A 461,373-nucleotide genomic window follows, 5' to 3' on the forward strand; every position below is an offset into this window, starting at 1 on the left:
GCGCAATAGCATGTGCTTTTGCAGCTTGACTAAAGGGTTCAGATTCTTCAACTGGCACGTCGGCAATTAACACTGAATCCACACCGGCAGCTTGTGCTTTGGCATAAAATGCATCGATACCATTGGCAAAAACTAAGTTGGCATACAACAATAATCCGATAGGTAGATCTGGGTATTGCGCCCGTACTTTGGTGATGATGTCAAAACAATCACTTTGTTTAGTGCCTGCAGCCAATGAGCGTAAATTTGCGCCTTGTATGACGGGGCCATCGGCTAATGGATCTGAAAAAGGAAAGCCTAATTCAAGCGCATCAGCGCCATTATCAACTAAGGTCTGGATAATTTTCAACGATAATTCAGGGCTCGGATCGCCAATAGTGACAAAAGGAACAAACGCGCCTCTGTGTTGTTTTTTTAGTGCAGCAAATGTTGCTTGATAACGGTTACTCATTGCCGCTCTCCTGTTGTTTTTGTTTGGCCTCTAAAATATCTGCCACAGTGAATATATCCTTGTCGCCACGCCCAGATAGATTAACCACTAAAATCGTTTCTTTAGTGGCTTCTTCGGCCATGCGTACCGCATAGGCAAGAGCGTGGGCAGATTCTAATGCGGGGATAATCCCTTCGCATCGCGCGAGTTTTTGGAACATATCCAGTGCTTCATCATCAGTTGCTGATTCATAGCGTGCACGACCAATGGCATTCAAATGTGCATGTTGTGGACCAACCGATGGGAAATCAAGCCCGGCAGAAACAGAATAAGACTCTTCAACTTGACCGTCGCTGTTTTGCATTAAAGGTGACTTCATCCCAAAGAAAATACCGGTTTTACCGTGTTTAAGCGGCGCGCCGTGCATAGCGGTATCGAGACCTTTACCAGCAGGTTCCACACCAATCAATTCTACTGACGGTTCATCAATAAAATCGGCAAACATGCCAATAGCATTTGAACCGCCGCCAACGCAAGCAATAACGGCATCGGGTAAGCGACCTTCTTTTTCAAGAATTTGTTTTTTAGTTTCTTCACCGATCATACGTTGGAATTCTCGCACAATTGTCGGGAATGGATGCGGCCCGGCTGCAGTACCCAGCAAGTAATGCGCTTTATCATAGCTGCCTGACCAATCGCGCATGGCTTCGTTGCAAGCATCTTTTAGGGTTGATGAACCTGAGGTAACCGGAATAACTTCAGCGCCCATTAATTTCATCCGAAAAACATTCGGCGATTGACGTTCAATGTCCTTGGCGCCCATATAGACTCTACATTTTAAGCCTAAAAGGGCACAGGCTAGGGCAGTGGCTACGCCGTGTTGTCCTGCGCCTGTTTCAGCAATGATTTCTTTTTTGCCCATACGCTTAGCTAACAGCGCTTGACCCAATACCTGGTTGGTTTTATGGGCGCCACCGTGAAGCAAATCCTCACGCTTCAGGTAAATTTTCACCAAAGGGTTCGGACTTAAGTTACGGGTAAGTGTTAGCGCCGTTGGGCGTCCGGCATAGTTTTTTAACAAGTCGGTAAATTCAGCGATAAAGCTTTCATCTTGTTGCGCTTCGATAAAGGCTGTTTCAAGTTGTTTTAATGCAGGGACTAAAATTTGTGGTACGTACATACCGCCATATTCGCCGAAATAAGGGTTAAGCTTGAGCTTGGTCATAAAATTTCCCAGTGAATCATAGTGTAATAATGTCAATAAATTGTTCGCAACTGCTCGCTAATTAAGGCGTAATTGTGCAAAGGCGGCAATCAGTTGTTGGTGGTCTTTATGCCCAGGGGTAGATTCTACTCCTGAATTTAGGTCGACCCCATAAAATCCTTGCTGGCTGGCGAGATAAACATTGTTTGGGGTTAATCCTCCCGCCAACATCGCCTGTTGTTTATCTATGATGCTGGTTTGCCAATTGAATGTTTGACCTGTACCGCCAAATTGTTGTGCTGACTTGCTGTCGTATAAATAACGATCGGCGCCAGCAGGCTTTGCACTCATCTCGCCGGTGTTACTGTCAATAGAGACCGCTTTCCAAATGTGAGTATTCAGTTGCTGATGATCAAGTAATACCCTTAGCTCGTTGATTTCAAGTTCTGTTTCATTGCCGTGCAATTGCACCGCATAAAGATTAAGCGTTTGAGCTAACAAGGCGATATCGGCAATGGGATGATTAACAAACACACCCACCATATTTAATCCAATATTACGCTGTTGCATTTGTTCTACTAAATCATTGGCTTGAGCCGGGGTAACCGCTCTTGGTGATTTGGAATGAAAAATTAATCCACCCAATACTGCACCTGCTTTGGCTGCTGCTTCAATATCGTCAATTTGGGTCAAACCGCAGACTTTATTGTGACCAAAAATAAGCTGTCTGCAAGCTAAATCAATATCGTCTTGCGCCATAATTGAACTACCAACAAGGTAGCCGTCAACCAAGGGATTTAGGCGGCGGACTTGTTGGTGGTTGTAAATACCTGATTCGCTAATCACCACTCTGTCGGCAGGGATCTGCGGAGCTAATAATTCGGTGGTTGCAAGATCAGTGCTTAAGTCGCGTAAATTACGGTTGTTAATACCAATGATCGGTGCATTTAGATCAATGGCTCTAACCAATTCAGCTTGGTTACTCACTTCGGTTAAGGTATCTAATTGATACTTTGCCGCTTCGTTACCTAATAAACGATATTGTTCATCATCAAGCACTGACAGCATGAGTAAAATGGCATCAGCACCTTGGTGGGCAGCCAATTTTACTTGATAAGGGTCGACAAAGAAGTCTTTACAGATAATCGGCTGAGTCACTCTGGCGCGGACTATGGGAATGTAGTCCATGTCACCTTGGAAAAACTGTTCATCGGTGAGCACTGAGATGCCAGCGGCGTAGTGAGTATAAATATCTGCGATGGCTTCAACATCAAAGTCTTGACGGATCAGTCCTTTTGAGGGACTGGCCTTTTTACATTCAAAAATGAACTGAGCATTAGGCGCTTTGAGGGCGTCATATAAGCTACGGTCAGATATTTTAGGCTGTAAACTGGCTTCTGGAAAACGCAGTTTAAGCGCGGCGATATGCGCCACTTTAGTTTCAATGATGCGGGTTAACACATTACTTTCTGGCTTACTCATGGTTTTCTCCAGCTTGGCTCGCGGCAGCTAGTTCGGTTAACAAGGTAAAGGCTGCACCACTGGCAAGTGTCGCTAGTGCTAGCTGAGTACCCGCTTGAACTGAGTCGCAAATGCCGCTGATGTACAAAGCACAACCAGCGTTAATAGCGACAGCATCTCGATGAGCGGGTAGACCTTTGCCTTGTAAGATGGCTTGGGTGATTAAGGCATTTTCAGCCGGTTCGCCACCGGTTAACTGCGCTATACCTGCGCGGTTAACACCAAGATCTTCAGGGCTAAGTTGGTAAGTACGCACCACGCCGTCTTTTAGTTCTGCCACATGAGTATTGTCATGCAATGCGACTTCATCTAAGCCACTGCCATACACCACCATGGCGCGTTTAACCCCTAGGGCATGAAGCACGTGTGCGATAGGCTCAATCAGTTCAAGTTTGTAAACTCCTAGCAACATAAACTCTGGGTTTGCAGGGTTAATTAACGGGCCGAGCACATTAAAAATGGTACGGGTTTTTAAGGCTTGTCTAACGGGCACGGCATGTTTAACCCCGCCATGGTAATGGGGCGCAAATAAGAAACATAAGCCAAGCTTATCTAAACACTGGCTTGCCGCATCTGGCGCCATGGTGAGCGTAATACCGCAATGGGACAATAAGTCAGATGAACCAGACTTACTTGATACGCTACGGTTACCGTGTTTTGCTACCTTAGCGCCTGCTGCTGCTGCAACAAAAGCGGCAGTGGTTGAAATATTAATGGTGTTATGGCCATCACCACCGGTACCGACAATATCAACAATGCCGCTGTGTTTAGAGGCGTCACTGCGCGGGAATGGTTTGGCTGCTTGTCGTAAAGCATCAGCGGCTCCGGCTATTTCGTCAATGGTTTCGCCGCGCATTTTAAGCGCCACCAACATACCTGCCATAGCTGCTGGCTGCATCTCACCTTGGATAAGAGCGCTAAAAACTTGCGCCATTTGTTCGCGAGTTAACGCGCTACCTTGGTAAAGGCGGTCGAATAAAGCTTGTAGGTTATCCACTATGCGCCTCCGGTAAAAGTATGCTCTTGGGTTAAATACGCCAATGTTTGCGTCAGTAACTGGCTACCTAAAGTGGTTAAAATCGATTCTGGATGAAATTGAAATCCGATTGCTTGATGTTGTGGGTGCAATATTGCCATTGGCATCTCATCGGTGGTAGCAATGATTTTCAAGCAGTCTGGCACCTTTGTTGCCACTAAACTGTGGTAACGGGCAACGGGCAAAGGTGAGGGTAAATTAGCAAATACGCCTTCACCATTATGGAAGGTTGGACTGGCTTTGCCGTGGACCACAAACGGCGCGCGTTCAACTTTGCCGCCATAATATTCGACCATGGCTTGATGACCTAAACAAATGCCAAGCATCGGGACTTTACCGGCGACTTTACCAATGAGTTCCATCATGCAGCCTGCTTCGTGAGGCGCGCCAGGGCCAGGCGATAGCACTAATGCGGCTTTACCGGTTTCATTGATCAGTTTTTCTGCAACATAATCGGCACTAACATCATTACGATAAATGATCACCTCACAGCCAAGGCTGCGGAATTGATCCACTAAGTTGTAGGTGAATGAGTCAAAATTATCGAGTAAATATAACTTCATCCGCATAGTCGCTTGTGGGGTTGTTGTGCTCATAGTCCACCTCCCATTTTGATCGCCGAAATCACCGCTTGGGCTTTTTGACGCGTTTCATCGGCTTCTGCTTGTGGATCTGAATCAAACACCACCCCAGCACCCGCTTGTATGTGGGCAATATCATGTTTAATAAAGGCGGAGCGGATAACAATGCAGGTGTCCATGTCGCCCAGACCATTGAGGTAACCGACTGCGCCGCCATAACTGCCACGACGAGCTTGTTCTGCTTGACGCACTAATTGTGATGCACGCACTTTTGGCGCACCCACTAAGGTGCCCATGTTCATACATGCTTGATAAGCATGTAAGGCATCTAAATCTCCACGTAATTGGCCAGTGACGCGGCTAACTAAATGCATAACGTGCGAGTAACGATCGACTTTTAATAGTTCGGTGACTTTACGGCTTCCGCTTTGACTGATGCGGGCTATGTCATTACGGGCTAAATCGACCAGCATTAAATGTTCTGACAATTCTTTCTTATCTAAACGCAGCTCAAGTTCTATGCGGCTGTCTAAGTCAACATCAATCTCACCTTGGGCATTTTTACCGCGCTGACGAGTGCCGGCTATGGGATACACTTCAACTTGATTACTGGCAGCATCATATTTCAAGGCACTTTCTGGCGAGGCGCCAAATAAAGTGAAGTCTGGGCCTCTAAAATAGAACATATACGGACTTGGATTGGTTAAGCGTAAAGCCCGATAAGCCCCTAATGTATTAGGACAAGGTAAGCTAAAGCATCGAGATGGCACCACTTGAAAAATATCACCGGCGACAATGTGTTCTTTTAAATCAATAACGGTTTGCTTAAATTGTTGGTCGGTGATGTTGACTTCTGCGTCGGCTGCTACTGGCGCAAAGGGAGCAATATCGTCTAATTCGGCGCATTGTTGTATGACGTGTTGCAGTTGCTGAGCGAGCTGTTGTGCAATGATGTTATCTTGACCAAATTGATGACTGACAATCTCCGCTTGTTGGGTTTGATGGTCAATTAAAATAAGTGTTTCCGCAAGATAGAATAAGTAGTCGGGACAGTCATTATTTGCGTTGGGTGCCGCGGGGAGTGGCTCGACGGTATCAATTAAGTCATATGCTAATACGCCCCCTAAAAATAAATCTTCAAACTGTAGCGGATTATTGGTTTGAATGTGTTTGATAAACATTCTTAAGCCATCAAGCGGAGATGTTGACTTTAAGCGCGCATCTTCGTCTTGTAACTCGGTGGCCTTTTGCAGCGTGACGATTAGTGTCTCATTGTCGCGTTGTTGCTGTGCATCACCAAAAAAACCGGCAATGGGCGTTAACAGCGCGGCGCCATTGTGAGTCAATGCACTAAAGGTGAGTTGATAACCATCGCAACGGATCATCATCGCGGCATGGGTTAACACAATACTTTTTAAATGGTCTTTACTTTCGACCTCAGCTGACTCTAATAGCATGGTATGCGGCGCGTTATGGGTCACTTGCTGATAAAGTTTTAGTGGATCCGTATGGTAGGTTAACGTCTGCTTTTGCGTCGTAACCTGAGCGAGTTGGTTTGGTGTCGTCAAGATTGTAGTCACTATGTGGCCGCTCCCTGTGTCATTGTGTTTATCATCTGTTGGCCTTTAATCTTGTGTAACCCGAGTGATAAAATCGAATGAGCCAAATAACAAAAAAGCCCACATCTCTGCGGGCTTTCTGGTAAAATCTTGTCTCTTAAAAATGAGCTCAAAGCTTCACACCACCCGTTAATTTGGGAAGTGCCACCACCAAGTAATGTTTAATGAAGCTAAAGAGTATGTCATTGTTAATCGCTGTGTTGTAACTGTGTTTAATGTCTATAGGAAAACCCAACTGGAGATTAATGTCAATTGAATATTTCTCAAAAGTCGTCAAAAAATGACAATCAGGATAAATCTCGTTTATTTATTGAGCACTCCAGCTAACTTATACTTAGAGAATTCATCAATTGGCATTATTTATTCATAAATCCAAGCAGTATTCTTATCGCTACTCTTGTACAATAAGCACATGATTACAGAGACTCTCTTGGCCGATCTTCACAGCCACACGACCGCATCAGACGGTCAATTAACACCAACAGAATTACTCACTCGCGCTATTGAAAAAGGCGTTGAGATGTTTGCAATTACTGATCATGATACTGTCGCAGGGTTAGCAGAAGCGCATCTTGCTAATCAAGCCCATGCCACACCATTATTATTAATTAATGGTTGTGAAATTTCGACTCGTTGGAATAGTTTTGATATTCATATCGTCGGATTAAACTTGGACATTACTCACTCTGGATTGTTGGGTTTTTTAACTCACCAACGGCAATTGCGTGAAGTGCGCGCCCAAGAAATTGGCGAACGTTTAGCTAAGGCTGGGATAGAAGGCGCCTATGACGGTGCAAAAGCTATTGCTGGCGATGCGGCGTTGAGTCGTGGCCATTATGCTAGATGGTTAGCCGACAATGGCCACGCATCAGATATGCCGAGCGTGTTCAAACGCTTTTTAGCACGCGGTAAAACAGGTTATGTACCCAATAATTGGGGCGACATGGCCAATGCCATAGAGCATATTCATCAAGCGGGTGGCGTTGCTGTATTAGCTCACCCTAGCGGTTACAAATTATCGGCCAAATGGCTTAAGCGCTTAGTGCGTGAATTTGCAGAGGCCGGTGGCGATGCGATTGAAGTTATTTTAGGCCAACAAACGTTGGACGACCGTAATAATCTTATCGCATTAAGTAAGCAAAATAACCTACTTGCTTCAGTGGGGAGCGACTTTCATTTCCCCAGCAATTGGATCGAGCTAGGTAAAAACTTATTCCAACCACAAGGTGTGGAATGGGTTTGGCAATCACAATATTGGACGGAAAGAGCATGAGTCAATTTTTTTATATCCATGACGAAAACCCACAAGCACGGTTAATTAATCAAGTGGTAGCGATTCTTAAACAAGGTGGGGTCATTGTTTATCCAACAGACTCGGGTTATGCATTAGGTTGTATGATTGGTGAGAAAAACGCCATGACGCGTATGGCGCGTATTCGCCAGATTGAAAACGATACAAACTTTTCATTAATGTGCCGTGATTTATCTGAACTGGCCAATTTTGCCCGTGTTGATAATCAAGCATATCGTTTATTGAAAAGTTGTACGCCTGGCCCTTACACGTTTATCTTTAAAGCGACCAAAGAAGTACCTCGTCGTTTACAATGTGACAAAAAACGCACCATAGGTATTCGTGTTCCTAATAATGTCATTGCGCTGGCGTTGCTAGAGGCATTAGATGAACCTATGATGACCACGAGTTTGGTGATGCCCAACGAGCAAATTGCCGAGTCAGATCCTGAGCATATTCGTGATATTTTAGATCATCTAGTCGATGGCATTATTCACGGTGGTTATTTACCTGAAAATCAAACGACAGTAATTGATATGTCTGAAGATGAGATGGTTATTTTACGTCAAGGCGCTGGCGATACCAGCACATTTTAATAAACGAGGGAAACCCCCGTTGATGAATCGTCAAGGATAAACATGCAAGGCAGTCAGCAAAGCCTGCCATTGGCAGTGGTTCGTGGTCAAGTTCTTGATAGCATGCCATTGGACTTGTTTATTCCGCCGGAAGCCCTAGAAGTGTTTCTTGAAACCTTCGAAGGCCCACTGGATTTGTTACTCTATTTGATCCGCAAACAAAAATTGGATGTGGTTGATTTACCCATCCAACAAATTACCCAACAATATTTACTCTATATTGAGATCCTCACCGAAGCGCGGATTGAGCTGGCAGCCGATTACCTGGTCATGGCCGCAACGTTGGCTGAAATTAAGTCACGTTTGCTGTTGCCCAAAATGGCGACGGAAGACGATGAGGAAGAAGATCCCCGTGTGGTACTCATTAGGCAATTAAAGGCTTATGAGGTGATTAAGCAAGCGGCAGCCGATATTGATGTGCTACCGCGTATTGAACGAGATGTGTTTCAGGCATCTGTTAGCGCAGCTCCCGATATTAAACCGGTGACGGTGCCACCAGAGGTTTCACTTGTAGACATTGCTCGTGCCTTTGGGGAAGTGCTCAAACGGATTGATGCCAACGAAGATCACCATGTTAAGCGCGAACACTTATCCACGCGCGAACGTATGAGTCAAATTTTAACCAAGTTATCCAGTACGGAATACATTGGTTTTGAGTGCTTGTTCGATGTGAGTGAAGGTCGAGCCGGTGTGGTGGTGAGTTTTTTGGCATTAATGGAGCTGGTTAAAGAATTATTAGTTGAGTTAGTGCAAAATGAACCGTTTTCGCCAATTTATGTAAAAGCGTATTAATTAACGATATTCGAAGAGATCCATGAAGCCAATTAATCCTATTCAACTAAAACAACTCATAGAAGCCAGTTTATTTGTCTTAGCTAAGCCGTTGTCGGTAAAAGCCATCAAAGAAACCGTACTCGCTGATTTTAGTGTGTCGAGGACGCGTATTCAGGAAACGCTCGATGAATTACAACAAGATTATCAAGAACGTGGTGTACAACTGGTTAAAGTAGCTAGCGGCTATCGCTTCCAAACTCAAGAAATACTCAGTCCTTATCTACAACCACTGTGGCAAGACAAAGCCCCTAAATATTCGCGGGCTACACTTGAAACCTTGGCCGTTATTGCGTATCGGCAACCCGTGACTCGTGGTGATATTGAATACATTAGAGGCGTTGCTATTAGCAGTCAGATTATTAAAAGCTTGGTCGATCGCCAGTGGATTAAAGTGGTTGGCCATAAAGAAGTGCCCGGTAAGCCAGCGTTATATGCCACTACCAGTGCATTTCTTGATTATTTTAATGTAACAAAACTTGCCGATTTACCTGCGTTAACGGATGTTGATTCTTTACATGCATTATTTAAAAAAGCCCAGTTAGCCATGGATGATATTGTTGAGCTTGATGATATTGTTGAGCTTGATGAGACGGTTGATCTAAATGAAGCGGTTGATCTAGTCCAGATGGAGGACCTAGGTGAAAAGCATGTTGCAACGGACAGTCATACTGACAAGCATCATGGCAATAGCGATACGGTTGAGGCACAAGCTGAACCAAACTCCCGCGATGCTGATCATGCTACTCAACATTAATCAATAGCTGTCTCTTCTGATAATATTTTATTATCAATTGCCGGTGGGCGACAGACACACTTTTTGCTGTGTCTATGGTGATTGATAACGGCCACTTTCGGGTAGATTATTTACTATATAATCGATAAATCGCTGATCGATGAGGCTTAAAAATCATCTTGATGGATACACAAAAAATGACACGCTAATATATGGTGGTCACTTAGCAAACAAACGCACCCGTTTGGCATGTTTAAATTCTTGCTGACAAATACGCAGCGGTAAATAACCTATACCTCGTCCAAAAAGCGAAGCCTCGTAAGCTCATTTAATACTCGTTAGTACATAAATCATCCTTAACCGCTCGCATAGCATCATAGGCCTGTGGCACTTCGCTAAAGGTTTTACCATTAGCGAAGCGAAATAAAATCGAATTGTGTTGTTCTATAACGGCTGTCTCTAGCTTGATCCCAATAGGCTATTTAGCGATATTTTTAAGCACCTTGTTCCTGTTTAATGTGGTGCGACAACCACTAATTACCCGCTTCACTGTACCATTGGCTATTACTGGCGTATCAGCAGGATTATTGATATGGAGTTTGCTGCTTAGTTTTAGGGTGTTGTTTGAGTTATCAAATCTATCTGGCTTAGTCATCAAAATGGCATTGTATTGGTTGCTCAAATCAATTTGAACGCGAAGAAGGTAAGGACGCTGGATTTGCACTGCTTGATCCGTGTGTAAGCCGTGTTCGTCCTGTGATGATGGCGGCTATCACCACTATGTTAGGGATGATCCCATTAATCAGTGATGCCTTTTTGGGCTCTATGGTGATAACCATCATTTGGGGTTTAGGTTTTGCGTCGCGAGTAACTTTAGTGGTGTAGCTAGTCAGGTATAGCCTAGGCCCTAGTGTTTAATATTAAAGTGACTCGTTAACAGCGGCATTTCTTCGTTAATAAGTCACTTAAAGCAGCAATTTTGCATAAGCGTGACTGATATAGTTGAGAAACACTGGTATTTTTTGCTCACCAGCTCCATTCAGCGTATAATCGATGCACTTTTCTAAATTGTATGCGCTCCTTGCGGGTACAATCCTAAAAAGATAATGGAACAAGAGTTATTAACATCTTGTTTTTCATATTTAATCCTTTAAAGAGTCCGCTAATGAGTGAAAAATTGCAGAAAGTCTTGGCCCGTGCAGGCCATGGCTCCCGTCGTGAGATGGAGGCATGGATTGCTGCAGGCCGAGTTAGTGTTGACGGTGAAATATCTGGTTTAGGTGATCGTGTTGAGGCTGATGTCAAAATACGTATCGATGGCCGCGCTATTTCATTAAAATCAGCTGATGACATTGTTTGTCGTGTACTGGCATACCATAAACCTGAAGGTGAGATTTGTTCGCGCAAAGATCCTGAAGGCCGTACTACCGTGTTTGAACGTTTACCTAAAGTGCGTGATGCTCGCTGGGTTGCGGTAGGTCGTTTAGACATTAACACTTCAGGGTTACTATTATTTACCTGTGATGGTGAGTTAGCTAACCGTTTAATGCATCCGTCGAATGAAGTAGAGCGTGAATACGCTGTGCGTACCTTTGGTGAAGTGTCAGATGTCGCAGTACAGCGTCTACGTAATGGTGTGCCCTTAGAAGATGGTCCAGCAAAGTTTGACAGCATCAAACCTGCTGGTGGCGAAGGTATCAACCAATGGTGGCATGTGACCCTGAGTGAAGGGCGTAATCGTGAAGTCCGTCGTTTGTGGGAATCGCAAGAAGTGCAAGTCAGCCGTTTGATCCGCGTGCGCTATGGCATGGTTGAATTACCAAAGACCTTACCCCGTGGTGGCTGGATCGAGCTGACTATTGACCAAGTAAACTACTTACGTAAACTTGCCGGTTTAGAAGCTGAAACCCGTTCAATTTTAGGTACCGACAAACACAGTGTTGCGCGTTCTAAAGTTAAAAGCGCTAAAATCCGCCGTGCAGTGCGTAAGCATAAAGTGGTCGGTAACCATGGAAAACCAAGTCGTCAGCGTAGCTAATGTCTTGATTTAGGTTAATGTGAATAAGGTCGCGGATGCGGCCTTTTTTTGTGGTTTGTTTAACGGGCAATTATTTTTTCTTATCCTACTTGTCAAAAAAAAATTCTCAGATATGATCCACAAAATTTACGATCTCTTATGCGTAATTTGACGGTTTATGTGCAGTGGTATTTATGTTGATTATCAGGAATGTATGAAAAAATTATTGTCAGGTTTATTAGTATTATGTTTAGTGGCTTGTGCATCAGTACCTAGCTGGCAAGGCATGTCTGAGCGTGAGATTAGTCAATGGAAAGCCATCGGCTTTGATTCGACCCAAGCGCAAAACTGGCGTGTAAGGGGCTTTGGACCTGCTGAATCTGATGGTTGGATAAAAGCTAACTTCAATTTAGACACCGCAACCATTTGGGCTAAAGAATCATTTAATGTTGATGAAGCACAAGTGTGGAGCGAAGCAGGCTTTGAGATTGAAGAAGCCGTGACTAATCGTAGCAAGGGCTTAACCCCAGTGAGAGCCAACTAATCAGATGTCTGTGCTAAACACTTTGTTTTGTTGGATTTCACATCGGATTGGCGTTTTTTGAAGCGTTCAGTTCGATGTGATCAATGTTTTAGTTGCTTGGCCAAAAAAAATCAGTAAAGTGTGCTTCAAGTTAAGCGGGAGGCGAAAGCCGCTCAGTTTATCTTATGTAAAACAAATTAAGTGAGTTGATGTTTTTCTATCAAAGCACACTAAGTTTGCCCGAGTGGTGGAATCGGTAGACACAAGGGATTTAAAATCCCTCGCTGAATAAGCGTGCCAGTTCAAGTCTGGCCTCGGGTACCATTATAATCTCTAGCAATAGAGAGTGGTGTAAAAAAGCCTCAACATTAGTTGGGGCTTTTTTATGTCTGAAATTTGGAAATTTGGTTGTAATGGTAACAAACGTTTGAATGGTGAGAGTGATAAAAGCGAACAAGCCTAGGTACTAGAACGGACTTCGTCCTGCTAGTTCGCTACGCGGCTATAAGAGCGGGTAAGGTCTGAATGCTGCAGTTATAGTCTCTAGCTGCTAAGCACTCTAGCACTTAGGCTCTGAATGTCTAACGTTGGCTTCAGTAAGCCCAGCATTCAACCGTCTTCCCGCTACTGCTGCAGTTATAGTCTCTAGCACCTTGATTTAACGGTTAAGTGTTGATTAAGGTTTTTAAAGCCGGTGATGCTTTAAAGCTAGGTTGATTAAATCCGTCAATGTCTATTGTTTCACCTGTTTGTGGATTACGCCCTAATTTGGGTAAATAAAAACGCAGTTCGAATGTGCCAAATTGGGGAATGTAAATCTTCTCGCCTTCAGTAAGCCCTTGATGAATCACCGCTAAAATTTGCTCTAATTGCGGCTTAACTTGGTTTTGTGGGATGGCCAATTGTATTGCCATTGATTGAATGAGTTGTTTTTTATTCATAAGAGTCTCACAGTTATTATCTGAATGCTGGCTTAAGTACACGCTAACGTCCCTTATAACAACTCAGGATTAACCTTCATAGCAACTTGATGATAACCGCATGCTAATTGGTTATTTTTTATAATGTTGCTTGATATATGTACACTAAGGTAACGCTTTGGTATTAAGTTTTGTTGCTCAGATGTATCTGTTATTCAATCCTGCTCAACATTTGCCATACTGGAATAGTGGTTTAAGAGTATGCTCAGTCATTACGTTATGCTGTTTATATGCAGTAATATCGTTAACGGGTTTGGCTAACACCTCATGGTCATTTGCAAATGTGCCCATGAGTGTTAACAAGGGTTGTTTTCATTATTCATGGGATTAAGAAACCATATTGAGTAATAGTCGGTGTCCGTTATATCGATTTTTAAACTTTATTAATAGGCTGATTGCGATAAGAGTATGCCTTAGCGTAGAGATAAAAGTGTGATGGGGAAGAACATGAACAGTGGTTTAGGCTTTGTGAGGGGATATAAGTGCGTAGCATGGCTACTGTTATTTATTTCGCTGTTTTTGTCGGCGAATGCACGAAGTCAATTTGATAACTTAACACAAAACCTTTTACTTCAGTATCTTGCAGAACCGACATTAGAGCGTGAACAGTATTTAACAACGCTACAAGCGGGTACAATATCTGAGCAACTAGAGTCTGTCGATATTATTCAGTTATCTGTCGCTGATTTTTGGCGTCAAAAAAATGTGCCGTTATCTTTTGATAAGCTCAACTCAGGGGCCAGTATTGTTGAGAAGAATATTAGTTTAGAGCCTGAAGTCGATGATTATCTTTGGGTTGTTAATTACCTTCGTAAACTTATATGGTTATCGCAAACACAATCATGGCCAGCTATTGAACCTGGTGGTTTGTTACGCCTAGGTGATGGTCATCAAAGCATTAAACTGATTCGTCAACGGTTATGGTTGTTAGGCGACGCTATTGAGTATGCTGCGGATGAAGTGGTCTATAAAGAAGACCTAGCGCAAAGCGTTAAACGATTTCAAGCCCGTCACGGCTTAACACCTGATTCGGTTATCGGGCCAAAAACGTTATTTTGGTTAAATCAAACACCATTAGCGCGCGGCCACTTATTGGCAAAAAGTTTTGTGGAAAAAACCGCTTATTCAAGCCAATTATCTCAACCATATTTATTGATCAATATTCCCGCTTTCAACATGGTGTTAGTAGAAGATAATCAAGTGGTACTGCAATCGAAAGTGATTGTGGGTAAGTCGTATAGGCAAACACCAGTCATGCAGGGTAATATTTCAAATATCGTACTTAATCCCACTTGGACAGTACCGAGACAGATATTACGCAAAGATGTGTTGCCTCTAATTCATAAAGACGGCCATTATTTAGCTAAAAAAAAGTTTGATGTGTTTGATTATGAAGGTCACCTAGTTGAGAAAAGTGCACAGCAATGGCAGGAGGCTGCCGTAGGGCGGTTTCCTTATCGGGTTGTTCAACGCCCGGGGACATTTAATTCGCTAGGGCGATATAAATTCCATTTTAAGAACGATCTAGATGTATATCTACATGACACGCCTAATCCTGAATTATATCGCCAATCTCAACGGGCTTTGTCATCGGGGTGTGTGCGGATTGAAAAAGTACAACTGTTAGCGGATTGGTTTGCACGATATTTGATCATTGATAAGCGCATTTGGAACCGAATGCAATTAAATTACGATAAAACTCAGTGGTTTGCGCTATCTGCTACTTTACCTGTGCATTTGGTTTACTGGCGAGCTTGGGTTGATGATGAACATGTGGCTCAGTATCGGGATGATATTTATGATGTCGATTCCGTTGACGTTGTGAGTTTGATTGGCCAATATGCTATTTTCACCGATAAAGTGATCACGCAGTAATAATGAAGTAAAGTTAATCACTATGCTAAGGCATTGACCTATCTCACAGATTAGTCTTTATTTGCACATTTACTGTGCAAGATAAAATGACCAGACTTGCAATTATTGTCATTAATGTTTAATTTACTCATCAGTTGGGCAAAAAACCAACAATTATCAGTGTTCAATTCTCAGTATTAAATTATAGAGAAATTAATTAGACATAAACTGTGTTCAATAACATGGTTAACTCCCGAAGATGTAGATTATAGTGGTGTGTAAATGACAGTAGAGTGCCTAACTCGTCGGCAGTTATTATTAGGCTTAAGCGGCGCCGCAGTGGTAACTCTGTTACCTAATACCGCTCAAGCAAGTCGTTCAACTCATGGTGTTAAAGATTTACGTTTTTATAACCTCCATACCGGTGAAAGAAGTCAGGGGAGTTTTTGGGTTGATGGCCAATATCAATCTGAGACACTGATTGAATTTAATCAAGTATTACGTGATCACCGCCAAAATATCGCCGCGCCGATTGATAAAAGATTATTTGAATATTTGTATAAATTACAAACTACATTAGATAATCATGATGAAATTAATGTTATCTCGGCTTATCGCTCACCCAAAACAAATCAAATGCTCGCATCGCGAAGTAACGGTGTTGCTAAGAAAAGTTTCCACATGAAAGGGATGGCGATGGATATTGCTTTACCCGGTGTGTCGACTAAACATTTACGAGATGCTGCGCTTTCTCTAAAGTTAGGTGGGGTGGGGTTTTACCCTCGCGATGGATTTGTACATGTTGATTGTGGCCCCGTGAGGCATTGGGGTTAATATATCTGCTTGTGGGCTGTTGGTGACTGTGGTAACATCCGCGCGCTTTATTTGAGTCATCGTTGGTCGAAAATGGTGACGCCTTCATACTTTATTAATTATTAAGTGAGTGACTAATGTCTTACACAATCAATGCAGAAACCCGCACAGAAATCGGGAAAGGTTCGAGCCGCCGCCTACGTCATGCAGATCAAGTTCCTGCAGTAATCTATGGTCCAGGTAAAGAGCCTATATCAATCAAGTTTGCACACAAAGACATCATTAATATTCAATCAAATGATGACTTTTATACAACTGATTTAACCATCTCTATAGACGGTAAAGAAGTTAGCGTTCGTGTAAAAGCTATTCAACGTCATGCATTCAAACAATTGATTGAACATATCGACTTCATGTTTGTTTAATTGCTGAGTTGAAAAAAAGCGCCTAAGGGCGCTTTTTTTGTGACTGAATTTTATCGCTAAATTCTATAATTACGCTAAACGCTAAACGCTAAACGCTAAACGCTAATCGATTTCGAAACTATAGTAGATATCCAATGATTGACTTAAGGTACTCGAGACACTTTCTAAATACAATTGTGAAAATAAATAATATCGCACGGTCATTTCATAACCGGGGTTAAATACTCCCACACCATACTTAATCATTAAGTCTTCGCCAACATAACCACTCACGGCCACTTTACCATCATCGTTGGTATCAAGTTGTACGTTGGAAAAACCAAATTTTTCAACCAGCCCCGTAGCAGTACTGCCAATGCTATTCATTGCTCCACCATCAAATTGAGAGCCTAAACTGAGTGCAGCACCCATCATTAATGAGTTGCTTTGTTGGTTGGTTGTACTGGTAAAGCCTTTACCCGTCAAAATATAAGATAACACCTCAGCTTGCTCTTTCGCGGGGTTAGAGAATAAGGTGACAACTGGACGCATTGGTGTGCCAGTGACTCGAACTCCTGCGGTTATATTGCTGTCTTTAATGTCTCTTGTTGCTTCTATATTCAGGTTTGGCAATGCTGTCGGACCAACAAATTGGACTTCACCGGTATCAATACTTAAGGTTTGTCCCATAAACTTATAGGTACCTTTATTGACTTTGATATCACCAAATAGCATGGGAGGCTTAAAAGCTTGCTGCTGTAGTACAAGATCACCTCCTAGCTTCCCCTTAAGACCCATACCATCGATGGTAAGGTTTTTACCCACACTGATATTTAAATCGGCCGTAACGGCGTAAGGACTGGTTCTAACCATTTTTTCAGAAACGGAATCGTTGAATACCACATCGTTTGATACTGCAACGCCTCCTTCTGCTAATTGAGAGATTTTTATTTGTCCTGATGGCACGTTGACGTTGCCTTTTATCGCAAACAGTTGCTCATCAAAGGTGATATTAATATCTGGAGAGACATTTAAGATTGCTATAGGTGGTTGAATAACAGCTAAATTAGTGCCTTTTATATCAATATCACCACTAAATTTTCCTTGTGGCCAATCGAGGGTCCCTTGAGCGCTCACTTGTCCGTCACCCATATGCCATTGGCCATTGAGTTGCCCTTGTTGGCCTTCTAGTGCCAGTGACAAGTAGATTTTATCGATCAATGTTGGATTGGTTGATAAGGAAAATGCACCGTCGTTGAGTTTAATATTACCCGATACACTAGGATCCATAAGGGTGCCGGATAAGCTTAATTGACTGGATAAAATGCCTTCTAAGGTTTCGATCCTAGGGAAGAACTCTCCAAAAGGAGCCAGATTCAGTTCATTAACATTGATCGTACCTTGTAAGGTGCGATCAGGAGTGATGTTGACACTCAATTGACTTTGCCAACTGGCGATGCCGGACGAATCAAAACTTAATGAAGTATTAATTTGTTTTTCATCGAGAGAGGCTTGTAATAATAACTGCTGGTAGTCGATGCTAATGGTATTATTTTTGGTACGGCTAAGCTTAATGTTACCTGGCAAGAGCGTAAACTGAACATTGGCAGTGGGCTTTTTACCTTTAGCCCAATTAACTTGAGTGGTTAATGCCGCTTCACCGTGCCAGGTAATTTTTTTAGACAACATCGGTGCTAATGATTTACCTGGGTTACCGGTAAATGTCATATTGGCTTGGCCAGTGTGACCTAAATTAACATCATTGATTAAACATAATTTATTGTGGGGATGCACTAAGCAAAAACGGCCCACGCTGCCACGATGATTAAGTTGATCCCAACTGGCAGTAATTTGTTTATCTTGTTGCCATTGTCCAAGAGCATTACTGATCCCGAATTCTGTTAATGTGGCATTGAACTGTTGTTTATCGATATTGCTACTACTGGTCATTTGAGTGTTGATGACCACATCACCTTGAGTATTGAGCTTACTTTGTTGTTGATGTTGATTGCCTTCACTGAAGAATGCGATATCCGTCAGTTTATAGCTGTCCCATACGAGATTGGTATTATGCAGTTCAATCCAATACTTGTGCTGCGCATAGGGGTGGTAATTGGCGCGTAAATCAAGGCTGTCAATTTTACTGCCTTGGTAACTGAATTGGCTGATTTTTGCATTAATATCAACTATTGGGTCTGCACTATTGCCGGTTACATCAACTTTAGCAAAGATATTACCGCGGCCACCTTTTAGCCATTGGCTAACATCGGGCACGCTAAGTTCGGCAGCGATGTTCCAGGCTTTGTTGGCTTGGCCATTGATGACTAACTGAGCCCCTAGTGCATTTGCTTGGAGATTGGTCGCATTAATAGCAAGCTCTTGATTTAATGAAATATCACCTTGTAAATTCAATGGATAACCATTTAAATATCCTGTTAAGTTCGCATCTTGGACTGCCACTTGCCATTGTTTATCAGCGATGGTACCACTGCTGTTAAAACGGCCACCGAATTTACTTTTGATGGAGGTTTGCTGATTAATATAATCAATGTATTGCAATTGAATAGCGTCGGTAAGCACATTGGCTTGCCATGTTATTTTATCTCGATATGACAGCTGTCCTGTCAGATCTATATTGCCAGCAACTGATTGGAGATTAAGCTTATTAATGGTCAGTTTTTGCTTACGATTAACGACATCTGCAATAATAGCCAAAGCAGGGTGGTAAGGCGTGGTCAGTTGCCCTTCAAACTGCGCCACTTGGTCTTTAATATTACCTTGACTGGTAAAACGGCTAATATTGCTGGTGTACTGCGGATTTTTTAGCGGCCACTGTAATGCAGCGTCGGTAAGCGTTACTTGGTAATCAAGCGTTGCCGTGGTGAGATTCATTTCAGCGGCAAGATTAAAATGAGTATCGCCCTTAGCAATAGCGTTGATATTTAACCGACTTAAGTCTTGGGTGAGATCCAGCTGGAGTTGTTGTTTAAGCCCCGGCAATTCAGGTAGATTATCGACATTGGCAACGAGCTTTAATGTGAGTGGATAATGGTCGAGTAAAGCTATTTCCCCCGTAACACTCACATCACCATCATTGTGTTGAATATCCAGTTGGGTTATTCCAAGTTGAAATTGACGAAAACTGGCGGCTAACGCGATATGGCTAAAATGGTCGGTACGTTTACCGATAATGAGCTGACTTTCAGTGGCATTAAATTGCCTAACATTGACAGGGAAAGGCATAAATACTTGTGGCAAATTAGCCAGTGGCCATGAAGCTGCTTTGGCGTCAGCTGTTTGATTAGTCGCTTTGTTATCTGCTTGATGATTGGTTTGGCTTGCTGATGTTGTATCAGGAATATTGACGATTAGCCCTTGGCTTGTGAGTGATTCAACCACAAGTCCTGTGCTATTCCAGATGGCTTGAGTCGTTAAATTATCGGCATAAAATGTCATGTTATTCACATCAACAGTAACGTGTGCCAATTGGGCGTGGCTAAGGCTAATGTCAAAGGGTAATTCAAGCTCGGTAAAAGGGTCTTCGATATCACCTGTTTCATTAGCGTTTGTAGATACTGGAATTTTATCGCTGACAATGTTTACATCAATGCTCGATGCAACGAGATTTGTCACACAAATTTGTCTGTTAATCAAACAGGTAGGCAGCCATCCTAATGTTAAATTTTCTGCATTGACACTGATCCCTGGCATTGACCATGACACGTGATGCAAAGTGAGTTCACCATTTAAGGTGCCAGAGGCATACTCAACGTCAACATCGCTGACAAATTGATTGACTAGTATGACTCCCATTCTACTGCCAAATGGGGTGCCGATAATGATGGCAAACAGCATCAATAACACCAAAGGGACATAGATGAGTATTCGGGTATAAAGCTTAACACTGCGCCAAATTCTTGCCGATAGGCTGGTTGATCTGTTTACTTTTTTATGACTTGGCTTGAGTGATTCCTCTGATTGAGTATTTTGCTCATTATTTTGCAAAAGACTTTGCTCAGTATGTTTATCTATCATAAATCTGTTCCCATGGTTAAATGGAAACGATATGAACGTGCGACCGTCTCGGTTTCTTTTAAGCCAAAACCTAAGTCCATTCTAATTGGACCAATGGGTGATATCCAGTGCACTCCACCGCCAACAGATACCACGGGTTCAAATTGCTGAGTATCAAAAGCATTGCCAGCATCGACAAAGGTGGCGACGCGCCAGGTTGGAGTAAGATAGTATTGATATTCTACGCTACCAATGGCTAAATAGCGTCCGCCGACGACCTGTCGAGATAAGCCTCCTTCGCTGTTGGTATAGTCAATATAAGGCCCTAATTCTTGATAACTGTAACCCCGTATACTTTGGTCTCCACCGGCGAAATAACGTAACGATGGTGGAATATTGTTAATATCATGTTTATCAACAATATTGGCCGCTAAGTCCATTCTGGCGACAAACCTGTGCTTATCAAATAGAGTATCAACCCATTTAAATCTGGCTTGTAAACGGACAAGCCGAATGGTGGAGCCTAAGGAAGGATCAGCGTACTCAAGGCTATAAGTTTGACGATAACCTGACTTGGGATCGAGGCTATTATCACCACGAACGGTTTTTGTGAGGTTGTAACCCAATAAATAAAAACGTGGGTCGAAATCTGTATCGAGTTGATTATAGAATTCTCTAATAGACTCAACTGAATAACCATGTAACCAATTGCTTTTAGAGCGCCGTTGACGGGTTAATCCAACTAAGTACTTTCTAGACTCTAGTTGACCGGTATTGTTAAATTGACGTTTTTCAGCGTCATAATCTTGGGTGACACCATATGTGTCACGTAATATTCCTAGTTTTATTTTTAGTTGATCATCCAAAGGGTGGGTTAATGGAATAGTATAAGTCGTCAAAATTTTAGGTCGTTCAGGAGACCACTCTGCACTGGTTTCTTGATTATGGCCATAGCGATTTATTTGCGGCGTGCGCCAAGTGACTCGCACGCGAGGATCGACACTGTTTTCAGTACTGTTACCGATATCAGCACCTAAACCTACTCCAATAAGATGACTAGGGCGTGGACTTAACTGAACGTTAATGGGAACTACCCCCGTATCAATTTTATCTAATTGTGGTAATACTTTAATGTTACTGAAGTAACCTGTGTTTAATAAATTGCGATTAAACTCAGTTAATAGCTGTGTGGCGTAAGGCGCATCAGTATCAAAAGGAATTAATGATTCAACAATGTCATCATTGAGAGTACTGCCTTCAAAGTGAACATCACCAAATAAATAGCGCTTACCAGAATTAAACTGTAGGTTAATTTGGGCGGTATTTAAGTCACGATTAATGTTGATTTCTGATTTGGTGTATTGACCATCAAAATATCCTCTTGCCAGCGCTAACGTGATTAACTGTGATTTTATCGAATCATAGACACCGTGGTTTAAGGTATCACCAGGCTTAATTTTTAGACTGTTTAGCCAGAGTGAAAAGGTATTATCTTGGAGCATGTCACCTTGAAAATGAATATCCACCCATTGAATAATGACCGGTTCTCCTGGGGTTATATTGAGGCTTAACTCCCAAGGGCCTTTATCATTCTCTTTAACATCAATATCTAAAATTGCATGGTAGTAGCCCATGGATTCAAGCGCATTATGGGTGTTATCGTCAACGGTAAATAAAAATGCACGCCGCTGAACATCGTTATCTGGCAAGGTGCCTAAATGAGCAACAATGTTCTTTTCAATTTTTTTCGGCACGCCGGTAACGTTAATTGTTAACCAATTTTCGTCGGCCAGCACAAAGCCTGACATCAGTAAGGTCAACGAAAGTAATAGGAATTGGCTAATTTTAAGGCGTTTTGTCGACAAGTTAAGCTAACTTCCCCAAAATTTATGATGATGACCATTGTCGCTACAAAGTATAAAAGTCGCAAGGATATGATTGAAATTACAAGCAGAAATGGTTACAAAGATAAACCACCTTCAAGGATTTTTCTAACATGAATAAATTATATTTAACGATTGCGCTATGTTTAAGCTTAACGTCCAATACCAGTTTTGCGAAAGATGATAAACCTTTTGCTATTGCAATCCATGGTGGCGCCGGCACTATTTCAGCAGCCAGTCTAAGCCCTGAGCAAGAGAAAGCCATTCGCAACAAACTTAAGCAGGCAGTTGATGCTGGATATAAAGTGTTAGATAAAGGCGGCGACAGCCTCGATGCGGTGCAAGCTGCGATAAATGTGTTAGAAAATAGTCCATTGTTTAATGCTGGGGTTGGTGCTGTTTATACCTTTGATGGTGGCCATGAGCTTGATGCCTCAGTAATGGACGGTAACACTATGAATGCAGGTGCGGTTGCTGGGGTTAAACATATTAAAAACCCGATTGATTTAGCGAGAAAGGTGATGGAAAAATCACCTCATGTAATGCTTTATGGACAAGGGGCTGAAGAATTTGCGTTAACACAACAATTTAGTTTAGTGCCTAACCGTCATTTTGATACCCCACATCGTTATTCACAGTTGCTTGATGCTAAAGCGAGTATTATTGAAGCCGAGCAAAATAACGGTGGAGATTATCAGGCGTCAGTAGAACAGTTAAGTGCTAATTATAAATATGGCACAGTGGGTGCAGTAGCACTTGATAAGCAAGGTAACCTTGCAGCAGGGACATCAACCGGCGGCATGACAGCAAAACGTTTTGGCCGTATTGGTGATTCTCCAGTCATTGGCGCCGGAACCTATGCTGAAAATGGCGTCTGTGCGGTATCTGCAACAGGGCACGGTGAGTATTTTATCCGTTATCAGGTGGCGGGTGACATATGCGCTAAAGTTAAATACCAACAAGTATCGATTATTCAAGCGGCTGATGAAGTCATTAATCAACGCTTAATATCGGCTGGTGGAACTGGAGGCGTGATAGCAATTGATCAGCGTGGCAATATCGCTACGCCATTTAATACCGAAGGTATGTATCGTGCAACTCGAAGCAAAGGCCAAGCTGCAACAATTATGATCTGGCGTGACAAATAAATTCTAGCTGTGATGATAAAGACCGATTAATACAATCGGTTTTATTTTCTATCCACTGGACCATTATTGACTAAACTTAAATTAAGTCAGTACTTGAATGTTGATTCATTATGAATGGATTGACGAGATTTATTATGCACGTAGTCAATTAGCGTGCATTTAGGGGGTTATATGGATTCAATAAAAATTAAAGATTATATGGACAGGCATCCAGTATTATTAACTGCGGATATGTCACTGGCTATTGCAGTAGAAAAACTACTTGATAGTAAGAAAAATGGTGCGCCTGTTATTGATCATACTGGGCTATTAGTGGGCTTTTTGTCTCAACAAGATTGTTTATCTGTGATGTTAAAAAGTAGCTATCACTGTGACATGACCAGCACAGTACAAGACTGCATGAAAAGCCCTGTATTGTCGGTTACGCCCGATGAAAGCATATTGGCATTAGCCGAACAAATGTTAGGGCCTAAACCCAAGATTTACCCTGTATTGAGCGCGGGCAAAGTCATTGGTACTATTAATCGGACCAATGTGCTTAAGGCGATGAATATTTATATGCAACAGTGTTACTTATCTCCAGTCTAACAATTGTTAAAATCAATACCATTCTGCTGTTTTCCTTGCTAGGATCGCTTTTTTTGATGTAAGCAAGGGAATCAGATTTGAATTCGGACCTTCACCCGCTATCTAAGGCGTATCTCAATCTTTGTTATCAAACCGACGCGGCTAAAATTCGTCGTCGTTTGTATCGAGTCAATAAAGAACCCGAGTCTGAAAAAAAATCCCAAACGTTAGTGCAGTTGACTGAAGCCGCGCAGCAAGCCTTCGCAAAAGCGCAACAGCGCTTACAGTCTAGACCGGTTATTGATTATCCCGATGAGCTGCCGGTTTCACAAAAACGAGATGATATTGCTTCTGCCATTGCCAATAACCAAGTGGTGATTGTGGCGGGGGAGACTGGGTCAGGTAAAACCACTCAGTTACCTAAAATCTGTCTTGAACTGGGCTTAGGGACTCGAGGCTTAATTGGCCATACTCAACCACGTCGTCTTGCTGCACGAAGTGTCGCGAACCGTATTGCTGAAGAACTTAATAGCCCATTAGGCGATGTCGTTGGCTTTAAAGTTCGTTTTGCCGATGCCATGAGTGACAAGAGTTATATCAAACTGATGACCGACGGTATTTTGCTTGCGGAACTCACCTCGGACCGATTTCTAAACCAGTACGATGCGATTATTATTGATGAAGCGCATGAACGAAGCTTAAACATTGATTTTATTTTGGGGTATCTGAAGCAGGTATTAAAAAAACGTCCAGACTTAAAAGTCATTATTACTTCCGCTACCATCGATGTAGACCGTTTTTCAAAACATTTTAACAATGCCCCAGTTATTGAAGTGTCTGGACGTACCTTTGAAGTTGAAACGCGTTATCGTCCATTAGTACGTGATACCGATGTTGATTTAGATGTCAGTGATGGGATTTTTAGTGCCGTTGATGAGTTAATGGCAGCAGGACCTGGCGACATCTTGATATTTATGAATGGTGAACGTGAAATTCGTGATACTGCTGATTTACTCAATAAACAACAATATCGCGATACTGAAGTTTTACCTTTGTACGCTCGTCTTTCTTACGGTGAACAGTCTAAAGTCTTTAAAAGCCATATTGGCCGCCGTATCGTATTAGCCACCAACGTTGCCGAAACCTCATTAACCGTGCCGGGGATCCGCTATGTTATCGATCCCGGTACCGCTCGCATTAGCCGTTATAGTTACCGTACTAAAGTGCAACGTCTACCGATAGAACCCATTTCACAAGCCAGTGCAAATCAGCGTCAAGGACGTTGTGGCCGTGTCGGACCTGGTATTTGTATTCGACTTTACGATGAAATGGATTTTATTCAGCGCCCCGAATTTACCGATCCTGAAATTTTGCGTACCAATCTTGCCTCGGTCATTTTACATATGTTGTCGATTGGGTTGGGGGATATTGGCGGATTTCCATTTATTCAGCCACCGGATCAAAAACACATTCGAGACGGTTTTTTATTGCTTGAAGAGTTACAAGCGGTTAAAAAATCTGGGGATGACTTAGTCTTAACGCCATTAGGCAAAGACTTAGCCAAAATCCCCCTCGATCCGCGTTTGGCTCGAATGGTCATTGAAGCCAATAAATTGGGATGTTTACACGAAGCATTAGTGATTACTACCGGTTTGTCGATCCAAGATCCGCGAGAACGCCCCACAGAGAAGAAACAAGCAGCAGACGAGTGCCATCGGCGTTATGCCGATAAAGACTCTGATTTTGCAAGTTGGGTGAAGTTATGGGATCACGTTAAAGATCAAAAAAATGAGTTGTCAGCCAGTCAGTTCAGAAAACAATGCCGTGATGAATATCTCGCGTATTTACGCGTACGTGAATGGCAAGATCTGTATACCCAAGTAAAACAAGCAGTACATGAATTGAAATGGCGTATTAATGCCAGCGCGCCCAGTTACGAGCAATTACATAGAGCATTATTATCAGGATTGTTAAGCCATGTTGGTTTTAAAGGTGAAAATAATGAGTATTTAGGGGCCCGTAACCGTAAATTTTTCGTTTTCCCCGGCTCGCCATTAGCCAAAAAAGGTCCTAAGTGGATTATGGCCGCCGAGCTCACGGAAACCTCGCGTTTGTTTGCCCGTTGCTGCGCCAAAATTGATCCAGAATGGTTAGAATCACTCGCGTCTCATTTAGTGAAAAAGCAGTATCTCGAGCCCCATTTTGAAGCGAAAGCGGCCAGTGTGATCGCACTCGAAAATCAAATACTGTATGGCTTGATGATAGTCAACAGACGTCGAGTACAATATGGCCCTATTGACCCGATAGAAGCCCGAGAAATCTTTATTCACAGTGCATTAGCAGAAGGGCAGTTACAAACGAAAGAAGCCTTTTTTGTTAATAATCAAAAGCTATTGAATGACATAGAAGCGTTAGAGCACAAGTCTCGTCGTAGAGATATTTTAGTCGACGAACAAGTGCTGGTGGATTTTTATGAACCCTTGATCCCGCCAGGAATTTATAACGCGCCGCTATTTTTTGCTTGGTGGAAAACAGCACGTCAACAAACACCTGACTTACTTGATTACAGCCAATCTTTATTAATGCAGCGAAGTGCCGACCATATATCTGCACTCGACTTCCCAGAAATATGGCATAAAGGTAATTTAGCCTTAACTGTCAGTTATCATTTTGAGCCGGCGAGTGTTGATGATGGTGTATCTGTGCATATTCCTGTCGCACTGATTAATCAAATTGATGACAGTGATTTTGATTGGCTCGTTCCAGGATTACGAGAAGAAAAGCTGATTGCATTGATTAAGTCACTGCCTAAAAATCTGCGGCGTAACTTTGTTCCCGCTCCGGACTATGCCCGGGCATGTTATCAAGCAATGAAACCGTTTGAGTTATCGATGCTTGATACCATGTGTAAACAATTACTGCGCATGAGCGGTGTCAGAATTTCTGCAGATGATTTTGAGTTAACTCAATTGGCAGAACACCTTAAAATAAACTTTAAAATTGAAGACGATCAAGGTCGTTTAGTCGCTCAAGGACGTGATTTAGAAGCGTTGAAAGGTCAGTTACAAGGCGTTGTGGCCAAAGCGATCCGTAAAGTGGCAGATAAAGGCATCGAGCAACATGCGATAACAACATGGTCATTTGGCGATTTACCGGTTCAATATCAACAGCGAAAAGGTAATTACGAAGTCAAAGCGTATCCGGCATTAATGGATAATAAAACCGATGTGTCGATTAAGTTATTTGATGATGAACATGAAGCTAAACGCCATCATCGAGTCGGACTGCGCCGATTATTATTGATTAATATCCCTTCGCCAGTGAAGCACTTGCAACAAGCATTGCCTAATAAGGCCAAGCTGGCGATGTACTTTAATCCGTTTGGCCAAGTGCAGATATTAATTGAAGATATTATTAATGCTGCTGTACAGCAGTTGTTAGATCAAAAACAACTCGACATTCGCAACGAGCAGCAGTTTGAACAAGCAAAAGATTGGGTCCGCCAAGAGCTTAACCCGACTGCAGAGTCTATTGCGCTAAATGTAGAGCAAATTTTGACGATTTATCAACGTATTAAAAAACGTTTGAAAGGTAAAATTAGCTTGGATATCGCGTTTGCGATGAGCGATATTCAAACTCAACTTGATAGCCTCGTTTATAAAGGCTTTGTGGACGACTGTGGCTGGCAACGGTTAACTGATGTGGGCCGTTATCTGAAAGCTATTGAAAATAGACTAGAAAAGCTGCCAGTTGACCCCGCGCGAGATCGCTTACACATGCACAGCATTGCTAAAGTACAACAGGCATTAACGGCCCAATCGGCCAAAGTGCCACGCTCACAACCCGTTCCTGAAGCCTTGATTGAAGCTCGCTGGATGATAGAAGAGTATCGGGTATCATGTTTTGCACAAGTGTTAGGCACCGCTTATCCCATTTCAGAAAAGCGTGTGTTGAATTATATCAATCAAGTGTAATCTGATAAATTGATCTTCCGCATGACGGCATAAATACAACCGAGATCACTCAGCTGATGTCGGTTTTTTTTATTGCTTATCCTAAATTGATAAATTATTTAGTACTTAGTCGGCATAGGGCGCTTTCTGGGTAACTATCCTCAGCTCTGGATAAGCGATGGGATAAATCGATAAAACGGGATTATTTCAAGTCGGCAATATCAAACATACCCGTTTTTGACAACAAGGCTTTTCCCCACGTCAATAGCGAGTCGATGCAACACACAGAGTAAGGCAACAAGCTATTTGATAACCGTATATTATCCTGAACTTAACTAATATGATTGTAGGAAGAATTGTTCTGGACAACTATTCCTGTCTAGATACTGTTGTTGGCCAACATAATGTTGAACACTTAGTTGTGTTTTTCAAGATAGTTGTTCCTGAAACTCGTATTTTAGGATCAACACAAGCATTCCACTTTTTTTGTTACCTATCTCTTAAGGAATAACCATGATTTTAAAAATATGCCAGAAACATAAAAAATTGAGTATTTCTATTTACTTAAACAACTAATGCAATGGATGTGAATCATAATCCTATCAAAACAAGAGTCGGCAATTGCTGCAATAGTTCAAGACATCTCCCCCTTTTTAATGTTCACTTTCTTGAAAAACTTTCATAAAAGTGAGTGTTTCCTTCATTTCGTGGTGTTATGTAGACTATTCGCACAACAGAACTGAAAGTTTTTCGTAATTGCGGTTTAAATGTGATCTGACTATTGATATACTCGTTCCAAGAAGAAAGTGATTGTTACTCTTCTCTCTGTAAGGTAAATGTCATCCCCGCCCAGCATTAACAAGATGTCGTCAGTTTTTAGGATTCAACATCGTGTTTTTGTATATAAAAAGACATGCCTACACCTACAAAAAGACTTAAAAGATTGGAGTGATTATGGAAGTTCATGAATACGAAAACGCTTACTATCAAGTGAAAGATGACGTGTTAGAGTCTTTGCCTTCTGACGAAGAATAAGACCATTGAATGAGCATCTTAATGCTAAGGCTATTTAGTTCTCGCATTAAATACTTCGACACAGAAACTAAAAATAGCAGCCTAGGCTGCTATTTTTTATTGGTTATTTTTCATTGTTTGTTTCTATCAATAATGTGGATCAATAATTTTTAGCAAGAATACATAGCGTTTTATTGTCAGTACAGAGTGATGATGGCTCCACTCAACCAAAGTCGTCAATATGTGCGACTCAGTACGCTCCAACATTAACCTTCAATGCGACCCTTTTCAGGTAATATTTCAACAATAATCCAAGTATTACCTTTTTTATGGAGACGAATGGTGCGATCGTCAATCCATTTTTGGCCACCTTTTAGTCCTTGCATCTTAACTATTACGGTAACGTCGTCGGTAAATTTGCGGAAGAAATCGATATCAATTTCATCAATAGACATTGTGACTTGCTTCATGGATAAACCTAATACATTCCGTTGTACTGCCGACGCAATATGGTAATGGTCAATCACATCCCAGATATCTACAGAGACAAACTTTTTAGCTTTATCAACATCACGATCAACATAAATAGCTTCGAAGAAACCTAATGAGACCTGTTCTGGTGTGAGTTGAGGTTCGCCTAGCTCATTTGATTGGCCGCATGCACTGAGAAGGAAGAGTAGGCACAATGGGAGAAGTTTTATCAAGGTAATTTTTTTAAGCATAAATTTTTAACAGCTAATATTATTATTTTTAACCAGTATCTCGGTTTATGGCAAGTGTTACAAGGTTAAGGTCCATATAAATAATGGCACCACGAACAATTGTAGCGCAGATCATAATTTGCTTTTTGTTTTATGACTGATAGAACGTGTTTATGGAAATGATGGCGCTGTATTGAGCTATCACTCACATCACGACTAACAATAACAATAACACTATCAGGACACGACTATTCTGATCTTAATCCGTCAGAGCCCAACTCAGCAGCCTGATAGTTTTTCCATGTAATGGTCTTTGATGTGCATTCACTGATTTGTTTACCAGTCAGCCCATGTTGAAGTGCAATGGGTACCTCTTTACAGGCAGATTTCAGCTTTGGCGGGCTGTGCTGAATGACCTCATAGGACAAGGGTATTTTATACAGTAGCCTGGCTGAGCTGCGTTAGATCTCGAAAATGGAATATCTACTGGGTAGTCGCGTCTTTTAGAAATAGAGCTAATAAGTTAATATTTGTTCGATTGGCAGCTTAATGAGATGATTTTGATGCTAATGGCTTGACGAGGTCAAACTGGTATGTCATATATTAATTATGCATTCCATGTTGAGTGACACAGGTTGAGTGAGACTAACCTTAATAAAAATAAAAATACAGATTGGCAATTGCTTTGCCTTATTGGTTTTATGGTAATTACGTTATCATAAGTAATCGTTAATTCCACTAATGTTATCCACAGATTCTGTGGACAACCTTGTTGACGAACCTAAATTATTTTGCTAATTCCTTGTATCTGCGGGTTTTTTTTGTGTGGTTAAAAAGTAGCGCAGACTTATTTTGAATCGAATTTACGTGCAAAAATAAAGCCTCATTACGAGGCTTTATTTTTTGTGATGACGACAAAGATATTTACCATTTCTTTTTCGGCTGAAACAACATATCAATATCATCACCTTCTTTTTTCGGTTTTGGTGCACTCGGTTCACTACGTTTTTGAGCGCCCATTATTTCATCCAGTAGTTGTTTCGCTTCATCGACTTTACGGGCAATAAAAGGATCATTAGGCGTTTGCGCTTTAATTATGTGTAGCGTGTTTAAGGCTTTCGTGACCATTTGTTTACTGGAACCGTATTGCTTCATAAAGCAAGCTGCACGCGCCCTACTAATCATAGAGTCGACATTTATTCTTAATTGAAGGTTGTCGATACGTATTTCTTCTTCTGCAAAAATAGACGGATCAACTTTTCCCTTATTATGTTCCGCACGTAAAATGGCTTTAAGTTTTTTTAGTGTTTTTACTAATTCTAAAATTTGTCTATCATTATCAGGTAAACGAAAGCTCTCAATCGCAGGGACTTGGCTAGGTGAATTAGACACTGAGGCTATTTGCATTTTGATGTCGGCTAGACGACGTTCATAATCAGATTTTAATTGGCCTGATGCATGGACTATAGATTGTTCTAAAGCATCTTGAATGCGGCGATAAAGCACTAACATGATATGGCTAGAAGATGGTGTCATGCCAGTGTTAGATAAGACGGTATCGGTTTCATCTATGATGGCGCGCTGACGAGAAACTTCTATTCGACGCTCGGCTTCTGCCCGCTCTTTTTGCTGTTGGACAATACTAAAGCCGATAATCAGCAATAATAGTGCTCCAATAAGAATTAATATCAAAATTAAGGACATAAACGTTCCATTTTATCTTTCATATTACATGGTAAATATAGCCAAGTAGCTATGACTAAAAGTTATTTTGATGTTGGAATAAATAGTCCTGACAAAATATCATCAAAATGATTCTATATCTTAGCGTATGTTATCGCGGCTGTCGTTGAATAATAAGTCGTTTTGTTGATAAATCATTAAACAGATGAATCACAATGTTTATCAAAAGCTCAGTGAATTATTTAAGAGGTGATTTTACTTGCTCGTTATTCCTATTTGTATTACATTTCATTTATCATATAACGTTTTATTATAGTTGAACGATTGTTCTTGTTATGTAAAACAACGATCGATTTGTTCTTATTTGCATATTTTGCAGATGAGTGACGGTTAAATCAAGGATAAAACCATGAAACTGCAGCAACTTAGATATATTGCAGAGGTTGTGAAACACAACCTAAATGTGTCATCAACAGCTGAGAATCTCTATACTTCACAACCTGGGATTAGTAAGCAAGTCAGAATGTTAGAAGATGAATTGGGCATTCAAATATTTGGTCGTAGTGGTAAACACCTTACTCATGTAACCCCAGCCGGTCAGCAAGTTATTGATATAGCTAATGATATACTAGGCAAGGTCGATAGTATTAAAAAGGTGTCTGAAGAATATACTAAACCGAATCAGGGCGAATTGAATATTGCTACTACGGACACTCAGGCTCGATATGCTCTGCCGCAAATTATTGGTGAATTCATCAAACGCTATCCTAAAGTGAATTTACATATGCATCAAGGCACACCTTCACAAATTAGTGAGCAAGCCGCTAGAGGTGATTCGGACTTTGCAATTGCGACAGAAGCTATGCATTTATATACCGATTTAATTATGCTGCCTTGTTATCATTGGAATCGCTCAATTGTCGTGACTCGTGATCACCCGCTGGCTTCCCAATCAACAAAAGTTAGCATTGAAGATTTAGCCAAGTTTCCATTGGTGACTTATGTTTTTGGTTTTGATAAAGCGTCTGAAATTGAAAAGTCATTTAAACGTGCAGATCTCGATCCGCGAGTGGTATTTAGTGCCACCAGTGCCGATGTGCTTAAAACTTACGTACGTTTAGGGCTTGGGGTAGGGGTGATTGCTTCTATGGCAATCGATCCTGCTGTTGATAATGATTTAGTGGCGATTGATGCAAGTCATCTGTTTGCTCATAGTACAACTAAAATCGGCTTTAGACGTGGTAGTTTTTTACGCAGCTACATGTATGACTTTATGCGACATTTTGCACCGCATTTAACCCGAGACGTGGTTGAAAAAGCAGTCGGGCTTCGAGATCAACAACTGATTGATGAAATGTTTGCTGACATGGCATTACCGGTACGATAGTACTGAATATCGGTAATGTGTATCGTATAAAAAACCTCGCTCATCGGCGAGGTTTTTTTATAATCAATATAAAAGCTTAATCACGGATTAATTGATATTAATCTGGCGCGTAACCCGATCCACCAATTAACTCGTTATCCAAATAGGCTTTACCATCAGTCATCGCTAAACGACCTAAGCTAAACCATTTTACCACCAGAGGATAAATAGCATGTTCTTGTTCATGAACACGCCTGGCTAATATTTCAGCATCATCTTCAGGGTAAATAGGGACTTTAGCTTGCAATATCACCGGTCCAGCATCGAGTTCAGGGATAACAAAATGCACACTAGCGCCATGTTCAGTGTCGCCTGCATCGATAGCACGTTGATGTGTATGTAATCCTGTATACTTAGGCAATAATGATGGATGAACATTAATCATTTTCCCAAGGAAATGGCGAACAAACTCATCGGTCAAAATACGCATAAAACCCGCAAGAATAATCAGATCTGGTTGGTATTTCTCTATTGTTTTTAATAAACGGGCATCGTAATCGCTGCGTACTTCATTGATATAAGGAATAACGCAACTGGTATCAATTTCGCTTTGATGAGCGCGAATTAATCCATAAGCATCCGGCTTGTTACTGATCACACCAACAACGTCAGCCTTTAGGTTATCGTCACAACCATCAATGATAGCTTGAAGATTACTGCCCTTACCGGAAATCAATACCACAACACGACAGCTTTGGGTCATTAGATGATCTCCACTTGCTCTTCGTCGCCTTGACGCGTTGCAATTTCACCTATCAACCATGCATTTTCGCCTTCTGCGGTTAATAATGCTAATGCGGCATCCACTTTGTCTGTTGGCAGCGCAATAACCATACCTACACCACAGTTAAATGTTAGGAACATTTCATGTTGTGCAATATTGCCGTTTGTCATTAACCAATCGAACACCACTGGCCATTGCCAAGAGTCACCCTTTACCACAGCTTTACAATCATCAGGAAGTACTCGTGGGATATTTTCCCAGAATCCACCACCAGTAATGTGCGCCATTGCGTGAATATCTGATTGTTCAATCAGTTTCAATAAAGGTTTAACATAAATTTTTGTCGGCTCAAGTAAATGGTCAATTAACGGCTTACCAGCAAGATCTTGTTGCGGGTCCGCTTTGCTGACTTCTAATACCTTACGGATTAACGAGTAACCGTTTGAGTGAGGACCACTTGAACCAAGCGCAATGAGTGAGTCACCCGCTTTTACTTTTGTACCATCAATGATATCTGCTTTTTCAACAACACCAACACAAAATCCGGCAAGATCGTAATCTTCGCCTTCATACATGCCGGGCATTTCAGCTGTTTCGCCACCGATTAATGCACAACCTGATTGGAAACAACCTTCTGCGATTCCACTGACAACCGAGGTCGCCGTTGCAACGTCAAGCTTACCAGTCGCATAGTAATCGAGGAAGAAAAGCGGTTCAGCACCTGAAACAATCAGGTCGTTGACACACATAGCAACTAAATCAACGCCTACGGTGTCATGCTTTTTATAATCAATGGCTAATCTTAATTTGGTGCCAACACCATCAGTGCCAGAAACAAGTACTGGGTGTTTGTATTTAGTCGGTAATTCGCACAATGCGCCAAAACCACCTAAATTGCCCATAACTTCTGGACGACGAGTGCGTTTTACCGCTGATTTAATGTTGTTTACTAACGCATTACCTGCATCGATATCAACGCCGGCATCTTTGTAACTTAGGGGGGTAGGAGTGGTCACGGAGGATCCTCTAGGGTACATCGTTTTATGGAATTTTATGCGCCGATATTCTACCAGTTTGTGTCCCGAGTCGAAAGTCATGTTTTTACTTTATCCTATAAATAAAACGATGAATTACCTATTTTTATTGGTTTAGGTCACGATTTACTGCAATTTTGAAACTTTATGTTTTATAGATAGGATAAATCGTCTAACATTTATCAAATTTGCCTGAAATAGTCAGAAATCTAGGAGAAATAAATGAAAGTCGTTGAAGTAAAGCATCCTCTGGTTCGTCATAAAGTCGGTTTGATGCGTGAAGCGGATATCAGCACCAAACGATTTCGTGAACTTGCTACAGAAGTTGGCAGTTTATTAACCTATGAAGCCACCGCTGATTTTGAAACGGAAACGGTGACAATTGATGGTTGGAATGGTCCGGTCAATATTGAGCAACTTAAAGGTAAAAAAGTGACTGTAGTGCCTATTTTACGTGCGGGTTTAGGCATGATGGATGGCGTACTTGAGCATCTTCCCAGTGCACGTATTTCTGTTGTCGGTATCTATCGTGATGAAGAAACACTTCAGCCTGTGCCTTATTTTGAAAAAATAGTCAGTAATGTAGACGAGCGTATCGCTTTAGTGGTTGACCCAATGTTAGCCACTGGCGGTTCAATGATTGCGACAATCGACCTGCTGAAAAAACGTGGTTGTACTTCAATTAGAGCTTTAGTTTTGGTTGCTGCGCCTGAAGGCATTAAAGCCCTTGAACTAGCTCACCCTGATATTGAATTGTACACTGCAGCGATTGATGATTGCTTAAACGAGAAAGGTTATATCTTGCCAGGTTTAGGTGATGCGGGCGATAAGATATTTGGTACCAAATAATTCGTTATACGGATTGTAGATACCCAGGCTCGGTATGATTAACATCATGTGCGAGACCATAAAAACGGGAGCCTTTATTGAGGCTCCCGTTTTTATTTCTATCTTGATAAGCCGTAGGCGGCTGTTGAATGTTAAAGCACCATCGCAGCAATCCAACCAAAAACGAGCAGTGGAATATTATAGTGAATGAACGTTGGGATCACGCTGTCGCGAATATGATCATGTTGCCCATCGGCATTAAGACCTGCTGTGGGACCTAGCGTTGAATCCGATGCTGGCGAACCTGCGTCACCAAGCGCGGCTGCGGTACCGACAAGGGCAATGGTTGCCGCGACAGAAAAACCAAAACTGAGTGCTAACGGTACATAAATGGTGGCGATAATCGGAATGGTTGAAAACGAAGAGCCAATGCCCATGGTAATCAATAAGCCAACAATAAGCATCAATAATGCGGCTATTGCTTTGTTGTCACCTATCATGTCGCCTAGAGACGTCACCAGTGTGCCGACTTCCCCGGTCGACTTAAGCACGGCGGCAAAACCTGCTGCTGCAATCATAATAAAGCCAATGTTGGCCATCATATGCACACCTTGGTCGAACAGGTCTTTACTCACTTCATGTTTAATAATCCCTGAAAAACGGAAAATAATAAATCCGCTTAATGCACCAAATATCATTGAATCAGTTTGTAATTGAACCACTAAAGTCACCACTATTGCTGATAATGATATCAACAGACTTTTTCGGCTAATCGTGGTTGAAATGCTGTCATTTATCACAGGTTGTTCAATAATATATTGTCTAGGTTTGCGGTAACTGATAAATATCGCCGTGAGTAGACCAACAACCATGCCCATAGCAGGTAATAACATTGCCTTAGGAATTTGTTCACCGACTGCATTTAAACCATTAATGTTCAAATTTGCTAAAAGGATGTCATTGAGGAAAATTCCGCCAAAACCGATAGGTAATATCATATAAGTGGTGACCAAGCCGAACGTTAGAATACAGGCTATAAGACGGCGGTCGATATGTAGCTTCGAAATGACATGTAATAATGGTGGAATAAGGATCGGAATAAAGGCGATGTGAATAGGTAAAATATTTTGCGATGAAATAGCCATTAACAGTATTGTGACCAATAACAACCAACGTACCACTTGAGTATTACCACTATTGGGTTCTTTGCCGAGCTTTTTAATAATTGAATGGGAAATTAACGTTGTTAAGCCCGAATGTGACAATGCCGCCGCAAACGCGCCAAGCAATGCATAACTTAATGCAATTTGAGCTCCGCCGCCGAGTCCGTCATTAAAGGCTGCTATTGTTTGATGAATATCTAATCCACCAACTAAACCCGCCACAACAGCACTAATGGTTAACGAGACCACAACGTTAATTCGAATAAAGCTTAAAAAAAGCATTAAGCAAACCGCGATAACAACCGCATTCATAATTATATTTCATAAAAGTAAGTGAGGCGGCTATTCTTGACTGTCTACAGCATATTTGTCCAGCGTATATCGACTTTTTACTTATTTATGCCGATTTTTCAATCAATATTGCTTGCCGTTGTGGATAATGTTTGCCTAGGTCATGTCAGCAAATCATTTTTGTAATATTCGACAGTTATTATTTAGTGGGTCAGCATGTTTTATTTTTCAGCAGGTAAACCCATTTTCATTTGAAATAACTTATAAGTCCGCTAAATTAGATGTATGGTATACCTCTGATATAAGTCCCAACGGCATAGTCAATTGTTAAGTAGATCACAATTAGCAAGAACGCTTTACCGTTGTTGAATGTTTAAGCCATTAAATGGAGATAGATAATGAGCGTATTAGTAGGCCGTCCAGCCCCAGATTTTACCGCAGCAGCCGTTCTTGGTTCTGGTGAGATTGTTGACACATTTAACCTCGCTACCGCAATTAAAGGTAAGCCTGCGGTTATTTTCTTCTACCCACTCGATTTTACTTTTGTATGCCCATCAGAGCTAATTGCTTTTGATCACCGCATGGAAGAGTTCACCAAGCGTGGTGTTGAAGTGATTGGTGTTTCAATTGACTCACAGTTCACTCATAACGCATGGCGTAACACTCCAGTAGACAAGGGGGGTATTGGCCAAGTTAAATACACACTAGTTGCTGACGTTAAACATGAAATTTGTAAAGCATACGACGTTGAGCATCCAGAAGCTGGCGTGGCTTTCCGTGGTTCTTTCTTAGTAGACAAAGAAGGCCAAGTTCGTCACCAAGTGGTTAACGATTTACCATTAGGCCGTAACGTTGACGAAATGATCCGTATGATCGACGCTCTTCAGTTCCATGAAGAGCACGGTGAAGTTTGTCCTGCTGGCTGGTCAAAAGGCGAAAAAGGCATGACTGCTAGCACAGAAGGTGTCGCAGCATACTTAAGAGATAACTCTGACAAGCTATAATCTAGCGGATTAGAGACAATAAAAAAGCTGCTTCGGCAGCTTTTTTATTGAGTAATATTACTATTTTTATCGACCGTTCTAGGGCGATATAGCCTGCTTGAGATGCAATTGTTATCCCGAGCGGAAGTTACCTAGTATCCATTATTCGCTGGCTGGATCGCTCTTCTCTTCCACAGCGGCTAATGGCCAACCACCTAATGCTTTCCAACGATTGACGATAAGGCAAAATAATTCGGCGGTGCGTTCGGTATCATATAATGCTGAATGCGCTTCTTTGTTGTCGAAATCGATGCCAGCCATTTTACACGCTTTAGCCAATACCGTGTGCCCAATAGCAAGGCCAGCAAGTGTTGCGGTATCAAAGCTCGCAAAAGGATGAAAAGGAGAGCGCTTTAAACCGTTTCGTTCTATGGCCTTGTTCACAAACCCTAAGTCAAAAGCGGCATTGTGAGCGACAATAATACTGCGATGACAATCTACTGCCTTTTGGGCTTTTTTGACTTCTTTAAAAATCTCTAACAAAGCGACTTTTTCGTCTACCGCACCACGAAGTGGGTTGGTGGGATCGATACCATTAAAAGCTAAAGATTCAGGCTCTAGGTTCGCGCCCTCAAAAGGCTCAATATGAAAATGAAGGGTTTTATCAAGTTCAATGACCCCATCACTATTCATTTTTAATAAGCTGACGGCAATTTCAAGCAACGCATCGGTATTGGCATTAAAACCCGCAGTTTCGACATCGATAACAACAGGGAAATAACCACGAAAGCGGTGTTTAAACTTATTAGCGTCGCAAATATCAGTCATTACAGTCTTTATCCTCAATAGCTATCATTCATCGGTGCAAATGATGTAGGCCGAGTATTATGCGCAAACTCAAGCTCAGTGTCATGTTTGATTGTGGTTTTTATCATCGATTAAACATGATTGTTGACTAAAGGAACTGACTTTGTGGCCGATAGAAAGTATGTAATCAGGTATATAGGGTGTTTTTATGTGGCGAAAACTGATAATTCTCGCAAGTTTGTGTCTTTGCTCAACGGCTAATGCTGATTTGAGGCACTACGTGGCGTCGCTCGAAAACTCAGCATGGCGCATTGGTGAGAGTAATCCGATAGAGTGTCGTCTTGAACATGATATTCCTGACTATGGTCGCGCGGTGTTTACCAGTAGGGCAGGTAAAGATTTGAATTTAAACTTCACCTTAGATATGTGGCTTAAGCCTGATGCGGTGACCAAGGCAACATTAATTAGCCGAGCTCCGAGTTGGCGTCCTGGGCATAATTCCAAAGAAATCACCCAACTGACTTACAACAAGCAATTTAATGGTGAAGTACCCAAAAAAGCCGCTTGGTCGATGTTGAATGAATTGAGTCAAGGAATGGAACCCACTTTTTACTATGCTGATTGGTATAATCACAACGCTAAGATTGCAGTGGGATTGTCGTCGGCTAATTTTGGCGGTAAATATCGTGAGTTTCGTGCTTGTTTAGCTAATTTGCTGCCTTACAGTTTTGATGATATTGCTTTTACGGTATTACATTACCAAGAAGGCGGGGTCGATCTGACGCGTTTCTCTACCCACCAATTACAAAAAATACAGCGCTATTTGTCTTATGACTCTGAAGTGGAACTCGTTCTTATTGATGCTTACACTGACAGCTACGGTGGGCGCTTGGTTAACCAAAAGGTGTCAGATAAACGGGCTGACTCAGTGAAAAATATTTTAATTGCTAGCGGTATTACTAAAGATCGTATTCATACCGAGGGGCATGGCGAAAAACGTCATGTTACTGGCAATGACCTTGCTGAAGAACGTAAGATGAACCGCAGAGTTGTGATTAAAATAACCAAGCCGATATAAACCCACCTAATGTCTTATTAACTGCACTACTAAGCGCAGTATTGACCCTATTTAGCCCGTAACAAGATTAGCTATCTATTTATTCAGTTGTTGTATGTATATTCCGCCACAGTAGCCTCTTTTTCTCGATACCATTGAGATATAAATAATAATCAATAAACGGGTTTTCCACGCTAAGGCATTATATCAACGCTCATCAATAAGGCCTCACTCGGCGGTCATTCAACATTCGTTAGACCAAGCTAATACTAATATAAAAGAGTCATTTGCAAACGATTGTTGCTCTTTTAGAGCCTAACGAGTAAAGCGATGCAAGCGTGTCTCGTTTTCCTCCATATTGATTAGAAAGACTCAATTTTTTCTCCATTAAATGGCTTGAATTGAAATGCTCTAATTTGTTCGCTTATAAGTTTGTTTATGAAGATACTGAAAAAAAGGCAAAAAAAGACCCACTTAATCCAAGTGGGCTAAATAATTTGCAATCAACAAATTTAAGGAAGGAAGTCAAACATAAGAACTAAGGATAACTGAAGTATTGGGTTACATCAGTTTGGCGTTCTTGGTTTTCAACATCTAAATCAGATGTGTCCTGAAAACAAGGTCATAGTAGAATGAATACACTCATCTGGCAAACTAGAAAAAATACGCATTATGATTAGTAAAACTAATGCTTTTTAGTGATCTTAATATGGTTTTTATACGCTGAACGGCTTATATAGTGGTTTTTTAGTTTGTTATATACATTTAATGCATAATTATTCGGATTAGTTAATTTTAAAACAATATTATTTAACAAATAGAATATATCTTGCTGTGACATAAAGCATGTTTATCTTCTTGATGTTGATAAATATGGCTCTTAACCAAGGTAAACATCATCAAGCTACTTATATCTGAAACAGAATAAACTCCGAAAATGTCTTTGTGAGGCTAAGTTCATATCCAGTGATAAACGCGCTGAATAATCTCCCTTCTTGAATCACTGAAGACTTGATTACTGACAACGTAAGCATCCAATATTATTAGATGATATTTTATTCATGTTTACATTTTACAGGGCGTGGGATGATAAGTTGCAGTGCGCGGTTTACGTTCACCTTGGCCGCGTTGCTTTTAAGGCTTTTTTAGGTTTTTAAGTGGCTAGAACTAGGCCGTTGTCACCAATAAATGTTTTATTTGTATGCCATGTTTTGTTTAATAGGTCGTTAATTTTTTTGGAAAATACATTAATAAAGCTTCATCTCTTACAGTTTCTGAGGTTTTTCGTGTGTTTAAGCGCATTTTGAGCAAAATAAAGTCTGCTTTTCACTTAGTACATTATTCACAAGCGTGTTGGTACTCGGTATAGTAAGCCAACTTTTACAACCTAAAAATTGATGTTCAAATTATGTTTGTTTGGCCTATTTCAGTCTATTACGAAGATACCGATGCGGGTGGTGTTGTGTATCATTCGAATTACTTAAAATTTTTTGAACGAGCTCGTACTCAATGGTTAAAAGCACTGGGTGTTCGCCAAGCAGAACTGTTGGCAGAAGATATTGCTTTTGTCGTTAAACATGTAGAAATAGATTTTCGTAAAGCGGCAAAGTTTGAACAGGATTTAGTTGTTGAATCCAAGGTTATAGAATTAAAAAAAGTGTCGTTGGTATTTCACCAGCGCCTAGTTGATCATCAAGGTGATTGCTATTGTGAAGCGACAGTGGTTGTTGCGTGTATATCTTTATCACGTATGCGTCCCCGCGCTATTCCCCTAAATATTGTTCAGGAGTTTGACAGTGCACGCTGAAATTTCATTTATTGGTTTGTTTTTAGAAGCCAGTGTGTTGGTAAAGTTAGTTATGCTGACCTTGTTGGCATTATCGATTGCCTCATGGGCCGTGATCCTTCAACGCAACAAATTATTAACTTCAGCAAGAGTTAAATCATTACGTTTTGAAGACACTTTCTGGTCTGGTGTTGATTTAAATCGTCTTTATAAAGAATTGATTGCACGTGGTAGTGCGATCTCTGGTTTAGAAGCCATGTTTGTGGCTGGTTTCAAAGAATATACTCGTTTGAGTAAAGTAAACAGTAAAGCTCCACAAGCCGTTATGGATGGAACATCTCGAGCAATGCGAGTGAGTTTGTCGCGAGAAATGGAAAAACTTGAAAACAATTTGCCTCTATTGGCAACAATTGGCTCAACTAGCCCATACATTGGTTTATTTGGTACCGTTTGGGGAATTATGAATTCCTTTATCGCACTGGGTTCGGTAGAAAATGCCACGTTAGCTATGGTTGCACCGGGTATTGCTGAAGCACTCATTGCAACGGCAATGGGTTTATTTGCTGCTATTCCAGCCGTTATTGGTTATAACCGTTTTACAACGCAAGTTGATAAAATTGAAATGACTTATGCTAACTTTATGGAAGAATTCTCCAACATATTGCAACGTCAAGCATATAGCGAGAAGGAAGCCGTTTAATGTATCAGCGTAAACGTCATCGTCCAATTGCAGAAATCAACGTTGTACCTTATATCGATGTCATGTTGGTGTTGTTGATTATTTTTATGGTGACAGCGCCAATTGTTTCGCAAGGGGTTAAAGTAGAATTACCTCAGGGTAATGCGGAATCGTTACCACCTGACAGTAAGCCTCCAATCGTGGCATCAATTGACGCTGCTGGGCAATACTTTTTGAATACTGGTAGTAGCTCTAACTCTCAAGCGATGGACATAGAGCAAGTATCTACGGAAGTCGGAGCATTAATTCAGCTTGAACCATTAAGACCCGTGGTAGTCAAAGCTGACCGCACCATACCTTATGAAAGCGTTATTCAATTAATGATTAGTTTGCAAGGTGCTGGTGTGCCAGCCGTTGGGTTAATGACTGATTCACCGAAGGAGAAATAGGTGGCTGGAAAATCAGATTTAACCGTACCCGTTTCTATTTCTGCCGGTATTCATATTGGGTTTATTGTCATCCTTGCTCTAGGCATTAGTTTTGATGATAAGCCCAAGCAAATGCAAACTGCAGCGGCAAGTGCGCCGGCCATGCAAGCTATTGTGATTGATCAACAGAAAGTAAATGATAGAGTTGAGCAATTAAAGAAGCAAAAACAAGATGTGGCTAATCAAGAAAAGGTACGTCAAGCTGAGTTAGAACGTAAAGCATTGGAAGCGCGTCGCGAGCGTGAACGCGAGCAAGACAAAATTAAGACATTAGAGATCCAGCGTAAACAAAAAGAGCAGGAAACTCAAAAGGCCAATGATGCGGCGAAAGCGGCTCAGGCAAAACAACGGCTTGAAAAAGATCGGGCAGACAAAGCTGAAGTTGTGCGTAAGCAGAAAGAGCAGGAACAAAAAGTTGCAGAAGATGCCGCCAAGCTAGCGTCTGAAAAACGTAAGCAAGAAGAGGCTGCTGCGAAAAAAGCTCAACAAGAACGTCAACGAGCTGATGATGAACGTAAACGCAAAGAAGAAGCTGAGCGTAAACGCAAAGCCGAAGCCGACACTAAAGCGCGTCAAGAGCGTGAAATGGCAGAGGCAATGTCTGCAGAACAAGACTCGCTTTCTAAAACGCGTAATAGGCAAGTGTTGTCAGAAGTCGATAAGTATAAAGCCATGATTATTGCCACTATTCAACGTAACTTAGTAGTTGATGAATCAATGCGTGGTAAAAGCTGCCGGGTATTTATTCGTTTAGCGTCTGATGGCTTTGTTACTACAAGCCAAACGTTGGACGGTGATCAGGTAGTTTGTCGAGCGGCCAAAGCGTCTATAAATAAAGCTGGACGGTTACCCGTATCGCCTGAACCGGCTGTTTATCAGCAATTAAAAGAAATTAATTTAACTGTTTCACCGGAATTTAATTAAGATCAATGGTATTTAATGATGGAATTGAGTAAAAGGAGTCCCATGAAAAATTTGGCTAAATGGCTAACACTGGTATTGATAGTGTTAACTACTCCCGCGCGCGCAGCGTTAGAGATTGTGATTACTGAAGGGGTTGATGCCGCGAGACCCATTGCCGTAGTTCCTTTTGTTTGGCAAGGACAAGGGCCTGCTCCAGAATCTATTTCTGATGTGGTCGCATCTGATTTGGCTCGCAGTGGTACATTTAAAACGCTTGATGTGCGTGCATTGCCACAGTCAACTATTTCTTCAGTAAACGGTTTTACGGCTCAGAGCTGGGCTAATGTAGAAGCTGAAGCAGTTGTTGTTGGCACGGTTAAACCCTATGGCGCTGATAAATACTTAGTGAGTTTTGAGTTGATTGATTTAGTCAAAGCACAGCTTCAAGCGGGAAAAGGGCCTCAGAATAACAGTGAGTTATTGCTTGAAAGTCGTGAAACCGTTATCAGTGCAAACCAATTTAGACAATATGGTCACCGTATAAGTGATATTGTTTATGAAAAACTCACGGGGATCCGTGGTGCGTTTTTAACTCGTATTGCGTATGTTGTGGTTAAACAAGGTCAAAAAGCACCTTACCATCTTATGATTGCTGATTATGATGGTTATAATGAACAAATGTTATTACGTTCACCAGAGCCATTGATGTCACCGGCTTGGTCTCCAGATGGACGTCGTTTAGCCTATGTGAGTTTTGAAAATAGAAAAGCCGAAATTTTTGTTCAAGACATCTATAGCCAAACTCGTACTCTGGTGAGTAGTTTTGATGGCATTAATGGCGCGCCAGCATTTTCTCCCGATGGGAAAAAGTTAGCGGTTACATTGTCAAAGGATGGTCAGCCAGAAGTTTATGTCGTCGATATTGCTACCAAGACAACTCGACGCATTACAGAACATTACGCAATTGATACTGAACCTTCTTGGTTCCCAGACGGCAAATCAATTTTATTTACTTCTGAACGTGGTGGTAAGCCGCAGTTATATCGCGTAAGTTTAGATACAAATAAAGTCTCGCGTATGACTTTTGAAGGAGAATGGAACCTAGGTGGTTCAATTACCCCAGACGGTCGTAGTATGATTTTTGTAAACCGTACTAACGGTAAGTTCCATATTGCTCGAATGGATCTTGCAACACGCTTTATGCAGGTGCTTTCATCAACTCAACTTGATGAATCGCCAAGTGTTGCCCCTAATGGCACTATGGTTATCTACGGTACAACCCATCAAGGTAAACAAGTGTTAGCTGCTGTTTCTATGGATGGCAGATTTAAAGCAAGATTGCCTGTCGGCCAGGGCGAGGTGAAGTCACCAGCATGGTCTCCGTTTCTCTAAATAGATATTGATAAGGATTTAAAATGGATCTGAATAAGTTGTTTAAAGCTATGTTGGTTGCAGTTCCGCTTATGGCACTGGGTGCCTGTAGTTCAACTTCAGACTCGGAAACTGATGCTAGCGGTTCTATGAGTGGTACTGGTAGTGAATATGGTGCTGGTGGTGTTGAAACTGGTGGTGTAGCACCTGTGCTAAGTTCTGCAGAACAGCAGCGTTTAAAAGAACAGGAATTACGTCGTCAAAATATCATTTACTTTGATTTTGACCGCAGTGAAGTTCAAAGCGAAAATGCTGAAATTCTTCAAGCACACGGTAATTATTTAGTTGGAAACCCAAATGTTCGTGTTTTGATCGAAGGTCATGCCGATGAACGTGGTACTCCTGAATACAACATTGCACTAGGTGAGCGACGTGGCAAAGCGATTGCAAAGTATTTGCAGAGTATGGGCGTACAGCCTAGCCAAATGAGCGTAGTCAGTTATGGCGAAGAAAAGCCATTAGATTATTCTCGTAGCGATACTGGTTTTGGTAAAAACCGTCGTGGTGTGTTAGTTTACTAAAGGTATGAAGAACAAGGCCAACCGTTATCGGTTGGCCTTTTTTAGGAGATAAAAATGAAACAAGCCATATTAGTTGCGGCAATGTTCTTCACAACGGCAACTGTTTTAGCCGCTCCAGCGCCTGTTGAAGATGTTGCAGGAGGTTCGAATGATGACAGAGTCTCAAGGTTAGAGCGCATCATGAAAGCAAAGCAACAAGGCGATTTTGAGATGCAACGTCGTATGGATGTATTGCAAAATGAAGTGTTGGATTTAAGAGGCATTACTGAGCAACAAAATTATCAAATGAATCAAATGTTACAGCGTCAACGACAGCTGTATGAAGATATTGCAAATCTTACTGCTCAGTCATCAACACCCGCTGCGCCAGTTCAAGCGGATGCCACTTCGGTCGCAGCAGCTAGTTCAACTTTGGGTGAAACAGGAAGCTATGAGGCCGCAGTGAATTTGGTCCTTAAAGAACGCAAATATGATGAAGCAATCCCTGCTTTTCGTAATTTCATAGCCAAATACCCAGAATCAAATTATGCAGCTAATGCAAACTATTGGTTAGGCCAATTGTTGTACAACAAAAATGAATTCAGTGATGCTAAACAAGCATTTAGCACAGTGGTTAGTCAATTTGCAGATTCAAATAAGCGTGGCGACAGTTTGGTCAAACTTGGCATGATTGCAGAAGAAGAAAATGATCTTGCAGGTGCTAAAGCGCTTTATAACAAAGTTATCAAAGAGTATGCCGACAGTGCCTCTGCACGACTAGCTCAACAGCAATTATTAGCATTAAAAGGCTAGTTAAGCCAAAAAACCGCCTCTTAGTCTGTTTTTCATGCAAACAACAAGAAATTATACATTTGCGCTTGCATGAGAAATTGAAAAAGGTATTATAGGCGCCCTCAGAACGGCATAGCCTTTTGGGGGTGTTAGAAGGTAATTACTTAGTCTACAGTCTCTGTGGTTTTAAGTTATGGTCTTTTAGTTACCAAGATGGGTCGTTAGCTCAGTGGGTCTTGAAATAGAGGCAGTTGGCTTTTGTTCCCGTAAGAATATTAGTTCTTGCAAAACCAAGATGGGTCGTTAGCTTAGTTGGTCTTGAAATAGAGACAGTTGGCTTTTGTTCCCGTAAGAATATCAGTTCTTGCAAAAATCCTTCACGACCCACCACTTTTTAGATAGTGGCTAAATAATTTAAAGGCTATATCAAGATGGGTCGTTAGCTCAGTTGGTAGAGCAGTTGGCTTTTAACCAATTGGTCGAAGGTTCGAATCCTTCACGACCCACCACTTTTTAGATAGTGGCTAAATAATTTAAAGGCTATATCAAGATGGGTCGTTAGCTCAGTTGGTAGAGCAGTTGGCTTTTAACCAATTGGTCGAAGGTTCGAATCCTTCACGACCCACCACTTTTTAGATAGTGGCTAAATAATTTAAAGGCTATATCAAGATGGGTCGTTAGCTCAGTTGGTAGAGCAGTTGGCTTTTAACCAATTGGTCGAAGGTTCGAATCCTTCACGACCCACCACTTTTTAGATAGTGGCTAAATAATTTAAAGGCTATATCAAGATGGGTCGTTAGCTCAGTTGGTAGAGCAGTTGGCTTTTAACCAATTGGTCGAAGGTTCGAATCCTTCACGACCCACCACTTTTTAAATAGTGGCTAAATAATTTAAAGGCTATACCGATGGGGCTTTTTCACTCCAGTAAGAATATCAATTCTTGCAAAACCAAGATGGGTCGTTAGCTCAGTTGGTAGAGCAGTTGGCTTTTAACCAATTGGTCGAAGGTTCGAATCCTTCACGACCCACCACTTTTTAGATAGTGGCTAAATAATTTAAATGTTATACCGATGGGGTTATTTCACTCCAGTAAGAATATCAATTCTTGCAAAACCAAGATGGGTCGTTAGCTCAGTTGGTAGAGCAGTTGGCTTTTAACCAATTGGTCGAAGGTTCGAATCCTTCACGACCCACCACTTTTTTATATCTCCCCAATTTGAACTTCCAGATAATCCAACCATTACACATCTCTCATAGGCTAAAACTAGCCATTAGTTCTACAGGCTTTTAAACGCCGACAGTTGGCTTTTGTTCCAGTAAGAATATCAATTCTTGCAAAACCAAGATGGGTCGTTAGCTCAGTTCCTCTTTGTTAAATCAATAGCTGCAGTTGGCTTTTAACCCATTGGTCGAAGGTTCGGATCCTTCACGACCCACCACTTTTTTATATCTCCCCAATTTGAACTTCCAGATAATCCAACCATTACACATCTCTCATAGGCTAAAACTAGCCATTAGTTCTACAGGCTTTTAAACGCCGACAGTTGGCTTTTGTTCCAGTAAGAATATCAATTCTTGCAAAACCAAGATGGGTCGTTAGCTCAGTTCCTCTTTGTTAAATCAATAGCTGCAGTTGGCTTTTAACCCATTGGTCGAAGGTTCGGATCCTTCACGACCCACCACTTTTTTATATCTCCCCAATTTGAACTTCCAGATAATCCAACCATTACACATCTCTCATAGGCTAAAACTAGCCATTAGTTCTACAGGCTTTTAAACGCCGACAGTTGGCTTTTGTTCCAGTAAGAATATCAATTCTTGCAAAACCAAGATGGGTCGTTAGCTCAGTTCCTCTTTGTTAAATCAATAGCTGCAGTTGGCTTTTAACCCATTGGTCGAAGGTTCGGATCCTTCACGACCCACCACTTTTTTATATCTCCCCAATTTAAACTTCCAGATAATCCAACCATTACACATCTCTCATAGGCTAAAACTAGCCATTAGTTCTACAGGCTTTTAAACGCCGACAGTTGGCTTTGTTCTAGTAAGAATATCAATTCTTGCAAAACCAAGATGGGTCGTTAGCTCAGTTCCTCTTTGTTAAATCAATAGCTGCAGTTGGCTTATAATCCATGAGTCGAAGTTTCGGCCCCTTCCTTCACTACCCGCTATTTATTATTACTTCTGAGTTAATTCCTAAATAGCTGATTAAATTCAAATAAAACACTTTACATAATCAGCTGACTTTCTATATCTCTTTGTTGCATTTTTATAAGCTTTTATCACACGCATAATGCAAATGTGTGGGCTTTGATTGTTAAGGGAATACTTGTTTACTTTTGTCTCATAGACTTATTGCTAATGTTGCGTGCTTGTTAATTAGCTCATATTAATTAGGATTAGAACAATATAAATAGGGAGATAATAATGAAAAAACAAAAGATAAGTCTTTATGTTGCTGGCGCTTTATTGGCTATGAGTGGGAGTGCTCAGGCGGCTACTGAAATGACTTTTGGTGGTTATATTAAAGCAGATGTGATGTTTAGTGATTATGGCAACGGGGCGCCTGACTCAGGTTCATTGTCTCGTCAGTTTTATGTGCCAGGCACTATTTACGGGACAACTGGAAATGGTAAGCAAGTTGTCGATTTTCAAGCTCGTGAGTCACGTTTTAATTTTAAAACCGTTACCGATGTTGAAGGGCATAAACTAACTGGTTTTATTGAACTGGATTTTTTGACACATACTGATGGTAACGAACGAGTTTCTAACAGCTATTCTCCACGCATACGTCATGCATTTATGAGTTATGACAATTGGACTGTAGGACAAACGTGGACTACTTTTCAAAATCCAGGCGCTTTACCTGAGAACTTAGACTTTGTTGGTGCGGCTGAAGGAACACCGTTTGTTAGACAATCACTACTTAGATATACCAGTGGTAATTGGCAATTCTCGATTGAAAATCCCGAAACGACAGTCACGCCATTAGGTGGTGGTGGTCGAATTACCAGTGGTAGTGGGGTTGTACCTGATGTTGTCGGTCGTTATAACTTTAGTACTGCAAATGGTTCTGCACTTTCGCTTGCTGCGATTGTAAGGCAAATAGATTTAGAGCAAGTTGTCGGTACTACCGTATACGATACCTCTGAGCTGGGCTATGGCGTCAGTTTTGCTGGTGTTATCCCTGTTGGTAAAGATGATCTTAAGTTTACGGCTACTTACGGTGAGGGACTAGGTCGTTACATGGCGCTAAATTATGCCAATGCAGGCGTACTTGATTCAAACGGTGAAATTCAAGCGATTAAATCCTTTGGTGGATTTGTGTCGTATCGTCACTGGTGGTCAGAGCAATGGCGTTCTAGTGTGACATTCTCAGGTTTTAGCGCAGATAATGATGTAGCCCTTACTGGTGGCTCAGTTAACAAAGAGGCCTATTCTAGCTATGTTAACTTATTGTTCTCACCTTCAAAGCCAGTGACATTTGGGGTTGAATATATGTATGCTTTGAATGAGCGTGAAGACGGTTTCGATGGTGACTTAAATCGCATTCTGTTTTCAGCGAAATATGCCATTTAGATTTAGCATTAGAGCGAATAATAACAAGGCAACCAAATAGGTTGCCTTGTTACTTTTAAGAAATAAAACTTAATTGAGTAGATTGTTTTGACGAATATAAGCTTCGAATTCGGTGCAACCACCAATAGGCTTTTCATCAATAAAGATTTGTGGAACGGTTTCTACTGTTTTACCTACACTTTTTGATAAATCAGCTTTAGTGATACCTTCAGCATGAATATCGATATATTTAAATTTGAAATCTTCACTTTGTGCGGCTAACTTTTCTGATAGTTCCACAGCACGAACGCAAAATGGACAAGCTGGGCGGCCAAAAATAACTACAAACATGGTGACTCCTGTTTAATGATATGGGCATTTTATACCATAAGTATTTTTCAAATGGTAATTCAACCCAATTAATTTTGTTTTAACTCATATCGATTTTATATTTGCCTTGATAGTCAAAAAATGAGTCGACTAAATCCCAGCGATGTTTATTTTTCTTCAACAATAATAAATCAGGTTTTCTAAATCGAGTTTGATCCGCCAATACATCTACTACCTTGTTATATTGAGGATGACGCAGGCCTGGAGTGCGAGTATGACTGAGAACAAACACCGCATAAAAAGCTTTACGTTGCGCAGGTGTCTCAAAGCTAAAAGTTTGTTTAAAATCATTACCTTCAATATCAATATATTGAATAAGTAACTTACTATCTTGGTCGTGCAACAACATTTGCTGACATTTAAATAAATGATGATGCTGAGCGTTAAGGACCTGCTTTAACCGTTTATCAGGATCAATCAAGGTTGATTGGCAGCTGTGGCAAATACGTGCTGCAATATCGTTTTCAACCCCACAGTCAGGACAGGATTTTGATCTAAATCTAAAATCACACTGCTGTTGATCATTGATTAATCCTTGGCAGCGTCTGCCATAATGTTCGACAATATCGCCATCGCCATCAACAATCCCCCAAAAGGTATTGGCAAATTGACACACAGGACAATGCACTTGAACTGGTACTGATTTGCTATTGGGTTTTACTTGACCGACTTCTGGATAAAATAAATCATAGCCATTAGCGGCATAATCAATGATTAAGCAGTCTGTTTTATCCGGCGCCAAACGTAAACCTCGGCCAATCATTTGCTGGAATAAGCTAACTGAAGCAGTAGGTCGTAATATGGCGATAAGGTCAACATGAGGTGCATCGAAGCCTGTGGTTAACACGGCAACGTTAACAATGTACTTGAGTTGTTGGGCCTTAAAGCGTTCAATGATGTCATCACGTTCGACATGAGGTGTTTGAGCGGTAATTAATGCGGCATCTTTATCTAAAAGATCCATTACTTCATTGGCATGCCTGACTGTGGCAGCAAAAATCAACACTCCTTTGCGGAGTTCGGCAAGTTGTTTTACTTGTTTGATAATAGCGGTGGTTGCTCGTCCTTGATGATGAAGCAAGGAGTCTATTTCTATTTGCGGATATTCGCCGCTGTCATGGGGGGCTAGTGCGCTAAAGTCATATTGGGCACTCAGCCCATCGAAAATAATCGGTTTGGTGAGGTATCCTTGGCTAATTAATGGCCGCATTGGCAGTTCAAAGATACATTTATCAAAAACGGGGGTGTCTATATTGCCCACTTTCCCGTGGTAGTGGAGTCGATAAATCCAGCCTACACCAAGGCGATAAGGCGTGGCGGTTAACCCAAGTAGTTTAATATCGGGATTACGTGCTTTAAGGTGTGTGAGCAGTTGTTGATATTGGCTAGTTGACTCGTTACTGACTCGGTGGCACTCATCTATAATGACTAATGAAAACGGTTGTGTAAATTTTGTCAAAGCCCGAGCGGCAGATTGGACGCTGGCAACCACCGTTTTGCCATTGGCTTTTTTTTGATTTAACCCAGCAGAGTAAATATTTGCTTGTTGTGTGAGTAAGCCCACTTTTTGTGCATTTTGAGCGACTAATTCCTTTACGTGAGTTAATACCAGTACGTTGCCATTGGCAATACGCGCTAATTCGGCGATCACGATACTTTTACCCGCGCCAGTGGGAAGAACCAACACCGCGGATTGCTGGCTTTGCTTGAAATGGGCAATTGCAGCGTCGACGGAGTGTTGTTGATAATCACGTAAAGTGATGTTAACGGGCATGAGGGATGAGTCTTTCAATTTATCGATAGTATTAATCTGGTTTTTATAAAGCTTAACATAGCCAATGGCTGATATAACTATATTACATAAAGTGAATTGACTTTGACTGAAGTCGATAAACATACAGCGGTGTTATATTGCGAACAGACGATCAGTTACTTAGGAGACAGTAACGTAGACGGGATCTCATATTAAGTTTAAAAAAAGCCCCTCTAAATGAGGGGCGAAACGAGAAATTGGTCAGGATTTCTCAGGGTGGATAGATCAATGACAATGGTTGAAGCAATTACTCCGTTTTGTTCAAACGATATTCAATTAGCGTATCTATGACTGCTGGATCTGCCAATGTTGAAGAATCACCTAAGTTGGTTACTTCGTTAGCCGCAATTTTACGTAAGAATCGACGCATAATTTTACCCGAACGCGTTTTAGGTAAACCACTGGCCCATTGGATAAGATCCGGTGTGGCAAGGGCACCAATTTCTTTACGTACCCATTGGCGTAACTCTTGACGTAATTCTTCAGTCGGTTCAACACCACGAGTCAAAGTGACATAAGCATAAATACCTTGGCCTTTAATGTCATGGGGGTAACCTACCACGGCAGCCTCAGCAACGAGTTCATGGGACACTAACGCACTTTCAACTTCTGCGGTGCCTAAGCGATGTCCTGAAACGTTAATCACATCATCGACTCGACCCGTGATCCAATAGTAGCCATCTTCATCACGACGAGCACCATCACCGGTAAAATACATACCACGAAAGGTTTTGAAGTAGGTGAGGGCGAATCTGTCGTGATCACCAAAAACGGTGCGCATTTGTCCTGGCCACGAATCTAGGATAACTAAGTTACCTTCACCCGTCCCTTCTACAAGATCACCCATGTTATCAACCAGTGCCGGTTGTACACCAAAAAAGGGTCGCGTTGCGGAGCCAGGTTTTGTATCTGTTGCACCCGGTAGTGGACTGATTAAAATGCCACCCGTTTCAGTTTGCCACCAAGTATCGACGATTGGGCAGTTTTCATGGCCAACCACTTCATGGTACCAACGCCATGCTTCTGGGTTTATTGGTTCACCAACAGAGCCCATAATCCGCAATGAGTCACCTTTGTAACTGTTAAACGGTTCTTTACCTTCAGCCATTAATGCCCGAATTAAGGTTGGCGCGGTATAAAGAATATTGACGTTATGGCGGTCAATCATTTCACCTAATCGAGCTGGTGTAGGATGATTAGGTACGCCCTCATGAATTAATACCGTGGCGGCATTAGCAAAAGGACCATATACCATATAAGAATGGCCGGTAATCCAACCCACATCAGCAGTACACCAATATACTTCGTCAGCTTTATAGTCAAAAACGTATTCGTGTGTCATTGAGGCATACACCATATAACCGCCAGTGGTATGCAGCACACCTTTAGGATTACCAGTAGAGCCAGAGGTATAAAGCAAAAACAGGGGGTCTTCGGCGTTCATTTCAGCGGGTATGCAATACTCTGAAGCGACTTCCATGAGTGAATGCCACCAAACATCTCGGCCTTCAACCCAATCTACATCACCACCAGTTCGCTTAAATACAATGACCTTCTCGACGCAAGTTACATCAGGATTTGATATAGCTTCATCAACACTGCGTTTTAAAGGGATTTTACGACCAGCACGAACACCTTCGTCAGCGGTAATCAAGACTTTTGATTTACCGTCAATCACCCTTGCTGCAATCGAGTCTGGTGAAAAGCCGCCAAATACCACTGAATGAACTGCACCAATGCGCGCGCAAGCCAGCATGGCAACTGCAGCTTCAGGCACCATAGGCATGTAGATAGTGACGATATCGCCTTTATTTACCCCTTGGCTGCGCAGCGCGTTAGCAAACTTACAGACTTCGTTATGCAGTTCTGCATAAGTCAATTTGCGCTGTTCGTTTGCGTCATCGCCCTCCCAAATAATGGCCAGCTTATCGCCGTATTCTTCGAGGTGACGATCTAAACAATTGGCAGAGGCATTGAGCGTACCGTCATAAAACCAATTTATGGATAGGTTATGATCATCAAATGACGTTTTCTTGATTTTAGTATAAGGTTTAATCCAATCAATGCGTTTGCCGTGCTCTCTCCAGAAACCTTCTGGATTAACAATGGACTCCTGGTACATTTTCTTATATTGATCGTTATTAACCAGTGCGTTGTTCGCTATGTCGCTAGGAACTTTGTAAAGAGACTGCGAGCTCATAGGGCTTCCCTTTCTAAAAATGGCGTAGTTAAAGTATCATCTGCAACGGGCTGTTTGCACTATTAGACCTTGGTCTATTTTTAAAATATCCTTAATATTTAGTCTGTTGCACGTGTTAATATAACAAGGAAAGCTGCAGAGTTAGTCTATCATTTATAACAATTCTCTTATGTAGGTTGTTTTATGTTCAATACATGATGTTTTAGATAAAAATAAAACAGATTTTTAATAACAATAAAGTGATATCGGACGTTTCATGAACTTAACCTTAATCGTTGCCGTGATTGCGGTGTGTTATGTGTCTCTACTGTTTATTTTGGCATGGGGCGCAGAGCGGTGGTTTAGTAAAATAAACCAAAAAGTCCAAGTATGGATTTATGGACTCAGTTTAGCTGTGTATTGCTCTTCATGGAGTTTCTTAGGCACAGTAGGCCAGTCTGCCAATGATTTGTGGTCTTTTTTACCTATTTTTGTTGGCCCAATATTGGTGTTCACCCTTGGGTTTGGCATGCTACGAAAAATGGTCGTGGTGTCTAAAGCACAAAACATCACTTCAGTTGCCGACTTTATTGCCGCTCGTTATGGAAAGTCGCAATTGTTGGCTGCATTAGTCACCCTTATTGCATTATTTGGCATCATGCCATATATCGCCTTACAGCTTAAAGCGATGGTATTTAGTCTTAATTTATTCCAACCCGATGATAACCCGCTGAGTCCAGTGGCGGTGCCATTATTGATCACCATGTTGTTAGCCATTTTTGCCATTTTATTTGGTACTCGTAAATTAGATGCTACCGAACATAATCCGGGGATGATGGTGGCGATTGCATTTGAGTCATTGGTTAAACTCGCCGCATTTATCTCTGTTGGTGTCGTTATTAGTTTCGGTGTTTTTGATGGTTTTGGTGATATTTGGCAACAGGCATCTGATAAAGCATTAATTGAAAATAGTCATATTCGTTTAGAGTCGTTTCTCCCTGAGCTTTTTGTCGGTATGGCGGCATTTATGTGTATGCCAAGACAGTTCCATGTGATGGTGGTTGAGTGTGGTGGCGAACATGTGCTGAAAAAAGCCCGTTGGATTTTTCCGATTTATTTGGCTTTGTTTGGTCTATTTGTTGCGCCATTGGCGTTAGCTGGCAAAGTGATATTGGGTGATACTGTGTCAGCAGATACCTATGTCATCAACTTACCTCTGGTGCTCGACCAACCGATATTAGCCGTTGTTGCTTTGTTAGGCAGCTTGTCTGCGGCAACAGGAATGGTCATTGTGGCAGTGGTTACCATCAGCGTGATGGTCAGTAATGAATGGCTGGTGCCATTTTTACTGCGAACCGGGCAAATTAGAGAAAAGAACTTTAGTCAGTTTTCTCAATTATTGTTAAATGTACGCCGTTTATCCATAGTAGTGATTCTAGGTTTTGGTTATTTGAGTTATTTACTGTTTACCGACAGAGATTCACTTTCACATTTGGGGATGATGTCATTTGGCGCTTTTTCTCAATTAGCGCCTGCATTAGTTGGCGGTTTATATTGGAAGCATGGTAATCGATCCGGCGTCTATCTTGGTCTTGCTGTGGGCTTTAGTCTGTGGTGTTTTATTTTACTTCAAGGTGCCGGTGAAGCTCGTTTGATTGGTGGCGAGTTTGGTTTACTTAATTCGATAACCCCAAATGTTAGTGATACGTTGATCGCCTTGTTAGCGAATATCTTTTGTTATGTACTGGGTTCTATTTGGTTTAGAGCCGGCGTTGCAGAGCGTATTCAAGCGAGTAATTTTGTAAAGCCTTGGTCATCAAAGCAAGACTCTAAAAAACGTCAAGGGCCTATTTCACAACAAGATTTATTAATTTTGGCCAGCCGGTTTGTGAGTCCCACTCGTGCTTATGAGAGCTTTAGCCGTTTTTCGGCTGATGCGGTTAAAAGTGATAGTTGGTACAAAACGGCTCCTGAAGAATTAATCGCCCACACCGAACACATGTTGTCGGGTGTTTTGGGCGCATCAAGTGCTTCATTAGTGATGGATTCTGTGCTGCAAGGCCGAGATTTGGGCCTTGATGAAGTCTTTAGTTTAGTTGATGAAGCATCGTCGAAAATTATTTTAAGTCAGGATATGTTGCGAGGCGCTATTGAACACGCTTACGAAGGCATGAGTGTGGTTGATAAAGATCTTAATTTAGTTGCGTGGAATTATCGCTATATAGAATTATATCAGTATCCAGAAGGATTTTTACAACAAGGTATGCCTATTGCTGACATTGTGCGGTTTAATGCTTCGCGCGGTTTTTGTGGTACGGGAGATATTGAAGATCAAGTCGCAGTGCGAGTACAGCACATGCGTAATGGCACCCCTCACACTTCAGAGCGTGAACGCCAAGATGGCAAGGTGATTAAAATTCAAGGTAACCCTATGCCTGACGGCGGTTTTGTGATGACTTTTACTGATATTACTCAATATCGTTTACAAGAAAAAGCCTTGCTGGAAGCCAATGAAACATTAGAAAGCCGCGTGCAAGAGCGAACCTATGAGCTGGCTATGTCAAACAGCGAATTACTTGAAGCCAAAGCACAGGAAGAGCTGGCTAACGCGTCTAAAACACGCTTTTTAGCAGCGGTGGGCCACGACTTAATGCAGCCATTAAATGCGGCTAGATTATTTACCGCCTCATTATCACAATATCCTAATCTGGATCTCGAAGCCCGCACGACATTAACCCATGTGAATAGTTCGTTGAAAATAGCTGGCGAGTTATTGACCGATTTATTAGATATCTCTAAGCTCGACTCGGGCATGGTGGATGTTAATCGCCGCGATTTTGCCATTGCGGAGGTGATTAACGGTTTGTCGGTTGAATTTGATGCGATGGCAAGTGACAGTCAGATCTCTTTTTCGATGGTGCCCTCTACGGCAACTGTAAACTCAGATCCATCATTATTACGGCGTGTTTTGCAGAATTTTTTAACCAATGCTTACCGTTATGCTCGTGGCGGTAAAGTCTTATTCGGTTGCCGTCATCGAGGTGACTTTATCGAGATCCAAGTGTTAGATACTGGCTGTGGGATTAATGAGTTTGATATACAAGAAATTTTTAAAGAGTTTAAACGTCTAAATCATCCCAGTAGCCGTAATGTCAGTGGCTTGGGATTAGGATTAGCGATTGCCGATCGGATTAGCAAGGTACTTGATCATCAAATTCATGTGAGTTCGACCTTAGGTCATGGTTCGATATTCTCGATTTCCGTGCCAATAGGCAAAACGATAAGTCAAATAAGCAGTAAGCCTTTACCGACATTATTGCAGCCTTTAGCGGGAATTAAAGTCTTGTGTATCGACAATGAAGAGGCGATTCTCGCGGGGCTAGAGTCGTTATTAAGCCGTTGGCAATGTGAAGTTATATGTGCCAAAGATCTTGCCGATGCACGGATTAAATTAGGTCTTAAAGGCGTTGCCCCAGACATTATGTTAGCGGATTATCACTTAGATGATGACCAAAATGGTATTGATGCGATGAATGGCATCCGCAGCCGATATGGTGAGCATTTACCTGGGATCTTGATTACTGCTAATACCAATAAAGATTTGGTTGATGATGTCGAAAGACGTGGTTATCACTATATGGCGAAAATGATTAAACCAGCCGCATTGCGGGCGTTAATTTCTAGTCTAGTTAAAAAGTAAACATTACAATTATATTAATTATTTAGGCGTAACGTTTAGGCTTGCTATGATGATGGTATAAGGCAATAGCGTGGCGCTACACTTTTTTGAACGCTATTTTTCGGCTGGCAGTAACGCGAAACATTACAGTGTGCACCCAGTATCATTTGACTACACAGACAAGATGTAGACTCACTTTACATGCAGTCATTTTGGCTTAAAGCAGCCTATATCTGTTACATGCCGCGTGTCCATATCTGACGTTTTTGTCAACATGGTCAAATAGGGTGCGGATATTGTTTAGTGTCGCAGTTGCAAGTAAAAGATGAATTAGCTAGTGGAGAACGGGTGCATGTTTTGCGCGACAACGTCATTAAAAAGCCCCTTTATTGGCACGATTGGATTTTTCGCTAAGTGGGGCGTAACTCACTCAAGGTGGGATAATAAACGGTTATCAAACAGATCGTTAGCAAAAAATGGCAAGTTTGATATTACAGACTTAACCCTACGCCATTTTTATTGATCTATCCCATCTCTTATCCCACCGATTATCCCATCTCTTATCTCGAGTTGAGGTTAATTCAGTCTCTGATACAAGCGTGTCTCATTGACAAAAAGAATTTAGCTGAATGCGATTAACCGTGACTAATAAATTGAGCAGTTACTGGCGTAGCATCAATGCCTTTTACGACGGTGATCATCGCCGAAGTCAGCTTGCTTAATTGAGCTGCATTGATGGTGTAGGGCGGCATCAGATAAATATATTTATTAAACGGTCTTACCCAGACGCCCAGCTCAACAAAGGCTTGCTGTAATTGGGCTGTATTGACCGTATTGATCATTTCAATAATGCCAACAGCACCGAGCACACGGACGTCGTTCACTTGAGGTAAATCAATCGCACTTGCGAGTTCTTGCTTGAGTTGGGTTTCAATGGCGTTAACTTGTTGTTGCCAGTCACCTTGAAGCAGTAAATCTAAACTGGCTGTTGCCGCGGCGCACGCTAATGGATTACCCATAAATGTGGGGCCGTGCATAAACACACCCGCAGGTGAGTCACTAATACCATTGGCAACTTCGTCACTGCACAGGGTGGCAGCAAGGCTGATATAGCCGCCGGTTAAGGCTTTACCCACACACATGATATCCGCCTCAATATTGGCATGCTCATAAGCAAACAGTTTGCCTGTGCGTCCAAATCCGGTGGCAATTTCATCTAAGATCAGTAGTACATGGTATTGATCGCACAGTTGACGAAGTTTAGTTAGATAAGCCGGGGAGTAAAAACGCATTCCGCCAGCGCCTTGCATGATGGGTTCGATAATCACGGCGGCAATATCATGGTGATGTTGTGCAAATGCAGCATCTAAAGCGAGTAAATCCGTTTGATTAAGCAGTTCATTAAACTTAGACGTTGGCGCAGGGATAAATACTTGTTTAGTCACATTATTACCAAACATGGTGTGCATGCCACCGTCTGGATCGCATACGCTCATTGCGGCAAAGGTATCACCGTGATAACCGTTTTTCACGGTCATGATCTGTTGTTTTTGTGGCTGTTGTCTTCCTTGCCAATATTGCAGTGCCATTTTTAATGCGACTTCTACCGCAATTGAGCCTGAATCGGCTAAGAATACTTTGGTTAGATTTGCGCTGGTCATTTGCACTAAACGTTTTGACACTTCAATGGCGGGTTGGTGGGTTATTCCGCCAAACATCACATGACTAAGCTGTGAAAGCTGTTGTTGCATTGCAGCGACAATGGTCGGATGACTATACCCGTGCACACATGACCACCACGAACTTGTGCCATCAATGAGCACTTTGCCATTGTCTAAAATCAGCTCACAACCTTGAGCTGAAACCACCCCATATACAGGTAAAGACTGGGTCATAGAGGTGTAAGGGTGCCAAATATGTTGTGCATCGAAAGCGTAATCGATAGTGCTGTTTACGTCGGAAAGTGCCATAGTTATAAGTGCTCGTTTTTTAACCGCTAGTAAAGCGTGAAGTGGCTACTGCGTTGACAGTTTACGGGCTCAGGGTATCCTAGCCAACATAAAATAAAAATAAAGGAATGCTCCATGTCGTTAGCTGAAATTCGTCAGGATTGGAAAAAAGCACAAATTGAAGCATTGTTTGCGTTGCCTATGAATGATTTATTATTTAAAGCACACAGCATTCATCGAGAGATGTTTGACCCTAACGAAGTGCAGATCAGTCGTCTTTTATCGATTAAAACTGGTGCATGCCCTGAGGACTGTAAATATTGTCCACAAAGCGCGCGTTACGATACTGGCCTTGAAAAAGAACGTTTACTTGAAATTGAAAAAGTATTAACTGAGGCTAAAAGCGCTAAAGCTGCTGGTGCATCACGCTTTTGCATGGGCGCCGCTTGGCGTAACCCGCGAGACAAAGACATGCCATATTTAACTCAAATGGTACAAGATGTCCGTGCCTTAGGCATGGAAACTTGCATGACATTAGGCATGTTGTCGCCAGAACAAGCCAGCAAATTAGCCGATGCCGGTTTAGATTATTACAACCATAACCTGGATACTTCGCCAGAATATTATGGCGAAGTTATCACCACTCGCACTTATCAAAGCCGCTTAGATACGCTGACAAATGTGCGAGCATCGGGGATGAAAGTGTGTTCGGGCGGGATTGTTGGCATGGGCGAAGACGCCACTGATCGTGCAGGTTTACTACAACAACTGGCTAATTTAGAACAACATCCAGATTCAGTGCCTATTAACATGTTAGTTAAAGTGGCTGGAACGCCGTTTGAAAATATTGATGATCTTGACCCACTTGTGTTTGTCCGCACAATTGCAGTGGCCCGTATTCTTATGCCTAAGTCGCGGGTGCGCTTGTCTGCAGGTCGTGAAAGCATGAGTGATGAACTGCAATCAATGTGTTTCTTTGCCGGTGCTAATTCAATTTTCTACGGTTGCAAGTTGTTGACGACGTCTAATCCGGAAGAAAATGATGACATGAGTTTATTTCGTCGTTTAGGGTTACATCCCGAACAAGGCCCACAAGCCAACATCGAAACCGACAGTGCCTTATTAGCCAAAGCCAGTGCTAAACAAGATAAGTCGACCAAGCAGTTTTTTGATGCAGCGGCGTTGTGATCTAATATGACGTTAATAGGCCAACCTGCTATGGGACAACATCCATTAACCCAGCGGATAAGTGATACGCTGGCTGAGCAGCAGGCCGCGGGCCTTTTACGCCAACGACATGTGTCGGCAACCAAGCCACATGCGACAATTGATTTTAGCCATAATGATTATTTAGGCTTAGCCCATGAACCCGCTTTAGCCCAAGCACTTTATGCTGGAGCACAAGAGTTTGGTGTCGGCAGTCGGGCATCACCTCTTGTGAGTGGTTATGGCCAAGCCCATTTGGCACTCGAGCAGCGCCTATGTGAGATTACTGGCCATCAAGCTTGTATGCTATTTAGCTCAGGTTTTAGCGCCAACAGCGCGTTAATGAAAACCCTGTTTAGTGCCGACGATACGGTTATTGCCGACAAGTTGGTACATGCCTCAGTCATCGATGGCTTAAAAGACAGTGGCAGTAATATTCGGCGTTTTCTACATAATGATATTAGTAGTGCAGCGCGCATTATTGCACGTAACCCTCATAGCGCTGTTGTTACCGAAAGTGTGTTTAGTATGGATGGAGACATCGCCCCTATTGCTGAACTTTCATCCTTATGTCAACAACATAACTCTTGGTTGATTGTCGATGATGCCCATGGTTTTGGGGTATTACCTCGCTCATTTGTTAATGCCGATAAGGTCGATATTCAAGTGGTCACCTTTGGTAAAGCACTAGGCTGTCAAGGCGCGGCAATTTTAGCCTCACAAGATGTGATTGATTATTTGGTCGCGACTTCTCGTGAATATATTTATTCAACTGCGTTGTCTCCGGCTAATGCTCATCTGGCATTAACCGCTATAAATTGGCAACAAGATCACCCACAGTTATTGGCACAATTAACGGCTAACATCGCGCTCTTCAGAGATCTTGCACAGAAGCAACAATTAGCCATAACGTCTTCGACCACAGCTATTCAGCCGATTATGATCGGTGATAATCATCGCGTGATGACAATTGCTCAACAGTTAACACAACAAGGTTTTTTGGTTGGTGCGATCCGCTCACCAACAGTGCCCAAAGATCAGGCGCGTTTGCGGATCACCTTAAATGTACAGCATCAAGGCAGTGATATTCGTGCGCTCGTGAGCGCAGTGGCTCAGCTTATTGATCAACATGATGATAATACCTCGCGGCAAGCAGTATTAGCACCACCATCAGTGACTAAATAAATCGTATCTTTGAGAAACTCCATGACGTTAGATAATCCGGTTGCAAAAAAGTTTTCAATAGCCGCATCTCATTACAAGCAACATGATGTGTTGCAGCGCATGAGTGCTCAGCAATTGTTACAACAAGCGCATTTATTTGGCACCTTGCTTGATGTTGGAGCCGGCCCTGGTACATGTTTTAAAGCTTTTAATGAGGTAAAACAGGTTGTCGCCGTTGATATTGCTCATGGGATGCTTGCTCAACTTGTGCAACAACACCCCGATTATTTACCCCTTTGCAGTGACGCACAAGCATTGGGTTTACAAAGCGGATCCATTGACAGCATCTATTCCAATTTAGCCTTGCAGTGGTGCCAAACATTACCCAATGCGTTTTCTGAGTTTCATCGAGTATTACGACCCGGCGGCGAATGTCATCTTAGTGTGGTTGTTGATGGCAGCTTGGCTGAGCTAAAGCACTTAGGTTTTAGAGTAAACCAATTTGATTCCATATCAGCGCTTAAGGCGGCATTTATCTCATCTCAAACCACCACGAATGACTGGTATAGCGTTAATATTCACGTTAATAGTATCAGCATTTATTTTGATGATTTACGCAGCTTACTATATTCAATAAAAGGTGTTGGGGCGTCATTTGACCAACAAAGTACTGGCAAAGAACGTCTCGCACTCACCAAGCAACAATGGCAGCAACGGGTGGCGTTAGCAGAAACCCTACGCACCAATAAAGGGTTACCATTAACTTATCAAATTGCGTATATTCACGCGAAACGAGGCTGAAGCTATGCTGTATTTTGTGACAGGCACCGACACCGACAGTGGTAAAACGCTAATTTCAGCGGCATTGTTATCTAAAGCCCAAGGCAATAAATGTGGTTTTAAACCTATAGCATCAGGATGTGAACACACTGAAAATGGCTTGCGTAACCCAGATGCGATGATGTTAATGGCACAATCGAATATGGATTTTGCCTATCAAGTGGTTAATCCTATTTGCTTTGAACCGGCTATTGCACCTCACATTGCTGCCAAACAAGCTAAACAAACATTAAGTGCACAAAGTGTGCTTGAGACTATGTATCACCCAGCGATGCAAAGCGCTGATTTTGTATTAATTGAAGGTGCTGGTGGCTGGCGTTTACCCTTGGGTAATGGCGAGTATTTGTCTGACACGATCACGTTACTGCAAGCCAAGCTGCTACAAGCGAGATTGACTCCAAATTCAGAAGCCACATCTGCCGTCGAAATTATTTTAGTCGTAGGGATGAAACTAGGTTGTTTAAACCATGCGTTATTAACTCAAGAAGCTGTGCTAGCAGATGGGTTAACGATAGCAGGATGGGCGGCAAATCAAGTGGATGCTGATATGGCTTTTATTGACGACAATCTCGACAGCTTACAACAAATGATGCGCGGTCCATTTTTGGGCTATGTGCCTTACTTAACCGATCCCACAGCCGAAAATGCGGCGCATTATCTTAAATTACCATAGTAACCTCAATTCTGGATAATAAACGGTTATCAAACATTCCTTTGTTCTGCGATCAAACTTGTACCGACCTACCATTGGCCTACTATTGACGGCTATTCACAGGTGAAGATGCCTTGTTAGCAAAACAAATGGCCAGTTTGATACGAAATAGGTCGTTACACAGAATCTGTTACAGGGTTAATATTTGGATTGTCACGTACTTAATTCATCTATCAACCCGAGTTGAGGTTGTGTTAGTTTGCGATTGGCATCACGCGGTTACGACCTAAGCGTTTTGCTTCGTAAAGTAACGTATCTGTAGCCCCAATCAATTGAGATACATTTTGTTTTGGTTTCCATTCAGCCACGCCAAAAGAGGCGGTTATTGAATCGATGACTTTGTCATTGCGTCGGTCTTTGACACTGAGCTTCTCGAGCGCTCTGCGAATGGCTTCGGCAAGTTGTCTGGCGACTCTAAACTGACTGCTTGGCACAATGATGGCAAACTCTTCACCACCAAAGCGGTACAATTTAATTCCGTCGCGGCACGCTTCTTGGGTCCGTTTCGCAACCGTTTTCAGGACTAAATCGCCGAGTTGATGACCAAAATTATCGTTGAATATTTTAAAGTGATCAATATCAATCAAAATCAAGCAGGTACCTGCAGGATCTGAACTAATTTGCGCTTCAATATCATCGTTAAATGCGCGGCGATTTAATACATTGGTTAAGGCATCAAATAGCATGTCTTTTTCTGATTCTGCTAAACGTGTTTTGAGCGTATCTATTTCAGACTGGGCTTTTTGTAGTTGTTCAGTAAAACTCACGGTACTAGAACGGATGCTGGAAGACTCTTTAACGATATTTCTGACAATGCCAATAACTTGTTCAAGCGAGAAGCCTTGGTTTTCAAGGTTGCTTAATTTTTTAAAATCTTTATCAATTTGGGTTTGAAAGGTTTCGGTGTCTGAATTAGTGTCTTTGAGTGACTGAGATAATTCACATACCATCGCATCAAGATTTTTACGCATTTCGCGTACATTGAGCTCAACCGGGTCCGCCACATGCTTACGATATAATAATTCACTGGTTACTGGTGAACAGGTTTGATTCTGTTTAACCGCAATATCTAACTCTTGGTTGAGTAACGGGTTCTGTTCGCCCACGTAAGCATACCAAAGCGCGTAGTTTGTTGGCGTGGTGGGTATTCTATATTTTAACATTAACGGAACTGCTTTTTTCAAATTGGCTGCAGCGGTTTGCAGTAGAGTGTTCGACATTAAGTGCCTCATGAACTGGGCTAAGAAAAGACTTTGAAAAAATCTACAATTGAGTTGAATATAACAAGAATAACGGGGTTTTTACTATGGCATTATCACGAGAGATGTCACAAAAAAAGCATCCTAAGATGCTTTTGGGGGGACTAGAGTGATATTAAAACACGTAAGAGACCGCAAACATTGGGCCGGTAAAGCTGTAATTAATATTGTAATCAAAAGTACGTTGTTCAATATTACCGACATTACGTGTCTTTTTGATAGTGACATCGACATCATAATAGTTGTAAGCCAGTTTTAATGACCAGTTATCACAAAATTTAGCTTCAACACCTAAACGGACATCGACTAATGATCCATCGACATCATCATATTTGAGGGCAAAATACTGTGCGTGTGCATCAAATGTCCAGCCAGGATAAAACTCGTAAGAGCCGTAAACACCAATGTCTGGTAATGGCGCCGTGAGCGTTTCGTCTACAACTTCTGGCGTGGCTACCGTATTGGTGCATAAACTGCTTAAGCTTGAATCTGGGATGCAAATACCGATAGTGCCTTTAAAGGCTGTTTCGATAAACATGGCATGTAAACCAACTGACACCCCAACTGCGTAATGAGTACCTTGCCAGATGTCATAACCATAACCAATGCGTAGAATATCAATATTGAGTTCGGTACTCAGTTTCGAGCCAGTTTCAATGAGGTAATCTTTGCCGTCAATATCTTCAAGGATAAAATCTTGCGATACTGTTTCTGTGTCAGCTTTGCGATCCAACGATTTCCAATCAATATAAATGCTATGACGTTGGTTGAAAGAGAAAGTAAATTCAAAGTAGGGTAAATATTGTTCTTCAGCTAGTAGAAGTTCATCTTCAAAATCAATTGGGAATGTCCCGCCTGTTTTAGGGCTTGTTGCGATGAAGTTTGAATCAGAATTAGCATAGAAGATACCGATATCGAGGGTATAATTGTCAGTTGAGCTATCAGTTGATAGATCCGTCTCTGCCAAAGCGGCACGAGTCCCGAATATCAATAACACTATACAAAAAAAAGATCTTATCATTGAAACTCCGCATTTATTTTTCTATGTCACAGGATATACGTCTCATAAAATGCTGCTGTCGAATTTATGACTTAATCTACTCTGCACCGATAACTAAAATCAGGGCATCAAATACAGAGTTATAAACATTAAGTTAAATAAATGGGACAAATTCTTCAGTGGGTATACTAGCACTTTGTTACTAAATGTGAAGTATTTGTATAGGATTATTGCGCTAAATCATGTTTTCGTTCGTAGTTTGATCTTAAAGACATAAAGTAATCGTTTCTGCGGCAGAGTGTGATGTAGTGGGGGCGCCAGAGCATTGACGTTAACTGCAGTGAGTGACAATTATGTGACAAAGCAAAAAAAATAGAGCAATATATTGACTCTACTTTTTAGCTGTTGTTGCGTAAATGTTAAGGCTGTAAAAGACTGCTTTAACCGTTAATATAGGATTTATTCTGGCTCATCGGTGTCAGAAACATCCTCTTCAACATCGTCAAATTCAACTTCAATTTCAACTTTAGCGCTTGCTGGCGTGTTAATAGTCCCTAAAACCGCATAAAACGGTTTCCCTTTTGCTAGACGACAATACTTAGACCACAATAACTCCATTGGTGTTGTTGCGGGTAATGTACCTTGTATAACGCTAATAAATTGGTCTTCGTCGACATTACGAGGTAATTGTGATCCATCGGCTAAATTTTTCATTGCTTGACCATGTTGTTCAAGCAAGTCAGCCTCCTTGCTGGTAAAATCACCACAACGCTTAAATCCTTTTGGGAAATTTGCATCATCATAGAAACGTTTAGTCGATAGGAAACTGTTGCTGTGACCATTGGTGTTAGCATCAATACCCTGTTTCGCATTGATAAATGATTGCTCAGACATGGCTAATACCTTCTAGATTATGAGATATAAAGATTTGCAACTGGAGTATTGGCTAGTATTATCATTTTTTAAATCAAAATATTTTGTCCCTAATGGTAAACAAATTTTATGGATACAGATTTATTAAAAACCTTCTTAGAAGTGTCTCGCACTCGGCATTTTGGTAAAGCGGCTGAAAATCTTTACCTAACCCGAAGCGCTGTCAGTTTTAGGATAAAACAGCTAGAAAATATTTTGGGTATAGCGCTATTTGAACGTTTGCGTAACAATATTCAGCCAACCCCCGCAGGCGAAAGAATGCTTGGCCATGCTGAAGCGGTGCTTAATGCTTGGGAAAGAGCAAAACAAGATATTATTTTAAATCAGCAGCACAGTGCCCAGTTGGCTTTGTCTGCTGGGGATAATATTTGGGATGCATTTTTACAAGGTTTGTTACAACCATTACATTTACGCTTGGAAGGCGTGGCCTTAAGAACTGATGTCTTGCCGGCATTGGTAATGACTCGCCAACTTATTGAGCGCACCTTAGACATTGCGATTACTTTCGATCCGCCAAAGCTTGATGGGGTAACATTAGTTAAGCTTGCTCAAATCAAATTGTACTTAGTGTCCAAACAACAGGGGATCACGCTTGATCAAACACCTTCTTTACCTTATATAAAAGTAGACTGGGGTACCGCGTTTAATATTACTCATGCTCAAGATTTTACCATGTTGCCTTTACCGGTATTGCATACAAGTTCTGCCCGTATGGCATTGGATTTTATACTCAATAATGGTGGGTGCGCTTTTTTACCTGAAGCTCTCATTCGACCTTTTTTAGACAATGGCGCCTTATATAACGTGGATGATGCACCATGTATCTATCGACATGTGTATGCGGCTTATTGGGCCAAAAATGAAAGAATTTCTTATATTGAACAAGCCATTTCAATTTTGAAAACTGATAAATGCGCTGATTAATCTTTGCATGGCTGTTATTAAAACAGTAATGGCCAAATAATGATGCTCCAGGTGAGCGCGCACAATACTAAACTGATAAATACTGCTGCAGAAGCAATGTCTTTTGCCTGACCACTGAGAGGGTGGATCTCATCACCAATACGATCAACAACGGCTTCAATAGCTGAGTTCAACAATTCGACAATCAATACAATTAACACGGTCATGATAAGCAAAATACGCTCAGGTGTGCTGATGTTGATCAACAGTACAATGGGTAACATTATGCAAGCAAGCACGGTTTCTTGCCTAAATGCCGCTTCATTTTTCCACGCGGACATCAGACCTTTCATTGAAAATCCCGTAGCCCGAAAAACGCGTTTTAGACCGTGATTATTCTCTGGTTTCATTTTGTTAATTATCTTTTGGGTTTTATTTGCGTAGATTGTAACATTCCGTTCATATGCTTCCAGTAGTAATTTAATCTCAGTTTGGAATAATAAAAGGTTATCAAACAGCTCTTTGTCTTGGTATCTGCGTTGAATTGACTTGCAATAGGTACACTATTATCGCGTCAATCCGTTTTGTTAGTAAAGCAAATGACAAGTTTGATATGAATTAGGTTAAAGAGTTTGCGCTTAGCTTACCAACCCCACGTCTTAGCCTGAGTTGAGGTTAATTTAACCTTAATGATGTGTCGCAGGGAAAAGAAAACACCTATTTTAGTGAGTTCATGATGGCCTCATCACGGGTTAATGGGTATCAGAGTAGGCTGTAGCATTGATTGGATAATTCTGCTGTTTGTACTAGGCTTTAATATATTCAATTTAACGTCGATAGGATCTCGATAAGTACGAATTTGTGATTTTTATCACAGGTAAGATTATGTATTAAAGGTTTTTATTGGTATGACTTGGAAAGCGCCTTGTGGCCAATAGGTACAACTTATCGAGGAACAACATAATTTTTCAACGAAAGCGAAATAAACATTATATGGATTTAATTAAAAGCAAGGATTGCATATGCGTAGGATACCCACTCTTTTATTTTCGCTGATTGTTGCACTGTATTGTTTACCTACAAACAGTGAAGTTTTATCCACACCGCCCATTCAGTTAGCAACTCAATATCAACAAGACACAGTGGTGGCTGAGTATTTAGTGAGTGAAAAACTAGATGGCGTTCGAGGCTATTGGGATGGTAGTAACATGCTGACTCGTAGCGGCAGAAAAGTGGCTTTACCTGCGTCGTTTACTCTTGGCTTTCCTCATGTGGCCATTGACGGTGAACTATGGTTAGGTCGAAATCGTTTCGAGCAGATTTCTGCATTGGTTCGACGTCAACAAGTACCCGATCAAGAATGGCAGGAGGTAAGGTTTATGATGTTTGACTTACCACAGCATCCTGGGCCCTTTAGTGAACGTTATTCTGCGATGAAAATGATGGTAGAACAAACCGCTTCCACTCATCTACAGGTTATTAAGCAGGAAACTGTGGCTTCAACCGAAGCACTGTTTACGATACTAGATGGCGTTGTTAATGCTGGTGGGGAAGGGTTAATGTTACATTATCAGCAAGCTCATTATGCAGTGGGGCGTAGTGAGTATATTATTAAACTAAAGCCCAAGTATGATGCTGAAGCTGTGGTGATTGGCCATACTCAAGGAAAAGGTAAGTATCGAGGTAAGCTGGGCGCTCTGGTGGTAAAAACGCCCGCAGGATTGGTGTTTAATGTTGGCAGTGGTCTAAGCGATAAACAACGAGAAAATCCACCCTTGGTGGGGTCGATAATTACTTATCAGTATCTAGGGTTTACTCAAAAAGGGACGCCAAGATTTGCCTCCTTTTTACGAGAAAGGCCGTCACAATAACATGTCATATTCATTCAACCACTGTGACATGTTGAGCCGTGAGTTAATGTAAAGCTCAAATGAACAAGGCTAAGTGATGAAAAATGCGCTTAAGGTATAGGCCCCAGAGTCAGTGATGAATTGAAACTGGAGATAATGGCGGTTATATATGATGGATGATAAAGATCTTTTAAATGTAAACTCCGTCCTCTTTGTATGTATGGGCAATATTTGCCGTTCGCCGACGGCAGAGGCGGTATTTAGGCAGCAAATAAAACACTACCCACTTCAGCTGGAAATCGATTCTGCTGGTACTATTGCCTATCATCAAGGTCATTCTCCTGACCGGCGCAGTATTATTGCTGGTAATAAGCGCGGACTTGATTTTTCGGGAATGAAAGCACGACAGGTGCTAGATGACGACTTTGATCGATTTGATTTAATTCTAGCGGCAGATTTTGCTAATCTAGCTGATTTGACCGAACGATGTCCTGCCCATTTGCGTTATAAATTACAGTTGATGTTAAGCTATGGTGATTCGTTAGTCGAAGAAGTACCTGATCCATATTATGGTGGTGAAAGAGGGTTTGAGATGGTTATCGATTTGCTTGAAGCCAGTTTAATGGCATTGGCGATAAAGCTAGCTTCACGTTGAAGTATTATTGCGTCAGCAACGTTCTCTTCAATGACGAGGTCGACATTCAGTTGACGACCTAACCCATTTATTGTGCTTAATCGTTATAACGTTTACCAGAGCGTTTAAGTTTCTCTTGTTCTATCTTCTGCTGTTTAATGAGTTCTTTCTCCGCTAATTTACGTGCAACTTCCTCTTTTTCTACTTCAGCCATCGCTGGGGTTTCAAGGCTTAATAGGCCGATTTTCCCTGAGCGGTATTCGTGGAGTAATAGTTCAGATACTTTATGGTAATCAACTCGTGCGCCAGGGCGAAGTGCTCCGCGAGAACGACTGATAGCTTCAAGTAATTCAATATCGCTGGCTGGTAGCGATTTAAGTTTATAACGTTCGCAAATTTCGTCTGGATAGGCTTTAAGGAAATAGCCTGCAGCAAACATGGCCACATCTTCGTATTCCATTGCGGTATCTTTAATTGCACCAGTGACAGCAAGGCGATAGCTACTGGCTTCATTGTCCACTTTTGGCCATAAAATGCCCGGAGTATCCGACAGTACGATTCCGTTACGCAAGTTAATACGTTGCTGACGTCTTGTGACTGCAGGTTCATTACCTGTTTTGGCTATAGTGCGACCCGCTAAGGTATTAATAATTGTAGATTTACCGACGTTAGGTATGCCCATGATCATGGTGCGGATGTCTTTTTCCATGATGTCACGGTGTGGCACCAGCTTACGGCAAAGATCTGGAATGCTTCTTACCATAGCGGGTTGTAACGTTGTGATTGCTGATGCCTGAACGCCTTGTTCACGTTCTAAGTATTCAATCCACTGAGCCGTGACCTCAGGATCCGCTAAATCAGACTTATTGAGTAATTTAATACAGGGTCTATCACCACGTAGTTGTGACACCATTGGGTTTTCACTGCTGTAGGGAATACGTGCATCGAGCACTTCAATAACGAGATCCACTTGAGGCATTGCCTCCTCGATCTCTTTACGTGCTTTGTGCATGTGTCCTGGATACCACTGAATTGCCATGATGTTGCCTTATAAATCGGAAAATAAATACAATATATACAAAAGTGATATTCTACCTCGTTAGCCGATTAAATACATAAAAAAAGCGCCGGAAGGCGCTTAGTATCGTCGTAAAATGAAGTCTTAATGCTTAAATAAGGCCTAATTCCCGTAATCTTTCCTTTAAATAGCTGTCAGCAGTATAACGGTCTGATAACACCACTTCTGGATTGGGGTGCAAAAACAGCGGTAATGAGATCCGCGATTTAGTTTTGTCAGTCCCTTCAGGGTTTATCACTCTATGGGATGTTGATGGAAAATAGCCGCCAGATGCTTCTTGGAGCATGTCACCGATATTAATGATAATACTACCAAAATCACTGGGTACATCTATCCATTCACCTTCTTTGGTGAGAACTTGTAAGCCTGGTTCATTGGCAGCTGGCAACAGAGTGATCAAATTTATGTCTTCATGTGCAGCCGCTCTAATTGCGCCCATTTCCTCATCTCCTTTCATCGGAGGATAATGCAGAATACGCAACAATGTTTGTTGGCTCTTTGCGATCATGTCGGGCAATGGAATGCTATATTTAGCAGCTACTTCAGCTGGGGTATATTGTTCAATCCAACTCAGTAGTTCAGTTGCTAATGTATTTGCGTGTTCGTAGTAGGCAAGAATATTTGCTTTTAACGACTCAGGAATACGTCCCCTAGGATAGACATGATAATATTCTTTGATATCTTTTACGTTATTGCCTTTGGCGGTTTCAGAAATCGATGCGGGAAAGAATCCATCGTGTGTTTCAGGTGTAAACAAAAAGTCATGTTTTTGTTCAGACTGAAAAAAGTTGTACCATTCTTGATAAATATCTTCGACAAGTTGCTTTTGAATAGGGTGGTTAGATAATACACCAAAGCCTGTTTGTTGAAGCGATTCAACAAAACGCTCAGCACTATCAGGTGCTAGGTAATCAATTGTATTTAGTTTCATTTTGTATTTCTTATTAGTGTGTTGACCCACCGCTAATGGTAACCTTAGTCACACTTTGTCGCAATTATTTGCGTGTCATCATATTATTTGATTGAACTGATGCCGCGGATTTCACGTATTCTTTATTTAAGCGACAAGTAAACTCAATGAGAGCAGACAATGAATAAACTAACCGAATTTGAACAGTACGTTATCGAGCAAAAGGGCACTGAACGTCCCTTTAGTGGCGAATTTGTCGAACATGATGCTCAAGGTGTGTATTTGTGTAAAAAATGCGATGCACCACTTTATAATAGTGAATATAAATTTAATGCACATTGCGGCTGGCCCGCATTTGATGATGAGATTGAGGGGGCCGTAAAGCATACACTCGATGCTGATGGTCATCGAACCGAAATTACCTGTGCCCAATGTGGTGGCCATTTAGGCCATGTATTTGAAGGTGAACACCTAACGGATAACAATATTCGTCATTGTGTGAATTCTGTGTCGATGATTTTTAAATCCACTGATGAGTTAACTCAATCAAGTTTGGCGACGCCTTCTTACGAAAAAGCGACTTTTGGTGCGGGTTGCTTTTGGTGTGTTGAAGCCATTTTTGCTCAGCTTAATGGCGTGCAAAGTGCGACTTCAGGTTATTGTGGCGGTGATGCTAAAGATGCCAATTATGATGCGGTGTGTTCTGGTCAAACAGCGCATGCAGAAGTCATTCATATTGAGTTCGATTCGGCCGTTATTCAATACGAAACACTGCTTAGCGTGTTATTTGAAAGCCATGACCCCACCACACTTAACCAACAGGGTAATGATAAAGGCCCACAGTATCGGTCGGTAATTTTTACTCATAACAGTGCTCAAATAGATGCCGCCAACCGATTTATTAATCGGTTAACGGAACAACAAGTTTGGTCTAGGCCGATAGTGACCGAAATCAGTGCGTTCGACACGTTTTACCCCGCTGAAAGCTATCACGATGACTACTTTGCTAAACATGGGCAACAGCCTTACTGTCAGTTAGTCGTTAAGCCTAAATTTGATAAAGTCATGAGTAAATTTGCTGATAAGCGTAAAGTATAAACCAATGGGTTTGTTGTGCTTAAAGAACGGGATAAACAGATAAAAAAAAGGGGGCATTGATTATTCAATGGCCCCTTTTTTGTATTACAGTTATGTCCGGAAAATGTGTTTACCCTTTCAGGTCGGGACATTTTTTTCAATAAAAAAGCCATGCTTAGCATGGCTTAATCAACAATAGGGCTTAGTTAGCCCTATTTAGCGTTACTCTCCAGGGCGAGTCATATCAGCTGATGCACTGTTATTCATTGCTACTTTCGGAGCATTGGTTTCAGTTGCTTGTGCTTGATAAGTACGTCCTTGAGGTACGGCTTTCTGTTCACGGACATCTACGGTAGGTTTAGTCGTGTCAGATGACACCATAGAACCAAAGCGACTTGTTTTCACAGGTGCTTTTGCTGTTGTGGCGACATCAGCAGAAACTATTGCTGGCGCAACTTCTTTTGCCTCTGCCGGCTTAGCTTGACGGACAATAGCCGCAGGCTTAGCCGTTGGCGCTGATGCATTGGCTGCAACCGCTTTATCTTGTTTGCTGCTCACTGCAGTTGTTTTCTCTGTTTCTGCAGTATCGGCGGCTGGCGCTTGTTCAGCTGGAACAGCAACAGGCGTTTTAGTAACTTCAACGGCCGCTTTATCTTCGGCTACTTCAGGAGCTTTTACTACCGGAGGTGTTTGAGGTGCTTCCTCTTTAGCCTCCGGCTTGTCAGCAACAACAATCGTTGGCTCGACATCAGCCTTGGTCACTTCAGCCTTGTTAGCGTCAGTCTTCACCATTTCCACAGCCGTACTAACTGTTTCAACAACAGCCTCAGTAACAGGGGCATTATCCTGGGTTTGATTTCTGCTTAGCTCAGCGTCTAATTGCTTCTCTAGTTCATCATTAGGAGTGAAAACGGCTTGCTGCGTTGAACCGGATTCATCATCACGACGACGACGTTGACCAGCAGCACGAAGATGACGAGGACTGCGACGGCTTCGACGTTGACCTTCACGCCCTTCAGCTTTGGTGTCATCGGTTTCATTTTCTGATGAGGTATCTTCAGTGTCAGTGCTTGACTCATCCGTTTCATTGGCAACATCAGCGTTAGCAACGACAGTTTCACTGTTAGTGTTAACGTCGGCTTCAATTGCTTCCGCTTTACCTTCAACGACATCAGTCGTGTCGGTGTTAACTGGCTCAGTAGTCGTAACGTTTGTTACTTCAGTCGCTTGAGTGATAACGCTCTCTGTTGGTGTTTCAGTCGTTTGTTCAGTTTTCTCTTTACGAGGTTGACGACGACTACGCGGCGGTCTCGTTTCTGATGTTTTATCCTCAGATACTTTTGACTCTACGGCTTTAGCTTCAGATGTTATTACATCGACTGATTGGTCACTTGATTCATTAACATCAGTTGCTGATAATGCTTCATTCTGTTCGCTTTCAATACGCACTTTACGACGTAAGTTACGACGCTGGCGACGTTCACGAGCAGCTTCTTGCTTTGGAGACTTTTCTGTAGTGACTTTACTGTCTGTTGCTTTAGTTTCTGTTGCTTTTGATTCTGTTACTTTGGTTTCATTGACTTGTAATGGCTTGTCAACTTTTTCATTTCTCGGCTTGTTTTTTGCGTTGTCGTCTTGACCTGTGTTTCTGCTATTACGTTCATTACGCTTATTTTGAGGACGAGCCTCTGTGCCTTCTTTTGATTTGTCGCTGTCATTGCGCTGACGGCGGCTATCATTACGACTGTCATTACGCTTGTCATTACGGCTAGTACTGTCGTTACGTGTGTCATTACGACGAGTGTTACGACGGTTACTCGTCGGCGCATTTTCTTTGGTTTGCGGTACCGCTTTGGTGTCTTTGACCTCAGCTTCATTAGCAGAAAACAAGGCACTAACCGCTGAGGCCATCCGAGCGAATAATCCTGGCTGACTAGGTGCTGCTGCCACAGGGGCGGTATTTACAGGTGTTACTTTTACAGCCGGTTTTGCGGTATCTTCTGCTGCTTTTTGAGGGGCGGTGAAGCCTTTTAATGCAGGCTCTGGAGACGCTGCGCGCTCAAGTTTACGAGGCTCATACAGATTTGCGGCAGGTTGCTCAACACGCTTGTAGCTTGACTCAATGACTTCATCATCACTTTTGCGACGAACCATTCGGTAATCCGGAGTCTGCATGTGTGCATCAGGGATGATGTACACTTCAACTTGGTGGCGTTCTTCAGTAATACGGATCGTTTTACGTTTTTCATTTAATAAGAATGCCGCCACATCAACAGGCACAATGGCTTCAATTTGTGTGGTGTTTTCTTTAATGGCTTCTTCTTCCATTAAACGCAAAATAGACAGTGCTAAAGATTCGGTACTGCGAATAGTGCCTTGGCCATGACAACGTGGGCATATATGTGCTGCGGACTCTTCAAGTGAAGGGCGCAAACGTTGGCGTGACATTTCCATCAAACCAAATCGTGAAATACGGCCTAACTGCACGCGAGCTCGGTCATGGTGTACGGCATCACGTAAACGGTTTTCAACTTCACGCTGATGGCGTACTGGTGTCATATCGATAAAGTCGATAACCACCAAACCACCTAAGTCACGAAGACGTAATTGACGTGCAATTTCATCTGCTGCTTCTAGGTTGGTGTTTAAAGCTGTTTCTTCGATATCGCCGCCTTTTGTTGCGCGGGCAGAGTTAATATCGATAGAGGTTAATGCTTCAGTTGGGTCGATAACAATTGAGCCACCAGAAGGCAAGCGCACCTCACGTTGGAAAGCTGATTCAATTTGAGATTCGATTTGGAAGTGAGTAAATAGTGGCACTTCAGAATCGTATTGTTTCACGCGTTCAACAAAATCTGGGCGAACCAAACCAATATGCAGTTTAGCTTCTTCGAAAATGCGCGGGTGGTCGATAAGAATTTCGCCTACATCGCGACGTAAATAATCGCGAATGGCACGAACAATCACATTACTTTCTTGGTGAATTAAGAATGGAGCCGTTTTACTTTGAGCGGCTTCTTGAATCGCATCCCAGTGATGTTGAAGTACTTTTAAGTCCCACTTTAACTCTGTGGACTCTTTGCCTACTCCAGCAGTACGGACGATTAACCCCATACCGTTAGGCACTTCAAGTTCCGACATCGCCTCTTTAAGCTCGGTACGCTCATCACCTTCAATACGTCGTGAAATACCGCCAGCACGAGGGTTGTTTGGCATTAACACCAAATAAGAACCCGCAAGACTGATAAACGTCGTCAGTGCAGCACCTTTATTGCCACGTTCTTCTTTGTCGATTTGAACGATGACTTCTTGGCCTTCATGCACCACTTCTTTGATGTTAGGACGGCCTTGGAATGAATAACCTTTAGGGAAATATTCGCGACCAATTTCTTTCAGGGGTAAAAAGCCGTGCCGATCTGCGCCGTAGTCAACAAAGGCTGCTTCAAGAGAGGGTTCTACGCGGGTGATTTTACCTTTATAGATATTTGATTTTTTCTGTTCGTGACCAGGACTTTCAATGTCTAAATCATACAGTTCTTGCCCATCAACTAGGGCTACGCGCAACTCTTCTGATTGAGTTGCATTAATTAACATACGTTTCATGATGACGTGATTCTTCTAAATGAGGTCATCAAACAACACGATTTTTCTGCATTACGGGCCTGAATTAATCGGTATAACCTCACGGTTAGATCCAGGCAATTTAGGTGCTCATTACTGTAAAACGCAGTCTCTGCGTGTCGCATCCTATTTATGGCTTATTTTCTAATGTTTACAAAAACAAGGAATTGGTTGAGTTACAACCAACCCCATAAATTATGGTATTTTAATCCGTTAATGCCCAAGTCGAATCGGTTTGTTTGATAACAAGCTAAAATGTTGTTCGAATTTGGGGCGATTTACCACAGTTAAATTAAAATATTTATTGATTACTTACGGTTTAATTGTACAAACGGGTTTTGCCGTTTTTTTAGTAAATACAATTTGCAAATCAATGAGTTGCTACCGGTTAAGTTCATTTTTTTAACTGTTAGTGTTTCGCATTTGGTGAAAGTTGTGAACACTTTATCCACTGTTTACTCTCAACCTGTGGGCAAATATAGCAACAATCGTTATTTTCAGCAATCAAAAGCCAATATTCTTTCGTGTATTTATTTCAAGTCCGATGTGGCAATAGCCAAGCATTTACCAGATAAGGTACACTATTAGGGTTCCCACTATATGGCGCATCATGAATACTGAAACCACCCCCCAAGTTGAATACGTGACTATCGACGAAGATAATTTTGAACAACGAATCGATAATTTTTTGCTAACTAAATTAAAAGGTGTTCCCAAAAGCATGATTTATAGGATCGTGCGTAAAGGGGAAGTGCGGGTGAATAAAAAACGCATCAAGCCAGAATACAAATTGCAAATCGATGACATCGTTCGCATACCGCCGGTTCGAGTTGCAGAAAAAGATAATCGCAAAGCACCTTCGCCTAATTTATCTCGAGTGTCACAGCTCGAAGATCGCATTATCCACGAAGATAATCATTTAATTGTATTAAATAAGCCTGCCGGCATTGCGGTACATGGTGGTAGTGGTGTTGATTATGGTGTGATTGAGGGCTTACGCTCACTTCGTCCACAACAAAAGTATTTAGAGTTGGTGCATCGTTTAGATAAAGATACTTCTGGCGTCTTGCTTGTTGCTAAAAAACGCAGTGCATTAAAACATTTGCATGAACAGTTACGCAGTAAAACCATGCAGAAAGATTATTTAGCCTTGGTGCGTGGCCAATGGCAAGCAAGTGATAAATCGGTCAAAGCGCCGTTGTTAAAAATCACCTTAAAGTCTGGCGAGCGTATTGTTCGAGTTAATAAAGAAGGTAAAGAGTCGGAAACGCGTTTCAAAATCATGCAGCGATACCAAGGGTGTACCTTGGTCAAAGCCAGTCCTGTGACAGGGCGTACTCATCAGATTAGGGTACATTGTCAATATGCGGGTCATTCTATTGCCTGTGATGATAAATACAGCGAGCAACAATTTGACGACAGCATGCGCGCATTAGGCTTAGATCGTCTGTTTTTACATGCGGCTGAGCTTAAGTTTACTCATCCTGAGAATAATGAAGTCACGCAAGTTAAGGCGCCTTTAGACCCAGTGTTACTTAGCACACTTGAAAAATTAAAAAGAATATAACATCCACAGTGGTGTGAAAATGAAGTAAGGAATGGTATTGAATATTCAACATAAAGCTTATGAACTGGTCATTTTTGATTGGGATGGCACGCTAATGGACACGATTGGTAAAATAGTGTCTTGCATGCAAAATGTAGCACAAGAACTCATTTTGCCTATCCCGTCTGAACAGCAAATAAGAGATGTCATAGGCTTATCTTTACCTAAAATTATGCCGATTTTATTTGCCGATCATCAAAACCATGAGCAAATTATTGATTGTTATCGTCGTCATCATGTTGCCAATGTGCACCCTACGCCTTTATTTGAGGGCGTTGAATCACTTATTCGCAGTTTACATGCAGGCGGTTATCAATTAGCGGTTGCGACGGGTAAAGGGCGAGAGGGTCTTGATAACGTATTGGCACGGACAGGCTTAGGCCAGTACTTTCATGCGACGCGCTGTGCCGATGACGCTGAAAGCAAACCGCATCCTGAGATGTTGTTTTCGTTATTGACTCATTTTGATGTTGCCGCAGATAGAGCCATTATGATTGGCGATTCAATCCATGACTTAACCATGGCCAAAAATGCTGGTATGGCGAGTATTGGTGTGAGTTATGGCGCCCATAATCAATCCAAATTGCAAGCGCTAAATCCGCGCGCGATTGTCGATAAGCCACTTGCGATACGTGATTATCTTTAACTATCTTGTGTTTATGATGATTGATAATTGAAATGCAGCAGCGTCGCACATAAGTGTTGCCGACGCTGTATTTCATTAACTTAATTAATTTTTAATTACCTCTGCGTTTATGCCCTGTCATTTTGTTAATCACTTACCTAATCATCCATCCTTATGCACAGAAATGTTAAATAATGTCGGTCAATATTTTAGACCAAAATTATTTGATTGATCATTGAGGGGCTTGGCTGAGTACATCAACACCATGCTGTGCCAGTAAATCGATAAGCCTAATTAATGGCAGACCAATTAAAGTATTAGGATCATCACCTTCTAAGCGGCTAAAGAGTGCGATTCCCAACCCCTCTACTTTAAAACTACCTGCACAATATAATGGTTGTTCTTTGTCGATGTAGTAGCGAATTTGCGCTTCTGTTAACGATTTAAAGTGCACTGTAAAAGGTTCAACACACGACAACATGCGTTGATTATCACAATTAAATACAGCTAGACCGGTATAAAAAGTGATTGCTTGACCAGAAGCCGCGCTTAATTGAGCTATCGCATTTTCGATGTTATTTGGCTTACCGATAATCTGACCATTAATCATCGCAACTTGATCTGAGCCAATAATTAATTGTGGCACGGATGTTTGATCAATTAAGTTCGCTCCGGCTAATGCTTTTTGCTCAGCTAACCGTTTGACTAATGCTAATGCTGTTTCATCTTTTGCAGCAGTTTCATCAACATCAGGGTTAACGCAGTTAAAAGGCAGCATTAATGTTTGTAATAATTGCTGACGAAAAGGTGAGGTTGATGCAAGTACTAGGTTGAATTTCATTGGCTTTTCTTCATTATTTTTAGGCTAATAACAGAATATTAGTCAGTTTACTGTATTCATCTAGGCAAATGGATCATTTTTATCGAGTAATGCTTGTGTGATGGAGTTGGGTTCGGTAAAATTTGCCAACTTTCAAACCTAATGCCGGATTAAAGAGTACCTAAAGTTCATTGTTAGGTGAGATTACCGTATTTTTACGGAAATTTTCTTTGACTCCAGCGTTTTCAAACTATAATATGCGCGCCTTATGCAAACAGTAAAGATACCGGTTTCAATTGATCCTATACGCGCAGCCTCTAGCGGCCTTCGTTATGAAGGTACCATTTTAGGTAAGCAACTAAAGCGATTAAGCGAGTTATGTACCGGCGACTGTTCCGACGTAGTTGTGTCGTTGGAATGTGGCGTCGATATACAGGGGATAGTCTACCTTCGCGGGAAGGCTGTGACGGAGCTCACTCTGCTATGTCAACGTTGTATGACACAAGTTACTACTGAGGTTACGGTCGACTTTTGTTTTAGTCCTTGTAAGACTGAGGCAGAAATCGATGAGCTCCCGGATGCGTATGACCCAATTGAGTGTAATGAGATTGGTGAATTACGTCTGCATCAATTGATTGAAGATGAATTGATAGTCGCTATGCCTATCATCCCGATGCACGATGATAATAATTGTAAGTCTGGATCGAAAGATGTAGTTGTAGGCGAGATCGAACCCGCTCATGAGGAGCGTGCAAATCCATTTGCAGTGTTAGAAAAACTGAAGAGCAAGTAATCGTAGGAGACAGGTCCAATGGCTGTACAAAAGAATAAAAAATCACGTTCAAAGCGTGGTATGCGTCGTTCACATGATTCATTGAGCACAGCTCAATTATCAGTAGACGCAACCAGCGGTGAATTACATCTACGTCACAACGTGACTGCTGATGGTTTTTACCGCGGTGTAAAGGTTATCAACAAGTAATTTGTTGCTAATCTAATGATAAATCTGACGCTTGCGTTAGATGCGATGGGGGGCGATCACGGCCCCCACGTGACAGTGCCTGCAGCCTTGCAGGCATTGAAATTTCACACATCTTTAAATATTATTTTGGTTGGTAATCAAACCGAAATAGAAAAATATCTACCTCAAGCTCACTCAACAGATCTATCCCGTATTGAAATAATCCATACCACTGAAGTCGTGACAATGTGCGATAAGCCCATTCATGCTTTGCGTTCACGTAAAAACAGTTCTATGAGAATTGCCCTTGAGCTCGTGCGCGACGGCAAAGCCGCTGCTTGCGTTAGTGCCGGTAACACGGGCGCATTAATGGCGATGGCTAAGGTGTTATTAAAAACCTTACCGGGTATTGATCGACCTGCACTTGTGTCTTGCTTACCCGCAATGACCGGAAAACCGGTTTATTTATTGGATTTAGGGGCTAATGTATCTTGTGACTCAGATACCTTATTCCAGTTTGCTATTATGGGGTCTGTATTATGTGAAGCTGTCCATAAGAAATCCCGTCCCAAAGTCGCTTTGCTTAATGTCGGCATTGAAGCGATTAAGGGTAACGACCAAGTTCAACAGGCCGGTCAAATTCTACAACATACCGAGCAAATTAATTATATTGGCTTTGTAGAAGGCGATGAAATTTACACAGGTAATGTGGATGTGATTGTTTGCGACGGATTTGTCGGCAATATTACCTTAAAGACTTCAGAAGGCATTGCAAAACTGTTAGTACACCAATTAAAACGCGGCTTAAATGACGGTTTTTTTGTTCGTTTACTCTCCAAACTCATCGCTCCTCGTATACAAGCTGTTCTCAGTAAGATGAACCCCGACCACTATAACGGTGCAAGTCTGATAGGATTGCGCGGAATAGTAGTAAAGAGTCATGGTAACGCGGATGAAGCTGCATTTTTACAAGCATTAAATTTAGCAGCAACAGAAGCAAAACGTCGTCTTCCTGAAATGATTAAAGATCGTTTGGAGTCGATTCTTTTAGACATCAATAGCTGATCTCATATATGCAAACAAAAATTCTCGGAACAGGTAGCTATCTACCTGTGCAAGTTCGTAGCAATCAAGATCTCGAAAAAATGGTTGAAACCACTGACCAATGGATTGTTGATCGAACCGGTATTTCTGAGCGGCGTATTGCTGCAACAGACGAATCGGTTTCAACAATGGGTTATCAAGCGGCATTAAAAGCGCTTGAAATGGCGGGGCTCGAAGCAAGTGATCTTGATATGATTGTTTGTGGAACCACAAGTGCCTCAAACGCATTTCCTGCTGCGGCATGCGAAATTCAAGCCTCATTAGGCGTCAAAAATATCCCTGCCTTTGATATTGCTGCCGCGTGTTCTGGTTTTATTTATGCTTTATCGGTTGCAGATCAATTTGTTAAAACCGGTGCCGCTAAAAAAGTACTGGTTATTGGTTCCGATGTGTTGTCGCGAATGTGTGATCCTTCTGACCGCTCCACTGTGATTTTGTTTGGTGATGGTGCGGGCGCTGCGATTATTGGTGCCAGTGATACTCCCGGTATCATTGCGACACATATTTATGCTGATGGGAGCCAGGGGGACTTATTAAAATGTTCTTTCCCACCTCGATCGAATGAAAGTTCTGAAGCTGTCGGTTTTATGACGATGAAAGGTAACGATGTGTTTAAAGTGGCGGTAACACAGTTGTCTAATGTGGTCACCGAAACCTTGCTCCTTAATAATGTCGATAAATCAGAAATTGACTGGTTAGTGCCACATCAAGCTAATTTCCGCATTATCAAGGCAACAGCAAAGAAACTTAACATGAGTTTAGACAAAGTCATTCTCACATTAGCTAAACACGGCAATACCTCTGCTGCATCAGTACCGATAGCGCTTGACGAAGCCGTTAGAGATGGCCGAATCCAGCGTGGACATTTATTACTACTCGAAGCATTTGGCGGTGGTTTTGCTTGGGGCAGTGCACTAATCCGTTTTTAATTTTGAAATTTATTTTTATACAGGTAACCGTTGATGGAAAATGTTGCTTTTGTATTTCCTGGCCAAGGTTCACAGGCCGTAGGAATGTTAGCTGAATTGGCTCAAAATCATGTCATTATTGGGCAAACCTTTGCCCAAGCAAGTGATGCGTTAGGTTATGATTTATGGGATCTTGTTGCCAATGGCCCAGCTGAAACCTTAAATGAAACAGATAAAACCCAGCCTGCATTGCTCACGGCAAGCGTGGCTATCTGGCGCGCATATCAGGCATCGAACAAGCCCATGCCCTCATTACTTGCAGGTCACAGTCTTGGTGAATACTCTGCGTTAGTGTGCGGTGGTGTGATTGAATTTACTGATGCAGTTAAATTAGTTGAGCTTCGTGGTAAATTAATGCAACAAGCCGTTCCAGCTGGGTCTGGCGCGATGTATGCCATTATTGGCCTTGATGATGATGCTATTGCCAAAGTGTGCGCAGAGTCTGCTGAAGGCGGTGTGGTGAGCCCTGTTAACTACAATAGTCCAGGTCAAGTGGTTATCGCGGGTGAAAAAGCCGCCGTTGAACGCGCTGCTGCTGCATGTAAAGCTGCTGGTGCTAAAATGACAGTGGCATTGCCAGTGAGCGTGCCATCACATTGTGCGTTAATGAAGCCAGCAGCTGATGAATTAGCCAAAGCCTTAATGGAAGTGACGTTCTCTGAACCTATAATTAATGTTGTTAACAATGTTGATGTGGCAATGCCGACAAATGCTCAGGCCATTAAAGATGCTTTAGTGCGTCAATTGTATTGTCCAGTGCGTTGGCGTGAGTCGGTTGAATTTATGGCGACACAAGGTGTTACAAAATTAATAGAGTGTGGACCAGGGAAAGTATTAACCGGTTTAACAAAAAGAATTAATAAATCGATATCCGCTCAAGCGGTCAATGATGTTGCTTCATTTGCAGCATTAGTCGAATAAAGGAGTTGATATGAGCTTTAGCATTAATTTAGACGGCAAAGTTGCCTTGGTGACGGGGGCCAGTCGTGGCATTGGCCGAGCGATTGCTGAATCGTTAGTACAAGCCGGCGCGATGGTTATCGGAACGGCAACCAGTGAAAAAGGCGCCGCGGCGATCCAAGCATACTTGGGTGACAAAGGCTTTGGGATGGTGTTAAATGTCACTGATACTCAGTCAGTGGCTGATTTATATAGCCAGATCAAAGAAAAAGCCGGTGAAGTTGATATTCTCATCAACAACGCAGGTATTACCCGTGATAATTTATTGATGCGGATGAAAGATGATGAATGGCAAGATATTATTGACACTAATTTGACATCACTATTTAAATTGTCTAAACCAGTAATGCGATCTATGATGAAAAAGCGTTTCGGACGTATTATCAGCATCGGTTCTGTTGTGGGTACAATGGGCAATGCAGGCCAAGTAAATTACTCGGCTGCCAAAGCGGGTTTGATTGGATTTACAAAATCTCTTGCAAGAGAGGTTGCATCTCGTCAAATAACAGTGAATGCTGTTGCACCTGGATTTATTCAGACAGATATGACAGATGAGCTGACAGTAGAGCAGCAACAAGCTATCATGTCGCAAGTTCCGATGGAACGATTAGGGCAAGCACAAGAAATTGCCAATGCAGTATTGTTTTTGGCCTCGGATTCAGCCGCTTATATCACAGGCGAAACATTGCATGTGAATGGCGGCATGTACATGGTTTAAGAGCGATAGGTAGGCAACTACCTTCATTTGAGTCAGTGTTAGTGACAATTCAATGTTATTTTTTGTGGTTAGACCACAAAATCTAAGCTTGCATTGTTATCTAATTCGAATAAACTACTCGCAATCTTACGCAAGTGCGTAATTTGAATAGGAAAGAAAACTAATGAGCAACATCGAAGAACGTGTAAAGAAAATCATCATCGAGCAACTTGGCGTTAAAGAAGAAGACGTTAAATCAGCTGCTTCTTTTGTAGACGATTTAGGCGCAGATTCTCTAGACACTGTTGAATTGGTTATGGCTCTAGAAGAAGAGTTTGACACCGAGATCCCTGACGAAGAAGCTGAAAAGATCACTACTGTTCAAGCAGCGATCGATTACGTTTCTAAGAATCAGTAATCAAGAATTCACAAAAACAGGCGGCATTTATGCCGCCTGTTTTTGTTTAAAGCATTTGTAAACGCTCGTTCCATTTAATTGCATTAGAACATCCTTCCTTATACTTCTTTATCTATATCGCAATAATGGCATCGTGGCAGATTTTATTTAAAGGTGAATATCATGTCTAAACGTCGTGTCGTCATCACAGGTCTTGGCCTCGTGACTCCAGTAGGTAATGATGTCGAGTCTTGTTGGAATGCCTTACTGGCTGGTAAGAGTGGTATTGCTCCCATTACCAAATTTGATGCCAGTGGTTTTAATACTCGTTTCAGTGGCTCAGTAAAAGATTTTGACGTCGAACAATATTTAACGAAAAAAGATGCCCGTAAAATGGATTTATTTATCCAATATGGCATAGCTGCAGGTATTCAAGCAGTAAAAGACTCTGGCCTAGAGATGAGCCAAGAAAACCCTGCTCGTGTGGGTGTTGCTATTGGTGCCGGTATGGGCGGTATGTGGTTAATTGAGCAAGGCCATTCGGCATTACTCAATGGCGGACCACGCAAGGTGTCGCCTTTTTTTGTGCCGAGCACCATTATTAATATGATCGCCGGCCACTTGTCAATTATGTACGGTATGACAGGGCCCAATTTTGCGGTTACCACAGCTTGTACTACCGGTGTGCATAACATTGGTTTTGCCGCTCGGACTATTGCTTATGGTGATGCCGATGTTATGGTCGCCGGTGGTGCTGAAGATGTCACTAGCCCATTAGGGGTTGCTGGTTTTAGCTCAGCTAAAGCATTATCTACTCGTAATGACGACCCAACAGCAGCAAGTCGCCCATGGGACAAAGACCGTGATGGTTTTGTCATTGGCGACGGTGCAGGTGTCATTGTGATGGAAGAATATGAACGAGCTAAAGCACGTGGCGCTAAAATTTACGGCGAGCTGGTTGGTTTTGGCATGAGTGGTGATGCATTCCACATGACATCACCACCGAGTGATGGCGCTGGTGCTGCGGCGGCTATGGTCAATGCCATTAACGATGCACAAATTGAAAAAGAGCTAGTGGGCTATATCAATGCCCATGGCACATCAACGAATGCAGGTGATAAAGCCGAAGTGGCTGCGGTGAAATCTGTGTTTGGGCCACATGCCTATGATGTATTGGTGAGCTCGACCAAATCAATGACCGGTCATTTACTCGGTGCTGCAGGTGCTGTTGAAGCAATCATTACTTTGTTGGCATTACGTGATCAGCATATTCCTCCTACTATTAATTTAGACAATCCTGATGAAGGTTGTGATTTAGATTTTGTCGCACACACTTCTCGTCGTCATCAATTTGATTACGCATTATGTAATTCATTTGGTTTTGGTGGCACCAACGGTTCATTATTGTTTAAAAAAATCAATTAATGATAGTGACATAGATAAAAAGCGCCGATGGCGCTTTTTTTGTATGTTTAAGCTTTTTTTGGATTAAGACAAAGTGTATCGTTAACTTCCGATACATCCTGCGATGACTTGGAGGTTTTATGGCCGGTATAGATAGAAAGCTTACGTTACGTTTTTTGGCTGAGCCTGCAGATGTCAATTTCGGCGGTAAAGTACACGGCGGCGCCGTAATGAAATGGATCGATTTAGCGGCTTACGCTACCGCTGCAGGTTGGAGTGGTAAGTATTGTATTACCGTCTATGCAGGGGGTATTCGTTTTGTTAAACCCATTCACGTTGGCCATATTGTTGAGGTGACGGGTAAAGTGATTTATACCGGCAGCACATCTATGCATGTCGCAATTGATGTTAAGGCTGGCGATCCTAAAGATTCAGAGCGTTATCTCACGACCCATTGTATTGTGATTATGGTGGCGGTTGATGATGAAGGCAAACCCACCTCGGTACCTGAATGGATCCCAACGACAGCCGACGGTATTCATTTACGTGATACAGCATTACGTTTAATGGACATGCGTAAGCGTATTGGCGCCGAAATGGAAGCTCACGTTAAACCTTCAGTAGCATAAATAAAAGGGACAAATCATGGCCAAGGTAGCATTTATTGGGTTAGGCGTTATGGGGTATCCTATGGCGGGACATTTAGTTAAACAGGGTCACGATTTGACCGTGTATAACCGAACGGCCAGTAAAGCTCAACAATGGGTTGAGCAGTATGGCGGTCGACGCGCGGATACACCAAAAGCCGCGGCTAAAGGACAAGACATTGTGTTTACCTGTGTGGGTAATGATGATGATTTACGTCAAGTGGTATTGGGTGATCAAGGCGCCATTCACGGTATGCATGCAGGTGCTATTTTGGTCGACCATACCACAGCTTCAGCCGATGTCGCGCGCGACATTGCCGCCCAATTGACCCCTCAAAATATTGGCTTTTTAGATGCGCCTGTTTCAGGTGGCCAAGCGGGAGCTGAAAATGGTGTGTTAACCGTGATGATGGGCGGTGAACAGGCTGATTTTGATACGGTTAAACCCGTTATTGATGCATATAGTCGCTGTGCTGAATTGCTTGGACCTGCAGGTTCGGGTCAGTTGACTAAAATGGTCAATCAAATTTGTATTGCGGGTGTGGTTCAAGGCTTAGCTGAAGGACTTCATTTTGCAAAGAGTGCGGGTTTAGATGGCTTAAAAGTCATTGAGGTCATCAGTAAAGGTGCTGCACAAAGTTGGCAGATGGAGAATCGTTATCAGACTATGTGGCAAGGTCAATATGATTTCGGCTTTGCTATCGATTGGATGCGAAAAGACTTAGGCATTGCCCTAGATGAAGCTCGCCGAAATGGTAGCCATTTACCTGTCGCGGCATTAGTTGATCAGTTTTATTCTGAAGTTCAGGCGATGAAAGGCAACCGTTGGGATACTTCTAGTTTACTCGCTCGTTTAGAAAAATCTCGCAGTTAATATCAACAAATCATTGTTATAAATGCGATAGCTCAAAGATAGCCCCAACATTAGTCGGGGCTTTTTATTGGCGACAACCCAACTTAAATTAACCATGACTACATTAGCTATCATTGGTAGCAAGTCGGTTTGTTGACTAAAAACCATTGCGTTACATGATGTGGCGCACATATTCAAAATGTTAACGCTGCTATTATTACCTAATCTAAATTAATTTTGCTTAAAGTAGATTGATTAGCTACGTTTATATTACCATTCAATTTTCGATTGTTTTATGAATTGTTTTAATGAATTGTTTATAAATAAAGTTGTTGAGTAAACCCTTAAGTAAAGTGTCGTACTGCAGTGTGATGATCCGCGTCAGATAAAAAGAATGCGGGCACACACTAAAATTGGAGGAATGAAAAGTGAGCAATAAATTACTAAGTACATTGTTTGCGGCCGGTTTCGCGGTAATGATGATGTCTTCTGCATCATTTGCTGCTGATGAGACCCTCGCTGAGTTTCATGTTGAAATGGGTGGCTGTGAAAACTGTCACGCTGATGGAGAGCCATCATCAGATGGTGTATATGAATTTGAACAATGTCAAAGTTGTCATGGTTCTCTTGCTGAAATGGATGATAACCATAAGCCGCATGATGGTATGTTAATGTGTGCCGATTGCCACGCACCACATGACGCAAAAGTAGGCGAAGTACCAACGTGTGATACATGTCATGACGATGGCCGTACTGCAAAATAAGCTATCTTGATAGCTGAAAAATACCGACTTTATGTCGGTATTTTTGTTTTTATTCTCCTAATAACTGACTAAAACCTTACATCTGCCTGCATAAATAAGCCTAACTTAACCTCAATCCGGGATACGGAGTGGGGTAAACCGATCGGGATCAGTCTATTTCAAGTCATAGATATAACTTGCCATTATTTTTGGTTAGCGAGGCGATGAGGGAGGCTTGTTTACCCGTTTGGGCTAAAGCCTGATGAATTTATTCAGCAAAAGATAGGCAGTGTTGCCACTCGACTTGCAGGCATTCCTATTGGTTACGCCTCTGCGTTGTATCAACTGACTAGAAAAAACTATTCCTACCTCAATATGCCTTGAGTTGATGATTTGCTTATAAGGGATGAAACAACAAGGTAATACCTCTTTATAGGTATTAAAATCCCTTTATTTTCAGATAGATGCGCAACAAAAGTGCGCAGGTCTGCACTTTTGTTGCACAAATATTGCGGTTATCAATCTAGACGGTTTTTATTTCTATTGTAAATCAGTAAGTTAATTTTTTGGCACAGCTTTCGCAGTAGTTAACTATGAAATAATCAAGGTGAAAGGGTAGATGTATGTCAAAGATCCAATCGAGTTGTGCTTATTGTGGTGTCGGGTGTGGCGTAAGCGTGTCACCGAACAAAGCGGATTGGACTGATATAAATACAGCTGATTTATCATTAGTGGGTGATATCAATCATCCTGCAAATTACGGTCATTTATGTGCTAAAGGTGAACGCTTACTCGACAGTTTAGATCAGCCCAATGTGCTACGTTATCCAAAATATCGTTCAGGTAAACCCCTTGATTGGAATAGTGCGAGCACCTTAATTGCTGATACTTTTGCACAAACCATTGCTGAGCATGGCCCCGGCTCTGTTGCCCTTTATCTTTCAGGGCAATTACTCACTGAAGATTATTATGTCGCGAATAAGTTCGCCAAAGGTTTTTTAAAAACGGCTAACATCGATACTAACTCTCGTTTATGTATGTCGTCAGCGGTGAGTGCAATGCAACGCGCTTTTGGTGAAGACGTGGTGCCAGCTTGCTTTGATGACCTAGAGCAAGCAGAAGTCATCGTGCTGGTGGGTGCTAACACTGCTTGGACTCATCCGGTGCTTTTTCAACGAATATTAGCGGCTAAAAAAACCAATAATGCCCGTTTAGTGGTTATCGACCCGCTATCAACCGCGACAGCTAAACAAGCGGATTTACATTTAGCGATTACACCAGGTGCCGATTTAGCATTATTTCATGGCTTACTGGGTTATTTAGCCGATCAAAATTGTGTTGATCACACTTACATTGCAGCACACACCGAGGGTTTTGATTCTGTTGTGTCCGAGGCGCAACAATTAAGTGCCAATTTAGCCGAACTCGCAAATCAAATCGGAGTATCTGTTACTCGTCTTACTGAGTTTTATCAATTAGTGGCGGGTCATAAAAAAGTACTTACCGCATCTTGTCAGGGAGTGAATCAATCAACTATAGGCACAGATACCACCAATGCGATGATTAACTGTCATCTTGCCTTAGGTCAAATTGGACAAATAGGCAGTGGATTCTTTTCGTTAACCGGACAACCTAATGCTATGGGCGGCCGTGAAGTCGGTGGTTTAGCGAGCCAGTTAGCCTGTCATATGGGATTTTCAGCACCTGAACGTCAGCTATTAGCTGATTTCTGGCAAACCGACAGCGTAGCCGAACAAAAAGGCTTAGCAGCAGTAGAGATGTTTGATGCCCTTGCCGATGGCAAAATTAAAGCGATTTGGATTATGGGTACCAACCCAGTGGTGTCGTTACCTAATAGTGAAAAAATTGCCAAAGCCTTAGCCGATTGCCCCTTTGTAGTGGTATCTGAAATTAGCCCAGACTCAGATACCGCCAAGCTTGCTGATGTGTTATTGCCAGCGCAAGGTTGGTCAGAAAAATGCGGTACTGTGACCAACAGTGAACGCACCATTACCCGCCAGCGTGGGTTTATTACCCCCAAAGGTCAAGCTAAAGCTGATTGGTGGGCTATGAGCCAAGTGGCCAAAAAAATGGGCTTTCACGGATTTGATTTTGAAGATAACGCCAGTGTTTTCAACGAATTTTCAGCCATGTCTGCTCGAGTAAAACAGCAGTTTCCTAACAAAGTATTTGATTTAACTGGCTTAGCCGACTTATCAAAAGGGCAATATGATGCGTTACTGCCAACACAATGGCCTATTGCTTCTGCTACGCAAATAGGCCAGCGAGGCGGGCGAGTTTTCAGTGATGGTGTGTTTGCCACTGCAAGTGGTAAAGCGCAATTTGTCGCGCCAGCGCCTGTTAATCCATCAGAGCAGTCGTTAACCAACAACACACTGTTATTAAACAGCGGCCGTAGTCGCGATCAGTGGCATACCATGACTCGCACCGGACATATCGCCAGTTTACGCGCCAGCATTCCTGAGCCTGTTATTCATTTACATTCATCACAGTTGCAAAAATTCTCCTTAACCGAAGGTGGTTTTGTACGAATTCAATCAGCAATGACCCCGCACTCAATGGATACCAATGCGACCATATTATCGTCAGCCTTCACTGTGGCACGCGCCGTTGTCGATGACGATATGCCAGCCAATGTGGCATCGATGTCGATGCATTGGTCGGCGCAGTTCTCTATGACCAAAGGGGTGAATCAGGCGTTAGATGCCCGTGTTGATCCAATATCAAAGCAACCAGGATTTAAGTGTCAACCAGTGATATTAAGCCCTATTCAACTTGCGCTGCAAGGTGTTGTTTTTGGTCAACACGACTCTTCTGCTCACGGGCTATGCTGGCAAGTTGCACAAACGCTGGAGAACGGAGTGTGTCATCACATTGGTTTTACAGATACCAACGACGGTTTTGCCTATCAAGCGACAGCCTATTCACTTAAATGGACCTTAACGGTAGATGGCCAGCCTTTATATATCCAATGCAATATGGATAAAGGATTACTTAAGGCATTAAAAGTGTTGTCTCACACTCAAGTGAATGTGGGCTTAAATCAGATGAATGCGTTTATTGGCAAGCCTGTCGACAAGCAGTTAATGAAGTTGCTACATCAGCAAATTAAAGCCGGTAATAGCCCGTTAATCTGTGCTTGTACAGGGGTAACCGAAGCGAGCATTAACGACGAAATCAATCAACAATTTAACGACCAAGTGATGGGTGACGGTTTAACCAACATCAGTTTTCAACAGGCATTAGATAGCACTCAATCATTATTAGGTTGCGGGCGTCAATGTGGCAGTTGTCACAGTGAAGTAAAGCAGTGTGCCAAGCAAAGTTGGCTGGATGCATTATCGTACACCGAAATTGAACATCAACATGCAGTAGAAGAGGACGTTGCCTAATGAATAGCGTAGACGCAATGATAAAAGGTCATCAGTCAATTAACTCTTTAGGCTGTCTTACTGATGGATTACCTACAAGCGAACTGCAAGCTGGCGAAGTCGCCATTGTTGGCGCAGGTTGTGGTCAATTGGATTTGATGACCATTAAGGCGGCGCGGATTGTTGCCCAAGCCGATGCACTCGTGTTTGACAGCCTTGTTAGCAGCGATATTTTAACCTTAGTGACGCCATCTTGTCAGCGCCACTTTGTCGGTAAACGTTGCGGCCAGCCCAGTGTTAAGCAAGAAGATATTAATGCGTTATTACTGAGCTTGGCACAGCAAGGGTTTAAAGTGGTGCGCTTAAAAGGCGGAGACCCGCATATTTTCGGTCGCGGCTCAGAAGAGGCGCTTTACTTGGCTCAGCAGGGGATCCGTTCGCAGTTTATTGCCGGTGTTACCGCCGCGTTAGGTTGTGCTTCTAGCACAGGTATTCCACTGACTTTTCGAGGTATGGCTCGAAGTGTCACCCTGATCACCGGCACAAAAATGACCGATGCAGATAATGCAAATGCTCCTACGCAGTGGCAAGCATTGCTCACAGCACAGTCAACCTTAGTTTTTTATATGGGTAAAGAACAAGCGGCAAGCATCTCACTCGGGTTACTCGATACCCAATGCGCCGCTAACTTGCCGGTAGCTTTTGTTACCAATGGCGGTAGACCAAACCAAATTGTGACTTATGCAACCGTTGACTCTATGGCTGATGCTGCGTTGACTATTAAGGACTCTGGGCCAACATTAATCATTATTGGTGAAGTGGTCAGTGTCGGCCAGCAGCTTAGTGCTTTACTCGACGATATTGATTTTGTTTCACCACAGCCAGAGTCACAACCACATTCTGAATATGAATGCGAGGTGCTATATGCCTAAAATTGGTGAGTTAACCCTGACATCAGTCGATGAATTTGATTTTAGGTTATTGATTAAAGCCTTGGGTAAGGGCGAAAAAGGTTCGCGGACGTTAACATTTGCTGAGGCCAGCTTATTACTTGAAGGTTTTGCTAAAGGAAAAGCCACCCGGGTACAGATGGCGAGTGCCATGATGCTAATGCGCGTGCGCGGTGAAACCACAGAAGAAGTTGCTGGGATGGTCGCAGGGCTACGTCATACATTAGATACTGGTTGGGGGACATTGGCGGTTGATATTGACTGGCCTGTGTATGCGGGTAAGCGTGAGCAGTTACCGTGGTTATTGTTGGTGGCTAAACTACTGGCAAGCCAAGGTGTGCGTGTAATGTTGCATGGCGACAGCCAAGCTTTACCCCATCGCCGCCATGTTGAATCTTGCTTAGCGGCAGTCAATATTGCTTGTTGTACTACACCACAAAGCGCTAATGCAGCCTTGCTATCCGATAACATTGTTTATGTATGTGCGGGTGATTTAGCACCAGTGTTAGATGAGTGCCGCCAGTTGCATCAAGAATTGGGTCTTCGTAGCCTTATTCAAACCGCAGCGCGGTGTATCAACCCAACTAATGCAGCGATCAGTCTGCGCAGCTACTTTCACCCCGGGTTAGATAATCTGCACCAAGGCATATGCGAAATCTTATTTGCAAAAGGTGAATACCATGCCGGCAGTGTCGCGATTTTTAAAGGTTTACAAGGCGAAACAGAATGTAATCCAAGAGTGTCGACCACGGTTACTGTCGTCAACGGACAAGCAAACACTATAGTGGTATCGAGCTTATCGGTCCCCACATTATTAGAAGGTTTTTCTGGTGCGAAAGTGGGCCAAGCCGAATTGTCTAGCGACATTCTTGCGCTGTTATGGCGTGAACAACAGCCTTTTTCAGTCAATAAACTCACTGAATTAATGTCGCGCACCATGATCGAGCAAGCACTTAGCAGTATTCAGGCTACTTTGGCTGCGTTGCTGCTATTACTGAGCCGCCAATCAGCTGCGATAGATTCAATTAACGCAACGGCGATTACAGCAGCGCAAGCCGTCAGTTTGAGTCAACAATGTTGGGCAAACCGTTTTAGTACAACAGATAATCCACTAGATCAATGGCGGAACAAGGAGTGGTTATGCGCAGTTTAATCTATTGCGATCAGAGCTTTGCGGCTGTACCTGTGGCCGATTGTGATCTGGTGCAGTATCAGACTTGTTTGGCGGCGTTTGGGCATGTCACTGTATTGACTTCGGTAAGCCAAGTTGAGCAACAATTACATCAACAAACATTTGATACCTTGTTGGTATTAACCGAGACATTACACAGTCAAATTCAGGGGCTGATCCAGCGTACATTAACGAGTAAACCTATGGTGATCGTTGTCAATGCCAAAACATGGCAACAGGCAGCGTTAACCGATTTGCTTGATTGTGGGCGCACCACTTTTATTCCGGATATGCTGACCGTTAACCGTTTAACCAGCGTGATCAGTTTAGCCCAAGCGCGTTTTAATGCCGCCAGTAAAACCTTAGCCGAATTTAAAAAGTTAGATGATGAAATTCGCAGTATAAAACTGCTCAGCCAAGCAAAGTTGATTGTAATGCAACAAGGGTTTGATGAAGCTAAAGCACACCACATTATTCAACAACAAGCGATGCAAAAAGGCTTGTCGGTGGCACAAATGTCGGCACAAATTATTGCCGTTGTCAGCAAGCAAAATACTTCGTTAGCAGTCGATACTTTAGCGGTGAACAATGATGGTGCGCCTCATTTTGGTGCGATTATCCCTAAGGCGGACATATTATCGTCTCAGCACAAAGGCTGCTAAGTTTTAATTATATATTAATCAAGTGATTATGGTTTTTTGTTTGTTGGCATAGAGCCTGCAACATCACAGTATGATACTGAAAGTCGATAATGGTTTTTAAACCGTTAATGTTCAAACAATAAAATTTAAAAAATCGGAATAGTAACAGGCAATGGCGCCAACTCTTTAAGCGGAGTTGGCGCCATTTTGTTTTTTACGGTCCATGGCATGAAGGAGCAGGATATGGCAGTCTCAAAACCCAAGTTAGTGGTGGTCGGTAATGGCATGGTAGGTCATCACTTTATTGAGCAATTGTGTAGTTTAGGGCTCAATAAAACGTTTGATGTGCATGTGTTTGGTGAAGAACCCCGTCCAGCCTATGATCGAGTGCAATTATCAAAATATTTTGAGACCGGTAGCGCCGATCCGTTAATGTTAACCAGTGCGCAAGACTATCAAGATTGGGGAATTTCGCTGCACTTAAATACCCCGATCACCGCGGTTGATATTGCCGCTAAAACGGTCACGAGTGCCCAAGGGGGTAATTACCATTATGATCGACTCGTACTGGCGACCGGATCATTTCCGTTTGTGCCGCCTATTCAAGGTAACGATCGCGCTCAGTGTTTAGTGTATCGCACCATTGAAGATCTTGAAGCTATCCAAGCTGCAGCCCAAAACAGTCACGTTGGGGTTGTTGTGGGCGGCGGATTATTAGGCTTAGAAGCCGCCAATGCCATGAAACAACTTGGGGTGAAAACCCACGTTGTTGAGTTTGCACCACAATTGATGCCCGTTCAGCTAAATGACAAAGCCGGTGATTTATTGTGTAGCAAAATTGAACAACTCGGCGTGAGCGTGCATACCTCAAAAGCCACCACCGCGATTATCGACGGTGAAACGGCATTACATCGAATGACCTTTAATGATGAGTCTTATCTTGAAACTGACATGATTGTCTTTTCAGCGGGTATTCGTCCACAAGATTCATTAGCACGGGTTTCAAATATCAATATTGGTGAACGTGGCGGCATTGAAATTGACGATTACTGTTTAACCTCTGCGCCCGATGTTTATGCCATTGGAGAATGTGCATTATGGCAGCAAAAAATATTTGGGTTAGTGGCCCCAGGTTATCAAATGGCGCGGGTTGTGGCTGCTCATCTTGGCTCATTAACATCAACTAGCGTTTCTCAGTCATTTACCGGCGCAGACATGAGCACCAAGCTGAAGTTACTGGGTGTTGATGTGGCCGCTATTGGCGCAAGCCGTGGTTTTGAAAATGCACAATTTGTTGAGTTATCTGATAACCAAGCGGGAATTTATAAAAAGTTATGGTTAGATGAAACCGGTAAATATTTAAAAGGTGCGGTATTAATTGGCGATAACAGCGATTACAGCCGCTTGCTCGATGCTTATTTATCACAAGATGAGATTGAAGGCTCCGCGGTTGAATTATTGCTTGCCGGTGCTGAAAACGAAGCAGATTTAAAAGACTCCTCTATTGTGTGTTCTTGTCATCAAGTGACTAAAGGCGACATTGTTGAGTCTGTAACAGCAGGCAAGCATAAAATAGCTGACATCAAGTCATGTACTCGCGCTGCATCAGGTTGTGGCGGCTGTGCGCCGTTAGTGCAAAAAATTATAGATCAAACATTACAAGCCGCTGGGCTCGATTATAATGCCGGTATTTGCGCCCATTTCGATCACGACAGACAAGCGTTATATCACCTTTGCCAAGTCGAGGGCATCAGTGATTTTGATACCTTAATGACACAACATGGCAAGCCATCAGCAAGTGGTCACACTTATGGTTGTGATATTTGTAAGCCAGCAGCGGCATCTATCTTTGCCAGCTTACAAAACCAGTATGTGCTCAATCAAGACCGCGGTCATGTGCAGCTGCAAGACACCAATGATGCCTACTTAGGTAACATCCAAAAAGACGGCACTTACTCTGTTGTGCCGCGGGTTGCAGGGGGCGAAATTACTCCGACTAAACTCATCGCCATGGGCCAAATCGCCCAAGAATATGATCTGTATACCAAAATAACCGGTGGCCAGCGCATTGATATGTTTGGTGCAACGCTATCGCAGTTACCTGAAATTTGGCAAAAACTCATTGATGCTGGTTTTGAAACTGGCCATGCCTACGGCAAGTCTCTGCGAACGGTTAAGTCTTGTGTTGGCAGTACTTGGTGCCGTTATGGCGTACAAGACGCGGTTGGTTTCGCTATCGATTTAGAAAATCGTTACAAAGGCTTGCGCAGTCCGCATAAATTGAAATTTGCGGTATCGGGTTGTACCCGTGAGTGCGCAGAAGCCCAAAGCAAAGACATCGGTATTATCGCAACCGATAAAGGATGGAATCTGTATGTTGCTGGCAATGGCGGCATGCGTCCGCGTCATGGTGATTTGTTTGCTACCGATTTGTCCACCCAAGACCTGTATAAATACATCGACCGTATTTTGATGTTCTATGTCAAAACCGCAGACAAATTACAGCGCACCTCAACCTGGATGGACGCTTTAGAAGGGGGAGTAGATTACTTAAAATCGGTAGTTATTGATGATGCGCTTGGGATTAATGCCGCGCTAGAACAACAAATGGATCATATCGCTGCCACATACCAATGTGAGTGGAAAACCAGCCTTGAGCAACCTGCTTTTTTGGCGCGTTTTAATGAGTTTGTTAACCCGAATGATGCTCCTGAAGCGGATACCAGTGCTTATCAGCGTATTCGGGAACAGCGTTTCCCTACCATTAACGATGCGGGGGCAGGCTCGATTGCCATTAAAGAGATTACTGACGATGTCGAACAAGCCCAAGTGGAGGAATTAGCATGATTTGGATTAATGTGTGCACTGAAGCAAGTATGCCAAAAGGCACGGGAATAGCCGCTTGGGTTGCCGGGCGTGCAGTGGCTATTTTTAACTTAGATAAAGACGGTTTATTTGCCCTTGATAATGTCGATCCCGCTAGCGGCGTGAGCTTGTTAGCCAGAGGATTGATTTGCGAAATTGATGGAGAGCTGTGTGTGGCTTCGCCGCTTTATAAACAGCATTACCGTTTGGATTCGGGGCGTTGTATTGAAAATAATGATCTAGTGGTTAAACCATTTGAAATTAAAACTGAGCAAGGCAATATTTTTGTCTTGGCTCAGGCATAAAGGGGTCCAATATGAGCGCTGAAAAATTTAACCTATTTTCATTTCACGGCAAGATGAAAATCATGCATTTAAGCTGGATGGCCTTTTTTATTACTTTTGTGGTGTGGTTTAACGCTGCCCCGTTAGTCAGCGTGATTGCCGACAGTTTAGGGCTGACGACATCACAGATTAAAACCTTATTGATCCTCAACGTGGCATTAACGATTCCGGCGCGGATCATCATCGGCATGGTTACCGATAAATATGGCCCAAGGATCACCTATTCTGCCTTGTTGGGGATTTGTTCTATACCTTGTTTTATGTTTGCCGTAGCTGATACTTTTGAGCAACTCGCCTTAGCGCGTTTTCTAATTGGTTTTATTGGTGCTGGCTTTGTGGTGGGTATTCGTATGGTAAGCGAATGGTTTCCAGCAAAAGAGCTCGGCACTGCAGAAGGTATTTATGGCGGTTGGGGTAACTTTGGTTCTGCGGCAGCGGCCTTTACATTACCCGCAGTAGCGCTTGCTTTTGGTGGTCCTGACGGCTGGCGTTATGCCATTGGGGTTACCGGTTTAATGAGCTTGTTGTTTGCGTTTGTGTATTATTTTAATGTCACTGATACGCCAAAAGGGTCAACCTACTTTAAGCCCAAAAAAGGCGGCGGTTTAGAAGTCACCAGTAAAAGTGATTTTGTATTGCTGATCCTGATGAAAGTGCCTATGTATGCCACGCTGGCATTGTTGGGTTGGAAGTTATCACCTGCTGGCGTGAGTATGTTTACTCAAGAGACAACTTATCTCATTTACCTTGGCTTAGTGGTGGTGTTCTTGTTCGATTTTTACCAAACCTATCAAGTGAACAAACACTTATATTCAATAGAGGTACCAGAGTTTGAACGGTATCAATTTAAGCAAGTTGCGGTATTAAATGTGCTGTATTTCACTACATTTGGATCTGAGTTAGCCGTTGTGTCTATGTTACCGTTATTTTTTGCCGAAACGTTTGACCTGGGGATGGCGCAAGCCGGTATGTTGGCATCCAGCTATGCCTTTATGAACTTAATGTCTCGTCCTGGTGGTGGCTGGTTAAGTGACAGGTTTGGTCGTAAAACGACTTTATTAATCCTCACCGCAGGCTTGGCTATCGGTTATTTATCGGTGGCACAAATTGATTCATCATGGTCATTACCAATGGCGGTTACCGTTGTAATGGCATGTTCATTCTTTGTCCAAGGTGGCGAAGGTGCGGTATTTGCTGCAGTGCCGCTGATTAAACGTCGTTTAACAGGCCAAATAGCCGGCATGACAGGGGCTTATGGTAATGTTGGCGCGGTATTTTTCTTAACGGTGTACTCGATAGTCTCTACTCAAGTGTTTTTCTACGTGATTGCAGTCAGTGCCGTATTTGGCTTTGTGACATTATTTTTTATGAAAGAACCCAAGGGTCATATTGCTGAAGTGAATGAAAATGGCGAAGTGACATTAATCAGTGTCAGCTAGTGGTGCTTAAGTAAGTAGTTGCAACCCGCTGCCATTAAAGCTCAAATAGCTTGTGTTCAAGCGGTTTAAGTAAAGCGGTTAATCAAAAAAACGAGGGTTATATGGCTTCAGAGTCATTACAACAAGCGCTTGATCGTACAGAAGATACGCTTCCTTTTGCCGCAACCTTGCAGCTTGTTGTTGGCCAAGCTTCCGACAAAGGCCGTAAATCACAAAATGAAGATGCGATAGGTATTCGTATTCCTTCAGGTATGCCATTAATGACTAAGGGCGTTGTGAGTGTGATCAGCGATGGCGTTAGCACTGCGGAGGGGGGAGCACATGCTTCTGCTATTAGTGTGAGTAATTTTTTAGCCGATTATTATTCCACTCCTGAGACCTGGAGCGTGCAAACATCTAGTACTAAAGTATTAACCGCATTGAATCGTTGGTTGTATGGACTCGGGCAAGATTATCGGGATGCCAGACGCGGCTTTGTGTGTACCTTTAGTGCGCTGGTGTTTAAGTCTTGTTCTGTGCATATGCTGCATGTGGGTGATTCACGGATTTACCGTTTTCGCGATGGAGAGTTACTACAATTAAGCCATGATCATAGCACCAATATTAACTCATCAAGCCAATACCTTACCCGTGCATTGGGGATGGACGTTAAATTAGATGTTGATTACAAAACCTTATCGGTCGACGTCGGTGACCTGTATTTATTGACTACCGATGGGGTTCATGATCTATTAACTGAGTTTGAGATACATAAAAAATTAACTACCTTTAGTCAACAGCATCAGCAATTAACGGATGATACATGTGAACAGTTTTGCCAAAAATTAATTAGAAAGGCTTTCGATTTAGGCAGTAAAGACAATCTAAGTGCGCAGCTATTAAGTGTTAGCCAATTACCCAAACAAGCTATCGATGATGTGTATCACTGTTTATCACAGCAACCATTTCCGCCCCCCTTAAGCGTTGGTATGAAACTCGATGGTTATCAGGTGACCCATATCATTCATCAATCACAGCGTAGCCAAGTCTATCGGGTGGTGAATGAGCAAGGTCAAATTTTTTGTATGAAAACCCCCTCGATTAATTACATAGACGATGCCGCTTATATAGAGCGATTTATGTTAGAAAGTTGGACCGGTCAACGGATTAATAGTGCCCATGTGGTCAAGGTGGTCGAGCAGCACAAAACTAAATCGGCACTGTATTATTTAACTGAGTTCTTAAGCGGAATGAGCCTTGCAGAGTGGTTAACGCAACATAAAAAAGCACCTGTGGAAGATGTGTTACTGCTGCTTAAACAAATCGAATTAGGGGTTAGGGCATTTCATCGTCGTGAAACCCTGCATCAAGATTTAAAGCCCGACAATATTTTTATTACCCGAAATGGAGTGGTAAAAATTATTGATTTTGGTTCTTGTTATATTAAAGGCATTGCTGAAATCAGCAGTCCGTTAACCCGAGATACTATTTTGGGTACGGCAGATTACACGGCTCCAGAAGTGGTGCTTGGCTATCAAGTTGATGGCCGTGCTGATTTATTTTCACTTGCCGTGATTGCCTTTGAAATGTTGGCCGGGCAATTACCTTTTAAAGGCAAATTAGAAAAGTGTCGTAATCGACAGGACTTTACACGTTTAGAATACGTTAGCGTGCATCTATTAAACCCAATGGTGCCAGAGTGGATCGATTTAGCATTAAAAAAAGCACTCAATATCGAACCAAGTTTACGTCAAGGGGATACCTGTGAATTACTTCATCAATTAACGACTGCCAGAGTTAATCACACAGCAAAAGATTTTATTCCCATTATTGCCCGCAATCCTGTACGTTTTTGGCAAGTGATTTCAATCGTGTTGTTTTTATGCCTGCTAGTGTGTTTGTTTAATTAACCATCCTGCACAATAAAACATTCTTATTATATGGCATTATCACATGGGATTATTACATGGAATAATAATGAGTTACGGGTTGGAAATAGATGTATTTTTAACTTTCGATATACACTTTCTCCCGATCCTATTTAATCTCGAATCAGTCTACGTTACCTATATTTAACTTATTGTTATTTGAACTTTTGAACTTTAGAACTTTAGATGTTTAATGCCTATCCTCCTATCTTCGTATCCTTATAGCTTTGCTTTAGCTAAGATATAAGTAATGTTGATGAGTTAGCTTTAATAGGTAATCAAGTCAATATAAATCAACTTGGCGATGAACTGTTGGTTAACCTAAATAAACTCGGTAGCAATAATCAGTTTATTTCCACTCAATCAGGCTTTCATCATGTGGAATGACTTAATCCGTTTGGCTCAGACTGCTGCGGATAATACTGCTAATGTCACCCAATTTGCGACGATAACTCTGTTACTGTTGTTCAAGGCGTGTAGTACAAAAGGCTAACTAAGGGCGCGCAAGCACCCTTTAGGCTAATTGTTATACAGTAATCCACTTGTTAGACTCATTCACATTGATACGGACTTAGTTTCAATATACCACTGCTATTCATACCACTGGAGTGTTTGGAATGTTTAAAGTCGAAAATTGGATGATCGTATCGCGGTCACAGTTGTTAATTGATTTACTCGATTCTCGCTGGCCACAAGAGTTTTTGGTTAAATTAGCTAAAGCCCAACCAAGTAACATGTCGAAACTATTGTCTACACAAACCAATTCAATGGTTATTTTCGATTTAGCAACGATTGATCTTCAACAAGCATATCAACTACAGCGCGTTATTGAGCGTGAGTATTTTGGTGTGCGTACTGTGTTTATAAATTTCCCAAAACAGGTTGATGCAACATTTTTAATTCATCCATCGACCACCACAGGCGTGTTTTATACCAATGCGAGTTTAGCTGATGTAAGTGGTGGTTTGAATGAAATTATCAAAGGTCGTAGCGTGATCCCTCAAGATTTATCTCAATCATTAATGGGTATGGATAATGAAGATGAAAGCGATCAACTGACTATTCGTGAGCGTGAGGTATTACAAACGTTATTGTCTGGTAGCACCAATCTTGATATTGCGAATCAACTCTTTGTTAGTGAATCAACTATTAAGACTCATCTATATCGCGCGTTCCGTAAGATTGGTGTTTCTAGCCGAGGGCAAGCCATTGCTTGGGCACAAACTCACATGCATGAGGTAAGAGTGTGATATCTCGGCAAAGTCGTCAAAGAATATCAAGCAAAAACGCTTGAAGATGCTCAAGGCAATAGTTTGTTGGCTAATTCCCGCTGAAAGATCACATATTTAATAGGATTGGTATGATATGTATTTATCGAAGATAAAGCTAAAGAGTGACAAAAAAAAGGATATCAAATTGATATCCTTTTTTTGTCAATGTTAGATCCGAATGCTCGGTGTTAACTAAACCTTCGGTGTTAACTAAACCATAGTGCCGTTTTATTCGGTTGGTCAATCGTGAGTGAAACTGTGTCTAAAGCGGCGGCACAAATGGGCAGTTGTCCTTGCATCAGTTCATCACGTCTAAACCAATGTAGCTTGAGTTGCTCGCCGATAGTCAAGCTTTGCAATTGCTGCTCAAATTGACTGGTCACTAACAAGTTATCGGCTGCAATCAATAAATCACCCGCACTTAAGCCCGCTTGGTGTGCCGGACTGTATTGGTTCACACTTAATACTTTTAAACCGAATGACTCTGCTTTTGTTTTAGCGCCAAAGCCAATATTAAAGCCTTTTGCATCACCGCCACCTAAATCCGCACTGCCTTCACTTGCACGTAGCGTCATTGCCACCCCAACTTGGGCCAGCAACTCTTTTAAGGGGATATCATGAGTGTTGTTTAAATAAGCAAATAAATCATCACATGGGCGATCTAGTATGGTTTCAACAATTCGTTGATGACTGAGTGGATCGGTACCAATTTCGGTTAAGCCATATTGTTGCCAAAGTTGACGCATTACATCATCTAAACTGTTACGCCCCTGAGTTTCAGTGCGAATGGTTAAATCTAAAAACAACCCAAAGAGTGCGCCTTTGGTGTAATAGCTGACAATGGCATTGGCGGCATTTTCATCTTGTTTATAAAACTTGGTCCATGCATTAAAACTTGATTGCTTTAAGGTTTGCTTAAAACGACCTTGACCTCGATATACGCGGGTCATAATTTGGCTAAGCAGGGTAAGGTAACCGGCTTGATCAATACAGTGAGACTTAAAGGTGATTAAATCATCGTAATATGAAGTAATGCCCTCATAAGCCCATAACTGCTCAGTGTAAGACTCTTGGGATAAATCAAACGGGGTAAATTCAGCTGGTTTAATGCGTTTTACATTCCATGAGTGGAAGTATTCATGACTGCACAGTGATAAATAAGTGCGGTAGCCTTTATCTACTGGCGCATCTAATGACTGTGGTAAATCATTACGGGAACACATTAGCGCAGTTGACGCTTTATGTTCTAAGCCACCAAAACCATTATCCAACACAGTGGTCATAAACACATAGCGTTTAAAGGGCGCTGGAGTGCCAAACAGATTGATTTCGTATTCACAAATAGCGCTAAGATCTTTGGCTAAACGGGTCATGTTGGCTCGGTGTTTACCACTTAATACGATATCGTGGGGAACACCTGCTGCGAAAAAGGTCTCGATGGTGAGTTCGCCCATTTCAACTGGATGATCGATTAAGTCGTCATAGTTTTGTGCGCTAAAATCACCAAAGCCAAATTGATCACCTGTGGTTCTGGTCATGCTGGTGGCCAGAGTCCAATGAGCCAATTCTGTGAGTGCCGGCTTAGCAATAGTGACGCTATGGGGTTGTGGCTCAAGCCCTTTTGCCGCTAAAAACACACTGCTGCCATTAAAGAAACCGTGGTTGGTGTCAAGATGAGCCGTTCTAACGGATAAATCCCAAGCGTAGATTTGGTAACATAAGCTAATATCACTACCTTGGTTGTTTAATTGCCAAGTTTGCTTGTCTAATTGAGTGACACTCAGCGGTAGTTGGTTTTCTTTGGCATCGATGTTAATGATATTTTTAGCAAAATCTCGGATCATGTAGCTGCCAGGTAACCATGCCGGTAAATAGAAAACTTGAAATGGGTTTGCGCTTGTTAGCGTTAGGGTGACTTCAAATAGGTGTGCTTTGGGATCGATCGCATGAATATGGTAATGCATAAAGAATTCCGAATGAGTAGGTGAGTCACAATCAAAACGATTGAGCTATAATCTACAATGCTGCCAAAAATGCTGACGTTAAGCAAACGAATCGCATTTTGAGTAAAAGATTGGCTATAAACCTAGTTTTTACTGGAGTGATAGATCAAAGAGTTGATAGTATTATCAATAGCAACAATGCAGTTATTTAATGAGGGCACCCAAATGGCCGAAGAAACCATCTTTAGCAAAATTATTCGACGTGAAATTCCAGCTGATATTTTATATCAAGATGAGTTAGTCACTGCATTTCGGGATATTGCACCGCAAGCACCGACCCATATTCTCATCATTCCTAACCATTTAATCAGCACCACTAATGAGGTTAAAGCCTCTGATGAAAAAGCATTAGGGCGGATGATAACGGTTGCATCCAAACTTGCCGATGAAGCGGGGATTGCACAAGACGGTTATCGGTTAATCATGAATTGCAACAAACATGGTGGCCAAGAGGTTTATCATATTCATATGCATCTTTTGGGTGGTAAACCATTAGGCCCAATGCTGAGTTGTGGATAATGAAAATTAACAGTGATTTTTTTCCGTTAACCGAAGTCGCAAGGCGTTTTGTAAACCAATTAGCTCAATGTCGTCGTTTAGGATTAACCGTGCAAGAAGCCAGTGAGCATCATGTGCAGATTGAGTTGCCTTATAGCGAAGATATTATTGGTTATCCAGATACTGGGGTTATTCACGGCGGAGTGATCACCACACTCATTGATACCGCATGCGGCACTGCAGTGGTGTGCGCCATATTGAAAAAATATCAATCGTTAGAATTATCACCGACGTTGGATTTACGGGTGGATTACATGAAACCTGCTGAACCTCATAAATCGGTTTATGCCTTTGCTGAATGTTACCGGCTCTCATCCACTGTGGCTTTTACCCGTGCGATTGCTTATCAAGACAGTATTGATGAACCTATCGCTCATGCTGTGGGTTCATTTATGCGCATTAGTCCCGAAATGGTCGGTGAAGCGTTTCGTCAAGCGTTAATGGGGAATTTACCTGAGGTTAAACCATGATTGATCAAACCAACGAAAGTACACCGGCGCGTTTAGATGTTCAAGATGTGGTGAAACGCGCCATTGAACTGAACGACTATAGTTATCTACTTGAAAAAGTACCATATTCACAATTTATTGGTATGTCGGTGGCCCGTTTTGGTGATGAGATGGTGTTTAGACTGCCCGCCAAAGATGACAATATTGGTAATCCTATTTTGCCGGCTATACACGGAGGGGTGCTTGCTGGGTTTATGGAAATGTCCGCTATTGTGCAGCTAATGGTATTTATGCAAGCCAAGAAAGTGCCTAAAATTGTCGATTTTTCAATTGATTATTTACGCGCAGGTTTGCATCAAGATACCTTTGCTGAATGTAAAATTACCCGTCAAGGCCGTCGTGTGGCAAATGTAAGCATGAACTGCTGGCAAACCAACCGAAAGCAACTTATTGCCACAGCACGAGCTCATTTTTTATTGGATTAGCCATGCCTTAAATCTTTATTAAGCCACGGCTTTAATTGCATCGGTTTTGAGAGGGATATTGTATGAAACTAGCTTCATTATGGTTTATCGCGACAACATTGCTATTGAGTGCCTGCGCGCATAATACCGCGGGCATCGCAGTGGATTCTGCGGGGCAAGTGAGGGTTGATAACTCATCGTTTGCTAATGAGGTCGCTGTGGTGGATATTTCAGCTATTATGATCGCTGATTTAATTAAAGCTTCAGCCTTAATTCAAAGTCAATCGAGTACTGACTTGCGCCTACAATATAAATTCACTTGGTTTGATGCCAGTGGATTGACGGTTGAAGATGAAGCAAGCAGTTGGAAGTCGATTAAATTACATGGCAAGCAGCAGTTACAAGTCAGTGCGGTTGCCCCCAATGCGCAAGCGACACGATTTGAGATTTATGTGCGTGAAACCTTCTCTTATTAATATCATCGCGACGTTATTGAAGAGGTTTACGTGATGTGACCAAGCCTGGTAGTTAATAAATTGCATCGTTACGTTATCAAATTGTATTTTTGCGAGTGTAATCATACAGGAGTTAGTTTATAATCGTGATCGCCAAGGGGTGTTCAGTAAAACCTGAACTGAGATGTCTGTATGACAAACCCTTAGAACCTGATCCGGCTTATACCGGCGTAGGAATGGGCCACACTATCGTTAGGTGCACCTCTTATTCTCTACTCTTGCCGGATCTCAAAATAATCATTTGAGGTCCTATGTTCACGATAAATCCTACTACGTTACACCAGACACCCATAGCATTAGCTGTTTTTGCAGCGTTAAGCTCGCCGATTGTTATGGCTAAAACTGCTGATATCGAAAGCGTCACCCCCGAATATGAAAAAATGGAAGTCATTATTGTTAATGCTGATTTTAGTAATATCAGTCTTGATAAAATGCCCTCTAGCGTGACCGTCATTGACGCTCAACAACTTGAAGATGAAGGCGCACAACATTTCGAAGATGTGCTTAACTCTATCGCTAACTTTAATTGGTCCGGCGGCAGCTCTCGTCCTAAATATTTTCAAATTCGCGGCGTTGGTGAGCAAGAACAATATCAAGGCGCACCTAACTCATCAGTTGGTTTTGTGGTCGATGACATCGACTTATCTGGCCTTGGTATGGTGTCGAGCATGTACGACATGCAGCAGGTGGAAGTCTTACGTGGTCCACAAGGCACCCAATATGGTGCCAACGCGTTAGCCGGATTAATTTACTTAAAAAGCAATGACCCCACTGAATCGTTTGAGCATGGTGCAAAAGTCAGCTTAGGTGATGATAATCTTGCTACTCTTTCTGGTTTCAGCTCCGGTCCGCTAAATGATTCAGGCAAATTGCTCTATCGAGTATCGTTAGAGCAACATAACCAAAACGGCTACCGTGACAACCTTTATCTTAATCGCGACGATACCAATGAACGTGACGAGTTAACTGCCAGAGCTAAATTACGTTGGTATGCTACTGACGATCTGCAAGTTGATTTAACCTTGTTACATGCAAATTTTGATAATGGCTATGATGTGTGGACATTGGATAATAATCGCAGCAACACCTTAACCGACCAACCCGGTATCGATACCCAAAAAACCACAGGGGCTGGGATTAAGTTTATTTATACTGGTGTGCAAACATTTGACTTCACCTCGTTAACCTCATTCGCGCAAACCAACCACCATAATGGTTATGATGGCGATTGGGCTAATTCCGATTATTGGGCAAGTAAAGCTTGTACGGCTTATGATGCCGATGGTGTCGTTAATGGTACCGAACCTTGTGTTTATGATTATACCTGGGATAAAGAGGGTGACCGCAAAACCTTAACTCAAGAGTTTCGTCTATCGTCAAAAAATGGCGGACGAATTTGGGCAGATAGCACCGACTGGTTAGTGGGTGTGTATGCGATGAATTTGAAAGAAGATAATGACTTATATTCAGAATACAACACTTATCCAGATGAAGTGCTGCAGTCAAGTTACGATGCGACCAACTATGCAGTATTTGGTCAGTTAGACAGTCATTTAGGCGATGATTATTTATTGTCTACAGGATTACGATTAGAGCGTCGTGATAGTGATTACAGTGACAGTAATAAGGATGGTTTTGCCCCGTCAGAAGATATGTGGGGGGGCCATATTGCATTATCAAAAGTTATTAATGCGGATCATAATGCCTATGTTCGTATCGCCCGGGGTTATAAAGCGGGTGGATTTAATATGACATTACCTGCCCAATTGTCTGACAAGAAAGAGTTCGATACTGAGATCCTATATAACTATGAAGTGGGTTTAAAGTCGAGTTGGTTTGACGGTGAAGTCGATTCTACAGTGGCGCTATTTTATATGGATCGCCAAGATCAACAAGTGGCTGCGTCTTTACAAGACCCTGATAGCCCGCAGCGATTTATTCTTTTTACCGAAAACGCTGGCAGTTCAAAAAACTACGGCGCAGAGCTTGATGCAAAATGGTACTTAACTGAAAATATTGAATTTTATGGTAGCTTTGGTTGGTTGGAAACCGAATATGGCCAATATCAATACAGTGATAAATACGGTTCTACCATTGATTTGTCGGGTCGTGAACTGGCCCATTCTCCTAATGTCACTTACAGTGCGGGCATGACGTATGTCGCTGACTCTGGTTGGTTCGCCAACGTTAATGCCAGTGGTAAAAGCCAGTTTTATTATTCGGACAGCAATGAGTCCCAGTCAGAAGCCTATACCATTTATAACGCACGTCTAGGTTATGAAACGCCGACGTGGTCAGCTTATTTATGGGGCCGCAATTTGTTTGATGAACAATATGGCGTGCGTGGTTTTTACTTTGGCAACGAGCCAGATCAAGACTGGGCAGACAAGCAATACATTCGTTATGGTGATCCGCGCCAATTAGGTGTGACACTAGAAATCCAATTTATGTAATAGCTTATAGCCGCTGTAACCTCGGTTGCAGTGGTTTTTATTAAGGAATAGCAATGAAGTTAACTGCAGAAATCAGCATGTATCCGTTTAATGAAAATTATCTCGATCCGATCCAATGGTTTATCGGCAGAGTGGATAGTTATGACAATATTCAACGAGTCACTAATGCGATGGCAACACAAGTGTGTGGTGAGTATGGCGATGTTATGTCGATGCTAGCCGTTGAAATGCAGGCCGCTCACCAAAAATGGGGCAAGGCCGTTTTTGTGTGTAAATTTATTGGTGGTGAGCTCAACCTTGCTCATAGCGAATAACCACAATGAGTGAGTTACTCTCAACAATACAGCAAGTTTTAGGAGAGGCGTCATTAATGACGTTCTGGGAAGCCATTGCCGTTATGCTGGCACTGGCTTACTTAATTCTTGCTATGCGGACCAATATTTGGTGTTGGTCTGCGGCATTTATTAGCACCGCCATTTATACGGTATTGTTTTGGAATGTGTCTTTGTTAATGGAGTCGGTACTCAATATCTATTATATGGGCATGGCGGTGTATGGTTATTGGCTGTGGTTACATGTGCCGTCCTCGCAGCAGCGAAATCAGCATAATAGTGCTCAGCACAATATAGAGAGCCATCAACTTAACATTACCAGTTGGTCGTGGAGTACTCATGCTGTTGTCATCGGCGTCACATCTTTGGTGTCTTTACTGGTGGGGTATGTTATGGCTAATCATACCTCTGCAGCATTTCCCTATATCGACGCGGCAACCACTTGTTTTGCGGTAGTGACAACCTATTTAGTGGCAAAAAAAGTACTGGAGAATTGGCTCTATTGGGTCGTCATTGATTTTGTGTCTATTTACCTTTATTTCCAAAAAGGCTTGATGTTGACATCAGGTCTGTTTGTTTTATACGTCGCGATGGCGGTTGGGGGTTACATTATGTGGCGCAAGAAATATTATCATCATATTATACAGCAAGATAACGTTGCCCAAGACGTGGTTGGTGTATAGCCAATAACAATACAATCTCCCTAGAGTAAATATTTGATGTCCCAACCCTTGTTATCGCTACCTAACAATGTGCTTGAAATGATGCAACAAATGATGCCAGTAGCATTGTTTCACAGACTCAACGCACAATGTACTGCAATATCGTTCCTCAACACCGGGATCAGCAATGTTAACATTAAGTTATCTTGCGATGACGGCGATAAGGTATTGAGAGTTAATCAACCCCACAGTACTTGGTGCGATAGGGCGCTTGAAGTCGAATGTTGGCAAGCCGCGATGGCTGCTAACATTGCACCTGCATTAATTTGGGTCAGTGATGATAAAAAAGTGTATTTAAGTGAGTTTATTGATCAACCCGACATAGACTGGTCGATATTTTCCGCAATGCACAGTAATGCATCTATCCAGCAGGAAACAAATAAACCTGTTTTAGCCGTTGATGCTGTCCCTTTGTTAAGCGCATTATTGAGTAAACTTAGTGCGTTACCAGTGCCTCGTACCAGTATTACCGTGAGTGTGCAATGGCAACAATATGCGCATCAATTAGATTCTTTAAGTACCACGCAAACCGAACCACAATGGCATCATGCTTGGCAGCAATTGTTACGCTTAAATGGATTTGTTCAGCATTGGTTATCGCAGTTAGAAGCGTGTGTTTTGTTGCCCGTTTTTTGTCATCGAGATTTAACCCCGCACAATTTACTTCTTGGCGGCAGCGTATCGCATAAGCTATTAAGCATTGATTATGAATATGCGGTGGCCAGTCATCCGTTATTCGATTTAGCCAGCGTGATAGCCAGTCATCAACTATCGACAACCCAAGTGAGTCAATTAATTGATAACGTGATTATCCAATATTGCCAAATATCGAGCCTCACAGATGTTGCGGCGGCTAAAGCTGCGTTACCTGCTGCAATAAATTGTTTTTGGTTATTCTCAGCGATGTGGGCATTATTAATGGCAGCTAAAGAATCGCACAAATCTACACAATACTTACAATACTTTACAAAGTATTTTACATTAATTACTTGCTAATATGCTCTGATAAAGTACAAATAAGGTAAATTTCGATAAGGGAATTATCTGTGTCTAAAAAATTGATTGTCCTACTGTTAAGTAGCCTATTATTTGTCGGCTGTTCCACTAAAATAAGCTATTTCTTTTTGGATTGGGCGATAGAGTGGGAGGTTGAAGAATACGTAGACTTAACCTCAGAGCAGCAAGACAAATTTGATATTATTATTGAATCGTTTTTAGTCTGGCATCGCCAACAAGAATTACCCCGTTATCGTGATCAACTGTCTTTATTATCGACATTAACGAATCAACAAACCATGACCCCAGAGCTATGGCTTAAACAAGTGTCAATGGCGAAGGCCCATTGGTCCAGAATTTTCGATTTTGTTATGCCTGATCTGTTACCTATTTTGGCGAGCTTATCTGATGAACAAGTTGATCAGGTACTGACGCAGCTAAAAAAAGAACAAAAAGAATTAATCGAAGAATACGCCGGCAAAGATAAAGCCGAGTTGATAATCGACTCAGATAAAAGAATCGCAAAAAAATTATCAGAATGGACCGGTGATATAACCGATGCGCAAAAAGACATCATTCATCAAGCCAATACGCAACGTTTAGCGACCTTGGATATGTGGCTAGAGTATCGCCATGAATGGTTGAGTCAATTTGAACAAGCGATGAAACGCCGTCAGCAAACTGATTATTTTACCCAACAAATGAAATTATTAATGATCTCGCCAGATGAACTTAAATCTGAGGTGTATCGCGATAATGTTACCGAAAACACCCGTAAATTTGGTTCAATGTTAATTGCGCTTAATCAAACGTTTAGTCAAAAACAACGTAAGCACTTCGACAAAAAATTAGCAGAATTAGTAGAAGATTTAACTGAATTACACTTAGACAAATAATACATATTTATAGCTGTTAATCGCATAAGCTGAAATGTTTTTAATCTTCAGCGGGTCTATTACTACAACAACGATTTCAGCCTAGGTTATTTATGCAGACACTAAGTAGATTATATCAACAGTTTTTAAATGTGATTAAACATACAGAAGGCTTTGCTCCATTAGCGTTAAGGATTTATTTAGCACCAGTGTTAATGCAGGCTGGTTACAACAAATTATCACATTTTGAAGACACAGCCGCTTGGTTTGGTAATCCAGATTGGGGGTTAGGCTTACCGATGCCAGAAGTGATGACTGCTCTGGCTGCAGGCACAGAGTTGTTTGGTGGTTTTTTACTGTTAATTGGTTTGGCGACACGTATTGTGGCACTGCCGATGATGGCAACCATGGTGGTAGCCGCTTTTGCGGTGCACTTACCTAATGGCTGGTTAGCTATTGCCGATGCAAGTTCGTGGTTAGCCAATGAGCAAGTGTTGGCTTCAGCGGAAAAACTGTCTGCAGCAAAAGCGATTTTACAACAGCATGGTAATTATGAATGGTTAACCAGTTCAGGTAATTTCGTTATTCTCAATAATGGTATTGAGTTTGCCATTACCTACTTGATCATGCTATTTGCCATCTTTGCGCTGGGCGGCGGTCGTTACACCAGTGTCGATTATTTTATTTCTCGTCGTTATTTAAACAATACTTAAGCGCTATTTTCCTCAACAGGTGTTAACACAGATGATGTAAAGTTTTGAAAGTAACCCACCAATTAAGTGGGTTATTTGTTAACATTAGTATCAGAACTCATCTAGAAGGACCGTATCTTGGACGCAACACAACTGCTACTAACCCGCCAATCAACTCCACGTCTTATTGCCCCTGCGCCGAATGCTGAGCAACTTACATTGTTACTCGATTCTGCAGCAAGAGTACCCGACCATGGTGCCTTGACCCCATGGGAGTTTATTATCGCAATCGATGAAGGTTTGGCTAAACTGGCGAATATTTTTGTTGATGCAGCTAAAAAAAAGGGTGCAGATGATGCTTTTTTAGCTAAAGTTGGCAATATGCCTTATCGCGCACCTATGGTGATTACTGTGGTCGCTAAAACGCAAGCACATAATAACGTTCCCGCTTTAGAGCAGCACATTGCAGCCGGTTGTGCGACGATGGCCATGCAGCAAGCTGCATTTTCGATTGGGCTTGGTGCAGTATGGCGTACAGGCGATTTTGCTTTTGATGCTAATGTTCATCAACAATTAGGTTTGTCGGCACAAGACCAAATAGTGGGCTTTTTATATGTAGGCACACCAGCGGTAACGGCGCCAACAAAGCCATTAAAAAATGGACGCCAATTCGCTCGCTATTTATAAGCGGGAGTAACAGATAATATAAGCCTTAATTTAGCCACGTGGCTCGCTGATGCTGGGATGGTTAAATAGGGCTAGGGCGTCTATTCGTAGAATTCAAGTGGGATTATGTTCTGATAAACATAATAGCCTAATGGTCCCATCAATAAACTGAGCATCGACCAGACAAAACGTTGAGCATTTCCGATAGGTGCTTTCGACATTAAGGCTCGATAGCAAAAGTGAATATGTAAAATTAGTAATGCGATAAGCATTATGACTAACGTAATATCCATATTATCCATGTCATGTTCCTTTGCGTTCTAGCAATGACTTATTTAAGTGTAAACTTAAAATCTCAATTTGCAGTAAAAATAATAGTAATCCATGTTATTAAACGGCTATTCACTGCTAACATCTTTAATCTACTTTAAAAATTAACGGATTAATAGTCTGTAAACTACTAAATATTAATAATTTTTAATTGTTGCACAAAGGTATTAGTTGTCCATCATCATTTATTGAATGTTTGAGCTGAATCCCATTTCGTTGGGGTAACCACAATGGATATTTGTGCATGGTCACGTTAAATAACGGACTATTCATTAGCGTTGTTAACCAAACTCTCACTTTAGGGGATTGGTTGTTGTTAAACCATATCGGCTCAACATTAGCAAATTGGCGAATAAATGGAAAAATAGCAAAGTCAGCTAATGTGACGGTATCTGTGCATAAAAACCGATGTTGATTTAAGCAGGTTTCTAGACGTTGTATAAAGTTTTCTGCTTGTTGTCGATACCAGAGTTGACTGTATTCGGGGTATCTGTCGGCATACTTATATTTATCTAACCAGGGTTTAAATTCATTATCGTTAGCATTAATGAGCGATTCTGTTGCTGGCTTATCTAACCAATATTGCAGTGACTGATACTCGGCTGGGGTTAAGTAGTTGGTTTCAGGTGCTGGGTGCTCAGTTAATGCAAAGCGCATAATATCAATACTTTCACTGATCACTTGGTTATCTGTCGTGACAAGTACTGGTACTGTGCCTTTGGCCGAAATGGCTAACATCTCTGCGGGTTTATGTTTAAGTTCAATTTCACGCACTAACGGATTAAGTTGGCTCAAATGAAGGCTAATACGTGCCCGCATGGCATAAGGACAGCGACGAAAGGTGTACAAAATAGCAGAATTCATTAGGGATCATATCAAATTAAGTCTGGCTAATAGAGTAACGCTTTTAAGGCCTGAATCCCAAAATAAAATGCTCACAACAAAGCAAAAAAGGTGCGTCGGATTGTTTTAGTATTTTTTTGAGTGTGACTTAGGTATACTTGCGGCCGTTTTTTTGAGTCTGTGCACAGTGTGCCGGCTATATTATATGCACTGGAAATTAAGTTCCAGCCAGCGGAGTTTCAACAGTTATGCAAGAAGCTAAACAAGACATGATCCAACAAACGTCTCAACCCCAAATTGCCGTATGCGCATTATATAAATTTGTCGCCTTACCTCATTTCGAGGCTGTTCGTCAGCCATTGCTCACAGTCATGGAACAAAACGACATCAAAGGTACCTTGTTACTTGCCCAAGAAGGGATCAATGGCACTGTTGCTGGCACCCAATCCGCCATTGAGAATTTATTGGTCTGGTTAGACACACAACCAGGTTTAAATAACATCGTCACCAAGCTGTCTTTTGATGATGAAATGCCATTTTATCGTACTAAAGTAAAACTTAAAAAAGAAATTGTGACTATGGGTGTTCAAGGTATAGACCCGCGTAAAGTCGTTGGCACTTATGTTAAGCCCAAAGACTGGAATGCACTGATTTCAGATCCTGAAGTGGTATTGGTTGATACCCGTAATGATTATGAAGTGAAGATTGGTACCTTTAAAAATGCGCTTAATCCCGTAACCGAGACTTTCCGTGAGTTCCCTGAATACGTCAAACAAAACTTAGATCCTGGCAAGCATAAAAAAGTGGCTATGTTTTGTACCGGTGGTATTCGTTGTGAGAAATCAACCGCTTATTTAAAAGAGCAGGGCTTTGATGAGGTGTATCATCTTGAAGGTGGCATTTTAAAATATCTTGAAGAGGTGGATCAACAGCAAAGCTTATGGGAAGGTGAATGCTTTGTGTTTGACAACCGTGTGGCCGTTAATCACAGCCTTGAAAAAGGCCAATACGATCAGTGTAATGCTTGTCGTATGCCAATAACGGAAGCCGAAAAGCAATCTGAAGCTTATGTTCAAGGTGTGAGTTGCCCTCATTGCATCGATAATATTCCTCAAGAACAACGTCAGCGATTTATTGAGCGTGAGCGTCAAGTGCAATTAGCTAAGCAACGCGGTGAAGCGCATATTGGCAGTGATGTAAAGCAAGTCATTGATGCACGTCGTCAGCAAAAAGAAGCTCAGCGTAAAACACAAGAAAAAGCCAACAGCAAAGGTTAACTTGATGAGTTAACTCATTAGCAGCAAAAAACCCATCAGGACACGATGGGTTTTTTCGTTTTTGGTGAAGTGAGAGCGGCATTAACATCGTAATCAATTTGCAACCGCGGCAGTTTTTTTGCTCTTGGGCTAAGCCATTGCATGATAAATCATTCTCTAATGGTTGATTATTGACTAACGCTAACGTCACGGTTTATTTATCCACCATCAATTTGATAGGGTCAACACTTACCGAACCGGCTTGAGTTAAGCACAATAGCGGATCTAAATATGACTAAAAAATCCACGGCACATGTTTATCGTTGGCTTAGTGTAACCCTTGCCTTAAATGATAACCAAGATATCGCGATGTCGGAAATAAGATTATTTTTAGCTGCCGATGCCATTTAATCTGCTAGAACATTGGTATGCAACATATTGAATAAACGATATTTAACTAAAATTATTACTGGGGAGATATGCTGTAAAGCTTATATTATGAGGTTTTTACGCCTGAATGAGTTATTCCTCAATGTGTCCCCTTGGATAAAACACGATAAATGGTTCAGCTAAGATGATTATTATGTTATTTTGGGCGCTTTTTTAAATTGAACGACTGAAGGTAAGCCAATGTTTGTTGGATTTGATTACGGCAGTGCTAACTGTGCGATAGGGGTGATGGTTGATAATACGGTGGCATTATTGCCATTATCAGCGCACTCAGATTTTATGCCGTCAACCTTGTACGCGATGGATCGCGAGCTGATCGCTGAAGCAGTGTATTGGGGCTTACCTGAAAATTTACAAGCGCAGTATTCTCATTTGCGCAGTTCGCAATTAATGCGAGCAAAACAAATGCGCCATGAACTTGATTTGTCGCCTAATGAACAAGCCGTGTTTGTTGGTCAAGCTGCGATTGATGCCTATTTAGACATGCCTGAAGAAGGTTTTTATGTCCGTTCGCCAAAATCCTTTTTAGGCGCCAATGGCCTGCGAGCAGAGCAGATTGCCTTATTTGAAGACATAGTTACCTTGATGATGATGCATGTTAAAACCCTAGCCGATAAGGCATTAAACGCCAAATCGCTTACGTCTGCTAGCCATGCCGTGATAGGTCGACCGGTTAATTTTCAAGGTATAGGTGGAGAAGACAATAACCTGCAAGCGGAAGCCATTTTACGCCTTGCCGCAATTCGCTCTGGCTTCACTGATGTGAGGTTTTTATTTGAACCATTAGCCGCTGGCATGGACTTTGAGTCAAATCTTAACCATGACAATACCGTTTTAGTGGTTGATGTGGGCGGCGGTACGACAGACTGTTCTGTGGTGAAAATGGGTCCATCATACATTGCGCAACAAGATCGAAGCCTAGACTGCTTTGGCCATTCTGGCCAACGCATCGGTGGCAACGATTTAGATATTGCGCTTGCGATGAGCGGATTGATGCCAAGCTTTGGGGCAGACACGTTAATGATTAACGGTAAACCTATGCCAAGAACCCCTTTTTGGAACGCGGTTGCCGTCAATGATATTAGTGCTCAGCGTGACTTTGTTAGTTTACCTTCCCGTAAGCTCGTCGAGCAGTTAATAAAAGAAGCACAACAACCAGACTTATTAGTTCGTTTACAAAAAGTACAAAAAAATCAAATGAGTTATCAAGTTGTACGCCAAGCTGAAGCCGCTAAAATCAGTTTGTCGGACAATGAGACTATTCAATGTTCATTAGATTTTATTGAAAAAGAGCTGTTTGTACCATTAACGGCAGCGCAGTTTGAGCAAGCTATCAATGAACCTTTAGCTAAAGTTGAAGCGTTAATGAAACAAGCCATGAAAACGGCTATCACTAAAGCGGAGCAACAAAATTGCGATATGCCAACCACTCCTGATATTGTGTATGTAACAGGCGGTACGGCGCGTAGCCCGGCTATATACGATAAAATTGCTAGTGTGTATCCCAATGCCAAAGTGGTGGTAGGCGATCATTTTGGCTCGGTAACTGCGGGCTTAACACGTTGTGCTCAAAGTGCATTTAACTAAGTCAAAGTGCAGTTAACGCATAAAGGTTGACCATTATGCTAAAAAAGAGAATGTTAACAAGCATACTGAGTCAGCAACGAGCTTGGTCAATAGGTTACAATGATAACCATAATGCCGAACGCAATATGAACTAGCATGTTGCTCAGCGGTGGTGGCGCTGATATCGGCAAAGTCAGTTTAGGCCTATTTATCATGAAAGGTATTTCATGAAAAGAATATTATTAAAGACATACCATTAATGTATGCCCTTAATTGCCTAACAACATTTTTTAAACCAGCCTCTTTTGACGATAATTAACTTCCAATATTACAAGGTTTACTGATGAAAAAAATACTCACTGCGTTATGTTTAACGGCACTTCTTACTGCTTGTTCTGACAACGAAGTAGGTGATGTTTCACTTGGAATGTTTACTACGCAAGATATAAAATTAAACATTTTAAAGGATGATATTGTCTCTGGTGTAACGTGTCACATCGCCTCAATAGAAGAAAACCTGAGTTTTTCAGATCCAAGTGATAGCTCTATCTCTTGCAGGCAAACAGGGGAAATCACCAAAGATATGATTGCACAAATAGATAAGAGTAAATCAGGTGAAGTGGTATTTAAAAAATCAAAAAGTATCTTTTTCAAAACGATGAAAATTAGAAGAATATTTGATGCTGACAATCAAACGTTAATGTATGTATCTTACTCTACTAAAGAAACATCAGGAAGTTTCAAACACAGCCTTTCGACTGTTCCACTCTGGGGAACCAAGGCATATGTTGAGCCAACACCTGCTCAATAATGACAAGGGCGGCCCTCAGGCTCAGGGCGCTTGCACGGATTATCTGCTGTCCCGTCATACTGAAGGTGGCATGGGAAGATGCACGGGAAGAGGCATGGAAAGAACCTATTAATTCAGTGGATTGAGTCAGCTAATGTTGATATTTAACCTGCAATGCAAAATAATTATATAGCTGGTTTGTAGCGATAATATTAAGCAGAGGTTTATTAAATATCATATTTCGTCTGGGTAATATGGCAACAATATAAACTCATTTATGGTTTACTCTGCACGATCAAGAGACCGCCATCTTATCGTTAACTCAAAAATCCATGGTATTGCTTCACCTGCGGTTAATGGTGTTGAATAATAAAATTGCTGTAAACGGCACAAAATACTTGTGAAGGCTTAGCATTATTATTCTAAGTAATTTCTGTCCACAAATGGGTTAGGGGGCTTAACCCATTTTTCGCTCTCTATTTACATAAAAGTAAGTTCACAGGCCGATTTTAACTAACTTACGAAGATTCAAAGGGTTATTAATGCTTAGATTTGAACACTGTAATGTCAAAACTTGTACTAATGAATTACTCGCCTTGGGTCAGGGCGACATGAAAATGTGGTACATTTTTGATTGGTTAGATAAACACGAGGAATTACAAAACGGGACTCAAGCAGAAATAATTAAACTTTATGTAAATGATGAATTGGTAGGGTACAGTCTTTTTGAAAACTTTGAAGCCCGTGCTGACAAAAACACTTGTCATCAAGGTGTGACCTATAAAGAGTTGGGTATTATTCACTTCGTAACAGTCATAGAGCATCGTAATAAAGGTTATGCTACGTTGTTGGCCAATGCTTTGTATAAAAATATTATTGAACCAATGTTGGCACGTTATAATGATTTTCATGTTTACGTCATAGCGACTGGTCGAGCTGTCCCATTAATGGAACGGACTGATATCCCTTCAAAATACCTAATCAAGCAATTTTATTCCGATTTATCGTTTAAAGAGAAAGTGGTCAATTACCTAAGAAAACAAGAACAAAATGCATTGAATGCAGTTCCTTGTGAAATTTAAAATAAAAAGCTAACAAGTTAATCTAAACTCACCATACTTATCATAATGCGAATAGTGAGTGTTAGAGCTTAGGCACTCACACGCTTCTGTTCAGAAATGTACCACGGTGCGTAAATCATTTCTGCCCCAAAATAAGTCAGCTAATTAGATTTGAGCTTTTCCTATTTAGCTTTCATCTATAGACAACTATGCGGCTAAATCGAAGAGAGTTAAATTACAGGTGTAGATGAGTCAGCGAGTATCCAAAACAGGGATGTTTTGGTTAAGCCCACAGGGATGCTGATTTTAAAATCAAGAGCTGGCGTCTCGCTTAATCATCTGCACTAAGGTCACTCTTTCACATCCCTGTGATCGCGACATTTACTACGTCCTGTAGCTCACATGCTGCAGGCAATAAGTTCAAATGAAGCTACGTTATAAATCAAGCTAAACCAATACCAAGTAAGCTGAGTTAATTAATACCTCAAACTCACTTTTGTCCAGAAATGCGTTACGTTCGATTGCAACCAGAAACCGTAATCGCATCTCAGCGAAGAACTCGATTGTCAAACGTTGGCTTGATGATGGGGGTGATAGGGTTGACGCAGTTTACAACCTTGTTGTCATTTTAATGATTTTCTACAATGGCAGAATGCGGTCTGTAGTTCAATTCCGTTTACCGCTATTTTGTTCACCAAAAAAGGGTATCTATCAACTCGATAATAGTGCGCTACACTCTTTTGGTGGCTTGGATAATTGCGCACAGATATTGGTTAAATAGCAGGTTTAAAATAGTAGGGTTGAATGAGTCACTTAGTGAGCTTAAATTTTCATTTAATAGATACAAAAAAATGCCTGTTAGAGTGACTAACAGGCATTTCACATTACGCGATTAAATTAATGCGTTAATTAACACTCGACGATATTCACCGCAAGACCACCTTTCGCGGTTTCTTTGTATTTGCTGCGCATATCTTTACCGGTATCCATCATGGTTTTGATGACTTTATCCAGTGAGACTTTATGGTTACCATCGCCGCGAAGCGCCATACGTGATGCGTTAATCGCCTTTACTGCGCCCATAGCATTACGCTCAATACAAGGGACTTGTACTAAGCCGCCAACGGGATCACAGGTTAAGCCTAAGTTATGTTCCATGCCAATTTCAGCGGCGTTTTCAACATGTTCTACTGTTCCGCCCATAATTTCAGTCAACGCCCCTGCAGCCATTGAACAGGCTACGCCCACTTCGCCTTGACAGCCCACTTCAGCGCCAGAAATTGAGGCGTTTTTCTTGTACAAAATGCCAATAGCGGCTGCGGTTAATAAATAACGGCAACACACATCAATATCAACTTCTTGCACAAACTTGTCGTAGTAACACAATACAGCGGGGATAATCCCTGCTGCCCCGTTTGTTGGGGCTGTCACGACTCGATCGCCTGCAGCATTTTGCTCATTAACCGATAAGGCAAATAAATCAACCCAGTCCATTGCAGTCAGTGGGTCGATATTATTACGGCCTTCAGCTTTTAAACGGCGGTAAAGCGCAGGTGCGCGACGACGTAATTTTAGTCCACCAGGTAAAATACCTTCTTTCTGATAACCGCGTTCTACGCAGTTTTTCATCGTTTGCCAAATTTTCCACAAACCTTGTTTTACTTCATCTTCCGATGCAATACTCTGCTCGTTGGCCATCATTAAAGACGAAATACTTAAGCCATTGTCACAACAAAGTTGCAGTAATTGCAATGCACTATTGAAGTCATAAGGTGCTTGTTCAATGGGTGTCGCCGGAGAAGCATTGCGTTGAGTGATTTCATCTTCATCGAGAATAAAGCCGCCGCCAACAGAGTAATAGGTACGCTGGTAAATACATTCGCCTTTAGACAAGGCGAATAAGGTCATGGCATTGGCATGTGCAGGTAAGGTTTTGCGTCTGTGGAAGGTGACCCCTGCTTCACGGGTAAATGTCAACTGACGTCCATCTGCGAGGGTCAACTTTTGACTGGTCGATACTGTTTCTAAAATGGCATCGATAGCCTCGGTATCAACGGTTTCAGGGTCTTGACCCATTAAGCCTAAAACCACTGCTTTACCTGTACCGTGGCCTTTACCTGTTTGGCCTAGTGAGCCAAACAATTCTGTTCGTAATTCATCAATTTGATCCAATAAATTAATATCTGCGACATGCTGGATAAAAATTTTACCGGCCTTCATCGGGCCCACGGTATGTGAACTAGAGGGACCGATACCAATTTTGAACATGTCAAATACGCTAATCATGTGATTGAACCCTTGCTGAGTCGTTTATTGTTTTAGTTATAAGTGAGTATAATCGTCAAATGTAATGTTGGCGGTTTATCTCTTATTGTCACTAGAGTATCCCACAGATTAATCAATGACAGTTCATTAGATTTTTTTATGCATTATTTTCACATTAGCCAACCTTATACTTGATGTGTAATGTGACTTGATTAACTTGACGCAATAGTCAGCTGTATATTTAGGGGAAAGGTTTGAGCTATTTAATGATGGATCTTGCAGGTTTAACCATATCTGCGCTAGAAGCTGAGCAGTTACAGCATCCACAGGTGGGCGGTATTATACTCTTCAGTCGAAACTTTGAAAATAAAAGTCAATTAATTGAGCTGGTTAAGGATGTTCGTCATATTCGCCCTGGTTTATTAATTGCGGTTGATCATGAAGGTGGCCGGGTTCAGCGTTTTCGTGAGGGCTTTAGCTTAATACCTGCTATGGGTGATATTTTACCTGCAGCTAAAGGCGACTTAACATTAGCTAAACAATGGGCAAAAGAATGTGGTTTTCTAATGGCAATAGAGCTGTTGGCCTGTGATATAGATTTGAGTTTTGCACCTGTCTTAGACGTAAATGGTATAAGTGAAGTGATCGGTAAACGCAGTTTTAGTGCGCTTGCTGAGGAAGTTAGTGCATTGGCAGAACACTTTATTATCGGCATGAATGAGGCCGGTATGGCTGCTGTGGGTAAACATTTTCCGGGTCATGGCAGTGTTGCCGCCGATTCCCATGTTGCGATGCCTGTTGATCCGCGCAGTAAAGAGCAAGTGGAAGCTTTTGATATGCTCCCGTTTAAACAGCTTATAAGCCAAAAGCACCTGCAAGGCGTGATGCCAGCACATGTTGTTTATTCCAATATTGACCCCAACCCTGCTGGTTTTTCGACCTATTGGTTACAGACTATTTTACGCCAACAATTAGGATTTGATGGGGTGATTTTTTCTGATGATTTAGGCATGAAAGGCGCTAGTTTTGCTGGTGATTACCTTGGACGAGCTAAAGCGGCATTGGATGCTGGCTGTGACATGATTTTGGTGTGCAATGATCCGGTTGGCGTTAACGCCCTATTAACGGAGTTTGATTGGCCAATGGCTGAGCCTACACATACCGCATTATCGCTAACAGGTAATAGCGCGCAAACCTTACAGGCACTTGAGCAGCAAACTCGTTGGCAAACCGCGCAGCAATTGGCGATCGATATCACTCGAATTGCACAGTTACCCTAGCATAATGAACTCGAGCACCATGAAGACTAGCAACCTGAGAAAAGGGTGTTAACCATAAAATAAGCTAGGCTATGAATCAAAAAACCGGATCATATGATCCGGTTTTTTAGTCTTGAGTCCGTCATGGATTAACCGGTATAAGGTACCGGTTGGCTAGCGGAAGAACGCTCTGTTAAATCAATAGGTTTAATATTAGTGGGTTGGGCCATTTTACGAATTTGCATCACAATACCCAGTTGCGGATGATCAAAGTAATGGATCTCACCACTGCGAACTCGACGGTTTTGGATCAGCGGAATGCTTTCTAAGTAAGGTGCCAGTTGTTTCTTACCTTCAATATCTAACGCTGCATACTCGTTAAATGCCAATGGACTCGATTCAACCATTTTCTGGGTGGGTTTACGCAAAGCCAAATTACTTTCAATATAAAGGTAATGACTGAGATAAATGTTAATCGAGCCGTCTAACTCCCATACGGGGTTAATCTTTGGCGCTTCATAAAAGTCACCTAAGGCACTTAAGTCTGTGCTAGGCATAGTTTCTGTTTGAGATGGTTTTTTGACACTTAAGCCATGATATTCAAAACTTTTTGAGAAATCCTTACCGCCATAAATACGTATTGGCTTAGCACGTCGGCGAGACTGCATATTTTGTTGCCAGGTTAAATGTACTAGGCTTTTAACATAAGGCTCTCGTTGGATAGTTCGGATTATGTCACTAAATTTACTTTGGCTCTGAGCCAGCAGTAATGGTCCTTGACCTAAGTGAGCCGTTTGTGGCTTGCTTGCTGCGACATCAAAGGGCACTTGGCTTGGGTGCGTTGCCGTACTTTTACTGATGTTAGGATCATTACAGTTACTGGCGTCATTGGTCCAGTCGGTTGAAGTACAACCCTTTAAGCCAACTGAAACCCCAGTTATGTCGGTACTGATCACTGGAGTAATGATATCCACAGTGTCTTTGCTGAGTTTGGGCGGCGTGGCATTGAGCCATTTTTCAACTGATGGTTGTTGGCGTTCAAATACAAACACTTCAACTTCAAACCATGATTCTGCATGGGCTGACACGCTGTGGGATAGCGCTATGATAGCGGCGATAGCAATCGCAATTTTACGAAGCACTATTTGTCTCCAAAATTTGATGTTTAGCGAACTGTTCAAGCAAGGTGTTGATTAACTCAAGACGCTCTTTGCTTGTCTCAGCAGGAATGTTGAACTTTAACTTATTTGGCCCGTCCATTCGATAGATTTGTGGTTGGTTTTGCAACAAACCAATAATAAACATCGGATCGACGTGATTTTCCTGACCAAATTCGACGCTGCCACCCTTGGCGTGCATTTCAATTTTGGTAATACCCAGTGCTGTTGCTTGATGTTTGTACAGTGTCATCGCCATTAAATTGCGCGTGGGTTGAGGTAACATACCAAAGCGGTCAATAAATTCGACTTTAAGCTCATCAAGCATAGTGTCGCTTTCGCAGTTAGCGATACGCTTATATAATGATAAGCGCATATTGACATCACTGACGTAATCTTCTGGCAATAACGCCGGAATACGTAAATCAATTTCTGCTTTGGCGCTCATCATGTAGGCTAACGAAGGCTCTTTACCTTCTTTGAGGGCTTTTACGGCAGAGTCAAGCATTTCCATATACAAGCTGAAACCAATTTTTGAGATGTGGCCACTTTGTTCATCGCCCAGTAATTCACCCGCACCACGAATTTCTAAATCTTGGGTGGCCAGTAAAAAACCTGCGCCAAGATCTTCAAGCGCACTAATGGCTTCAAGACGTTTACGTGCATCAGAAGTCATACGCTTAGGATGTGGTGTCATCATATAAGCATAGGCTTGGTGGTGCGAGCGTCCAACCCGACCTCGAAGCTGGTGAAGCTGCGCTAAACCTAACATGTCGGCGCGGTCGATAATGATGGTATTGGCACTGGGCACATCGATACCCGTTTCAATAATGGTGGTACAGACCAGTACGTTAAAACGTTGATGATAAAAATCGGACATGACTTTTTCAAGATCGCGTTCGCGCATTTGCCCATGGGCTGCCACGACGCGGGCTTCTGGAATTAAGTCGCGAATGTTTTGCGCCGTTTTATCAATGGTTTCAACATTATTGTGTAGATAATACACTTGGCCGCCACGCAAAATTTCACGCAAGATAGCTTCTCGTGCAGTGGCTTTATCATATTCACGCACAAAGGTTTTTACGGCTAAACGTTTAGCCGGTGGGGTGGCGATAATGGATAAATCACGCATACCCGACATGGCCATATTTAAGGTCCGCGGGATAGGCGTGGCTGTGAGGGTTAAAATGTCGACATGGGCCCGTAGCGATTTAATCTTTTCTTTTTGACGTACACCAAAGCGGTGTTCTTCGTCGATAACCAATAAACCGAGGTTGTCGAAGTTAGCTTCTGATGACAGTAACTTATGGGTGCCGATAACAATATCAACTTTGCCTTCAGCGAGTTGCTGGACTACACTGCTTTGCTCTTTGGCGGTTCTAAAGCGTGACATCACTTCAATCACGATAGGCCAATCTGCAAAACGGTCTTTAAAATTTTCGTAGTGTTGTTGGGCAAGCAAGGTGGTTGGTACTAACACCACCACTTGTTTACCGGCATTAACCGCGACAAATGCTGCGCGCATGGCCACTTCGGTTTTACCAAAGCCAACATCACCACAGACTAAGCGGTCCATGGCTAACGGCGCTTGCATGTCTTCAAGCACCGCATGAATGGCGCTTTCTTGGTCGACAGTCTCTTCAAATGGGAAGCCTTGACTGAATTGGGCATATTCTTGCTCATCGATGCTCATTGCCTCGCCAGGACGTGCTTGGCGACGGGCGTAAACATCGAGCAGCTCCGCGGCCACATCTCTAATGCGCTCTATAGCTTTGTTCTTGGCTTTGGTCCACGTTTCGTTACCCAGCTTATTGAGATGAGTATTACCGTCGCCACTGGCATTGTAGCGGCTGATAAGATGCAGTGATGACACTGGTACATACAGCTTGTCACCACCGGAATATTCCAGCTTTAAATATTCGGCGATCAAACCGCCAGTATCGAGGGTTTCTAACCCTTGGTATAACGCTACACCGTGTTCAAGATGCACAATAGGTTGGCCGACTTTAAGTTCAGCTAAATTTTTGACTAACACATCTGAGCTAACTTGCTTTTGTTTTTCGCGGCGGCGATGTTGCGAAATACGTTGACCAAACAGTTCGGTTTCACAAATGATACTCACAGCACCTTTTGCGGTGTCGGTTAGCACACAACCCCGCGCTAAAGGTGACACGATTAAGCCAATACTGTCTTTGGCGGCAAGGTAGTCGTTAAGATGAGCAAACTGTTTGGGGTTAATGCCAATCTTAGCAAACAAGTCTAACAAGGCTTCTCGGCGGCCTTCAGATTCAGCACTGAATAGGAGCTGTGGGTGTTGTTGACCATATTCTTGTAACGCAATCAGTGGCTGCTTTAATTTATGGTTGGCATTGATGTCGGGCAGGGTTTCAACGTTGGCGATAAGGGCCTGTGCTGGTAGGGCGACTTCTGCTAGCGGCTCACCGGCATTATTAGTGTCGGTGGCACTATATTGCTGCAGTAATTGAGTACGATTAAAGGATTTAAATGCCGCAAATAATTCATCATTAAGCAGGTAAAGCTCTTTGGGCGCCAACAAGGGTCTTAGTGGATCGACGCGTCGGTCTTCGTAGCGCACATTGACTTCATGCAAATGGGATAAGCTGGCTTTTTCAATATCGCCTATGGTGATGAGTTGACTGTTTTGTGGCAAGTAATCAAATAGGCTGGCAGTGTCATCGAAAAACAGCGGTAAATAGTTTTCAATGCCTGCAGGCATTAGATTACGACTGACAAGTTGATAAACCGATTCGGCTTCTTTTGAAATGATTTCAAAACGGCGACGATAGCGTTGCCTAAAGCCTTCAATGGCATGGCTGTCGGTCGGAAATTCTTTGGCTGGCAACATACGGATGGCATCACGTGCCATGCCTGAACGCTGAGTATCAACATCAAAAAAGCGGATTGATTCGACTTCATCATCAAACAGTTCTATACGTAATGGTTGTGAAGAGCCGGTCGGGAAAATATCAATAATGGATCCACGAATGGCAAACTCACCATGTTCGTATACTTGGTCGACTAGATGATAACCTGTGTCAGTTAAATGTTGCCTAGCCTGTTGTAAGCCGTAAGTGTCGCCTTTTTTTAACACCATAACATTGGCGGTCATAAACGACTTTGGCGGTAATCGCACCATTAAGGTGTTTACTGGCACGATAACCACATTATGTTGGCTTTGATTGATATTGGCCAACGTTTCAAGTCGCTGTGAAATCAGGTCTTGATGTGGCGAGAAGCTATCGTAGGGCAAGGTTTCACGGTCGGGAAACAAACACACATTCACATTGATGTGGTTTAATAAATAACTCAGCTCCACCTCAAGTGACAAGGCGCTGGGCGTGTCATGGGTGACGATAATACTGGTGCCAGCATGATTATTAATTAAATTGGCCAGGGTGATGGCTTGCGAGACCCCACCCAAGGTTGCCAAAGTTTGCGTTTGTTGGCCTTTTTTTACACTCGGCGGCGTGAGTACACTATATAAATTCATTAAAATCTTTTTCAGTTCCGTTTGCGATCAAGTCTTATAATAAGGCGAGGCTTCAGCTACGCTGTTTATCGATATTCTGCTTACGTTTTTTGAGCATTTTTTGCTGTACATTCAAACTTGCTCTGACTAATTGTTCAATATCATCTTCAAGTATTTGGCTAAATTCAAGTTCACAACGCCAAGAAGGTGTTTCTGCAGTGTCATTTGTTGCTGCTGTACAGGTTCTAATTTGGCAAATACACAATAATGCGACTAACTCAGTATGCAAATAGATGTGGGTTTTAACGAACTCATTCGCGGTTAACGGTCGTGTTGAGATAATACTGATCCCACTACCGCCGAATTGATCGCCAGTAAATAACTCACCATCCTGAACTTCTTTTTCAAGCACATGTTGTAATACTAAATCGACCTTGCGTGATTGTAATTTTAAAAAGTCGACCACGGCTTTGGCATCATTATCTAAGTGTCGCAATTGCAACAGGCAGCTTGCTTCAAGACTTTTGACTTCTGTGAGCAGTTTTAAACCAACCGATTGCATGTCGCGTAGCTCATCATCAGTGGGTAAAGCGTGGCTTGGATCCCACGAAGTTAAGTACACATTAAAGTTGTGAGGCACATTAAAATAAGAATTGCTGTCAGGTATCAAGGTTTGCCTCTTTATTTATCACACTAATAGCCCTATTATCGTGCCCAACTTAATGATTTAGCAAGTCATACACGCTGGCTTGTTGTTTTCATAGTGTCATTTAGCCTGATTGTCTGACTAATACGCCCAAATGGGCGCACAGGATTAGTATTTTTTTATGAATTTAGGATTTTCATTTTTTATCGGCTACCGTTATTGGCGAGCCCGAAAAGCGAATGCTTTTGCCTCTTTTATTACCTTTTTTGCTGTATCAGGTATTTTTTTAGGGGTGACTGCATTGATCGTCGTCAGTTCGGTGATGAATGGATTAGAAGGCCAGCTAAAAAACCGCATTTTAGGCGCGGTGCCGCAAATGACTCTGATCAGTGACATGGGATTTAGAGATTGGCAGCAAAGTACCCAAAGTCTGTTGGCGGATAAATATTTATTACAAAATATTCGTGGCATTGTGCCAAGTGCGACAACCCAGGCCATGATCCAATCGAGCAGTAACATTCATGCCATTCAAATGTATGGGGTATATCCTGAACTTGAGCAATCCTTGTCGAGTATTGCGTCTCATACTTATTCTGATGCGTTTTCAACGTTACAAGCGGGGCAGTATTCAATTGTACTTGGCGTTGATCTTGCCCGAAAACTAGACGTGAGAGCGGGTGATAAGGTTAGGGTGTTAAGCGGTGATGGTGTGGTGTATTCGCCGATGGGTCCCGTGCCTAGCCAGCGTAAGTTTACTGTTGCCGGTGTTTTTGAAATGGGCTCGCAAGTCGATTCTAGCGTGGCGTATGTGCATTATAAAGATGCGCGTAAATTGATGCGTAAAGACAGCAATACCATTAATGAACTGCGAGTGTATTTGAACGATCCTTTTTCTGCACCTGCGTTAGCGCCAAAAGTGGTTGCTGGATTTGCTAAGCAAAACATTGACATTCAAACGCGTGATTGGCGCCAAGATTTTGGCCATTTATTTGCGGCGGTCAAGATGGAAAAAAATATGATGTCATTGATGCTCAGTTTAATTGTGGCCGTGGCTGCATTTAATATTGTCTCAGCATTGGTGATGATGGTGGTCGATAAAACCACCGATGTTGCGGTGTTAAAAACCCAAGGGTTAACCACCACCTCGGTGATGACGATTTTTATTGTGCAAGGCTCGCTTAATGCGCTGTTAGGCTTAATGCTTGGCGCGATTGCTGGCATAGTGTTAACGCTTAATTTGAATGGCATATTAACCACTTTTGGTATTTCTATATTGGGCGTAGGTCAGACTCTGCCGGTGCAATTGTCATTAGCGCAATTGAGTTTTATTATTTTAGGCACCTTATTTATTACCTTATTTGCCACCCTTTATCCCGCGTTGTCCGCCGCAAGGGTTCAACCTGCTACAGCTTTGAGATACGAATAATGAGTCAGACACAACAAGCGTTATTACAGGTTCTACATGTCAGCAAGCACTATCATGATGGTGAAGTGACTACCCAAGTACTGTCGGGTGTTGATTTAACCGTTTATAAGGGCGAACAGTTGGCCATTGTAGGCAGTTCCGGTTCGGGTAAAAGTACCCTTTTACACATTATGGGGACCTTAGATATGCCCTCATCTGGTTCTGTATTGTTAGACGGTGAAGATTTATACCAATTGTCTAGTGCTCGTCAGGCACAAGTGCGTAATCAAGATTTAGGTTTTATTTATCAGTTTCATCATCTGTTACCTGAGTTTACCGCGATTGAAAATGTCGCGATGCCTGCGTTTATTCAAGGCAGGGATAAAAACCAAGCCTTGATAGACGCTAAAAACTTACTTGAGCGTGTTGGGCTAGGCCATCGTTTACACCATATCCCGGCGCAATTATCGGGTGGTGAACGTCAACGTGTTGCAATAGCAAGAGCATTGATAAACAAACCAAAGTTGGTATTAGCCGATGAACCCACGGGGAATTTAGACGCCAGCAGTGGTGATAATGTTTATCTGATGATCCGCGAGTTAGCGCAGCAGTTTGGTACCGCGTTTGTGGTGGTAACCCATGATCATAAATTAGCCGCGAAAATGGATCGCCAACTCACCATGAAAGACGGGGTGTTGCAGGTGGCGAGTTCAGTAACTACTGTGCCTGTAGGACAAGTTTAATGAGTAAGTGGTTACCGTTAACAATTGGCTGGCGTTTTTTTCGCGCTAGGCAGTCGAATGGCTTTATTGGCTTTATTTCATTTGCGTCTACTGCGGGTATTGCCTTAGGTGTTGGCGTGTTGATTGTGGTGCTATCGGCCATGAATGGTTTTGAAAAAGAGTTACAAGACCGCTTATTAGGCGTGGTCTCTCATGGTGAACTCGTTGGCGTTAATCAACCTATTGCCGATTGGCATGAAATTGCACAAAGTGCGGCCAAAATACCGCAAATTACAGGTACGGCTCCGTTTGTTCGTTTACAAGGTTTAGTACAAAAACCCGATGGTTTTCAAGGGTTAGTTGTCAATGGTGTTGATATTGAGTATGAGTCCGATGTGTCGAGTATTGCTGATTATATGTCTGCCGAAACTTGGCAGACATTAGCTGGTGATGAAAATAACATTGTCCTTGGCCGCAGTTTATTGACTAAATTGGGCTTAAAAGTGGGTGATACTCTGGCGATGTATACGCCAGATGCGAATAACCGTAAGTTAACGTCGGCCAAGAGTCATCGCTTTGTTGTCTCAGGTGTGTACACCTTGGGTGGTGAGATTGAGTCAACTCAAGCTTATGTGTCGCTTGATTATTTAGCCGATTTACTCGAGCTGGGCTCCGCGGTTTCTGGGGTACGAATTCAAGTCAATAATGTCTTTCATGCGGCGAGTATCACTCGTGATTTAGGTTTTGCCCAAGAGCAATATTTATACATTAATGATTGGACTCGTAGCCAAGGGCATTTGTATCAAGATATTCAGCTTGTTCGTTTAGTGATGTATTTGGTATTAGCCTTAGTGATAGCCGTGGCCTGTTTTAATATTGTGTCTACCTTAGTGATGGCCGTACGTGATAAAGCCTCTGAAATTGCCATTTTAATGACCATGGGGCTTCATCGCGGCGCCATTATGGCCATTTTTATTATGCAAGGTGCTTTAAATGGGCTGATGGGATGTAGCATTGGTGGTGTGTTGGGTGTTGTGGTTGCTTATTATTTAAGTGATATTGCATCTGCAATAGAGCAGTTATTGGGTATTCAGCTCTTGGCATCAGATATTTATTTTATTGATTTTTTACCGTCGCAATTGCATGCTCAAGATGTGGTCTTGGTGCTGGTGATGGGATTAGTGATGAGTTTAGTGGCAACCATTTACCCTGCGTGGAAAGCAACCAAAATAGCGCCTGCCACCGCATTAGCGGGCAGATAGCTTATACATAGATGAGCAAACATGGGTTAACTCGATTGTCAAAATACGCGTTTAAGCACCTTAGTTATGGCTTATAAGGATGGGGGTTATGCCTTGTAACCAATGCACTGATTCGGTTTTTAAACAAAAAATTGGTCGTTGTAAACGCTGCATGTGGCAGTTAACGCTACTGAGTTTAGTTACGTGGCCACTTTGGTGGTATTGCTATGCCGATACGCCCAAAACAGTCGAATCCATCGCGCTACTTTTTTTTGCTATTAGCTTTAGTGGCTTACTTGCCCTGCACTTGATTGTATGGACCTACCGTACCCTGACTCAACAGGAACCATAAGCTAGCTGGCCCGCCATTAATCACCACAGTACCACCCATTTTAGCTGATTGAGTCCAATCAGTGGCTGGGCCTCCATGTCTATTGATAACAATATCCAAACTAAGTTGGCCACGTTTTGGATCAAATTCCCTAATGGTGTATGAACGTTTAATGGCAGTATTAGGGTCGGTTAACGATATCGTTAGTGCTGTTTCTGCGGCTTGTAGTGGTCACACTTTTACATAACTTCCTTGTTGATCGGCAAGGACGTCGACCCGCAACTCGCCATGAAGCACTCAGCTGTGTAGATAAGGGTTGACTTGGATGATGTTGTTTATAGAGGTTAATTTGGCTGGTAATTTTTAGATATTGGGTTTTTCCCATTTGGCAAAGTTGATGGCGAAAAATGTAAATCAATACCTTTAGCATATTATTAAGGCCGCAGAAGCGGCCTTAATGAGAGTAAATTAGTCAATCTGTTGGAGACTATTGTCCTTTACGCTTTTGCCATTTAAATAAGATTGAATAGCGCCACATGCTTTTAATGACAACGTAGCCAATTAAAGCCGACACAATGCCCAAGGCTAAACTGCCGATTAAAAAAGGTGGGCCTATGGTCGATAAAGACGCTTCAATCCATGCCCAGGTGGCTTCAAAATGAAATTCCTGCGCTTTATGTCCGAGAATTCTGGTTCCCAACAGATAAGCACCATAAAACATAATGGGCATAGTAAACGGATTCGTCACCCACACTAAGGCGACAGCAACGGGAAGGTTGACGTTAAACAGAATGGCAAATCCTGCAGCGACCACCATTTGAAATGGCAAAGGGAGCCAAGCCACAAATAGCCCTACAGCAAAGGCCCCAGGGGCCGATTTGCGATTTAACACCCATAGGTTGGGCTTGTGCAATAGTTTGCCAAACACCCGTAAATACTTATGCTCACGGAGTGTTTCTGCTTTTGGCATAAATCTTTGTATTAATTTTTTTGGCATATTTGTCGATTAATGTCTTTACTAATTCATTATGAATCGATTTATCTATGGCTTTTGCGCCTGTTCTTTATCAGCGATGTTATGGCCTTCGCTGGTACCTATAGGATGGTTACCTATTTTATTTTTGGCTATGGTGCTTTGCCTTCGCAAAGGGCCGCTTATGGCTGGTTGCTTATTCGCAGTCATTTGGCTAAGCCTGTTGTTTCATTGTTTGTTTATGCATCAATATGCTGAAAAATCCCAACAAATTGAGTTTAAGGCGCAGATAGTATCACTAGTTAACCAAAACCGCGACTGGATTAGTTTTGATGTGCGCGTTATTAATCAAGCTGATCAAGACGCTTTTTTTGAGGCGTTGGCGCTTAATAATGTGCAGCGATACTACCGATTAACATGGCAAAAGCCAGATAAAATTGTTATTGGCCAGACATGGCTATTTAGTGCCAAGGTCAAAGGGATCTCAAGCATCCAAAACCAAGGTGGTTTTAATCAACAAAAGCAGTTCATTAGTCAGCATATTATCGCTAAAGGTCGTGTTAAACGAGCCGAACTGCTCAGTCACAGTATGTCTGTGCGTCAACAGGTTATTGATGCATTGTCACCCACCTTGGCACAATTTGCTCAGGGGGATATTTTACAAGCGTTGATTTTTGGAGATAAAAGCGGTTTAAGCGCAATACGATGGCAGCAGTTGCGTCAGACGGGAGCAGGGCATCTTGTTGCAATTTCGGGCTTACACTTATCGGTCGTTTTTGGTTTGTTTTACGCCATAATGATCGGGCTGAGTCGTTATGCTTTTTCTTGGCAACATTTAGGTAAAATTCAACTCGCAATGGTGATTGCTGCATTATTCACTTTTGGTTATGGCTACTTATCTGGTTTTGCTGTTGCCACGCAACGTGCATTATTAATGCTATTTTTGTTACTCATATTCAGCTTGATTAAACAATTTAGCCACCATTGGGATCGGCTCGTATATGCATTGTTTTTTGTGCTGTTGGTCGATCCCTTTGCGTCGCTCGGTGCTGGGCTATGGTTGTCGTTTGGGGCTTTGGTGATCATTTTATTGGCGGTAAAATCCACCACTGTAGATCAACAACCTATGTTGGGCTCTGATCACGTTAATCAAAGTATCGATGTTCCTAAATTTGATATGACCGAACGATGCATACAAAAAGCTAAACAGGTAAAGGATAAGATACTGCATGGACTGAGTGTGTTGTGGTCCATTCAATGGCGTTTAGCGCTGTTCCTAGGTGGTTTGCAAGGCATATTATTTGGTGGGATTTCACCTCATAGTATTTGGTTAAATATGTTGCTAGTACCTTGGTTTAGTCTAGTGGTTATTCCGTTAACAATACTGAGTTTTTGCCTTTGGTTAGTGGCATTGTGTGTCATGTGGTTATTGGGCATAGATCTTGTTTCACTGCAAAGCCTTGGCTTGATGATATTTCAGTGGGCTAATATAAGTCTTGAGCCATTTGCGTGGTTATTACAGCTGAGCGATCATTTGCCGTTAAAACAGCTTGCGTTAACTGAACAGGAACTGGCGGGATTACTGTTTGTTGTTTTGGCAATTATCTTGTTGATGTTTCGGGGTTATGTGCCTAACAACCGTAAACTGGCTTTTCGCCTTTTGGTTGCCGTGCTCATGCTACCAATCATCGTGAGCAAGTTGGTGACTCACCAGATATTGTTTCCGCCATCGTCATCATCACGTTCAGCACCATGGCAACTTCATGTCATTGATGTGGCTCAAGGTATGGCGGTGGTTTTGCAACAAGGTCAACATGGGATTATTTATGACACTGGGGCAGCATATGGCGATTTTAGCTATGCGCAGCGTGCAATATTGCCTTTTCTGGCGAGCAAAGGCATCAGGTATATTGATTATATCGTGGTGAGCCATGATGATAATGATCATGCTGGTGGATTGAATGTGTTGCTAGATAAATTTCCGCAGGCGACATTAATAGCCGATTTTTTAACCTCAGCCTCAACCTTGCCTGAGTCATCACCCGCAGTGCAAGCTTGTGAAGGTGAGTTACATTGGCGTGGCGTGCAGTTAACTTTCATCAGTAATCATTTAACGACCAAGAGTAATGATAATAACCAATCATGCGTGGTTAAGCTGTCTGATGGCCAGTCTTCGGTATTGTTAACTGGAGACATTGAAGCCCCTAGAGAACAGGCATTAGTCGCCGCGAATGTTGATATTAAAGCCGATATCTTATTAGTCCCACACCATGGTAGTCGAACATCTTCTACTCCGGCGTTTATCGATAACGTTAATCCTCGATTAGCCATTTTTACTGCTGGTTTTTCTAACCAATATGGCTTTCCTAAATTGGATATTTTAACCAGGTATCAACAGCGAGACTGCAAAATATTACAGACGGGCCATGTGGGCCAAATTAGCATCAGCTTCACTCATAATGATTACTACGTCACCACTTATCGGCAAAAAATGGCCCCATTTTGGTATAACCGTTTGTTTAGGTTTGGTGAGTCACTTAAAGCAGAGTAGAATATCACTTATGTTTGCTAGTTAAGTATTGGATTCAATGTCAGCATCACCTAAAAATGAAATATGGATCGTTTTCAAACGTTTGATGGCCTATATAGTACCAATGAAAGCCATGTTTATTATGGCTGTTCTAGGCCTTATTACCTATGGCGCAGTCGATGCGGCGTTTATTGCATTTATTAAGCCTTTTATTGATGAAGGTTTCAGCCAAACTCCAGCGATAGCTGCTGGTGTCGACTTACCGACACATGGTGGGTTTAACGCCAATAAAGACATTATGTTAATGGCTCCTATTGCGGTTATTGTCATGTTCAGCATACGTGGTGTGGCTAACTTTGTGTCGACCTATTGTGTCTCATACATGAGTGCACAGCTCATCATGGATATGCGCCAACAAGTTTTTGAACATTATCTGCGTTTACCCGTGAGTTATATCGATCGCGAAAATAGTGGTAATTTGATTTCACGTGTCACGTACGATACCGAACAAATTGCTCGTGCATCCGGTAGTGCGTTGATTTCAATTGTCCGTGACAGCATGACCGCGATCGGTATGTTAGGCATTATGTTCTACTATTCGTGGAAATTATCATTGTGCATATTGGTGATAGGCCCAATTATGGGCGTCGTGATCAGTATTGTCAGTAAGCGTTTTCGTAAGGTTTCTAAGCAAATTCAATCTGCAATGGGCGGCGTTACCGCAACCACTGAACAGATGATTAAAGGCCATAAAAACGTGTTGGTGTTTGGTGGCCAAAAAACAGAGGTTGCTCGTTTTTATAAAGTTAACGACCAAAACCGGTATCAAAATATGAAGCTAGCGGTGGCTCAATCAATTAGCCAACCGCTCATTATGGTGATTGGATCTTTTGCTCTGGCTTTTGTACTGTATGCCGCCACTTGGGAGAGCATGAGAACGGATTTAACCGCTGGAACGTTTGCGGCTATTTTAGGTGCCATGTTAGCCATGCTTCAACCGATTAAAAACTTAACCCGTGTTAATGCCGAATTTCAACGAGGCATTGCCGCCTGCACTACAGTGTTTGAATTATTAGACACAGAACCAGAGCCCGACACGGGTGAGTTTAGTATTGATCGTGTTCAAGGTAAGCTGACATTTGAAAATGTCACGTTTACTTATCCAGGCCAAGAAAAGTCCGCCTTAAACAGTATTGATTTTGAAGTTAAACCGGGTAAAACCATTGCATTAGTCGGACGTTCTGGCTCTGGTAAGTCGACCATCGCCAGTTTGATTACCCGTTTTTATAGTGGCTTGTCAACCGGTGATATCCGCCTTGATGACACCAGCATTTACGATTACCAGTTAAAATCATTACGTAATCAAGTGGCTTTAGTGTCGCAACAAGTGACCTTATTTAATGACACTATTGCTAATAATATTGCCTATGCTTACCCAGGAGAAGTGACTCGAGAGCAGATTGTCCATGCCGCTGAACTGGCTTATGCGATGGAGTTTATTGATACCTTGCCACTGGGATTAGACACCCAAGTGGGTGAAAACGGGGTGTTACTTTCAGGCGGTCAACGTCAACGTCTTGCCATTGCTCGTGCTATGTTACGTGATGCGCCAGTGTTAATTTTAGATGAAGCCACATCGGCTTTGGATACCGAGTCTGAAAAAGCGATTCAAAAAGGCCTCGATAATCTTCGACATAACCGTACATCGATTGTGATTGCCCATCGTTTATCCACCATTGAAAGCGCCGATGAAATTTTGGTTATTGATCAAGGTCGAGTTGTTGAACGCGGTAATCACAGTGAATTAATTGCCCAAGCAGGCATTTACGCCAACCTTTACCAGATGCAGTTTAGCCAATAATGATCGGGTGTTTGTGATGCAACAGCTTATTCAGCGCATTTGGTATCAAGGGCACCCAGCCAAGTGGTTATTATTGCCGTTATCTGGGTTATTTTGGTTAATATCCTCTATTCGACGAGGACTGTTTTTGTGTGGGCTTAAACAGGCGCAAGTGTTGCCGGTGCCTGTGATTGTGGTGGGCAATATTACTGCTGGAGGCAGCGGTAAAACCCCAACAGTGATTTATTTAATCGAGTTATTACGCCAACATGGCTATAAACCAGGTGTGATAAGCCGAGGTTATGGGGTTAATATTGACGGTGTTGTTGCCGTTAACATCAATGCCAAAGCAAGTGATGTTGGTGATGAACCCGCTATGATAGTCGCTCGCACTTATGTGCCTATGGTTGTAGGCGCCAACAGAATTGCTGCGGCACAGACGTTATTAGTTGATTTTGATGTGGATGTTATTATCAGTGACGACGGCCTACAGCATTATGCGTTAGGGCGTGATATCGAAATTGCCTTAGTCGATGGTGAGCGACGTTATGGTAATCACTGTTTGTTGCCTGCAGGGCCTTTGCGAGAAGGTTTAGGGCGTTTAAGCTCGGTTGATTTTGTGATCAATAATGGCGGGCCAGCTCAAGATGGTGAAGTGTTGATGACACTTGCTCCTGCACCTCTTTGTCAGGTCGATACTAGCCTACATGATGAATTTACTCAGCAGCACAGTCTTGTTGCTATGGCGGGTATTGGTAATCCGCAACGTTTCTTTAATAGTATTAGTCGGTTAGGCTATAAAGCAGTAAAAACCGTTGAGTTTTCAGACCATCAGGCTTTTGATGAAAAGCAATTAAGTGAGTTATCTGTGCAACATTCATTATTAATGACTGAAAAAGATGCGGTTAAATGTCGCGATTTTGCACAATCAAACTGGTGGTATTTACCTGTAAATGCGAAGCTTAACTCAGAATTTGATCACGCATTGTTGAGCCAATTACAGCAAGTGGCTCAAACTAAAAAAGGACTGTCTCATGGCATTTGATAAAAAATTACTCGAAATTGTGGCCTGCCCGGTATGTAAAGGTAAGCTAGAATATGACAAAGAGTCGCAACAACTGATCTGCAAGTTTGATAAGTTAGCCTATCCTATTACCGAAGGTATTCCGGTATTATTGGAAAATCGTGCAACAGCTTTGGTGACAGAATAACGTACAAGCTGAGTCATTGAGTATTCAGTCATTAATGCGCCCTCAGGGGCGCTTTTTTTGTCTAAAATGGGTGGCGATAATCGACAAGATTTGTTGGTCTTTATACATAGCTTATATCGCGATATTGGACCCAATAAGAGGGGGTTAACCAAGCCATTCATTGTTATCGCTTAGTGGGTGGGGAAGCGAAATGAAAAAAGTGCCGCAGTTTTAGCATCCTGGCAATGGTTCAATTATTTCGCTAGACCTTTTCTAAATATTAGCAGCAAAAATGCAAAGCCAGTCTATTGCGGGTTGTAGCATTTCAGGCCAGCACCTTTAACGATTACAGAATGGATATCTCGTCGTAGAAGACCTTGATGCTGAGAAGAAAAAGCTTGCCTATAAGCGCAAGCTTTTTCTGTAAACAGAGGGGGGATATTTGCTGATAAGCTGAGTTAAGATGCAAATTTAAGGTTTTGTGGCTAAATCTTGGTATAAGGTCTCAATCCACTTATCGGCAGAGATAAACTCCCAGCCCCAATTGGCGTACTTGGGCGGTACACCCTGTTTTTTGATGGTGGCTAAATCGTGACCCATTTCTATTTCACCCCGCATCCAATTAATGCTGTCATCAAGCATATGCTTAAATGTTAACAATGCATTTTTATCGCCTAACGCACCATGACCAGGGATCACTTTGGTCTTGTTGTCCAAACGATTTAATATCATGCTGACGTTTTCCCGATAACCGGTCACTGAACCTCCAGCCGCTAAATCGATGTAGGGAAAACGATCTTTAAAGTATAAATCGCCCATGTGAATAATATTGGCCTTTTCCCAAATAACCACACTATCACCATCAGTATGACCAGGACCTAGGTGGATGACCTCTAACGTATCTTGGTTAAAATGAATTGAGATGTTTTCTGCATAAGTGATAACAGGTAATGCTGACGCGGGTGAACGGCTATCAGCTTTGAGGCGTTTGAGGACATTGTGATGCGCTAAGATAGTGCCTTTTTCACCAAAATGTGCATTGCCGCCAGTATGATCGCCATGATAATGAGTATTGACAATGTATTTGGGCACCCCGGGTTGAATTTGCTTGAGTGCTGCAGTAATTTTATCTGCTAAGGGCGCAAATTGGTCATCAATGATCAATATGCCGTCTTCCCCAGCTGAAACGCCAATATTGCCACCGGCGCCGATAAACATATAAGTATTATTGTCTAGTTTTTGAGATTTAATTATCACATCACTGAATTTATCATCAGCAACGGCTAATGTTTGGGTTAACGCGAGCATAGTTAACGCACTGAGACCGATAATTTGACGTTGAAATCTTAGTTTCATGACTATCCCTTTATTGCTGTCATTGTGATTATTTATTGTGATTATTTATTGTGTTTAATACTGCTTAGCAAAGCAAATTGATCACTTATTGTGCCATGGCGCAATGTTGCGTCAACGGTGTGTTTCAATAGCGCTTGCTATCATTTGACGAAGCGCTCCGTGAGTTGAACTGGAGATTATGTAGCATAACTAATCTCTGTCAGGGGTTAACCACAGTGACTATTTACCCTCCTGCAGTGCTTGGGGCTTGTATTTATAGACAAAATCACCACACTGAGTGTGTTAACTTATTTTACAGTAACAGGAACGTCAGATGATAAAACAAAAAATAGTATTAATTACAGGTGCATCCAGTGGTATCGGTGAAGCCACAGCCAAAGCGTTAGTCAAAAACGGCCACAAGGTGATACTGACTGCCCGCAGACAAGAGAAATTGGATAACTTGGTGGCCATGCTAGGGGAAGATAATGCCCTAGCCGTTGCCGCCGATGCTACCCAATTTGATGCATTAGAAAAGGTCGTGACAGCTGGCATCAACAAGTTTGGCAGACTCGATGTGGCCTTCGCTAACGCAGGCACCGGGGTAACCACTTCGGGTACCGAACAAGGGGATCCAGATGAGTGGTCAAAACTTATCGATATCAACATCAAAGCCATGTTATGGACGGCCAAGTTAACGCTGGCCCACTTACGTGAAACCAAGGGGCATTTTATTTTAACCAGCTCAGTGGCTGGGCGTACGTCACATAAAGGGTCGATTTACGGTGCCAGTAAATGGTTTGCTTATGGCTTTGGCCAGAACTTGGCCGAAGAAATGGCTCAATGGGGCGGACGCTGCACTACCATTGCTCCTGGTATGGTCAACACCCCATTTTTTGATGAGCCTAAACCCGATAAATTAGACCCGGTTGATGTAGCCGAAGCGGTACTTTTTGCTATTGAAGCAGAGCAGCGCTGCAATGTACGTGAAATATTTTTAATGCCAACACATTAATATCGCGGCTATCACGCACCCAGATCGAAGCGAACAGGTGTTCACTATCGGCTCAGCAAAAGACACGTTAGTGGCCATATAACCAGACCACAACAAGATGTGGCAGCAGATACAGGGCTCAATACTGTGCCCTGTTGCCTAATCGCTCAGCCTAGATGCTACTCATTATTAGCCCAAGGTAACAGTTTGTGAGCCAAGGTGTTGGCTACACCTAATCTGATCGCGGCTTTATGGCGCATTATATACAAGGCTTGGTAACACAATGGCACTAAATACAGGCTAGTGACCGTTGAAAAGGTGAGACCACCAATAATGGCAATGGCCATTGGGGAATAAGGAGGCCCACCACCCCCTATTTGGGTGTCTCCTAAGGCTAATGGAACCAACCCCAGTACCGTGGTCGCGACGGTCATTAATACCGGACGTAATCGGGTTATGCACACACTTATAATCGTGTTGCTGAGCTTATCTAAATCGGGTGTCATTTGGTTGATTTGGTCTACCAGAACAATACCGTTATTGACCACTATGCCCATTAAGATGAGTATGCCAATCATTGACATCACCGACATGGGTGTACCGGTTAACCAAAGCGCCCAAAATACGCCAGTAATGGAGAACATTATTGAGGTAATAATAGCCGTCGGTAACACTAGCGACTCAAATAATGCCGCCATGACGATATAGATCATCGCAATAGCCAAAATCATATTCACAGCCATGATTGACTGGTCTTCATCTTGACGTTCAAAGCCACCGCGTAATGAGTAGCCGTAGCCATTAGGAAAATTCACCAAGTCCATCACTTGGGTAATTTCTTTTTGTGCTTCTTCGGTGGTGAGATCTTCAAGATTTGCGCCAATAGATAAAGCCGTTTGGCGGTTAAAATGACGAATAGTATCAAATCGAGGCACCACGGTTGCTTTGGCTAAGCTGTCTAGGGTATAGACTCGGTCACCTTGACGAATAATCGGTAACTGCTTAAGTTTTTCTAACGAATTTTGCCAGCTTTTATCATAGGCCAATTCGATGCGCAGTTCGCCGCTAGGATCATGACGAAATGACCGTAGCTGTGAGCCTCGCAATGCAATGGCAATATTTGTAGCGATATCGCTTAAGGTTAAATCAAGACGAGCGGCCATTTCTCGGTCAATGACCACTACTACTTCTTGTTGGGCACTATTCACTTCAGAACGCACATCCACTAAGCCTTCAATGTTGTCGAGTAATGGCACCACTTGTTCACTCAAAAGAATAAGTTCTGATGCTGAGCGTCCGGTTAAGGTTACGCGAATGCCGCTATTTTCATTACCCCAGCCAAATTGTGGCGTGGCAATCGAAAACTTAGGAAATCCTTCGCGGATCATTTTCTTTAACTCGCCCATGTCAATGGGAATGTCTTTTTGCAATAAAATGGTCGATTGTGCATCTTGTGGGGCGTAGTAACTGTAAACAGTATCAATGTAAAATGCGTCTTTGTTGCTGTATAAATACGCTTCCATGCTGTTAATCATCGCCTCGGTGACCGCTAAATTATGCCGACCTTCTAACTGATAATTAATGTATAAACGGTCATTACCTTCACCATCACCTTGATCTTGTTGCACCATACTTAACGGCAATGCAGTTGAAGCTAATATCACCAAAGCGATAACCCCAGAACGTTTTGGTCGGGTTAAAATCCACCTTAGGCTTCGCTGATAAAAACGCCCTAAGCGATTATTATCATTAGCGGTCTTCACTTCAAAATGAAAGTGATTGAGCATAAGTGGGATAAGGGTTTTGGCAACCAATAATGATGCCGCGAGCGAGATACAAATGGCCACAGCAACATGTTCTAAAAAGATGGTCAGCTGTACTTTAACGCCAAAAATATTCGGTAAAAACACAATCGCTGTGGTTAATGTACCGGCTAAAACCGCCAACGAGACTTTTTCCACGCCGGTTAACACGGCTCGTTGGTTAGCTTTTCTCTGACAGGTGTCGTCAATGTGTGCGGCTTGTTTTTCTTGTAGCACGCTTTCGGTGACCACTACCGCATTGTCAATCAACATGCCGATCGCCAATAATAATCCCATCATCGACAGAATATTCAAGCTGTAGCCTAAAAAGTACATACCCGCCAATGTCATACACAATGAAATTGGCACCGATGAAATAACCACTAAGGTCATTTTAAGGTTACGTAAAAACAGATACAGCACGCCAAATGACAATACCGCGCCCATTAATCCGGACAGCAGTAAGTCTTTCAGTGACGACTTAACGCCATAGGCTTGGTCTTCCATGATAAACAGCTTGATACCATTAAATTGCTGATCTTGCTTAACTTGCTCAATGACTTTTAGGACACGATCTGACACCTCAACTAAATTGGCGCCTGACTCTTTAAAGACATCAATACCCACGGCATATTTTTGATCTAAATGTCGGCCTTCTCTTTTTTCAGGTAGGGCATAGTTCACCTTCGCAATATCTTGCAAACGGATACCCGGCACAATAACCAGATTGTTAATATCATCGATACTGGTAAATTCGCCTTTGGGCGAGACTTGGTACACTCGAGCGTTTTCTCTGAGTGTACCAGCACTGATGACGAAGTTTTCCGCCAGTAAACGGGTGCGTAAATCGACACTGTTGAGGCTTGATGCCGCTAATTTATCGGCATCAAGTCGGATTTCAATCTGCTTTTGTTCAACGCCGTAAAGGGTGACTTTGGATACACCGTCAACTCGCTCAAGTGGCTTACGAAGTTGTTTTTCAAGTAAATCAAATGCATTAGAGAGCTCGCGATCACTTGAAATACGGATTGTCAGCACCGGCATGTCGGCGGTTGAGAATTGTTGGATCATGACGCGTTCAACATCTTTTGGTAATAAATGTCTTACCGAGTCTATTTTTTCACGTGCCTCAAGGCTTTTCATGGCCACTTCTTCACCCCATTTCATATTGAGCTGAATAAAAGCGCCGTCTTGGGTTGAATCAGAGCGCACTTCTTCAATACCGCTCATGGTGGCAAGTGATTCCTCCAGCACCTTGGTGATATCGCGTTCAACTTCTGCTGGGCTGGAGCCTTTGTAAGGCACTTGCACCACGATTTGCGGAATATCAATGCCCGGAAACATTTCCAGTGGCAGCATCCGACTGGCCGCCATACCAAACAGCATAATAGCTAAGAAAAACATACAGGTGGTGACAGGGCGCTTTATCGCCAGTTGAGTGATACTCATGCTAGCGTCTCCGCAGTATTAAGCTCAAGGTCATTTTGGGTATATTGTTTACGGTCAAACAACGCATATAAGGTAGGGATCACCAATAATGTGAGTAAAGTCGACATGCTTAAGCCGAAAATTACTGTAATGGCCATCGGTGCGCGAACCTCACTGCCGTCGCCAATACCTATTGCCATCGGCAATAAACCTAAGGTGGTTGTCAGCGTGGTCATCATGATAGGGCGCAAGCGAGATTGCGCAGCTTCATTGATGGCGCTCAACTTATCCTTGCCTTCTCGGCGTAATTGATTGATACGGTCGACCAATACAATCGCATTATTGACCACAATACCTGCCAACATAATTAAGCCAATAAACACCACCACACTTAAATGGGTGCCGGTAATAAATAAGCCAATAATGCTACCTGCAACGGCCATCGGCACTGCAATCAAAATTAATAGCGGGTGTAGCAAGGATTCAAACTGGCTTGCCATCACTAAGTACACTAAGAAAATGGCCAAAACGAGGGCTATTTTCAACGATTCAAAAGATTGTTCCATTTCTTCATTTTGGCCGCCGAACCTGGCTTGAATTGAGCTAGGGAATTGCTGTTTAGCCAGTATCTGCTGGGCTTGGAGCACGGCTTCGCTTAAATCACCGTAGGCCAAGTTAGATGACACGATGGCAACGCGTTGTTGACTGATACGATTAATTGCCGAAGGACCAATTTGTAAGTCAATGGTGGCGATGGCACTTAATGGAATAGGCTGCGCACTATTTGGGTTAATGATTAACGATTCAATGTCGCTGATTTGATCGCGTTCACTTAATTCACTACGGACTAATATATCAACTTTACGATCGCGCACCGTGAACTGGCTGGCAATAGTGCCGCCTACTCGTTGAGCAATACGGTTAGCGACAGTCGGTGCATCCATGCCTAACGCTGCGAGGCGGGCATGATCAAAGCGAATGCTGATCTCTGGCTGGCCATCACGAAGAGTGGTATTGATGTCACTAAAGCGGTCTGATTCTGACAAGGCATTAACCAGTCGGTCCGCGGTTTGTTTAAGTTGAACCAAATCATAGCCCGACAACTCAATTTCAAGTGGGGTTTTAAAGCTGAATAATTCAGGATGTTCAATCTGAGCCTCTAGCTCAGGGATATTTCTTGCGGTATTGCGCAGTACCTGACTAACCGTATTAAAGGCTAAAGGATCCGCTAACACCACTTGTAATCGGCCCCAGTTTTCACCGCCTCTGGCGGTGTCCGATGTCATTAAGCCACCGCTACCCGCTTGACTATAGGCGTGTTTAACATCGTCACGGTCTTTAATCGCTAGGGCTAACTGTTGTAATACGGCATCGGTTTCACTGACTTCAGTACCAGGAGGCAGTAAAATTTCAACATAAAATTCGCCTTGATTCATCGGTGGAATTAATTCTACACCTAACTTAGGCAGTAAACTGCTTGAAGCCAAGGTCATCACTAAAGCGATCACTAGGGTTAACACTTGGTGCCGCAGGGCATGGCGAAGTACGCGGTAATAGAACGATTCCACTATACGATATAGGACGTTAAATCCAGCGCAAATGGGTTTTAGCAGCAAGCCAAAAACGCTACTAACAAAACGGCTTATAACAATCGTTGCGGTTAACAAACCAGCGGGTAAATAGCTAAACAGTAACTTAAAAGGAAACTGCAACACTGCCAATAAGTAATAGGCTATTAATCCTTTACGGGTGGTCGGTTTAGGCATCGCGGTCACTTCAACCGGTTGTGGCAGGCTGGTAAAACCTTGACGTGAAGCCAACATAGGAATGGCGGTTAAGGCAACAAATAATGAGGCGAGTAGGGCAAAGGTGACGGTGAGCGCTTGATCGGCAAATAAGGCGCCTGCTATCCCGTCGACAAACACTAATGGCACAAATACCGCAAGTGTTGTCAGGGTTGAAGCAAAAATGGCGCCAGAGACTTCTTTACAGCCGGTGACGGCAGCCTCAATTTTACTCATGCCTTGAGATTTATAACGGTCAATGTTCTCTAATACCACGATGGCATTGTCCACCAATAAACCAATGGCTAACGCAATACCGCCTAGGGACATGATGTTTAAGCTGATATCGGCAAAATACATCATATTAAAAGTGGCGATAACCGAAAAGGGGATCGAAATAGAAATTATGAGGGTGGCAATAATATCACGTAAAAACAGGTAAATAACCAGCATGGCCAGCAAGCTGCCAAATAATGCGGCTGAGGTAACTTCATTTACTGCACTTTCAATAAATTCAGATTGGTCATAAATAATTTCTAATTGATTACTTTCATCCGTTTGGTTCATTTTGTCGAGTTCGGTTCGAAGCTTGTTCGCCACTGCAACGGTATTGGCATCACCTTCTTTATAAATAGCGAGTTCAATCGATTCAACTTCGCCAATACGGGTAATATCACTGCGTTCTTTATAGGCATCGCTGATCACCGCAATATCAGACAATCTAACTAAGGTTTGGCCATTTCGATAGACAATGACCTGACCTAATTCATCTAATGAATTGAATTGATTTAAGGTTCTGACTAAATATTCTTTATCGCCCTGGATCACTTTACCCGCAGAAAGGTTAATGTTTTCTTCGTTAATTCGGCGTTTAATGTGGTCAGCATTAAGATTGAGCTGGCTTAATCTTCGTTGATTTAATTCAATGTGAACTTCTTGCTCTAACCCTCCAGAGAGCCTCACTGCGGCAACACCAGATAAGGCTTCTAAGCGGCGTTTTAACTCTTCATCTGCAAAGGTACGCATTTGCTTTAACTGCTCCGCATCTGCATTGGGCACTGAAAATGCTAAGCGCATGATGGGATCAAGATTGGGGTTAAAACGCAATAGTAATGGTTTGTTTATGTCTAATGGCAGCTCAATGGTGTCGATTTTTTCGCGTACTTCAAGGCTTGCCATGTCCATATTGGTGCCCCACTCAAACTCGAGCACCACATCAGACATGCCTGAACGAGAAATTGAGCTAATTTTGCGTAAGCCTTTAACCACACCAACGGCTTCTTCAATCGGTTTTGACACCAGCTGTTCAATTTCAACGGGGGCGGCACCGTCATAGGCAGTGCGAATAGTCACGCTGGGATAGCTTAAATCGGGTAATAGTTTTACCGCGAGGCGAGAAAACCCCACCATACCAAACAGCATCACAGCTAACATGAACATCCACACCGTGACGGGACGGTTAACAGAAGTATTGATTATCGACATTATCCAGCTCCGTTATCGAATAGCAGCGAAGCTAAGTGGGGTAATAATCTCTACCAATGATTGATCTTTAAGATTTTGCTGGCCGCGGATGACTATTTGTTCGCCAGCTTCAACACCAAATAAAATTTCAACAGTGTTATTTTCACGAAAGCCCAAGCTGACTTCGCGTCGCTGTGCTTTAGTGTCTTTTATCACATATAAAGCTTGAGTATTGTCTTGGTTGATTAATGCGTTATAAGGCACGGTAAGCACATCGAGGTGAGTGTCGTATTTCAGTTCAACACGCGTAAACATACCTGCTTTTAATTTTGCATCTTGATTTGGCACGGCTAATGTCACTTTAAAGGTGCCGCTTTGAGCATCTACAATGGGACTAATACGCAGTACTTTTGCGTCGATAATATCGGATTTAGTACCCTGATGTTGTTGAATAATACTCGCTTGTTGACCCACTCGTAAACTGGCAAGTTGTTGTTCTGGTAAGTGCAATATGCCGTGAAGTTGGTCTTGATTGACAACATAAAATAGCTCTTGAAACTCTTTCGCCATATTGCCCGTTTTAACATAACGCTCGGCAATAACGCCATTAATGGGCGAGGTGATTTGGCTTTCTTTGACTTGCAGCTCGGCTAAGTCGCGCTGTGCTTTCGCCGCTTGTAGATTGAACTCGAGCTTGGCCATTTGATCTTGGCTAATAAACTCTTTGTTGTTCATTTTGTTTAAACGATTTAATTCTTGCTGAATAATTTGCACTTCGGCTTCAGAGCGATTGAAATCATAACGTTGACGCTTGGCATCAATGACCGCAAGTATTTGTCCTTTGGTAACCCGATCGCCTTCTTCAACGTTAATCTTTTCGATGATCCCAGCAATGCGGCTCATCACATGGGACTCTTCAGGTGCTTCAAGTGTAGCGGTCGTGCTGTAGAAAGAGGATACATTGCCTGTGGTGACTACAGCGGTTTCAACCGGAATCGCAAATTTTTCATCTTCTTTTGCTTGTTCTGCTTCGCCGCTGCAACCACTTAATACTGCAATACAAAGTAAAGGAATTGCCATTTTCTTCATGCTGATGAACCTATCCATGGGGTACCTGCTAGTGTTAAAATTTGTGAATAAAGCTAAATTATAAAAATTAACTTAAGGCGTAATTGTTAGAGTCTTACCTGTGTTTGTGTTTACGTCACGTTAACTTTTGTAACTAATGTTAATTTCTAGTTATAAAGCATGAAGTGTGCCATTATTTAAAGTTGTCATATAACAGAGACTTACTTAATCACTGAGTCAGAGGTGGACTTTTTAACCATCATTTGTAGTCAAAATCTGTATAAAGTAGTGTGATTGGCTAAATTGAACATCAGAGGCTAATACCGAGAGTCCTTATGGGTTGTGTTCAACTTTTTGTGACACTTCTTTAAAATAAACAATAAGAAATGACTTATGACGACGTCTACATTTGATATCAATGCAGCCATTCAAGCATTACAGAGGAATTGCTGAGTTTTTAGTAATATCGATAGGGATATGCACTTGTATTGGTGGTGAGCCCTTTGTTTAGCCATTTGTTTAGTGCTAGCTAGGTAAGACAGATTATTCTGTCTTACCGTCCCCGAGCACACCATTTAATCGTTTCATAAGCAGGGCGCGCTGGTGTTGGTGTCGAGTTGTTTATTTAGGCCATTGTTTAGTCCTAGCTAGGTAGAGAAAAGTTATTCTTTCTGCTTTGGCTGCTTTGGCTGCTTTGGCTGCTTTGGCTTGATGGCTTTTTCTGTTTTACCGTCACCCATCACCCCTTTTAATAGTTCCATAGGCAAAGGAAATAGTATGGTCGAATTCTTTTCTCCGGCAATGTCTGTCAGGGTTTGTAGGTAACGCAGTAAGATAGCATTTGGTTCAATCGCTAAAGTCTTAGCGGCTTCGACCAATTTGGCAGACGCCTCCATTTCGCCAGATGCATGAATGACCTTGGCACGTCTGGTGCGCTCAGCTTCGGCCTGGCGCGCGATGGCTCGCACCATAGTTTCATTGAGATCTACGTGCTTGATTTCAACATTGGAGACTTTTATACCCCAGCCATCGGTGCGAGTATCTAAAATACTCTGAATGTCGGTGTTGAGCATGTCTCGGTTGGCGAGCATTTCATCGAGTTCATGTTGTCCAAGGACTGAACGCAGCGTCGTCTGAGCCAGTTGTGAGGTGGCTTGCAGGAAATCTTCCACATTAATAATGGCTTTTTGGGCATCAATAACCCGAAAATAGATCACCGCATTGACCTTAACCGAGACGTTGTCGCGACTGATCACATCCTGAGTGGGAACATCCATCACCACGGTGCGTAAATCGACCCGTACCATCTGTTGGATAAAGGGTATAACTATGATAAGTCCTGGGCCTTTGACCTTATAAAAGCGTCCTAGCATGAAAATCACGCCACGCTGATATTCTAGCAAAATTTTGAAAGTACTAAATAACACCACCAAGATGAGAAACATCAAGGCAACGAAAAAAAGGTTGCTATTATAGGCTAGATTTTCCATCTGTGTTTTCCTCTGTTTTAGGTTCAATGCTAGGCTCTGTGTCGCTTAGGGCTTTGATTGTTAAGGTGAGATCATCTCTTGCTATTACCTGTACTTTCTGTGAGTCCTTTGTGGGGGTATCGCAGATTGCCGCCCAAGTTTCCCCTTCTAGTAGGACAAATCCTGTACGTTCGAAACCCGCAATAACGTGAGCTTGTGCTCCTAAAATGGCGTCATCGCCGCTTACCGGTTTTTGATGTCGACTCTTCCACAGGGTCGACAGCACCCAGAGGCTAAATAGCGTGATAGTGACAGTGACCGCAGCGATAAGAGGTAAGGAAATAGTGAATTCACTCTCCGTATCCAGTAAGAATATGGAGCCAAGAGCGAACGCCAAAGCACCGCCTAGGCCGAAGACCCCAAAGCTTGGCACCATGGACTCAGCAATTAATAATACTATCCCCAAAATCATCAGCCCCAGTCCTGCATAGTTGATAGGCAGGAGCTGAAATGCGTACAGAGCAACCAGCAAGGCAATCCCGCCCGCCACTCCCGCGATGCCTATGCCTGGGTTAAAAAATTCCAGTATCAGGCCATAAATACCTATTAACATCAAAATATAGGCAATGTTAGGGTTAGTAATAGTGGCAATAAACTTGTTACGCCAATCTCTTTGATGTTCAACCAGAGTGGCTTGGTCTAGGTTCAGTGTTAAGGTCTGCCCTTCTTGCTTTAAAGGCCAGCCATTGAGTTTTGCCAGCAGACTTGGCGCATCTTTGGCTATAAGGTCTATCACCTGACTGTCTAGTGCCTCTTCTGAGGTTAGGGTGGCAGCGTCCTTGACCGCCAATTCAGCCCAGGCTTGATTTCGCCCCCTTAACTGAGCTAATGAGCGTATATAGGCGATGGCATCGTTTAGTATTTTTCGCTCCATCGCGCTGCCATCATTTGGCTGAGCTTCTGAGTTATCATCTGGTTTAGCAGGGGCCTGAGGCATGCCCATTTGCACTGGGGTTGCTGCCCCTAAGGTGGTAGCCGGCGCCATAGACGCAATATGGCAGGCATAGAGTAAATAGGTGCCTGCACTCATGGCTCTGGCACCCGTTGGCGCAACGAGGCAAGCGATGGGAATGGTTGAAGCCAATATTGCCTGATTGATATCCCTAAGACTTGAAACCAAACCGCCAGGGGTGTCCAAAATTATCATTATCAGGGGAGGGCGCTGACGTTCAGGCAGTTGATTAGCAGCAGTGATTTCTTTGACCAAATATTCACTCACAGCAGGACCCATAGCGCCTTCAAACCTTAGAATCGGCACGTTTTGATTGCTGGCATCGGGAGATGAGGCCGTCTCATTTTGACCATAACAGAAGGTTGAAATAGTAAACAAACCGCAACAAATGATTAAGCGCACGTAGAGTGAGATCATTCTAGCTCCTTAATTTGAGTATTGGTTATATTTTAGCCTAATTATATGATCTGGAAAGGAAGGGCCAATATGTTCTTTGAAATAGTGCCATTACACTCGCTCTGACAACAAACTTATTCTGCAATTAAATTATTTTTAACGGCCTTAAGTTATTGTTATTGTTATTGTTATTGTTATTGTTATTGTTATTTTAGTTTTTGTTTGTATTTTTAGTGGTATTTCTGAGTGTATATCATGGGCCAAAGTGGGTTTGGTTTTTATTATAGAGGGCTTTAAACTAGTGCTACAGATATTAACGCCAAATAAAACTGGGTCAGCATAGCGCTGCAGTCGATTAGCTTGGAACTCATATTGGGTTAAGCTGAGTAAAAAAGTGCAAGACAGGCTACTTGCAGAGTATATGACTCAAGAAGGCATAAACATAGGTACCGGCGATTAGCGACAAGTGGGTACTGAAAAAAAACCAATAAAAAAGGCGCCGAGGCGCCTTTTTTATCTGACAACTAAAGTCAGCTAATTAACGCTTATCAACACTCACAAATTCACGCGCAGACTCACCAGTGTATAACTGACGTGGACGGCTGATTTTGTGTCCTGGTTGATCTAACATTTCTTTCCAATGTGAAATCCAACCAACAGTACGTGACAATGCGAACAGCACTGTAAACATACTATTAGGAATACCAATGGCTTTCATGATGATACCAGAGTAGAAATCGACGTTCGGGTATAGCTTCTTAGAGATGAAGTATTCATCTTCAAGGGCAATACGCTCAAGTTCCATGGCTACGTCTAATAATGGGTCAACCACTTTCAGTTCTTTAAGGACGTCATGACAGGTATCTCGCATCACTTTAGCACGTGGGTCAAAGTTCTTATAAACACGATGACCAAAGCCCATTAGACGGAATGGATCGTTCTTGTCTTTTGCTCTCTCGATAAATTCAGGAATGCGATCAACAGAACCGATTTCTTCTAACATGTCTAAACAAGCTTCGTTAGCACCACCATGAGCGGGGCCCCACAACGAAGCAATACCCGCCGCAATACATGCAAATGGGTTAGCACCTGAAGAACCGGCTAAACGAACGGTCGATGTAGATGCATTTTGCTCATGATCAGCATGCAGTACAAAAATACGGTCCATTGCTTGTTCAACCACAGGGTTGACTTTGTATGCTTCACAAGGCGTAGCAAACATCATCGACAGGAAGTTACCTGCATAACTTAAATCGTTTCGTGGATAAACAAAAGGTTGCCCCATTGAGTACTTGTAGCACATTGCTGCAATTGTCGGCATTTTCGACACTAAGCGATAAGCAGCAATTTCACGATGCTTTGGATTGTTCACATCAAGAGAATCTTGATAAAAAGCAGATAATGCACCTGTTACACCACAAAGCATTGCCATTGGGTGCGCGTCACGGCGGAAGCCTCTGAAAAAGAATGCAATTTGCTCATGCACCATGGTGTGATTTTTCACAGTGGAGACAAATTGTTCATAATCAGCTTTGGACGGTAATTCACCATATAAAAGCAAGTAGCATAAATCTAAGTAGTTCGATTCTGTAGCAAGTTGCTCAATTGGATACCCACGGTGTAACAAGATACCTTGCTCACCATCGATATACGTAATTGCTGACTCACAAGACGCAGTCGCTAAAAAGCCTGGATCGAAGGTGAAATACCCCTTTGTCCCAAGTGTACTGATGTCGATAACGTCAAAACCTTCAGTACCTTTCTTGATAGGTAGGTCGATTGAATCGTTTCCTGGTAACTCTAATTTGGCTATATTATCAGCCATACCCCGTTCTCCTTACTTCATTTTTCTATATGAGTGCGGCATGTTAAGCGGTCATTACTCTACAGCGGATCGGGATCACAGATCAATTTAAATAAGCGTTTAAATTAGTTAGACCATAGTATATATGCGCTGAAAACCGCTCTGTGCTTGGATTAGATTAAAAAAACATTAAAAAAACTTATTTTGCATAATGTGATGTTTGTATTTGACAATCCCCACGAGTATACTTGCCTGCGTCCCTAAGGGCGACGGACATCACAGTTTAGGAATGATTAATTTACTAACTTAATAGTGGTTTCTCAATTGATTAGATGTTTGAGAGTAGTCTGTTTTTTGTTTAAAAAATGTTCCATCTTTTGCGAACATTAATGGTTAAGCAAAAAATAGAGACATAACAAAAATAATGCTCAATGGAGCGGAGTGAGCAGAACGTGAAAAAGCAAAGACCTGTCCATCTAGACCTGCAGACGATTCGCTTTCCTGCAACTGCGATCGCGTCAATCCTACACCGTATTTCCGGTGTCATCATGCTATTTGCTATTGGTATCCTTCTTTGGTTGTTAAATTCGACTTTAACATCAGCAGATGGTTTCGCTAGCGTACAATCCTTGTTCGATAGTTTCGTGATGAAGTTCATCATTTGGGGCATTCTAACCGCGTTGAGTTATCACTTATTAGGTGGCATTCGTCACTTGGTCATGGATACCGGCCGCTGGGAAGAATTAACTTCGGGTGTCGCATCAGCTAAGGCTACTTTTGGGTTAGCCGTAGTCTTTTCTATCATAGCGGGGATTTGGGTATGGTAACAAATGCAGCAAGTTTTGGACGCAGTGGTGTTCATGACTATATTCTATTACGCGCAAGTGCAGTGATCCTCGCTTGTTATACTATTTTTTTAGTTGGTTTTATCGCGTGTAGTGCCCCGTTAACTTTCGAAATTTGGAGTGGTTTATTTAGTTCACTTCCAATGAAAGTCTTTACCCTTATAACGCTGATTGCTTTACTTATCCATGCATGGATTGGTGTATGGCAAGTGTTGACGGATTACGTCAAACAGACTGCGTTACGTGGTGTATTACAGTTTACCTTTGTTATGATCGCATTGAGTTATTTAGCGTCAGGCATTGTAATAGTGTGGGGTGTTTAAGTGAGTATTCCAGTTCGCGAATTTGATGTGATCGTAATCGGCGCTGGTGGCGCAGGTATGCGAGCAGCATTACAGATTTCTAAAGAAGGTAAGAGCTGTGCGCTGTTATCTAAAGTATTCCCAACTCGTTCACATACCGTTTCTGCTCAAGGTGGAATCACAGTAGCATTAGGTAATGCTCATGAGGATCATTGGGAACAGCACATGTACGATACGGTTAAGGGTTCTGATTTTATCGGCGACCAAGAAGCCATTGAGTTTATGTGTCAAACGGGTCCTGAAGCGATTATCGAACTTGAGCAAATGGGTTTACCCTTCTCTCGTTTCGAAGACGGCACAATCTATCAGCGTCCTTTTGGTGGCCAATCAAGAAACTTTGGTGGAGAGCAAGCCGCTCGGACTGCAGCAGCCGCTGACCGAACGGGTCATGCACTGCTTCATTGTTTATACCAACAAAATGTTAAGCATAAAACTGACGTTTATTCTGAGTGGTATGCCTTAGATTTGGTTAAAAATAATGATGGTGTTGTGGTCGGTTGTACCGCGATTGAAATTGAAACCGGCAACATTGTTTATTTCAAAGCTAAAGCAACAATTTTAGCAACCGGTGGTGCAGGGCGTATTTATGCCTCAACCACTAATGCTCATATTAATACTGGTGACGGTGTGGGTATGGCTGCGCGTGCTGGCGTTCAATTACAAGACATGGAAATGTGGCAGTTCCACCCAACGGGTATAGCTGGCGCGGGTGTTTTGGTGACTGAAGGTTGTCGCGGTGAAGGCGGATACTTATTAAATAAAGATGGCGAACGTTTCATGGAACGTTATGCGCCAAACGCGAAAGATTTAGCCTCACGCGACGTGGTTGCACGTTCAATGATGACTGAAATTCGTGAAGGTCGTGGTTTAGACGGTCCTTTAGGCCCGCATTTGTTACTTAAGCTTGATCATTTAGGCAAAGAAACCCTTGAAGCGCGTCTTCCTGGAGTGTGTGAATTATCACGTACCTTTGCTCATATCGATCCTGCTGATGGTCCTATTCCTGTGTTACCAACGTGTCATTACATGATGGGCGGTTTACCGACTAAAGTGAGTGGTCAAGTTATTCGTCAGAATGACGATGGGACTGAGCAAGATGTATTAGGTTTATTTGCCGTAGGTGAGATTGCCTGTGTATCTGTTCACGGTGCAAACCGCTTAGGGGGTAACTCACTGCTTGATTTAGTGGTCTTTGGTCGTGCGGCAGGACAACATTTAGGCAAAGCATTAGACGACACTCCTGATCCAAAAGCGGCGACAGACGTAGAAATTGATGCATCACTTGCTCGTCTTAATCGTTGGGAAAGCAACAAAGACGGTGAAGACCCTGCGGTTATCCGTAAAGATCTTCAATTGTGTATGCAGTTAAATTTCTCTGTTTTCCGCAGTGGTGAAGCCATGGCTGAAGGTTTAGAACAGCTGCAAGCAATTCAAAAGCGTCTTGAAAATGCCAAGTTATCTGACAATTCAACAGAATTTAATACTCAACGTATTGAGTGCTTAGAATTAGATAATTTAATGGCAACAGCGCTGTCAACTGCTTATGCGGCTAACTTCCGTACTGAAAGTCGTGGTGCGCATTCTCGTGAAGATTATTTAGATCGTGATGATGACAACTGGTTATGTCATAGCTTGTATGACCCAATGACGCAAGCTATGAGCAAACGTGATGTCAACATGACACCTCAATTACGTGAAGCGTTTCCACCGGTAAAACGTACCTATTAGGCAGGAGTTGCAAAGATGAAATTAACATTTGCATTGTATCGTTATAATCCTGATGTAGATAACAAGCCTTACATGAAGGATTACACCTTAGACGTGCCTGAGGGCACTGATATGATGGTGTTAGATGCGTTAATTAAACTGAAAGAACAAGACTCAACGCTTGCGTTCCGTCGTTCATGCCGTGAAGGTGTGTGTGGTTCTGACGGTGTTAACATGAATGGTAAAAATGGATTAGCGTGTATCACGCCATTATCGACCTTTAAAGGGAAGAAAATTGAAATCCGTCCTTTACCAGGCATGCCAGTAGTGCGAGATTTGGTCGTTGACCTGACTCAGTTCTACAAGCAATACGAAAAAATTAAGCCTTATCTGATCAATGATGAAAAGGCGCCGGCTCGTGAACATTTACAATCACCTGAAGAGCGTGCTCATTTAGATGGTTTATATGAATGTATTTTGTGTGCATGTTGTTCAACCTCGTGTCCATCTTTCTGGTGGAACCCGGATAAATTTATCGGCCCAGCCGGTTTATTGCATGCCTATCGTTTCTTGATTGACAGCCGCGACACTGCCACTGAGGAGCGTTTATCTGAACTAGATGATGCTTACAGTGTGTTCCGTTGCCATGGCATTATGAACTGTGTTGATGTTTGTCCTAAAGGATTAAACCCAACTAAAGCGATTGGTCATATCAAGTCAATGTTACTTAAGCGAGCTGTTTAATGCATGAAGAAGAGCAAAATAGTCTGACTTATTAGCTCTGTTAAGAGCCATCTTCAAAATTGAGGATGGCTCTTTTGTGTATTTATGCAATACCTCCTGTCGTTATCTTGCTAAGATAATTTCAGTCTACGTGTGATGTAACTTAAGTTACTCACTGTTATGTTTATGGCTAGTACGTGTATCAAGTTTGAAAGGAATAACAATGCACCAAGGCATCATGAAAGCCTGGCTCGAGTCGTCATATTTAAGTGGTTCGAACTCGACCTACGTAGAAGAGATGTATGAAACCTATCAAGAAGATCCGCAATCAGTGTCTGCTGATTGGCAGCTTGTTTTTGATAATCTCCCTCCGGTTATCGGTGCCTCAATAGAAGTACCCGAAATAGCCCATTCTAAAGTTCGTGACTATTTTCGTAGTTTAGCTCTACAAGGTCGTTTAAAAAACGCTACCAGCGTCAGCGATCCTGAGTTAGATGCGAAGCAAGTCAAAGTGCTGCAACTGATCAATGCCCATCGTTTCCGTGGCCATCAAAATGCCAATTTAGATCCATTAGGATTGTGGAAACGCGAGCAAGTACAAGAGTTAGATCCTGCTTACCACGGCTTAACCGTTGAAGACATGCAGCGTCAGTTTAATACCGGGTCATTCGCCTTGGGCGGTGAGACCATGAAGCTTGCTGATATTATTCATGCATTAAAGAGCACTTATTGTGGCTCGATTGGTGCTGAATACATGCATATCACTGATACTGATGAAAAGCGTTGGATCCAGCAACGTCTTGAACCCACATTAGGTAAAGCCCTGTACGATAACGATGTTAAAAAACGTATTCTTGAAGGGTTAAATGCGGCAGAAGGTATCGAAAAATACCTTGGGGCTAAATTCCCTGGCGCTAAGCGTTTCTCTTTAGAAGGCGGTGATGCACTGGTTCCGATGATGCGTGAAATCATTTACCGTGCGGGTGAAGCGGGTACCAAAGAAATCGTTGTCGGTATGGCTCACCGTGGTCGCCTAAACGTGCTCGTTAATGTGTTAGGTAAGCGTCCTGCTGAACTGTTTGACGAGTTTGCAGGTAAGCATGGCGACACTAACGGTTCCGGTGACGTAAAATATCACCAAGGTTTTTCATCAGATTTTGAAACACCCGGCGGCAATGTCCATTTAGCCTTAGCCTTTAACCCCTCTCATTTAGAAATTGTTAACCCAGTGGTGATTGGTTCTGTGCGCGCGCGCCAAGATCGCCGTGGCTGTAAAGACGGTTTACAGGTGATGCCCATCACCATTCATGGTGATGCAGCAATTACCGGGCAAGGGATTGTTCAAGAGACATTTAATATGTCTCAAACACGTGGTTTCAGAGTCGGTGGCTGCATTCGTATTGTCATCAATAACCAAGTTGGTTTTACGACATCTAACCACGCTGATACACGTTCAACCGAATACTGTACTGACATCGCTAAGATGGTTCAGGCGCCAATTTTTCACGTCAACTCTGATGATCCTGAAGCCGTTGCGTTTATTTCTCAACTTGCAGTGGATTATCGTAATGAGTTTAAACGTGATGTGGTTATTGATTTAGTGTGTTATCGCCGTCATGGCCATAACGAAGCGGATGAGCCTAGTGCTACACAGCCGCTCATGTACGCTAAAATCAAAAAGCACCCAACGCCACGTAAAATCTATGCAGATAAGTTAATCGCTGAAAACAGTATTCCAGCCGATGAAGTGACGGGGTTAATTAATCATTACCGTGATGCATTAGATGCCGGTGATTGTGTAGTGAAAGAATGGCGTCCGATGACGTTGAACACAGTTGACTGGACGCCTTATCTTAATCGTGAATGGGATGAAGATTACGCGGCTGCTATGTCGATGGAACGTCTACAAAACTTAGCTAATAAGTTAGTCGATATTCCTGAAAATCATACGCTTCAATCTCGTGTTGCCAAAATTTACGCCGATCGTACCGCGATGGCCAAAGGTGATAAATTACTCGATTGGGGGTTTGCTGAAACCTTAGCGTATGCCTCGATTCTTGAAGATAACAAGCGTGTGCGCATTACCGGTCAAGACACTGGTCGCGGCACATTCTTCCATCGTCATGCTATTTTACATAGCCAGAAAGACGGCACCACCTATTTACCTTTGCGTAATGTGGCTGATGAACAAGCGCCAATCGACATTATTGACTCGGTATTATCTGAAGCATCAGTGGTGGCATTTGAATACGGTTACGCGACTACTGAACCGGGTGGATTAAACATCTGGGAAGCGCAGTTTGGCGATTTCGTCAACTGTGCCCAAGTGGTGATAGATCAATTCTTATCATCTGGAGAGCAAAAGTGGGGCCGTTTATGCGGTCTGACGTTGCTGTTACCTCATGGATATGAAGGTCAAGGTCCAGAGCACTCGAGTGCCCGTTTAGAGCGTTTCTTGCAATTATGTGCTAACCACAACATGCAAGTGTGTGTGCCATCAACACCGGCTCAGGTTTATCACATGTTGCGTCGTCAAGTTGTGCGCCCAATGCGTCGTCCGTTAGTGGTTATGTCGCCTAAATCTTTACTGCGTCATCCATTAGCTGTCTCTAGCTTAGAAGAGCTTGCACAAGGCACTTTCCAAAATATCATTGGTGAGATTGATACCTTAGACGCCAGCCAAGTGGACCGCGTTGTATTTTGCAGCGGCAAAGTCTATTTCGAGTTACTTGAAAAACGTCGCAAAGAGAATGTGAACAATGTTGCCCTCATTCGTGTTGAGCAGTTGTATCCGTTTCCTGATGTGGAATTACGTGCGGCATTAGCTACATACCAACATGTTACTGATTTTGTTTGGTGTCAGGAAGAGCCACAAAACCAAGGTGCATGGTACTGTAGTCAGCATCATTTCTGGGCTAATATTCCTGCAGGCGCTCAATTAACTTATGCCGGTCGTGAAGCTTCTGCTGCGCCAGCATGTGGTTATCCAGGGTTGCACATACATCAGCAAGAATCATTAGTAAATAGCGCATTAAAACTGTCGTAATAGATAATTTATATAAGGGAAGTTTTCCATGAGTATCGAAATTAAGGTACCCGTATTACCAGAATCTGTTGCTGATGCAACTATTGCTACTTGGCATGTTAAACCTGGTGAGCAGGTGACTCGCGATCAAAACTTAGTCGATATCGAGACTGACAAAGTTGTGTTAGAAGTGGTTGCGCCAGAAGATGGTTCAATCTCTGAATTGTTATTTCAAGAAGGTGACACTGTTTTAGGTGAACAAGTGATTGCTAACTTTGTCGCTGGTGTGGTGTCAGGTCAAGAAGTGACTAAAGCTGAAGCATCAGCGCCTGTTGCCGCCGCAACTACCGCAACTGCTGCTGATGAGTCTAATGATGCATTAAGCCCATCGGTTCGTCGTGTTATTGCTGAGCATAATCTTGATGCCAGTAAAATTAAAGGTTCTGGTGTGGGTGGACGTGTGACTAAGGACGATGTTGATGCATTCCTTAAGTCAGCACCGGCTAAAGCTGCGCCTGTTGCCCCGGTAGCACCGGTAGCACCACTAGAAGGTCGTAGTGAGAAGCGTGTTCCTATGTCACGTCTTCGCAAAACCATCGCGAAACGTCTTTTAGAAGCGAAAAATTCAACGGCAATGTTAACCACGTTTAACGAAGTTAACATGAAGCCAATCATGGATATTCGTAAACAGTACCAAGAAATCTTCGAAAAGCGCCATGGTATTCGTTTAGGCTTTATGTCTTTCTATATCAAAGCCGTAACTGAAGCATTAAAACGTTTCCCTGAAGTTAACGCGTCTATGGACGGTGATGACATTGTGTATCACAACTATTTTGATATCAGCATTGCAGTATCGACACCTCGTGGTCTGGTGACACCAGTATTGCGTGACACAGATACCATGAACTTAGCTGAAATTGAAAAATCGGTACGTGAATTAGCGATTAAAGGCCGTGACGGAAAATTATCTGTTGCTGACATGACGGGCGGTAACTTCACCGTGACTAACGGCGGCGTGTTTGGCTCGCTTATGTCTACCCCAATTTTGAACCTGCCACAAAGCGCAATCTTAGGCATGCATGCCATTAAAGATCGCCCAATGGCAGTCAATGGTCAGGTTGAAATCCTGCCTATGATGTACCTAGCACTCTCTTACGATCATCGTATTGTTGATGGCCGTGAGTCAGTTGGCTTCTTAGTCGCGATTAAAGACTTCTTAGAAGATCCAACTCGTCTGCTACTTGATCTATAAGTCAGTAGATAAAACCTCGTCGCTGGCTCATATTGAGCCAGTTGGATTTGATTTGAAGTATATGGATAGATCATCATGAATTTGCATGAGTATCAGGCAAAATCTTTATTTGCCGAATATGGTTTACCAGTCTCTGAAGGCTTTGCTTGTGATACTGCTCAAGAAGCAGTAGAAGCAGCAGGCCACATTGGCGGAAATTTATGGGTTGTTAAGTGTCAAGTACACGCTGGCGGCCGTGGTAAAGCAGGTGGCGTTAAAGTTACCAGCAGTAAAGACGAAATCAGAGCATTCGCAGAAAACTGGTTAGGCAAGAACTTAGTTACTTACCAGACTGACGCTAAAGGTCAGCCAGTGGCTAAAATTCTCGTTGAAAGCTGCACTGACATTGCCAATGAATTGTACTTAGGTGCAGTTGTTGACCGAAGCAGCCGTCGCGTTGTGTTTATGGCGTCGACTGAAGGTGGTGTTGAAATTGAAAAAGTGGCTGAAGAAACGCCAGAACTTATTCATAAAGCTATCATTGATCCGCTAACCGGTCCTCAAGCTTATCAAGCTCGTGATCTTGGTTTCAAGTTAGGGTTAAACCCAACGCAAATGAAGCAGTTTACTAAGATCTTCATGGGTCTAGCAAACATGTTTAACGACTATGATTTCGCGTTATTAGAAATCAATCCACTGGTGATCACCTCTGAAGGTAACCTTCATTGTTTAGATGGCAAGATTGGTATCGACGGTAATGCATTATTCCGTCAACCAAAAGTCAAAGCAATGCACGATCCATCACAAGATGATGCACGTGAAGCGCACGCGGCTAAATTTGAATTAAACTATGTTGCTTTAGACGGTAACGTAGGTTGTATGGTTAACGGTGCCGGCCTAGCGATGGGTACAATGGACATCGTAAACTTACATGGCGGCAAGCCAGCTAACTTCTTAGACGTTGGCGGTGGAGCAACCAAAGAACGTGTTGCTGAAGCCTTTAAGATCATTCTTTCTGACAGCAATGTTAAAGCGGTATTAGTTAACATTTTCGGTGGTATCGTGCGTTGCGATATGATCGCTGAAGGTATTATCGGTGCGGTCAAAGAAGTTGGCGTTAAAGTGCCAGTGGTTGTTCGTCTTGAAGGTACTAACGCCCAATTAGGTCGTGAAGTATTAGCTAAGTCTGGTCTTGATATCATCGCGGCAACAAGTCTAACTGACGCGGCTGAGCAAGTTGTTAAAGCTGCGGAGGGCAAATAATGTCTGTTTTAATTAACAAAGATACCAAGGTGATCTGTCAAGGTTTCACTGGTGGTCAGGGTACTTTCCACTCTGAGCAAGCAATTGACTATGGCACACAAATGGTTGGCGGTGTTTCTCCTGGGAAAGGTGGTCAAACTCACCTAGGTCTTCCAGTATTTAACACTGTTAAAGATGCAGTCGCTCAAACAGGTGCAACTGCAACGGTTATCTATGTGCCGGCACCATTTTGTAAAGACGCTATCCTTGAAGCCATCGATGCTGGTATTGAGCTAATCGTTTGTATCACTGAAGGCATCCCTACACTTGATATGCTGCAAGTGAAAGTGAAGCTAGAAGAAACTGGCGTTCGCATGATCGGTCCTAACTGCCCAGGTGTTATCACTCCGGGTGAATGTAAGATTGGTATCATGCCTGGTCACATTCACAAGCCTGGTAAAGTTGGTATTGTTTCTCGCTCTGGTACATTAACGTACGAAGCGGTTAAGCAGACAACTGATGAAGGTTTCGGCCAATCTACTTGTGTCGGTATTGGTGGAGACCCTATTCCTGGTACTAACTTCATCGACGTATTGGAAATGTTCCAAAACGATCCACAGACAGAAGCGATTGTGATGATCGGTGAAATCGGTGGCACGGCTGAAGAAGAAGCGGCTGAATACATCAAAGCACACGTCACTAAGCCTGTTGTGTCTTACATTGCTGGTGTCACTGCACCAGAAGGTAAGCGTATGGGGCATGCTGGCGCAATAATCGCTGGCGGTAAAGGTACTGCTGCTGATAAGTTTGCGGCTTTAGAGGCTGCTGGTGTAACGACGGTTCGCTCTTTAGCTGACATCGGTAAAGCACTACGAACTAAAACAGGCTGGTAATATTTTATCTTCCTGAAAAAGGCGCTTAGGCGCCTTTTTTGTTGCTTTTTTAACCTTGAATGATCGGTTATCTTGTTAACTCTATCTGGTTGTTAGTTAAATTTATAAGCATGCTTAATCTTAATTCGGGTTAAGAGATGGGATGAATGGCTAAAAGGCAGAATATCTCCACATATTCCAACTCAAACTTGCCATTTGTTTGCTAACAAGATGAATTTACCAGTTAATGGCTGCGTCAATAGCGAGTCTATTGCAACTCAATACAAGGAAGTTAGCTGCACAAAGAACTGTTTGATAACCGTTTATTATCCCGGGCTGAGGTTATTTATGACCATTGTTAGTATTATTTTTCCATTGATTTTTATGGTGGCTCTAGGTTATGTGTTAACGCGTGCGGTTTTTTTTAATAGAGAACACATTGCGGGGATTAGCAAATTCACTTTTTATGTCAGTATTCCGGCGTTTTTATTCATCAATATGCTGGCAGCACCGTTAGCACAAAGTATTGATCCATTTGCGTTGTTGGCTTTTTATTTACCCGTACTGTTGGTGTTTGCCATAGGCTATCGCATTAATCGCCACTTTAGCCCTGTAGCACTGCAAGGACGTGACGCCAGTGCGGTATTTGCATTAGGCGCCAGTTATTCCAATACTGTGTTGGTCGGCTTGCCGATTATTACCGCAGCATTAGGTGAAGCTATGATAGGGCAGGTATTTATGATCATTACTTTTCATAGCGCCACCTTGTTCGCGCTGACTTTTATCTTAGCTGCACGAGCACAATGCCAAGGGTTTTCATGGCGACGATTCGCTCGTTCCATGGCACTGAATCCGGTGGTGATGAGTATTGGGCTAGGCATTCTAGTGAATGCCTTAAATCTTAACTTGGGGGAGCAGCTTAATGATGGCTTGGCATTATTAGCCAAACCTGCATTAGCATGTGCATTATTTGTTTTAGGCGCTAATTTAAGTTTCTATCGAATAGGTGAGCATTGGCGTTTAGCATTAATGGCAAGCAGCTTGAAAATTATTTTATTGCCAGCGTTAGTGTATATGATGGCGCATTTTGTGTTTCAGCTAGCGGTTCAGAACACTGCGATGTTGGTGTTATTGAGTGCTTCGCCGCTTGGCGTGAACGCTTATCTGATAGCTACAGAACTTAAGCAGCATGAATCAACCTTAGGTAGCACGGTGGTATTATCGACCTTGTTATCAGTGCTTAGTTTTAGTTTATGGCTAGCATTGTTGCTTTAACTTAATTTTGGAAGCTTATGATAAATGTTAACCAATAAAAAACCAGCAAATTTGCTGGTTTCTTTGCTGCCTATATATTGACTATTCGTCAGCGTGATCACATGTATCATTGGTGCAATGACCATAAAGATACAAGCTATGGTGAGTCAGCTTGATATTATGACGCATGGCGATTTCGTCTTGACGACGTTCAATTACGTCGTCAGAAAACTCAATCACTTTATCACATGTTAAACATACCAAATGGTCATGGTGTTGTTGAGTTGACATTTCAAACACCGCTTTACCACTTTCAAAATGATGACGATTTAGAATGCCTGCATCATCGAACTGGTTTAATACTCTGTATACAGTAGCAAGGCCAATTTCCTCACCTATTTCGAGTAACTTTTTATATAAGTCTTCTGCACTGATGTGCTGATTTTCTGGTTCTTGCATCAGTTCTAGAATTTTAACTCGCGGCAGAGTTATTTTTAATCCGGCTTTTTTGAGCGCTTGATTTCCATCTGTCATTGCTAATCTCTTGATTGCAGAACCAATCGGTTCATCGGTGGATAATCTAATCATTATATGTCTTGAGTTTAAAAACATAAACCTCTTAAGGTGCTTTATCAACCTATATAGAGATTATTTAGTAAAACACCCACTTAAGTTGATATTATTTGTTAAGGATCTCTCAATAAGCTTACTTATACTAAGGGATTATTGTGTCTATTTTGCTATCCGCTATTATTATGGCATCAACAAAATGAATTTTATGTGAATTTTTAGACCGTCGAATGACAACATTTTGTAACGTGAGAGCGTATTTTTGATATGGTTATTAAACGTTAATGACATTCTATGTTACACCATCACAATAAAGGACAAACAATGTACCGGCAAATTGTCGTGCTGACCGGCGCAGGTATTTCAGCTGAGTCGGGTATGAGCACATTTAGAGATCAACATGGCTTGTGGGAACAGCATCATATTGAAGATGTTGCCACCCCAGAAGGCTATGCCAGAGATATAGAGTTAGTCGAGCGGTTTTATAATACCCGTAGGCAGCAATTAAACAGTGGCGAGGTTGCGCCTAATGCGGCACATTTGGCATTAGTAAAACTTGAAGCAGAATTTACGGGTGAGCTGTTGGTGATCACCCAAAATGTTGATGATTTACATGAGCGAGCTGGGTCCAAACGATTACTGCATATGCACGGTGAATTAGCAAAAGGCCGTTGTCCACAATCATTACAAACATTTGTATTACGTGAGCCTTTTGGTGTGGATAACTGTTGCACTTGTTGTATTCCTGCTAAACGTTTACGGCCACATATTGTGTGGTTTGGGGAAATGCCTTTTGGTATGGATAGAATTCACGATGCGTTAGACCACTGTGATTTATTTATTGCTATTGGCACCTCTGGTACGGTTTATCCGGCGGCAGGCTTTGTCGACAGTGCCAACCATCAAGGTGCTCAAACCGCGGAAGTTAATCTAGATCCAGCAGATCGTCATAGCCAGTTTCAATATCACTTTACCGGTAAAGCGGGTGAGATTTTACCTCAGCTAGTTGAAGATATTTTAGCGGGTAAAGTGATTGGCAGTGAGTGACGTGTTGATTGATTCGATTGCTGGAGATGCCATCCAAACCAAGTTAGTGATTATTATGCGGGGCCTACCAGGCAGTGGTAAGTCATATTGGGTTGAACAATTTATTGTTTCTCAAGGCGTTGAACAGGCGATTCATATCCGTCAGTATGGCCTGTTCTCAACAGATAGCTATTTTTATCAGCAAGGGAAATATCGCTTTATTCCGCAAAAATTAGCGCAATATCATCAGGCTAATTTAACGGCATTTATTCAGGCGCTAGCGCGTAATGAGCCTATGGTTATTTGTGATAATACCAATATCGCGAAGTGGGAGTTTATGGCTTACGAGGCGGCTGCGAAAGCGTTAGGGTATAAGGTTAGCCTAGTGCTGGTGGGACATCCAAATGACGATAAGCATCAACAACTTTGTGCGCAACGAAACCAACATCAAGTGTCATTAGTGCATATTAAAAAAATGGCCAAATTGTTTGAACAATAGTTGTTTGAACGAGAGTTGTTGGGGCTAGGTTGTGAGGCCACAAAAATAAAAAGGCGCATAACGCGCTTTTTTATAGGTTTAAACAGACCGTTTTGCTACCGAGGCAGTGGTTAAATCAATCCTATAGATTGCAAAGCTGGCTAAAACGTCAGCCGTTTTCGGTCACTTCGCCATTTAGCCTTGTTGATTATTACTAACAAACTTGTCAGCAACATCGCTGTCTTGGGTTTCAAAACGAATGTCTAATGTAATAGTTGCATTGTCGATAGTGTTAAAACCCCCGTTATAATTAGCTGATGGGTCAACCATAGCATCATATCCGCCAATTGCATTTGGTTGTGATTGCTTAGTCATATCATGTGATCATGCATCATGGTTGGTATCTGGTCGTTCAAGCACTATGTGGTCAGAACGGGTACCAGAAAATCCGCCCTAAACGCACAGTATTATTTGATGCCACGACAAATGATATTGTCGCTAAGTCACGTTCTTGTAAGACAGATCACCTTCCTCTTTTTGTACCTATTGGCTTGTATCGCCTTCAACATAACGTCCTCCGGCCTTGAACTGCGCTCGTGTTATTTGAGCATTAGAGAGAACTTGATCTCTTGGGTCATCGTGTACCAAGGTTAAAAACCATTACATGCTTGCCACAACAACGCCAATAGGTTGGGTTAAGGACTCGATAGTGCTCTTGTGTTCGATTTCAACCGCGACACGTAAGTTATCTTCAGCTTCAACGAAGGCTTATTTATTCGCATTGTCGCAGGTAGGATGTGCTTTAGTGCTTGATTTTTCATGAATCATGGTCAATTTTTCTTCAATTTGGCGTTTGACTAAGTCAATGCCTAATTCAAAATATTTACTGCTTTGTTTTTATCCGATATTCCAAAATGGATTGCAGAATTGTGATCCAGCCACTCCCATTAATTAGAGTGTTTGCACTATATCACGTTATTTAAGCGTGACGTTCTTATACTCGAACACTAGTCAGCTATGGCGAACAATACGTCAAACGGATAATTACAATAGGCTGACAAAGGGCAGAAGGGATTGTCTTCTGGGGTTAAATGACAAATTTAAGAGTAATGTATATGTTAAATAAGAAAGTATTAGCGGTAGTGATTTCTGCTGCACTTGGACTAACCGCTTGTAATGGTGATGACGAGATTGTTTACGTAGATAAACCGATAGATAGTGCTATTTCGTCTACGGTTGCTGAAGGTAAGACGTTATCAAATACACCCGATATCATCGTAAAAAGTGCAATTCAAGATGTTAGTGAAGTGACGATTACCATCGCTGCGACATCCGATTTACACGGGCGTCTCTTTGGTTATGACTATGCTATCGATGGTGAAGACAAAGATGCAGGCCTAACACGTATAGCCACTCTACTTAAAGAAGAAAAAGCCAAAACCAGCAACATGATCTTGATTGATATCGGTGATACCGTTCAAGGTAACTCTGCACAGCTATTCAATGATCATCCAACCCATCCGGTTGTTTCAACACTTAACGCCTTAGATTATGATTTATGGGTTCCTGGCAACCACGAATTCAACTTTGAAAGAGAGTTTATTGATCGTAACCTTGCTCACTTCAACGGTGCCGTGGTATCAAGCAACATCAAGTGGGAAGAGAGCAGCACTAATTACATCCGCTCTTTTCAAGTATTTGAAGTCGACGGCGCTAAAGTGGCTATTGTAGGTCTAACACCTTCAAATATACCCAATTGGGAAGCTTCTGCTCCGGATCACTTCAAAGGTCTTAAGTTTGATGAAGAATTAGCATCAACCCAAGCGGCTGTTGATACATTGATAGCAAAGCACCACCCTGATGTTATTGTTGGTGCTTTCCACCTAGGCAGAACTTCTGGTGGCGGCACTGGCGTTTACAAAATTGCCGCTGCAATGGCAGATCAATTTGATGTTATTATCGCAGGCCACGAGCACGCAACCTATATTGAAAGTATCACTAAAAGTGAGGTTGGGGCCGATATTGTTACTCAAGATATTTCGGCAGAAGGAAAACACTCCGCTGAAGATAAAACCCTTGCGGGTGTTTATGATGAATCTAATCGCACAAACAGCGTTAAGATTATCGAACCCGGTAAATGGGGCTCTGCGTTAGCCAAAGCTGATATCAAACTTAAAAAGAACGCTGCTGGCAAGTGGGAGATGGTGGATACCACACTCGCGAATATTTCTACATATAATATTGAGCAAGATACCGATATAAGTGCGCAGTATCAATATGTCGATGATATGGCTAAAACTGACGCGCAGGAAGTGATTGGTAAAGTCGTCGGTGTGTTTACCCCTGGTGGCGGCGCTGATGAAGCGGTTCATGAAGATATCAATAACGAGGTAGGCAGACTCTATACCACTATCCATACAGCCAAAGTACAAGATACCCCGCTAATGGATTTCATCAACGCGATTCAGTTACAAGAATCAGGCGCTGATATTTCGGCTGCATCGCTATTCTCTGATGGTTCAAACCTTATTGACGATCAAGATTACGCTAAGAAAGATTCTACCCGTTTGTACAAGTACGATAACACCTTAATAGGTGTCAATATTACTGGTGAAAATCTAAAACGCTATATGGAATGGTCATACAGCTATTTCAACCCATACAAGGATGGTGACATTACGGTCTCATTCCGTAAGGGCGCGAAGTCATATAACTATGATCAGTTCGATGGCAAGATTAACTTCGTGGTCGATCTCACTGGTGATGTACTCACCATGGACGAGAATTATAAGGTCACCAATGAAGGTAGCCGCATTGATATTTCTGAAATCAATGGTGAGCCATTTGATTCTAATGCAACTTATAAATTAGCACTTAACAGTTACCGTTACGGTTCTCAAGTGAAGAAATATGGTTGGGTGTCTGACACTGGAGAAGATAAATTCTACGACTCTGTCAACGAAACTACTTACGCCATTCGTGACATGCTAACTGGATTCGTTCTAACCAATAAGGCGGTTAATGCTGGAGATTACATCAACAACAACTGGGAGTTTAAGCAGTACCAAGCCAATGGTGCCATTACACTCGCTCGTACTGATAAAGGCGCTGGTCAAGCACTTTGGACTCAGCTTGTGAATAAGGAAATCTGTGTCAAGATTGATCCAGAAAACCCTAAATATCCAGGGATCCTTCACTCAGTAAACTTCAACGATGCTTCTAGCTACTTTGCTAATCCTAACAAGGATAATGCAGATCAAGATAAAGTATATGAAGGTTGTGTAGAAGCTCCATAATTTAAAAATGCCATTTATAAAGGCCCGGCAACGGGTCTTTATCCGCTCTAGCTCTAAATAACACTCGCTTCAAAAGTTACAGAAATACATTAACGTTTAGCAATAAGCTTTAAAGAACGTCCTTGTTAACAAAACCTATTGTTAAATCTAAATGTAATTGAATTGATATTAACCATACTCACTTTATTGAGGCTTTTTAATGAAAGACTGCCTATGTTAAAAGACTACCGCTTTGCCATCCTAATCACCCTTATCTCAACTATGATATTTTATTTATCCCCCAGCTTGAGTGAAAACTTTAAAGCAAAATCATCATTGCAGCAGAGTTTTGTTGAAGCCAGAGTGACCGATGTTGTGAGCAACGAACTGGCACCCGATCTCAGGGTGCCTTCGATATTAACGGGTAAACAAGTCTTTAATGCGGAAATATTAGAAGGTCCAGAAACCGGTAAGATAGTCGAAATTCAAAATCCTCTTAGCCGCCAACACAACGTGCTGGTTGAGCAAGGTGATGTCTTTATCATGATGATCCGTATTACCGGACGAGAGAAAGTCTATTGGGCTTACAACCACAAGCGCTCAACGGCCATCTATTGGATGGGATTTTCCTTTGTACTGCTACTACTCTCCTTTGGTAAGAAAGAGGGATTTCACTCAATCGTGTCACTTTACTTTACCGCGGCGCTTATTATAGGGGTGCTTATACCTAGCATCTTCGCAGGATTTAATCCGGTGCCTATCACCATTATGTTGATGGGTATCAAAATCGTGGTTAATTTTATCTTAGTTTCAGGTTATAACCGCAAAAGTTTTTGCGCTATGGGTGGCACCTTGTTGGGGGTTATTGCAGCAGGCATCATGGCGCAAGTCTTCGGGGAATTTGCCCACCTGTCGGGTATATACCTAGATAAAGGTGAGGATGTTATCTATATATCCAATCAAGTACTGCAGGTGCGCTGGTTAATGTTCGTCGCCATTATGATATCGGCATTAGGTGCGGTTATGGACGTAGCCATCTCCATTGCCTCTGCTTACAACGAGCTTAGGATTACCGACCCAAAACTCTCACCAACTCAGTTGATGCGGGCTAGTATGAATATTGGTAGAGATATCATGGGCACCATGACGAATACGTTAATCTTGGCTTTTGCAGGCAGCTCTCTCACCACGATTATGATGGTTTGGGGTTTAGACATGCCTCTGACTCAGTTTATCAATACCCCGGTTATCGCATTGGCAATTATCCATGCGCTCGCGGGCAGCGTCGGTATTGTACTGACTATTCCACTTACCGCATGGTTAGCTAGGTATATGCTAAGCCCATCAAGTGTTATGCCAAAAGAGGCAGTCGCAACAGCCACTGATTCAACTGCAGCCGACGTTATCACTAACGCCATTAATATTGAGCCAACCACGGCACTTAACCCTGCGAATGAAAACTAATGCTTACTGCATTAAAATGCTTATGACTCATACCCGCAGATCTTTCGAGATTTCTTTATTGTCGAACTCGTTGTCATTATTCAATATATTTGTGTTTTAGTGATGGTTGATCATGGCGAGTGTATATATGGTCAGAATTAATAGGATTGTTAGAGTCATAAAATTATTATTAAGCTATTTATCTTAAGTCAAATTAATCCAACAAAGACCGAGTTGAGCTATAACTTATTTGTTCTGGTTATTTGTTCTGGTTATTTGTCATTAATGATAGCGGCTTTAGATTAATAAAAACCGCTATCATTTTTATAGGTAAATACTGAGCATTTTAGTAACCGATGGCGGCAGAACCTGAACGTCTTGGATCTGACGCCCCAAAAAGACCTTGTTCTGTCATCATTATTGATTGGGTACTGCCCATCGCATTTCCTACTTTGACTTTGTGACCTTTTGCTTCAAGTAATGAAATGGTATCGCGATTTAATGTATGTTCTACCCAAATAAAGTCGGGTAGCCATTGATGATGCATACGCGCAGCGGCTGTCGCTTCCGCAATATTCAATTTATGATCGATGACGTTCATGATCATTTGTAGGGTAATATTAATAATGCGCGAACCACCTGGGCTGCCGGTGACAATATATGGCTTACCATCTTTCATCACGATCGTTGGGCTCATTGAGCTAAGAGGACGTTTATTGCCTTCTACTGCATTAGCTTCACCACCAATTAACCCATAACCATTAGGTGTACCGGGTTTAGCCGAAAAGTCATCCATTTCATTGTTTAATAACATACCCGTACCTTTAGCGACTAGGCCTGAGCCATAACTGAAGTTAAGGGTATAAGTATTAGCAACCGCATTGCCCCATTTATCGATAATCGAAAAGTGAGTGGTTTGATCGCTCTCATATGGAGCCAGTTTTCCGGGTTTAATTTCGCTGCTGGGTGTGGTTTTATTAATGGATATTTTACTGGCTATATTTTTAGCGTATTCAGGGCTTATCAATTGTTTCATGGGGACTGAGACAAAATCTGGGTCGCCTAAATACTCACTACGATCAGCATAGGCATATTTCATGGTTTCGGCCATAAGATGCAAAGTATCTGCGCTATTGTGGCCTAATTTATCAATGGGGAATTGCTCGAGTACTTTGAGCATTTCGATAATATGAATGCCGCCTGAAGAAGGTGGTGGCATAGAGACCACTTCATAACCACGGTAATGACCTCGTACAGGCTCACGTTCAACGACTTTATAGTTAGCAAGATCCGTAAGACTCATCATGCCGCCGGCATTGGTAACCGCAGTAACAATTTTTTCCGCGGTTTCGCCTTGATAAAATCCTTTACTGCCTTTTTCTGCGATTAACGATAATGAATGGGCTAATTCTGGTTGTTTAAAGATCTCATTGACTTGGTAATTACTACCGTCAGCATGGTAGAAAATTTCTGCTGAACTCGGCCATTGGGTGATCCGTGACTTAAGGCCACTAAGAGAGTTTGATAAATCAGAGGTTACCGAAATACCGTCTATGGCTAACTTCATGGCAGGGGCAATAACCTGTTTCATGCTCATGGTGCCATATTGCGTTAACGCAAGTTCCATCCCCATCACGGTGCCAGGAACACCAACGGCTAAACCATGTTCACGACTGAGTTTATCGACGGCATTGCCTTGCTCATCAAGGAAGATATCTTTATAGGCTTTTGCCGGTGCGGTTTCACGGTAATCGATGGCAATGGTTTTATTTTGCTCCGCTATATGCACCAGCATAAAACCGCCACCACCAATATTACCCGCACGAGGTAATGTCACTGCAAGCGCGTATGCCACTGCCACAGCAGCATCAACGGCATTACCTCCTTGTTTCAAAATATCAACGCCAATTTGACTTGCTAATGCTTCTTGGCTTGAAACCATGCCATGCTTAGCATAGATTGGCTGAGCCGTTGCCATTTCACTAAAAATGGATGTTTCGTTTGCTTGGCTGTCAGCAATATGAAGCGCAGGATAACAAAGTGTCAGTGTTAATGCGGTGCTCAAAAAAAGCGGTGTTAATTTAGGGAGTCGAGTCACGATCAATCCTTGGTGTGTATTGAGAAGATACTGTGATAGAACATGCCACATGAGAGCAATAATTGGTATGAGTTTTTAGGCCTAGAGCATTATTGATAATAGGGACAGTGTGGGTGAAAAAAACACAAGCACGAGTTTATAAATATAAGTTTATTAACAATATTAGTGATATAGACAGTAAAGTATGGCATGACTTTTTTGGCGTGGAACATCCTTTTACACGTTATGAATATTTATCTGCACTCGAAATGAGCCGATGTGTTAGCGCCGAAACGGGCTGGACACCTATGCACCTTATGGTGATGGATGCGGATAATGTTATGGCATTGATGCCGCTCTATCTTAAAACTCATTCTTGGGGCGAGTATGTGTTTGATTGGGCTTGGGCTGAAGCGTATGAGCGCCATAATATAGACTATTATCCAAAACTGGTGAGCAGCATTCCATTTACACCCACAACGGGTCAGCGTATAGGCTTCAATTCCGAGCTTTCAACCCTCGAGCAGCAACAGCTTATTGGCCATATTCAAACTTACTTGTCGCAAGCGGTAATTAAACACAATTGGTCATCTTGGCATTGTTTATTCACCACGCCCGATCAACAGCAACAGTTGACACAAGCCGGGGTAATGGAACGGGTTGGTTGCCAGTTTCATTGGCACAACCAAGGTTACGTTGATTTTACGGACTTTCTTGGTACATTAACCTCTCGTAAACGTAAAAACATCCTCAAAGAGCGAACCTTAGCAAGACAACAGCTAGCGTTTCGCTTTGTTGATGGCGACAAGGCCACTAGTGAACAGTGGCAGGGTTTTGTTCGCTGTTATCAAAATACTTATTTAAAGCGTTCTGGTCACACAGGTTATTTATCGCCAGCTTTCTTTGAACAGATAGCGGCAACGATGGGAGCGTCAATACGGTTATTAATGATTGAAAATATTGAAGGACAATTAGTCGCATCGGCACTGTACTTTGTTTCAGGTACGCATTTATTTGGCCGCTATTGGGGAGCATTAACCGAATGTGATGGGGTGCATTTTGAAGCCTGTTACTACCAAGGAATAGAGTACGCCATCGCCAACAAATTAGCGGTATTTGATGCAGGTGCCCAAGGTGAACATAAGGTGGCTCGAGGATTTTTCCCGGTTAAAACCACCTCAAGCCATTTTATTGCCCATGAAGGCTTTAATGAGGCAATTGGCCATTTTTGTGAGCAAGAGCAATCACACATTGATATTTATATGCAGCAAATGTGCGAACAACTGCCGTATAAGACTAATGATAAATGATAAATAGAGTCGTTCAGTATGGGTTAGCCTAGTGCTAACCAGATCCCAACAAGTACCATTAAGCTTCCCGCGATACGGTTCATTAAGCGAATGTTATCTCCCCGGCTTAGAAATAGTCGTAAGCTTTTACCGCCACTAGCATAAGCTAGCATAGAGACGCTTTCGGTTATCATAATAATACCGAGTAATACCGCCAGTTGTGGTCCTACGGCATTATCGACATTGATAAATGGCGGTAATAACGAAATCATAAACGCCCAACCTTTGGGGTTGGCAATCGCGGTAATAAATCCTTGGCTGATTAAACTGATGCGACTGGTTTTCACTTCAAGGCCAGTGATGATGGCCATTTTGCCTTTAGCGCGCCACATATTAATGCCAATGTAGCCAAGGTACGCACCACCAACCCACTTAAGAATGTCGAACAATTGCGGGTAATTTAGCATGATGCTGGCAACCCCAAGTACTGCTGCAATGGCGACCAAGGCCACGCCCACTAATTCACCCAACATCATCCACAACGTTTTTCGCACGCCAATACTCATGCCTAGGGTCATGGCTAACGTCATGCACATACCCGGAGTGATTGATACAAAAAAGAACGTCGGAATAAAAACGGCGAGTACAGCGTAATCTGGCATTGAAAAATTCTTTGGTTAACGAAATAGATGGCAGAGTGTAATAGGCTAAAATGATAAAAACCAGCATTTTGCTGGTTTTTATGTATCACTGAGTGTCTAAAAACTAGAGCACGCCGCGCTTGATTTGATCGCGTTCAATGGATTCAAATAACGCTTTAAAATTACCTTCACCAAAGCCGAGGTTATTTTTACGCTGAATGATTTCAATGAAGATTGGCCCAAATAAGTTTTTGGTGAAAATTTGTAATAAATACCCATCTTCATCACCATCAACCAAAATCTGATGGTGCTTGATACGATCGTGATCTTCTGTCACCTGTGGCAACTTCTCAAAAATGGTGTCGTAATATTCAGGAATAATATCCAGTGTTTGGATTGAGGTATCTTCCATTGCATCTAATGAGGCGACAATATCACGACTTCTGAACGCCAGATGTTGAACGCCAGGGCCATTGTATTCACCCAAATATTCATCAATTTGATTTTTGTTATTGCCTTTACCTTCGTTAATTGGAATGCAGAAGCTGCCATCTGGAGAACGAAGCGCATAAGACACAAGCGATGTTTGCGCACCACTAATATCAAAATAACGTACCTCGGTAAAACCAAAAATATCTTTATAAAAGTTAGCCCACTTTTCCATGGTGCCTTTGTAGACATTGTTGGTCAAATGGTCGACCTCCATAAAGCCTTTCTCAGGCGTGATGACAGGTTGCTCTAAATCGACAAAGTCAGTTTGATAAATATTGTTTTGTTCACCAAAGGTGTCGATAAAGTAAATTAAGCTGTCACCAATACCGTAAATGGCCGGGTATGGCATGTCTTTATTGGCATCATCTGCGGGTTTTGCACCACGAGCTACCGCTTCTGTAAAGGCAAAGTTAGCATCTTCAACGCGCCAACCCATGGAACAAATTGCCGGACCATGAGATTTTGCAAATTGAGCAGAAAAGCCTGCACGGCCTTTATTCAATAAAAAGTTAATGTCGTTTTGTTTATAGTAAACAATGTCATTATCTTTGGCTTTTTTTAGCATTGAAAAACCAAAATCAATAAATACTTGGTGCATATATTCAGTATCTGGACTGGCAAATTCGGTGAATTCAATGCCTAACAGGCCCAGTGGGTTTAGTTCGCTTGCCATTTTGTCTTCCTCTATTTTATGTCAACACGTCATCACTCTTAGGTGACTTGGGGTAGAGATAAATGTGATCTTAGTTTTCTAACCAAGAGCGGTTGTAATCATCACTCATGCAATTTTTAACATGAGAGGTTAAATTTAGTGGGGCGAAGGTATCGACCATCACCGCATATTCGTAGGTGTCTTTTTTGCCGATAGAGGCTTCTGTGCGACCAGGTTGAGGCCCATGTGGCACCCCTTTTTGGTGTAAGGTCATGTAACCCGCTTCAATGCCAGTGCGGCTCATAAAATCGCCGTCGACGTAATACAAGACTTCATCGCTGTCGATGTTGTTATGGTAATAAGGTGCAGGAATCGATTTAGGGTGAAAGTCATAAGGACGTGGCACAAAATTACAAATAACAAAGTTATGTGCGCTGAAGACTAAATGCTCTGACGGCGGCAAATGAATTTTACCCACTTTAGGGGCATATTCGCTAATGTTGAATGCCCATGGATACACACACCCATCCCAGCCGACTAAGTCAAATGGATGCCATTGAAGTGTCATTTCTTGGTAGCGCTCACCGAATTTACACATTAACGGAAACTCACCTTTTTCAACCACTGCATCAGTCAAGGTTGGCGTACGAATGTCTCGTTCACAGTAAGGAGCAGACTCCAACATTTGGCCATATTCGTTTCTAAAATGCTTTGGCACTTCCACCATGGACGATGATTCGATAACAAATAAACGCACATTTTGATAATCGTTAAATCTCAGCTGGTAAGTTGTCCCGCGAGGAATAATTAGGTAATCCCATTTTTGGGTGTTAATCACTCCATATTCACTGAGTAGTTGTCCTTCACCCTCGTGAATAAACACCACTTCGTCAGCATAGGCATTGCGATAAAACGCATTGGTGTCTTCAGTGACTTTAGCGGTATACATCGCCACGTCATTATTGAAAAAGATTTTATTACGGGCGCTGAAAAAGTTGCCTTGGCAGTCGGCTTGGCGCGAGTCTATTTTGTAATTTTGGATCAGTGGGTCTTGCCATTGTTCACCATGAGATAGCGAGTAAGGTTGAACGTTTATCGCTTTGGTTGGCATATTGTGATGGTATTTATTCGAATAAATATTCGAAAAGCCATGAGTTGAAAATAATTCTTCACGATACAGCTCACCGTTGTCTTTTTCGAAGGCAATATGGCGTTTGGTCGGGATCTGACCTTGCTTAACATAGAATGGCATGTGGTTGTCCTATGGTGGATCGACTGTGAGTGTCGTGATGTCTGTAATACGATTGGTATTGATTGTTGTTATGGCCTAATCGCATTGGGTAAATCAATTTGTGATCTAACTAACAATTTAGTGGTAAAGATCAACAAAAAAAAGAATAATAAAAAGCTTAACTCAATCTATTTATTAGATTGTTATGTTAACTTTACATTTAGTGTACGAATAATGAGACAGTGGAAATCTTATGCGAATAGATATTGATGCCTTTAATGTACTGCAAGTGCTTGTTGAAGAAGGAAGTTTTTCGAAAGCTTCTGAGCGATTACATAAAGCGCAATCGGCGGTGAGCTATCAAGTTAAAAAATTAGAGCAACATCTTGGGGTCACATTATTTAACCGCGATAATTATCGCGCCGAATTAACCCCCGAAGGCAAGGTTATTCTGGCTGAAGGGCAACGATTACTGCAGCATTTAGCCAATATTGAACATCTGGCCAGTCGTTTTAGTCAGGGGTGGGAGCCTAAGCTTGAGTTAGTGATAGACGGTGCTTTACCGATGGAACCGATCATGACCGCGCTTAAGCGCATGTCAGAACACAATATACCCACTAAAGTGCAGCTTAACATGGAGTTTTTAGGCGGCGTACAGCATCGTTTTGAGCGCGACCAAGCAGACTTAATGTTGGTCAAGGATTATCGTACTGGCCCCTCGTATCATCCTAAACCGTTACCTGCGATTACCAGCGTGCTAGTGGCGTCATCACAACATCCATTAAGTCAGTTAAAAGGCATTAGTTTGCCCGAGTTACAACAACATGTTGAGTTAACCATTGAAGATTCATCTCCTGGTAAACGTGACCGCGATGAAATGCAGTTTGGCGGCGATAAAGTATTTTATTTGTCAGGTTTTATTATGAAAAAAAATGCCTTACTAAAAGGTCTAGGTTTTGGTTGGATGCCGGATTTTTTAATTGCTGAAGAATTACATCAAGGGCAACTGATCGAGATTGATTTTATTGGTGGTAACCGCTTTAGTTTTACACCGCAATTAGTGTCCACACTTGAACGTCCGCTGGGGCGAGCAGGGCAACTATTTACCGAGCTTATTCTGCAAGAATTTGCTCGATATCAACAGCAACAACAATCAGGGTTAAGTGGAGCCGGATTAGGGTAAACATTGGCATAATTCTATTAACTAACATAGAGATAATACAACGTGGATCCAGAATGTTGATATATTGTTATGTTAAATCGCCGATCATTTTGTTACCTTAAATAATACGTATCGAGCAATGCCTTATCGATGTTAGGCGATTACAAACATTAAATAAATTTTTAGGGAATGAAAATAAGCATGAAAAGTCATGAAGTAGATTTTGAAATTATTGGTTCTAGCATGCAGCTGGTTGAAGTTGAATTAGACCCAAATGAGTCTGTGATTGCTGAAGCGGGTGCCATGACCTATGTTGAAGAAGATATTGGTTTTGAAGCCAAGATGGGTGATGGCTCTGAGCCAGAATCTGGGTTTTTTGGTAAATTACTTGGTGCGGGGAAACGGGCTATTTCCGGTGAAGGTATTTTTATGACCCACTTTACCAATGAAGGCCAGCAGAAACGAAAAGTGGCTTTTGCGGCGCCGTTTCCGGGCACCATTTTGGCGATAGACTTAGCTCAACATCAAGGCGAACTTATCTGTCAAAAGGACAGTTTTTTAGCGGCAGCCTTAGGCACGCAAGTGAGCATGAAATTTAATAAGCGCTTAGGAACCGGTTTTTTTGGTGGTGAAGGATTTATCCTACAAAGCCTTAAGGGTGATGGCATGGCGTTTGTGCATGCGGGTGGGACACTGATAAAAAAAGAATTGCATGGTGAGACCTTGCGGGTCGATACGGGTTGTTTAGTTGGATTTACTCCCGGGATTGATTATGACATTCAGCGTGCGGGCTCTTTAAAGTCGATGGTATTTGGCGGAGAAGGCCTGTTTCTTGCCACTTTAAAAGGTCATGGGACTGTGTGGTTACAAAGCTTACCGTTTTCTCGCATGGCTGATAGAATTATTGCTCATGCGCCTTCAAATGGCGGTAAAGATCAAGGTGAAGGTTCAGTACTCGGTGGAATAGGGCGGATGATTAACTAATCGGGATATTAGCATTGAGTGCTCAGACGATTATAAGTCATCGCGCCGATTTAGTCTGAGCTGTCCTTAAAGGGATTGAATAATTTTTTTGTGCCCAAAATGCGTCAATGGCAATTAAAGGTTGTCGATGCTATTAGGCAAATAAAAACCGATAGCATTAGGCTATCGGTAATTAAGAATAGCGGCAGTTCACATGTTATTAATAAGTGGGTTTAGCGATAATAGTTTGCCCGATAGGGGTTAAACTTAACAAGGCCAACTTAATGTGTTGTATCGCAAAAGGGATCCCAATAATGGTGATGAAACAGGCTAATGCATGCACTAAATGACCAATAGCGAGCCAAATCCCAAAACATAAAAACCATAGCACATTACCCACTAAGCCTAGCGTGCCAGTACCAATATCTTCTTGGCCAGAAATGTGTTTGCGGTTAACCGTTTCTTGTCCAAATGGCCAAAAAGCTAATTCGCCAATAACAAAACAGGCTCTGCCAAAAGGGATGCCAATGATACTGATAAAGCACAGTACCCCCACAAGCCACCAAGCAAGGCCCATCACAAAACCACCCATTAAAAACCAAGCAATATTAAAGATTAAGCGTAAAAGTGACATTTTCATTCCTATCAAGAGTCAATATAAATTAATATAAGCGAGAATCATGCCATTGTTATAAGCTTATGATTTTAATTGTTTAAATGTTATTTTCGACATTGAGTGTCTGTTAGGTCTGACAATTAATACAAATGAATCGATGAGAATTATCATTTTTTAGTTAAAATACCCATATTACAGTTGATTGAGATAAGACATGTTTTCGATAAGCCCAGTAGAGTCGATGAACTTTGACGGCCACACCATCTACATTAAGCGGGATGATTTACTGCATCCTGATTTTAGTGGTAATAAAGCACGTAAGTTTTATCATTTTTTGCATCATGATTATTCATATGTAACCCGCCTAGTCGGGGCCGGTTCTGCACAAGCTAACTCTTTGTATTCATTATCGGTGCTGGCTAAGCAGCAGGGCTGGCAATTTGACTATTACGTTAGCCATATCAGCAATTTTTTACTACAACACCCCCAAGGCAATTACGCTGCCGCGATACAAAATGGGGCTAATATTATTAATGTTGCTGAGTTGCCATATGCCGATAACATAGCCGGCATGCATTTAGATGATGTTGTGCAATACATTCTGCTATCAACCCCGACTTACGCCGATAAACAACATCTACTGTGTATTCCTGAAGGTGGGCGCTGTGAATACGCAGAAACGGGTATTGCGCAGCTTGCTAGTGAAATTATTGAGTGGGCTCAGATTAGACAACAAATTAAGCTCATGGTTTTTTTACCTTCTGGTACCGGCACCACGGCAGCTTATTTAAATAAGCAACTAATACAACAGCTGGCTCAATTGCAATTAACACCAGTACTTACTATTGAGGTATTAACCTGCAGCACGGTTGGCGGTGATGATTACTTACGCCAGCAATTTTCACAATTAATTGATGAAGTTTATTATCCTCACATTGTTAGTGATGGGCATAAATATCATTTTGGAAAATTATCGCGGCGTTGTTTTGATATGTGGCAAACCGTATGTCAGTCTGGAATTGAATTTGAGTTGTTGTATGACCCTGTCGGATTTTTAGTATTACAACATTATTTGAAGACTAATACGTTGACTAATACTGCTATTTTATATGTACATCAAGGTGGGATATTAGGAAATAAAACGATGTTGCCAAGGTATCTACGAAAGTTTTCAAATTCGATTAACGCTTCATGACAACGAAAACGTAGTCACGCTCTAATTTTCGTCAGATTTATGACGATTAAGAAAATTAACTCATTGATAAAATGGGTTTTGTGTGAGTTTCGTTAGGTTTTTTGTTCTTATTCGACTGAGGTTTGAACTGGAGTAGTCGTAAAGTAGTAATTCATTTTGCTCTGTTTTAATAAACATCGGTAATTGAGAGGAGAATACCGAGAAATGAGTTTATTAAATACCAGAGCAAATGATTAACGCTTAGCGTTAGGGATATTACTTATTTGCAGAGATTAACCATTTCATGAAGTTCATTGCTTCAATGCGCTTTGAAAAGGTCTTTTTGTTTTTACCTAAGCTGTCGGTAAAAGCAATTGAGTTTTTGTTTGACGAAATAGAATTAACCGGGAAGCTAACTGAGATTTCGTGTCCATTCATGTTGTATGACATTGGTCACACTCCTTTTTATATATTCACCATTAGGTGAGACAATTGTTCAATAAAATATCCTTGGCATTTTTTAGTGTTGCGAAAGATTAATGTTTCGAGATTTAACTTACCCTATCTTTTACTCACTAATCAAGTGTTGTTATGTCAATAGTTGATTAAGGTCTACTTTGTGTCTGCAACATTGATGTTGTGACATAACCTTAAGGCAGTTGATACAAATGGCACTTAATTTTGTAAGTTGAACATAGTTTTATGACAGCAAGATTACGTGGATAGAAATTATCATATCAACATAGATCAATTGAAAATCAAAAACGATGAACATAAGCTTGTTTTGGGTTTATTTACGAAGTGAAGTTGAGCAGACTTACAGGTAGGCAACCAAAATTAACAAGAAAACTAAATCTGCATGGATAATATACTGAGTGTTTGCATATGGCAATAGTCTTTTTCAAATTTTAATCAAATTAAAGCTCATTTCGATTAAAAAATGGGCAATACGGCCTCCTGAGCGGTTGTTTATACTTAAAATAGCCTGTGATGCGGGCATTTTGTAAAAATAGATATGAGCATGCTCATCACTTATGCTCTACCTTACGGTGTTAACAACGTAAGCCCAGCTATGCACTAATCATGTTTAAACCACCCTAGCTTAATTTTGTTTACTGAAACAAATTAAGCTAAGGAACTTTAAAACGGGATAATAAACGTTTATTAAACAGCACCTATGACTCTAGCTGCGTAGCATTGGCCCAGAACTTCAGCAATTGATGATTCAATATACCTTGCTAGCAAAACAAAGGCTAAGTTCACTGTTAATAAGCTGAAGATAGGCTGAATTTATCCGTTTATCCCATTTGATATTACGATTTTAAATTAATAAACCAATGATTAATAAAGTAAATCGCCAATTGGATTTAATAACTTACTTATGCCTTTAGTAAAATATAAAGGGGCATCAACAATGGTATAACACAAACAGCCTTCAAGTGTTTTAGGAGAATGTTGATGTTCTTTGTCGAGCAACATAAAATCACCAGGTTTATAAGTGTTGTAACAGTCGCTGAACTCTCCTGCGAGTAGTAAGGTCAGTTCTGCACCTTTATGAGTATGCTCAGGGATCTCACCATTAGCAGCTATGTGTAACAAGCTTGCTCTTGCTTGCGGCTCACCGGTATCGAGTCGTAAACGACTGACTTTGCCAATACCTTGCCAAGAAGCGTTAATTTTTTTACGAAAAACTCTTGGCAGTGGGTAATGATGACCTTTAATGCTGACACTGTTATCTTCAATGCTCTTGTCGATATTAGGTTGCGCAGCTTCTAAGGTATCTAAGGTTGAATTCAAGAACTGGGCAAGCAATGCATCTAGCTGATTATTATCAGTGCTATCAACCGATTGAGGTGCCGCAGTTGTATTAAATTGCTGGTCAGACAAGGTAATCGTCATTTGATCGATTTGCTGTTGGCAATGTTGGCAAAATTCGGCGTGAGCAGAGATTGCCATCGACATAGACAGTGGAAGTTCGCCTTTAGCATGGAGATACAATAAATGCGGGTCTGGGTGGTAATTAATCATAATGTTTCTCCATAAAACTTTTTAATTTTTCCAATCCTAGTCGAAGCCGAGATTTAACGGTGCCGATTGGAATATTAAGTTTGTCTGCTAACTCTTGCTGAGTAAGCTCTTGCATATAGATGCCTTGGACTACTTGACGCTGCAGAGGAGGTAACTCTTTCACGTGCTGTAATAATGTTGCCGATAACAAAAAATCTTCATCATTATGTTCAGCGTCATCGGATTCAAATAAAGGCCAAATATCATCACCGAATGAATCTTCGCGGTTATGTTGTACTTTACGAAGCATATCAAAACATTGATTGCGCATAATGGTAAACACCCAAGTACTTACCGCTGCTTTATCAACGTTGTATAGATGAGCTTTGGTCCACACTCGAGTCATGGTTTCTTGTACTAAGTCCATGGCTAAGCCTTGTGTGCTTAAACGTTGAACCCCAAAAGAATTAATTTTTGGGGAAAAATGTGAAAAAAGCTTAGCAAAAGAGGTTTTGCATCGATTGTTAGCTACTTTCATCATTAATGCAGCGAGTTCATCTGCTATTGGATTGGGTTCGTCTGTTTTCATAGCACCATTTCGATTAATTAAGGGTCTTTGTACAAGAGACCTCTTATCATAACCAATTTGTACGCTTTGTGATTGAACATTTTCCATTATTTTCACTCGCATCCAATAAATAAGTCATTAAGCTTAAGCATTTACTTTATATATGCCTTAGCTCGTTCAAACTGAACAAAACATAATTCACAAATTTATACGCTGCGTAGTAGAGTTCAGATCACTCGTTGAGATTATTTTATAATATCGAGTAGGAATGATTTAGCTAATCTATGGTCATGACTATTAATACACTGATATTTTTCTTTTGAACTCAGAGGGATAATTTCAAGCCAACGTTGACATACCCAAGCTATATCATTAAATTTTTCTTCCGAATAATGAGCAAGATGCTGAGGATATTCCTGCAAAATCTGCTTCAAAGTACTACTGAGCAGCTTATCTTTTTTACGATCTATCTGATGAATGTGTGGTTGTGCATTTTGTTGTTCAATAATATCGCTCGGCCAAGAATCAATTAAGCTCACATCTGCTCGCTTTAAACCGTCATCATCAACGCTGATTTGGTTAATTGTAAATGTTTTTTGGCCTTGAATACTGATACCCAGTAAGCCGTCTTCAAGCATTTCGAAGTCGATTATCTTGGTCAATGTACCGATAGGTAAGATGGATTTGTTATCATCAGCCAACATGCATAAGCCAAAACCTAAACCACTTTTAAGGGATTCGGAGACTAAGCGTTTATATCTCGGTTCAAAAATGCGCAATTGGGTATACCCCTGCGGTAATAAGCAAATAGTTAATGGGAAAATAGGGATTATCATAGCTGCCTCCATATGACACTTAGTCGGTAATTTGATCTGTCATACGCTTCTATATGGGTTAACGATCATCTTTCTCTGGGGTATGATCAACCCAAATCAGATTATTGGGATCAATCGTTAAAGCGGATAACTTCATCATAAAGCGTTGTTTAATACTGGCATCAATGCTGGGTGTTCTTGATAAAATCCACGCATACTTGTCATTAGGGCCAATGACGAGGGCATCTGTGTAACGACCATTTTGGGCTTGAACGATGTCGTGGATTTGGTATGCACCATAGAATGGTCCGAAAAAAGAGACTTTTAGCAATCCTTGATTAGCGCCATTAATGAAATATGCTTTGCCTGTTGCCTGATCCCAGCGTTGCTTATCTTGTTTATATCCTCGATTAATAACCACAAGCTTGTCACCTTGCTGGTTATACTGCGCGGTCACGTTTGACATGTTGCGCTCAAATGAGTGATCAAGGCGGGCAATTTCATACCAAGTTCCTATGTATTGCTCAATTTCAAAAGGTTTGACGACATCAACTGGTTTGTCAATCAGTGTACATGCTGATAAACCCAGTAAAGAAATACTGATGCTAAAAGTGCGTATTGTTTTGGAAAATAATGTCATGTTGAAGCCTTAACTGAATGGTTAATACAATGGGAATTTATTGACCCAGAAAATAGAGTACGTATTGAGGTTGGTTATTGATCTTGTTTAATAAATTTTTCATTTTCGGTCACATAAATCTAGGTCTAACAACGATTATTGGTATTTTTAAGTATAATTATTATTAATATTTGAAGTTGTATATTAGGTGGAAGTCGTTCATGAAAAAGTGCTTGATACGGTTGATCAACGAACTAAGTTAGTGGGCGAAAATCGTTTAGAATTATTGTTATTTCGCATTAGTTCAAGTCAATTATTTGCTATTAATGTATTTAAAGTCAAAGAGGTAGTTAACTTACCTCCGTTAAATACAGTGCCTGGTAGCAATCCTAATATTTATGGTGTGGCTAACATCAGAGGGATCTCGATCCCGGTGATTAATTTACGTGAAGCGATTGGTTTTTCACCCATGCCGGTAACCGAAGATAGCAAATTGATTATTACTGAATATAACCGCAGTGTGCAGGGCTTTTTAGTGGGTAATGTCGAGAACATTATTAATATGACGTGGAGTGATATTATGCCGCCACCCAAAACCGCTGGCGGGGATAACTACTTAACGGCGATAACAAGAATTGAAGATCAAGGGCAAGTGCGTTTGGTGTCTATTATTGATGTTGAAAAAGTGTTGGCTGAGATCATCGATTACGATGTGAAATTAACCGATGGGGTGCTCGACGAAACGTTAGCGACGCAAATGCTTGGCCGTAAGGTATTAATCGTTGATGACTCATCTACTGCACGTAAGCAAGTAAGAGATACATTAAGTCAGCTAGGCCTTGAGATTGTTGAGGCGTCAGATGGACTTCAAGCGTTGCAATTACTGCAATCGTGGGCGGATGAAGGTCGTGATGTTGCAAATGAATTATTAATGATGATTACCGATGCAGAAATGCCTGAAATGGATGGTTATAAGTTGACCTTCGAAGTTCGTAATGATCCCAGAATGACATCGTTATTTATTACACTCAATACTTCTCTGAGTGGTAGTTTTAATCAAGCTATGGTGGAAAAAGTCGGCTGTAATGAATTTATCTCTAAATTTCAACCCGATTTATTAGTGCGCGTGGTCCAAGATCGTTTGCGTACTCTTATTGGCTAAATATTGGCTAGTCGCTAGGTCGTTTATTGGTCCATATCTTCGATTAACTCATCAAGAATAAGACGTTGATGTCCGGGGGTAACACCAATATTAAGCCGAGCGATTTTAACCGCATGACCAAATTGGGCTTTACCAAGCAGGGTAATGAGCTGCTGTAAAAAGCCACTGTCTAAAGACAAGGTTTGGCTATAGTGGCTAATGGCTTTGGTTAATGAGGTAAATACAATATCGTCAAACTCAAAACCGGTTTGATATTGACTACTATTACCGGCGATTTCCCCCTCGAGTAATACACCGTCAAGACTTAATGGCCAACCCCGAGCATTAATACGACCTTGGGCGATTTGATACATCATCCAAGCACTTTTCTTAAAGCCACCAAAAATCATACAATCAAATTCAGATTCTTTGAGTTCTTGCTCCGTCCAGTTAATGCCAATGGCTAAGTCTTTGCGATATAGGTGCATTAAATTATCTTTCACCGCATCACGACAATCCCAAATAGAGGTCAGCAGATTTTTCTTGGCTAACATATGGCATTCTTTGCAAGCGGGAATGGCTAGAGAGGGATGGGGAGTATGAGTCATTCTATAGTAATCAAAGGTATGGTTACTTGGCTCGTAGCAAAACCAACAAGTGTGGCGTTTGTCAAAAGGAACATCAATCAGAGTAGGCATGGGCACAGTATTATCAATAGGCTGTTCAATGACTCACAGCCTAGGTAGTAAGATTAAATTAACGTCGACTATTCTTGTTCAAAATCAACTAATTCTTTAGCCAGTACGATGGGGTCGATTTCTAGGCATTCTTGCTCTGCTTCCCAGTCAACACCAATTAATACGCCATCATCATTTAAGTCACTTACCCAGTATTCTAAAAATTCAGCCAGAGTGATGGTCACGGCATTGTAGTCAGCCCATTCATCAGTGCAGTGACTTTTTGCCGCAGTTTCACTTGACCAAAGTGGCATAACATCAGTTTCTTCAAATTCTGATGAGTCACATACAACCCAACCCTCACCAGTTTCATCTTGTAAGCCCCATAAGACTTGATGTTGTTTTACGCTTTCGATAAAGCCTGTTAATGCTGCTGTCTGTTCTGTCATGATAAATCGCTTAAATGAGTGAGAATTAAAATCATTATACGGACTCAATGAATAAGGAAAAGGCTTAATTAATGAAAATTTTATTATGTGAATTCTCGGTGGATATTTAGAGAGTAAATTCACTTCTTATCTGTTCACTTAACTGGGATGTTGCGCAACACTGGCCAATAGCATGACTGAAGGTATCGTTGCTGTAATTCTTATCTTCAGGCAACGTTATGTCACATCATACTCGTCTAAATAGCATACTGAAGCCTGTCTTTGGGGCGAGACTCAGGTATTTAAGTTGTTTAATATTTTAATTTATAATTGTGTCAACATGATACCGCGAACTTAAAAGCTTGAGTGGCACTGAGTGAACATATAATGATTGCTATTGTTATAACCTGTTTTTTTGTTTGTTAATTAAATTTTGTATAAATAAACAGGCTTTAATGATGACAGCTCTTGTTTCCTGATGGGCAATCAGTCACGATATTCATTATTCATTTTGTGCTAATTAAGTGTTGTTTCATGACGAAAAAAAGCCGGGTTCCTGTGTTTGTTGCTTCAATCATTTTATCTTGTACTGTGCTCAGTGCCTGTACGGCTTCGGCAACACCAAAGGTCAGTAATACGGTTGAGCCTGCTGATGACTTTGCTCAATGTGTGGTCAGATTACAGCAAAAAGCCAAGGATGCAGGAATTTCACAAGATATAATTGATACCACTGTGGCTCAGTTAACGTATGTGCCACGAGTGATTGAATTAGACAATCAACAACCAGAATTTACCACGACATTTGGTGATTATTTTGATAAGCGTGTGACCCCTTGGCGAGTTGAGCAAGGTCGAAAATTAATGGCTAAACATCAACCTTTATTAAACACGCTAACAAAAAAGTATGGGGTTCCAGGCCAATATATTATGGCCTTTTGGGGGCTTGAAACCAATTTTGGCAGTTACAAAGGCAGCATGTCAGTGCTCGACTCACTGGCAACCTTGGCGTGCGACCCTCGTAGAAGTGATTATTTTACCGGTGAGTTACTACAAGCGCTTAAGCTAAAACAGCAATATCATTTTGATGATAAGAAAATGGTCGGTTCATGGGCTGGTGCGATGGGGCACACTCAATTTATGCCGACCAACTACCGAAAATATGCGGTAGATGGCGATGGCGATGGGATTGCTGATCTGTGGAATAGTACCGATGATGCACTGACGTCAGCGGCAAACTTTTTACAACATCTAGGTTGGAAAGCCGATGAACGATGGGGGCGCGAAGTGTTGTTGCCTGATGATTATCCGTTTTCTTATTTAGGCGGCAAACATGTCTTACCACTCGTTAAATGGCATGAGCTTAATATTACGCAAGCGAATGGTCAGCCGTTATCTACACCAGACATGCAAGCGGCATTATATTTACCGGCAGGACATACAGGGCCAGCCTTCTTAGGTTATGACAACTTTAACGTGATTATGCGTTGGAATCGTTCTGAGTTTTATGCCATTGCGGTGGGCCATTTAGCCGACCGCATTAATGGCGCGTTACCATTAACACGCGCTGTGCCTAAACAAGCAAGATTAAGCCGAGACTCGGTAAAAAAATTACAGCAAAAGCTGAATGATGCTGGATTTGATGTCGGTGAGCCAGATGGTATTTTAGGCCGAAATTCAGTGTTAGGTTTGCAAGCCTTTCAACAGAAAAAAGGGCTTGTTGCTGATGGTTTCCCTGACGTACAAACATTTACCGCCTTGGGTATTAAACGATAGTGACGAGGTTATTGGCCACTTTTTTGTGGATGCATTAGCACGCTTTTGCTAAGCTTCGGCAAATTTTAGATTTAAGGAACGATAATGAGCATTAAAGACGATATGGTCGTGCAGTTTAATTACTCGCTACGTGATGAAAAAGGCGATGTGATTGAATCAAACGAAGGTCTTGAACCGATTTCATATTTGCATGGTCATGACAACATGATGCCAGGTATCGAAGATGCTATTAATGGTAAACAAATTGGCGAGAAGTTCACCATTACGCCTCCTGCTGCCGATACCTATGGTGAACGCCAAGCTGATGCTGAACAACGCGTATCGGTGAAACATCTTGTTGGTGCAAAAGTATGGAAACCTGGCATGGCTGCTGTTGTTAATACTGACGAGGGCAAACGTCAAGTGACCATCATCAAAGTGGGTAAATTTATGGCAACGGTAGATGTGAATCATCCTCTATCAGGACGTGAATTAACCTTCGACATTGAAATTGTCGGTGCTCGTGAAGCGTCAGATGAAGAAATTGCTCATGGCCATGCCCATGGTGCAGGTGGTCATCATCACTAATGAGTTTAATTTACTGTTAATGCTAAATTTAGGCGTAAATTAATTGGTGTATAAATCCCAAGTGAACACTTGGGATTTTTGTTTTTACAGTGAGTTATTATGGTTATTGATTTTTCTTTGGGTAAAATTATTGTTACTGTGCATGAAATTCAGTGCCGGTTTCATGATAGTCAATTGGTGCTCGCTGCATCAGTAGATGATATTAGTTGTTTCCATCAAGGGTTAGTGATTGTAGCCGATGCAGGGACGGTAAGGTGGAGTCTCAAACTCGATAATCCGTCGCAATTAGAGGCGTTACTTAATCACACCGGGATCCACGCGCAATAATTAATCAACATACGCCAATATCAAGCTTGCTGTTTGTATAGCTAACAAGGCGTATTGACGAGTCAATAGCACGTCAATACAAGGTAGAAAAGGCTCGAACCACTTTTTTATAAGCGTTTATTAGCCTATATGAGGTTAATTAGATTATTCAAGTTGTCAGATCCGCACGGTTATGTGGTCGTAAATAGTCAATATCTGGTCCAATAGGGACGATTTGAGTTGGATTAATATGTTGATGACTGAAGTAATAATGCTGTTTTATATGGGTCATATTGACCGTTGCGGCAATGCCGGGTTGTTGATATAAATCACGTAAGTAAGCAGAAATATTTGGCATGCTTTCAATGGTATTTCGGTTGGTTTTGAAATGACCGACATAAACGTTGTCAAACCGGATTAATGTGGTGAACAGGCGCCAATCAGCTTCGGTTATGTGCTCACCCAACAAATAGCGTGTTCCTGTTAAGCGTGTTTCAATGGTATCCAATGCCGAAAATAATGCACTGAACGCTTCTTCATAAGCCGCTTGTGAAGTCGCAAAACCGCTACGATACACCCCATTATTTATCTTATCGTAAATGAAGTTATTGAGTTCATCTATCTGCAGTTGCAATGCTTGGGGATAATAATCGAGGTCATTCCCCGTGAGATGATTGAAGGCACTGTTAAACATTCTGATGATTTCAGATGATTCATTACTGACAATGGTGTTGGTTTTTTTGTCCCATAGCACCGGCACCGTGACTCGACCATTATATTGAGGTTTGGCAAACTGATACAGCTGGTACAAAAAATCCTTTTGATGCACAGGATCCACTTGTGCCCCGGTAATATGTCGGCCAATGCGGGATCCATTTGCATTGGCAAATTCCCATCCATTTTCTCGCATATGGGGTTCAACGACAGTGACATCAATAAGCGCTTGTAATTGCTTTAACTGCCTAAAAATTAGGGTTCGATGTGCCCAAGGGCAGGCGAGTGATACGTACAGATGGTAGCGATTTGCTTCTGCCTTAAAGCCAGCATCTCCTGATGGGCCGGCTTGGCCATTAGCCGTCACCCAATGACGTAATTGAGCATTTTCTCGAACAAAATCACCGTTATTTTCTTCGGTAGCGTACCATTGGTCTACCCAATGGCCATTTTGTAATAAGCCCATTTTAGCTCACCTATTCAAGATATTTTCACTTATGATATAACAACTAAAATCGAATAAAAGATTAAAAAATTGGACTTTTTGTTCGATTAAATGCTGTGGATAGCATTGTAGCGGTATTATTTGTGATGATTAAGCGTGAATAATTCGATGTTAAAAATCAATTAACGTAAGATAGCCAGCAATATTGTTACTGTATTGAAAGGATTAATAAATATGCCTGCTCAGTTAGATAAAATCGTAGTTGAACCGCCATTACCCGCGACGTCTTGTGTTATTTGGTTACATGGATTAGGTGATTCTGGTGCCGGTTTTGCCCCCGTGGTGCCAGTGTTAGGTCTAAATAGTCAGCATAGTATTCGGTTTATTTTCCCCCATGCACCAGAACAAGCGGTGACGATTAATGGCGGTTTTGTGATGCGCTCATGGTACGACATTAAAAGCATGGACTTGCATGAACGCGCCGATATACAAGGCGTTATGGCGTCAGAGCAAGCTATCCGGCAGTTAATAGTTGATCAAATTAACAGTGGTATACCTGCCGATAAAATCGTCTTAGCCGGTTTTAGCCAAGGTGGGGTAATGAGTTTGTTTACCGGTCTGCGTTTTGAGCAAAAACTAGCGGGCATTATGGCGTTATCTTGCTACTTACCTGGCGGAGAGAAACTACCTGAGCAATTATCAGCGGCTAACCAAAACACGCCTATTTGGCATAACCACGGTGAGCAAGATGATGTAGTACCCTTATTTGCAGGCAAAATGGCTAATGATGCCTTAAATGCTGCGGGTTACAGCACTTCGTGGAAAACTTACCCAATGCCGCACAGCGTGCTGCCTAATCAACTGGCAGATATAGGTCAATGGTTGCAGCAAGTTTTACGTTAATGTGATCTTAAGCATTTATTTTAAGGTGTTTGTTGTTTTACTTAAAAGACAATCAACCGTTTCTTCTTTTTGAGTAATTATCTACACCAATTTAAAGGCTTAGTTGTTTAAATGCAGCTAAGCCTTTTTTTTTAACGGTTAAAATATCAGTCTGAACATGACACTGTTCTATTTTTGGAACTAAAAATGTTGTAACTAATTGTTAATATTGTATAAATTGTCACACTTCGTCATGAAAATGTCACATAACCTTGGCAATGTTTGCTACTATCATGTTGATGAAATTTAGAGTCTGTTGATCTTTCGAGATAAATTTAACGGTTGCTTGTGGTTAATTAAGATAAGCCCATGTTGATGCAGTGTCTTTACTCTGTCTTAACACGGTCTATTGCTGTCGCAGTAAACCACAAATACTGCCCGTTGGGTTCGGCTAAAAACGTTTTACTCTTTGTTGCAAGGTACTGGCTTAGAATGATTAAGCGTTACATCTTGAATCGCAATTAAAATTCTTTTATCACGAGTCAATATTTGACCTCGAAAGAAAAACACACTCTCATCAAGTATAAAATAATAAATTATTCAAATTATTAAAATTATGGGGTCTTAAATGAACAAAACAATGTTTAAAGGTTTGCTGGCAACCGCGGTTATTGTTGCATTAACAGGTTGTAACGATAGCAACGATGATGTCAGTACGTTTAATTTACGCATTGCGCATATCAACGATACTCACTCGAGCTTTGATCCATCATCATTAGATTTTACCGCTCAAGTTAATTCTGAAGATATGAGTATTCGCACTTCTGCTGGTGGCTATCCTCGTGTTGCAACGGCATTAAAAAATGCCAGAACTATGGCTGCCGATGCTAATAAGCCTTTTCTCGCTTTACACGGTGGTGACGCTTTCCAAGGTTCGCTCTATTTCAATGTGTTAAAAGGTGCAGGTAATGCCACTTTATTGCGTGAAATGGGTCTTGATGCGATGGCGATCGGTAACCACGAGTTTGATCTTGGTGATGGTCCCTTTATTGAGTTTGCTAATAAAGTAAACTTTCCAATCCTTGCCGCTAACTTAGATGCTAGCGCTGACTCTCAAATGTCTGGCGTGACTAATATTAAACCTTACATCATTAAAGAATACGGTGACGTCAAAGTTGGTGTGTTTGGCCTAGTGTTAGAAGACATGAAGTCCATTTCTTCTCCTGGTGATGATTTAGCTTTTAATGGTGAAGTCGAAACTGCTCAAGCGACTGTTGATGCACTACAAGAGATGGGTGTTGATAAGATTGTGATGGTAAGCCACATTGGCTTAGATAGAGACATTCGCATTGCTGAAAGCGTCAACGGTGTCGACGTTATAGTTGGTGGTCATTCTCATACTCTATTGGGTGACTTCACTAATATAGGAAATGGTCAGGGGTCTAACATCGCTGGCTATGCTGAGATGGTTACTAACCCAAATGGTACCACTAAAACGTGTATCGTGCAGGCGGGTGCTATTGCTCAAGCCATTGGTCAAGCAGATGTTACCTTTGAAGAGGGTGATGTTAAAACCTGTCAAGGTAATAACACTCTGTTAATCGATAATGACTTTATACACAAGTATGATGGCGAGAACCGTGAGCCATTGATTGAAGCTGACCAAAGTGCAGCCGAAGCCTTTGTTGGTGAGCAAAACAATATTGCTATCACCGAAGAAGATGCTTTACTGCGTCGCATTATTGATATCGACTACAAGCCGCTAATTGAAGAATTTGAAGGTAAAGTGATTGGTCAGGTATTTGATGCTAACGATCCTGTTGATACCGGTATGTTAGACCATGTCCGTCAGCCAGGTGTTAAGCGCAATGGCGCTTCATTACCGGTAACAGGTTCTGAAGCGGGTGCTCATGTTGCTGAATCTATGGTTTGGAAGTTAAATCAACAGGGTTATGGTGTTGATATGGCAATTACAAACACAGGGGGGGTGCGTAATGACATTAAAAGTGACGCTGATGGTAACTTAACTGCTGGTTATGTTATTGGTTCACTCCTCTATTTCAGTAATGAGTTGGCTATTGTTGAGTTGAAGGGCAGTGATGTGACTCAATTACTTGAAGATACCATTAATTATTCACTAACCACGTCTTCAGGTTCGTTTCCAACATTTGCAAATATTCAATTCACTTTCAATGGCAAAGCCGTTGTTGGGGAGCAAATTGAAGACTTAAAAGTGTGTCCTAACGGCGTAGTTGCAGGCAATTGTGCTGATATTGTCCCTGAGACGGCTTACAAGATTTCTACCAATGCTTACATTGCTGGTGGCAAAGACGGTTATGACATTTTTGACACCAAGAAGCTCTCACCTGTTATTAAGTCAGGCTTTATTGATAACGAATCTATGATTGAATATGTAGAAGCCTTAACGATGGCGGGTAAGAAGTTAGAAGAAATTCCAACGGGCTTAACTTTCATCGCGCCAACCAGTTTTGAAGCTAAGCTTGATAACCCAGTTGTTAAGGCACAAGATAATCAATAATATAAATTATGTACAAATTTGTATGTATTAATTAGACATTGATTTTTACATTGCATAAAAGGCAGCCTCGGCTGCCTTTTTTATTGGCGTATGTTTAGTTGACTTACGATTTAATTAAACGCTATCGTTGGCTATCGAAGCGATACCCATTACATCAAGTAGCTGTTCAATCAACGGGTGTCAACGTTTTTAGATAAGTTAAATTGTTGTTGCCATCGTTATTTTATAGCTTCACCATTTTTGCGCAATATAGAGAGCGTTAGAACCCGTCCTACGGGAGTTACTCAGAATTTTAGCTCTGTGTTACATTGTTTTGCAAGGGAATCACCATTATCACACCAATGCGCCTTAATCTGAAAAACCCAAGAGGTTCTGAATGATTAAAGAGTTAATGTCATTGGCATTGCTAAGGTTGAGCGGCTCATTTATATGATTAAGAGAAATTAATATGACAGGGAACTACAGATTATTGATGTTAATCACATTGATCGCGTTTGCATTGATGAGTTATTTCGTCGGCAGCCAAACGGGAGCGGTGACTTTTATTGTGGCTGGCGGATTGCTTGAAACCGCTTTTTGGTTTGGTCTTTTTCGAAAACCTAGAAACAGAAATCTTGGATAGATTGAGCAAAAACAGTAAGCTGAATCGCTATTGAATTGTCCTGCGCCAGGTGTTGTTTTTCTCTTATGTTATCAATAATAAAATTTGATACGTGATATTAAAAAAGCAGCCTTAGCTGCTTTTTTGTCGGTATTATTGATCCTGTGAGCCGGTAAATAATTTTGTGGCATGCTCGTAATATCGACTTATCTATCTTACTTGTCACAAACTTTTACGTGATGTTATTTCCAACCAATATGTGTCGTCATTGTGTGACTCTGTCCTGGGGCTAATAACACACAATCTTCTAGCACATTAGCTGCTTCTAAACACACCATGGTTAAGTAATCATCGGGATTAAAACGAGATAAACGCAACGACTTATCAATCCAGGGATTCCATAACACCGCCGATTGGCTGTTTTCACGGCTGACAACAATAGTACCATTTTGCGTGTGTAACTCCTGAGTATGAGCTAATTTGGTATACACTCTGTCGGTTTCTTGGTCAAATTGAACCACATCGTCATCTTGTTTAAACGGTCCTTCACCAAATTCAATGTATTGTGAGCCTTCAAAGCCACTTGCGGTAAGTTGGTGAATATTTTCAATGGGAAAATAGCTGTGCAATGCTTGAGTAAGCGTAACGTCATAATGTGCATTATTAGTATTGACCAAACTGACCGATAAGGTTTCGCTTAAGGTGAACAATACCTTTATTTGGCTATCGTGGGGCCAATACTGCTTATCTATTTCACCTGCTGGTAGGGTAAAAATCAAATCAACTAATTGATCGCGCATCTTAACGGATTCGAGCGACCAAATTTTATTACGTGCAAATCCATGTTGCGGAAATCCTAGGGTGTCGCTCATGCCAAACCATGGCCAGCAAATCGGGATCCCCCCCCTTATACCATTACCTGGTTGGTAATCGTCGGCGTTTGATACCCATAATAATGGCTCTTTACCCGCGGGAGTAAATTGATCGATTTGAGCCCCTTGTATAAAAATACGTGCTTGGCAAAGTGCAGTATCGACAGCGACGTAATCTAGACCATTGGGATGTCTTTTAGTGGTAACCAAACCCATAATGCGTGTCCTTGTGTATTGTTGCTCAGAGTCGATAGCTTACAAGGTTTTTTGTCAGTAAGTCACCAATCGTTTTGGATAATTGTGTTGATTACTTGACTACTTGACTACTTGACTACTTGACTACTTGACTAAGATGAAGCTGGTTACTTTATAAAATGTAACATGCGGTTATTAGCGGGCATAGCGATGTCTTCTTGAAGTGTTAACCCTTGTTGAAGCGCTAGTTGGCCGATCCATTCAATGTCGCGGATGCCACTGTGAGGATTATTTTGTTGCAGCAGTAAATTAAATTGTCGATTACTGTCACTGGTAAATTGGCCTTGGTAATTAAACGGACCATATATGACCAGTGAGCCTGAATGAGTCAATACACTGCCGATACCGCCAAAAAACGCTTCAACCATCGTTTGACTCATAATATGCAGGGTATTAGCACTGAATATCGCATCAAGGTGTGGTGTGAATTGTGGCCAAGGTTGTGTTACATCTAAAGTGATGGCGGGTTGTAAGTTTGGGGAGGCTTGCAAATTGAGCCGCGTTTGCAGAGTTGGAAGATACTGTTGTTGATCGCTTGGTTGCCAGCGAAGATGGGCAAGGTTTTTTGCAAAATAGACGCTGTGCTGGCCCGTGCCGCTGCCAATTTCGAGTATATGGTGCCTATTGGCAAACCATTTTGCCAATAGGGTTAAGATAGGCTGCTTATTATTGTCACAAGCTTGTGAAAAAGGCAGTTGTTGTAGCGATAATGATTGAGGCATTACAAGATATCAATTCTATCCATGGCTAATTGTTGCAATGCTATCACCGCTTGAGTGCGATTGCGAACACCCAGTTTACGAAATATCGCAGTCGCATGTGCTTTGATTGTGGCCTCTGACACCCCAAAATCATAGGCAATTTGTTTGTTGAGTAATCCTTCAGCAAACATCTGTAACACCCGATATTGTTGCGGAGTTAAATCAGACAATCGGTTGGCCATTTTGTCAGTCGGATCATCAGAAACGGGGATAATTTGAGTGCCTTTGGGTAACCAGATATCACCATATAACACTGCATTTAACGCTTCAGTCAATGACTCCATCGAAGCCGACTTAGGGATAAATCCACTACTGCCATAATGTACTGATCGGCTTATGGTATTGATGTCTTCATGGGCAGAGATCACCACCACGGGGATATCAGGATAATGCGTTCTAAGGTGGATAAGTGTTGAGTAACCGTGTGAACCCGGCATTTGTAGGTCAAGTAAGATTAAGTCAAATGGCTTCTCTTTTTCATCAAGAACCCTTTGTAATGCTTCGGCACTATCAGCCTCAAACCATTGCGTTTGTTCAAATGTATTACTCAATGCTAGCCTTAAGGCATTACGGAATAATGGATGGTCATCTGCAATGATGATGTTTAAATTTTCGAGCTTCATGGCATTTTTTATTCTATGTTGCACGCGAAGATAACTCAATGTAACAGAAAAGTAATCGAGTATTCTATTGCTTTATGTCACATTGTGGTTTTTTTTTTGAATAAAAACAGTACAAAGATAAATTTTAGTTGAGTGAATAAAATAAAAATGCAGCCATTAGGCTGCATTAGAAAGGGCATATTAATTGTGCGGCCACACTTGGGTTGGGTTTCTGTTTTCATCTACCGCAACAAAAGTAAACACTCCGCGTATCGCATGTTCACGATGATCCTTGTACATGTCTTCGACATAAATATTCACTTCAACTTTAAGTGATGTATTACCAACATGGATAACATTTGCAATCAGCTCAGCCAAGCTGCCAGCGGGTATCGCTTTTTTAAAATCGATACGATCAGAACTGACGGTAACTAAAGTTTTACGACAAAAACGGGTGGCGGCGATAAAAGCCGTTTCATCCATCCAAGCTAAAGCATCGCCACCAAATAAGGTGTTATGGTGATTGGTATTAGAGGGGAAAATAGCCTTTATAACGCGTGCTTCTGATTGAGCAATCCGTGCTGCAATATCATCAGGGAAATCGGTTTGGGTTTGTGCGGGGTTTTGAGTAAGGGACATACAACTACCTAATGTTATGCAGATTAACAAAGAATTAAGCGAAAAAAGCGGCGCATTATACTGTACTGCATTTAGCCATGTCGATGTCACTGTGCCAATTGAGCTTAATAGAGCCCGTTTATTAGCCCTTAAGTGACCTGGCCACCGCATGATTGGCACTGCAGGTGACATGGCTTAGTCTTTAGTCTTTAGTATTAGTATTGACCTTACATTTGCCCATTAATAACGCAGTAAAACACAGGAGACCATTTGTTTATTTTGATTGAGCGTCACAATATACAGACGATCAAACTCACTCGCATCATCGATAGGACGTTGTTTTTCTGCGCTGAGTCGTTCAACTAAATCTGTCGACGTATTACTGTGACCAACCACTAAAATATTTCCTTGTTGAGTTAATAGTTGTTGAGTGAATACGGCCATATCGCGAGGGTCATAAACACTCAGATTGAGTTGCTGATCTTGGCTGACGGCAGTCGCAGTTTCACGGGTACGATTATAGTCAGTGGTGAACACCTTAGTTAGCGGTGTACTGGATAACACCTTCGCTAAGCGTAACGCCCGTAATTGACCTTGTGCGGACAAACTCGGATCTTTACCATCCAGTTTTTCAGCATGTCTGACAATAAAAATAACTTGATGGTTTTTTGGGGGAGTGGCGGGATGAGTAAGTTCAACCGATGCGGGAGCATTCGCCATTAATGGAGCACTCATTAGGCTCATTAAACCGATTAGAAAAGAGGTGAATAATTGCTTCATGTTGTTAATCCGCTAAATAATATTCGATGGTTGATACTACGCGTACCAGTTTAATATAAGGCGTGTTTTTATCACGATTACTGATACTGAATTGCCCCTGAGTGGCTTTCTTAATTTTACCTAATCGACTTTGCGAGTCGGAAGCAAATTTTTTGGCGACTGAACGCGCATTGGTTGTCGACTCTTCAATCATTTTGGGTTTAACGTCATTTAATCGGCTAAAAATATATTCAACTTGGGCATCATAGTTATTTTGAGAAAAGACAATACCCATTTTACCCAGTTCAGTTAATTTGGGCATAACAGCGCGTACTTTTTCGATGTCGTTAGAATAGACCGTAATCGTTTGTGACCCCGTGTAGCGTAATTCTATCGGTTGATTTCCACCATATTGTTGCGCCAACTTATCGGTAATCGTGGGCGCGGTGAGCGTGACTTCTTTTGGGGCAACATTTAGCTCGGCTAAAAAGCTAACGACTTGGTTGCTTTGGGCTTCAAGCTGTTTGTAGAGTTCATCGAGATTATTATTGGCCGCAGTAAATTGAATAGGCCAAATGACGATGTCGGCAGGATATTCATTTTCTGCTAAGCCTTTTACCGTGACACTTCGATCGAGTAACTTATATTCAATAATAGCTTGTTTAAGTAATACGCCTAGTGTGCCGAGACCCAGCGCAATCAATATGCCAAAAATAGCAGCACTACGAGACGAACTTTGCATAACAACATCCTTATGGGGGAGTGTGTGGAATGATGACATTGGTTTTTTAGCTAACGCGATTATCTGTTAATAATTGTCCACGGTTATTAAACATCATTATTTACGTTAAAGATAAGCGTTATCGACAATATTAAGCCTCCAAATTAATGACAATCATAATCGAATATGTGCTGAATGTTGGTTTTATGGATTATTTTTAATCCTAGTGTTAGCAAATGCAACCTTCAGTCGGTCACTCAGTGGCGTGGTTTGAGTCAATTAATCCGTTACGCTCAAGCATACAATAGGAGGTTCAGCAATGCGTTGCGTACATTATCCTTGCGCCACTTGTCACTTGTCATTTATCCCTGTCTGAGGACGTTATTGATCGTAATAAATTGAATTAATTATATAAAAATGCCAACCATAAATGGTTGGCATTAGGAAACGACTATATAAAGTATTGATAATAGTATAGCCGTTATACAAAGAGGATCGTAATTGGCTTTTTATTGTGTTCGTCACTAGCCTGTGACGTGACCGCTATTTTGCCAGTAAGGCTTTACGTTCTTTCGACGCTTGGGCTAAATCGCGTAACAGCTTTTCAGAATCGGCCCAATGTAAACAGGCATCGGTAATACTTTGTCCGTAAACTAATGGTTGGCCTTTAACCACTTTTTGGTTGCCCTCAATCATAAAGCTTTCAGCCATGATACCGGCTATCGCAGTGCTTCCATTACGCAGTTGCGCCATGATGCTATCGGCAACCTTCAATTGGTTTTGATGTTGTTTCTCACTGTTACCGTGGCTAAAATCTACCACCATACGTTGAGTCACGCCCACTTGCTCTAATTGAGCGCGAGCTACTTCAATATCTTCTGCACTATAGTTAGGTGTTTTACCACCCCGTAAAATAATGTGGCCAAATGGATTGCCATGAGTACGGTAAACTGCCATCGCACCATCTTTATCCGGAGAATAAAAAATGTGTGGCGCTTGAGCAGCGCGCACCGCATCAACAGCGATATTAATGTTACCGTCAGTTCCATTTTTAAAGCCGACTGGGCATGATAGCGCTGAAGCCATTTCACGGTGAATTTGGCTTTCAGTGGTACGAGCCCCAATAGCACCCCAGGTAATAAGATCTGCAATGTATTGACCGTTAACCATGTCTAAAAACTCCGTAGCGATAGGGAGTTTTAATTCGGTAATCTGTTGCAGCAGTTCACGTGCGATGCGTAAGCCTTTATTTGGGCTAAAGCTGCCGTCTAAGTCTGGATCAGAAATTAAGCCTTTCCAGCCCACAATAGTTCGTGGTTTTTCAAAGTAGACTCGCATTACAATGCACAAATCATCTTTTAGCTCATGGTGTAACGCGGATAAGCGCTCTGCATATTCGAGTGCCGCTTTAGTGTCATGGATTGAGCAAGGGCCAATAATCACCAATAAGCGTTGATCTTCGCCTGCAATAATCGCTTCAACTTCTCGGCGCTGGGCAACAAGATAGTCAGCAGCATCTTGAGTCAAAGGGTATTCTGATGCCAGTTGCGCGGGTGAAATGACTTTGCTTAAAAGGGTAGTTCGTAGTTCATCTGTTTTAATTGTCATGCATATTACCGAGAAATCGTGAGATGCATCTGCATCATATTGCCCGAGATTATATACCCAAAGAAGTTCAACATGCGAGGCTTAGCCTCGGATTCTAGTGGCTAAAAAACAGATTGCCGTAAAAGACTCACCCGAATCAAGCTAGTGAACTCGGGTTTAAAAGCTTTTTTACAGTGCTTTTTATTGTTTATAAATTAGAACATGTGGCGATCTAAACCGGTTATATCGATAATTTTTGTGGCAATTTCTTCTACGGAATGATTGGTAGTATTCACAAAAGGAATACGCTCTTTTTTATACATCATCTCGACTTCTTTTACTTCAAGTCGGCACTGTCTTAATGATGAATATCGACTGTTTTCCATGCGGCTTTGACGAATTTCATGTAAACGATGTGGGTCTATTGTTAGGCCAAATAATTTTGATTTATTACGTTTCAATGCTTCAGGTAACTTGAGATCATCCATGTCATCTTCAGTAAATGGGTAGTTTGCAGCTTTAATACCAAACTGCATTGACAGATATAAGCTTGAGGGTGTTTTGCCGCAACGCGACACCCCTAATAAAATGATATCGGCTTTATCCATGTGTTTCATGGTCTGACCGTCATCATTTTCCATGGTATAGTTAATCGCATCGATACGGGTTTCATAACCGTGGTTACTTTTACCATGGGTTCGGTGTAATAAAGGCTTAGCTTGTATACCTAAGTGTTGTTCTAATGGCGCAACAAAGGTGTTCAAAAAGTCATAATCGACACATTCACTTGAAAATATAACATTGCGGATTTCAGGATTAATGATTGAGTGAAACACAAGTGGTCTAACGCCTGTTGTAATAAAACAATCATTTATTTGTTGCTTAACTTTTTGAGCTCGCACAACCGTTTCCACAAAAGGAATTGTAAGTGCTTCAAATTCTAAAGGAAACTGCGAAAGTACCGCATGTCCAAAAACCTCTGCTGTGATCGCGGTCCCATCTGAAATATAGAATACTTTTGGTGTCATTCTGACCTCTTGTAGTAATAAAATTACAAATAAAATTATAGATTTACGCTTGTTGTGTGGGAGTGTAAGATGCTATTGCCCTTATGTGAAGTGGCCACTGAAATAAAAACTTGCGGAGATAAAACTGTGCAGCAATATGTACTCTGGTATCAAGAATTAGGCATGGGTGATGTTAACAAGGTTGGCGGAAAAAATGCATCCCTTGGAGAGATGATCAGCAATTTGGCCAACGCAGGAGTTCAGGTCCCTGGCGGCTTTGCAACAACTTCTCATGCGTTCAATGAGTTCCTTGAACAAAGTGGAGTTAACCAGAAAATTTTTGACATTCTGGCAACATTGGATGTTGATGATGTTACTGAGCTGGCAAAAGTAGGTGCGCAGATCAGACAATGGGTTATCGACACCCCATTTCAGCCAGCATTAGAAGTTGCCATTCGCGAAGCTTACGAGCAGTTGTCGAGCGAAACTCAAGAAGCGTCATTTGCAGTGCGTTCATCAGCGACAGCTGAAGATATGCCAGATGCGTCTTTTGCCGGCCAACAAGAAACATTCTTAAACGTTAAAGGGTTTGATGCTGTCATGCTGGCTGTTAAGCATGTTTATGCCTCACTATTTAACGACCGTGCAATTTCTTATCGTGTTCATCAAGGTTACGAACATCAAGGAGTTGCTTTATCTGCTGGCGTACAACGTATGGTCCGTTCAGACAAAGCCGCTTCTGGTGTCATGTTCACCATGGACACTGAATCAGGTAACAATGACGTTGTCTTTATCACTTCATCTTTTGGTTTAGGTGAAATGGTTGTACAAGGCGCGGTTAACCCTGACGAATTCTATGTACACAAACCTATTTTAGCGCAAGGTCATCAGGCTGTTGTGCGTCGAAATATTGGTAGTAAGTTGATTCAGATGGTCTACTCTGATGATGCTGCACATGGCAAGCAAGTTAAAATTGAAGATGTTGCTGCTGAACAACGTCGTATATTCTCTATTAATGATGAAGAAGTCATGGAGCTTGCTAAGCAAGCTGTGATTATTGAAAAGCATTATGGCCGTGCGATGGATATCGAATGGGCAAAAGACGGTAACGACGGTAAGTTGTATATCGTTCAAGCTCGTCCAGAAACGGTCCGTAGCCGTGAAGATGTCCAGTTAATTGAACGTTTCCATTTGAAAACTAGGGGTGACGTGATCTGTGAAGGCCGTGCTATTGGTCATAAGATTGGTACCGGTGTGGCTAAGGTATTATCTTCGATTGATGAGATGGACCAAATTCAACCTGGTGATGTATTAGTCACCGACATGACAGACCCTGATTGGGAACCTATCATGAAGCGCGCGAGCGCGATTGTGACTAACCGTGGCGGCCGTACTTGCCATGCTGCGATCATTGCACGTGAATTAGGTGTACCTGCTGTTGTGGGTTGTGGTGATGTCACTGACCGTATTAAAACGGGCGACATTGTCACGGTATCTTGCGCTGAAGGCGATACTGGCTTAATTTATTCAGGTAAACAAGACTTTGAAATCATCACTAACCGTGTTGATACATTACCTGATTTACCGATGAAAATTATGATGAACGTCGGTAATCCTGACCGTGCATTCGACTTCGCTCGTTTACCTAACGAAGGTGTCGGTTTAGCGCGTTTAGAGTTCATCATTAACCGCATGATTGGTATTCACCCTAAAGCCTTGCTTGATTTCAACGGTCAAACTGCTGAACTGCAAACTGAAATCAATGAGATGATCGCTGGTTATGATTCTCCCGTTGAATTCTATATTGCACGTCTGGTTGAAGGTATTGCGACTATCGCATCGGCGTTCTATCCGAAGAAAGTGATCGTACGTATGTCAGACTTTAAGTCTAACGAGTATGCAAACTTAGTCGGTGGTGATCGCTACGAGCCAGATGAAGAAAACCCAATGTTGGGCTTTCGCGGTGCCAGCCGTTATATCTCTGAATCATTCCGCGATTGTTTCGCGCTTGAATGTGAAGCGATTAAACGCGTTCGTAAGCAAATGGGCTTAACCAACGTTGAAGTGATGATCCCATTTGTGCGTACTGTTAATGAAGCTGCTCAAGTGATTGAATTGCTTAAAGAACAAGGTTTAGAGCGCGGTAAAGACGGTTTACGCGTCATTATGATGTGTGAATTACCGTCAAACGCACTATTAGCTGACCAATTCCTTGAACATTTCGATGGTTTCTCTATCGGTTCAAACGACTTAACGCAGTTAACATTAGGGCTTGATCGTGACTCTGGTATTATCAGCCACTTGTTTGATGAGCGTAATGATGCGGTTAAAGCATTATTATCTATGGCCATTAAAGCGGCTAAAGCCAAAGGTGCTTATGTGGGCATTTGTGGTCAAGGCCCATCAGACCATCCCGATTTTGCGGCATGGTTAGTAGAGCAAGGTATTGATTCTGTTTCTCTTAACCCAGATACAGTGATTGACACTTGGTTATATTTAGCTGAAGCACACGCATAAATAAGCATAAAAATACAGTTTGATTTAACCTTTAACCTGTATTTTTTTCAACTTGTTAGAAAAGCCGCTATTTAGCGGCTTTTTTTTGTTTATAATGGATGTATATGCCAATAAATAATAAGTCCTCTATGTTACCTTTGCTATCACATAAACAAACATTAGAACCTATCTATCTTGAGTATCTTGACGCGCTTGAGCAAAGCGAGTTTGAAGGTGAAATAGACAAGCGTTACAGTGCGCGGCTTATTCAGGCAACCGATAACTCGGTATACCAGTTTTTACCGCAAGCGGTTATTTATCCTCTGCATCAACAAGATGTCGAGTTAGTGTTATCGCTAGCGGCGCAACCAAAATATAAACAAGTCACTTTTAGTGCTCGAGGCGGCGGCACCGGCACTAATGGTCAGGCGTTAACTCATGGGTTAATTTTGGATGTGTCACGTCATTTAGACCAAGTGCTTGAGATTAATGTAGAAGAAGGTTGGGCTAGAGTACAAGCTGGGGTGATTAAAGACGCCTTAAATGATGCCTTACGCCCGCATGGATTATTTTTCAGTCCCGATTTATCAACGTCTAATCGTGCCACTATTGGCGGTATGGTTAATACCGATGCCTCTGGTGCTGGCTCATTAGTTTACGGAAAAACATCAGATCACGTGTTAGGCGTGACCAGTGTACTCATTGATGGCAGCGTACTGACCACAACGCCTATTGCCCATAACAAGGTTGATCAACAACCCTTTGGTGCTAATAAGCTGGGCAATACCATCGCCAGCCAAATAGCGGCGATATGCTTGCAAAAACGGGACACTATTATTGAGCGTTTCCCCAAACTGAACCGGTTTTTAACCGGCTATGATTTAAAGCATGTGTGGAACGATGACCTTAGCCAGTTTGATTTATCGCGTATTCTCACCGGTTCGGAAGGCACGCTGGCAGTGATCACCGAAACCAAGCTTAATCTTACCCCATTACCTAAAACTCGGATGATGGTGAATATTAAGTATGACTCATTTGAATCCGCGTTACGTCATGCGCCATCATTAGTACAGGCCAAAGCGACCGTCGTTGAAACCGTCGACTCCAAAGTGCTCAACCTTGCCCGTGAAGACATTATTTGGCATTCGGTTGCTGAGCAAATTAAAGCCGTACCGAACAAGATCATAGAAGGTCTTAATATGGTCGAGTTTGCCGGTGAAGATGATGAGGTTAACCATAAAGTCGCGCTATTAGAGGAGATGCTCAGCGGCCAACTCAGTCAACCCCAATTTGGTTTAGTCGGTTTTCAAATCATTACCGACATAAGTGACATCGACAGTATTTATGCAATGCGTAAAAAAGCGGTTGGCTTATTAGGTGCCACCAAAGGGGCACGTAAACCATTAGCCTTTGCCGAAGATACTGCCGTACCACCAGAAAACTTAGCTGACTATATTATGGAATTTCGGGCGCTACTCGATAGCCATAATTTGCAGTACGGTATGTTTGGTCATGTTGATGCGGGCGTATTACATGTACGCCCGGCGCTTGATATGTGTGATGTCGCCGATGAGCAATTACTCAAAGTGATTTCAGATCAAGTTGCGGCATTAACGCTTAAATATGGCGGGCTGATGTGGGGTGAGCATGGCAAAGGGGTTCGCGGTGAATATGGCCCAGCCGTGTTTGGCGACGAACTCTATGGCGTACTGGAGCAGATCAAAGGTTTGTTTGATCCTGATAATCGTCTCAATCCTGGTAAATTAGTGGCGCCGCCTAAGTCAGGCCCATTGCTATTTAATGTCGACAGCGTTAAACGCGGCAGTTTCGATAGACAAATCCCAGTGCAGGTGCGTGACGCGTTTCCTGATGTGATGAACTGTAATGGTAATGGTCTGTGTTTTAACTACAGCAGTTATTCACCTATGTGCCCGTCGTTTAAAGTCACCGGTGACAGAGTACAATCACCTAAAGGTCGTGCGGGCTTAATGCGTGAATGGTTGCGTTTACTTGAAGCTGAAGGGGTCGATGTTGACGCTTTGGAAAAGTCTTCCCCACTGGGATGGATGCAACGAATTCAAAATACCCTAAACAACCAACGTGACTATGATTACTCCCATGAAGTGATGGAGTCACTTAAAGGCTGTTTGGCGTGTAAGGCCTGTTCTGGTCAATGTCCGGTCAAAGTAGATGTGCCGAAATTTAGGGCGCAATTTTTTAATATTTACTACAAACGTTATTTACGTCCTGCTAAAGATTATTTAGTTGCCGGTATCGAAGATTCATTGCCGTTGATGGCGGCCATGCCTAAATTGACAAACTTAGCCTCGCAAAACCCGCTGAGTAAATGGGTGATTAAAAAAGTCATTGGTTATGTCGATGCGCCTAAGCTATCAGTGCCTACACTAAAACAGCGCTTAGACGGACATTCAAGCCGCGGTTACGATTTGGGTTCCTTGTATACCATCCCTGAAGCGCAGCGCAGTCAATATGTGCTGGTGGTGCAAGACCCGTTTAACAGTTTTTATGATGCAGGCTTGGTTTACCGTTTTATTCAATTAATTGAAAAGCTTGGATTTAAGCCGATATTGCTGCCATTTAAACCCAATGGTAAGCCGACACATATTAAAGGCTTTTTGGACAAGTTTGCTAAAACAGCGCAAAACAGTGCTGACTTCTTAAACCGCGTTCATGCCCTTGGTATGCCGATGGTCGGGTTAGATCCGGCATTAGTATTATGTTATCGCGATGAGTATAAAGAAGCCTTAGGTCAGCGTCGTGGGCCATTTAAGGTGCTGTTAGCCAATGAATGGTTAACTGATGTTGTGGCATCCCGAAGTGAAGTGTCAGCATTAGAAAAAGATGCACCGCAATACACTTGGTTCAGTCATTGCACTGAATCGACAGCGAAACCGAATACCGCCAATGAATGGAAAGCCATTTTTAGCCATTTTGGCGCCAAATTACACAGTGTTAATTTGGGGTGTTGCGGTATGGCGGGCACCTACGGACACGAACTTGAAAACGTTGAGCGTTCTGAAAAACTGTTTGAGATGTCTTGGCAGCCGAGCATTGAAAAAATTGCTCAACACAGCCAAGTATTGGTATCTGGATATTCTTGTCGCAGCCAAGTTAAGCGCTTTGCAGGCTTTAAACCTCAGCATCCGATAGAAGCATTGCTTAAATTAATGACATCATAGAAGAGGCCGATTATGGAAGATGAAACAGAAACATTAAGTTCATATACTCGACCTGAAGGTGTCGTGTTATGCAGTGATGACACACTGTTTCATATTCAAGCTAATGGTGATTGGCTGTATCTAAGCAGTCCGTTGCCAGCAAAGTTTGCGGCCTTGTTTAGTAGTATCTTGCATTGCATCGAAGGCGAGTATTTTCTAATCACTCCCGTAGAGAAGGTTAAAGTATCGGTTGAGGCTTATCCCTTATTGCTGGTGGATTATCATGCCGATCCTATTGACGGTTATAAAAAAAATAAACTGATATTTACCAGTAGTATAGGTACACAAATGCCCGTCATCGATGTTGCTGATATTACTGTGACAGACGATGGTATTTATGCACCAGTAGTACGGGGCCTAGTAGGGCAATTAAATCGCGCCTGCTATTATCGTTACATTAATGAATATTTATCTTTTGACTAAAATAGCTTTTCTTAACGTATAGAGATGGTAATCTAAAAATAAGTTCAAGTGTGATTTAGCTGCTGTAAAGGCATTGGCATTAGTCTTAAACCAGTCAATACATCCCACTGACGATGTAGGAGGTATCATTTGAAACGATTTGAAAGTTTAAGTTACCTGATTTCCCATCTTAATATTGCCTTGCAGCAAGAACTCGACACGCGTTTAAAGCGCTATGAGTTAGACAGTAAACTTTGGCCGGTGTTGTTTACGTTGTGGCAAGAGGAAGGATTAAGTCAAACAGAGTTGTCTAAGCGTTGTGATGTGGCCAACTACACAATGACTCGTCTGCTTGATCATCTGCAAGTCCAGGGATTTGTTACCCGTCACCAAGAAGCGGATAACCGCCGCGCATTTCAAATATTTTTAACCGACAATGGCAAAGCACTCGAGCAAGACCTAATTCATGAAGCCGGGTGGGTTAATCAACACTTTTTAGCGGCATTAACCGATGTTGAACAAAGCGAGTTTATGCGCTTACTGAATAAAGTGAATCAATTTAACCAATAAATAGAGTCGATAAGTTCAGTTAATAATATCTCAGGGTAGTAGCCGCTATTTATTTTTTTATGGCCTGCGACCGCTAAAGTCGTGGCCCTTGCTCACATCTAATACACAGACCAAAAGGGGAACTACAGCTAACCTCTTTTTGATCTCTTCAGCCGTTTCGGCATTTCCCTTAGTTACTTAACCTGATGTGATGGTCTCCTTCCACTACGGCATCGATTTGCCATGATTGAAGTGGTTACAAACAATCAAAATGGGAGAAGACAAAATAAAGATTACTTAAATCGCTGATGCTAAAATTTTGCGATGGGATTAGCCAGCACTTTTAACCTCATTTGTAACCGTCTTAGGTTTATCTTATTTGTAAAAAGTGAGAATGCTAACGTTTCCGCTGATGCATCTTGTGCTGAATGAATATTATTGATTAAAACGCTTCTGAAAAATCATTCATTATTAAAACCTATCTTTTGCGGCTTGCATACCATCATAAAAAGCTAGCGTCATCTAAGTTAAAAGTCCCTATATTGATTACCGTAGCACTGCTAGATAAATGGTGCATATTAGACAGTATGACTTCAAATGTTAACCAAGACATTAGGGTCCAAAATTACCCAGAAATAGTAGGCGCTCCATGACAAATTGATGAGAGTTTTACTATAATTAACAAGACAAAGGATTAAAGGACTATTTTTTATGGTTAAGGTCAAAAGGGTTGTTCTGGATGTACTCAAACCTCATCAACCTAATGCGCTTGATTTTTCTCGGGCCATTGCCGAAACAGGTGTCGATTATCAAGTAAAACTGGTTGTTCTTGAGATGGATGAAAATACCGAAACGGTTCAAATAGAGCTGTTTGGTAGCGCGATTGATTTTAAAGGCGTTCAATCTGCCATTAGCAACATGGGTGGTTCTCTTCACAGTATTGATGAGGTTGAAGTACATAATGAAACGGTTGCTGGTTAACATTTTATGAGTCTGTTAAATCAGGCCAAATTTTTATTAGATATCACCCGTACGCGGGGGATTGTGCGTCGTTATTTTGTTGTTAATGGCTTTGATGGTGCACTTACCATGCTAGGACTGATCATGGGTTTTCTTGTCAGTACCCCCGCCGATTTATCAATGATTATTGGTGTCTGTTTGGGTGCGGCGATTGCGCTGAGCATTAGTGGTATTAGTAGTGCTTACATCAGTGAATCTGCAGAGCGAAAGCATGCTTTGGGGCAACTGGAGAGGGCAATGATGAGTGATCTTCAACATAGTGCGCATGGCATTGCAACGCGCTGGGTACCCTTGTTGATTGCATTGGTGAATGGCCTAGCGCCGCTGGTCATTTCACTGTTAATATTATCGCCCCTATGGCTGGCAACTGCCGGCGTCAACCTTCCTATTCCACCTCTGTATGCCGCCATCTTTGTGGCCCTGTTGCTCACTTTTTTATTGGGGGTTTTTCTTGGCCGGATATCCGGGGTGACGTGGTTACGCAGTGGCATACAGGCATTGCTAGTGGCGGTGATAACCGCCTCGCTTATTTACTTATTGGTCGGAAACTAACATGTCATCAGTAAAGTGGCACAGTTTACCATTTGCAGATGTTCTACAGCGGCTTAACTCTTCGTTAACAGGCCTGACCACGGAGCAGGCAAAAAAACGCCTGATTGAATATGGCCATAATGCTATTATCCAAAAACGACGACGTTCTCTGCTGTACATTTTACTCGGACAGTTTTCTGATTTCATGATTATTGTGTTGCTGGTAGCTGCGGTGATTTCGGGTTTTATCGGTGAGCCACAAGATACCATTGCCATTTTAGTGATTGTATTACTTAATGCGGTTATCGGCACTGTACAGGAATTTAAGGCAGAGCGAGCCGTGGCGGCATTGCGAAAAATGGCAGCGCCAGAGGCCTATGTACTACGTGATGGTCATCAAGTGACTCTTGGCGCAACAGAGCTGGTGCCGGGTGATGTTGTCATACTGGAAGCAGGCAATATTGTGCCTGCTGATCTGCGCTTACTGGAAGAGGAAGAGCTGCTGGTCGATGAATCAACATTGACTGGTGAATCGCACGCAATAGAAAAGCAAACAGAGCCGTTAGCGGATACCGCGTTGGCCATTGGTGATCGTGTTAATCTAGTATTTAAGAGCAGCATGATCACTCGTGGACGTGGCAAGGGGGTGGTGGTTGCCAGTGGAATGGAAACCGAGATAGGCCAGATTGCTGGGTTGCTACAAGATGAAGCCAGTGTCAAAACACCGCTGCAAACGCGATTGTCACGTTTTGGCCGTTACCTTGCTTTGGCCGTGCTGGCAATATGTGTGGTGGTGTTTGCTGCAGGCTTGCTGCAAGGACAGCCCATATTACTGATGTTTTTGACCTCGGTGAGCTTGGGCGTTGCCGCGATACCGGAAGCACTGCCGGCGGTGGTGACCATTTCACTTGCTCTGGGTGCGCGTAACTTGATTCGGCATAACGTGCTAGTGCGTAACTTACCCGCAGTGGAGACCCTAGGTTCAGTTACCTATATCTGTACTGACAAGACAGGTACTCTGACACAAAATCTCATGACCGTTGAGTTATTTTTCGCCGCTGGAGAGCAGCGCGGATCACTGCCTGAGCCAGAAGCCAGTATTCCATGGGCTGAGCTGAGCCAAGCCATGGCACTGAACAATGACATCATGGAAAAAGATGGAAAACCCGCAGGTGAACCGACCGAACTGGCGCTGTTTGAAGCAGCTCACATGGCCGGTTTTGACAAGTCCATCTTAGAGCTGACAACGCCACGTATAGCTGTGATTGCGTTTGATAGCGAACGAAAACAGATGACAACCTTGCATCAAACCGCCGATTTAGTGACTGCGTACATCAAAGGTGCGCCGGAACAGGTACTACAACAATGTATTCAGGGCTTAAATAATGATGGGGTTACAGCCTTTGAAGTCGCGGCCGTGTTGGCTGAGGCCGCACAGTTAGCGAATAAAGGTTACCGTGTACTGGCATTTGCAAAACGTGAATTTAGCTGTTTACCTGAGTCAGTGGACGCCGAAACAGTGGAGCGAGAACTCACCTTTCTGGGGCTGGTGGCGCTGATCGACCCGCCACGGCCTGAAGTACCCCAGGCTGTGAATGATTGCCTTACCGCGGGCATTATTCCGGTAATGATTACTGGCGATCATCCAGGTACCGCGATGGCGATAGCACAACGTCTGGGTATTATAGATGATGATAGAAAGATGTTAAGTGGTGATCAACTCGCTAAAATACCTGATGAAGAATTCTCCCGCCTAGTTGACTCGATACGGGTGTACGCGAGGGTGACGCCTGAACAAAAATTACGTATCGTCAAAGCGTTGCAAGACAAAGGCGAATTTGTCGCTATGACCGGAGATGGCGTCAATGATGCGCCGGCATTGAAGCGGGCGAGTATTGGCGTGGCCATGGGGCTGAAGGGAACCGATGTAGCTCGCGAAGCTTCGGATATGGTATTACTGGATGATGATTTTTCCTCGATCGTTCGAGCGATACGGTCGGGGCGCCGCACCTTCGATAATATTCGCAAATTTATCAAATATACTTTGAGTTCCAATGCCGGTGAAATATTGACCTTATTCTTAGCACCATTTTTCGGGTTGCCTATTCCTTTACTGCCGATCCATATCCTGTGGATTAACCTAGTGACCGATGGCCTGCCGGGCCTTGCATTAACCACCGAGCCAGCCGAACCGGATATAATGAATCGTGCGCCATGTCCTCCAAAGGAAAGTATTTTTTCTCATGGTATGTGGCAGCATATTCTCTGGGTTGGGTTATTTATTGGTGGAATATCCATTGCTACTATGGCGTGGGCTATTTCCCGTGATGTCGTTTACTGGCAGACTATGGTGTTTACCGTATTAACCGTATCACAGTTGTTTCACTCACTGGCGGTTCGCAGCGAGAGCACTTCATTCTTGCGCATTGGTTTATTCAGTAATTTACCAATGCTAGGGTCATTTTTGCTGACGTTGTTATTACAGATGGTGGTGATTTATACGCCCGCATTAAATACCATTTTCCATACCCAGCCTCTACCAATGGTCGATCTTGCTGTCTGTCTGTTTATTTCTTCGCTTATTCTGTTTGCTGTCGAGATTGAAAAATGGCTAATGCACCGTGGTGTTATATACGCATAGTGCGTTACCACTATGGCCTACGGTCACTAACGTCGTGGTGCTTCGCCCACACTAGGCCATATCTTAAACCCACTTTTGTCCATCTCTCAGTTGGCATGGCTAGCTAAGATCTGCCCCAAAGCAATTTAGAGCGACTACTCATTCACGATATACTTATATCGGTTTGCCATATATTTACTCATGCGAGCAATGGGGTTAGTTTCAATATCAATTAATTTACAAGAATGAATCTAAAAAAATGGCTAACCTTACTTAGCTTATAAAGTAAGGTTAGTACCAAAGGTAAAGCGGATATAATTGGCTAGTTCATTTTGAGATAGTCGCTAGAAAATGGCATCTTTTTCTACGTTTCAGCACCATAAAACCTTCCCATTGAGTGTTATGTTTATGTGTACTGCTATAATTGATTTGTGTTAAAACACCGCCTAAGTTTCTCGTTATGAAAACCCAGAAATGTTAGTAATGGCATGTTTAGCCCTAGCCTCCAGCCCCCCACAATACGCATCTTCAACGCGTGTAAAAGTCACTATCTGATCTGAGAAATTACTATGCCAAATGGGGTCAAGTGAAAAATTTGCTGCCCATTGCTGCTACAGGTAGTACAACAACACGTAGGCTGATAGCAACCCAGCGATCCATAGCACAGTAGTGCCCACGGTCCAAGAGCGCGCGAACACGCCGCGCTCTTGGCTATCTGCAGTATGCGGTTGGCCTAGGTAACGAACTGCCATACGTTGTAAGAATTTCTGCAAGCGGTTTCGTTGTTGCGTAACCACTTCACCTAGTGAGCTAAGCGCTCGTTCGATCAACCTACCCAATGAAAAGGCCGCACGTCGCCAAAGCCAATCGGTGTCGAGGCTAATCGTCATGGTACGTTTCATTAGTGGCAATAATACGAAGAAAGCCAGTCCTGAAAATAGCAACAACTGCAAGTAGAACAGTACTTTACCAATCGAGTACGGTTGGTAGTCAACGGGGTAGGGAAGCAGGGCATAAAGCATTTCAGGAAAAACACCCAGTAAAATGCATAAGCTGGCAAAAATGACCATCGCCAACCCCATATTCCATGGCGCATCTTTTGGCCTTAACCCTGAGTCTTTTTGGAAGAACACAAACCATGGGAATTTGATCCCGGCATGAAGAAATACGCCGGCCGACGCGGCGGTTAATGCCATGTAAACCCACACTAAATTTCCATCGACAGCCGCCTGGGAGATCATGCTTTTTGTCGTAAAACCTGAAGTCAGTGGAAAACTTGAAATGGCTAGCGCGCCAATAATACCGCAGACGCAGGTGAGTGGCATGGTACGAAATAGACCACCCAGCTCCATACATTTATTTTTCCCTGTGCGGTATATAACAACCCCAGCACTCATAAACAGTAGCGCTTTATATATAATATGTGCAAAAGCATGAGCCGTTGCGCCATTAAGAGCCATTTCAGTACCAATGCCTACGGCAACAACCATAAATCCGACTTGGTTAACCACGGAATAGGCAAGGATCCGCCGTACATCATTTTCCAATAAGGCGAAAATAATACCGTACATAACCATAAATAGACCTATGCCAATCAGCACAGGTTCGCCTGGGAATAATAATATCAGTGCCAGCACAGCTGTTTTGGTCGTAAATGCCGACAGGAACACTGAGCCTGTGGGGGTAGATTCAGGGTATGCATCGGCAAGCCAAGCTGATACCGGAGGGGCCGCGGCGTTTATCAATATGCCGATAAGTATCATCCATGTGCTGAAATCTGTTGCCAGCATAGGTTGAATTTGGATAGAACCGGTACCTATCACTACACCTTCAATTCCAACTTTAAGCACCACGCCACCGAGAAGATGCATGATGGCATATCGTATCCCCGCGGCTCGTGCGCCAGGCGTACCACCACACCACACAACAATGGTAGAAAATATCGCCATCAGTTCCCAGTATAAAAACATCGTAATGAGGTCGCCGGCAAAACAGACGCCTATAGCACCTGCAGCGTATGCAAAGGCTGCGGCAAGTTCATACCAACGCGCTATACGAAAAGAGTAAAGACCTCCTACAAAGACCATGATCGCAAAAATAGTAGCAAACAATCGCCTTAGCGGACTCCCCTCGAGGGGTTCAATGTTGTATGAAAGAAATTTTACCGTACCCTGAACACCATCAGGGATCTGCCATATTGCCCATAGGGTAATAATTGGCGCTATTAATATGACTGCCGTTCGCGCGTGACCCTTAACCAAACATATTAGAACAGCAGCTATTAGCAGGATAAATGCTGGAGAGAAAAGTTCAAACGTCATTGTTGCTCTCCTTTACCTTGTCATGACTGGGGGCTGAGGTTTGAACTTGTTCTGGTTCATCGTAATAGTCTAGTGGGCGTTTTAGAAACAGACCTAATAATTTTGCTACTAGTACCATCACCAGACAACTGACAAATCCATAAACTGCACCGAACCCAAACCAGCCATCAAAGCCGAAATAACCTTTAACGTATATGACTGTCTGCGCAAGTACCACCAAGGTCAGTACAACACTGAAACCAATCCAGAGCTTACGAATCGTTGAAGGTCGCACTAACCAGTGCAATTGTTTTTCGTCATTCATTTTAACCGAGCCCCTTAACTACTTGGCTTTCCAGTTCAATTACTGGACCGTTAAATAAAAAGAAAGCGAGTGTCAGTATGGCGGTCATACACAATGCCAGCACAGCTAAAAACGGTGCTTCGCCGTGTTCCTTGTCACCTTCTTTTTCTCGCTCAAACCAAACTAGGTATAAAATCGGCAAAAAGTAAGCGGCATTAAGAACGGTACTTGCAATGATGGTGAATACTGCCACTAGATTGTTAGCTTCGAAAGCTCCGGCCAAAATATACCATTTGGAGACGAATCCCGCGGTGGGAGGGACACCAATCATACTCAGTGCACCGATGGTAAACGCTGCCATTGTCCATGGCATGCGCCTACCAATACCCCGTAATTGATGGATTTCGGTTTTTTTGGAGGCAACATAAATTGCGCCTGCAGCAAAGAACAAAGTAATCTTACCAAAAGCATGCGCCACCATATGTAAGGCGGCGCCAACCTCTGCGAGTGGTTTGAGAATGGCTGAGGCCATAACCACATACGATAGCTGGGCAATAGTTGAGTAGGCTAGTAGGCGTTTGATGTTGGTTTGGCGCATTGCAACTAGACTCGCTACAATGATGGTAAATGCCGCAACATATAAAAGCCATTCTGAGCTGGGTGATTCAAATAGATATTCAATCCCGAATATATAAACGATGATCTTGGTGATCGCAAAAACACCAGCTTTAACCACCGCAACGGCATGCAGTAAAGCGCTCACTGGGGTAGGGGCCACCATAGCCGCCGGTAGCCATTTGTGTACAGGCATCACTGCAGCCTTGCCAATACCGAATACAAACAAGGCCAGAAGTAACCCTATTTCTGGGTCATTCAACTTACCGGCGAGGATCCCGCCTGTAGTAAAGTCGCCCGTTCCTGCCACGGTATAAGTCCAGATGATTGCAGGAAGGAACAAACCAATAGATGTACTGAGTAAAACACCCAGATAAATTCTTGCCGAACGTATTGTAGCTGCATCGCCTTTGTGTGCAACCAGAGGGTATGTCGAGAGTGTTAATAGTTCGTAGAATAAAAATAGAGTGAATAGATTCCCAGCGAAAGCAACACCAATAGTGGCTGAAAGAGCTAGCGCGAAGCATACAAAAAATCTAGTTTGGTTTTTCTCTTTATTACCGCGCATGTAGCCAACGGAATATATCGAGTTGATTAGCCAAAGTCCGGATGCCAATGCCGCGAATAACATGCCCAGAGGTTCAACAGTAAAGGCAATGTTGAGCCCTGGCATGACCTCGCTAACCTCTATAGAGGGGCGTCCTCCATCCATAAGGATCGGAAGTAGTCCCCATACCACCCAGATTAATGAAACAGACGTAATAGCCGTTGCAGCTTCGCGAATATTAGGGCCTATACGCCCAGCAAGGGAAATAGCCAGAGCTCCTACTATTGGAAGGCCAATGGCTACTAATATGGTCGTTTCTGGTGTCATTGTGAACCCTCCAAGAGAAGGGCTGCAGCACTATTTGCGAGTTCTAATGGAACCTGTGGAAACAGTCCGAAGTATATATTGAGTAGTGCAATAAAACCGGTAACTAATAACATTTGTACTGGTGCTTCAGATGTTGGGCCTTCTCCGTCGACAGGAACTTGGAAGTAAAGTGCTTCAACGATGCGCCAAACATAAACCACCGCCATCAAGGAACTGACGAGAATAATTGCTACTAGCCCCCAACCCCAAGGTCCGCTTTCCAAAGCTGCGGTAATAAGTAGCCATTTACTAATAAATCCCGCAGTACCAGGCACGCCGATTAAGCTCAAACCACACACAACAAAAGCAGCACAAGTCCAAGGCATACGGGCTGCAGCACCACCGAGTTGATTTAGGCGCAAGTCGCGATACTTATAAGCTAGACAAGCAACCGCGAGGAACAAGCCTCCTTTTGCCAGCGCATGGTTGAACAGATGCATCGCGCTGGCGCTGAGTCCGGCCATGCTGACAAAGCTAGCACCAAGCAAAATATAGCCTATTTGTGCAATAGATGATGAAGCAAGCAGTCTTTTAAGATGTCCTTCGAACATCGCGACTGCGGAGGCAATAAGTATTCCGAGAATGGCCAATGGCATCGCAAACAATGCGAACTGAATTTCGTGATCCTCAAGCGTGGCCTGAAATACCATATAGTCAAATCGGATCAGTACATACAGTGCAACCTTGGTCGCGCAAGCAGCGAGAAACACCGTCACCATGTGCGGTGCGTGTGTATAGGCGTTTGGCACCCAAACATGCAAAGGAAACACTGCAGCTTTAAGAGCCAAACCAATAGTGATGAATCCAGCCGCGACTAGAACCGGATTTATATCGGTAACATCACCGAGGCGATCTTGTATATCAGCTAAGTTAAGTGTGCCGGTCATCATATAGATTAAACCCACACCAATCAGGTAGAAGGTTGCGCCTATAGTGCCCATCATTAGATATTTGAAAACGGCAGGAAGTGCGCGACGGTCTGGACCACCTGCTATTAATATGTAGCTGGCCAGCGATGAAATTTCCATGAAGACAAAAATATTGAAGGCATCTGCTGATACGACAATACCCACAAGTCCAGATAGAACCAGTAACCATGCTGAGTAGAATAGTGGCTGACGTTCAGATTCAATCTGTTGATCAATGCTTGATCTGGCTGCCAACAAGGCTGTAGCGCCGGCACCGGTGATCACCAGTAATAACAATGCACTAAACGCATCTACCGACAAGGCAATACCATAAGGTGCAGGCCAGCCCCCCATGGCGTACTCGAGGGTTTGACCGTCTAAAACAGCTAAGGCAAGCGTCAGAGCGATGGCAAAACTCACCAAAGCCGCGGCAGTTGCCCCCGCCCATGCCAGACCTCGTGGTTGTAATAAGACAATAAGTGGTGCCGATAACATCGGTACCACAACTTGTAAAGCAGGAAGGTGTGCTAATAAGTCCATAGTAGTTAGTCGGCGTCCAAAATTTCGTTTTCTTCTATCGTGCCGTAACATTCACTGATACGTACCACAATGGCCAGTCCCAATGCGAGGGTAGATACTCCCACAACGATGGCTGTTAGGATCAGTACTTGTGGTACTGGGTTTGAAAATATTTGATCTTCTACACCGCTTTGTATGATGGGGGCTGTCCCGCCTTCTACCTTGTCCATAGTAATATACATAAGGAATACAGCAGATTGAAATATGGATAATCCAATTAGTTTTTTTATCAAATTGATTTTGCTAATCACGGCATACAGTCCCACCGTTAAAATGATAGCAAATACCCAATAATTGAAGTATCCCAGTAGTTCCAATAGTTTCATGACAATCTCTCACGGGCAGCGAACGCATGGAAAATGGCTAGAAGTGCACCACAAACCGCCATACCAACGCCGGCCTCGATAATTAATATACCCAGCTGTTGCCCAAACACAGGGTCAGCGGCTAGTACTGAATAATCTAGAAACGCTCCTCCCATCAACATGCAAGCCACACCCACGCCGCCATATAGCAATGCACCGCCTATAACCATACCCAACAGCACCCCGCGAGGTATTGCGCGCAACGCTTCGGATTCGCCTTCGAGCAGCGCGTAAAGGATTACGCCTGTGGCAATAATTGCACCAGCTTGGAATCCTCCGCCCGGGCCATATTCGCCATGGAATTGTACATAAAGACCAAATAACACGATAAACGGGATCAGCAGTCGGCCGACTACTTGGGGGATCAGATGGTGGCGTAGACCACTACTTTTTTTAGTCACAGGCTGACTTTTTCGTGGAGGGCTCACACCAAGGATGAATAAAACCCCGATACAAGCAGCGAAAACAACAAACACCTCGCCCAGCGTGTCATAGCCTCGAAAGCTGCCAAGGATTGCGGTGACCACATTGGGAATATCGATATACTCAGGCGTTTTTTCTAGATACCAAGGCGCTAGATGTTGATGCACTGGGGCATCAGGGTCGCCGAGCCGTGGTTTGTCGAAAGTGGCGTATATGATTAACAATGCCAGAACGCTCACAGTACCTAGAGCTACCCACCGACCTCCCTCTCGAGCTTTTTCCTGATCACCAGTCAGCTCCAATGCACAAAGGAAGATTACCGTTGTCACTCCAGCACCCACCGCGGCTTCTGTGAGTGCTACATCAGCAGCGTCCAAAATAAAAAAGTTGGCCGCCATTAGTAAACTGAATATAGATGTCAGCATTACCGCGACAAACAGGTCGTCGGTGCGCACTATCGCAATAGCGGTAATGACGAGAAGGGTCAGTAGGAAAAGCGCAAAAATTAAGATCATTCTCCGGCCCCCTCTTTGGGTAAGTTGTTAGCCTTGGGTGCGTCGCTAGCGCTTCCATCGTCTGGCTTGAGACCGGATAATAGCGCGGCATTGGCCAGCGCATAGGTAGCGGTTGGGCCAGTCAGCAGCAAAAACAGCATAATAGCAAACAGTTTAATAGCGGCTAGGGACAAACCGGCTTGTAGAATCATACCAACAAAAATTAAGATAGTCGCCATGGTATCAGTAAGACTGGCGGCATGAATTCTGGTGTAAAAGTTTGGCAGGCGCAGGCCGCCTATGCCGCCGATCAACACGCAGGCACCACCTAGAACGAGTAGAATCCAACTCAGAATATCTAGCGCGACATCAATCATTTTCTGCCTCAGAATCAGATTTTCTTCGGGAACGATTTTGGAAAAAATTTAATACTGCAAGAATCCCAACCATATTGACCAGAGCGTAGGCCAATGCAAGATCAAGAAAATCAGGCCGACCGTAAAGAAATGCAATGACGGACAGTAACAAAACGGTCTTGGTACCAAACACATTGACTGCCAGTACGCGATCGTAAACGCTTGGCCCTTTAAGTGCTCTCACTAGGGCCAATACCATGGTCACCAAAATGGCTATAGAGACAACAATATACATAATTAGCGGGGCTCCAGAGCTGCTACTCGACGATTCGCTTCGCCTTTTTGTAATTCTCTTGCACTTTCACTGGTCAGGCAATGAATCAATACTTTCCCCTCGTGTAAATCCAACGTGACGGTTCCCGGAGACAGGGTAATGGAATTGCCAAAAATTACTTGGCCCACGTCCGTTCTGGCTTCCGCTTCAAGCACAACCACGGTGGGGCTTATAGGCATAGAGGGTTTCAGGATCAGCTTGGCTACGTCCAGACTCGAAATAATAATCTCTCGCAGCAGCCACAACCAATAGCCAGGCAGGCGAGGCATAAGTCTAAGCAAATCTGTATGATGCCGGAAAAAGCCCATACGATGTGCCAAGTAAACGCTGAGTAAGCAGGACAAAGCCCCCAAACTCATGACCAGTGGTTTGTAGAGTCCCGACCACAGAAGCCAAGATATTGCTAAAATAAGCAGAAGTAGCAAAACAGACGAGAGTCTTGTTTCGCCGCGTTGAAACGTATGCTGGGCTTGAGTTAAGTTCATAGTTTGCAGGGGTAGTTTTTCAGTAATGATTTATAGACGACTTCCATCGCCGGTTCATTTTCTTCGCTGCTATCTGTTTGGGCTGCTAGATCGGCGACGATAACGTTAACTACATCGCGCAATGGCAGCGGATCTCCGAGGCAAAAACCGGCTAGGTCTGCTGCTCTGGAACGGTCTAAACGGTTTGGCATACGAGTGCGAATCGCGCGTTCCGTGAAGGTCTCCTTACTTGCAAGGGCACTTTCGGCATTTAGCATGACTCTTGCATCGGTTGCTATTGCACCATCGATAAAGCCTTGAATATAGCGGACACAATACTGACCATCAACGCTTTCTGGTTCAGAGTTAAACAGTGCGCAGTGCGATGAAAGTTCTTGAGCCGTCAGTACTTCTACTGCCTTAGCTGGTGATACTGACAACAATTGAACGGCCAAGAAAGCGAAAACCATGAAGGGGAAACTATTTTTTAACATATAAATCCTTTTTCTCTAGTGATTTAACTTTATCCAATTAACCATAGTTTCTCTAATGATTTAACTTTATCCAATTAACCATAGTATTAAAAGTCGATTTTAGTTGTTTTTTCATCAATAAAAAATTGATAATGTATTTTGAGAAGATAAACATTAGATGAGAGAAAAGTACATTAGGGAATCATATGGTAAAGCTTAATTATCATCACTTGCAGTATTTTCATGCGATAGCGACACATGGCAGTATCGCTCAGGCATCAAAAGTCATGCATATTACGCCACAAACGCTTAGTGCTCAGTTAAACTTATTAGAAGTTCAATTAGGATATAGTTTGTTTGACCGAAAAGGTAAGCGTTTGGTGCTTAATGATATGGGTCACATCACACTGAGCTACGCACAGGAAATATTCAGTTTAGGAGATGAACTGATTCATTCATTGAAAAATCATTCAACTGACTTTTTTTTTCGTTTTTCCATCGGAGTCACTGATGTCATCGCGAAAGTGTTTTCATTTAATTTATTAAAAGCAGTCTACACGATGGACGACTCTATTAAGTTAGTGTGTAAAGAAGCGAGCTTGGACGTATTACTTGGAGAATTAGCGCTAAATAAACTTGATGCTGTTTTAAGTGATACATCATTGCCAACAGGTTCTTCGTTAAAAGCATACAGTCACCTCGTAGGTAAATCCGGTATTAGTTTTTTTGCTCATGAAAATCTTGCTAAAACGTTAGCTGTTAACTTTCCACACTCTCTTGACGGTAATCCATTTTTTACGGCAGGAGAAGGATCTAATCAGCATCTGAGTGTACTTTCTTGGTTTAATGAACTAAATATATCACCCCAAATAATAGGTGAATTTGACGACTCAGTGTTGGCCAAATATTTTGGGCAAGCAGGGTACGGTGTTTTTTGCGCGCCAACTATCATTGAAAATCATGTTATAGAACAATTTGATGTTGAAATTATTGGAAGAACAACGGAAATTACTGAGCATTATTATTTAATATCGCCTGAGCGAAAGATCAAACATCCCGCCGTTCAGCATTTATTAACTGAAGGAAAAAAACTGTTTAATCAGCCTATAGTTTAAGATCTTTAGTGAGACCCCTGACATCGTCGTTGCTACTGATTAAATTGGCTATAGGAAATATCGTTTTATTATCATTTCTTTTGTAATAATGATCGGACAGTGGTTTCAATATGATTGAGAAACTTAGTCGCGAGCTAGGTTTACCGTTTTGATTTAGACTAAACAAACCAATGAGAATTCATCGACAATTATTTTATCGGTAAACGTACAAGCCACGTTCTCCACCATACATCAAGGTATGTGCCGACAATATTGATACACCTAGCTTTGACATAACCAAGTGTTTAATCGCTTCATTTATTATTAGCTCAACTCGTTACTGTCCAAAAGTGGGTTTGGGGGCGTAAATCATTTATGTCCCATTCTTTGTTAGTGCTTTCCCCGCTGTGTCAGGATAGTTGTCGCCTCAATTAATTTACAAATAAACAGGGAGCGGTAAGTTAAAGCAACTATCTTGAATAGTTCCATGAAAAATCCTAATCTAAAATTTACTACTGGGTTGAAATTGAAACTTGTTTATGTCCATCAATGACTTAGGGTGATTTGTCTAAGCCGTATGAGCTAAACTCAATCTCGATACGGTTAAGCCATTTGAATTGGGCGTTTACACGTATTAATTTATAAAATAGGTGTTACAGGTTGATATTAGCTGAAATATTGATTCCCGAATAGAGTGCAAAATAATCCTTTCGCTTTTAGCCCGTAATCACTTAAGTAATATGTAAAATACGAGTTTTAGGACGTCTTTTGCTTGAGCTGTGTTTTGGTTGGTTGTTCTGCGTGTTAGATACAATATGTTAAATAGATCCGTAATCAGTAGCGCTTAGATGGTATTACATAACATCCGTTATACGTTGTGATATTAGCTTTTAGCTGATGGCCAAATCAACTGTATCACTATAAACAAGCCTATAGTTAAGCTGGAAATATGTTTAATGTCATTAAACATAGGTCTGTCCGACTCGATGAATAACCGCTATATTTCTTAAATAACAAATATCCTCTTTATGTTCAATAGTCCGCATATCGACGATTTTATCTCAAGTGTGGATCAGCGAAATACCTTTCATTCGCCTATACTCTGTAACCGTACTGAAAAATTACTGGGTATTTAATAAATATGTATAAGTAACATTACCTTACGGAATCTAATCCCACTAGCCAAAACGGAGTGACTATCCTCATAAAAGGTCGCGATCTAGACATGGGAACTGTCGCTGATAAATATTAATGTTCCAATGATTATAAAAGGACAATGTAATGGCATGAATAATGCCAATAAAATCTCACGACCTATTTGTAAGTATCTTATAGGAGGATCGATGTTGTTGTGTAGCGTCTCGTCTTGCTGCTTTTATCGGTAATTAATGTTCAATTCACAAATTAAGAGAGACGATCATGAAGTTAATAAATAAAAAATTGCTTGCTGTTGTAGTCAGTTCACTGTTGGCAACCGGTGCGTGGGCTGGACCTCCAGGGGGAAATACAAATGGCAGTACAACTACCACAATATCGGCCAGTGTTATTGGTGCTGATTTATGTTTGGCTTCGGCGGCTGCAGGCGCAAGTTATATAGATGGTGGCGCTTCGGCAAAATCTATGGCACTTGCCAGCTCTGCTTTGGCTGTCACTTATACCGGAGATGTGACACTTGATCTCACTCGGCACGGTAAAAATGGTGCTGTACACCAGCTCGAACTAACAGCGAACATGGGGAATGGGACCCTTTTTGTCCAAGTTGCTACGGCGAATGCGTTGGTAGCGTCAGCTGCTGAAGCCGATAGCTCGGCCCAAGCAGTTGCTGCTTCGAGGCTGATTGCGGAAGCCCTTGCAACCCTATTCCAGGGGATTAATTTTGATATTGATCTCGTCGTAACCGATATCACGGTTGTGGCAGGCTCAGAAGCTGAAGTAACGGCAATTGCAGATAGCAGATCGTCTGCGGAGAGCTTGGCAACTGCTGAGTCTGAAGCTGCTGCAAGTGGCGACGGCTCAGCGGAAGCATCTGCACTAGCGACCGGTGTTTCAGGAAGTGGCTCTTCATTCTATGTGCAGGGCGCGAATATCGAAGCGTTCAAGACACAACTGAATTTGGCAAGTGCAGCTTTTGTCGACGTTCAGACTGGTGTGCTTGCTCAGACATTTGCTAATGCGATTGCTACATCATTAGTAGTAGCAATAGCGGAGTCTTCGGCAGCGGCTGAAGCAGAAAGTAGTTTGAGCTTTGTGTATGACCTGCCAATTATCGGCTCGGGTTCCTTGCCTATTGTGACAGACTACGCCAGTGCCACTGCTGCAGCAAAAAAGATTATTGAGGCAACAGAAAAGATTACAGCTCAGGCGAAAGCATTGGCTGAATCCTCCGCTAGTATCCTAGCAAATTCTGTCGTCAGTTCGAGTTTGTCGGTTCAGTTTGAGAATTTGCCGGGAACGGAAGACTTGCTGGAGGCAACTGCAGTAGGTGCCCTTGTACTCGATTGTTCTCAAGTGTCAGCCAGTGCGAGTGCCCAGACCGATGCTTTGTAGCGTGAGTCTAGCTCAGGTTCAATTTTGACATTCTCTCGAGCAAGAATACATAGTATTCACAATAAAAAGGAGTCAATAGGCTTGAAGAGGAGATCTTGCTTGAAGGACAGTAGCGGACCACCCAATCAGTGATTGGGTGGTTTTTTTTCTGATATATTGTTCGGCCAGTAGCTAACCCCCTTAACAGACCGGTAGGGGGAGTAATTGAGGGCAGCCAGTGCGCCCAGGTCATTAATTTGTGTTTTCAGTGATAGTTTGTTTCTGGGTAGCGTCATCTGGTTTTCGATTTGCCCCCAGCTTTCTTTGTTTAGGAAAGCTCAAGCTTTATAGTTTGTAACACAGAAGTCATCGAACTGAGCAGAACGCATGTTATAGCTAATGAAGTGAGGATGTCAGCTAAATATTTTCACTTCCCCAACAAAATCTTATGAGTATCACTATCGGCTAGTTCAATAAGTCTAACGCGACTATGTCCAGGTACGTCTTAGAGTGATCGCTCTAAGCCGTTATTGTCGGGTAGACGACACTTGTTGCCAAGTGCCGTCCCCCTAAGAACCCAGCGTGCAACTTTCACTGCACTAGGCTCAAGCCTCCACAAAAGTATCGTTTGATACCCAGCAACTTATAAAGCAGTGAGAGTAGGTTCATTCCAAGCGTTACGAGCTTGCCTTTTCGATTTTCTCCTAGCCAAGTATTCTTGGTGTTGAGGATCGAATGGTATAGCCGCACTTCGAATTTTCACATGCCTCTCAATAGGCACTTTGGCTATTTGGAATAGATTGAATTGGCAATCCATATCCTTGACCTTCTGCCAACCGTGAAATTACCATTGGCCTTTTCGGTTGATGAAGTATTTAAGGGCTACCCAAGTCTTAGACTTTGTTGGGTGACGCCTTACTGCCCAGTGCCATAACGAATAGAATAGTTTGTGCCCAACATACCCGAATACTTGTTTAGCAACGCAATGTCGATAATAATTCGCCCACCCCCTTAGTTTTGGATTTATCAGTTTGATAAGATCGTTAACAGGGATGGTTGCGTGCTTTTTGATGAGTTCGCGCAGGTTACTTAAGAACAACAATGTGTTGGATTTACTCGGTTTAATGAGCAATTTTCCTTTGTACTTCCTATGATTGAACCCTAAGAAGTCAAAACCATTGCTGATGTGGGTAATATGCGTTTTCTCTTCGGAGAGTGTTAAGCCTCTTTCCGCTAAGAAATCAGCGATCAACGGTTTGATATCGTTCTCGAGCACTTCCTTTGACGCGCAGGTGACGACGAAATCGTCGGCGTATCCAATAAAGTTGGCTCTGGCACCCTTTTTGAGTGCTGTAGACTTTATGCGCTGTTCAAGTCCAGCAAGAGTCATTAGCATCAAGGTGGGGGATATAACTCCTCCTTGTGGCGTGCCCTCATCAGTACGATAAAACAGCCCTTTGTCCATAAAACCAGACTTTAACCATTGTTCCAACATACGTTTATCGATGGCGATGTTATCAATTAGCCATTGATGCCCGATTTTGTCGAAGCAGGATTTGATGTCTCCCTCAAGAACCCATTGCGCTGATTTCTTTTGAACCAAGCATTTGAAGCACTGATCGACTGCGTCAGCAGTGCTACGATTGGGTCTAAATCCATAGCTGTTAGGGTCGGCAAGCGTCTCCGATATAGGCTCTAATGCAAGAAGGTGGAGCGCTTGTTGTGCTCTGTCTATCATGCATGGGATACCAAGAGGTCTAAGTTTGCCATTCTTTTTGGGGATATAGATACGCTTGAGTGGTTTGGCTTGATATGCCTTCCTGCTCAATTGATTTACTGCTTTCATGCGGCGGGTATCTGTATTCCAGATAACACCGTCTATTCCAGGCGTTTTACTGCCTTTATTTTGTGATACACGCTTAACAGCAAGAAGTTTTGCTGAACGCGAGTGAGTCAGTATCCACTGCAACGCTTTCGCTTTACCATGTTTCCTTTCTCGTGTTGCCTTTGCAATACGCATCTGAAGCTTTAATACAGGCGGTTCAACGGATTTCCAGTCTATTGACTGCCATTGAGCGCTGTCAGGAGAGGCACTAATTTCTGTTGAAATCATCATTTGCGTTTCTCCTTGAATAAAGTTCTTCAAATTATCTTGCAACGGAAGACCAGTCGGAAGTGGGCTCACTTTCGTGACCAGACACAAGTCTGTATCTGCATCGTTACAATGCAGCCTTTGCTTTTTCCAACCTCCTATACCCACATCACTATCGGCCAAATCAGCTTTCCCAAAGGGAGCGATATGGGCTTACCGTGTTCCGTATGTCGCGCAATGTCAGGTTAGATGCCCGCTATAGTGCGAAGAGCTTAACGATCACGAAAGAGCATGGGGCAATCTCTTTCCAACTCTCATGCCTTTTGGCTACAGCGTATTAACCACTTCCGCTGTTTCATCACATAACGCACCTTGCGCGGATTCACTTATGTTCATCATACTGACTGCCTAGCACTCACCCGATTTGTGGTTATCAGGAGGATCGTTCTCTCACGATTTAGATCCCGATTGGTCTATAACCAATCTTCATTACATTGTCAGAGCCGCTACTTTATTCAGGCTCCTAGGTTCATCTGGTGATACAGATGGTTCACTCAAAAGCGGTGAACAGCGCTTCATACGACCTCACGTCGCACGCCCCAAAGTTGTTTATCGGCGTCTCAAGCTTGACCTACATTTTGTAATGGGTGAAAGTAGCTACATAAATCGGATCGATTCAGAGTTTGGATGTCAGCATGAATGAAGACGCATGCAAATATACAAAGACCATGGTGCAGAGAACCTATCTTGCCTACGTCATACGAGCTTGAATATGCTTCGAGCAGAGCGAACCAAGTTAAGCATTGTAGGAAAAAAAGCGATGTATGATGAACACATCAATGCTACAGGCGGTATTAAGTGCTGGTTTTAGTCAGATGGTGAAAAATTAGGCATTCATGCGGTCGCCATGCGGTGGCATGGTCAATGATGTTCCCTACATCATTGTGACATTTCCCATATCCATATAGGTCAGATGTGCGAGAAAGGCCATGGTCAGCTCACATCATTTTCTTCAACGGCCTCAAGTTCAGAGTTGAATTTATCCATTTACAGGCACTAACTCATTTTGAACATAAACATTTTAGAGAAGCCAGTGTTTCAGTTTACTTTTATAAAAGTTTACTCTTACCCGATTGAGTTTCAGGAGCCTTCGACATAATAAGCTGAAAAAATTTGCCTCAGAAATCGAACAATCGTCGATTCGTGGAAACATAAAAAAGGTTCACCCTAATTAGAGGTGAACCTTTTTCTTACTTAGCTTACTTAGCGATAGTGCCTGGTAGTAACTCAAATGCCATAGTGAAGTTAACTAATGAAGCCATTAACTCATCTATTGCCTTGCGGTCACCATCAATTTTAACTTTACCAGCTTTAATTTTCTCATCAAAACTTTTTGCGCCCATCATCACATCGTTTAATTCAGCACGATCAATAGTAAGGGTCAAGTCAGCTTTGTCAGAATTAACACCCTGGATATTAGTTAGTGCAGAATGACTTAACTCGACAAGGTATTTCTCGCCATTATCAGGGGTAACCAAATTAATAATAAAGTGTTTACCTGCTGATTTTTCAGTATCAAGACGCACACCAAGGAAATCAAGCCATAATCCAGTAGACATACCTCTGATCATATCAGGACCTGAAGACTTTGGAGAGCTACCTGTAGGCATGCCATTACGAAGCTCATAGGCTGCAGCAAGAAAGCTGTTTCGAACACTCGGACTTTCTTTTTGATAACCAATTTGTTCAAACACATCGGCTAGTAAATCTTTCGCCTGTTGGTTCTTAGGTTCTGCATAGACTAACTTGTTAAGGATTTCAGTTGCATGAAAATACTTACCTTGGTCAAACAACTGCTTTCCTTTAGTGATAATCTTAGCGCTACCGCCCATCATCTCAACATATAAAGGTGCAGAGTCTTCAGGTGACAAAGGCATTAAGGTCGCAGGGTTTGCATCCCAATAACCTAAATAGCGATTCAATACTGCGCGGCTATTGTGCTCTTCAGAACCATGATAGCTGTGTGCAGACCATTGTTGACGTAGGCTTTCAGGAAGCTTATAAACATTATGAATTTGATTAACTGTCACACCTTGGTTGGCCAAATGTAGCACCTGGTTATTTAGGTGGGCATAGGTATCACGTTGGGTACGCATTATTTCTTGAATACGTTCGTTACCCCAACGAGGCCAAGAGTGTGAAGCAAACATGACTTCGGCATCTTGTCCAAATTTATACAAAGAGACGTTAATTTGCTTAGACCATTCCAATGCATCACGTACTAATGCGCCACGTAAGGTATAAATATTGTGGATAGTACCAGTAATATTTTCTGCAGCCCAAAATGCTTTCATATCTGGGAACCAAGTGTTCATTTCTGCAGGGGCTTCTGTCCCTGGCGTGCTTTGGAACACCATCTTAACGCCATCAATTGTCATATCAGTGAAATCTTGCTTAATAGTCACGTTAGGCTCAATTAAGCCTAAATTACCCGCGGCAGTATTTTTACCGATAGACTGATCGACGTGTCCATACGGACTGCGCGGTAACAATACACCATATTGGAAGAACATACGGCGAGTCATAGCATTACCCGCCATCACATTCTCAGCAATTGCATGGTGCATGAAACCCTCAGGGGCAATAATTTTAACCTTACCACTCTGTACATCTTCTTCATTCACAACACCACGAACACCACCAAAATGGTCCGCATGAGAATGCGAATATACGACAGCAACAACTGGACGCTCACCCAATTGCTCATTAATAAACTTTAGCGCTGCAGCAGCGGTTTCTTTAGCTGTTAACGGGTCAAATACAATCCAGCCTGTATCGCCTTTAATAAAACTAATGTTCGCTAAGTCATAACCACGGACTTGGTATATTTTGCCTGGAAGCACTTCATATAAACCATAAGCCATATTCAATACAGCTTGACGTTGTAACGATGGATTGATTGTATCGAAGGTTTTACCTTCATCAAGTAACCAGTCGTAGCTGCCCATATCCCAAGCAACGTTGCCTGCTTCAGCCATGATTTGCTTATAATCAGGTGCAGCTATAAAGCCTTTTTGAGCTTCATCAAAATCACGCTTATCTTCAAACGGAAGTGTTTTACGTAATCCATTTTGCAATTCTATGGTGAACTTCGAAGGCGCTTTTCCTTTTTCATCAAAATGCTTAGTAGGGTCACTTTTTATAACGGCCCCGCCACCTGCAGCCATAACAGAAGATACGGATAAGCCCATAACCGCTGATACAACTATTACATTAATTAGTTTTCTATTCATAAAAATACTTCCTCAAATGTTAAATATATCTTGAATTAGTTGGAGAGGTAGAGATAGAGATAGAGATAAATTACTCTAACTATTGAGCTAAATTTTTTATAAAACTTATGACCAACAATTAACTCACATATTTATAGTGTAAAAATTGAGATTTATAAAGGGGTGGGTAAAATCAGGGCAACCGCATTAGTGTTTAATTTTTACACATCTCGCTAAATCCCGCTTTTAAAACAGCCTCTAAGAAGGTTGGTTTCATCCATGCTCGTTTGCGTTTTGCACTGATTGATCCACAGGACGATAGTAACTACCAAGAAATATTTGTGGAGATAGCTGAGCGTGAGAAAGGTAATACATATGATTTTAATGTTGAGCCAAGATTTAAGTATACGAAATCAACAAATATAAATTGGTTTATAACCAGGGCTAGTTCGCAAATGATTTTTTAAGCATAAGCAGTTTATTAAACGTTCTAGATTTAAAGTAAATCAACTGAAAGTAACATGTCTTTAAGCGATAAAAATTCATCGCTGAAGCATGCTGTTCAAAAAATAGGGCACTCATGCGGTTGCCCTGACCTCGTAGCACTCGCGTTTTGAAAATTATAAAAGGTGATCGAAACTCAAATAGAAGGGGGTTATGTTGTTACTTCAAAAAATGGCTATGTATTGTTTTATTAAGGGGGGGTGGGCTAGTGCGTCAGCCTCAGCCTTACTCTGGCTTTCAAAATCGTCGCAACCTACTATGATCACAATGCATATCAGAACCAGAAAAGTTCTGGGCAACATATTATTAGATGGACGGTTTATCATCTGAAATACCACCTTTTATGGGGCATTGAGGGTTTCTGATTTCTCGACCCTTAATTGCCATATCGCTTCTCCCGGATATAGACCATAAACCAGTTTTCGTGTTCCGCCGGTTGGATTTTGATTGGTGTCACCTTCGTTATATATGGGAAAAGTTCTTAAAAGCTTTTGTTCTTCCATCTTGAAGGTATCGTGTCCCATATATCCTTTAAAATTCTCATCCCTTTCTAGTATTTCAGGGAAATTGATCATTGACAGGCTTTTGTCTTTATTTGAGGCAAATCCCAATACTGTTCCATAACTTCCGGAACCCGACGAAATTGTGATGATGTAGATTTCATCAAAACCGTTACCGTCAAGGTCGGCTACAAATACTTCTGAAATAGGATCCCTGTCTTGGTATATTGCCGGATAATTGTGCTCAAAGTCCTTGGTACTGATTTCGATAGTGCTAAGGCTCTGACCGGCCGGGTGGGTTTCCGATATGATGATCGCTTTACCCGTCTTTGTCTTATACGTTTTGGGGGCATCGGATGAGTCAGACTTGTTATCGGAGCAGGATATCAAACCGATTGTTGAAACAAACATTGCGATAACAAATAATATGCTTAGAGACAGATCTTCCTTTTTTCGTCCCGTGATGCTCATTTTATTCCCCGCTCTGCATTGAAATAATCTACTTAAGAATATAGGAAGAAAAAAGCCTTTTGCCAAAAAACTGTTGATTTGAGGCTCTGTTCCATTTCAGTGTTGGCTTTACGTAATTGCTTCATAAGACGAGCTTTATTTTTGTAAGATTCTTTGTTTTCCATGGATATAAACCATTAGAACTTCTCCCTCAACTAGGGAGAAGTTCAGCCATGAATTCAGCAATTTTTAGCTCTGGAATTTATTTTCTTAGTTAAAAAAGCTGAATAAAAAATAACTCATGGCGGATTTCGAACCTGTTTTCATTCGAGCCCTTCAGGACAAACCACAAAAACTAGCGTTTATGATCGATCCAGTTTCAAAGTCTTGATTACGTTACAATATCAAGTTGCACTATGACAAATAATTGTGCGTTTATATTAAAGTTTGATCTTGTAGTGGTTCAGTAGTTTTGACCAGGCATTTGTAGGTAATTGGGATACTAGAAGTTATCTGAAAACCAAACTTTGTCCGATCTTTGTAACACGGAAATGTCCATAAATGCGTTACATGCCTTGCTTGAAAATGGATAAATTCAGCTTTGAACTTGAGGCCGTTGAAGAAAATAGCGTGAGCTGGCCATGGATGGCCCGCTAGCTTTCGCGGTACAGGATGTACCATCGGAAGCGTTAGCATTTTCGAATAAGGCTGAGGCCGAAGTCAAGTGCGGTCAAAAGCTAGATCAATCCCCATGGCGACCTTTTCGCTTTTCAGAAAATGTTGCGGGGCGGCTGGGAGTTCCAAGAGGGAACAGCCGTTGGTTTCCTCTTGGTCTGGTGTGGGCGAAGCGCCACGACGTTAGTGGCCGCAGGCCATATCTTAAACACACTTTTGTCCAGAAACGAGCTAGTCGTGATCTGCCTTTATCACTACGAGCAAACATTGATCTTGTTGAATTGACTTTGTCTGCCAAACATATCGATGAAAGGCTTATGCTTATTGTCTCTGAACAGAAAGCATTCATCATCGCAAGTAGTGCTAACCTATTTAAGCTACTATTGATTAAAACCACAGCCTGATCAAAATCACAGCCGGACTTAAACCACAGCAGGCTATAATTGTTAGTTTAAATGTTAGTATTATTTTTACTCAGTAGCGTTAGCTGTTCACTCTTTTTAGCAGGAACACCGTCATGGCATTTAATGATTTATTTAGGCTCAGTTCTCATGCGGTGATCACCAATGATGATGGGCAAGTTCTATTATTAAAAGCCAATTACGGCGATAAGCATTGGGGGTTACCGGGCGGTGGACTTGACCCTAATGAAACCATCCATCAAGCATTACAGCGGGAATGCCAAGAAGAATTGGGTTGTTCAGTTACGGTCAATTATCTGTCTGGGGTCTATTTTCACAGTGCGTATCAATCACAAGCATTTATTTTTCGCTGCGAGCTACCACAAGGATCGAAAATACACTTAAGTGATGAACACAGTGAGTACGCTTACGTTGCTGTTACTGAATTATCGACGATTCAGCAACAGCGAGTAAACCAATGTTTAGCGTTCAGTGGTGTGGTTTGCAGTGCGGCTTTCTAACGCGGCTTTATGCCATGTTGTTAGCATTTGCATAATATCAACAGAGTCGCTGAGCTGTACCAAAGGTCTAGGTACTGTGTATTGTTTAGTTTCTAATGCGTTAAGCACCGCTTCTACTTGATAGTAAAAGCCATTGCCTTTGGCTTCAACGTTTACTAGTTCAGCTTGTTGCTCATATAACCTAACGGTAAAGTGATTGTCTTGAGATTCTGGTAACCAAGGGTTTGAGGTGAACTCAATACTTCCTAAGCTGCCCAAGATAGTAAAGCCTGCGTGCAGACCATAGTCTTCAGCGGTGTGAAGATGACATTGCACCCCATTGATGTAACTGACGATGGCAGTCGATTCGCAAATATTACCGTCTTGACCACGTCTTCCGGTCGCTTCAATGTGGTATTGCTGGCTCTGCTCTGTGCCAAATTGCTGTTGCATCACTAACTGCATTAATGATGCTGGGTAACAACCTAGGTTAAACAATGCACCAAGGCTCGCGGGGTTAACAAACTGGCTAATGGCAGCGCAATATTGGCCGCGGATACTTTTTACTTCACCTATCACACCAGTGGCTAATGTTTTGCTTAGCTGTTGCATAAATGGATGAGCTAAGTACATTAAGCCTTCAAGAAAAAACACTTTGTTTTGTTTTACAGCATCCAGACTTTTTGCAGTTTTTGTCATGTCTACTGACAATGATTTTTCACATAAAATCGCTTTGCCAGCATTAGCCGCTTTTACCACGTATTCATGATGTAAGTGATTTGGCAGGGCAATGTATATAACATCGACTTCAGGGTTGTTGATTAACGCATCAAAATCAGTAAATTGATGTGGAATTTGATACTGGGTCGCAAACTCTGCCAATGCTGTGGTGTTGCGTCCTGCCACGCCATAAATTGTACTTTGACCTTGTGCTTTAATCGCATCGGCCATTACCCCAGAGATAAAACTGGTGCCTAATATTGCCCACTTAATTGATTCAGACATTGATTATCCCTCAGTCGTTAATAGTTGATAGTCAAATGCTTGCTTTAAATCGGTTAACGCCGATTTGATAAATGCCTGAGTATGTTCAGCTGCAAAGTGGGCATCAAATGCTGCTTGGTCATCATAACGTTCTCAAAACACAAATTGCTTAGGGTTGGTTTTATTTTGCAGAGCCATTGCAAGTGAGCAGCCTGGTTCGTTGTTCATATCTGCACAAAATTGACGGACAGCTGCGATTCCTTGTGCCAATGGCACTTGGTCTTTAATGTGAATTTCGGCGGTGATAAACACGCCTTGTTGATCCAGTTTGTTATCCATATCGACCCCTTAATAATAATGGGGCATCGTAAACCAGTTCTGCGTAAGGCAAAATGGCTTGATGGTGTTTACAGAAAACACTATAGGTTTATAATTAAGGCTGGTTTAATGAAGTATTAAGGACATTCGGTGGATAAATTAACCGCAATGCAGGTGTTTAGTCATGTGGCTGAGCAGGGCAACTATGGCACAGCTGCGCATAAATTTAATATCAGCCGGACTATGGTCAGTAAACACATTAATCAGTTAGAGGCCTACCTTGGGGTTAAGCTGATTAACCGTACTACTCGTCAACAAGAATTAACGGAATCGGGCCACGTTTATTACCAAGAATGCCAGACAATCTTGATGGCTATTGAGCAAGCTGAAAATACGCTGCAGTCGATGAATTCGACGCCCAAAGGCACCATTAGAATTAATGCGCCAGTTAGTTTTGGCAATATTGTGCTGGCACCGATAGTGAATCAATTTTTGCTGCAATATCCGCAAATTGATGTGGAGCTACGGCTTGATAATAATCTAATCGATCCCATGGTAGATCATGCTGATGTGGTGGTAAGGATTGGCACTCTTGATGACTCCGCGCTAATTGGCAGGCATATTATGAATTATGAAATGGTATTTTGTGCTTCACCTCACTACTTAGCTCAACACCCGCCAATAGTGTCAATTGACGATTTACCTCATCATGATTGTTTAGGCTTTAGCTATTCAAAAAGTGCTTCATTAGCGGGTGCCCATAGTCAGTTGTTTGGTAAACGCAGCTTTAGATTGTTGTCCAATAGTGGCTTGGTATTAATCCAAGCCGCGATAGATGGATTGGGTATTATTTTACAGCCACAGATAGTGGTGAAAGAGGCAATTCAAGCTGGATTGTTGACAAATGTCAGCGTATTAATACCTCCAGATGCGATGCCAATACACTTATTATATAAAGACAAAAATCTACCGTTAAAAACCCGGACCTTAATTGAATTTATTATTCACCAACTCGAATGATGAGATTTGTGCATTATGGACATCGCGCATTATGACTCGGCAATCATGCCTTTTAAGACGATATTGTCATAAGTGACAAAACCTAAAATTTCACCCGCTTCAATCACAGGTGCTTTGTTAATATTAAAGCGTTCAAATAGCCGTGCGGTATAGCGAACATCCATGTCAGCAGACAATGACAGCACTGGCTTTATCATAATTTCGTAAATATTGGTGCGTGCAGGAGACTTCTCTTTGGCTAACACTTTTCGGGCAATATCGCTCATCAGTACCATGCCATATTCGTCATGTTCATTGCGTTTATTCACCACTAAAATATTGACCTTTTTACTGATGGCCACTTGTATTGCTTCTGCTACTGTGTGTATTCCGTCAATCATAGCGTAATGGTTATTCATCACATCGCGATTGCGAATAGGGAGTTTGTTGCTCATATTTGATCCTCAATATCTTTACTCAATTTTTCAACTTGATGGGCAACACCAACCGCATCTTCAACATCAATTTGAATCGCAATTCCTTTGCCCGAATTGGTGTCAAATTCGCCGACTTGAGCAATCGTTTCTAAAATATGGCGGCTCATGTGTTCTTCTACCAGCCATAAAATAACATCACGTTGGACATCGAGTGTTAAGCCCATAAAGGTTTTCTTCTTTTCTAGACCTTCGCCGCGGGCATGATTAATGACAGTTGCACCTGTGGCTCCGGCAATACGCGCTGCATCGAGCACTTTGTCGGTGCAGTCGTCGTCGACAAAGGCAACAATTAATTTAAAGCGCATAGGTTACTCCTTAGTGGCTTTTCGTTTTGATAAATAATCAACCACTTGGGCGTAACCCATAACAGTGATCATTGGAAATAAGCTGGCAAAGGCAATTAAACCAAAACCATCAATTAATGGATTACGACCTTCGACATTGGTGGCGAGTCCAAGCCCTAACGCGGCCACAAGTGGTACCGTGACGGTAGAGGTGGTTACGCCTCCTGAGTCATAGGCCAATGGCACAATCATTTTAGGGGCGTAAAAGGTTTGGATCACCACCACCACGTAACCGGCCATAATGTAATAGTGGATGGGATCGCCTACCACAATACGAAAACAGCCTAAAGTAATACCGATAGACACCCCAAATGCCACCGACATTCGTAAGCCTTGAATTCCTATGGTGCCACCAGAGACTTGGTTGGCTTTGATTGCCACCGCAATTAATGACGGTTCTGCAATAGTGGTGCTAAAACCAATAGCTGCGGCAAATACATATACCCAAAAATAGTCTTGCCATATAAACGGTGCATTGCCGCCATCGGGATGCAAAAATTCGCTGGTGGTTAATTGATTTGCCATGCTTTCCCCAATAGGGAATAAAGCAAGTTGTAAACCAACTAAGAAAAAAGTAAGTCCAATAATGACATACACAAACCCGAGTAATACTTTACGCCATTGGCTAATAGGGCGTTTAAGCACGCCAAGTTGAAAGCCAAATAAAATCACCGCAATAGGGATGACATCACGGGCGGTAAGTAATAGGGTGGTCATCAATTCATTCAGCAAAAGAACTCCTTGTTCTATTAGCTATATCGATCACTGCAAAAACACCATGCCGTACAGCAACACAAAAATCATTGGACTCAGGCTTGCAAAAGCAATTAACCCAAAACCATCGATCATTGGGTTGCGACCCTTAATGACACTGGCTAGGCCAACCCCTAGGGCTGTCACTAAAGGCACTGTAATGGTCGATGTGGTGACGCCGCCAGAATCATAAGCTATGCCGATAATGTTGGCGGGCGCAAAGCTGGTGAGGATCATCACCAACACGTAACCACCAATAATAAGATAATGAATTGGCCATCCCTTAAGGATGCGGATCACGCCAAGCAGAATGGCCAAACCAACCGAAATGGCGACGGTTAATCGTAATCCCATGGCATAAGAGCTCATGGCTTGTTCATTTGACTCTATCGCGCCAGCGTTAGCGGCAACCTGTGCGGCTTCGTTTGCCACTGCCGTGAGGGCTGGCTCGGCTAATGTGGTGCCAAAACCTAAGGAGAAAGAGAATATGACTAACCAAAACACACTGCCTTTTCGCGCTAACGCTTGAGCTAGAGATTCGCCAATAGGAAATAAACCCATTTCTAAACCAAAGACAAAAAAGGTCAGTCCCAACACAATAAACACCACACCAACAAGAATAGAGCCCAGTTCTGCTGGCGCTTGATGCAGTACAAATATCTCAAAAAAACTGACGACTAAAATAATGGGAATAAGATCTTTAAAACTGCTGAGCATAGCATGGAGCAATTTTTCGATGGCTGACATCTTGTCTCCTGTATTGACCCTAGCTGGGATAAAAGATAAATGAGTCATATATTCAGTTTGCCTAATGATAGATATTTCACAACGTATTGTTTACAATAATGTTCATTAAGTTGATGTGGGTCATAAAATTGATTCAGACTGGCTTGAAAATTGTTAAAATAGACTGAGACCAATGCGCTGCTTAGCGGTAAATGGTTAGAGAGAAAGACTTAGGGATAAAAAATAAAAAGGATTTAGATGACGATGAAGACAATTTTACGCTTATCAATTGCAGCGGCTTTTATGACCCATGTTGCCTACGCTGTACCAACCGATATCGATGGTTTTTCACAAGCTTATCAACAGTACAATCTGTCTATTGACAGCAATAACAACCAAGATACGCTGAAGTATGCACAACAAACCTATGCATTAGGCCAAGTTAAATTTGGCAAGGACAGCCTTGACAGTGGCAAGTTAGCCATTAATTGGGCCAATGCCCTAGTGAATGAGTCAAAGAGAAATCATAATGGTCGTATTATTGAAGATGCCGCGACGCTCCAGGCACAAAAGTTATTTGAGTCAGCGTTGAGGGTATATCGCAATAATGTTGCTGATAATGATATCGCTCTGATTGATCCGTTAGTGGGGTTAGCTCAAACGACTGCAAATGACAAATATGCTAAAGATCTTTTATTTGAAGCTATCAGCGCCGCTGAAAAAGCGGATAATTTATTAACGGTTGCTGAAGTTAAACTCATTGCGTTCCATCGCTTATCGGGTACCGAGTATTATACGCGTACCGTGAGAAGTTTTGTCATGGATGCCAATGATATCTATGTCAATAAACTACCTGAAAATGCGATTAAACGCGTCAATTCAACCTATCTAGTTGGGGCACTTTATGCGGCAATGAACCGCCCAAATGATGCAACGCCGCTTTTACTTGAAGTGATTAAACAATATCAAGCATTGCCTTATAGTCATCCATATGAACTTCATGCCCATGCATTGTTAGTGACACTTTACGAACAACAAGGCAAAAGCAATAAAGCCACTGAGCATTGTGTTGCCATTGGTAAAATGACCCCATGGGATGACCAACAAGAACAAACGCCGTTATTTAGAAAACCACCTAATTACCCTCGGTCATATGCTAAAAGAGGTAAAGATGGTTGGGTGCAAGTTGAGTTTACGGTTGATGAACATGGCTTTGTTAAATCGCCTGAAATTATTGACTCCAAAGGCGGGTACCAGTTTGAAAGAGAATCGATAGAAGCATTAACGCAATGGCGTTATGCGCCTAAGTTTGTTGATGGCAAACCTACATCCGCAAAGTCGAAGGTACAGCTTGAGTTTACCCTAGGTTAATCATTTATCAGTTTGTATTGGTTAACCTAACCAATACAAACTGAGCATGCCTATAAACACAATAACTAAGGTCGTCTCAATCAGTAACTGGCTTTGTTGTAGCTGTTTTTTACCCTGTTTTAAAATAGTCACCAACTGGTTTTGTTTATAGATCCGGCATGATACTAATTCTGTTTGTGGATCAACAACTAATTGAAAACGGCATTTATTACCATTATTAAGCAAGACATCATGCATGCTTTGCAAACCAAAGTTGAACTTGCGTGACACCATCTTGCCATTAATAAATACCCGTTCTAGCCCGCACCAATTACTCGCTTGTAACTCAATATTGTCTTGATTGAGATGGTAAGTAAACTTAGTCATAATGCCGTCCTTATCGCATGATAGTTGCGAGCCCTGTGTGTAATCTAAGCAGAGCAATGTGACATTTTCCAGTATAGAAATATGAACAATTTACTAAATCAAGCTATCTAGTTGGCAAGCTTAATAATTTTTATTTTTTTAGGATTTGTTGCAAAAAAGGTTTTTGTCTACATTTCAACATTAGGTGTTTATGATAAATGACGCAGAGTATGGCAGAGTATACGGGCTAATATTTGGGCTAAAATGGCTAAAACTTGGGTGAAAATGGCTAAAAACACGGCCAAATATACAGCCAAAAGTGTGACTTTAGCAGCCAGCGTATTTTTAGGTTAGATAAGGTTTAGCAGATAAAATCGTGATCACTTACCTAAGGCAATAGGCATTCAATAGATCTTTCCAAGTAATAATCCCCACGATGGTGTTGTTGTCTAATACGGGTAAACAACCGATATCGTGGTCTAAAATCAGTTTGCTGGCTTGGTGGATGTCGCAATGGGGGGCAATGGTGAATGGATTGTGGGTCATGACTTGATGAACCCTTTTTTGCAGGGTTTCTGTGTCTCGAATTAACTCGGCTGCGGTCCCTATATTGGGACTGAGTGCACGTAAAAAGTCTCGATAAGACAATATGCCACTCAGTTGCTCATTATCAACCACCAGTAAGTGATGGAAGCTAACATTATCAAAAATTTCTTTGGCAAGTGTCAGTCTGTCATCCATATCTATGGTAACCACTCGAGTGGTCATGATGTCCGCGATGCAGATATGTTTGGCCGCATTATTCGTTAATGTCTCTGTCGACATTTCGGTAGACGTTGTCATAAGCGATCCTCCACGTATTTATTCTTTTATATCAGACAAATATAAATTTAACAATCATTTAACGCCTAATGACAACCACTTATTCAGGTTCGCAGCTTGTATTTGGTCAAGATGCAATTTTGTTTTCGGGTAAATGCCCCGCTAAGTATTTTTGATATTTAATCGGCTTTAATTGATGAATATCGACTAAGACTAAACCATCGATACAGTCACCAAATTCAGCATCAATACCAAAGTCGAGAAATTGCACGCCGTGGTTGTTACATAGCTCGCCATATTGCTTAAATAACGTCGGTACTGATACACCCATATTCGATAGCGTCCGTTTGAGTATTTTAAAATTCTCAGCATAGTCATCGCCATTAAATAGCTGGTGTAATTGATGCTGACGTTCGGTGGTGAATTGATATGAATTAAATGAAGTCGCTAAAACGTGTTTAGTGGCGAAATGATGTTGGTAAAAAAATACCAGCATCTCTTTGGCCGGTACCGGCAAGCTATCGCTTAGCGATACGGGGCCAAAGAGGTAACGATACTGCGGATTTTTAATTAAAAACGCACCAATACCTTGCCACAAATATTCTAAGCTACGGCGGCCCCAATATTTAGGCTGGACAAAACTGCGTCCAAGTTCGAGTCCTTGGTCAAAATAGGGTGCAAACGCATCGTGGTATTCAAATAGTGATTGGCTATACAGGGCATTTTTACCAATGGTTTCATGGAGTATTTTGGCACTGGCAAAACGGTATGCCCCGACAATCTCTAATTGGTCTTTATCCCATAACACTATGTGAAAATAGTGATTATCATACTTGTCGGTATCACGACGTTTACCGGTACCTTCGCCAACGGCTCTGAATGCGATTTCACGAAGCCGACCAATCTCACGCATAACTGCACTGCTTTGAGTATGCTTATACAAATAGATTTGTTTGTTGTCTTGGGTTTTGCCTAATAGTTCGCATTGTTGTAAAGCTTGTTGTAATTCACAGCGTTTTTCTGGATGGGCAATGGCATTTTGGGTGATAAATAATGGACTGCGATTTTTACCTATGCGGTATAAATGATTTTTAAGCAAATTCACTTTGGTTTTAAGCGGAAAATCTTGAGTGCTGACCACTTCTTTAGCGATCAGTTGGCCAATTCGCACCGGCATCACATGATCCATTTGTTTGAACATTTCTTTAATCAGTAATAGCGTTGCCAATGGCTTGTAAATCATTGAGGCGCCATAAAACGTAGCAGAGTTTTTTGCGTCAACGAACATCGGTAAAAGGGGGGCATTACAGGCGCGAGCCATTTTTAAAAAGCCGCTGTGCCAATGTAAGTCAGTAACCCCTGTTGGGCGTAAACGTGACACTTCACCCGATGGGAAAATCAATATCGCGCCTTCATTTTTAAGATGATGATGGATTTCATTTAAATGTTGTTTAGGTGTACCGCCAGTCATGTTACGTACTGGCAATAAAATGGAATGTAACGGTTTAATAGCCATTAACAGCTCGTTGGCGACCACCTTAATATCCGGACGAACTTGGCTAATTAATTTAATCAATGCTAATGCATCAAGTGACCCAATAGGGTGGTTAGCGTAAATCACCACTCGACCTTCAATCGGAATATTTTCCACTTCGTTATTGGGAACGCTGTAACTGAAATTGAAGCACGCTAAAATTTGCTCAACAAAATCGACACCGGATAAATGCGCGTGTTCGTTAGCTATGTCATTACACTGCTTTTCATGAAGCAAGTAACGTAACATGGCTTTAGTCGGCACGGCTAACCACGGCTTGTTATGCACATTTGGCAGGTTTTTTTCTACCACATTATCGACAGTAAATATCATATTTAAGCCTTATTTATGCAACGTGCTGTGTTTGGGGCGTGATGATTGATTTAGCCTCTGAACTGCAAAAATCAATCGTGTTTACTGCTGTAGCTTGTAACGTTTGTTGATCCCACTTGAGTAACTGCACATCACCGATTTCTGTTTCTGCAATGAGAGTACAATTTTCAACCCAATCACCATCATTAGCGTAAGTGATGATGCTGTCATTAATCGTATGTTGTGATAACTCTGGCTGGTGGATATGACCACAGATAACCATGTCGACCTGTTGTTTGGCGCAATAGCGTAATACCGCATCACGGTACTGATTAACGGCTTGCTGGGCTTTGTTGACGCGGAGTTTGATGTAGCTGGCTAATGACCAATAGGGATACCCTAGGCGACTTCTTACCCTATGTAATTGGCGATTAAGCCAAAGCAACACATCATATAAATGGTCACCTAGTTTGGCATAGGCTCTGCTGACACAGACTTGTGAGTCAAATTGATCGCCATGAAGCATTAAAAAGCGTTTGCCGCTAATCGACTCATGAATATGCTGTTTGGCGAGGGTAATGCCCCTAAAGTGACTGTTTGCATAAGCTTTAAAAGCCTCATCATGATTACCAGGGATATAGATCACTTGTGTGCCGTTACTGGCCAGATCGAGGATTTTTTTGATGACGTTATTGTGGCTATTGGGCCAATAGAAGCGTTTTTTTAATGCCCAAATATCGACAATATCGCCAACTAAATACAAGTAGTTACTTTGACTATGGTTTAAAAAATGTAATAAAAACTCTGCTTTACAATCAATGCTGCCTAAATGGACATCCGATATCCACAGAGCATGAAACTGCTGGATTTTCCCCTGTTGAGTTAAGTGATCTAAAGGTTGGCAGTGCTGATGGTTTTTTTTGCTGTGCGAGATCATCGGTCATTCACCCTAATACACAGATTGCGTCAGTGTTGATTTAGGGTAGGGCAGTTAGTTGACGCTAAGGTGAACGATTTGTTGCAACTTGATGAATCAGTCATTAAGTAAAAATGTAATGGGCAGGCAATAAAAAAGGAAATGCACAGGCATTTCCTTTTAGCTTTGTTTATAAATTCATGTCTATAAAATCAGGTATATAAAGTCATGTTAAGGCATTGAAAAGCCCTAATATAAAGCTAATTAACTATCTCGCGGCATCAATAATAGCTTTAGCCATTTCATCGGCAACAGAACCCGTAGTGCGGTTCTCGCTATCAGCACGTTCAAAAATAGTCAGTAGGGTATTGTAAATCTGCTCAACCTTGGCAGTAGAGGCGGCTACGTCATAGTGTTTCTCAAATGACACATTGATAATGCCGCCAGCATTAATCACGTAATCTGGGGCGTACAAAATACCCATTTGTTTGAGTTTTTCGCCGTGGCGCACTTCTGCTAATTGGTTATTGGCACAACCGGCAACGATGGTGGCTTTTAATAGTGGCAAGGTGGTGTCATTAAGGGTGGCACCTAATGCACATGGCGCATACACATCAACATCTTGGGTGTAGATATCTTGCGGAGCAACAAGAGTTGCGCCAAATTCATCGGCGACTCGGTCTAATGAGGCTTGATGAATATCGGTGACAACCAGCTCAGCGCCGGCATCATGTAAGTGTTTACACAAGTAATAGCCGACATGACCGACGCCTTGCACTGAGACTTTAATCCCTTTTAGGCTATCAATACCACGTTGATGTTTTACGGCGGCTTTTATGCCCAGATAAGTGCCTAATGCCGTCTGCGGTGAAGGATCACCTGATTTGCCTTCAAGACCGGCTACGAATTCAGTTTCACGGCTGGCTATCATAATATCCGCTGTGGAAACGCCAACGTCTTCAGCAGAATAATATTTACCACCTAAACTGTTCACAAAGCGTCCGAATGCAAGAAATAACGCTTCACGGTCGGTTGTTTTAGGATCGGCGATGATCACCGCTTTACCGCCGCCCATGGCAAGACCCGCTAATGCATTTTTATAGGTCATTCCACGAGATAAGCGTAGTACATCGGTTAAGGCTTCATCATCCGATTGATAGTTCCACATACGACAACCACCCACGGCAGGACCTAGGTTAGTATTATGGATGGCAATAATGCCTTTCAGACCACTTTGCTTATCATGACAAAAGACCACTTGTTCGTGTTCATCGAACGAAACATGATTAAAAACTGCCACGTGACATCTCCGCTTGAAAAAATGAGTTTTTCGCCCCTTATGTTACTTGATGACATAAGGCGCCAACGACTGCTTGTTATATTTATTGCAGCACGATAGCATTTAGGGATACTCTGAACAAAGCTTGATTGAGTTATTTTTGTGATTAGTGTGGCAATTTAGCTTGCCACCTTACGTAAACGTAAGGTAATTTGTGTTACGTGATTGTTTTGAAGCTATATTAAGATTGTTTTGTGATTAACGAGCAGGTGAGTTTTCGTTCTAATCTGCATTATAACAATAAGATAGGAAGTATTATGACTGAAGAAGTTGTAGAAAAGGTGGCACAGCCAACGCCAGATCCAGAAGCTCAAAGACAAGAGTGGGTGCGCACTCAATTCCAAAAGGCGAATCGGTTTTTGGCTGAAAAGGGCGTGATCCCAAACAAAGTGCTTACTGATGAAAGCCGTTATCTTGCGCCCTATTTAGCCATTTGGAAGATGGAATCGAAACAACCTAAAAAACAAACTTTTTGGGTTATGTCTGGTGATTTGCCATCCGATTATGTTGATGTGAAAGTGGCGGAAACGGCTCGTGATGCGATTAGACATTTTTCGATGATGTGGCAGCTCAAAGCAGAAAACTTGCATAAATCGGGCGTAACAAAAGACCCAACTCAACTGAAGTTTGCGCAATTGCTTATCTCGCGAGCAGAAAGTTTATATAAAATGAACCAAGATGAAAAACTGTGGGCTTAATAAACTGAAGCAACAGAGATAAAAAAGGCACTATTAGTGCCTTTTTTGTTATCTCCAGCTAAGCATGATGATCCATCTTGCTTGCCATCATAAGATCAGTGGCTTATATGCTACTCATTATTCGCTTTCGTCTTCGGCTAAGTAGAATAACCCTTGATTAAGTAATCCGGTCAGAACGTCAAGAGCTGTTGCATTGGCGGTGAATAAATTAGCCTCTTCTGGCGTAAGCCTCACCTTGTTAGCCAAGAGTTGCAGCATTTCATTGCTAGCATCACCAAAGACGTAAACGTCGCCATTGATAAATAAACGTGGTTCGCTGTCCTGCTCTAATTGTAATACTTTCAGGCCGCCGATACGTTGAATGATTGCGCCTTGCTCAACAGCTTCTAATAAATCCGCTGCGGTTAATGGCTCTTCACCTTCACAAACATCAAGCTCGAAACGACTTTGACTGAGTAATTTACCTAACATGGTTTGGTAGCTGGCCGGATCTTGTGCCAATTGCGCCAACAAATCCATGATCCCTTTTTGGTGTGTCTGGCTGATAAGACCCGGTTGTGCCGGTTCATCTGAAGAGGTGAAACGCTTCTGACCTTGGTTGCTATCAATCAAGGTATCGGCTAATTCGGTTAACAGTTCTTGCTGACTCGGGGCTCTAAAACCGATTGAGTATGATAAGGCTAGCGATAAGGTTTCGCCGCAATGTGGATATCCTGGTGGAATGTATAATACATCGCCTTTTTGCAATATCACATCGATAATGGGTTCGAAATCGTCAACCAAAGGTGAGTTAGGATTATCGCCGCGACGCTTGTGCTGGCCTTTATCACCCACTTTCCAGCGACGTTCGCCATCACCTTGAATGATAAATACGTCATAGTTATCGATATGCGGTCCAACCCCACCACCGGGAGTGGCAAATGATGCCATTAAGTCATCAAAGCGCCAGTCGGGTAAAAATCGAAAGGCTTCGACTAAAGGTTGTGAGTCTGGATACCAATGGTTTACGGCTTGAACTAATAGCTGCCAGTTGTCTTCACCAAATTGGTCATAGTCTTCAAATGGACCTTGGACCACATCCCAGTCATTGCCTTTGGTGATCACAACTCGTGAAGATATTTCTTCTTCACAGGCAAGACCTGCAAGTTCATCTGCTGCAATAGGATCTTCAAAGTCGATAAAAGCTTGTTTGATCACCAGCGGTTTTTGTTGCCAATGCTGCTTAATAAAGGCTTGGGTATCAATATTTAATGTGTACATCATTGACCTCAGTCGAGATAATTGTCAGTGGTTAATGCAATAAAAAAGCGGTCACATATGCGACCGCTAATGATATGCATAAGCTTATAAAACTATTTTAGCTCATCAACAAAGGCTTCTGCGCGGCCAATGTAGTTTGCAGGGGTCATTTTTTTTAGGTCGGTTTTGACTTGTTCAGGTAGCTCAAGGCCATCAATAAACACGGCAAGTTGCGCAGCATCAATACGCTTACCACGAGTCAGTTCTTTTAACTTCTCATACGGCTTTTCAATGCCGTAACGACGCATAACGGTTTGCACCGGCTCAGCCAATACTTCCCAGTTTTTATCTAATTCAGCTAAAAGCTGTGCTTGATTCACTTCTAACTTACTAATGCCTTTTAAGGTCGCTTGATAAGCAATTAACGAGTGCGCCATACCCACGCCTAGATTACGTAATACGGTTGAGTCCGTTAAGTCACGTTGCCATCTTGATACCGGTAATTTGGCGGATAAATGTTGCATCAGCGCGTTAGCGATACCTAGGTTACCTTCAGAGTTTTCAAAATCAATTGGATTGACTTTGTGCGGCATAGTTGATGAACCAATTTCGCCAGCAATAGTGCGCTGCTTAAAGTGGCCTAATGCAACATAACCCCAAATATCACGATCAAAATCGATTAAAATAGTGTTAAAACGAGCAATAGCATCGAATAATTCTGCGATGTAATCATGTGGCTCAATTTGGGTGGTATACGCGTTCCAGTTAATGCCAAGACTGGTCACAAAACGTTGTGAAAGTTCGTGCCAGTTGACTTCAGGGTAAGCAGAAATATGTGCGTTATAGTTACCCACGGCACCGTTAATTTTACCCATAATCTCAACAGCGTTGATTTGGTTTAGTTGACGATCTAAACGCACTGCAACGTTAGCCATCTCTTTACCGAGAGTCGATGGTGATGCAGGTTGCCCATGGGTGCGAGACATTAACGGCACGCTTTTATTGTCATGAGCTAATTTTTTGATGGCATCAATAATCTGCTGGCATTGCGGCACTAACACTTGTTCGCGCGCTTCTTTTAACATTAATCCATGAGATAAGTTGTTGATGTCTTCGGAGGTACAGGCGAAATGAACAAATTCATCAATGGCGACTAACTCGGCATTGTTGGCAATTTGTTCTTTAATAAAGTACTCAACCGCCTTCACGTCGTGATTGGTGGTGCTTTCAATTGCTTTAACACGCAGAGCGTCTTGTTCGCTAAAGTTGTCCTTGATGCTGTCTAACAAGGCTAACGCGGCTTCGCTAAAAGGGGGAACTTCTTCAATCTCTGGGCAGCTAGACAATAGCTTTAACCAGTTGATTTCAACTTGAACACGGTACTTAGTAAGACCGAACTCGCTGAAAATCCCTCGTAACGAGGCGGTTTTACTACCATAACGACCGTCTACCGGAGAGATAGCAGTTAGTGCGGAAAGATCCATTTTAAGCTCCTTGATGAACTTTGTTGTAGGGTGATTCGATTAATTGTTATTTTGGCTTTGTTTTGCTGTATCAAATATGGATTTACGGGCAAACACTAAATGGCGGCGTTTGCCACCTAATTGGCGCCATAATACTGCGCTGCGCATGGCTGCAAGCAGTAACGCGCGAATTTTTTGTTGTACCAGAGATTGCTTTAAGCAATCGGGATTACCCGATATTTGTAATTTAGGCCCTAATTCACTGATGATGTCGCTGTAAATACTGGCCAAATTGGCAATAACTTGTTCATCAGTAATCGCAAAATGGGTTAATTGGCGATGCACTTGATTGATGCGTTCCGCTAGCATGCCTAAACCATTAGGTGAATGGGCTAGCTTGCGTTCAAGGGCTAACACGCCGACTAAGTAACGAGTGGTTTCAACATCTTTGTTACCGCCATCACCGAGTTGATTTTGGATCAGTTGATAACCGTTATCTAAAATGGCTTTATCTTGATAAACATCAGCCGTTGATTCTGGCTCTGTCACTAAAATAGTATTAAGCGTAGCAGCTAGGGCGTCTTTATCGCTTTCACCGTGACGAGCTAAATACTGGACCTGGCCAATCGCCTGTAAAATACCAGCGAAGGCCATGGTGCGTTCAAACAAGATGTTGTCTGGAGTTTGGCTCACGGCTTATCCTCGGATTAAGGTATCGATTATGCCGCCACCTAAACAGATGTCACCATCAAAAAATACTGCTGATTGCCCAGGGGTCACTGCGGCAACCGGTTCATCAAACATAACGGTAATATTGTCTGAGTCATTATAGACGAGTGTGCAAGCTACATCACGTTGACGATAACGGGTTTTTACCGTTATGTGACAGTTATTCTCAGGCCCTTTGCGATCAACCCAATGCAATTGATTGACTGTCATGCCCGTTGACATCAGGCGAGGGTGATTGCCCCCTTGTGCGACAATTAGCACATTGCGTAATAAATCTTTTTCAACCACATACCATGGATCTTCATTACTATTTTTCAGACCACCAATACCCAAACCTTTACGTTGTCCAAGCGTGTGGTACATCAATCCTTGATGTGTCCCAATCACTTCACCTTCAGCGTTTTCGATATCGCCCGGTTGAGCCGGTAAATAGGTCGCTAAGAAGTCAGTGAATTTACGTTCACCGATAAAGCAAATACCGGTGCTGTCTTTTTTGTCGTGGGTAATTAATCCCAGTTTTTGGGCTATTTCACGCACTTGATGTTTTTCAAGTTCACCGACAGGGAACAAGCTGCGGGCAACTTGTTCGTGGCTTAACGTGTATAAAAAGTAGCTCTGATCTTTATTACCATCAACTCCGCGAAGCATTTCTACGCTGCCATCGCTATTATCACGTCGGCGGACATAATGGCCCATGGCGATATAATCGGCATCTAAAATATCGTCCGCAAATTCAAGAAAGGCTTTAAATTTAATTTCTTTATTGCACATGATATCGGGGTTGGGGGTGCGGCCGGCTTTGTATTCTGCTAAAAAATATTCAAATACGTTATCCCAGTATTCGGCAGCAAAATTGACGGTATGCATTTTAATGCCTAGCTTGTCGCAAACTGATTGTGCATCTTTTAAATCATCAGCAGCCGCGCAATATTCATCGGTATCGTCTTCTTCCCAGTTCTTCATAAACAGACCTTCAACTTGATAGCCTTGCTGCATTAACAAGTAAGCTGATACTGAAGAGTCCACACCGCCGGACATGCCGACAATGACTTTTTTACCATTTGAAGTAGGGCTAAGTGATGTCATAAATCCTAAAAACCTTGAAGATAGATAATATGTATATTGTGCCGCAATGCCAATGTTTCAAGGCGATTGAGCTAGATTTTTGTTCGTTGTGAGCCTGAATGTTGTTGCATGCACATTGCGACGAGATTAATTAGTTGACCGTCAAGTGCCGGCTGATTTTCATGGTCAAAAACTATTCAATCTAAACGGTTTTGCTGTTTAAATAAGAATGCGCTGCAAGTCTTAAAGCAAACTGTCTACGTAAGCTAATATCTTACAACAAAGACCTTCGCTTACCAATAAGTGCACTCGTTTAGCCGATCCCTATGGGTAGCATTTTGGGCTTCTTTCTACTAGGTTAAGGCTTATTTATGAACAACAACGACATGTCATAAGCTCTGCCTAGTATAAATAGCCGAAACAGCTGCAATATTCACCTTAAAAGATCCTCGAGTCCTAATAAGCATGACATTTGTGCGGCGCATATTCTATCACGCATTCGCTGAATGGGCTATCTCGAGGCGTATGCAAATAGCCTAAGACAAGGCTCTAAAAATAATCGACATTGAACAGTGATAAAGGGGTGTGCTGTGGTAAAAGGTTTTTATCAGCTTGTTGTAAGAAATCTTCGATACTTTTTACCACTAATGGGCTGCGAAGTTGGCTACCAAGGGCGATGATTTCAGCAAGACTGAGCCAGTGAGTATCAGTAATGGCATTATCGCGAGGTTTAGCGTGTTGTTGCTTGGTCAGTTCAATACAAAAGGTATAACGAACGAACGCTAAGTTTGCAGATGCTCTAAATTGATAAATGCCCACTAAGGCTTGTGGTGTTAACTCAAGACCGGTTTCTTCAACAATTTCACGAGCGCACCCATCGATAATCGATTCATTCGGCTCTAGATGTCCAGCAGGTTGGTTAAATTTAACCGCACCATCAATGCGTTCTTCCACTAATAAAAATTTGCCTTGGCTGTAAATAACGCAAGCTACAGTGGTATTCGGTTTATAACGTTCGGTCATAATGTCCTCTGATTTTAAGATGCTCAGCTTGTGGCTATTTAGCGGTGCTCATCACTTTGTATTCGCCATTAGGTAAATCATCTAGACACCATTGACCTATTTTATAACGGATTAGTCTTAAGGTTGGATGACCGACATGGGCTGTCATACGCCTAACTTGGCGATTTCGACCTTCGCAAATTTGTACTTCAAGCCAAGTGGTAGGAATGGCTTTTCGCTCTCTCACTGGCGGGTTTCTAGGCCAAATATCAGGCGAGTCCATTACGTGGACTTTTGCAGGCAAAGTCATTCCGTCTTTCAACTTCACGCCTTGGCAAAGAGCATTTAACGCCTCATCTGACGGTTGCCCTTCAACTTGAACCCAATAGGTTTTAAAGGTTTTTTGAGTCGGTTGAGTCAACTTTGCTTGCAGCTGTCCATCATTGGTAAGCAATAGTAAACCTTCACTATCACGGTCTAAACGTCCTGCTGCATACACATCGGGGACCGGAATAAAGTCTTTTAGTGTTTGGCGCCCCGCTTCATCGGTAAATTGGCACAACACATTAAAAGGTTTATTAAATAGCACTATGACGGGATTTTCAGTCCGAGGTTTTTGTGGCAGCCGCGATTTTATCCTGTTGCGATTGGCTGCATTATTGGCTGCATTACTGGCCGCACTTCTGGGCACAACATTGACTGATTTGGTTGACGCGTTAACGCTGTTTGTAGCTGTTTTTTTGAATGGACTGAATTTACCGATTTTTGACATAAAGGTATGGTTAACATCCCTAGGTTATAAGAGTGAGTGATAAGTGAGCGAATATAAATCAATTTATGATAGTTTACTGCGTATTCGTCCTTAGTGGAATTTGAAAATGATTAAGAATGATCTATGATGTCCGCCTAAAAAGTGTGATCTATAGCTAATTTATCATTCTTGGGCATCTGGTTTACCTGCCAAAGCTCAGCGGTTTGAGAACAAAATATAATAATAAATGGGATCGGCGATTTCACATACTTGGCAGACTAAAGAGATGCGCCAAGGTTGCAAGTCAAGGTTTACTTGCGCGTGTGTTGTCAACGAAAATCCATTAAATGCTTACACAATTTATTCGAATAAATTGATAATTTACAATAATGTAGGAAATAAAATGAAAGATAACACTCCAACGATTATATACACAGAAACCGACGAAGCGCCGGCACTGGCTACGCTGTCTTTCTTACCTATTATCCGTACCTTCACTAATGCAGCAGGCGTAAAAGTTGAAACCCGTGATATTTCTTTGTCAGCTCGTGTTATTGCTCACTTCCCTGAAAAATTAACCTCAGAGCAAAAAATTGCTGATGCGCTAACAGAATTAGGCGAATTGGCTAACCAGCCAGAAGCCAACATTATTAAATTACCTAACATCAGTGCCTCAGTTCCGCAGTTAAAAGCCTGTATTGTTGAACTTCAAGCAAAAGGCTATGACATTCCTAACTACCCTGATGAGCCTAAAAATGACGCTGAAGTTGAAGCTCAATCCCGCTATGACAAAATTAAAGGCAGTGCAGTAAACCCGGTATTACGTGAAGGTAACTCAGATCGCCGTGCACCGACGTCAGTGAAAAACTACGCCAAGAAAAACCCCCATTCAATGGGCAAATGGTCGAGCGCGTCTAAGTCTCACGTTGCTCATATGAACGAAGGTGACTTCTACGGAAGCGAACAGTCTGTAACCTTAGCCGCAGCAGATAAAGTCAATATCGTGTTGACCCAACAAGACGGTAAAGACGTTGTGCTTAAGAGTGGTTTAGCGCTATTGGCTGACGAAGTTATTGATTCTTCAGTGATGAGCAAAAAAGCGTTAGTCGATTTTTATGCTCGTGAAATCGAAGCGGCAAAATCAGAAGATGTTTTATTATCTTTGCACCTTAAAGCCACCATGATGAAAGTGTCTGACCCCATATTATTTGGTCTTGCCGTGAAAGTGTTCTTTAAAGACGTCTTCGATAAGCACGGCGCGTTATTTGCTGAACTCGGTGTTGATGTAAATAACGGCTTTGGTGATGTGTATGCCAAAATAAGTACCTTACCAGAAGCTAAACGTAGTGAAATTGAAGCTGACATTGCCGCTGTTTATGCTGCTCGTCCAGCACTTGCTATGGTTGATTCAGATAAAGGCATCACTAACTTACACGTACCAAGTGACATCATTATTGATGCATCAATGCCAGCCGCAATCCGTTCGTCAGGGAAAATGTGGGGCCCAGATGGCCAGTTACAAGACACCAAAGCGATGATCCCAGATCGTAGCTACGCGGGTGTTTACCAAGAAACGATTGCGTTCTGCAAAAAGCACGGTGCATTTGACCCAACCACAATGGGCAGTGTGCCTAACGTGGGCTTAATGGCTCAAAAAGCAGAAGAATACGGTAGCCACGACAAAACCTTTGAAATTATTGCGGCCGGTACGGTTAATGTGATTAACCAAGCAGGCGATGTATTAATGAGCCATAACGTTGAAACTGGCGACATTTACCGTATGTGCCAAGTGAAAGATGCGCCTATTCGTGACTGGGTTAAACTGGCCGTTAAGCGTGCACGTTTAAGCAATACACCAGCGGTATTTTGGTTAGACAGTCATCGTGCTCACGATGCTGAGTTAATTAAAAAAGTGACTCAATATTTATCAGAGCAAGAAACAGCTGGTTTAGATATTCAGGTGATGTCACCAGAAGATGCAACACGTTTCACCTTAGAGCGGATCATCAAAGGTGAAGACACTATTTCGGTAACGGGTAATGTATTACGTGATTACTTAACCGATTTGTTCCCAATTCTTGAATTGGGCACGAGTGCGAAAATGTTGTCTATTGTGCCGTTAATGAGTGGCGGTGGTTTATTTGAAACAGGTGCGGGTGGTTCTGCGCCTAAGCACGTACAACAAGTGGAAAAAGAAGGTCATTTACGTTGGGATTCATTAGGTGAGTTCTTGGCATTAGCGGCTTCTTTAGAGCACTTAAGTCAAACGACCAACAACCCTAAAGCACAAGTGCTAGCAGACACGCTAGACGTGGCTATTGGTAAGTTCCTTGACACCAATAAATCACCCTCTCGTCGTGTAGGTGAACTTGATAATCGCGGTAGCCACTTCTACCTAGCGATGTATTGGGCACAAGCATTAACTGAGCAAACAGATGATTCAGCGCTGGCTGCGTATTTTGTACCATTGGCTAAATCATTGGCTGCAAATGAAACGGTTATCCTTGCGGAGTTGAATGGTTCACAAGGTCCTGCCGTAGATTTAGGCGGTTATTACCGTTTAGATGCTGCGAAAGCTGAACAAGCGATGCGCCCAAGTGCCACATTAAACCAATTTTTTAAGGGCTAATGTCTGCGGGTAACGCCTTCAAGGTGATTGCGTGGTGATGACATCAACAGCGATAGCGTCAACTGAAGTTCTCATCTTGACTAAATTGAGACTAAAAACCTCAACGCTGGCTAACAAGCAGTTAAATAATTATTTATTTTTGTTCATTGAGGTTATTTAAGTCAATAAAAAAAGACAGGGATTAAAATCCCTGTCTTTTTGTCTTATAGTCTCACCAATTATTTTGTTGGCGAGATGGCTGAAGCATGCATTCCTTTGGGACCAGCTTCAACTTCGAAGCATACAGGTTGACCTGCTTTTAAGGTACGATAACCTTCCATTTCGATAGTTGAATAGTGCGCAAATACATCTTCGCCACCCTGATCAGGGCAAATAAACCCGAATCCTTTGGCGTTGTTGAACCATTTTACAGTTCCGTTTGCCATACTTCCACTTCCTTCTATTGTCTACTTACCAGTAAGATAGTAAAACTTATTATCCAGCGGTCTATTATTCGCCGCCTAACAAATAGAATGAAATTTGTACGAAAAGATGTCAAGCGGTAATTAACAAAAAGGCAACATTTAATTAATTTAATAATATCAAGTGGTCGGGAACCAAACGAGAGGCTAGTATTAAACAATGGCTAAAATAGGCAGTGTAGAACATATTGAAGAAAAGGTTGAATCTAAGCTACAACCACCCCATATGTATAACGTGGTGCTAAACAATGATGATTACACCCCGATGGATTTTGTGGTAGAAGTATTACAACGTTTCTTTGAGAAAAATGAACAGCAAGCTGTTGATATTATGTTAGCAATCCATAACCAAGGCAAAGGATTGTGTGGTGTGTTTCCATTTGGAATTGCAGAAACAAAAGTTTTTCAAGTAAATCAGTTTGCAAGAGAAAACCAACATCCGTTACTGTGTACGTTAGAGAAAGTATAAAATCGATATCTCACAGTCTGTGGTTAAATTTAGGGGGTGCTTATGCTGAACAAAGACCTGGAAGTCACCTTGAACCTAGCGTTTCAGCAAGCTAGAGATTCACGTCATGAATACATGACGGTAGAACATTTATTATTAGCGCTGATTGATAATCCCTCTGCTTATGAAGCATTAGTTGCTTGTGGGGCGGATGTTAATCGTTTACGAGAAGAAGTGGCTAATTTCATTCAACAAACCACACCGATTATTGCCGAATCAACTGAAGAGCGTGAAACACAGCCTACCTTAGGATTTCAACGTGTTCTGCAACGTGCGGTTTTCCATGTGCAATCATCTGGTCGTAATGAAGTTTCTGGTGCCAATGTGCTGGTTGCTATTTTTAGTGAGCAAGAATCCCAAGCGGTTTATTTACTGCGTCGTTGTGAGATTACCCGCTTAGATGTGGTTAATTTTATTTCTCATGGCATGGGTAAAGAAGATGATTCTAGCGAACCACAAGATCAAGAACGCATTGATGATCAATCTGAAAATGCCGAAGACCGTAGCATGTTGGCGCAATTTGCGGCTAATTTAAACCAATTAGCGCAAGACGGTACTATCGATCCATTAATTGGTCGTGATGCTGAAATTGAACGTGCGATTCAGACACTCTGTCGTCGTCGTAAAAACAACCCCTTACTCGTGGGTGAAGCTGGCGTGGGTAAAACGGCTATAGCAGAAGGTTTGGCTTATCGCATCGTCAACAAACAAGTGCCTGAAGTGATGGCCAATGCGACCGTGTATTCGTTAGATTTGGGCGCATTATTAGCGGGCACTAAATACCGTGGTGATTTTGAAAAGCGCTTTAAAAGCTTATTAAAAGAATTAGCTGCGGATGAGCATGCTATTTTATTTATTGATGAAATTCATACCATTATTGGTGCTGGCGCCGCTTCTGGCGGTGTGATGGATGCGTCTAACTTACTCAAGCCATTGTTATCAAGTGGTAAGTTACGTTGCATGGGGTCAACGACGTTCCAAGAATATCAAAGCATTTTTGAAAAAGACCGTGCTTTAGCACGTCGCTTCCAAAAAATTGATATCAATGAGCCTTCTGTCGCTGAAACCACCAAAATATTGATGGGGCTTAAATCTAAGTACGAACAATACCATGGTGTACGCTATACCCAAGCGGCCATCAGCAGTGCTGCTATCTTATCGGCAAAACACATTAATGACCGTCATTTACCCGACAAAGCGATTGATGTGATTGACGAGGCGGGTGCGCGCATGGTGATGATGCCGCAAAGCAAACGTAAGAAGACCATTGGTCAAGCTGAAATAGAAGCTATCATTGCCAAGTTGGCGCGTATTCCTGAGAAGTCGGTATCGTCGACTGACAAGGATATGCTGCGTAACCTAGAACGCAACCTTAAGATGGTGGTATTTGGGCAGGACAAGGCTATTGAGAGCCTCAGTTCCGCTATTCGCTTGTCGCGCAGTGGCTTAGGCTCAGAGAAAAAGCCCGTGGGTAGCTTTATGTTTGCCGGCCCGACAGGGGTAGGTAAAACCGAAGTCACCAACCAATTGGCCAATTGTCTCAATCTTAAACTCATTCGGTTTGATATGTCTGAGTATATGGAACGCCACACTGTGTCGCGTTTAATCGGTGCTCCTCCAGGTTATGTTGGTTACGATCAAGGTGGCATGTTAACCGATGCTGTGATTAAAAACCCACATTGTGTGGTGCTACTTGACGAGATTGAAAAGGCGCACCCTGATGTATTCAACTTGCTATTACAAGTGATGGATCACGGTACGTTAACTGACAATAACGGTCGTAAAGCTGATTTCAGAAATGTGACGTTAGTGATGACAACCAATGCTGGCGTGCAAGAAACTATTCGTAAATCGATTGGCTTTAGACAGCAAGATCATACTCAAGATGCCTTAGCTGAAATCAATAAAATCTTTTCACCTGAGTTTCGTAATCGATTAGATTCAATCGTATGGTTTAATCATTTGGATATGACAGTAATCGCCAAAGTGGTTGATAAGTTCTTAGTTGAGTTACAGGCACAACTTGATGATAAACATGTCACCTTGGATGTCAGTGACGAGGCTCGAACCTTGCTTGCGGAGAAGGGATACGACAAATCGATGGGCGCGCGTCCTATGTCGCGTGTGGTGACCGAATTGATTAAACGCCCACTAGCCGATGAAATTCTATTTGGCGTGCTTGAAAGGGGCGGTGTCGCGCACATTGACGTGAAAGACGGTGAGATCAATATCAATTGTGAGTCGTTAGAAAAAGTGTCGTAGTCATTAACGATACAATTGAAAAAGATGACCCATGGGTCATCTTTTTTATGTGTGTTAATTGCGCCTAATACCGTTTCTTGATAAATAAGTCATCAACTCAGAGCGTTACTCACTGTTCAATTCAATGGGTATTGATGGCAAAATGGGTATTCCCTTTTTAAATCAATACAACATAGCAGTGGAGCGTATGAGGTGCTTCTGCAAAACGGATTACAACCATCACTATGTTTGGTTGAATGCTCTGATAAAGGGATACCCATTACGTTGAACATTCGTTTTGTTTGATGCGTGTTGCTTTGCGCTGAGTACACTTTACTTATGCAGTTTGGTATAACAACAAAAAAACCGACAGGCAGTCGGTTTTTACATTGTTGAGGCTAGCGATTAACGTGCGCGGAAGACGATACGACCTTTTGATAAGTCATAAGGAGTCAACTGAACCGTGACTTTGTCACCGGTTAAAATACGGATGTAGTTTTTGCGCATTTTGCCAGAGATGTGGGCTATCACCACATGTCCATTTTCAAGCTCTACGCGGAACATTGTATTTGGCAAGGTCTCAAGGATAGTGCCCTGCATTTCAATGTTGTCTTCTTTCGCCATTAATTAGTTATCCCATTAGCCTTCAAATATGAAAAAATCGGGCGTATCATGCCCCAAAAACCCTGAACTGTAAAGGGCGTTAACGAGAAAGAGGTGTAAGATTTTCGCCAACTTGCCAACCAAGTGCTGTTAAAATTTGATATGGACGGTATTGGCGTTTATAACTCATTTTCCTATTTTGATCAATTTGATAGCCCAAATACAAAAATCGCTTACCCAATGACTTTGCCAATTGGCATTGAATTAAAATCATCAGTGAACCCAAGGATCGTTCAGCATAGTCCGGGTCGAAGTAACTGTAAATCGCCGAATAACTCTGTGCCATATCATCGGTGACCGCGACTGCAATTAACTTCTCATGATAAAATACCTCGATATACATTGGCGGCAACCAATCAGATAATAAAAAATCATCATATTGGCTTTGTGATGCCGGGAACATGGGTCCATCGCTGTGCCGTTCATTAATGTAACGCTGGTACAAAATATAATGTTCAGGCCGTGATGTATGGCTGACTTTCCAATGTAAATCTCGGTTGTTTTTTAACGTGCGTTTCTGACGTTTTGATAACACAAAATCGTTCACATTCAATCGAATAGACTGACAGGCTTGGCAGTTTGGGCAACGTGGTTTATAAATGGCATTTCCATTACGACGAAACCCCATAGCCAGAAGTTGTTCAAATAATGCTGCGTCAACTTGTGGTTCCTGGATGACCAACAATTGTTCTTTATTGCCTTCAATATAGTTGCAATCAAAAGGTTGGCTTATGCCGACGCTGACCGATTTAGAATTCAATTAACACCTCTTGTTTGTGCCATATTGACGCTGAAATGGCTTGATCTCGATATTGATGAAGTATCGACAAAAATTTGCGTCTTGGTAGGGCGTTAGCGCCAAGGCTGAGCAAATGTGGGTTTATTATTTGGGCATCAATTAACTGGAAATTATTTTTCACCAAGTGTTGATTCAGTATAGCAAACGCAGCTTTTGATGCATTAGTTTGGCGATGGAACATCGATTCACCGCAAAAAATACCTCCTACCGGAATACCATACAGACCACCGACAAGGTGTTCGCCATCCCACACTTCAATAGAGTGAGCGCGCCCTTGAAGATGAAGTTCATAATAGGCCATTTGAATTTCTGCCGATATCCACGTGCCACTTTGGCTATCGCGAGGCTGTGCACATCCCGCTACTACGTCCAAAAATGCATGATTAATGGTATAGCGCCACGTTGATTTTTTAAGAAACTTAATCAAGCTTTTACTGCCAAAAGGTTGAGTCGGCGTGAACACAGCTCTAGGGTCGGGCGACCACCATAAAATGGGGTCATTGGCATTAAACCAAGGAAAAATACCTTGATAATAGGCTTGTATTAAGCGGGTGGGCTGCAAGTCTCCTCCAATGGCTAATAAGCCATTAGGATTAATGAGGGCTTGTTCCGGCGAAGGAAACCCGTTGGATTGATTTAAATAACACAGTGAGTTCAAATTGAGTATATTATTTGTAATATCGTATCGTTAACTTAGCGGAAATTAGCCATGTTTAAAATCATAACTGTGAGTATGAAGAGTATTTTTGCAGTATTGCTGACAATTTGCCTTTTTTTTGGCCAAAGCCAAGCTGCTTATGAGCGAAATCAAGCGGTCCCCGTTGAGAAAGTACTGTATGGACAAATTGAATCGGTAAAGCAGGTGAGTGAAAAACAGCTGGTTGAAGACAGTCACAGTGGTTGGAAAACCTTTGGTGGAGCCTTAATCGGTGGTGTTATTGGCCATCAATTTGGTGGTGGTTCCGGTCAAGATGTTGCCACTGTCTTGGGGGCATTGATCGGTGGGGGGATCGGAAGTCAGCATGGTAACCAACAATATTATTTTGAAACTAAATTAGTTGAACTAATGATAAAGCAAGAAGATGGCAGCCAAGTTATGGTGATCCAAGATGCGGATCCCGGAATGAGTTTTGCTGCAGGAGATGAGGTTAGGGTGGTTTACTTAACCGGTTATGTCAGAGTCGACCTTGCAATGTGATAATGCGGGTAAAATAACAGGAGCCTAGGCTTCTGTTATTTTACCCGCAGTCGTCAATAGCTGTTTTGCAATACAGTATTATCTGTTATTGCCACGTTTTATTAAAAACCTTGAGGCAATGTTTGCTTACCGATTGTATTTTCGAGTTTTTGACGCCACAACTGCTTAGGGGTTAATCCACCTGAGGTTGATTGAACCTTTTTAGTCGGTGTTTTTTTCGCTGCAGTTTTTGCCGATTCTTTTCGCCTAGGTTCAGCGACTAATCCGCTCGTGGTTGTCAGTGGTACTTTTTTTACTGAAGATGCCGTTAAATTAGCATGCATAGCGTCGAGTTCGCTAAAACGCACTGATTTTGCGCCGTCGATTTTATACCAACTGCCCGCTTGCTCAATTGAAACGGGTTTGCCAGATTGATTTTCAAGTGCCGTTTGTAATTGGCTGATGACCTCTTCTTTAGTCAATGTTGTCATAGTTAATAACCTACTTGTTATCACGTTAAATTAAGGTTGTAACTAATTTTAAAGTGTTAAGTTATCAAAAGTCCAATTCATGCCCAAATTGTCGAATTATCAGTCAAAAAGTCGTTTTTATCGACAGTTTATTGGGACGTTATTGAAATAAATAACTTTAGGCTATACGAATATTACCTGTCTCAGAGGCTTGTGTTTCTCATTGATTTAGATCGTAAAATATCTGTATTTTAAACCGTTTTTAGGTTGCATAAGCTTCGCGAGTTCGACCATATTCGGGTAAACTGGTGGTATCGCCATTCAGTATTATATGAATGAATATCGTGTGAGTCCGTATGGTCAATATCATTATCAATAACCTTATATTGTCTACTGGCTGAGGTTAGTTAAATTTTTAGGGGTTTTATGTCCAAAAATCATCAAACATCAGTTATTTCACGTCAAGAATTGGCGTCCTATCTTGATACTTTTTTAAACGTGAGTGCGTTTAAAGATTATGCGCCAAATGGGCTGCAAGTCGAAGGTAAGTCGAACATTCACACCATAGTCACCGGAGTTACAGCTTGTCAGGCACTAATTGATGCTGCGATAAAGGTCAACGCTGATGCAATTTTGGTTCATCATGGTTTTTTTTGGAAAAATGAGCCTGACGTCATCACTGGCATGAAATATCGTCGGATCAAAGCATTAATGGATAATGACATTAGTTTATTTGGCTATCATTTACCGTTAGATGCACACCATGGTGTGGGTAATAATGCCCAATTAGCCCAACAATTAGGCATTATTAGCCCAAGAGTCTACGAGCCTGTGGCTCAGGATTTATTATGGCATGGTCATTTAGAACACCCATTAACGGTTGCCGAATTTAGCGAGTTACTCAGCAGCGTATTAAAACGTAAACCGTTGCACATAGGTGATGAAACCAAAATGATCTCGACCTTGGCTTGGTGTACCGGAGGTGCACAAGACTATATTGATGATGCGGCGCAAATGGAGGTTGATGCATTTATCAGTGGTGAAGTATCAGAGCGGACTTTCCATGCAGCAATCGAGCAAGGGTTACATTACTTTGCCGCTGGGCATCATGCGACAGAACAATTTGGCATCCAAGCTTTGGGTGAGCATTTAGCGGAAAAATTCAATATTGAGCATCATTTTATTGATATTGTAAATCCCGTGTAATTTGACAATATCGTAATGCTTGGTTGCGCCGGCGCTGATGTTCATTGCGTTACCGGCTTTAGTCTTAGGTAGATAACCGATGTTTAGTGCTGTTTTTTGACAACATTGACTTAGCTATTGGCATTAAACGAAGTCTAGATAATGGGTGATGGACAAGACCATGGATGTATTATATTGCCTTTTATTTGTTAAGGATCCGTAAATGACCGAGTATTTCCTACAAGCTTTTATTTATTTAACCGCTGCGGTAATTGCTGTTCCCTTAGCCAATAAATTAGGATTAGGTTCAATACTCGGCTACCTCATTGCTGGGGTTGTTATTGGGCCAATTATCGGTTTAGTCGGCAGTGAAACCAACACGATTCAACACTTCGCTGAATTTGGCGTGGTGATGATGTTGTTTTTAGTTGGGTTAGAGCTTGAGCCTAAAATGTTATGGGCGATGCGCAACCGTTTATTGGGGTTAGGTGGTTTACAAGTTGTGGGGACTATTTTGGCCGTGATGGCCTGTGCGACTTATGCTGGATATGGGCTCAGTACAGCGTTAACCATAGGGTTAATTTTTTCCCTTTCATCTACCGCAATTGTGTTGCAAACCTTATCTGAAAAACGCCTCAATAAAACCCATGCCGGAAAGAACGCATTTTCGGTCTTGTTGTTTCAAGACATAGCCGTCATTCCCATGTTGGCTTTTATTCCGCTATTAGCCTTACCTGAGTTAGTTGAGAAAGCCCAAGCTGCTGTTAGTAGTATGAGTGAACAACATGAGCAGCTAAGTCTCGTGGCTTCATTACCAGGTTGGGCATATGCCATTGTACTGGTATTAGCTATTGGTGCTGTGGTGTTAGGTGGGCATTATCTCAGTAGGCCATTATTTAGGATGGTAGCGGACTCGGGAGTACGCGAAATATCTATTGCCGCAGCGCTTATGTTGGTGATTGGTATTGCAGCGTTAATGAGTTTGGTTGGTATTTCACCTGCATTAGGCACCTTTTTGGCGGGCGTGGTACTGGCTAATAGTGAGTTTAAACATGAACTAGAGTCCAATATTGGGCCTTTTAAAGGATTGTTATTAGGACTGTTTTTTATCACCGTGGGTGCTGGGATTGATTTTTCGGTGTTATTTGCCGATTTTAGCGAGATTATCTTAATGACCTCTGGGGTGATGCTAATTAAAGGGATTGTACTTTATTTATTGGCATTAATTTTTCGAATTAAAGGCAGCGATCGTTGGTTATTTGCCTTAAGTCTTGCTCAAGCGGGTGAGTTTGGCTTTGTATTATTAAGTTTCAGCGTGCAGCAGCATGTGTTGCCTGCAGAGCTGGCACAAACCTTGTCGATAGTGGTCGCGTTATCGATGTTTTTAACCCCAGGGTTGTTCATTTTGTTCGAAAAGGTGATCTTTCCTCGTTTTCAGAAAAAAACCAATCAACGCGCCCAAGATAATATTGACGAGGTTGGCTGTGTGGTGATTGCTGGTATTGGTCGTTTTGGCCAAGTTGTTAATCGATTATTGATTTCCAATGGCATTAAAACGGTGGTGCTTGACCATCAAGCCTCACAAGTTGACTCGATTAGAAAAATCAATACTAAAGCCTATTATGGCGATGCTACCCGTCCAGCTTTATTAACAACAGCGGGTATTGCCCAGGCTTCCTTGTTTGTTGTCGCCATCGATAATCGTGAAAGCAGTGTTGCGTTAGTGAAATATTTACATCATACCTACCCCAAACTTAACATCGTTGCGAGGGCATTCGATCGCGGCCACGGGCATTTATTAAAAGAAGCGGGCGCCGATATTGTTGAGTCAGAAACCCATCATTCTGCTCTTGAAGTGGGCGCGGCGTCATTGCGCTTATTGGGCTATTCTGACGATTTTGTCAGTAAGCGAAAGTCGACGTATAAACGGGTTGAAAAAGAAGCATCTAAACGTCTATATGCACAATGGTTAACGGAATCAGAGGGTGAGCGGTTCAGCAATGACTTTTTAAACCTGTTTATGCGATACGAAGAACGATTAAAGCAGGCAATGGCAGAAGATTTTGAAGTGCAAACAGCGAATGAGGCTTATAAATCAGAGACCGAATCAACCTCTAGTAGTGAATACAATAAACATAACAAATGAACTATCAAGCCAAACAAAAAAGACCGCCAAAGCGGTCTTTTTTTGTTTGGCTAGTTGAGTGTTACTTCACTCGCATCCCCGGCTGTGCGCCTTCATGGGGTTCTAGAATAAACAAATCTTTACCACCAGGACCTGCAGCTAACACCATGGCTTCAGAATCACCAAACTTCATCGTGCGCGGCGCAAGGTTCGCCACCATCACGGTCAGTTTACCGACTAAGTCTTCAGGTGCATAAGCCGACTTAATACCCGCAAATACTTGCTTGGTTTCACCGCCTAAGTCTAATTCAAGTCGGAGTAACTTATTGGCTTTCTCGATATGTTCCGCTTTGCTGATCCGCGCAATACGTAAATCGATTTTAGCGAAATCATCAAAGCTAATTTCTGGGCTAATAGGATCGAGTTCTAATTGATTAACCGCTTGCTTAGGCGCGTCTGTATTGGTTGCTTGCAAGTTTTCTTTAGACTCATCGATGATAGCTTCAATGCTCTTAGGTTCAATACGCTGCATTAAGGGTTTAAATGGCGCGATTTCATGACCCGCTAGATCTTGGCCTAAATTATCCCATGTTAAGGTTAACTGTAAAAAGTCTTCAACATTTCCGGCCAGTTTAGGCAATACAGGCTTAAGGTAGGTAACCAAAATTCTGAACAGGTTTAATGCATTGCTGCATACCTGATGGGCTTCTTCTTGTTTATCTTCCAGCTTGACTAATTGCCAAGGCGCCGCATCAGCAACGTAGGCATTAGCCATATCGGCCAAGGCCATGATTTCGCGCATCGCTTTACCAAATTCACGGTTTTCATAGCATTGAGCAATGGTTTCGCTTTTGGCTAAAAATATGTCGCTTAAGCTGCTGTCTGCAACCTTGGCTAATTTGCCTTCAAAACGTTTACCGATAAAACCGGCCGTGCGTGAGGCTAGGTTAACCAATTTGCCGACTAAATCTGAGTTAACTCGCTGGGCAAAGTCTTCTAAATTCAAATCCAAATCATCAATACGGCTAGTTAATTTAGCTGCGTAGTAATAACGCAGGTATTCAGGATCTAAATTGTCTAAATAGGTACGCGCTTTAATAAACGTGCCTTTTGATTTAGACATTTTTGAACCGTTGACCGTGACGTAACCGTGAGCATAAACACTGGTGGGTTTACGGAACCCAGCACCTTCTAACATTGCAGGCCAGAATAAACTGTGGAAATAAACAATGTCTTTACCGATAAAGTGATACACCTCGGCGGTTGAGTCTAGGCTCCAAAAATCGTCAAAATTTACATCATCACGCTTGTTACATAAGTTTTTAAACGAACTCATGTAACCAATGGGAGCGTCTAACCAGACATAGAAAAATTTACCGGGTGCGTCTGGGATTTCAAAACCAAAGTAGGGCGCATCACGTGAAATATCCCATTGCTTTAGGCCTTGCTCAAACCATTCGTTAAGTTTATTCGCCATTTCTTGTTGCAATGAACCCGAATGGATCCATTCTTTTAGCATGCCTTCAAATGCAGGCAGGTCAAAAAAGAAATGTTCGCTGTCTTTCATAATGGGCGTTGCACCCGACACGGCTGATTTTGGATTGATCAAATCAGTGGTGTTATATGTCGCACCGCAGTTTTCACAGTTATCACCGTATTGATCTTCAGACTTACATTTAGGACAGCTGCCTTTGACAAAACGGTCTGGTAAGAACATTAACTTTTCAGGGTCAAATAATTGTGAAATAGTTTTGGTTTTGATGTAACCGCTGTCGCGTAATTTTAGATAAATCTCACTGGCTAGTGCACGATTTTCGTCACTGTGAGTAGTGTGGAAATTATCAAATTGAATGTTGAAATCGGCGAAATCTTGTTGATGCTCTTTTTGAACTTGAGCAATCATTTCTTCTGGTGTAATCCCCATTTGCTGTGATTTCAGCATAATAGGTGTGCCATGAGCATCATCGGCACAAATGTAATAGCATTCATGACCACGTAATTTTTGAAAACGTGACCAAATATCCGTTTGGATATATTCAAGCATGTGGCCTAGATGGATTGGGCCATTGGCATAAGGGAGGGCACTTGTGACCAGTATTTTACGCTGCGATTTTGTCATTTTGTCTCGATATCAAATTACACCAATAATATTGCCTGATACTAACTGATTAGCAGACTTTTTTCAGCAAAACATGACGTAAAAAAGCTTATTAGTCGCTATTTTTTTACCAAGTTCTGATACACTTGTACAAATTTCTCGTTCGGAGTCGCCGTTTTGGTCAATACGCATACAAATTATCAATTAAGTGATGAATTATTGTCACCAGTGTTGGATATTTTAGAAGCATTTGAAGATCCTTATTTACACAAAGGCTTAGTCAGTGCAGGGTGTGTGACAGCATTGTCTATAGAAGGAAAACGCCTACAATTGGGCTTAGTTTATCCTTACCCGTGTATGACACAATACCGCGACATCGTGATGGCTGTGACTAATAAATTAGCTGTACTTGATGCGATTGATGAAGTGGAATGTGAAATCGATTTTCAGCCGCGGGTATATTCAGCACTCCCTGCTATTCCTCCGCTTCCTAATGTAAAGCAAGTGATTGCGGTAGCTTCTGGTAAAGGCGGTGTGGGTAAATCAACCACCGCAGTTAATCTCGCATTAGCCTTAAAAGCTGAAGGCGCCGAAGTGGGCATTTTAGATGCCGATATTTATGGCCCGTCTATCCCACTGATGTTGGGTATCCCTAATTTTCGTCCAGAATCGCCCGATGGCATACATATGACCCCGGCGTTGGTGCATGGCATTTCTGCTCAATCAATCGGTTTTATGCTTAGTGGTGATGAAGCTGCAGTATGGCGTGGTCCAATGGCGGCAGGGGCGCTAGCGCAACTGTTAAATGAAACACAATGGCCTGAACTGGATTATTTAATCATCGATATGCCGCCTGGAACCGGTGACATTCAATTAACGCTATCGCAAAAAGTGCCAGTGAGCGGTGCTGTCATTGTGACGACGCCACAAGATATTGCTTTAGCGGATGCCAAAAAAGGCATTACCATGTTTAATAAAGTTAATATTCCTGTATTGGGAATTGTTGAAAACATGAGTTTTCATCTTTGCCCTGAATGTGGTCATAAAGAACACCCCTTTGGCACTCATGGTGGCAGTCAAATAGCTGAGCGTTATAACGTGCCACTATTAGGCTCACTGCCATTACACATTAATATTCGTGAAGCCATGGATAATGGTACACCGAGTGTGATGAGCGAACCAGAAAGTGAAGTGTCTGGGATATATCGCGAAATTGCTCGTAAGCTTGGAGCTGAATTAGCGCTTCAACAAGTACAATCAGTCGTAAAAATTAGCATATCAGAAGACGAATAAGGTAAGAGATGAATTCTCAGCAGTGTGTCATTATTGCGATTGCCGGTGCGTCGGCTTCAGGTAAAAGTTTAATTGCTAAAACAATTTTTGAAGAATTGTGCCGTGATTTAGGAACCAATCAGATTGGTGTGATCAACGAAGATGCCTATTATCATGACCAAAGTCATTTGACGATGGAAGATCGTGTCAAAACCAATTACGATCATCCCAAAGCGTTAGATCATCAGTTGTTAGCGACTCACTTAACTCAGCTAAAACAGGGTGAAGCAGTTAGCATTCCTTGTTATAGCTATACTGAGCATACTCGTACCAGCGAGACGCTCACCATGCAGCCTAAAAGAGTGATTATCGTAGAAGGCATTCTATTATTAACCGCCCCTAAATTACGTGAGTTAATCGATGCCAGTGTGTTTATGGATACGCCATTGGACATTTGTTTTTTACGTCGGTTAACCCGTGATGTTGCTGAACGTGGCAGAACAATGGAAACGGTTATTTCACAGTACAAACGCACTGTGCGGCCGATGTTTTTGCAATTCATTGAGCCGTCAAAGCAATATGCCGATATTATCGTTCCACGGGGTGGTAAAAATCGTATCGCAACTGATATTTTAAAAGCTAGAATTCAGCATTTATTGGCTAAATAGCCTTATCTAGGAGAGAGTGCAGTATGCGTTTAACCGATATTGAAATTGAGCAATGTTTAGATAATGGCACCATTAACATCGATCCGCGTCCTGGTGTGGAAGCGATTTCGGGGGTGAGTGTGGATGTGCGTTTAGGCAGCCAATTTCGGGTATTTAAAGACCATACCGCACCTTATATTGATTTAAGTGGCCCAAGTGCAGAAATGCAAATAGCACTTGATCGGGTTATGAGCGACAAAATTGAAATTGCCGAGAATGAGGCCTTTTTCCTTCATCCTGGTCAATTAGCCTTAGCGGTAACCTATGAAAGTGTAACATTACCAGCAGATATTGTGGGTTGGTTAGATGGTCGCTCTTCACTTGCGCGCTTAGGCTTGATGGTGCATGCGACTGCGCATCGTATTGATCCCGGTTGGCAAGGCAAAATAGTATTAGAATTCTTTAATAGTGGTAAATTACCGTTGGCGCTTCGTCCTGGGATGACGATAGGAGCGCTCAATTTTGAACGCTTAAGTTCAGCGGTTGCTCGCCCTTATAACACACGTAAGAGTGCCAAATATAAAGATCAGCAAGAAGCCGTAGCCAGCCGGATCAGCCAGGATACATAATGGCGCTGGTTTGGGTTAATCACGTTGAAGACGGCACGATCAATCCATTTGATCGTGGTGTCGCTTATGGCGATGGTGTGTTTGCGTCTATGCGTACCGCGTCGGCTGATATGCCTGCAGGAATTTTATTTCTTGACGAGCACTTGTCTCGTTTGCAACAAAGCTGTGAGCGTTTAGGTATTGAGTGGTGTGTCAGCGACTTACTCATTCAACAGCTGAACCAACTCGCTCAGCAATATCCTCAACATTGCATCAAGTTAATATTGACGCGCGGAGTGGGTGGACGTGGCTATCAAGCACCTTTGAGAACCAATGTGACTGAAGTCGTGTCAGTTCATGCCATTCCTGATCATTACCATCATTGGCAGCAAAGCGGTATTACGCTAGCATCATCACCCATTCATCTTGGCAGGCAACCACTTTTAGCGGGAATGAAACACCTTAACCGATTGGAACAGGTGCTAATAAAGTCTCAACCTCTACCTAGCACACACCAAGATTGGTTAGTGTTTGACTGTGATTGTAATGTGATAGAGTCATCTGTTGCCAATATTTTTATCGTCAAAAATGATCGGATATTTACCCCAGCAATAACCCATGCAGGCGTAAGCGGAGTGATGCGTGAAATACTGATTGATACTTTGCTTTGCCATGGTATAGCAGTCATGGCAACGCAACTTAAGCTTAGTGATATTCAAGCCGCTGACAATGTATTGATAACGAACAGTTTATTTGGCGTTATTGATGTATCGGCCATTGACGATTTTCAATTTAGCCCTTGGACGCAGACATCGCGATTCAGGCACGTTCTGAGTGTGAATTTATCATAATGATTAAAACGTTAAAAATTTTTATATTAGCGAGTGTTATCCCTTTCTTTGTCGTGTTTTGCCTCAGTGGATATTGGCTCATATCCGGCTTAATTACTTATCAAAAACAGCCATTACAGTTAACCGAAATTCAAACATTGACGGTAGAACCGGGTACCACTGTGATTAAGCTTGCGCAACAGCTTGAGCAACAATCATTGATTATTGATAGCTGGAAAGTCAAATACCTGGTTAAACTTGAACCTAAACTCGCCAATATTAAGACGGGATTATACCAAATTATCCCCGGCGATACGTTGGAAGCGTTATTAAGACGCTTATATTTAGGCCAACAAGTGGTTTTCAGCCTAACGCTAATCGAAGGTAAAACCATTGCTGAGTGGCAACAAACACTGGCCACCACTGAGCATTTAGCACAAGAGACCGATGCCTTTAATCAAGTCTTATTGAACCATGGTGATACTTCTGGTTTGCCCGAGGGTAAATTTTATCCCGAAACATTCCATTATCATGCTGATGATAGTTTACAGACAATTTTAAATCGCAGTTACACCATGATGCAGGAAAGCTTAGCGCAAGCATGGGAAGGGCGTGATCCTGATTTAGCCTTATCATCGCCGTATGAATTGCTGATTATTGCTTCTATTATTGAAAAAGAAACTGGCAACCCTGAAGAGCGCGATTGGGTGTCTGCAGTATTTAATAATCGACTTAAAAAAGGCATGCGCCTACAAACTGATCCCACGGTGATTTATGGTATGGGTGAACGTTATAAAGGCAATATCACTCGTAAAGATTTACGTGAAACTACCGCATTTAACACTTATAAAATTGATGGGTTGCCGCCAACGCCTATTGCTGCCCCTAGTCGGGCATCATTATTTGCAGCAGCAAGTCCAGCTAAAGTAAATTACTTGTATTTTGTGTCACGCAATGATGGCAGTCATGTGTTTTCATCAACGCTGAGAGCGCATAATAACGCCGTAAACGAATTTCAGAGAAACAGAAAATGAGTCAATACCAAGGCAAGTTTATTGTCATTGAAGGATTAGAAGGGGCAGGTAAATCTAGCGCAATAGCCCTAGTCAACGATATTATTAGCCAGCATATTGGTCAGGCCCCTGTGTGCACTCGTGAGCCAGGTGGCACTCCACTGGCAGAAAAAATGCGCGATTTAGTCAAAATTGTCGATGAAACCGATCCACTGTGTGACGAAGCGGAATGTTTGCTCATTTATGCTGCCAGAACGCAGCTAATTGCCAATGTGATCAAGCCGGCTTTGTCTGCAGGCGAATGGGTGCTCGGTGACCGACACAATCTCTCTTCATTAGCTTATCAAGGTGGTGGACGAGGTTTGATGCCCTTAGTAAAAGCGGTGAGTGATGCGTGTTTACGTGGTTTTAAACCTGATCTTACTTTATATTTAGACATTGACCCTACACTTGGATTAAGCCGTGCCGCGAGTCGTGGCAAGCTTGATAGAATTGAACAACAAGCTATTGATTTTTTTGAGCGAGCAAGGCGAACTTATTTACAACTAGCCCATTACGATGACAGCATAGTAGTGATTGATGCCAGTCAATCAATGGAGCGGGTTCATGATGATATTCGTTTACAATTACAGCACTATTTGCCGGCGCTTATGGCTGAACAGTGATTAATATCGATAAGGATAATGTGGCGACATGAGTGATTATCACATTGACCAATTACCTTGGTTAGCCGAGTCGCATCAACGTTTTGTTGATCAGCATTACCGTGGTAGAAGCAGTCATGCTCATTTGTTCAAAATAGATAAAGCTTTAGGGGGCGATAAGCTCGCTAAGGCTTGTGCGCAAACAGCGCTTTGCCAACAACTTACGCCCGTTGGCGCTTGTGGCCAATGTAAAAGTTGTTTGCTACTGGCTGCAGGTAACCATCCTGATTTATATGTTATAGAGCCTGATGGCACTCAAATTAAAGTCGATCAAATTCGTCAGTTATGCCAAGCGTTAACCCAAACGGCCCAGCAAGGTGGTGCGCGCGTCGCGATAATTGTCAATGCCGAGCGATTAAATTTAGCAGCAGCCAATGCACTACTGAAAACCCTTGAAGAACCCGGCGATGATGTTGTGCTCATCCTCCAAACGAATACATCAGCCCAGCTATTAGCGACCATTACGAGTCGTTGCCAAACGCTCAATTTTGTTGAACCCACTAAGCATGAGATCCACCACTGGCTAGCTGCACAGCAGTTGTTACCCGCTGCCAATGCTGAGGGAAAAACCCATGATGTTACATGGTGTCTTAGTGTCGTTGGTGGACCTCTGGCGCTGGCAAACAGTTTAACTAGTCAGCATTATCAACAACTGCTGACATTTCGCCAAGATTGGGCTCAAAGTTTGAAAACGGGTCATCTAAGCAATAGTCTATTGAAGGTGTCTGAGCAACAGATTGTTGATGCACTTAATGTTTTGTATTTGTACTTACGCCAATATGTGTTAAAAAGTAATAGCGTAAAAAATGATCCTGCGGGTTCTCAGTCGTTAAATCCGCTTGTTCAAGCTAAACTGATTGAGCTAGCCGGAAGAGTTATGAATATGTGTCACAAGCTTGAGACTATGCCGAGTGTCAACACTCAAGCCCTGTGTCAGCAATATGTACTCGCATTTAGGCAGCTAACCAATTAAAGACGTTTTGTTATACTGACTTTTATCCTATTTATGGAAATAAAATAATTATTTATGGTCGATCTTGTTGTTAACTACGATACATTACACAAACTTTATCGTGCTTACATGCCTTTTATTAAGCCTGCCGGTTTATTCATTGCGACTACAGAAAGTCATTTCTTAGGCCAAGAGCTTACTATTGCGTATCGATTACCTAATGCAACCCAAATAAACGAATTTAAAGGCTCTGTGGTATGGATTAATCCATTAGGCGCATCAGGCGGACGACCTGCGGGTATTGGGGTTAAAATTAAAACAGATGTTGAAAGTCATAAACATCATATTGAAAAATTATTATCGAGCGAACTTGCCTCTGGTGATTTGACCTGCACTATGTAGCTAGGTATTCTTGCGTATTAGTTTTATTTGCGAAAGAATTCCCATGCTAATTGATTCCCATTGTCACCTTGATCGCTTAAAAGCGGCCCCCGACTCAGCCAGTTTACAATCCATTATGGACAATGCCAAAGCCCAAGGCGTTGACTATCTATTGTGCGTCAACGTCCGTCAGCAAGGCTTTGAAGCCATGCGAGACAAAATGTCTGCCTTTGATAATGTATTTTTATCTTCTGGCGTACATCCTCTAGATGTGCAAGAAGGCTTGAATATTGAAGACATTAAACGTTTTGCAGAAGATCCTAGAGTGGTTGCCATTGGTGAGACTGGTTTGGATTATTTCTATGCAAATGACACAAAAACGTTGCAGCAACAGTGTTTCGAACAACAAATTGCCCTAGCCGTAGAGGTGGGTAAGCCGTTAATTGTCCATACACGTGATGCCCGTGAAGATACCATTAATATGCTAAAAGCAGGCCACGCCGACAAAGTAGGTGGCGTGCTACATTGCTTCACTGAAAACTGGGAAATGGCTAAAGCGGCGATTGATTTGGGCTTTTATATTTCTGTTTCAGGTATTGTGACCTTTAAAAATGCTGGTGAGCTTCGCAGTGTTATTCGCCAAGTGCCTAAAGACAGATTACTGGTAGAAACCGATTCACCTTATTTAGCGCCAGTGCCACATCGTGGCCGAGAGAATCAACCGGCTTATGTTCGTGATGTGGCAGAGTTTGTTGCACAATTACGCGGTGAAAAGTTTGATGAATTAGCTCAGTACACCACAGATAACTTTTTTAACTTATTTAAAGATGCCGCTAAGTTAATCGGACGCTAATTCGAGTTAACTCATTCACTGGTTACTCGATGAGTATTCTGCGCTTTGTGAGCAATAACCTCATTATAGGCATCGTTTTTGTTGCATCCGCTCCGAGGTCGGCAATGGCGCTTGCGTTGCTCTACCTCCAGCATCTGACCTCCATGGCAGGAGACAATGGTCTATTTTGTTTGCAACAAAATAGACCATGCAGTCGTACTTCAACACGACCTAAGCCGTTAGATAGGGTTGAAACTTGCCTTTAATGAGCCATTCAAGTATGTCATATCTTAGTCGCTTGATCTTTGTTAAGGGAAGATCATTATTTCAACAACTTGTTTGAACTTAATAGCTTAAGCGCCCCAATGACATCGCGTCATTCATCATATGGGTATAAAAACACATAACGATACTGATGTATTTTTGTTTATTGATGTGATCTATTGATTAAAAAATAGATAAAAAAATGGCCCAAAACTATCCAGTTGTTTTGGGCCTAGGGAAATGGCTCGATTAAGAGCCTTGCGCTACTGCTGTGGCATCATAAGAGTGCTTAAGATGCCAAAGACTGAATAAATCATTAATTAACTATAGTCAGACTTATTGAGTTTTGCATAAAAATTAATCAACAATGTTGGTTTTGGTCTGTTTTTTATCGCAAGATTTTGATTGTAAATGCTTTATTAACCCTGGCTGAGGTTAATTAGTGTGTCATAGACTTACGTTAACCCTGTCGCGGACTAATTCACGCGGTAAATTGTTTTTCAGCCTATGGCCTAAGTGTTTTACGACCCCAAGTACGACCTTGTGATAACTCACTAACATCTCACCTCGTGGCATTATGGCTAAATGTTGCTGTGTCGGTTGATCAAAAGTAGTTGTGGTAATATCACGACCCATTAAATAATCTTGTGCTTGCGGGGCACTTAATTCCATGGTTTTTGCTGGGTTATGTGCTGCTGCTGATAAAGCAATAACGGCTTCATGTTTTGCTTTGTAGCCTTTTTTCATTGCATCTGCGAGCTTAATTCCAATACGTTGAAAGCGCATTTTGCCAATAAACGGTATAAATTGGGCTGGAAATAACCAATATTCATCATCACGTACCATGATCACGTCATCACTAGGTAACTCGAGACAGAAGTTGTTTTGAAAGTATTGTATTAACTCCGTTTTTTGCTTTTCGTTTACGGGAGTAAATGGAAAGTTTTTTTGTAATTTTGGCTGTTTTTTTACTCGCTCGACTGAGGCTATTTTGCGGATTTTGGCGACAAAAAAACCTTCACTGTCGTAAATTTGTGGCCAAACATGTAGAAAACCTTCTTTAGTGCACGCTTGGGCTGCGCCATCAAATAAATCTGTCAATGAGATAAATTCAACCGCATCAGGATATATTTGTTTTAAGTGTAGACAGATATGTTGGTTTTCTAACTGGCTTAGGGTGCAAGTAGAATAGACTAAGGTCCCACCAGGTTTTAATGCCAAAAATGCAGATTCGATAAGATCTTTTTGGGTTTCGCCAATCGCAGTAACATCATCAATATCCCAATGTTTTAATGCCAATGGATCTTTACGAACCGTTCCTTCGCCGCCGCAAGGAGCATCCAATAAAATAGTATCAAACGATTCAAATAAATACTCACCAAATACTCTGCCATCAAAATGGGTCAGGGCAGTATGGCTTGCGCCCATTCGTAGCACGTTGGCATGCAATACTTTCACTCGACTGGCGGAGTATTCATTAGCAACTAATAAGCCACGGTTATTCATTAAGGCTGCTATTTGAGTGGTTTTAGAGCCAGGAGCTGAAGCAAGGTCTAAGACAATTTCAGGTGCGGTATCATTTGAAAAGAGTGCAGTTGGCGGCAGCATAGAGCTGGCTTCCTGGATGTAAAACAGCCCTTGAATATGTTCGATGGCATTGCCTAGCTGAATGTCATCTTTGCCTTCAATCCAAAATCCGTCCTCACACCAAGGTATCGGTGAGAGTTGCCAGCCTGCTTGCGTCATGATGTTGATAAACGCGACGGTACTTATTTTTAGTGTATTAACCCGAATGGATTGACGAAGCGGTTTATCACAATAAGCGATAAACTCTTCTAAAGATAAGTGGGCGGGTAACTCTTTCTCAATGTGCTTGATAAAGTTTGTATTTAATTGGACCATAATAGTAAACGATAAATTATTTTTGCAGTGATTGGGTCGATCATATCACGGAATTGTACGCCCTGATCGGCAATGATTACTGTATATTGAGGTTATTAAAACCGACTGGGTTATGGAGATATATGTGTTAAATAGAGTGTGGTTAGTATTTTTTATCATTGCCGCGTTGTCTATCGTGATCCAATTGGTAAATGGCAACGTCAATGTATTAAGCGAGTCGGTTACTGCTTTGTTTGCCAGTGCCAAATTAGCGGCAGACATCTCAATTGGCTTGATTGGTGTGCTAGCGTTATGGATGGGCCTTATGCAGGTGGGTGAAAAGGCCGGTGTAGTGGGTTTGTTTGCCCGTATATTCGAGCCTTTACTCTCCAAGTTGATGCCTGAGGTTCCTCGTGGCCATGTGGCGTATGGGAGTATTAGCATGAATCTGACTGCGAATATGCTGGGGTTAGATAATGCCGCAACCCCCTTAGGCTTAAAAGCAATGCATGATCTGCAAACGCTTAACCCGGTCAAAGCGGTTGCAACCAATGCCCAAATTTTATTTTTAGTGTTAAATACCTCCTCGGTAACGTTAGTCCCAGTGACAGTGTTTCTCTATCGCGCGCAACAAGGTGCTGCTAATCCTGCTGATATATTTTTGCCTATCTTGTTGGCCACAAGTGTCTCGACCGTTGTGGGGCTGCTGGTTGTGGCTTTGGTGCAACGTATCTCGTTATTCAATAGTGTTATTTTGGCTTATGCTGCCATCATTATGAGTGTGTTCATGGCAGGTATGGCTTATTTAGTGACATTATCGGCCGATGCAATAGGCCAAGTGTCTATGATTTTGGGCAACGGCATATTGCTATTGCTCATTCTAAGTTTTATTTTAGTCGCCGGTTATCGCAAAATTGCTGTGTATGAAGAGTTTGTCGATGGTGCAAAGCAGGGGTTCAGTCAAGCAATCCAGCTTATTCCTTATTTGTTGGCGATGTTATTAGCGATTGGTTTTCTTAGGGCTTCTGGCGCATTAGATTATGCTTTGCAGCTCTTAGCTAGCGTCGTTAGCGCATTGGGAGCCGATACGCGCTTTATTGATGCGATGCCAACGGCATTGATGAAACCCTTTAGTGGTTCAGGCGCGCGGGCTATGATGCTAGAAACCATGAGTCACCATGGTGTTGACTCGTTTGCTGGCCGATTAGCCGCAATCTTGCAAGGCAGTACCGAAACGACTTTTTATGTGTTGGCCGTTTACTTTGGTTCTGTCGGGATCCGTAATGGCCGTCATGCGTTGGCATGTGGTTTAACTGCTGATATTGCCGGTATTACTGCAGCCATAGGCGTGTGTTATTGGTTTTATGGCTAATAATAAAAAGTGTAAATGTATTTTAGTACGGGACAGTGATAAAAAAGGCCGATAAATTTATCGGCCTTTTTGTGTTTGAATCGTTATTTAACCTCAACGGAGAAAAGGCTGTTTGATAATCGTTTATTATCCCGAGTGAATTTATTTAGCTTGTGTAGGTCGCCATTGTGTCCATTCATCTTGCGTATTTGCATGTAATGGGAAACGGCTTGTGGCATCGATACTATTACTGTCTGAGGTTGCATCACGTGTAGCAAATGCTATTCCGCCGGCAAGTATGGTCTCTAATGATCCCGTTTCTAACTTCGCGCCCGAAAATAATCCGACATCTAACTTAATCCCTGAAGCATCCCAAAACTGGCTGCTTTGGTTAATTAAATGAGCATATTCAGCATTGACATGGGCAAACAGCGTTATTTCAATACCTGAATCATCTAGCTGATAACCATCAATTTGGCCGACGTTAATGCCGCGAAAAAATAATGGTGTCCCCACTTTAATTGAACCCAGTTGATCATCAACTAATTGGAATACTACTGCATCTTTGGGTACATTGGCTGCAAAACTAGCGTGCGCTAAGGCGACAAACGTATCAACTAATTCCAGACTCTTGCCAGGGATAACCCCAATATACGGCCCCGTTAATAATGCATCTAGTGCATTAATCCCAGCTAAAGAAATCTGTGCATCAATAATGAAGTATTCACTGTCATTGGCGCTGAAGTGGTGTGCATATTGGCCAAACAAATACGCTGTTGCACTAAGTGTGTTTAAATCTTGGTTTAGCTTAACGTGTGTCACTTCACCAATTTGATGACCTTGGAAACGAATGGCGGCATTGGCAGTGATTTTTGCACTGACGGGTAAGGTGAGATTAATGACCTTAGCCTGCATAAGCGCATATGATTTTTTGTCATACAAGCGCAGATTCGGCTCACGGTGTTGAATATCAGCTATGTCATCTATGTGGCCAAGAGTAATACTGCCGTTAATAGCGCCTTTAAGTGGGGCGACATTAATATCAACGCCCGCGAGACTGGCATTGATGGCGACAGCATCGTTGCGCCAAAACACTGTATTGGGTTTTATTAGTGGAATAAATTTATTGTCGATATTAATATCGATGTTAAATTTATCTGTGTTTGCTAACCAGTTAATTTTACTTACCGAGCCGATTTGCATTTTTTTATAATAAATAGGTGATCCTTCAGCTAAATCTGCCCCATCAATACTGGTCAAGGTTAAATGGGTCATTTGCTGCTGAGCATATAATGCCTTGGCTGACTCAATTGATTCATGCAGTTTCAATTTACTATTGACCGCAAGTAGGGCGCTGTTATTACCTGGAATTAAGCTAATGGCCCCTTCAAGCATAGTGGTTACATCGCGAGTCTTAACACTTATGCCTTCTAGTGAAGCATTTATGGATAATGCACTTTCAGGCACAAAGAAACTTCCCTTCGTGAGTAAATTTTTAAATTCAGGTAGAATTTCAATATGATACTCAACAGTTGAAAAATCTTGGCTTATGTTAGTACTGAGAATTTGGCCAATAGGTAATTGTTTATAACGCACTTGTGCACCATTACTGACACCAGTATGGGTATTGGCAACGACAGTTAGCTCTATTTTGTCTTCACTGAGTAAGTCTGGTGCATCTGAAGCCAGTTCAAATTGCATCGCCTCAGTTGATGCCTGGCTACCAGGCAAAACATTAATCACACTTCCCGTAACGAGCCGACTGACGTGTTTGACACCTTTTAATGATATTTCGGGACCACTTAACCAAAACTGACTATCTTTGGCAATTAACGCTTTGTATTGGTAGTTAACTCGAGCAATGAATTGAACCCCGGTTGGCGTTAAGGATTTTTTCTCAATTTGACCAATAGCAATACCACGGTAGATGATAGCTGTCCCTTCGCTGACATCCTCACCATTTGCCGCAGTTAGGCTAAAATCAATCCCACCGAGAGCCGTTTGTTGATCTTCATACAGGGTATATTCATCGCCATTTACCGCTTTTTCGGTATCAGTGCCGCTATCAAAACTGATCCCGCCTGCTAAAATTGACGCAATACTTTCGGTACTGACTTTGATGCCAGCTAAAGAGGCATCAATCTTTAACCCCGAGACATTCCAAAAGTGGGAGTCTTTATTGACTAAATGAGCATATTGTTCTTGAACAAATGCACTGATAATAATTTGTTTGTTGCCGTGTAGACGGTAGCTGACCACACTGCCGACAGGCGCTTGACGGAAAAATACTGGCGAGCCAACATCAATAGATCCCAGTCGAGGTGATTTTAGCTCGATCATGAGCCCTTCAATGCCGGGGAGAATTGCCGGCGCTTCTCGCTCAGCTTCGAATTCGGTTGCAGAGCGCCCATCTCCTGGCTGAATGGCAATATAATTGCCTGAAAATAAGGTGTCTAATCCTTCGACTCCAGTAATACTCGCTTTGGGTTTGACTAACCAAAAAAGAGTATTTTTGTTTAAAAATGGATCGGCGCGATAATCCATTACCACTTTGACGTTAACCCCTCTGAGATCATCATCAATACCTATGTCGGTGACTTTACCTACCGACAAACCTTGGTATTTTACCAAGGTTTTACCAATATCGATCCCGGCGGCACTGGGGAAGTGGATCAAAACGTCAATGCCGGACTCATTAATGCTTTTTACTCCTAACCAAGCACCTAATATTAAGGCGACAACAGGCAATAACCATATTGGCGAGAATAATTTTTTCTTCACAACTTTAGGCGATTCAATTTGTGTCATTAGTGTGTTCCAAGCGGTCCCAGAGTAAACGAGTATCTAACACTCTTGCCGCGAGTTGAGTCAGTAAGATGACTAACGCAAACGCGGTAGCGGCAGGTGCAGGTTTTGCGTCTAATAGTTGCCCCATATTGACTAGGGCAACTGTTAATGAAATCACGAATAAATCAAGCATTGACCAACGGCCAATCCATTCAATGATATGAAAACCCACCATCAATTTTCTTTTTGATACTGGAAGGTTAAAGCTGATAGCCGTTAAATAGGTGGCCAAACCAATAATTTTTAGCCAAGGCACTAATATACTGGCAGTAAACACAATAATAGCAATCGGGAACATGCCCGTTTTGACCAGATGGCTAATACCACTAAAAATAGTGTCATGGGTAACCTCTCCCCGATTTGTCAGGAGGGTTATTGGGTAGATATTGGCGACAACAAGTAAAATTGTTGCGGTAACCAGTAAAGCCCAACTTTGCTGAATGCTGGCATAATTTCGACTACTTAACTGGCTAAAACAGCGTCGACAATGACTACTCGTCGTCAGATTAACCTTGCGACAAACGGGACATAAACATAAGCCCATTTTTTTCCCCTGCAAATGCGTGGGAGTATTCGCGGTCGGCGCGTCTTTAAACTCATCAACCGATTCGGTAGGGAGCAAGGTGGGTTTATCTGGGGGTGCAATAGGAAGATTAGTCATCAACATAGCCCCACATATGTTCTAGGTTATATTCACGTTGTAAAAATAAAATGATGATAAACAACATCGTAAAACAGAAGGTACCCATACCGAAATACACATCTGAAAAATCAGATAATTGGAATGCCGACACTAAAAAGCTAATCACATAAATTTCTAACATGGTCATTTGCGATATTAAGCCATGGTTTTTTAACAATGTGGTGTACGCTCTTTGCCAAAATGAACTGTGTAATTTTAGCTTTACAACGACAACCTGAGTCAGAATCGACAATATTAATAATCCAGGGGCGATAACAGCCGCAACCATGACGGCTAAGCCGACAACCCAATAACCTTCAGACCAAACTGTCACCGCGGCATGCATGACTGTTGTCGTGCGGACACTGCCAAGAAAGTGAATTTCTAATACAGGTAATAAATTAGCCGGAATAAAGATAACTAATGCTGCAATGCATAACGCCAGCATGCCATTAATAGAACAATAAGGAGAATCATAAAGAGCAGTATGACAACGAGGACAAAGCGCTCTAGCACTAGAGGGCAAGGCTCGTTTTCTCACCGCCAAATCACATGATTGGCATAACGTTATAGAATCATGATCATCAAATTCATGCATGAAGAATTAGTCTAATCCATTGTGAAACACATTATTGGGTAGCGAAGAGTTAAGCCTCTCTGCTTTGCCTTATATTGGCAGATAAATGAGTCTGTTGTTCAACAATCTCAATTTTCTGTGTTTGATAATATCAGAATAATCAGAACACTTGCATCATAAGTTAACTATGTGAGATTCTATGCACTGTATATAAAAACAGTGAGGATTACATCATGGCAGTGATAACCCAATTTGTCGTGGTCAGAGAAGGGGTGGAGAAGATGACATTTATATCGAAGAAAGAGGCTGATGCCTACGATAAGATGCTTGATATTTCCGATAACCTGGTGCCGTTTCTTATTAAGGCGGACCTCGGACTTGATGAAAATAAATGCGAACAACTGGCATTTTATCTAGCAAACAATAAAGATGAGCTTTCTAACTTGCTAAAAGGCATCGTACAGGTTAAAAACGCTCCTACAGCTAAAACCAAAAAGACTGCGGCTAAAAATACACCACTAGAATAGCGGCGTTAATCACTCTGTTTTCGAGTGAATGTCAGCTTAAGGAATGGAAATGAAAACCGAATTTTACCAAACATTAAATCGTCAAGCACAAGCTTTACTTGAAGGCGAAGATGATTTAATTGCGGCAATGGCAAATTTTTCAGCGTTGCTAAACGACAACTTAGCAGACCTCAACTGGGCTGGTTTTTATATCAAGCGTGGTGAGCAATTAGTACTAGGGCCTTTTCAAGGTAAAGTGGCTTGTACCCGTATCATTATGGGTAAAGGTGTATGTGGCACTGCTGCAGCGGAAAATAAAACCCAACGAGTGGCAGACGTGCATCAATTTGACGGCCATATAGCATGTGATTCTGCCAGTAACTCAGAAATAGTGATCCCTGTTAGACACGGCCATGAGGTTGTGGCAGTGTTAGATATCGACAGCCCATTATTGAATCGATTCGATCAAGATGATCAAATTGGTTTAGAATATATGGTAAAAAGCTTCGAAACTTGCCTATTTGGTTAAATAGCGAACAATTTTGATTAAATCATGGTCGCATTCGCTGTCGCGGGCTTTATAATATGCCGCTGTACGCATTTGTGCTGGATTTACTGATGATCGATGATTAAGCTGACAGTAAGTTTGGTTAAATTGTTAAGGTTTGTTTCTATGACTTTAGCAAACGAGCGGATAGTGATATTTTGTACGTTGAGCCTTAACAGTAAGGTTTAACGAAAGATGAACGACTGCATGGCAAATCTAATGCCGCATAATCAGTCCCTTTATTAACGTGGAAGTAAAAATGGAATCAACAGACAAGTTGACCGACACCAACGCAATTTTAGCGTATTTATATGAAACCTTTCCTTTATGCTTTATTGCTGAAGGCGAAACTAAACCATTAAAAATTGGTTTGTTTCAAGACTTGGCTGAACGGTTAGCTGATGATTCTAAAGTCAGTAAAACACAATTACGTGTAGCGCTTCGTCGTTACACAAGCAGCTGGCGCTACTTGAAAGGCGTTAAAGCGGGTGCCAAACGTATCGATCTTGAAGGTAATGAATGTGCTGAGTTAGAACAAGAACACATCGACCATGCTATTCTTACACTGAAAGAAAGCCAAGAGAAAGCCAAAGCCAAGCGTCAAGCGTTAGCGCCTAAAAAGCCTGCTAAGAAAGTTGCGCCTAAACGAGCCCCAGTGGTTAAGAAAGAACGTCCAGCTGCAGTAGTTGCGCCAGTCATTAAACTTGTGCCTGCAAAGCTTGAAGATTTGAAACAAAAGCAACGTGTGAATGTTAAATTAGGAGCCACACCAGTACCCGGTGTTGTGACTGATATTAATAAAGAAGATGTGCTTGTTCAGTTAGATACTGGTTTATCCATCAAAGTACGTGCAGAACACATACTATTATAGAAAATTTAAGGAGTACTTGTTGATGCGAAAACTTACCTTGGCCGCGTCAATTGCCTGTTTATTTGTCGGCTTTTCGGCATGGGCAATTTCACCAACGATTCAAATCAGCGAGTTACCTAAACTAGCACAAGAGCCACAGCATAAAGTGGCTAGCAAGCGAGTAACAACTTTGTTTACTCGCTCGCATTATCACCGTTTTAATCTCGATAATGCATTTTCTGAACAAATCTATTCTCGCTTCCTTGAGCAGCTTGATTATCGCCGTAATGTGCTGACTGCGGCAGACATTGCTAGCTTTAGTCAATATCAAAATCTGTTTGATAATATGCTCGAGTCAGGCAATATTAGCGCAGCATTTAAGATGTACGATGTGGTGCAAAAGCGTCGTTATGAACGTTTTTCTTACGCCTTGTCTTTGCTTGATAAAGAATTTGATTTTACCAAAGCAGGCGATTCGTATGAATTTGATCGCAAAGATGCTGCTTGGCCAAAAGATGAAGCCGAAGTTAATGACCTTTGGCGTCAGCGGGTTAAATACGATGCGTTAAACCTAAAGTTAACCGGTAAAAAATGGCCTGACATTGTTGAAGTGCTCGAGAAGCGTTATAACAATGCCATTAAGCGTTTAAGCCAAACCCAAAGTGAAGACGTATTTCAAACCGTGATGAACGCGTTTGCTCGCAGCGTTGAACCTCATACAAGTTATTTATCTCCCCGCAATGCAGAACGTTTCCAAATGGAAATGAACTTAAGCCTCGAAGGCATTGGTGCTGTGTTACAAATGGATGATGACTATACCGTTATCAAAAGTTTAGTAGCCGGAGGCCCGGCCGCAAACAGTGAAAAGTTATCACCTGAAGATAGAATTGTCGGTGTTGGCCAAAAAGATGGCGATGTAGTTGACGTTATCGGTTGGCGTTTAGATGATGTTGTTGACCTGATTAAAGGGCCAAAGGGCAGTGAAGTTGTTTTACAAATTTTACCGAAAAAAGGTGGTGCGAATGCTAAGCCTTTTGAACTGGTCATTACCCGAGATAAAATTCGCTTAGAAGATCGCGCTGCGACCTCAAAAGTGGTTGAGCCTAAAGAAGGTCAATATGCGGATCGTAAAATTGGGGTGATCCAGATCCCTGGTTTTTATATGAATTTATCCCAAGATGTAGCCAAAGAAATTACTCAACTTGAAAAAGACAATGTTGAAGGCATTATTATTGACCTTCGTGGTAATGGCGGCGGCGCGTTAACGGAAGCAACATTACTGACAGGCTTGTTTATTGATAAGGGTCCAGTGGTTCAAATCCGGGATGCCAATGGTGGTATTAATCAAAATAGTGATAACGATGGTGTCAGTGCATACAATGGCCCATTAACTGTGATGGTTGATCGTTATAGTGCATCAGCATCAGAGATTTTTGCTGCGGCTTTACAAGATTATGACCGTGCACTTATTGTGGGTGAATCGACCTTTGGTAAAGGAACCGTTCAGCAACATAAGAGTTTAGGTCGAATTTATGACATGTATGAAAAACCGATTGGTCACGTGCAATATACCATAGCTAAATTTTATCGTATTAATGGGGGCAGTACTCAGTTAAAAGGCGTCACTCCTGATGTGAGTTTTCCGACTGCATTAGCGCCTGGTGAATACGGCGAGTCAGAAGAGAAAAATGCCTTACCATGGGATAAAGTTCCAGTAGCTCAGTACAGCACGCTAGGAAATATTACCCCGATGTTGATCCAAAATCTTGATGCGAAGCATAAAGAACGCATCAGTAAAGATGTTGAGTTCAGTTATATTTATCAAGATATTAATGAGTTTAAAAAACATCATAAAGACAAAACGATATCGCTTGTTGAAAGCGAACGTATGGCCTCTCGTGAAGACGATGATAAGCGCGCTCTAGACCGGGCAAATGCTCGTAGAGTCCATGATGGTTTGGCTGCGGTAAAGTCTTTAGATGATATAGAAAAGAGCGATGACAGTAAGTTACCTGATGCTTTTTTAGATGAAACTGCTTATATTACACTTGATATGGCCGATGCTGAAAAAATGGCTAAAACAAGCCTAAAGTAATTTATGATAACTGTTAAAAAACGCGCTTAAGGCGCGTTTTTTATTAATCACAATAATTAATAATGATGCCAATTTTTTAAGTTTACACCCCAATATCATCAAACTGGCTTCAGTACTGTTCGACAAGGATCCTGTATGAATCAAGCTCAAGAAAAACACCTAAAAGATTATGCAAAGCCTGCCTTTACCATTTCCCATATTGATTTGAACGTTATTCTCGATGGTAAAAACACTAAAGCCACTGCTGTCAGCAAAGTGATCCGTAATGGCGATCATCAACATGATTTAGTGCTTGATGGTGAACAACTTTCACTTAGTTCGGTGAAGATTAACGGTGTGGCGGCAAATTATCGTCAACATGATAGCCAGTTGACGATCACCACAGAACAGACAGAATTTGAATTAGAGGTCATCACTTTACTCGATCCTGAGACTAACTCTAGTCTTGAAGGTCTTTACATGTCAGATGGTGCTTATTGCACCCAATGTGAAGCTGAAGGATTTCGCCGGATCACCTATTTCTTAGACAGACCCGATGTTCTGGCTATTTATACCGTGCGCATTGAAGCCGATAAACAAGCATGTCCTTTTTTGTTAAGTAACGGTAATTTAATTGATAAAGGCGAGATGCCACGTTCGGGTCGTCATTTTGTACAATGGCATGATCCATTTCCAAAACCAAGTTACTTATTTGCCCTCGTGGCAGGAGATTTTGATTTACTCAATGATACCTTTATCACGCTGTCTGGACGTGAGGTTAAACTGCAAGTATTTGTAGATAAAGGTAATCTACATAAAGCTAACCACGCAATGGCGTCATTGAAAAAAGCGATGAAATGGGATGAAACCCGTTTTGGTCTTGAGTACGACCTTGATATTTATATGATTGTTGCCGTTGATTTTTTCAATATGGGCGCCATGGAAAATAAAGGTTTGAATGTCTTTAATACCAAGTTCGTTCTGGCGGATAAAGCCAGTGCTACAGATGACGATTATCATGGTATTGAGTCTGTTGTTGCCCATGAGTATTTTCATAACTGGACCGGTAACCGAGTGACATGTCGTGATTGGTTTCAGTTAAGTTTAAAAGAAGGCTTAACGGTTTTTCGCGATCAAGAATTTAGTTCCGATGTGGGTTCTCGCGCCGTAAATCGAATTCATGCTATCCGAGTGATGAAAAACCAACAGTTTGCCGAAGATGCCGGTCCTATGTCTCATCCTATTCGTCCTGAAAGCGTGATTGAAATGAATAATTTCTATACTGTGACGGTTTACGACAAAGGGGCTGAAGTGATCCGTATGATGCACACCATTTTAGGTGAGGAAGGTTTCCAAGCAGGGATGAAATGCTATTTTGAACGACATGATGGCCAAGCGGTAACCTGTGATGACTTTGTTAATGCTATGCAAGACGCCAGCGGTAAAGATTTAACCTTATTCCGTCGTTGGTATAGCCAAGCCGGCACGCCTGTGGTGACAGTTAAAGACAGTTTTAATGCAGACAAGGGTGAGTATCACTTAACCGTTTCTCAGCAAGTAATGTCACAAGGCGTTAAGGGGCAAACACTTCATATACCGTTCAGTGTTGAATTATTAGACAGTGCAGGGCAATCAATTGTCAATAAAGTGCTTGATGTGACTAAAGCTAGCCAAACATTTGTGTTTGATGGACTGGACAATGCGCCTGTAGCCTCTTTACTACAAGACTTTTCGGCACCCGTTAAGCTGGTTTACGACTTTAGCATTGACCATCTTGTTCACCTTATGCGTTATGCCTCTAGCGAAGTGGCTCGCTGGGAAGCATCAGTACAATTAATCAGTCAAACCATATGGAACAACGTTGCTCAGTTGCAAAAGCAGCAAGTCATGATGGTTGATACTCGTGTTATTGAAGCATTCAGAGGTGTCATTTTAGACGCCAATATAGATCAAGCCTTAGTGGCTGAAATTCTATCTATTCCTTCGGCCTCAGCATTAATAGAGCAGGTGGATAATGTTGATTTAGATGCATTGGCTAAAGCCAGAGAGTTTGTTGTTGAAGAGCTCGCATCAGCTTGTGAAGATGAGTTATTGGTTCGTTATCGAGAGCTATTGCTTGTTGATAATGCCGGTGCGCGGGCATTTAAAAATATTGCCTTATCATTATTATGCCAAGTGACAGATACTCATGAATCATTAGTTGAAAAACAATACTATTCCGCTAGTAACATGACTGACAGCTTAGGTGCTTTGAAAGCGGCAGCTACGGCAAAATTAACCTGTTTACCTATGTTACTCAGCGACTTTGAGTCTACATGGCAATCAACCCCATTAGTAATGGATAAATGGCTTACTCTGCAAGCTTTAGTCAATAGTGATGAGGTGATAGAACAAATTAAAACGCTGACCAAACATCCGAGTTTTAGTTTTTCAAATCCAAACCGTATTCGTTCATTAATTGGCGCTTTTGTGGCTGCCAATACCTATCAATTCCATCGTGCCGATGGTGAAGGGTATCGCTATTTAACCAAAATTTTAGTGAAATTGAATAAAACAAACCCACAAGTCGCATCACGAATGATCACGCCATTAATTCAGTTTGCAAAGTTTGATCAACAGCGCCAACAATTAATGAAACAGTGTTTAGTCGAATTAAAATCACTGCCAGATTTATCGACAGATTTGTATGAAAAAGTGACTAAATCGCTAGTAGAATAATGGTCGACATTCACGCTTATTTAGGGTGAATAATCGCGTGACCTGAAATCGTAAAAAGGAGAGCTTGCTCTCCTTTTTTATGGAGTAAATTATGGATTTTTTGTTTTCTCTCAACGTGAGTTATGAAGCATTTCTACCTTATTACCAAGGACTTGCAGAAAAAGTGCAGGTAAGAGACCACCAAGGTCGTGTTTTGCACATAAATGGTAAGTATTTTAGACCTTATTTAACCCTTCAAGGCATCCACGGACAGTTTAAATTAGTCCTGAGTCCTGAAGGGCATTTTAAATCAATTACTAAATTATAGAGTATTTACTTCAAACGTTTGATTCATTAGTTATGTGTTAAGTAGTCGTCCTTGAATACTTATAAGTCTATGAAAATAAACTTTTTTCATTAATTGTGGAATGATTGTAATTTTATCGTCGTTGATAATTCAAATATAGGCCTGTTTTATTTGATCATATTTGGTCACACAGCGTTAATTTTCTTAAACATTTTCTTTTTTTTGACCTTGCTCAATATAGTTAAATGCTGTAACAATAGTGTTGCCTGTGGGCTAACAAGATGTTGGTTAAATTCCTATAACAACTAATCCAACAGGTTACGGAGATGAACTAAAATGAATATTGTTAAAAAAAGATTTAACAGGTCGACTCTCGCTTTGGGGGTGGTGTCGGCATTATGTTTGGGGATGAGCACTTCTGCTTCAGCGGTTTCATTTGATTGGGGTGATGTTCGGGGCACTTTTGATTCAACTTGGACTGTCGGCGCCAGCTGGCGTGTATCAGACCGTGATTGGAATGACCAAATCGGTAAGGTGAATCAACCACAATTTGATTGGTCAGGTTACTCTGCATTTGGTGGTGCATTTGGTTCAACCAAATATACCTCAGCGGAGATTTGGGAGCAGCCAGGTTCTTATTCAAGCAACAATGATTTAAGTAATTTACTGTATGCACAAGGTGATACCACTTCTGAGATCGTCAAAGGTCTTCATGAGCTGTCTTTAAAATATGAAAACTACGGCGTCTTTTTACGCGGTATGTATTATTATGACCGTAAGTTAAATGACGGTGATTATGATTTTAATGATCCATTAACGGGTAAAGAGTTTGATCCTTGTGAAGACAACAAAGCATCAGAAGTGCAATGTAAAGACGTTCGCATATTGGATGCCTTTGTTTACGGTAACTGGAATTTAAACGACGGTGCAAATCCATTAAGTGTTCGCGTGGGTAACCAAGTGGTTTCTTGGGGTGAAAGTACTCTTATTTCTCACGGTATCGCTGAAATTAATGCTGTAGATTTAAATATTCTCAATGCACCTGGTGCAGAGCTTAAAGAAGCATTCCGTCCGCAAGGTATGGTTTGGGCATCGTTAGGCTTAAGTGAGAACTTAAACCTTGAAGCCTTTTATCAATATGATTGGCAACCCATTTGGATCCCTACACCTGGTTCAAACTTTGCAACCAATGATTTCGCTGGTTATGGCGGCTATAACCAAAATGCGCAATTGGGTTTCAACTCTAACCCAGACATCAACCAAGATTTCCTGATTTCTGAATACACACGTCTATATGACGCGGCGGCAGCGAGTGGATTTAATTCGGCTTATGCAGCTTATATGTTGTCGTATTCAACCAAAACAGCTTTAGTTCAAGATGCTGCAGATCCAAGTGATGATGGCCAATTTGGGGTCAAGTTAGGTTATTATTCGCCAGAACTAGGTGAAACTGAATTTGGTTTGTATTACATGAACTACCATAGCCGTCGTCCACTTATTAGCGGTACAGCCTCTAATTTTACTGCCGGAGCTATTGGTCGTGATTATGGTCGTTTAGCACAAAGTGGTGGGGTTATTGACCGCGAGCTGTTGTTAAGCATGGAAACCTTTACTAAGTCACAAATTGTCTATCCTGAAGATATCCAATTGTATGGTTTTAGCTTTAACACCTTAGTGGGTGACACTTCCGTTGCCGGTGAAATTTCCCATCGTGTTGATGAGCCATTGCAAATAGATGACGTAGAGTTATTGTTTGCTGCTATGCCTCAGCAATTAGCTAACGCAGGACTCCGCCCTGATCTTGATGGTATTTCGCAACTGGATGTTCCTGATCCTGGTGAAACGGTTGATGGTTTCATTCTCACTGATACCACTCAAGCGCAAATGACCTTTACTCACTTGTTTGGTCCTACACTAGGTTTAGATAATTTGACCATGTTGGCGGAAGTGGGCGGCGTATGGGTCCATGATATGCCTGATTTTGATGAATTACGTTTAAATGGTCCAGGAACGGCTCGTTCTGGTGGTAATCCAGAAATGACCGGCATTATTGCGGCTGTGCATAATGGCCCAGAGACCAACCCATTCCCAACTGATTTTGCTTGGGGTTATCGTTTAGTGGCTAAAGCTGACTTTAACAATTTTTTTGCGGGTGTGAACATGTACCCAAGAATTATCTTCTCTCATGATGTTGATGGTATTACACCGGATCCGATGTTCTTATTCACCGAAGGCAGAAAGTCTGTTGCTCTGGGAGTGAACTTTGATTATCAAAGTCGTTGGGGTGCGGATATTTCTTACAACAGCTTCTTTGGTGGGGTAGGAACAACAAATGCCATGACAGATCGAGATTACATCTCTTTCAACGTCAAGTATTCGATTTAAAAGGATAATTATAATGAAGAAACTGACGATATTATCGGCAGCAGTGATGATAGCACTGAGTGCACCTGCTGCGCTGGCGAAAGTATCACAAGCTGATGCAGACAAATTGGGTACATCATTAACGCCTTTGGGTGCTGAAAAAGCGGCTAATGCTGATGGTTCAATTCCTGCTTGGGGTGGTGGTATTAGTAAGCCTATTGCTGGGTACACTAAGGGTATGCATCATCCAGATCCTTTCCCGAGTGACAAAGCATTATTTACAATTACTAATGCCAATAAAGCGCAATATGCTGAGTTTTTATCTCCCGGGCAGAAAGAATTATTTGAAGTATATCCAGATACTTACATAATGAATGTGTATGAGAGCCGTCGTACTGCTGCAGTACCTCAATATGTCTATGATGCGACCAAAGTCAATGCAGCCAGAGCTGAGTTAGTGTCTCAAGGCAACGGTATTACTGGAGCGACTATCGGTGTTCCATTTCCTATCCCTGCTAACGGTCTAGAAGTCATTTGGAATCATATTCTACGTTTTCGCGGTGTTGATGTAGAAACGTATCGAAGCCAAGCAGCGCCAATGTCTAATGGTTCTTATACATTGGTAGAAACGGCTGAGGCAATTCGATTTGAATATTCTCGCCCTGAAGTGACCCTAGACAAACTTAAAGAAACGAATACTTTGTTCTACTTTAAGCAGGTGGTCACTCAGCCAGCGCGTTTAGCCGGTACTGCGTTGTTGGTAAAAGAAACCATGGATCAAGAAGCGTTACCACGCCAAGCTTGGACCTATAACACTGGACAGCGTCGCGTTCGTAAAGCGCCTAACGTAGCTTTTGATACGCCAGGTACTGTGTCCGATGGATTGAGAACAACCGATGATTTCGATATGTTTAACGGTTCTCCAATGCGATATAACTGGGAGTTAGTCGGTAAAAAAGAACTTTACATTCCATATAATGATTATCGTTTACATTCAGATGCATTGAAATACGACCAAATTTTAAAACCTGGTCATATTAATCCTGAATATGCACGTTATGAAAAGCATCGCGTATGGGAAGTGAAAGCAACATTAAAAGAAGGAATGCGCCATACCTATAAGACCCGAGTGTTTTATATTGACGAAGATTCTTGGCAAATATCTGTAACGGATATATACGATAACCGCGATGAACTTTATCGTGTCGGTGTCGCTCATAGTATCAATTATTATGAAGTGCCTACTCTGTGGAGTACATTAGAAGTCTTCCATGATCTTCAATCACGTCGTTATTTAGCGATGGGTTTAGACAATGAAGGTCGTATGTACAATTTTGATGCATCACTTTCTGAAGCTAACTTTACCCCGGACGCATTAAGACGTGCAGGTATTCGTTAATTAGCCATAAATAAAAAAAGGGGCGTTTTACGCCCCTATAATAAATTGTAAAGGAAGTTTGTATGACGTTTAACATGCTTCGCAGTGTAGTGGCGATTGGGATTAGTGCATGTTTATTTACTACTTCAGTAGATGCTCAACTCGATCCTCTTTCTGTTCAAATTCAACCCTTAGCTCAATCCTCTTTATTACTTGATATTGCCAATGCGGGCGACACACTTGTTGCGGTAGGCCAACGCGGTAATGTATTGCGCTTAGAGAATAATCAATGGCATCAAGTTGCAACTCCAGTATTGTCTCAGTTAACCAAAGTTTTTTTCTTCGATGAGAAACAAGGTTGGGCCGTCGGACATGATGCAACCATCATTCACACCCAAGACGGTGGATTAACGTGGTCTGTGCAGATGCAATCTGCTGACATTGAAAAACCCTTTATGGATGTGCGTTTCTACAGCCCTGTTGATGGTATTGCGGTTGGTGCGTATGGATTATTTTATCGCACAGCTGATGGCGGTAAAACATGGCTGGAAGAGTATCACCAAGAATTGCTCTTTGAAGAAGACGTATCCTATTTAAATGACCTTAAAGCCGAAAATGAAGCCTATTACTTATCTCAGCGATCGTTTTTATTACCTCATTTTAACCGTTTAATTCGTTTGCAAGATAATCGCTTGTTGCTTGTCGGTGAGCAGGGAATGGTAGCGGTATCGGATGATAATGGTCACACATTCTCAAAAACCAATTTCGACTATGATGGCTCAATGTTTAATGCCATTTCGGTTGGGGAAGATGTCTATGTTATGGGGCTTCGTGGTCATGTATTTAGGTCGGATTTAAGTCTATCAGAATGGCAACAAGTGGATTTACCTGTCCAATCATCAATCAATAGCGCACTTATTACACCCAGTAATGACCTTTACCTAGTCGGAAATGCTGGGATTGTGTTGTCAGTCGATGATGGTAAAGCAACCATTGTTACCAGACGTCAAGGTGAAAATATTGTCGCAATTGCCAAAGACAGTAAAGGCCAGTTATGGTTTGCCGGTTCTAAGGGACTGTTCCAGCTTGATTAACTCTTGGGTTAGATTGGACAATTAAAACAACAATAATAGGGCCGAAAAGATGTTAGAAAAACTGGTCAATGGATTTGAATCTCATTTATTCCGTAATCGGAAATGGGTCATAATTTCGTTTATTTTTATTACTATTTTTTTAGGGTATCAAGCCAGCCAATTAAAAATGGATGCGGCTTTTAGTAAAAATATCCCTCTCAATCACACTTACATGAAAACGTATACTAAACACCAGAAAGATTTTGGTGGTGCCAACAGCATTATGGTTGCGGTTGAAGACACTAGTGGCAATATATTCAATCCGGAATTTTTTGATGCACTGAAAAATGTACACGATCAATTATTTTTTATTCCGGGCGTAGAACGTTCTCAGGTTAAGTCTCTCTTTTCACCTTCAACTCGGTTTACCGAAGTCGTTGAAGATGGCTTTGCTGGCGGTCCGGTTATTCCGGCGGACTTTCGTAATGACGAGTACAGTCTTAACGTTGTGCGTAATAATATCGAAAAAGCCGGTATTGTTGGCCGACTCATTGGCAATGATTATACCTCTGCCATGGTATCTGCACAGTTAATGGAGTTTGACCCGCAAACAGGTAAAGCCATTGATACTATTGCGTTTGCTAATCAGTTAGAACAAGAGCTTCGTGGCAAGTTTGAAAACGATAAAATTAAGATTCATATCATCGGTTTTGCAAAAATGGCAGGGGATGTTGCAGAAGGCGCCAAAGGCGTTCTGCTGTTCTTTTTGATAGCCATTGCCATTACCGCTGTGATGGTGTACTTATTCTCAAAATCGATAATGCTAACCATATTGCCATTAATGTGTAGTTTGGTTGCGGTATTTTGGCAATTAGGACTCTTAACTGTGGTCGGGTTTGGCTTAGACCCCATGTCGATTTTAGTGCCATTTTTAGTGTTTGCCATTGGTGTCAGCCACGGGGTGCAGATGATCAATGCTGTACGTCGTCGTGTGCTTGATGGCCAAACAACGAAAGCGGCGTCTGCATCGGCTTTTCGCAGTTTATTAGTGCCCGGTGGGGTTGCTCTATTATCAGATACGGTCGGCTTTTTAACCTTACTAGCCATTGATATCGGTATTATTCGAGAGTTGGCAATTTCTGCATCATTAGGCGTAGCCGTCATTATTTTAACCAACCTTATTTTGTTACCTTTGGTGATTTCATATTTTGAATTACCGGTTAAACAAGATAACCCACAGAAACGTCAAAAAATCGAAAAAATGTGGCGTGGACTGTCTAAGTTTGCTACCCCTAAATATGCTGTAGTGGTATTGATTTTGACAGCGATACTCTATGTGGTTGGTTTTCAGCAAGCTTCAAAAATGAAAATTGGTGATTTACAGGGTGGGGCACCTGCACTGCATCAAGATTCACGTTATAACCAAGATACCTTCTTTATTACCAAACACTTTTCGATTACAACCGATGTAATGTCAGTGATTGTAGAAGCCAAACCTGAGGCTTGTACGTATTATTCCGTGTTAAGTCAAATTGATCAATTTGAGTGGATGGTAGCTAATACACCTGGGGTTGAGTCAACGGCGAGTTTGGCGTCGATTGCGAAAAAAGTGAATGCTGGGTTTAACGAAGGTAATCCGCGTTGGGAAATTTTACCTCGTACCACCGCGAGTTTAGTGCAGGCTGTTGGCCAAGTGCCAACAACGTCAGGTTTGCTCAATGGTAATTGTTCAGTGATGCCAGTGTACTTGTTCTTAACCGATCACAAAGCTGAAACCATTGAGGTTGTGGTTAATAAAGTCAAGGCCGTTGCCGCACAGCTTAACTCTGACACACTACAATTTAAGCTGGCATCAGGTCCAGTAGGTGTCATGGCGGCCACAAATGAAGCCGTGAGCGAAGCTCAGCTACCCATGATGTTATATGTTTACGGTGCCGTGTTTGTATTGTGCTTAATTAGCTTTAAATCACTCAAAGCGACTATTGCGGTGATTATCCCGCTTTATGTGGTATCGACATTAGCGCAAGCGTTAATGACAATGCTTGATATTGGTTTAGCGGTCAGTACCTTACCCGTTATTGCACTGGGTGTAGGTATTGGTGTCGATTACGGTATTTATATCTTGTCGACGATGTCCAATAAACTCAGTAATGGCATGCCGGTGCAACAAGCGTATTTTGAAGCATTAGTTGAGCGCGGCAGTGCGGTTATCTTTACCGGCTTGACGTTAGCCATTGGAGTGAGTACTTGGTTCTTCTCAGACCTTAAGTTCCAAATGGATATGGGAATTTTGCTTACATTTATGTTTTTAGTGAATATGTTAGGAGCAATTATTATTCTACCAGCACTTTCAGCTATTTTTTGGCGAAAAAAGTAGCTAAAACATATGATTAAATAAAAAAGGGAGCTTAGCTCCCTTTTTTATTTTGCATAGTTACGCTATGCAAACGACTTAAATGTCATTTTAAACACTAATCTATGCTGTCTACTAAATTTATAGAGGATGTACCACTAAAATTTTCCTCGATATAGCAGCAATTTAGTAATAAACTTTGCACAAGATCTCAGATATGAGTTTCTTTTGTTAAACAAAACGGTTATTGACGTGATATACACAAAATGACTCGGACCGACAGAATCAACAAGCCGAAACATCCATATAATTATAAGAGCGCTGCCATAGACGCTTAAGGAATCTGCACCATGGCCTTGAAAGATGCAATGCCTTCAGTACTACTGGAAAATGTAGTCAATTTAATTCACACAAAAATCCCTCATTCTCAAGCCAAACAAGTTGAGCAATTTGCTAACTGCCTCTATGCCCAAATGTCAAAAGACGATCTCAATGCCCGTAATGACAGTGATTTGTATGGTGCCGTAGTGAGCCTTTGGAATGCACTGAATAAAACGGCACAGGACAAAACACACATTCGTGTATTTAATCCTAGCCAAGCCAAACATGGTTGGCAGTCAACTCATAGCATTATTGAGGTTATCCAACTTGATATGCCTTTCTTGGTTGACTCGCTCTCAATGGCGTTAAATCGGATGGGCATCACAGCTCATGTGATGTTGCATACGCCATTAGCGGTCGTGCGTGGTAATAACAAGGTGACAGATGTGTCATTTGTGAATGACGCGACAGATGGTAGCAATAATGTGGCGGTATTCTTGGTCGAAATTGACAAGCAAAATAGTGATGCTGACATTAAGGCCATCGAAAAAGAAATACAAACAGTACTTGCTGATGTCACTGCATCGGTCAATGATTGGCAATTAATGTCTGCTACATTAACCGAGACTATTAAGCAATTACCTTCACGTCCGTTTCCTGGTGAGAAAGCTGAACTTCAAGAGTCGATTGATTTCTTGAACTATTTGAACAACCACCATTTTACTTTGCTTGGCTACCGTTATTATGATTTAAAACGCGTTGAAGGCGATGTTGAGCTTGTTCCTAATATTGAATCTAGCTTAGGACTAATGAACCGTTCAAAAACCTCACACAGTGAGCGTGGTTTATTACTCTCAAGTTTATCTGATTCTGCTCGTAAAGAGGCATTAGATGAAAGCTTACTCGTTCTCACCAAAAGTTCTGCTAAAAGCCGTGTGCATCGTCCGGCTTATGTTGACTATGTCGGTGTTAAACGTTTCGATAACAAAGGCAACGTCATTGGTGAAGATCGCTTCATTGGTTTATATGCTTCCAATCTTTATAACCGGAGTCCTCGTGAGATCCCATTACTGCGCGAAAAGGTTCAGCGGATCTTGGCCCGTTCAGGGCTAGCACCACGCTCACATGATTACAAAGCGTTAATGAACATCCTTGAGAACTTACCTCGCGATGAGTTAATTCAAGCGAAAGATGATGAGTTATCGGACATTGCTTATGGCGTGCTTGAAATGCAAGACCGCGATAAATTAAAGCTGTTCGTGCGTAAAGACGGTTATGGTCGTTTCTTATCGTGTTTAGTGTATGTGTCCAAAGATCGTTACAACACTAAATTACGTCAAGATACTCAACGCATTCTGGCACAGCATTTCCAGAGTAATGAAGATGTTGAGTTCACAACCTATTTCTCAGAGTCAACCTTGGCTCGAACTCACTATATTATCAAAGTTGATAATAACAATATGGATGTTGATGTGATTGCCATTGAAAAAAATCTTATTGAAGCTGCTCGCTCGTGGGATGATAAATTGCACACAGCGTTAAATAATACTGTTGGGGAACAAGCCGGTACTGGCTTAACCAAACGTTATTTAAATACGTTCCCACCTAGCTATAAAGATGATGTATTACCTAGCTCTGCTGTTGTCGATATGCAACATTTAGAAGCATTGGATGACGATCACAAGTTAGGCATGTTGTTCTATCAACCACAAGAGTCGGCGTTAAACAACAATAAAGTTCGCTTAAAACTGTTCCATAAAGACGAACCTATTCACTTGTCCGATGTATTGCCAATGCTTGAAAACTTTGGCTTACGGGTGATTAACGAACGCCCGTATGAAGTCAAAACCAATGACGGTGCGACATTCTGGATTTTAGACTTCTTAATGACAGTGCAGGGCGCGGCAACAGAAAACCTAGCCGACAGCCAAGACCGTTTCCAAACGGCATTGTTGCAAGTTTGGCAAAAGAAACTGGAAGATGACGGTTTTAATCGTATCGTACTGTCAACAGGTTTAAGCGGTCGTGAAGTGTCTATTTTACGTGCTTATGCTAAATATATGCGTCAAATTGATGCGACATTTAGTCAGTCTTATATTGAAGAAACTTTCAGCCGTTATCCTAAACTAGCGGACTTATTGGTGAAGATGTTCATCCGTAAGTTTAATCCTAAGTTAAAAACCCGGACGTTAAGCAAGTTCCTTGAACAAGTGAACCTACAACTTGATGATGTTTCAAGCTTGGATGATGACCGCATTATTCGTCGTTATTTAGATTTAATTAACGCCACAATGCGTACCAACTTCTACCAAACGGCCGCAAATGGCCTAGCAAAAGATTACCTTTCGTTTAAGTTTTCGCCAATCTTGATCCCGGAAATGCCTAAGCCGTTACCTAAGTTTGAGATTTTCGTGTATTCACCTCGTGTTGAAGGTGTGCATTTGCGCGGAGGTAAAGTGGCCCGTGGTGGTTTGCGTTGGTCAGATCGTCGTGAAGATTTCCGTACCGAAGTACTCGGTTTAGTAAAAGCACAACAAGTGAAAAACACCGTAATTGTCCCTGTTGGTGCAAAAGGTGGCTTTGTCTGTAAGCAACTGCCAACCGAGGGGGGCCGTGAGGCATTCTTCACTGAAGGGCAACAATGTTACCGCATCTTTATCCGTGCGTTGTTAGATATTTCTGACAACATTAAAAACGGTGAAGTGGTTCCGCCAGTCGATGTTGTTCGCCATGACGAAGATGATGCTTATTTAGTTGTTGCAGCCGACAAAGGCACCGCGACCTTCTCCGATATTGCTAACGAGATTGCGATTGAATATGACTTCTGGTTAGGTGATGCGTTTGCCTCTGGTGGCAGTAACGGTTATGACCACAAGAAAATGGGTATTACTGCTCGTGGTGCATGGGAATCAGTGAAGCGTCATTTCCGTGAGATAGGCGTAGATTGTCAAACTACACCCTTTAGCTGTGTGGCCATTGGTGATATGGCGGGTGACGTATTTGGTAACGGCATGTTGTTATCGGAACAAACTCAATTGGTTGCTGCATTTAACCATATGCACATCTTTATTGACCCTACGCCAAAGATTGCAGAAAGCTATGCTGAGCGTCAGCGTTTGTTTGTGTTACCTCGCTCAAGCTGGGAAGACTACAACGCGAAACTGATATCTAAAGGCGGTGGGATATTCCTACGTGCTGCCAAGTCAATTAAATTGACGCCAGAAATCAAGCGAATGTTAGACACTGACAAAGACGCCATGACCCCAAGTGAACTAATGAAAGAACTACTGAAAATGCCAGTAGATTTGATTTGGAACGGGGGGATCGGTACCTATGTTAAATCGAGCAAAGAATCGCATTCTGAAGTCGGCGACCGTGCTAATGATACTTTACGGGTTAATGGTAAAGAAGTTAGTGCCAAAATCATTGGTGAAGGCGGTAACTTAGGTTGCACTCAATTAGGCCGTATTGAATATTGCGCTAATGGTGGCCGCATGAACACTGACTTTGTGGATAACGTTGGCGGTGTAGATTGTTCCGATAACGAAGTTAACATTAAGATTTTCTTAAACACCTTAGTGGCAGAAGGTGAGTTAACCGTTAAACAGCGTAACCGTTTACTTCAAGACATGACCGACGAAGTCAGCGAGATTGTGATCCAAGATTGTAAAAGTCAAACCCGTACTATTTCAGTGACACAAGTCGATGGTGTGTCGCAGTTGAAAGAACAAATTCGTTTTATTCAGTATCTTGAAAAAGATGGCAAACTTGATCGTGCACTTGAATTTTTACCAACAGATGACGATTTAGCTGAACGTTTAGCCAATGGCCGAGCGCTAACTCGTCCTGAAATATCGGTATTAGTCGCGTACGCTAAGATGGTACTTAAAGAGCAATTAGTGACCCCTGAAATCACTGAAGATGCTTTTTTAAGTAAGTTGCTCGTCGCTTATTTCCCTAAAAAATTACAAGCTAAATACGCTGACAAAATGACCGCGCATCCTCTACGAGGTGAAATTATTGCAACATCTTTAGCCAATGAATTGGTTAATGACATGGGCTTTAATTTTGTACAACGTATGCAAGATGAGACCGGTGCAACAGTTGCTGAAGCGGCAATTTGTTATACTATGGCTCGAGAAATCTTTGGCCTTGACGAGTTAACCGCTTCAATTAGTGATTTGAATGGCGTAATACCTGCAGTAGTGCAGGGTGAAATGTTACATCAGTTACGTCGTAATATGCGCCGTGCGTGTCGTTGGTTTATCCGTCATCGTAATCGCGCTCATAATATTGATCAAACCGTTGCGTTCTTTAAGCCCGTGTTTGAACAGCTTAAAGCCAATGTCGATCAATATATGATAGCGGCTGAAGTGAACGTTATGTCTGCCGAGATTAATGCGCTGACCAACGAAAATGTTCCTCAAGCCGTCGCAGAAGTTGCGGTGAAAATGAGTACATTATTCTCTGCGTTAGACATTGCACAAATTGCTCAAATTGAGAATAAGTCAGTTGAACTGGTATCAGAAACTTACTTCAAACTCGGTGCTAAAGTTGAGTTACATTGGTTCTTAGAACAAATCAGTGCCCAACCTGTTGCTAACCATTGGCAAGCACTTGCCCGTGCGGCATTCAGAGAAGAACTTGATTGGCAGCAACGTGCTTTAAGCTCTGCAGTATTACGGACTTGTAGTGATACTTGTGATGCAGATAGTGTGATTAATCAGTGGATTGAACAAAATAAGTCTTTGCTCGAAAGATGGTATCACATGCTAGCGGATTTTAAGGTTTCTCAAACCCATGAATTTGCGAAGTTCTCAGTCGCCTTACGAGAACTGAACTTACTGATTTTGCATTGCGAAAGTCAGAAGTAGTTTTTATAATGTGAATAAACCCTGGCGATTGCTGGGGTTTTTTTTAGGTCTAGGAGAAAACATGTTTTACAAACTTGCACAAAAAGTAATGTTTCAGATGGACCCTGAGTTAGCTCATAATCTAGCGATTGGCAGTTTGAAAATTACCGGAAACAATCCGTTAAATTGTTTTTATCGTCAACAGGTTAAATCTGCTCCAGTAACCTGTATGGGGCTCACTTTTCCTAACCCTATTGGTTTAGCTGCAGGTATGGATAAAGATGGCGAGTCAATTGATGCTTTTCATGCTATGGGCTTTGGTCATATTGAAGTCGGGACGGTAACGCCACGTCCGCAAGCTGGTAATGATCAACCACGTTTGTTTCGATTAAAACCTGCCAAAGGGATTATTAATCGTATGGGTTTTAATAATAAAGGTGTCGACAATCTGGTTCGTAATATGATGGCTAAGAAGTCTGACATTATGGTTGGTGTGAATATAGGTAAAAACAAAGATACACCAGTAGAACAGGGTAAAGATGACTACCTGATCTGCATGGAAAAGGTTTATCAATATGCCAGTTATATTGCCGTTAATATTTCTTCTCCTAACACCCCAGGTTTACGTTCAATGCAATACGGTGAGTTACTTGATGACTTATTAAGTTCAATTAAAGCCAAACAAACTGAGTTAGCCGCTAAACATGGTAAATATGTACCTGTGGCGTTAAAGATTGCTCCTGACTTGACCTCAGACGAAATTAAAGCGATTGCCGATTCACTGTTGAGTCATCAGTTTGATGGTGTCATTGCGACCAACACCACATTAAGCCGAGATAATGTTACCGGTTTAAAAAATGCACAAGAAACAGGCGGATTGAGTGGTAAACCTTTGGCTGACTTATCAACTCAAGTGATCAAGCAATTATCGATCTATTTACAAGATAAGATCCCGATCATTGGTGTGGGTGGGATCAATAGTGCGGCAGATGCCTTAGCCAAATTTGACGCGGGTTCAGCCATGGTGCAGATATACACGGGTTTTATTTATCAAGGACCTAAACTGATTGATCAGATCGCTAGGGCTTACTGTACAAAATAGCATCTAAAATACTAGGTTATTGATCAAAAATCATGCCGCGATCGAATTTTAGATCGTTCGATCGCGCTAACACTATGAAATTTATGTTATATTTTTTATTTAAATTTTGATATTGCGTGAAATATAATCTATTATAAATATGTGTTTAACATTTAGGTGTAAATAGTCATGTTATTAATGCCAAATAAGGACTGGCATTGGGAATACAATGAAAGCTTAAACCAATTAAGTATTTCATTAGGTTCCGAGATGGAGTTCTTAACCCCATATAAAACAAAATTATTAATTCCTGATGCACTAACGGCTAAGGAATTTACCCTTGAACACGCAAAATTTTATATTAACATGCTCGAAACCTTACCTAAGGTTTTACATATCTCTGATGCAGGTATTGTACAAACCGCACTAAATGCCACCGCCGCCCATTTTTTATTACAATCGCAAATGCCAAAGTCTTGGTTTTTTGACGTGAGTGATGAATGTGTTTATTGCGATGTGGGTAAGTTATTTCAACTTAATTGTGGCTACTCTAAAGTATTAGGATTAGTGGTTGAAAATGGCTTACAAGCTGCAACCGTGATGATTTTATCGCAATACTGTCAGTTATCAGAAAATAAATCATTAGTGCAATTTGATACTATAAAAGTGATGCATAATCGTTTACATCCACTGCGTAAAGCTAAACAAGTTGTCGCAGCATAGTTAAGTTTATTGGTTTGATTTATTACCGCTAATTACCATTTTCAATGGCAACATGCTCTACATTACTTTCCCAAACAGGCTCTTCGCCTAGTCTCATTTTTGTTGTCTCAACAAATATATTCAATAGTGATGTTGTGTTTCTATTTGGATTGATAGCATTACCAGCGCCATAAGAATCACTTAATTTGATAGCCTTGCAATAGTTGCATCAATCCACGTTCATTGATGTGTCTGTCCAACATGTAATGCCCTAACACTCTGCAACTTAGGCCAGATTTAATTGTATCTAAAATGAGCTCTTGTTGCTTGAGCTGATAGTGCCCTTTGCGCTCCCTTCATTAATCTTGATCCATTATGGGATGAATACTAATAGGCACGTTAATTACACCAGCCTATTATGAATAAAATAAACTGCCGCCAATATATTCTATTCAGCATCAAATTTTAGTCTCGCTCTATTGATAATCAATTGTGGCGGATTTAGGATTATCATTTGATAGCAGACTGATTTATTGGCTATTAAATCGGAGTGTTTTTGTATGATCAATACGAAATTCGATGTTATATCTGTCATCTATTACTCAGTGAGCTTGCGTATCGGTAGACTACCAAAACAATTTACTGGTTTTTTTACGCCTTGTTGACTAAATAGTGTTGGATTAATGCTGTGTAATAAGCCTTTTGGTAGTGGCTAAAATAATGCCATTATACTGAGAGTGTCAGATGAATATATAAGCTAGTTATAGCATGATGATCCGCATCCGCGACCTAATTCTCATTTTTACTTGGTTAACATTGCTTGGATTCAAATAATAAGTGCTGATTAATGATTTCGGAAAATTATTGAATCTTTGCAGCATCATCTGGGCTTGTTATCACGATGCTGCGATTTTTGGCTAAACTCAGCTCATTTTACGGATCATGCTGATCGGAGCAATACGCAGCAGCCAATGTAACATTGCCCACGGATAACTTGGCACATAGGCATTAGCCTTTTCTTTTTGGATGGCCTTTACCAAGGCTTTACAACCCGTCTCAGTGTCGACAATAAAGGGGACTGTCTCCACTTTCTGGTTAATTTCACTGCGAATGAAACCGGGATGAACACAAGTGACTTTTATTGGGGTATCCATAACATCAATGCGCATACCTTCAGACAATGAGGTTAAGGCTGCTTTGGTGGCGGCGTAAACGGTCATGGCACGTCTAAAACCACGTACTGCACTGATGGATGACATGGTCACTAGGTGGCCATTATTTTGTTCACGGAATATAGCCATTGCGGCTTCACATTGGGCAATAGCTGCAATAAAGTTGGTTTGCGCAGTTTGTAAGTTGGCTTCAAAAAAACCCGTCCCAATTGAAGCCCCTTTGCCCATACCTGCATTAACGATAACACGGTCCAGTTGTCCTAACTCTTGTTTAAACTGACTAAACACCTCAAAGACTTGTGGGTGGTTGTTCACATCAAGGGACTTAATTAACACCTTGATATTAGGGTTAATGGCCAATAGTTCTTGTTTTAATTGTTCAAGGCGGTCCATTCGTCTGGCGCACAAGGCTAAATTATAGTCTTGCTTGGCAAATTCAATTGCCATGCCGCGCCCTAAACCCGAACTCGCCCCTGTTATCAATATATTTGTCCGTTTCATCATCTGCTCTTTTTATTTTATAATAGTTATTTATATAGTGATTGTCGTTAATGATTGTCTTTAATCTTTATGGCTCTGCTGACGAATCCCCACAAAAAGAACTGAATAAATAAAGAGATAAGTAAAAAAGAAAGGAACATTCATGGCATTTGGTGATCAAATTTATCGCCAAACAAATATTACCACGAGTAAATACCATGAATGCTAAACATGTTTTATCAAAATGCCTCTCACTTGTCACCCCATTAATGCACAAAACACTTCGTACTAGTTTGTTTGCTGCCATTGAAAGCTCAATGAATGGTGGTCCACTTTCTATCACGGGACTCGGCCGTAACATAACGAATAAAGCGAAGGAAAAACATAAGATTAAGCGTGTAGATAGGCTTTGTAGTAATGCTAATATTCATCGTGAAATCGAGTGTGTCTATACTCGAATGACACATTTGTTAGTGGGTAAAATGAAGCAGCCAATCATTCATATCGACTGGTCAGATCTTGATGACCGAAAGCAGCATTTTCTCATTCGAGCATCTCTTGCCGCTCGAGGACGTTCACTGACACTTTATGAAGAAATACATCCACTAAACAAAAAAGAGAAGCCTAAAACCCATTTACTCTTCCTGACTCAACTTAAGGCTATGCTACCCAATGACTGCAAGCCTATTATCGTTACTGACGCAGGTTTTCGGATCCCTTGGTTTAAGCAAATATTGTCGCTTAACTGGGATTACGTAGGTCGATTTAGAAACCGAACACACTGCAAAAAATGCCTTGTGGATGACTGGTATCCCGTTAAGCAACTCTATGTTCAAGCAAGTGCTAGGGCCAAAAGTCTCGGCGTTTACTTGTTAGGTGAGAAAGTGTCTTTTAAATCACGCTTAGTTATTTTTAAGCGCAACGCAAAAGGTCGAAAAGATAAAGTGGCCACAGGTGACAAAGCTAGACGGAGTAAACAGTCTCGTGCAAGTGCAGAACGAGAAAAAGAGCCTTGGCTACTAGCGACATCACTATGTAATTCAAGTGCTACCGCTAAAAGGGTCGTTAAAATTTATGCGACAAGGATGCAGATAGAAGAGAGCTTTAGGGATGTCAAAACGGGTTTGAAAATGAATGAGAGTGGCTCAAGGATTATGCATAAACTAAGCGTATTGCTACTCATCGCCTGTCTATCTCAATTTATATTGTACCTGCTAGGATTGGCAGTCAAAGCGGCTGATAAGCATAGGCAATACCAAGCAAATTCGATCAAACATCGTAATGTTTTATCAAACCAATTTATAGGATTAAGAGCCTACAAAGATAAGTCTTTGAGGCTGCTGAAGTCTCACTGGCAAACAGGGATCAAGACGCTACAAGATTTAATCAAGGATCCACAAGCATGCTATTAAATTCGTGGGGATCCCTCAGCTCTGGGTAAATAAAACTCTAGGTGATTTAATTATTAAATCAAACTGTGTAAATGTCGCTGTTCACCACCAAAAAAACTATGCTCATTCATAGTGATTAAGCTTAATCGTTGTTGTTTTAGCTGTAATTGAGTCACGCTGCAATTAACTAATTGTTTATTGATATTAAAGAACTGGATTTCTGGTATTGATAAAACCTGCATAATAGCAGTACTTATTACGCCGCCAGAGGTGAACACAAATACCGTGTCATCTTGTTCTGTCTGAGTGGTGAGTTGTTGTAAGCCACTGGCCACTCTCTGGCTAAAGTGCTGCCAAGATTCGCTGTAATCATGAGCATTAGGTGCTTGTTGCCATTGTAAAATGGCTTGGCTAAATAACTCAACAAATGCTCTCGTAGGTGAAGCTTGCTGGTGAAGATACTGCTTCATGGCTTCTGGTTTGGCTAATTCTGGGCGATAGACTGCAATCACGTTTTCATGATTAAACTCATTCCACTTTGCACTGATCTGTAATGGGTCGTGTAAAAAGGGGGGTGATAAGGTGGCTAAGCACGCATCACGAGTTTGTTGATGGCGGGTCATGTTGCCACAAATAACACGATTTGGGCGAATAGTGCGTTGATTAAAATGTTCAGCCAAGAGCCTAGCTTGGGTACGTCCTAAGTTCGACAAGTTGTCGTAATTATGGGCGCCAAAACTGGCTTGGCCGTGACGGATTAAATAAATGTTCGCCATGGTTATCCTTTTTGTTTCATTGCACGTTTGCAACGCCACATTAAATAATGAGACAAAATCCAAAACGGTTTAAACGCCGGATTACGAGTTTGCTTGTGGAGGTAGCGATAATAAATTTGTTGCACAATACCCGCTAAACGGAACAAAGCAAACACTGCATAAAAGCGGAAATCATCAATGATGATATCCATTTTATCGCAATAATATGCAACCACTTGTTGACGCGTTAGCATGCCGTCAAGATGTGTCGGTTGGCGGCGGGTCATCTGCGCTAAAAAATCATCATCCGCTTCAACCCAATAGGCTAGGGTGTTGCCTAAATCCATCAACGGATTGCCGAGCGTGGCAAGCTCCCAGTCTAATATTCCTTTTACCTTGCCTATGTTATCGGGGTCTAACACTACGTTATCAAACCGAAAGTCATTGTGGGTTAAACAAATGGTTTCTTGTGCGGGTTTATGCTGTTGTAACCAAGCCATAACACGTTTCCTGAGGGTGCATTCCATGTTTTAGCTTGAGCATAGTGCTGGCTCCAACCATCAATTTGGCGCAGGGTGTACCCTTCGCCTTTTCCTATGTGATTAAGACCAGCGGCCTCAATGTCAACGTTGTGCAATTCGATAAAACAATCAATCACATTGGTGCACATCGTTCTGGTTTGTTGTTTATCGACTTTTAAGCCTTTAGGTCATTACCTTGTGATTGTGTCAGTAACCAAAACTGCTTATTGTTTTCGCCTTTAAAGGTTATGTCAGTCACTTGCGATGCATTAATCGGTGACTTATCAAAGCGCTTGTCCATGAGTTTTCCATGGGGGTAATTGGGTACGTAAACTACTGCCAAGATTCGTTTTAAAAAACAGGGCATAATCTGCATACATTGATATTGTCATCGCAAAGCTCTAAGTGCAATGTTTCTGACTGCGGCACCACCGCGGCTTTTGAGACGTTATAGTTCGACATAAAAGGAATGGGGGTTAAGGCGGCTTGTGATAACAGATATAGCGCGACAGTTAGCCAATGGTGAAGTGGATTTTGCCATTGATGTGACTCGAACTGTTAATTTCCTTTTAGCCCATAAAACCTTCTGTCCGATCCCTTTTGTGTGTTGATTGACCGTCGATGTCATAGTATCGATGTGGTGGTGAATCATTTATAAGACTGTAGCAGAAGGAGTCTGAGTAACAAGGTGGTGAAATTGCCAATGCTTTATTGAATGACCGTTATCAACTAGATTGGCCGATTGCTGATGTTAAGGTCACTAGATCTGTTGGGTTAGCGTCACGAGACAGTAGTGATATAGTCGACTATCGGCTAATTGAACTCGCCACTGCGGCACGGTATCATGCCCAAAAACGGGCAAGGAGAATACGGTAACTCCTAGATAATAAAAAGTAACTAACTGATTATTATATTTATTTTTATAAAAAATATTGGTAATTGCCCTGTAAACAACAATTAACCGACTGAGTACACTTTAGGCTTCTACTATTGTTGCCTAGCCTGAACCAACATAAATTCCAATTCTAATATCAAACCAGCCTAATAATAATAATCAAATGGTGCCTATATGAACCCAACCAATATGTTTTTTCGCAAAACGACCATTGCTAACCGTTTACTGGGGATGTTGGCATTAGCTATTATTGCCACGATTGTGGTTTTTTGGTTTTCATTAACCCGAGTTGAAAACGTGTTAATTAACGAAAAAGAAGCCAAACTGAATGCTTTGGTTGACGTCGCTACCACCATAGCAGACAAATATTATCAAGATGCGCAGTCTGGGATCATCACTGAAGATGAGGCTAAAGTCATGGCCTTGGCGGCAATCGATAAGTTGAGATATTCGGGCAATGAATATTATTTCAGCATTGATACTCAAGGGGCGATGATCCAACATCCTTTTGCCAAGAAACTTGTCGATACCAACGTGTTATCAATGCAAGACCCAAACGGTGTAAAACTGTTTGCACAGATGATCCAACGGACAGAGCAACAGGATTTTGCCCGGGTGGATTACATGTGGAACAAACCACAGCAAGAGCAAGCTAGCCCGAAAATGTCCGTGGTCAAACGTTTTAGACCTTGGGGCTGGATCATCGGTACAGGTATTTATGTTGATGATATTCAAGCCGACAAAAACCATTTTATTACCCAATACTTAATATTACTCACGCTAGTTTGGTTACCAGTCATTTTGCTACTGTTTTTTATTATTCGAAGTATCTCTGTACCTATGATGGAAACCATCAACGCGTTTAAAAATATTGCTAAAGGTGAAGGGGATTTGACCTTACGTTTATCTGAAGAGGGAAATGATGAACTCAAACATATTGCGCATCATTTCAACGTATTTATTAATAAAATCCAGAACGTTATTGTATCGGTGAGTCAGTCGGTTGATGAATCAAGCCGTTTAGCCAAAAACATGTCAATCATTGCACAACAAGCCAATCAAATTTCGACCAATGTACAAGCCGAAACGGCAAATGTTGCGACCGCCATTAATCAAATGTCAATGACCGCATCTGAAGTGGCTTCTAATGCACAATTAGCCGCAGACAGCACCCATCATGCTGACACTGAAGCAGATAAATCTGCTACCGTTGTTGATAACGCGATGCAAAAAATTTCAGAACTATCCAATGAGTTGGCGACAACAGAAGATGTTGCAAAAGGCTTACAAGTGAGTTCCAGTCAAATTGGGCAAATTCTTGACGTGATTGTGGGCATTGCCGATCAAACTAATTTACTCGCTTTGAATGCCGCTATCGAAGCGGCTAGAGCCGGCGAGGCGGGTCGGGGTTTTGCGGTTGTTGCAGATGAAGTTCGTACTCTTGCTAGCCGAACCCAAGCCTCAACAAGTGAAATTAATCTTATCATTGACGCAATCAGAAGTGCCATTAACAGTGTTAATGCCTCTGTTGCCAGAGCCAAAATAAAATCATCCGAAACGGTCAATGAAGCTCAGCAAGTTGTTGGTGCGCTTGATAATATTAAGTCTTCAATTGAGCAAATATCGCAAATGAATGTTCAAATCGCCGCTGCGACAGAAGAGCAAAGTACGGTTATAGCAGAGCTCAATATGAATATTACCCGTATTAATGACATGTCATTAGAAAATAGAACTCAAAATGAGCTCATTAATAATGGCAGTATGGATATTGAACAAGGTGCGATTGAGTTGCATGAGCTTGTGGATCAATTTAAGGTAAAATAACAGTTTGCTCATCGGGCTGATTGATTCAATTAGCCCGATTGAGGTGGTGATATTCTATAACGAAATTGACACAGTTAGTTCATCAATATTAACGTGATAATTGCACCATAATATTGATGACATCTTGATACGAGATATTGTATTTGCGAGAAAGATTAATGATTTTAGTTTTGTAAGTTTGAATATGCTCTTGTTTAAGTAAGCCTATTTGTTTTTGTTCAACAATAGAATTTACCGTATCTTGCAAGATTAATAAGCGGCGCAAACTAAAGTCCAACGAATCAATATACGCCGTCATTTGCTGTTTATTACGCGCATTTCCAAGGTTTGTTGTGGTGCGTTGTTCGAAGTCTAACTCATCAAACGCATCCATCATTTGTTGTAAATTTAAATCTTCACTCATAAGTATGATTTTTTACGTTATTTTTGCAAATTATATTCATTTTTATTGAATAAGTCACTCTTTAACTTAGTTTGTGGATAGGTTCATAGACTAAGTTAACAATACTTTTTTGAGTATAATAATGTATCGTTAACAAAACTTGTTGAATTGCCTAATAATTAGTAATCTAAGATTCAGATTTTCAAGGAGGACTTATGTTAGATCTATTACCGGACTTATTCGATCATTACCCTGAACAATTAATATTATTGTCTAATCCATGGCAATCCTTTGGTGCCAAGCCTATATTTTATGGTGAAGTGGTGACCGTAAAATGCTTTGAAGACAATTCCAAGGTAAAATCTGAATTAGCTAAAAATGGGCAAGGAAAAGTATTGGTTGTTGACGGTGGTGGCTCAACCAGACGTGCGCTACTTGGTGACATGATCGCTCTAAATGCATGTAAGAATGGCTGGGAAGGTATCATTATTAATGGTTGTATTCGTGACGCTGGAACCATCAACACCATGCAAATTGGCGTGCAAGCTTTAGGCACTAATCCAATTAAAACGGATAAAAAAGACGTAGGTGAAGTCAATGTAAAAATTGAGATTGCGGGTGTCAGTATTTTTCCTGGAATGATGATCTACGCTGATTTAAATGGTGTTGCTGTCAGTAGACAGGCATTGGATTTAACTATTTTAGCTTAAAATAGCGACAGACAAGGAAGAGCAAAATGAAAGTAATAAAGTGGTTTTTAGCGATAGTACTAACCTTAGTGGTAAGTGTGACAGTCTATCTGACAATGTTTTTCGATTTAAATAATGTTAAACCGCAAATTGTCGATGCCGTAAAGAAACAAACTGGCCGCGACTTACAAATCACCCAAGACTTAAGTTGGAGTGTGTTTCCCTCTTTAGGAATAAAGCTCGGGGGTATTTCGTTATCTAATCCAGATGGGTTTACGCCTGCATCAATGCTTGATGTTAATGAGGCAGTGGCCAGTGTGGCACTGATGCCATTGTTTAGCCAACAGATTGAAGTTGATTTATTAACGCTAGACGGTTTAACACTACATTTAGTGACTCAAAAAGACGGCAGAACCAGTTTTGATGGATTGGCGGCAAAAACCACTGCAGACAAGCCAAAAGCGACAGCAAGTAGCGACACAAAAGCGAAATTGTTGCAGACGTTGGACATTGGCGGCATTGAACTGACCAATACCAATATTAATCTCATTGATATGGCCAGCAATACCACCCAGACCTTCAGCTTAAAAAGCTTTACCTTAGGTCAATTCAGCCTAGGTCAATTCGCTGGTTTTGCTTACGAGTTTTCTGCGACGCTTCCTGATATGCAGTTAACATCATCTGGCCAGGGTAAAGTTAAAGTCGACCAAGCATTAAAGAATGTCACTATTAATGATTTTGCTATGGTACACAAAGCCCAAGGCGACAGCTTACCGGGTAAAGCGGTTACCGCAGAGCTCACTACACAAATGACGCTGGCATTAGATGCCAAAACCATAGCGCTGCAATTGACCAAAATATCAGCTATGGACTTAGCCGCAACCGGTGATGTTAAGGTCAACTATGGCACTAGCATTCCAAAAATTGCGATGAATCTAGACGTTGGTGATATTGATGTGGATGCACTACTGCCACAGCAAGAAGACAAGGCCGACAAGCCAGGGGCGAAAAACGACACTGCGCCGAGCCAAGAACCTGATTTATCAGCATTAAAGAGTATCGATTTAACCTTAAACTTGACCGCTAAATCAATAAAAGTCCGTAATATGCTGACGCAAAATTGGCAAATGAAACTGGCTATTAATAAAGGTGTATTAACCTTATCGTCGCTCACTGCCAATTTATATGAAGGTAAACTAGCGCTTAGCGCTAAGTTAGACGCTCGTAAAGCGGTGCCGACGTATCAGTTTGATAAAAAATTGACTGGCGTGCAAATTCTTCCATTATTAACGGATGCGGCAGAAGTGGATTTGATTTCTGGTACAGCGAGCTTTGACGTTAACGGCAGTGGCAGCAGTTTGATCCCCGAGAATATGAAAAAAAATCTCGAAGCCGTGGGTAAGTTTGAAGTGGCCGATGGCGCGCTCTATGGGGTTAATATTCCGCAGATGATCCGCAGTGCACAGCAAAAATTAAAAGGTGATTTATCGGCAGATAAAAAAGAAGCCTTAAAAACCGATTTTACCAGTTTAACCGGCAGCTTTACGCTTAAAGATGCTGTCGTTAACAACCCTGACTTAACGATGGCTTCACCGTTAATTCGTTTAAAAGGTAATGGTACGGCAAACATTGCTACTGAAGCCTTGGATTACACGTTAACCACCAGTGTGGTGGGTTCCTTATCGGGTCAAGGTGATGCTGTTGATGAATCACTTAAAGGTGTTGATATTCCATTAACCATTAAAGGCACATTCCAAGATCCTAAGTTTGGCATTGATACCAAAGCGTTATTAGAAGGTCAATTTAAAGATGAGGCCGACAAAGCCAAAGAAAAGCTAAAAGAAGGATTGTTTAAAAAGCTTGGCATTTAATTGATCGTCTTTGGATACTAGTGGCTGTAGGTCTTCTTTACGACTACAGCCTTGTGATGGCGACTAGCGCTTATGATATACAATTGGTTATCTTGGTAAGCAAGATGTACTTAAGTCGCGGTAAGGACAGTGCAGATAAAGCATCAAAACGTCATTGAGCACGATGAACAGATTAGCATTTATCTGCCCTCATTTTACTGCATAAAAAAAACGGACAGGTTATCACTTGTCCGTTTTTTTATGTGAGGCTTGAAATCAGCACTATGTCAAATTCTCAAGCTAAGATCACCACAATCACCCCATTCGCTACAGTGACTAGCTATTGGTCATGATCAGTTTTAATATTTGTCCAGGTTGGATCAAGGAACTGCTTTGTAAACTGTTCCATTCGATTAATTCAGCAACGGTAACCTTGTATTTAAGGGCAATACGCGATAAAGAATCACCTGATTTGACTCGATAGTTAACGGTTTTCTCATTGCTAGCGTTGCTATTGGCGACTTCATTAGGAAAAATAACTAACGATTTACCTATGGTTAATGTCGATTTTTTCTTAAGATTATTCCATTTAACTAATTGTGCCACGTTCACTTGTTGTGACTGTGCAATTTTCCATAACGAATCACCAGATTTAACGGTATAAACTTGTTTATTTGGGCTAGATTTAACCACAGTTCGGCGAGCCAGCACTTGGTCCGCGATCATCGTCGCTAAATCGGGATCTTTTGCTGCAACAGGAATAATTAAAAACCTACCGGCAATAATATTATTGCCTTTAATGCCATTACTGCTTCTTATTAACGTTGCAGTCGTCTCAAATTGATCGGCGATTTCGCTGATACTGTCACCAGACTTAATTTTATAACGAACCCAGTTAATGCGAGAGTTTGGTTCAATAGTGGCTAATGCTCGTTTAAAGGTTGCCGCTTTATCACTAGGCACAATCAATTGATGTGGCCCTTGTGGTGCCGTTGCCCAGCGCTTTAAACCCGGATTAATCGCTTTTAAATCATTGATGTCTATTTGAGCGAGATCTGCCGCTAAGTTAATGTCTAATTGGCTTTCAATATTGACCACTTCTATTTGTGGCGAATTATCGATAGCAATTAAATTGATACCGTATTTGTCAGCATGTTTAATCACATCTGCCAATGCTAATAATTGAGGCACATAGTGAGCGGTTTCTCGTGGAACAGATAATGACCAGAAATCGGTAGATTTTCCGCGAGCTTGATTATGTTTTATTGCATTGAATATTCGGCCTTCACCAGAATTATAAGCGGCAATGGTATATAACCAATTGTGATCCATTTTGGCGTAGAGGTATTCCATTAAATCTAAAGCCGCTTTTGTGGACGAGGCTATATCACGGCGTCCGTCGGACCACCAATTGGTTTTCACTCCAAAAGAAATAGCGGTCGGTGAGGTTAATTGCCATAGACCTGATGCGTGACTTGGAGAGTAGGCTAGTGGGTCAAATCCACTTTCAATAATCGGTAATAATGCGAGCTCTAAGGGTAAATTGCGTTGTTCAAGCTGTTCAACGATGTAATACAGATATGGCTTAGCACGTTGGGTCACAATCTCCAAATGCCGCGGATTATCGATGTACCATTGGCGGTAATGATCCACCAACGTATTATCGACAATAGGGAAACGCATTTGATTGCTGATCCTAAACCATAAGTTGTTAACTTCAGCGACTTGTTCTTCAATTTGATTAAGGGATACCGTCGCCGATTTTTTGCTTTTAGCGTTAGATTTAACCGTCTGGATTGTACTATCAGAACTTGGCTCTGAAGTGTAGAGTGTTTGGCACCCCGCTACAGCCAGCATACTGCCAGCTATAATAATTAAGTTAGCTTTCATTTGAAGATATACTTCCTCAAGTTTTCAGGCATTAAAATGGAACATACCAAATGCCTTCAAGACTTTTTTGGTCATGCTAATTCAATTTTGCATTGTAGATTAATTATTTTAACTTGTCTTATTAAACTGTTTTCATGTTGATTTAAAAGTTGTTTTTCCATAATCTGATTTGTGTAAATGCTTGAATAGTATCTATTTCTTTTTCTTCTAGTTGGGCCGCAATTGCGTTCTGAGTCTCATGTAGATGGCAACGTAAAAAAGGATTGATGGCTTTTTCTATGCCTATTGAGCTCGGAATAGTAGGTTTTTTTTGTGCTCTTAATCGTTTGACCTTGTCTACATAATCAATTAATTGTTGATTATTTGGTGTGACATGTAGCGCAAATTTAAGGTTTGCCTCGGTATATTCATGGGCACAATACACTTTGGTGCTATCGGGCAGCTGTGCAAGCATTGAAAGTGATTTAAGCATTTGTTCCGCGGTTCCCTCAAATAAACGTCCGCAGCCCGCGCTAAATAAAGTATCACCACAAAACAGGCTTTCTTGTAGGTAATAAGCAATATGTCCTAACGTATGTCCAGGAACCGCCATTACGGTTATTGGATCGAGATGGGGAACATTGAGAGTAGATTGTGATCCAACGTTAAGAGGATGAGTTAACGCTGCTATTTTTTCATTATCAGGACCATATACATTAAGCGCATGCTTGAAATGTTGCTGTAACATTTCAATACCGCCGGTATGATCAGCATGATGATGAGTGATTAAAATTCCGACTAATTTAAGATCTGTTGTTGAGATATAATCAATAACACTTTGACCACAGCCAGGGTCAACGACGTAGGCATAGCGACTGTTTTCTTGATGAATTAACCAAATATAATTATCGTTAAATGCAGTAATAGTATGAACGTTAAGCATGATCTTACTCAAGTGATGATTGACTATCAGTTAGGGTAACGGATATCGTGAAACAATACCAAATTCATGGGTTATCGGGTAACACTTCGGCCATTTAGTGTGATGTCGCAACATCACTGGATTGAAGGCATCTATATCCTAGGTAACCGCTTCTTTGTTGTCTTGTTTGATAAAGGCGTCACTATTATTTCAACAATGAGTGAACTAAAAAGCTTGATTGACTCTGAGTGATAACAGCGTTAATCATGTTGGTATAATGTTAAATTATGCCATGTTAGACAGTATTAATGATCGGTAGCTGAAAATTAAATAAGCTATGGTAGAGTTGACTCAGTAAATCTGACATTTTTAAAGTTGGCGGGCTCCATGTTAAAACCCCATATTTGGCAAGACTTACCTTTTGGTGAATTGTTACAAGCCGAGATAGAAGCTAAATTAGCACCTTGGTGGCCGCGCATATTTGGCTATCATTTACTTAAAGCAGGGGCGTTAAGCAGCCAGCTAAACAGTCTACATTGCAATATTTCACGACATTTTAGTGTTTATGACGGTGCGGATGCCAGTATTCAGGCCGATCCTCATCATTTACCGGTACAGCAAAGTGCTATTGATGCTGTGTTAAGTTGTTTTTTACTGGAATTTGAATCGGATCCCTATCAAATTTTGCGTGAATTCGATCGGGTGCTCATTAGCAGTGGTTATATTTTTATTGTTGGGTTTAATCCTATCAGTCCGGCTTTTATCGGCAAAATCCTGCCAAAATATCAAACTCAATTACCTTGGAATGGGCAATTTTTTATGCCATCAAGAGTTAAAGATTGGCTCGGATTACTGGGTTATCAAGTTTTAGCGGATGAACGCTTAATGTACCATTCGTTATTAGGGCAAAGCGGTGTCAATATGCCTTATCAAGCCAACAAACCTCAACAAACACCATGGTGGCAAAAAAGTATTGCTAATTGGTTGCCCAGTACCGGCAGTGTCTATTTAATTGTGGCTCGAAAAATGACCACACCGCTTACGCCAATAAAAGATAAATCAAAGCTAAAAGCACCTAATTGGTCAACCGCACCAACAGCAGGCCGCACTGGATTAACTCATACCCAACGTATTAAAAAACCATTGTTAAAACCGACAAAATATTAGCAAAACATAAATCATAGTTAAGCCGTTACTCAGGCTTATAACCCGTATCGGCTTGTTGAGGCTTAGCTTCGGCGGCTTTTCGAGCCAATACGTCACAACGCTCGTTTTCAATATGGCCTGCATGGCCTTTTACCCAGTGCCAGTCAATTTTGTGTAATTGACTGGCCGCATCTAAACGCTTCCATAAATCGACATTTTTGACCGGTTGTTTGGTTGAGGTTATCCAACCCTTTTTCTTCCAACTATGGATCCAAGTCATAATGCCTTGACGCATGTACTGGCTATCACTGGTTAAAATAATATTACATGGTTCATATAAAGCTTCTAAGGCAATAATCGGGGCTAAAAGCTCCATGCGGTTATTGGTCGTTAATGAGAACCCATCGGCCATTTCATGGTGTTGATGTTTATATTTCATTACCACGCCATAACCGCCAGGTCCGGGATTTCCTAAGCAAGAGCCGTCAGTAAAGATATTCAGCTGTTTGAGTTCGGCCATCAAATTGTTACCATAGCGAAATATTCGCGCCAGTATACTCAATTTATACCAAGGCGAGGGCTGAATGAGTAAAAAATATGAACATAATTTCCAGTGCTAGTCGTCAAGTCATTCTCGATACCGAAACAACCGGTATGAACCAAGCCGGTGGACCGATACATATTGGTCACCGAATTATCGAAATTGGTTGTGTTGAAGTTATTAATCGTCGCTTAACGGGTCGAACGTATCACCAATATATTAATCCTGGTCAAGCGATTGATGAGGAAGCCATTCAAGTTCACGGTATTAGCAATGATCGTGTTGCTAACGAACCGCGGTTTCACCAAATAGCGAAAGATTTCATCGATTTTATCGATGGCGCTGAAATTGTGGCTCATAACGCCAGCTTCGACGTGAGCTTTATGGATCATGAGTTTTCGAAACTCAATCCTATCGGGCCGAAAACCAAAGATATTTGCAGTATTTTAGACAGTTTGGCGATTGCGAAACGTTTACATCCAGGCCAAAAAAACAATCTAGATGCACTGTGTCGACGTTATGGTATCGATAACGGTCGCCGTACGTACCACGGCGCGTTACTCGATGCAGAAATTCTTGCTGATGTTTACTTAATCATGACGGGTGGACAAATTAAGTTTAATTTGTCTAATGAAAAAGCAGGCTATGAAGCTGGCGGAATAAAAAAAATCGATCCAGTTGCGTTTAATCTTAAAGTCGTCGGTGCGTCTGCCGATGAAATACTATTACATGAACAACGACTTGATCTCATTGCGAAGTCAGGTAAATGTCTCTGGAGAGGGTAAACCAACCTTATATGATTGCCACTCGTACCGGTTATCTTGCAATTGCTTGTTTATTTTCGCTTGGTCTCATCATGGCTTGGCAACCTTATGCCCAAGCTTCAATGGTCATAGCATCCCAAGCTGCAGAACTTAAAAATCGTTTTCGAATCGATCATATGGTTGATAATCTAACCTTGGTGATTCAACGCACCTATGGTTCTGCTCCTGTTGTGGTGATTTTACCTGATGGCAGTAAATGGTATTCAAATCGTCATCCCCAGACCGTAAAATGGGTGGATGGTCTTGCTGCCGATATGATTTATATCGAAAAGCCGATGCCAGGGCCTTGGCAGTTACTCGGTAATGTGGTCCAAGGCTCGACCATCAAAAAAATCTCTAAGTTGGACATTGAGGTGCAACCCTTGCCACAACCCCTATATCAAGGGGAAAGGCTGAAAGTGACCGCTAGACTCTTGGGTGATAAGTTAACCATGAGAATGCCGGGTTTAGATTACATGGTTGAGTGGACTGCACGTTTTACCAGTGAGCGCCTTGCTAGCGATAATAATTTTGCAACAGGAACCATTATTGTTGGCGCGTATCAAGACAATGGTGAAAAGTTAGATGAAGTGCCAGACGATGGTATATTTACCGGCAACCCTAATTTACAACAACCCACCGGCCATTATGTGCTCAATGTCACTGCTCGAAATGATGTTTTCGAACGCGAATATGTGGTGCCTTTTGAGCTTTCGCCACAACCGATAAACGTCAAAATGGAGCCCAATAGCGACCCATTAAAAGACATATGGCAAATACAATTATCGGTTGATGAATCTGTTGTTTTGTTAGCACAAACTCATTTTGAGTTTGAATTAGTGGGGCCTGCCGGGTTAAAACTGCCGATCACATTGCAAACAGTGACCAGTTCAGATCAAATTTTATATCTACCTAAAGTGACCAAGTTTGGTAGTTATCGGGTTAAAGGTTATGTGGTGTCGACAACAGTCGATGGCCGTGAAATCGTCCTTAATTTACCAGAAATGTTTTTCAATTTAATCGAACCGGCTGCGCCTGCGCCAACAGCCCAAGCGCTGGCTGAAAAAGCGGCCATTCAGGCTGCCATTGAAGAACAAGTGGCCAAGGATAATGCCATGTTTTGGATTATTATCATTAACGGGGTACTCTTTTTAGTCGGCGTTGTTGGTTTGATAGTTTGGCGTAAAAAGCAGACATTGGCAAAGGCGATGGCAGCGGCAGAACAAAGGTTAAACAAAAATCGAGGCGATGAAGATAAGCCAAAAGACAGTATTCTTCAAAGCGTCGACTTAGATGAGATTGATTTGAGTATCCCAGACGATAAAACCTAAGCCGCCAACACGAGTATTGTTTTACCAAATATTAGCTGCTGACAATGGACAATATGTTTTGTGTCTATCTAGCACTCCGTGAAAGGTTAGGACTCTTCATTAGAGATAGTCGGTCTATCACAAGTATCGAAGACAAATGTGTAGTCCCATAAGCTCCGTCAAAATAAGACTAAAATCTCTACATCACTATCGACGTTTTTGTTTTAACACCAACAGCAGTAGCTCAGTTGGGCCCACAATGTGATTTATATTGTTTGGCCTTAATTCCATTAGTGAATTCCATTCGTGGTTTTTTCGCTTCATTATTAATGGGCAGAGGCCTGTCACTCAGAGCTCTGCGGGGTCATTCATTTAAAAATTTGTAGCAGATTTGCAATGCTTCAAAAAAGTGTTACTCACGTATGAGAATGCCACGACTTAACCAAACGTAAACTTGATTTTTTTAGCGCTCCTCTGGTGTCAACTAGAATGCGTAACTAACATTGAGCTCCAATGAGCGGCCTACACCGGCTATTGGTTCAAAGCCGTTACTGCTGTCTGCTTTGTATTGTGCAACACTGACACCGCCCAGCGGCAATTGATAATAGTCATCGAGTAGGTTGTTCACTGCGATGGTCATTGTCACATCTTGCCATTGAATACTGCTGCTTAAGTTAAGCCGTGAGTAACAGTCTGTTGAGTTTTCTAAACGCTGACTATCAACGCGATCTTTGCTTGCAACCCATTGCCAGCTAATACTATTTTGCCAACCCCCCCGTTCTTGCTGTAAAGCCAACTCTGTTTGCAAAGGCTTTATTTGATATAAGGGCTCGTTACTGTCATTTCTTTCCCCGTGAGTCGCACTGACATTAGCGACCATTAGCCACTTACCACTGCTGTTTTCTGCTAGTTGATATTCAGCATCTATACGTGCGCCAAACAGGGTGGCGTCAACATTGGCAAATTGTAAAATATTACGCCGAGTATTGGCCATTGTGGTTTTGTTAAAATGACCTACCACATCGGCATCGATATAGTCTTTAATGGTGCTATACCAGGCGGTTGCACTAAAAGCTAAATCGTCTTGTACCAGCTTGTATGCTGCACTTAAGGTATGTGCCGTTTCGGCGCTAAGATCAGGATTACCAATATAGCCATTTGCATCACCGTACCAACCAATCATAGTCGTGGCCATGGTGCTTTGACCCCAGCTATAGCGTTCATATAAATTAGGCGCGCGGCTCTTTCTCGCTAAGCCTAATTCAATGACTTCGGTATCACTCAATTGATAACGCGCAAGCAGGGTAGCGTCGATAATATTGTCATTGCGCTTACGATAAAGGTCATTGAACTCGTTAGCTGCGGTAGCATTCACATTTGTCATGCCCATCATGCTCATGGTGTTGTAGGGTTGTACTTCACCTGTGCTTGTTGACACATATTCATAGCGTACACCAGCCGACAGCCACCAACGACGATTTAAGGTTTGCTGCCATTCACCATAAAGAGCTGCGCGTTGACGCTTGCCGTCATTAATATTGATATAATCATTGGGCCCCATCATGGTAGAACCATTAATAGCAGGCCAAGTATCATCAAGTTGATAAACATAATATTCTTGCCCAATCAGCAAGGTGCTGTCTGAACTTATGGGTAATAGCCAATGCAGTTGGTAGCTGTAATCTTTACCTGTGGTTTCCATTGGCATCATGCCGATTTTTTCGTCAGTAAAAAATCCCATTTCATGTTCAACACTGTGCCAATTGACTTGGGACGTGAACAGACCTTCGTTATCGAGTTGCAATTGATAGCGGGCTAAAGCGCCATAACTGTTATTGTTAGTCATGTCCATATATTGGTTGGCAAAACCTTGATAAGGAATATGCTGATGTGTGAGTTTAATAGCGATTTGTTGGCTATCGTCTTGCCAAGCTGCGGTTAAGGCATGATTTTGTGATTGATATAGCGTGTCTAATACTTTATCGCCATGACCATCGGTATAGCTGTTTGCATCTTCAAATGAGCCTTGATAACTAACACTGAGTTCTTTGCTTGCTAGGGTCGCATTGACACCGGCTAAAAAGGCGTCGCTAGCGCTGCGATAACCTGCAGCCACATTACCGCTGTGCCATATGACCGTATCGCTATTCGCAAAAATGGGATTTAAGCTACTGATTTTTATCACACCGGCAATATTATCGCCGCCAGCACTGACAGGCGATACCCCCGCGACCACCAGTGCAGAACTGATTTGATTTGCAGACACATAGGAGAGCGGCGGATTCATGTGATTGGCACATGATGCGGTAATGTCGCTGCCATCAATAAGTATCTTAATGCGATCGCCCATCATGCCATTTAAAATAGGTAAGGCTGATACGCCACCCGCTTGTGAAAAATCGACGCCTTGTTTTTTGAGTAGATTTTCTGCGGAGCCTAACAGGTCTTTATGTGCAGTTTGTTGTCCGTGTACCGTGACGTGTTCAATGCGAGAGCTATCTTGTGCAGTGTTCTGCTTAGCTATCACTTGTGGCGTAATGGCAACACTGATCGCCAATGCGATTGATGAGTAAAGCCAAGGAGTATTGCTTAATAAATTAAGTGTTTGCTCAGTCGATTTTGTCAAAACGATCACCTTTTTCGGTCAAGGATATGTACCATTGATGAATGCTGTTAATGGTACATATGAGATTTGAAAAAAATTATAACCTGCTAATAAACTTAATAAATGCGGCATATTGTCGCACCTTTGTTTAAACTTGCTTCATAGAATTAGTAAATATTTTAATGACACATGAGTCAGGCTATCCACTACGCCGATAAGTGATAATATTGGTACTATTTACACATTAAGGTCTTGTTATTTTGATACAAGTTTGCTTATACTGGCGGACATCTTGTCGGAGTGCCATTATGGCTGAGACCGTTTATTCGGGATCCGTTGAACCTGATCAGGCTAGAACCTGCGAAGGAAACAAGCGTAATAATCATGATTATTGAGGAAGATAAATAAAGTATTAACAAGAGGGTAAGTGATGGTTAATCCCGGGTCTATTTACCGGTTTTGATATCCTGCCAGGTTATTATTTTACTATTTTTTACATATGATTATTAACGTGAACAATAGCGTTTGTATTGTTCACTGCTGCTATCAACACCTCTCCAGACAAGCAACTCTACTCTTAATAATGAGGTTGCTAATGTCAAATCCAAACCGTCGTCAAACTCGAGCTAACGCTCAACAATTTATAGATACCCTTAAACCGTTACAACACCCTAATTCTGAAAAAGTCTATTTACCCGGCAGCCGCGCGGACATTAATGTCGCTATGCGCCAAGTTAATCAATCTGATACCGTGATTGGTGGCAGCGATGCCGAGCCCATCAAGCAAGCTAATCCGCCTATTATGGTGTACGACTGTGCCGGTGCTTATTCTGATCCCCGAGCCAATATCAACGTCCGCCAAGGTTTGGCTAAAATTCGCCAAGCTTGGATTGATGAACGTGCTGACACCGAACAATTATCCGCAGCAAGTTCTGGTTTTACGCAGCAAAGACTCGCCGACGATGGTGTAGATTATTTACGTTTTGATGCTCTCGTTGCCCCTAAGCGCGCTAAAACAGGCAAATGTGTGACCCAAATGCACTATGCTCGCCAAGGCATTATCACCCCAGAAATGGAGTATATTGCCATTCGTGAAAACATGGCTCGCAGTGAGGTTACAGACAGTGTACTGACTCAAAAAGCACCTGGGGAAGCTTTTGGCGCGCATATCGGCCAGTTAATTACCCCTGAATTTGTTCGCGATGAAGTGGCTCGAGGTCGAGCGATTATTCCGCTTAATATTAATCACCCAGAAACTGAACCTATGATTATTGGGCGTAACTTTTTGGTTAAAGTGAATGCCAATATTGGCAATTCAGCAGTGACATCTTCAATTGAAGAAGAAGTTGAAAAACTGGTGTGGTCCACTCGTTGGGGCGCAGATACGGTAATGGACTTATCGACAGGACGCTATATTCATGAAACGCGTGAATGGCTTATTCGTAATTCTCCAGTGCCTATTGGCACAGTCCCCATTTATCAAGCATTAGAAAAGGTTAATGGGGTTGCTGAAGATCTTAATTGGTCAGTGTTTAGAGATACCTTAATTGAACAAGCTGAGCAGGGAGTGGATTATTTTACTATCCACGCTGGCGTGTTACTGCGTTATGTGCCGATGACGGCTAAACGCTTAACCGGTATTGTGTCGCGTGGCGGTTCTATTATGGCTAAGTGGTGTTTAAGCCACCATAAAGAAAGTTTCTTATATGAACATTTTCGCGATATTTGCCAAATTTGTGCTCAATATGATGTGTCGTTGTCATTAGGCGATGGCATGCGCCCCGGCTCTATTGCAGATGCCAATGATGAAGCCCAATTTGCAGAATTAGAAACCCTAGGTGAGTTAGTTAAAATTGCATGGCAATATGACGTGCAAACGATTATTGAAGGCCCTGGTCATGTGCCGATGCAGTTGATTAAAGTCAATATGGAAAAACAATTAGCCCATTGTGACGAAGCGCCATTTTATACCTTAGGCCCACAAACCACCGATATTGCTCCGGGTTATGATCATTTCACCTCGGGGATTGGTGCTGCCATGATGGCCTGGTACGGCGTAGCAATGTTGTGTTATGTCACCCCCAAAGAGCACCTGGGCTTACCTAACAAAGATGATGTAAAGCAAGGACTCATCGCGTATAAAATTGCTGCCCATGCGGCAGATGTGGCCAAGGGACATCCTGGGGCTCAAGTGCGAGATAACGCCTTATCAAAAGCACGTTTTGAATTTCGCTGGGAAGACCAATATAACTTAGGTCTTGATCCTGATACCGCACGGGCTTATCACGATGAATCATTACCGCAAGAGTCAGCTAAAGTGGCCCATTTTTGTTCGATGTGTGGACCCAAATTTTGTTCAATGAAAATCACCCATGAAGTGCGCGAATATGCCGCCAATCTTGAGCAAGCACAAGCGCTTAAGATTGAAGTTGCTTCAGCTAGCGCTTATCAAAGCCACCCTCTAGATCAACATTCAGCTCAAACTCAAACCTTGAGCCAAACTGAGGCGATGGCGCTAAAGTCGGCGGAATTTAAAGCCGCTGGATCGGCGATTTATCATGAGGTTAAACCGGTTGTAAAAGCCGCTATCGACTTAACGGCTGAGGTTGAATAATCACTATGAATTCACCGATTCTAGTCAGTGAATACATAACGCCAACACCCCCTATTGTTTGGACTATAGCCGGTTCAGACAGTGGTGGTGGGGCTGGTATTCAAGCTGATTTATTAACCATGCAGGATTTATCGTGTCACGGGTGTAGCGTGATAACCACCTTAACCGCGCAAAACTCCGTTAGTGTAAGCCTGGTTGAGCCTGTTTCTGAACCTATGCTATTGGCACAGTTTGCGAGTTTACTGGCTGACTTACCGCCAGTTGCGATTAAAATCGGACTGTTGGCATCCCAAGCTCAGGTAGACCTATTGGCGGAGTGTTTGACTCAAATGCGAATGACGCGAAAGATTAGGCCGTTTGTGATACTTGATCCTGTGATGGTCGCCAGCAGTGGTGCTAGCTTTAATCCTATGGATCTCGATTTTAGTCCTCTTATTGGCTTAATTGACTTATTAACCCCTAATCAACATGAATTACGCCGCTTATGTCGTCATTCAGTTTTGGCACAACATCGAACTGATGAGATAGATGTTGAACCGCCTATTGAGTCATCTAATAGATCATCTATTGAAATAAACACCGTTAGCACTTTGCAACAGCAGATGATCAACAACGCTAAGTGGTTATCAGATAGCTTTAACTGCCATGTACTCGCCAAAGGAGGTGATGCCCTTTGGCAGCACCAATTTGCGATAGATATTTATGTGAGTAAAGCCGTAAAGGGCGCCAGTAGTGCCCACGATAATGCATCATTTACATTAAGCAGTCCGCGGATAACCTTGAGCAATAATCATGGCAGTGGTTGTACATTATCATCTGCTATTGCATGCTTTATCGCCCATGATTTGGTGGTGCATGACGCTATCGTATTGGCAAAAGCTTATGTCAGCAAAGGCTTAGCATTAGGCTTCTGTCCTGGGCAAGGTGCTGGTGTGTTAGCCCGAACGGGTTGGCCCGATGATCTAGAGGTTATGCCGTTAATCAACTTAATCACATCAGGCAATCTAGCTCAAGCTTTTACGGTTAAGCGCGCGGCTCATCATGGCTTTACAGGCTTGCTTCAACCGTTAGGTATTTATCCTGTTGTTGATGATCTTAACATACTAAAACAACTGCTATCAGCCGGTTGCAAGACAATCCAATATCGCACTAAGCTCGATGCAGATGCAGACTGTCAGCCGCGATTACCACTGGAAAACAATATCATCACTGCGATTAAACTGGGTCGTGAGTTTCATGCTCAGTTATTTATCAATGACCATTGGCAATTAGCGCTTAAACACGGTGCTTTTGGGGTTCACTTAGGTCAAGAAGACATGGCAAGTGCAGATTTAACCGCGATTGCCGATGGTGGACTTGCATTAGGCTTATCCAGTCACAGTTATTTTGAAGCCTTGTTAGCCCACCAGTATTCACCATCCTATATTGCCCTCGGGCATATTTTTGCCACCACCACTAAAAAAATGCCATCAGCACCCCAAGGGGTCGATAAGCTGACTCGTTATGTCAGCTTATTTTCGCGTCATTATCCAACCGTAGCGATTGGCGGAATCAATCTCAGTAACCTTGCGTTAATTGCTAAGACAGGGGTGGGTGATGCTGCCGTTGTCAGGGCCGTGACCACTGCTGTAGATCCCGCTAAGGCTTATCTAGCCTTGCATCACAAATGGCTACAGCTTACACGGTCGTTACCGCAAGTGAGTTTATCTGCGGAGGGCGTATGAACACTTTATCTGATAGGCACTATATCCAGTACTCGCGCACCATGTTACTGAGCAATATAGGGGAAGCGGGTCAACTTGCCATTATGAATAGCGCTGTGGTGATTGTCGGCGTTGGTGGATTAGGCCATGTAGTGGCGCATTACCTCGCGGCAGCAGGTGTTCAGCACATGCTGTTAATTGACCACGATGTTGTTGAGTTATCAAACTTACCAAGGCAACTGTTGTTCACGGCCGCAGATATTGGCCAAGCAAAAGTCAAGGTTGCAAAAAAGGTGCTAAGTGCTGCTTACCCTGAGATCAACATCGATGTGCTAGCGGAAAAAGTCACGGCCCAGCATTTTAATAAGCTTGCCAAGCAACAAATAAGTAAAACCGTGGTGTTTGACTGCACTGATAATGTCAGTGCTAGGCAGCTGATTAACCTAATGTGTGTTGAGCATCAATTGACACTGGTTAGTGGGGCGATCAGTGGTTATCAAGGACAAGTGTTTTGTATTGATTTTTCATGTTCAGGCTCAGATTCAGACCCATATTCAGACCCAGGCTCAAATTCACAATGCGGTTGCTATCGTTGTTTATACCCACTTGATATGGACATGGCGCTAAATTGTACCCAAGCAGGCGTGCTTGGGCCTGCTGTGGGTATTATTGCCAGTATGCAAGCGCTGGTGGGCATACAACATATCAGTAATACCTTTACCCAATACGGTATTTTACATCGTTTTAATGCTAAGGATTTATGCTGGCAGCATGCCAATATGACTCGAGATCCAGACTGTGAAGTGTGTCATCAGCAGGCATTAACTCAGCATTCGGAGCAGCCTAATGACACATATTGATAGCCATTCTCAGATAACGTTGCAACTCAATGGGGTCGAACAAATCGTTCGGGCTAATTTGAATTTAGCCGAATTACTGATTTTATGTGATTTACCCACTCAGTCTGTTGCCATCGTCGTCAATGATAGTGTTGTACCACGAAGCCGTTGGATGCACGTATTGTGTCAAGCGAACGACAATATTACGGTCTTTTCTGCCGTTGCTGGAGGTTAATAATGTTAACGATAGCCGATCATCAATTCTCGTCGCGTTTATTTACCGGAACGGGAAAGTTTTCAGATCACAACACTATGTTACAAGCGATAGCCAGTTCGGGGTCGCAGTTAGTGACTTTGGCCATGAAGCGTATCGATTTAACACGCGGCCATGATAATTTACTCGGGCCATTGCAAAGTCTGGGGGTAAAATTACTGCCCAATACTGCTGGGGCGCGTAATGCAAAAGAAGCTATTTTTGCCGCTGAGCTTGCTTATGAAATGCTCGGTACTAAATGGATTAAACTCGAAATTCATCCCGATCCTAAATATCTACTGCCCGATCCCATTGAAACACTGATAGCGGCCCAATACTTGTGTGAGCAAGGCTATGTTGTTATGCCTTATGTGCATGCCGACCCTGTGTTATGTCGGCGACTAGAAGAAGTCGGTTGCGCCGCAGTCATGCCTCTTGGCAGTCCCATTGGCAGCAACCAAGGCTTAGCGACGGAAACCTTTTTACGCATCATCATCGAACAAGCCACTATACCAGTGATAATCGATGCTGGAATTGGCGCGCCATCACAAGCTTGCAGGGCCATGGAAATGGGCGCCGCTGCAGTATTGGTTAATACCGCGATTGCCAGTAGTGCTTATCCTCAGAAAATGGCCAAATGCTTTGCTGATGCGGTTGCTACCGGAAGACAAGCATATCTTGCCGGATTAGGCGCAGTAAACCATCACGCTGATGCGACAAGCCCATTAACGGCTTTTTTGACTGATTTATCAATAAAGGTACCAATCCCGACAGCTCATATTATGAGAGATTCAACATGACGTATTCTACGGTCTTTTCGCAATTGGCTCCCGATGCGTTATCGATGAAGCTGTATTCGACTACCGCCAAAGAGGTCGAGTTAGCGTTACGTAACCCTAGCGGCAATATAGACAGTCTTTTAGCGTTATTATCGCCGGCGGCAATGGCATATATTGAACCCATGGCGCAGCAAGCTGCCCAGCTTACACTGCAACGATTTGGTGCCAATATTGGTCTTTTTTTGCCTTTGTATTTGTCTAACCTGTGCGCTAATGAATGTGATTATTGTGGTTTTAGTATGAGCAATAAGGTCAAGCGTAAAACGCTTACTCAGGAAGAGTTAGCCGCAGAAATGGCGATTATTAAACAACGAGGCTTTGATTCGATATTATTGGTGTCTGGCGAGCATGAAACCAAAGTTGGAATGGGATATTTTGAGTCGATGTTACCGATAGTTAACTCGGCTTTTAATTATGTGGCGATGGAAGTTCAGCCGCTGGATACTCATCAGTATCAACGTCTAGGACAGTTAGGGGTCGATGCCGTTATGGTGTACCAAGAAACTTACCGGCCACACACTTACGCTAAACACCATACTCGCGGTAAAAAACAAGATTTCATTTACCGTTTAGATACCCCAGACCGAGTGGCAAAAGCGGGGATTGATAAAATTGGCTTAGGGGTGTTACTAGGACTCGATGATTGGCGATTAGATGCATTACTCATGGGCTTTCATCTAGATTACTTAGAGAAAACCTATTGGCGCAACCGATACAGTATCTCGTTACCTCGTTTACGCCCCTGTACTGGCGGTATTACGCCGAAAGTTGAATTAACCGATGCAGGCTTAGTACAAATGATTTGTGCATTTAGATTGTTTAATCCGCAGCTTGAAATCAGTTTGTCGACTCGCGAGCTACCGTCGTTGAGGGATAATTTACTCCCTTTAGGCATTACCCACATGAGTGCAGGAAGCTCAACTCAACCAGGTGGTTACATGATACCAGACAGTCAGCTTGACCAATTTGAGATCAGTGATAGTCGCTCTGTTGAACAAGTTGTTACTCAAATGAAACTACGGGGGATTAATCCCGTATGGAAAGATTGGGAGATGGGTTGGGTTAAAGGCTAAAATATAGGTTAGTTGTGTTTGAAAACTATACATATTAGTCGATTTAGCCCATACTAAATCGACTTTTTAGGATCAGGAGCGGTTATTATGCAAGTTCAATCAGCGTATGCATCAGGTGTACAAGGATTGCAAAGTGCTCAACAAGGTTTAGCCCAAGCGACAACATCTGTTGCAATGCCAGATCAACAAAAACCGGCGGTGCCTAGCTCATCGACACAAGAGACTGTGACATTAAGCTCTCGTGCTGTTGGACAAACAGATACCACAGCGGCTTTAGTGTCTGCGACTGAATCATCCAATCAAGCTCAAGCATCCTCGAAAGTGATTGAAGTGGCATCTGAGACAGTTGGTAGCTTGATTGATATCCAAGTGTAATCATGAGTGCGTTAATGGTTTCCGCTAACACAGGGTCAGTTATCAATGCTGCCCAAATAAACCATCGCAATTCATTATCCTCACCAGAGGCTCAAACGACTGGCTCTCAAGTAAGTAGCACTAAAATAAGTAGCACTCAAACAACTAGTTCTAAAATAAGTAGCACTCAAACAAATAACGCTCAAATCAATAACGCTCAAGTCAATAACGCTCAAGTCAATAACGCTCAAGTCAATACTACCCAAGCGATAACAACTAAATCCATAGACACCCAATCTGCAGCCGTTCAGTCTAATTGGGTTAACAATAGTTTGGTTAACAATAGTTCGCTTAAATCCAGCTCCAACTCAATTCAAGCAGCGGCCACATCGACATTTAACGCGTCAAAAGACCTCAAGGTTAATTTACCCAGTACGGATACTCAGCCGGGTTTTTCATCTAGTTTCTCAGACAAAAATGACACCCAGTCTCAAAAAATCGTCGGTGCTGATCCACTCCACAGTTACAATTTTAAAAGTGGCCCACTCAATCTGGCTGGTGTATTGAATCGTTCACAAACTCAAGTGCAGGCTCCGGGCGCTGTTGCACCAACATCAGTTGGTACAGGGATATCAACCAGCACGAGTAAAAGTGATACGGCTAATACACAACAACCAGCGGTTAATCATGTTAATAAGCCATCGGTCAGTTCAGCTACACCCATAAATGACACTGCGGGAACTGCATTGTTAGATGATTCCAAAGCAACTGCAGAGCCTCAAGCATCAAACACCCAAGATGAGGGCGCAGCAAACCAAGTTGAGCAAAAGGTAGCAACAAAACAACAGCAAATAGAGCGAGCTGAAACAATACAGATCGACCAACTCACGCAGCGAGATACCGAGGTTAAAACGCACGAACAAGCCCACGCAGCAATAGGTGGCAGTTTAGCTCAAAGTCCAAGTTATCAATATGAAAAAGGCCCAGATGGGCGTCGCTATGTTGTCGATGGTGAAGTCAATATTGATGTGTCGACCGTAGATGGCGATTCCCAAGCAACGTTAAGTAAAATGCAGAAAGTGTATGCAGCAGCAATGGCCCCTGTGCAACCGTCAATGGCAGACATTCATGTTGCGGCGCAAGCATTAAAAAACATCAATGATGCAAACCAAGAGTTAATTCAACAAAGCCAACAAAACACTGGGTCTACACAAAAAAGTCAAAACACCTCTGAGTCCAGTAACCTTTTTACGGCCTCAGATAATCAGCCAGGATCCACGTCAATAACTCATTCCCACAATCCTATCGCGCCTAATAGCCGTACTTTAACGATAAATGACACCCTTGGTGCCGATGAGACTAATATGAATTTATTATCCTCCAGGCGGCCATTATCAGCAGAGCAGGGCCATCTTACTGTTGCAAATGAAACGGTTGTAAAGGGGACTCATGAGGCTGAAATAAACTCAGCTCGTCAAATCGAAATCTACGTGTAATACCCACCTTTATCTATCTCTCATCAGGTATTAATTTAACATTCGCTAAGCCTAGAAAAGCTACCATGCTGAGTGGTTAGATTATGTTGCGTATTGTGAGTCTATTGCAAGTCAATGCAACATAAGTAGCTGAACAAATGGCTTTTTAATAACCGTTTATTATCCCGACCGAGGTTAACTAGATTAAGTGACATCTAGACTTACTTAATGGGAAGAAAATATCTTCTGCTGATAATTAATCATTAAATGGTAAATTATGTTGTTTTAAAATTAAGCTTTCTAATAATTTACAGGCCGGCCCTTGCTGATCTCGATTCGGTATCACTAAGTTAAGCATTATTTTTCGCTGATAACTGCCGCGCAAATGTAATCGGATGAGTTGTTTATTAGCAATTTCTTGTTCGACTAAAAAACTGGGTATCCAGCAAAAACCAATATTGCGAGCCAAAATTATTTTTGCTTCATGAAAGTTAGATACGGTCCAACGCTGTTCTGCTTTTAACCAACCAATATCATTGGTGGCATTTATTCCAGTATCTTTAATCACAATTTGCAAGTGCTGGGCTAATTGCTTGTCATCTTCAATTAACGCGAGTTGTGACAGTGGATGCTCGGGATGACACACAAGTTCAAAACTTAATTCACATAACGGCTCAGCAATATGGCCTTTAGGGGGGGTGGCACAGATAGCAATATCGACCTGATTATTTTTTACTAATTCATGAGTGCCTGAAATCACCGAATCAATAATCGTTACACGAGTGCCGCGACTTTCAGGTAAAAATGCTGTTAATGATCCAACAAGATCGTCCATCGGATAAACAATCTCTCTGGCAATGGTCAGGTTAGGTTCCCAACCTTGGCCTAAATTGCTGGCTAATTGTTCAAGCTCTTCAACCGATTGAGTTAAATGACGGGAACGACGCAGTAATACTTCACCTTGTTCAGTTAAATAGGCTTTGCGGCCTTTTACTTCGAGTAGGTTAATGCCTAATTGGTGCTGTAACTTGGACACGGCATGGTTGAGTGACGATTGGCTTTTATTGAGTTTATCTGCTGCCTGCGCATAGCCTCCAAAATCAACGACTGCTTGGACGATCCGCCATTGTTCTAGCGTTGATTTTGCTCGGCTCATTAAGTGTTCTCTTTACAGGTGACAGAAATTGAAGGAAAAAACCATAACATCTTTTTATGTAAACAAGACAAATGGGGCGCATTTGTCTTCAATATATACAGGTCTTATTTAGTGTAATTTAGTATCACTCGCAGATGCTTTAGGTTTAACTAATTTAGGTAGGTGTTTCTTAGTACTAGCAATATCATTTAAATATGGGCCTTTATGTAATGTGTCAGGCCAATCTAGTAACATCATTGCCAACACATTTCTGTGTTCGCCGCTGGATAAGTCCGCTTTACCATGAGGTGATAGGATCATCATAGTGTTTGGATCGTAGGCTGCAATGACATGTTCTTTCACTTTATCGACAACAGGATTTGAACCATTGCCAGTGATCAAGAAACTAATACCCACTTCAGTAATAATATCTTCTGTAGTGTCCGTTAAAATACGATCGATATTCTTTTCGAAGTAATCTAAAATCCACTGATGTTCTTTTGGATCCACTGGGTATTGATAATACCCGCTGGCTGAAAAAATAAAGTGAGTCATGCCATAAATTTTATTTTTGTATTGGCCTTTTTCAAGCTGGTCATCTTTGCTGTTTGGGTATGTGTTAATAAAGGCCTTTTTGTAAGCCTCATAATAGTCGCCAACACCAATTTGTTTCGCCCAGTACACATAGTTTATTAATTGTGCAGCCCAAGCTTGGATCATCTGTTTATCGGTTAACGCGGGTGCTAAGTTGGCCTTTTTTAGGGTTTTTATCATTAAATCATGACAAGGTCCGGTAAAGCCAAACTCATCGACACGGCTGGCATAGCGTAATAAGACATTGCTATACAACATAAAGTTAGGGTAGGGGGCGATGGCTTTTTTACGTGCTTGGCCACGTGGGCCGTTACCTAATTTATCCACTGCAATTTTTGATTCACTTTTAATAAAACCTGGTTTATCCAGATTACAGGAATAATAGGCTTGGCGTTCAGCAATGGTGAGTAGGTCGATTAATGAACCGTTGGCATATTTGGTTTCACCCGTCATACGGAATTGACGAATGGCATAATGTCCTTGGACTCGTGGGGGTAATGAATAAAGATTGGTCTCTAAATTGGCTTTAATCCCATGATAAACTTGTTCAGCTGTTAAATTATGAGCTACTTTTTCAACGGGCTTTGTTGCGAAAACCACACTACTAAACAACGTAGCTGACAATAGTAAGTACCAGAGTGCTTTACTCTTGTGTAGTACCAGCATGTTTAAATCTCCTGATGAGTGAATGTGGGTCAATCGGTGGGCCAATAAGCTGCTCAAGTTTATCGTTTAAGGTTAAATCTGTTTCGTTGACAACTAATAAATTAAATATATCCCTGGTCGATATTGTAGGGGATGTCTGGGCAATGACTAATTGAGCCAATGCAGTTTGCCATAGAGGAAGATAATGATTAATGCCTTCATTAGCAATAGCTTGATAACTATATATTGCATCAGTAGCATTAGGCCATGGCTGGCCAAAACTTTGTTCAAATTTGTCTGATAATTGCTGATTATAACCTAACCAAATATCTTGATCAGTCCCCTTCAAATCACCTTCATACTGATAAAATGCCAGCGCGACTTTTGCTCTAAATACCCACAGTTGTTTCTGGTAATTCGCGGCGAGTTCGCTACGTTCAGACCGTAATGGCAAGCTAAGTTGTTGCTTAATGTAGTGAACTAACCATTGCGTTGCAATAGCATGGGCATCGGCGTTTTGGCCTCGATGGTTGAGAAAATAAAACTGGCCACCTTGAGCCAAGGATACTATTGCTTGGCTCAAGGCGTTAATTAATTTGTGTTGTTGTGTTGTGCGAGTTAATTGTTGTGGAAAGCTGAGCACATATTGGCCAAATTGATGACCAACCACAGTTTGTTTTATCAGCTGACCGTCTACGTTGACACCAGATTGTAACTTATCTGGTGGGTAGGTGAAAATCTCACCCAATAATCTTTGTTGATGCCAAACTCGAATAATTTGCGTGTCACTCAAGGCCCTATGTTGACTATCATCAGTGGAGGGATCTTTGTCTATAGTCGATTTTTCTACAATGATTAGCTCAAACTTGAGATCTAAAGGCTTAAGGCTTTGCAATATTTGCTGTAAAAATGCATTCGCAGTTACCGTATCCATGTTCGATGATTTACTGGCACGGCCTAAAGCTTGGGCAATATTCCATGGCGCGATATTTAGATTGGTTGTTTGGTCGGCTAAAAATTGCTCTAATAATAGAGGGGTTAAACCATGAAATGACAGCTGTGCCTGTGCTGTATTGCCATATTCTTGAAGCATTGCATGCTGCTGTTGCAGTTGATGGATCAATGCCAGTGCAGGGGCTTGTTGGTCTTTAGTTCGAACTTGATAGGCGAGCCAAGATTGTTTTCTGCAGAGTTCATTGGGTTGTTTAATTAAATACTTGGCAATACTAATATCGATATTGGTAGTACTTTCATGTTTAATTGCTTCATCAGTATTGGCTGCATTGGTTAATACACAATCTTGCTGATTAAATTGCATTGTAAATTGCCGCGATGACAATGCTTGATTAATGCTGGCCTGGGCGCTGTGCAGTTTTGACTTTTTGATTAAAGTCCATTGCGACCGTTTTATCGCAACTAAACGTTGTGCAAACTGATTATAAGGTGGTGCAAGGTGTTGTAACTGATCGATTAGGGATTGGGTTTTCGGGGCTGTAGCTAAAGCATAAAATTCATCGGCAAGGTGGAGTTGGCACCATAATAAGCCTTGTCTACTGAGGTTATCATTGGCAAAAGGGCGGTAGTATTGAATTCTGTCGTTGATATTATTTAACGCAATTGTGCGTTTTTCAAATTCAACAGCTTGTTGTTCAAACGACTGAAAAGTGACAAGGCTATCTTGTCCTAAGTCAGGTTGATATTGTAAGCACTGTTCAATGAACAGTGCTAATGGACCCGCCACCGCGTTTGAGGTGGCTAATAGATTAAAAAATAGGGTTGCTACAAAAATGCTTTTTAGCATAAGCCACACGTTCCTCAACTGACATTGCTGAGCTTTTCATCGCCTCAACATGCTTAAGTCGAGGTAACATCCCTCTACCATTGGCAATTTGAATGGTTAAACCTGGGCGAGCATTTAATTCAAGTAATAATGGGCCTTTGTTTTTATCTAACACCATGTCAGTACCTAAATACCCTAACTCACACATTTCATAGGCACTCGATGCCGTATGAAGTAAAGTTTCCCAATGAGGAACTGTGATGTCCGACAGAGGGAAGTGAGTATCAGGATGTTTATCAACGGGTAAGTCAAATTGCACTGCATGTAAACTGTTTCCGGTGGCGATATCTAAACCCACACCCACAGCGCCTTGGTGTAAGTTTGCCTTGCCATCAGATGCTGAAGTCGATAAACGTAACATTCCCATGACAGGAAAGCCTTTAAACACAATTAAGCGGATGTCAGGGACACCTTCATAGCTTAGGCCTTCAAACACCGGATCAAATTCAATTAACCCTTCTACAATCGCGACATCTGGCTTACCACCCAGTGAAAATAATCCACTTAAAATATTTGATACATGACGATAAATTTCGCTATGCGTCACTTCATGACCATTGGACTTGTAATAACAGCCATTGCTCACTCTGGTGATCACCATAATGCCTTTACCGCCAGAACCTTTTGCCGGTTTTATCACAAAACCGCTACGGTCTAGGACCATAGCTGGAATTTCTTGGATTTTATGTTGTTGGTGAACAACCCCAATTAAATCGGGAACCGCAATGCCATTAGCCAGCGCAAGTTGTTTAGTAATCAGTTTGTCATCAACGCGCTTATAAAACTTGCGCTGATTGTAACGACCAATATAGCTAATATTGCGCCTGTTCATGTTGAGTACACCGCTACGGCTCAATTCCCAGGGCCAGGCGTACTTCATTATTGCTCTCCAACTAATGGTTTAAAGCGTTTTAGCTCAGTTAAACGGTAACCTGTGTACTGGCCCATCACTAATACCAAGGCTAAGATCACTAAATGAATACCCAAGAAGTTAAAGACCCAATATTGGACTATTTGATTGTCCATGGCTAGGTATGCCAATGTTGCTACAAACAAGCTGCCGCCACCTGAGACAAAGACTTTCTTAGGGCCTTCCTCTTCCCAGAGAATCGACATACGCTCAATGGTCCACGCTAGGATGATCATTGGGAAGAAGGTTACAGTGAGTCCTTCATTTAAGCCTAATTTGAATGAGATTAAGGTAAATAACCCAATAATGAAAATCACCACAATAATCACCGCCGATATTCGGGAGATCAGTAGTAAGTTGAGGGTCGACAGATAGGAACGGATCATTAATCCACAGGCTATAATCAGTAAGAAACCAATTAAGCCTGTTAATAAGGTGGTTTGAATAAAGGCCATGGCAATCAATACCGGCATAAAAGTACCCGATGTTTTAATGCCGACAATGACGCGCAAGAAAACCACCACTAATACCCCAATAGGAATTAATAGAATGCCTTTAAAGGTGCTTTGTTCTTCAAGCGGTAACTGATACAAGGAAAAGTCCCACGCATCGTCATTCATCATCATGTCAATAGAGGTTGCCAATGCGGAGCGAGTATCCTTTAACATTGAGAAATTCACTAATGAATTAGTCCCCCCCATAACATCAAGCACTGAGTGTCCGGAATATTCCCATAACACTAGCGTATTATCACGGCCTTTCTTGTTGTTTGGAACGTCAAAAAGTATCCATTCACCATCATTATAAATCTGAACGTATGATGTGAGCTGCTGACGACGTCGTTGATCTTCGAGTTGCAAACCATTAATGATCCGTGCCGGCACGCCTTTTGAGTGCAACATATGCACAAACAAATTTGTTGAGGTGTTGGCTGATAACAACAACGCCATATTTTGGCTTTGATCATTATCATTAATTAAATTCATTAACTGCTGTGCAAAAGACAAGTTTGTTGCACTGCGGATCCATACTTCTTCAATTATTTGGTCTGCTGCTGATTTTTCTGTTGCAGGCCATAAATAAGGTTCAGGCGTAAGGGGTTCTTCATCTGTTTCAATATTGAGTTTGCCTGTTGGGACTAGCGTGACTCGATAATACAGTGCTTGTGGGCCTGAAGCTTCACGAATTGACCAAACGGCACGGCGATTATCGGTATCAGCGGAAATGTTTAAGCCATAACCTGATGACGAAGCATTCTCGACCAATATGTCAAAGGCAGGATCGTTAGGTATTGAAAAATTAACTTCAGCGGGTTGGTTTGTACCATTAAAACTAACCTTGGCATCTATGGCCCAACTTTGCACTTGTTCACCCGGTAAAAAAGGCACATTGTGCTCAATACCACGGTAAATACTGGCACTTATCCCTGCGATAAACAGCAGTACAACGAATATGTAAAACGGTTTACGAGAATGCATTACGGATCCTACTTAATTAACGTGGTAATTTGGTTTTTAGCTTTGCCATGAATGTACATTTGGCCCACATCAACAATGGCAATGTCTTTCATAAACTTGCGACCTAGTAATAAAGGATAATCTAGGTGGCTTCGATCTGTTAGGTTTAATTCTGTTTCAGCGGAATATTTACCTATTTTTAAATGGGCATGGATAACGGGACGACGATCATTGCCGGTATCAACATCTTGTTTAATACGAATGAAGTGTTCAACTTCTGATTCAAACGTATTGCCAGGTTGATCAAAACCATTAGTCATTACGTCAAAACGAACCCATTGTTCGCCTTCTCGTTCAAATAATACAATATTGCGCGCATCTAAAGATGATGACTCTGCACCGGTATCGATACGGGTCGCAAACTTGACTTTCAATTCATCAATAAAGACACTTTCGACTTCACCGAGTAGAAATTTGTCACCCATAATGCTTTCGGGGCATTGTTTCACCTCGGCCGCCTTTGGCATTGGTGGTTGAACCATAATGGTTTCCGATTTTTGTCTCATCGCAGTACTTACCTGAGTCTTCAGTTTTCTGATTTCAGTAGAAAGCGCGCTAATGTCGTTTGCCTGTTGGTTATTATTTGAATTAATTACATCAATAATAACGGTTTGCGAAACTTGCAGACCGCTATTTAAATCAGCATTGGTGAGCGGAGGTGTTATTGGTTTTTGAGTGACGCTGCAACCTGAGATGAGGGCAGCTACAACGGATAGAGCAATTACCTGCTTTAACATGTCAATTCCTGTTGAATAGTATTATTTATACTAAATCGTGGTTAGGTTGGTTTTTCGTCGCAATAATGATCGCCCTTTTAGGCGCAGGATAACCTTCTACGGTTAAACTCACATCATTTGGATCGAGATAATCAACTAGAGATTCATTTTTCATCCACTGGGTGCTGCGTTGTTCTGCTAATGAGGTGATATCAATGTCAACACAACGAATATCGGTAAACTCGCATTTTTGTAACCATAACATTAAGGCGGCAACTGAAGGCAAAAACCAAACGTTGTTCATTTTTCCATATCTGTCTTGTGGAACCAGTACCGCATTTTCATCGCCATCGATCACCAGAGTTTCAAGTACAAGTTCACCACCGACTCGCAGTTGGTCACGTAATTGTAGTAAATGATCAATGGGTGAGCGACGGTGATAGAGCACGCCCATTGAAAATACAGTATCAAAGGCATCTAAAGCCGGTAACTCTTCAATGCCAAGAGGCAGTAAATGCACTGGGTGCTGATTACCTGCGATTCGTTTTAGGGCTTCAAATTGGCATAAAAATAATGGTGAAGGATCTATCCCTACTACGCGAGAGGCTCCCGCACCATACATCCGCCACATGTGGTAACCACTTCCACAGCCCACATCTAAAACGGTACGATTATTTAAAGGCGAAATAAACGCTTTAACCCGATCCCATTTCCAATCACTGCGCCATTCAGTATCAATTTGGATACCATGTACTGAAAAAGGCCCTTTGCGCCACGGCTGAAAAACGGCTAATAAATTAGTCAGTTTCTCAACTTGACCAGGGCTTAATTGTTCTCCACTGCCAATGGTTACGCTGCTAGTAAAATCAACTTGATCAGGTTGTGGGTAATGTAATTTATTGAGAACCTTTTCCCATTTAGGCAAATTGCCGTGTTTATGATCTCGTTGCCATTGCCCCAAAATTGCCGGTAATGTTTCCAGCCAATGTTGCAGGTTTGAATCGGCAATATCTTTGTAGAAAGAGCTAAAATTGATCATTTAATCGCTACCATAGATGCAAAGTTAAAACATTGAAACCAGACTGAAAAGTGCGAAAAACCATTTTCAGTAAAACGCTGTTCATGTACATTCAAGCTATCTGGGCGCATCACGTTTTCTAACGCACTGCGTTTTTGACTTATTTCGAGTTCACTATACCCATTTGCACGCTTAAAATCTAAATGCTGTTGATCCAGTAATTGATGTATATGATTATCTTCAAAAAACAACTTCTCTGAAATGACTAATATACCACCAGGCAACATTCCGTCATAAATGCGTTTTATCAAGGCATCACGATCGTGAGTAGGCAAAAATTGTAGGGTAAAGTTTAGCACTACCATCGATGCATTATTAATGTCTACATCTCTTATATCAGCGCACAGCAGGTTAACTTGAATATCACTTACATAAGCTGCGAGATTTTCGGTACAACGTTCAATCATTGATTGGCTGTTGTCTACCGCATAAATCTGGCATCCTCGTCCTTCAATCTGGCGACGAATACTTAATGTTGCCGAGCCTAACGAACTGCCAAGATCGTATATATTGCTTTGAGGTGTGACAAATCGATTAGCAAAATCACCAATGGTATTGATGATTTGTGCATAGCCAGGAACAGAGCGGCGGATCATGTCATTAAATACACCTGCAACACGTTGATCAAATTGAAAATCTGCTATTTGGTTTGTTGCATTAGCGTATATCGTATCTTGTTGAGAGTTCATGAGTTGCAATGTGAAAAAATTAAGTTTGTATTTTAGCTAATCATGGTGAACCACAGCAAGTATCTAACTAGCAATTTATGAGTTTTTTTTCAAATAGGTCACGATGATGTCAATAAGATAGGCTTAAACTGCTTATTTTTGCTGGCATTATGTACAATATGTTCAAAATTAATTTCTATTCATAAAATTAGCACGACACAAGCTGGAAAAATGATATTATTTAGCCTTATAACAAAGTAATAACAATAGATGTCTGCTAAACCATTCTCAACCACCTTTGGCTAACATCATCAATATTGATCTTTTACCACATTCTGCTGTTCTATCAGTCAATTACTATGAACCCGTTTATTCGGTGAATACAGTATAAAAAGTGAAAGTATTAGGGAAAAAACTTGAAATTTATACCTTGGATATTAGCATTAGTATTTGCGTGTTTTTCAATACCTGCGCAAGCATTACACTCAGATAAAATCGATAAGCCCGTTGAAAATAAACCCTTGATCATTGTTATGGGGGAAGATACGTATCCGTTTGAATATTTAGATGAGAGGGGGACTCCTGCCGGTATTTTGGTCGATTTATGGCGCGAGTGGTCAATCATTACCGACACTAAAGTGCAATTTGTCGCTCGGCACTGGCAGCAGTCAATGAATCAACTCGAACAGAAAAAAGCAGATGTTCATATTGGTATGTCTCAAAACCAAGCACGGTTAAAAAAGTTTGATTTTGCTAAATCATTTACCTCATTAAATACCTATTTATACATTCATAAGTCTATAAATAGTAAAAAGAAAATTAGCGATTTAATTCCCTATCAAGTCGGTATTGTGACGGGCTCATCCCATGAAGCAACATTATCAGCATTAGAACCCAAGCTTAGTTTTAAGCGTTATCAAAATCGTGAACAATTGTTACAAGCGGCGGTTAACGGAGAGTTGTTTGTTTTCGCCGGTATTGAAGGATATCAACGCAACTTAGCACTAGAGCAAGATATCGCGGCAAATTTTTACAGCTCATCACGTATCTTAATTAAAAAAATCAACCTTGCACCGGCAGTAGTGAAAGGGGATCAGGCGCTTGTTAACAAAATAAATAATGGTTTTGAATTAATACCCGCCGAGGTTATCCAGCAAATAGAGCGTCACTGGTTAGGTTATCATCGACAAACATCGGGTGTGATTATTGCGATGCAAAATGGTGTCGAACCCTACGTAGATATCGATGCTGATGGTTTTCCACATGGCATGCTAGTTGACTTATGGACATTATGGTCAGAAAAAACCGGTATCAAAATTGATTTTGTTGCAGGCGACATGAATAGCAGTATTGATGACGTCAAACGTGGCGTGGCAGACGTTCACATTGGGTACCCTGAAAGCCAAGATATGCGAACGGGTCTCAAGCAAGCTTGGCATATTATTTCAGTCAAAAGTCGTTTTTTTAGTTCAAACCCGAAATTAACTCATATTGAAGATATTGCCATGCGCATCGGGGTGTTTCCTACAGCACCGTATATTAGTGATATAAAAAAAATGTTTCCTAAGGCACAGTTACGTTTTTATGACACCTTAGAAAGTATGGTGAAAGCGGGTCGCAATGACGAAATTAGCGGTTTTGTGTCGTCTGCCGCCATGACGTCACATTATTTGTTGGCTAATAAATTATGGGCAGAGTTTCGACAATATACTGATATCGAATTTACGACAGATATGTATGTGTTAACACGTGTTGACGACAGTGGATTAGCGGATCGAATTCAAGCAGGATTTAATTTAATTTCTGTCGAAGAACAAATTCAAATTGAACGTAAATGGTTAATTAATCCAGACGATCGTTTTTTTGCAGGTTCTGCCAATAAAATAAAACTAACAACTCAACAAAAGCAATATGTAAGTAGCTTAGGCGCTATCAAAATGGGTTACCTAAAAAATTGGGCACCTATGGAATTTCAAGGGAAAAATGGTGAGTTTTTAGGGGTGAATGCAGACATTAAAAATTTACTGGTTAAACAACTCAATTTAACCATTATCCCAGTGGCTTACGATGATTTTGGTAAAATGGTCAGTGACCTTGTTAAAGGAGAAATTCATTTAGTTGCCAGCATGGCTAAAACATCAGATCGAGCAAACACTCTTGCATTCTCATTAGCATATTGGCCGTCACCTTGGGCGATAATCACTTCGTTAACTCAACCTCCCATTTTTAATGTCTCACAAATTGCGGGTAAACGACTGGCTGTTGTTGATGGCTACCATATTGTGGATCAGCTTCGTCAACAATACCCAGAAATAAAGTTAGTGGTTGTGTCAGATACCAAGCAGGGTACGGAAGCGGTGGTTAATGACAGCGCGGATATGTTTGTTGAACAAGTGGCTACATTGGCGACTACTTTAAAAGGTGGTCAATATCCGAGTTTAAAAATGTCGTTGTTAACCGAGTTTACCGAGCAGCATAGCCACATTGGTCTATTCCCCGGGCTCAAAAATTTAGTTCCTTTGATTGATAGAGCGATTGCGACTATAGATGAAACAGAACAACAAAACATGTATCAAAAATGGGTATCATTAGATCTCAATAGTGACACATTACGTTACCAGCGTTGGTTTAAATTATTGGTGATCGGTTTGTTAATTATCACTGTGATCGCCATCGTGATATTGATGTCAAATCGACGCTTAAATGTCGAAATCCAAAAGCGCTTTAAAGCTGAAGAAACGCTTAAGTATATGGCAGATCATGACAATGTTACCGCACTGCCTAATCGCAGTTTACTTGATGATAGATTAACGCAAGCAACACTGACTCATCATAGAGATAAATTAAAATTTGCATTGTTGTTTATTGATTTAGATGGCTTTAAAGCGATAAATGATCAGCACGGTCATCATATGGGTGATAAGTTACTACAACGCATAGCCGTGTTATTAACTCGGCATGTAAGAGAATCAGACACTGTGGCTCGTTTTGGTGGTGATGAGTTTGTGGTGTTATTAAATCACATAGAAGCTAAAGAAAATGCCCGTCAAGTGGCTGATAACATCTTAATCGCATTAAAGAAGCCGTTATTAATCGAGGATATCAGTGTCACTATTTCGGCCAGTATCGGTGTGGCTATCTTCCCTGATGATGCCGATAGTGGGGCTTCATTATTGAAGAAATCAGATCAGCTAATGTATCAGGCTAAAAAAGTCGGCGGTCATCAATACAAAATGAATTAGTTTTACCTTGATGGTTTTTCAGTCAATCGGTCGAGATTATTTGCTCTAGGTCTAGTTAATTCACCCAATCTGATTGATACTTCAATGCATAAGTTTGAGTCACGGTATATAATGCCGTTTTTGTGGTTTTCGATTTCCAAAATACCGCTTTGTGGATAAAGGATAGAGTTCAATGCGCAGTCATTATTGTGGAGACGTTAATAAGTCTCATCTAGGTCAAGAAGTTACTTTAGTCGGTTGGGTAAACCGTAGTCGAGATTTAGGCGGAGTCGTATTTTTAGACTTACGCGATAGAGAAGGGCTAGTGCAGGTTGTTTATGACCCAGATCTAAAAGATGTTTTTGATATAGCAAGCACGTTGCGCAGTGAATTTTGTGTTCAGGTCAAAGGGGTTGTTAGTGCCCGTCCAGCAAGCCAAGTCAATTCAAACATGAAGACTGGCGAAATTGAAATTTTGGGTAAGCAATTGACCATTATTAATGCCTCTGCTCCGTTGCCATTGAGCATGGATAATTACCAAAATAACAGCGAAGAACAACGTTTAAAATACCGTTATTTAGATTTACGTCGTCCAGAGATGGCCGAGCGTCTTATTTTTCGTGCAAAAGTGACCAGCTCAGTGCGTCGCTTTTTAGACAGCAATGGCTTTTTAGATATCGAAACGCCTATTTTGACTAAAGCCACCCCAGAAGGTGCGCGTGACTATTTAGTTCCTAGCCGGACTTATAAAGGTCAGTTTTTTGCTTTACCTCAATCACCACAGCTGTTCAAACAGCTGCTAATGATGTCTGGTTTTGATCGCTATTACCAAATTGTAAAATGTTTCCGTGATGAAGATTTACGGGCAGATCGCCAGCCTGAATTTACTCAAATCGATATTGAAACGTCGTTTATGTCTTCTGAACAAGTCATGGAAAAAACTGAGCAAATGATGCGCGGTTTATTCCAAGATTTATTGAATGTTGATTTAGGCGATTTTCCACGCATGTCATACGCAGAAGCAATGAAACGTTACGGTTCTGATAAACCCGATTTGCGTAACCCGCTTGAGTTAGTTGATATTGCCGATTTAGTTAACAATGTCGAGTTTGCCGTTTTTAATGGCCCGGCAAACGATGTAGAAGGCCGCGTAGCAGCGTTACGTATTCCAACTGGCGCATCATTATCACGTAAGCAAATTGATGACTACACTAAGTATGCTGGTATTTATGGCGCTAAAGGCTTAGCGTGGATGAAGATAAATGACTTAGCAGCAGGTATCGAAGGTATTCAATCTCCAGTACTTAAGTTTTTAACCGAAGCTATCGTTAACGACATTATTAGCCGTACTGGCGCACAAACCGGTGATATCATTCTATTTGGTGCAGACAAAGCGACCGTCGTGGAAGAAGCCATGGGCGCGCTGCGCTTAAAAGCAGGTGAAGATTTCAAGCTACTTGAAGGTGAATGGCGCCCATTATGGGTGGTTGACTTCCCAATGTTTGAACAAATTAATGGTGGTTTCCACGCCGTTCACCATCCATTTACCGCCCCTCGTGGGATTAGTGCTGAACAATTGGCCGCTGATCCCGCGGTGGCAATTTCAGATGCCTACGACATGGTGTTAAATGGTTGTGAGTTAGGGGGTGGTTCAGTACGTATCCACAACGCAGAAATGCAAAGCACAGTATTTGGCATTTTAGGCATTGAAGCAGAAGAAGCGAATGAAAAATTCGGATTCTTACTTGAAGCATTACGTTATGGTACCCCACCTCATGCTGGTTTAGCCTTCGGATTAGATCGTATTATTATGTTAATGACAGGGGCAAGCTCAATTCGTGACGTGATGGCTTTCCCTAAAACCACCACAGCGGCGTGTCCGTTAACCAATGCGCCAGGATTTGCTAACCCAGTTCAACTCGCTGAGTTAGGCATTGCTGTGGTTGAAAAGGTTAAAACAGAAGAGTAAAACGCTAACGTTAGCCATTTGCTCGCTCTTAAATGGGCACTATATACCGAGGCTTTTGCCTCGGTACGTTTTTGACAAGTAGACTGTTTCACTTGAAAAATTCTATTAAATAGTAAGGAGATATAATGGCAGGACACAGTAAATGGGACAATATTAAACACCGTAAAGCGGCACAAGATGCTAAACGCGGTAAGTTATTCACCAAATTTATTCGCGAGCTCAATGTGGCGGCCCGCGAAGGCGGTTCTGATATTGATGCTAATCCCAGATTACGCGCTGCAGTCGATAAAGCCTTATCCAATAATATGACCCGAGATACCGTTGAACGCGCAATCAAACGTGGTGCCGGTGAAATGGATGGTCAGCAATTAGAAACCATTATTTATGAAGGCTATGGCCCCGGAGGGACTGCTGTGATGGTTGAAACCATGACGGATAATCGTAATCGTACTGTTTCTGGCGTGCGAAATGCGTTTAATAAGTCTGGTGGCAACTTAGGTACCGACGGTTCAGTGGCGTATCTGTTTACTAAATCTGGCATTATTTCTTATGACACTGATATTGATGAAGATAGCTTAATAGACAGTGCGTTAGAGGCGGGTGCTGAAGATGTTGTCACTCATGACGATGGTTCTATCGATGTGTTTACCACTCCAGATACCTTTGGCAAAGTCAAAGATGCACTTGATAGCGCGTCCTTTGACTCTGTTCATGCTGAAGTGACCATGGTTGCGTCATTAAAAGCTGAACTTGATGCTAACACCGCTGAAAAGTTTTTACGTTTAATCGATAACTTAGAAGATAATGATGATGTACAAGAGGTATATCATAATGCTGATATTTCAGATGACGTTATGCAAGTATTAGACAACGCATGAGGCATCAATGGCCATTATTTTAGGGGTTGATCCCGGCTCCCGTATTACAGGCTATGGTGTGATCCAATGCCAAGGCCGGCAACAGATTTACCTTGGCAGCGGCTGTATCCGAACATCTGCCGATGATTTACCCCAACGATTACAACAAATTTATGCGGGTCTATGCGAAATTATTACTCAATATCAGCCTGATGAGTTCGCCATTGAACGGGTGTTTATGGCAAAAAATGCCGACTCTGCCCTAAAACTGGGTCAAGCAAGAGGTGCGGCGATTGTCGCGGCAACATGTGCCGGACTGCCTGTTGCTGAATATAGCGCGACACAGATAAAAAGTGCAGTCGTAGGGACGGGTCGAGCCCAAAAAACACAAGTTCAACATATGATTAAGCAATTACTTAAACTACCTGCTTCACCACAAGCCGATGCGGCGGATGCGTTAGGGGTAGCAATATGCCATTTTCATACTTATCAAAGCCTTATCGCTATGGGTGGTAAAGCTAGCAGCAGAACATATGGAAGATACAAATGATAGGTCGTCTAAGTGGTATTTTAGTTGAAAAACACGCGCCTGAAGTGGTGCTCGATGTCAATGGTGTCGGTTATGAGTTGCAAGTGCCCATGACCAGCTTTTATGAGTTGCCAGCGTTAAATCAAGCTGCGATGTTATTTACCCATTTTGTGGTGCGTGAAGATGCGCAGTTACTTTATGGCTTTATCACTAAACAAGAGCGGGCATTATTTCGTTTATTGATTAAAACCAACGGCGTTGGCCCTAAATTAGCGTTAACCATTTTATCGGGTATGACAGCATCGGAGTTTGTTTCATGTGTCGAACGTGACGACATTGCCACCTTAGTCAAGCTACCTGGCGTGGGTAAGAAAACCGCTGAACGCTTAGTCATTGAAATGCGTGATAAGCTTAAAAGCTTGCTTGAAGCATCAGCGGGTTCTGAGCGCGAATTTATGTTGCAGAGTAATTATACACCGGCTCCGACAGCAGACAGTGCAGAGGAAGATGCCATTTCCGCGTTATTATCGTTAGGCTATAAACCAGCACAAGCCAGTAAATCAGTTTCTGCGGCTTTTAAACAAGGTATGAGTTCTGAAACGTTAATTAAAGCTGCATTAAAATCAATGTTATAAATATGATGATATGCATAAACAGGGTACGTAAAAATGATTGAAGCTGATCGTCTAATCCAGCCACAGGAACAAGGTCAAGATGAACTTATTGATCGTGCTATGCGCCCTAAAATGTTGGATGAGTATACAGGTCAAGATGATACTCGAGCCCAGCTTAAGATTTTTATTCAAGCAGCGATAAATCGTCGCGAAGCACTTGATCACATGCTAATTTTTGGTCCTCCAGGTTTAGGTAAAACAACCTTGGCGATGATTGTAGCCAATGAAATGGGAGTGAATATCAAATCCACTTCTGGCCCTGTACTTGAAAAAGCGGGGGATTTAGCGGCTTTACTGACTAACCTTGAAGAGGGGGATGTGCTGTTTATCGATGAAATTCATCGTCTAAGCCCTGTAGTCGAAGAGATCCTTTATCCGGCGATGGAAGACTACCAACTTGATATTATGATTGGTGAAGGTCCTGCTGCGCGTTCGATTAAATTAGATTTGCCGCCATTTACACTTATTGGCGCTACCACGCGTGCCGGTGCATTAACCTCACCATTGCGGGCTCGTTTTGGTATTCCATTACGGTTAGAATTTTACAATGTGAAAGATCTTACCACCATAGTGATCCGTTCAGCTAAGGTGATGGAACTTGAGATAGATGGTCAAGGCGCGATTGAAATAGCCAAGCGCTCACGCGGCACCCCGCGAATTGCCAACCGTTTATTACGCCGGGTTCGCGATTATGCTGAAGTCAAACATGATGGCAAAGTGACCCAAAAAGTGGCCGAATATGCCCTCGATTTACTCGATGTTGATGAGCAAGGTTTTGATTACTTAGATCGTAAACTCTTGCTTGCCATTATTGATAAATTTATGGGTGGCCCTGTAGGATTAGATAACCTCGCGGCGGCCATCGGTGAAGATAGAGAAACGATTGAAGACGTACTGGAGCCTTTTTTAATTCAGCAAGGCTTTATTCAGCGCACACCAAGAGGCCGTATTGCGAGTCAAAGAGCTTATGATCATTTTAGTCTTGTTAAGCCCGAATAAGCCCAATCTTATCCACTTGCTTTAGTGAACATACGCAATTAGACCAATATCGTTTTAGATAAAAAAACCAGCTTTCGCTGGTTTTAATCTTACTAGGTGAGCGATATATGATCAGGACTAGCTATTTAACTTGTGGTGATAAGGATGGATCTAACCTAACGCTTCAGTCGCCGAACTCTTTTGAATTAACTCAATTTTGTATCCGTCAGGATCTTCAACAAAGGCAATTTCAGTTTTGCCGCCGGCAACCGGACCCGGTGCTCGAGTAATGTTACCGCCAGCGGCAGCAATCGTCTCGCAACGGGCATAAATATCGTCTTCGCCTATGGCTAAATGCCCAAAGCCATTACCCAAATTATATGTATCGACACCCCAATTATAAGTTAACTCTATAACGGCTTGGCCTGTTGTTTCCTGACCAAAACCAACAAAAGCGAGGGTGTATTTGTACTCTGGGTTTTCAGATTGGCGTAGTAGTTTCATTCCCATGACTTGGGTATAAAATTGAATGCTACGTTCAAGGTTGCCTACACGGATCATCGTATGAAGTAATTGCGACATGATATGCTCTCTTATAAAATTTATCTGACTTTAACAAGCTCAGATGACAATGAAAAGTTTTGCAGTTCTGATTGATTAAAATTTAAAACGAACAAGGTGAGGTTGCATTGTTTTACTTGAGTGGATAGCCAGTTGTTCTCGAATAGACAATAATCATATTTTGCTTTGGCTCACATTTATGATGTTATCTTTTGGGCATTTGGCCTAAAAGCGTTATTATTTCGTTATACACATATGGAGGCAAGACAATGAATACAGAATTAAAAATGGCCTTAGGCACGACTGTCGTAATCGCAATTTGTTTTAGCGCGTTTTTTGTGTCGATGTTTTAAGCACCATCATAAAATAGATAGCCCCATTTGATCCACCGCTAAATAAATGTATTGCATGTTAATTGATGAGTTAACATTCAATACATTGATATAAATACCCCAAAACACCTTAGGTGATTTGGGGTTATTCTTCTGGATAGACCTTGTCTTTAAACTCACATAAGTCTTCAATAATACAGCTGCCACAACGTGGTTTTCGCGCTAAACAAGTGTAACACCCATGTAGATAAACCAAGGATTTACATCCACTTTAAACTCACTTGGCTTCACTTTAAGCATATTCAGTTCAACTTGGTCAAGATTTTTGCCAGGAGCAAACTTAGTGCGATTCGCAAACCTAAAAATATGAGTGTCGACCGCAATCGTGGGCCAACTTTAAGTGGTGATAATTATTGCATATATTTAATATGGAAAGAATACTCTATTGGGTTGTTTTGTGCTTAACGGAAGTTAACAGCAGCAATATCAAAACTTCCGTTTATCGCTAAAACAGTCATTGATACTGTAATTTTAATTGCTGATTTTTGTTGTAAGCGCGAGCCTAACTCTCATCACTCTCATTGCGACTTAAAAGCCTACCAAACTATGTCAAATTAACTATGTCAAATTAACGATGTCACTACACTCTCGATTTCAGATGCTAATTGTCCGTTAAATTCAGTAGCCGTTATCACAGCGAGCCACATCTATCTGCTGTACTTAATGAAATGAAAAATGCTCTATTGCTCTTGCTTACCTATATATATCAATAGATCAAACTACTTCAGTCCAAACTACCAACTCAATATTATAACGTCCACTTTCGTCTCTATGTTAGCGTTAGGTGAGGTTATGTCGAATAACAAAAATCGACCGCTTTGAGGTCATCGTGACGCTTAGCATCATATATTGGAATGAAATGTTGTTAACTCTAAAAGACTGACAAATATGCTCATTGTGAAAGTGACTAGTAGCAACACCAATTCTTCTTCTATCCTATCTAAATAGTTCTTTCAAACACAGATTTTTAGTATCTGAAACTATCCGTTTTGTGGCGTAGAGCAAACATTAAGTGGGCAAGCTTTCTATTGACGATAGTCGGTAGGCCTTTTGTTTAGTTGGCGTTGTTATATGGTGGAGATTTGGGTATGTGTAGCTTGTTTGGCCTTATAGATGCTGACGATTTGTTTGCTGTTGTGAATGAGTGATGTGTGAGTGTTGTTTTCTCGATAAAAAAAGTAGGGTAATGAAGCTCCCCCTACTTTTTTGGTAACAGTTAAGTCTTAATCTCGATATTTCATCTCTTGCAGCAATGAAGTACTCATGATGGTTCGAAACTCAGCACGGTTACCGCTTTCAGATTCCATTTTTTCCATACTTTTCTTTGCCCACGCCATATACGTGGTACGACGCTTTTCATTTTCAGCAACGGATGCCATGTTTTCGAATACACGAACCAGATAAAGGTCAGGCTCATCCATTCTGGGGTGTACATTACTAATAACTTTAGCATCTATTAGCCAGCCTTGAGATTTGGCATAATCGCTGTTTTTACGCCATTCGCCCGCAAGCCACGTCGAATATTTAAGGCCAGCACCATCGGATATTTTTATCCCTGTAACTTCCCAATACTCACCACCAATAAAAGGTGGTTCTTCTGCTGCATATACATTTTGAATAGCGAATAAGCTTAATACACAAAACAATAATCCTTGGATTGAATTTGTTTTCATTTTTTGTATTTCCTAATGACTCGTGAACATGGGTGTTCACAGTGATATAAAAATAGTTCAATATTTTTGCTTTGTCTAATTTTGATTTGCTTAACATACAGGTGATCATATGACCGCAATAGCTTGGAGAAAACAGCAGAAAAATCGGGCTTAATAGGTGCAGGAACACGAGGTCATGTTTGTGCTACTTTTGGTTTAGAGACGGGCTGATTAATTGGCATACCTATCGGTGCTTATATAAGTAGAAAATTATAGTGGCATAATAAAACTGGGCTGCAATATAAATTTAAACAGAACTTGATACGTCAGCTTTAGTATGTAAACAGTGTATTTTGAATCCGTTTTACATTCAGGAAAGAGTCTCCTCTTTGGCAGCTACTAACCTTAACTTTTTATTCGATAAATTCAAACTTTCAATATTTTTCTGGATATCTCGAAAGTTCATTTCAGTGTCAGGAAAAGACTAAATAAGTAATAACAGAACCACTCACTCTTCGTGGCAAGAGTGAAGATAGATCAAGCTATGATAATGATTACCTACCATAGCTGACGATGAGATTATAAATGGGTTAAGTAAATCTTTAGTCTTCAGTCTTCTCTTTAAATTCACACAAGTCTTCGATAATACAAGAACCGCAGCGAGGCTTTCGTGCTATGCACGTGTATCTACCATGCAAAATTAACCAGTGATGTAGATCATACATAAATTCAGTTTTGTTAGGGGTGTTCTTAATGATGGCTTGTTCGGTTTCTTCAACAGTCTTACCTTTGGCGTAGCCTGTGCGATTAGCTACTCGTTGAATATGTGTATCAACAGCAATAAAATATCTACCTTCATTATCTTTTAGCCAGCCAAATGCCGTATTGAGAACGACGTTTGCTGTTTTTCGACCCACGCCAGGTAAAGCTTCTAGTGCGTCTCTGTTTTCTGGTACCGCACCATTATGTAAATCCAGCAGCATTTTACAGGCGTTAATCACATTAATAGCTTTGTTATTGTATAGGCCAATGGTTTTAATGTATTGCTTAAGCCCGTCAACCCCTAAGTCAAATATGGCTTGAGGCGTATTGGCAACAGGAAACAGCTTATTGGTCGCTTTATTGACACTGACATCGGTCGCTTGTGCTGATAATGTCACAGCAACTAATAACTCAAATGGGCTTGAAAAGTTCAATTCAGTTTCAGGCTTAGGGTTATTGTCTCTTAATCGGTTGAGAATTTGGATACGTTTATCTTTATTCATATTAATCGGTCAATTCATCGTTAAGTTAACGGCCGTTTTAGAGTAACCGCGGAGTCGTGTTAGTTGACTTTAGTGATCCGAGCACGCGTCACGCCAACACTTTCAGCTTTAGGCTGCTGTGCTTTTACTCGGCTATCGATGACATTTTTAAGGGCAATTAATAATCCCATCGCTATAAATGCTCCCGGCGGCAACATCGCCAATAAAAATGGTGTGTCCACATGCCACACATGAATCGTTAACACACTCGCCCAATCACCTAATAATAAATCAGCACCACCAAATAGGGTCCCTTGACCGAGTAATTCTCGGCTGGCACCTAAAACAACCAGTACAGCAGTAAAACCTAACCCCATCATTAATCCATCAAAGGCCGAGTGGGCTACAGAGTTACGAGAGGCAAATGCTTCAGCGCGGCCGATGATGACGCAGTTGGTCACAATCAGTGGTAAAAAAATGCCTAACGACAAATATAGATTATAGGCATAAGCGTTGATCAGTAATTGTACGCAAGTGACAAGTGCGGCAATGATCATAACAAATACTGGGATACGAATTTCTTTAGGAACAATATCGCGTACCAAGGAAACTAAAACATTAGATCCAATTAGTACCAACAGAGTGGCAACCCCCAAACCTAATGCATTTGTGATTGTTGCTGTCACAGCAAGCAGCGGACATAAACCTAATAGTTGGACTAATCCTGGGTTATTCTTCCATAACCCTTGAGCCGCGATTGCACGATAATTACTCATGGTTGGCCTCACAGGCATAATGACTTTGGTAGAGCGCTTGGCGATGTTGTTCAACAAATGTCATCGCATTTGCAATGGCTTTAACATAAGCGCGCGGAGTAATGGTCGCACCGGTAAATTGATCAAATTGTCCGCCATCTTTTTTCACTTTCCAGTCGCTTGAATTTCCAGTAAAACGTTTGCCGCTGAAATGAGTGACCCAATCAGACTTTCGTAAATCAATTTTATCGCCTAAGCCAGGCGTTTCTTGATGGAAAAGGGTACGAACACCCAATATTGTCCCGGTGTTATCAACGCCAATAATGAGTTTTATTGCTCCGTTATAACCATCTGGAGCAATGGCTTCAATCGCGATGGCAACAGGTTGTTCGCCTTTATAAGCAAGATAGGCCGGCAAATCGGCTTTAGTGCCTAATAGCTGCGGAGAATTAACCAAAATACATTGTTCACTGAGTACATTATCGTGTAATTCGGTCGGAATAATTTGGTTAAGCGTTAGGGTTAATTGTTTTTGCTGTTGCAATAATATTGTGTCACTGGTTAAGGCATTCACCAACGCGACGAGGCCGGTGCAACATAAGGCAAATAGGCCGAGTAACAGGCCATTTTTAATCATCGGGTTAGTTGTTAAAATAGACATAATTAATTTCCTGCTCGATGACCATAGCTACGCGGGCGAACATAATAATCAATAAAAGGTGCGCACATGTTAGCTAACAATACGGCAAATGCGACGGCATCAGGGTAGCCACCAAAGGTGCGTATTAAGTAAATGAGTAAGCCTATCATGGCGCCAAATATCAGTCGACCGCGAGGACTCGCTGCTGCAGTGACTGGGTCGGTGGCAATAAAAAATGCCGCCAACATGGTACCACCGGAAAATAAATGCATCATTGGACTGACGAAGGTATCCGGACTGATTAAAAATCCGCCACTGGCGCAAATAAATAATGTCAGTAAAATAGAGACGCTGATGTGCCAGCGTATAACATGAAGCTTGAGCATGATTAGCCCACCTACAAGGTAAGCCAAATTCACCCAAAACCAACCGACACCGACACTGCCATTGAAGATGATTTTAGCCAAACTTTCTGTCGTGGTCATGCCCATTGAAAGATCGGTCTTAAGTGTGTCCAGTGGTGTTGCCATTGTGGTGCCGTCAATCGCAAGCCGAAAAAAATCTGCCGAATAGACGCTGTTTAATTGAAAAATACTGTTAATAGTATTGATTAAATCTGCGCTATTGAGCGTGAGCGTTTGCGGTGCGACCCATGATGTCATTTGCACTGGGAATGAAATCAACAATAGAACGTAAGCGGCCATAGCCGGGTTAAAGACGTTATTACCCAGCCCGCCGTAAAGCTGCTTAACGATGACAATGGCAAAGACTGTGCCTATTACAATGAGCCACCAAGGTGCTAAAGGCGGAATCGCAACCGCAAGTAAGCTTGCAGTAACCAATGCACTATTATCAGATAACGTGGCGGTAATATTTTTGTTTCGTAACTTCATTACGGCAGATTCAGCTAAATAAGCCACTGTAATGGCAAGTAATAACTGTACAAGAGTACCATAACCGAAATAATAGCTTTGTACTGCAATACCCGGTATTAGGCATAGCGCGACACGTTTCATCACTTTATTAGTGTGCAATGTTGTGCTGACATGTGGAGATGAGGCAATTTTAAATGCCATAGTTATTGTTCCTCTTGCTTAGCACTGTTAGCGAGCTTTTTCGCTTTCGCTTTGGCGACAGCGGCAGCAATTTTGGCTTTTTTGTTATCTACAGCTTGGGTGGTGGCCGAATGAGTTACTTCAGCTTCGCTTGCATTGTTGTTGTCATTATCGGTAATAGATTCATTTTTGCTAACGACAGCATGTTCAGTCACCGCAGTGCTTTTTGTATCGGCAGCACTTGTTGTCGCGGAGCCATTGGCTGATGCAGCTTTTTTGGCTTTAGCACGTGCAACTGCCGCAGCAATTTTAGCTTTTTTGTCATCTACAGCTTGAGTGGTGGCTGAATGAGTTACTTCAGCTACGCTCGCAGTGTTGTGGTCATTATCGGTAATAGTCTCATTTTTGCGAACGACAGCATGTTCAGTCACCACAGTGCTTTTTGTATCGGCAGTACTTGTTGTCGCGGAGCCATTGGCTAATGCGGCTTTTTTGGCTTTAGCACGTGCAACCGCCGCAGTAATTTTAGCTTTTTTGTCATCTACAGCTTGGGTGGTGGCTGAATGAGTTACTTCATCTTCGCTCGCAGTGTTGTTGTCATTATCGGTAATAGTCTCCTTTTTGCTAACGACAGCATGTTCAGTCACCGCAGTACTTTTTGTATCGGCAGTACTTGTTGTCGCGGAGCCATTGGCTAATGCAGTTTTTTTGGCTTTAGCACGTGCAACCGCCGCAGTAATTTTAGCTTTTTTGTCATCTAGTGGTTGGGCTGACTCATTGATAACTTCAGCTCCACTGGGCGTGTTGAGGGCGTTTGTTTGCGTTGACTCATTGGCTAATGCGGCTTTTTTAGCTTTAGCACGTTCAATGGCGGCGTTAATGACTGTTTTCTTCACGTCGGTGGTATCGATTGCTACATTGCTCGAAGATGCAAGGCTTGTGGCAGCGGAACCTTGCGTTACTGAGTCTTTTGCTTGAGCTTTTTTCGCTGCGATACGTGCCATCGCGGCGGCAACAGCATCTTTATCACTCGATTTCATATTTGCTTGGCGCTTGGCAGCAGCTTGCTTTGATTTTTCTTCGCGCGCATTTTTTTCATCTTCAAGCCGTTGTAAGCGAGCTTCAAAACGAAGTTTAGCTTTTTCAGCTTGAAGCTTTTCTTCAGCGGTATTTTTCAGCGCCGACTTAGCGATACGATAGTATTCAACTAAGGGGATATCACTTGGACAGACATAGCTACAACAACCACATTCAATGCAGTCTTTTAAATTAAAACTCGCTGCTTTATCGTATTCTTCAGCTTTTGCGTGCCAGAATAACTGTTGTGGTAACAATAATGCCGGGCAAGCGACAGCGCACTCACCACATCGAATACAGGCTTTCTCATCTGAATCGGGTGCTATTTCTGTTTGGCTTGGTGTTAGCAAACAGTTGGTGCCTTTTAATATTGGCACATCAAGTTCGGCTATTGCATATCCCATCATTGGGCCGCCCACAATGATTTTTTGCGCGCGCTCTGGTTTGAAACTAACTTGACTGAGGGCATCGGCTACGGTTGTGCCTATTCTAAGCCAATAGTTTCCGGGTTTACCGATGTTTTCGCCCGTTAATGTTACCACGCGTTCAATAAGTGGTTTACCTAGTAATACCGCATCTTGTATTGCATAGGCGGTACCGACGTTATGCATAACAATACCGAGTTGGGCTGGAATCGCGCCACTTGGCACTTCTTTACCGGTAATAATTTGAATAAGTTGTTTTTCACCGCCAGAAGGGTACTTTGTTGGAATAACGGTGACGCGGATCATGTCGTTGGGCAATGAACTGCGATGAATAGCCGATTCCATAGCCTGCGCGGCTTCAGGTTTGTTGTCTTCAATGGCGATGATAATGCGCTGTGGATTAAGTAAATGATCAATAATACTGATGCCAGTTAAGATTTCATCACTGTATTCACGCATTAATCGATCATCAGCACTGATATAGGGTTCACATTCCACACCATTAATGATGACTAAATCGATTTCGCTGGCGGGGTTGAGTTTGACATGGCTAGGAAACGCCGCGCCGCCCATGCCTGCAATCCCTGCGTGTTTGATTTTGTCTAGAATAGCCGGTTTTGACAGTTGTTCAATCTGACCTGGTACCAGTTCACACCAAGTATCTTGACCATCAGCTTCGATGATGCAACTCAACACAGGTAATAAAGAGGGATGGTTACTATGGTGTTCTTCTATTGCCACAACCGTCCCAGAGGTAGGCGCGTGAACCGGTAAATAGGTAAAACCAGCACCTTCAGTGATTGATTGTCCTCTTAATACCTTGTCACCAACACGAATGCTAAGTGCGGCCTGTTGACCGACAAGGGGAACCGGTACCACAAATCGCGATGACAGTGGTAAAGGTAAAATTCTGTGTTGATTGGATAATGATTTAAGTTCAGGTGGATGGATCCCGCCAGGAGAGCGCCACAAAGTACCTTTATCTAATTGCTCTAATAACGTTAGCACCGTTTTTCCTCTTGCTCAGGATCGATCACGTTTACTGGGATAGCGTGTAACTTCCAGTCCCAATTTTGTATTGTGGTTTCAACGGGGATCATATCTATACAATCGACAGGGCAAGGTTCAACACATAAGTCACAGCCAGTACAATCTTTGACAATAACGGTATGCATTAATTTACCGGCACCTAAAATAGCGTCAACTGGGCAGGCTTGGATACACTTAGTGCAACCAATGCATTCATCTTCGCGGATGTAAGCCACTTTTTTCACATTAGCTTGAGCCTCTTCGCCTAACGCTTCAGGTTCTACCCCCATGAGCTCGGCAATTTTTTCCATGGTAGCGGTTCCGCCTGGAGGGCATTTATTGATTTTCTCACCATTAGCGATGGCTTCTGCATAGGGCCGACAACCAGGGAAACCACATTGACCACATTGAGTTTGCGGTAGCAAGGTTTCTACTTGATCAACAATAGGGTTGCCTTCGACTTTAAATTTTTTCGACGCAAAACCCAAAATGACGCCAAACACCAATGCTAAGGCGGTTAGTATGGCGACGGCAATTAATATACTCGAAATCATTAAGTAACCAGCCCCGCAAACCCCATAAAGGCTAATGACATTAACCCGGCAGTGATCATGGCAATTGCACCACCTTTAAAAGGTAAGGGCACATCGGCGGCCGCTAATCGCTCACGCATGGCAGAAAATAAAATTAACACTAATGAGAAGCCAACCGCAGCACCAAAACCATATATAGCCGATTGAATAAAATTATGGTCTTCATTGACGTTAAGTAAAGCGACGCCTAATACGGCACAATTGGTGGTGATTAATGGTAAATAAATGCCCAGCGCGCGATGTAAGGAGGCACTGGTTTTTTGCACCACCATTTCAGTAAATTGCACCACGACGGCAATCACTAAAATAAAGCTCATGGTGCGTAAATAACTGAGATCAAATGGTTGTAACAGAAATTCATTAATTAAATAACTCAGAATAGACGCTAGGGTCAACACAAACGTGGTGGCCATTGACATCCCAATTGCTGATGCTAATTTGCTCGACACCCCCATAAAAGGGCATAGACCTAAGAATTTTACCAGAACAAAGTTGTTTACCAGCACAGTGCCGATTAACAGGAGAAGGTAATCTGTCATTGCTACAATTTTTTGACCAATAGTTGTTGGTATTATCTTAGGTTTGACGCCGATAAACAACGGATAAAAAATAAGGTTAAACATAAAATGTTCAACCTCAGAATAAAAGCGTGTTTTTTTACCCTTTATTAACCTTGTTGTTACTGTTTAAGCAACAACAATTCAGGTTTAGCAATATAATATCCTTGTAGTCCGTCCACTAAGAGTTTTTCTAGAGTGAGCTTTTCATCCTGTTTTTCAACACCAGTGGCTATGACGCGGATACTGATGCGTTTTGCGATATCAACGATCATCCTAATAAAAAACTTATTATTATTATCTTGTTCTATATTGTCACTGTAACTGCTGTCTAACTTGATAAAGTCAGGACGTACTTCACGGAAAAATTTAAATGAGGTAAAGCCTAAACCAAAGCGCTCGATAGCGATTTTTGCTCCTACTTTGTGTATCTCGGTAACAAATTGATGGCTAGACTCTAAATTGGTCTGCATTCCTGATTCATTAAGTTCAAACACTAATCGAGCTGCGGTGCCACGATGTTTAGACAATATATCTTTTAACCAAACCGTAAAACTGCCTTGAAGCGCTGAGGACGCACTGATATTCACTCCCATATGACCTGAAATACTCGGGTTTTCACTCAAGATTTTAATGGTTTGTGTGACAATCATTTTATCTAATTCAATATTCATCCCATAACGTTCAGCCATCGCAATCACTGTGGTTGTAGGTAAATGTCTTCCTTCGCCGTTATAAAAGCGAGCCAGTAACTCGCGGTAAACTTCAGTAGCATTGTTACAGGGTTGAATAGGTTGCTGATAAAATTTTACGCTTCGACGATTAATCAAGTCGCCGATGGTGATTTTCCAATGGTCTGTTCCGACTTGCTCATCACCCGATAGCTTCTCTAATTGATAGTAACGATTAGGCCCCAGCGTTTGTGCCACGCTGACGGCGGTATCAGCTAATGCCATCAATGCTAATGGCTCGTTTCCTTGCTGATAGGGCACCATACCCGCATGCGCTATAGAGTCACTTTTTGTGCTTTGGGCATATTCGTCAAGATAACGTTTAAGTTGCTCTAAAAATCGCTCACCCTCTTTTAGGGAAATACTGTCAATGAAAACAGCAAAATCACCACTGGAAACCCTAAAGCACTTATTCGCTCCAAGGTTTGATGCCGATTTACGAATGCAGCTTGCCAGTTTTGCTAAATAATCATCACCAGCAGCGCGGCCATGTAATTGGTTGACGCTTGCAAGTTCAGCCGCCTTAACCACAACCAGTACCCCATATTGTTGTTTATCCGTTTTACTTATGGCTTCAATATGCTGGGTAAAGCGTTGGCGCGTTGAAAAGCCACTGACGGGATCTTGGTAAGCGGCTTTGGTTAACAATTCATTTTCTTTACTCACCCGGTCTAGGCTGAGCTTTAATTGACCACGGCACGTTTCTATTGCGTTACCTAATGGTTTCAGTACGCCCGGGAAGCGTGATTTTTCAATGGCGAGGAATGATAAGTCAGGGATATGAGCTATGTATTCAGCAGCATAGTTGATTCTACGACGATGTAACTGCACGAGTGCGGCAAATAACAGCATCAGAATGATATATGCCGCGATTAATAAGGTCGCGGTTTGTTCTAAGTCATTAAAGCTGGGTGACAATACACTGGCAGTGTTCAATCTCACTTGTAAGCGACCATCGGCAAAGTTTTGAACGTGACCTAATTCAATATCAAAAACTTGGCTGGCAAAATCGTCTGAAGGGCGAAGTAAACTGCCATAGGTAAAATTATTATTACTGTCGGTATTATGGATATATTGAAAAAACTGAAAAGAAAAGTCTTTAGACATGCGTTGGTATAACGCTTCTCCGCTGCCATGCCAGTCATCAATGGTTTGTACATTTTGTTGATAACTTGCGCGCGCAACTTCACCTTGTTCCTGTACTTGGTTATTTTCGACCGTGTAAATTTGGAAGATTAATAATCCGAACACAAGGAAAAGAACCAGCTGAAAGGATTTCGATAAGCCCATAAAACATCCATTCCCATGAGTGTTTTTGGCTAAATTTGTTCAGTCCGGCACAAGCTTTGTGCTGAAGAGGTTCGAACAAGATGTTAACCAAAAATATAATGATCTAAATAGTTTATATTATAATCAATATTATCATAGCAGAAATGAGATTAGTTAATTATTAATCTAAGGTATTATTTCATATAGAAAAATCAACGATATTTCACTAAGAAACAGTCTTAAATAAATGATGATAACTAAGATAAATGGATAAATGAAGCAATTTGGAAGGTTATGATATTGAAAGTAAAGAGTAGATTAACAAACTCTAGGATTTAACAGAAGAAAACATTGCCAATAATAATGGCTCCCCAGACTGGACTCGAACCAGTGACATACGGATTAACAGTCCGCCGTTCTACCAACTGAACTACTGGGGAAGCGTTTTTAGCAATGTATTGCCGAGAACGGAGCGCATAGTAAAACGCTCTGGTAACTGAGTCAACTCGAGTTATAAAAAAAAACGCATTTATGTGCCTAATTGGTTACCAAACACACATCGTGAACGACTTTTGGGCATTTATGTCGATTTTTGAACAATGAAAAGAAAATTAATCACTTACTCTTAAAATTCATTCTTTAGGTGATAACGACGATATTCTGCTGGGGCGCTTATATTTGGTGCCTATCTTGGTGTCTATCACTGGGTGTTTACGTTGACCTTTTTCAGATATGTTTTGCAAGACGAACGTGTTTATATCCGTTTTCGTTAATAAACAGATTTCATTTTCGACACTTTTTTGGGAAAGTGGCCGTTAATCATATTGAGTCGACGAAGACCTTGGGTGAATAGAGCCATAGAGCCTTGTCATGGCGTATGCTTTCTTATTGCAAGGAGTTTGATACCAAAGGTCATATTATTAAATATATCGCCGACACACTTGATGAGGGCCTTTGTGATGTCATTGCGAAACAGAGAGTCAGACTTGACTGCCAGGGTGAGGAGGGGTTATTCGAGTATTGGTATTATCTCAAAAGCCATTGCATGAACGTTGCCAATGATGACAAGCGAGATGGATCGGGTGATAGTTGTTGAATGAATATTTGAGCTGGCGAGATATGATCGCAATGTTGATCGACCTTCAATGCATTGTTAAGCTATCAGTTAACTAATGATTTAAAATAACAGTTGAACTATTGTCGCTATCTTTCGTATAAATGTGCAAATGTAATTAAATTTCATCACAACTTTCTTACGCTCTGATGAAATTAATTTGGGCGCTACCCCGCAGCAGTATTGAGCTTTCTTGACTTATCCACTAAATCTGTGGATAAACTTGTGGACTTCTACTGTAAATGAGCGGCAATCCCTTGTAGTACTTGAGTCGGACTTAAATTGGTACAATTAATTGGCGATAATTTAAGTTGTTTTTAATCAGTAACATGAAAAAAGCAACTTCTTTTTTTGCTCACTGTTCTGTCAGTTGCAAAATTGTAATCTCTTTGTCATATAGATTGTGTATTAAATTGAGCTTTAGCCTCATCTTTTGGCGTATTAGCGACCTTTCTGCCTGATCTAATGATGTTGTTTATTACTTTCATTAAATGACGTTCATTCTGTCATATTGAGGGAGGTATCTGACTGCTAATGATCTTATATCGCAATAAGATCATCTCATAATATTTTAGCCGCGATGCCAAGGTTTTTCAGTCAAGGGTTTATTAATGCCCATGCTTATCGATGTAAATTACCACTAATACCGTACGATTATGTATCGCCATTTCCTCGTGTTTAGGTATATGATCATCGGTTCAATAGAATAGGAAACCGTGTTGTGTCAGAGTCAGTATTTTCCCTAGAGTCCAAGTTCGAACCCGCGGGCGATCAACCTACAGCGATAAAAAAATTAGTGGATGGCCTAGCATCAGGTGTTGCGAGTCAAACGTTATTAGGCGTAACAGGATCAGGCAAAACTTACACCATAGCCAATGTCATCAAGCAAATGGGCAGGCCCACCATTATTATGGCGCCCAATAAAACCCTTGCGGCGCAACTTTATGGTGAAATGAAAGAGTTTTTTCCACACAACGCCGTTGAATACTTTGTGTCTTACTACGATTACTATCAACCAGAAGCTTATGTACCCGCTTCTAATACCTTTATTGAAAAAGATGCATCGGTTAATGCTCACATTGAGCAAATGCGTTTATCGGCCACTAAAGCGTTATTAGAGCGTAAAGACGTGGTACTTATTGCCTCAGTATCAGCGATATATGGTTTGGGTGATCCCGATTCCTACATGAAGATGCTATTGCATTTACGCCAGGGTGATTTTATCGGGCAACGTGACATTCTCATTCGGCTCAGTGAATTACAATACAAGCGCAATGACATTGAATTAAAACGCGGCACATATCGTGTTCGCGGTGAAGTAATAGACATTTTTCCAGCAGAATCTGAACGAGAAGCGATTCGAATTGAATTATTTGACGACGAAATAGAACGCTTAAGCGAATTTGATCCCTTGACCGGGCAGATTAATAAGCGAATAGTTCGCACCACAATTTATCCAAAAACACATTACGTGACTCCGCGAGAAAAAATTATTGCGGCGACAGAAGAAATTAAACAAGAGCTACGGGAACGTCGTCAATATTTACTCGATAACAATAAACTGATTGAGGCTCAGCGGATCACTGAGCGCGTTCAATACGACATTGAAATGATGGTCGAGTTAGGTTATTGCTCAGGGATTGAAAACTACTCGCGCTATTTATCAGGCCGATCCACTGGCGAGGGCCCGCCAACCTTATTAGATTATTTACCGGCAGACGGCTTACTTATTATCGATGAGTCACATGTGACGGTGCCGCAAATTGGGGCCATGTATAAAGGCGATAGAAGCCGAAAAATGAACTTAGTGGAGTATGGGTTTCGATTACCATCAGCACTAGATAATCGGCCGCTTATGTTTGAAGAATTTGAGCGGTTAATGCCGCAAACCATTTTTGTTTCGGCGACACCCAGCTTATATGAACTTGAAAAAAGTTCCGGCGAGATAGCTGAGCAGGTTGTAAGGCCAACAGGCTTGCTCGATCCTGTGCTTGAAGTTCGCCCTGTGGGAATTCAAGTTGACGATCTCTTGTCTGAGATCCACAAACGCGTGGCGGTCAATGAACGTGTGTTGGTCACCACATTAACCAAGCGAATGTCAGAAGACCTCAGCGAATATCTTGACGAACATGGGGTAAAGGTTCGTTATCTGCATTCTGATATTGATACCGTTGAGCGAGTTGAGATTATTCGTGATTTACGTCTAGGGCATTTTGACGTACTGATCGGAATCAACTTATTACGTGAAGGTCTGGATCTGCCTGAAGTCTCATTAGTGTGCATTTTAGATGCAGATAAAGAAGGCTTTTTACGTTCAGAACGCTCACTTATACAGACCATAGGTCGCGCAGCCCGAAATGTTAACGGTAAAGTCATTTTATATGCGGATCGCATCACCAACTCCATGGCTAAAGCCATGGATGAAACTGAGCGGCGCCGTCAAAAACAACACCAACACAACATTGACAATGGCATAGTACCGCGAGGGGTAGTGAAAAGTATCACAGATGTGATGGATGTGGGTGGTACTAACTTCAGCAAAGGTACCCGTAAAAATCACTCTAAATATGCCGAAGTGGCAGAAGAGCGAGCGAAATACACCAGCATTGCCGATTTGAGTCATCAAATTGATAAACTGGAAAAACAAATGCATGAACATGCTAAGAACTTAGAGTTTGAGCAAGCTGCGGCCGTGCGTGATGACGTCAAACATTTACGCGATCTCATCATTGTAAATAGTTAATACATTCAGCTGAAACCAAACGGTCACATTATCAATGTCAAGATGTCTAAATCTGGCCGAGGGAGTTAACCAGATGAGATTATGCTTCAGTTAATTGATTAACTTCGTTTCGGTTTGCATTAGTGGTGGCGCACGTAATACCGTGACTATTATTGAAAGCCAACATTTAGTGGGTACAAAAAGTCAGCAATTTGCTGACTTTTTCTGTTTTATTTATCTCATTCGGCCGAAAAAATCGAGATCCGAGCGAAGTGTTAGTCGCGGGATAATTCAGATAGCATTCATATTGTTAATATTTAGATCGCTATCTATGAGCCATCTCTAACCGTTTATTTACTCACTGAACACCTGCCCAGATTGATTTTATTATTAATGAAATAGCATGAACAACAAAGCTTTATCAGAACGGCTATGGGTATAGGGTTTACTCGTGGCATTTATGTTAAGTTCATTTATGTTAAGTTCATTTATGGCCATCACCTTGTGACGCCCGCATTAAGATAGGGATAGTCAATGTGTTGAGTAGAAAGGCGATAGCAAGAGGGTAAATGTCAAAATAACAGGTCAAACAGTCAATAAAAAACGCGCCAATTGGCGCGTTTATGCAGTTTTATATTATCGAGATAATTAGAAACTGGCTGAGCGTGGTGCGCGTGGGAATGGGATAACATCACGGATGTTGTTCACACCCGTCACATAGGAGACTAAACGCTCAAAACCTAAACCAAAACCTGAATGAGGTACGGTGCCATAACGGCGAAGGTCACGATACCACCAGTAATCTTCTTGGCTTAAGTCCATTTCAGCTAAACGTGCATCTAATACGTCTAAACGCTCTTCACGTTGCGCGCCTCCGATGATTTCACCGATACCTGGAGCAAGTACGTCCATCGCAGCAACGGTCTTACCGTCATCGTTTAAGCGCATGTAGAAAGCTTTAATGTCTTTAGGGTAGTTTTTAACGACTACCGGTGCTTTAAAGTGCTCTTCTGCTAAATAACGTTCATGTTCAGACTGTAAATCGATGCCCCATTCGACCGCGAAATCAAACTTTTTACCGCAGTTTTTCAAAATCTCTACCGCATCAGTGTAATCCACTTGCGCGAAATCGCTGCTGACGAATGCCTGCAAACGATCAATAACCGTTTTATCGACACGCTCGTTAAAGAAGGTTAAGTCATCCATGCGTTCTTCAAGTACTGCTTTAAAAGCGAACTTAAGCATTTTTTCTGCTAATTCAGCAGCATCGTCTAAGGTTGCAAACGCCACTTCTGGCTCGACCATCCAAAATTCTGCAAGGTGGCGAGTGGTGTTTGAGTTTTCAGCACGGAACGTTGGGCCAAAGGTATACACTTTAGATAATGCACAGGCATACGTTTCGGCGTTCAACTGGCCCGATACGGTTAAGAATGCTTCTTTACCGAAGAAGTCTTTGTCGTAATCAACTTTACCGGCTTCAGTACGCGGCAAGTTTTCCATGTCTAATGTCGACACGCGGAACATCTCACCGGCACCTTCACAGTCAGAAGCCGTGATTAAAGGGGTTGATACCCAAATAAAGCCTTCTTGATGATAGAAACGATGGATAGCTTGAGATAAACAGTTACGTACACGGGCAACGGCACCAATAATGTTAGTGCGAGGACGTAAATGGGCAAGTTCACGTAAATGCTCAATAGAGTGGCGTTTAGCCGACATTGGGTAAGTATCTGGATCGTCAACAAAACCTGTGACCACGATTTCAGATACTTGTAGTTCAAATGCTTGACCGGCACCAGGAGAGGCAACCACTTCACCGGTCATGATAACCGAGCAGCCAGCAGTCAATTTCAATACATCGTCATTGTAATTGGCTAGGCTATTTGGTACGACACCTTGAATAGGGTCGAAACATGAACCGTCATACACGGCCAAGAAAGAGATCCCCGCTTTTGAATCACGACGAGTTCTGACCCAACCACGGACAGTGACTTGTGAACCAATGGCGTGTTCAGCTTTAAATACAGAAGCGACAGATGCAATGCTCATTGTTGCTTAATTCTCCAACATAACGAATATAAATATAAATTTGGCGTTTATCTTACCTTGCTGGTGACTTTTCTCAAGCTGAAAACGCTATTCTATGGTGAATATTGTGATACTTTTGACTAAGTCGGTTAAATATTTGGCGAATTAGCCTTTTATTATCTCGTCAACCAAGGAATAGGGCATGTCTCGTTTAGGTATTATACAAGTGGTGTTGACCATCTTTTCGTTATTAGGCTGGAGTTTAGCCATTTATGCATTGATTATTTTTGGCGAAGCCAGACCCGATCGCGCGGTAGGGTACTTTTTGAGTAAAGGGGTGTCGGTGCGATTACATTGGGACCCCGAATTAACCATAAAATTGGAATATCTTATTTGGTGGTGTGCTGGGATCAGTTTTCTCAATCTACTGGTTAACTTTTATGCCAAAACCACGACGCGGATTGGTTTTTGGGTCAATATACCCTTGTTGTTGTTGGTATCACTGTCAGCGGGTTTGTATATTCGTTACGTAGTGTAAATCCACTTATGTATGCTGAGCTTATTAACCGCTCGAAGCTGTATTGATTTTGAAGATAAATCGGTTTTTGGTGCAAACCGTCCATGATCTGTTATTAATTTACTTCTATATGACGGCACAATAAGTCAATTATTGCTGCTGTTACACCCCAAATAAACTTGTCTTCAAATGGCATAAAGTGCACTTGATAATATGCGCCATGGCGGTAATGAAACATTTTATGACGGTTACTCTGCTCAATAAAAAAACTTAAGGGTACTGAGAAACAATCATCAACTTCACCAGGGTCGATCATCAGTTCAAAGGGCTGTTTGACTATGGCCACGACAGGGGTGATCTCAAAACCGGTAAAGGTTTTATGGGCAGGGAACACACCTAAAATATCAACATTTTCTGGGGATAAACCAATTTCTTCGTGTGCTTCACGCAGTGCGGTATGAATAATATTGATATCACCAGGTTCAACTTTGCCGCCTGGGAAGCTAATTTGCCCAGGATGGTGACGTAAATGCATCGGACGTCGGGTTAACATAAGATGCAGTTGTTGCTCTATTTCAATCACAGGGATTAATACCGCTGCTTGGCGGCCAAGATACGATTGGGGCGCAGAAGTAATGGTTGAACGCAGGCGATGCAAGTTATAGCGCAGGGTGAATTCGTGTTTGTTCATTGATATTGGGTATTTCCAATTGTTGGATCTACTTTAGCTGACATTCGGTATTAGCGTCACTCAATAACCAACAACGCACCGCATATAACCTCAAACAAGCCTATTATAAGTCTCTATTGTTTCAGCAATTAGAGTAACCATGATCAATCTTAGCAGTGACAACGCCAAGCTAACAGACATTAATAAGATGATTTAACCCTGTTGAGTCCATTGTCGACTTACTGAGCCACATAATATTTACATGGATTGAGTTATTGGACGGCAACGTTATGGTGACTTTTCGATGTCAGCATCATAGCCATGAGTATCGAAATAATGACTCGATTAGCTGCGCTATCTCGAGGCATATCACCCATGAGACGGATTAATTAAGTGCACTATTTTGTGTATATTGCACCATTAGTGCTCAATCAATAATGTTAAAACAATTGTATTAAATAAACGTTTTAATAGTGACTGTTTAGGATAAGCGATTGATTTAAAATAAAGAGCTCTATTATTTTATTGTCATTAATCTGTATTGTATTTGTTATAATTAACTGGCATGGTAACTGCTGGAATTAATGCAGTTAATTATCACGAGGAAGACAAATATGGGACTGGAGAAGTTGCTGTATTTGCAAGGTGTTGGGGCAGAATTTATCGATTTTTTCGGTAATCTTGTTCATATACCTACTAAGGACAGACAGGGCATTTTAACCACTATGTTGTTGCCGTCATCTCTTCATCAACACAATCATCTTCACGGTGATAATGATTCTGGCCAGCAGCCATTTGACATGAATGCTTTTACACAACAACAATTATCAGCGCAACCGATAGCCGCGAGAATCGAGCAACTTGATGTGCTACCTTGGTTGATGCCGCTGCATCAATTCCAATGGTGTGCTATCGATAAACCTCATATTGATATCTATCTGCCAGAGCATTATTCATTTGCCTTTGCAGTGACCGTCAGCGGTGAAAACGTTGACACTATTATTGTTAACGCTGACGTGAGTGATTGTGTTATCACTGGCGAGTATTATATTAACGGCCAGCGCTATTGCCAATATCGATTATTGCTTGATAAATCAAACCTGTATTTAGGCTACTACCAGGCTAGCTTAGCGTTTTTAAATGATCCTGCCCGTACAGAAACCTTACACGGACAATTGATGGTTGCGCCCGCAATGGCTTATCAAGGGCGTTTAGCGCAGAAATCAACAAGCAGTAAACAATCTTGGGGGTTGAACGCTCAACTGTATGCATTACGTAATGATGCTCAATGGGGGATCGGCGATTTTGGTAATTTAGCCGAACTTATTGATTACGCGGCTCAGGCCGGTGCTGATTTTATTCTGCTTAATCCATTACATGCTTTAGACATCAGCCAGCCAAATAACCCCAGTCCATACAGCCCAACAGATCGCCGTCGGTTAAATCCCTTGTACATCCAAATTGAAGCCGTTTATGAGTATAAAGCGTTGAATGGGGAGTTATCATCACAGAAATGGCAACAAAAAAAGCGCGCACTTAATCACGCTCATCTCATTAATTATGAGGAGGTTCAAAGTCTTAAATACGCTGCTTTTGAGAAGTTGTATCAAATATTTAACTATCAACACGTTAAGCTAGAAACCCCTAGGTTCAAGGCTTATCTGGTATTTTTGGCGCAGGATAGAGTGGCGTTGATGCAATTTGTTGATACAGAAATGAAGTTGGCATCAAAATATTTCACTCAAGATGCAGGCTTTTATTTGTATCTGCAGTTTATCGCCAATGAGCAATTACAAGCTTGTCAGTTAAATGCCAAACAGTGTGGCATGAGTATTGGGTTGATCCGTGATTTGGCCGTAGGTGCGGTGAGTCAGGGCGCCGAAGTTAGCGCCAATGTGGATTTATTTTGTGATAACGCCAGTATTGGTGCGCCGCCAGATCCATTTGCCGAACAAGGTCAAAATTGGGGCTTAACGCCATTCGACCCGGTAAAATTAAAGCAGGATAATTTTTGTCATTTTATTCAATTGGTTCGCAGCAATATGCAAAATTGCGGGGCATTGAGAATTGATCATGTCATGGGGCTGCTGCGTTTATGGTGGTGGCCGCTGGATGAAGAACTAGGTCAAGGGAGCTATGTCTATTACCCGCTTAAAACCTTATTAGCGATTGTTTGCCTGGAAAGTCAACGTGCTCGTTGCATCGTCATTGGTGAGGATTTAGGCATAGTGCCACCCGAAATTGTGTCACTTTTACACGATGCGGGCATTTTATCTAACGAATTATTCTATTTCTGTAAAGATCATCATGGCTTTAAGGCGCCAAAAGACCACAAGTATCAAAGCTTGATGATGCTGGCTAATCATGATGTGCCGACGCTTGCGGCGTGGTGGACGGGTGCCGATTTACGGCTACGGCGTGAGCTAGAGTTGATTGAAACTGATGCTAAGTTACAACAAATAATGGTCCAGCGTCAGCTTGAGAAGCAGCAGTTAGTCGATTTACTTATCCGCGAACAGGCGTTTGAGTTACCTACTTTGACAGTGTCAGTGGATCAATTGGACTTTGATAGCATTATGTTGGCTTGGATCCATGTGGCTGCGAAGGGCAATGCCCAATTATTCAGCGTCCAGTTGAGCGACTTAGTCGCCGATAAGCATGGGGTGAATATTCCCGGGACATGGAAAGAGTTTCCTAATTGGCAACGGCGATTACCATTATCAATTAAGCAAATGTCTCAAAGCCCTAAAGTACAGCAACGTCTCGATGCCATAAAGTTTGCTCGGCAAACTCGCAGTAACTATAGCGTTTCAGACACCTCCTCATCCAATAAACACGCCCAATAATGGATCATTGACTATGACTGTAGCGACCCCGTATTTTCATTCAGGAAGCGAAATTGCCTTATTAAATGGTGAATACACTGATGTGTTTTCATTGCTTGGAATGCACAGTATTAATGACGGAAAAGCACTGGTTGTTCGTTGCTTACTGCCAGGTGCGCTGAGTGTTGATGTATTGAGTGCTAAAGACCACCGTAAAGTGGCCAGCCTTGAGCATGTCAATGAACAAGGGTTATTTGCCGGTAAAATTGCTCGTAGAGTTAAGCCGTTTCAGTATTTATTGCGAGTCAAATATCCATTGTGTGAGCAGTTAATCATTGACCCATATCAATTTGATAGTGTATTGGATCCAGATGATGTGTACCTTTTTGGTGAAGGAAGCCAGCTGCAAACCTATCACTTTCAAGGGGCTAATTGGCGCCAGCATCATGGTGTCACGGGTGTCCATTTTTGTGTTTGGGCACCTAATGCGAAGCAAGTGGCGCTGATCGGTGATTTTAATTTATGGGACAAGAAACGCCATGTATTACGCCACCATCCAGGCAGTGGCTTGTGGGATATTTTTATTGCTGATGTTGAACCTGAACAACATTATAAATACGCAATTTGCGACATGCACGGCAATGAGATCATTAAATCCGATCCTTATGCGGTTGCGATGCAACCCTCACCACATAATGCGTCAAAAATTCCAACACCAGAACACTATGACTGGCAAGATAGTGACTGGTTAACCGACAGAGCAAGCAGTCAGTCTCATGCACAACCGATGTCAATTTATGAAGTGCAATTAGCTTCATGGCGGCGAACGGGCGATGACGGCCAAGATTATACTGACTATACACAGTTAATTGCAGAGCTGGTGCCGTATGTTAAAGAAATGGGTTTTACTCATTTACAATTGATGCCCATCAGTGAGTATCCGTTTGACGGTTCTTGGGGGTATCAACCAGTGGGATTATTTGCCCCTACATACCGCTTTGGTGACGCGAATGGTCTTAAAGCGTTTATTGATGAGTGCCATCAACAAGGTATTGCCGTGTTGCTGGATTGGGTGCCAGCGCATTTTCCTCGCGACCCTCATGGACTTGTTAGGTTTGACGGCAGTTGCTTATATGAACATGAAGATCCACGCAAAGGTGAGCATCCCGACTGGGACACGTTAATTTATAATTATGGCCGCGCGGAAGTGCGCAGCTTTTTATACAGTAATGCCTATTACTGGCTAGACGAATTTCATTTTGATGGTTTGCGCCTTGATGCCGTGTCATCAATGCTATACCTCGATTACAGTCGCACTGCCGACCAATGGGTCCCCAATGAATTTGGCGGCCGCGAAAACCTGCACGCCATCAGTTTTTTACAAGAGTTAAATGCGCGCATGTACCAATCCTTCCCCGGGATTAATATGATTGCTGAGGAGTCCACGGCGTGGCCAGGCGTGACTCAAGCGACCAGTAATAACGGCTTAGGTTTTGGTTTTAAGTGGAATATGGGCTGGATGAACGACACGCTGCGTTACATCAGCAGCGATCCCCTTTTTCGACGCTATCACCATGGAGAACTGACATTTAGCTTAGTGTACGCTTTTACCGAGCAATTTATTTTGTCCCTTAGTCATGATGAAGTGGTACACGGTAAGGGATCGTTATTGCATAAAATCCCCGGTGATGATTGGCAAAAATTCGCCACCTTACGCGCTTATTACGGCTTTATGTGGTCGCATCCTGGCAAAAAACTGTTGTTCATGGGTAATGAGTTTGCACAACGCAGCGAGTGGAACCATGACCAGAGCCTCGACTGGCATTTATTAACATATTCACCACATCAAGGTGTGCAAGATTGGGTGCGCGATCTCAATCAATGTTATCAGCAATACCCTGCGTTATATCAACGCGATCATAATAGTGACGGTTTCCAATGGCTCGACTGTAATAATGCTGACAATAACATTTTAGTGTTTTGTCGTTTTGGCATCGATAAACAGCAGCCAGTGGTGATTGTGGTTAATATGTCGCCACAGGTTTATCACGATTTCAGGATTGGAGTTCCGACCGATCGAAATTATATGGAGATCCTCAACAGTGACCATCGTCATTATGGCGGCAGTCATGTGGTTAATGATGAGGCTTGTGAAACACAAGCTACGCCGTGGCAAGGCATGCCACAAAGTATCGTGATAACAGTGCCACCGTTAGGGTGCTGTTTCTGGGCCCCTGCGCTAGATGAGCTGGATGAACCAACAGCATAAATTGGCGCTCACATAATGGTTTCTACTTCACAAGGGTATGTTATGGATATGACCAGCGGTTATCCTTATCCACTCGGGGCGACACTTGACGATGACGGGGTTAATTTCTCGTTGTTCTCAGCGCACGCCACCAAAGTGGTGTTGTGTATCTTTGACCCCTCGGGGCAAATTGAGGTGGCGCAATACATCATGCGCGACCAAACACGGCAAATTTGGCACTGCCATCTATCCGATGCTCAAGCGGGATTACTGTATGGTTACCGCGTTTTTGGACCGTATCAGCCCGAACTCGGTCATCGTTTTAATCATCATAAATTACTCCTCGACCCGTACGCGAAAAAGTTGGTGGGCACGCTGATATATCACTCTGCGCTTTATGGTTATGACATTGATGCTACTAAGGAGGATTTGTCGTTTGATACACAAGATAGCGCACCATATTTACCCAAAGCACAGGTCATAGATTGTGGATTTGTTAAGGACATTCCGATTGCGCCTCTTAACATTAGTCTGGCTCGGAGCATTATATTTGAGGCCCACGTTAAGGGATTTACTCAACAACATCCTGATGTCAGCTTACAGCAACAAGGTACCTTTGCTGGGTTAGCAAGCCAGCAAGTAGTTGATTATTTGCAAAATTTAGGCATCACCTGCGTTGAGTTATTACCGGTGCATGGTTTCTTTGATGAACCTTTTTTGATTGAAAAAGGCCTCAATAACTATTGGGGCTATAATAGTATTGCGTTTATGGCGCCACATTCGGCTTATTTATCAGGACAGGGTGATATTGCCGAATTTAGGCAAATGGTCTCCACTCTTCACACCGCGGGGATTGAAGTGATCCTCGATGTGGTGTTTAACCATACCGCTGAAGGCAACCATTTGGGGCCAACTTACAGTTTTCGCGGTATCGACAATGCCAGTTACTACCGGTTATTGCCCCATGAAAAACGCTTTAACATTAATGATACTGGTTGTGGTAACACCTTTAACCTCAATCATCCCCAAGTGTTGATGTTAGTCATGGACTCATTGCGATATTGGGTTGAAGTCATGGGTGTAGACGGCTTTCGATTTGATTTGGCCAGTTGTCTGGGCCGAGAGGCCTATGGCTTTGACCCTGGAAGCGGTTTTTTTGATGCTATTACGCAAGATCCCGTGTTGTGCAAGGTAAAGTTGATTGCCGAGCCATGGGACATTGGCCCAGGGGGTTATCAGTTAGGTAATTATCCGGTGGCATTCAGTGAATGGAATGATCGATACCGTGATGCTATGCGCCGTTTCTGGCGTGGTGACAGTGGCTTATTACCTGAGTTTGCCAAGCGATTTCACGGCTCGAGTGATTTTTTTGAACATAATGGTCGTGGACCCTCAGCCAGCATCAATTTTATCACCAGTCACGATGGCTTTAGTTTGCATGATTTAGTCAGCTACCGCGAACGCCACAATTTGGCAAATAGTGAAGATAACCGCGATGGTCATCAAGAAAACTGCAGCAGTAATTATGGCATTGAAGGCGAATGTGACGATGTGGTTATTAACGCCATTCGAGACCGACAAAAACGTAACTTATTAACCTGTTTATTGTTATCTCAGGGCGTACCTATGCTGTTGGCAGGTGATGAGTCCAGTCAGACACAGCAGGGCAATAACAATGCCTATTGCCAAGATAATCCTATTGGCTGGTTTGACTGGCAACAAATAGATTGGTCGTTAGTTAATTTCACCGCCCAGTTGATTAGCTTGCGAAAACGCTTCCCGATGTTGTGTCATCAAGCGTTTATTCATAAACCGGAAGCCTTATTTGATAACGGCTTAGCGTGGTTTAACCGCCAAGGTGAAGCAATGACGAAATCATATTGGTGTGAACATCATACCCGCACCTTAAGCGTGATTTTAATCGGCAATTTAGCTGATGCAGACGTTGGTGCTGTTGCGGAAAGTACAGAGGCGTTATTGCTGATGATTAATGCCGATGAGTTGCCACATACCTTTGCCCTGCCGCAATTACCCCATCTTCGATATTGGCATTGTTTATTACATACCCAAGAAAGTGAGCCTGTGGTTGATGCCAGTCAACGCGTTAGCTTAATGAGTCGCAGTTTAATGTTATTTCATACTGAATTTTCCAGGAGCAATTGATGACTACAGCAAAAGACAGTGAGCCTGTGGTTGATGCCAGACAGCACGTTAGCTTAATGAGTCGCAGTTTAATGTTATTTCATACTGAATTTGAATTTTCCAGGAGCAATTGATGACTACAGCAAAAGACAATGAGCCTGTGGTTGATGTCAGACAGCACGTTAGCTTAATGAGTCGCAGTTTAATGTTATTTCATACTGAATTTGAATTTTCCAGGAGCAATTGATGACTACAGCGAAACACAGTGCCAGTGTTAATAAAGCGTCTGCCGGTGCGAGTCGAAGCAAAGCCAACAGCAAAGCCAGCAGTAAGGCCAGCAGTAAGGTCAGCAGTAAGGCCAAAGCTGACGCCGAGACCTTATCTACTAAATTATCTAAAGCCGCTGACATAACGGCCAGCTCACACGCCGAGCCTTGTGAACCTTGCGACAGTTTATCGGCATCGTTAGCCAGACATATTCGCTATGGGTTATGCCGAGATGAACATGAAAAACATGAACTCTTTAATGCCGTGGCGCACAGCGTTAAAGAGCAAATGCTCGATAGCTGGCGTCAAACGCGGATAAAAGACAATCAATATCAACAAAAACAAGTGGCTTACTTATCGCTTGAGTTTTTGATGGGTCGAGCCTTAGGTAATGCATTGTTGAGTTTAGACATTACTGCTGATGCACAGCAAGTACTGACCGATTATGCCACCAACTTAGAAGACCTTGAACAAGTTGAGCAAGATGCAGGATTAGGCAATGGCGGACTTGGACGACTAGCAGCTTGCTTTTTAGACAGCTGTGCCAGTTTAGACTTACCGGTGACCGGTTATGGTATTCGTTACCAATACGGTATGTTTGCACAAAAAATTGTCGACGGCTATCAAGTTGAACGTCCAGATCGTTGGTTACGTCATGGTAATCCATGGGAAGTTCGGATCGCCAACCGTATCGTTAGCGTGCCGTTTTTTGGTCATACCGAAACCTATCTTGATAAGCTTGGACATCGACACCATGTTTGGGCCGAGACCCAAAATGTATTAGCCGTCCCTTATGACATGCCGATCCCAGGGTTTAAAAATGGTCGAATTAACACCTTGCGATTATGGAAAGCCGAAGCCAATGATGAGTTTGACTTAGATGAGTTTAACGAAGGCGATTACGCCGAAGCGGTAGCGACCAAAAATTTGGCTGAACAAATTACTATGGTGTTGTACCCCAATGATGCGAGTGTTAATGGCAAAGAATTACGGTTGAGGCAACAATACTTTTTATCGTCAGCCAGTTTGCAAGATTTACTGGCTCGTTACGTTAGTCAATTTGGTGAGGATTTCAGCCAGTTTAATGAGCATAACGTGTTACAGCTTAACGATACTCACCCGAGCATTGCGGTCCCTGAGTTAATGCGGCTTTTACTTGATCAATATGGCTTGAGTTGGGACGAAGCATGGGCGATCACCAGCCAATCGATGGCGTATACTAATCATACTTTACTGCCCGAAGCATTAGAGCGTTGGTCAGTGCCAATGATGAAAAATATGTTGCCACGGATTGTTGAAATAATCTTCGAAATTAATGCGCGCTATTTAGAACAAGTCGCCCACCATTGGCCGGGAGATATTCAAAAACTGGCCAATATGTCGATTATTGAAGAAGGCCCAGAGCAGCATATTCGTATGGCCTATTTAGCGATTGTCGCCTGTTTTTCTGTTAATGGGGTGGCCGGTTTGCACACACAATTACTCAAAGAGGGGCTGTTTAAGGATTTTTACCAATTGTGGCCTCATAAATTTAATAACAAAACCAATGGTGTTACTCCTAGGCGTTGGCTTGCGTATTGTAATCCTAAATTATCCTCATTAATTTGCCGTCGTTTAGGCGATGAATGGATCAACGATTTATCTCGTCTGACGGCACTTAATGCTTTTACCAGTGATAAGGCGTTTGTTAAAGAGTGGGCGCAAATAAAGTTCGAAAATAAACAAGCATTAACGGCATTCGTTAAACAACAATGCGGCGTCGAATTTGACCCACTGATGATGTTTGATGTGCAAGTTAAGCGTATCCATGAGTACAAACGCCAGCTACTGAATATTTTACATGTTATCCATTTATACCGCCGTATCCTCAATGGGGACACACAAGATATGGTGCCTCGTTGTGTGTTGATTGGTGGTAAGGCGGCGCCAGGTTATGCCATGGCAAAACAAATCATTAAGTTGGCCAATAATGTTGCCCATATGGTTAACTCCGATCCTCTGGTGTCGCCATTGTTACGGATGGCTTTCTTACCCAACTACAATGTTAGTGCCATGGAAAAAATATGTCCGGGTACCGATTTATCTGAGCAAATATCGACTGCGGGTAAAGAAGCCTCAGGCACTGGCAACATGAAGTTTATGATGAATGGCGCCTTAACTATTGGCACATTAGATGGCGCCAATATTGAGATGCTCGAAGAAGTCGGCTATGAGAATTTCTTCCTATTCGGCTTAGATGCTAAGCAAGTGACACAAGCTCGAATTGATTATCAACCTCAACATATTATCGAACATTCAAAAGCCCTTAACCGAGTGATGAGCATGCTAAAAAGTGGTCATTTTAATTTGGTCGAACCCGGTATTTTCGATGACATTATTGCCTCGGTTCTTGACTCCAATGATCAATGGATGACCGCCGCGGATTTTGACAGCTATTGCTTGGCACAAGAGCAGGTGGCAAAGACCTATCTTGATCAAGATAGTTGGCAAAAAATCAGTATCCGAAATACCGCTGCTAGCGGACGTTTCTCAAGCGACAACACAATAGCGGGCTACCGCGATGAAATCTGGATGAAAAAGTAATACAAGGATGGCGGTGTAATGCCGAAAACAAGGTAGGTCGTTGATCAGTTAGTATTTGTTGATGGCTATGTTTGATAACCAAATGGAGTCTACTTATGAGTAATGTTCGTTATATTAGTAATTTAACTCGTGATACCTATGCGCTTATCTTGGCGGGGGGTCGAGGTTCACGGTTGCATGAATTAACCGACAGGCGCGCTAAACCGGCGTTATATTTTGGCGGTAATTATCGCATTATCGATTTCCCACTATCGAACTGTATCAACTCAGGAATACGTAGAGTAGGAGTGGTGACACAATATAAGTCACATTCATTAATTCGACATGTGACTCGTGGCTGGGGTCATTTTAAAAAGGAGCTCGGGGAGTCGGTTGAAATTTTACCGGCATCACAGCGAACATCAGGGAACTGGTATCAGGGTACTGCAGATGCTGTATTTCAAAATATCGACATTATTCGTCATGAAAAGCCTAAGTACGTGATGATCCTATCGGGCGATCACATATACCGCATGGATTATGCAGGCTTGTTAGCCGCCCATGTTGAATCAGGTGCCGATATGACAGTGTGTTGTTTAGAAACCCCGATAGCTGAAGCCGCTGGTGCTTTTGGGGTGATGGAGGTCGATAACACGAATAGGGTAATTGGGTTTGAAGAAAAGCCGGCTCATCCGAAACCGACGCACAATGATCCGGAAAAGTGTTTAGCCTCGATGGGCAATTATGTGTTTAATACTCAGTTTTTGTTCGACCAATTGAAAAAAGATGCCAACAACGAAAAATCAGACCGTGATTTTGGTAAAGATATTATTCCGGCGATCATTGAAAAACACAATGTGTTTGCGTTCCCTTTTTCCAGTGCCGTCCCTGATGAGCCAGCTTATTGGCGCGATGTAGGAACCTTAGATTCATTTTTTCAAGCGAATATGGAATTATTGGCACCTACACCGCCATTGAATTTGTATGATGCTAAATGGCCTATTTGGACTTATCAGGAGCAACTTCCTCCGGCTAAATTTGTATTTGATGATAAAGATAGGCGCGGTATGGCGGTAGATTCTATCGTCGCTGGTGGCTGTATTATCTCTGGCGCGAAAGTGAAACGCTGTGTGTTATTTAACGAAGTGCGTGTATGTTCTTATTCGTTTGTGAAAGACTCTGTGCTATTGCCCGATGTGGTGGTATTAAAGCATTGTAAAATCCAAAATGCCATTCTAGATAGAGGTTGTATTATCCCTGAAGGCATGGTGATTGGATATAATCACGATCATGACCGAGCGAGGGGCTTTAGGGTATCAGAAAAAGGTATTACCTTAGTGACACGTAAAATGTTGGGTTTACCTGTTGGTTAAGAATAAGGATCGTTAATGAGTTCAGTGAGTATAAAACGAGTACTGCTGGTGGCAGCAGAAAATGATGCACTGCACGGCGCCAAGGTTGGTGGCATGGCGGATGTTATCCGCGATTTACCGCCAGCGTTAGCACAATGCAGCGTGATAGCCGATGTTGCTATGCCTAATTACGGTTTTTTAGCCCAACAATATCGTGCTGCACATTTGGCTGATATTGAGGTTGATTTTGCCGGTGAACGTCATTCCGTTACCGTGTATCGGTTGCCAAGACCGCAACACAAAGATGCCATAGTGACTGTGGACCAAGATAAGTTTGACGACTCAATAGCGCAAATTTATCTATTTGATCATCCGCTGTTTAATCATCAAGGCCAAGTATACTGCAACGGTTCGGTCGACAGACCGTTTGCCGAAGATGCGACCAAATTTGCCCTGTTTTCCCTCTGTGTCGCCACCAGTCTAGTGCGGGAAATATTGCCGCGCATGGATGTATTACATCTGCACGACTGGCACAGCGCTATGGTGGCAATGCTTCGAGGTTGCGTGGTTGATTTTGCAGGATTGAAATCTTTGGCTTGCGTGTTTACCATCCACAATTTGGCTTTACAAGGGATCCGCCCCTTTAGTGGTGATGAGTCGTCGTTTGGCCATTGGTTTCCACAATACATTGACAAATTAGACCCTATCGCCAAAGAAAGCTTATTCGATCCTCGCTACAGCAATTGTATTAATCCGATGCGAATGGGTATTGTGCTGAGCGATAAAGTGCATTTAGTGTCTCCCACTTATGCGCAAGAGGTGTTAAAGCCTTCAGATCATCACAAAGGTTTTTTCGGTGGCGAAGGATTGGAAAGTGATCTAGCGACTAAAGATCAGCAAGGCAATTTAGTCGGGATTATTAATGGCTGCGTCTATGATGAGGCCATTTCTGCCTTTGATGCACATAAAGCCAGCTATGAAGATTTATTGCTCCAAGCCGAAAATACCGTTATTCAATGGCAAGCGAAAGCCACTAACCTCAGTGTTATCGACGCAATGGCATTAGCGCGTATTGGCCAGTATAAACATGGGCTGTTGAGCGACTCATTGGCGCTAAAACCGGCTCAGATTATGGATGAAACAGAGCGGTTTTTACTGACCTCTGTCGGCCGGTTAACGGAACAAAAAGTGTTGATTTTATTGCAGCCATTTAGCGATCCTCAAGGTCTTTCCTCAGCAAAAACGGTGTTGGACGCGATATTGCTATCGCTTAAAAAGCTGCAACCGGATGGTGTCTTCCTGATGATAGGCAGCGGCGATTTGCATATCGCTAAAATGATGCAAGCAACTGCCGCGCGTTATGATAACTTTCTGTTTTTACATGGTTATGATGAAGCGTTAGCAGAACAGCTTTATCAATGTGGCAGTTTATTTTTAATGCCCAGTTCATTTGAACCTTGCGGGATCAGTCAAATGCTCGCAATGCGGGTAGGACAACCTTGTTTAGTTCATGGTGTGGGTGGGCTTTACGATACGGTTGAAGATAATGTCAGTGGTTGGGTGTTTAATGGCGAAACGTTGGCCTCACAGGGTCAGGCCTTGGTTGAACGATTTAACCAAGTGGTCCAATTATTGGGTAGCGATACTTGGCAACAGGTGAAGCACAATGCCGCCAAACAACGATTTACCTGGGATGAGGTCGCCAAGGAGTATATTGAAAAATTATATGTGACTAATTGAAATGATTAGTCACCATCTAGGCTAACGAACTGGGTAATGTTATACCTGCGAGCTAATAGCATTATCATGTTTAATGCTACCGGTTAGCATTATTATTGACCCTATTATTAGGCACTATTATTAGCGTTATGTTGAGCGTTATTGTTAGCACTATGATGGTCGCTGTTATTGGTACTCATGTTATTTCTATCGATAGTAAAAACAGCAACATTAAGCCATGAAAAAAGCCAATCAAACTCGATTGGCTTTTTTGTATTTTATCGGCAACTTCAGGTTAGGAATGACTGAACGCTTTATGTCGATAATCTTTGCGCTAAGTCATCATGACTATTTTAATACCGTTGTTGCCTTTAGAGATACAGTCCGATGTTACTGACTATGAGTCTAGTAGGTGTAGCGTAGATCTAAGTAATAATAACCACCATTAAACCCAAATGGGGTATTGGTGAGCGGGTATACAAATATCCCGTTAAAGTTATTGTCTTCAGGACGTTTTTCTGGATAAGTATCAAACAGATTTTGGGCCCCTAAGGTGACAGCCAGATTATCTGTTGCTTGATAACGCGTGCTCAGATCGGTAGTCCATCTGGCATCATATTGCACTTCACTGGATGAATAACCCACAGTATAGTCACTGAAATAGCTGAAACGTAAATTGGTGCTGAAGTCATCATAATGATGAGTAAAGCCGATATTAGCGGTATTTTTTGGATTCGCTTCCGTCATGCGAATGACTTCAATGCGATCAAATAACTGATCTTCTAAGCCATTGAGAATCGACGGTAACCTAATCGACTCAATTTCAGTTTCTTTATAAGAGTAAGCAAGGTTTGCTTTCAAATCGCCATATTCGCCAAGATTAATACCTTGAGTGACAACTAAGTCAACGCCTTGGGTTTGAGTGTCAACAGCATTCATAAAAAATCGCGCGGAGTCCGCATTGGTGCCCTCAAGGATAGAGGCAATTACCGCTGAACTTTCTTTGTCGATATCGCCAGATAAAATAATCCGGTCATCGACATTGATTTGATAAGCATCCAAGGTCACAACAAAACCATTCTCACTGGTGTAAACGATACCGGCACTGTAGGAATGTGATATTTCTGCTTTAAGATCGGGAATGCCCAGCTCAGCTTTTACTGGCGATAACTGGTTAAAGGTGCCTGACTCTCTTGGGACAAACTCGCCAGTGATCGGATCTGGATCAAAGAAGGTTGATACATTGGTAAAATAAAGCTGTTGCACACTGGGTGCGCGGAAACCGGTGTCAGTGGTTAAACGTAACGCCAGATTATCGGTTAACTCATAACGACCGGATAATTTCCAACTGGTATTGCTACCAAAATCGGCATAATCTTCATAGCGAACCGCTGCAGCCCAATAAAAATCATCACTGAGTTGGTTTTCAAGTTCAATATACAGACCGAGATTGGTGCGACTCTCGTCAACTTCCGACTCTTTGGTAAAGCCACCAAATCCCTGACTGCCGCCAGACTTATCTTGGTAATCACCTTGAATATAGGATTCTTCTTGGCCAGCTTCAATTTGGTAACCACTTTCGCGCCATGTGACGCCCATGGCCACTAATAAGTCAGAGTCATTGACAAAGTCGTAATAGTTGGAGGCATCTAGATTGAGGTTCAACTCACTGGTCGACAGGGTGCCAGCATCAAAGCTTGTTGGGCTATCAGGGCCAAGCGAAGCATTAATGGTGTTTTCAACATTGTATTCAAAGCTGTTACTGCCATAACCTGCAGAAGTATCGATTTCCCATTGACCCAGTTCAAACTCATAACCGGTCACTAAAGAATAATCGATAATCTCTGGACTAATTTGCGGTAAAAATCCGTCTGGATAGACTTCGGTTACGTTACGTGAATCAAGCGCGCGACGATAAAAAGCGCCTGAAGTCGAACTGCGCTTAGTGATCCCGCCAAAGGCATAAAGCTTACCTTGGGTATCCAATCCTTGTTGCGCATTAAAAAACAAGCCGTAGTTATCAACGTCACTGTCGCCGACGTGATGATTTTTTCGATCGAATGTCGCTTCACGTGGATCTGGACTGCCATCCGCTAGAGTAGGGTATTGCTGCCGTGGATCGAGACCAGCACGGTTAGTTGAATTTTTCTGATGCGCTTCTAAAGAGACGTTCACAAAGCCGTCATCACTGAAACTAAACCCTTGGTTAATCCCTAATCGAACTTGCTCACCATCACCTTCATAGGTTTGGCCAACGTGGGCGGCAATACTACCACCCTCGGCGCTGTCTTTAAGGACCACATTAATCACGCCAGCAATGGCATCTGAACCATAAAGCGCAGAAGCACCATCACGTAAAATTTCAATTCGCTTAATTGAGGTCATCGGAATGGCATTTAAGTCAACGTTTGATGCACCTTTACCTAACGTACCGCCTAAGTGAACCAATGCAGAACCATGGCGACGTTTGCCGTTAACCAAGACTAAGGTGTGATCGGGTGACATGCCGCGTAAGCTTGCTGGGCGAACCGCATCACTGCCATCGGTAATGGACGAAAACGGAAAGCTATAACTTGGCGCCGCAAACTGTAGTGCCTTAGCGGTTTCAGTAATACCAGTGGCTTCGAGTTGTTCTGAGGTAATGATATCGACGGGTGTTGCACTGTCAGTTGCTGTGCGTAATGCGATCCGAGAGCCAATCACCTGAATGCGCTCTAGGTTTTGACTTTCCTCTGCAGCGATGGCTGCTGGAGTTGAAATACTGGCAACAATGGCCAAAGAAACGAGACTTTTGTACATTAGCAATCCTGTCATAACGTTATAATAAATTTTTGTAACATTATAGAACATTTTCGCAGACGTTTAGATGGCTTTAACATAGGGGGGGTTAGTCCAATCAGTCATATCTCATGACACTCTGGTCTAGTAAAATTGTTTAATAGATTCATCATGTTTACAATTCACCACAAACAAAAACAAACGCCTGTCTATAGTAACAGGCGCATAACAAACGAGTTGTTAATTGAGCTTAATAGTCTAATGAGTCAGTTAACTTGGCAAACTAGCTTGATGGGTTTTTATAAAGGCACTCATGGCTTTTTCAGCACGATCTTTTGCTGACGCCCAAGTGTCTGTTGGCGTCATTGTTTCCACCACTTCGTAATAACATTTAATTTTTGGTTCAGTGCCAGATGGCCGAACAATAACTCGTGCTCCTCCTTCTAAGGCATAAATCAATACATCGCTGCTGGGTAAATCAATGGTTTGTTGGCTGCCGTCGGCACTAGTACGCTGAAGACTTTTTAAATCATCGGTCGATACCACTGAATATTCACCAATGTTTATCGGTGGGTGCTCACGCAAATACGCGCCAATATTGGGTGTATCCGCCTTAAGTGCAATACTGACTTGTGCATTAAGGTGAAATCCGTGTTGGCGATAAATCTGTTCTAGTTTGTCCCAGATGGTTTGGCCATTGATGGCTAGCTCAGCCGTTAGCTGTGCAAAAGCAACTAAAGCCGATAAGCCGTCTTTATCCCAGACTAAATTACCTATGGTGTAGCCGAGCGCCTCTTCATAAGCGAATAAAAACTGCTTGTCAGCTTGGTGCATGGCAATACCGACGTTCATCAGCCATTTAAAGCCTGTCAGCGTGGTATAGCTTTGGGTGCCAAATTCAACGGCGATTTTAGACAACAGACTTGATGACACAATAGTGGTGCCGGTGAGTTGTTGATTTTTAGGTGCATGGTTGAGCAAATAATGGCCAAAGAGCACACCGACTTGATCGCCCGTGAGCATTTGGTATTGGCCAGGCTCAGTGCGAACGGCGACAGCAAAGCGATCGGCATCTGGGTCATTAGCGCAAGCGAGCACCGCATTGTGTTTCTTCGCTTCGGCAATCACTAAATCCATGGCGCCTTTTTCTTCTGGATTAGGGAAATTGACCGTAGGGAAATCACCATCAGGTTCACGTTGAGCCGCTACCGAATACACTTGGGTAAACCCGGCATCGTTTAACACGGCTTCAGCCATGTCGGCACCGACACCGTGCATTGCGGTGTAAGCCAAACTGACTTTATCTTGGCCATTTCGATGTTGCAGCTCTTTGGCATCAAAAATCCCTTGGCGATAAGCCTGGTAGAAATCGTCTTGCAACCAAGTAAGTGTTTGTTGTTTGATGGCATCAGCTAGCGCTAAAAACGGGATCGCTTGGGTTGCTGCGCGGGTAATTTGGGCGGCAATCCCAGTATCATGGGGTGGAATAATCTGCGCGCCATTTTCCCAATAGACTTTATAGCCATTGTACTGTGGCGGGTTATGGCTGGCTGTTACGACAATGCCTGCTGCAGCATTAAAATGCTTTACCCCAAAGGCAACTAAAGGCGTGGCGGCAACCTTATGGGTTAAGCGCACTTTGATGCCCATGGCCGTTAATACACTGGCCGCATCATGGGCAAACGTTAACGAATCATGGCGACCGTCGTAACCTATCACCACACCGCGCTCGGCGGCATTACTTATCTGCTCGAGTAAATAAGCGCCAAGACCCGCCGTGGTTTGGCGAATAACCAAGCGATTCATGGCCATTGGGCCAACACCGACTTCACCGCGAAGCCCGGCAGTGCCAAAGGCTAAACGGCCGGCGAAGCGTGCCGTTAGCTCAGTTTCATTGCCCGCATCAATCAGCGTTTGCAGTTGTGAGCGAGTGTGAGGATCGGGATCGTTGTTAAGCCATTGGTTTATTTGATGTTGAAGATGGGTGTTCATGAGTAACCTCATTGATAATCATTTGCAATAACAGTAGGAAAATACTGCTGCAAGGACAAGTGATTTCGTCGCTAAATGGATAAAAATAACAAGTTGTATTCATGACTTATACGCTTAGTCTACATGCCTAGTGAGTATTATGCTTTTGTAAACAGAGCGTTGTAGCACAATACCATCGACCTGATCGCGGGCTGACAACATAGATTATAGATCAATGATTAGTGTTACTAACAAAACAAGGCGTGTGAACATAAGCGGTAATCCACAAGCCATGTTTTAATCTTAGGTTATGCAAGCCTATTTCGCATCAACAGCATAGTTCTGGGGGAAGAATGAGCGTTTGGCTTGTTCATCGAATTCAGTTTTGAACTCAATATCCTTGCCCATATTTCTGGCACGCGCTATCGCAGGGCGGCTGTTGATAAGGTTAAACCAGCGTTGAACATTAGGGTAACTAGCCAGTGCATCTTCACCTAATACAAAATCAATACGATCAACCCAGCCCCAGGCAGCAATATCGGCAATGCTTAATTCATCAGCAACGATAAAGTCACGGTTGTTAAGATGTGCATCGAGTACCTCGTAATGACGTTGCGTTTCACGTCTATAACGGTTTGCTGCGTAATCAATTTTTTCAGGAGCATGATGGGTAAAATGGACACATTGGCCAGAATAAGGCCCTAAACCTGTGGCAATAAACATTAACCAAGACAGCAGCTCACCACGGTTTTCAGGCGATCCAGCTAATAGACCTGTTTTATCGGCAAGGTATAACAGTATTGCATTCGAATCGAACACTCTTACGCCATTGTCTTCAATGGCTGGGGTTTTGCTGTTGGGGTTTATGGCGCGATATTGCTCAGAGTGTTGCTCACCTTTTAAGGTATCCACAGGCACGAGTTCAAACTCAAGTCCTGTTTCTTCGAGGAACAGAGCAATTTTTATTGGGTTAGGGCCAGGGTGAAAGTAAAATTTAATCATATGAACTCCTTATTCAGTAAGAAGCTTATTTAAACAGAAATTGAACGAATGCTCAATAATTTTTAAGCGTTCAATCAAATATTCACTAATGTACTATGCAATCAAATTAAGTCCGCCTCAAGATGTAAGTTATTCAATAGCTTAAGCTAGGTATAAGTTAGGCTCGGCTGTCAGTATTAGATAAATCCACAGGCGTACACTAATACCGGATTGGTCGAGAACATTATCCACTTTGGGGTAAACATCTGTTATTCACCCGTTGTTATAAGTGCTGGCGTACTGGGTATCGGTGTTGTTGATTATTAAACTTACAAGTGCAGATACCCGTCATCACAGTGTTTATGTTGGTCAACATAGGTTGATACTATGTTTATGTTGTGCGCTCGTTGATAAGGCTGTAACTCGGTTTCATCCGCCCAAGTCATTGCTAGTGCGCACCACTGAGTAACGTTTATTTCGCTAATTGAATTATCGCTATTGCTAATATCGTTGCAGATTAGCAGTAAAATGAGTTTGCTCTATTTAATTAATACTTAACCTCAACTTGTACTTAACCCCAACTTGTATTTAACCTCAATAGGGAATTATACAAAGGTTATCAAACAACCCTTTGTCTTGCCTTGCCATAGACTCGCTAATAACAGGTGAAGACACCTTTATTAGCAAATAAATGGCAAATTTGTGTTAAATAATCTGATATTAACTTACTTACCCCATCGCTTAACTTGAGCTGAGATCACTTAAATTGGTTCAGACTGGTCAGTAAAGGCAATATTTTACTGACTTTATCAAAACTTTCTTGATACTCGGCATCGCCATTTGAATCGGCAACAATGCCACCACCGGCCCAACAATAAAGTCGGTTGTTTTCGGTAACTAATGTGCGGATGGTAATACTGGTATCCATATTACCGTTTTGACTGATATAGCCGATGCTACCGCAATATAGGTTTCGTCTTGATGGCTCTAGTTCTTCAATGATTTCCATAGCGCGTATTTTTGGGGCACCAGTAATTGAGCCACCAGGGAAGGCGGCTTGAAGCAAATCGAACGCAGTTTTATGCTTTGCAAGTGTGGCCGTCACCGTGCTCACCAAATGGTGCACCGCTGGAAAGCTTTCAATGGCAAATAATTTTGGCACCTTAACCGAGCCTGGCGCGGCCACTTTACCGATATCATTTCGCAATAGATCGACAATCATCACGTTTTCGGCGCGATCTTTTTCAGACGATAGTAACGCTTGAGCCGCTTGTTGGTCCAAAAGCGGGTCATGATGGCGGGGAAAGGTGCCTTTTATCGGTTTAGTCTCAATATGCTGGCCGTTAAGTTTGATAAAACGCTCCGGCGAAATAGACAGTATGCAATGATGTTCAAGGCGCATAAATGCTGAAAAAGGCGCTTGATTAGCTCGAGATAGAGCGCAGTAGGCTTGCCATTCATCACCGTGATATTGAGCCTCAAATCGTTGGGTTAAATTGATTTGATAACAATCACCGCTGAGTAAATACTGCTGAATTTGAGAAAACTTATGTTGATATTGTGTACTGGTAAGCTGGTTAACCCATGGCGTTGTTAAATGAAAATGATGTGGATTAATCGCCTCTTCGAGGTCGCCTTGTATTTTTGATTGAATTAAATTCAACTCATACTCAAGCGCTTCTACTCCATCATAATGGTAGGCATACCAAGACTTATCGGCATAATCATAAATGAGGGAAAAATCATAAAACCCAATATTCATATCGTTAAGATGAATATCTTTAGTCGCAATATAGGGCAATTTTTCAATACTACGGCCAAGATCATAACCAAAAGCGCCCAGGGCACCCACACTAAAAGTATGTTGACTGGCTTGAGCGGATGGATATAGACGAGCATGCAGCTGTGCTAAGGTATCAAAAGGGCTGGTATCATGATCGATATCAATATTGAGTGCGTTGATTGCTGGATGTTTGGCGGTAAATTGACATATACCGTCATTGCTGGTTAAGGTCGCGATAGGATTAAACCCAATAATATCGACTTGTGCATCTTGGTGCGCAGCGTTGGCTGAGTCGAGTATTATCGCCCATGGCTGGTCGCGAAAGAGTGAAAATAGCTGCTTAGTGTCTATTCCCCAAGCCAGTTTTTTCATAAAGAGTGCGTTTCTTGCCCGCGCAGACATCGATAGCCCTTATCTAAAATGTGATCTAGCCCGTAAAGGATGAAAAGAGTATCATATTGGTCTTAAATAAAAATAATAAACATGTTAGGCCGCAATGGCTGCTGGAGCACACCATATGTCGACGAATACAACATCTCATTCTACAATGTCTAGTCAGACTATTGTTATTAAACAAGCTGACTTTATTGAAAGTATTGCAGATTCATTACAATATATTTCTTATTACCATCCCAAAGACTTCGTTGATGCGATGAACAAGGCGTATGAGCGTGAAGAAAGCACCGCAGCTAAGGATGCGATTGCTCAAATTCTGATTAACTCGCGTATGTCTGCCGAAGGTAAACGCCCTTTGTGTCAAGACACGGGAATTGTCACTAGCTTTGTTAAAATTGGTATGTCGGTTCAGTGGGATAAAACCGACATGACAGTACAAGAGATGGTCGATGAAGGTGTCCGTCGTGCTTACTCTAATCCAGATAATCCTTTACGTGCATCAATAGTGTCAGATCCTGCTGGCGCGCGTAAAAATACCAAAGATAATACCCCGTCTGTTGTGCATATCGATATGGTCGCCGGTAATCAAGTTGAAGTGATGATAGCCGCTAAGGGCGGGGGGTCTGAAAATAAATCAAAAATGGCCATGCTTAATCCGTCGGATGACATTGCCGCTTGGGTAGAAAAAACCTTACCCACTATGGGTGCTGGTTGGTGTCCTCCTGGCATGTTAGGCATAGGTATTGGTGGCACCGCTGAAAAAGCGGCGGTTATGGCTAAAGAATCTTTAATGGATCCCGTTGATATTCATGAATTAATGGAACGAGGCGCGGTAACCACAGAAGAAAAACTGCGTTTAGATATTTTTGAACGAGCAAATAATTTAGGCATAGGCGCGCAAGGTTTAGGCGGGTTAACCACAGTACTTGATGTTAAAATCAAATCATCACCGACTCATGCAGCCTCTAAACCTGTGGTGATGATCCCCAATTGTGCTGCAACCCGCCATGTTCATTTCCATTTAGACGGCACCGGCCCGGTTGATTTAGTGCCTCCATCATTGTCTGATTGGCCTGAAATTACGCGTGAAGCGGGTCTGAACACTCACCGGGTCAACTTAGACACGGTTACCCAGGCAGAAATTGAAACATGGAACAGCGGTGATACCTTATTATTAAACGGTAAAATGCTTACTGGTCGTGATGCCGCCCATAAACGTATTCAACTGTTACTTGATTCTGGTGAAGGCTTACCAGAAGGTGTCGATTTTACCGGTAAGTTTATTTATTACGTCGGTCCGGTTGATCCTGTCGGCGATGAAGTTGTTGGCCCAGCAGGCCCAACTACGGCAACCCGTATGGATAAGTTCACCGACATGATGTTAGACCAAACAGGCCTAATGGGCATGATTGGCAAGTCTGAGCGTGGTCCTGAAACCGTTGCTTCAATTAAGAAACACAAAGCCGTGTACTTAATGGCCGTTGGCGGCGCAGCTTATCTTGTATCTAAAGCAATTAAGAAATCTCGGGTGGTCGCATTTGAAGATCTTGGTATGGAAGCTATTTACGAGTTTGACGTACAAGACATGCCGGTGACGGTGGCCGTTGATACCAATGGTGTCAATGCGCATGAAACCGGACCGGCGATTTGGAAAATTAATATTGCTAACGCAAAGCAACATAATAAGCCATAAGCAACACTGAGTGTATGTTGATGCTGATGTTAATAGTCAGTGTGTCAATGTGATCAAACGCTCGGGTTTACAGCTCTTTACAAAAGGTCTGTTGCCTGAGCGTTTTGCTTTGGTTAATCTGCTATACACATCTTATGATTACGCGAAATTTGGTTAGTAGCTGACTCAACGCGAACTCATGTTTTATTTAAACAACTGAGACAAGATAATAATGAAAAAGTCTTCTGTATTATTCGCACTGGTTGCGGCAGGCATGGCAACATCAGTTTATGCGGCTGAGCCCGCAGCCTTTAATGTTCAGCAACTGGTTAATTTAAATAAGCTGCACTCAGCGGCCGTATCAAATGATGGTAAGACCATGGTGTACGGCGTAAAAGTGGTCGACGATAAAGGCGAGGGCAATTCAGACCTATACCTACTCGATTTAAGCGATAAAAAGGCCACGCCAAAACAACTCACATCAGCAGCTGGAACTGAGCACGATGTGAGTTTTTCGCCTGATGGAAAATCAATTTATTTCCTCGCCAGTCGCACTGGAACCAGTCAATTGTATCAACTGGCCCTTAATGGCGGTGAAGCAATGCCTGTTACTGAGTTACCGTTAGACATTAACGGTTATAAATTGTCAAACGATGGCAAGCAAGTTGTTATGACCCTGCGGGTATTCCCAGAGTGTAAAGACTTAACATGCTCAAAAGACAAATTTACCGCCGAAGCTGAAAGCAAAACCTCTGGCCGTTTATACAAGCAGCTAATGGTGCGTCATTGGGACACGTGGGAAGACCATGCACGTAATCATTTATTTGTCGCCGCACTTGATGGCAATAAAATTACCACTGCCACTAATGTGACTGAAGGGCGCGATACTGAAACGCCACCTAAGCCCTTTTCAGGTATGGAAGAAGTCACTTTCACTGCAGACGGCAAATATGTTGTTTACAGTGCTAAAGCGCCGAGCAAAGACCAAGCTTGGACGACTAACTACGATTTATGGCAAGTACCTGTTGCCGGCGGTGAAACTGTTAATTTAACAGCAGACAATAAGGCATGGGATGCCCAGCCAACGTTTTCTGCTGATGGCCGTTATCTTGCCTATTTGGCCATGACCATACCAGGCTATGAAGCCGATCGTAACCGGATTATGATACGTGACAATGTGACTGGCCAAGAAAAAGAAGTGGCACCATTGTGGGATCGTAGTGCGAGTTCACTCAATTTCAGCGCTGACGGTCGTACACTTTACGTAACAGCTCAAGATGTTGGTCAAGTGACTATTTTTGAGGTTAACACTCAGTTTGGTGATGTGCGTCCGATTTATAATCAAGGCAGCAATAGCTTGGTTGCGGCGGTAAATGACAAGTTATTCTTTCAAAAGTCATCTTTGGTTGAACCCGCTGATTTATACAGTGTGACACTGGAAGGCGAGCATCTTACTCAGCTGACCCATGTCAACAAAGACAAACTGGCGCAGATTAAATTTGGCGATTATCAACAGTTCAACTTTAAAGGTTGGAACGATGAAACCGTTCACGGTTACTGGATAAAACCGGTTAACTATGAAGAAGGTAAACAATACCCGATTGCTTACCTGGTACATGGTGGCCCACAAGGTTCATTTGGTAACAGTTTCAGCAGCCGCTGGAATGCACAATTATGGGCTGGTGCGGGTTACGGTGTGGTTATGGTCGACTTCCATGGCTCTACTGGATACGGTCAAGCGTTCACTGACTCCATTGGTAAAGATTGGGGCGGCAAACCCCTTGAAGATCTTAAAAAGGGCATGGCAGCCGTATCGGCGCAGCAACCTTGGCTAGATGCGAACAATGCTTGTGCCTTAGGTGGCTCTTACGGCGGTTATATGATGAACTGGTTCCAGGGGAAATGGAATGATGGCTTCAAGTGTTTAGTTGATCATGCTGGTTTGTTTGATATGCGTTCTATGTACTATGTCACTGAAGAGTTATGGTTCCCTGAATATGAATTTGGTGGTCCGTACGATCAAAACAAAGCATTATATGAAAAATTTAACCCAGTGAATTATGTTGAAAACTGGAAAACGCCGATGTTAGTCATCCACGGCGAAAAAGACTACCGTGTACCTTATGGTCAAGGTCTTGCTGCGTTCACCTTTATGCAACGCAAAGGCATTCCATCTGAGTTATTGGTTTTCCCAGATGAAAACCATTGGATCTTAAATCAAGATAACTTACAGCTATGGTACAAGAATGTTCTCGGTTGGATGGATCGTTGGACAGCCAAATAGTTCACCAAAGCGTTCAGGATCGTTTTTCTATTGATGAGCTAAGGCTCGCCTTGTGATAAACGTCTCCACCTTGATCCAATAAAGAGTTCGGTTAAAAAAAGAGATGTTGCCATTGGCAACATCTCTTTTTTTGTCTCTCACCTAATCAATTGCATCTTGAGTCATAACCCACGCGATGATTTTTACTTAATTGATGATATTAATGAGCAGATTTAAGCCGGTTTTGATGATTGAATCGGCACTGATGTTGACAACGAGATAGATGCCAATATGGATGTTATTTTTGGTAACGATAATGGCAACAATATCGGCGATAATAATGATGATGAGGCCGACAATGATTTTGGCTTAAATTATTGGGGTCTTTATTGAGATGTATTATCAGCTTGATGTTAGTATTTTTCATCAAAAGAGGCCTTTTAACATTTGGTTTTTATGTGTGTTAAGCACATTTAATGCTATTTATAATTGACTAAAGCGGGTTAAGTAATCGCTTTGCTGTAAAATTGCGCGTTATTATGGAATAAAATGACGGTTTGGCCATTGAGGTCGTTAATTAGAAGGACCGGGGTAAAATGAAGGTGCTAATATTCACATTAGTTTTTGTATAGGAAAACACGTCTTTAATGATAAAAAATTTCATTTGGGAAACCTCTGGGTTTCAGCTACATTAGCGCCCTCATAACCGAGCTTTAAATCAGGTAATAACAAGAGGGTGTAGTTAGTGGATTTTATGCTTTATATTAAGTTCTTTTTAGGACTGTTAGCCATCATTAACCCTGTTGGGTTATTGCCTGTATTTGTTAGCTTAACCAGCCATCAAACTGAAGTTGAGCGCCGACATACTAATCGGGTTGCCAACTTTGCAGTGGTAGTGATTTTATTAATCACTATGATAGCGGGTCAGCATATTCTTAGTATGTTCAGTATTTCATTGTCTGCATTTCGTATTGCAGGTGGTAGCTTGATTTGTATTATTGCGATGTCGATGTTGCAAGGTAAGATCAGTGAAGTGAAACGCAACCAAGAAGAAGACCGTGAGTCTTCGGGCATGGAGTCTGTTGCTGTCGTGCCATTAGCCTTGCCACTAATGGCCGGACCCGGTGCCATTAGTGCGGTGATTGTGTTTGCGGCAGAGCACAACAATACGATGAACTTCGTTGGCATGTTTTGCACCATTATTACCTTAGGGATTTTAAGCTGGGGTTTATTTCGCATGGCGCCAGTACTGTTTAAATTACTGGGCAAAACCGGAATTAACGTCATTACCCGTTTAATGGGCCTGCTAATGCTCTCTTTAGGCATTGAAGTCATCGCGGCTGGCGTTAAAGGACTTTTCCCTACCTTAGTGGGGTAGATAAGACATAATTTGCTGAGCATTTGTGCAAACACTTGATAGTGGGGTTTTTTAGCTTGACCCGCTATCAGCATTTGCGTAAAGTACGCCTCGATTAGCAACACAGCGGGTATTGTTGTTCAATACGAATTGAACCCAAACGTGCAAACAAGTGTGTTTATGTTGTAGAGTGCAGGCTATACGCACTCAACACGACAAAAAATTAATAACTGGCTTTTACCTGCTCTTATGGTGTGGTTAAAAGTCAGTCAAAAATTGGTGAGCTGGCTGAGTGGCTGAAGGCGCACGCCTGGAAAGTGTGTTTAGGTTTATCCCTAACGAGAGTTCGAATCTCTCGCTCACCGCCATATTATGAAAAAAGACGTCTTCGGACGTCTTTTTTCATTTGTGTTTTGAGCTAATATGCAGATATCCATAATGGCGCCTCATTTCATCGTTGTCTGCCATGCCTTTATCTAGCCTATCTTTATATCACTAGGTGTTAGCGCTTGTTAGGCGCAGCCTCTATAATGCTTTATTCTTGTTCTACTACTGAGACCCACTTTCATGCCTTTTTCGACACTTGGATTACGCGACGCGATTGTCAATGCCCTACATGAAGTGGGATACAGTCAACCAACACCTATTCAACAACAAACTATTCCGGTTATTTTAACCGGTAAAAACCTACTTGCCGCTGCGCAAACGGGTACCGGTAAAACCGCAAGTTTTGTGTTGCCAATATTAGAGCGCTTAGCCGACAGTGAAATGCAGCGTAAAAAACGTATTCGGGCGTTAATTTTAACCCCAACCCGTGAACTCGCTGTGCAAATACAAGCCAATATTGTGCAGTACGCTAAGCATTTACCATTAACATCATTTGCCATTTACGGTGGTGTTGATGAAAAGCCGCAAAAACAAGCATTAATAGATGGCGTGGATATTTTGGTGGCAACACCTGGGCGTTTGCTCGACTTATATACACAACGAGCAGTGCACTTTGATGAAGTTGAAGTGTTGGTACTGGATGAAGCCGACAGAATGCTCGACATGGGTTTCATTGAAGACATTAATAAAGTCATTGATAAACTACCTTCTGAACGTCAGAGTTTATTATTTTCCGCTACCTTATCAAACCAAGTCCGTGCACTAGCTAAAACGGCGATTAAGCGTCCGGTAGAAATTTCGGTGATTGCCGATCGTGATTCAGCGCCTAAAATTGAACAATGGCTGACCACCGTTGATAAAGACAAAAAGTCAGCTTTATTGAGCCATTTAATTAACACCGAAGCGTGGAACCAAGCGCTGATATTTATTGAAACTAAGCAAGGTGCGGCTAAATTGGTCAGCCAACTTGAAAAGCGTGATATTAGCGCTGAATGTATTCACGGTGGTCGAAGCCAACCCGTCCGGGAGCAAATTTTAGCCGATTTTAAAACCGGTAAAATTAAATACCTTGTGGCTACCGGCATTGCGGCGCGTGGTATTGATATTGATGATTTATCGCGTGTAGTTAATTATGACTTACCTTATCCAGCAGACGATTATATTCATCGTATTGGTCGTACCGGTCGTGCGGGGGCAGCGGGTGAAGCGATTTCCTTTGTGTCTAATGATGATTTTAAAAACCTGTGCATGATTGAAAGTCGGTTAGGTCATTTAATTGAACGTAAAGAAATAGCCGGCTTTGCACCCTCTAAACCCATTCCTATTTCGGTATTGAATTTTGTGCCAAAGAGTCGTCAACATAAATCGACATCAGATACCGACAGACCCACACTCAGTTTAGGCAAGTCGAAAACGGCTTCATCGGACTTAAGAAAGACTAAAACCGCTAAAGCACCGATAACGCCTAAAGGTAACAAATCCAATCCATGGAATGTGTAAGTTGATCTGGTGATAGGTTAACTCAGTTATTATTTGATTTTTGATTAAAGCGGAATGTATATTCCGCTTTTTTGGGTGCATGCTTGAGACCTTTTTAGTTTGTTGTGGACACTGCCATGTGACGAATTCCGCTTTTTAGTCTGCACTTTTTGGGTAAATGCGCTAGATTATATGTCACAAAAGATGTCAAGTTGATGCAAAAAAGTGATGGACATGATTAACTATTTCACATCGTAATAGGATAAAATTTACCTGCCCATACGCACTTAAAATAATAACAATTTAAGGATAAAAAATGAACAAAGCCTTACTTCCTTTGGTGGTTTCTTTCGCCTTAGCCGGACTGATTGGCTGTACTGATAGCCAAACTCAACAAAGTGCTACACCCAATGCGGTTACTGCTGAGGCGAGCACAACAACCGTTGCGGAAAAGTTAACCTTTAATCAATATTCACAACAGTTTATCGATGAGTTGTGGGTATTATCACCTACATGGGCGCTATACAGAGGTAAGCATGTTAACGACGGCTACTTAGAGATCCCTAATAAAGCTGGCCGCGATAAAACCTTGGCTTTCGTTAAACACCAGCAAACGGCATTGGCTCAATTTGACCCACAATCATTATCAGCTAATGAGTTAATCGATTATAGGTTACTGACTAATTTAATGGAGTCGATGCAGTGGGACATTATTCGATTTAAAGGTTGGCAGTGGGATCCGTCTAATTACAATGTTGCAGGTGGGTTTGCGCAAATCATCAATGAGGATTTTGCGCCGTTAGATGAGCGCCTAATCTCTGTGATTGCCCGTCTTGAAAATGTTCCAGCCTATTATGACGCTGCACGAAACAATATTAACGACCCAACACTTGAACATACCCAATTAGCGATTATGCAAAACCAAGGGGCATTTTCGGTATTGTCAGACGCGTTAGTTCTGCAGGTCGCTGATTCGGGTTTAAGCACAGATCAAAAAGCCTTATTTAGCCAACGTTTTGATGCGGCAATCGTAGCCATTAAACAACATATTGAGTGGTTAACAGCACTTGAAGCTAAATTAGCAGAAAATGGCGCCCGAGATTTCCGCATTGGTGAAACCTTATACGAAGAAAAATTTGCTTTCGACATTCAGTCTGGAATGACAGCGAAACAGTTGTACAACAAAGCCGTAGCTGATAAAAATCATGTTCAACAAGAAATGGCGATGATCACCGATACCATTTGGTCAAAGTACATCGATACCCCTAAACCTGCCGATGAGAGACAAGCCATTCGTCAGTTAATTGATGTGTTATCCAGCAAACATGTTAAGCGTGAAAACTTTGTTGCCGAAGTTCGTAAGCAAATTCCACAACTTATTCAATTTGTGAATGATAAACAACTGGTGACACTCGACCCAAACAAGCCGTTAATTGTCCGTGAAACGCCTGAATATATGCGCGGCTTTGCTGGTGCTTCCATCAGTGCGCCTGGACCTTATGATCAAGGCGGTAATACGTATTACAATGTGTCGCCCCTTGACGATATGAGCGATGAGTCTGCAGAAAGCTATTTACGCGAATATAATCATTGGATCCTTCAAGTACTCAATATCCATGAAGCGATCCCAGGACATTACACCCAACTGGTGTTTTCAAATCAGTCTCCTAGTTTAGTGAAAAGCCTTTTTGGTAATGGTGCCATGATTGAAGGTTGGGCTGTGTATACCGAACGCATGATGCTGGAAGAGGGCTATGGAAACTTTGAACCTGAAATGTGGTTGATGTATTACAAGTGGAATCTACGGGTTATTTGTAACACTATTTTAGATTATAATATTCAAGTCAATGGTATGGGTGAGCAAGAGGTGCTTGACTTGCTTGAGAATGAAGCTTTCCAACAACGTGCCGAAGCTGAAGGGAAATGGCGCCGTGCCACCTTAAGCCAAGTGCAATTGACGAGCTATTACGCGGGTTATCGAGAGATTTATGATTTCCGTGAACAACGTAAAGCGAAGCAAGGTGAAGATTTTGATTTAAAGCAGTTTCATGAACAGTTTTTAAGTTACGGTAGTGCACCCGTTAAATTCATTAAGCAGTTGATGACAGATAAATAGAGCAATGATGTTTCGCTCATTATGGTGATAAATGTCTTAAGGCCTGAAGATTCAGGCCTTTTTTGTTAATGAAAAGAATTAGAAGGCAGATTAAATCTGGTTTAGAATAAATCGATATGCTAATCTTAATAATAATCGTTATCATTAAGTGGTTAAGCATGCACAATATTCTATTCATAGAACATACCCTTTGCGGTAAAAGTGACCTAAGTCGACAACTGAGTGAACAGGGTTATAGTGTTTACTGGGTTAATAATGCCTTTGATGCATTGATCCAAATGGAGACGCTTCAGCTTGAAGCCATACTAGTCGATTTTTCGGTCCCCAAAATGAATTCCTTTTGGCTGTTAGTTGCAAGACAAACCCAACCCCCCATTATTGCATTAGCAGACAGTAGCAGCGAACTGGAGCGTATTAAAGCGTTTGAGTTAGGCGCTGATGATTACCTTGCTAAACCGATTAACATCCGCGAATTACAACTACGTCTCAATGTGCTCCATCGACGGTCCCACCCGCAGATTAATGAGCCTGTTAATGATTATATTGGCTTTGATGATACGTGCTATACCATTAATTTTGCTGAAAAGTCGTTAGTGTTAACGCAAACGGAATACCGACTGTTCAAATATTTGTTTGAGCGCCAAGGTGATGTCATCAGCAAAGCAGAATTACAGCGAAGGGTGTTGCATAAGGAACTAGGACGATTTGACCGTAATGTAGATATGCATATCAGTAATACACGGCGAAAATTAGGCAAACGTAATTTACCCCGTGAACTGATTAATACTGTTCGCGGTCAAGGGTACCGCCTTAACTTTTAAAGGTTCCCACCAATTGCCGCATTTGATAAGCTAAGGCCTATAAAATCAGGCATTATTAAGCCGATAAAATAAGTGCAAGCACATAAAGGATAACCTAATGCGGATCACAGCAAACTTTGACGGCGGCAACATTGACGTCATTAACCTCGACCAACATGACGATATACAAGTCGCCATTCGTCCCGATTTCGGTGGTGAGTTTTATCAATGGTTTAACTTTCGTTTAGAAGGCGAAGTCGGCCAGACTTATACCGTTAATATTGTTAATGCAGGTAACGCATCTTATCCAAAAGGTTGGGAAGATTATCAAGCGGTTGCTAGTTATGATCGTCAGACTTGGTTCCGATTGCCGACTCAATATGCCGATGGCAAGTTAACCATCCAAGCTGAGCTAGATTGTGAAGCTATTCAAATTGCCTACTTTGCACCTTACAGCTACGAACGTCATTTAGATTTAATCAGTGAAGTCCAATTACATCCTGCAGTCAGTCTTGAGCACCTCGGCTTAACCCTCGATGGCCGCGACATGACCTTGCTTAAAATTGGTGATGCAAACCCAGAAAAAAAGAATATTTGGATTACCGCGCGTCAACACCCAGGTGAAACCATGGCTGAGTGGTTAGTCGAAGGATTGTTAAATCAACTACTCGATAGCGATTGTCCAACCTCGAAAGCTTTATTAGACCAAGCCAATTTCTATATTGTGCCGAATATGAACCCAGATGGGAGTGCTCGCGGTCATTTACGCACCAATGCGGTTGGCACCAACCTAAATCGTGAATGGCAAACACCCAGCTTAGAGAAAAGTCCTGAGGTGTATTATGTGGTCAATAAGATGCACCAAACAGGTGTTGATTTATTTTACGATGTTCACGGTGATGAAGGTCTACCTTTTGTGTTCCTTGCCGGTTGCGAAGGCGTACCAAACTACAATGATAAAATGGCCGCATTACAGCAGCAATTTCTCAGTGCATTGACCATTGCCAGTGCTGATTTCCAAACAGAGTTTGGTTACGATAAAGATGAGCCAGGTAAAGCGAATTTAACTGTGGGTTCTAACTGGGTAGCCAATACGTTCAGTTGTTTATCCAATACGTTAGAGATGCCATTTAAAGACAATGCCAATTTAGCCGATCCTTTTGTGGGCTGGTCTCCTGAGCGCTGCGTATATTTAGGTGAAGCGTCTTTAGTGGCTATGTTAGCAGTGGTTGATCAATTATAATCTCCACAGCAGCGGTTAATATTAGCTGTAAATGATCGAACAGGTAAAGTGAATTATGGCGTTAATTGCATGCCCTAAATGTCAAAAACGTATTTCGAGTAAGGCTAAGCAATGTCAGCATTGCAAAACTGACTTGAGTGGTAATACTGAGTCTTTAACCGTTATCAGTCACATTGAGCGTTCAAACAGCTTAATGACCCAAAGTTTTATTTTTTTGACATTATTTATCGCGGGGGTTGTCGTGTGGTTTTGGGGAGGAGAGCCCGCACAAGGGGTAACTTCTTATGTCGCGATTGCAAGCTTTGTAGTTGGCTTTTCGGGGTATCTTGTTACCCGGGTCAGAATTGTATTACATAAACGGAAATCAGTATGAATGATATCAATAAAGTCATTGATGAAATGCCTGAAGAAGTCTACCTGCGCATGTTGTCTGCAACCGAGCTAGGTAAGTGGGATGATGGCACGGTATTAACTGAGCAACAGCGTGAGTCGACTTTACAAGTGGTGATGTTATACCAAGCGCGTAAGCTTCAGCAAACTGAACATTTTACTATCGCAGCTGGTGGTAATATTAATGAGTTATCCAAATCAGAGCTGAAAAGACAGTTTAAAGGTGATCCCATTGCCGAGTTTAAAGCCGCGGATTTATAATCCCATGCTGATTAATCGATATTAATCAAATTAAAGCATAAAAAATGCGAGCTAATTAGCTCGCATTTTTATCTTTTGTTTAGCGATTATATCGTTTCGCAATTCACAACGTTAGCTATAAAAACGTTAACTAGTCAATCGTCAGTTCACCAATTAAATTTTGCTGCATACGTTGTTTGATTTGCGCTGAGGTTAATCCAATGGACAACAAATAATGCAGTTTTGCCAATGCCGCTTCAACCGTCATATCGGCACCGCCGATCACCCCTGCTTGCGCTAACGCATTGCCAGTAGCATAGCCGGCCATATTGACTTTGCCTTGGAAACACTGGGTTAAATTCACCAATACAATCCCGCGTTCGTCAGCTTGTTTAAGGGTTTCAAGTAATTTTTTATCTTGTGGTGCATTACCGACACCAAAAGTTAATAAGATCAGTGCTTTTACTGGTTGCTGTAAAATATTATTAAAAATATCAGTTGAGATACCAGGGTAAAGCGTGACCACACCCACAGGTTGAGGGCTGATAGTGACAACCTCTAAAGGAGCGCCCGTTGGCTTAGTGATTTTACCTGCTTTAAGATTAATTTTAATGCCCGCTTCAAGTAGCATCGGGAAGTTAGGTGATGCAAATGCATCAAAGCCATCGGCATGAGCCTTAGTTGAGCGATTACCGCGAAACAACTTGTTATTAAAGAACAAACATACTTCAGCTACAGGGTAATTCGCTGCTATATACAAGGAATTGAGCAGATTGGTTTGACCGTCAGATCGTAATTGTGCAAGGGGGATCTGTGAACCCGTTACGATCACCGGTTTTGATAGACCTTGCAACATAAATGATAGCGCAGAAGCGGTATAAGCCATGGTGTCTGTACCATGTAAAATCACAAAACCATCGTACTTGTCATAGTTGGCTTGAATGTCGTTCGCAATCAATTGCCAATCAGGTGGCGCCATGTTGGACGAGTCAATCAAAGGGCTGTATTCATGAATGACAAAGTGGGGCATTTCATCATGATAAAACTCGGGCATTGACTGAACACAATCAGTCAAGAATCCTGCCACTGGCGCAAAACCATTGGCTGTTTTTTGCATCCCAATAGTACCGCCTGTATAGGCTACGTAAATCGAACGATTTGTCATAAATATAGGACTCTTATTAAACAACTATTGTAGATTGTGTAAATTATACGAGTTTATTTATCGATCCCCAATAAAAAAGCCTGCTAAGCAGGCTTTTTTTGAATAATCTTCATATTGCGTTCATATAATTGATTAGTAATTGATTAGTAATTGATTAGTAATTACAGTTTTCGCAATACATATAGACATGATTAGGGTCATCAAACATTGATAATGTTTCAAATGCTCCGGCCCAATGTTTAATAAATTGCTCGACGACACTGGTTTGACGGACACTATCAGGCACGTAAGCGGCACTCGCCCCCATAATTTGCTGCATAATTTGCTGTTCAGCGCTAAGCTCTTGCTCGATCACTTTAACGTCGAACTTGTCCATTTTAGCTAAATCAGCCGCTTTAGCTAACGCCAGCTCCATGTCTCCGAGCTCATCAACTAGTCCTAGCGTTAATGCACGTTTTCCCGTCCATACTCGGCCTTGAGCAATGTTGTCTACTTGCTCTAGCGTCATATGACGCTCTTTAGCCACCAGAGAAATAAACTCATGATAACCCCGTTCGATATGACGTTGTATTACGGTAGCCACTTTTGGGCTTAATTCACGAACCGGCGATAATCCAGCCCAATCAGATGTTGCAACACCATCAGAGGTGACACCAATATGATTAAGTGCTTGCTCAAATGTGGCAAACATACCAAAAATACCAATTGAACCTGTAAGGGTTGTCGGTGTTGCGACAATATAGTCGGCACTGGCTGATATCCAATATCCGCCTGATGCAGCAAGGCTACCCATGCTAACCACAACAGGTTTACCTGCCGCTTTTAGCGCTAACACTTCTTGACGGATTTGCTCTGATGCAAATGCACTACCACCAGGGCTATCAACCCTAAGTACCACAGCTTTTACTTTATCGTCAAAGCGTGCTCGCATAAGGAGTTTGGAGGTGCTTTCGCCACCAATTTGTCCAGCAGGTTGTTTACCGTTAAGAATAGTGCCTTTTGCAACAATAATGGCAATGGAATCATTTTTAACAAACTTAGGTGTCGGTGCGGTTAACGAACGGTAATTATTATAACTAATTTGTTTAAAGTTTTTACCTTCCTTATCACTGCCAACCCGTTCTATCATGGCGACACGGAACGCATCAGCAGAAACAAGCTCGTCAACCCATTTCATGTTTACCGCCATTTGGGCACTATCACCTTGCGCTTTATCCAGCTCAGCGAGGTACTCATCTGTGCCTAACACTAATTGATCTGGGCCTATTTGACGGTTACTGGCAACAATGGTTGAGTAGCTCTGCCAAATATCGTTTAACAATACTTTACTGGCTACTTTATCTGCATCGGACATATCGTCACGAATAAAAGGTTCTACGGCAGATTTAAACGTACCCACTCGAAATACGTGAGTGGTGATTTTCAGTTTTTCCAGTGCAGATTTGTAATATAAGCGGTAACGACTCAAGCCATCTAGCGACACCATACCTTGGTTATTAAGGTAAATTTTGTCTGCAAAACTGGCTAAAAAATATTGGTTTTGATCATAACCATTAGCCATGGCAATAACCGATTTATTGGCGGCTTTAAATTGCTTTAATGCGTTACCAATGGCGGTCATTTTACTGATCCCGGCATCTTGAAGATTTCCTAAATCTAATACGATACTGTTGATTCGGGTATCTTCAGTGGCGTTATTAATAGTATAAAGTAGATCCGCTAATAAAATTTCACCTTCTGGATCATTAGCTTGCCCTTGGCTAAATGCCATTTCAATGGGATCTACATAATGTTTTTGATCCACTATGCTCCCAGACAAATTCAACACTAAGGCTGATTGATCTTCGATGATAATGTCATCTTCACTGTTGAGTATCGCGACGGCTATTACGGCCAACAAACCAAAAAATATAACGTTGATGATTAACTTACGGATACCATTTACTGTATTCCATAACAGTAAAAACATCCTTTTTAAAAACGAGGGTTTAGCGGACATTTGCCACTCCTTTATCAGTCTAATGTCATCATCCTAACTGAAAATCAATATAAATGTGAAATTGAATTGTAAAGGTTTTTATCAAACAATCGTTTAAATGATTGAGCAAAATTTACTGTCGGGGTATGCTGGATTAAATCACTTGTTTAAAAAGGATGTTTGAATGTCGTTTCCACACTTATTAGAACCTTTAGATCTCGGCTTTACACAGCTGAAAAACCGCGTGTTGATGGGCTCAATGCACACGGGGTTAGAAGAAGAAAAAGGCGGATTTGAGAAACTGGCAGCGTTTTATAAAGAACGTGCTCAAGGTGGCGTAGGCTTAATTGTCACTGGTGGTATTGCGCCTAATTTACGTGGACGTTTAGCACCACATGCCTGTCAATTAAGCTTTTCTTGGCAAGTGGGTAAACATAAAATTGTTACCGATGCTGTGCATGAGGCTGGCGGGAAAATTTGTATGCAAATATTGCATGCTGGCCGTTATAGCTATCATCCTTTTAGCTTAGCACCGAGCAAAGTAAAATCGCCGATCACGCCGTTTACCCCTTCAGCTATGTCTGCTCGTCAAGTACGTTCTACTGTTAAAGATTATGCAACCAGCGCCGCTTTAGCTAAAAAAGCTGGCTATGATGGCGTTGAAGTGATGGGGTCAGAAGGGTATTTGATCAACCAATTTATCAGTTCTCGCACCAATAAACGCACCGATGAATGGGGCGGAAGCTATGAGAACCGGGTTAAATTCCCAATTGAAATAGTTAACGCTATTCGTCAGAAGGTCGGCAGTGATTTTATTATTGTGTTCCGCTTATCGATGCTCGACTTAGTCGACAATGGCTCAACGTGGGACGAAGTGGTTCAGCTAGCCAAATCGCTTGAACAAGCGGGTGTTAGTATTATTAATACCGGTATTGGTTGGCATGAAGCGCGTGTACCAACGATTTCGACTAATGTGCCCCGTGGTGCATTTTCTTGGGTGACTGAAAAACTCAAAGCTGAAGTAAAGGTACCATTAATTGCCACAAACCGGATTAATACTCCAGAAATAGGCGAGGCGATTATTGCATCTGGTCAAGCTGATATGGTGTCGATGGCGCGTCCATTTTTAGCTGATGCTGACTTTGTCAATAAAGCGGCAGCTAATACGCCAGAATTGATTAACACTTGCATTGGGTGTAACCAGGCGTGTTTGGACCATACTTTTTCGATGAAACGGGCAACCTGCTTAGTGAATCCTCGAGCCTGCTATGAAACCGAAATTAATTTTACCCCCACAGCCAATAAGAAACGAATCGCTGTGATGGGTGCGGGCCCTGCAGGGATGGCTTTCTCTGTCTATGCAGCATCTCGTGGTCATGAAGTGGTATTGTTTGAAGCCAAATCTGAAGTTGGTGGTCAGTTTAACTTAGCGCGTAAAATCCCGGGTAAAGAAGAGTTTAACGAAACCATTCGTTATTTTGTCAATCAAATTAAGCTGCATAATGTTGAGTTACGCTTAAACACCAAATTAGATGCAGCGGTATTAGCGACTGAAAAATTTGATGAAATTGTCATTGCCTCTGGTGTGGTGCCACGAGCTTTGACATTACCGGGTTTCGATAACCCTAAAGTGGTCGATTATCAACAAGTATTAACTGGCCAAGTTGAAATTGGTAAAAAAGTGGCGTTAATTGGTGCTGGCGGCATAGGTTTTGATATAGCGCATTTTTTATGTGAATTAGAATCGAGTACCTTGCAACCTGATAAATGGTTAAAACAATGGGGCATTGATAAAACCTATCAGCATGCTGGCGGATTAACTGAAAAAGCCGATCATGTCCCTGGCCGTGAAGTGTATTTATTGCAACGTAAAACAACTAAAATGGGTAAAGGATTAGGTAAAACAACCGGTTGGATCCATCGCAATGTGTTAAAACAGCATCAAGTTCATATGAAAACAGGCGTCAACTACGAAAAGTTCGACGAGCAAGGGCTACACATTACCATCGGCGAACAATCTGAAATTCTGGCTGTCGATAATGTTGTGTTGTGTGCAGGACAAATGTCTAACCTCAGTCTGGTTGATGAAATGAAAGCCAGTGGATTACCTGTGCATTTAATTGGTGGGGTCGATGTTGCTGCTGAATTAGATGCTAAACGCGCAATACGCCAAGGCGCAGAGCTTGCGATGAGTATTTAAACCTGATTGGATGTGCCGTTAGAATGGCGTAATTCATTTCAGAATACGATTGCATAAACTAAAAAGCCTTCTGTTATTCAGAAGGCTTTTTTAATGTTTACATTGGCAAAGTCTAATGGCGACTAGCCTACTGATAATGATAATGATAATGACAATGACAATGACAATATTAATCTGAGCTGCTGATGAGTGATCTGGTTACATCATTTGACCATCGACATGATTGAAATGTTGATCACTATTTTGATTAATCCGCAGTCGCTTAGTCGCATCAGTGCTTAAGGTTTTAAGGCCAATACTGCATCAATGTCTGCTGCACTGTGGCGTTCAGGTAACATTTCCCATGGTTCGCCCCATGTTGTGTTAACCATTTTGCCACGTTGCACTGCTGGGCGCGCTAATATCTCACTGGCCCAGCGCATGACATTCTTGTAGCTGGCGACGTCTAAAAACTCGGCGGCGCTGTATAAATTACCCAAGACTAAATTGCCGTACCACGGCCAAATAGCGATATCTGCAATGCTATATTCTTCACCAGCAATAAAGGTGTTTTTTGCCAGTTGCTTATCCAACACATCTAATTGGCGCTTAACTTCCATGGCAAAACGGTTTATAGGATATTCCTGTTTTTCATCGGCATAAGCGTAAAAGTGACCAAACCCGCCACCGAGGAAAGGGGCCGAGCCTTGCGCCCAGAATAACCAGTTAAATGTTTGGGTTCTTGCTTTGCCATCTTTAGGCAGGAACTGGTCAAATTTTTCTGCTAAATGAACCAGAATTGAAGCAGATTCAAATACGTTAAGGTCTTCATCAGCTGATTTATCTAATAAGGCAGGAATTTTTGAGTTTGGATTTACATCAACAAACCCAGACGAAAACTGATCACTTTCGCCGATATTAATGAGATAAGCATCGTATTCTGCTTCTTTAATACCTAAAGCAAGCAGTTCTTCTAAAAGAATCGTCACTTTTTGTCCGTTTGGTGTGCCAAGGGAATAAAGCTGTAAAGAATGCTTACCTATTGGTAGTACTTTATCCGATCTTGCACCCGATTCAGGGCTATTGATGTTTGCCCACTTGTTACCACCATTGGTATTATTTACCCAAACGTTAGGTGGGGTGTATTTATTACTCATAAAAATTCCTCGTGGCAACCTGTCTAAGGTTACTGATACAAAGTTAAAATGCGCTTAGCACAAGATTGTTAGTGTAGCGTGTCTAGATTGATTGTATTAGCATCAACTCTTATGAGTTATGCTTTTATTTTTTAATGCAGCATCTCAGTCATCTATTGCATCGAGCTGTTCACTTAATTCAATTAAATTGGTTACGGTTAAGTCAGGTTCGATGCCCCAGGGATCAAATACTTTTTTACTGTCGCGTTGGATCCAAGCCGTTTTTAGTCCTGCCGCTTTTGCACCGATAACATCCCATGGATTACTGGACACCATCCAACAATGATGTGGTTCGGATTGTGTGCGAGTCATTAAATAATGGTAAACGGCAGGGTCAGGTTTAAAGGTGTGTATGTCGTCAACGCTGATGACGTCATGTAATTGAGGTAATACACCTGAATTTTGCATTAACGTACGAACCGCGACTTCAGGGCCATTTGAAAATGCGGCCAGGGTATGGCCTTGATTACGCAGTAGTGCGAGTCCAGGAATAACGTCTTCAAAGGTGGTTAGTTGACTAAATTTTGCCAGTAATTCCTGTTGCGCACGGGCAGATAGTGTGACATTGAAAACCGACAAGCAATATTGCAATGCCTGATGGGTACAGACACCGAAATCTTCATATTGCTGCATTAAGCCGCGGCGAAATGCATATTCGACCTTTTTATCGTGCCAGAGTTGACCAAATTCTTGTGCCTTATCGCCAATCAATTCCTGCAGATGTTGACCCATATCCACAGGATCCACTAATGTGCCATAAACATCAAATCCAATCATTTTATGCATATTCAGTGCTCCATTTGTGTGTTGAGTTAAGCGATCAAGCTCAGTGAATTTGATATACTAGTCGATAATATACACATCTCAGGCGGGTTAGCCCGCTCACAATGTGCTGCATTCCCTAAACTATAAACTAACTATATCATTCGTTCAATGGCTATCTTGAACGAACGTTCCAAATAGTTGAATTGTTAATGACCTTTGCTTTACTTTGCTGTACAGGCGTGGAATGAGAAACTTTAATGTTGAGTTAATACATTGTATTATATTGATTAAAAATTATGAAAGGTGATGTAGAATGGAATGTCCTAGTTGTCAGGCTGTATTTGCTCGAAAAGCACTTAAACAAGTACGAAAAGGCAAGCATGGTGTTGAAACACAATGCCCTAAATGTGAACAATGGCTAATGTTTGAACCTAAAATGATGATGACCAAAAATGTTGGCTTAGCCATTTTGTTGATCTTCAGTGTGGCTAACTTCTTTCTCGACAACAGTGACTATCGCTTAGTATGCTCATTTTTAGGTCTTGCGGGTGCCTGTATTGCCTTTTATGGGGTGTTTAAAAGTAAGCTAGTACCAGCGAAAGAGTGATCAATATATTTCACTATGGCCGTTATTATTCGAATGTCATCATTTATCCCATCGCTATCCCGAGTTAAGATTAAATAATGACTGACCTTGGGATAACGTTGGCCTTGATATGGTGTTTCAAACGGGTAATAAAAAGCCTGAGCTTTAGTTAAGTCAGGCTTGGTATTGTTAACGAGCCACCAGCATTATCTGATGAGACTATCGTGAGTAAACGCTTAGGTTAATACTCGTCGCTTTGTGCTTCGTTCAAGCGCTCGCGCCTTTCTTGGGCTTCTTCAAATGCGGCGTTAATTTCTTCTAAAACAGAGTCAACATCGGCTGCGGTTGTATCATCTTCAAACTCACCGGTTAATGGCGTCTCAGGTGTTAATTCACCTTGTTCATACAAAGCCCACATTTCTTTAGCATATTTGGTTATGGCTAATTCTGGAGCAAATTGTGAATAGTAGTCGGTCATATTATTCACATCACGGAATAACATGGCTTTGGCATTATTGTTTGCCGATGCATCAACTGCTTGGGGCAGATCAATGATCACCGGCCCATTCTTGTCGACCAGTACATTGAATTCGGATAAATCCCCATGGACAATGCCTGCACATAACATCCGCACAACATAGCCCATCATGATGCGATGTTGCGTTTGTGCTTGCTCTGCACTCATCTGGGTAATGTCATTTAATCGAGGGGCAACATCACCGTGGACGTTGGTGATCAACTCCATCAATAACACCCCATCAAAGCAACCATAAGGCACTGGTACTCTAATTTTAGCGGCGGCGCATTTGTATAACGCGTCCACTTCGGCATTTTGCCATGCTTTTTCTTGCTCTTCACGGCCGTATTTAGAGCCTTTTTCCATGGCTCGTCCACGACGACTATTTTTAGTTTTTCGACCTTCTTGATATTGTGCTGCTTTTTTAAAACTGCGTTTAGTGGCTTCCTTATACACTTTGGCGCAGCGGATCTCATCGCCACATCGGATCATATAGACGGTAGCTTCTTTGCCACTCATGAGTTGGCTTATCACTTCATCGACGAGACCATCGTCAACCAGTGGTTGTAATCTTATAGGCGTTTTCATAACGACTTTATACCTTAGTTGCGCGCTGGATGATATATCTAAGGGCATAATTTTTACTTGCTGATAGGTCACAGATTAAATGAGGCTTATTTGCACTAAATTTGAGCCTATACACTCTTGTCTAATGGATTAAAATGTTGTAACAAGTCACCTAAATATAGATAATTTTGATTTTTTTACCAAGTGAGACGGATCTGTTGGATATTGATCTATCGTCAATATTGGGTGCTAAATGTGGTATATTCTTTCGCATTCTTTAGCATAGTGGTATCAACGGATAAAGAAGGTTGCTGTAGATTGCATGTCCAGGCTAACGCTAGGTGTGGCGGTCAGCGTTAAATTCAATATCTGATAACCTTGTTCTTCAGTAAGGGTTAAGTTTTTATTCAGTAAGTATTCAGTGGTGGATAGGATAATCTTTGATGAATTGATTGTTATTTAAAATGTGTTTTTTGAAATTATTTTCATCGGCAACAACCCTTTATACTCAACGCTGTGGGCTTAACGGACAGCACAATAATTCAAAAGTTTGCCATAGAAATCATCGTGCGAGCTTAATTCTTCAATATTTTAATAGAGTTTTTATGAAACGGACCTTACTTCTAGCACTATTTGTTTTTTCTAACACCGCCCTTGCTGTTGAACCTTTATTTGACACCCCCCAAGACATGGAACCAACATGGATTGATAACATTTTGTCAGTTTTTGGGGCAGATGGTGAGTTCGATGACACTAAAGTCATTGATATGAGCTATTTACCAACGGCTTATTACACCCCAGAGAAAAAGTTTGGCGTGGGGTTATTAATGGTGGGGTTATATAAAACCGATAATGCAACGAGTGCAGAACAACCCTCATCACTGGTATTGAATTCATTTGCTTCTATAAATCAATCCTATGGCGTTCAAGTTGAAAATATGACTTTTTTAAACCAAGGCAAGCAGCGGTTGTTGCTTGACTTAGAACTGCATAATGAAGCGGCAGTTTATTATGGAGTAGGGATTGAACAAGGCGATCAAGATCTCAATCATCATGAGTTTAATGAACAATTGTATAGCTTTAAGCCTCGCTGGATGACCGAAATTGCCAGCCACTATTTTATTGGCGTGGGTGCTGACTTTATTTACACAAGTGCAGACAGTTTAGAATTAGTCGCAACAGAGGCACCTGTGGATTCAAATACCATTCTGCCCGATAATTTTAGTTCTGGCATTGTCGTCACCAGTATTTATGATTCAAGAGATTACCGTTTAAACGCGACAGAAGGGTGGTTATTTCAGGTTGATGCGGGATTATATCAAAATGATCAATTCGATTCGTTTTCTACTTATAATATTGAATTAGCGAACTATATAGACTTAGGTTCAACACCGGGTTTAGTCGCTTGGCAAGTTCAAGGGCATCTAACCAGTGGTGACGTACCTTGGAACTTATTACCCGATTTGGGTGGCTCTAATGCGATGCGGGGTTACATTAGAGGTCGCTACCGAGATGAGCAAATGATGATGGGGCAAGTTGAATATCGCTTACCAGTGTTCCAACGTTATGGCATGGTCTTTTGGGGCGCTGTTGGCAGTGTCGCACCTAAAGTCAGTGAGCTAACCGATACGCTATTAACGGCCTATGGCACTGGATTTCGATTTAGAATTAAAGATAATATTAATTTACGTTTTGATGTCGGGGTGGGTGAAAATGAAACTAACTTCTACTTAAATGTGAATGAAGTTTTTTAAGCTAACACTATTTTTAAGGTAAGAGCAAAAAGTGAAAAGCTTTCTCTGATGATGACATTAATGGCGCAAATAAAACTTATGCTGACAAGATATTGCAATCTCAGCATGTCGACCAAAGCTTGTGTAATGGCCACTAGAATACTGATAATAGTCGGTCTTTCAAGTGGTTTACTGCACAGTAATAGCGTATTGGCGAGTGACGTTGAGCAAAAATGTCAGCGCAGCTTTGATTATTCTATTTATCTCAGTGGATTACATATGGGAGAAATGACTCGGACTGAGCACTGGCAGGGTAAATCTGCCGTTATCACCTCAAAAAGTAAAGCCAGCATTTTAGGTATTGGCACTCAATATCAACAGCGTACCGAGTTATCGTGGTCAACTGATCGCAACGAATGGTTAACCGATAATTTTCATCAACAGGTAACTGGTTTTCGCTCTCGAGACATGCGAGTGACTTTTGACAACCATGGCCTTAAATCTCGTGTTGATATTGATGGGGACATCGATAATTATGCATCAAAGACCATACCATTAAGAGATGTGGACACTTTGGCGATCCAAATACGTGAAAACGTGCTTCGAGGTCGACAGCAATTTGCGCTAATAAGGCAAGCCTCTGATGCGATTGAACCCTATCAGTTCTACGTTAAAGACAAATTAACCGCTACCATAGCGCCCTGGGGAGAAATACAGCTTATACCGGTTGAGCAAACAGGGGCTGAAGAGGTGACTTATTTTTTTGCGCCGAGCATGAATTATCAACTGGTAAAAGCCCATTATCACGGCATGATCCTGCAAGGTATTATTGAGCTGGATAGTTATGACGATTCTTGCGATACAATGACAAACAGTTAATCTTGAACTCGGGATATAAACGGTTATCAAATAGGTTAAATAGGTCAAATATTGTCATATTGGCTTATTTATCCCATCGTTTATCCCATCGTTTATCGCGAGTTGAGATTAGTTAACAAGCGTTAGATTGTCGTTGATGACGGGAGAGTCAATTTGATTAATTCGTTAGGATTGATCCGTTAGCGATTAATGCGTCAGGGATTAAGAGTGGTTCATGGTCGCTATGGATTGATAGTGTGAATTAGGAATTAGGTATTAGGTATTAGTCATTTAACCCATTCAATAATGGTCTTCTTTTCTGCACTATCCCTCTGACGCTAACCGTGTTCCTTTTCCCCTATGATGGATGGCATTTCTGTCACTAAGCATCCAGAAGCGCCTCGTCTATCTTAGACGATTTTAGCTGGTGAATATGGCCCCAATTTTTTATTGAGTCGATATAATCTGTTGCAAATATTTTCATTGGAGTGAATATGGCAAACGTGATTAACAAAGCCATTTTAAGCAGCCGTATGTTGTCGATAAATTGGGTGACCTATCATACTCATCATCAAGTGATGACCCATACCGATCCGGTGCAACAAGGTCGTTATTACAAACTGAACCTCGTAATAGTCCAACCTAAAGTGGGTGGGGTGTTTAGCTGTGCTAAATGCATAGTGAATTTATGGGGGCGGGTGTATTTATTTCGTCCTGATAAGTATGAGCATAACGTCACTAAGATTGAGTCTGGTAAACGGGTGTTGTTAAGCTTTGCCCTGAATATATAACGGGTGTTGAAGGGCTGATAGATTAACGGTCAAGGGCCCGTTTGGGATTAATCTGTAATTGTTGGGTTAATGCTGTTGTGAGTGTATGGCTGTCATTTACCGAAGCGTATTGTCGCTTAGCAACGACTTCGACTCCCTCAGTAGAGAGTTTGAGGTTTAAATCGCCATTAGGCACACAACAGCAGGGTAGACACTCGTCGGATTTGAGTTCTGCAAGAGGCTCTGATAGGTAGTTTACTTCACCAGATATTACGGTGGTTTTACATGCGCCACAAAATCCGTTACGACATTCTGAAAACACGTTTACTTTTTTCGACTCAAGCGCTTCTAGTAAGCTTGAATGTTGGCCGTCAAATAAAATAATCGGCTGTCCTTTCAAGCTTACAATTGGCGATTTTTTGAAAAGTTTTTTATAGGTCAAAATCTAAAAACTCATCGCTATTTACAGAAGAATCAATTTGGCCAACAAGATAAGATGACACCTCTACTTCCTGTGGGGCCACTTGTACTGCATCACTTTCTAACCAATTTTTCATCCAGGGTAGTGGGTTAGACCGTTCTTCATAAGGCTGAGGCAAATGTACTGATTTCATTCTTTGGTTAGTAATAAATTCAACGTACTGACATAGGATCGGTTCATTTAGGCCAATCATTGATCCGTCTTTAAATAAGTATTTAGCCCACTCTTTTTCTTGTTCTGCTGCTTTGACGAACAAGTCATAAGCTTGTTGCTTACACTCAATAGCAATCTCTGCCATTTCAGGGTCGTCTTTGCCGCCTTGCATCAAGGCGATAATATGTTGTGTCCCATTGAGATGTAACGCTTCATCACGGGCAATTAAGCGGATGATTTTGGCATTACCTTCCATAACACGACGTTCAGCAAAGGCAAATGAACAGGCAAAGCTGACATAGAAGCGGATAGCTTCTAAGGCGTTAACCGACATCATGCATAAATACAGTGATTTTTTCAGGATACGTGAATTAACGGTGATTTCTTCGCCGTCGATAACATGAGTACCTTCACCTAACAGGTTATTAATCTGGGTCAGTTTAATCAGATCATCGTAATAAGCGGCAATGTCACCGGCACGTTTCAATATTTCGTCATTTTGCACGATATCGTCAAACACCACGGATGGGTCATTGACAATATTACGAATAATATGAGTGTAAGAGCGTGAGTGAATCGTTTCAGAAAACGACCATGTTTCAATCCACGTCTCTAATTCTGGTAGCGATACCAATGGCAAAAATGCCACATTTGGTGAGCGGCCTTGAATAGAGTCAAGTAAGGTTTGATATTTCAGGTTTGACAGGAAAATGTGCTTTTCGTGTTCAGGTAAATCACCGAAATCAATTTTGTCACGGCTGACATCAACTTCTTCTGGACGCCAGAAAAAACTTAATTGCTTTTCAATCAGTTTTTCAAAGACTTCATATTTTTGTTGATCGTAGCGTGCCACATTAACTGATTGCCCGAAAAACATAGGTTCTTTGGTTGCATCGTTAGGTGTTTGACAAAATGTAGAGTAAGCCATTATTTAGGTGTCCTGAAAACGCATTTTTCACAAAGCGGGGATTATCCCCCGCTAAATAGAGATAAAGTGATGATTAGATTTTACACGCACCGCCGGCGCAGTCATCGTCTTCTTCTTCGACAGCAATAATGTCGTCAAACTGATCCGAAGCACCATCGCGTGTATTATGATAATACAATGTTTTAATGCCCAGTTTGTACACACTTAACAAGTCTTTTAGCAAGGTCTGCATTGGCACACGACCGCCTTCAAAACGGCTTGGGTCATAATTAGTGTTGGCAGAAATAGCTTGGTCAATAAACTTCTGCATTAAACCAACAAGTTGGATGTAACCATCGTTGTTTGGCATATTCCACAGCAGTTCGTACTTGTCTTTAAGCAGCTCAAAGTCTGGAACGACTTGCTTTAACTGGCCATCTTTACTGGCTTTCACGCTGATTAAGCCACGTGGTGGTTCGATACCATTGGTCGCGTTTGAAATTTGCGATGAGGTTTCTGACGGCATTAATGCTGACAAGGTTGAGTTACGTAAACCGTACTGTTTTATGTCGCTACGTAAACCTTCCCAATCCATGTGTAATGGTTCGTCACAAATCTTGTCTAAATCACGTTTATAGGTATCGATGGGTAAAATACCCTTCGAGTAGGTGGTCTCGTGAAATAACGGACAGGCACCTTTTTCTTTAGCTAAGTTCATTGACGCTTTCAGTAAATAGAACTGGATAGCTTCAAAGGTCTTATGGGTCAGGTTGTTTGCTGAACCGTCGGAATACTTTTTACCGTTTTTAGCTAAGTAGTTAGCAAAGTTAATCACACCAATACCAAGCGTACGGCGATTCATCGAGCTCGTTTGAGCCGCTTTTATTGGGTAATCTTGGTAATCAAGTAAGTTATCTAACGCACGTACCGCTAAATCAGCTAACGGCTCAAGTTCAGATAAGTCGGTAATCGCGCCTAAGTTAAGCGCTGACAAGGTACATAAGGCGATTTCACCGTCTGGATCGTCAATGTTAGTTAACGGCTTAGTCGGTAAGGCAATTTCTAAACACAAATTAGATTGCTTAATCGGCGCCACTTTAGAGTCAAATGGGCTGTGGGTATTACAGTGATCGACGTTTTGAATATAGATACGACCTGTAGAGGCTCGTTCCTGCATCATCAATGAAAACAGCTCAACGGCTTTAATCTGTTTTTTACGGATACTGCTGTCTTGTTCGTACTGCAAGTATAAACGTTCAAATTCTACTTGGTCTTCAAAGAAGGCATCATAAAGACCCGGCACATCTGATGGGCTGAACAAGCTAATGTTTTCGCCTTTGATTAAGCGTTGGTACATTAATTTGTTTAACTGTACGCCGTAGTCAAGATGACGTACACGGTTGTCGTCAACACCCCGGTTGTTTTTCAGCACTAATAGCGATTCAACTTCGAGATGCCATAACGGATAGAACAGCGTTGCTGCACCACCGCGTACGCCGCCTTGAGAACAAGACTTCACCGCTGTTTGGAAATACTTATAAAATGGTAAACAACCCGTGTGGAATGCTTCACCGCCGCGTATAGGGCTGCCTAATGCACGAATACGACCGGCATTAATACCAATACCAGCACGTTGGCTGACATATTTAACGATTGACGATGCCGTAGCATTGATTGAATCCAAGCTGTCATCACACTCAATCAATACACATGAGCTGAACTGACGAGTAGGCGTTCGTACACCGGCCATGATTGGCGTTGGCAGAGAAATCTTAAACAAAGACGTCGCGTCATAGAAATCTTTAATGTACTTCAAGCGGATTTCTTTTGGGTAACGCGCAAACAAACATGCGGCCACTAAAATATATAAAAACTGCGCGCTTTCATACATCTCATGGGTCACACGGTTTTGAACCAGGTATTTACCTTCAAGTTGCTTTACCGCGGCATAAGAGAAGTTCATGTCACGCCAGTGATCAATATAGCTATCAAGAATGTCTAATTCTTCACGGCTATAGTCAGCCATGATATGCATATCATATTTACCCATTTCGACTAACTTGGTGACATGGTCATATAATTTAGGCGGCTCAAATTGACCAAAAGCCTTTTTACGTAAATGGAATACGGCTAAACGCGCGGCCAAAAATTGGTAATCTGGGGACTCCGGAGAGATCAAATCAGCTGCGGCTTTTATAATCGTTTCATGAATGGCTTCTGTTGGAATGCCGTCGAAAAACTGCAGGTGAGATCGAAGTTCTACTTCAGATACTGAGACGTTTTTTAATCCATTGGCTGCCCAAGTGATCACGCGATGAATTTTATCTAAATCGATCGATTCACGTTCGCCGCTGCGCTTGGTGACTGTCATATTGCTATTCATTGAAGAGAGGCCTTGGTTCTATATCTAATCGTGTGATCTGTTGTTGGATACCATGTAACTTGATTCGATCTGAATCAGTTACAAAACAATTCCATGTTAAACAATCAAGCTGAACGTACTCACAACATGGTAGTAAAATACCAGTACATTCACTTATCGACTACGTCCTTGTAATGCAGGTGCGTAGTGTTTTGATTGCCAGTCACACACAAGATATGGTGTTATTTAAAATCTTAGATACAAGATAGTGAGGTTTGGGGATTTTTGCAAGCCACAATTTAATTAACTTCTTGTGGATAACTTGAGGATAAACGGTAGGGTTAGTGACAACTAACCCTAGAGCCCAAATTTATAAAGTGTTTTTGATAAATGATATTTTTTAAACCATCAAATAAGAAAGATTTGATCGCTAAAATAAACAGCGATCAAAAAATATTGCTGGTTTATAGGTTGATCTTTGGTTGATTTTGATCGTGTGACCAGAGATGATCAGCATACTAATCATTTATTCAAAAATATTGATTATTTACCCCAAAATGGTGCCAATTAACCGGTGACTCAAATACAACAAAATCGCCTTATTCAGTGAAAAATTGTTTCAGTGATGCACCGTGTTCAAATTGTCTGCCAGCAGGCCATGTGTCAGGTTTGTCAGTAGCGGACAAATATCCCCACAAGGCAACGCCACCCAACATACTCGCATTGTGGGCCGCAACTAAATCTCGTTCGGCATCTCCGAGGTATAAAATACTTTGAGGGGCAATGGCGATTTGTTGTGCGGCTAAAAACATCGGTGCGGTATGAGGTTTTGAATAACGGGTACTATCACCACTGATCATGGTTTTAAGTTTATCGGTTAAGCCCAGCTTTGCAACTAATGGCCGGGCAAATCGAGCCGGCTTATTGGTGACCACACCGTAAGGAATGGCTTGTGAATCTAACAGCGATAAGAGTTCGGGTAAGTCGTCGAACAAGCGGCTGTGATCGCCATTTATCTGGGCATAATAGCGAAGTAGTGCTTGCTGAATAGCAATTTGTACTCGTTCCTCGGCGTGCGGAATAGCCGTTTTAACTAAATATAAACTGCCGTGTGACGCCGCATGGCGCATCGTTTCAAGCGTTTGGACATTAAAACCGGCTTCGTCCAAACTGAGATTTAATGCTTGGACTAAATCAGGGGCTGTGTCGGCTAAAGTACCGTCTAAATCAAATAGTACCCCTTTTATATCTTGCTTATGCAAAGGCTAGCTCCTAACAAGAGTCAATAATAATAGAATCATGTATGCACCTTTATAGCGTTATTGGCAGGAAGTAACGCTACTCTGGTTCACATACATTAAAACGTTGAAAAGAGTCACCAGGATGATTAATCAATTTTTTGGGTGGCTATCATATAATTAACATCAACACTGTTAGTGTACTTAAACACTCCTGACAACGGGTTGTACGTAATCCCTAATGCATCCTTGCACAATAAGTCGGTATTATCGACTAATGCCATTAGTTCAGATGGACGAATAAACTTACTGTGGTCGTGGGTGCCAACCGGGAGCATTTTCAATAAATATTCAGCACCGATAATGGTCTGCAGGTATGACATCATATTGCGGTTAATGGTGGAGATAAACACAAAGCCATTGGGTTTAACCATGTCACAACATGCTTGGATAACCGATTGTGGATCGGGTACATGTTCGAGCATTTCCATGCAAGTCACCACATCGTAATACTCGCGGTGGCTATCGCTGTGTGCTTCGGCAGTTGTTTTAAGATAATTAACTGACACGCCAGACTCTAATGCGTGCAGTTTTGCCACTTCAAGCGGCTCAGTACCCATATCAATACCATCAACGTGGGCACCTAGGCGCGCCATGCTTTCGGATAAAATGCCGCCACCACAACCGACATCTAAGACTTTCTTATCGAAAATGCCGTCAGCGGTTTGGTCAATGTAGTTTAAACGCAGTGGATTAAGTAAGTGTAATGGCTTGAACTCACCATTGAGATCCCACCATGTTTGCGCCATGGCTTCAAATTTTGCGATCTCTAGCGGATCTACATTGGGTGTCGATTGTTCAGCATGTGACATAACTTAACCTAAGTGTTTAATGAAAGTATGGTCGCTATTATAGCGATAACCTTGGTGAATAGTAGTCAACAATGGCTTTCTCCGGTCACGCTTGCTCATAAAACATCCATTTAAGTGCGGTGGATTATCATTTTGTGCGCTTAAGTGCTTAAAGCATCAGCAAGTGGCGTTTTATTCTTGCTAAAATTTAGCCATATATTAGCCAACGAATAAACTAAATTATCTGAAAATGTTAGCTTTTTTGTAATTATTAATAGTGATAGAGCATTTGGCAGGTCTTAGTTCTGGCGACATTAAATATCTGTGTTAGAATGCCAAATCACGTTTTTAAGCTAGATAATAATATCTAAGTTTTATTGTCAGCTCACTTTAGGGGAACGCGCAGTTTATGACTGATCTGGCATCATCTATTTCGCCAATTAACATCGAAGACGAACTTAAGAATTCTTACCTTGATTACGCAATGAGCGTAATTGTAGGTCGTGCATTACCTGACGTCCGTGACGGTTTAAAACCCGTTCACCGTCGGGTATTGTTCGCAATGAGCGAATTAAAAAACGATTGGAACAAACCATATAAAAAATCCGCTCGTGTCGTTGGTGACGTAATTGGTAAGTATCACCCCCATGGTGATACCGCTGTATACGATACAATTGTACGTATGGCGCAACCGTTCTCGCTACGCTACACATTAGTAGACGGACAAGGAAACTTTGGTTCGGTCGATGGTGACTCTGCTGCGGCGATGCGTTATACCGAAATTCGTATGCAAAAGTTGGCGCATTCATTATTAGCGGACCTTGAAAAAGAAACCGTTGATTTTGTGCCTAACTATGACGGCACAGAGATGATCCCTGCGGTATTACCAACACGCGTACCGAACCTATTAATCAATGGTTCATCTGGTATTGCAGTCGGTATGGCCACTAACATTCCACCTCACAACTTAACAGAAGTAGTGAAAGGCTGTTTGGCGTTAATCGACGATCCAAGCTTGTCGATTGAACAGTTAATGGAATACATTCCAGGTCCAGATTTTCCAACGGCAGCATCAATTAACGGTCGCAAAGGCATTATTGATGCTTACAACACCGGTCGTGGCCGCGCTATCATGCGCTCTAAAGCTGACATTGAAACGGAAGAGAATGGTCGTGAACGTATTATTGTTCATGAAATTCCATATCAAGTTAACAAAGCCCGTTTGATTGAAAAAATTGCCGAGCTTGTAAAAGATAAGAAATTAGAAGGTATCAGTGGCCTACGCGATGAGTCTGATAAAGACGGTATGCGTATTGTTATTGAAATCAAACGCGGTGAAGTGGGTGAGGTTGTACTAAACAACTTATATTCTCAAACACAAATGCAGTGTTCTTTTGGTATCAACATGGTGGCATTGACGAACGGTCAGCCTAAGCTGTTTAACCTTAAAGAAATGCTTGAGTGTTTTATTCTTCACCGTCGTGAAGTGGTTACGCGCCGTACCGTATTTGAACTGCGTAAAGCCCGCGACCGTGCTCATATTCTTGAAGCACTCGCCATTGCACTGGCTAACATCGATCCGATTATTGCGTTAATTAAAGCCTCTCCTACACCTGCTGAAGCCAAAGCTAAATTAGTGGCACAAGGTTGGGTGTTAGGTAATGTACAAGGCATGCTTGAAAAAGCGGGCGATGATGCTGCGCGTCCAGAATGGTTAGAACCACAGTATGGCATCCGTGATGGTCAGTACTATTTAACCGAGCATCAAGCACAAGCGATTCTTGAATTACGTCTGCACCGTTTAACCGGTCTAGAACATGACAAGATTCTAGCTGAATATGAAGAGCTTTTAGTTCTGATTGCGGGTTTGTTATTCATTCTTCGTACTCCATCGCGTTTGATGGAAGTGATTAAAGAAGAACTAGAAGAAATTCTTGAGCAATACGGTGATGAACGTCGCACGATTATCAACGCTAATGAAATTGATATGAGTCTTGAAGACTTAATCAATGAAGAAGACGTTGTCGTGACCTTATCTCACTTAGGTTATGCAAAATACCAAGTCTTGTCTGACTACCAAGCACAGCGTCGTGGTGGTAAAGGCAAAGCGGCAACTAAAGTAAAAGATGAAGACTTTGTTGAAAAGTTATTGGTGGCAAACACCCATGACACGATTCTCTGCTTCTCTGACTTTGGTAAAATGTATTGGTTAAAAGTGTATCAATTACCATTAGCGAGTCGTACTGCTCGTGGACGTCCTATTGTTAACTTATTACCACTTTCTGACGGTGAGCACATTACGGCAATTCTGCCGGTACGTGAATATGCTGATGATAAATTTATCATCATGGCAACAGCGCATGGCACGGTTAAGAAAACAGCATTAACAGCTTACAGCAACCCACGTTCAAACGGGATTATTGCTGTAAACCTAAAAGACGGTGATCAATTAATTGGCGTCGATATTACTGACGGCAGTAACGACATTATGTTGTTCTCTAATGTAGGTAAAGTGGTTCGCTTTAATGAGAAAGCGCGTGATTCTGAAACCGGTGAAGTGAAGATTGATGCTGAAACGGGCGAAGAAATCATTGCGCTACGCCCAATGGGCCGTACTGCAACCGGTGTTCGTGGTATTAAGCTTGATGCGGGCCAAAAAGTGGTATCGTTAATAGTGCCTAAAGTTGACGGTGCGATTTTAACCATAACTGAAAACGGTTACGGTAAACGTACCGAGTTGGATGAATACCCAGCGAAGAGTCGCGGCACTAAAGGTGTGGTATCGATTAAGGTAAGCGAGCGTAATGGTGAAGTAGTCGGTGCCGTTCAAGTTGGCACTTTTGACGAAATCATGTTGATCAGTAATAAAGGCACCTTAGTGCGAACGCCTGCTGAAGGCGTATCAATTATTGGTCGTAACACTCAAGGTGTGACTATCATCCGTACAGCTGAAGACGAGAAAGTTGTTGGTTTACAGCGTATTGAAGAGATTCAAACTGAAGAGTTGTTAGACGAAGAAGGCAATGTTATTCCAGTAAGCGATGTTATCGATGCTGAAGTGACCGATGCTGAATCAACTGATGATGTTGAATCAACTGATCCAGACGATGCCAAAACCGGAGCAAACGAACAAGAGTAATTTATTACCCTTGTTGTCAATTTCTCCTCGAACGGGCGCCTTAATGGCGCCCGTTTTATATTACGGAATAAATTTCATCAAAATAGGTAAATAAAGGCCTATTCATCACCCCGTAAAATCCTTATTATTACGGTTAACTTGTTATTGTCTATATTGATTATTTGTCAAAGGAGTTGTTTGTGAGCGCAATTTATAATTTCTGTGCTGGACCGGCCATGTTACCTCAAGCTGTGATGCAAAAAGCACAACAGGAATTAATTGATTGGAATGGCCTAGGCGTCTCCGTGATGGAAATCAGTCATCGCAGTAAAGAGTTTATTGCACTGACCGAGCAAGCAGAGGTCACACTACGCAAGTTGATGAACATCCCTAAAAACTATCATGTGTTATTTATGCATGGTGGTGGCCGCGGCCAATTTTCTAACGTAGTGAATAACTTCTTGGGTGATAACGGTCGGGCGCTTTATTTAGTCAGTGGTCAATGGTCGTCGTCAGCGGTGACAGAAGCGCAAAAACTGGTGGGTGAGCAACATATTGACAGCATCAATATTGTTGAACAGATCAATGGTCTTAACCAGGTAACATTACCCGACTTAAGCACAATCAAGAAAGACTATCGTTATGTGCATTATTGCTCAAACGAAACCGTTGATGGCATCGAAATTTTTGAAGAGTTAACGAGCCCTTGGCCCATCGTTGCTGATTTATCATCAACCATCATGTCCCATGAAATTGATGTCAGCAAATACGGACTCATTTATGCTGGCGCGCAAAAGAACATTGGCCCATCTGGCTTGTCGATTGTGATCGTGCGTGACGATATGCTTAAACTTCCAAGCCTACCGCAGTCATCAATAATGGATTATCGCGTGGCGGTTGAATATGGCTCAATGTTTAATACCCCACCAACGTTTGCTTGGTATTTAGCCTCTGAAGTGTTTGCCTGGTTAGCGGCTAATGGTGGTGTGAGTGCGATGGCTCAATTGAACCAACAAAAAGCGGCGTTACTGTATCATTGTATCGACAATAATCCGTTTTATAAAAACGGCGTCGCACTTAATAACCGCTCACGTATGAACGTGACCTTCCAATTAGTGAATGATGCGTTAAACAGTGAGTTTTTAGTTCAAGCAGAGCAGGTAGGATTAATGGCATTAAAAGGTCATCGTAACGTAGGCGGTATGCGTGCCAGTATTTATAACGCCATGCCGCTAGCCGGCGTGCAAGCCCTGGTTGACTTTATGAATAACTTTGCTGTAAAGCACCATCAAGCCTAACTAACCTTAACCTTGGTTCAGCAATAAAAAAGCGAATGCCGACCAGCATTCGCTTTTTTATGTGGAGAATAAATGACGTGTTGATTAGATGTATAGCAACTTCAGTTAAACACTATTGATAAGTAGGCTTGAGTTTGCAGCGCAGTAAAGTATGACCCAGGCCGATGTTGTCGATGTCTTGATCAACATACAGTCCAGCTTCAATGATCATGTTAAGCATATCTTTACTGTGGTACATCCGACTATTTCCATTGGCAATAGCAGTAAAATACAAAGACGTTGCGTTAACACAATAGGCACCAGCTTCATGGGGTTGCCTGTCCCAATATGTCTCTAAAATACAAAGTTCACTATCAGGTTTCATCGCTGCCACAGTGCGCTTAAGAATAATCCTTATTTGTTGTTTAGAAAAACAATCTAAAAATTGACTCATCCAATATAAATCACCCTCTTGGCAAAAAGGCTTTTCGCTATCGAGTAAATCTGTTTCAAAGGGATGAACGCGATCTGCAACCAACTGTGTTTGTGCATTTTTCATTGCCACAACAAGTTGCCCCGGTAAATCCATAATAGTGACGTGGACGTTTTTATTATAATGGGTGCAGGCAAATGCCCATTTACCGGTATTGCCACCCACATCAATAATATGCGCCGGCTGTGACTTGAATATTAATGGTAATAGGCTGTCAAAAGCATGATCTGAATAGTAATGATCAAACTCAAACCAGCTTTTTTTAGTTTGTTCTGGTAGTTGGCTTAAGCCCGGGTAAATAGTGTCCCAATCGCCAAAGTGTTTAAGCCCTATTGCTTTGCCTTGCTTAAGTGAATCTTCAAGATCAAACAAGCCTTGATAACAAACATCATGGATGAAGTTTAGATTTTTTGCGGCCATATCATCATGAAGTAAAAAATAGCCAGTTTTATCGAGGCGGTAACGATCATCTTTACACCAAAAAATGCCCATGCTTAATCCCATATCAAGCAAGACATGAATGGCATATTCAGACAACTCGGAATCTTGGGTAAGTTGAACTAGGCTAATGCCTTTTTCACCCACTTCATCCACTTTGGTGAGTAAATCAAATTGACTTAAGCAACGTGCGACTTGAAAGCTTACCGGTGCAAACGCTATTTTTTGTGCTTCAAACTTAGCATCAAAAGCGGACATTTTTTTGGGAGATTGATAAAAAGACATTGGTGGGGTTAACTCAACGAAGGCGGTGATATTAGTTCAATTCTATCAAAGTCATGTGAATAACGTTTTGAGCTACTTCTAATTTTTGTTTTGTGACAAGTTCACAACCGTAATAATGATTTATCGAGCCCCCTCAAGGTTAAAGGTTAACATTGACCGCTCCGGCAAACAGACTTCATCTATGCTGAACGTTTTTACTGGACAGGGTGTTTTTTTGCATTCACAACATCAAACATTACAGATCTTTTCTACTGCTGACTCGGTACTTTTATGGGTAAAACCTTCCCTTATGAAAAAAAGAGCGGTGGTTAGTTCGCTCCAATAAAAGGGAAGGTATGATGGACTTAGCCCACCTAGCTTATTTATCTCGTCATTCTCATTTAGCTCAGTAAGCCGAACACAATGGCGGTCATTGACAGTAACCCCGTAATGACGACGAAGATGTTGCTCACTCGTCCACGGTAGGCTTTCAGAGCCGGCACCTTATGTATTGCATACATTGGCATAATATACAAAATAGCAGCAATAACGGGGCCACCAAGCGCCTCGATCATGCCAAGTATACTTGGGTTGATAATCGCCACGGCCCAAGTAGTAATAAACATAAATCCTAAGATAAATTTATCCAATTTGTGACTGTTTTCTGGCTTGCCGCTATTGGGTAATTGCTTAGTAATAATGCCTTTTAAGCCTTCGGTAGCCCCCATATAGTGGCCGAAGAAAGATGAAATAATGGCGATGAAAGCAATCACAGGTGCAACATAGCTGATAAAACCACTTTCATGAACGTTGGCAAGATAAGACAGGATCGGTAGGTTATCGGCTTTTGCTTCTAACAATTGCACCGGTGTTAAGGACAATACACAGGAGAATACGAACAACATCACGAATCCCACTAGCATGATGGTCGTATTGCGTAGTATGACATCGGCCTTGTGGGAGGCATTGGCGCCGTGTTCTTTTTTGAGCGAAACCGAGAACTGGGAGATAGCAGGCGAGTGGTTAAAGGCAAACACAAGCACTGGAATAGTTAACCAGACGGTACCAAGAAAGTTAGTGGCCGAAGGCACAACCATAAGAGCATCAAACTTCCAGTCTGGTATTAAATACAATGACATGAAAGCGAGGATTGCGACTAGGGGATAGACCAATATCCGCGTTACAGAGAGCATAAATTTTTCACCTGCGACCATCACAGACATCATGCATAAGATCAGCATGCCCGAAAGTAGCCAACGCGGAATAGCACTTATTTTATCGATAATTTGCACACCAGCATCTGTTAATGCTGGCGCACCGTCCTGCAACATTCTTGGGACTTCGGTAAATATGCCTAATTGATTAATAATGAAACTGTCGACGGTATTAGTGATCCCAACGCCATAGATTAACACAATGGGATAAATGGCTAAAAAATACAGTAAGGTAATGGCTTTACCCGCCCCAATACCAAAATGTTCTTCTACTACCTGAGTGATGTCACTGTCAGCAATGGCGGATGAACATAGAAAACGGGATAGACCACGGTGAGCAAGATAGGTCATAGGGCCAATCATTAGCACCATTAAGACCAATGGCCAAAAGCCACCCATTCCCGCATTGATAGGTAAAAATAAAATTCCGGCACCGACGGCCGTGCCAAACAAGCTCAACATCCAGGTTGTATCCTGACGTGACCAGCCTGTATCTGAAACAACGACAGACTCGGGGATCTCTTGTGCACTTATGGCTTCATTTTGCATAGCTGATTCACCTTGACAACATGTTAAATTCTGCGTCAGGGTACATATTCCTATGGGATATTAGATATTTACACAGGCATAATATAATAATGTTTAAATATTGGGATCTATATCCCGATGAGGGAACATTAAATACGACAAGCAGCTTCAATTCATCTACAACCATCACCTACAGATTTAACCGTGCCGTCACCTAAGCACTGCATCCAAAAATATCCATAATGATTATTATCGGCATTTGGAAGTCATTCATCTCAACTCGGGATAATAAACGTTTATCAAAAAGCCCTTTATTTGGCGATTGAAGTTATCTTGATTTACTATAGGCCAGCGATTGACGCCGCTATGAATACGAGAATACGCCTTGTGAGCAACATAATTGGCAAGCTTGATATTGATGATTTGAAAAGCTATTGATACCTATCAGTTAATCCTATCTCTTATGCCAAGTTATGGTTAACTAATCGATGATGAGTTAACCATAACGAAATATTTGTAAACGCTGCCTACGCTGCCTACATTCGATAACATATACATTCGATAACATAAATTGCCTATGTTTGGATTTATTTGTCATCAGCTGAACGGGTTAACATCTAGGTCTGTAAGCGATCCTTGGCAAGTCTATTTGAGTAAACTGAGCAACAAAAAGGTCGCAATAAGCGACCTTTTTATTGATTTTTTCTACTTATACTAACGCTTATCAAAATGGGTTTTTGTTATAATACTGCCGCAATAGATTTAGCTAAATAATCAACATTGGTTTGGCTAATACCGGCAATACTGATCCGGCTTGAGCCGACCATGTACACACTGTATTGCTGTTTAAGTATGGCCACTTGTTCAGGGTTAACCCCTAAGAATGAAAACATGCCTTTTTGACGGGCGATAAAACTAAAGTCGCGGTCAACACCATTGGCGGCTAATTGTTCAACCAACATAGTACGGTTGCCGTTAATACGGTCGCGCATCACTTTGAGCTCAGCTAACCATTGCTGTTTAAGCGCTGGCGAGCCTAAGATGGTTTCAACAATCGCCGCGCCATGGGCTGGGGGCATTGAGTAAATACAGCGAATAACATATAACATTACCGACAGTGCCACGTTAGCCGTTGTACTGTCTTTAGCGACAATGGAACAGGCACCAATACGCTCACGGTACAAACCGAAGTTTTTTGAGCAAGAGCTGCATAAAATCATGCTTTCTACTGCCACAGCCATTTGGCGCACGCCGTAGGCATCTTCATCTACGCCGTCACCAAAGCCTTGGTAAGCCATGTCAATTAATGGCGTAAAACCTTGCTTAGCCGTAACCTTAACCACTTCATCCCATTGATCGGTGCTTAAATCCATGCCGCTTGGGTTATGACAGCATGCATGAAATAACACCACGTCATCTTTATCTATGGTGTTTAACGTCGCTAGCATTTGATCAAATTTAAGTGTTTTGTTGTCGTAGTCATAGTATGGGTAGGTTTTAACTGTAATGCCTGCGGCTTCAAATAAACCCGTGTGGTTTGCCCATGTTGGGTCGCTTACCCATAACACTGCATTAGGATTACAACGCTTAATAAAGTCAGCTGCCACGCGCAGGGCACCTGTTCCGCCTGGCGTCGACACAGTGCGAACGCGATCGGCCAGTAATACACTGTGGCTGGCACCGAAGGCTAATTCGCCCATGAGTTTATTAAATGGTGCTGAGCCTGTTGGACCTATGTACACTTTTGTTGTTTCGGTGTCTAAACGGATTTTTTCGGCAACTTTTACGCAATCTAAAATAGGTGTGTGGCCAACAGGGTCTTTATAAACACCCACACCTAAATCGACTTTATTGGGATGCTTGTCTGCGCGATATTGTGTCAATAGGCCTAAAATCGGATCGGCTGGCATCGCGGTTAATGAATTAAACATGGATTGACCTTCTTATTGTAAAGTTACACGCATTAAATCGAAACAAGATACAGGATCTTGGCTTTAGCATAACGTGAATTATACCAATAAAGAACTGCTAAATCAGCCTTATTAGGTCTAACATTGCTAACCCCTAATCAATCTGGGCAACTAAATCAGACCGTCATTAATGCTCTGAACTGTGCAGATTTGTCGAGAAAAACCTAACTAAAGTTAAAAAATTTCAACTTGAGCATAAAAGTCACCTAAAACATAAAATAACGGTTGAATCCTTGGCGACAATCAGTAACGTAAGCACTATGAAACATTATGTAGTCGATTACTGAGGTTGTTGAGCTGTCGAAGCACCTTTACTCCAATAGATGTTGCAGCGTTTGAGGCCATTTTCTATAAGGCGGAGCTATGACGTGTTGTTCTAGAGGTGTAACGCTAACGCAGAAAAAAGAAGCCACTGACACTGCCCAGGTTCGGCTAAATGGGTTTGCTTATTTGTAAGCGAGAAGTTTATAAGCGAGAAGTTTGTTGCAAGGTATTAGCGTAGAATGACTAAGCATCACACCTTACGCAGCATTCTTATATACGCGTTAACCCGTTTATCCCGAACGAATTGGACTGCCAAAGATTAAATTGATCCTACCAAACTGTATCGAAACATTGCCTTTTACATCAGCCTAAGTTCACGAGGTGATGTAAGGCTTATTTTATCCGGTGAAGCCTTTTACTCATCTGTCGGTCTGTAGACGTTCAATGAGTGCAACACAAAGAAGAGTATTAATGAAACAACTGCGTCTTGACCATATTACCCGCATGAATGGCGAAATTAACATTCCTGGCTCAAAAAGTATTTCAAATCGTGCCTTGCTATTAGCCACGTTGGCCAAAGGCACGACTACGCTAACGAACTTACTCGATTCTGATGATATCCGTTATATGTTGGCGTCGTTAAAACAACTTGGGGTAAATTATCGTCTATCGAATAACAATACCGTTTGTGAGCTCGAGGGTATGGGATCGCCACTGAATAGTGAACAAGCTCAAAGCCTGTTTCTTGGTAATGCAGGCACTGCCATGCGTCCGTTGTGTGCGGCATTAACCTTAGGTCATGGCGAATTTACCTTAACCGGTGAGCCTCGAATGGAAGAACGTCCTATTGGTGATTTAGTTGATGCGTTACGTCAACTTGGCGCCGATGTGACTTATCTTAAAAACGATGGTTTTCCGCCATTAACCATCAAGGCTAAAGGATTAAACGGCGGTGATGTTGAGATTGCGGGTAACTTATCAAGTCAATTCTTAACTGCGCTACTGATGGTGGCACCACTGACCAAAGACAGTGTGAACATTACCATTAAAGGTGAGCTTGTTTCTAAGCCTTATATTGATATTACTATTTCGTTGATGGCCAAGTTTGGTGTCAAGGTGATTAATCATGATTACGCCCGTTTTGAAATTCCATCAGGACAACAATACGTGTCGCCTGGCAAAGTCTTAGTTGAAGGCGATGCCTCATCCGCGTCTTACTTTTTAGCTGCTGGCGCGATCCAAGGTGGTGAAGTTAAAGTAACTGGCGTTGGCCGTTTAAGTATTCAGGGTGATGTTAAGTTTGCCGATGTATTAGCTGAAATGGGCGCAGATATAGAGTGGGGCGATGATTACATTATTGTCCGTCAATCGACCTTAACGGGTATCGACATGGACATGAACCACATTCCTGATGCGGCGATGACCATTGCAACCGCAGCCTTGTTTGCTAAAGGCGTTACCTCTATTCGCAACATTTATAACTGGCGAATTAAAGAAACTGATCGTTTAGCCGCCATGGCAACTGAGTTACGTAAAGTGGGTGCAACGGTTGATGAAGGTCATGATTATATTACCATTACGCCGCCAGCTGTATTAAATACCGCTGCGATTGATACCTATAACGATCATCGTATGGCGATGTGTTTTTCAATATTGGCCTTTGCCGATTGTGGTATCACCATTAACGATCCAGACTGCACATCAAAAACATTCCCGGATTATTTTGCGCAATTTGCACAACTGGCAAAATAACACCACTTCGACAGATTAAAACACGGCCTTTAACACCATTAAAGGTCGATCTTGGTTTTAATAACCGAAAATTCATCAGTAATTAACATTTATTTGTTATACAATTCGCGCGCTTATTTTGATGAACCCTCGTATGTTTTCAGGGAAGATAGATTATTTTCGGAGCAAATTATGTCAGAACGATCTCCAGTGATCACAGTTGATGGCCCTAGCGGCGCAGGAAAAGGGACAATATGTCAATTATTGGCACAGCATTTAGGATGGCATTTATTAGACAGTGGTGCGATTTATCGTGTTTTAGCCTTAGCCGCTATTCATCATGATGTTGAGCTAGAAAACGAAGAAGCACTGACCTTATTGGCTGCACACCTTGATGTCCAATTTTTAACGGGCAGCCAGACTGATGCCATTAAAGTTGTCCTCGAAGGCGAAGACGTTACCACGACCATTCGCTCACCAGAATGCTCAAATGCTGCCTCTAAAGTGGCGGCATTACCGCGTGTACGTGAGGCATTATTACGTCGCCAACGGGCTTTTTGTGCCGCCCCAGGTCTCGTCGCCGACGGACGCGACATGGGTACCGTGGTCTTTTCTAAAGCACCAGTAAAAATATTTTTAACTGCGTCTGCTGAAGAACGGGCGCAAAGACGCTATAATCAGTTGCAGGACAAAGGCTTCGATGTTAAAATCGACCGCCTTTTAGCTGAAATTATCGAGCGAGACGACCGTGATACCAATCGCGCCGCTGCGCCTTTAGTCCCAGCTAATGATGCACTTGTTATTGATACAAGCGGCATAGGCATAGAAGATGTATTGAAGCAGGTGCTTGAATACGTTAGACAAAAAATTACTGTCACGTAACCGAATCCTCGTTTATTGTGCAGTAGGTGTTTGTGTTAAGGATGACACGAATAATATTACTAGACTCCACATCTAGGATGGATGGTGGTTTTATATAATGAAGTAACCTAAAACATGACTGAATCTTTTGCTGATCTATTTGAACAATCCCTTGAAACTTTAGAGTTCCGTCCAGGTTCTATCGTTCGTGGCACAGTTGTTGCCATTGAAAACGGTATGGTACTTGTTGACGCCGGCCTTAAGTCTGAAAGTCCAATCAATGCTGACGAATTCAAAAACGCACAAGGCGTTTTAGAAATTCAAGTTGGTGATGAAGTTGACGTAGCCCTTGACTCTGTTGAAGATGGCTTTGGTGAGACTCAATTGTCTCGCGAAAAAGCTAAGCGTCATGAAGCTTGGATCGTTCTAGAAAAAGCGTACGAAGATGCTGAAACTGTAATCGGTATCATCAATGGTAAAGTTAAAGGTGGTTTCACTGTTGAATTAAACGGTATCCGTGCCTTCTTACCAGGTTCTCTAGTTGACGTGCGCCCAGTTCGCGACACCGCTCACTTAGAGTACAAAGAATTAGAATTCAAAGTTATCAAGCTTGATCAGAAGCGCAACAACGTTGTTGTTTCTCGTCGTGCAGTTATCGAATCTGAAAGCAGTGCAGAACGTGATACTCTTCTTGAGAATCTACAAGAAGGTCAAGCTGTTAAAGGTATCGTTAAAAACCTTACTGACTACGGTGCATTCGTAGACTTGGGTGGTGTTGACGGTCTTTTACATATCACAGATATGGCTTGGAAACGTGTTAAGCACCCATCTGAAATCGTTAATGTTGGTGACGAAATCAACGTTAAAGTACTTAAATATGACCGTGAGCGTACTCGCGTATCATTAGGTCTTAAGCAACTTGGCGAAGATCCATGGTTAGAAATCAGCAAACGCTACCCAGAAAGCACACGTCTTACTGGTCGCGTAACTAACTTAACTGACTACGGTTGCTTCGTAGAAATCGAAGAAGGCGTTGAAGGTTTAGTTCACGTTTCTGAAATGGATTGGACTAACAAGAACATTCACCCATCTAAAGTTGTTAACTTAGGTGATGAAGTTGAAGTGTTAGTTTTAGACATTGACGAAGAGCGTCGTCGTATTTCTCTAGGCCTGAAACAGTGTAAAGTTAACCCATGGGATGACTTCGCAACTCGTTACAACAAAGGCGACAAAGTATCTGGTAAGATCAAGTCAATCACTGACTTCGGTATCTTTATCGGTCTTGACGGTGGAATCGATGGTCTTGTTCACTTATCTGATATTTCTTGGAACGGTACTGGCGAAGATGCAGTATCTGAATACAAGAAAGGCGACGAAATCCATGCAGTGGTTCTTTCAGTAGACCCAGAGCGTGAGCGCATCAGCTTAGGTGTTAAGCAAACTGAAGATGATCCATTCAACGCATACTTAGCTGACAAGAAGAAAGGCACCGTAGTTCACGGTACTGTTTCTGCTGTTGACGCAAAAGGTGTTACAGTTGAATTGGCTGAAACAGTTGAAGGTTATATCCGTGTAGCTGACATCTCTTCAGAACGCATCGAAGATGCATCTACTGTATACTCAGTAGGTAATGCAATCGAAGCTAAGTTCATGGGTGTAGATCGTAAGAACCGTTCTATCAGCTTATCTATCAAAGCGAAAGATGAAGCTGAACAGAAAGAAGCGATTGCTACTTTGAACAAGCAAGATGAAGTTGTAATGAGCAGCGCAATGGCTGAAGCTTTCAAAGCGGCTCGTAAGTAATCGAAAATCGTCTGTTGTATGGGGAATTCTTCCCCATTAGGCGACTGTGTTTGGCTTGATAATATGGGATAGCTAAGATGACAAAATCTGAACTTATCGAAAAACTCGCCACTAGGCAGTCGCAACTGTCGGCGAAGGAAGTGGAAAGTGCAATCAAAGAAATGTTGGAGCAAATGGCAACAACATTAGAAACCGGTGATCGTATAGAAATCCGCGGATTTGGTAGTTTTTCACTTCACTATCGTGCACCACGTATGGGTCGTAATCCAAAAACAGGCACATCTGTTGATTTGGAAGGCAAGTATGTACCGCACTTTAAGCCGGGTAAAGAACTGCGTGAACGTGTCGATGTTGTTAATACTTGATTAATGACTGAATAAAAAGCCTCCTTTTGGAGGCTTTTTTATATCTAATGACAGTCAATGCTGGTCAGCCCAGTAAATTTCTTGGATAATCATTATATTGATACACCTTCATGGAGAATAGCGTGAGATCATTTATTGTTGTTGTACTCGTTGGATTGTTGTTTGTTTTAGCTTTATTATTTGGTGCTAAAAATGAACAAGTCGTCACCTTAAGTTACTTTATTGCTGAAGGGCAATATCGTTTGCCTATAGTACTTGCCGTGGTCTTTTTCTGCGGGTTTATTCTCAGCTGGATATTTGCAAGCTACCACATCATTAAGCTAAAACTTGCGTTGCGTAAAAGTAACAAAGCCCTTAAAAAGTTCACCGCTGTAGAGGCAACCAGTGTTGCTTTAACGCCTAAGGATCAAACCGTCTAGTATGCTAGAAATCTTGTTCTTGTTATTGCCTATCGCTGCCGGTTACGGATGGTACATGGGACGACGCAGTATTCGTCATAGCGATAGCCAGCAGAGTAAAAAGTTAAGCCGAGATTATTTTACTGGGTTTAACTTTTTACTGTCTAACGAGTCTGATAAAGCGGTTGATTTATTTATCAGCATGCTTGATGTTGACGATGAAACCATCGACACCCATTTATCGTTAGGTTCGTTATTTCGTAAACGGGGTGAAGTAGACCGTTCAATACGTATCCATCAGAACTTGATTGCCAGGCCCAGCTTGACCAACGAGCAACGTGACATCGCGATGATGGAGTTAGGTAAAGATTATATGGCCGCTGGGTTTTATGACCGCGCCGAAGAAATCTTTAGCAACTTAGTCAGTCAAGATGACCACAGTGAAGAATCAGAAACACAACTTCTGTTAATCTACCAAGTGACTAAAGAGTGGCAAAAGGCCATCGATATCACTAAGCGTCTACCTCGAAAACGCCAACAAGTGCTTAAACACACCACGGCACATTTTTATTGTCAATTAGCTGATGAAGCCAATAACGAAGCTGACAAAATCAAAAAATTGCAGCAAGCGATTAAACAAGACGCTAAATGCGGTCGGGCTTGGTTAACCTTAGCTAAAATTTATCTTGATGCAGGCCAGTATGAGTTATGCAAGCAGGCGATCCAACAGCTGAAATTGGCCGATATTGATTTATTTGCTGATGCCGTTTCAATTGCAAAGCAAGTGTATCGAGACACCCAAGATCCAGAAGGTTTTAACGAACTGCTTGCTGAGGCCATTGCCGACGGCGCAGGTGCCAGTGTGGTTATCGCACTAGCCGAGCACAAAATAAGCCTTAATCAACATCAAAGTGCTGAAACCATGATGCTCGATAACTTATATCATCATCCGACCATGAAAGGGTTTCAGCATTTAATGCAATTGCACATTAAACAAGCTGAAGATGGCCAAGCGAAACAAAGTTTATCTATGCTCGAACAGCTTGTTGAACAACAAATTAAATTCCGTCCTAGTTACCGCTGTATTGCCTGCGGTTTCCCCTCTCACGGTTTATATTGGCATTGTCCATCATGTAAACAGTGGGGCAGCATCAAACGGATCAAAGGGCTCGACGGTGAATAATTTCATCATTACAATTTAGATACCCTATAATAAAGGCATTAAAATAAGCTATGGCCGCTGGAGTTCCAATGACGAAGAAATCAATTGTAGTCGCCCTCGATTATCATAATAAAAATGACGCATTGACCTTTATTGATAAACTTGACCCAGAGATGTGTCGTCTAAAAATCGGCAAAGAGATGTTTACTCTGTTTGGGCCAGATCTGGTTAACGATATCCATAATCGTAACTTCGATTTATTCCTAGATTTGAAATTCCATGATATTCCCAATACGGTGGCAAAAGCCGTTACCGCCGCCGCTGATCTAGGCGTGTGGATGACTAACGTGCACGCCAGCGGAGGGCTTGCCATGATGCAGGCCGCTAAACAAGCTTTGGTGCCATTTGGTCAAGATGCACCATTGTTGATAGCCGTTACCGTATTAACATCAATGTCAGATGAAGATTTAGTCTTACTTGGCATCAATGTCCCTGTATTTGAACATGTATTGCGCTTAGCAAAACTGACTCATCAAGCTGAGTTAGATGGGGTTGTGTGCTCCGCTCAAGAAGCTAAATTGCTTAAATCATCATTTGGACAAGACTTTACCTTAGTGACACCGGGTATTCGACCCGCAGGCAGTGATACTGGTGATCAACAGCGTGTCATGACGCCACAACAAGCTATTACAGCGGGGTCAGATTATCTGGTGATTGGTCGACCAATTACTCAAGCTGTGGATCCATTAGCAGCGCTTAAGGCTATTTATCAATCACTGCATGTTTGATCAGTTCTTGTTGTAAAAGCATCATTGAAAAAGTTATATTTTCTGTCTATGTCGTCAGCAAAATAGACTTATCTACATCAACAAAATCACACAGAAATAAGGGATGACTATGTCTGATAACACAAGGTTTGATAATACTGGGTTTGATTACACAGGTAAAAATGTGGTGGTGGTGGGTGGTACCTCTGGCATTAATCTGCAAGTAGCTATTCAATTTGCAAAAGCCGGCGCGAATGTTGCCGTTGCGAGTCGCAGTCTTGATAAAGTAAACGCTGCGGTTGCGTTACTCAATCAAGCTAATCCCAAAGCGAGTCATTTAGGCGTGAGTTTTGATGTACGTGACAACGATGCGTTAACCATTGGCTTTGATAAAATCGCCGCTACATATGGGCACATTGATGTACTGGTAAGTGGCGCGGCGGGTAATTTCCCAGCCAGTGCAGCAAAGTTATCTAATAATGGTTTTAAATCAGTTATTGATATTGATTTAATTGGCAGTTTTCAAGTATTAAAACAAGCCTATCCACTGTTATCACGTCCCAACGGCAGCATTATTCAAATTTCAGCCCCGCAAGCGTATATCGCGATGCCGTTGCAAGTACATGTTTGCGCCGCCAAAGCCGGAGTCGATATGCTAACCCGCACATTAGCGCTAGAGTGGGGAGTTGAAGGGATCAGAATTAACTCTATTGTACCTGGCCCCATTGAAGATACCGAAGGCTTTAACCGTTTAGCGCCCAGTGATGAATTACAACAACGGGTCGCTAATAGTGTGCCGTTAAAACGCAATGGCAAAGGCCAAGATATTGCCAATGCGGCCTTATTCCTGGCATCTGACATGGCATCATACATCACAGGTGTCGTGTTGCCTGTTGATGGTGGTTGGTCATTAGGTGGCGCCAGCACTGCTATGACTGAATTAGGTGACATGGCCGCGAAGCAAGGTTTATAAAACTCAGCAAAATTAAAGGTAAATAACATGGCCAATGCATTACAAGATCAATTGCTTAAAGCAGGTCTTGCCAGTAAACAAAAAGTTCGTGACGTAAAAACTCAAAAAAAGCGTAATAAAAAATCAAAGATAGATGATGGAAGCGATGCATTAAAGCAACAAATCGCCGAGCAAAAAAATGCTCAAAACCTCAAAGACAAAGCCTTAAATGAGCAGCGTTTTGCTGAGGCATCTGAAAAAGGTCAAGTACGAGGATTGATCACTGAGTTTTCTAAATTCGCTATTACTGTGGGCAAAGATGCCGAGATTAAGTTTAACTTCACCTTAGAAAACAAGATCTATTCCGTTTATATTACCGATAAAATTCAAGCTGATTTACTTAACGGTACCTTAGGCATTGTCCGTCATGAAGAAAAAAGCTACATAGTGCCGCATAAACTGGCAGAACGAGTCAAGTTACTGGTACCACAATGGTGTGGCTATTTATGGGATAAAGCCGCTAAAGATTCAGTAGAGCAGGTGAGTGATGCCGACGATCCATATGCTAACTACGCCATCCCAGATGATTTAATGTGGTAATCATTATACTCAAGACTCCTTAACATGCTCATTTCAGAGCTCCCATAGGGTAACTTAACAAGGCAGTGATTAAAGAGAATGGTTACTGCCTTTTTACTCTCACTATTGCTAGATCCCAAGTCCAAGAGCTTAGGTTATAGAGCTTACATTATAGAACTTGGGTGATAGAAGTGAAGCATCCTCGAAGGACAATGTCCGCCTAAAACCTAGCAGCTCGAAGGTTGCTCTAGCTGCCGAAAGTGGCCTATTCCTAGAATCTTGAACACTGTCACTTCTCGACATGCTGGTTCCTGTATTTCGAGGTTGTTAGGTATAGACTGACAGGGTGTTTATTGCTGCCGACTTTCACTTTAATAATATTAAAATAGTTGTAGCAAAGGCTAGGCAAGTAAACGATGTCTCATTTATAGATTACCCTTTTTTTTATCTTCCCTATTGGCATTTCTGCTTATATTAATTTTTACTGCCATTGGCTTTGCACCAATACTCATTCAGCCACACTAATAACCTGATAATGACAGTCCATACTGAATGGCACTTCAGAGTTGAATTCGGGAGGGTTAACCACTTGATACCAAGAAAGACTTCAATCTGTTCCTAGTGACCATTGATGATGGTTTCTTGCTTAGCTTCAGCCCTAGGGATCACTCATATCTTATAGGTTTTGGTTCATTGTTTGACAGATTTTTGCTCCATTCGTCTAGGTCTATTGGCTATTAACCGTTTTGCTATCACAGCAAACATCGGATAATACAGCGCTTTTTACAAAGAATGCGCATTCCACAACGAATTTCGTCATAGCAGGATCCAGTTTGTTACACCGAGCCAGCGCCATGATGGCCTTGACGTTGAAATACTAAGCAAACCAAAAGTGTTGTATCAGAAAAAAGAAAAGAGCATGGTGAACGATGAACAAAAAAAGAGTGGAACTGGCAGGCAATTGGTGAACTTGAGTTAAATCCAGAGCGGCACAAAGAAGCTACTTAACAATATAGCCAACAACTGTCTTAAAAAACACCGCTAGTTCGGATCATTTTTGTTTTTTCTAAAGTGGCTATTATTTCATCTTTTAACCCTTCTTTGAATTCTACCATTTTCGTTAACCGAAGATCTCTTTAATATTCAATTTGGTCAATGGGTTACGTATCAAATGAATATGATGTCTTATCATCTTCTATAATTATCATTCGTTTGTAGAAATCAAGGTGAATTCTTAACTCAAATATTACATTTGAGTTTTTTCGCTTACATCACAAACTTCGATCGCCTCCTGTGTCAAAATAACGAAGTTATATTTCAAAAAATCATAGAATAATATGAGATGAAAAATATGACGATTTAATAATGGATAGAGAATTTTAAAATTACATAATATTATTTAGGAGGGGGAACAAAATGACAATACTATATTACGATTGCTTTTCAGGAATAAGCGGCGACATGAATCTAGGAGCAATGGTAGATGTAGGAGTCGATTTTGAATATCTAACTGAAATGCTAAATAAATTATCAGTCAAAAATGAATTTTATTTACATAGATCCAGAAAACAAAAAATGGGAATAGAAGGAACAAAGATTGATGTGATTTTAAACAAAGAAAATCATGAACATACTCATCATTCACATGAAGCTGAACATACCCATCATCATTTACATGAAGCTAAACATACCCATCATCATTCACATGAAGCTGAACATACTCATAATAATAATAACGCCGATGATCACCATCATAAACACGAACATAGAAATCTAGAAAGTATCAAGAAAATAATTAATGATGCTCCATATAATAAAAATATAAAGACGTTAAGTATCAATATGTTTATGGAGGTGGCTAAAGCAGAAGCCAAAGTTCATGGTAAAACAATTGAGGAGATTCATTTTCACGAAGTTGGAGCCGTCGACTCAATAGTTGATATTATAGGTGCCGCAATATGTTTTGATTATTTGAATGTTGATAAGATTATTTCATCTTCTGTAGAACTAGGTGGCGGTTTTGTAAAGTGTGCTCATGGGGTTATACCTGTACCGGCACCTGCAACTGTAGAGATTTTAAAAAACACTCCTGTAACATTGGGGAAAGTTAATTTTGAAACAACGACGCCTACAGGCGCAGCAATATTAAAAGCTAATGTAAATGAATTCACAAGCAAATTGAATTTTAATATTATAAAAACAGGATATGGATTAGGGACAAAAGATTTTGATATTCCAAATATACTCAGAGTTTATATTGCAACGGAAATTGAAGGTAAAATCGTTAAATCAAATACTGTCAAAGAAGAAAATAACGATTTTGATATAGAGGAACAAATCATTATCGAAGTTAATATAGATGATATGAATCCTGAGCTATATGAAGCTATTGAAGAAAAGTTATTTGATAACGGTGCCCTAGATGTATATAAAACAAATATATTAATGAAAAATAGACCTGCTATAAAACTTACCGTGTTAACTACAGTCGATCTTCTAAACAAAATAGAAAATATATTATTTATGGAAACCACTACTCTAGGAATTAGAGAGTACCCTGTAAAAAGAAGATGTTGAAAAGAACTTTCGAAAAGTCCAAACTAAATTTGGAGAGGTGGATATTAAAAAGGTCTTTTGAATGGCAAGGTTATTAAAATAAAGCCTGAATATGAAACTTGTAAAGAATTAGCAAAATAAACAACGTTTCTATTTTGGATATATTCAGAGGTATCGAAGTTAATTAAATAAGAGGCAATTATGAATAAAGGTAAAATATATCAAGACGTGTCAGAGTCAATTTGTATGGAGAAGGTTATGAGTGAAAATATATAGAATTAGTTAGTTATTTAAAAGGGTTGAAAAGAGTATTAGTAGCATTTTCAGGTGGTGTAGACAGTACTTTTTGCTAAAAGCAGCTAAAGATGCATTAGGCGATAATGCAGCAGCCGTCACAGTAAATTCACCATACATCCCAAGCTGGGAAATAGAAGAAGCAAAAGAATTTACAGAAAAATGGGAATAAAACATGACTTTATTAAAGTTGGGATTATAGATGAAATAAAAATAATCCTAGCGATAGATGTTATCTATGTAAAAAGCTGTATTTTCTATGATTAAAGAAAAGCTATAAATGAAGGTTTTGATTATGTAATCGATGGAACTAATCTTGATGATATAAAAGATTACCGACACGGAATTAAAGCGTTAAATGAATTAGAAATTGTAAGTCCTCTACTGGAATGTAAAATCACAAAATCTGAAGTTAGAGAAATGTCAAAGGATCTCAGCCTTTTAACTTGGAATAAGCCGGCCGGTGCATGTTTATTGACAAGAATTCCTTTCGATACGAGGCTAGAAATTGATGATATTAACAGGATAGAAAAGCTGAAAAGTATTTAAGAGATAAAGGTATTGCTGCTGTAAGAGTCCGTTCTCATGGAGATCTGGCAAGAATTGAAATAGACCCAACAATAAGAGATCAATTATTTAATACAGATTTTCTAGATGAGATATCAATAAAGTTAAAAGAATATGGGTTTAAGTACGTAACTATAGATGCAGCAGGTTATAAAATGGGAAGTTTAAATAGCTAAGGGTGTTTTAAAATGACTGAAGTTGAAATAAAAATATTGAACGCAATTAAAGATAGTGAATTAAGCGTTGATGATGCTTTTGATAACCTAAAAGAACTTCCATTCAAGGATCTAGGTTTTGCTATGATCGATAATCATAGAGATCAGAGTAGGTTGTCCTGAGGTGATCTACGGTGGTGGTAAGACTACTGAGCAAATAAGAGAAATTATTAAATTTATGCTTACCAAAAATAATATCTTAGCAACGAGAGTAGGCGATGAAGTATATGAAGCTGTAAAAGATCTTGATCCTAGATTAATGTATAACAAATTAGGACGAACTATTACTCTCGAATTAAATGCTATTAAAAGACAGAAGATTATATTGCTATTATATCAGCAGGAACATCCGACATTCCTGTGGTTGAAGAAGCAAAAGAAACAGCTCTTATTCTTGGAAATAACGTAAAAATAATAAATGATGTTGGTGTAGCCGGAATACATAGGCTTTTTTCAAAATTAGATGTTATTAGAAAAGCAAAAGTTATTATAGTTGTTGCAGGTATGGAAGGAGCTCTTGCTAGTGTTATAGGTGGACTTGTAGAGAAACCAATCATTGCTGTTCCGACAAGTGTAGGATACGGAGCCTCACTAAATGGAATAGCTGCACTACTATCAATGCTCAACAGTTGTGCTAGTGGCGTCAGTGTTGTGAATATAGATAATGGATTTGGTGCTGCATATAATGCAAGTATTATCAATAAATTGTAATGTTATTTTAAAATATGTGACGGTGTACTTAACAATACTCACTGCTATAGTTTACAATTTGTCAGTTTAAAAATATTACTTTTTATTTATTAGGAGGATTTACTTATGTTTCAGAAAATAAAAATGCCTTATGCTAAGAAAACTGTAGAGATTTCAATAGAAAAAAAATATCTTCAAGCAGTATTAATACCACAAACTGACGAATTTGATCCAAAAATGACTCAAGAAGAAATTGTTCTAAAATCTTTAGAGAATCCGATTGGCACAAAAAAATTATCAGAATTAGCCGTCGGAAAGAATAAAATTGTATTTGTTACCAGCGATCACACAAGACCACTTCCTAGTAGAGTAACTGTTCCATTGATATTAAAAGAGATAAGGAAAGGTAATCCAGATGCGGAGATAACTATTCTTATTGCTACAGGATTTCATCGACCTACTACTAGAGAAGAATTGATTTATAAAATGGGAGAAGAAGTAGTTGATAATGAAATAATTTGTAATCACATATCAACTAACGATGAAGATCAAGTGTTTATGGGTACTCTGCCTTCTGGAGGTGACCTTTATTTAAATAAATTAGCTATGGAAGCTGATTTATTAATAGCTGAAGGATTTATCGAAGCCCATTTCTTTGCAGGATTTTCAGGTGGAAGAAAAAGTATATTACCAGGCATAGCTTCAGCTAAAACAATAATGTATAACCACAACTCAGAATTTATAAGCAATCCTAAATCTAGAACTGGGAACCTTGAAGATAATCCTATCCATAAAGATATGATATACGCGGCTAAACAATCTAAATGTGCATTTATCCTAAACACTGTAATCAATGGTGAAAAAGATATAATTGGATGTTTTACCGGAGATATAAGTGAAGCACATCTCGTAGGGTGTAAATTTGTTGATGATTTAGCTGCTGTAAAGAAAAATATTGCAGACATTGGCGTAACAACAAATGGCGGCTATCCTCTAGATCAAAATATATATCAAACTGTTAAAGGTCTAACTGCTGCTGAAGCCACTACAAGAGAAGGTGGAGTATTAATCGCACTCTCATCTTGTGTTGATGGACATGGAGGAGAAGGATTTTATAATAGTGTCGCATCAGCAAAAAATGCTAATGAAATTTTGGAAAAAGTAGCTAATATCAAAAAAGAAGATACTCTTCCTGACCAATGGGAATTTCAAATTTTAGCAAGATTATTATCTAAATATACAGTTATAATTGTAACTGATGAATGTGACCCTAAAATAATAACAGATATGCATATGGAGCATGCCTTTACTTTTGATGAAGCTTTGGAAAAAGCGAGATCAATTGTTGGTAAAGAAGCAACAATTACAGTGGTTCCAGATGGCGTCGCTACAATTGTAAAATAAATAGCACTGCTTTATATTTTATATAAACCTCAACATTAATGTTGAGGTTTTTTTATGAGAAAAACAATAAAAAATATATCTACTATCGCAACCGGTTTAATTTTTTCCAAACCCAAACCCAAACCCAAAGCATTAAGAGGTAGGTAGATGATATCACCAACTAACCGCTTATTTTTATTCCAGGATATCAATTTTCTTTTTGAATATAATGATTTAAAAGAATAAAAGGTACGGATGTCGTGCCTTGTATGACTGAGTACATAGGGTAACAGGCATTCCTAGCGGAACAGGTCGTCAAGGATTTAACCAGAAAATCTGTAGACGCAGCACGGGAACCATCATGATTAACTGCAAGATAGCATTCCACTTACCCAGAAGCTGCGTCCGACGTCACGTCAACTACACCTTGTCTTGTCATCAGCGACCAGAATTCAACTAACGACGGCAGGCCTAGGTTGGATTATTTATTGTGGTCCCACATTACATTGGATTCCCCCTTGACTGCAGCCCTGAGCAATTCGAGTAAAGGCATGGCCCGATGCGACAGACTTACGGTCGGTGCGCCGTTATCGTCTTCCTCGTCTTTCATAGATGCTTTTGGCTCTGGCAACTGCTCGAGCGCAGCCTCCAGACACACCAGCGCTGGCTGAACATCTTCTGCATAAAGAGCACTGGGAACCGTACCGCTGTGCCCCATCATTTTAAGCAGCCGAATCGCCACGTCACCAAACATCGTTATGTCCCCGTAGGCAGGACTGGAAAAAGTTACTAGCATAATTGCTTCCTCTCTATTTAGTCGTTCACTTATTGGGATAGCTTCAGCCCTCCAATACTACAATTGGATTACAGCGTCTTTGCGCACCTATTATCCTCTGAAGTTTGACAGTCTTTAATGGACTTGCGACCTAGACAGGTATTAATAGGCTGCTCTTAGCGTTTATGCTGCATCATTGTTGTAAATAGGTAAAGCTATTCATTTTTTGGTGTCACGAGTTAACTCATTTAGGTCTCTATCCTATGACTCATAATGGTTGATGGTATTAGTTTCATTGTTTAACAACGCTTGGCAACGCCGCCTAAATCCATGAGATTTCTACAGGGTTGTAATTGTCTAACTAATGCGTTTTTTGCTTTGCTAACTTGGTAAATTCAATTTTTAAATTGAGGTGTTGTACCCAAAGCTGATACAAGGTTGTGATTAAGCATGGAGGAATTAAACAAATTAAGATAGAGGAATAATAAGGAAATATAATGAAAAACAGATCGGTACCGCTGTGATCGCCAGCGCTATTTGCATGCCAAGCATGGCCAAGCTAGAGCTCGATGTATACATGGGTATCGATTAACACACCACGACACTAGCCAATACTAATTCAACTACAACAAGTACGGATGGGCCGAATATCGAGCCACGATGTACAGGTTTACACAACATTGTTCTTTACTACTATCAAGACGGTAGCCGCGCGGGCACCTGCGTGAGCCGTTTTCTTGCCACCATGCGGCACTTATGTCGTTGCCACTGAACATCAAGATCGAGTACTTGTGTTTGCGCACCGTGCCGTTGTTTCAAGTCTTCTAGTTTTATGCCTGCGCTAAAAATCCTGTCTATGAAGCAAGGCGTAGTTCACCGGACGCTTACACATATTTCGGTGGTGAACGTTCATCAACATGACCGTTAGGTGTTATTCGGTAGGATCATAATTAATCTTGTTCTAATTCGGGATGTACTTGCTTTGCCGTTAACGCAATCACTTGTTGGCAATATGCTAAGTGATGACGAATCGTATCGAGGTATTGTGATGCTTGATAGTCAATTAGATACCAATTACTGGCTTGAGTTTCTGGGTATTGGTTATAAAACAACGACTCGGCCATGATTAAGTCGCTTTGGTTGGCGTAGGTTAACCATTGCACGCTGGGTAAATTACTCAGTGCGGCTAACAATGCATATTGCACATCAAGATTGTCTGGTTGCTCAGTGGTCACTTGCAGGGCTAAACGCTGGGCGACGACAAACTTCGGATCGGTGTTATCGGGCGTTAATACTTGATTTTGACGGCGGCGGACTGCATCACTTAATAACACTTCAAATGGGTTAATTTCAACGGGCTCTGTCGTATTATCGTAAGTAAATGCAGTCGTTGCATCATCTACAAACAATTCTGGCCACTGAATAATATTGCTGGTGAGTTGCAAACCTAAAGCAATACGACGCTCACCTAACCAATTATGCACCATACAAGGTAAATACTCAGAAGAAGGCATTTCTGCGGGTCTTGCTAATGAAGGTAACAAAGACATACGTTGTACATTGACCTGTTTAGCTATCAGCGTCATTAATAAAATAGTCACCAATCCAGAAGAAGGCCAACACTTAAGTTGGGGGTCGAGTATTTCACTCACTTCGGTTAACAATGACACTAATTGATTGTTATCTGGGCTGTTACTGACAACGAAGGCTTGACGTGAGCCTAGATAAGGGCCGTTACAAATATTAATCACCTTATCGGCCTCATGTTGAGTCCCGTTAAAAATGAAAGTATGTCCAATTTGGGCTGGCTGCCAATCACCCATTGAATTGCCTATGACAGTGACCTGCTGATAGTGCTCAGATAAAGCTGATGATGGGCCGTGTTCTTCATTAGGTGTATGCATAAAAGTGCGGTTCACTATTGTTAAATATCAGGGCTGTTTATCTCTCGTGATCGATGCGGTGAGTTAGGTCAACAGATCTTAATCAAATATGGTGCTAATTCTGTGAGCTAAGTGGTAATTGTAACTCATTGGAACCTTATTGGGTTGAGAAACATAAACTATCGGCATTAAGGTTTGGCACGAGTCGACATGGGTCAAATTATGGTTAGATAATTGCTAAAAAGCTTTTCCTTTTGTGACACTTTAGTATAAATTAAAACAACTGTTTTAATTATTCGTTTAAGAGACTCTTATGAACCCATACCAAGCCCCGTTAAAGGACATGCAATTTTTATTGGAACAGGTATTTGATGCACAAGCTACGTGGGAACAGCTTCCTGCTATGGCAGATGCTGTCGACATGGATACCGCACTCGCCATTCTAGATGAAGCCAATAAGATCAGCCGTGATCTGCTTCACCCTTTAAATCGCAGCGGTGATGAGCAAGGAGTGGTTCATAAAGGCAACGACATTATTACCCCTGATGGTTTTAAGGAAGTGTACCAGCAGTTTTCTGAAGGCGGTTGGGTCGGTCTATGTGGTGAGCCTGACTTTGGTGGCATGGGTATGCCCAAAATGCTCGGTGTATTAGTTGATGAAATGGGCTATAGCGCCTGTAACTCATTTACTTTGTACAGTTCACTTACTGCAGGTGCTGCATTGTGTATTAATGCTCATGCAAATGATGAGTTAAAACACACTTATTTACCCAATTTATATACTGGCCAATGGGCTGGTGCAATGGACATGACCGAGTCTCACGCAGGTTCAGATTTACGCGGTATCCGCACCAAAGCAGAACCTCTTGATGATGGCAGCTATTCGATTACCGGCAACAAGATTTTTATTACCGGAGGCGATCAAGATTTAACAGAAAACGTGATCCATTTAGTTTTAGCCAAACTGCCTAATTCAAAAGGTATTTCATTATTTTTAGTGCCTAAAATCAGCGTTAATAGTGACGGTAGTTTAGGTGAAGCAAATGGGGTGACGGTTGGGTCTATCGAACATAAGATGGGTCTTAAAGCGTCTGCTACTTGTGTGATGAACTACGAGAACGCCAAAGGCTTCTTAGTGGGTGAGCCCAATCGCGGTTTAGTGTGTATGTTTACTATGATGAACTACGAGCGTTTAGCGATTGGTTTACAAGGTTTAGGTAACTCGCAAGCGGCTTATCAAATGGCCAGCGATTATGCCAAAGATAGGTTACAAGGCATTGCAGCTGAAGGTTCCGCAACCGGTGCAACGTCAGATGCGATTATCGTCCATGGCGACGTGCGTCGTATGTTACTCACTATTCGTGCGCTGACAGAAGCGGGCCGTGCGTTATCGGTTTATACCGGTAAGCAGTTAGATTTAGCCAAATATGCTAGCGGCGATGTGCAAGCTAAAGCAGCAAAATATGTTGGCTTACTCACTCCGGTATCAAAAGCATTTTTAACAGATCGCGGACTAGATGCCACCATAATGGGCCAGCAAGTATTTGGTGGTCATGGCTATATTCGCGAAACGGGTATCGAGCAGTTTGTACGTGATACCCGCATTGCGCAGATTTATGAAGGCACTAACGGTATTCAAGCGATTGATTTCTTAGGGCGTAAAGTTACCGGTGATAACGTGGCAACCTTGACGCAATTTGCGGCTGAGGTGAATGCCAGTCTTGCAGGCTTAACTCACCCAAGTGTTGAGCATAAAGCCATGGTAAACCAAGTGTTTGATGAGTTACTGACCACAGCTAACTACATTAACGCTAACAAAAAATCACAACCAGCATTAGTTAATGCTTGTGCCGTAGACTTCTTAGATGCCTTTGGTTACGCGGTATACGGTTATTTTTGGTTATTGATGGCTGATAGAGCTTCAAACCATGAAGACCCGTCTTTTGCTGCTCAGAAGCAGTTTGTGGCTGATTTCTATATGGATAAGTTGTTATCAAAAGCTCAATATCATTTATCACAAGTTAATCAGGGTGATAAATCGATTATGGCCATGCCAGCAGAAATGTTCTAACGGTTTTATTTGGATTGTTCAGCTACAAAAAAAGCCTTCATTTGAAGGCTTTTTTTATCAGTGGCGTTATCTCATGGTTCATCATTGTTACAAGCTATGTTGACGCAATCCATCCTGACGCCAACTATGTCAACGTCGGATTGTGTAAATGATGTCGATAAAAATGATGGCTGTGCCGCAATAACTGCTTAGTCATAACGACCTAGCATGACCATCCCGTCATGATTATTAATCTAACCCGAGACTGATTATTCTCTCAAGTTGTGGTTACTTAGTTCGTTTCCAATAAACAAATGCCACGATAGCCACTAACATAATTGCTGGGCTGAGCTGAGCGAAATGATGAAACAAGCCCATGCCACCATGTCCCTCATGTGCCATCGCAATAGTTGGCATAGTGGCAAGGATAAAGGCAATTGATAAATATTTCATGGTGTAGTCCTTCTTTTTTTAAAGTTACTCGGGTTATTAGGTTAGGGTATTTTAATATTACTATTAGCTAAAAACTTACGTGTCCATAACGAGTTGCATTAACATCATGTCCTCACCGTCAATCACTTTGGTGTGATTTGACTGGCAAACGGGGCAAATAATAGTTCGTTCATCGACTTGCGATTGCTGTTGGCATTGATTGCACTGCAAAACTAATGCTTGGATATTGATGATTAATTTTGCCTGGTGACAAATACTGTCTAATTTAAACGTTTCAAACGCTTGAGACAGTAGGGCTGGCTCAACGCCACTTAACACACCAATTTTCAGTTCAACTTGCTCAATCCGTGTGGCTTTATGTTCCAAAGCCAGTGCTTCGCATTGTTCCATTAGTGACATCACAATCGAGTATTCGTGCATTAACAGATCCTTGGCAGTAATTCACCTTGCGGTAAATCTAAATAGCGACTGCTACCCCAAGGCGTCTGCAACACCACTTTGCCAGGATGACTCTCAGTCACTTGGCCGATAATAGCGGCGTGTTTGCAGTGGCCATATCGCTGCATAACTTCAATTGCGCCTTGGGCTATATCCATTGGCAGCGCCATAATAAAGGTGCCCTCATTGGCTAAGTCAAAGGGTTCAAAGCCAAATAACTCACATAAGCCTTTCACTTCGTCACAAATAGGAATGCTGGCTTCCTCGACGTTAATGCCAATCTGCGACGCTTTAGCCCACTCATTTAACACTGCAGATAATCCACCTCGTGTGGCATCACGCATTGCATGCATTTTGATATTGGCAATCAACAGTTGTTCAACAATGGGCCATAAGGTATCGCAGTCACTGCATAAGTCAGACTCAAGCGTTAAGCCATCACGGGCCATTAAAATTGCCGCGCCGTGGCGGCCAATATCCCGAGAAACAATAATGGCGTCGCCCACTTGCAAATTACGTGCTGAAATATCGGGATTTAAAATACGGCCTACGCCAGAGGTGTTAATAAATAGTCCGTCGGCACAGCCTTTAGGCACCACTTTAGTGTCGCCACAGACAATTCGTGCGCCAGACTTATGTAATTCAGCGGCCATGCTATTGACTATGGTGTTGAGGTCATCCAGCGGAAAGCCTTCTTCAATGATAAAACTACAACTTAAGTATTCTGGTTGCGCCGCCATCATGGCTAAATCGTTTACGGTGCCAGCAATCGCTAATTTGCCGATATCGCCACCGGCAAAAAATAACGGTGACACGGTAAACGAGTCGGTAGTAAAAGCAATTTGACCACACATGTTCAATTTGGCCGCGTCTTCTTGCGAGGTCAAAATAGGATTATCAAAGGCTTTAAAAAACAGATCGTGAATGAGTTGATCCATTTCTTTACCGCCACCACCGTGGCTTAGTTGAATTGTTTTTTTAGTTGGCATGACTCACTTCTCCATAGCGGTAATAGGCATTACACGCGCCTTCCGAGCTCACCATACAGCTGCCAAGCGGTGTTTGCGGTGAACAGCCTCTACCAAACACTTTGCAGTCTTTAGGGTTAGCCAATCCACGTAAAATATCGCCACACATACAGGCTTTATGGTCATCGATTTCGGTTGTGGGTAAAATTTTGACATAAATGCGCTCGGCATCGCGATGATGATATTCAGGGCGCAGTGTCAGTGCCGAATTAGCAATAGGACCTAGTCCGCGCCAACGAAAGCTATCACGAACCATAAAATATTTGTCGACGAGTTGTTGAGCGGCTAGGTTGCCCTCATAACTCACGGAGCGACTATATTGATTATCAAGTTCAGCTTTGCCGGCGACTTTTTGGGTCACAATTCGTAAAATAGACTCCATAACATCCACGGGCTCAAACCCTGATACCACCACAGGTGTTTGATATTGATCAACCGTAGATTGATAGATTTTGGCTCCGCTAATCACGCTCACATGCGCCGGACCAATAAACGCGTTCACTTTACTGCGACTATCAGACATCACTGCATCAATGGCAGGTGGCACTAGCACATGGTTAATATGAAATAACAGATTATCAATTTTCAACGCTTCAGCTTGTGCCAATAAGGCGGCGGTCATTGGTGCAGAGGTTTCAAAACCAATGGCAAAGAAAATGACCGTTTTGTCAGGGTTATCTCGGGCAATCGTTAAGGTATCCAATGGATCGTATATTGGCCTAATATCGCAGCCTTTAGCGCGAAACTGCGCCAAGCTGCCCATTGAACCCGGTACTCTGATCATGTCGCCTAAGGTCACTAAAATGGTATCGGCTTGAGAGGCAAGGGTGGCCGCATGGTCAATTCGCTCTTTGGGCATAACGCAAACAGGACAACCAGGACCATGAATAAATTTGATGTTGTCTGGTAATAGTTGTAATAAACCGTACTTCATAATGGTATGGGTATGACCACCACAGACTTCCATAATGTTAATTTGATCGTCGGTTTTGTCGGCTTCTTGAGCAATCAATTGCGCTAAATGACGAATAGTCTGTGGATCACGAAACCCTTGGTAAAAGTCATTAAGCGTAATCATTATTCTGACTCCAATTGCATTTCAGTAATAATTTGTCGATACAACTCCAGGCTTTCCTGGGCATCATTGTGGTCAATTTTATTCATCACAAAGCCAATGTGGATTAATACAAAGTCGCCTAGTTCTAGTGGGTCGCTTATTAAATGGCAACTCACTCGACGTTTAACGCCAAGAGTATCAACTGTCACTGTTGCATCGTCATGAATTTCAACTACTTTTGATGGTACGGATAAACACATAACTAATATTCCTTATGTTCATCAAACCATGTGGCCAAGGTGTTCATTGAGTCAGAATCTTTCACTGACACAACTAATAACTCAACATTAGGGTTTAATTTACTTAACTGTGCTTTGGCCTCATCAATACTAAAATCAAAGTAAGGTAGCAGGTCAGACTTAGTGATAACGACTAAATCTGCTCGGCGGAACATTACCGGATACTTCTCAATTTTGTCATCACCTTCCGGCACTGATAACAAAACAATATTTTTATGAGTGCCGACATCGTAACTGGCTGGGCACACAAGATTACCCACATTTTCAACGAAACAAATATCAACATCATCTAAATTGATGTGATGCAGTGCGCCGTGAACCATAAAAGCATCAAGATGACAGGCTGATCCGGTTTGAATTTGATAGGCGTTAATGCCTTTGGCAATTAAGCGGTCGGCGTCGCGTGAGGTTTCAAGATCGCCTTCAATTACGGCATAGCGTGCATCAAGGTATTCATGTAAACATTCTAAAAGACTGGTTTTACCGCTGCCTGGGCTACTCATTAAATTAAAGGCGCTGACCTGATGAGCCGCAAAGTGATCACGATTGTGCTGCGCTTCTATATCATTTTTATCCAATATTTTATGGATAACAGCTAAGGTCTTTTTATCATTAAGCTGAGGATTACTATGAATAGTATGCTCATGATCATGAGTAATTGAACAGCCGCAGTCTTTACACATAATATATTCCTTAACCTTATTTGTTATGATTATTAACTAGTGTCGGTGAAGTGGTTAAAGGATTCTTTGATACACATCAGCTTTTGCAACAAAGACAGAGAACAACACGGTTGTTGAGTAAATAATGTGAGCGGCGCCGCAATTTATTGTTAGTGAACACTCGTAATGTATTCTTCAAGGTGCTTAAGCAGCCTATATGCCTAAGCCATATGATGAATGGCATACCACAATTGACCTAAAGCAATCCCGCCGTCATTAATAGGTATATGACCACTGGGTAAAAATTGCCGTTCACCGCGTCGACAATCATCAATGCACTGGGAGAGTAATGTTTTGTTTTGAAATACACCGCCACAAAACACCTGCGGTAACTGCGGATATTGTTGACCGATGTGATCAAGTTGCTGGCTGATAGCATCAATAAAATGCCAGCATACTTGCTGTTTAATGTAGGGTGTCTGTGAGTGGTTTATCACCAGGTTCACCAATTGAGTAATAAAGTCACTGCTGTGCCATTGAATGGGCTCAGGCTCATTGTGGCTGACGGTGTTGAGCCTTATTGATAAGGGCTGCCGTTTTGGATGATTACTATAGTCATTGGCTGCCGTTTCAATCATCATGCCTGCTTGGCCTTCATACTGTGAACTGCCAATAAAGTCTAACGCGACAGCAAGGGCATCAAATAAGCGCCCAACTGAGCGGCATTCAATGCAATGGCTGTTGTTATGCCATAACTGGTATAAATTAGTGACGGTTTTCTTGCCCAAATTTTGTATTGCGGCAATGGGAAGCGCCAGTACCTGTTGCAGTGTCATCTGTTCAAATAATAATGCCAGCAGGATCCTAACAGGGTGTTTAATGGCTTGTTCACCGCCAATGAGCTTAAATGAACTAAAGTGCGCCACCGTGGTAAAACCGTTAACATCAGCCAGCATCACTTCGCTGCCCCATAAAACGCCGTCATCTCCCAAGCCTGTGCCATCAAAACTGAATCCTAATACTTGATCCGTACGCTGGTGCATTGCCATAACCGACAACACGTGGGCGAAATGATGTTGTATGCCAATACAGTGCGATTGCGGCAAATTATGCTCAGATTGGTAGTTTATAGCCCATTGGGTTGGCGAATATTGAGGATGATTATCATGCACAATATGGCTAGGGTTGAAGTCATACAAACGCTTAAAAGTGGCTAAGCTTTGAGTGAAATAGTGCTGAGCTTCAAGACTGAATAAATCACCAATGTGTGGCGACACAATCAAATTATCGGCAAAGCCAAAGGCAACGGTGTTTTTTTGTTGTGCACCGACTGCCAATACACTGTTTTGACTGTCTGATAGCATGGGTGAGTGAAGATTAATGGTTAGCGGCGCATAGCCGCGGGCCAATCGAATAACTTGAACTTGCTCGTCAATCACTTGCACCACGCTGTCATCACAGGCATTAATAATGGGTCGGTTATGGTCGAGGATCCCATTGACCACATGGCCTAAATGCTGCTCTATCTCAGCGATATTTCCGATAATGGGTTCACCACTGCGATTGGCACTGGTTGCCACAATGGGTTTGTTCAAGCGTTGCATTAATAAATGGTGTAACGGTGTGTAGGGCAAAAACACCCCAAGTCGATCAATACCAGGCGCTAGTAATGGACTCAATTCGATATCACTATGCTGACGTTTTTGCATCAAGGTAATCGGTTTCTCTGGGCTGGTTAATACCAACCATTCTGCTTCAGTGCCACTGACACATAATTGTGCTTGGGCTAAGTTTCTCACCATAATGGCCAATGGTTTGGCCGGACGTTGCTTACGTTGGCGTAGCGCCATAACGGCATTATTATTCGTGGCATCGCACACCAAATGGAAGCCACCTAAGCCTTTAATGGCCACAATTCCGCCACGGTTTATCATCTCAACAGCCTGTTCTAAAGGCATTAACATAGATGAATCATAAAGAAATTCGTCGCTAGCATTGATGGCGCTAAATGATAATTGTGGGCCACAATGTGGACAACTAACCGGTTGGGCATGATAGCGTCGATTGAGCGGGTCGGTATAAGCATCGCGGCAATTATCGCACATGACAAAGTCAGCCATGGCGGTGTTGCATCTGTCATAAGGCAGGGCATTGATAATAGTATAGCGCGGACCGCAATTGGTACAATTAGTAAACGGGTATTGATAGTGGCGATTATGAGGGTCGTTAATGTCATCGAGACAATCTTGGCAAATACTCTTGTCTGCCGAGATGGCCACTTTTGCATGCTCGCCTGCAGAAATATGACTATCGATAATACTAAAACGGTGAAATATGCTTAATTGAGGTTGATGAGTCAGTTCAATAGCATCAATCCGCGCTAATGGCGGTGGCGAATGAGTTAAGGTTTCAATAAACTGCTCAATGATCTCACTGCGTCCCTGCAGCAAAATCGTCACCCCAAGATGATTATTCAGTACGCTACCGACTAAATTTAATTGGTGTGCGAGACGGAACACAAAGGGCCTGAATCCGACCCCTTGTACAATACCTTTAACAATAATGGTAACTTGTTGTGCTGGTTTCATAACAACCCTATCTCATACAAGGATAAGCAACAGCTGATATACTTAAGATAGCTCTTATCCACGACGTTGTTTGAGATATAACCCACCTATTGCGATATTGACACCATCAAAATCCAATAATGGATTGACCACCAGCGGAAAGTTTTTACCAATCCGTAATTGCACTCGATCAGTTAACACTGGGTTGGCAAATTCACTGCCTGCAATAATCAACTGTTTTATGCCAATATTTTGATCTAAATGTTCTATCCAATGGCTTAAGTAGTCAGCGAACGAGTCATGAAATGCAAAGGCTAACTTGGCTAAGTTAGTTTCCCCAGCTAACTTGAAGCTCATTAATGTGCCAAGGGTTTTACACCAATTAAGGCTGCGATGTGCAGCACCTTTGGTGAGTGGGAAATCAATTCGTGGTGCATTGTTGCCATGATGCGACATCGCCAACGCGATAAATTTATCTGCAAGTTCTGTTACCGTGACTCGCTGAGCTGTTTCTACCGGATAGGCGCCAATGATTAGGGTGGCGACCGCCATTAATTGTGACAGTGCCCCATCGTCTGCCTGAATGTGCAGATCCAATAATTGGTTATACTCGGCTGGAAATAACTGTTTAAATTTATCCAACAGACTTTTTTGCGGTGACTCAGACAAAGACTGACAGATCTCATAGCCCGATAACGGTAGCTCAGGCATTTCAAAAAATAAATCGGCCTCACTTTGGCTGTCTAGAGTGACAATTTGGCAAGCGTTTCGTTGGCTGAAATACAATACCGCAGCATGTTTTACAAATTGTGGTTTATTATTTTTTTTAGTGGAATGACATCGTAATAGCGCCGCATTTAACGCACACAAGCTAGTGGATATAGGTGCACTCTCCTCACTTGAATTCTTTGCAGTTGCACTGACTAACCTTGATGATGCCGGCTCGATGGGACTAACTTGCCATGCTATTGATGTTTTGGTGGTGTTAGCCGTAAACGTATGTTGGTCATCTTGGTAATGATTTTTATCGTGTAAGCAGGTCACGTTAGTGGGTAAAGGTATCGCGCCATTGCCTAGGGTGGTAATGGGTAACCAATGTTGATTAATACTCGCCAAACGCAATGGTTTATCGACAAGGGCATCTCGGCTGGTATGTGGATCAATATCGGTAGTGACATGCACCCAATTGATGCCTTTTTGGCGTAACACTTCCGTTAATATCACTAACAAACGATTTTCGGCAAATTGAATTTCATACAGCGGCGCCAATAAACTGGGATGATCGCTACTTGGTCGTACTCTAAGTAATGGTTTTTCGATACTAGATAAGGCCAATACTTGGCTGTCATTAACGATAAAATGGCTATTGAGCGAATTAGGATTACAGATCAATATTCGTGGCCGTTGGTATTGAGCCGCTTGGTTTGCTGGCAATACAGCCTGTGATGATGCTGTGCCTTGAACGTCTGCATTTGGTTGAATTGCAGGCGTTAATATTTTTGCTGGTGGCGTTAACCACAAGGTTAGCCCAAGAATAGGCAAGGGCAGAGATTTATCCGCGAGTAAGCGGTTTGTCATTGTGGTAATGTCAGTCTGAGTTAATGATTTTTCATCACGGCTCAGCTTTTCATGACCCATACAGTGAGAACACTGCAGATTAATATCACCAAAAGAAGACTGTTGATTATCGCCAAATTTAGGTTGGCAATGCTGGCAAAAATACAGCGGCAACCCTGAATAGTTCGATTTAATATCAAACGGCTTATGCAGCCCACTGTGCTGTTCAATGCGTTGAATATGGGTGTCGAGTAGCCAAACGGATAATAAAAAATCATTGGCGATATCATCGGCAAACGCTTCTAATTCGGCTTGTGTGGCAAAGGCTTCAATAAAGTAACGTATATGATCCGTTTTAGGATCGAATACTTTACCAATGCTTATATTAAGCTCACTGCGATCGAGATATTGATTACACAAGTGCTCATACAAGGGCACAGGGCGTTGACATACAAAATCAAATCGAATGTTATGCATCGACATAGCAACCTCGCTTATAGGCATCAGGAATAACTTGATCAATGGTAATATCATTCACAATCTGCAGGCTAAACCCTAAGCTGGTCAAATGAGCTAACAGAGCGCGTTCCATCACCGGAATGGCGGCATGTAAATCTGGAGTGAGTCCCAAAATCATTGGTTCTATGACGGTTGGGGTCACGCCTAATACAAACGTTTGCGGCCTATCACCGACAATGTCCATCATGTTGAGTGTTTGCAGCATTTCCACTTCATGAGCACTACCTTGCCAATCGATTTCTGCAGGGGCGTGATCAAAATCGAAAAAGTACACTTCACCCGGGGCAACACCGACACTATTGACCGTATCGACCACAATTAACTGGTCGTAATGGCTTATCATCGGAATAAGGCCTTGGGCTAAGGTGCCACCATCAACAATATCAACATTGTCTGTTGGGTGGCTTAATTGGTATTTATCTTTGATATAATTGACAAAATGTACGCCGACTCCTTCATCGGCGTACAATACATTGCCTATACCTAACAGCAATATTTTTTTCACAATGATTAACTCACCTTATTTATGATCTTTGTGATAATCATAGCCAGAAACAATTGAATCGACTGAATTATGTTTAAAGCGAATACCTGCCCACACCGCCATATACACATGGATCACCACAAAAATAATGAAGGCCCATGTTAAATAATGATGATAAATCCGCAGTGGCGCTAAACCACCACAAAGAGCCGTTATCCATGCCGATACATCGCCAAGCATTCCGCCTACACCTAAGTGGTACACATTGGCGTAAAGCACTAAGCCTGTGATGCAAATAATCAACGCAACAAACGAAATGGCTACATAGGTCATAAACTGTAATGGCCCGTAAACCCCAGCTTTGTCTAATTTACCCATCCAAAGATAAGATTTTAATTGCGCAATCCAGCTTTTTATACTCAACACATCTTTAAACGAACGTCTTTCGATGTTATTTCGACTAAAGAAAAACAAGTAAAAACGCACAAAGGTAATGCTGGTCAGCAAAAATCCGAAAATGATATGAGCAAACCGGATCCAACCTTGCACCAATACATCTGAGCTAGCAGGCGCCACTAAAAATGGCCACGAGATATAAAACCCAGTGATCACTAATACCAAAATCGACAGCGCACGCAGCCAGTGAAATATTCGAATCGCTGGAGTAAATATCAACTGCCTATTATGGGTTGCAATATGTTCCATACTTTTATCCCTCCTACTCTATTACCTCTGATTAAAACCCATTTGGATCAATTTTAAATTGACCTAAAGTGTGTTTCTTGTAATCCATCACGTGTACTGAACACGCCATACAAGGATCAAAGGAATGAATAATGCGAATGACTTCTAATGGCTTGGTTGGATCTTCAAGTTTCAAACCAATCAACGAGGCTTCATAGGGACCCATTTTACCGTTAGCATCCACAGGGCCTGCATTCCAGGTAGTGGGAACCACAGCTTGGTAGTTTTCAACTTTGCCATCTTTAATGCGGATCCAATGACTTAACGTACCGCGAGGTGCTTCAATCATCGAATAACCTTCATAAACGCGATCTGAATCAATCTCAGGTTTAACGTAAGTTGATTCATCCGACTGCATATTAATCAGTAAGGCATCAAAGGTTTGTAAACTGGCTTGACCGACTAACACGGTTTGTAACATGCGTGCAGCAGTACGACCTAAGGTGGTAAATAGCGCTTCAAGCGGCAAACCAGTGCGAGCTAATAAACCATCTACCGCATTGACCACAGGTTGATTACCGCGCGCATAGTTAACTAATAAGCACGCTAATGGACCCACTTCAATCGGTTCGTCTTGATAACGCGGTGATTTAACCCAGGTGTATTTACCATCACCATCAATAGTCGGCAACTTGCCATACACAGTGTCGCGTTCAATAAAGCCAGTGTAATCAGGAATGGTGGTTCCTTCATACGGATGTTGAGGGCCATCAGCTTTATACCAAGCGTGGGTAACATCTTCTTTAATTAAGCTTGGGTCAATGTCCAATACATTGGCTAAATCGCCGTTTAAAATGACGCCCTGGTTAAATAAATATTCACCATCGGAGGTAATAAAATCTTCACCACTCATGAAGCTGTTAACATTCACGCCACCAAGCACGCTCGGTTCAGTGCCAAACGCTTCGGCCGCCATCACAATATCAGCTTGATAAGCTCGCTCAATAAAGTCTTGAACGATAGCGTGTTTTTGTTTCCACTCTTGTAAACGCGCTGGGCTTAACATGTCACGTACTGAGGTCACGCCGCCCACAACAATAGACTGTGGATGTGGTGATTTACCGCCAAAAATAGCCAACATTTCAGCAGCCACACGTTGTACTTCAAGTGCTTTTAAGTAATGGGATAGTGCAATCAAGTTTTGTTCAGGGCTAAAACGATAAGTACCATTGCCCCAATACGCATTGGCAAAGGGACCCAGTTTTCCGGTTTCAACTAAGCCTTTAACCCGTGCTTGTACGGCTTTAAGTTCACCTTCACCGGCAGCAATCGGCGCATCAGAATATTTCATCGCCACTTGAGCGGCTAGTGCTGGGTCAGCACTCAATGCCGATACCACATCCACCCAATCCAAGCCGTGTAAATGGTAAAAATGCACGATATGGTCATGCATGTATAGCGATGACTGCATAATGCTGCGCAGGTATTTAGCATTAAGAGGGATCTTAACTCCGAGGGCATTTTCTACCGCTTCAGTACCGCAACGATAGTGCGAATAGGTACATACGCCACAAATACGCTGCACAATTAAGCCCACATCCATTGGAGTACGGCCTTTTAAAATAACCTCAATACCGCGCCATAAGGTCGACGAAGACCAAGCTTTAGTAATGACATTATTATCATCAACTTCAACTTCGACACGTAAATGGCCTTCGATGCGGGTGATAGGGTCAATAACGACACGTTTACTCATGATTACTCCTCCAAAGGCTTAACAAAGACGCTAGCAACTGCATGAGCGCCAATACCGACAACGGTCGCGCCTAAAATGACCGCACCAATGGTGTCAGCTGTGGCATCAACGCCATGTAAAAGTTGGCGTCCGAGTGGTTTTTCAAAATCAGCCATATCATCCCAGAAATTCGGTTCAGAACACCCCATACAGCCATGACCAGCTAACACAGGCCAACTCGTGTGATGGTTAAATCGTTCAGTAGGGCAGTTGTTATAGGTATAAGGGCCTTTACAGCCTACTTTGTATAAACAGTAGCCGTCTTTTGCGCCTTGGTCGCCAAATTCTTCCACAAACTCGCCCGCATCAAAGCGGCCACGACGTTCACAGTTATCATGTACACGAGCGCCATAAGCCCATTTAGGACGATTAAACATGTCCAGAGCCGGTAACTTACCGAACATAATGTAATACATTAATGTACCGACAATGTTCTTTTCACTCGGAGGACAACCGCCTAAGTTAATCACCGGCTTATCGACGACTTCGTAAACACCTTTTGCACCAGTGGGATTAGGCGCAGCGGCTTGTATACCACCAAAGGCTGCGCATGTACCTACTGAGATAATGGCCGCGGCGTTTTCAGCCGCTTCTTTAACAATGTGCAAGCCAGTGTGGCCTTTACAACCTACGGTTAAAAAAGTGCCGTTATTGGCAGTGGGGACTGCACCTTCAACCGCCAGTAAATAGCGACCTTTGTAGGTTTCCAGTGCGTGTTCTAAGTTTTCTTCTGCTTGCCAACCGGCGGCTGCCATCAGAGTTTCGTGATATTCGAGCGAGATATGATCGAAAATCAAGGTGTCTAGGTTGGGCGAGTCGCTACGAATTAACGACTCGGAGCAGCCTGTACATTCTGCCAAATGTAACCAAATTAGCGGCACTCTGTCGGCTAATTCAGCTGCTTCGGCAACCAAGTTACTAAAGGGTAGGGGCAAGGCAAACATTGCGGTGACCGAGGCGGTCCATTTAATGAAGTCTCGACGAGTTATCCCGCTATTGGTCATTTTTTGTTCTAATGACACGGGCTGACGTTGGGCAAATTGGCGCAAATAATCAAGGCGTTCTTGGCCTTGCTTATAAAGGGCTGCATGTGTGTCCATGTTGATACCTTATGCTTAAGTTAGCTCAATAGCTAAAAAATAGTTGCAATCTATCGGCATCAATATTAAAACGCGGTTAAAAAACGGCTTTGATGTAAATCAACTTGGGGATATTTACTCACTATAAGTAGGGTCTTAAAGTCAGATTTTTGATGTTGATCATGTTATTTAAGAGAATTCGTGACAAATAGTCTCGGATTTTCATTATATAGAGCCTGTCATCGGGTACTTCTGCGGGTGATAGTGTCGAAATATGATTGTTTCGAGACCATCAAGGTTGGCCAAAAGACGATCTTGCTGCTATGGGGAAACACAACAAATGCGGGGAACACAACAAGCGGGGGAAATTAGAAACAATGAGAGTAAAGATAGAGAGTGCAAATAGACATTCAACGACTCAGACATCACTTAAGCATTTATCCAAAGGAGGCATTTGGATGAACAGGCTAAGGATGAGTTAACGGCTAAGTCTCTGTAATAGAGGTGTTAATTGTGAGGGTGCTAACTTTTAGAATATTTGATGTAAATAAACAGTGACAACAGAATAACCCCGCCACCAATGAGCTTTTGCATTTCAACTACCTCATCAAGAAAGCTGATAGACAGTATTAATGTCCAAATGGGCTCTAAAATCATGATCAGCGAAGCGGTTTCAATTTTAACGCTAAACTGGCCGACAGTTTGGAGCAAATAACGCACACTGGTTGCGATAACCGTTGATACCGCAAACCAAAATAGTACATGACCATTAATCTCAAAACGTTCAGGTGAAACCGCAGCCATAAACACACTGCCTACAATGCCAACCATGAATAATTGTACGCAGATGGATGTTAACGGTTTTATATTGGTCAAGACCCGCTTATTCAACACAAAATGCAATGACAGCAGTGCCGATGATAATAAGAAAAACCACTGGCTATTATCAACTTGCCAGCCAGTTGTGATGGTCAATAACATAATGCCTATACAAGTAATAGGCAGCGATATCCAAAACATGCGGTTAGGTTTTACTCTGAATAATAGCCAAGAAATAAACGGGGCAATAATCATCGCCAAGCTCATGATAAAAGCACCTTCAGACAAAGTACTAGAGATGGTAATTGCGTGAACCCATACTTCAATCGAAGCAGCTAATGCCATGCCAACGCCACCAAGCGCGGCAATTTGCTTAGGCCTGAGTGCAAAAA

The 461,373-nt window shown here is 42.0% G+C and carries 370 protein-coding genes, 12 tRNA genes, 6 pseudogenes and 2 riboswitches (2 of these 390 running past the window's edge); of the genes and pseudogenes, 219 read left to right on the forward strand and 169 right to left on the reverse strand.

Annotated elements, in window-relative coordinates; all coding sequences use genetic code 11:
- The 6 genes in view from trpA to CXF80_RS01560 are tightly spaced (at most 57 nt apart) and all read right to left on the reverse strand, a layout consistent with a single transcriptional unit that may run on beyond the window.
- On the reverse strand, positions 1 to 451 hold the 5' portion of the coding sequence (trpA, locus tag CXF80_RS01535; protein WP_101030455.1) for a tryptophan synthase subunit alpha. It extends 353 nt beyond the left edge of the window; only the first 451 of its 804 coding nucleotides appear in the window; the start codon lies at positions 449 to 451; its stop codon lies beyond the left edge, outside the window.
- Positions 444 to 1,655, reverse strand: coding sequence for a tryptophan synthase subunit beta (gene trpB / locus CXF80_RS01540; protein WP_101030461.1), 1,212 nt, complete (start codon positions 1,653 to 1,655; stop codon positions 444 to 446). The genes trpA and trpB overlap by 8 nt, the downstream gene beginning before the upstream one ends.
- A 57-nt stretch (positions 1,656 to 1,712) precedes the next feature.
- Positions 1,713 to 3,116: a bifunctional indole-3-glycerol-phosphate synthase TrpC/phosphoribosylanthranilate isomerase TrpF gene (gene trpCF / locus CXF80_RS01545; RefSeq protein WP_101030464.1), complete on the reverse strand. Its 1,404-nt coding sequence runs from the start codon at positions 3,114 to 3,116 to the stop codon at positions 1,713 to 1,715.
- Positions 3,109 to 4,152: an anthranilate phosphoribosyltransferase gene (trpD, locus tag CXF80_RS01550; protein WP_101030468.1), complete on the reverse strand. Its 1,044-nt coding sequence runs from the start codon at positions 4,150 to 4,152 to the stop codon at positions 3,109 to 3,111. Before trpD ends, trpCF begins: the two co-directional genes overlap by 8 nt.
- Positions 4,152 to 4,754 carry an aminodeoxychorismate/anthranilate synthase component II gene (locus CXF80_RS01555; RefSeq protein WP_101034639.1) on the reverse strand — a complete coding sequence of 201 codons (603 nt, stop codon included), beginning with the start codon at positions 4,752 to 4,754 and terminating at the stop codon, positions 4,152 to 4,154. The genes trpD and CXF80_RS01555 overlap by 1 nt, the downstream gene beginning before the upstream one ends.
- A gap of 29 nt (positions 4,755 to 4,783) precedes the next feature.
- The gene (locus tag CXF80_RS01560) at positions 4,784 to 6,355 is read right to left on the reverse strand and encodes an anthranilate synthase component 1 (protein WP_443019079.1); all 1,572 of its coding nucleotides are present in this window, start codon (positions 6,353 to 6,355) and stop codon (positions 4,784 to 4,786) included.
- A 448-nt stretch (positions 6,356 to 6,803) separates the two neighbouring features.
- Here CXF80_RS01560 and rnm point away from each other — a divergent pair, with 448 nt between their 5' ends.
- The 8 genes and pseudogenes from rnm to CXF80_RS01600 all read left to right on the forward strand — a co-directional run bounded on the left by rnm (position 6,804) and on the right by CXF80_RS01600 (position 12,748).
- Positions 6,804 to 7,664, forward strand: coding sequence for an RNase RNM (rnm, locus tag CXF80_RS01565; RefSeq protein WP_101030473.1), 861 nt, complete (start codon positions 6,804 to 6,806; stop codon positions 7,662 to 7,664).
- A complete protein-coding gene (locus CXF80_RS01570) occupies positions 7,661 to 8,278 on the forward strand; it encodes an L-threonylcarbamoyladenylate synthase (RefSeq protein WP_101030476.1) in 618 nt (205 codons plus the stop codon). Before rnm ends, CXF80_RS01570 begins: the two co-directional genes overlap by 4 nt.
- A 42-nt stretch (positions 8,279 to 8,320) precedes the next feature.
- On the forward strand, positions 8,321 to 9,109 hold the full coding sequence (locus CXF80_RS01575; RefSeq protein WP_101030480.1) for a segregation and condensation protein A: 789 nt from the start codon (positions 8,321 to 8,323) through the stop codon (positions 9,107 to 9,109).
- 22 nt (positions 9,110 to 9,131) lie between these two features.
- On the forward strand, positions 9,132 to 9,905 hold the full coding sequence (scpB, locus tag CXF80_RS01580; protein WP_232772019.1) for an SMC-Scp complex subunit ScpB: 774 nt from the start codon (positions 9,132 to 9,134) through the stop codon (positions 9,903 to 9,905).
- Positions 9,906 to 10,333: 428 nt separating this feature from the next.
- A pseudogene (locus tag CXF80_RS01585) lies at positions 10,334 to 10,769 on the forward strand (efflux RND transporter permease subunit); the annotation flags it as partial.
- 280 nt (positions 10,770 to 11,049) lie between these two features.
- Positions 11,050 to 11,922: a 23S rRNA pseudouridine(2605) synthase RluB gene (gene rluB, locus CXF80_RS01590; protein ID WP_101030484.1), complete on the forward strand. Its 873-nt coding sequence runs from the start codon at positions 11,050 to 11,052 to the stop codon at positions 11,920 to 11,922.
- Positions 11,923 to 12,115: 193 nt separating this feature from the next.
- Positions 12,116 to 12,445, forward strand: coding sequence for a hypothetical protein (locus CXF80_RS01595; protein WP_101030488.1), 330 nt, complete (start codon positions 12,116 to 12,118; stop codon positions 12,443 to 12,445).
- 217 nt (positions 12,446 to 12,662) lie between these two features.
- A tRNA-Leu gene (locus CXF80_RS01600) sits at positions 12,663 to 12,748 on the forward strand.
- A gap of 341 nt (positions 12,749 to 13,089) precedes the next feature.
- Here the strand turns inward: CXF80_RS01600 and CXF80_RS01605 are convergent.
- Positions 13,090 to 13,365 (reverse strand): HU family DNA-binding protein, encoded by a 276-nt coding sequence (locus CXF80_RS01605; RefSeq protein ID WP_101030490.1) that lies wholly within the window; start codon positions 13,363 to 13,365, stop codon positions 13,090 to 13,092.
- A 486-nt stretch (positions 13,366 to 13,851) separates the two neighbouring features.
- Between CXF80_RS01605 and CXF80_RS01610 the strand changes: the two genes are divergently transcribed.
- The 3 genes from CXF80_RS01610 to rplY all read left to right on the forward strand — a co-directional run bounded on the left by CXF80_RS01610 (position 13,852) and on the right by rplY (position 16,496).
- On the forward strand, positions 13,852 to 15,279 hold the full coding sequence (locus tag CXF80_RS01610) for a L,D-transpeptidase family protein (RefSeq protein WP_101030493.1): 1,428 nt from the start codon (positions 13,852 to 13,854) through the stop codon (positions 15,277 to 15,279).
- Between the two features lie 261 nt (positions 15,280 to 15,540).
- A complete protein-coding gene (locus CXF80_RS01615; RefSeq protein WP_101030497.1) occupies positions 15,541 to 16,092 on the forward strand; it encodes a DUF882 domain-containing protein in 552 nt (183 codons plus the stop codon).
- 116 nt (positions 16,093 to 16,208) lie between these two features.
- Positions 16,209 to 16,496: a 50S ribosomal protein L25 gene (gene rplY, locus CXF80_RS01620; RefSeq protein WP_101030500.1), complete on the forward strand. Its 288-nt coding sequence runs from the start codon at positions 16,209 to 16,211 to the stop codon at positions 16,494 to 16,496.
- A 102-nt stretch (positions 16,497 to 16,598) separates the two neighbouring features.
- On the opposite strand, the gene tamB is transcribed toward rplY, so the two are convergent.
- Positions 16,599 to 20,510, reverse strand: a complete 3,912-nt coding sequence (tamB, locus tag CXF80_RS01625; RefSeq protein WP_101030504.1) for an autotransporter assembly complex protein TamB — start codon at positions 20,508 to 20,510, stop codon at positions 16,599 to 16,601.
- Entirely contained in the window at positions 20,507 to 22,297 is a 1,791-nt protein-coding gene (locus CXF80_RS01630) for an autotransporter assembly complex protein TamA (protein WP_101030507.1), read from the reverse strand. Before CXF80_RS01630 ends, tamB begins: the two co-directional genes overlap by 4 nt.
- Positions 22,298 to 22,485: 188 nt before the next feature.
- On the opposite strand from CXF80_RS01630, the gene CXF80_RS01635 reads away from it, so the two are divergent.
- The 3 genes from CXF80_RS01635 (at position 22,486) to hrpA (ending at position 28,061) form a co-directional block, all read left to right on the forward strand.
- On the forward strand, positions 22,486 to 23,520 hold the full coding sequence (locus CXF80_RS01635) for an isoaspartyl peptidase/L-asparaginase family protein (RefSeq protein ID WP_101030513.1): 1,035 nt from the start codon (positions 22,486 to 22,488) through the stop codon (positions 23,518 to 23,520).
- 171 nt (positions 23,521 to 23,691) lie between these two features.
- Complete coding sequence (locus CXF80_RS01640; RefSeq protein ID WP_101030519.1) at positions 23,692 to 24,108, forward strand: CBS domain-containing protein; 417 nt, start codon at positions 23,692 to 23,694, stop codon at positions 24,106 to 24,108.
- A gap of 77 nt (positions 24,109 to 24,185) precedes the next feature.
- A complete protein-coding gene (gene hrpA, locus CXF80_RS01645; RefSeq protein WP_101030522.1) occupies positions 24,186 to 28,061 on the forward strand; it encodes an ATP-dependent RNA helicase HrpA in 3,876 nt (1,291 codons plus the stop codon).
- A gap of 1,259 nt (positions 28,062 to 29,320) precedes the next feature.
- Here the strand turns inward: hrpA and CXF80_RS01650 are convergent.
- On the reverse strand, positions 29,321 to 29,776 hold the full coding sequence (locus CXF80_RS01650; RefSeq protein ID WP_101030525.1) for a hypothetical protein: 456 nt from the start codon (positions 29,774 to 29,776) through the stop codon (positions 29,321 to 29,323).
- Positions 29,777 to 30,679: 903 nt separating this feature from the next.
- Positions 30,680 to 31,459 (reverse strand): hypothetical protein, encoded by a 780-nt coding sequence (locus CXF80_RS01655; RefSeq protein ID WP_101030528.1) that lies wholly within the window; start codon positions 31,457 to 31,459, stop codon positions 30,680 to 30,682.
- A 388-nt stretch (positions 31,460 to 31,847) separates the two neighbouring features.
- Between CXF80_RS01655 and cysB the strand changes: the two genes are divergently transcribed.
- Positions 31,848 to 32,825: an HTH-type transcriptional regulator CysB gene (gene cysB / locus CXF80_RS01660; protein ID WP_101030531.1), complete on the forward strand. Its 978-nt coding sequence runs from the start codon at positions 31,848 to 31,850 to the stop codon at positions 32,823 to 32,825.
- A gap of 97 nt (positions 32,826 to 32,922) precedes the next feature.
- Here cysB and purN read toward each other — a convergent pair whose 3' ends face one another.
- Together purN and purM are read right to left on the reverse strand one after the other, a co-directional pair.
- The gene (gene purN / locus CXF80_RS01665) at positions 32,923 to 33,567 is read right to left on the reverse strand and encodes a phosphoribosylglycinamide formyltransferase (protein ID WP_101030534.1); all 645 of its coding nucleotides are present in this window, start codon (positions 33,565 to 33,567) and stop codon (positions 32,923 to 32,925) included.
- Complete coding sequence (gene purM / locus CXF80_RS01670; RefSeq protein ID WP_101030538.1) at positions 33,567 to 34,604, reverse strand: phosphoribosylformylglycinamidine cyclo-ligase; 1,038 nt, start codon at positions 34,602 to 34,604, stop codon at positions 33,567 to 33,569. The genes purN and purM overlap by 1 nt, the downstream gene beginning before the upstream one ends.
- A 240-nt stretch (positions 34,605 to 34,844) precedes the next feature.
- Between purM and upp the strand changes: the two genes are divergently transcribed.
- The gene (upp, locus tag CXF80_RS01675; RefSeq protein WP_101030541.1) at positions 34,845 to 35,471 is read left to right on the forward strand and encodes a uracil phosphoribosyltransferase; all 627 of its coding nucleotides are present in this window, start codon (positions 34,845 to 34,847) and stop codon (positions 35,469 to 35,471) included.
- 131 nt (positions 35,472 to 35,602) lie between these two features.
- Here upp and CXF80_RS01680 read toward each other — a convergent pair whose 3' ends face one another.
- Complete coding sequence (locus CXF80_RS01680; protein WP_101030544.1) at positions 35,603 to 36,925, reverse strand: Na+/H+ antiporter family protein; 1,323 nt, start codon at positions 36,923 to 36,925, stop codon at positions 35,603 to 35,605.
- A gap of 377 nt (positions 36,926 to 37,302) precedes the next feature.
- Between CXF80_RS01680 and CXF80_RS01685 the strand changes: the two genes are divergently transcribed.
- On the forward strand, positions 37,303 to 37,908 hold the full coding sequence (locus tag CXF80_RS01685; RefSeq protein ID WP_101030547.1) for a peroxiredoxin: 606 nt from the start codon (positions 37,303 to 37,305) through the stop codon (positions 37,906 to 37,908).
- Positions 37,909 to 38,049: 141 nt separating this feature from the next.
- On the opposite strand, the gene rnt is transcribed toward CXF80_RS01685, so the two are convergent.
- Positions 38,050 to 38,715, reverse strand: coding sequence for a ribonuclease T (gene rnt, locus CXF80_RS01690; RefSeq protein ID WP_101030551.1), 666 nt, complete (start codon positions 38,713 to 38,715; stop codon positions 38,050 to 38,052).
- A 187-nt stretch (positions 38,716 to 38,902) separates the two neighbouring features.
- Between rnt and CXF80_RS01695 the strand changes: the two genes are divergently transcribed.
- The 18 genes from CXF80_RS01695 (at position 38,903) to CXF80_RS01780 (ending at position 49,909) form a co-directional block, all read left to right on the forward strand.
- Positions 38,903 to 39,772: a flagellar protein MotY gene (locus CXF80_RS01695; RefSeq protein ID WP_101030554.1), complete on the forward strand. Its 870-nt coding sequence runs from the start codon at positions 38,903 to 38,905 to the stop codon at positions 39,770 to 39,772.
- A gap of 1,384 nt (positions 39,773 to 41,156) precedes the next feature.
- On the forward strand, positions 41,157 to 41,558 hold the full coding sequence (gene ybgC / locus CXF80_RS01700) for a tol-pal system-associated acyl-CoA thioesterase (protein WP_101030557.1): 402 nt from the start codon (positions 41,157 to 41,159) through the stop codon (positions 41,556 to 41,558).
- Complete coding sequence (gene tolQ, locus CXF80_RS01705) at positions 41,548 to 42,237, forward strand: protein TolQ (RefSeq protein WP_101030561.1); 690 nt, start codon at positions 41,548 to 41,550, stop codon at positions 42,235 to 42,237. Before ybgC ends, tolQ begins: the two co-directional genes overlap by 11 nt.
- Positions 42,237 to 42,665 carry a protein TolR gene (gene tolR, locus CXF80_RS01710; RefSeq protein WP_101030564.1) on the forward strand — a complete coding sequence of 143 codons (429 nt, stop codon included), beginning with the start codon at positions 42,237 to 42,239 and terminating at the stop codon, positions 42,663 to 42,665. The genes tolQ and tolR overlap by 1 nt, the downstream gene beginning before the upstream one ends.
- Positions 42,666 to 43,628 carry a cell envelope integrity protein TolA gene (tolA, locus tag CXF80_RS01715; protein ID WP_101030567.1) on the forward strand — a complete coding sequence of 321 codons (963 nt, stop codon included), beginning with the start codon at positions 42,666 to 42,668 and terminating at the stop codon, positions 43,626 to 43,628.
- Positions 43,629 to 43,670: 42 nt separating this feature from the next.
- The gene (gene tolB / locus CXF80_RS01720; RefSeq protein ID WP_101030570.1) at positions 43,671 to 44,999 is read left to right on the forward strand and encodes a Tol-Pal system beta propeller repeat protein TolB; all 1,329 of its coding nucleotides are present in this window, start codon (positions 43,671 to 43,673) and stop codon (positions 44,997 to 44,999) included.
- Positions 45,000 to 45,022: 23 nt separating this feature from the next.
- Positions 45,023 to 45,559 (forward strand): peptidoglycan-associated lipoprotein Pal, encoded by a 537-nt coding sequence (gene pal, locus CXF80_RS01725; RefSeq protein ID WP_101030573.1) that lies wholly within the window; start codon positions 45,023 to 45,025, stop codon positions 45,557 to 45,559.
- A gap of 54 nt (positions 45,560 to 45,613) precedes the next feature.
- Entirely contained in the window at positions 45,614 to 46,351 is a 738-nt protein-coding gene (ybgF, locus tag CXF80_RS01730; RefSeq protein ID WP_101030576.1) for a tol-pal system protein YbgF, read from the forward strand.
- 412 nt (positions 46,352 to 46,763) lie between these two features.
- A tRNA-Lys gene (locus CXF80_RS01735) sits at positions 46,764 to 46,839 on the forward strand.
- A gap of 43 nt (positions 46,840 to 46,882) precedes the next feature.
- A tRNA-Lys gene (locus CXF80_RS01740) sits at positions 46,883 to 46,958 on the forward strand.
- 43 nt (positions 46,959 to 47,001) lie between these two features.
- Positions 47,002 to 47,077, forward strand: a tRNA-Lys gene (locus tag CXF80_RS01745).
- 43 nt (positions 47,078 to 47,120) lie between these two features.
- Positions 47,121 to 47,196, forward strand: a tRNA-Lys gene (locus CXF80_RS01750).
- Positions 47,197 to 47,285: 89 nt separating this feature from the next.
- Positions 47,286 to 47,361 (forward strand) — tRNA-Lys (locus CXF80_RS01755).
- A gap of 89 nt (positions 47,362 to 47,450) precedes the next feature.
- Positions 47,451 to 47,526: transfer RNA gene (locus tag CXF80_RS01760), tRNA-Lys, on the forward strand.
- 151 nt (positions 47,527 to 47,677) lie between these two features.
- Positions 47,678 to 47,769 (forward strand) — tRNA-Lys (locus tag CXF80_RS01765).
- 151 nt (positions 47,770 to 47,920) lie between these two features.
- A tRNA-Lys gene (locus tag CXF80_RS01770) sits at positions 47,921 to 48,012 on the forward strand.
- Positions 48,013 to 48,163: 151 nt separating this feature from the next.
- Positions 48,164 to 48,255: transfer RNA gene (locus CXF80_RS01775), tRNA-Lys, on the forward strand.
- Positions 48,256 to 48,757: 502 nt separating this feature from the next.
- Complete coding sequence (locus CXF80_RS01780) at positions 48,758 to 49,909, forward strand: DcaP family trimeric outer membrane transporter (RefSeq protein WP_101030578.1); 1,152 nt, start codon at positions 48,758 to 48,760, stop codon at positions 49,907 to 49,909.
- A 69-nt stretch (positions 49,910 to 49,978) separates the two neighbouring features.
- Here CXF80_RS01780 and CXF80_RS01785 read toward each other — a convergent pair whose 3' ends face one another.
- The 3 genes from CXF80_RS01785 to acs form a co-directional block, all read right to left on the reverse strand.
- A complete protein-coding gene (locus CXF80_RS01785) occupies positions 49,979 to 50,239 on the reverse strand; it encodes a GrxA family glutaredoxin (RefSeq protein ID WP_101030581.1) in 261 nt (86 codons plus the stop codon).
- 79 nt (positions 50,240 to 50,318) lie between these two features.
- On the reverse strand, positions 50,319 to 52,052 hold the full coding sequence (locus CXF80_RS01790; protein ID WP_101034641.1) for a DEAD/DEAH box helicase: 1,734 nt from the start codon (positions 52,050 to 52,052) through the stop codon (positions 50,319 to 50,321).
- 286 nt (positions 52,053 to 52,338) lie between these two features.
- Complete coding sequence (acs, locus tag CXF80_RS01795) at positions 52,339 to 54,291, reverse strand: acetate--CoA ligase (protein ID WP_101030584.1); 1,953 nt, start codon at positions 54,289 to 54,291, stop codon at positions 52,339 to 52,341.
- Positions 54,292 to 54,547: 256 nt separating this feature from the next.
- Between acs and CXF80_RS01800 the strand changes: the two genes are divergently transcribed.
- A complete protein-coding gene (locus CXF80_RS01800; RefSeq protein WP_101030587.1) occupies positions 54,548 to 57,970 on the forward strand; it encodes a hybrid sensor histidine kinase/response regulator in 3,423 nt (1,140 codons plus the stop codon).
- A gap of 614 nt (positions 57,971 to 58,584) precedes the next feature.
- Here CXF80_RS01800 and bioA read toward each other — a convergent pair.
- Positions 58,585 to 59,919 carry an adenosylmethionine--8-amino-7-oxononanoate transaminase gene (bioA, locus tag CXF80_RS01805; protein ID WP_101030590.1) on the reverse strand — a complete coding sequence of 445 codons (1,335 nt, stop codon included), beginning with the start codon at positions 59,917 to 59,919 and terminating at the stop codon, positions 58,585 to 58,587.
- A 114-nt stretch (positions 59,920 to 60,033) separates the two neighbouring features.
- Here bioA and bioB point away from each other — a divergent pair, with 114 nt between their 5' ends.
- From bioB to bioD, 4 genes are read left to right on the forward strand one after another with little or no spacing between them, the layout of a single operon-like run.
- Positions 60,034 to 61,086 (forward strand): biotin synthase BioB, encoded by a 1,053-nt coding sequence (gene bioB, locus CXF80_RS01810; protein ID WP_101030593.1) that lies wholly within the window; start codon positions 60,034 to 60,036, stop codon positions 61,084 to 61,086.
- 30 nt (positions 61,087 to 61,116) lie between these two features.
- Complete coding sequence (locus CXF80_RS01815) at positions 61,117 to 62,289, forward strand: aminotransferase class I/II-fold pyridoxal phosphate-dependent enzyme (protein WP_443019080.1); 1,173 nt, start codon at positions 61,117 to 61,119, stop codon at positions 62,287 to 62,289.
- A gap of 21 nt (positions 62,290 to 62,310) precedes the next feature.
- The gene (locus CXF80_RS01820) at positions 62,311 to 63,069 is read left to right on the forward strand and encodes a methyltransferase domain-containing protein (RefSeq protein ID WP_101030599.1); all 759 of its coding nucleotides are present in this window, start codon (positions 62,311 to 62,313) and stop codon (positions 63,067 to 63,069) included.
- Between the two features lie 7 nt (positions 63,070 to 63,076).
- Positions 63,077 to 63,781 (forward strand): dethiobiotin synthase, encoded by a 705-nt coding sequence (bioD, locus tag CXF80_RS01825; RefSeq protein WP_198554801.1) that lies wholly within the window; start codon positions 63,077 to 63,079, stop codon positions 63,779 to 63,781.
- A gap of 233 nt (positions 63,782 to 64,014) precedes the next feature.
- Here the strand turns inward: bioD and CXF80_RS01830 are convergent, their stop codons facing one another.
- From CXF80_RS01830 to CXF80_RS01840, 3 genes are all read right to left on the reverse strand, one after another.
- On the reverse strand, positions 64,015 to 65,040 hold the full coding sequence (locus tag CXF80_RS01830) for a GGDEF domain-containing protein (protein ID WP_101030605.1): 1,026 nt from the start codon (positions 65,038 to 65,040) through the stop codon (positions 64,015 to 64,017).
- Between the two features lie 154 nt (positions 65,041 to 65,194).
- Complete coding sequence (locus CXF80_RS01835; protein WP_101030608.1) at positions 65,195 to 66,100, reverse strand: hypothetical protein; 906 nt, start codon at positions 66,098 to 66,100, stop codon at positions 65,195 to 65,197.
- A 438-nt stretch (positions 66,101 to 66,538) separates the two neighbouring features.
- Positions 66,539 to 66,973, reverse strand: coding sequence for a DUF413 domain-containing protein (locus CXF80_RS01840; protein WP_101030610.1), 435 nt, complete (start codon positions 66,971 to 66,973; stop codon positions 66,539 to 66,541).
- Between the two features lie 108 nt (positions 66,974 to 67,081).
- Here CXF80_RS01840 and CXF80_RS01845 point away from each other — a divergent pair, with 108 nt between their 5' ends.
- Positions 67,082 to 67,936: a LysR family transcriptional regulator gene (locus CXF80_RS01845; protein ID WP_101030613.1), complete on the forward strand. Its 855-nt coding sequence runs from the start codon at positions 67,082 to 67,084 to the stop codon at positions 67,934 to 67,936.
- A gap of 17 nt (positions 67,937 to 67,953) precedes the next feature.
- Here the strand turns inward: CXF80_RS01845 and CXF80_RS01850 are convergent, their stop codons facing one another.
- Positions 67,954 to 68,325, reverse strand: coding sequence for a diacylglycerol kinase (locus tag CXF80_RS01850; protein WP_101030617.1), 372 nt, complete (start codon positions 68,323 to 68,325; stop codon positions 67,954 to 67,956).
- Positions 68,326 to 68,937: 612 nt separating this feature from the next.
- On the opposite strand from CXF80_RS01850, the gene CXF80_RS01855 reads away from it, so the two are divergent.
- Both CXF80_RS01855 and CXF80_RS01860 read left to right on the forward strand, forming a co-directional pair.
- A complete protein-coding gene (locus CXF80_RS01855) occupies positions 68,938 to 69,786 on the forward strand; it encodes a DNA ligase (protein WP_101030620.1) in 849 nt (282 codons plus the stop codon).
- 148 nt (positions 69,787 to 69,934) lie between these two features.
- Entirely contained in the window at positions 69,935 to 70,420 is a 486-nt protein-coding gene (locus CXF80_RS01860) for a low molecular weight protein-tyrosine-phosphatase (protein ID WP_101030622.1), read from the forward strand.
- 76 nt (positions 70,421 to 70,496) lie between these two features.
- Here CXF80_RS01860 and ylqF read toward each other — a convergent pair whose 3' ends face one another.
- Entirely contained in the window at positions 70,497 to 71,438 is a 942-nt protein-coding gene (ylqF, locus tag CXF80_RS01865) for a ribosome biogenesis GTPase YlqF (RefSeq protein ID WP_101030625.1), read from the reverse strand.
- Positions 71,439 to 71,568: 130 nt separating this feature from the next.
- On the reverse strand, positions 71,569 to 72,408 hold the full coding sequence (locus CXF80_RS01870) for an isopenicillin N synthase family dioxygenase (RefSeq protein WP_101030628.1): 840 nt from the start codon (positions 72,406 to 72,408) through the stop codon (positions 71,569 to 71,571).
- Positions 72,409 to 72,567: 159 nt separating this feature from the next.
- On the opposite strand from CXF80_RS01870, the gene CXF80_RS01875 reads away from it, so the two are divergent.
- Positions 72,568 to 73,485 (forward strand): bifunctional methionine sulfoxide reductase B/A protein, encoded by a 918-nt coding sequence (locus CXF80_RS01875; protein WP_101030633.1) that lies wholly within the window; start codon positions 72,568 to 72,570, stop codon positions 73,483 to 73,485.
- Between the two features lie 201 nt (positions 73,486 to 73,686).
- Here the strand turns inward: CXF80_RS01875 and rne are convergent, their stop codons facing one another.
- Positions 73,687 to 77,067, reverse strand: a complete 3,381-nt coding sequence (gene rne / locus CXF80_RS01880) for a ribonuclease E (protein ID WP_101030636.1) — start codon at positions 77,065 to 77,067, stop codon at positions 73,687 to 73,689.
- Between the two features lie 628 nt (positions 77,068 to 77,695).
- On the opposite strand from rne, the gene rluC reads away from it, so the two are divergent.
- Both rluC and CXF80_RS01890 read left to right on the forward strand, forming a co-directional pair.
- Positions 77,696 to 78,652 (forward strand): 23S rRNA pseudouridine(955/2504/2580) synthase RluC, encoded by a 957-nt coding sequence (rluC, locus tag CXF80_RS01885; protein ID WP_101030639.1) that lies wholly within the window; start codon positions 77,696 to 77,698, stop codon positions 78,650 to 78,652.
- Between the two features lie 31 nt (positions 78,653 to 78,683).
- Positions 78,684 to 79,337, forward strand: coding sequence for an HAD-IA family hydrolase (locus tag CXF80_RS01890; RefSeq protein WP_198554720.1), 654 nt, complete (start codon positions 78,684 to 78,686; stop codon positions 79,335 to 79,337).
- Between the two features lie 211 nt (positions 79,338 to 79,548).
- Here CXF80_RS01890 and CXF80_RS01895 read toward each other — a convergent pair whose 3' ends face one another.
- Positions 79,549 to 80,157 carry a Maf family protein gene (locus CXF80_RS01895; protein ID WP_101030642.1) on the reverse strand — a complete coding sequence of 203 codons (609 nt, stop codon included), beginning with the start codon at positions 80,155 to 80,157 and terminating at the stop codon, positions 79,549 to 79,551.
- A 247-nt stretch (positions 80,158 to 80,404) separates the two neighbouring features.
- Between CXF80_RS01895 and yceD the strand changes: the two genes are divergently transcribed.
- The 20 genes from yceD (at position 80,405) to CXF80_RS01995 (ending at position 102,829) form a co-directional block, all read left to right on the forward strand.
- Positions 80,405 to 80,929 (forward strand): 23S rRNA accumulation protein YceD, encoded by a 525-nt coding sequence (yceD, locus tag CXF80_RS01900; protein ID WP_101030645.1) that lies wholly within the window; start codon positions 80,405 to 80,407, stop codon positions 80,927 to 80,929.
- A gap of 18 nt (positions 80,930 to 80,947) precedes the next feature.
- Complete coding sequence (rpmF, locus tag CXF80_RS01905) at positions 80,948 to 81,118, forward strand: 50S ribosomal protein L32 (RefSeq protein ID WP_101030648.1); 171 nt, start codon at positions 80,948 to 80,950, stop codon at positions 81,116 to 81,118.
- 15 nt (positions 81,119 to 81,133) lie between these two features.
- Positions 81,134 to 82,162 carry a phosphate acyltransferase PlsX gene (gene plsX / locus CXF80_RS01910; RefSeq protein ID WP_101030652.1) on the forward strand — a complete coding sequence of 343 codons (1,029 nt, stop codon included), beginning with the start codon at positions 81,134 to 81,136 and terminating at the stop codon, positions 82,160 to 82,162.
- A gap of 8 nt (positions 82,163 to 82,170) precedes the next feature.
- Entirely contained in the window at positions 82,171 to 83,130 is a 960-nt protein-coding gene (locus tag CXF80_RS01915) for a beta-ketoacyl-ACP synthase III (RefSeq protein WP_101030655.1), read from the forward strand.
- Positions 83,131 to 83,163: 33 nt separating this feature from the next.
- Positions 83,164 to 84,090: an ACP S-malonyltransferase gene (gene fabD / locus CXF80_RS01920; RefSeq protein ID WP_101030658.1), complete on the forward strand. Its 927-nt coding sequence runs from the start codon at positions 83,164 to 83,166 to the stop codon at positions 84,088 to 84,090.
- 10 nt (positions 84,091 to 84,100) lie between these two features.
- Entirely contained in the window at positions 84,101 to 84,847 is a 747-nt protein-coding gene (gene fabG / locus CXF80_RS01925) for a 3-oxoacyl-ACP reductase FabG (protein ID WP_101030661.1), read from the forward strand.
- Positions 84,848 to 85,010: 163 nt separating this feature from the next.
- The gene (gene acpP, locus CXF80_RS01930) at positions 85,011 to 85,244 is read left to right on the forward strand and encodes an acyl carrier protein (RefSeq protein ID WP_011496723.1); all 234 of its coding nucleotides are present in this window, start codon (positions 85,011 to 85,013) and stop codon (positions 85,242 to 85,244) included.
- Positions 85,245 to 85,406: 162 nt separating this feature from the next.
- Positions 85,407 to 86,648 (forward strand): beta-ketoacyl-ACP synthase II, encoded by a 1,242-nt coding sequence (fabF, locus tag CXF80_RS01935; protein ID WP_101030663.1) that lies wholly within the window; start codon positions 85,407 to 85,409, stop codon positions 86,646 to 86,648.
- A gap of 119 nt (positions 86,649 to 86,767) precedes the next feature.
- Complete coding sequence (locus CXF80_RS01940; protein WP_101030667.1) at positions 86,768 to 87,256, forward strand: acyl-CoA thioesterase; 489 nt, start codon at positions 86,768 to 86,770, stop codon at positions 87,254 to 87,256.
- A 16-nt stretch (positions 87,257 to 87,272) separates the two neighbouring features.
- Complete coding sequence (locus tag CXF80_RS01945) at positions 87,273 to 88,148, forward strand: NAD(P)-dependent oxidoreductase (RefSeq protein WP_101030670.1); 876 nt, start codon at positions 87,273 to 87,275, stop codon at positions 88,146 to 88,148.
- A 407-nt stretch (positions 88,149 to 88,555) separates the two neighbouring features.
- Positions 88,556 to 88,891 carry a tetraheme c-type cytochrome CctA gene (gene cctA, locus CXF80_RS01950; protein WP_101030672.1) on the forward strand — a complete coding sequence of 112 codons (336 nt, stop codon included), beginning with the start codon at positions 88,556 to 88,558 and terminating at the stop codon, positions 88,889 to 88,891.
- 602 nt (positions 88,892 to 89,493) lie between these two features.
- A complete protein-coding gene (locus CXF80_RS01955) occupies positions 89,494 to 92,283 on the forward strand; it encodes a nitrate reductase (protein WP_101030674.1) in 2,790 nt (929 codons plus the stop codon).
- Positions 92,283 to 93,194, forward strand: coding sequence for a uroporphyrinogen-III C-methyltransferase (gene cobA, locus CXF80_RS01960; RefSeq protein WP_101030677.1), 912 nt, complete (start codon positions 92,283 to 92,285; stop codon positions 93,192 to 93,194). Before CXF80_RS01955 ends, cobA begins: the two co-directional genes overlap by 1 nt.
- The gene (locus CXF80_RS01965) at positions 93,187 to 94,365 is read left to right on the forward strand and encodes a glycosyl transferase (RefSeq protein WP_157822167.1); all 1,179 of its coding nucleotides are present in this window, start codon (positions 93,187 to 93,189) and stop codon (positions 94,363 to 94,365) included. Before cobA ends, CXF80_RS01965 begins: the two co-directional genes overlap by 8 nt.
- On the forward strand, positions 94,353 to 95,045 hold the full coding sequence (locus CXF80_RS01970) for an ANTAR domain-containing response regulator (protein ID WP_157822168.1): 693 nt from the start codon (positions 94,353 to 94,355) through the stop codon (positions 95,043 to 95,045). Before CXF80_RS01965 ends, CXF80_RS01970 begins: the two co-directional genes overlap by 13 nt.
- A gap of 222 nt (positions 95,046 to 95,267) precedes the next feature.
- The gene (gene nirB, locus CXF80_RS01975) at positions 95,268 to 97,871 is read left to right on the forward strand and encodes a nitrite reductase large subunit NirB (protein WP_101030684.1); all 2,604 of its coding nucleotides are present in this window, start codon (positions 95,268 to 95,270) and stop codon (positions 97,869 to 97,871) included.
- Positions 97,868 to 98,194 carry a nitrite reductase small subunit NirD gene (nirD, locus tag CXF80_RS01980; protein WP_101030687.1) on the forward strand — a complete coding sequence of 109 codons (327 nt, stop codon included), beginning with the start codon at positions 97,868 to 97,870 and terminating at the stop codon, positions 98,192 to 98,194. Before nirB ends, nirD begins: the two co-directional genes overlap by 4 nt.
- 11 nt (positions 98,195 to 98,205) lie before the next feature.
- Positions 98,206 to 99,672: a NarK family nitrate/nitrite MFS transporter gene (locus CXF80_RS01985; protein ID WP_101030689.1), complete on the forward strand. Its 1,467-nt coding sequence runs from the start codon at positions 98,206 to 98,208 to the stop codon at positions 99,670 to 99,672.
- 101 nt (positions 99,673 to 99,773) lie between these two features.
- A complete protein-coding gene (locus tag CXF80_RS01990) occupies positions 99,774 to 101,561 on the forward strand; it encodes a bifunctional protein-serine/threonine kinase/phosphatase (protein ID WP_101030692.1) in 1,788 nt (595 codons plus the stop codon).
- A gap of 635 nt (positions 101,562 to 102,196) precedes the next feature.
- Entirely contained in the window at positions 102,197 to 102,829 is a 633-nt protein-coding gene (locus tag CXF80_RS01995) for a LuxR C-terminal-related transcriptional regulator (protein ID WP_101030695.1), read from the forward strand.
- A 227-nt stretch (positions 102,830 to 103,056) separates the two neighbouring features.
- Here CXF80_RS01995 and CXF80_RS02000 read toward each other — a convergent pair whose 3' ends face one another.
- A complete protein-coding gene (locus tag CXF80_RS02000; protein WP_101030699.1) occupies positions 103,057 to 104,814 on the reverse strand; it encodes a M61 family metallopeptidase in 1,758 nt (585 codons plus the stop codon).
- A 204-nt stretch (positions 104,815 to 105,018) separates the two neighbouring features.
- On the opposite strand from CXF80_RS02000, the gene hinT reads away from it, so the two are divergent.
- The 11 genes from hinT to CXF80_RS02055 all read left to right on the forward strand — a co-directional run bounded on the left by hinT (position 105,019) and on the right by CXF80_RS02055 (position 113,596).
- The gene (hinT, locus tag CXF80_RS02005) at positions 105,019 to 105,372 is read left to right on the forward strand and encodes a purine nucleoside phosphoramidase (protein ID WP_101034643.1); all 354 of its coding nucleotides are present in this window, start codon (positions 105,019 to 105,021) and stop codon (positions 105,370 to 105,372) included.
- Complete coding sequence (locus CXF80_RS02010; RefSeq protein ID WP_101030702.1) at positions 105,372 to 105,881, forward strand: PaaI family thioesterase; 510 nt, start codon at positions 105,372 to 105,374, stop codon at positions 105,879 to 105,881. The genes hinT and CXF80_RS02010 overlap by 1 nt, the downstream gene beginning before the upstream one ends.
- Positions 105,878 to 106,345 carry a PaaI family thioesterase gene (locus tag CXF80_RS02015; RefSeq protein ID WP_101030705.1) on the forward strand — a complete coding sequence of 156 codons (468 nt, stop codon included), beginning with the start codon at positions 105,878 to 105,880 and terminating at the stop codon, positions 106,343 to 106,345. The genes CXF80_RS02010 and CXF80_RS02015 overlap by 4 nt, the downstream gene beginning before the upstream one ends.
- A gap of 62 nt (positions 106,346 to 106,407) precedes the next feature.
- On the forward strand, positions 106,408 to 106,800 hold the full coding sequence (locus CXF80_RS02020; protein ID WP_101030709.1) for a YcfL family protein: 393 nt from the start codon (positions 106,408 to 106,410) through the stop codon (positions 106,798 to 106,800).
- Between the two features lie 125 nt (positions 106,801 to 106,925).
- Positions 106,926 to 107,033: riboswitch (TPP riboswitch) on the forward strand.
- Positions 107,034 to 107,090: 57 nt separating this feature from the next.
- Positions 107,091 to 109,292, forward strand: coding sequence for a TonB-dependent receptor (locus tag CXF80_RS02025; protein ID WP_101030712.1), 2,202 nt, complete (start codon positions 107,091 to 107,093; stop codon positions 109,290 to 109,292).
- Positions 109,293 to 109,345: 53 nt separating this feature from the next.
- Positions 109,346 to 109,606 carry a hypothetical protein gene (locus CXF80_RS02030; protein WP_101030715.1) on the forward strand — a complete coding sequence of 87 codons (261 nt, stop codon included), beginning with the start codon at positions 109,346 to 109,348 and terminating at the stop codon, positions 109,604 to 109,606.
- 5 nt (positions 109,607 to 109,611) lie between these two features.
- Entirely contained in the window at positions 109,612 to 110,307 is a 696-nt protein-coding gene (gene pnuC / locus CXF80_RS02035; RefSeq protein ID WP_101030718.1) for a nicotinamide riboside transporter PnuC, read from the forward strand.
- Between the two features lie 36 nt (positions 110,308 to 110,343).
- Entirely contained in the window at positions 110,344 to 111,342 is a 999-nt protein-coding gene (locus CXF80_RS02040) for a phosphotransferase family protein (protein ID WP_101030722.1), read from the forward strand.
- A 50-nt stretch (positions 111,343 to 111,392) separates the two neighbouring features.
- A complete protein-coding gene (locus CXF80_RS02045) occupies positions 111,393 to 112,238 on the forward strand; it encodes a DUF6279 family lipoprotein (RefSeq protein WP_101030726.1) in 846 nt (281 codons plus the stop codon).
- 92 nt (positions 112,239 to 112,330) lie between these two features.
- The gene (locus CXF80_RS02050) at positions 112,331 to 112,930 is read left to right on the forward strand and encodes an HvfX family Cu-binding RiPP maturation protein (RefSeq protein WP_101030729.1); all 600 of its coding nucleotides are present in this window, start codon (positions 112,331 to 112,333) and stop codon (positions 112,928 to 112,930) included.
- Positions 112,931 to 113,047: 117 nt separating this feature from the next.
- Positions 113,048 to 113,596, forward strand: a complete 549-nt coding sequence (locus CXF80_RS02055; RefSeq protein ID WP_101030734.1) for an NAD(P)H nitroreductase — start codon at positions 113,048 to 113,050, stop codon at positions 113,594 to 113,596.
- 80 nt (positions 113,597 to 113,676) lie between these two features.
- On the opposite strand, the gene CXF80_RS02060 is transcribed toward CXF80_RS02055, so the two are convergent.
- The gene (locus tag CXF80_RS02060) at positions 113,677 to 113,877 is read right to left on the reverse strand and encodes a hypothetical protein (RefSeq protein ID WP_101030736.1); all 201 of its coding nucleotides are present in this window, start codon (positions 113,875 to 113,877) and stop codon (positions 113,677 to 113,679) included.
- A gap of 175 nt (positions 113,878 to 114,052) precedes the next feature.
- The gene (locus CXF80_RS02065; RefSeq protein WP_101030739.1) at positions 114,053 to 114,769 is read right to left on the reverse strand and encodes a glutathione S-transferase; all 717 of its coding nucleotides are present in this window, start codon (positions 114,767 to 114,769) and stop codon (positions 114,053 to 114,055) included.
- Positions 114,770 to 115,017: 248 nt separating this feature from the next.
- On the opposite strand from CXF80_RS02065, the gene trhO reads away from it, so the two are divergent.
- The 4 genes from trhO (at position 115,018) to CXF80_RS02085 (ending at position 119,892) form a co-directional block, all read left to right on the forward strand.
- Positions 115,018 to 116,025, forward strand: coding sequence for an oxygen-dependent tRNA uridine(34) hydroxylase TrhO (gene trhO / locus CXF80_RS02070; RefSeq protein WP_101034644.1), 1,008 nt, complete (start codon positions 115,018 to 115,020; stop codon positions 116,023 to 116,025).
- Positions 116,026 to 116,634: 609 nt separating this feature from the next.
- A complete protein-coding gene (yegD, locus tag CXF80_RS02075; RefSeq protein ID WP_101030742.1) occupies positions 116,635 to 118,041 on the forward strand; it encodes a molecular chaperone in 1,407 nt (468 codons plus the stop codon).
- A gap of 322 nt (positions 118,042 to 118,363) precedes the next feature.
- Positions 118,364 to 118,831, forward strand: coding sequence for a CreA family protein (locus CXF80_RS02080; RefSeq protein WP_101030745.1), 468 nt, complete (start codon positions 118,364 to 118,366; stop codon positions 118,829 to 118,831).
- 521 nt (positions 118,832 to 119,352) lie between these two features.
- Positions 119,353 to 119,892 carry an N-acetyltransferase gene (locus CXF80_RS02085; RefSeq protein ID WP_101030748.1) on the forward strand — a complete coding sequence of 180 codons (540 nt, stop codon included), beginning with the start codon at positions 119,353 to 119,355 and terminating at the stop codon, positions 119,890 to 119,892.
- Positions 119,893 to 120,780: 888 nt separating this feature from the next.
- Here CXF80_RS02085 and CXF80_RS02090 read toward each other — a convergent pair.
- A complete protein-coding gene (locus CXF80_RS02090; RefSeq protein WP_101030751.1) occupies positions 120,781 to 122,157 on the reverse strand; it encodes an L-serine ammonia-lyase in 1,377 nt (458 codons plus the stop codon).
- A 233-nt stretch (positions 122,158 to 122,390) separates the two neighbouring features.
- Here CXF80_RS02090 and nagZ point away from each other — a divergent pair, with 233 nt between their 5' ends.
- On the forward strand, positions 122,391 to 123,416 hold the full coding sequence (gene nagZ / locus CXF80_RS02095; RefSeq protein ID WP_101030753.1) for a beta-N-acetylhexosaminidase: 1,026 nt from the start codon (positions 122,391 to 122,393) through the stop codon (positions 123,414 to 123,416).
- Positions 123,417 to 123,544: 128 nt separating this feature from the next.
- On the opposite strand, the gene CXF80_RS02100 is transcribed toward nagZ, so the two are convergent.
- Genes CXF80_RS02100 through CXF80_RS02110 form a run of 3 tightly spaced genes read right to left on the reverse strand, consistent with a single transcriptional unit; the run spans position 123,545 to position 128,712 of the window.
- Positions 123,545 to 124,537, reverse strand: coding sequence for a peptidoglycan binding protein CsiV (locus tag CXF80_RS02100; protein WP_101030757.1), 993 nt, complete (start codon positions 124,535 to 124,537; stop codon positions 123,545 to 123,547).
- Positions 124,527 to 128,063, reverse strand: coding sequence for a transcription-repair coupling factor (gene mfd / locus CXF80_RS02105; protein WP_101030761.1), 3,537 nt, complete (start codon positions 128,061 to 128,063; stop codon positions 124,527 to 124,529). The genes CXF80_RS02100 and mfd overlap by 11 nt, the downstream gene beginning before the upstream one ends.
- 52 nt (positions 128,064 to 128,115) lie before the next feature.
- Positions 128,116 to 128,712, reverse strand: a complete 597-nt coding sequence (locus tag CXF80_RS02110; protein ID WP_101030763.1) for a hypothetical protein — start codon at positions 128,710 to 128,712, stop codon at positions 128,116 to 128,118.
- A 157-nt stretch (positions 128,713 to 128,869) separates the two neighbouring features.
- On the opposite strand from CXF80_RS02110, the gene CXF80_RS02115 reads away from it, so the two are divergent.
- The 4 genes from CXF80_RS02115 (at position 128,870) to CXF80_RS02130 (ending at position 132,408) form a co-directional block, all read left to right on the forward strand.
- Positions 128,870 to 130,114 carry a lipoprotein-releasing ABC transporter permease subunit gene (locus CXF80_RS02115; protein ID WP_101030767.1) on the forward strand — a complete coding sequence of 415 codons (1,245 nt, stop codon included), beginning with the start codon at positions 128,870 to 128,872 and terminating at the stop codon, positions 130,112 to 130,114.
- Positions 130,114 to 130,836: a lipoprotein-releasing ABC transporter ATP-binding protein LolD gene (gene lolD, locus CXF80_RS02120; protein WP_101030771.1), complete on the forward strand. Its 723-nt coding sequence runs from the start codon at positions 130,114 to 130,116 to the stop codon at positions 130,834 to 130,836. Before CXF80_RS02115 ends, lolD begins: the two co-directional genes overlap by 1 nt.
- On the forward strand, positions 130,836 to 132,077 hold the full coding sequence (lolE, locus tag CXF80_RS02125) for a lipoprotein-releasing ABC transporter permease subunit LolE (protein WP_101030774.1): 1,242 nt from the start codon (positions 130,836 to 130,838) through the stop codon (positions 132,075 to 132,077). The genes lolD and lolE overlap by 1 nt, the downstream gene beginning before the upstream one ends.
- Positions 132,078 to 132,165: 88 nt before the next feature.
- Complete coding sequence (locus CXF80_RS02130; RefSeq protein ID WP_101030777.1) at positions 132,166 to 132,408, forward strand: DUF3624 domain-containing protein; 243 nt, start codon at positions 132,166 to 132,168, stop codon at positions 132,406 to 132,408.
- Here the strand turns inward: CXF80_RS02130 and CXF80_RS20725 are convergent.
- A complete protein-coding gene (locus tag CXF80_RS20725; RefSeq protein ID WP_101030780.1) occupies positions 132,349 to 132,588 on the reverse strand; it encodes a siderophore-interacting protein in 240 nt (79 codons plus the stop codon). The two genes, CXF80_RS02130 and CXF80_RS20725, sit on opposite strands and share 60 nt — an antisense overlap.
- 286 nt (positions 132,589 to 132,874) lie before the next feature.
- Positions 132,875 to 133,384, reverse strand: coding sequence for a DUF2062 domain-containing protein (locus tag CXF80_RS02140; protein ID WP_101030783.1), 510 nt, complete (start codon positions 133,382 to 133,384; stop codon positions 132,875 to 132,877).
- Between the two features lie 76 nt (positions 133,385 to 133,460).
- On the opposite strand from CXF80_RS02140, the gene CXF80_RS02145 reads away from it, so the two are divergent.
- From CXF80_RS02145 to CXF80_RS02160, 4 genes are read left to right on the forward strand one after another with little or no spacing between them, the layout of a single operon-like run.
- Positions 133,461 to 135,911 (forward strand): DNA internalization-related competence protein ComEC/Rec2, encoded by a 2,451-nt coding sequence (locus CXF80_RS02145; protein ID WP_269801267.1) that lies wholly within the window; start codon positions 133,461 to 133,463, stop codon positions 135,909 to 135,911.
- A 37-nt stretch (positions 135,912 to 135,948) separates the two neighbouring features.
- Entirely contained in the window at positions 135,949 to 137,751 is a 1,803-nt protein-coding gene (gene msbA / locus CXF80_RS02150; protein WP_101030789.1) for a lipid A export permease/ATP-binding protein MsbA, read from the forward strand.
- A gap of 16 nt (positions 137,752 to 137,767) precedes the next feature.
- The gene (gene lpxK, locus CXF80_RS02155) at positions 137,768 to 138,775 is read left to right on the forward strand and encodes a tetraacyldisaccharide 4'-kinase (protein WP_101030792.1); all 1,008 of its coding nucleotides are present in this window, start codon (positions 137,768 to 137,770) and stop codon (positions 138,773 to 138,775) included.
- A complete protein-coding gene (locus tag CXF80_RS02160; protein ID WP_101030794.1) occupies positions 138,765 to 138,941 on the forward strand; it encodes a Trm112 family protein in 177 nt (58 codons plus the stop codon). Before lpxK ends, CXF80_RS02160 begins: the two co-directional genes overlap by 11 nt.
- 450 nt (positions 138,942 to 139,391) lie before the next feature.
- Here CXF80_RS02160 and CXF80_RS02165 read toward each other — a convergent pair whose 3' ends face one another.
- Positions 139,392 to 140,276, reverse strand: a complete 885-nt coding sequence (locus tag CXF80_RS02165) for an MBL fold metallo-hydrolase (RefSeq protein ID WP_101030797.1) — start codon at positions 140,274 to 140,276, stop codon at positions 139,392 to 139,394.
- A gap of 313 nt (positions 140,277 to 140,589) precedes the next feature.
- On the opposite strand from CXF80_RS02165, the gene CXF80_RS02170 reads away from it, so the two are divergent.
- Complete coding sequence (locus CXF80_RS02170) at positions 140,590 to 141,270, forward strand: SDR family oxidoreductase (RefSeq protein ID WP_101030800.1); 681 nt, start codon at positions 140,590 to 140,592, stop codon at positions 141,268 to 141,270.
- A 158-nt stretch (positions 141,271 to 141,428) separates the two neighbouring features.
- Here CXF80_RS02170 and CXF80_RS02175 read toward each other — a convergent pair whose 3' ends face one another.
- The 6 genes from CXF80_RS02175 to CXF80_RS02200 all read right to left on the reverse strand — a co-directional run bounded on the left by CXF80_RS02175 (position 141,429) and on the right by CXF80_RS02200 (position 153,497).
- On the reverse strand, positions 141,429 to 144,500 hold the full coding sequence (locus CXF80_RS02175) for an efflux RND transporter permease subunit (RefSeq protein WP_101030803.1): 3,072 nt from the start codon (positions 144,498 to 144,500) through the stop codon (positions 141,429 to 141,431).
- Positions 144,497 to 147,748: an efflux RND transporter permease subunit gene (locus CXF80_RS02180; RefSeq protein WP_101030805.1), complete on the reverse strand. Its 3,252-nt coding sequence runs from the start codon at positions 147,746 to 147,748 to the stop codon at positions 144,497 to 144,499. The genes CXF80_RS02175 and CXF80_RS02180 overlap by 4 nt, the downstream gene beginning before the upstream one ends.
- 12 nt (positions 147,749 to 147,760) lie before the next feature.
- Positions 147,761 to 148,834, reverse strand: a complete 1,074-nt coding sequence (locus CXF80_RS02185) for an efflux RND transporter periplasmic adaptor subunit (RefSeq protein ID WP_101030807.1) — start codon at positions 148,832 to 148,834, stop codon at positions 147,761 to 147,763.
- A 623-nt stretch (positions 148,835 to 149,457) separates the two neighbouring features.
- Complete coding sequence (locus CXF80_RS02190) at positions 149,458 to 150,285, reverse strand: slipin family protein (RefSeq protein ID WP_101030809.1); 828 nt, start codon at positions 150,283 to 150,285, stop codon at positions 149,458 to 149,460.
- Positions 150,266 to 151,693 (reverse strand): NfeD family protein, encoded by a 1,428-nt coding sequence (locus CXF80_RS02195; protein WP_101030811.1) that lies wholly within the window; start codon positions 151,691 to 151,693, stop codon positions 150,266 to 150,268. The genes CXF80_RS02190 and CXF80_RS02195 overlap by 20 nt, the downstream gene beginning before the upstream one ends.
- Positions 151,694 to 152,210: 517 nt before the next feature.
- A complete protein-coding gene (locus tag CXF80_RS02200) occupies positions 152,211 to 153,497 on the reverse strand; it encodes a citrate synthase (protein ID WP_101030813.1) in 1,287 nt (428 codons plus the stop codon).
- A gap of 410 nt (positions 153,498 to 153,907) precedes the next feature.
- Between CXF80_RS02200 and sdhC the strand changes: the two genes are divergently transcribed.
- From sdhC to CXF80_RS02245, 9 genes are all read left to right on the forward strand, one after another.
- Positions 153,908 to 154,303, forward strand: a complete 396-nt coding sequence (sdhC, locus tag CXF80_RS02205) for a succinate dehydrogenase cytochrome b556 subunit (RefSeq protein ID WP_101030815.1) — start codon at positions 153,908 to 153,910, stop codon at positions 154,301 to 154,303.
- Entirely contained in the window at positions 154,297 to 154,644 is a 348-nt protein-coding gene (gene sdhD / locus CXF80_RS02210; RefSeq protein ID WP_101030817.1) for a succinate dehydrogenase, hydrophobic membrane anchor protein, read from the forward strand. The genes sdhC and sdhD overlap by 7 nt, the downstream gene beginning before the upstream one ends.
- A complete protein-coding gene (sdhA, locus tag CXF80_RS02215) occupies positions 154,645 to 156,411 on the forward strand; it encodes a succinate dehydrogenase flavoprotein subunit (protein WP_101030819.1) in 1,767 nt (588 codons plus the stop codon).
- A gap of 15 nt (positions 156,412 to 156,426) precedes the next feature.
- Positions 156,427 to 157,134: a succinate dehydrogenase iron-sulfur subunit gene (locus CXF80_RS02220; RefSeq protein ID WP_101030821.1), complete on the forward strand. Its 708-nt coding sequence runs from the start codon at positions 156,427 to 156,429 to the stop codon at positions 157,132 to 157,134.
- Between the two features lie 202 nt (positions 157,135 to 157,336).
- On the forward strand, positions 157,337 to 160,159 hold the full coding sequence (sucA, locus tag CXF80_RS02225) for a 2-oxoglutarate dehydrogenase E1 component (RefSeq protein ID WP_101030823.1): 2,823 nt from the start codon (positions 157,337 to 157,339) through the stop codon (positions 160,157 to 160,159).
- A gap of 28 nt (positions 160,160 to 160,187) precedes the next feature.
- Positions 160,188 to 161,390 carry a 2-oxoglutarate dehydrogenase complex dihydrolipoyllysine-residue succinyltransferase gene (odhB, locus tag CXF80_RS02230; RefSeq protein WP_101030825.1) on the forward strand — a complete coding sequence of 401 codons (1,203 nt, stop codon included), beginning with the start codon at positions 160,188 to 160,190 and terminating at the stop codon, positions 161,388 to 161,390.
- 75 nt (positions 161,391 to 161,465) lie between these two features.
- Positions 161,466 to 162,632, forward strand: a complete 1,167-nt coding sequence (sucC, locus tag CXF80_RS02235) for an ADP-forming succinate--CoA ligase subunit beta (RefSeq protein WP_101030827.1) — start codon at positions 161,466 to 161,468, stop codon at positions 162,630 to 162,632.
- A complete protein-coding gene (sucD, locus tag CXF80_RS02240; protein WP_101030829.1) occupies positions 162,632 to 163,504 on the forward strand; it encodes a succinate--CoA ligase subunit alpha in 873 nt (290 codons plus the stop codon). The genes sucC and sucD overlap by 1 nt, the downstream gene beginning before the upstream one ends.
- Before the next feature lie 327 nt (positions 163,505 to 163,831).
- Positions 163,832 to 164,758, forward strand: a complete 927-nt coding sequence (locus CXF80_RS02245) for an AEC family transporter (RefSeq protein ID WP_101030831.1) — start codon at positions 163,832 to 163,834, stop codon at positions 164,756 to 164,758.
- 81 nt (positions 164,759 to 164,839) lie between these two features.
- Here the strand turns inward: CXF80_RS02245 and fur are convergent, their stop codons facing one another.
- Positions 164,840 to 165,271, reverse strand: coding sequence for a ferric iron uptake transcriptional regulator (gene fur, locus CXF80_RS02250; RefSeq protein WP_101034645.1), 432 nt, complete (start codon positions 165,269 to 165,271; stop codon positions 164,840 to 164,842).
- Positions 165,272 to 165,631: 360 nt separating this feature from the next.
- On the opposite strand from fur, the gene cobB reads away from it, so the two are divergent.
- Together cobB and CXF80_RS02260 are read left to right on the forward strand one after the other, a co-directional pair.
- Complete coding sequence (cobB, locus tag CXF80_RS02255; protein ID WP_101030833.1) at positions 165,632 to 166,354, forward strand: Sir2 family NAD+-dependent deacetylase; 723 nt, start codon at positions 165,632 to 165,634, stop codon at positions 166,352 to 166,354.
- 31 nt (positions 166,355 to 166,385) lie between these two features.
- Positions 166,386 to 166,832, forward strand: a complete 447-nt coding sequence (locus tag CXF80_RS02260) for an AAA family ATPase (RefSeq protein ID WP_101034646.1) — start codon at positions 166,386 to 166,388, stop codon at positions 166,830 to 166,832.
- Between the two features lie 174 nt (positions 166,833 to 167,006).
- Here the strand turns inward: CXF80_RS02260 and CXF80_RS02265 are convergent, their stop codons facing one another.
- Positions 167,007 to 167,186, reverse strand: a complete 180-nt coding sequence (locus CXF80_RS02265) for a hypothetical protein (protein WP_101030835.1) — start codon at positions 167,184 to 167,186, stop codon at positions 167,007 to 167,009.
- 740 nt (positions 167,187 to 167,926) lie between these two features.
- On the opposite strand from CXF80_RS02265, the gene CXF80_RS02270 reads away from it, so the two are divergent.
- Together CXF80_RS02270 and CXF80_RS02275 are read left to right on the forward strand one after the other, a co-directional pair.
- Positions 167,927 to 170,107, forward strand: a complete 2,181-nt coding sequence (locus CXF80_RS02270; protein WP_232772020.1) for a bifunctional metallophosphatase/5'-nucleotidase — start codon at positions 167,927 to 167,929, stop codon at positions 170,105 to 170,107.
- A 213-nt stretch (positions 170,108 to 170,320) separates the two neighbouring features.
- Complete coding sequence (locus CXF80_RS02275) at positions 170,321 to 171,550, forward strand: YibE/F family protein (RefSeq protein ID WP_101030839.1); 1,230 nt, start codon at positions 170,321 to 170,323, stop codon at positions 171,548 to 171,550.
- 325 nt (positions 171,551 to 171,875) lie between these two features.
- Here CXF80_RS02275 and ggt read toward each other — a convergent pair whose 3' ends face one another.
- Positions 171,876 to 173,627 (reverse strand): gamma-glutamyltransferase, encoded by a 1,752-nt coding sequence (gene ggt, locus CXF80_RS02280; protein ID WP_101030841.1) that lies wholly within the window; start codon positions 173,625 to 173,627, stop codon positions 171,876 to 171,878.
- 113 nt (positions 173,628 to 173,740) lie between these two features.
- Between ggt and CXF80_RS02285 the strand changes: the two genes are divergently transcribed.
- Positions 173,741 to 174,916: a GNAT family N-acetyltransferase gene (locus CXF80_RS02285; RefSeq protein ID WP_101030843.1), complete on the forward strand. Its 1,176-nt coding sequence runs from the start codon at positions 173,741 to 173,743 to the stop codon at positions 174,914 to 174,916.
- A 23-nt stretch (positions 174,917 to 174,939) separates the two neighbouring features.
- Here the strand turns inward: CXF80_RS02285 and CXF80_RS02290 are convergent, their stop codons facing one another.
- The 3 genes from CXF80_RS02290 to CXF80_RS02300 all read right to left on the reverse strand — a co-directional run bounded on the left by CXF80_RS02290 (position 174,940) and on the right by CXF80_RS02300 (position 177,932).
- Positions 174,940 to 175,557, reverse strand: a complete 618-nt coding sequence (locus tag CXF80_RS02290; RefSeq protein WP_101030845.1) for a LysE family translocator — start codon at positions 175,555 to 175,557, stop codon at positions 174,940 to 174,942.
- A 103-nt stretch (positions 175,558 to 175,660) separates the two neighbouring features.
- Entirely contained in the window at positions 175,661 to 176,701 is a 1,041-nt protein-coding gene (gene hppD / locus CXF80_RS02295; protein ID WP_101030847.1) for a 4-hydroxyphenylpyruvate dioxygenase, read from the reverse strand.
- A 70-nt stretch (positions 176,702 to 176,771) separates the two neighbouring features.
- Positions 176,772 to 177,932 (reverse strand): homogentisate 1,2-dioxygenase, encoded by a 1,161-nt coding sequence (locus CXF80_RS02300; protein ID WP_101030850.1) that lies wholly within the window; start codon positions 177,930 to 177,932, stop codon positions 176,772 to 176,774.
- Positions 177,933 to 178,164: 232 nt separating this feature from the next.
- Between CXF80_RS02300 and CXF80_RS02305 the strand changes: the two genes are divergently transcribed.
- Positions 178,165 to 179,094: a LysR family transcriptional regulator gene (locus CXF80_RS02305; protein WP_101030852.1), complete on the forward strand. Its 930-nt coding sequence runs from the start codon at positions 178,165 to 178,167 to the stop codon at positions 179,092 to 179,094.
- 174 nt (positions 179,095 to 179,268) lie between these two features.
- Positions 179,269 to 180,057 carry a TIGR00266 family protein gene (locus CXF80_RS02310; RefSeq protein WP_101034647.1) on the forward strand — a complete coding sequence of 263 codons (789 nt, stop codon included), beginning with the start codon at positions 179,269 to 179,271 and terminating at the stop codon, positions 180,055 to 180,057.
- 199 nt (positions 180,058 to 180,256) lie between these two features.
- Here the strand turns inward: CXF80_RS02310 and CXF80_RS02315 are convergent, their stop codons facing one another.
- Positions 180,257 to 180,670, reverse strand: coding sequence for a YccF domain-containing protein (locus CXF80_RS02315; RefSeq protein WP_101030855.1), 414 nt, complete (start codon positions 180,668 to 180,670; stop codon positions 180,257 to 180,259).
- Between the two features lie 196 nt (positions 180,671 to 180,866).
- Between CXF80_RS02315 and CXF80_RS02320 the strand changes: the two genes are divergently transcribed.
- The gene (locus CXF80_RS02320) at positions 180,867 to 181,847 is read left to right on the forward strand and encodes a 1-aminocyclopropane-1-carboxylate deaminase (protein WP_101030857.1); all 981 of its coding nucleotides are present in this window, start codon (positions 180,867 to 180,869) and stop codon (positions 181,845 to 181,847) included.
- A gap of 255 nt (positions 181,848 to 182,102) precedes the next feature.
- On the opposite strand, the gene CXF80_RS20240 is transcribed toward CXF80_RS02320, so the two are convergent.
- The 5 genes from CXF80_RS20240 to CXF80_RS02340 all read right to left on the reverse strand — a co-directional run bounded on the left by CXF80_RS20240 (position 182,103) and on the right by CXF80_RS02340 (position 185,856).
- A complete protein-coding gene (locus CXF80_RS20240; RefSeq protein WP_164839471.1) occupies positions 182,103 to 182,276 on the reverse strand; it encodes a hypothetical protein in 174 nt (57 codons plus the stop codon).
- A gap of 891 nt (positions 182,277 to 183,167) precedes the next feature.
- Complete coding sequence (locus tag CXF80_RS02325; RefSeq protein WP_101030859.1) at positions 183,168 to 183,854, reverse strand: ChrR family anti-sigma-E factor; 687 nt, start codon at positions 183,852 to 183,854, stop codon at positions 183,168 to 183,170.
- Positions 183,847 to 184,509, reverse strand: coding sequence for a sigma-70 family RNA polymerase sigma factor (locus CXF80_RS02330; RefSeq protein ID WP_101030861.1), 663 nt, complete (start codon positions 184,507 to 184,509; stop codon positions 183,847 to 183,849). Before CXF80_RS02330 ends, CXF80_RS02325 begins: the two co-directional genes overlap by 8 nt.
- A gap of 137 nt (positions 184,510 to 184,646) precedes the next feature.
- Positions 184,647 to 185,237, reverse strand: a complete 591-nt coding sequence (locus CXF80_RS02335; protein WP_101030863.1) for an LON peptidase substrate-binding domain-containing protein — start codon at positions 185,235 to 185,237, stop codon at positions 184,647 to 184,649.
- A 58-nt stretch (positions 185,238 to 185,295) separates the two neighbouring features.
- A complete protein-coding gene (locus CXF80_RS02340; protein WP_101030865.1) occupies positions 185,296 to 185,856 on the reverse strand; it encodes a lipocalin family protein in 561 nt (186 codons plus the stop codon).
- A 187-nt stretch (positions 185,857 to 186,043) separates the two neighbouring features.
- On the opposite strand from CXF80_RS02340, the gene CXF80_RS02345 reads away from it, so the two are divergent.
- The gene (locus tag CXF80_RS02345; RefSeq protein WP_198554721.1) at positions 186,044 to 186,997 is read left to right on the forward strand and encodes a chemotaxis protein CheV; all 954 of its coding nucleotides are present in this window, start codon (positions 186,044 to 186,046) and stop codon (positions 186,995 to 186,997) included.
- Positions 186,998 to 187,020: 23 nt separating this feature from the next.
- Here CXF80_RS02345 and CXF80_RS02350 read toward each other — a convergent pair whose 3' ends face one another.
- Both CXF80_RS02350 and CXF80_RS02355 read right to left on the reverse strand, forming a co-directional pair.
- A complete protein-coding gene (locus CXF80_RS02350; protein ID WP_101030867.1) occupies positions 187,021 to 187,674 on the reverse strand; it encodes a hypothetical protein in 654 nt (217 codons plus the stop codon).
- Positions 187,675 to 187,742: 68 nt separating this feature from the next.
- The gene (locus tag CXF80_RS02355) at positions 187,743 to 188,102 is read right to left on the reverse strand and encodes a DUF2750 domain-containing protein (protein WP_101030869.1); all 360 of its coding nucleotides are present in this window, start codon (positions 188,100 to 188,102) and stop codon (positions 187,743 to 187,745) included.
- Positions 188,103 to 188,615: 513 nt separating this feature from the next.
- On the opposite strand from CXF80_RS02355, the gene CXF80_RS02360 reads away from it, so the two are divergent.
- The 3 genes from CXF80_RS02360 to CXF80_RS02370 all read left to right on the forward strand — a co-directional run bounded on the left by CXF80_RS02360 (position 188,616) and on the right by CXF80_RS02370 (position 190,748).
- Positions 188,616 to 189,854 carry a lytic murein transglycosylase gene (locus CXF80_RS02360; RefSeq protein WP_101030871.1) on the forward strand — a complete coding sequence of 413 codons (1,239 nt, stop codon included), beginning with the start codon at positions 188,616 to 188,618 and terminating at the stop codon, positions 189,852 to 189,854.
- An 84-nt stretch (positions 189,855 to 189,938) separates the two neighbouring features.
- Positions 189,939 to 190,421 carry an FKBP-type peptidyl-prolyl cis-trans isomerase gene (locus CXF80_RS02365; protein ID WP_101030873.1) on the forward strand — a complete coding sequence of 161 codons (483 nt, stop codon included), beginning with the start codon at positions 189,939 to 189,941 and terminating at the stop codon, positions 190,419 to 190,421.
- Between the two features lie 99 nt (positions 190,422 to 190,520).
- The gene (locus CXF80_RS02370) at positions 190,521 to 190,748 is read left to right on the forward strand and encodes a DUF3389 domain-containing protein (protein ID WP_101030875.1); all 228 of its coding nucleotides are present in this window, start codon (positions 190,521 to 190,523) and stop codon (positions 190,746 to 190,748) included.
- Positions 190,749 to 190,896: 148 nt separating this feature from the next.
- On the opposite strand, the gene CXF80_RS02375 is transcribed toward CXF80_RS02370, so the two are convergent.
- Entirely contained in the window at positions 190,897 to 191,907 is a 1,011-nt protein-coding gene (locus tag CXF80_RS02375; protein ID WP_101030877.1) for a glutathione S-transferase family protein, read from the reverse strand.
- Between the two features lie 213 nt (positions 191,908 to 192,120).
- On the opposite strand from CXF80_RS02375, the gene CXF80_RS02380 reads away from it, so the two are divergent.
- Both CXF80_RS02380 and CXF80_RS02385 read left to right on the forward strand, forming a co-directional pair.
- On the forward strand, positions 192,121 to 192,789 hold the full coding sequence (locus CXF80_RS02380) for an alpha/beta hydrolase (protein WP_101030879.1): 669 nt from the start codon (positions 192,121 to 192,123) through the stop codon (positions 192,787 to 192,789).
- Positions 192,790 to 193,396: 607 nt separating this feature from the next.
- Positions 193,397 to 195,307 carry a bifunctional metallophosphatase/5'-nucleotidase gene (locus CXF80_RS02385; protein ID WP_101030882.1) on the forward strand — a complete coding sequence of 637 codons (1,911 nt, stop codon included), beginning with the start codon at positions 193,397 to 193,399 and terminating at the stop codon, positions 195,305 to 195,307.
- Between the two features lie 843 nt (positions 195,308 to 196,150).
- Here CXF80_RS02385 and CXF80_RS02390 read toward each other — a convergent pair.
- The 8 genes from CXF80_RS02390 to ppsR all read right to left on the reverse strand — a co-directional run bounded on the left by CXF80_RS02390 (position 196,151) and on the right by ppsR (position 203,111).
- Complete coding sequence (locus CXF80_RS02390) at positions 196,151 to 196,996, reverse strand: D-hexose-6-phosphate mutarotase (RefSeq protein ID WP_101030884.1); 846 nt, start codon at positions 196,994 to 196,996, stop codon at positions 196,151 to 196,153.
- Positions 196,997 to 197,142: 146 nt separating this feature from the next.
- On the reverse strand, positions 197,143 to 197,757 hold the full coding sequence (locus tag CXF80_RS02395; protein WP_101030888.1) for a DUF938 domain-containing protein: 615 nt from the start codon (positions 197,755 to 197,757) through the stop codon (positions 197,143 to 197,145).
- Positions 197,757 to 198,419: a response regulator transcription factor gene (locus CXF80_RS02400; RefSeq protein ID WP_101030890.1), complete on the reverse strand. Its 663-nt coding sequence runs from the start codon at positions 198,417 to 198,419 to the stop codon at positions 197,757 to 197,759. Before CXF80_RS02400 ends, CXF80_RS02395 begins: the two co-directional genes overlap by 1 nt.
- Before the next feature lie 180 nt (positions 198,420 to 198,599).
- Positions 198,600 to 199,037: an acyl-CoA thioesterase gene (locus CXF80_RS02405; protein ID WP_101030892.1), complete on the reverse strand. Its 438-nt coding sequence runs from the start codon at positions 199,035 to 199,037 to the stop codon at positions 198,600 to 198,602.
- A 219-nt stretch (positions 199,038 to 199,256) separates the two neighbouring features.
- On the reverse strand, positions 199,257 to 199,796 hold the full coding sequence (locus tag CXF80_RS02410; RefSeq protein WP_101030894.1) for a SixA phosphatase family protein: 540 nt from the start codon (positions 199,794 to 199,796) through the stop codon (positions 199,257 to 199,259).
- Positions 199,797 to 199,800: 4 nt separating this feature from the next.
- Positions 199,801 to 200,517, reverse strand: a complete 717-nt coding sequence (locus CXF80_RS02415; protein WP_101030896.1) for an SIMPL domain-containing protein — start codon at positions 200,515 to 200,517, stop codon at positions 199,801 to 199,803.
- A 522-nt stretch (positions 200,518 to 201,039) separates the two neighbouring features.
- Complete coding sequence (locus tag CXF80_RS02420; protein WP_101030898.1) at positions 201,040 to 202,104, reverse strand: 3-deoxy-7-phosphoheptulonate synthase; 1,065 nt, start codon at positions 202,102 to 202,104, stop codon at positions 201,040 to 201,042.
- Positions 202,105 to 202,298: 194 nt separating this feature from the next.
- Positions 202,299 to 203,111 (reverse strand): posphoenolpyruvate synthetase regulatory kinase/phosphorylase PpsR, encoded by an 813-nt coding sequence (gene ppsR, locus CXF80_RS02425; RefSeq protein ID WP_101030900.1) that lies wholly within the window; start codon positions 203,109 to 203,111, stop codon positions 202,299 to 202,301.
- A gap of 126 nt (positions 203,112 to 203,237) precedes the next feature.
- On the opposite strand from ppsR, the gene ppsA reads away from it, so the two are divergent.
- From ppsA to CXF80_RS02460, 7 genes are all read left to right on the forward strand, one after another.
- Positions 203,238 to 205,607, forward strand: a complete 2,370-nt coding sequence (gene ppsA, locus CXF80_RS02430) for a phosphoenolpyruvate synthase (protein WP_101034649.1) — start codon at positions 203,238 to 203,240, stop codon at positions 205,605 to 205,607.
- Positions 205,608 to 205,735: 128 nt separating this feature from the next.
- Positions 205,736 to 208,786: a D-2-hydroxyglutarate dehydrogenase YdiJ gene (ydiJ, locus tag CXF80_RS02435; RefSeq protein WP_101030902.1), complete on the forward strand. Its 3,051-nt coding sequence runs from the start codon at positions 205,736 to 205,738 to the stop codon at positions 208,784 to 208,786.
- A gap of 12 nt (positions 208,787 to 208,798) precedes the next feature.
- Positions 208,799 to 209,248, forward strand: a complete 450-nt coding sequence (locus CXF80_RS02440; RefSeq protein WP_101030904.1) for a DUF1285 domain-containing protein — start codon at positions 208,799 to 208,801, stop codon at positions 209,246 to 209,248.
- Between the two features lie 129 nt (positions 209,249 to 209,377).
- Complete coding sequence (locus CXF80_RS02445; RefSeq protein WP_101030906.1) at positions 209,378 to 209,797, forward strand: MarR family winged helix-turn-helix transcriptional regulator; 420 nt, start codon at positions 209,378 to 209,380, stop codon at positions 209,795 to 209,797.
- 690 nt (positions 209,798 to 210,487) lie between these two features.
- Entirely contained in the window at positions 210,488 to 210,757 is a 270-nt protein-coding gene (locus tag CXF80_RS02450) for a DUF211 domain-containing protein (protein ID WP_101030908.1), read from the forward strand.
- A gap of 6 nt (positions 210,758 to 210,763) precedes the next feature.
- Positions 210,764 to 211,348 carry a hypothetical protein gene (locus tag CXF80_RS02455; RefSeq protein WP_101030910.1) on the forward strand — a complete coding sequence of 195 codons (585 nt, stop codon included), beginning with the start codon at positions 210,764 to 210,766 and terminating at the stop codon, positions 211,346 to 211,348.
- Between the two features lies 1 nt (position 211,349).
- On the forward strand, positions 211,350 to 213,968 hold the full coding sequence (locus CXF80_RS02460) for a cation-translocating P-type ATPase (RefSeq protein ID WP_101030912.1): 2,619 nt from the start codon (positions 211,350 to 211,352) through the stop codon (positions 213,966 to 213,968).
- A gap of 590 nt (positions 213,969 to 214,558) precedes the next feature.
- Here the strand turns inward: CXF80_RS02460 and CXF80_RS02465 are convergent.
- From CXF80_RS02465 to CXF80_RS02510, 10 genes are read right to left on the reverse strand one after another with little or no spacing between them, the layout of a single operon-like run.
- The gene (locus tag CXF80_RS02465) at positions 214,559 to 216,268 is read right to left on the reverse strand and encodes a Na(+)/H(+) antiporter subunit D (protein ID WP_101030914.1); all 1,710 of its coding nucleotides are present in this window, start codon (positions 216,266 to 216,268) and stop codon (positions 214,559 to 214,561) included.
- Complete coding sequence (locus CXF80_RS02470; RefSeq protein WP_101030916.1) at positions 216,258 to 216,572, reverse strand: hypothetical protein; 315 nt, start codon at positions 216,570 to 216,572, stop codon at positions 216,258 to 216,260. Before CXF80_RS02470 ends, CXF80_RS02465 begins: the two co-directional genes overlap by 11 nt.
- Position 216,573: 1 nt before the next feature.
- Positions 216,574 to 218,040 carry a monovalent cation/H+ antiporter subunit D family protein gene (locus CXF80_RS02475; protein WP_101030918.1) on the reverse strand — a complete coding sequence of 489 codons (1,467 nt, stop codon included), beginning with the start codon at positions 218,038 to 218,040 and terminating at the stop codon, positions 216,574 to 216,576.
- Positions 218,037 to 219,527 carry a monovalent cation/H+ antiporter subunit D family protein gene (locus tag CXF80_RS02480; RefSeq protein WP_101030920.1) on the reverse strand — a complete coding sequence of 497 codons (1,491 nt, stop codon included), beginning with the start codon at positions 219,525 to 219,527 and terminating at the stop codon, positions 218,037 to 218,039. Before CXF80_RS02480 ends, CXF80_RS02475 begins: the two co-directional genes overlap by 4 nt.
- 5 nt (positions 219,528 to 219,532) lie before the next feature.
- Positions 219,533 to 219,892 carry a cation:proton antiporter subunit C gene (locus CXF80_RS02485; RefSeq protein WP_101030922.1) on the reverse strand — a complete coding sequence of 120 codons (360 nt, stop codon included), beginning with the start codon at positions 219,890 to 219,892 and terminating at the stop codon, positions 219,533 to 219,535.
- Positions 219,889 to 220,869, reverse strand: a complete 981-nt coding sequence (locus tag CXF80_RS02490) for a DUF4040 domain-containing protein (protein WP_101030924.1) — start codon at positions 220,867 to 220,869, stop codon at positions 219,889 to 219,891. Before CXF80_RS02490 ends, CXF80_RS02485 begins: the two co-directional genes overlap by 4 nt.
- The gene (gene mnhG / locus CXF80_RS02495) at positions 220,866 to 221,225 is read right to left on the reverse strand and encodes a monovalent cation/H(+) antiporter subunit G (protein WP_011637738.1); all 360 of its coding nucleotides are present in this window, start codon (positions 221,223 to 221,225) and stop codon (positions 220,866 to 220,868) included. The genes CXF80_RS02490 and mnhG overlap by 4 nt, the downstream gene beginning before the upstream one ends.
- The gene (locus CXF80_RS02500) at positions 221,218 to 221,499 is read right to left on the reverse strand and encodes a monovalent cation/H+ antiporter complex subunit F (RefSeq protein ID WP_011637737.1); all 282 of its coding nucleotides are present in this window, start codon (positions 221,497 to 221,499) and stop codon (positions 221,218 to 221,220) included. The genes mnhG and CXF80_RS02500 overlap by 8 nt, the downstream gene beginning before the upstream one ends.
- Positions 221,500 to 221,501: 2 nt before the next feature.
- On the reverse strand, positions 221,502 to 222,023 hold the full coding sequence (locus CXF80_RS02505) for a Na+/H+ antiporter subunit E (protein ID WP_232772021.1): 522 nt from the start codon (positions 222,021 to 222,023) through the stop codon (positions 221,502 to 221,504).
- Positions 222,020 to 222,457, reverse strand: coding sequence for a Rap1a/Tai family immunity protein (locus CXF80_RS02510; RefSeq protein ID WP_232772022.1), 438 nt, complete (start codon positions 222,455 to 222,457; stop codon positions 222,020 to 222,022). Before CXF80_RS02510 ends, CXF80_RS02505 begins: the two co-directional genes overlap by 4 nt.
- Before the next feature lie 224 nt (positions 222,458 to 222,681).
- Here CXF80_RS02510 and nhaR point away from each other — a divergent pair, with 224 nt between their 5' ends.
- Both nhaR and CXF80_RS02520 read left to right on the forward strand, forming a co-directional pair.
- Complete coding sequence (gene nhaR / locus CXF80_RS02515) at positions 222,682 to 223,590, forward strand: transcriptional activator NhaR (protein ID WP_101030927.1); 909 nt, start codon at positions 222,682 to 222,684, stop codon at positions 223,588 to 223,590.
- Between the two features lie 1,398 nt (positions 223,591 to 224,988).
- Complete coding sequence (locus tag CXF80_RS02520; protein WP_232772023.1) at positions 224,989 to 226,116, forward strand: hypothetical protein; 1,128 nt, start codon at positions 224,989 to 224,991, stop codon at positions 226,114 to 226,116.
- 622 nt (positions 226,117 to 226,738) lie between these two features.
- Here CXF80_RS02520 and ltrA read toward each other — a convergent pair.
- Positions 226,739 to 228,211, reverse strand: a pseudogene (gene ltrA / locus CXF80_RS02530) (group II intron reverse transcriptase/maturase).
- Positions 228,212 to 228,870: 659 nt separating this feature from the next.
- Between ltrA and CXF80_RS02535 the strand changes: the two are divergent.
- A pseudogene (locus CXF80_RS02535) lies at positions 228,871 to 229,077 on the forward strand (transposase); the annotation flags it as partial.
- A 369-nt stretch (positions 229,078 to 229,446) separates the two neighbouring features.
- Here the strand turns inward: CXF80_RS02535 and CXF80_RS02540 are convergent.
- Positions 229,447 to 231,480 carry an alkyl/aryl-sulfatase gene (locus tag CXF80_RS02540; protein ID WP_101030930.1) on the reverse strand — a complete coding sequence of 678 codons (2,034 nt, stop codon included), beginning with the start codon at positions 231,478 to 231,480 and terminating at the stop codon, positions 229,447 to 229,449.
- A gap of 824 nt (positions 231,481 to 232,304) precedes the next feature.
- Complete coding sequence (locus CXF80_RS02545) at positions 232,305 to 232,934, reverse strand: hypothetical protein (RefSeq protein WP_101030933.1); 630 nt, start codon at positions 232,932 to 232,934, stop codon at positions 232,305 to 232,307.
- 1,171 nt (positions 232,935 to 234,105) lie between these two features.
- On the opposite strand from CXF80_RS02545, the gene CXF80_RS02555 reads away from it, so the two are divergent.
- Positions 234,106 to 234,510 carry an NUDIX hydrolase gene (locus CXF80_RS02555; RefSeq protein ID WP_101030937.1) on the forward strand — a complete coding sequence of 135 codons (405 nt, stop codon included), beginning with the start codon at positions 234,106 to 234,108 and terminating at the stop codon, positions 234,508 to 234,510.
- On the opposite strand, the gene CXF80_RS02560 is transcribed toward CXF80_RS02555, so the two are convergent.
- Together CXF80_RS02560 and CXF80_RS20365 are read right to left on the reverse strand one after the other, a co-directional pair.
- Positions 234,472 to 235,494, reverse strand: a complete 1,023-nt coding sequence (locus CXF80_RS02560) for a Gfo/Idh/MocA family protein (RefSeq protein WP_198554722.1) — start codon at positions 235,492 to 235,494, stop codon at positions 234,472 to 234,474. The genes CXF80_RS02555 and CXF80_RS02560 overlap by 39 nt on opposite strands.
- 132 nt (positions 235,495 to 235,626) lie before the next feature.
- On the reverse strand, positions 235,627 to 235,812 hold the full coding sequence (locus CXF80_RS20365) for a hypothetical protein (RefSeq protein WP_232772025.1): 186 nt from the start codon (positions 235,810 to 235,812) through the stop codon (positions 235,627 to 235,629).
- A 129-nt stretch (positions 235,813 to 235,941) separates the two neighbouring features.
- Here CXF80_RS20365 and CXF80_RS02570 point away from each other — a divergent pair, with 129 nt between their 5' ends.
- Positions 235,942 to 236,811, forward strand: coding sequence for a LysR family transcriptional regulator (locus tag CXF80_RS02570; protein WP_101030939.1), 870 nt, complete (start codon positions 235,942 to 235,944; stop codon positions 236,809 to 236,811).
- A gap of 29 nt (positions 236,812 to 236,840) precedes the next feature.
- On the opposite strand, the gene CXF80_RS02575 is transcribed toward CXF80_RS02570, so the two are convergent.
- Genes CXF80_RS02575 through CXF80_RS02590 form a run of 4 tightly spaced genes read right to left on the reverse strand, consistent with a single transcriptional unit; the run spans position 236,841 to position 239,131 of the window.
- Entirely contained in the window at positions 236,841 to 237,245 is a 405-nt protein-coding gene (locus CXF80_RS02575) for a CBS domain-containing protein (RefSeq protein ID WP_101030941.1), read from the reverse strand.
- Positions 237,242 to 237,592: a P-II family nitrogen regulator gene (locus tag CXF80_RS02580; RefSeq protein WP_101030943.1), complete on the reverse strand. Its 351-nt coding sequence runs from the start codon at positions 237,590 to 237,592 to the stop codon at positions 237,242 to 237,244. Before CXF80_RS02580 ends, CXF80_RS02575 begins: the two co-directional genes overlap by 4 nt.
- A gap of 3 nt (positions 237,593 to 237,595) precedes the next feature.
- Positions 237,596 to 238,348, reverse strand: coding sequence for a DUF1538 domain-containing protein (locus CXF80_RS02585; RefSeq protein ID WP_101034653.1), 753 nt, complete (start codon positions 238,346 to 238,348; stop codon positions 237,596 to 237,598).
- Positions 238,349 to 238,393: 45 nt separating this feature from the next.
- Positions 238,394 to 239,131 (reverse strand): DUF1538 domain-containing protein, encoded by a 738-nt coding sequence (locus CXF80_RS02590; protein WP_101030945.1) that lies wholly within the window; start codon positions 239,129 to 239,131, stop codon positions 238,394 to 238,396.
- Between the two features lie 237 nt (positions 239,132 to 239,368).
- Between CXF80_RS02590 and CXF80_RS02595 the strand changes: the two genes are divergently transcribed.
- Positions 239,369 to 240,481, forward strand: a complete 1,113-nt coding sequence (locus CXF80_RS02595) for an energy transducer TonB (protein WP_232772026.1) — start codon at positions 239,369 to 239,371, stop codon at positions 240,479 to 240,481.
- A gap of 21 nt (positions 240,482 to 240,502) precedes the next feature.
- On the opposite strand, the gene CXF80_RS02600 is transcribed toward CXF80_RS02595, so the two are convergent.
- The 5 genes from CXF80_RS02600 to CXF80_RS02620 form a co-directional block, all read right to left on the reverse strand.
- Positions 240,503 to 240,847 (reverse strand): hypothetical protein, encoded by a 345-nt coding sequence (locus CXF80_RS02600; RefSeq protein WP_101030947.1) that lies wholly within the window; start codon positions 240,845 to 240,847, stop codon positions 240,503 to 240,505.
- Positions 240,848 to 241,210: 363 nt separating this feature from the next.
- On the reverse strand, positions 241,211 to 241,669 hold the full coding sequence (locus CXF80_RS02605) for a CBS domain-containing protein (RefSeq protein WP_101030949.1): 459 nt from the start codon (positions 241,667 to 241,669) through the stop codon (positions 241,211 to 241,213).
- A 106-nt stretch (positions 241,670 to 241,775) separates the two neighbouring features.
- Positions 241,776 to 243,515 carry a GNAT family N-acyltransferase gene (locus CXF80_RS02610; protein ID WP_101030951.1) on the reverse strand — a complete coding sequence of 580 codons (1,740 nt, stop codon included), beginning with the start codon at positions 243,513 to 243,515 and terminating at the stop codon, positions 241,776 to 241,778.
- A gap of 13 nt (positions 243,516 to 243,528) precedes the next feature.
- Entirely contained in the window at positions 243,529 to 244,431 is a 903-nt protein-coding gene (locus CXF80_RS02615) for a UDP-2,3-diacylglucosamine diphosphatase (protein ID WP_101030953.1), read from the reverse strand.
- A gap of 247 nt (positions 244,432 to 244,678) precedes the next feature.
- Positions 244,679 to 245,710, reverse strand: a complete 1,032-nt coding sequence (locus tag CXF80_RS02620) for a Glu/Leu/Phe/Val dehydrogenase dimerization domain-containing protein (protein ID WP_101030955.1) — start codon at positions 245,708 to 245,710, stop codon at positions 244,679 to 244,681.
- Positions 245,711 to 246,006: 296 nt separating this feature from the next.
- On the opposite strand from CXF80_RS02620, the gene CXF80_RS02625 reads away from it, so the two are divergent.
- Positions 246,007 to 246,447, forward strand: a complete 441-nt coding sequence (locus tag CXF80_RS02625; protein ID WP_101030957.1) for a DUF4826 family protein — start codon at positions 246,007 to 246,009, stop codon at positions 246,445 to 246,447.
- Between the two features lie 117 nt (positions 246,448 to 246,564).
- On the opposite strand, the gene CXF80_RS02630 is transcribed toward CXF80_RS02625, so the two are convergent.
- From CXF80_RS02630 to CXF80_RS02655, 6 genes are all read right to left on the reverse strand, one after another.
- Positions 246,565 to 247,707 (reverse strand): ribosomal protein uL16 3-hydroxylase, encoded by a 1,143-nt coding sequence (locus CXF80_RS02630; RefSeq protein WP_101030959.1) that lies wholly within the window; start codon positions 247,705 to 247,707, stop codon positions 246,565 to 246,567.
- A gap of 92 nt (positions 247,708 to 247,799) precedes the next feature.
- Complete coding sequence (gene purB / locus CXF80_RS02635) at positions 247,800 to 249,170, reverse strand: adenylosuccinate lyase (RefSeq protein ID WP_101030961.1); 1,371 nt, start codon at positions 249,168 to 249,170, stop codon at positions 247,800 to 247,802.
- Positions 249,171 to 249,209: 39 nt separating this feature from the next.
- Entirely contained in the window at positions 249,210 to 249,842 is a 633-nt protein-coding gene (gene hflD / locus CXF80_RS02640) for a high frequency lysogenization protein HflD (RefSeq protein ID WP_267898624.1), read from the reverse strand.
- A 3-nt stretch (positions 249,843 to 249,845) separates the two neighbouring features.
- Entirely contained in the window at positions 249,846 to 250,964 is a 1,119-nt protein-coding gene (gene mnmA, locus CXF80_RS02645) for a tRNA 2-thiouridine(34) synthase MnmA (protein ID WP_101030963.1), read from the reverse strand.
- A 528-nt stretch (positions 250,965 to 251,492) separates the two neighbouring features.
- Complete coding sequence (locus tag CXF80_RS02650) at positions 251,493 to 251,966, reverse strand: NUDIX hydrolase (protein WP_101030966.1); 474 nt, start codon at positions 251,964 to 251,966, stop codon at positions 251,493 to 251,495.
- 34 nt (positions 251,967 to 252,000) lie between these two features.
- Positions 252,001 to 252,717: a pseudouridine synthase gene (locus tag CXF80_RS02655; protein WP_101030968.1), complete on the reverse strand. Its 717-nt coding sequence runs from the start codon at positions 252,715 to 252,717 to the stop codon at positions 252,001 to 252,003.
- Positions 252,718 to 253,099: 382 nt separating this feature from the next.
- Between CXF80_RS02655 and CXF80_RS02660 the strand changes: the two genes are divergently transcribed.
- Positions 253,100 to 255,325: an NADP-dependent isocitrate dehydrogenase gene (locus CXF80_RS02660; protein ID WP_101030971.1), complete on the forward strand. Its 2,226-nt coding sequence runs from the start codon at positions 253,100 to 253,102 to the stop codon at positions 255,323 to 255,325.
- 218 nt (positions 255,326 to 255,543) lie between these two features.
- On the opposite strand, the gene cspD is transcribed toward CXF80_RS02660, so the two are convergent.
- Positions 255,544 to 255,750 carry a cold shock domain-containing protein CspD gene (cspD, locus tag CXF80_RS02665; RefSeq protein WP_101030973.1) on the reverse strand — a complete coding sequence of 69 codons (207 nt, stop codon included), beginning with the start codon at positions 255,748 to 255,750 and terminating at the stop codon, positions 255,544 to 255,546.
- 196 nt (positions 255,751 to 255,946) lie between these two features.
- On the opposite strand from cspD, the gene clpS reads away from it, so the two are divergent.
- A complete protein-coding gene (clpS, locus tag CXF80_RS02670) occupies positions 255,947 to 256,255 on the forward strand; it encodes an ATP-dependent Clp protease adapter ClpS (protein ID WP_101030975.1) in 309 nt (102 codons plus the stop codon).
- A gap of 42 nt (positions 256,256 to 256,297) precedes the next feature.
- On the forward strand, positions 256,298 to 258,556 hold the full coding sequence (gene clpA / locus CXF80_RS02675) for an ATP-dependent Clp protease ATP-binding subunit ClpA (protein ID WP_101030977.1): 2,259 nt from the start codon (positions 256,298 to 256,300) through the stop codon (positions 258,554 to 258,556).
- Positions 258,557 to 258,940: 384 nt separating this feature from the next.
- Here the strand turns inward: clpA and infA are convergent, their stop codons facing one another.
- The 3 genes from infA to aat all read right to left on the reverse strand — a co-directional run bounded on the left by infA (position 258,941) and on the right by aat (position 260,655).
- Entirely contained in the window at positions 258,941 to 259,159 is a 219-nt protein-coding gene (gene infA, locus CXF80_RS02680; protein WP_011496276.1) for a translation initiation factor IF-1, read from the reverse strand.
- Between the two features lie 79 nt (positions 259,160 to 259,238).
- Entirely contained in the window at positions 259,239 to 259,958 is a 720-nt protein-coding gene (locus tag CXF80_RS02685; protein ID WP_101030979.1) for an arginyltransferase, read from the reverse strand.
- A complete protein-coding gene (gene aat, locus CXF80_RS02690) occupies positions 259,948 to 260,655 on the reverse strand; it encodes a leucyl/phenylalanyl-tRNA--protein transferase (protein ID WP_101030981.1) in 708 nt (235 codons plus the stop codon). The genes CXF80_RS02685 and aat overlap by 11 nt, the downstream gene beginning before the upstream one ends.
- A gap of 51 nt (positions 260,656 to 260,706) precedes the next feature.
- On the opposite strand from aat, the gene CXF80_RS02695 reads away from it, so the two are divergent.
- Positions 260,707 to 261,195: a glycine zipper 2TM domain-containing protein gene (locus tag CXF80_RS02695; RefSeq protein WP_372491477.1), complete on the forward strand. Its 489-nt coding sequence runs from the start codon at positions 260,707 to 260,709 to the stop codon at positions 261,193 to 261,195.
- A gap of 101 nt (positions 261,196 to 261,296) precedes the next feature.
- Here CXF80_RS02695 and CXF80_RS02700 read toward each other — a convergent pair whose 3' ends face one another.
- On the reverse strand, positions 261,297 to 261,665 hold the full coding sequence (locus tag CXF80_RS02700; protein WP_101030983.1) for a hypothetical protein: 369 nt from the start codon (positions 261,663 to 261,665) through the stop codon (positions 261,297 to 261,299).
- A 432-nt stretch (positions 261,666 to 262,097) separates the two neighbouring features.
- Here CXF80_RS02700 and CXF80_RS02705 point away from each other — a divergent pair, with 432 nt between their 5' ends.
- Both CXF80_RS02705 and CXF80_RS02710 read left to right on the forward strand, forming a co-directional pair.
- On the forward strand, positions 262,098 to 262,850 hold the full coding sequence (locus CXF80_RS02705) for a Nif3-like dinuclear metal center hexameric protein (RefSeq protein WP_101034657.1): 753 nt from the start codon (positions 262,098 to 262,100) through the stop codon (positions 262,848 to 262,850).
- Positions 262,851 to 263,052: 202 nt separating this feature from the next.
- Complete coding sequence (locus CXF80_RS02710; RefSeq protein WP_101030985.1) at positions 263,053 to 264,975, forward strand: monovalent cation:proton antiporter-2 (CPA2) family protein; 1,923 nt, start codon at positions 263,053 to 263,055, stop codon at positions 264,973 to 264,975.
- Positions 264,976 to 265,036: 61 nt separating this feature from the next.
- On the opposite strand, the gene metG is transcribed toward CXF80_RS02710, so the two are convergent.
- Positions 265,037 to 267,073, reverse strand: a complete 2,037-nt coding sequence (gene metG / locus CXF80_RS02715) for a methionine--tRNA ligase (RefSeq protein WP_101030987.1) — start codon at positions 267,071 to 267,073, stop codon at positions 265,037 to 265,039.
- Positions 267,074 to 267,229: 156 nt separating this feature from the next.
- Between metG and apbC the strand changes: the two genes are divergently transcribed.
- From apbC to CXF80_RS02760, 9 genes are read left to right on the forward strand one after another with little or no spacing between them, the layout of a single operon-like run.
- Positions 267,230 to 268,345, forward strand: a complete 1,116-nt coding sequence (gene apbC / locus CXF80_RS02720; protein WP_101030989.1) for an iron-sulfur cluster carrier protein ApbC — start codon at positions 267,230 to 267,232, stop codon at positions 268,343 to 268,345.
- A gap of 8 nt (positions 268,346 to 268,353) precedes the next feature.
- On the forward strand, positions 268,354 to 268,992 hold the full coding sequence (gene udk / locus CXF80_RS02725) for a uridine kinase (protein ID WP_101030991.1): 639 nt from the start codon (positions 268,354 to 268,356) through the stop codon (positions 268,990 to 268,992).
- A gap of 23 nt (positions 268,993 to 269,015) precedes the next feature.
- The gene (dcd, locus tag CXF80_RS02730) at positions 269,016 to 269,600 is read left to right on the forward strand and encodes a dCTP deaminase (protein WP_101030993.1); all 585 of its coding nucleotides are present in this window, start codon (positions 269,016 to 269,018) and stop codon (positions 269,598 to 269,600) included.
- A 5-nt stretch (positions 269,601 to 269,605) separates the two neighbouring features.
- Entirely contained in the window at positions 269,606 to 270,430 is an 825-nt protein-coding gene (gene pabC / locus CXF80_RS02735; RefSeq protein WP_443019082.1) for an aminodeoxychorismate lyase, read from the forward strand.
- Positions 270,430 to 271,443 (forward strand): endolytic transglycosylase MltG, encoded by a 1,014-nt coding sequence (gene mltG, locus CXF80_RS02740; protein WP_101030997.1) that lies wholly within the window; start codon positions 270,430 to 270,432, stop codon positions 271,441 to 271,443. The genes pabC and mltG overlap by 1 nt, the downstream gene beginning before the upstream one ends.
- Positions 271,440 to 272,087, forward strand: coding sequence for a dTMP kinase (gene tmk / locus CXF80_RS02745; RefSeq protein WP_101030999.1), 648 nt, complete (start codon positions 271,440 to 271,442; stop codon positions 272,085 to 272,087). The genes mltG and tmk overlap by 4 nt, the downstream gene beginning before the upstream one ends.
- A 28-nt stretch (positions 272,088 to 272,115) precedes the next feature.
- Positions 272,116 to 273,099, forward strand: a complete 984-nt coding sequence (gene holB / locus CXF80_RS02750) for a DNA polymerase III subunit delta' (RefSeq protein WP_101031001.1) — start codon at positions 272,116 to 272,118, stop codon at positions 273,097 to 273,099.
- A 54-nt stretch (positions 273,100 to 273,153) separates the two neighbouring features.
- Positions 273,154 to 273,480: a PilZ domain-containing protein gene (locus CXF80_RS02755; protein WP_101031003.1), complete on the forward strand. Its 327-nt coding sequence runs from the start codon at positions 273,154 to 273,156 to the stop codon at positions 273,478 to 273,480.
- Positions 273,481 to 273,523: 43 nt separating this feature from the next.
- Positions 273,524 to 274,312: a TatD family hydrolase gene (locus tag CXF80_RS02760; protein WP_101031005.1), complete on the forward strand. Its 789-nt coding sequence runs from the start codon at positions 273,524 to 273,526 to the stop codon at positions 274,310 to 274,312.
- A gap of 690 nt (positions 274,313 to 275,002) precedes the next feature.
- Here the strand turns inward: CXF80_RS02760 and rsmF are convergent.
- Entirely contained in the window at positions 275,003 to 276,457 is a 1,455-nt protein-coding gene (gene rsmF / locus CXF80_RS02765; protein ID WP_101031007.1) for a 16S rRNA (cytosine(1407)-C(5))-methyltransferase RsmF, read from the reverse strand.
- A 124-nt stretch (positions 276,458 to 276,581) separates the two neighbouring features.
- Between rsmF and CXF80_RS02770 the strand changes: the two genes are divergently transcribed.
- Positions 276,582 to 277,808: a nucleoside recognition domain-containing protein gene (locus CXF80_RS02770; RefSeq protein ID WP_101031009.1), complete on the forward strand. Its 1,227-nt coding sequence runs from the start codon at positions 276,582 to 276,584 to the stop codon at positions 277,806 to 277,808.
- A gap of 141 nt (positions 277,809 to 277,949) precedes the next feature.
- On the opposite strand, the gene CXF80_RS02775 is transcribed toward CXF80_RS02770, so the two are convergent.
- The 3 genes from CXF80_RS02775 to CXF80_RS02785 all read right to left on the reverse strand — a co-directional run bounded on the left by CXF80_RS02775 (position 277,950) and on the right by CXF80_RS02785 (position 281,914).
- A complete protein-coding gene (locus CXF80_RS02775) occupies positions 277,950 to 280,595 on the reverse strand; it encodes an MlaD family protein (protein WP_101031012.1) in 2,646 nt (881 codons plus the stop codon).
- Positions 280,582 to 281,178, reverse strand: a complete 597-nt coding sequence (locus tag CXF80_RS02780) for a paraquat-inducible protein A (protein ID WP_101034658.1) — start codon at positions 281,176 to 281,178, stop codon at positions 280,582 to 280,584. Before CXF80_RS02780 ends, CXF80_RS02775 begins: the two co-directional genes overlap by 14 nt.
- Before the next feature lie 109 nt (positions 281,179 to 281,287).
- On the reverse strand, positions 281,288 to 281,914 hold the full coding sequence (locus tag CXF80_RS02785; protein ID WP_101031014.1) for a paraquat-inducible protein A: 627 nt from the start codon (positions 281,912 to 281,914) through the stop codon (positions 281,288 to 281,290).
- A 212-nt stretch (positions 281,915 to 282,126) separates the two neighbouring features.
- Here CXF80_RS02785 and CXF80_RS02790 point away from each other — a divergent pair, with 212 nt between their 5' ends.
- From CXF80_RS02790 to CXF80_RS02850, 13 genes are all read left to right on the forward strand, one after another.
- The gene (locus CXF80_RS02790) at positions 282,127 to 282,420 is read left to right on the forward strand and encodes a YebG family protein (RefSeq protein WP_101031017.1); all 294 of its coding nucleotides are present in this window, start codon (positions 282,127 to 282,129) and stop codon (positions 282,418 to 282,420) included.
- A gap of 49 nt (positions 282,421 to 282,469) precedes the next feature.
- The gene (locus tag CXF80_RS02795; protein ID WP_101031020.1) at positions 282,470 to 282,928 is read left to right on the forward strand and encodes a GAF domain-containing protein; all 459 of its coding nucleotides are present in this window, start codon (positions 282,470 to 282,472) and stop codon (positions 282,926 to 282,928) included.
- Between the two features lie 277 nt (positions 282,929 to 283,205).
- Positions 283,206 to 283,817: an RNA chaperone ProQ gene (gene proQ, locus CXF80_RS02800; RefSeq protein WP_101031021.1), complete on the forward strand. Its 612-nt coding sequence runs from the start codon at positions 283,206 to 283,208 to the stop codon at positions 283,815 to 283,817.
- A gap of 22 nt (positions 283,818 to 283,839) precedes the next feature.
- Positions 283,840 to 285,891: a carboxy terminal-processing peptidase gene (gene prc / locus CXF80_RS02805; RefSeq protein WP_101031025.1), complete on the forward strand. Its 2,052-nt coding sequence runs from the start codon at positions 283,840 to 283,842 to the stop codon at positions 285,889 to 285,891.
- A gap of 135 nt (positions 285,892 to 286,026) precedes the next feature.
- The gene (gene pepN / locus CXF80_RS02810) at positions 286,027 to 288,588 is read left to right on the forward strand and encodes an aminopeptidase N (RefSeq protein ID WP_101031028.1); all 2,562 of its coding nucleotides are present in this window, start codon (positions 286,027 to 286,029) and stop codon (positions 288,586 to 288,588) included.
- A gap of 91 nt (positions 288,589 to 288,679) precedes the next feature.
- Positions 288,680 to 288,895 (forward strand): DUF2835 domain-containing protein, encoded by a 216-nt coding sequence (locus tag CXF80_RS02815; protein WP_198554724.1) that lies wholly within the window; start codon positions 288,680 to 288,682, stop codon positions 288,893 to 288,895.
- 315 nt (positions 288,896 to 289,210) lie between these two features.
- Positions 289,211 to 291,259: a DUF1302 domain-containing protein gene (locus CXF80_RS02820; protein WP_101031032.1), complete on the forward strand. Its 2,049-nt coding sequence runs from the start codon at positions 289,211 to 289,213 to the stop codon at positions 291,257 to 291,259.
- A 13-nt stretch (positions 291,260 to 291,272) separates the two neighbouring features.
- Positions 291,273 to 292,637, forward strand: coding sequence for a DUF1329 domain-containing protein (locus CXF80_RS02825; protein ID WP_101031034.1), 1,365 nt, complete (start codon positions 291,273 to 291,275; stop codon positions 292,635 to 292,637).
- Positions 292,638 to 292,699: 62 nt separating this feature from the next.
- Complete coding sequence (locus CXF80_RS02830; RefSeq protein ID WP_101031036.1) at positions 292,700 to 293,710, forward strand: WD40/YVTN/BNR-like repeat-containing protein; 1,011 nt, start codon at positions 292,700 to 292,702, stop codon at positions 293,708 to 293,710.
- A gap of 49 nt (positions 293,711 to 293,759) precedes the next feature.
- Positions 293,760 to 296,066 carry an efflux RND transporter permease subunit gene (locus tag CXF80_RS02835; RefSeq protein WP_101031038.1) on the forward strand — a complete coding sequence of 769 codons (2,307 nt, stop codon included), beginning with the start codon at positions 293,760 to 293,762 and terminating at the stop codon, positions 296,064 to 296,066.
- 326 nt (positions 296,067 to 296,392) lie between these two features.
- Positions 296,393 to 301,237 carry an NAD-glutamate dehydrogenase gene (locus CXF80_RS02840; RefSeq protein WP_101031040.1) on the forward strand — a complete coding sequence of 1,615 codons (4,845 nt, stop codon included), beginning with the start codon at positions 296,393 to 296,395 and terminating at the stop codon, positions 301,235 to 301,237.
- A gap of 61 nt (positions 301,238 to 301,298) precedes the next feature.
- The gene (gene pyrD, locus CXF80_RS02845) at positions 301,299 to 302,318 is read left to right on the forward strand and encodes a quinone-dependent dihydroorotate dehydrogenase (RefSeq protein WP_101031042.1); all 1,020 of its coding nucleotides are present in this window, start codon (positions 301,299 to 301,301) and stop codon (positions 302,316 to 302,318) included.
- Positions 302,319 to 302,486: 168 nt separating this feature from the next.
- A complete protein-coding gene (locus CXF80_RS02850) occupies positions 302,487 to 303,020 on the forward strand; it encodes a cell division protein ZapC (protein WP_101031044.1) in 534 nt (177 codons plus the stop codon).
- A 902-nt stretch (positions 303,021 to 303,922) separates the two neighbouring features.
- Here CXF80_RS02850 and CXF80_RS02855 read toward each other — a convergent pair.
- A complete protein-coding gene (locus CXF80_RS02855) occupies positions 303,923 to 304,672 on the reverse strand; it encodes an SDR family oxidoreductase (protein ID WP_101031046.1) in 750 nt (249 codons plus the stop codon).
- A 197-nt stretch (positions 304,673 to 304,869) separates the two neighbouring features.
- Between CXF80_RS02855 and CXF80_RS02860 the strand changes: the two genes are divergently transcribed.
- Positions 304,870 to 306,063 (forward strand): IS4 family transposase, encoded by a 1,194-nt coding sequence (locus CXF80_RS02860; RefSeq protein WP_101034659.1) that lies wholly within the window; start codon positions 304,870 to 304,872, stop codon positions 306,061 to 306,063.
- A 53-nt stretch (positions 306,064 to 306,116) separates the two neighbouring features.
- On the opposite strand, the gene CXF80_RS02865 is transcribed toward CXF80_RS02860, so the two are convergent.
- The 3 genes and pseudogenes from CXF80_RS02865 to CXF80_RS20585 form a co-directional block, all read right to left on the reverse strand.
- Positions 306,117 to 306,818: a histidine phosphatase family protein gene (locus tag CXF80_RS02865; protein WP_101031048.1), complete on the reverse strand. Its 702-nt coding sequence runs from the start codon at positions 306,816 to 306,818 to the stop codon at positions 306,117 to 306,119.
- Positions 306,819 to 306,820: 2 nt separating this feature from the next.
- Positions 306,821 to 307,506 (reverse strand): annotated as a pseudogene (locus CXF80_RS02870) (phosphotransferase family protein); the annotation flags it as partial.
- Entirely contained in the window at positions 307,494 to 307,619 is a 126-nt protein-coding gene (locus tag CXF80_RS20585; RefSeq protein WP_269801253.1) for a hypothetical protein, read from the reverse strand. The gene CXF80_RS20585 and the pseudogene CXF80_RS02870, both read right to left, overlap by 13 nt.
- Positions 307,620 to 307,806: 187 nt before the next feature.
- Here CXF80_RS20585 and CXF80_RS20590 point away from each other — a divergent pair, with 187 nt between their 5' ends.
- Positions 307,807 to 307,929, forward strand: a complete 123-nt coding sequence (locus CXF80_RS20590; RefSeq protein WP_269801254.1) for a hypothetical protein — start codon at positions 307,807 to 307,809, stop codon at positions 307,927 to 307,929.
- A 458-nt stretch (positions 307,930 to 308,387) separates the two neighbouring features.
- Positions 308,388 to 310,037: a methyl-accepting chemotaxis protein gene (locus tag CXF80_RS02875; protein ID WP_101031050.1), complete on the forward strand. Its 1,650-nt coding sequence runs from the start codon at positions 308,388 to 308,390 to the stop codon at positions 310,035 to 310,037.
- A gap of 88 nt (positions 310,038 to 310,125) precedes the next feature.
- Here the strand turns inward: CXF80_RS02875 and CXF80_RS02880 are convergent, their stop codons facing one another.
- Complete coding sequence (locus CXF80_RS02880; RefSeq protein WP_101031052.1) at positions 310,126 to 310,440, reverse strand: hypothetical protein; 315 nt, start codon at positions 310,438 to 310,440, stop codon at positions 310,126 to 310,128.
- A 194-nt stretch (positions 310,441 to 310,634) separates the two neighbouring features.
- Here CXF80_RS02880 and CXF80_RS02885 point away from each other — a divergent pair, with 194 nt between their 5' ends.
- Both CXF80_RS02885 and CXF80_RS02890 read left to right on the forward strand, forming a co-directional pair.
- On the forward strand, positions 310,635 to 311,129 hold the full coding sequence (locus CXF80_RS02885; protein WP_101031054.1) for a putative 4-hydroxy-4-methyl-2-oxoglutarate aldolase: 495 nt from the start codon (positions 310,635 to 310,637) through the stop codon (positions 311,127 to 311,129).
- Between the two features lie 26 nt (positions 311,130 to 311,155).
- Positions 311,156 to 312,979 (forward strand): AsmA family protein, encoded by a 1,824-nt coding sequence (locus CXF80_RS02890; RefSeq protein WP_101031056.1) that lies wholly within the window; start codon positions 311,156 to 311,158, stop codon positions 312,977 to 312,979.
- 315 nt (positions 312,980 to 313,294) lie between these two features.
- Here CXF80_RS02890 and CXF80_RS02895 read toward each other — a convergent pair whose 3' ends face one another.
- Positions 313,295 to 314,848, reverse strand: a complete 1,554-nt coding sequence (locus CXF80_RS02895) for a lytic transglycosylase (protein ID WP_101031058.1) — start codon at positions 314,846 to 314,848, stop codon at positions 313,295 to 313,297.
- 142 nt (positions 314,849 to 314,990) lie between these two features.
- On the reverse strand, positions 314,991 to 315,770 hold the full coding sequence (gene gloB, locus CXF80_RS02900; RefSeq protein ID WP_101031060.1) for a hydroxyacylglutathione hydrolase: 780 nt from the start codon (positions 315,768 to 315,770) through the stop codon (positions 314,991 to 314,993).
- A gap of 366 nt (positions 315,771 to 316,136) precedes the next feature.
- Between gloB and CXF80_RS02905 the strand changes: the two genes are divergently transcribed.
- Positions 316,137 to 316,916, forward strand: a complete 780-nt coding sequence (locus tag CXF80_RS02905) for a methyltransferase domain-containing protein (RefSeq protein ID WP_101031062.1) — start codon at positions 316,137 to 316,139, stop codon at positions 316,914 to 316,916.
- Between the two features lie 25 nt (positions 316,917 to 316,941).
- On the opposite strand, the gene rnhA is transcribed toward CXF80_RS02905, so the two are convergent.
- The gene (rnhA, locus tag CXF80_RS02910) at positions 316,942 to 317,415 is read right to left on the reverse strand and encodes a ribonuclease HI (RefSeq protein WP_101031064.1); all 474 of its coding nucleotides are present in this window, start codon (positions 317,413 to 317,415) and stop codon (positions 316,942 to 316,944) included.
- Between the two features lie 77 nt (positions 317,416 to 317,492).
- On the opposite strand from rnhA, the gene dnaQ reads away from it, so the two are divergent.
- Both dnaQ and CXF80_RS02920 read left to right on the forward strand, forming a co-directional pair.
- Positions 317,493 to 318,221 (forward strand): DNA polymerase III subunit epsilon, encoded by a 729-nt coding sequence (dnaQ, locus tag CXF80_RS02915; RefSeq protein WP_101031066.1) that lies wholly within the window; start codon positions 317,493 to 317,495, stop codon positions 318,219 to 318,221.
- 71 nt (positions 318,222 to 318,292) lie between these two features.
- Positions 318,293 to 319,570, forward strand: coding sequence for a TIGR03503 family protein (locus tag CXF80_RS02920; protein WP_232772192.1), 1,278 nt, complete (start codon positions 318,293 to 318,295; stop codon positions 319,568 to 319,570).
- A 463-nt stretch (positions 319,571 to 320,033) separates the two neighbouring features.
- On the opposite strand, the gene CXF80_RS02925 is transcribed toward CXF80_RS02920, so the two are convergent.
- The gene (locus CXF80_RS02925; RefSeq protein ID WP_101031070.1) at positions 320,034 to 322,175 is read right to left on the reverse strand and encodes a TonB-dependent receptor; all 2,142 of its coding nucleotides are present in this window, start codon (positions 322,173 to 322,175) and stop codon (positions 320,034 to 320,036) included.
- Positions 322,176 to 322,440: 265 nt separating this feature from the next.
- A riboswitch (TPP riboswitch) is annotated at positions 322,441 to 322,540 on the forward strand.
- Between the two features lie 209 nt (positions 322,541 to 322,749).
- On the opposite strand from CXF80_RS02925, the gene thiC reads away from it, so the two are divergent.
- The 8 genes from thiC (at position 322,750) to CXF80_RS02965 (ending at position 331,325) form a co-directional block, all read left to right on the forward strand.
- Complete coding sequence (gene thiC, locus CXF80_RS02930; RefSeq protein ID WP_101031072.1) at positions 322,750 to 324,768, forward strand: phosphomethylpyrimidine synthase ThiC; 2,019 nt, start codon at positions 322,750 to 322,752, stop codon at positions 324,766 to 324,768.
- Between the two features lie 5 nt (positions 324,769 to 324,773).
- Positions 324,774 to 326,492, forward strand: coding sequence for a bifunctional hydroxymethylpyrimidine kinase/phosphomethylpyrimidine kinase (locus CXF80_RS02935; protein WP_101031074.1), 1,719 nt, complete (start codon positions 324,774 to 324,776; stop codon positions 326,490 to 326,492).
- A complete protein-coding gene (locus CXF80_RS02940) occupies positions 326,489 to 327,331 on the forward strand; it encodes a HesA/MoeB/ThiF family protein (protein ID WP_157822170.1) in 843 nt (280 codons plus the stop codon). The genes CXF80_RS02935 and CXF80_RS02940 overlap by 4 nt, the downstream gene beginning before the upstream one ends.
- Complete coding sequence (gene thiS, locus CXF80_RS02945; RefSeq protein WP_101031078.1) at positions 327,318 to 327,545, forward strand: sulfur carrier protein ThiS; 228 nt, start codon at positions 327,318 to 327,320, stop codon at positions 327,543 to 327,545. Before CXF80_RS02940 ends, thiS begins: the two co-directional genes overlap by 14 nt.
- Before the next feature lie 2 nt (positions 327,546 to 327,547).
- Positions 327,548 to 328,363, forward strand: a complete 816-nt coding sequence (locus CXF80_RS02950) for a thiazole synthase (RefSeq protein WP_101031080.1) — start codon at positions 327,548 to 327,550, stop codon at positions 328,361 to 328,363.
- The gene (gene thiH / locus CXF80_RS02955) at positions 328,360 to 329,475 is read left to right on the forward strand and encodes a 2-iminoacetate synthase ThiH (protein ID WP_101031082.1); all 1,116 of its coding nucleotides are present in this window, start codon (positions 328,360 to 328,362) and stop codon (positions 329,473 to 329,475) included. Before CXF80_RS02950 ends, thiH begins: the two co-directional genes overlap by 4 nt.
- An 87-nt stretch (positions 329,476 to 329,562) precedes the next feature.
- Positions 329,563 to 329,850: a chemotaxis protein gene (locus tag CXF80_RS02960; protein ID WP_101031084.1), complete on the forward strand. Its 288-nt coding sequence runs from the start codon at positions 329,563 to 329,565 to the stop codon at positions 329,848 to 329,850.
- Between the two features lie 2 nt (positions 329,851 to 329,852).
- Positions 329,853 to 331,325: a putative metalloprotease CJM1_0395 family protein gene (locus CXF80_RS02965; RefSeq protein WP_101031086.1), complete on the forward strand. Its 1,473-nt coding sequence runs from the start codon at positions 329,853 to 329,855 to the stop codon at positions 331,323 to 331,325.
- A 235-nt stretch (positions 331,326 to 331,560) separates the two neighbouring features.
- On the opposite strand, the gene CXF80_RS02970 is transcribed toward CXF80_RS02965, so the two are convergent.
- The 8 genes from CXF80_RS02970 to cmoA all read right to left on the reverse strand — a co-directional run bounded on the left by CXF80_RS02970 (position 331,561) and on the right by cmoA (position 340,428).
- The gene (locus CXF80_RS02970) at positions 331,561 to 332,460 is read right to left on the reverse strand and encodes a LysR family transcriptional regulator (protein ID WP_101031088.1); all 900 of its coding nucleotides are present in this window, start codon (positions 332,458 to 332,460) and stop codon (positions 331,561 to 331,563) included.
- 108 nt (positions 332,461 to 332,568) lie between these two features.
- Positions 332,569 to 333,699 carry a DUF3541 domain-containing protein gene (locus tag CXF80_RS02975; RefSeq protein ID WP_101031090.1) on the reverse strand — a complete coding sequence of 377 codons (1,131 nt, stop codon included), beginning with the start codon at positions 333,697 to 333,699 and terminating at the stop codon, positions 332,569 to 332,571.
- On the reverse strand, positions 333,677 to 335,479 hold the full coding sequence (locus tag CXF80_RS02980) for a hypothetical protein (protein WP_101031092.1): 1,803 nt from the start codon (positions 335,477 to 335,479) through the stop codon (positions 333,677 to 333,679). Before CXF80_RS02980 ends, CXF80_RS02975 begins: the two co-directional genes overlap by 23 nt.
- Positions 335,442 to 336,398 (reverse strand): alpha-L-glutamate ligase-like protein, encoded by a 957-nt coding sequence (locus tag CXF80_RS02985; protein ID WP_101031094.1) that lies wholly within the window; start codon positions 336,396 to 336,398, stop codon positions 335,442 to 335,444. The genes CXF80_RS02980 and CXF80_RS02985 overlap by 38 nt, the downstream gene beginning before the upstream one ends.
- Positions 336,398 to 337,906: a UUP1 family membrane protein gene (locus CXF80_RS02990; RefSeq protein WP_101031096.1), complete on the reverse strand. Its 1,509-nt coding sequence runs from the start codon at positions 337,904 to 337,906 to the stop codon at positions 336,398 to 336,400. The genes CXF80_RS02985 and CXF80_RS02990 overlap by 1 nt, the downstream gene beginning before the upstream one ends.
- An 8-nt stretch (positions 337,907 to 337,914) precedes the next feature.
- Positions 337,915 to 338,682 (reverse strand): ATP-dependent zinc protease family protein, encoded by a 768-nt coding sequence (locus tag CXF80_RS02995; protein WP_101031098.1) that lies wholly within the window; start codon positions 338,680 to 338,682, stop codon positions 337,915 to 337,917.
- Between the two features lie 25 nt (positions 338,683 to 338,707).
- The gene (gene cmoB / locus CXF80_RS03000; protein WP_101031100.1) at positions 338,708 to 339,700 is read right to left on the reverse strand and encodes a tRNA 5-methoxyuridine(34)/uridine 5-oxyacetic acid(34) synthase CmoB; all 993 of its coding nucleotides are present in this window, start codon (positions 339,698 to 339,700) and stop codon (positions 338,708 to 338,710) included.
- Positions 339,697 to 340,428, reverse strand: a complete 732-nt coding sequence (cmoA, locus tag CXF80_RS03005) for a carboxy-S-adenosyl-L-methionine synthase CmoA (protein WP_101031102.1) — start codon at positions 340,426 to 340,428, stop codon at positions 339,697 to 339,699. Before cmoA ends, cmoB begins: the two co-directional genes overlap by 4 nt.
- Positions 340,429 to 340,823: 395 nt before the next feature.
- Between cmoA and CXF80_RS03010 the strand changes: the two genes are divergently transcribed.
- The 6 genes from CXF80_RS03010 to ruvB all read left to right on the forward strand — a co-directional run bounded on the left by CXF80_RS03010 (position 340,824) and on the right by ruvB (position 348,656).
- Entirely contained in the window at positions 340,824 to 343,649 is a 2,826-nt protein-coding gene (locus CXF80_RS03010; RefSeq protein ID WP_101031104.1) for a diguanylate cyclase domain-containing protein, read from the forward strand.
- Between the two features lie 172 nt (positions 343,650 to 343,821).
- The gene (gene aspS, locus CXF80_RS03015; RefSeq protein ID WP_101031106.1) at positions 343,822 to 345,597 is read left to right on the forward strand and encodes an aspartate--tRNA ligase; all 1,776 of its coding nucleotides are present in this window, start codon (positions 343,822 to 343,824) and stop codon (positions 345,595 to 345,597) included.
- A gap of 125 nt (positions 345,598 to 345,722) precedes the next feature.
- A complete protein-coding gene (locus tag CXF80_RS03020) occupies positions 345,723 to 346,475 on the forward strand; it encodes a YebC/PmpR family DNA-binding transcriptional regulator (RefSeq protein ID WP_101031108.1) in 753 nt (250 codons plus the stop codon).
- Positions 346,476 to 346,482: 7 nt separating this feature from the next.
- Positions 346,483 to 347,004: a crossover junction endodeoxyribonuclease RuvC gene (gene ruvC, locus CXF80_RS03025; RefSeq protein ID WP_059743772.1), complete on the forward strand. Its 522-nt coding sequence runs from the start codon at positions 346,483 to 346,485 to the stop codon at positions 347,002 to 347,004.
- Positions 347,001 to 347,618 (forward strand): Holliday junction branch migration protein RuvA, encoded by a 618-nt coding sequence (gene ruvA, locus CXF80_RS03030; RefSeq protein WP_101031110.1) that lies wholly within the window; start codon positions 347,001 to 347,003, stop codon positions 347,616 to 347,618. The genes ruvC and ruvA overlap by 4 nt, the downstream gene beginning before the upstream one ends.
- Positions 347,619 to 347,651: 33 nt before the next feature.
- Positions 347,652 to 348,656: a Holliday junction branch migration DNA helicase RuvB gene (gene ruvB / locus CXF80_RS03035; protein WP_101031112.1), complete on the forward strand. Its 1,005-nt coding sequence runs from the start codon at positions 347,652 to 347,654 to the stop codon at positions 348,654 to 348,656.
- A 150-nt stretch (positions 348,657 to 348,806) separates the two neighbouring features.
- Here the strand turns inward: ruvB and gloA are convergent, their stop codons facing one another.
- The 12 genes and pseudogenes from gloA to CXF80_RS03095 all read right to left on the reverse strand — a co-directional run bounded on the left by gloA (position 348,807) and on the right by CXF80_RS03095 (position 361,055).
- A complete protein-coding gene (gloA, locus tag CXF80_RS03040; RefSeq protein ID WP_101031114.1) occupies positions 348,807 to 349,217 on the reverse strand; it encodes a lactoylglutathione lyase in 411 nt (136 codons plus the stop codon).
- A 456-nt stretch (positions 349,218 to 349,673) separates the two neighbouring features.
- A pseudogene (locus CXF80_RS03045) lies at positions 349,674 to 349,921 on the reverse strand (endonuclease III); the annotation flags it as partial.
- Positions 349,922 to 350,811: 890 nt separating this feature from the next.
- Positions 350,812 to 351,261, reverse strand: a complete 450-nt coding sequence (locus CXF80_RS03050) for a hypothetical protein (protein WP_101031116.1) — start codon at positions 351,259 to 351,261, stop codon at positions 350,812 to 350,814.
- A gap of 581 nt (positions 351,262 to 351,842) precedes the next feature.
- Positions 351,843 to 352,505 carry an endonuclease III gene (gene nth / locus CXF80_RS03055; RefSeq protein ID WP_101031118.1) on the reverse strand — a complete coding sequence of 221 codons (663 nt, stop codon included), beginning with the start codon at positions 352,503 to 352,505 and terminating at the stop codon, positions 351,843 to 351,845.
- Between the two features lie 59 nt (positions 352,506 to 352,564).
- Positions 352,565 to 353,260, reverse strand: a complete 696-nt coding sequence (locus CXF80_RS03060) for an electron transport complex subunit E (RefSeq protein ID WP_101031120.1) — start codon at positions 353,258 to 353,260, stop codon at positions 352,565 to 352,567.
- Positions 353,253 to 353,900, reverse strand: a complete 648-nt coding sequence (gene rsxG, locus CXF80_RS03065; RefSeq protein ID WP_101031122.1) for an electron transport complex subunit RsxG — start codon at positions 353,898 to 353,900, stop codon at positions 353,253 to 353,255. Before rsxG ends, CXF80_RS03060 begins: the two co-directional genes overlap by 8 nt.
- 2 nt (positions 353,901 to 353,902) lie before the next feature.
- The gene (gene rsxD / locus CXF80_RS03070; RefSeq protein WP_101031123.1) at positions 353,903 to 354,955 is read right to left on the reverse strand and encodes an electron transport complex subunit RsxD; all 1,053 of its coding nucleotides are present in this window, start codon (positions 354,953 to 354,955) and stop codon (positions 353,903 to 353,905) included.
- Positions 354,956 to 354,957: 2 nt separating this feature from the next.
- Positions 354,958 to 357,444, reverse strand: a complete 2,487-nt coding sequence (gene rsxC / locus CXF80_RS03075) for an electron transport complex subunit RsxC (RefSeq protein WP_101031125.1) — start codon at positions 357,442 to 357,444, stop codon at positions 354,958 to 354,960.
- Complete coding sequence (gene rsxB / locus CXF80_RS03080) at positions 357,438 to 358,016, reverse strand: electron transport complex subunit RsxB (RefSeq protein WP_101034660.1); 579 nt, start codon at positions 358,014 to 358,016, stop codon at positions 357,438 to 357,440. Before rsxB ends, rsxC begins: the two co-directional genes overlap by 7 nt.
- 2 nt (positions 358,017 to 358,018) lie before the next feature.
- The gene (gene rsxA / locus CXF80_RS03085; protein WP_101034661.1) at positions 358,019 to 358,597 is read right to left on the reverse strand and encodes an electron transport complex subunit RsxA; all 579 of its coding nucleotides are present in this window, start codon (positions 358,595 to 358,597) and stop codon (positions 358,019 to 358,021) included.
- A gap of 140 nt (positions 358,598 to 358,737) precedes the next feature.
- Entirely contained in the window at positions 358,738 to 360,636 is a 1,899-nt protein-coding gene (locus tag CXF80_RS03090) for an EAL domain-containing protein (protein WP_101031127.1), read from the reverse strand.
- A 343-nt stretch (positions 360,637 to 360,979) separates the two neighbouring features.
- A tRNA-Asn gene (locus CXF80_RS03095) sits at positions 360,980 to 361,055 on the reverse strand.
- Between the two features lie 1,395 nt (positions 361,056 to 362,450).
- On the opposite strand from CXF80_RS03095, the gene uvrB reads away from it, so the two are divergent.
- Positions 362,451 to 364,472, forward strand: coding sequence for an excinuclease ABC subunit UvrB (gene uvrB / locus CXF80_RS03105; protein ID WP_101031131.1), 2,022 nt, complete (start codon positions 362,451 to 362,453; stop codon positions 364,470 to 364,472).
- 627 nt (positions 364,473 to 365,099) lie between these two features.
- Here the strand turns inward: uvrB and asnS are convergent.
- Positions 365,100 to 366,500 (reverse strand): asparagine--tRNA ligase, encoded by a 1,401-nt coding sequence (gene asnS, locus CXF80_RS03110; protein ID WP_101031133.1) that lies wholly within the window; start codon positions 366,498 to 366,500, stop codon positions 365,100 to 365,102.
- Positions 366,501 to 366,681: 181 nt separating this feature from the next.
- Between asnS and CXF80_RS03115 the strand changes: the two genes are divergently transcribed.
- Positions 366,682 to 367,017, forward strand: a complete 336-nt coding sequence (locus CXF80_RS03115) for a hypothetical protein (RefSeq protein ID WP_101031135.1) — start codon at positions 366,682 to 366,684, stop codon at positions 367,015 to 367,017.
- A gap of 94 nt (positions 367,018 to 367,111) precedes the next feature.
- Here CXF80_RS03115 and CXF80_RS03120 read toward each other — a convergent pair whose 3' ends face one another.
- Positions 367,112 to 367,687: a CoA pyrophosphatase gene (locus tag CXF80_RS03120; RefSeq protein WP_101031138.1), complete on the reverse strand. Its 576-nt coding sequence runs from the start codon at positions 367,685 to 367,687 to the stop codon at positions 367,112 to 367,114.
- A gap of 593 nt (positions 367,688 to 368,280) precedes the next feature.
- On the opposite strand from CXF80_RS03120, the gene malQ reads away from it, so the two are divergent.
- From malQ to CXF80_RS03150, 6 genes are all read left to right on the forward strand, one after another.
- Positions 368,281 to 370,512, forward strand: coding sequence for a 4-alpha-glucanotransferase (gene malQ / locus CXF80_RS03125; RefSeq protein WP_101031141.1), 2,232 nt, complete (start codon positions 368,281 to 368,283; stop codon positions 370,510 to 370,512).
- A gap of 13 nt (positions 370,513 to 370,525) precedes the next feature.
- Positions 370,526 to 372,760: a 1,4-alpha-glucan branching protein GlgB gene (gene glgB / locus CXF80_RS03130; protein WP_101031143.1), complete on the forward strand. Its 2,235-nt coding sequence runs from the start codon at positions 370,526 to 370,528 to the stop codon at positions 372,758 to 372,760.
- Between the two features lie 42 nt (positions 372,761 to 372,802).
- Positions 372,803 to 374,902 carry a glycogen debranching protein GlgX gene (gene glgX / locus CXF80_RS03135; protein WP_232772027.1) on the forward strand — a complete coding sequence of 700 codons (2,100 nt, stop codon included), beginning with the start codon at positions 372,803 to 372,805 and terminating at the stop codon, positions 374,900 to 374,902.
- A 225-nt stretch (positions 374,903 to 375,127) separates the two neighbouring features.
- Complete coding sequence (locus tag CXF80_RS03140; protein WP_101031147.1) at positions 375,128 to 377,731, forward strand: glycogen/starch/alpha-glucan phosphorylase; 2,604 nt, start codon at positions 375,128 to 375,130, stop codon at positions 377,729 to 377,731.
- A gap of 95 nt (positions 377,732 to 377,826) precedes the next feature.
- A complete protein-coding gene (gene glgC, locus CXF80_RS03145) occupies positions 377,827 to 379,083 on the forward strand; it encodes a glucose-1-phosphate adenylyltransferase (RefSeq protein WP_101031149.1) in 1,257 nt (418 codons plus the stop codon).
- Between the two features lie 15 nt (positions 379,084 to 379,098).
- Entirely contained in the window at positions 379,099 to 380,802 is a 1,704-nt protein-coding gene (locus tag CXF80_RS03150) for a glycogen synthase (RefSeq protein ID WP_101031151.1), read from the forward strand.
- Between the two features lie 384 nt (positions 380,803 to 381,186).
- Here the strand turns inward: CXF80_RS03150 and CXF80_RS03155 are convergent, their stop codons facing one another.
- From CXF80_RS03155 to pabB, 4 genes are all read right to left on the reverse strand, one after another.
- The gene (locus CXF80_RS03155) at positions 381,187 to 383,580 is read right to left on the reverse strand and encodes a TonB-dependent receptor plug domain-containing protein (RefSeq protein WP_101031153.1); all 2,394 of its coding nucleotides are present in this window, start codon (positions 383,578 to 383,580) and stop codon (positions 381,187 to 381,189) included.
- A 249-nt stretch (positions 383,581 to 383,829) separates the two neighbouring features.
- The gene (locus CXF80_RS03160; RefSeq protein WP_101031155.1) at positions 383,830 to 385,551 is read right to left on the reverse strand and encodes a phospho-sugar mutase; all 1,722 of its coding nucleotides are present in this window, start codon (positions 385,549 to 385,551) and stop codon (positions 383,830 to 383,832) included.
- Between the two features lie 297 nt (positions 385,552 to 385,848).
- Positions 385,849 to 386,532: a glutathione S-transferase family protein gene (locus tag CXF80_RS03165; protein WP_101031157.1), complete on the reverse strand. Its 684-nt coding sequence runs from the start codon at positions 386,530 to 386,532 to the stop codon at positions 385,849 to 385,851.
- 736 nt (positions 386,533 to 387,268) lie between these two features.
- Positions 387,269 to 388,696: an aminodeoxychorismate synthase component I gene (gene pabB, locus CXF80_RS03170; RefSeq protein WP_101031160.1), complete on the reverse strand. Its 1,428-nt coding sequence runs from the start codon at positions 388,694 to 388,696 to the stop codon at positions 387,269 to 387,271.
- Between the two features lie 115 nt (positions 388,697 to 388,811).
- On the opposite strand from pabB, the gene CXF80_RS03175 reads away from it, so the two are divergent.
- The 10 genes from CXF80_RS03175 (at position 388,812) to CXF80_RS03220 (ending at position 400,658) form a co-directional block, all read left to right on the forward strand.
- A complete protein-coding gene (locus CXF80_RS03175) occupies positions 388,812 to 390,383 on the forward strand; it encodes a fumarate hydratase (RefSeq protein ID WP_443018992.1) in 1,572 nt (523 codons plus the stop codon).
- Between the two features lie 211 nt (positions 390,384 to 390,594).
- On the forward strand, positions 390,595 to 392,646 hold the full coding sequence (locus CXF80_RS03180; protein WP_101031162.1) for a dipeptidyl-peptidase 5: 2,052 nt from the start codon (positions 390,595 to 390,597) through the stop codon (positions 392,644 to 392,646).
- 733 nt (positions 392,647 to 393,379) lie between these two features.
- Positions 393,380 to 394,003 carry a YchE family NAAT transporter gene (locus CXF80_RS03185; protein ID WP_283107320.1) on the forward strand — a complete coding sequence of 208 codons (624 nt, stop codon included), beginning with the start codon at positions 393,380 to 393,382 and terminating at the stop codon, positions 394,001 to 394,003.
- A gap of 257 nt (positions 394,004 to 394,260) precedes the next feature.
- A tRNA-Ser gene (locus CXF80_RS03190) sits at positions 394,261 to 394,350 on the forward strand.
- Positions 394,351 to 394,549: 199 nt separating this feature from the next.
- A complete protein-coding gene (locus tag CXF80_RS03195; RefSeq protein WP_101031166.1) occupies positions 394,550 to 395,869 on the forward strand; it encodes a DEAD/DEAH box helicase in 1,320 nt (439 codons plus the stop codon).
- Between the two features lie 295 nt (positions 395,870 to 396,164).
- Positions 396,165 to 397,964, forward strand: a complete 1,800-nt coding sequence (locus CXF80_RS03200; RefSeq protein WP_101031168.1) for a DUF885 domain-containing protein — start codon at positions 396,165 to 396,167, stop codon at positions 397,962 to 397,964.
- A gap of 158 nt (positions 397,965 to 398,122) precedes the next feature.
- Positions 398,123 to 398,785 carry a response regulator transcription factor gene (locus CXF80_RS03205; RefSeq protein WP_101031170.1) on the forward strand — a complete coding sequence of 221 codons (663 nt, stop codon included), beginning with the start codon at positions 398,123 to 398,125 and terminating at the stop codon, positions 398,783 to 398,785.
- A gap of 97 nt (positions 398,786 to 398,882) precedes the next feature.
- On the forward strand, positions 398,883 to 400,007 hold the full coding sequence (locus tag CXF80_RS03210; protein WP_101031172.1) for a M14 family metallopeptidase: 1,125 nt from the start codon (positions 398,883 to 398,885) through the stop codon (positions 400,005 to 400,007).
- 55 nt (positions 400,008 to 400,062) lie between these two features.
- Complete coding sequence (locus CXF80_RS03215; protein WP_101031174.1) at positions 400,063 to 400,380, forward strand: zinc ribbon domain-containing protein; 318 nt, start codon at positions 400,063 to 400,065, stop codon at positions 400,378 to 400,380.
- A complete protein-coding gene (locus CXF80_RS03220; RefSeq protein ID WP_101031176.1) occupies positions 400,377 to 400,658 on the forward strand; it encodes a YeaC family protein in 282 nt (93 codons plus the stop codon). The genes CXF80_RS03215 and CXF80_RS03220 overlap by 4 nt, the downstream gene beginning before the upstream one ends.
- 130 nt (positions 400,659 to 400,788) lie before the next feature.
- Here the strand turns inward: CXF80_RS03220 and ansA are convergent, their stop codons facing one another.
- Positions 400,789 to 401,802, reverse strand: a complete 1,014-nt coding sequence (gene ansA, locus CXF80_RS03225) for an asparaginase (protein ID WP_101031178.1) — start codon at positions 401,800 to 401,802, stop codon at positions 400,789 to 400,791.
- A gap of 154 nt (positions 401,803 to 401,956) precedes the next feature.
- Positions 401,957 to 403,801 (reverse strand): signal peptide peptidase SppA, encoded by a 1,845-nt coding sequence (gene sppA / locus CXF80_RS03230; protein WP_101031180.1) that lies wholly within the window; start codon positions 403,799 to 403,801, stop codon positions 401,957 to 401,959.
- A gap of 163 nt (positions 403,802 to 403,964) precedes the next feature.
- Between sppA and CXF80_RS03235 the strand changes: the two genes are divergently transcribed.
- The gene (locus CXF80_RS03235) at positions 403,965 to 405,980 is read left to right on the forward strand and encodes an oxidoreductase (protein ID WP_101031181.1); all 2,016 of its coding nucleotides are present in this window, start codon (positions 403,965 to 403,967) and stop codon (positions 405,978 to 405,980) included.
- A gap of 278 nt (positions 405,981 to 406,258) precedes the next feature.
- On the opposite strand, the gene yghU is transcribed toward CXF80_RS03235, so the two are convergent.
- Both yghU and CXF80_RS03245 read right to left on the reverse strand, forming a co-directional pair.
- Entirely contained in the window at positions 406,259 to 407,116 is an 858-nt protein-coding gene (yghU, locus tag CXF80_RS03240) for a glutathione-dependent disulfide-bond oxidoreductase (protein WP_101031183.1), read from the reverse strand.
- A gap of 144 nt (positions 407,117 to 407,260) precedes the next feature.
- A complete protein-coding gene (locus tag CXF80_RS03245; RefSeq protein ID WP_232772028.1) occupies positions 407,261 to 407,941 on the reverse strand; it encodes a haloacid dehalogenase type II in 681 nt (226 codons plus the stop codon).
- 292 nt (positions 407,942 to 408,233) lie between these two features.
- Here CXF80_RS03245 and CXF80_RS03250 point away from each other — a divergent pair, with 292 nt between their 5' ends.
- Positions 408,234 to 408,527 carry a hypothetical protein gene (locus CXF80_RS03250; RefSeq protein ID WP_101031187.1) on the forward strand — a complete coding sequence of 98 codons (294 nt, stop codon included), beginning with the start codon at positions 408,234 to 408,236 and terminating at the stop codon, positions 408,525 to 408,527.
- Positions 408,528 to 408,747: 220 nt separating this feature from the next.
- On the opposite strand, the gene CXF80_RS03255 is transcribed toward CXF80_RS03250, so the two are convergent.
- Positions 408,748 to 409,611, reverse strand: a complete 864-nt coding sequence (locus tag CXF80_RS03255; RefSeq protein WP_101031189.1) for a PA4780 family RIO1-like protein kinase — start codon at positions 409,609 to 409,611, stop codon at positions 408,748 to 408,750.
- Between the two features lie 584 nt (positions 409,612 to 410,195).
- Between CXF80_RS03255 and CXF80_RS03260 the strand changes: the two genes are divergently transcribed.
- The 3 genes from CXF80_RS03260 (at position 410,196) to CXF80_RS03270 (ending at position 412,972) form a co-directional block, all read left to right on the forward strand.
- Entirely contained in the window at positions 410,196 to 411,344 is a 1,149-nt protein-coding gene (locus CXF80_RS03260; RefSeq protein WP_101031190.1) for a BamA/TamA family outer membrane protein, read from the forward strand.
- 126 nt (positions 411,345 to 411,470) lie between these two features.
- Positions 411,471 to 412,202, forward strand: coding sequence for a hypothetical protein (locus CXF80_RS03265; protein WP_232772029.1), 732 nt, complete (start codon positions 411,471 to 411,473; stop codon positions 412,200 to 412,202).
- Positions 412,203 to 412,675: 473 nt separating this feature from the next.
- A complete protein-coding gene (locus CXF80_RS03270; protein WP_101031192.1) occupies positions 412,676 to 412,972 on the forward strand; it encodes a hypothetical protein in 297 nt (98 codons plus the stop codon).
- A 22-nt stretch (positions 412,973 to 412,994) separates the two neighbouring features.
- On the opposite strand, the gene yfaE is transcribed toward CXF80_RS03270, so the two are convergent.
- The 5 genes from yfaE to ubiG all read right to left on the reverse strand — a co-directional run bounded on the left by yfaE (position 412,995) and on the right by ubiG (position 418,964).
- A complete protein-coding gene (yfaE, locus tag CXF80_RS03275) occupies positions 412,995 to 413,393 on the reverse strand; it encodes a class I ribonucleotide reductase maintenance protein YfaE (protein ID WP_101031194.1) in 399 nt (132 codons plus the stop codon).
- Positions 413,383 to 414,513, reverse strand: coding sequence for a class Ia ribonucleoside-diphosphate reductase subunit beta (gene nrdB / locus CXF80_RS03280; protein WP_101031196.1), 1,131 nt, complete (start codon positions 414,511 to 414,513; stop codon positions 413,383 to 413,385). The genes yfaE and nrdB overlap by 11 nt, the downstream gene beginning before the upstream one ends.
- 73 nt (positions 414,514 to 414,586) lie before the next feature.
- Positions 414,587 to 416,875, reverse strand: a complete 2,289-nt coding sequence (gene nrdA, locus CXF80_RS03285; RefSeq protein ID WP_101031198.1) for a class 1a ribonucleoside-diphosphate reductase subunit alpha — start codon at positions 416,873 to 416,875, stop codon at positions 414,587 to 414,589.
- Between the two features lie 578 nt (positions 416,876 to 417,453).
- Entirely contained in the window at positions 417,454 to 418,116 is a 663-nt protein-coding gene (locus tag CXF80_RS03290) for an HAD family hydrolase (RefSeq protein ID WP_101031200.1), read from the reverse strand.
- A gap of 125 nt (positions 418,117 to 418,241) precedes the next feature.
- A complete protein-coding gene (gene ubiG, locus CXF80_RS03295; protein WP_101031202.1) occupies positions 418,242 to 418,964 on the reverse strand; it encodes a bifunctional 2-polyprenyl-6-hydroxyphenol methylase/3-demethylubiquinol 3-O-methyltransferase UbiG in 723 nt (240 codons plus the stop codon).
- Between the two features lie 388 nt (positions 418,965 to 419,352).
- Here ubiG and gyrA point away from each other — a divergent pair, with 388 nt between their 5' ends.
- Together gyrA and serC are read left to right on the forward strand one after the other, a co-directional pair.
- The gene (gene gyrA / locus CXF80_RS03300; protein ID WP_101031204.1) at positions 419,353 to 422,082 is read left to right on the forward strand and encodes a DNA gyrase subunit A; all 2,730 of its coding nucleotides are present in this window, start codon (positions 419,353 to 419,355) and stop codon (positions 422,080 to 422,082) included.
- 179 nt (positions 422,083 to 422,261) lie between these two features.
- Complete coding sequence (gene serC, locus CXF80_RS03305; protein WP_101031206.1) at positions 422,262 to 423,359, forward strand: 3-phosphoserine/phosphohydroxythreonine transaminase; 1,098 nt, start codon at positions 422,262 to 422,264, stop codon at positions 423,357 to 423,359.
- 112 nt (positions 423,360 to 423,471) lie between these two features.
- On the opposite strand, the gene CXF80_RS03310 is transcribed toward serC, so the two are convergent.
- From CXF80_RS03310 to CXF80_RS03320, 3 genes are all read right to left on the reverse strand, one after another.
- Entirely contained in the window at positions 423,472 to 424,554 is a 1,083-nt protein-coding gene (locus tag CXF80_RS03310) for a methyltransferase (RefSeq protein ID WP_101031208.1), read from the reverse strand.
- A 380-nt stretch (positions 424,555 to 424,934) separates the two neighbouring features.
- On the reverse strand, positions 424,935 to 426,296 hold the full coding sequence (locus CXF80_RS03315) for an aromatic amino acid transport family protein (RefSeq protein ID WP_101031210.1): 1,362 nt from the start codon (positions 426,294 to 426,296) through the stop codon (positions 424,935 to 424,937).
- Positions 426,297 to 427,015: 719 nt separating this feature from the next.
- Entirely contained in the window at positions 427,016 to 428,206 is a 1,191-nt protein-coding gene (locus tag CXF80_RS03320) for an amino acid aminotransferase (protein ID WP_101031212.1), read from the reverse strand.
- 774 nt (positions 428,207 to 428,980) lie between these two features.
- Here CXF80_RS03320 and aroA point away from each other — a divergent pair.
- From aroA to larA, 14 genes and pseudogenes are all read left to right on the forward strand, one after another.
- A complete protein-coding gene (gene aroA, locus CXF80_RS03325; protein ID WP_101031214.1) occupies positions 428,981 to 430,261 on the forward strand; it encodes a 3-phosphoshikimate 1-carboxyvinyltransferase in 1,281 nt (426 codons plus the stop codon).
- A gap of 171 nt (positions 430,262 to 430,432) precedes the next feature.
- A complete protein-coding gene (gene cmk, locus CXF80_RS03330; protein ID WP_101031216.1) occupies positions 430,433 to 431,122 on the forward strand; it encodes a (d)CMP kinase in 690 nt (229 codons plus the stop codon).
- Positions 431,123 to 431,236: 114 nt separating this feature from the next.
- Positions 431,237 to 432,904 (forward strand): 30S ribosomal protein S1, encoded by a 1,668-nt coding sequence (rpsA, locus tag CXF80_RS03335; RefSeq protein WP_101031218.1) that lies wholly within the window; start codon positions 431,237 to 431,239, stop codon positions 432,902 to 432,904.
- 77 nt (positions 432,905 to 432,981) lie between these two features.
- Complete coding sequence (gene ihfB / locus CXF80_RS03340) at positions 432,982 to 433,269, forward strand: integration host factor subunit beta (RefSeq protein ID WP_101031220.1); 288 nt, start codon at positions 432,982 to 432,984, stop codon at positions 433,267 to 433,269.
- A 122-nt stretch (positions 433,270 to 433,391) separates the two neighbouring features.
- Positions 433,392 to 433,688, forward strand: a complete 297-nt coding sequence (locus tag CXF80_RS03345) for a lipopolysaccharide assembly protein LapA domain-containing protein (RefSeq protein ID WP_101031222.1) — start codon at positions 433,392 to 433,394, stop codon at positions 433,686 to 433,688.
- A gap of 1 nt (position 433,689) precedes the next feature.
- On the forward strand, positions 433,690 to 434,850 hold the full coding sequence (lapB, locus tag CXF80_RS03350) for a lipopolysaccharide assembly protein LapB (RefSeq protein WP_101031224.1): 1,161 nt from the start codon (positions 433,690 to 433,692) through the stop codon (positions 434,848 to 434,850).
- Between the two features lie 68 nt (positions 434,851 to 434,918).
- Positions 434,919 to 435,617 (forward strand): orotidine-5'-phosphate decarboxylase, encoded by a 699-nt coding sequence (pyrF, locus tag CXF80_RS03355; RefSeq protein ID WP_101031226.1) that lies wholly within the window; start codon positions 434,919 to 434,921, stop codon positions 435,615 to 435,617.
- Positions 435,618 to 435,726: 109 nt separating this feature from the next.
- Entirely contained in the window at positions 435,727 to 436,569 is an 843-nt protein-coding gene (locus CXF80_RS03360) for an SDR family oxidoreductase (RefSeq protein WP_101031228.1), read from the forward strand.
- 27 nt (positions 436,570 to 436,596) lie between these two features.
- Complete coding sequence (locus tag CXF80_RS03365) at positions 436,597 to 437,148, forward strand: DUF2058 domain-containing protein (RefSeq protein WP_101031230.1); 552 nt, start codon at positions 436,597 to 436,599, stop codon at positions 437,146 to 437,148.
- Positions 437,149 to 437,926: 778 nt separating this feature from the next.
- A pseudogene (locus CXF80_RS20370) lies at positions 437,927 to 438,135 on the forward strand (IS3 family transposase); the annotation flags it as partial.
- Between the two features lie 408 nt (positions 438,136 to 438,543).
- On the forward strand, positions 438,544 to 439,704 hold the full coding sequence (gene larC, locus CXF80_RS03370; protein WP_198554725.1) for a nickel pincer cofactor biosynthesis protein LarC: 1,161 nt from the start codon (positions 438,544 to 438,546) through the stop codon (positions 439,702 to 439,704).
- A gap of 1,028 nt (positions 439,705 to 440,732) precedes the next feature.
- A complete protein-coding gene (locus CXF80_RS20375) occupies positions 440,733 to 440,882 on the forward strand; it encodes a hypothetical protein (protein WP_232772030.1) in 150 nt (49 codons plus the stop codon).
- Between the two features lie 201 nt (positions 440,883 to 441,083).
- Entirely contained in the window at positions 441,084 to 441,470 is a 387-nt protein-coding gene (larB, locus tag CXF80_RS20380) for a nickel pincer cofactor biosynthesis protein LarB (protein ID WP_332871118.1), read from the forward strand.
- A 105-nt stretch (positions 441,471 to 441,575) separates the two neighbouring features.
- On the forward strand, positions 441,576 to 442,853 hold the full coding sequence (gene larA / locus CXF80_RS03385) for a nickel-dependent lactate racemase (protein ID WP_101031232.1): 1,278 nt from the start codon (positions 441,576 to 441,578) through the stop codon (positions 442,851 to 442,853).
- Positions 442,854 to 443,313: 460 nt separating this feature from the next.
- Here the strand turns inward: larA and CXF80_RS03390 are convergent, their stop codons facing one another.
- Positions 443,314 to 443,628: a DUF1840 domain-containing protein gene (locus tag CXF80_RS03390; protein WP_101031234.1), complete on the reverse strand. Its 315-nt coding sequence runs from the start codon at positions 443,626 to 443,628 to the stop codon at positions 443,314 to 443,316.
- Between the two features lie 929 nt (positions 443,629 to 444,557).
- Positions 444,558 to 445,511 (reverse strand): hypothetical protein, encoded by a 954-nt coding sequence (locus CXF80_RS03395; RefSeq protein ID WP_101031236.1) that lies wholly within the window; start codon positions 445,509 to 445,511, stop codon positions 444,558 to 444,560.
- 292 nt (positions 445,512 to 445,803) lie between these two features.
- Here CXF80_RS03395 and CXF80_RS03400 point away from each other — a divergent pair, with 292 nt between their 5' ends.
- Positions 445,804 to 447,561, forward strand: coding sequence for an acyl-CoA dehydrogenase C-terminal domain-containing protein (locus CXF80_RS03400; protein ID WP_101031238.1), 1,758 nt, complete (start codon positions 445,804 to 445,806; stop codon positions 447,559 to 447,561).
- A gap of 267 nt (positions 447,562 to 447,828) precedes the next feature.
- Here CXF80_RS03400 and CXF80_RS20245 read toward each other — a convergent pair whose 3' ends face one another.
- The 13 genes from CXF80_RS20245 to CXF80_RS03460 all read right to left on the reverse strand — a co-directional run.
- The gene (locus CXF80_RS20245; RefSeq protein ID WP_164839476.1) at positions 447,829 to 447,993 is read right to left on the reverse strand and encodes a hypothetical protein; all 165 of its coding nucleotides are present in this window, start codon (positions 447,991 to 447,993) and stop codon (positions 447,829 to 447,831) included.
- Between the two features lie 75 nt (positions 447,994 to 448,068).
- Positions 448,069 to 448,413 (reverse strand): hydrogenase maturation nickel metallochaperone HypA/HybF, encoded by a 345-nt coding sequence (locus tag CXF80_RS03405; protein ID WP_101031240.1) that lies wholly within the window; start codon positions 448,411 to 448,413, stop codon positions 448,069 to 448,071.
- Complete coding sequence (gene hypE, locus CXF80_RS03410; RefSeq protein ID WP_101031242.1) at positions 448,413 to 449,420, reverse strand: hydrogenase expression/formation protein HypE; 1,008 nt, start codon at positions 449,418 to 449,420, stop codon at positions 448,413 to 448,415. Before hypE ends, CXF80_RS03405 begins: the two co-directional genes overlap by 1 nt.
- Positions 449,410 to 450,537: a hydrogenase formation protein HypD gene (gene hypD / locus CXF80_RS03415; RefSeq protein WP_101031244.1), complete on the reverse strand. Its 1,128-nt coding sequence runs from the start codon at positions 450,535 to 450,537 to the stop codon at positions 449,410 to 449,412. The genes hypE and hypD overlap by 11 nt, the downstream gene beginning before the upstream one ends.
- On the reverse strand, positions 450,537 to 450,776 hold the full coding sequence (locus CXF80_RS03420) for a HypC/HybG/HupF family hydrogenase formation chaperone (RefSeq protein WP_101031246.1): 240 nt from the start codon (positions 450,774 to 450,776) through the stop codon (positions 450,537 to 450,539). Before CXF80_RS03420 ends, hypD begins: the two co-directional genes overlap by 1 nt.
- 2 nt (positions 450,777 to 450,778) lie before the next feature.
- Complete coding sequence (gene hypB, locus CXF80_RS03425; protein WP_101031248.1) at positions 450,779 to 451,498, reverse strand: hydrogenase nickel incorporation protein HypB; 720 nt, start codon at positions 451,496 to 451,498, stop codon at positions 450,779 to 450,781.
- Between the two features lie 200 nt (positions 451,499 to 451,698).
- The gene (gene hypF / locus CXF80_RS03430) at positions 451,699 to 454,065 is read right to left on the reverse strand and encodes a carbamoyltransferase HypF (RefSeq protein WP_101031250.1); all 2,367 of its coding nucleotides are present in this window, start codon (positions 454,063 to 454,065) and stop codon (positions 451,699 to 451,701) included.
- A 54-nt stretch (positions 454,066 to 454,119) separates the two neighbouring features.
- Positions 454,120 to 456,084 carry a NiFe hydrogenase gene (locus CXF80_RS03435; RefSeq protein WP_157822171.1) on the reverse strand — a complete coding sequence of 655 codons (1,965 nt, stop codon included), beginning with the start codon at positions 456,082 to 456,084 and terminating at the stop codon, positions 454,120 to 454,122.
- On the reverse strand, positions 456,071 to 456,625 hold the full coding sequence (locus tag CXF80_RS03440; protein ID WP_101031254.1) for a HyaD/HybD family hydrogenase maturation endopeptidase: 555 nt from the start codon (positions 456,623 to 456,625) through the stop codon (positions 456,071 to 456,073). The genes CXF80_RS03435 and CXF80_RS03440 overlap by 14 nt, the downstream gene beginning before the upstream one ends.
- A 15-nt stretch (positions 456,626 to 456,640) precedes the next feature.
- Positions 456,641 to 457,309 (reverse strand): Ni/Fe-hydrogenase, b-type cytochrome subunit, encoded by a 669-nt coding sequence (gene cybH, locus CXF80_RS03445; protein WP_101031256.1) that lies wholly within the window; start codon positions 457,307 to 457,309, stop codon positions 456,641 to 456,643.
- Positions 457,310 to 457,340: 31 nt separating this feature from the next.
- Positions 457,341 to 459,044: a nickel-dependent hydrogenase large subunit gene (gene hyaB, locus CXF80_RS03450; protein WP_101031258.1), complete on the reverse strand. Its 1,704-nt coding sequence runs from the start codon at positions 459,042 to 459,044 to the stop codon at positions 457,341 to 457,343.
- Between the two features lie 2 nt (positions 459,045 to 459,046).
- Positions 459,047 to 460,183, reverse strand: a complete 1,137-nt coding sequence (gene hyaA, locus CXF80_RS03455; protein WP_101031259.1) for a nickel-dependent hydrogenase small subunit — start codon at positions 460,181 to 460,183, stop codon at positions 459,047 to 459,049.
- Positions 460,184 to 460,684: 501 nt separating this feature from the next.
- Positions 460,685 to 461,373: the 3' portion of a DMT family transporter gene (locus CXF80_RS03460; RefSeq protein ID WP_101031261.1), read on the reverse strand. Its footprint extends 172 nt past the window's final position; 689 of the gene's 861 nt are visible here — the last part of the coding sequence; its start codon lies off the right edge, out of view; the stop codon is at positions 460,685 to 460,687.

This window comes from Shewanella sp. Actino-trap-3, assembly GCF_002836275.1.
GTDB lineage: Bacteria > Pseudomonadota > Gammaproteobacteria > Enterobacterales > Shewanellaceae > Shewanella > Shewanella psychromarinicola.

Bases quoted from the DNA above. Each gene is read 5' to 3' on its own strand.
- CXF80_RS02615 (WP_101030953.1), bottom strand. From the start codon at position 244,431: ATGATCTCGCACAGCAAAAAAAACCATCAGCACTGCCAACCTTTAGAT.
- CXF80_RS02625 (WP_101030957.1), top strand. From the start codon at position 246,007: ATGACTGAAGAAGTTGTAGAAAAGGTGGCACAGCCAACGCCAGATCCA.
- pepN (WP_101031028.1), top strand. From the start codon at position 286,027: ATGAATCAAGCTCAAGAAAAACACCTAAAAGATTATGCAAAGCCTGCC.
- glgB (WP_101031143.1), top strand. From the start codon at position 370,526: ATGACTGTAGCGACCCCGTATTTTCATTCAGGAAGCGAAATTGCCTTA.
- glgX (WP_232772027.1), top strand. From the start codon at position 372,803: ATGGATATGACCAGCGGTTATCCTTATCCACTCGGGGCGACACTTGAC.
- CXF80_RS01800 (WP_101030587.1), top strand. From the start codon at position 54,548: ATGAACTTAACCTTAATCGTTGCCGTGATTGCGGTGTGTTATGTGTCT.
- CXF80_RS01555 (WP_101034639.1), bottom strand. From the start codon at position 4,754: ATGAAGTTATATTTACTCGATAATTTTGACTCATTCACCTACAACTTA.
- pnuC (WP_101030718.1), top strand. From the start codon at position 109,612: ATGAGTGAGTTACTCTCAACAATACAGCAAGTTTTAGGAGAGGCGTCA.
- CXF80_RS01855 (WP_101030620.1), top strand. From the start codon at position 68,938: ATGCGTAGGATACCCACTCTTTTATTTTCGCTGATTGTTGCACTGTAT.
- CXF80_RS02450 (WP_101030908.1), top strand. From the start codon at position 210,488: ATGGTTAAGGTCAAAAGGGTTGTTCTGGATGTACTCAAACCTCATCAA.
- CXF80_RS02980 (WP_101031092.1), bottom strand. From the start codon at position 335,479: ATGCTAAAAAGCATTTTTGTAGCAACCCTATTTTTTAATCTATTAGCC.
- CXF80_RS03360 (WP_101031228.1), top strand. From the start codon at position 435,727: ATGTCTGATAACACAAGGTTTGATAATACTGGGTTTGATTACACAGGT.
- thiS (WP_101031078.1), top strand. From the start codon at position 327,318: ATGACACATATTGATAGCCATTCTCAGATAACGTTGCAACTCAATGGG.
- rnm (WP_101030473.1), top strand. From the start codon at position 6,804: ATGATTACAGAGACTCTCTTGGCCGATCTTCACAGCCACACGACCGCA.
- cspD (WP_101030973.1), bottom strand. From the start codon at position 255,750: ATGGCAAACGGAACTGTAAAATGGTTCAACAACGCCAAAGGATTCGGG.
- rpsA (WP_101031218.1), top strand. From the start codon at position 431,237: ATGACTGAATCTTTTGCTGATCTATTTGAACAATCCCTTGAAACTTTA.
- CXF80_RS02275 (WP_101030839.1), top strand. From the start codon at position 170,321: ATGTTAAAAGACTACCGCTTTGCCATCCTAATCACCCTTATCTCAACT.
- CXF80_RS02180 (WP_101030805.1), bottom strand. From the start codon at position 147,748: ATGTCGATAATCAATACTTCTGTTAACCGTCCCGTCACGGTGTGGATG.
- CXF80_RS02185 (WP_101030807.1), bottom strand. From the start codon at position 148,834: ATGGATAGGTTCATCAGCATGAAGAAAATGGCAATTCCTTTACTTTGT.
- sdhC (WP_101030815.1), top strand. From the start codon at position 153,908: ATGGAGCGGAGTGAGCAGAACGTGAAAAAGCAAAGACCTGTCCATCTA.
- pabB (WP_101031160.1), bottom strand. From the start codon at position 388,696: ATGTCTGCGCGGGCAAGAAACGCACTCTTTATGAAAAAACTGGCTTGG.
- CXF80_RS02270 (WP_232772020.1), top strand. From the start codon at position 167,927: ATGTTAAATAAGAAAGTATTAGCGGTAGTGATTTCTGCTGCACTTGGA.
- trhO (WP_101034644.1), top strand. From the start codon at position 115,018: ATGATCCAACAAACGTCTCAACCCCAAATTGCCGTATGCGCATTATAT.
- CXF80_RS01895 (WP_101030642.1), bottom strand. From the start codon at position 80,157: ATGAAATTCAACCTAGTACTTGCATCAACCTCACCTTTTCGTCAGCAA.
- CXF80_RS02320 (WP_101030857.1), top strand. From the start codon at position 180,867: ATGTTTTCGATAAGCCCAGTAGAGTCGATGAACTTTGACGGCCACACC.
- CXF80_RS02580 (WP_101030943.1), bottom strand. From the start codon at position 237,592: ATGCGCTTTAAATTAATTGTTGCCTTTGTCGACGACGACTGCACCGAC.
- CXF80_RS01610 (WP_101030493.1), top strand. From the start codon at position 13,852: ATGAACAGTGGTTTAGGCTTTGTGAGGGGATATAAGTGCGTAGCATGG.
- CXF80_RS01605 (WP_101030490.1), bottom strand. From the start codon at position 13,365: ATGAATAAAAAACAACTCATTCAATCAATGGCAATACAATTGGCCATC.
- CXF80_RS02325 (WP_101030859.1), bottom strand. From the start codon at position 183,854: ATGATTAATTACCACCCAGACCCGCATTTATTGTATCTCCATGCTAAA.
- CXF80_RS01840 (WP_101030610.1), bottom strand. From the start codon at position 66,973: ATGTCTGAGCAATCATTTATCAATGCGAAACAGGGTATTGATGCTAAC.
- CXF80_RS02115 (WP_101030767.1), top strand. From the start codon at position 128,870: ATGAATTTAGGATTTTCATTTTTTATCGGCTACCGTTATTGGCGAGCC.
- tolB (WP_101030570.1), top strand. From the start codon at position 43,671: ATGAAAAATTTGGCTAAATGGCTAACACTGGTATTGATAGTGTTAACT.
- glgC (WP_101031149.1), top strand. From the start codon at position 377,827: ATGAGTAATGTTCGTTATATTAGTAATTTAACTCGTGATACCTATGCG.
- ydiJ (WP_101030902.1), top strand. From the start codon at position 205,736: ATGTTACCTTTGCTATCACATAAACAAACATTAGAACCTATCTATCTT.
- larA (WP_101031232.1), top strand. From the start codon at position 441,576: ATGTTTCAGAAAATAAAAATGCCTTATGCTAAGAAAACTGTAGAGATT.
- udk (WP_101030991.1), top strand. From the start codon at position 268,354: ATGAATTCTCAGCAGTGTGTCATTATTGCGATTGCCGGTGCGTCGGCT.
- CXF80_RS02040 (WP_101030722.1), top strand. From the start codon at position 110,344: ATGTCCCAACCCTTGTTATCGCTACCTAACAATGTGCTTGAAATGATG.
- yghU (WP_101031183.1), bottom strand. From the start codon at position 407,116: ATGAGTAATAAATACACCCCACCTAACGTTTGGGTAAATAATACCAAT.
- CXF80_RS02245 (WP_101030831.1), top strand. From the start codon at position 163,832: ATGACCATTGTTAGTATTATTTTTCCATTGATTTTTATGGTGGCTCTA.
- CXF80_RS02340 (WP_101030865.1), bottom strand. From the start codon at position 185,856: ATGACATTATTTTCCAAAACAATACGCACTTTTAGCATCAGTATTTCT.
- CXF80_RS01790 (WP_101034641.1), bottom strand. From the start codon at position 52,052: ATGCCCGTTAACATCACTTTACGTGATTATCAACAACACTCCGTCGAC.
- CXF80_RS03395 (WP_101031236.1), bottom strand. From the start codon at position 445,511: ATGCATACACCTAATGAAGAACACGGCCCATCATCAGCTTTATCTGAG.
- cmoB (WP_101031100.1), bottom strand. From the start codon at position 339,700: ATGATCAATTTTAGCTCTTTCTACAAAGATATTGCCGATTCAAACCTG.
- nrdA (WP_101031198.1), bottom strand. From the start codon at position 416,875: ATGAATAGCAATATGACAGTCACCAAGCGCAGCGGCGAACGTGAATCG.
- CXF80_RS02455 (WP_101030910.1), top strand. From the start codon at position 210,764: ATGAGTCTGTTAAATCAGGCCAAATTTTTATTAGATATCACCCGTACG.
- CXF80_RS02360 (WP_101030871.1), top strand. From the start codon at position 188,616: ATGACGAAAAAAAGCCGGGTTCCTGTGTTTGTTGCTTCAATCATTTTA.
- plsX (WP_101030652.1), top strand. From the start codon at position 81,134: ATGATAAATCTGACGCTTGCGTTAGATGCGATGGGGGGCGATCACGGC.
- CXF80_RS03185 (WP_283107320.1), top strand. From the start codon at position 393,380: ATGCTTTATATTAAGTTCTTTTTAGGACTGTTAGCCATCATTAACCCT.
- larC (WP_198554725.1), top strand. From the start codon at position 438,544: ATGACAATACTATATTACGATTGCTTTTCAGGAATAAGCGGCGACATG.
- gloB (WP_101031060.1), bottom strand. From the start codon at position 315,770: ATGCTTAACGTTCATACTATTACTGCATTTAACGATAATTATATTTGG.
- rnhA (WP_101031064.1), bottom strand. From the start codon at position 317,415: ATGGCCGAACTCAAACAGCTGAATATCTTTACTGACGGCTCTTGCTTA.
- CXF80_RS03220 (WP_101031176.1), top strand. From the start codon at position 400,377: ATGAATGATATCAATAAAGTCATTGATGAAATGCCTGAAGAAGTCTAC.
- fabD (WP_101030658.1), top strand. From the start codon at position 83,164: ATGGAAAATGTTGCTTTTGTATTTCCTGGCCAAGGTTCACAGGCCGTA.
- CXF80_RS02030 (WP_101030715.1), top strand. From the start codon at position 109,346: ATGAAGTTAACTGCAGAAATCAGCATGTATCCGTTTAATGAAAATTAT.
- CXF80_RS02050 (WP_101030729.1), top strand. From the start codon at position 112,331: ATGCAGACACTAAGTAGATTATATCAACAGTTTTTAAATGTGATTAAA.
- CXF80_RS02555 (WP_101030937.1), top strand. From the start codon at position 234,106: ATGGCATTTAATGATTTATTTAGGCTCAGTTCTCATGCGGTGATCACC.
- CXF80_RS02365 (WP_101030873.1), top strand. From the start codon at position 189,939: ATGAGCATTAAAGACGATATGGTCGTGCAGTTTAATTACTCGCTACGT.
- CXF80_RS02440 (WP_101030904.1), top strand. From the start codon at position 208,799: ATGGAAGATGAAACAGAAACATTAAGTTCATATACTCGACCTGAAGGT.
- CXF80_RS02130 (WP_101030777.1), top strand. From the start codon at position 132,166: ATGCCTTGTAACCAATGCACTGATTCGGTTTTTAAACAAAAAATTGGT.
- msbA (WP_101030789.1), top strand. From the start codon at position 135,949: ATGTCAGCATCACCTAAAAATGAAATATGGATCGTTTTCAAACGTTTG.
- CXF80_RS01615 (WP_101030497.1), top strand. From the start codon at position 15,541: ATGACAGTAGAGTGCCTAACTCGTCGGCAGTTATTATTAGGCTTAAGC.
- CXF80_RS01890 (WP_198554720.1), top strand. From the start codon at position 78,684: ATGGTATTGAATATTCAACATAAAGCTTATGAACTGGTCATTTTTGAT.
- CXF80_RS01650 (WP_101030525.1), bottom strand. From the start codon at position 29,776: ATGCTTAAAAAAATTACCTTGATAAAACTTCTCCCATTGTGCCTACTC.
- CXF80_RS03060 (WP_101031120.1), bottom strand. From the start codon at position 353,260: ATGAGTAATTATCGTGCAATCGCGGCTCAAGGGTTATGGAAGAATAAC.
- CXF80_RS03160 (WP_101031155.1), bottom strand. From the start codon at position 385,551: ATGAACACCCATCTTCAACATCAAATAAACCAATGGCTTAACAACGAT.
- CXF80_RS02655 (WP_101030968.1), bottom strand. From the start codon at position 252,717: ATGTCAAAAATCGGTAAATTCAGTCCATTCAAAAAAACAGCTACAAAC.
- CXF80_RS02790 (WP_101031017.1), top strand. From the start codon at position 282,127: ATGGCAGTGATAACCCAATTTGTCGTGGTCAGAGAAGGGGTGGAGAAG.
- CXF80_RS02965 (WP_101031086.1), top strand. From the start codon at position 329,853: ATGAGTGCGTTAATGGTTTCCGCTAACACAGGGTCAGTTATCAATGCT.
- CXF80_RS02650 (WP_101030966.1), bottom strand. From the start codon at position 251,966: ATGACCGAACGTTATAAACCGAATACCACTGTAGCTTGCGTTATTTAC.
- ansA (WP_101031178.1), bottom strand. From the start codon at position 401,802: ATGACAAATCGTTCGATTTACGTAGCCTATACAGGCGGTACTATTGGG.
- rnt (WP_101030551.1), bottom strand. From the start codon at position 38,715: ATGACTGATATTTGCGACGCTAATAAGTTTAAACACCGCTTTCGTGGT.
- CXF80_RS03420 (WP_101031246.1), bottom strand. From the start codon at position 450,776: ATGTGTTTATCCGTACCATCAAAAGTAGTTGAAATTCATGACGATGCA.
- CXF80_RS02600 (WP_101030947.1), bottom strand. From the start codon at position 240,847: ATGACTAAGTTTACTTACCATCTCAATCAAGACAATATTGAGTTACAA.
- CXF80_RS01985 (WP_101030689.1), top strand. From the start codon at position 98,206: ATGAGCGCTGAAAAATTTAACCTATTTTCATTTCACGGCAAGATGAAA.
- CXF80_RS01830 (WP_101030605.1), bottom strand. From the start codon at position 65,040: ATGTCGAACACTCTACTGCAAACCGCTGCAGCCAATTTGAAAAAAGCA.
- sucC (WP_101030827.1), top strand. From the start codon at position 161,466: ATGAATTTGCATGAGTATCAGGCAAAATCTTTATTTGCCGAATATGGT.
- CXF80_RS03120 (WP_101031138.1), bottom strand. From the start codon at position 367,687: ATGAACAAACACGAATTCACCCTGCGCTATAACTTGCATCGCCTGCGT.
- rsxD (WP_101031123.1), bottom strand. From the start codon at position 354,955: ATGGCATTTAAAATTGCCTCATCTCCACATGTCAGCACAACATTGCAC.
- CXF80_RS03090 (WP_101031127.1), bottom strand. From the start codon at position 360,636: ATGGGCTTATCGAAATCCTTTCAGCTGGTTCTTTTCCTTGTGTTCGGA.
- CXF80_RS02355 (WP_101030869.1), bottom strand. From the start codon at position 188,102: ATGACAGAACAGACAGCAGCATTAACAGGCTTTATCGAAAGCGTAAAA.
- bioB (WP_101030593.1), top strand. From the start codon at position 60,034: ATGTCGTTAGCTGAAATTCGTCAGGATTGGAAAAAAGCACAAATTGAA.
- CXF80_RS02920 (WP_232772192.1), top strand. From the start codon at position 318,293: ATGGCTTGGCAACCTTATGCCCAAGCTTCAATGGTCATAGCATCCCAA.
- CXF80_RS02520 (WP_232772023.1), top strand. From the start codon at position 224,989: ATGAAGTTAATAAATAAAAAATTGCTTGCTGTTGTAGTCAGTTCACTG.
- CXF80_RS02200 (WP_101030813.1), bottom strand. From the start codon at position 153,497: ATGGCTGATAATATAGCCAAATTAGAGTTACCAGGAAACGATTCAATC.
- CXF80_RS03235 (WP_101031181.1), top strand. From the start codon at position 403,965: ATGTCGTTTCCACACTTATTAGAACCTTTAGATCTCGGCTTTACACAG.
- upp (WP_101030541.1), top strand. From the start codon at position 34,845: ATGAAAGTCGTTGAAGTAAAGCATCCTCTGGTTCGTCATAAAGTCGGT.
- aroA (WP_101031214.1), top strand. From the start codon at position 428,981: ATGAAACAACTGCGTCTTGACCATATTACCCGCATGAATGGCGAAATT.
- CXF80_RS03210 (WP_101031172.1), top strand. From the start codon at position 398,883: ATGCGGATCACAGCAAACTTTGACGGCGGCAACATTGACGTCATTAAC.
- CXF80_RS02020 (WP_101030709.1), top strand. From the start codon at position 106,408: ATGAAACTAGCTTCATTATGGTTTATCGCGACAACATTGCTATTGAGT.
- CXF80_RS01820 (WP_101030599.1), top strand. From the start codon at position 62,311: ATGACGTTAGATAATCCGGTTGCAAAAAAGTTTTCAATAGCCGCATCT.
- CXF80_RS02775 (WP_101031012.1), bottom strand. From the start codon at position 280,595: ATGACACAAATTGAATCGCCTAAAGTTGTGAAGAAAAAATTATTCTCG.
- CXF80_RS02460 (WP_101030912.1), top strand. From the start codon at position 211,350: ATGTCATCAGTAAAGTGGCACAGTTTACCATTTGCAGATGTTCTACAG.
- CXF80_RS01680 (WP_101030544.1), bottom strand. From the start codon at position 36,925: ATGAATGCGGTTGTTATCGCGGTTTGCTTAATGCTTTTTTTAAGCTTT.
- thiH (WP_101031082.1), top strand. From the start codon at position 328,360: ATGACGTATTCTACGGTCTTTTCGCAATTGGCTCCCGATGCGTTATCG.
- CXF80_RS02710 (WP_101030985.1), top strand. From the start codon at position 263,053: ATGACCGAGTATTTCCTACAAGCTTTTATTTATTTAACCGCTGCGGTA.
- pyrF (WP_101031226.1), top strand. From the start codon at position 434,919: ATGACGAAGAAATCAATTGTAGTCGCCCTCGATTATCATAATAAAAAT.
- hinT (WP_101034643.1), top strand. From the start codon at position 105,019: ATGGCCGAAGAAACCATCTTTAGCAAAATTATTCGACGTGAAATTCCA.
- CXF80_RS01940 (WP_101030667.1), top strand. From the start codon at position 86,768: ATGGCCGGTATAGATAGAAAGCTTACGTTACGTTTTTTGGCTGAGCCT.
- CXF80_RS02490 (WP_101030924.1), bottom strand. From the start codon at position 220,869: ATGATCTTAATTTTTGCGCTTTTCCTACTGACCCTTCTCGTCATTACC.
- CXF80_RS02410 (WP_101030894.1), bottom strand. From the start codon at position 199,796: ATGAAGCAATTATTCACCTCTTTTCTAATCGGTTTAATGAGCCTAATG.
- CXF80_RS02170 (WP_101030800.1), top strand. From the start codon at position 140,590: ATGATAAAACAAAAAATAGTATTAATTACAGGTGCATCCAGTGGTATC.
- CXF80_RS02840 (WP_101031040.1), top strand. From the start codon at position 296,393: ATGGCCTTGAAAGATGCAATGCCTTCAGTACTACTGGAAAATGTAGTC.
- CXF80_RS01870 (WP_101030628.1), bottom strand. From the start codon at position 72,408: ATGAAACTAAATACAATTGATTACCTAGCACCTGATAGTGCTGAGCGT.
- CXF80_RS02475 (WP_101030918.1), bottom strand. From the start codon at position 218,040: ATGACACCAGAAACGACCATATTAGTAGCCATTGGCCTTCCAATAGTA.
- nirD (WP_101030687.1), top strand. From the start codon at position 97,868: ATGATTTGGATTAATGTGTGCACTGAAGCAAGTATGCCAAAAGGCACG.
- CXF80_RS02375 (WP_101030877.1), bottom strand. From the start codon at position 191,907: ATGGGCTTATTACAAAATGGCCATTGGGTAGACCAATGGTACGCTACC.
- CXF80_RS20585 (WP_269801253.1), bottom strand. From the start codon at position 307,619: ATGGACAAGCGCTTTGATAAGTCACCGATTAATGCATCGCAAGTGACT.
- nhaR (WP_101030927.1), top strand. From the start codon at position 222,682: ATGGTAAAGCTTAATTATCATCACTTGCAGTATTTTCATGCGATAGCG.
- holB (WP_101031001.1), top strand. From the start codon at position 272,116: ATGAGTGATTATCACATTGACCAATTACCTTGGTTAGCCGAGTCGCAT.
- CXF80_RS02480 (WP_101030920.1), bottom strand. From the start codon at position 219,527: ATGGACTTATTAGCACACCTTCCTGCTTTACAAGTTGTGGTACCGATG.
- rpmF (WP_101030648.1), top strand. From the start codon at position 80,948: ATGGCTGTACAAAAGAATAAAAAATCACGTTCAAAGCGTGGTATGCGT.
- CXF80_RS01575 (WP_101030480.1), top strand. From the start codon at position 8,321: ATGCAAGGCAGTCAGCAAAGCCTGCCATTGGCAGTGGTTCGTGGTCAA.
- CXF80_RS02400 (WP_101030890.1), bottom strand. From the start codon at position 198,419: ATGAAGCTCGAAAATTTAAACATCATCATTGCAGATGACCATCCATTA.
- CXF80_RS01835 (WP_101030608.1), bottom strand. From the start codon at position 66,100: ATGATAAGATCTTTTTTTTGTATAGTGTTATTGATATTCGGGACTCGT.
- CXF80_RS01995 (WP_101030695.1), top strand. From the start codon at position 102,197: ATGTTTAAAGTCGAAAATTGGATGATCGTATCGCGGTCACAGTTGTTA.
- yceD (WP_101030645.1), top strand. From the start codon at position 80,405: ATGCAAACAGTAAAGATACCGGTTTCAATTGATCCTATACGCGCAGCC.
- CXF80_RS03270 (WP_101031192.1), top strand. From the start codon at position 412,676: ATGGCAAACGTGATTAACAAAGCCATTTTAAGCAGCCGTATGTTGTCG.
- prc (WP_101031025.1), top strand. From the start codon at position 283,840: ATGCGAAAACTTACCTTGGCCGCGTCAATTGCCTGTTTATTTGTCGGC.
- CXF80_RS02835 (WP_101031038.1), top strand. From the start codon at position 293,760: ATGTTAGAAAAACTGGTCAATGGATTTGAATCTCATTTATTCCGTAAT.
- CXF80_RS03175 (WP_443018992.1), top strand. From the start codon at position 388,812: ATGTCGACGAATACAACATCTCATTCTACAATGTCTAGTCAGACTATT.
- ruvA (WP_101031110.1), top strand. From the start codon at position 347,001: ATGATAGGTCGTCTAAGTGGTATTTTAGTTGAAAAACACGCGCCTGAA.
- CXF80_RS20375 (WP_232772030.1), top strand. From the start codon at position 440,733: ATGACTGAAGTTGAAATAAAAATATTGAACGCAATTAAAGATAGTGAA.
- fabG (WP_101030661.1), top strand. From the start codon at position 84,101: ATGAGCTTTAGCATTAATTTAGACGGCAAAGTTGCCTTGGTGACGGGG.
- CXF80_RS02190 (WP_101030809.1), bottom strand. From the start codon at position 150,285: ATGGAAAATCTAGCCTATAATAGCAACCTTTTTTTCGTTGCCTTGATG.
- rsmF (WP_101031007.1), bottom strand. From the start codon at position 276,457: ATGGTCCAATTAAATACAAACTTTATCAAGCACATTGAGAAAGAGTTA.
- lpxK (WP_101030792.1), top strand. From the start codon at position 137,768: ATGCAACAGCTTATTCAGCGCATTTGGTATCAAGGGCACCCAGCCAAG.
- CXF80_RS03195 (WP_101031166.1), top strand. From the start codon at position 394,550: ATGCCTTTTTCGACACTTGGATTACGCGACGCGATTGTCAATGCCCTA.
- CXF80_RS02630 (WP_101030959.1), bottom strand. From the start codon at position 247,707: ATGTACACATTAAATATTGATACCCAAGCCTTTATTAAGCAGCATTGG.
- CXF80_RS02140 (WP_101030783.1), bottom strand. From the start codon at position 133,384: ATGCCAAAAAAATTAATACAAAGATTTATGCCAAAAGCAGAAACACTC.
- CXF80_RS02660 (WP_101030971.1), top strand. From the start codon at position 253,100: ATGAAAGATAACACTCCAACGATTATATACACAGAAACCGACGAAGCG.
- ihfB (WP_101031220.1), top strand. From the start codon at position 432,982: ATGACAAAATCTGAACTTATCGAAAAACTCGCCACTAGGCAGTCGCAA.
- CXF80_RS01685 (WP_101030547.1), top strand. From the start codon at position 37,303: ATGAGCGTATTAGTAGGCCGTCCAGCCCCAGATTTTACCGCAGCAGCC.
- CXF80_RS02970 (WP_101031088.1), bottom strand. From the start codon at position 332,460: ATGAGCCGAGCAAAATCAACGCTAGAACAATGGCGGATCGTCCAAGCA.
- CXF80_RS02820 (WP_101031032.1), top strand. From the start codon at position 289,211: ATGAATATTGTTAAAAAAAGATTTAACAGGTCGACTCTCGCTTTGGGG.
- CXF80_RS03205 (WP_101031170.1), top strand. From the start codon at position 398,123: ATGCACAATATTCTATTCATAGAACATACCCTTTGCGGTAAAAGTGAC.
- CXF80_RS03250 (WP_101031187.1), top strand. From the start codon at position 408,234: ATGGAATGTCCTAGTTGTCAGGCTGTATTTGCTCGAAAAGCACTTAAA.
- nirB (WP_101030684.1), top strand. From the start codon at position 95,268: ATGGCAGTCTCAAAACCCAAGTTAGTGGTGGTCGGTAATGGCATGGTA.
- CXF80_RS02540 (WP_101030930.1), bottom strand. From the start codon at position 231,480: ATGAATAGAAAACTAATTAATGTAATAGTTGTATCAGCGGTTATGGGC.
- CXF80_RS02160 (WP_101030794.1), top strand. From the start codon at position 138,765: ATGGCATTTGATAAAAAATTACTCGAAATTGTGGCCTGCCCGGTATGT.
- CXF80_RS02985 (WP_101031094.1), bottom strand. From the start codon at position 336,398: ATGAAGTACGCCTGGCCCTGGGAATTGAGCCGTAGCGGTGTACTCAAC.
- CXF80_RS03405 (WP_101031240.1), bottom strand. From the start codon at position 448,413: ATGCACGAATACTCGATTGTGATGTCACTAATGGAACAATGCGAAGCA.
- cobA (WP_101030677.1), top strand. From the start codon at position 92,283: ATGAATAGCGTAGACGCAATGATAAAAGGTCATCAGTCAATTAACTCT.
- CXF80_RS02940 (WP_157822170.1), top strand. From the start codon at position 326,489: ATGAACACTTTATCTGATAGGCACTATATCCAGTACTCGCGCACCATG.
- hppD (WP_101030847.1), bottom strand. From the start codon at position 176,701: ATGGCAAGCGAACTAAACCCACTGGGCCTGTTAGGCATTGAATTCACC.
- CXF80_RS02220 (WP_101030821.1), top strand. From the start codon at position 156,427: ATGAAATTAACATTTGCATTGTATCGTTATAATCCTGATGTAGATAAC.
- rsxA (WP_101034661.1), bottom strand. From the start codon at position 358,597: ATGACAGATTACCTTCTCCTGTTAATCGGCACTGTGCTGGTAAACAAC.
- gloA (WP_101031114.1), bottom strand. From the start codon at position 349,217: ATGTCGCAATTACTTCATACGATGATCCGTGTAGGCAACCTTGAACGT.
- CXF80_RS01630 (WP_101030507.1), bottom strand. From the start codon at position 22,297: ATGTCAGGCTTTGTGCTGGCCGACGAAAATTGGTTAACAATTAACGTT.
- CXF80_RS02395 (WP_101030888.1), bottom strand. From the start codon at position 197,757: ATGCCTCAATCATTATCGCTACAACAACTGCCTTTTTCACAAGCTTGT.
- ruvC (WP_059743772.1), top strand. From the start codon at position 346,483: ATGGCCATTATTTTAGGGGTTGATCCCGGCTCCCGTATTACAGGCTAT.
- CXF80_RS03310 (WP_101031208.1), bottom strand. From the start codon at position 424,554: ATGTCTTTTTATCAATCTCCCAAAAAAATGTCCGCTTTTGATGCTAAG.
- hypF (WP_101031250.1), bottom strand. From the start codon at position 454,065: ATGAAACCAGCACAACAAGTTACCATTATTGTTAAAGGTATTGTACAA.
- fur (WP_101034645.1), bottom strand. From the start codon at position 165,271: ATGACAGATGGAAATCAAGCGCTCAAAAAAGCCGGATTAAAAATAACT.
- CXF80_RS03400 (WP_101031238.1), top strand. From the start codon at position 445,804: ATGAACCCATACCAAGCCCCGTTAAAGGACATGCAATTTTTATTGGAA.
- CXF80_RS02505 (WP_232772021.1), bottom strand. From the start codon at position 222,023: ATGAACTTAACTCAAGCCCAGCATACGTTTCAACGCGGCGAAACAAGA.
- rluC (WP_101030639.1), top strand. From the start codon at position 77,696: ATGAATACTGAAACCACCCCCCAAGTTGAATACGTGACTATCGACGAA.
- CXF80_RS20245 (WP_164839476.1), bottom strand. From the start codon at position 447,993: ATGAAATATTTATCAATTGCCTTTATCCTTGCCACTATGCCAACTATT.
- purN (WP_101030534.1), bottom strand. From the start codon at position 33,567: ATGACCCAAAGCTGTCGTGTTGTGGTATTGATTTCCGGTAAGGGCAGT.
- CXF80_RS02065 (WP_101030739.1), bottom strand. From the start codon at position 114,769: ATGAATTCTGCTATTTTGTACACCTTTCGTCGCTGTCCTTATGCCATG.
- CXF80_RS02575 (WP_101030941.1), bottom strand. From the start codon at position 237,245: ATGAGCAACAAACTCCCTATTCGCAATCGCGATGTGATGAATAACCAT.
- thiC (WP_101031072.1), top strand. From the start codon at position 322,750: ATGTCAAATCCAAACCGTCGTCAAACTCGAGCTAACGCTCAACAATTT.
- CXF80_RS02420 (WP_101030898.1), bottom strand. From the start codon at position 202,104: ATGACAATTAAAACAGATGAACTACGAACTACCCTTTTAAGCAAAGTC.
- gyrA (WP_101031204.1), top strand. From the start codon at position 419,353: ATGACTGATCTGGCATCATCTATTTCGCCAATTAACATCGAAGACGAA.
- CXF80_RS01655 (WP_101030528.1), bottom strand. From the start codon at position 31,459: ATGTCCTTAATTTTGATATTAATTCTTATTGGAGCACTATTATTGCTG.
- CXF80_RS03020 (WP_101031108.1), top strand. From the start codon at position 345,723: ATGGCAGGACACAGTAAATGGGACAATATTAAACACCGTAAAGCGGCA.
- CXF80_RS02195 (WP_101030811.1), bottom strand. From the start codon at position 151,693: ATGATCTCACTCTACGTGCGCTTAATCATTTGTTGCGGTTTGTTTACT.
- CXF80_RS03265 (WP_232772029.1), top strand. From the start codon at position 411,471: ATGGCCACTAGAATACTGATAATAGTCGGTCTTTCAAGTGGTTTACTG.
- hypE (WP_101031242.1), bottom strand. From the start codon at position 449,420: ATGCCAACTAAAAAAACAATTCAACTAAGCCACGGTGGTGGCGGTAAA.
- CXF80_RS02000 (WP_101030699.1), bottom strand. From the start codon at position 104,814: ATGCATTACCATATTCATGCGATCGATCCCAAAGCACACCTATTTGAA.
- CXF80_RS03155 (WP_101031153.1), bottom strand. From the start codon at position 383,580: ATGTACAAAAGTCTCGTTTCTTTGGCCATTGTTGCCAGTATTTCAACT.
- nrdB (WP_101031196.1), bottom strand. From the start codon at position 414,513: ATGGCTTACTCTACATTTTGTCAAACACCTAACGATGCAACCAAAGAA.
- CXF80_RS01640 (WP_101030519.1), top strand. From the start codon at position 23,692: ATGGATTCAATAAAAATTAAAGATTATATGGACAGGCATCCAGTATTA.
- CXF80_RS02350 (WP_101030867.1), bottom strand. From the start codon at position 187,674: ATGCCTACTCTGATTGATGTTCCTTTTGACAAACGCCACACTTGTTGG.
- CXF80_RS03255 (WP_101031189.1), bottom strand. From the start codon at position 409,611: ATGAAAACGCCTATAAGATTACAACCACTGGTTGACGATGGTCTCGTC.
- CXF80_RS02960 (WP_101031084.1), top strand. From the start codon at position 329,563: ATGCAAGTTCAATCAGCGTATGCATCAGGTGTACAAGGATTGCAAAGT.
- CXF80_RS02860 (WP_101034659.1), top strand. From the start codon at position 304,870: ATGAATGCTAAACATGTTTTATCAAAATGCCTCTCACTTGTCACCCCA.
- CXF80_RS02085 (WP_101030748.1), top strand. From the start codon at position 119,353: ATGCTTAGATTTGAACACTGTAATGTCAAAACTTGTACTAATGAATTA.
- lolE (WP_101030774.1), top strand. From the start codon at position 130,836: ATGAGTAAGTGGTTACCGTTAACAATTGGCTGGCGTTTTTTTCGCGCT.
- CXF80_RS02080 (WP_101030745.1), top strand. From the start codon at position 118,364: ATGAAAAAAATACTCACTGCGTTATGTTTAACGGCACTTCTTACTGCT.
- lapB (WP_101031224.1), top strand. From the start codon at position 433,690: ATGCTAGAAATCTTGTTCTTGTTATTGCCTATCGCTGCCGGTTACGGA.
- CXF80_RS02590 (WP_101030945.1), bottom strand. From the start codon at position 239,131: ATGTCAGCCATCGAAAAATTGCTCCATGCTATGCTCAGCAGTTTTAAA.
- CXF80_RS03260 (WP_101031190.1), top strand. From the start codon at position 410,196: ATGAAACGGACCTTACTTCTAGCACTATTTGTTTTTTCTAACACCGCC.
- CXF80_RS02895 (WP_101031058.1), bottom strand. From the start codon at position 314,848: ATGAAAGCTAACTTAATTATTATAGCTGGCAGTATGCTGGCTGTAGCG.
- CXF80_RS02990 (WP_101031096.1), bottom strand. From the start codon at position 337,906: ATGCATTCTCGTAAACCGTTTTACATATTCGTTGTACTGCTGTTTATC.
- CXF80_RS02390 (WP_101030884.1), bottom strand. From the start codon at position 196,996: ATGGGTTTGGTTACCACTAAAAGACATCCCAATGGTCTAGATTACGTC.
- CXF80_RS03115 (WP_101031135.1), top strand. From the start codon at position 366,682: ATGTCTCGTTTAGGTATTATACAAGTGGTGTTGACCATCTTTTCGTTA.
- CXF80_RS03435 (WP_157822171.1), bottom strand. From the start codon at position 456,084: ATGTCGATGCATAACATTCGATTTGATTTTGTATGTCAACGCCCTGTG.
- cybH (WP_101031256.1), bottom strand. From the start codon at position 457,309: ATGGAACATATTGCAACCCATAATAGGCAGTTGATATTTACTCCAGCG.
- CXF80_RS01955 (WP_101030674.1), top strand. From the start codon at position 89,494: ATGTCAAAGATCCAATCGAGTTGTGCTTATTGTGGTGTCGGGTGTGGC.
- clpS (WP_101030975.1), top strand. From the start codon at position 255,947: ATGGCTAAAATAGGCAGTGTAGAACATATTGAAGAAAAGGTTGAATCT.
- clpA (WP_101030977.1), top strand. From the start codon at position 256,298: ATGCTGAACAAAGACCTGGAAGTCACCTTGAACCTAGCGTTTCAGCAA.
- CXF80_RS02865 (WP_101031048.1), bottom strand. From the start codon at position 306,818: ATGGCGAACATTTATTTAATCCGTCACGGCCAAGCCAGTTTTGGCGCC.
- CXF80_RS02995 (WP_101031098.1), bottom strand. From the start codon at position 338,682: ATGTTAAAGCAGGTAATTGCTCTATCCGTTGTAGCTGCCCTCATCTCA.
- CXF80_RS20365 (WP_232772025.1), bottom strand. From the start codon at position 235,812: ATGGATAACAAACTGGATCAACAAGGCGTGTTTATCACCGCCGAAATT.
- CXF80_RS03320 (WP_101031212.1), bottom strand. From the start codon at position 428,206: ATGTTTAATTCATTAACCGCGATGCCAGCCGATCCGATTTTAGGCCTA.
- CXF80_RS02700 (WP_101030983.1), bottom strand. From the start codon at position 261,665: ATGACAACATTGACTAAAGAAGAGGTCATCAGCCAATTACAAACGGCA.
- ruvB (WP_101031112.1), top strand. From the start codon at position 347,652: ATGATTGAAGCTGATCGTCTAATCCAGCCACAGGAACAAGGTCAAGAT.
- proQ (WP_101031021.1), top strand. From the start codon at position 283,206: ATGGAATCAACAGACAAGTTGACCGACACCAACGCAATTTTAGCGTAT.
- tamB (WP_101030504.1), bottom strand. From the start codon at position 20,510: ATGATAGATAAACATACTGAGCAAAGTCTTTTGCAAAATAATGAGCAA.
- CXF80_RS02880 (WP_101031052.1), bottom strand. From the start codon at position 310,440: ATGAGTGAAGATTTAAATTTACAACAAATGATGGATGCGTTTGATGAG.
- sdhD (WP_101030817.1), top strand. From the start codon at position 154,297: ATGGTAACAAATGCAGCAAGTTTTGGACGCAGTGGTGTTCATGACTAT.
- hypB (WP_101031248.1), bottom strand. From the start codon at position 451,498: ATGTGTAAAGACTGCGGCTGTTCAATTACTCATGATCATGAGCATACT.
- ppsR (WP_101030900.1), bottom strand. From the start codon at position 203,111: ATGACACCAAAAGTATTCTATATTTCAGATGGGACCGCGATCACAGCA.
- CXF80_RS02060 (WP_101030736.1), bottom strand. From the start codon at position 113,877: ATGGATAATATGGATATTACGTTAGTCATAATGCTTATCGCATTACTA.
- rplY (WP_101030500.1), top strand. From the start codon at position 16,209: ATGTCTTACACAATCAATGCAGAAACCCGCACAGAAATCGGGAAAGGT.
- malQ (WP_101031141.1), top strand. From the start codon at position 368,281: ATGGGACTGGAGAAGTTGCTGTATTTGCAAGGTGTTGGGGCAGAATTT.
- CXF80_RS01815 (WP_443019080.1), top strand. From the start codon at position 61,117: ATGGGACAACATCCATTAACCCAGCGGATAAGTGATACGCTGGCTGAG.
- infA (WP_011496276.1), bottom strand. From the start codon at position 259,159: ATGGCGAAAGAAGACAACATTGAAATGCAGGGCACTATCCTTGAGACC.
- CXF80_RS01965 (WP_157822167.1), top strand. From the start codon at position 93,187: ATGCCTAAAATTGGTGAGTTAACCCTGACATCAGTCGATGAATTTGAT.
- tolR (WP_101030564.1), top strand. From the start codon at position 42,237: ATGTATCAGCGTAAACGTCATCGTCCAATTGCAGAAATCAACGTTGTA.
- CXF80_RS01695 (WP_101030554.1), top strand. From the start codon at position 38,903: ATGTGGCGAAAACTGATAATTCTCGCAAGTTTGTGTCTTTGCTCAACG.
- CXF80_RS02380 (WP_101030879.1), top strand. From the start codon at position 192,121: ATGCCTGCTCAGTTAGATAAAATCGTAGTTGAACCGCCATTACCCGCG.
- trpCF (WP_101030464.1), bottom strand. From the start codon at position 3,116: ATGAGTAAGCCAGAAAGTAATGTGTTAACCCGCATCATTGAAACTAAA.
- CXF80_RS02470 (WP_101030916.1), bottom strand. From the start codon at position 216,572: ATGAATGACGAAAAACAATTGCACTGGTTAGTGCGACCTTCAACGATT.
- CXF80_RS02585 (WP_101034653.1), bottom strand. From the start codon at position 238,348: ATGACCACCCTATTACTTACCGCCCGTGATGTCATCCCTATTGCGGTG.
- CXF80_RS03150 (WP_101031151.1), top strand. From the start codon at position 379,099: ATGAGTTCAGTGAGTATAAAACGAGTACTGCTGGTGGCAGCAGAAAAT.
- CXF80_RS02290 (WP_101030845.1), bottom strand. From the start codon at position 175,557: ATGCCAGATTACGCTGTACTCGCCGTTTTTATTCCGACGTTCTTTTTT.
- CXF80_RS02370 (WP_101030875.1), top strand. From the start codon at position 190,521: ATGGTTATTGATTTTTCTTTGGGTAAAATTATTGTTACTGTGCATGAA.
- dcd (WP_101030993.1), top strand. From the start codon at position 269,016: ATGCGTTTAACCGATATTGAAATTGAGCAATGTTTAGATAATGGCACC.
- metG (WP_101030987.1), bottom strand. From the start codon at position 267,073: ATGACAAAATCGCAGCGTAAAATACTGGTCACAAGTGCCCTCCCTTAT.
- CXF80_RS02415 (WP_101030896.1), bottom strand. From the start codon at position 200,517: ATGCAAAGTTCGTCTCGTAGTGCTGCTATTTTTGGCATATTGATTGCG.
- CXF80_RS01785 (WP_101030581.1), bottom strand. From the start codon at position 50,239: ATGTTTGTAGTTATTTTTGGCCGCCCAGCTTGTCCATTTTGCGTTCGT.
- CXF80_RS02830 (WP_101031036.1), top strand. From the start codon at position 292,700: ATGACGTTTAACATGCTTCGCAGTGTAGTGGCGATTGGGATTAGTGCA.
- CXF80_RS02755 (WP_101031003.1), top strand. From the start codon at position 273,154: ATGGTCGATCTTGTTGTTAACTACGATACATTACACAAACTTTATCGT.
- CXF80_RS02315 (WP_101030855.1), bottom strand. From the start codon at position 180,670: ATGTCACTTTTACGCTTAATCTTTAATATTGCTTGGTTTTTAATGGGT.
- CXF80_RS02335 (WP_101030863.1), bottom strand. From the start codon at position 185,237: ATGATAATCCCTATTTTCCCATTAACTATTTGCTTATTACCGCAGGGG.
- CXF80_RS02785 (WP_101031014.1), bottom strand. From the start codon at position 281,914: ATGCATGAATTTGATGATCATGATTCTATAACGTTATGCCAATCATGT.
- CXF80_RS02885 (WP_101031054.1), top strand. From the start codon at position 310,635: ATGTTAGATCTATTACCGGACTTATTCGATCATTACCCTGAACAATTA.
- fabF (WP_101030663.1), top strand. From the start codon at position 85,407: ATGTCTAAACGTCGTGTCGTCATCACAGGTCTTGGCCTCGTGACTCCA.
- pal (WP_101030573.1), top strand. From the start codon at position 45,023: ATGGATCTGAATAAGTTGTTTAAAGCTATGTTGGTTGCAGTTCCGCTT.
- mnhG (WP_011637738.1), bottom strand. From the start codon at position 221,225: ATGATTGATGTCGCGCTAGATATTCTGAGTTGGATTCTACTCGTTCTA.
- CXF80_RS03200 (WP_101031168.1), top strand. From the start codon at position 396,165: ATGAACAAAGCCTTACTTCCTTTGGTGGTTTCTTTCGCCTTAGCCGGA.
- CXF80_RS01570 (WP_101030476.1), top strand. From the start codon at position 7,661: ATGAGTCAATTTTTTTATATCCATGACGAAAACCCACAAGCACGGTTA.
- CXF80_RS02850 (WP_101031044.1), top strand. From the start codon at position 302,487: ATGTTATTAATGCCAAATAAGGACTGGCATTGGGAATACAATGAAAGC.
- CXF80_RS03180 (WP_101031162.1), top strand. From the start codon at position 390,595: ATGAAAAAGTCTTCTGTATTATTCGCACTGGTTGCGGCAGGCATGGCA.
- CXF80_RS02935 (WP_101031074.1), top strand. From the start codon at position 324,774: ATGAATTCACCGATTCTAGTCAGTGAATACATAACGCCAACACCCCCT.
- CXF80_RS01860 (WP_101030622.1), top strand. From the start codon at position 69,935: ATGATGGATGATAAAGATCTTTTAAATGTAAACTCCGTCCTCTTTGTA.
- CXF80_RS02855 (WP_101031046.1), bottom strand. From the start codon at position 304,672: ATGAAACGGACAAATATATTGATAACAGGGGCGAGTTCGGGTTTAGGG.
- CXF80_RS02385 (WP_101030882.1), top strand. From the start codon at position 193,397: ATGAACAAAACAATGTTTAAAGGTTTGCTGGCAACCGCGGTTATTGTT.
- CXF80_RS01845 (WP_101030613.1), top strand. From the start codon at position 67,082: ATGGATACAGATTTATTAAAAACCTTCTTAGAAGTGTCTCGCACTCGG.
- dnaQ (WP_101031066.1), top strand. From the start codon at position 317,493: ATGAACATAATTTCCAGTGCTAGTCGTCAAGTCATTCTCGATACCGAA.
- trpB (WP_101030461.1), bottom strand. From the start codon at position 1,655: ATGACCAAGCTCAAGCTTAACCCTTATTTCGGCGAATATGGCGGTATG.
- asnS (WP_101031133.1), bottom strand. From the start codon at position 366,500: ATGAGCATTGCATCTGTCGCTTCTGTATTTAAAGCTGAACACGCCATT.
- CXF80_RS02145 (WP_269801267.1), top strand. From the start codon at position 133,461: ATGTTATGGCCTTCGCTGGTACCTATAGGATGGTTACCTATTTTATTT.
- CXF80_RS02695 (WP_372491477.1), top strand. From the start codon at position 260,707: ATGTTTAAAATCATAACTGTGAGTATGAAGAGTATTTTTGCAGTATTG.
- CXF80_RS02950 (WP_101031080.1), top strand. From the start codon at position 327,548: ATGTTAACGATAGCCGATCATCAATTCTCGTCGCGTTTATTTACCGGA.
- CXF80_RS02595 (WP_232772026.1), top strand. From the start codon at position 239,369: ATGACGATGAAGACAATTTTACGCTTATCAATTGCAGCGGCTTTTATG.
- CXF80_RS03165 (WP_101031157.1), bottom strand. From the start codon at position 386,532: ATGATTAAATTTTACTTTCACCCTGGCCCTAACCCAATAAAAATTGCT.
- cmoA (WP_101031102.1), bottom strand. From the start codon at position 340,428: ATGAACTCTCAACAAGATACGATATACGCTAATGCAACAAACCAAATA.
- CXF80_RS03050 (WP_101031116.1), bottom strand. From the start codon at position 351,261: ATGAAAACAAATTCAATCCAAGGATTATTGTTTTGTGTATTAAGCTTA.
- CXF80_RS02905 (WP_101031062.1), top strand. From the start codon at position 316,137: ATGTTAAAACCCCATATTTGGCAAGACTTACCTTTTGGTGAATTGTTA.
- acs (WP_101030584.1), bottom strand. From the start codon at position 54,291: ATGAGCTCGCAGTCTCTTTACAAAGTTCCTAGCGACATAGCGAACAAC.
- CXF80_RS02090 (WP_101030751.1), bottom strand. From the start codon at position 122,157: ATGATTAGCGTATTTGACATGTTCAAAATTGGTATCGGTCCCTCTAGT.
- CXF80_RS20240 (WP_164839471.1), bottom strand. From the start codon at position 182,276: ATGTCATACAACATGAATGGACACGAAATCTCAGTTAGCTTCCCGGTT.
- mltG (WP_101030997.1), top strand. From the start codon at position 270,430: ATGATTAAAACGTTAAAAATTTTTATATTAGCGAGTGTTATCCCTTTC.
- mnmA (WP_101030963.1), bottom strand. From the start codon at position 250,964: ATGACATCACTTAGCCCTACTTCAAATGGTAAAAAAGTCATTGTCGGC.
- CXF80_RS01850 (WP_101030617.1), bottom strand. From the start codon at position 68,325: ATGAAACCAGAGAATAATCACGGTCTAAAACGCGTTTTTCGGGCTACG.
- rne (WP_101030636.1), bottom strand. From the start codon at position 77,067: ATGAAACGTATGTTAATTAATGCAACTCAATCAGAAGAGTTGCGCGTA.
- CXF80_RS03365 (WP_101031230.1), top strand. From the start codon at position 436,597: ATGGCCAATGCATTACAAGATCAATTGCTTAAAGCAGGTCTTGCCAGT.
- sppA (WP_101031180.1), bottom strand. From the start codon at position 403,801: ATGTCCGCTAAACCCTCGTTTTTAAAAAGGATGTTTTTACTGTTATGG.
- odhB (WP_101030825.1), top strand. From the start codon at position 160,188: ATGAGTATCGAAATTAAGGTACCCGTATTACCAGAATCTGTTGCTGAT.
- nth (WP_101031118.1), bottom strand. From the start codon at position 352,505: ATGAATAAAGATAAACGTATCCAAATTCTCAACCGATTAAGAGACAAT.
- CXF80_RS02500 (WP_011637737.1), bottom strand. From the start codon at position 221,499: ATGTATATTGTTGTCTCTATAGCCATTTTGGTGACCATGGTATTGGCC.
- CXF80_RS02485 (WP_101030922.1), bottom strand. From the start codon at position 219,892: ATGAAACTATTGGAACTACTGGGATACTTCAATTATTGGGTATTTGCT.
- CXF80_RS02025 (WP_101030712.1), top strand. From the start codon at position 107,091: ATGTTCACGATAAATCCTACTACGTTACACCAGACACCCATAGCATTA.
- rluB (WP_101030484.1), top strand. From the start codon at position 11,050: ATGAGTGAAAAATTGCAGAAAGTCTTGGCCCGTGCAGGCCATGGCTCC.
- sucA (WP_101030823.1), top strand. From the start codon at position 157,337: ATGCACCAAGGCATCATGAAAGCCTGGCTCGAGTCGTCATATTTAAGT.
- mfd (WP_101030761.1), bottom strand. From the start codon at position 128,063: ATGAATTTATATAGTGTACTCACGCCGCCGAGTGTAAAAAAAGGCCAA.
- CXF80_RS01635 (WP_101030513.1), top strand. From the start codon at position 22,486: ATGAATAAATTATATTTAACGATTGCGCTATGTTTAAGCTTAACGTCC.
- ylqF (WP_101030625.1), bottom strand. From the start codon at position 71,438: ATGGCAATTCAGTGGTATCCAGGACACATGCACAAAGCACGTAAAGAG.
- CXF80_RS02975 (WP_101031090.1), bottom strand. From the start codon at position 333,699: ATGCTGGTACTACACAAGAGTAAAGCACTCTGGTACTTACTATTGTCA.
- sucD (WP_101030829.1), top strand. From the start codon at position 162,632: ATGTCTGTTTTAATTAACAAAGATACCAAGGTGATCTGTCAAGGTTTC.
- CXF80_RS01875 (WP_101030633.1), top strand. From the start codon at position 72,568: ATGAATAAACTAACCGAATTTGAACAGTACGTTATCGAGCAAAAGGGC.
- CXF80_RS02560 (WP_198554722.1), bottom strand. From the start codon at position 235,494: ATGTCTGAATCAATTAAGTGGGCAATATTAGGCACCAGTTTTATCTCT.
- CXF80_RS02760 (WP_101031005.1), top strand. From the start codon at position 273,524: ATGCTAATTGATTCCCATTGTCACCTTGATCGCTTAAAAGCGGCCCCC.
- CXF80_RS02015 (WP_101030705.1), top strand. From the start codon at position 105,878: ATGATTGATCAAACCAACGAAAGTACACCGGCGCGTTTAGATGTTCAA.
- CXF80_RS01945 (WP_101030670.1), top strand. From the start codon at position 87,273: ATGGCCAAGGTAGCATTTATTGGGTTAGGCGTTATGGGGTATCCTATG.
- acpP (WP_011496723.1), top strand. From the start codon at position 85,011: ATGAGCAACATCGAAGAACGTGTAAAGAAAATCATCATCGAGCAACTT.
- CXF80_RS03215 (WP_101031174.1), top strand. From the start codon at position 400,063: ATGGCGTTAATTGCATGCCCTAAATGTCAAAAACGTATTTCGAGTAAG.
- CXF80_RS02305 (WP_101030852.1), top strand. From the start codon at position 178,165: ATGCGAATAGATATTGATGCCTTTAATGTACTGCAAGTGCTTGTTGAA.
- CXF80_RS02780 (WP_101034658.1), bottom strand. From the start codon at position 281,178: ATGGGCTTATGTTTATGTCCCGTTTGTCGCAAGGTTAATCTGACGACG.
- hypD (WP_101031244.1), bottom strand. From the start codon at position 450,537: ATGATTACGCTTAATGACTTTTACCAAGGGTTTCGTGATCCACAGACT.
- CXF80_RS03315 (WP_101031210.1), bottom strand. From the start codon at position 426,296: ATGCAAAATGAAGCCATAAGTGCACAAGAGATCCCCGAGTCTGTCGTT.
- CXF80_RS02330 (WP_101030861.1), bottom strand. From the start codon at position 184,509: ATGGAAAATGTTCAATCACAAAGCGTACAAATTGGTTATGATAAGAGG.
- scpB (WP_232772019.1), top strand. From the start codon at position 9,132: ATGAAGCCAATTAATCCTATTCAACTAAAACAACTCATAGAAGCCAGT.
- cobB (WP_101030833.1), top strand. From the start codon at position 165,632: ATGTACCGGCAAATTGTCGTGCTGACCGGCGCAGGTATTTCAGCTGAG.
- rsxG (WP_101031122.1), bottom strand. From the start codon at position 353,900: ATGTCTATTTTAACAACTAACCCGATGATTAAAAATGGCCTGTTACTC.
- lolD (WP_101030771.1), top strand. From the start codon at position 130,114: ATGAGTCAGACACAACAAGCGTTATTACAGGTTCTACATGTCAGCAAG.
- CXF80_RS02010 (WP_101030702.1), top strand. From the start codon at position 105,372: ATGAAAATTAACAGTGATTTTTTTCCGTTAACCGAAGTCGCAAGGCGT.
- yegD (WP_101030742.1), top strand. From the start codon at position 116,635: ATGTTTGTTGGATTTGATTACGGCAGTGCTAACTGTGCGATAGGGGTG.
- ubiG (WP_101031202.1), bottom strand. From the start codon at position 418,964: ATGTCACATGCTGAACAATCGACACCCAATGTAGATCCGCTAGAGATC.
- ybgF (WP_101030576.1), top strand. From the start codon at position 45,614: ATGAAACAAGCCATATTAGTTGCGGCAATGTTCTTCACAACGGCAACT.
- CXF80_RS02165 (WP_101030797.1), bottom strand. From the start codon at position 140,276: ATGAAACTAAGATTTCAACGTCAAATTATCGGTCTCAGTGCGTTAACT.
- CXF80_RS02175 (WP_101030803.1), bottom strand. From the start codon at position 144,500: ATGAGTATCACTCAACTGGCGATAAAGCGCCCTGTCACCACCTGTATG.
- CXF80_RS01780 (WP_101030578.1), top strand. From the start codon at position 48,758: ATGAAAAAACAAAAGATAAGTCTTTATGTTGCTGGCGCTTTATTGGCT.
- CXF80_RS01915 (WP_101030655.1), top strand. From the start codon at position 82,171: ATGCAAACAAAAATTCTCGGAACAGGTAGCTATCTACCTGTGCAAGTT.
- CXF80_RS02825 (WP_101031034.1), top strand. From the start codon at position 291,273: ATGAAGAAACTGACGATATTATCGGCAGCAGTGATGATAGCACTGAGT.
- CXF80_RS02465 (WP_101030914.1), bottom strand. From the start codon at position 216,268: ATGACGTTTGAACTTTTCTCTCCAGCATTTATCCTGCTAATAGCTGCT.
- CXF80_RS02300 (WP_101030850.1), bottom strand. From the start codon at position 177,932: ATGCCATTCTATGTTAAGCAAGGTCAGATCCCGACCAAACGCCATATT.
- CXF80_RS01970 (WP_157822168.1), top strand. From the start codon at position 94,353: ATGCGCAGTTTAATCTATTGCGATCAGAGCTTTGCGGCTGTACCTGTG.
- CXF80_RS02405 (WP_101030892.1), bottom strand. From the start codon at position 199,037: ATGTCCCTTACTCAAAACCCCGCACAAACCCAAACCGATTTCCCTGAT.
- cysB (WP_101030531.1), top strand. From the start codon at position 31,848: ATGAAACTGCAGCAACTTAGATATATTGCAGAGGTTGTGAAACACAAC.
- CXF80_RS02610 (WP_101030951.1), bottom strand. From the start codon at position 243,515: ATGATATTTACTGTCGATAATGTGGTAGAAAAAAACCTGCCAAATGTG.
- bioA (WP_101030590.1), bottom strand. From the start codon at position 59,919: ATGGCACTTTCCGACGTAAACAGCACTATCGATTACGCTTTCGATGCA.
- CXF80_RS02795 (WP_101031020.1), top strand. From the start codon at position 282,470: ATGAAAACCGAATTTTACCAAACATTAAATCGTCAAGCACAAGCTTTA.
- pyrD (WP_101031042.1), top strand. From the start codon at position 301,299: ATGTTTTACAAACTTGCACAAAAAGTAATGTTTCAGATGGACCCTGAG.
- CXF80_RS02265 (WP_101030835.1), bottom strand. From the start codon at position 167,186: ATGACTAAGCAATCACAACCAAATGCAATTGGCGGATATGATGCTATG.
- aspS (WP_101031106.1), top strand. From the start codon at position 343,822: ATGCGCAGTCATTATTGTGGAGACGTTAATAAGTCTCATCTAGGTCAA.
- hyaB (WP_101031258.1), bottom strand. From the start codon at position 459,044: ATGAGTAAACGTGTCGTTATTGACCCTATCACCCGCATCGAAGGCCAT.
- CXF80_RS03140 (WP_101031147.1), top strand. From the start codon at position 375,128: ATGACTACAGCGAAACACAGTGCCAGTGTTAATAAAGCGTCTGCCGGT.
- CXF80_RS02875 (WP_101031050.1), top strand. From the start codon at position 308,388: ATGAACCCAACCAATATGTTTTTTCGCAAAACGACCATTGCTAACCGT.
- cmk (WP_101031216.1), top strand. From the start codon at position 430,433: ATGTCAGAACGATCTCCAGTGATCACAGTTGATGGCCCTAGCGGCGCA.
- CXF80_RS02890 (WP_101031056.1), top strand. From the start codon at position 311,156: ATGAAAGTAATAAAGTGGTTTTTAGCGATAGTACTAACCTTAGTGGTA.
- CXF80_RS02605 (WP_101030949.1), bottom strand. From the start codon at position 241,669: ATGACAACGTCTACCGAAATGTCGACAGAGACATTAACGAATAATGCG.
- purB (WP_101030961.1), bottom strand. From the start codon at position 249,170: ATGGATCTTTCCGCACTAACTGCTATCTCTCCGGTAGACGGTCGTTAT.
- CXF80_RS02545 (WP_101030933.1), bottom strand. From the start codon at position 232,934: ATGAGCATCACGGGACGAAAAAAGGAAGATCTGTCTCTAAGCATATTA.
- CXF80_RS02815 (WP_198554724.1), top strand. From the start codon at position 288,680: ATGGATTTTTTGTTTTCTCTCAACGTGAGTTATGAAGCATTTCTACCT.
- tmk (WP_101030999.1), top strand. From the start codon at position 271,440: ATGAGTCAATACCAAGGCAAGTTTATTGTCATTGAAGGATTAGAAGGG.
- CXF80_RS03245 (WP_232772028.1), bottom strand. From the start codon at position 407,941: ATGCATAAAATGATTGGATTTGATGTTTATGGCACATTAGTGGATCCT.
- CXF80_RS01595 (WP_101030488.1), top strand. From the start codon at position 12,116: ATGAAAAAATTATTGTCAGGTTTATTAGTATTATGTTTAGTGGCTTGT.
- CXF80_RS03390 (WP_101031234.1), bottom strand. From the start codon at position 443,628: ATGCTAGTAACTTTTTCCAGTCCTGCCTACGGGGACATAACGATGTTT.
- hyaA (WP_101031259.1), bottom strand. From the start codon at position 460,183: ATGGACACACATGCAGCCCTTTATAAGCAAGGCCAAGAACGCCTTGAT.
- CXF80_RS01990 (WP_101030692.1), top strand. From the start codon at position 99,774: ATGGCTTCAGAGTCATTACAACAAGCGCTTGATCGTACAGAAGATACG.